Here is a 437,465-nt window from a genome sequence, read left to right on the forward strand (position 1 = left end):
CGGCAGTGTGGGACTGGGGCAGCTGGTACCGGTTGCTCAGTGGGGGAGCATCGCGGTGCTGGCTTTGCTGCCCCTGGTCTACTTCCAAATTGCAGGCAGCGGGACTCAGCGCCATGTTGTGGCACTCTGCTTGGTGCTGCTCCTGAGCGTGTCCCTGGCGGCTTTCCGAAAGGACCGGAACGGCAACGCCCTGTATGCCGGCGTCTATGCCCTGGGACTGCTTCCCGTTGTGCTGGCACCTGTCATCCAGTTCAGCAGCGGAGGAGTCCTGGGCAAGGGGACCGGAGCCGCCGAGTCGCCCATCTCCGTGGACGCTGCCTGCGTGGCCCTCCTGGTGCTTGGGGCAGCAGCGCTCTTCGGCGAGTGCCGGAAAGAGGCCGGGCGAAACGTCCGCAACCCCTTTCTTGTTGCCGCCGGCGGCTATCCCGTTCTGGTGCTGGCACTGGCCGTCTGGGAAAGACAGGCGTTGTTTGACGGATTGGCCCTGTTGCTTCTGGCCGCAGGGTTTCTCGGTGTTTCTTTCACCCGTAAGCTTCCGTGGCTCGCTGCTGCAGCATCGGCGGGAGTCCTGGCTGCTTCGTTCCTGCTTTACGGATGGATCATCCGTGACATTCTGGAGATCGCATTCCTGCCCGGCTCCGCGCAGTTGTGGCCGGGTTTTTCAGCTGCCGTGGTGCTGTACGCGGTACGGACTGTGTGCTCCGTCCTTCCACAGAATCCCGACGCCGTGCTGCGGCAACGCATTTTAGGCTCCAGCGCGTCTCTCATCGCCGCGGGCGCAGGAGTCGCGGCCATGTCCACGGACAACGCCTCAGCGCTTTACGGTTCCGTGGTCCTGATCTGCGCTCTGGCGGCAGCAGTCCTGGAAGTACCGGCCGAGCGGCGGGAGGATGCGGGGGAAGCCGGTGCCCTCGTGGGTGCACTGGCACTGCAGCGCATCATCTGGTTCTTCGTTGAAGACACCGGCTGGTTCTGGGCACTGCAATTCTGGGTGGTGTTTCTGGCAGCGCTTGCCGTCTACGAGTTCTACCGCCGCCGCAGCGCGCGGGGAGCAGTTGTCCTGTCAGCCTCCGCGGCGCTGCTGTCCGCTACCGGTTTGACCACGGTAGTCAGCGGGAACGCCGGCGAGCAGGTGTGGGCACTGGTGGCGCATACTGGCCTGCTGGCGTTCGGCGTCCTCGCCAGCCGGCGGCTGTTCACGGTTTGGGGCGCCGCCGGAGTTGCCCTTGCTGTGCTCTGGTATCTGCGCGGCTACACGTTCCTGCTGCTTGCGCTCCTGGCCGCAGCCCTCATTGCCCTGGCTGTCTGGAGGCTGAACCGGGTGCGTTCGGACTCAGCAGGAGAACCCGCATCCTAGAGGCTGACCCGCGTCTGGTTTAGGATCGAGAAATGGAACTACTGATCATCCTTGCCGTTGTTGTGGCTGTCGCAGGCGCCGTCGTGTGGGGTCGGCGGACCTTCCGCCGTGAACTCGACCGGGGCAAGCGCATCCGCCGTTCCAACCGCAGGCCCTGAGCCTGGTTTTCCGTGGGCCCCGGCCTGCGCTAAACTGGGGAACGTTGACTTGTTATACGCCGCGGACCATCGCGGCTGATCTGCTTGGCAGCAGAACGCCGATTGGCGGATTCTGCGCTGTTCTGGCAGACTAGAGAAGTTGTTCAAGCGCTTTTGTGCCCGCATGCGCCGTCCGGTCCGAATGGATCGGCCCCAAGCGTGTGATGAGATTGCGTCCCGGTCAGGATAATGCCTGATGCAGGGGCGGATCCTTTAGGGGAAAAGCCCATATATAACCCACCCCCATTCTTGCCAGGGCGTCGCAGATGCAACATCCGCGACACGCCCGAGCGCGGGGGTCGGAGCCTCGGCAGGGTGAGGAACCCGGATTTATCCGGATTCAGTCTGTTGGAGGAGTGCCAGGCCGTAAAGGCAGCTAGGTACAAAAACTGTACAGAGAGCAATACTCGAAGAAAGAGGCACGACGCCATGGCGGGACAAAAAATCCGCATCCGGCTGAAGTCGTATGACCACGAGGTCATCGACGTATCAGCACGGAAGATCGTTGAGACGGTCACGCGTGCAGGCGCAACGGTAGTAGGCCCCGTGCCGCTGCCCACGGAAAAGAACGTGTACTGCGTTATCCGTTCGCCGCACAAGTACAAGGACAGCCGCGAGCACTTTGAAATGCGCACGCACAAGCGTCTGATCGACATCATTGACCCCACGCCTAAGGCCGTTGACTCGCTGATGCGTCTTGACCTGCCTGCAGACGTGAACATCGAAATCAAGCTGTAGGGGGGGAGCAGATACATATGTCTACTTCACTTACACGCCAGGTCAAGGGCCTTCTGGGTACCAAGCTGGGCATGACTCAGGTCTGGGACGAGAACAACAAGCTCATCCCGGTGACCGTTGTCCAGGCTGACTCAAACGTTGTTACGCAGCTGCGCAACGCGGACAAGGACGGCTACACCGCCGTTCAGATCGGCTACGGCCAGATCGACCCGCGCAAGGTGACCAAGCCGCTGGCCGGCCACTTTGAAAAGGCAGGCGTCACGCCTCGCCGCCACGTTGTTGAACTGCGCACCGCAGACGCCGACACCTACGAGCTGGGCCAGGAACTCTCTGTTGAGATTTTCGAAGCCGGCCAGAAGGTCGACGTCACCGGAACCTCCAAGGGCAAGGGCTTCGCCGGTGTTATGAAGCGTCACGGCTTCCACGGCGTCGGTGCCTCCCACGGTGCACACAAGAACCACCGTAAGCCCGGTTCCATCGGTGGCGCATCCACCCCGGGCCGCGTCTTCAAGGGCGTTCGGATGGCAGGCCGCATGGGCGCCGTCCGCCACACCACGATGAACCTCACGGTTCACGGTGTGGACGCCGAGAAGTCGCTCCTGCTGATCAAGGGTGCCATTCCCGGCGCCCGCGGCCAGGTCGTCCTCGTACGCACCGCCGTGAAGGGAGCTTAGTCTCATGGCTAACGAAACCACTGTTGAATTCCCCGCAGCACTCTTCGACGTTCAGACGAACGTTCCGCTTCTGCACCAGGTTGTAGTTGCTCAGCTTGCAGCTGCCCGCCAGGGTACGCACAAGACGAAGACCCGCGCAGAGGTCTCCGGTGCAGGCCGCAAGCCGTTCAAGCAGAAGGGTACCGGCCGCGCCCGTCAGGGTTCCATCCGTGCTCCTCACATGACCGGTGGTGGCGTGGTTCACGGACCGACGCCCCGCGACTACAGCCAGCGCACCCCCAAGAAGATGATTGCCGCCGCACTCCGCGGTGCACTCTCGGACCGGGCACGCAACGGCCGCATCCACGTGCTGGAAACCCTGGTAGCCGGCGAAACGCCGTCCACCAAGGCTGCTCGTGAGTCCCTGCGTTCGCTGACCGAACGCAAGAACATGCTCGTTGTTATCGAGCGCGCCAACGACGTTGCTGCACTGTCCGTGCGCAACCTCACCGATGTTCACGTGATCTATGTAGATCAGCTGAACACGTATGACGTGCTGGTTGCCGACGACGTGGTCTTCACCAAGGCTGCCTACGACGAGTTCGTCGGCAAGAACACTGTCAAGGAGGACGCCAAATGAGCGCGACCACCGCTAAGGACCCTCGCGACGTAGTGCTTGCACCCGTCGTTTCGGAAAAGAGCTACGGCCTGATCGACGAAGGTAAGTACACCTTCCTGGTCGACCCCCGCTCCAACAAGACCGAGATCAAGCTGGCCGTGGAGAAAATCTTCTCCGTCAAGGTCGACTCGATCAACACCATCAACCGTGCCGGTAAGCGCAAGCGGACCAAGTTCGGATGGGGACAGCGCAAGAACACCAAGCGCGCCATTGTCACCCTGAAGGACGGCACAATCGACATCTTCGGCGGTCCGCTCAGCTAGGGCGGAGACCACTTTAACGAGGAATAAATAATGGGAATCCGTAAATACAAGCCGACTACACCGGGCCGTCGCGGCTCGAGCGTAGCCGACTTCACCGAAATCACGCGGTCGACGCCGGAAAAGTCGTTGGTACGCCCGCTGCCCAAAAAGGGCGGCCGTAACAACACCGGTAAGATCACGACCAGGCACAAGGGTGGTGGGCACAAGCGTCAGTACCGTCTGATCGACTTCCGCCGCCACGACAAGGACGGCGTCGACGCTCGCGTTGCCGAGATCGAATACGATCCGAACCGTACCGCCCGCATTGCACTGCTGCACTACGTTGATGGCACCAAGCGTTACATCATTGCTCCGAACAAGCTCAAGCAGGGCGACCACGTAGAGGCCGGCGCCGGCGCTGATATCAAGCCCGGCAACAACCTGCCCCTGCGCAACATCCCCGTGGGTACCACCATCCACGCAGTTGAACTGCGTCCGGGCGGCGGTGCCAAGATGGCCCGCTCCGCCGGTGCATCGGTTCAGCTTGTTGCCAAGGAAGGCCGCTTCGCCCAGCTGCGTCTGCCTTCCGGCGAAATCCGTAACGTCGACGCCCGTTGCCGCGCAACGGTCGGCGAGGTCGGCAACGCCGAGCAGTCCAACATCAACTGGGGTAAGGCCGGCCGTATGCGCTGGAAGGGCGTACGCCCGACCGTCCGCGGTGTCGCCATGAACCCGGTCGACCACCCGCACGGTGGTGGTGAAGGTAAGACCTCCGGTGGACGCCACCCGGTCAACCCGAACGGTAAGCGCGAAGGCCGCACACGCCGCCCCAATAAAGAGAGCGACAACCTCATTGTGCGTCGCCGTCGTTCCGGCAAGAACAAGCGATAGGAGCCTGGAAACATGCCACGCAGCCTGAAGAAAGGCCCCTTCGTCGACCAGCACCTGTTCCTTAAGGTAGCGGCCGAAAACGAAAAGGGCACCAAGAACGTCATCAAGACGTGGTCCCGTCGTTCGATGATCATCCCCGACATGCTCGGGCACACGATCGCCGTACACGACGGACGTAAGCACATTCCGGTGTTTGTCACCGAGTCGATGGTCGGGCACAAGCTCGGCGAATTCGCTCTGACGCGGACATTCCGCGGCCATGTGAAGGACGACCGCAAGGGCAAGCGCCGCTAGGCGCTGCTCTTTCGGCAGAAGACGAGAGAAGGAAAGCAATGGAAGCCAAGGCAATTGCGCGTCATATCCGCGTAACGCCTATGAAGGCCCGGCGCGTCGTCAACCTTGTTCGTGGCAAGCAAGCGAATGAGGCTCTGGCAATTCTGAAGTTTGCCCCCCAGGCAGCTTCGGAGCCGGTATTCAAGGTAGTTCAGTCGGCCATGGCCAACGCACGTGTCCTCGCGGACCGTGACGGTGTGGCCTTCGATGAGGGTGACCTCTTCATCAGCGAAGCATTCGTTGACGAAGGGCCCACCATGAAGCGGTTCCAGCCCCGTGCACAGGGCCGCGCGTACCGCATCAACAAGCGGACCAGCCACGTCACTGTGGTTGTCGCAACCCCCAAAATCGAGGAGGAACGCTAAGTGGGACAGAAGGTTAACCCGCACGGGTTCCGACTCGGCATTACCACTGACCATGTATCGCACTGGTTTGCTGACAGCAACAAGCCGGGCCAGCGCTACAAGGACTTCGTCCGCGAGGACATCAAGATCCGTCAGCTGATGTCCACCGGCATGGACCGCGCCGGCATCGCCAAGGTTGAGATCGAGCGCACCCGTGACCGTGTCCGCGTGGATATCCACACGGCTCGTCCGGGCATCGTCATCGGTCGCCGCGGCGCCGAAGCAGACCGCATCCGCGGCGAGCTGGAGAAGCTCACGGGCAAGCAGGTTCAGCTGAACATCCTCGAGGTCAAGAACCCCGAGATGGAAGCACAGCTTGTTGCCCAGGGCGTTGCTGAGCAGCTCTCTTCCCGCGTGGCTTTCCGCCGTGCAATGAAGAAGGCTATCCAGTCCGCACAGCGTGCAGGTGCAAAGGGTATCCGTATCCAGTGCTCCGGCCGTCTGGGCGGCGCTGAAATGAGCCGTTCGGAGTTCTACCGCGAAGGCCGTGTGCCCCTGCACACCCTCCGCGCGCAGATCGACTACGGCTTCTTCGAAGCCAAGACCACCTTCGGCCGCATCGGTGTGAAGGTTTGGATCTACAAGGGTGACGTTACCGCCAAGGAACTGGCTGCACAGCAGGCTGCTGCACCGTCCCGCGGACGTTCCAGCGACCGTCCGGGCCGCGGCCCGGCCGATCGCGGAGACCGTGGCGGCGACCGCCGTCGTCGTCCCGAGCGTGCCGACAAGGCCGCCGCGCCTGCTGCTGCAGAGGCTCCGGCCGCTGAGGCAGCCGCTCCCGCAGCAGAAGGAGGACAGGCTTAAATGCTTATCCCACGTCGAGTCAAGTTCCGCAAGCAGCACCACCCGGGTCGTTCCGGCGCTGCTACCGGCGGCACCGCAGTCAGCTTTGGCGAGTGGGGTATTCAGGCTCTGACGCCTGCATACGTCACCAACCGTCAGATCGAAGCTGCACGTATTGCCATGACGCGCCACATCAAGCGCGGCGGTAAGGTCTGGATCAACATCTACCCTGACCGTCCGCTGACGAAGAAGCCGGCCGAAACCCGCATGGGTTCCGGTAAGGGTTCTCCGGAGTGGTGGGTTGCAAACGTGAAGCCGGGTCGGGTTCTCTTTGAGATCTCCGGTGTTAATGAAGAGGTAGCTCGTGAGGCACTGCGCCTGGCGATCCATAAGCTGCCGTTGAAGGCACGCATTGTGCGTCGCGAGGGTGGTGAATAGAAATGGCAATTGGTTCAAAGGAACTGGCATCGAAGCAGCTTGACGGCTTCGATAAGGACCGTCTCGTCGAGGAACTTCGCAAGGCCAAGGAAGAGCTGTTCAACCTCCGCTTCCAGTCCGCAACCGGCCAGCTGGAAAGCCACGGCCGTCTGCGCGTAGTGAAGCGCGACATCGCACGCATCTACACCGTGCTGCGTGAGCGCGAGCTGGGGATTCGTCCCGAGGTTGTTGCTCCCGTTGAGGAAGCAGCTCCTGAAAAGGCAGCGAAGAAGTCCAAGAAGAAGGCTACTGAGTCTGAAGCTGAAGCCAAGGTCGCTGAGGATGATGCCAAATGAGTGAAAACAAGAATGAGGCAGCAGTGACAACTGACGCAAACGGCGCCGATGCCCGCGGGTACCGGAAGACCGCACGCGGCTACGTGGTTTCGGACAAGATGGATAAGACCATCGTTGTCCAGGTTGAAGACCGCGTGAAGCACGCCCTGTACGGCAAGGTGCTTCGCCGCACTTCGAAGCTCAAGGCCCACGACGAGCAGAATGCTGCCGGCGTTGGAGACCTCGTGCTGGTCTCGGAAACCCGGCCGCTCTCCGCTACGAAGCGGTGGCGCCTGGTCGAGATCCTCGAAAAGGCCAAGTAACAAAGAAGTACATCCGGCCGGCCGCCGGTGAGCTGATCCTCTCGGGATGAGCTCGCCGGCAACCGCCATCCGGCGACAGGGCCCCGGCCGCGTTATCATCCGATTTCGCATCCGGGGCCCTTTCGCGGTAAACTTGAAATCTTGTCTGTGCGGTGCGGAAGTGTGTCCAGTTTTGGACTGAACATCCTCACCGCCGTATGAGACAAAAGCCCGATAATCTTGTTCGGCACTTTGCCGCGGCCAGCCGCGGTTCGCCCCTGGCGGGGAAGTGCTGAGTACCAGTATTACGGGGTCCACCCATATCCGTTCCGCAAGGCTCAATTTGAGAACCGGCGCGACGACAGGAGTAATAAGTGATTCAGCAGGAGTCGCGACTGAAGGTCGCCGACAACACGGGTGCCAAGGAAATCTTGACCATCCGCGTTCTCGGTGGATCCGGCCGTCGCTACGCAGGCATTGGCGACACCATTGTTGCCACCGTCAAGGATGCAATTCCCGGCGGCAACGTCAAGAAGGGCGATGTGGTCAAGGCCGTCATCGTTCGTACCAAGAAGGAACGCCGCCGCCAGGACGGTTCCTACATCAAGTTCGATGAGAACGCTGCAGTGATCTTGAAGAATGACGGAGACCCCCGCGGTACCCGCATCTTCGGCCCGGTCGGCCGCGAACTTCGCGACAAGAAGTTCATGAAGATCATTTCGCTGGCTCCGGAGGTGCTGTAGTCCATGGCAAAAATCAAAAAGGGTGACCTGGTTCAGGTCATCACCGGTGCAAAGGCTGACCGCGGCGGCGACCGCGGCAAGCAGGGCAAGGTTCTGAAGGTTTACACCGACACCAACCGCGTTCTGGTTGAAGGAATCAACACTGTCAAGAAGCACACCAAGGTTGGACAGTCCTCCAAGGGCTCCAAGACCGGTGGCATCGAAACCGTTGAGGCTCCCATCCACGTTTCCAACGTCGCAGTCGTTGACCCGGAAACGAAGAAGCCGACCCGCGTTGGCTACCGCCAGGAAATCGTCGAAAAAGACGGCCGTGAGCGCACTGTGCGTATCCGCGTCGCCAAGGGCTCTGGGAAGGACCTCTAATGACTGAGACTGTCACCAAGACCGTCCCCCGTCTGAAGACCCGCTACGCAGCGGAGATCAAGAAGACCCTGCAGGACGAATTCAACTACGCAAACGTCAACCAGGTTCCCCGCCTCGTCAAGGTGGTTGTGAACATGGGTGTTGGAGATGCCGCCAAGGACTCCAAGCTCATTGACGGCGCAGTCAAGGACCTGACCCAGATCACGGGTCAGAAGCCGCAGGTTACGAAGGCCCGCAAGTCCATCGCTCAGTTCAAGCTGCGCGAAGGCATGCCCATCGGCTGCCACGCAACTCTGCGTGGAGACCGCATGTGGGAATTCGTGGACCGCCTGGTTACCCTCGCCCTGCCGCGTATCCGCGACTTCCGCGGCCTGAACGGCAAGCAGTTCGACGGCAACGGCAACTACACGTTCGGCCTGACCGAACAGTCGATGTTCCACGAAATCGATCAGGACAAGATCGACCGCGTACGCGGCATGGACATCACCGTGGTTACCACTGCAAAGACCGATGACGAGGGACGCGCGCTGCTGAAGGCGCTCGGCTTCCCGTTCAAATCCGAAGATTAATTACTACGTAACAGGTCCGACGGACTCCCGGCCAGGTGCGCCTGAGCCGGAACTCCGCAGGAAACCGTTACGAGGGAGGGCAAGAGCCCAATGACAATGACAGATCCTGTCGCAGACATGCTTACGCGTCTGCGCAATGCAAACTCGGCATACCACGATTCCGTGTCCATGCCTTACAGCAAGCTCAAGGCACGCGTTGCTGACATCCTGAAGGCCGAGGGCTACATTGCCGGCTGGAAGGAAGAAGAGGCCGTCGTCGGCAAGAAGCTGACCCTTGATCTCAAATTCGGTCCGAACCGCGAGCGTTCCATCGCCGGCGTGCGTCGTATCTCCAAGCCCGGTCTGCGCGTATACGCAAAGTCCACCAACCTGCCGCGTGTTCTCGGTGGTCTGGGAATCGCAATCCTGTCGACGTCGTCAGGTCTCCTGACCGACCGCCAGGCCGCCAAGAAGGGTGTAGGTGGGGAAGTCCTCGCCTACGTCTGGTAGCAGGGAAGGGAAAGAAAAATGTCACGTATTGGACGTCTGCCCATCTCGGTTCCTGCCGGAGTTGAAATTTCCGTTGACGGCAACCTTGTCTCCGTCAAGGGTGCCAAGGGCGAGCTGAGCCACACTGTGCCCAGCCCGATCACTGTCACGCTCGAAGACAACACCATCACCGTTGCCCGCCCGAACGACGAGCGCGAATCCCGTTCCCTTCACGGCCTGACCCGCACCCTGATCAGCAACATGATCACCGGTGTGACCGAAGGCTACAAGAAGGACCTGGAAATCGTTGGTACCGGTTACCGCGTAGTGGCCAAGGGTTCGGACCTCGAGTTCGCTCTGGGCTACAGCCACCCGGTTCCGGTCACGGCACCCGAGGGCATCACGCTTACCGTCGTGGGCCCCACGAAGGTCACAGTGTCCGGCATCGACAAGCAGCAGGTGGGCGAGGTTTCGGCCAACATCCGCAAGCTGCGCAAGCCCGATCCCTACAAGGGCAAGGGTATTCGTTATGCCGGCGAGATTGTCCGCCGCAAGGTCGGAAAGGCTGGTAAGTAACCATGGCCATCAGCATTAACAAGAAGCGTAATTCCAAGAGCAAGTCGGCTGCACGCAGCCGTCGCCAGCTGCGCATCCGCAAGCGGATCTCCGGTACCGCGGCTCGTCCGCGCCTGGTGGTCAACCGCTCGGCCCGCCACGTATTCGTCCAGGTTGTCGATGACACCCGCGGCGTAACCGTTGCATCGGCTTCCACCATGGAAGCTGACCTGCGCGCACTGGACGGCGACAAGACTGCCAAGTCCAAGCGCGTTGGCGAGCTCGTTGCCGAGCGTGCCAAGGCTGCCGGCGTTGAAGCCGTTGTCTTCGACCGCGGTGGCAACCGCTACCACGGCCGTATCGCGGCCGTTGCAGACGGCGCACGCGAAGGTGGGCTGTCACTGTGACCGAGGCTAACAAGGAAAAGGAAAATCAGGTGACTGAAGCTACAGCTGCTGAGGCAACTGAGACCAAGGACGCCGCCGCTCCCGCCACTGACGACCGCCGCGGCGGACGCAAGGGCGAGCAGCGCTCCGACCGTGGAGGCCGCGGCGAACGCGGTGGCCGCGGTGGCCGCGACGGCGGACGCAACGATGAGAAGGACAAGTTCATTGAACGCGTCGTGACCATCAACCGCGTCGCCAAGGTTGTCAAGGGTGGTCGTCGCTTCAGCTTCACCGCCCTCGTTGTTGTCGGAGACGGCAACGGCATGGTTGGTGTCGGCTACGGCAAGGCCAAGGAAGTTCCCTCCGCAATCGCGAAGGCCGTTGAAGAAGCCAAGAAGACTTTCTTCCGCGTCCCGCGTATCGGTGGAACCATCCCGCACCTGGTCCAGGGCGAAGCTGCTGCAGGCGTTGTCCTGCTGCGTCCGGCTTCCCCGGGTACCGGTGTTATCGCCGGTGGTCCGGTCCGCGCCATTCTCGAATGCGCCGGTATCCATGACGTACTGTCCAAGTCGCTCGGGTCCTCCAACGCCATCAACATCGTGCACGCCACGGTTGATGCGCTGAAGCGCCTCGAAGAGCCTCAGGCAGTGGCTGCCCGCCGCGGCCTGCCGCTGGACGAGGTTGTGCCTGCTGCGATGCTCCGCAACATGCAGAAGGCAGGTGCCTGATGACTACTCCGAAGAACGTTGCCGTCAGCACGGCAACACTGAAGATTACTCAGATTAAGTCCACCATCGGTGGTAAGCAGAATCAGAAGGACACGCTGCGCTCATTGGGCCTGCGGCACATCGGTGCTACCACCGTTCGTACTGCAGACGCCGTGACCGTTGGCATGATCAACACGGTTCCGCACCTCGTGAAGGTTGAGGAGGCGAATTAACATGGCCGAAGAAAACAACAACGAGCACGCGCTCAAGGTTCACCACCTGCGTCCGGCACCCGGTGCCAAGACGGCCAAGACCCGTGTTGGCCGCGGTGAAGGTTCCAAGGGTAAGACCGCAGGCCGCGGTATGAAGGGCACCAAGGCCCGTTACCAGGTCAAGGCCGGTTTCGCTGGCGGGCAGCTGCCGCTGCACATGCGCCTGCCGAAGCTGCGCGGCTTCAAGAACCCGTTCCGGGTCGAGTTCCAGGTTGTAAACCTGGACAAGATCTCGGAGCTGTTCCCCGAAGGCGGCGACGTCACCGTTGCCGATCTGGTGGCCAAGGGCGCCGTTCGCAAGAACCAGCCCGTCAAGGTCCTGGGCTCCGGCGACATCACCGTCAAGGTGAATGTCACGGCGGATGCCTTCTCCGCCAGTGCGGCTGAGAAGATTGCCGCTGCAGGCGGATCGACCACGGCGCTCTAAGCACTGTGTCTGATTCGTGCAATGACTTCGGGCGGCCGGGAGACCGGCCCCCGGCAGTCGTCTGCACGGCGAGCAGGACTACGACTAAACTCTTGGCGGGCCGCCCTGCGGCCCGCCGGGGGTTTAGTTTTGTTTAAGGCACTACTACGCCGCGGGCCCCGTTAACGTTCTACGGGGCATGAGCGGATAGACTCTGTTTTTGTTACCAGTCCATTTGGACTTCACCTACTTCAGATCTCATTCAGGAGGACGCTTGCTTAGCGCTATTGGCCGGGCTTTCCGGACGCCAGACCTGCGACGCAAGCTGTTGTTTACGCTGGGAATCATCACTATCTTCCGCATGGGTGCTTTTATCCCGGCCCCGGGTGTTGACTACGGCAATGTGCAGCAGTGCTTGGCTCTGGGTGCCACTTCAGGTGGCCTCTACGAATTCGTTAACCTCTTTAGCGGCGGCGCCCTGCTGCAGGTCTCCATCTTTGCCCTGGGCATCATGCCGTACATCACCGCCAGCATCATCGTTCAGCTGCTGCGCGTCGTGATTCCCCACTTCCAGGCCCTCTACGAGGAAGGGGCCCAGGGACAGTCCAAGCTGACGCAGTACACGCGTTACCTGACCATCGCCCTTGGCCTGCTTAACGCCACCACCGTTGTCTCCCTGGCCCGCACAGGAGCGCTGTTCAACAACGCCTGCTCCGTGCCGATCATCCCGGATGACAACATCATCACCATCCTGCTGCTCATCATCACGCTGACAGCCGGCACCGGCCTCATCATGTGGATGGGTGAACTGGTCACCGAAAAGGGCGTCGGCAACGGCATGTCCCTCCTGATCTTCACCTCGATCGCCGCAGGCTTCCCGAGCTCGCTCGGCGCCATCCTCAGTGCGCAGGGCTGGACCGTCTTCCTTGCCGTTCTCGCCATCGGCGTCCTGGTGGTTGCCCTCGTCATCTTTGTCGAGCAGTCCCAGCGCCGCATTCCGGTGCAGTACGCCAAGCGCATGGTGGGCCGCCGCACCGTCGGGGGCACGAACACCTACATTCCCATCAAGGTCAACATGGCCGGCGTCATCCCGGTGATCTTCGCGTCCTCCATGCTGTACCTGCCGTCGCTGATTGCCCAGTTCAACACCCCTGCCAACGGCGCACCGCCGGAGTGGGTCATCTGGATCAACAATTACCTCACCAGCGGCGACCATCCGTTCTACATGGCCGTCTACTTCCTGCTGATCGTGTTCTTCACCTACTTCTACGTGTCGATCACCTTCAACCCGGAGGAAGTCTCGGAAAACATGAAGAAATACGGCGGCTTCATTCCCGGCATCCGGGCCGGCCGCCCCACCGCCGAATACCTGCAGTACGTGCTGTCCCGCATCACCCTGCCCGGCGCCCTCTACTTGGGTTTTGTTGCCCTCATTCCGCTGATTGCTCTGGTGCTGGTCGGAGCTAACGCGAACTTCCCGTTCGGCGGAACCTCGATCCTCATCATGGTTGGTGTGGGACTCGAAACAGTCAAACAAATTGACGCGCAGCTCCAGCAGCGTCACTACGAAGGGTTATTGCGATGACAAGAATGCTCATTATCGGACCTCCCGGCGCCGGCAAAGGCACACAGGCGGCCCGGATCTCGGAGCGGCTTGGGGTCACTGCAATCTCCACCGGCGACATCTTCCGCGCCAACGTCAAGAATGAAACACCCCTTGGCATCGAGGCCAAGAAGTACATCGACGCCGGAAACTTTGTGCCGGATTCCGTCACCAATGAAATGGTCCGGGCGCGGCTGCAGGAAGACGACGTGAAAGACGGGTTCCTCCTGGACGGCTACCCCCGCACTGCTGCGCAGGTTGAAGAGCTGGACGACATCCTGGCCGGGAAGGGCCAGAAGCTCGACGTCGTCCTGCAGCTGACGGCCGACGACGAGGAACTCGTTCAGCGCCTGCTCAAGCGGGCAGAACTTGAAGGCCGCGCCGACGACAACGAGGACGTCATCCGGCACCGTCTGGACCTGTACAAGGCCCAGACCGCCGACGTCGTCGCCAGCTACGACAAGCGAGGCATCGTGGCCCGCGTTGACGGACTGGGCGGCATTGACGATGTCACCGAGCGCGTCATGGAAGCCCTCAAAGATATTTGCTAGAGAGTTAGAAGAGATATGTTCGGCCAGCCTCGAATCCAATACAAAACCAATGCGCAGATGCGCATCATGCGCGAGGCCGGCCTCGTGCTGATCCGGGCGCTTGACGCCGCCGTAGAGGCCGCGGTGGTTGGTGCAACCACAGCGGACATCGACGCTGCGTTTGCCGCGGTGCTCAAGGACGCGGGGGCAACCTCGAACTTCCTGGGCTACCACGGCTACCCGGCAACGGTCTGCGTGTCGGTGAACGAGGAAGTGGTTCACGGCATTCCGGGGGAGCGGATCCTCACAGACGGGGACATCCTGTCGATCGACGGGGGAGCCGTGGTTAACGGCTGGCACTCGGACTCGGCGCGCACCGTCATTGTGGGCACCGCGGATCCCGAGGACCAGCGGCTGTCCGACGTCACGGAGCAGGCCATGTGGCACGGCATCGCTGCCGCAGCCAAGGGCCGGTTTGTCGGCGACATCGGAGCGGCCATCGATGACTACGTTTCTTCGGTTCCGGGCAAGCCGCTCGGGATCCTGGAGGACTATGTGGGTCACGGCATCGGTACCGAGATGCACCAGGCGCCGGATGTGCTCAACTACCGGACCTCGCACAACGGTCCCAAGCTCCGGCCCGGACTGTGCCTGGCCATCGAGCCGATGCTGGTCCGCGGCAAGATTGAGACCGTCACGCTGGAGGACGACTGGACGGTGGTTACCACCGACAAATCCCGAGCCTCGCAGTGGGAACACTCGGTGGCGGTTCATGAGAAGGGAATCTGGGTCCTGACCTCCCCCGATGGTGGAGCCGCAAAGCTGGCTCCGCTGGGCGTGACGCCGGTGCCGATTCCCGAAGAATGATTGCTGTACCCGGTCCCCGTTCGCGGGGACCGGGGGCGGCAGGCGGGGTGGGATTTAACTTAATCCCCCTTGTCGAGTAGAGTTATCTGTTGGTTGTCTCTATATTCGTGCCCTTTTCCAAGCACGCGGGCCGCTGTTCAAGCGGCCGGCAGTGCGGACTTCGCCTCAGTTGGCGGGGGCAGGAAGCATCCGGGAGAACCAAAGACATAAACCGTCCTGCGCGTATGCGCATGGACACAGACGTTAGCGGAGGATATGGCCAAGAAAGACGGCGTCATTGAGATTGAGGGCTCGGTCAACGAAGCCCTGCCCAACGCGATGTTCCGCGTTGAGCTGGCCAACGGCCACATTGTGCTCGCACACATCTCGGGAAAGATGCGTCAACACTACATTCGCATCCTCCCCGGAGACCGCGTTGTGGTGGAACTTAGCCCGTACGACCTCACCCGGGGCCGTATCGTCTACCGCTACAAGTAAAAACCGCCGCAAACAGCCGGCGTTCCGGACAGTTGGAACGCCTGCCGCCAGCGGCCCAACCCTGCAACCACGCAAAGGATAACCATGAAGGTCCAGCCGAGCGTCAAGCAGATCTGCGATAAGTGCAAGGTGATTCGCCGTAACGGTCGAGTCATGGTGATCTGCGAGAACCCGCGCCACAAGCAGCGCCAGGGCTAATTTCCTGCTTTCAGGGACGGCCCACGCGTAGTAGTAATTTGAATATGGCAGTGCAGCGTTGATACGCGTAACGCATACCCCCGGCACGGAGGCCGGGGACCTGGCAACAGGGACGCACTGCTTCAGACCTCCGGTGAAACAAGAGGAGAACCGCCGATATGGCACGTCTCGCTGGCGTTGACATTCCCCGCGAAAAGCGGGTAGTGATTGCGCTTACCTATATCTACGGCGTGGGCAAGACCCGTGCAGACCAGACCCTGGCAGAGACCGGCATCAGCCCGGATACTCGCGTCAAGGACCTCACGGACGCTGAACTTGTTCAGCTGCGTGACTACATCGAGGGCAACTTCAAGGTTGAGGGTGACCTCCGCCGCGAGGTAGCCGCTGACATCCGCCGCAAGGTGGAAATCGGCAGCTACCAGGGTATCCGCCACCGTCGTGGCATGCCCGTTCACGGCCAGCGCACGAAGACCAACGCTCGTACCCGCAAGGGCCCGAAGCGTACGGTTGCCGGTAAGAAGAAGGCCGCCCGCTAAACCTAGCGGTGTGAGGCCACGGCCCCTTTAGCGGGCCACCTAAACCAAACTCTTTGTAGGAGAAGCAATGCCCCCCAAGACTCGTGGAGCGGTCCGCAAACCGCGTCGCAAGGATAAGAAGAATATCGCGCTGGGCCAGGCGCATATCAAGAGCACGTTCAACAACACCATCGTGTCCATCACGGACCCGTCCGGTGCTGTTATCTCATGGGCTTCCGCCGGTGAGGTTGGCTTCAAGGGCTCTCGCAAGTCCACCCCGTTCGCTGCGCAGATGGCTGCTGAAGCCGCTGCAAAGCGCGCCCAGGAGCACGGCGTCCGCAAGGTCGACGTCTTCGTCAAGGGTCCGGGATCCGGCCGCGAAACCGCTATCCGTTCGCTCCAGGCCACCGGCCTGGAAGTTGGCTCCATTTCGGATGTCACCCCGAGCGCGCACAACGGCTGCCGTCCCCCGAAGCGCCGCCGCGTCTAAGCAGCACTTGCGGTACCGGTAATATCCGGCGGGCGGTCCACCCTTCGGGGCGGGCCGCCCATCGGACGCCTCCGGCTCCGGGCACGTGGCTGCCAGCCGTCCAAGACGCCCGCGGAAGACCCGTCGTCGTCGTTTCCACCATTTGTGTTGCGTCATATAGCGGACGCTCGCTGAAAGGAAATGCAAGTGCTCATTGCACAGCGCCCCACCCTCACTGAAGAAGTCGTAGCGGACAACCGTTCACGGTTCATCATCGAACCGCTGGAACCCGGTTTCGGCTACACCCTCGGCAACTCCCTCCGCCGTACGCTCCTGTCCTCGATCCCCGGTGCTGCAGTAACCAGCATTCGGATCGACGGCGTGCTGCACGAGTTCACCACGGTTCCGGGTGTGAAGGAAGATGTCACTGAGATCATCCTGAACGTCAAGAACCTGTCGGTCTCCTCCGAGCACGACGAGCCCGTTGTCGCCTACCTGCGCAAGCAGGGCCCCGGCGTCGTAACGGCTGCGGACATCGCTCCGCCGGCCGGCGTGGAGTTCCACAACCCGGATCTGCACATTGCCACCCTGAATTCGAAGGGTAAGTTCGAGCTCGAACTGACCATCGAACGCGGACGCGGCTATGTTTCCGCCAGCCAGAACAAGTCCGGTGACCAGGAGATCGGCCGCATTCCGGTTGACTCCATCTACTCGCCGGTCCTGAAGGTGACCTTCCGCGTGGAGGCCACCCGTGTTGAACAGCGCACCGACTTCGATCGCCTGATCGTTGACGTTGAGACCAAGGATGCCATTGCACCGCGCGACGCCGTCGCCTCTGCCGGCACCACCCTGGTTGAACTGTTCGGCCTGGCCCGTGAACTGAACAGTGCTGCTGAAGGTATTGAAATCGGCCCGAGCCCCACGGATGCCGCCCTGGCAGCCGACATGGCTCTGCCGATCGAAGACCTTGAGCTCACGGTGCGTTCCTACAACTGCCTCAAGCGTGAAGGCATCCACACTGTGGGTGAACTCGTTGCCCGCTCCGAGGCTGACCTGATGGACATTCGCAACTTCGGTGCAAAGTCCATTGATGAGGTAAAGGCAAAGCTGGTCGAGCTCGGTCTGTCCCTGAAGGATTCCCCTCCCGGATTTGACCTGGCCGCCCGTGCCGCAGCTATTGAAGAGGACGAGTCCGAATACTCGGACGACGAGCTCTAACACACGCAAAATATTGCCGTCCGGGCCACAAGAGCTCCGTTCGGCACCGTTTGAGGAGAAAATGTAATGCCTACACCCACCAAGGGTAAGCGCCTCGGAGGCAGCCCGGCCCACCAGCGCCTGATGCTGGCGAACCTGGCTGCCCAGCTGTTCGAGCACAAGCAGATCACCACCACGGTGACGAAGGCCAAGCGCCTGCGTCCCTACGCCGAGCGTCTGATCACGTTCGCAAAGCGCGGAGACCTGTCTTCCCGCCGCCGCGTCCTGGGCCTGATCTCGGACAAGGGTATTGTCCACGAGCTCTTCACCGACATTGCTCCGGCAGTCGAGAAGCGCGACGGCGGCTACACCCGCATCACCAAGATCGGCAACCGCAAGGGCGACAACGCTCCCATGGCTGTCATCGAACTGGTTCTCGAACCCCTCTCGGCCAAGCAGGCCGTAGTGGCTGAAGCTGAAACCGCTGCTGCTGTTTCCGCTCCGGTCGAGTCCGCTGAATCTGCAGAGTCCGCCGAATCGGCCGACTCCGCTGAGTCCGCAGATTCCGCTGAGTCTGCCGACTCCGCAGATTCCGCTGACGAAGCAGTGGAAACCGAAGAGAAGAAGTAATTTTCGCTTCAGCACTCAGTCCCTTAATATTGAGGGCATGAGTATCGAGAGGCCCGCCGTACCTTCCCAGGACGGCGGGCTTTTTCGTGTCCGGATGGACCTGTCCTACGACGGCGCGCCGTTCTACGGCTGGGCCTGCCAGGACGGCCTGCCAACGGTTCAGGGAAGCCTTGAGGCGGCCCTGGAGGTATTGATCAGGAGGACTGTCCGGGTAACCGTCGCCGGACGCACGGATTCCGGCGTCCATGCCCGCGGGCAAGTGGTCCATTTCGACCTCACCGGCCCCGAATGGGCGGGGTTGCCCCGCGGAGCAGCCCTTACCCCGGAAGAGGCCCTCATCCGGCGCCTGCGCGGCATCCTGAACAAGGACCTCACCATGCCGCTGCGCAAGGCGAAAGCCTCCAAACGCGCCATCCACGCCATGGAGGGAGCTATTGCGGTCCATTCGGCTTCCCTGGCGCCGGAGGGGTTCGACGCGCGCTTCTCGGCACTCTGGCGCCGATACAGCTACCGGATCGCAGACCGTGAAGCCGGCCGCGATCCGCTGACCAGGGCAGTGACCCTGTGGCATGACTTTTCCCTCGATGAGCACCGGATGAACGCAGCTGCCGATACAGTTCTGGGTGTTCGGGATTTCCTGTCTTTCTGCAAGCCGCGCACCGGTGCCACCACGGTTCGGGAGCTCCAGGAGTTCTCCTTCCTCAGGCGGCCCGACGGCGTCATGGAAGCGCATCTGCGCGCCGATGCCTTCTGCCACAACATGGTGCGCTCCCTCGTAGGGGGCGCCATCCTCGTGGGAGCGGGGGAGCGGCCCCCGGAATGGCTGGCCACGAGACTCCAGGCACGGGTCCGGGATTCCAAGTCGCTGCTTGCCCCTCCGCATCCGCTGATCCTGGAAGAGGTCCGGTATCCGCCGGAGGCCGAAATGCAGCTGAGGGCGGAGAATACGCGCGCCAGGCGTGCCATCCCCGGTTTTTGACCTGGCCCGGGAAGCAGGCTATTGTTTATAGTCGTTGTGCGTGTCCTACCTCGATAGGTCTATGCCCACGGGAGCGGCTCAGTTGCAGAGCCACCTGGCCCCGGGGAAATAGCCGAGTACATCAGGACCACTGGTTACATCAGTCCTCACCTGACCATCCGGTAAACGCATAGAGAAGCTGCGGAACATGTGGCATCCATATGGTCCGCGCCACCTAAGAAGAAGAAACGAAGGCAAACACCGTGCGTACGTACACCCCGAAGCCCGGCGACATCAACCGCCAGTGGCACGTCATTGACGCCACCGACGTTGTCCTAGGCCGTCTTGCCAGCCAGACCGCAACACTGCTGCGCGGAAAGCACAAGCCGACCTTCGCTCCCCACATGGATATGGGCGATTTCGTCATCATCATCAACGCTGAGAAGGTTGCCCTGACCGGCGCCAAGCTCGAACAGAAGCGTGCCTACCGCCACTCGGGTTACCCGGGCGGTCTGTCCTCCGTCAACTACGCAGAACTGCTGGAGTCGAATCCGGTACGTGCAGTTGAGAAGGCCATCCGCGGCATGCTGCCCAAGAATTCCCTGGCTGCACAGCAGATCAGCAAGCTCAAGGTCTACCGCGGTGCAGAGCACCCGCATGGAGCCCAGCAGCCCAAGACCTTCGAAATCACCCAGGTCGCCCAGTAGTTCTGGCCCCGCCAACTAAAGAATTAATTCAAGGAGAATCGTGGCTCAGAACACTGAAGAGCTGAATGAATCAACCGAGGAGCTTTCCAGCTACACCTCGGAAACCCCTGATGCAGCCGAGGCTGCTGTCAAGGAACGCCCGGCACTGACGGTCTCCGGCTCTGCCGTTGGCCGCCGCAAGCAGGCAATTGCCCGCGTGCGCGTTGTCCCGGGCACCGGCAAGTGGCTGGTAAACGGCCGCGAGCTGGCTGCTTACTTCCCGAACAAGCTGCACCAGCAGGACGTCAACGAGCCCTTCAAGGTCCTGGACCTCGACGGCGCCTACGACGTTATCGCCCGCATCCACGGTGGTGGCCCCTCCGGCCAGGCCGGTGCGCTGCGCCTGGGTGTTGCTCGTTCGCTGAATGAGATCGACCGCGAGAACAACCGCCCGACCCTGAAGAAGGCCGGTTACCTGACTCGTGACGCCCGCGTCATCGAGCGCAAGAAGGCCGGTCTCAAGAAGGCCCGTAAGGCACCGCAGTACTCCAAGCGCTAATTCAGCGCTTCTCCAAGCGCCGAGGCGTTTGGACCAAAAGGCCGTCCGCATCAGCGGGCGGCCTTTTGGCGTTTTTGGACGTGATCTTCGACGCGGAAACCGTGTACTTTCGCCCCGCTTGCGCAGGCCACTTAGTAGGCCGAGCCAATCCAGTGGCACAATAGCCCAGTGGGCCGCCCCGTTCGGCGGCCTCATGCCCTGCCCCCTGTTTGAGGATTATGTGCGATGACTAGATTGTTTGGAACCGACGGCGTCCGTGGCCTGGCCAATGGCCTGATCACCGCCGAAGTGGCCCTGGGCCTGGCGCAGGCGGCCGCCGTCGTTTTGGGGCACCGGCGTGTAGAAAACGGCCGCAGGCCGGTTGCGGTAGTAGCCCGTGATCCCCGAATCAGCGGAGACTTCATCTCGGCGGCCGTGGAAGCCGGACTGGCCAGCTCCGGCGTGGACGTCTTTGATGCCGGCGTGCTCCCCACCCCGGCAGCGGCCTTCCTGGTCGCGGACCTGAATGCAGACTTTGGCGTGATGATTTCCGCATCGCACAATGCAGCCCCGGACAACGGCATCAAATTCCTGGCGCGCGGCGGGCAGAAGCTCGACGACGCCGCTGAAGACGACATTGAAACTGAGATGTCCAAGCCGAACCTGCGGCCCACCGGAGCCGAAGTCGGCCGGATCCACCGCTTTGCGGACGCGGAAGACCGGTATGTCATCCACCTGCTGCAGACACTGCCGAACCGGCTTGACGGACTGAAGGTGGTACTGGACTGCGCCAACGGTGCCGCCAGCGGCTGTTCTCCCCAGGTCTTCGCGGACGCCGGTGCCGAGGTAATTGTCATTGGTGCGGATCCGGACGGGATCAACATCAATGACGGCTGCGGCTCAACGCACCTGGAGAAACTGCAGGCTGCGGTCTTGGAACACGGCGCGGACATGGGCGTTGCCCACGACGGCGACGCCGACCGCTGCCTCGCCGTGGACCATGAGGGCACGGTCGTGGACGGCGACCAGATCATGGCGATCATGGCGGTCTCCCTGAAAGCAGCCGGCAAGCTCAAGGACGACGCGCTGGTGGCGACCGTCATGAGTAACCTGGGCCTGAAGCTTGCGCTGAGGGAAGCCGGCATCAGCGTGCGGGAAACCGGAGTGGGGGACCGGTACGTCCTGGAAGGCATGCGCGAAGGCGGCTACAGCCTGGGCGGCGAGCAGTCCGGGCACGTCATTTTCTCCGAGTACGCAACCACGGGCGACGGTGTCCTTACCGGCCTGCAGCTCGCCGCGCAGGTCAAGCGGACCGGACGTACGCTCAAGGAACTGGCCGGCATCATGACCAAGCTTCCCCAGGTCCTGATCAACGTCAAGGGCGTCGACAAGGCTGCCGTGGACAGCAACGAGGCTGTCCGGCAGGCCGTAGCGGATGCCCAGTCAGTCTTGGGGGAGACGGGCCGGGTCCTGCTGCGCCCCTCGGGAACCGAGCCCCTGGTCCGCGTGATGGTTGAAGCGGCGGACATGGAGACTGCGGCCTCGATTGCCTCCAAGCTTGCAGAGACTGTCGAGAACAATCTCGCGTTGGAGCCCTTCGCCCGGGCATGACCCGAAAGCCCCGCGGGCGCAGTCCTAGGTCTTGCGCAGGAGCATGCGGCTCACCGAGTGGTCCGCATCCTTGGTGAGAACCAGCTGGGCGCGCCCGCGCGTGGGCAGCACATTGGTGATGAGGTTGGGCTCGTTGATGCGCTTCCAGATGTCCAGGGCGGTTGCCCGGGCCTGCTCATCCGTCAGGTCTGCGTACCGGTGGAAATAGGATTCCGGGTCCGCAAAGGCTCCGCCGCGCAGAGACTGGAAACGCTGGACGTACCATTCCTCGATGTACGAGGTCCGGGCGTCGACGTAGATCGAGAAATCGAAAAAGTCGCTCAGGGCAAGGCCGGCCCGGCCGTCGGCGCGTGTCCGGGCCGGCGCAAGAACGTTCAGCCCCTCAACAATCAGCACATCCGGCCGCCGGACAACAATCTCTTCGCCCGGAACGATGTCGTAGGTCAGGTGTGAGTACCGCGGTGCCCGCACTTCCTCGGCACCGCTCTTGATGGCGCTGACAAAACGCAGCAGGGCACGACGGTCGTAGGACTCCGGAAAGCCCTTGCGCTGCATCAGGCCGCGCCTTTGCAGCTCGGCGTTTGGATACAGAAAACCGTCGGTGGTGATGAGCTCCACATTTGGCGTGTCCGGCCAGCGCCGCAGCATCTCCCTCAGGACGCGTGCGGTAGTGGACTTGCCCACAGCCACGGAGCCGGCCAGGCCGATGACGAAAGGAGTCCGGGTGGTCTTCTCACCCAGGAAAGTGGTGGTGGCGCTGTGCAGGCGCCCGGCGGCTGCAACGTAGAGGTTCAGCAGGCGCGAAAGAGGAAGATAAACCTCGCGCACTTCATCAAGGTTCAGTTTCTCGCCCAAACCGCGCAGCCGCAGGATGTCATCCTGGTTCAGCGGTGACCGGATTTCGTTGGAAAGCCGGGACCACGTCTGCCGGTCGAGTTCCACAAACGGCGTAAAGCCGCTGTCCCCTCCGTTCCCGGAAGAGCTCTTGGCTGACGGGGTCTGACCTGAGTTTGATGTTCGGTCGCTCACTTTATGATTCTGCCCTGCCGCGCACCCAATCCAAAACGGAGCGCCCGGCGGCGCGGTGGAGCCCCGGAGCCCGGTCCCGCTTTGGCGTTGCAGGAGCAGTTGCCGGTACTCTTAGCCGTATGTGTGGAATCGTTGGATATGCAGGCCGCCGCCCCAGTGCCGCCGCCGCAGAGCAGGTCAAGAGTCATGAACACGGCGCCCTTGATGTGGTCATGGAAGGCCTGCGCCGCCTGGAATACCGCGGCTACGATTCCGCCGGCGTGGCAGTGCTGACTGACAACGGAATCGAATCCCGCAAAAAGTCAGGCAAGCTCGCCAACCTGGTTGCGGAACTCACCGCCGCACCGCTGCCCGAGGCGACCACCGGCATCGGCCACACCCGCTGGGCAACCCATGGCGGACCCACCGACGAGAACGCACACCCGCACTTGGCCGATGAAGGCCGCCTCGCGCTGATCCACAACGGCATCATCGAAAACTTCGCGGAACTCAAAGCCGAACTGCTCGACGCCGGAGCGCAGTTCCTCTCCGAAACGGACACCGAAGTAGCCGCTGCCCTGCTGGCTTCCATCTACCGCGGGGAGGGCGGGGGAGACCTGGCTCTTTCCATGCAGCTGGCCTGCCGCCGGCTGGAAGGTGCCTTCACGCTTCTGGCTATTCACGCTGACTCGCCCGACGTCGTCGTCGCGGCGCGCCGCAACTCTCCGCTCGTCGTCGGGCTCGGCGACGGTGAAAACTTCCTGGGCTCGGATGTTTCCGGCTTCATCGACTTCACCCGCCGTGCCGTTGAGCTGGGACAGGACCAGATCGTCACCATCACCCCCGAAACGGTGGATATCACCGATTTCTACGGCAACCCGGCCACGGGCACGGAATTCGAGGTCAACTGGGACGCCGCCGCCGCGGAAAAGGGCGGATACCCCTCCTTCATGGAGAAGGAAATCAACGATCAGCCGCAGGCGGTGGGGGACACCCTGCTGGGCCGCTCCGACGCGGAGGGCCGTTTGACCCTGGACGAGCTGCGCATCGACCCCGAAGAGCTCAAGTCCATCAACAAGATCATGGTGCTGGCCTGCGGTACTTCCGCCTATGCCGGGCAGGTGGCCAAGTACGCCATTGAGCACTGGTGCCGGATCCCCGTGGAAGTGGAGCTCAGCCACGAGTTCCGCTACCGCGATCCGATTGTGGACGGCAACACGCTGATCGTGGCGATCTCCCAGTCCGGTGAGACCATGGACACGCTGATGGCCGTCCGCTACGCCAAGGAGCAGGGCGCCAAGGTTCTGGCCATCTGCAACACCAATGGCTCCACTATCCCGCGCGAGTCCGACGCCGTGCTGTACACGCATGCCGGTCCGGAAATCGCCGTGGCCTCCACCAAGGCTTTCCTGGCGCAGATCACCGCCGCCTACCTGCTGGGCCTGTACCTTGCCCAGCTGCGCGGAGATAAGTTCCAGGGCGAAATCAAGGACCTGCTGACCGACCTTGCGAAGGTCCCTGCCAAGATCCAGCAGGTGCTGGACAACTCAGGACAAATCAAGGAACTGGCCGAGATGATGGCCGACACCAAGTCCGTGCTGTTCCTGGGCCGCCATGTTGGCTTCCCGGTGGCCATGGAAGGTGCCCTGAAGCTGAAGGAACTGGCTTACATCCACGCCGAAGGCTTCGCCGCCGGCGAGCTCAAGCACGGTCCGATCGCCCTGATCGAAGAAGGCCAGCCGGTCTTTGTGGTGGTTCCCTCCCCGCGCGGCCGCGATTCGCTGCACGCCAAGGTGGTTTCCAACATCCAGGAGATCCGCGCCCGCGGCGCCAAGACCATCGTGATCGCAGAAGAGGGCGACGACGCAGTGAAGGCTTACGCCGAGTACGTGTTCTATGTACCGGAAACGCCCACGCTGCTGGCCCCGCTGCTGACCACCGTTCCGCTGCAGATCTTCGCCTGCGCACTGGCCACGGCCAAAGGCTTCGACGTGGATCAGCCGCGTAACCTCGCCAAGTCCGTCACGGTCGAATAATGATCGTCGGCATCGGCGTGGACGTCGTGGACGTGCCGCGCTTCGGCCGCCAGCTGGAGCGGACCCCCGGCCTGCGTGCCCGGCTGTTTGTGCCGGCCGAGCGTGAACTGAACCTGCGGTCCCTTGCGGCACGCTTCGCAGCGAAGGAAGCGGTTGCCAAGGCCCTCGGGGCGCCGGCCGGCATGAACTGGCAGGACTGCCAGGTGGATCTTGACGCCGCCGGAGCCCCCGCCGTCAGCGTGCGCGGCACGGTGGCAGCTGCCGCGGAGGCCAAGGGCGTGCGGGTCTGGCACCTGTCCCTGAGCCACGACGGCGACGTTGCCACAGCAATGGTGGTTGCCGAGAGCTAGTCTGTAGGCATGATCAGTGCCTACTCCGGCACCGCTGTGCGGGCCGCTGAAAAACCCCTGCTCGAGGCCGGAAACGGTCCAGCACTGATGCAGCGGGCAGCGTACGGGCTGTACGCTGCCTGCGCCCGGGAACTGCTGGAGCGGCGCGGTTCCCTGTACGGGGCGCGCGTGACTGTGCTGGCAGGCGCCGGCAACAACGGCGGCGACGCGCTCTTCGCCGGAGCGAGGCTGGGCCGCCGCGGCGCAGCCGTTACGGCCGTCCTTACCTCGGCTGTCTCCCATCCACAGGCACTGGCCGCCTTCCGGTCCGCCGGCGGCAGGACCGTAGAGCTTTCCAGCGCCGTTGAGGAGTGCACCCGGCTTTGTGCGGCGTCGGATCTGGTCATCGACGGCATCCTGGGCACCGGCGGCAAAGGCGGTTTGCGGGGTCCTGCCGCCGAGCTGGCCCGTGCATTCGCCGGTCTCACCTCCGGCAGCAACCCTTCACCGGTGATGATCGCCTGCGACCTTCCCAGCGGCGTGGATGCCGACACCGGCCGCGCCGACGGGGTGCATCTGGCTGCGGACCTCACGGTGACCTTCGGCGCAGCCAAAACCGGTCTGATGGCCGGACCCGGGGCGGTGGCCGCAGGCCGGATCGAAATCATCGATATCGGCCTGGGAACGGTCCCGGGCCAGGCTGTCCGCCGGCTCGAAACTGCCGACCTCACCGGCCTGCTGCCGTCTCCGCGGAAAACAGATCAGAAATACTCCCGCGGTGTCCTCGGTATTGCGGCCGGCTCGGCAACTTACCCCGGCGCCGCAGTGCTGGCCACTGGAGCCGCCCTGGCCACCGGCGTCGGGATGGTCCGCTACCTTGGCCCGGAATCGGTCTGCCGGCTGATCAACACCGCTCATCCGGAAGCCGTCTGCGCCACCGGAAACGTTCCCCTGGCGCACGTGCAGGCCTGGCTGGCCGGACCGGGAGCCGGAACGGATGAAGACCAGCGGCGCCGGGCACTGGAGGCCATGACCTCCGGCCTGCCCGCGGTGATCGACGCGGACGCCATTTCCTACGTGGAGCCGGGTCTTGGTCCGCAGGTGGTTTTGACCCCGCACGCCGGGGAGCTCACGGCCCTCCTCATCCGTTTGGGGGAGACGGTCACCCGGGAGCAGATCGAAGGAGATCCCCTGCGGTACGCCCGCCGCGCTGCGGAACTCACCGGGGCTACGGTGCTGCTCAAAGGCTGGGCCACGATCACTGCGTCACCCACCGGTGAAACCTACAGTCAGGCCGAGGCCACACCCTGGCTCGCGGCCGCCGGTTCAGGGGACACTCTGGCGGGCATCCTGGGTGCCCTGCTTGCCACCACCCGGTGTAATCGGGACGCCGACCCGGAACCCCCGGCGGGGTACTACGCCGAACTGGCCGCAGCGGCAGCCAGTATCCACGGCAGGGCCGGAAACCTCGCCGCGCAGGCGGGACCGCTGGAACCATCAGCGCTCCCGGCAGCTATCCGGACCGTGTTGGGGGAGTTGGCGGCCATGCGGGAAGCATCGAAACGTGCCGGCCGGCGGCCGAAAAACAGGGAGTGGCAATCGGTCCCGTTTAATGCTTTGCCCCGTCTGAGGTAAAAAAGTAAGTAGACATACTACTTTGCTTGTTGTCATCTGGAACTAGTCAGGAGCTCTACATGGAAGTTTGGCCGGGAGACGCCTATCCGCTGGGCGCTACCTACGACGGAAACGGCACCAACTTTGCGTTGTACAGCGAGGTGGCGGAGTCCGTCACGCTGTGCCTGTTTGACGACGACGGCGTCGAGACCTGTGTGCGCCTCACCGAGGTGGACGCCTATGTGTGGCACTGCTACCTGCCGCAGGTGATGCCCGGGCAGAAGTACGGCTACCGCGTTGACGGGCCCAACGATCCGGCCCAGGGCAACCGCTGCAACCCGAACAAACTGCTGCTGGACCCCTATGCGAAGGCAGTATCAGGCGAGATCGACTGGGACCAGTCCCTCTTCGGCTACAACTTCGGCGACGAGAACTCACGCAATGACGAGGACTCAGCGCCGCACATGATGATGGGCGTGGTGATCAACCCCTTCTTCAACTGGGACGGTGACCGCAAGCCCAAGATCCCGTACCACCAGTCGGTCATCTATGAAGCCCACGTCAAGGGCCTGACCGAGCGCCACCCCGAGGTTCCCGAGGAACAGCGCGGTACCTATGCCGGCGTCGCGCACCCCGCGGTGATCGCCCACCTGCAGAAGCTGGGCGTCACCGCCATCGAACTGATGCCGGTGCACCAGTTCGTGAATGACTCCACGCTGCAGGAAAAGGGACTGTCGAACTACTGGGGCTACAACACCATCGGATTCTTCGCGCCCCAGAACACCTACAGCGCCACCGGTGACGACGGCCAGCAGGTCCAGGAGTTCAAGGGCATGGTTCGTGCCCTGCACCTGGCCGGCATCGAAGTCATCCTCGACGTGGTCTACAACCACACGGCAGAGGGCAACCACATGGGCCCCACGCTGTCCTTCCGGGGCATCGACAACCAGGCGTACTACCGCCTTGTCGATGACGACAAGCGCTACTACATGGACTACACAGGGACGGGCAACTCCCTGAACGTGGGAAACCCGCACTCGCTGCAGCTGCTCATGGATTCGCTGCGCTACTGGGTCACCGAAATGCACGTTGACGGTTTCCGCTTCGACCTCGCCTCCACCCTGGCCCGCGAGTTCTATGACGTGGACAAGCTCTCCACCTTCTTCGAACTGGTGCAGCAGGACCCGGTGGTTTCCCAGGTGAAGCTGATCGCCGAGCCCTGGGACATCGGACCCGGTGGTTACCAGGTGGGCAACTTCCCTCCCCAGTGGACCGAATGGAACGGCAAGTACCGCGACACCGTGCGCGATTTCTGGCGCGGCGAGCCCTCCACCCTGGGGGAGTTTGCCTCCCGCATCACCGGGTCTGCGGACCTCTACGAGTCCTCGGCACGCCGCCCCGTGGCGTCCATCAACTTTGTCACCGCCCATGACGGCTTCACCCTGCGCGACCTCGTCTCCTACAACGAGAAGCACAACGAGGCCAACGGTGAAGACAACAACGACGGCGAGTCCCATAACCGCTCCTGGAACTGCGGAGCGGAGGGTCCCACGGATGATCCCGAGGTGCTGTCCCTGCGCGCCCGGCAGCAGCGGAACTTCCTGGCCACGCTCCTGCTGTCACAGGGCGTTCCCATGATTGCGCACGGTGATGAGCTTGGCCGCACCCAGGAGGGCAACAACAACACGTATGCCCAGGACTCGGAGCTGAGCTGGATCGACTGGGAGAACATGGACACTCCGCTGCTCGAATTCACCGCCGCGGTCAACACCCTGCGCGCCGAACACCCCACGTTCCGCCGCCGCCGCTTCTTCGATGGCAGGCCGGTGCGCCGCGGCGAAGGCGAAGCACTGCCGGACATCGTTTGGCTGGCGGAAGACGGAAGCCCCATGACCCAGGACGACTGGGACACTCCCGTGAGCCGTTCCCTGGGCGTGTTCCTGAACGGACAGGGAATTTCCGGCCGTGATGCCCGCGGAGAGCGGATCACCGACGTGAACTTCCTGCTGTACTTCAATGCCCACGACGAGGCGGTCAAGGTCACCCTGCCGTCGCGTGAGTATGCGCCGATGTGGGACGAGGTCATTGACACGGCCGGTGAATTTGCCGATTCCGGATCCATTCCGGCGGATGCCAAAATCACCATTGCAGCCAAGTCCATGGTGGTCCTGCGTGCCCACGAAGCGGAGGAAGAGCACGACCACTCCGTGGCTGCCTCCCTCGCAGCCCTGGCCGGTTCCAAGCAGCACAGCGGCGAGGCCGCCGTATGAGGACCCCGCTGTCCACCTACCGCCTGCAGATCCGGCCGTCGTTCACGCTGTTCGACGCCGCCGAGCTGGTCCCGTATTTGAAGGATCTGGGGGTCGACTGGATTTACCTGTCACCGATCCTGACCGCCGAACCGGGTTCGGACCACGGTTACGACGTGGTTGACCCGACGGCGGTGGATCCTGCCCGCGGCGGCGCCGAAGGGCTGAAGTCCCTCTCCGCCGCCGCCCATGCCGCCGGCATGGGGGTGCTGGTGGACATTGTGCCCAACCACATGGGGGTCGCCACCCCCGCGCGGAATGACTGGTGGTGGTCGCTCCTGAAGGAAGGCCGGGGTTCCCGGTACGCCGAAGCTTTCGACGTCGACTGGGACGCGGCAGGCGGAAAACTCCGCCTGCCCGTCCTGGGCGACGGCGACAACGAGCTGGAGCAGCTGAAACTGGTCAACGACGAGCTGCACTACTACGACAACCGATACCCGGTGGCGCCGGGAACGGCGTCCGACGGCGATTCGGCCGTGGACGTCCACGCCCGCCAGCACTACGAACTGGTGAACTGGCGGCGGGCAGACAATGAACTGAACTACCGCCGCTTCTTCGGCGTGAACACCCTCGCCGGCATCCGCGTGGAGGAGCCCTGGGTCTTCGATGAATCCCATGCGGAGATCAAGCGCTGGTTTGATGAAGGACTCGTGGATGGTCTGCGGATCGACCATCCGGACGGGCTGGCCGACCCCAAGGGCTACCTGGCCCGGCTGCGGAAACTGACCGGGGGCGCCTACATCCTGGTGGAAAAGATCCTGGAGCCGGGGGAGACGCTGCCCCGGAACTGGGAAACAGAAGGAACCACCGGATATGACGCGCTGGCGGACATCGACCGGCTTTTCGTTGACCCGGCAGGCGAGGGCACCTTGACGGCCATGGTGCCCGTGGAACCGTACGCGGACATGATCCACGGCACCAAACGCGGCATCGCCGATCAGCTGCTGCACTCGGAAGTGCAGCGCCTGGTCCGGCTGCTGCCGTCGGACTCCGGGCTGGAACCGGAGACCGCAGCGGATGCACTCGCGGAACTGCTGGCCTGCTTTCCGGTGTACCGCAGTTACCTCCCGGACGGGGCAGGATATTTGACCGATGCCGTCATCGCGGCCACAGTGCGCCGGCCGGACCTGGCTGCTGCCCTGGCTACCCTGGGCGGGCTGCTGAATCCGCTGGGAACAGGGGAAACGAATGACGTCTCCCTCCAGGCCCTGGGCGAGCTTGCGGTGCGCTTCCAGCAGACTTCCGGCATGGTGATGGCCAAGGGCGTGGAAGACACTGCGTTCTACCGTTACTCACGCCTGACCTCGCTGAACGAGGTGGGTGCGGATCCGGCACATTTCGCGGTGGCACCGTCGGACCTGCACAGCAAGATGTTGCGCCGGCAGCTGGAGCAGCCCGCTGCCATGACCGCGCTGACGACGCATGACACCAAGCGCAGCGAAGACACCCGCGCCCGGATTTCGGTCCTTTCGGAGATTCCCGACGAGTGGAATGAAACCTTCACCGCTCTGGAGTCCCTGGCACCCATGGGAGATGTGCCGATGGCCAACCTGCTGTGGCAGGCGATCATCGGTGCCTGGCCGCTCAGCCGTGAGCGTGCCCATGCCTACGCTGAAAAGGCTTCGCGCGAAGCGTCGAGCAGCACCACATGGACTGCACCCAACGCCGAGTTCGAAGAGCGCATGCACGCAGCCGTTGACGCCGCCTTCGACAACCCTGAGGTCACCGCCCGCATTGAAGCGCTCGTGGAGCGGATCCTTAGTGCCGGCTACTCGAACTCCCTTTCCGCCAAGCTCCTGCAGCTGACCATGCCCGGGGTTCCGGATGTCTATCAGGGCACCGAGTTCTGGGACCGGTCGCTCGTCGATCCGGACAACCGGCGCGAAGTGGATTACACCCGGCGCCGCGCCGTTGCCGAATCCCTGGCCGGCGGCACCGTGCAGGCACCGGACCTGGACGAAGAAGCAGCCGCCAAGCTGCTCGTCACCATGCGGGCACTGCAGCTCAAGCGCGGGCGCCCGGAGCTTTTCACCCACTACGTCCCCGTAGCGGTGGAAGGTCCGGCGGCAGAGCATCTCTTTGCCTTCGACCGGGGCGGAGCCATTACAGCTGTCACCCGGCTGCCGCTCGGAATGGAGCGCGACGGCGGATGGCGGGACACCGCCGTCGTGCTTGATGCGGGAACCTACCGTGACGTGCTCACAGGCCGGATGCTCGAAAGCAGCGGCCGGCTGGCGGCCGCGGATCTGTTTGAAATCTATCCGGTGGCACTACTCGTTCGGGAGGACGGCGAATGAGGACGAATTTCGACGTATGGGCGCCCAAAGCCGGCACGATGACGCTGCTGGCCGACGGCCGCAAATTGTCCATGAGCCGCGGCGAAAACGGCTGGTGGCATGCCCAGCACGCCGAACTCACCGGGGACATTGATTACGGGTACCTGATTGACGACGCGCAGACACCGGTTCCGGATCCCCGGTCCCGGCGCCAGCCCGAGGGCGTCCATGCGCTGTCACGCACGTTCGATCCGGACGAATACCAGTGGCATGATGCGGACTGGAAATCGCCCGGCCTGGACGGCAGCGCCATCTACGAGCTGCATATCGGTACGTTCACGCCGGAAGGCACCCTGGACGCGGCCATCGGCAAGCTCGGCTATCTGGTGGACCTGGGTGTTCGGTATGTGGAACTGCTGCCGGTGAATGCTTTCAACGGAACCCACAACTGGGGTTACGACGGCGTGCTCTGGTACGCCGTGCAGGAAACCTACGGCGGCCCCGAGGCCTACCAGCGGTTCGTTGATGCCGCGCATCAAGCAGGACTCGGAGTCATCCAGGACGTGGTGTACAACCACCTCGGACCCAGCGGCAACTACCTCCCGATGTTCGGTCCGTACCTGACGGAAGGCAAGGCCAACACATGGGGCGATTCGGTAAATCTGGACGGCCCGCTCTCTGACACCGTCCGGCAGTACATTGTGGACAACGTGCTGATGTGGTTCCGCGACTACCACGTGGACGGACTGCGCCTGGATGCGGTGCATGCGCTGCACGACGAGCGCGCCATCCACATTCTGGAAGAGATAGCGCAGGAAACCGAAAAGTGCGCGCGCGGTCTCGGCAAGCCGCTGTTCCTGATCGCCGAATCGGATCTGAACGATCCCCGGCTGATCAGTCCGCGGAACCTGAACGGCTACGGGCTGGACGGCCAATGGTCTGATGATTTCCACCATGCCGCACATACCAACCTCACCGGGGAAAACGGGGGTTATTACGAGGATTTCGATTCCCTCGGCGCCTTGGCCAAGGTGCTGCGGGACGGGTTCTTCCATGACAGCGGTTTCTCCTCCTTCCGTGGCCGTGCCCACGGAAGGCCCATCAACAAAGACGTGATCTCTGCCCGGCAGCTTGTGACCTGCATTCAAAATCACGACCAGATTGGCAACCGGGCGGCCGGGGACAGACTCAGCGCGAGCCTGGGTTATCCGCAGCTGGCGCTTGCCGCAGTGCTGAACCTGACCTCCCCGTTTACGCCGATGATCTTCATGGGCGAAGAATTCGGTGCCTCCACGCCCTGGCAGTTCTTTACCTCCCACCCGGAACCGGAGCTGGGCAAGGCAACGGCGGAAGGCCGGCTGCGGGAGTTTGAGCGGATGGGCTGGGACCCGGACACGGTGCCCAACCCCCAGGACCCGTCAACCTTCGCCAATTCAAAGCTGGACTGGTCCGAGGTTGAAGAGGGTGACCATGCGAAGCTGCATGCTTTGTACCAGCAGCTCCTGACGCTTCGCCGTGACCGTCTTGATCTGATGGACCCGGATCTCCGCAGCGTCAGCGTGGACTTCGACGAAGTGGGCCGGTGGCTTGTCCTGCAACGGGGAGACACCGCCGTCGTACTGAATTTCGCGGGCGATTCCCGCGAGATCCCCCTTCCGATCAGCTCTCCGCAGCTGCTGCTGGAGACGGCACCCGCGGAGCTGTATGAAGACGGTGTTCAGCTGCCCGCTTACGGCGCTGCCGTCCTCGCGACATCGAATGGCAGGATGTAACCCATGACCTACATTGCTGCGGAAAACCGCTACGATTCCATGCCCTACCGCCGCGTCGGACGCAGCGGGCTGCAGCTGCCCGCTGTATCGCTTGGACTGTGGCACAACTTTGGCGACGATAAGAACTTCGAGACCCAGCGTGCCATCCTGCGCCGGGCGTTTGATCTGGGCGTGACCCATTTCGATCTGGCGAACAACTACGGCCCGCCCTACGGCTCGGCGGAAACCAACTTTGGACGCCATTTCAAGGACGATTTCCGTCCGTACCGGGATGAACTGGTCATCTCCTCGAAGGCGGGCTACGACATGTGGCCCGGTCCCTACGGCAACTGGGGGTCCCGCAAGTACCTGCTCGCGAGCCTGGACCAGTCCCTGGAACGCATGGGCCTGGACTACGTGGACATTTTCTACAGCCACCGTCCCGATCCCGAGACGCCGCTGGAAGAGACCATGGGAGCACTGGACACCGCCGTGCGCTCCGGCCGGGCCCTGTACGCCGGCATCTCGTCCTACTCGCCGGAGAAGACCATTGAAGCTGCGCGGATCCTGCGCGACATGGGAACTCCGCTGCTGATTCACCAGCCCTCCTACTCCATGCTGAACCGCTGGGTTGAGCAGGGGGACCCGAACCTGTTCGCTGCTTTGGAGGAAGTCGGGGCGGGCTCCATCGCCTTCAGCCCGTTGGCGCAGGGTCTGCTGACCAGCAAGTACCTGAACGGGGTGCCCGAGGATTCCCGCGCCGCGGCCGGGAAATCGCTGGAGAAGTCCCAGCTGTCCGAGGACAACCTGCGGCGGGTGCGGGCACTGAACGACCTGGCGGAATCCCGCGGCCAGACGCTGGCCCAGATGGCTATTGCCTGGGTGCTGCGGCCGCAGTCCGGAGGCGGTGCCGTCACATCGGCGCTGGTGGGTGCCTCCAGCGTCCGTCAGCTTGAGGACAGCCTTGCGGCAGTGAATCGCCTCGACTTCACCGCCGAGGAACTGGCCAGCATCGACGAGCATGCGGTGGACTCCAACATCAATTTGTGGGCCTCGGCTCTGGACGCCTAACAAGTGAGGCTGCAGCCGGTTCCACCGGTTGCAGCCTCACGGGCGACCCGACCGGCGCCGGTACAGTGCGGGAAATGAAAGAATGGTCTGGTGAACGACCAACAAGTACCTCCTCCCGCTGAACGCCTCGCCCTCATAGATCTAGCCGCCGTGCGGCACAACGTCCGCCACTTTGTCCGGCTCACCAGTCCGGCCCGCGTGATGGCAATCGTCAAGGCTGATGCGTACGGCCACGGCGCGGAGCAGGTGGCACGCGCAGCATTGGAAGCCGGAGCCACTTGGCTTGGTGTCGCCCATATTTCCGAAGCGCTCGCGCTGCGAAGTGCCGGCATTTCAGCTCCGATTCTGGCCTGGCTGCATACCGTGGACACCCCCTTTGCCGAGGCAGTGGCTGCCAACGTTGATTTGGGACTTTCGGGATGGGAACTGGAGTCAGTCGTGGCCGCTGCACGGGAACTGCAGATTCCGGCACGGGTGCACCTGAAGATCGACACCGGGCTTGGCCGCAACGGCTGCCCCGAGGACAAATGGGAAGCGTTCGTTGGCCGGGCCCTGGCCTATCAGGAGGAGGGGCTGCTGCGCGTCGTCGGAATCTTCTCCCACTTTTCCGTGGCAGATGAACCGGAAAGGCCGGAGACTGACCTGCAGCTGGAGAAGTTCCGCACCGCCGTGGCAGTTGCCGAAGACGCCGGAGTGGACCATGAAGTGCGGCACATCGCCAACACTCCCGCAGCACTTTCCCGCCCCGATTCCCACTTTGACATGGTGCGGGTTGGGTTGGGCATGTACGGTCTGTCGCCCTTTCCGGAGCAGTCACCCGACGAGCTGGGCTTGCGCCCGGCCATGACCCTGAAGACCACCATCGCCAACTGCAAGGAGGTCCCCGCCGGGCAGGGTGTTTCCTATGGGCTTCGTTACACCACGCAGGAGCCCACCACGCTCGCGCTGGTTCCCTTGGGCTATGCCGACGGCGTCCCCCGCGTGGGCACGGGCGGTCCCGTCTGGGTGGACGGCAATGTTTACCCGGTAGTCGGCCGGATAGCCATGGACCAGATGGTGATAGACCTTAAGGCCACCGGCATTGCAGGAACCGGCAAAGACCTCGTGGGCCGGGAAGCAGTGCTGTTCGGCGGTGTGGGAATGCCTTCCGTGGATGAATGGGCGGAGGCCTGCGGAAGCATCAACTACGAGATCATTACCAGGATCAGCTCCCGCGTTCAGCGTAAGTACACCGATTCCGAGGAGGCCGGGCTATGAGCGGAAAGTTCGCTGCCACCGGCGCAGCTGAACCCGTATGGGAAGAAGAAATCCGCACTACGGATGCCCTGCAGACACAGGCCGTGGCCGAGCAGCTGGGTCACCGGCTGGCCGCAGGTGACCTCCTGCTGCTCACGGGCGAACTCGGAGCCGGTAAAACCACTTTCACCCAGGGCCTGGGCCGCGGGCTCGGTGTCCGGCCCGGAATCATTTCCCCAACCTTCGTGCTGATGCGCATCCATCCGAGCCTGGCGGACGGACCCGATCTGGTGCACGTGGATGCCTACCGGCTCGGGTCCAGCGGTGAGATTGATGACATTGACCTGGAAAACACGATGGATACCTCCGTCACCGTGGTCGAGTGGGGCCGGGGCCTGGTGGAACACCTGTCGGACAGCCGGCTGGAGGTGACGCTCCTGCGTCCCACCGGCGGCGGCACTGTGGGTGGGCAGGAGACCGGCCAGCCGGTGCAGGAAGCCGCCGGCCTGAGCTTCGAGTACGACGATGATCCTGATGAAGAACGGGTGATCCGGTTCGCCGCCTACGGCCCGCGGTGGAAGGACAACCGCCTTTCCTGACCTGCCGGCGGGCTTCGACCGGTCCGGGACGCAAAATGCGGAGCAAAAGGGGACGTAAAATAGGCACCGTGCTTATTCTCTCTATTGACACCTCCGCTATTGCCAGTGCGGCACTGCTGACCGGGGAAGGGGAGACCCTGGCCGCGTTCGCCACGCAGGACACCCGTTCCCACGCCGAAGTGCTGGCACCGGGTATCCGGAACCTGATGGAAACAGCGGGCGTCACCGCCGCTGACATCGACGCCGTGGTGGTGGGAGTGGGTCCCGGACCGTTTACGGGGCTCCGCTCCGGCATTGCCACAGCGCGTACCCTCGGCTTCGCGTGGCAGAAACCCGTGCATGGAGTGATGAGCCTGGACGCGATTGCGGCTGACGCAGCCCTGGACGCCTGGCGGCTGGGCATTGACGAATTTGTCGTGGCCACCGATGCCCGGCGCAAGGAAGTCTACTGGGCGCATTACCGCAGCACCGGAGGGACACCCGAACTCCTGGCCGGGCCGTTCGTGAGCGATCCAGCAGAGGTGCCGGACCTGCCGGCCTACGGTGCCGGGGCCGGGTTGTACCCTGAGGTCCTGCGCGGTGTCGCTGACTTTGCCGGCACCCAGCCCACCGCGGAAGCCCTCGGCCGCACCGCCGTCGTGCGGCTGGTCCGCGGCCTTCCACTGCTGGACAGCACTCCGCTGTACCTGCGCGAATCCGATGCCAAGGTGCCAGGCCCGCGGAAGCGCGCGCTGTGACCGGCCATACCGCTGCCGTGCCCGCGAAGATCCGGACCATGACCGTTGACGATATCGCCGCCGTGGACGCACTCGAGCGGGCCCTGTTCCCGGTGGATGCGTGGCCGCTGCAAATGTTCTACGACGAGCTGAACCAAGCAGATACCCGTTCCTATTACGTCGCCGTGGACAGCCGCGGCACGGTGATTGGGTACGCCGGACTCATGTGCGTGCTGCCCATAGCCGATGTGCAGACCATCGCCGTCGCGCCTGAGGCTGAGGGCGCCGGCATCGGCTCTGCACTCCTGACCACGCTCATCGAAGAGGCCAAAGCCCGCGGAGCCGACGACGTGCTGCTGGAAGTGCGGGCGGACAACCCCCGGGCCCAGCGGCTCTACCGCTGGTTCGGATTCGAGCAGATCCACATCCGTCCGCGCTACTACCGTGACGGCGCCGACGCACTCATCATGCGGCTGGACCTTTCCACTTGGAACGGGTCCCCGCACGCAACAACGAAGGACCCGAAATGAACCGCACCGACCCCCTGGTGCTTGGCATCGAATCATCCTGTGACGAAACCGGAGTCGGGATTGTCCGCGGCGACCAGCTGCTGACCAACACCGTTTCCTCGTCGATGGATGAGCACGTCCGTTTTGGCGGCGTGATTCCGGAGATCGCCTCCCGTGCACATCTGGACGCCTTCGTTCCCACGCTGCAGCAGGCCCTGGACGAGGCCGGAGTAACCCTGGCCGAAGTGGATGCGATCGCCGTGACCTCCGGGCCGGGACTGGCCGGAGCACTGATGGTGGGTGTCTGCGCTGCCAAGGCGCTCGCCGTTGCCACAGGTAAGCCACTGTACGCAATCAATCACCTGGTGGCCCATGTGGGCGTGGGCGTGCTCGACGGCGGAACCCTGCCGGACAATCTCGGCGCCCTGCTGGTATCCGGGGGCCACACGGAGATCCTGCGCGTGAAGTCGCTGACCGGTGATGTGCAGCTGCTCGGTTCCACCATCGATGACGCTGCCGGCGAAGCCTATGACAAGGTTGCCCGCATCCTTGGGCTCGGTTATCCGGGCGGCCCTGCCATCGACAAGCTGGCCCGGCAGGGAAATCCCAAGGCCATCCGTTTTCCCCGCGGACTGACTCAGCCCAAGTACATGGGTTCTGCAGAAGAGCCCGGCCCGCACCGCTATGACTGGTCCTTCTCGGGACTGAAGACTGCAGTTGCCCGCTGCGTTGAAGCATATGAAGCTGCGGGTGAAGAACTTCCCGTGGCCGACATTGCTGCTTCCTTCCAGGAAGCCGTGGTGGATGTCATCACCGCCAAAGCGGTCCTTGCCTGCACGGAACACGGCATCACAAATCTCCTGCTGGGCGGGGGAGTGGCGGCCAACTCCCGGCTCCGCGAGCTGACGAGGCAGCGCTGCGAGGCCAAGGGCATTTCCCTGCGCGTGCCGCCCATTTCCCTGTGCACGGACAACGGTGCAATGGTTGCTGCCCTGGGGGCGCAAGTGGTGATGGCGGGGGCCGAGCCCTCGGGCATCACTTTCGCGCCGGATCCGTCCATGCCGGTCACGAGCGTCCATCTCTAATCAGCTCACCTAACCGGCTTCCGTAGCCAACTTGTTAGCCCACGCCGACCGATGGCAGCCGAGGTTAGCGGAATCCCAACCGGACAGGTTTTCTTAGCCGGACAGGTTTGCTTACCAGGGATATGGGCAGGGACAGGGGCGCTGGCACGGAACGTCCGGGCCAGCGTGTGGTTCCAGGTAGGGGCGGCGCGGTTGACCGGTAGACGTGGCCGGTGGGTGTGCGCGTTTCGACCGTATGCGGTTGGAGGGTGCGTGGTTCGCGAGCATGGGGCTGGATCGGAGGCTCGGTGACAACTGTGGATTTCCAGCCGGGTGCTTCTTTGGCCTGGTTGCAGGCCTCGCACAGTCCCTGCAGGTTGTGCGCTGTGGTGGGTCCGGCTTCGTGGAAGGGGCGGATGTGGTCGACGTTCCGGATCGGCGCTCCGCACCACGGCATCCGGCAGAGCTGGTCGCGGACCGCGATGAAGCGTGCCAGCCCGGACGGTACCAGCCGTGCCCGGGAGTCCATTCCCACGAGCTGCCCGGTGGACGGTTCCATGTAGAGGCGCCGCAGCCAGGTGCGAACGGTCTTGTCGGGTTGGATGTCCGGGCCAGGCGCGCCGGGACCGGTGTCCGGCCCGACCCGGACGAGGTTCCGGGCGGTCTGTGCCGGGATCATGCCGTAGCCGGGCAGCACGGCCGGTTCGGCGGATCCGGCGAGCAGGGCCCGGTCCGTCATGATCAGCTGCACCTCGATCCGCACGTCTTCGGCCCGGGCCTGACCGGTGGTGCGTTCCACGAAGGTGTCGGCCATGATCTGGCCCTTGGTCCGGGGATCCCCGGCAGCGCGCAGCCGGTCCGCTTCCCGGGTCAGCGCCGCGTAAACGCCCACTCCCTGGGCCACGGGCAGCAGTGCGGTCACGTAGGTCATGGTGTCCGGTGCCGGGCGGCAGGACACGAACCGTTCTGCGGCGGCTTTGGCGGTCCGGTTCACTACGGAGTGCGGGTCCAGGGTGTAGGCGAGGGTTTTGATCCGGGCAATGAGCTGCCGGTCGCCGAGCTGTTCCAGGGCGGAGAGGTTGCCGGCGACGAGTTCGTCCACGCGCTGCCGGTCCTCCCGGGTTAGGCACGCGGTTTCCCGGACCAGGAGGGTGGCCCGCCATTCGCTGATGACCCCGGTGGTGAGGGCGTGCAGGGTGTGGGGCATTTCCCGGGTCAGGATCCGGGCCAGACCGAGCAGCCGGTTTCCGCGGTGCGGGGATTCCCGGCGGGCGAAGCCGATCTGCGCGCCGACTCCCTTGCCGAGGTCTTCGGCCCGGGCGCCGGCTGCGGCCTGGGTTCGGCGGGTGATGGCGTCGAACAAGGCTGTTGCGCGGGCTTGGGCGGCGGACGCGGCTGCTTTGAGTTCTTCCAGCGCCCGGATCTGATCGATCAGTGCTGTCAATGCTGCCAATGCTGCCGGTGCCGCCGGCACAGAGCTCTCGGGATCCGGGCCCGCCACGGAAGGACCCGGGTCAGCGCTCCCGCTGATCCGGACGGTCTCCTGTGCTTCGCGGCCCGACAGTTCCTCGTACATGTGTTCTATTTTAGTGCTGCATCTCACACCCGACACCGAGGATGATTACGGGTAAATTACTCGAATCTAGCCACACCGGGCATCACTTTACTGGTGGCATGCCCGGGTGAGCGTCCAGGGTTCTGCCTGAGGTCAGGCTTCGCCGCGCAGCTGTCGGATTCCGTCTTGCACCACCGCGCGCAGATCGCCGTCGTTCTCTGCAGCAATGCGGCGCTGCCGCTGGTAGCCGGCACCGCGTTCAATGATCGATGCCACGTCCGCCAGCTCGGCAGAACAGCCGAGCTTCTCCGCAACAGGAGCCAGGCGGGGGAGGACATCCTCCAGCAAATGGTCCGTCACCAGCTTCTCGTTGCCGGCAGCATCAAGGATGATGATGGCGTCGAGGCCATACCGGGCCGCACGCCATTTGTTTTCCTGAACGTGCCACGGAGGCATGGTCGGGATGCTGCCGCCGTTGTCCAGGATGGTGGAGAACTCGTCCACCAAACACTGGGTTAGGGCTGCCACGGCGCCCACATCCTGCAGGGTGGCCATGCCGTCGCAGACCCGCATTTCAATGGTGCCCAGGCCCGGCACAGGTCGGATGTCCCAACGGATCTCGCTGATCGAGTCGATCACTCCGGTGGTGAACATGTCCTGGACGTAGGACTCATACTCGGCCCAGGAGCCGAACTGGAAGGGAAGGCCGGCTGTGGGCAGCTGCTGGAACATCAGGGCACGCTGGGAGGCGTAACCGGTGTCCTCGCCGGACCAGTACGGCGAGGAAGCGGACAGCGCCTGGAAGTGCGGGAAGTAGTTGACCAGGCCGTCAAGCACCGGAAGCACCTTGTCCCGGCTGTCCAGACCCACGTGGACATGAACCCCGTAGATGAGCATCTGCTGGCCCCACCACTGCGTGCGGTCAATCAGTTTGGCGTAGCGTTCCTTGTCGGTGACCGGCTGCGAGCGCGGGGCACTGAACGGATGGGAACCGGAGCAGAACAGCTCCACGCCCATGGGATCGGTCACCCGGCGCAGTGCCTCGAGGGAACGGGTCAGGTCAGCTTTGGCGTCAGCAACGGTGTTGCACACACCGGTCACCAGCTCTACGGTGTTTTCGAGCAGTTCCTGCTTGATGTGCGGGTGCTCGTCACCTTCACTGATCCCGGGATGCGCGGCGCTGACGCCGCGCAGAACCTCGTCGGCAACGGACACCAGTTCCCCGGTGTTCCGGTCGACAAGTGCCAGCTCCCATTCAACGCCAAGGGTTGATTGTGCCGACTGGGCGAAACCGATTTCCAAACTGTCTCCTGCTGTATATGTAGCTGTTGGAGGAACTCGGTTTCCGCAGCGTTGCGGTAGAGAACCCGGATCCAATCCTAGCCGCGGGAGAGGGGTATTCCGTTCACTCACTCCTAATCCCCGACCTGCCGCACCGCCGGGATACCCCGACATAATGGGAGGATGCCCATCCTGAACAAAGACATGACCCTGTGCATCTCCCTCGCTGCCCGGCCGTCAAACATTGGCACGCGCTTCCACAATTACCTGTATGACCTGCTCGACCTGAACTATGTCTATAAGGCGTTTGCCCCCGCGGACCTGGCCCAGGCCATCATGGGCGTGCGCGGCCTGCCGATCCGGGGGTGTGCGGTGTCCATGCCGTACAAGGAGGACGTCATAGCACTCGTGGACCGCTTGGATCCGTCCGCCGAAGCCATCCATTCAGTGAATACGATAGTGAACGACGACGGCGTCCTCACCGCCTACAACACCGACTACCTGGCCATCTCCCGGCTTCTGCGGGACCACCACGTGCCGGTGTCCTGGTCTGTGTTGCTCCGGGGATCGGGAGGCATGGCCAAAGCCGTTGCCGCAGCGCTGCGGGATGCCGGTTTCACGGACGTGACAATCGTGGCCCGCAACGAGGCTGCCGGGCGGGCACTTGCCGATCTTTACGACTTCAACTGGCAGCCCGTTCAGGGTGAAAGCACCGCAGACCTGCTCCTCAACGTCACGCCGCTGGGAATGACCGGAGAGCATGAAACCGTTCAGGCATTCACTGACCCGGCCATCGCTGCGGCACGGACAGTGTTCGACGTCGTCGCACTCCCGGCCGAAACGCCGCTCATCACTGCAGCCCGCGCCGCAGGCAAGCCCGTAATTACAGGTGCGGAAGTCATTGCCATCCAAGCAGAGGAACAGTTCGTGCTGTACACCGGGGTGCGGCCCACTCCGGAGCAGGTGCGGGAGGCCAGCGAATTCTCCCGCGCGTAGGCTGCGGAACCTACGCGGCGGGCAGTGCCACCGGTTCCACCACGATGGCCACCCGGTCCTCGCCCAGGCGCGTCAGGACGAGCGTTGCTTTGTTGGGGCCCTTCCCGGAACCGGTGAGCAGTTGCTTTCGCAGTTCCTCGGGGGTCACTGACATGCCGCGCTTCTTGATGTCCAGCACGCCGATACCATTGGCCTTCACCCAGGCCTTGAGGGCCTTGACGTTGTACGGGCGGACCTCGAGCACCTTGTAGGCGCGGGCAAACGGCGTGTGCAGCAACTCCGGGGCACCAATGTAGGCAATGTGCGGATCCAGCAGGTGCCCGCCCAGGGAACGCGCGACGTCGGCGACGAGGCCCGCGCGGATCACCGCACCGTCGGGCTCGTACAGGTAGGCGTCCACCGGACCAATGCCCACGTCCTGGGCACCGGCGTCGTAATCCACCGGCGAGGTGAGCTCGGCGGCACCCTCCGGGCCAATCACCAACGCTGCGCGGCGGACGCCGTCGCGGCGCAGGGCGTTGAACCATAGGGTCGCCTCGGTAACGTCACCGTCCACTGAGACCCACTGCACTTCACAGTTTGCCGGCAGGGCATCGTGCGGAATGCCCGGACCCATCTTCACGCCCACCGGCAGGCCGCGGTCGGCCAGGGACTCCACGAAGGACAGCGGCGGGGAGAAAGCTTCCGGATCAAAGATGCGGGTGGTCCCGGAGGTGGACGTGGTCCGGCGGGCCGGATCCAGCCACACGCCGTCGAACCCGTCCAGATCGAACTCCTCGGCAGCGCCCTGAACCACCTTTGCGTTGGGCCAGGGCATGAGATTGATGGTGGCGGCGGCAGCAGTGATCTCATCAAGTTCGACGGCGGTGACCTGCCGGTCCAGGGTGGCCAGGGCCAGGGAGTCGGCGCCGATCCCGCAGCCCAGGTCCGCAACTTTGTCCAGGCCGGCCTGGACGTAACGCTGGGCATGCAGGGCGGCCACGTTTAGCCGGGTGGCCTGTTCCAGCCCGGGCGCGGTGAACAGCATGTGCTCGGCGAACGGGCCGAACTTGGTCCGTGCTTTCATCCGCAGCTTGGCCTGGGTCAGGACGGCGGCAACCACGTCGGGGGAGTGCCCGGCCTTACGCAGGTCAGTGTTGAGCTTGAAGGATTCGGACTCCAGATACGGGCCAAGGGAGTTCAGCAGTTCCCAGCCTTCGGACGTCAGGACATGGGCAAGCGAAGTATCCGGCATGACTACCAGCCTAGTTCTTCTGCGGCCGGGCACGTTAGCTGTAGGTTGGGCGGCATGAGGAAGATCGAGGCCGAGCCGCTGTCCGTACTGCGTACACGCACCAGCTATAAGTGGCAGACCTACCCGGCAGATGTCCTGCCGCTGTTTGTGGCAGAGATGGACTATCCGTTGGCTGAACCGGTGCAGCAGGCGATTATCGGCCGGGTGCTGGCCTCGGATACCGGCTATGTCGCCGGACCGGAACCGGTGGCCGATGCGTTCGCCGGATACGCGCGGCGGACCTGGGACTGGCAGGTGGATCCCGGGGATGTCCGGACCACCACTGATGTCAGCGTGGCCATTGTCGAGTGCCTGCGCCAGACCGTCCCGGTGGACGGTTCGGTGGTGATCACGCCGCCGGTGTATCCGCCCTTCTTTGAGCTGCCGCTGGAGGCCGACGCTTCAGTGGTGGAGGTTCCCCTTCTACTCACCGGCACAGGATGGCAGCTGGACCTTCCGGCACTGGAACGAGCGTTCGCCAGGGGCGCTGATGCCCTGCTGCTGTGCAACCCGCACAATCCGCTGGGGCTGGTGCACTCTGCCGAAACCCTGGGGGCGCTCGCCGATCTGTCAGCGAAATACGGAGTCGCGGTAATCAGCGATGAAATCCATGCCCCGCTGGCCTATGACCCGCGTTCCTTTACGCCTTACCTCTCAGTCTCCGACGCGGCACGGGAATATGGCATCTGCGTCAGCGCAGCCAGCAAAGCGTGGAACATTGCCGGAACCAAATGTGCGGTCATGGTGGCCTCGAGCGAGCGCACGCGGCTGCAGCTGGATTCGATGCCCGAGGAGGTCTCGGCCCGGACCTCCATCCTGGGCCTGCATGCCTCCGTGGCAGCTTATGACGACGGCGGACCGTGGCTGACGGCGGTGCTGAACTCCCTTGCGGAGAACCGGGAACTGCTGGCCGAGCTCCTGTCTGCGTATCTGCCCGAGATTGTCTACCGTCCTCCCTTGGCCGGCTATCTCGCGTGGCTGGATTTCAGGGGTGTGGGCTGGGGTGGGGATCCGGCGGCAGTGGCCCTGGAACAGGGACGTGTTGCACTGGAATCAGGCCTCAAATTTGGTCGGCAGGGCACGGGGTTTGCCCGGCTGAACTTTGCCTGCTCCCCGGAGGTACTGACGGAGGCCGTGACGCGGCTGGCTGCAGTGCGGGCGGCGCCGTCGGACCTATAGCGCCTGAACCTCAGAGTCTCAGGCGGCAGGGGCCAGGATGCTCAGCTGCTGCGGAGCCAGTAGTTCCTGCTTATGCCCGGTCAGCAGGGGCAGCGCACCGGTTTCGGAACTGAGGCGAAGGTCGTTGAGAGCAGCAGGAGTAATTGTCGCCAGATGCAGGTCAAGCACTACTTTGAGGCCAGGCAAGGTGGCGTTGGCCCGCCGCGCCAGCACATACAGCACCCTGCTGTTCTGCTCGGTGACACGGCCCCTGACCACCAAACGCACCTTCCGGAGATCTATGTCGAATTGGGCGACGACGCGCAGCTTGGGCTCCATGGAAACCTTCCTCGGTGTGCCTGACCAGTTGGCCGAACACTCAACGTAGGAGAGGCCTGCGGCGCGCCGCAATGCGAACAGGAAATACTGCCGCCGCCTAAGCCCAATTAGCTCGCGGGACACCCCTGATTGGCTTGTAGCCGAAGGCAAGGGGGAGGTTATCCACACCGGGTAATGCATCCGTGGACCGGGTTCGGGGAACCCCCTAGGTTGAGGGCAGGACGGAACGGACTAGGGGAGTGGGAACCATGCTGCTGGGCAATTACAGCGTAAATGCCGAGGGTTGCGAGCGTATTCTCGCGCAGGTCGAGGACGACGAGGCCAGGGCAGCTTCGTCGTCCACGCTGCGGACCAGGGTCACGGATGCGCAGTGGGCGTGTTCCAGCGGCTCAGGCGTGGTGGTGCGGGCTTTGGAAGAGCTTTGGTGCAATACGCTGCTGCTCCAGGCAGATGCGGCCGAGACGAGGATCGGCAATGCGGTTGCCGGGGTCCGTCAAGCAGTGAACATCATCTCCGAGGCGGACCGGGCGATGGCCGATGCAGCCGGGGCGAGCTTGGCACAGCTGCAATCGGGGATCTGCCGGGCACCTTCGCTGACCGGGACCCGCTGATGTCCGTTGACACCTCCGGACTTTTCGATTGGCCTTCTCCGGATGCCGTCGAGGGTGCCGCACCGGGGATCGGCGCCGGCGGCCGGGCCTATCTCAGGAGCGTGGAGCGGGCTGCGGCCACGTGGGTGCAGCTGAATGCTCACTATCGCGGTGACGGCGCCGAGGAAATCCAGGACGCCTTCGGGGCAGTTCTGCCCCACGCAGGCCTGCTGGCGCAAAGTGCGGAGCAGGCCACCGGCGTGCTGGCCGAATTTGCGGAGGGAATCCGGGCGCTTGTGGCTCAGCGGGATGCGTTGATGGTGCAAATTGATGCAGCCAACTGCGCCCTGCTCGACTCCGCGGACCAACCGGATCCGAACACGGCATCCACGCTGCCGTCAACGGAGCTTCTGCTGCGCGCAGCAGCGGATTCCGCCGCCGTCCTGGCCCGGAACTACACCTTGTTGGAGGAAGCGACGGCGGGCAAGCTGACTGCCATCGTCCTGGGGGACCATAACCTCACTAACCTCATCACGGACCGGACAGGCACGGTGGCTACGGGGGTCGCGGGTAAACTCGCCGGCTTGCCCTCGTCACGGCGGACTGTCGTGAAAATTCCAACCCCTTCCCCCGTCTACGTCCGCTATGAAACCGAGGCTGAACGAGTGCGGTACATGGCACGCGGACGATGGGTGACCGACGGCCGCTGGGCGCTGGTGTCCGTCAACATGTTGGAACTCAGGCCCAAAGTCAGCACGGTGCTTCATAAGCACTCGCGCGGCTACAGGAATCGGGTGGAGGCCAACAGAGCGAAGTGGGCGCCGGACATGGGCGGGTTGCACGAGCTGACTAAAACCTGTGCTGCTTTCAGAGTGGGCGGCGGAATGCTGTCAGTGGCAACGGCAGGATTTACGATCGCCGATGAGCGGCAGGATGCCTATAACGAACTCCTGCAGGCCCATCCGGACATGGACCCTGACGAGCTGAACGAGCGGGCGGACTCGGTGGGAGCGGTGAAGGGCAGTGCCAAGGCCGGAATCGATCTTGCGGCGGCCGGGACCGGCGCCCTCATCGGGAGCGCAATAGGGGGACCGGCGGGGACAGTGGCAGGTGCCGCGATCGGCATTGGTATTTCGGTTGTCACCTCGCTCGAATTCGGTTTCCTGGACAACCGCACCATCAAGGATGCAGCAGCGGAGACCGCCTTGGACCTGGTGGACGGTTTCATGGAATCAAACCTGATGAAGTCTGACGCGGGCAAGGCGGCACGGGGAGCAGCGGATGCGGTTGCCGACTGCTGGAACAAGCTCTTTGGCCGATAGTCCGGGCTTCACACCAATGCAGTGCTCAGCTAGGCAAGGGATGAGACATGGAAACTGAAACGAACGACTGGGCACTCTTCGCCGTTTTGTTCCCCTTCGGGCTGCTGCTCTTCGTCGGCGGATTGCTGGTCTACAAACAAAAGATGGTGCCCCCGGCGCTGGATGACCGGTTCCCTGGAAAGCCCTCGCTCGCCTGCACCTTCCTGGGCATGTGGCTCATGCTTCTGCCGGCTTCGAACTTCCGGGAAATAACCTCCAGCGACATCATTTTTGTTCCCTATGCCCTGCTGACGTTCGCCTGCCAGGGCATAGGGATGCTCGGCTGGCTCTGGATGCCCAAGTTTATGCAACCGGCGTGGTTGAAGGAGGCTGACCGGCTCAAGGCCCGCGGCAAGGTTCGGCGTATCAGGCAGTACGTCAAGGGGAAGGGTAAACGATGACTACGGCTGCCCAGGGATTCAGCTACGAGCGCCTGCACGCTTTCAACCTGCCGCGTCCGGATGGCTGGGAGCGGGTCGAGACGGAAGCCGGGGTGCTGGCAGTAGCTCATCCGCCGGTGACGGATGGAGACTTCCGGCCCAACATGGTGTTGTGCGGGGGACCGGCAGACGGGATTTCCATTGCCCGGTTCGCGACGGCGGCACTGGCCTCAACGCTCGAGGAGTTCCAGGACGTTCGGATTCTCTCCAACGATCTCTGGAGTCCGGAGGCGTTGGGCACGGAGGGCAGCGGCCGCAGGCAGCGGTTTGTCCACCGGGCAGGCCGGCATCCGGTCTGCGTGGACCGCTGGATCTGGATGGATGACGGGTTCGTCATGGAGGCAACCGCCAGCTACACCATTGAGCAGCACACCGGAATGAAACTCCTGTTTGAACAGATGGTCCGGGATATCCGGATCAACACCGCCGTCCGGGATATGCCCGGTAGCCAGGCCGTCCGGGAAGGCCGGCGAGACATCGATCGGATAGCCCCGCAGGAGCCCCGGCTGGATGATTATGCCTCCCGGTGCGCGGGTGCCGAGTTGGAAGATTTGGGCAGCATCGCTGCAGCACAACCCTATCGGGAAGGCGGAAGGCTGCTGCCGATTCCGGCCCTGGAACTACTCGATACGCTTTTGGTGAGGGACCGGTTGGGACGGTTTCAACGGAAGGATCCGTCTGTGGCGACGCTCCAAGCCGCAGGTCTGCTTACGGCTGCAGCAAAGCTGACTCCGGCAGGGGAACAGTTCCTCCTGCCCCTCCGGAAGCTGGATGCTTCCTTTCAAGTGGAAGCATCCAACGCAGCGGGAGGCTCAGTGCTGCAGGCGTGGATCGGCGGCGGACTTGGGAAGATCACTGCCGGGCCGTCGCTGTTCCCGGCTGCGTCGGCGGCCTTTGGGCCCGATGATGTAGCCGCCAGCATTATGCAGGCCAACATGGTGCCTAAGCGGATTGCAGACTGGGCAGGTCTTTCTCCGGGCTGGAGCATCCCGCACGAGCCGGTGGTGCTGGGCATGGACCACTATGAGGCCCGGCTCAAGTCGGCGCGGACCCCGGCACCGAAGACGCTGGATCAAGCTGCGGGGCAGATGTGGCAGCAACCGTGGGCCGAATGGCAGATCCTGAACGAACAAACCGGCGGGTGGTTCGGCTGGGTGAACGCCGGGGCGGCCGGGCAATACCGGCTTTCACCCGGTGATGGATATCAGGAGCAGGGCCGCACCGTGCGTCTCGAACCCATGTCCCCCGCCGTCGTCTGGGACATGCTGGTGCGGTTCATCCACTCCGCTGTGGAAGGGATTCCGCTCCGGTTGCCCGAGGTGCCGGGCTTCAACGGCTAGGCGAAGTACACGCCTATCCGGTTGCCCTCGATCTCTTCGATCCGGATATCGATTTCGTAGATATCCTTCAGGACCTCGGGCCGCATGATCATGGACGGCGGCCCCTGGTGCAGGAGCCTGCCGTTGGCCATGGCAATAATGTCGTCGGAATAGCAGGAAGCGAAATTGATGTCGTGGATAACCAGTACCACCGTCTTGCCGAGCTCGTCGGTGAGCCGGCGCAGCAGCCGCATCATTTCCACGGAGTGCTTCATGTCCAGGTTGTTCAACGGCTCATCCAACAGCAGGTAGTCGGTGTCCTGGGCCAGCACCATGGCAATAAATGCACGCTGCCGTTGACCGCCGGAGAGCTCGTCAACAAACCTGTCCGCCAGATCCGACAGGTCCAGGAAAGCCAGGGACTGCTCTATCTTCTCCCGGCACACCGACGTCGGACGCCCGCCGTTGTGCGGGTACCGTCCGAAGCCGACCAGATCGCGAACGGTCAGCCGCACGGTGAGATGGTTGTCCTGCCGCAGGATGGCCATCTTCCTGGCCAGGTCCTTACCCGGTGTTTTCACGACGTCGAGGCCGTCCACAGTCACCGTTCCCGCGTCAGCGGGCAGCAGGCGGCTGATCATGGAGAGCAGCGTGGACTTGCCGGCACCGTTGGGGCCAATGATCGAGGTAACTCCGCCTTCTTTGATATGGCAGCTCACCTCATCAACAACGGTGGTGCCGGCATATTTTTTGGTGACGCCGTTGACGGAGATCATTTGATGGAGCCTTTCAGGAGCAGGATCAAAAAGACGATCCCGCCGACAAATTCAATGACAATGCTCAGGGCTGTATCGAACGCAAACACGCGCTCCAGGACCAGTTGGCCGCCCACCAGGGCAATGATGCCCAGCAGCACTGCGATGGGGACAACAGCGGCGTGCTTGAAATGCGAACACAGCTGGTAAGCCAGGGAAGCCACCAGCAGACCGAAGAAGGTAACCGGCCCCACCAGAGCGGTGGACACCGCAACGAGTACCGAGCAGATCACCAGCACCAGCGTCACCGTGCGTTTGTGGTTGATGCCCAGGTTGATCGAGGTTTCCCGGCCCAGCGAAAGCACATCGAGTGAGTGCCGCAGGCGCCAGGCCGGAACTGTGACGATGGCTGCAGCGATCAGCGAGTAGCCAAGCAGCTTGGCGTCGACGTTGTTGAAGGACGCAAAAAACAGGTCCTGCAGGATGATGAACTCGCTGGGCTCGATCAGCCGCTGCAGCAGCGAGGACACACCCCGGAACAGCGTGCCCAGCACAATGCCCACCAACAGCATCAGATGGAGGGACTTGCCGCCGCCGGTAAACAGCCACCGGTAGAGCAGGAACGAGAACCCCACCATCAGGGCAACTTCCATGCCGTAACGCAGCGGATCGGACATGGCGAGGACAAGGCCGCCGCCGAGGGTGAACACCAGGATGGTTTGGATCAAGACGTACAGGGCGTCGAAGCCCATGATCGAGGGCGTCAGGATCCGATTGGCGGTGACCGTTTGGAACAATACGGTGGAGACGCCGACGGCGTAGGCCACCAGGATCATTGAGCCCACCTTGACGGCGCGGCGCGGAAGGACATAGCCGATGTTTCCGCGCAGATCGATGGTCATGAAGACCACGACCAGAGCGGCTGCCGCCAAGGACAGCAGGATGATCCAGAACCGGGGGGAGAGGTTGCGCACCGGACGGCGGCGCTGCACGGTAAGTGCGGAGGGGAGGGCGCTGACTGGACTGCTAGGCACGGGCGGAGCGCTTTCTCAGGAGCAGGTAAAGGAACAGGGCGCTGCCAATGGCGGAGACGATGACCCCCACCGGAATTTCGTACGGGTAGCGGATGGTCCGGCCGATGATGTCGCACGCCAGGACGAAGCCGGCCCCGAAAATGGCGACCCACGGTATGGCCCGGCGGACGTTGTCCCCGATCATCAGCGAGACCAGGTTGGGAACGATCAGGCCCAGGAACGGCACCGAGCCGACGCTGACAACCACGACGGCGCTGATCAGGGACACGATGATGAGGCCCAGCGTCATCACCCGGTTGTAGTTCAGGCCCAGGTTGGTTGTGAACTCCTGGCCCATGCCTGCAACGGTGAAACGGTCAGCTGCCAAATAACCGATCAGGGTCAGGGCGCCTACAATCCAGAGCAGTTCGTAGCGCCCGCGCAGTACGCCGGAGAAATCTCCGACCATCCAGGAATTCAGGGTCTGCAGCAGGTCGAACCGGTAGGCGAAGAACGTGGTCACGGCCGCAATAACGCCGCCAAGCATGATTCCCACGAGGGGAACGATCAGCGTGTTGCGCAGCGGAATCCGGCGCAGGACCAGCAGGAAGAGGGCGGTCCCGGCCACGGCGAAGACGGTTGCGGTGGACATTTTAAGGAACAGCGAGGCCCCCGGCAGGAACACCGTGACCACCAGGATGCCCAGGGAAGCGGACTCCACTGTGCCCACCGTGGACGGCTCCACGAACTTGTTGCGGGCCATCAGCTGCATGATGAGACCGGCGACGCTGAGCGCCATCCCGGCAAGAATGATGCTCAGGGTCCGGGGAACCCGGCTGATCCAAAAGATGTCCCACGCGTGTTCGTCGCCGGAGAGCAGGCCGGGAAGCGAAACGTCGCTCACGCCGACAAACATGCTGACAACGGCAAGCACCAGGACAGCTGTTCCTCCCAGCAAAAGCTTGGCTCCGGGGCCGAGGAACCGGCGGCGGCCGGAAACAGCAGTTGCCCCGGCGGCTGCCGGGGCTGTGGGGGTTAGCGCAGTGGTCATGGTGCGTTCCGTCTCCCCCGCCGGCCGGCCCTGCTCCCGGAGGGGAGGAAGGCCGGCCGGCAAGGATTGGCAGGTGGGCTGGACGGTTAGGAGATGCCGTCCTGAACAGCGCTGACCATGGAGTCAACATTGTTCAGGCCGTAACCCACGAGATACCAGCTGGAGGAATCGAGCATGGTGATGCGGTCATTCTTGGCGGCCTTGGTGCCCATCACGAGTTCGTTGTCCAGTACAGCGGAGGCAACTTCACCCGCATTGCCCACCGCGACGTCGCGGTCGATGACAAACAGGTTGTCCGGGTTGATCTCGGCAACGTATTCGAAGGACACGGATTCACCGTGCTGTGCTTCGGACTTGATGTCGGCAGCGGTGGCAACCCCAAGGACGTCATGGATCAGGCCGAAGCGTGAACCTTCACCGTAAGCGGTCATTTCGCCGCCGCTGGTCATGATGATGAGGCCGTTGCCGGCGTCGGCGGCGGTTGCCTTGGTGTCTTCCACCTTGGTCTCGAGTGCAGCGAGCTTCTCTTCAACTTCGGCTTCCTTGCCGAAGATGTCACCGATGATCTCGGTGTTGGAGATGAAGGAATTCCACGGATCCGCAGCGTCGGTGCTGAGGTTGATCGTGGGGGCGATCTTGGAGAATTCTTCGTAGGAGTCAGCGGTGCGGCCGGACATGATGATCAGGTCGGGGGCGCCGGCGCTGATGGCCTCGAAGTCGGGCTCCTTCATGCTGCCGATCTTGGTGTAGTCATCGGAGCCGTACTTGGAAAGGCTTTCGGGGAAGTTTGCGGCGGGAACGCCGTCAACCTCGATACCCAGGGCATCCAGGGTATCCAATGCGCCGAGGTCGAACGTGTAGACAGTCTCCGGGTTCACGGGAACTTCGGTGGTGCCCTGGGTGTGTTCAACGGTAACCATGGTGGGCTCGGACGCATCGGCGGTGGCGTCCGCGTTGGCCGAACTGTCTGATCCGCAGGCGCTCAGGGCCAGGAGGGAGGCGAGGGCGGTCCCGGCGACAAGGCGGGACTTGAGGGTTTTCTTCACGTCAGGGGCTCCAGCTGTTCGGGTCTATCGTCCGGCCCGGCGGGGGAGGCCCGCCAATAGGACACAGATGTTTGCGTATTTAGGACATATAAATGTTTGCTAATTTTGCGCGCCTTTGAAAACTACAGGGTTAGGTGAGGCTAAGCAACTTTTATGTCCCGGTGAGCGGGCTTTGGTTACGGGGCGTCGTGACGCGGCAAAGTAAATTGGCACTCACCTTGACCGAGTGCCAGCCCTTGCATAAAGTCGGAGCTAGCACTCTCCCTGTGAGGGTGCTAATTCCTGAGGGAAGCGCCAACCGGCACCGCGACGACGGCCAGCGCCCACCGACGGTCCCTATCCGTTAGTAACTACGCAAAGGAGAGCCCGAGTGTCGGTCTCTATTAAGCCCCTTGAGGATCGCATTGTTGTCCGCCCCCTCGAAGCCGAGCAGACCACTGCTTCCGGCCTCGTCATTCCGGACACTGCAAAGGAAAAGCCCCAGGAGGGCGAAGTTGTTGCAGTAGGCCCCGGCCGCGTTGACGACAACGGCAACCGCGTTCCCGTGGATGTTTCCGAAGGTGACGTTGTCATCTACTCCAAGTACGGCGGAACCGAAGTCAAGCACGGCGGCTCCGAATACCTGGTGCTGTCCGCCCGCGACGTACTGGCCATCGTCGTTAAGTAGTTGAAAAAGGAAGACCCCGGCCAATCTGGCCGGGGTTTTCTGATGCAGGTGCAGATGTAGCTGTCGGAAAGGACACACACATGGCAAAGCAATTGGAGTTCAACGACTCCGCCCGCCGCTCGCTGGAGGCCGGCGTCGACAAGCTGGCCAACGCCGTCAAGGTGACCCTCGGCCCGCGCGGCCGCAACGTAGTGCTCGCCAAGACCTGGGGCGCTCCCACCATCACGAACGACGGCGTGACCATCGCCCGTGAAGTCGAGCTGGATGATCCGTATGAGAACCTCGGGGCCCAGCTGGCCAAGGAAGTAGCCACCAAGACCAACGATGTTGCCGGTGACGGCACCACCACCGCCACGGTGCTGGCTCAGGCCCTGGTCAAGGAAGGCCTGCGCAACGTTGCTGCAGGCGCCGCTCCGGGCCAGCTGAAGCGCGGCATGGAGACGGCCGTGGAAGCGGTAGCTGCACGGCTGCTGGAAAACGCCAAGGAAGTTGAGGGCAACCAGGTTGCCCACGTAGCTGCCATCTCCGCCCAGAGCATGGAGATTGGCGAACTGCTGGCCAAGGCCTTTGACACCGTCGGCAAGGACGGCGTCATTACGATCGAGGAATCCTCCTCGACGCAGACCGAACTGGTCATCACCGAAGGCATGCAGTTCGACAAGGGCTACCTGTCCCCGTACTTCGTCACTGATCCGGAGCGCCAGGAAGCCGTCCTCGAAGACGCGCTGATCCTGATCAACTCCGGCAAGATCTCCTCGGTTGCCGAGTTCCTGCCCCTGCTTGAAAAGGCGCTGCAGACCTCCAAGCCGCTGTTCATCATTGCCGAGGACATTGAAGGCGAAGCCCTGTCCACCCTGGTGGTCAACAAGATCCGAGGCACCCTGAACGTGGTTGCCGTCAAGGCACCCGGTTTCGGTGACCGCCGCAAGGCCATGATGCAGGACATCGCCACCCTCACGGGTGCGCAGGTTGTCTCCCCGGACCTGGGCCTGAAGCTGGACCAGGTTGGCCTTGAGGTGCTGGGCTCCGCCCGCCGCATCACGGTTACCAAGGACAGCACCACGATTGTCGACGGAACCGGCTCCGAAGCCGACGTCGCTGACCGCGTGGCTCAGATCCGTGCCGAGATCGAGCGCACGGACTCCGACTGGGACCGCGAGAAGCTGCAGGAACGCCTGGCCAAGCTCTCCGGCGGCATTGGCGTCATCAAGGTTGGCGCAGCCACCGAGGTGGAGCTCAAGGAAAAGAAGCACCGCATCGAAGACGCCGTGTCCTCGACGCGTGCGGCCCTGGAAGAGGGCATCGTGGCCGGCGGCGGTTCCGCACTGGTCCACGCTGCCAAGGCCCTGGACACCGACGCGGAGGTGCTGAAGCTGGAAGGCGACGCCGCCACCGCCGTCGGTCTGGTGCGCCGCGCCCTGGCACAGCCGCTGCGCTGGATCGCCGAGAATGCGGGCGCCGAGGGCATGGTTGTTGTCGCCAAGGTCACTGACCTTGAGGTCAACAACGGCTTCAACGCCGCGACGGGCGAATACGAGAACCTGATCGAGGCCGGCATCATTGACCCGGTCAAGGTCACCCGTTCGGCGCTGCGCAACGCCGCATCCATCGCCGCCCTGGTCCTCACCACCGAGGCACTTGTGGTGGAGAAGCCGGCCGACGACGAAGAAGATCACGGCCACCAGCACTAGGTGACACAGAGGCCCCGGCGCTGCAGCAGTACTCTCTGCGGCACCGGGGCCTTTTGCATGCCCGGCTGTGAGTGATGCCACCAGTAAGGATTTGGAATAGGGACCGGCGGTCTTTCGTTTTAGGATGTAAGGAAGCCAGCCGGTCGTTTTTCCGGCGTTTCCCCCATCCCTCCGGTCCTTCCGCGAAAGAGGCGCAGTTTTGAGCCAGCAGTCCACAGAGCATGACCCGTTCGGCTTCATCGGCCTGACGTACGACGACGTCCTGCTGCTGCCCGGCCCCACGGACGTCATTCCGTCCGAGGCGGACACCTCCTCCCGCCTGTCCAAGCGGATCACCGTCCAGACACCGCTGCTTTCGGCCGCGATGGACACGGTGACCGAATCCCGCATGGCCATCGCCATGGCACGCCAGGGCGGACTCGGTGTCATCCACCGCAACCTGTCCATCGCAGACCAGGCCGAGCACGTGGACCGCGTCAAGCGCAGCGAATCAGGCATGATTACCAACCCGGTGACCATCTCCCCGGACGCCACCCTGCAGGAACTGGATGACCTGTGCGCCCACTTCCGTGTCTCCGGCCTGCCCGTTGTGGATGCGGACGACAAGCTGCTGGGCATCGTGACCAACCGCGACACCCGTTTCATCCCGCGTGCCGACTACCCCGCCCGCAAGGTTCATGAAGTCATGACCCGCATGCCGCTGATCACCGGCCGCGTGGGTATCAGCGCCGAAGAAACCGTGGAACTGCTGGGCAAGCACCGCATCGAGAAGCTGCCGCTGGTCGACGACGACGGCCGCCTGCAGGGCCTGATCACGGTCAAGGACTTCGACAAGGCCGAGCAGTACCCGCTGGCCACCAAGGACGAGGAAGGCCGGCTGCGTGTCGGCGCCGCGATCGGTTTCTTCGGTGACGGCTATGAGCGTGCCATGACACTCGTTGACGCCGGCGTGGATATCCTCGTCGTGGACACCGCCAACGGCCACAGTGCAGGCGTGCTGGACATGATTGCCCGCCTGAAGAAGGACCCGGCGGTGGCGCACGTGGACATCATTGGCGGCCAGGCAGCCACCCGCGAAGGCGCCCAGGCCCTGATCGACGCCGGCGCCGACGCCATCAAGGTGGGCGTGGGTCCCGGATCCATCTGCACCACCCGCGTGGTGGCGGGAGTGGGCGTTCCTCAGATCACCGCCATCTACGAAGCTGCCAAAGCCGCCATCCCGGCGGGCGTGCCGGTGATCGCCGACGGCGGTCTCCAGTACTCCGGCGATATCGGCAAGGCCATCGTTGCCGGCGCAGACACCGTCATGCTGGGCGGCCTGCTGGCCGGTTCCGCCGAAAGCCCGGGTGACCTGGTCTTCGTCAACGGCAAGCAGTTCAAGTCCTACCGCGGCATGGGTTCGCTCGGTGCCATGCAGAGCCGCGGCAAGAACACGTCCTACTCCAAGGACCGCTATTTCCAGGCCGATGTCCCCAGCGACGAAAAGCTGATCCCCGAGGGCATTGAAGGCCAGGTTCCCTACCGGGGTCCGTTGTCCGCCGTCGCTCACCAGCTGGTGGGCGGCCTGCGCCAGACCATGTTCTATACCGGTGCGCGCACCATCGAAGAGCTGAAGCAGAAGGGCAAGTTTGTCCGGATCACCCCGGCCGGCCTCAAGGAATCCCACCCGCACGACATCATGATGACGGCGGAGGCGCCGAACTACGGCACCCGCCGCTAATTTTCGGCACCGACGGCAGCAGCCGCATCCATCCTCCAAATGACGGGGAAGGATGCGGTTGCTGCTGCTTTAAGGCCCGGCTTCCAAAGCTGGGATAACCTAGAGGCGTGAGCAATGAGATAGAAATTGGCCGTGGCAAGCGTGGGCGCCGAGCCTACTCCCTCGATGATGTGGCAATTGTGCCGTCCCGCCGGACGCGGGACCCGCAGGATGTTTCCATCAACTGGCAGATAGACGCCTACCAGTTTGAAATGCCGGTCATGGGAGCCCCCATGGACTCGGTGATGTCCCCGGCCACCGCTATAGCGATGGGCCGCCTGGGCGGATTGGGTGTGTTGAACCTTGAAGGGCTGTGGACCCGCTACGAGGACCCCCAGCCGCTGCTGGATGAGATCGCGGTCCTCAGTGAAGATAACTTTAATCCCGCGGCCACCCGCCGGCTGCAGGAAATCTATGAAGCACCCATCCAGGCGGAGCTGATCACCTCCCGCCTGGCCGAGGTGCGCGACGCCGGCGTGACCGTTGCCGGCTCCCTGACCCCGCAGCGCACCCAGGAGTTCTACAAGACCGTCCTGGCCGCCGGCGTGGACATCTTCGTCATCCGCGGCACCACCGTCTCTGCCGAGCACGTCTCCAAGACCGTTGAGCCGCTGAACCTCAAGCAGTTCATCTACGAACTGGACGTTCCCGTCATCGTGGGCGGCGCGGCCGGCTACACCCCGGCCCTGCACCTGATGCGCACCGGAGCCGCAGGCGTCCTGGTCGGCTTCGGCGGGGGAGCGACCACCACCACCCGCCGGGCACTGGGCATCCACGCCCCCATGGCCACCGCGATCGCGGACATCGCCGAGGCGCGCCGCGATTACATGGACGAGTCAGGCGGACGCTACGTCCACGTAATCGCCGACGGCGGAATGGGCACCAGCGGTGACATCGTCAAGGCGATCGCCATGGGCGCGGACGCCGTGATGCTCGGATCGGCTCTGGCCCGGGCGGAAGAAGCCCCCGGACAGGGATGGCACTGGGGCCAGGAAGCCCACCACAGCGAACTTCCCCGCGGCGACAGGGTCCGGCTGGAGACGGTCGGCCCGCTGCAGGAAGTTCTCTGGGGTCCGTCGCACCACACCAACGGCACGTCCAACCTGATGGGTGCCCTGCGTCGTGCCATGGCCACCACGGGTTACTCCGATGTGAAAGCCTTCCAGCGCATTGAGGTGCTGGTCGCGCCCTACCTATCCGCCATGTAGTTCCCTACAGTGGCTCCAAAGACCACTGCGCCGCCAGCGCGTCCCAGAGAGGAAATCTTGACCATGAGCAAAGATGCACTCAGTCCGGAATACCGGGAGGACGCCCTGGCGGCGCTGCGTTCCACGGCGGAGCCCGGCCAGCAACTGGACATCCTGATTGTTGGCGGCGGCGTGGTGGGTGCCGGTGCCGCCCTGGACGCAGTCACCCGCGGACTCAAAGTGGGCATGGTGGAGGCCCGGGACTGGGCGTCGGGCACGTCGTCGCGTTCCTCCAAGCTTATTCACGGCGGTCTGCGTTATCTGGAGATGCTGGATTTTGCCCTCGTAGCCGAGGCGCTGAAGGAACGCGGCCTGCTGATTCAGCGGATCGCCCCGCACCTGGTCAAGCCCGTACCGTTCCTCTACCCGCTGACACACCGGTTCTATGAGCGCCCCTACGTTGGTGCCGGCATCATGCTGTACGACACCATGGGCCTGACCTCCGGTAATTCCCGCGGGGTGCCGATGCACAAGCACCTCAGCAAAAAAGCCACGCTCCGGGCGGCGCCCAGCCTGAAGGATGACGCCATGGTTGGCTCCATCCGCTACTACGACGCCCAGGTGGACGACGCCCGGTATGTTGCCAACATGGTCCGCACCTCAGCGCACTACGGCGCCACCGTGGCCAACCGGGTGTCCGTGGTGGACTTCCTTCGCGAGGGTGAGCGTGTAGTGGGTGCCCGGGTCAAGGACTCCGAGACCGGCCGGGAATTCGATGTGTTCGCCCGCCAGGTGGTCAATGCCACCGGCGTGTGGACCGACGAAACCCAGGCCATGGTGACGGACCGGGGACAGCTGAAAGTCCGGGCATCCAAGGGTGTGCACCTGGTGGTTCCCCGCGACCGGATCCAGTCCACCGTGGGCATGATCCTGCGCACGGAAAAATCCGTGCTGTTCGTGATCCCGTGGGGCCGGCACTGGATTGTGGGCACCACGGACACCGACTGGAATCTGGACAAGGCACATCCCGCAGCAACCTCGGCGGACATCGACTACTTACTGGAGCATGTGAACAGCGTGCTGAAAACTCCGCTGACGCGCGAGGACGTTGAAGGCGTCTACGCCGGCCTGCGGCCGCTGCTTGCCGGCGAGAATGATTCCACGGCCAAACTCTCCCGCGAACACGTGGTGGCCCATCCCGTGCCGGGGCTGGTGGTTGTTGCCGGCGGCAAATGGACCACCTACCGGGTCATGGCGAAGGATGCCGTGGATGAGGCCGCCCGGGCGCTGGACGGGAAGGTGCCGGAAAGCTGCACCTCCACCATCCCGCTGCTGGGTGCGGTGGGCTATAAGGCTGCCTGGAATCTCCGGCACCGCACCGCGGAGCACTATGGAGTCCATGTGGTCCGGGTGGAGCATCTGCTCAACCGTTACGGATCCCTGGCCAACGAGGTGCTGGAACTGATCCGTGCCAATCCTGAGCTGGGGGAGCCCCTGCCCGGAGCGGACGATTACCTGCGCGCCGAAGTGGTGTATGCCACCACGTCTGAGGGTGCCCGGCATGTGGAGGACGTCCTGGCCCGGCGCACCCGCATCTCCATCGAGTCGTGGGACCGGGGAGTCTCCGCTGCCCCGGTTGTGGCCGAACTTATGGCGCCCATCCTGAACTGGAGTCCGGAGCGGGTGGAGCAGGAAGTGGCCCACTACGAGGCGCGGGTGGAAGCCGAGCGGCGCAGCCAGGAACAGCCCGATGATGTTTCGGCCGACGCAGCACGGTTGAAGGCCCACGACATCGCTCCGCTGGCCTGAACCGGAACCGACGGAAGTGGAACCTGAACTCTCCCTGAATGAAAAGGGCGCCGTCCTGACGGTCCCTGAAATGGTCATTCTGCAGATGGAAGCGGCCGACCGCTCGGATGCGGCAGCCCAGCTTGCCCGGCGGATGTATGACCAGGGACGGATCCGTAATTTGGAGGTGTTCCTGGAGCAGGTCAATGCCCGGGAACACCAAATGGCCACCGGGCTGCCCGGCGGCATCGGCATGCCGCACGCGCGCAGCGAGGAAGTGGTGCAGACCTCAATTGCCGTGGGGATCACCCGCTACGGGCACAGCATTGATTTTGGTGCGTCGGACGGACCGGCCACCGTGGTTCTGCTGATAGCCACGCCTGCCAAAGCCTTCTCTGAACACTTGGAAGTCCTGGCCACCCTCGCGCGGTCGCTGTTCCGCCCGGCCTTCCGGGATTCGCTCCGCCGGGCCAACGACGCCGAAGTCATTTCCGAACTGATCAACTCCTCGCTGGTGTTTTTTGACCATTGACGGCGCCTGCTGATGCCGTGGTGCCGGAGCTGCGCACAGCAGGCATTGGGTTTTCTACACGGGTACGAAGTACGGTTAAGGGGTGCTGAAAACTGCCCTGCAACCCCGCTGGATCGCCGCCCTTCTCTTTGCGCTTGCGATCTCGACGGTCTTCGTGCTCCTGAGCCAGTGGCAGTTTTCGACCGCCGAGAGTGAGCTGCCGCCCGCCGCAGGTGAAACCGAAAACGTCCGTCCCCTCACCGAGGTGTTCACCCCCGGTGTGGAACTGATGGGCACCGAGGCGGACCAGATGGTCTCCATGAACGGTTCCTTCCGTGGTGAGGACACCGTACTGATTGACCAGCGGCTGTACGACGGGGACCGCGGATACTGGGTGGTCACCGCATTCGCCGTGGAGGGAGCACCGGACGGCGCTGTCATGCCGGTGGTCCGCGGCTGGGTTGCCGAGCCCGGCGATGCCGAACCCGCCCCGTCCGGGGACGCCGTCGTCGTCGGCCGTCTGCTGCCGCCCGAAGGCCCCATCGCAAAGGCACCTGAAGAGGAAGGCGTCCTGCCCAGCCTCTCCAGCGCCGAACTGATCAATGTCTGGGACACCCCGGGGTATGCGGCGTTCGTCACTGCCAACGAGATCACGGTGGACGGTGAGGCTCCGGAAACCGGAGACATGCGCGTAGTCGACGTGGATGCGCAGCCCCAGGAAACTTCAGTGAACTGGATGAACATCTTCTACGCCATCGAGTGGGTGGTCTTCGCCGGGTTCTCCGTCTTCCTGTGGTGGCGCCTCGTGGCGGATGCCCACCAGCGTTCCCTCGAGGACGACGACGATTATTACGACGACGACGACGAAGACGACGACGAGGGCCCCGTCCCGGGGCGTCCGGCACCGACCAGTGAGGTACAGAAGTGAGCGACCCAGTACAGGCCCCCGCCGGGGCACCCGCAGCAACCAAGAAACCGCGCCGGAAGAAGCGCCGTTTTGGCGGCACCCACGCCCAGATCCGTTCGGCCCTGACCTTTTACAAGGTTTCTTCCTACGTCACGGGTGTGTTTCTTCTCCTGTTGTGCATTGAGATGATCCTCAAATACGGGTTGAAGATCGAGGAGATCACCGTTGGCCCGCTGAACCTTTTCACGGGTGTGCTGATTGCTCACGGCTGGTTGTACGTGGTCTACCTGCTGGCTGACTTCCGCCTGTGGCAGCTGATGCGCTGGCCGTTCTCGAAGTTCATCCTGATCGCCCTGGGCGGTGTGGTGCCCTTCCTGTCCTTCATTGTGGAGGGCCGTACGCACAAACAGGTCCTTGCGGAACTCGCTGCCCACCCGGAAGCGGCCAAGCGCTACTGAGGCACCGGCTCCCGCGCGGATGTGCGGCGCGGATGCTCCGGCGACTATCCTTGAAGCGTGACTAATTCCGCGACCCCTCCCATAGAAGAGCGCCCTGTCCTAGTTGTGGACTTCGGCGCCCAGTACGCCCAGCTCATTGCCCGCCGGGTACGCGATGCAGATGTCTATTCCGAGGTGGTGCCCCACACCTGGACCACGGAACAGATCCTGGCGAAGAACCCGGCCGCGATCATCCTTTCCGGCGGCCCTTCCAGCGTTTACGCCGAAGGCGCCCCCGCAGTCAGCGAAGGCCTGTTTGAGGCAGGTGTCCCCGTCCTGGGCATCTGCTACGGCTTCCAGGCCATGGCCAACGCCCTGGGCGGCAAGGTCGCCAAAACCGGCCTGCGCGAATACGGCTCCACCGACGCCACCGCCGTCGGAGGCCCGCGCTCCATCCTTGAGGGCACGCCGGAACAGCAGAACACCTGGATGAGCCACGGCGACAGCGTCCAGGAAGCTCCGCCCGGATTCGACGTGCTGGCCACCACGGCCGGTGCCCCCGTTGCGGCTTTCGCCAACGAAGAGAAGCAGCTCTACGGCGTCCAGTGGCACCCGGAGGTGAAGCACTCCGCGCACGGCCAGTCCGTCCTGGAGAACTTCCTGTTCAAGGGTGCACGCCTGGACCGCAGCTGGACCACGGGCAACATTGTGGAAGAGCAGGTCGAACGCATCCGCGAGCAGGTGGGCAGCTCCCGCGTGATCTGCGGGCTCTCCGGCGGCGTCGACTCCGCCGTTGCCGCAGCACTGGTGCAGCGTGCCGTCGGCGACCAGCTGACCTGCGTGTTCGTGGACCACGGCCTGCTGCGCGAAGGTGAAGCCGAACAGGTGGAGCGCGACTTTGTGGCATCCACCGGCGTCAACCTCTACGTCGCCAATGAGCAGAAGCGCTTCCTCGAAGCCCTCGCCGGCGTCACGGATCCGGAAACCAAGCGCAAGATCATCGGCCGCGAGTTCATCCGCGCGTTCGAAGAAGCCGAGCGCGCCATCATGGCCGAGGCAGCTGCTGCCGGTGAACCCATCCGCTTCCTCGTTCAGGGCACCCTGTACCCGGACGTCGTCGAATCCGGCGGCGGCGAGGGTGCAGCCAACATCAAGAGCCACCACAACGTGGGCGGGCTGCCCGAGGACCTGAAGTTCGAGCTGGTGGAACCCCTGCGGGCCCTGTTCAAGGACGAGGTCCGCGCCGTGGGCCGCGAGCTGGGCCTGCCGGCCGAGATCGTGGGACGCCAGCCGTTCCCCGGCCCCGGACTGGGTATCCGCATCATCGGCGAGGTCAACCAGGAACGCCTGGACCTGCTGCGCCGCGCCGACGCGATCGCCCGTGCCGAGCTGACCGCAGCCGGCCTGGACAACGACGTATGGCAGATGCCGGTTGTCCTGCTGGCCGATGTGCGCAGCGTGGGCGTCCAGGGCGACGGCCGCACCTACGGACATCCGATCGTCCTGCGGCCGGTTTCCAGCGAAGACGCAATGACTGCTGACTGGTCACGCCTGCCGTATGACCTGCTGGCACGCATCTCCAACCGCATTACCAATGAAGTCGACGGGATCAACCGCGTGGTGCTGGACGTGACGTCCAAGCCGCCGGGAACCATCGAGTGGGAGTAGATTGACCGCGGGGGACAGCCGAACAGGCTGTCCCCCGCGTTGCTATGTCGGGTAAACCCGGCAGGAAGCGATAGTTTGGAAGGTATGCCAATTTGGTCAAGAACGTCGCGCGGAAGTGCAGAAAAGAGGGCACCAGTGTCTGAGCAGAATCCCGGGGACAACGCCTCGGACTTCCTGCTGCCGTGGCTGGGACAACTGGGACAGCATGCCGGATCGGACACGTTGCTTCACTTCACCCCGTCACCCTCCAACAGCATCGATCTGACCCATGCGCACCCGTCCGGGCTGGCCCAGCTGCTGGCGGGACGCCGCACGCGCCTGTCCACCCTGCTGCGCGACTCAGAGCAGTACGGTGCCGCCATGAAGGCCGGGCGCCTGCTGCGTGCGAAAATCTACGAGCTCGGCACGGACCGAGGCATCGACGTCGGCTACCTGGCCGCCGGCACCGCCTCCTGGCGCTACGCTGACGACGACGCCGTCCGCCCCGAGTCGCTCACCGCTCCGGTCCTGCTGACCCCGGTCTCGCTGACCGTGCACCCCTCACAGGACGACTATGAGCTGCAGCTCACCGACAAGGCAGCCCTGAACCCCGCTTTTGTCCGCCACCTGCAGCATGAACAGGGCCTGGACATCGACGTCGAGGCACTGGCGCGTCTTGCCTACGGCACCGCGAGGTTTGATCCGCACCCGGTCCTGGAAAAACTGCGGGCCGTCACGGAGGGGGTCCGCGGCATCAACATTGAACACCGCCTCCTGGTCTCCACCTTCGCTGATCTGTCGGATCTGGCTGAAGACAGCGCCCTGGACCCCGCCCACCCCATCCTGCGGGCCCTGATGGACTCCGCACGCGGCACGGGCAGCGCCGCCCCGGATGCCAAGGATCCCGCACTGCCGCCGTTGGATGACCGGCTGCCGGCCGATGAGCTGCTGGTACTGGATGCCGACCATGAGCAGCAGGACGTCCTGGACCTGATCCTGGACGGCCAGTCACTGGTGGTCTCCGCGCCTCCCGGAACCGGACAGACGCAAACTGCCCTCAATGCCGCGGCTGCGCTGGTCCATGCCGGGAAGTCCGTTCTCGTGGTGGCCGAACGCCGCGGGACGCTGAATCAGTTTGTCTCCGCGCTGGATTCCCTGCACCTGGGATCCGCCGTGCTCCAAATCAACGCCGGCCTGACTGAGCAGCAGCTGAAGGATCAGTTGATTCGGGCCATCGTCCGCAACGAAAAGGCTGCGGACCCGGATCTGGAAAGCCTGCACAAGGTTCTGGTCTCCAACCGGCACCAGCTGCGCGACCACGTGAAATCACTGCACAACGTTCGCCGGCGCTGGGGCTGCTCGCCCTACCAGGCCATGCAGTCCCTGGCGGAACTCACGTCCATGAGCCCTGCACCGGCCACCACTGTCCGGCTCAAGCGCAGTGTCCTGGACAGCATCACGGACCGGACCGAGCTGACCGGAAGGCTGCGCCGGGCCGCGGAATTGGGCAGCTTCAGCCGTGCCGCCACCACCAGCCCCTGGTTCGGCGCCAAGCTGCTCAACCGCAAGGAAACGGAAGAGGCGTACGAGCTCACCCAAAGCCTGGCCCGGGACCTGCCCGAACTGCGCGCACAGGTGCAGTCCGTTGCCGAACACTCGCAGATCCGCCTTGGTGAAACTTTTGCACAGTGGGGCGAGCAGCTGGAGCTGCTGGTCGCGGTGCGTGAAAGCCTGGACAAGTTCACCCCGGACATCTTCGACCGTCCGGTCAGTGACCTGATTTCCGCCACGGCGTCCTCGTCCTGGCGGCGTGAACGCGCCGTGGACATGAGCTCCATGACCCGGTCCCGCCTGCGGCGGGTCGCCAAGGAGTACATCCGGCCCGGGGTGCACATTTCAGACCTGCACTCCTCACTGGTTGAGGTCCAGCAGCAGCGCGCCGTGTGGGGCCGCTACGCCACTACGCAGCGCCACCCCTCGGTGCCCACCGGGCTGGCCGACATCAACCGGTCCTACATCACCGTCAAGGACCAACTGGACACCCTCACGGGCATTCTTGACGGGACGCCTGCCAAGCCGAACCTCGCCGAGCTGACGCTGGATGAGCTGGAGAAGCAGCTCGATGCGCTGGCCGGGGACCGGGAAACGCTGGAAACCCTGCCCGAACGCACCCTCCTGCTGGACGAAATGCGCGGCCAGGGTCTGGGCGAGCTGCTGGATGACCTCGAAGCCCGTGAAGTCCAGCCGCGGCAGGTTGGCTATGAGCTTGAGCTTGCCTGGTGGCAGTCGGCTCTTGAAGCGATGATCAGCGGCGATGATTATTTGGCTATGTCCGACGGCGACAGCCTGCGCCGGCTTGAAGCCGAATACCGTCTGGCGGACAACGCGCACATTGCCTCCGGCAGCGCCCGGGTGCGGTTTGCCCTCGCGGACAGGTGGCGCCGTGGAGTGAAGGCTGCGCCCTCCGATGCAGCCGCTCTGCGCGACGCCATCAAGAACGGTCCGCTCACCCTGCCGGACCTGTGCGCTCAGTCAGCCGAGCTGGTTTCCGCACTGCTGCCGGTCTGGGCCGCCAGTCCGCTGGTCCTGCCCATGGTGCTGCCCGGCACCAGGTCCTTTGACGCCGTCATTGTCCTCGACGCCGAATCCACCTCCCTGCAGTCCGCGGTTCCCGCCCTGGCACGGGCCGCCCAGGTCATCGCTTTCGGTGACGGGGAGCTTGGCGGTCCGAGGCCGTTCACGATTGGCGTTGAACCCTCCCGTCCGGCGGGGGAGCAGCATGACCTCGTCAGTGTTTTCGAAGCCCTGACCGCCGTCCTGCCGACCCGGACGCTGTCCACCGTGTACCGCGGCACTGACCGCGCACTCATGAATCAGCTGAGCCGCAGTTTCTATGACGGCCGCCTGACCATGGTTCCGCGCGGCGCCGAGGTTTCTTCCGCTGAACGTCCGCTCACCGTCGAATACCTGGCGGACGGCACGGGTATGCCCAGCGCCGACCACGAGGGTGTCGAAAGCGTGGCCGCCGAGGTCAACCGCGTTGTAGACCTGGTCTTCGAGCACATCCGCCGCCGTCCGCACCAGTCCCTGGCAGTTGTCACGGCCAGCCCGCGGCATGCCGTGCGTGTTGCCGAGGCAATCCGGGTGCAGATGGCCAATTTCCCCTGGGCCTCCGACTTCTTCACTCCGGGCAAGGAATCCTTCCGGGTGGTCCCCGTGGACCGCGCGGCCGGGCTGGTGCGCGACAGCGTGATTTTCTCCCTCGGGTTCGGGCGCACTCCCCACGGCCGTGCACTGCACACCTTCGGGCCGCTGTCCGCGTCCGACGGGCGGGGAAAGTTCCTCACGGCCATGACCCGTGCCCGCAGCAGGCTGCATGTCCTGACATGTTTCCGGCCCGAGGACCTGGACAAGTCCCGCCTCGGGTACGGTGCCCTCGATTTCTACGACCTCATCAAACGGGAACTGGACCAGTCGGCGCCTTCCGCCGCCCAGCGCAGCGAAGCTGCCGAAACGGGTTCGGCGCCCCGCGGAGCCGAGAACATTGCAGGCGGGATCATGGAGGAGGATCCGCTGGTGGCTGACCTCGTCAACCGGCTGCGGGCCCGCGGTGCCAAAGTGTGGGACCACTATCAGGGAGCCATCGATATTGTGGCTACCGTTGACGGCAGCAACGCCGACGGTGAACCCGCCGTGCCGATGGCCATCGAGTCCGACGGCACCGAGCGGTACCGGACAATGAGCGTGCGTGAGCGCAGCCGGCTGCGGCCCCAGCTGCTGGAACGTCTGGGGTGGCGCTATATGCCGCTGTGGACCATTGAGGTTTTTAGCGATCCGTCAGCCTGCGCGGATCTGGTGGGACGATACCTCAACCTGCCCGCACCCAGGGAAGGTGAAGGAAAGCCGGTCCAGTCCGGGGGGACTTCCGTCAGCGGGTCGCTTGCCCGCCGCGGCAGCCTCCCCTCAAAGCCGCACGGCAGCAGCCGGATCAGGGAACGCGGCACAGTTGCACCCAAGCCCGAGACTGATCCTGATGCATCAAGCCGGGAGGCACGGCGGCCGTGACGCCCCGGAAGCCGCACCGCCGCGCGAGCGGGGGCACCGTCCCCCGCCCGCTGCCGGCACGGAAGGAAGAAGCCCCGGCCGAACTCAAGGCCAAGGCCGCGGAGGACGATCCCCGGGTGTGGGGCGATGAACCCGAGGACCGGGACACCTGGCTGCTCGAACAGCGGCCGCCGCACTGGGACTGACACTGTCGTCGCCGGGACTGTCACTGTCGTCGCCGGGAAAAGCTCAGCCCCCGGTAAGGATCAGGTGAACCAGGCCGGACCCCGAGGCGGAGGCAAGGGCGGCAGCCTGGTCAGGTGCGGCCGCCAGTACCACCATGGCATCGGTTTCGGCGGAACCCGGCCACGCGGAAGCACCGTCCGCAGCCGTCCACAGGATGGGTGCTCCGGAGGCGAGAAGCACCGGGCTGTCCGAATGCTGCATGCCGTCGGAGCCTGCGAGGACCACGTCCACCAGCTGTCCAGGGGCCAACAGCGCAACCATGGCAGGATCGGCTGGGCGGATCGCCACCGCCACGGAACCGGGCGGGGCTCCGGTCAGGAGTCCTTTACCCACCAGCGATGTCTGCAGCACCGGGCTGCCCTGCTTCAGGGGAGTGGCCAGCCGCTGGCCGGCAACCTGACCAGGGGCAGCGAATGAGCCCGGGGGCATGGTTGCTGCCGGAACCGTCACCGTCCGGAGGTCCCGTGACGTGAGTACGGCTCCGGCCGGCAGGTCCGAGGCCGAGACGACAAGTGGATTTTCACCGGCAGCAGGCGGCAACAGCGCCTGGACGGCTGTGCCCGCGGCGGCGCAGCACAAGAGGGCCGCGATCAGGCGCCTGCGGCGGAGCAGGAATCTTTTTAACCGCAGGCGAAGGGCGGAGGCGAAACGGGGACTTGGTGCGGGGTAAGGACTCACGCACCGAACCTAGGCCCGGTCAACCGGGCAGGAACGCATCGTTCGGGCTGCTGAGGATATTTCTTCCCCGAATGTCCCCGTATGCCCGCTGGGGAGGAGCGTTGGGCCGCTAAGCGGCGGAAGAGCCCTTGCCTGAGGACGAGCCGGAGGATCCTGCGGACGCGGAAGAAGTTGCCGGTGCCGGTGACGAGGCAGCTGTAGAGACAGTGGACGAAGCACTGTCAGTCTTGGCCGGTGCTGCCGGAAGGGTGCTCTTGGCATCGCGGGAATCAGTGCGGTAAAAACCCGACCCCTTGAACACCACCCCTACACTGTTGAACTTCTTCCTCAGGTTGCCGCTGCACTCGGGGCAAACCGTCAGGGTGTCATCGGTGAAGGACTGCTGGATATCGAACGTGTGGCTGCAGTCCTTGCAGGCATAGGCATACGTAGGCACTGTTACTTACTCCTCCTGAAAACCAAGATGTCAGGACCCGGGCCCGCCTGATTCACTGACTACTGTCAGGCCCGGCTGGCACTCGGTGCCCTTGAGTGCTAACTATACACCGGCCTAAGCGGCAGATTCGTCCACTGTGAGGGGGTCAGCACCGCGTTCACCGGCTGGTCCAGGGAATCGGATTCCCAGGACCCTGCAGACACAAATTCCTGGTCATAGACCACGCCAACCGCCGGGGCAGCGTTACCCCTGGCCCTGAAACCGGACAGGAACCGGTCGTAGTAGCCGCCGCCCTTGCCCATCCGCATCCCCTCGGCATCAACGGCCAGGGCCGGGATAAGGAGCAGTTCGAGGTTTGGGAGGTCCTGCACCGACAGCCTGGGCCCGGCAGGTTCGGGAACGGACGGGAATAACCCGGGTACGAGGGATGATTCGGGTGTCCAGCGGCACCAGGAAAGCTGGCGCTCAGGCTCGCAGACCGGAACCACGACGTCGTATCCCCCCGCGTGCAGTCCTGCCAGCAGCGGACCTGTGTCAGGTTCACGTCCGGCGGACAGGTACGCGGCCACCGTGGCAGCGGGGGACACCAAACGCGGAATGACGGTGAAAGCACGGGCTGCCAGCGACCGGCCGGCAACCAGCGCAGCGGCGGATGGCAGCTCCCGCCGGCGCCGTCGATATTCGTTCCGGGCCTGGTCCTTGGAAGCAGCAGAGTGAGGCATCCGACCATTGTCCCAACCGCGGCGTGAAAATGGCGCGCATTTGGTGGAATGGGGCCCCGCTTATGTACTCTTACGGACATGACTTCACGTGCCACCGTAACCAAAGCCGTAATTCCCGCAGCCGGGCTGGGTACCCGTTTCCTGCCGGCAACCAAAGCCATGCCGAAGGAAATGCTGCCGGTAGTGGATAAGCCCGCCATTCAATATGTGGTGGAGGAGGCCGTCAATTCCGGTATGTCCGACATCCTGATGATTACCGGCCGTAACAAACGATCCCTCGAAGACCACTTTGACCGCGTCCCTTTTATCGAAAAGACGCTTGAGGATAAGGGCGATCTCGAAAAACTTGCACTGGTGCGGGCGGCTTCTGAACTCGGCGAGATCCACTACCTGCGCCAGGGTGACCCCAAGGGTCTGGGACACGCCGTGCTGCGGGCCAAGCTTCACGTCGGAGATGAGCCGTTCGCTGTACTCCTCGGTGATGATCTGATTGACGCCCGTGACGAACTCCTGACCAAGATGGTCGAGGTCCAGGCCAAGACCGGCGGTTCGGTTATTGCCCTCATCGAGGTGGAGCCGGAGCAGATCAGCGCCTATGGCTGCGCCGACATCTCCGTGGTCGAAGGCGAAGACTACGTCCGTGTGAACAAGCTGGTGGAAAAGCCGGATGTTGCTGACGCACCGTCCAACCTTGCCGTTATCGGCAGGTATGTCCTGCACCCGGCGGTGTTCGATGTGCTGGAGGAAACCGGCCCCGGACGCGGCGGAGAAATCCAGCTGACCGATGCCCTGCAGACCCTGGCCGCACGGGAAGAGGGTGAAGGCGCCGGCGTGTACGGCGTCGTGTTCCGCGGCCGCCGGTATGACACCGGTGACAAGCTGAGCTACCTGAAAGCCGTAGTGACGCTGGCCTCCGAGCGCGAGGACCTCGGTCCGGACCTGCGCGAGTGGCTCAAGGACTTCACCGGTACGCTCGAAAGCTGATGTCGTGTGGGGGTCGGCCATCTGGCCGGTGACGCTGGAATGCGGCGACCTGGGGCTGCGCCCCATCCGCTACCGCGACCGGCGCGAGTGGACGGACCTCCGCATCCGCAATGCCCAATGGATGGCGCCCTGGGAAGCAAGCAATCCGCTTCCCGGCGGCGACCTTCCGTCCTATGCGGCTATGGTGCGCAGCCTGAACCAGCAGGCGCGCCAGGAAACAGCACTCCCTTTCCTCATCACTGAACGCGAGGGACTGCGTTCTGCGCCGGCGATTGCGGGGCAGCTGACCGTGTCCACCATTGTCTGGGGATCAGCCCGCATGGCCACCCTGGGGTACTGGGTGGACGAAGCGAGGGCCGGCCGGGGGATCGCGCCGACAGCGGTTGCTCTGGCTACGGACCACTGCTTTGGTGCCCTTGGACTCCACCGGATGGAAATCAACATCAAACCGGAGAACGCCGCCAGTCTTCGCGTTGTCGAAAAGCTGGGTTTTCGTGATGAAGGGCTGCGGAAACGATATTTGCACATTGCCGGGCAATGGGCTGATCACCGCAGCTTTGCCCTCACTACCGAAGATGTTCCGGAGGGATTGCTGACCCGCTGGCTGGCCAGGACATGACAGCGGGGCATCCTTTTTTGGCACTGAACTCCGACACACCGACACGAATGCGCAGTCACCTGTGCATTAGCTCATAACGTCGTAGTTGTGGACTTCCCTCTTAACAGCTCCCTGATCCTGGCCGTCACCGTTGGTCTCTGGCTGCTGTGGGTTGCCCCCTATATATTCCGCCTGTCAGGCACTGCACTGGTGCCGGCAGCCCACCGGCCGGCGGTCCGCCCGGCTCCCTCCTCAACAGCCATCCGCTCTTCCATCTCCGCTGATGGACTGTCCCAGCAGGGAAACACCACTATGTACAACGAGTCCACCTCGTACAACGAGTCCGCCGCCGGGCTTGGAAACCATGCTTCCCGGACACCGTCCCCGGACGCGCCGCGCGGGCACCAGGGCCCGCAGCCGGTTTTCCGCGTCCGTTACGGCCGCACCGCACTGGCCCTGATGGGTGCGCTGGCCCTGGCCGCAGTTGTCCTTGGACTCCCGCTGGCCGCTTTCGGTGCTGCTTCATGGTGGATGCCCGTGGTCGGAATTGTCCTGGCCGGGGCAGCAGTTGCCTCGCTTCGTGCCCTCGCGGTACGGGACCGCCGCCGCCGCGTCGACGCAGCCTTTAGGGTTGCCATGAGCGCCGGGAGCCGGCACCAGCCGGTGTCCGCACCGGAGCCCGCGTACGAGGCAGACGAGCCGCAGGAAGTTTCCCCGGAGCCCGTAAGGCCGCAGCGTGAAACTGTCCTGTTTGACGCTGAAAGCAGCCCGGAAGCCGACAGCGGGTCCGCCGTTGCCGGAGCTCCGGGTCAGGCCACAGTCACCACGGCGCCCGGTTCTTCCGACCGCCCGCTCACAGCAGCGGAACTGCGCAGTGCAGCCCTCGATTTCGCTGCCGCCTCAACCCCGCAGGGCCCTGCCGGACCGCCGAAAACCTCCACCACCCCGTGGGAACCGGTTGCAGTGCCCAAGCCGATTTATGTGGAAGCACCCGTGGCCCAGCGCCCGGCACCGGAACCGCTTGTTCCGCCGCAGACCCCCAAGCCTGCCGGCCGCACTTCCCTCCGCGCCGGGGTTACCCCCGCGGTTACAGAGTCCTCGGACTCCGCCGGAGCCGAGGCAGCTCCCGGGACCGGCAAGATCAATCTCGACGATGTGCTCCAGCGCCGCCGCGCTTAAGAAATCCCGTTTGGAAGGTCCGGGCATGTCCGGACCGCTGATGGCTGCGGTGCGTCCGCTGGGGTTGGTGCCCCTGTCCTGGAGCCACCTGCGCACCCATCACCGTCCGGGTGCAGGAATCAGTGCCCTGTACCGGGTCGAAGCAGTATCCCGCCGCGGTTCAGCCGACAGCGGCCGGCAATCCGTACAACTGCAGGTGGGTGCAACCACCGCTGCATTGACCCCTGAACAAAGCCGCCGGACCGTGCGGGGCTCCGTGGACGGTACGGCCGTGAGACTCTGGGTGCATCCCCGGGACCCTGTCCTGGCGGGTTTGGCCTGGGCTACCAGCCCCGGCGCCGTGGCCCGGGACCTCTTTGGCGCCGGAACGGACGGCGCCCGGGCGTCTTTGACCCTGGCGGCTTACCGGCCGCTGCGCCGCGCAGTCGTCCGCGGCACCTTCGAAGGTGCCACGGCCTACCTCAAAGTTCTGCAGCCGGGACTGGCTCCCGAGCTTCGCCGCCGGCTGGAAGCGGCGGCAGCTGCGGGACTTCCCGTGCCTGCGCTGCTGGAGATCCCCGCCGGAGCCGTTCCGGAGCCGGACAGTGTCCTGGCCCTGCGGGCACTTCCAGGCCGTTCCCTGCATCAGCACCTCCATGTGTCCCCGGATGATGTTGACCCGCAGTCGCTGCTCGATCTCCTGGCGGGACTGCCGCCGGAGGCACTGGCTTTTCGCCGCAGACCGGCATGGGCCGAACGCGTTGTGGACTACGCCGCGGGAGCCGCCGTCGCGTTCCCGCAGGAGGCGGAACGGATTACCCGGTGTGCCCGCGAAATCGACGCTGCGGTCCGCGCTGCCGATCCGGGCCCGCTGGTGACCGCGCACGGTGACTTTCACGGCGGCAACCTCCTCGTAGACAACCCAGGCCGGGCCGGGTGGAAGATCAGCGGAATGCTGGATGTGGACGCCCTCGGCCCCGGACACCTGGTGGATGATCTCGCTTGTTTTACGGGGCACCTGTTTGTTTTTGCGGCGGTAAACCCGCGGAGCCCGGGTCTGAGGGCCTCCGCGGACCGCTTTGCGGGCGCCTTCGCGGCCGAAACGGATCCCGCCGCTCTCTACTCCCGGGCGGCCGCCGTGGCGCTGACCCTCGTGGCCGGTGCGGCGGGGCGGGGCACGGAGGCAGCGGACCGAACGCTGGCCGCAGCACAGGAGCTTCTGGTCCGTTCCCGGGAACATTCCTGACCGCACCGAAAGCGCTCCGCAAGTGCCGCTCGGCGCTCCAGGAAAGTAGGGTGGACAAATGGACATTCTCCGCGGGGCACAAAGCAGCGGTTCCGGCCAGATCACCATTGGCCTGGACATCGGCGGAACCAAAACCCACGGGCTGCTCCTCGTTGACGGGGTTCCCGCCGGGGAAGCAGTGAGCGGCAGCGCCAATGTCCAGAACGTTACCCCGGCGCAGGCTGCCGCCAACCTCGCCGAGATTTTTTCGGCTTTGGGCTCCGTTCCGGTGAACCGCGTTATCGCCGGTTCCGGCGGCATTGACACCGCCGACGACGCCGACGCGCTCCGTGCGCTGATCAGCCCCCACGTTCCAGGCGCCGCGGTGGACGTCATCCATGACACCCGCCTGATCCTGGCGGCCGGACAGACGCCGGCCGGCATTGCCTTGATTGCCGGGACCGGATCCGTGGCGTGGGGGCTCAACCCGGCCGGGGAAGAGGCCCGCTGCGGAGGCTGGGGTTACCTTCTGGGCGATGAGGGCAGCGCTTACTGGATGGCGCGTGAAGCCGTCCGGCATACCCTGCGCCGCTTCAACCTTCGCCAGCAGCCGGATGAGTTGTCCGCCGCGCTGCTGACCGCCTGCTCAGTGACCGATCCGGAGCAACTCATCGCCCTGTTTCACGACACCGGCACCGGGCGCCGGTACTGGGCCTCGAAAGCCTCAGTGGTCTTTGATGCTGCAACGCAGGGCAGCGCCGCGGGCAGCGAAATTGTGGCGGCAGGAGCGCGTCACCTGGCGGGGCTGGCGGCGGATACTGCCCGGTTGCTGGACATTAGCGGCCCCGTGGTGGTTGGCGGTGGCCTGGGCATGTATCAGCCGCTGCTCCGGGACCGGCTGCGCCAGGACCTGGAACGCGCCGGGCTGACCGGCATCCGGTTCCTGGAACAGGACCCGGTGCACGGTGTCCGGTATTTGGCCGCGCAGGACGTCCAGCGTGGCTGAAAGTTTCGACACCCGGGTGGGCGCATACGCCGTCATCATCCGAAACGGCAGCATCCTGCTCTCGCACTGGCGTGACCACGGCTATTCCAGCTGGACCCTGCCCGGGGGAGGACTCGAGGTGCGTGAAGACGCGACCGCCGCCGTCGTGCGGGAAGTCCGCGAGGAGACCGGCTATTTTGTGGAACCGGAGGAGCTGCTGGGGGTGGACAGCATCTTCATCGAACCGGAGCACCGCTTTCCCGGCGAAAACCGGAACCTGCTCCACGCACTGCGGATCGTCTACCGTGCCCGTGTCCTGTCTGGGACGCTCACCCATGAGCTGGACGGCAGCACCGACGAGGCAGCCTGGGTGCCGCTGGACCGGGTTCCCGAGCTGGGACCGGCACCCCTGGTGCAGGTGGGGCTGAAGATGGCAGCCATCCGCCCGGCTGTCCGTTCCGAATGATCTGCTGGACTACATCCACCGGGTGTCCTACCGTAAACACACGTCAGGACGGCCCGTCTGCGGACCCCCCGCAGCCAGAGGCGGGACTCCCGCACAAAAAACGGAAGGTTTCCCCATGACCCTGCCGGACTCCGCCCCGCGGGCCGTCGAACCGATGATCACCTTCCGCGGTGTCACCAAGTCCTTCGCCGGCTCGGCCTCGCCCGCCGTGGAGAACCTGAGCATGGACATCGACCGCGGTGCCGTCACCGTCTTTGTTGGACCCTCGGGCTGTGGAAAGACAACATCCCTGCGAATGATCAACCGCATGGTGGAACCCACGTCCGGAACCATCACAGTGGACGGCGCCGACGTCAGCGGGGTCAAAGCTCCCCAGCTCAGGCGGTCCATGGGATACGTTATGCAGTCCGCCGGCCTGATGCCGCACCGCACCGTACTGGACAACGTGGCAACCGTTCCGCGCCTCAACGGACAGTCCCGGACCAGCGCCCGTGCCCGTGCCGCAGAACTGCTCGACGTCGTCGGGCTGGCCTCTGCAATGGGCGGACGGTACCCGGCCCAGCTATCGGGGGGACAGCAGCAGCGGGTCGGCGTGGCGCGGGCGCTCGCCGCAGATCCGCCCGTACTGCTCATGGATGAGCCGTTCAGCGCCGTGGATCCGGTGGTGCGTGCGGAATTGCAGCAGGAACTGCTGCGCCTGCAGCGGGACCTGGCCAAAACCATTGTTTTTGTCACCCACGACATTGATGAAGCAACAATCCTGGGAGACAAGGTCGCGGTTTTCGGCGCGGGCGGACGGCTGGCCCAGTACGCGGCACCCGAAGAAATCCTGCGGGCCCCGGTGGATGACTTTGTGGCTGGCTTCGTGGGGCGGGACCGCGGGTTCCGGCATCTGTCCTTCCAAGCGGGAAACGGTGTGCCACTGCATCCGGTGCAGCTCCTGACACCCGCCGAACTGGCGAATCCTGCGGTGGCTGTGGAGGAGGACTGGGCGCTCGCAGTCGACGACGGCGGGCGGCCGCTGGGCTGGGTGCCGGCGTCCCGGCGCGCGTCGTTCACTGCCGCGGATCAGCTGGTCCCGGGAGGGTCGCTGTACCGCGAGGGGGAAACCCTGCGGCAGGCGCTCGACGCCGCACTGTCTTCCCCCGCGGGGCTGGGCGTAGCGGTGGACCCGGAAAACCGCGTCACGGGAACCATTAGGGCCGCCGAGGTGCTGGAACTCATCGAGCAGGCCAGGCTGCAGCGGAGCGCGGGCTGACATGGAATGGTTCCTCGCCCACACCGACCAGGTGTTCCGGCTGACCGGACTGCACCTGTACCAGTCCATCGTGCCGCTGGTGCTGGGCATCCTCATCGCGGTGCCGCTGGCAGCTCTGGTCCGCAACAGCAACCGCGTCCGCGGCATCATTCTTGCCGCCGGGTCGCTGCTCTACACGATTCCGTCCCTGGCGCTTTTCGTGACGCTGCCCGCCATCCTTGGAACCCGCATCCTGGACATCAGCAACATCATCATCGCGCTGACCATCTACGCCGTGGCGCTGATGCTGCGCGTGGCCGTTGACGCCTTCGACTCAGTGGACGACGGCGTCCGGCAGGCCGCCGTCGCCATGGGGTACCGGCCGCTGCGCCGGTTCCTCACCGTGGACCTGCCGCTGTCCGTTCCGGTCCTGATTGCCGGGCTGCGGGTGGTGTCGGTCAGCAACATCTCCATGGTCAGCGTGGGCGCCCTCATCGGAGTGGAAAACCTGGGCTTCTTCTTCCGGGACGGGCTGCGCCGCTACTTCATCACCGAGATTGTGGTGGGCATTGTTGCCACGCTTGTCCTGGCCTTCCTGATGGACCTGGTGTTCGTGCTGCTGCAGCGTGCGCTGACGCCCTGGCTGCGCGCCGGCCGGGTTCCGGGAGCCTCCGCAGGTATGTTCGGGTTGCGCAGGCGCAGGGGCGCCGGCACTGCCGGCGTCCCCGGGCCCGGAGACCAGGCCGCCCCCGGCACCCCGGCAGCGGCGCCCGACGTCGCACTGAAGGGGGCGTAATCCGGTGGCCGTGACGATTCCCCGCACCGAGTACACCTCCACCAATGCCCTGGGGCAGGGCTGGGAATGGCTGACGGATCCCGCAAACTGGACCGGAGCCGCCGGGATTCCCGTGCGCACCCTGGAGCACCTGCAGTACACCGGACTGACTCTGCTGATTGCCCTGGCCATCTCCGTGCCGATTGGTTTGTTCATCGGACATACCGGCCGCGGCCAGATGGCCGTTGTGACCATCTCCGGATTGCTGCGCGCCCTGCCAACCCTGGGCATGTTGACCCTCTTTGTCCTCCTGGCCGGTCTGGGCCTCATGCCGCCCATTTGGGCCCTGGTCCTGCTGGCCGTACCCCCGCTGCTGGCCGGCACCTATTCGGGGATTGCTGCCGTGGACCGCAGCATCGTGGACTCGGCCCGCAGCATGGGCATGACGGAACTGCAGATCCTGTTCCGGGTCGAAATCCCCAACGGGCTGAAGGTCCTGTTCGGCGGACTGCGGGGCGCCACACTGCAGGTCGTGGCCACCGCCGCCGTGGTGGCAACCATCAACCTGGGAGGACTCGGGCGGTACCTCATCGACGGACTGGCCGTTGGCGACTACGGCAGGGTCTTCGGCGGCGCGGTCATCATTGCCTTGCTGGCGCTTGCAGTGGATGCCGTGATTGCGTTGGCAGCACGTCTTTTGATTTCACCCGGGCTGCAGAAGGGCCGCGTCGCCGCGGCCGGTACAGCAGCTCCGACCGCACCTACACCCACCGGCGGCGGATTTTCCGCTGCCGGCTCACAAGGAGGAAAACAATGACGCAGCACAAGCGCCGGATTGCCCGGCCCAAGGGACTGATCGTTCTGGCCGGAGGCATCACCCTGGCCCTCGGGCTGGCCGGCTGCAGCGGCGGCGGAGGTGACCCGCTGGCCTCGGAATCGCCGTCGGAAAGCGCTGCGTCCGGGGCTGCCGAAACAATTGTGGTGGGATCGGCGGACTTCCCCGAATCCAGCACCCTGGCGGAGATCTATGCCGGTGCGCTGAACGGTGCCGGAATTCCCGCAGAGACCAAGCTCGGCATCGGTTCACGCGAGGTCTACCTCCCCGCACTGGAGGACGGCTCCATTGACCTGATCCCCGAATACACCGGCGCGCTGCTGGTGGGAGTGGACCCGGACACTGAACTCGTGGACGCCGGGGAGATCATTGATGCCCTGCCCGGTGCCCTGCCCGAGGGTCTGGTCATCCTCGAGCCGTCCGACGCCGAGAACAAGGACGCCATGGTGGTCACCAAGGCCACGGCGGAGAAGTATCAGCTGGAGAGCATCGAGGACCTGGCCAAGGTCTGTGACCAGCTGACGCTGGCTGCACCGGCGGAATTCGCGGAACGGGTCCAGGGCCTGATCGGGTTGAAGGACAAGTACGGCTGCGAGTTCAAGGAGTTCACGCCGATCGGTGACAGCGGCGGGCCGCTGACCGTGGACGCCCTGCTCAAGGATGACGTGCAGGTTGCAGACATTTACACCACCACCCCGGCCATTGTGGAAAATGACCTGGTGGTGCTGGAGGACCCGCTGCAGAACTGGCCCGCCCAGCAGGTGGTTCCGCTGGCCTCCTCGCAGGCAGTGAATGACCAGGCTGCAGAGGTGCTGAACAAAGTGTCTGCGGAACTGACCACCGAGGACCTGATCGACCTGAACCAGGCCGTCAGCGGAGACCAGAAGATGGATCCCAGTGAAGCAGCCCGCATGTGGCTGGAAGAAAAGGGCTTCGCCTAACCCTTGGTTCGCCGTCGTTACAGGGACCCCTTTCCGCTTCACATGTGCGGGGAGGGGTCCCTGCCTGTGGCACCATGTTTTCATGGCCGAATTCAAGCAGTCCCACAAGCTCCACAACGTTCTCTATGACATCCGTGGGCCGCTGCTGGAGCATGCACAGCGCATGGAAGCAGCCGGTCAACGGATTCTGAAGCTGAATATCGGCAACCCCGCGCCCTTCGGTTTCGAGGCGCCGGAAGCGATCTTGGTGGACATGATGCGCCACCTTCCCAAGGCCCAGGGCTACAGCGATTCCCGCGGCATTTTCTCCGCCCGCACCGCCGTCGTCCAGTACTACCAAAGCCGCGGCATCCAGAACATTGACGTCGATGACGTCTACCTCGGCAACGGGGTCAGCGAACTGATTACGCTTTCGCTCCAGGCGCTGCTGAACAACGGCGATGAGATCCTGGTGCCCGCTCCGGACTATCCGCTGTGGACAGCCTCCGTCTCACTTGCCGGCGGCACCGCTGTGCACTACCTGTGCGACGAAAACGAGCACTGGTGGCCGGACGTCGAGGACCTTGAGTCCAAAATCACCGACCGCACCAAGGGGATTGTGCTCATCAACCCCAACAACCCCACCGGGGCGGTCTATCCGGAGCACGTCGTCAAGGCGATCGTGGACCTGGCCCGCAAGCACGGGCTGATCATCTTCTCGGACGAAATCTACGAAAAGATCTTGTACGACGACGCCGTGCACCTGAACTCAGCCACCATCACCGGCGAAGATGTCCTGTGCCTGACCTTCAGCGGCCTGTCCAAGGCCTACCGGATTGCCGGCTACCGCAGCGGCTGGATGGCCATCTCCGGACCGAAACATGAGGCGCTGGACTACATCGAGGGCATCAATCTGCTCGCGAACATGCGGCTGTGCGCCAACGTTCCCGCGCAGCACGCCATCCAGACCGCACTGGGCGGCTACCAGAGCATCAATGACCTGATCCTGCCCGGCGGCAGGCTCAAGGCGCAGCGCGATCTGGCCCACAAGATGCTCAACGACATTCCCGGCGTGAGCTGCGAGCTGTCCATGGGGGCCCTGTACCTGTTCCCGAAGCTGGACCCCGAGGTTTATCCGATCGCCAGCGACGAACAGTTTGCCCTGGACCTGCTCAAGCAGCAAAAGATCCTGATCTCCGTGGGCACGGCCTTCAACTGGGTGCGGCCGGACCATTTCCGGATGGTGACCCTGCCCAACGTGGATGACATTGAGGACGCCATGATCCGGCTCGCCGAGTTCCTGAGCACCTACAAGCAGTAGGCCTGTTCGGGGGAGGCTATTCGGCTGAGGCTATTCGCCTGCGGCTGCCTCGCGGGCGGCATCGAGGCGGCGGCGGGCACCTTCCAGCCAGGACTCGCAACGGGTGGCAAGCTGCTCGCCGCGCTCCCACAGAGCCAGAGATTCCTCCAGAGAGGCGCCTCCGGTTTCCAGCCTGCCGACCACGGAAACCAGTTCGTCCCGGGCCTGCTCGTAGCTCATGGCTTCAATGTCTGCCGGGATGGTTGATGCTTCGTTTGCTGCGGGGTTCATTTTCGGGTCTTCTTTCGGTTGGAGCTGTTGATTCTGCATGTTCAAGCGCCGGGCTTTTCTTCAGCCGGCGCTGCCGCCGTGGCGGCCAGTTCGCCCACGGCAACCCGGATGCGCAGGTGCGCGTCGCCGGGAACGGCCGCTGCCTCCCGGACCACGGAGCCGTCGGCCAGCTGCACGACGGCGTAGCCGCGGTCCAGTGTGTTCTGGGGTGAGAGGGAGCGGACCTGCGCCCGCAGGTACGCGATCCGGTCGGTGTCCCGCCGCACTTCGGAAGTGATGCAGGACAGGGCGCGCTCGCGCAGGCGGGACACGTCCTGCTGGCGCAGGTCCACCATGGTTTCCGGAGCGGCCAGCACGGGACGGGACCTGATGTGGTTCAGCCGTTCGATCTCCCGGCCGACTGTCAGGTCCACGATGCGTCTCAGCTGGGCACGGGCTGCACCAATGCGCTGCAGCTCCTCGCCGACGTCCGGAACAATCCGCTTGGCAGCATCGGTGGGCGTAGAGGCCCGGAGGTCTGCGACCTCGTCCAGCAGCGGCCGGTCCGCTTCATGGCCGATCGCGCTGACCACAGGCGTCTGCGCGGCGGACACGGCCCGGACCAGGTCCTCGTGGCTGAACGGCAGCAGGTCCTCCAGGGACCCGCCGCCGCGGGCAATCACAATGACGTCCACTTCCGGCATGGCATCGAGCTGGGCCAGCGCCCGGGTCACCTCCGCCACGGCGTTGACGCCCTGCACGGCTACTTCGCGCACTTCGAAGACCACGGCCGGCCAGCGCAGGGACGCGTTGCGGATGACGTCCTTCATGGCATCGGAGTTGCGTCCGGTAATCAGCCCGATCCGGTTCGGCAGCAGCGGCAGCGGCAGCTTCCGATCCTCCCGGAACAGCCCTTCGGCGGCCAGGGCCTGGCGCAGGCGTTCGATCCGGGCCAGGAGATCACCGATGCCCACCGGGCGGATGTCCCTGGTCTGCATGGAAAGCCGTCCGGTTTTGACCCAGAAATCGGGCTTGACCTGGGCAACCACCCGGGCGCCGCGTTCCAGCGGCAGCTCCAGCCGGTTCATCACCGTGCTCCACACTGTCAGGGACAGCGAAATCTCCGCATCGACGTCGCGCAGTGTGATGTAGGAGGCGTTGGCCCGTTTGTTCAGCTCGATAATCTGCCCCTCCACCCAGGTGGCAGGGGCGCGGTCGATGTAGCTTTTCAGGTTCCTCGACAGCAGCTGCAGCGGCCACGGATTCTCGGGACTGGTTTCCGCGGCGGTCTTCGGGAGGCTCGTCGCAGCGGCGGACTCATCGGGTTCGGTGCGCTCTATGGGGTCTTGCATAAGTTAATGTCTATCAGGTGCCGCCCACAACGCGGGTTCCGCAACCAGAGTGAGGAAACACCCGATGCGAACATTCGGCTCGGCCATCTTGGGTTTTGCCGCCGTCCTGCTGGCAGTTGCCGCCCTGTGTTCGGCCTGGCTGGCCGAAAACGTGGTGTCTGAAGACGGATTTGTAGCCCTGGGCCAGCCGCTGGGCACCAACGAGGCCTTCCAGCAGGACCTCGCCGAGGAGCTGGGGGCACAGGTGACGGACAGCGTCCAGCTGCCCGACGCCGTCGCCTCCTTTGTGCAGCCGCTGATCACCAGCGCGGTGCAGGGAGTGCAGTCGCTGCCCGGCTATCCGCAGGCCTGGGACGAGACGCTGCAGCGCTCGCACGCCCAATCATTCGACGGCGGCGGCGGAGTCACCCTGGATGTCGCCCCGGTGGTGGGCCTGGTGGCGAACGAGCTCGGCAGCGCCGCCGGGACGGAGGTGCAGGCACCGGAACAGTCGCTGCTGGAGCTGGGCGGGGTGGATCAGCGTTCGGACATCGAGTTTGCAGCCAACGCTGCCAAGGCGTGGCCTTTTCTGGCTCTGGGCTCGGGCATAGCAGCGGTGCTGGCCCTGCTGGTGGCTCGGAGCGGGGGAGCGGCACTGGCCTGGATGGGAGGAGGGGCACTGCTGGCCGGGGGTGCGCTGTGGTTTGCCGCCGGGTCCCTTCCCGCACTTGCCAGCCGTCCCGCCTACAGCAGCGCCCTGGCGGAGACTTTTGCCGCAGCGTTCGCTGCGGAAGCAGGACCCAGCCTGCAGGCATGGACGCTTCCCTTCATGGTGGGTGCGGCTGTGCTGCTGGTGCTGGGACTGCTGGTGCGTGCCATCGGCGGTTCCGGGCGGCGCTGAGTGCTCTGATCCGGGAGCAGTGCGCCGACAGCGGACGGAACGCCGTCGCGCGCGTTCGGTGCCGGTCCACCCGATAGCATGGAGGCATGACCAGCACTGCCGTTTCCGTGCCTATGCCCACCGTTCCGCGCAGGCGCCGCAGCCCGCAGGAGGTATCCGCCGCCGCTCCCGTCTCCGGCGCCCGCCGCGTCCTGCTGGCCGCACCGCGCGGCTACTGCGCCGGCGTCGACCGAGCAGTGATTGCCGTGGAGAAGGCGCTGGAAGCCTATGGCCCGCCCGTCTACGTCCGCAAGCAGATTGTGCACAACCTCCACGTGGTCCAGACACTGGAGGAGAAGGGCGCCATCTTCGTCGATGAAACCGACGAGGTCCCGGAAGGCGCCCGCCTGATCTTCTCCGCACACGGCGTCTCTCCCGCCGTCGTACAGTCCGCAAAGGACCGGAACCTGCAGACCATCGACGCCACCTGCCCGCTGGTGACCAAGGTCCACAAGGAAGCGGTGCGTTTTGCGCGCGACGACTTTGACATCCTGCTGATCGGACACGCCGGCCACGAGGAAGTTGAAGGCACCTACGGCGAGGCACCCGAGCACACGCAGATCGTCAACGGTCCCGAAGACGTGGACAAAGTGGTGGTCCGTGATCCGAACAAGGTGATCTGGCTGTCCCAGACGACACTGAGCGTGGATGAAGCCATGCACACGGTGAACCTGCTGCGCAAGCGGTTCCCCACGCTGCAGGATCCGCCCAGCGACGACATTTGCTACGCCACCTCCAACCGGCAGGCTGCGATCAAGAAGATCGCTCCCGAAGCGGATCTGGTGCTGGTGGTAGGTTCCGCGAACTCCTCCAACTCCGTGCGACTGGTGGAAGTTGCACTGGAATACGGCGCCAAGGCCTCGCACCGCGTGGACTTCGCCAACGAGATTGATGAGACCTGGTTCGAGGGCGTTGCCACTGTTGGTGTGACCTCCGGCGCATCCGTGCCGGAAAACCTGGTCCAGGACGTCCTGCACCTGCTGGCCGAGTACGGCTACGGCGACGTAGAGGAAGTGGTCACTGCGCAGGAGGACATCATTTTCTCCCTGCCCAAGGAGATCCGTGCCACGCTGAAGGCGATGGGGGATACCTCGCGCGGTCTGGGCGGGCGGCGCGCCGGAGCCTGACGGGCACCGGTATGATGGCAACGTGGCTCTTACTATTGGCATCGTCGGCCTGCCCAACGTCGGCAAATCAACCCTGTTCAATGCGCTGACCCGCAACAACGTTCTGGCGGCGAACTATCCGTTCGCCACCATCGAACCGAATGTCGGCGTCGTGTCCCTTCCGGATCCGCGCCTGGCCAAGCTGGCCGAGATTCACGGTTCCGCGCGCATCCTTCCGGCAACCGTGTCCTTTGTGGACATTGCCGGCATCGTGAAGGGCGCGTCGGAAGGTGAAGGGCTGGGCAACCAGTTCCTCGCCAACATCCGTGAAGCCGAGGCTATTGCCCAGGTCATCCGCGTGTTCGATGACCCCGACGTCATCCACGTGGACGGCAAGGTGGATCCCCGCTCCGACATGGAGACCATCAACACCGAACTGATCCTGGCCGACCTGCAGACGCTGGAAAAGGCGATTCCGCGGGTCGAGAAGGAAGTCAAGATCAAGAAGCGCGAGCCCGCGCAGCTGGCTGCCATGCAGGCCGCGCAGGCTGTGCTGGAGCGCGGCGACACCATCTTCTCCTCCGTGGAGAAGGACAAGCTGGAGATGGAGCACCTGCGGGAGCTGAGCCTGCTCACCGCCAAGCCCTTCATCTACGTGTTCAACGTCGACGACGCCGTGCTGGGCAACCCGGAGCGCCAGGAGGAACTGCGCGCCCTGGTGGCCCCGGCGGACGCCATCTTCCTTGACGCCAAGCTCGAAGCCGATCTGGTGGAGCTGGACGAAGAAGAAGCCCGCGAAATGCTGGAGATGAGCGGCCAGGAAGAGTCCGGTCTGGACAAGCTGGCCCGCGTCGGCTTCCACACCCTGGGCCTGCAGACCTACCTGACGGCCGGTCCCAAGGAAACCCGTGCCTGGACCATCCGCAAGGGTGACACCGCGCCCCAAGCTGCCGGCGTCATCCACACCGACTTCCAGCGTGGCTTCATCAAGGCCGAGGTTGTGTCCTTTGATGATCTGGTGGAGGCCGGTTCCATGGCCGAGGCTAAGTCCCGCGGCAAGGTCCGCATCGAAGGCAAGGAATACGTCATGGCCGACGGCGACGTGGTGGAGTTCCGCTTCAACGTCTAGGTTCTTCGCCTGAATCAGTAGAAATGCCGCCCTCCGCGAAAACGCAGGAGGGCGGCATTTCTATATCCGGGGCAAGCTTTGATAAGTGTCTATTCCGGCAGGCGCCAGTCGGTTACCTTCGACTCATTGCCGACGATGCTTACACCACCAACCAGTATTTCTCGCCCGGCAGGCGCCCGAAAAACCTAGTTTGAACAAGGACGCAGCGCTGCGGGCATCTACCCTGCGAACTCAAAGGCGACGGTGATCTCGGGATCGACGCTTGCGATGATCCCGGAGTAGGTCACCTTGGCCTGCTCTTTCAAGGCTGCTTCGTTTTTGCTGATGAGCGTCTGCTTGTTCTCGTCGCTGAGAATGTTGTTGATCATGCGAGTTTGAACCACTGGCGGTGTCAGCCAGCTAAGCGCGTTGTTGTCCTCGAGGGCGTCCTTGAACACGGGATCGTCAAAGCCGATGCCGATGAATTCAGGGATAGTCACGAGAAACGACCCTGGGCCGGTGGGTTCGATCTTCACCTGTGACCCATCGATGCCTAATTTTGCGTCGAACTCGTACTGGATCAGCGTCGTTTTCTCGCTCGCGGGTACGGCCACGCCGAAAATCTCGCGATTGCTTTCCTTTCTGTCGATACCCTCGATGTGAAGGCTCAGCAAGGCGACCTCTTGCATTTGCGTGACGGACTGAACCACCTGCGAATCGCGTTCGCTCGAACTGCTGGTGAACAGCGACTTGAGAGCGAGAGCGTTGAGTCCACCGAATGCGAAAGCGGCGCCCGTTCCCCCGAGAACCAAGAAGGTGATCAGCAGGAGAGGCCAAAGCAGAACCCGCGCTTTGAAAATGTTCATTACGATTAAGTCTCCAGTTTTTCGACGTCAAAACGCCTTCGGAATTCCGCGGTGTTGAACGGTCACAACAGAAAGCCGCACTAAGTCCCCTCGAACCATATAAGCAAGCAGGAGTTGGCCGATTAAGGCGCGCCTTCCGACCTAGAGATGCGGCTGCGAGCCGATGCGCACGTGTCGGGTGTCTTGAAGCCGGAGGTGGGCGGTTCCTTTGCCTCGCATTGCTCGTACGTGTCCAATGGCCGGCTGATCCGGGCGGCAGCAGCGCTGGAGTCCGACTGGTCGCTCACGATGCCGCCGGTCCGATCCTGCTGGTCCGCGTCTCGCACCGCGAGCACGACTATGGACGCGGGATGGTCGGTCCCGGGCGCCGGACTCGACTGGCAGCTTCCAGAGGGTATTCGGCTACGGAACGTGGTGGAGTTCCGCTTCAACGTCTAGGTTATTCGCCTGAATCAAGGGAAATGCCGCCCTCCGTTAAGTTTCGGGGGCGGCATTTTTCTTATGTATTAGCGGAAAAGAGCACAGGGCTGCCACGCCCCGATCCGAGGGTTCATAGGTGGCACATAGAGGCATGCCAGACTGGCCCGATGAGCGAGCCGACGAGACAGACCAGACAGACCAGACCCGAGAGTCTCTACAGCCGGACGGAATGGATTTTTGCGGGCTTCATTGCTCTTGAAGTCCTCGCTTTCACTGTCTTCCCGGGACTGCCCTTAGTGGTGGCCGGAACGGCGATGGCCACCCGGTTGCGGGAATCCAGGAAGCGGACACTAGCGCTGTGGATTGTTGCCGGGGCCCTGACGATCGTCGCACTGGCACCGTTCCTCCTCGGGATGCTCGGATTGTCGTCGTTTGCCGAAGTGGATACAACGTACGGTTCGGGTCGCTGAGAGGAAGGGAAGCCTCGTCTGAAACAGCCCCTTTCCCTGCGTGGGGAGAGGGGCTGTTTCTGCGGTGCTGGACGTACGCCTTAGTGCCCGACGGTGAACCTCTGACGCGGATGGGCGTGGTTCTCGATCTCGTCGACGAAGGCAAGCGCGAAGTCGGTACCGGAAATTTCCGAGGAGCCGTCATCTTTGGTCACCAGGATGTCGCCGCCCGTCCGGTAGGCGCCGGTGCTCTCGCCCGGAGCGAAGACACCGAAGAGCGCTGCCGGGCTGACATAGAACCAGTCGAGGTCCTCGGGTGCCTGCCGCAGCGCCTCGAGAACTTCGGCGTGCGCCAGAGCTTCGGGCTTCCAGTCATCGAGGAAGTCCGGTGTGTCGACCAGCCGCGGACCACCTTCCGCGACCAGCGACGAGCCTGCCCCGCCAACGAAGGCGAGGCGCGCGCCGCTGCTGCGCGCGGCCTCGATCAGCTGCGGCATGTACGTGGCAAGCGGAGCGCCGTCGACGTCGGCTCCGTGCACCGCCACAACGAGGACATCAGCATCGGCGGCCGCCGCGGTGAGCACTTCCGGGGAAGCCAGCGATCCGGTGCGGTATTCCACCCCGTCCAGCGGCTCCTCCGGTGCACTGCGGGTGTAGGAGATCACCTGGTGCCCGCGGGAAGCCGCCTCGCGGGCGATGTGTCCGCCGGCGTAGCCGGTGCCGCCGAAGATCACTACTCGTGCCATGTGCGTTCTCTCCTTGCAGTAGGGAGCCGGCAATTCCCCGGCGAAGATGCAACCAGCTGCCGGGTCCACGTATTCCCTCCCCACTCGGGGCAGAGTTATCCTGATGCCGGTGGCCCTGCCACCGAGGGCACTTCCACGTGAAGACCACGTGAATCATCGCGGAGAGGACTGGCTCCCCAGGACACGTCCCGATGGAGTGCGGCGCACTGATGCGCCAGCTTCATTGCACCGATGCCGCGGCATCGGCTGTCGAAAGGACGCGAGATGTCATCGAAAGACGAAAAGAACCTGGGCCAGGTCGTGGACAAGATCGCGGGCATGGATGAGCCGCAGCGCGGGCTGATGCAGCGGGTGCATGACGTCATCATGGACGCGGCTCCAAGCCTGAAACCACGTATCTGGTACGGCATGCCCGCGTACGCCAGGTCTGCAGGCTCCCCGGCGCTGCTGACCCTGCGCAACGATGAACGCCTCAACCTGTCGGTCACCGAGAAGGCGCCGCTCCGCCCGGCCGGCGGGCCGGACGGCACGCTTATGCCTGCCGCCTGGTACTTCGAAACCATCGACGCCGATACGGAGAAGCGCGTCGCGGAGATCGTCCGCTCGGTTCTCGACTAAGCCCGGCTCCCGCCCTTCGCCGGCAGAACACGGGACCGGCGTCGGCGGAGGGCGGGACCATGCCACAGACACACATATGGCAGGCTGGCAGCCATGAGCCTCTCAACTCCTACCCTGGACACTGCGCGCCTGGTCCTGCGGCCATTCGTTGATACGGACGCGGACAGCCTCTTCGCACTGCAGAGTAACGCAGAAGTCCTGCGCTACTGGGACAGTCCGCCGTGGTCCAGTCCTTCACAGGCCACACACTTTCTGGATGGTTGCCGGAAGATGGCGGAGGAAGGCACCGGAGCGCGGCTGGTGATTACCAGGAAATCAGACGGGAGCTTCCTGGGCTGGTGCACCTTCAACAGCTGGAACCCCGCCTTCCGGAGTGCTTCCCTCGGCTATTGCCTGGCAAAAGAGGCCTGGGGGAGCGGCTACGCCGCTGAATCAGGACGCGCCATGCTGCAATGGGCCTTCGATACCCTGGACCTGAACCGGGTCCAGGGCGAAACGGACACACGCAACATCGCCTCCGCCCGGGTCCTGGAGAAGCTCGGCTTCCTGCGCGAGGGCGAACTGCGCGAGGACTGCATCGTCAACGGCGAGGTCTCCGATTCCTGGATATACGGCCTTCTGCGCCGCGATTGGACCGGCTGACTCCGCAAACGGTTGCAGGGGAGGGCCCGAGATTTAGAATCGCTCCATGGGCGCTCTGACTTTCAGCATCAACGTCACCCTGGACGGTTGCGCCGACCACCAGGAGGGCATCGTCGACGACGAGACGCACACCCATTACACCCGGCTCCTGAACGAGTCCGGCGCCATGCTCTGGGGGCGCACCACGTACGAAATGATGGAGAGCTACTGGCCGGCAGTTGCGCGGGGTGACGTCGAAGCGCCGACAGCGGTGCGCGACTGGGCCCTCACGCTGGAGGCCAAACCGAAGTACGTCGTGTCCTCAACCCGCAGTAACTTCCCGTGGAACAACAGCCACCGCATCGACGGTGACCTGCGCACCGGGGTGCAGGACCTCAAGGACCGGACCCCGGACGGGGTGCTCGTTGGCAGCGGCCGGCTGGCGGCAGGTTTGGACCGGCTGGATCTGATTGATGAATATAGGTTCCTGGTGCACCCCATGATCACCGGCCACGGTCCCACGCTCTACGAGGGACTTCTCGACAGCACACGCCGCCTCGAGCTGATCTCGGCGGAACCGATGAGCAACGGTGCAGTTTCCATGCACTACCGGCGGACTGACTGAGACCCACAGCGCTGATGCTGCGCTTCCGTCCAGACGGCGATGCAGCCCCTGCTAGCCTCGCTTCATGCGCAAAACGCCGGGACGAACCCCAAAGACCGCTGCAGGGGAGCGCGTACTGATCCTGTCCGCAGGCGTGGGCGCCGGGCACAACAGTGCCGCAGCGGCGGTGCAGCAGGCGTGCGCCGCGCGTGCCGACGTCGCCGAGGTCCAGGTACTGGACGTGCTACAAGTCAGCAGCGTGCTCTACCGGGCACTGCTGAACAAGGGCTACTTCGTCCTGGTCGAGGGCTTGCCGTGGCTGATTGACTGGGGCTACGACATCAGTGACCGTCCCTTCCGGCGCCGGGGCCCCATAGACCCCTGGACACGGATGAACTCCGTTCCGGTCATTGATGCCATTAAGCGGTTCCGGCCGACCGCGATCGTGTGCACGCATTTCCTGCCCGCCCAGCTGCTGGCGTCGCTGCTCCTTCGCGGCGTGACCAACGCGAGAACCGCCGTCGTCACGACGGACTATGACTTCCAAGGGCTGTCCCTTACCGGCGCGTTTCACGCGCTTTTCCTGGCCCGGGAGGAGGGGAGGGTGGAACTGATGGCGCTTGGCCTGCCTTCCGACCGCGTCGCGGCCCCGGGGATTCCGATCGCCACACAGCTGAAGGCTCCGTCCGGGCGTGATGCAACCGAGCCCCCGATGCTGCTGATCTCTGCGGGCGCGTCCGGCGGCGACTACGCCGCCGCGGTGGTGCGGCAGACGCTGCACATGCGCTCGCCCTTCACGGCGACGGTTGTGTGCGGACGAAACGATGCCCTGCGGCAGCGTATCGAGCAGCTGGTGGCACCCGCCGGGAACCGCTACCGCGTGCTCGGCTTCACCACGGAGATGCCGCAGCTGCTGCGCCGCGCCGACCTGTTTGTGGGCAAGCCCGGCGGGCTGTCCGTGTCGGAGTGCATGGCTGCCGGCCTGCCCATGGTGATGGTGAACCCCATTCCGGGGCAGGAGGTCCGCAACGGCGACTACCTGTTGGAACAGGGGGCGGCGGTCCGCTGCAACACTTCAGCGACAATTGGCTGGAAGATCGACGAGGTGCTGCGCGAGCCTGGCCGCCTGCAGCAGATGCAGGCCGCGGCGCAGAGGACGGGCCGACCTGAAGCTGCGGCAGATGTGCTGTCCCGACTGCTGGACGGGCCGTCCCGTCCGCTGGTGATAACCCGCGCGGCGCAGAAGACAATCCTCTCCGCCAGTGAGGACCGCGTTGTGGCGACGGATCTGAGCGGACCATCCGCGCTGGTCCGGTTGATCGACTCGGCTACGGGCAGCACGGTCGCCCTGCTGCAGGCCCAGGAGCTGGAGGATTTGCAGAAGCGGTACGGGACCCCGGACGGGAGCCTGGTGCTGCGGCGCAGCCAAGCGTTCAGGTCGCTCAGGTGGGAGGAGCGGCGGCTGCTCCGCGCCATCCTGCGGGGGGATGACACGCTGGCCGTTCGTGTTGAGAGATCCCGTCCTCATCGGCCGGTTCCGCAGGGCGCCGCAATCGGACCGCGTCCGCCCAGCTGACCGGGCAGTGCTGGTCGGCGAGCAGGGCCCAGTCCCCGGCGCGGGGGGACCAGCACCGGGTGTCCGGATTGCGCTGCAGCGTAGGCCCGGCATCCAGGGAAACCCGCACAGCTGTCTCCATGCCGGGCTGCAGCGTCACCTTTTGGAAACCCAGGAGCTGAGCCACCGGCCTGCGGACTGACACGTCTGCGGCGTAGACCTGAACAACAGTGGACCCCCGGCGACCGCCGGTGTTCGTGACGAGCACGTCAGCCCAGCCGCCCGTGTCGTCGAAGTGATGCTCGAGAAGCCGGTGTTCGAACGTGGTGTAGCTCAAGCCGAACCCGAACGGGAACGCCGGCGCGTGTCCCTCGCCGTCGAGCCGGCGTTGACCCCACAAGTCGTCATAAACCACGGACTTCGCCGTGCGGTCAAAGGGCGGCAGATGCGCGGGGTCCGTGGGCAGCACAAACGGCAGCCGCCCGCCGGGGTCCGCAGCACCGGTCAGCACGTCCGCCAGCCCGCGGCTGCCCTCCATACCGCCGTACCAGGCGAGGACGAGTGCGGGCACCTGTTCCCGCCATTCCTCCGTGAGGATCGCGCTGCCGCCGATTAGTACGACGACGGTCCGCGGGTTCGCAGCCACGACGGCACGGATGAGGCGCACATCGGAGGGGCGCAGGTCGAGTGAGCTGCGGTCGCCGCCTCGGACGAACCGAGAGGCCAGATGCGCGAGACCGGTGACGACCCGACTGAGGGCACCCGACCCGAAGGCCGGACCGAGCACGCCCACGTTAACGCCTCCGGTGACAACGGACTCGCCCTCGTCGTGCTGGTCCAGGCCGACGACGACGATCGCCGTGTCTGCGGCGGCTGCCAGCGCGGCCGCGGCGCGTTCGTTCCGTCCTGAGTCGGTCGTGATGCGCACCCGGGGGAGCGCCTCACGCAGCCCCTGCAGCACCGAAGCCGCGGAGGGAGGCCGGACGCGTGAGGAGCCGTGATCGCCCAGGTTTGCCCGGGCCGCTAGTCGTCCGATCACCGCAAGATGGGAAATGGCGGGCGCCAGCGGCAGGAGCGGTGTTTCGCCAAGAACTTCATTCTTCAGCAGCACGACCGATTCCGCGGCGACCCGGCGGGCAAGCGCCCGGTGCGCCGGGGAAGCGATCAGGTCCGCGCCTGGCTCCGCCGTCTCCCGTGTTGCGGCGTGCAGCACGGTGGTGCGCAGGATGCGGCGCGCGGACTGCACTACAGTCGCGCGCGCCAGCTGACCGCTCCGCAGCGCTGCAGGCAAAGTACGGGCCCGGAGCAGCCGCAGCGGCATCTCCACATCCATCCCCGCCTGCAGGCTGGTGACGGCGTCGTGGGTGCCGAAAACCCAGTCGCTCGTCACGAATCCTCGGAAGCCCCACTCATCCCGCAGCACGTCGGTGAGCAGGGCGTGATTGACATCCATGTACTCGCCCCGCACCCGGTTGTAGGCACTCATCACGGAGTCGGCACCGGCTTCCACAACGGCCTTGAAATGCGGCAGGTACACCTCGTGCAGGGAGTGCTCGTCGACGGACACATCCACCTCGAAGCGCTCGTCCTCCATCGAGTTCAGCGCGAAGTGCTTCACGCACGCCATCGCGTGCACGCGCACACCCCGGGTCATCGCCGATCCCATCCGGGCGGTGAGCACCGGATCCTCCCCGTAACACTCCTGCGCCCGGCCCCACGCGGGGTGGCGAAGCAGGTTCACACAGATGGAGGCGGAGTAGTTTGCCCCCCGCGCCCTGGTCTCCAAGCCCACCGCGAGCCCGACCCGTTCCTCCAGTGCCGGATCCCAGGTTGCGGCCCGCGCCATGGTCACGGGGAAGGCCGTGGAGGCGCCGATGACGACGCCGCGGCCGCCGTCGCTGAACCGGATTCCCGGGATGCCCAGCCGCGGGACCGCCCCGGCGACGAACGGCCGCCGGCGCAGCAGCATCGGGATGAGCGGGAGCAGCAGCCCGGGGGAGTCGCCGTCGAGCAGCCCGAGAAGCTCCGTTGCCGTCATCTGGCTGATGAGCTGCTCGGCTGCCTGGTCCGGACCGAGCGCGCCCTCCCGGACCGCGCGGACTGCCTCACCGTACGCGCTGGCCTCCGGAGTGATGTTCATGCACTGCATTCTCCACCCGGCGTCTGCGCGGCGCGGATTAGCCGCTCCATCCGGACCTGAACCCGGGGATCATGTGGGGTCCGTGGGTTAGGCCTGTTGGCCTCGGCTCCAGAGAAGATACGCCTCGGCCAGCTGGTCCGGCACGCCCGGGGCTGCTCCACGGATGGGGGCGACCTGTGGACGGGTGATCGTCGCGACCGCAACTATCACGTCCAGGGCAGAGAGGGCCTCCCGCACTGCACCGCGCCGCTTGAGCTCTGCAAGCACATCGTTGAGGGCATCTACTGCGGGCTGCTGAACCTGTGCCAGAGGCGTGGCTTCCAAATCCTGGACGGCCCCAGCCTGCAGTGCGAGCCCGTCCGTTAGCGCACCGAGTTCCATTGCCGTCAGGCTGGACAGCAGGTCCTTCCATGCCGCAGCCGGATCAGTGTTCAGCGTGCTCCGGGTCTGATCCACGGCGTGGATGATCTGTTCCACAATGTCCTGGAGCACGGCGTGGACAAGGTCCCCGCGGGAGGGGAAGTTGCGGTACAGGGTGGCAATCCCCACCCCGCTTGCAGCGGCTACAGCCTCTAGTGCAACATCGCCGCCCCGCTCGGCAAACAGGTGCCTCGCATGGGTGATGATCGCTTCTCTTCGCTGCGCAGCGTCAGCTCTCATCCGCACTCCCTTCAAATTGACCTTCAGTCTAAACCGGAGGAATATCATCCGTAGAAGCGGAGGAAGTTCCTCCGAAAAGAAGAAGGATCATGACAACACAAACGCCGTCATCCGGCTCTCATCGAAAGCACGCGGCCGTTTGGGTCGGTTTAACCACCGGGCTTTCCGTCATCCTGCTGGCCCTCCTGATGCTGTTCATCTCGCCCTCGCTCCATTCCGGACCCCGTGATTTGGGTCTAGGTGTGGTGGGGCCGCAGGACCGGGCAGCATCGGTCGCAGAAACCTTGGAGGACCAGTCACCGGGGGCCTTCGTGGTGCAGTCCTACGAGAATGCCGAGGACCTCGAGCAGGGCATCCGTAACCGGGAGATCGTTGGCGGATTCGACTTCACCGATCCGGATATGACCGTCTATGTGGCCAGCGCCGGCTCAACGGCCGTTTCCGGCACGGTCAGCAATGTCGGGGCCACGATGGCGGGCAGCATGGGACAGACCGCCGAGATCGTGGACGTGGTTCCGCTTCCTTCCGGAGACCCGACCGGCGTCGGCATCGGAGGCCTGGCTTTTCCGCTGGTGTTCGGCGGCATTGTGCCGGCCGTGGCATTCCGTTCCATGCTGTCCGGCCAGCGCTGGTGGATCTTCGCCGGCCTCACCGGTTTTTCGGTGGCGGGCGGGTTCGTGGTCGCGGCCGTATTGAAGTACCTCTTTGGCAGCATCGAGGGCCCCCTGGTCCCGGTTGCGGCAAGCGTTGCCCTTGGCATCGCAGCACTGGCCCTGCCCCTGGCCGGCCTCAATGAGTGCTTTGGCACCAAAGGGTTCACTATTGCGGCAATGTCCATGATGTTTGTGGGCAACCCCTTCGCCGGCATCTCGACGAGCGCCCAGTGGCTGCCCGCCGGGGTGGCCATGGTCGGCCAGCTCCTGCCGCCCGGCGCTGCCGGCACCCTGGTCCGTTCCGTGGCGTACTTCGACGGCGTCGGCGGAGGCGCTGCGGCCCTGACCCTGAGTATCTGGGTTCTGGCGGGGATCGTGCTGTGGTTTAGCGGTCCGCGCATCTCGGCTGCCAAGACCCGGAAAGAGGCAGCACCCGCCACGGTCTAAACGCCTGTGCGGGCTGGAAGGGAAAGCCCCGCCTTTGGTGGGGCTTTCCCTTTTTGCTGCTGAAGAACAACGGGCGCCGTTTCGGACCGTCCGTGCAGGGCACCCGTGCGCGCGCCGGACTGTGTCGCTGGCAAACGGACGACAGATGTCTTGGTAGACAGGACTCATGGGTGGCACTGGCGTAAAGCAGACCAATGGCAACTGGATTGCAGTCCGGGACGAGCCTGTGCCCGACGACGTCGCCCGGCTGCTGGCAACGGTCCCCGAGTGGTTTGGGCAGCCGGACTCAAATGCCGAATACATCGAGGCGGCAAGAACCAAGGAGACGTGGACCGCGCGCGACGCCGACGGGAGGGTTGTCGGGGTCACTCTCGTTGATCGCCACTTTCCCCACGTGGCGGAAATCCATCTCACAGTGGTCGGACGAGCAGCACACGGGCTCGGCGTTGGAACGGCGATGCTCGCGGCCATCGAGGCAGATGCCGTCGCCCGGGGTGTCCGCCTGCTGGAGGTCAAGACCCTCGGCCCCTCTCATCCGGATACCGGGTATGCGTGGACCCGTCACTTTTACGAGAGACGGGGTTTTCTTCCCCTGGAGGAAACGGACCTTTGGGGCGCGGACACGCCCTGCCTGATCATGGTGAAGCCGCTAACTCCGAGCGGGGCGGGCGCGCGAACGCCGGATATCGCATGACCGGCCATCTGCACCGGCGTTCCGTGCGGAAGGCCGTCGGCTATGTTGTCCACCGGGAGCGGCTGCTGGTGTTCACTCACAATCACGTGCCGATCGAGGCCGCCGGCGTGCAGGTCCCCGCCGGAACTATCGAGCCGGGTGAGGCACCCGAGGAAGCTGTGGTTCGCGAGGTACTCGAAGAGACCGGGATGCGAACGCGCGTCGTCCGTGCGCTCGGAGTGGACCGCTATGACGTGTGGCCCGCGAAACCGGAGATTCATGAACGGCACTTCTTCCAGCTCGAGCTTCTGGATGACACGCCGCCGCGTGAGCGCTGGATTGCTGGGGAAGAGCACCCGTCAGACGGCGGTGCAGCTCACACTTGGACGTGCTGGTGGGCGCCCCTGGAGAACGCCCATGTTCTCTGTGCGGGTTTCGGTGCCAGGCTGGGGGAGGTTGTTCTTGACGTGTCACGTCCGCGGTGACGCAATCTCCCGAGAGAGCGCTTACTAGCGGGCATCGAACCGGGAGTGCGCCTAGCTTGTCTTTGGATTGTCAGGACAAATGACGTAAGCGCTTACCCGACGGCGCTTCAGTGCCGCGGCACTGTGGCAATATGTAGCCATGAGCGAGACTCGAGCGCGGCGCCCCGGGCGTGCCGTCACCACCCTTGCCGATGTGGCGGCCGCTGCAGGGGTATCCACCGCGACAGTGTCCCGCGTGATGAACCGCGTGCCTACAGTCAATGCGGATCTGGCGCTTCGGGTGGAGGCTATCGCCCGGCAGATGGGCTACCAGTTCAATGCTGCTGCCCGCACGCTGGCCACCGGACGCACCGGGGCCGTTGCCCTGATTATCTCTGAGGCCGATCTCTCCCAGCCGTACTCGTTTACCTCGGCGCCGCTGCACGGTGTGCTGTCCGCAGTTGCCCGGCATGACCTGCAGATCGTGATGCTTCTTTCCGGAAGCGCACAGCAGGAGTCATACCTCCTCGAGTATCTGCGTCGAACCGGCGTGGACGGAGCGATGGTCATCCTGGAAGACGAGATCTCACACCTTCCTGAGCTTCTCCGCGATGCCGGTGTTCCCGTTGTTTATCTGGGCAGGCCGCTGGGAGATGCAAAAGCACAGTCTTATGTCGACGTTGACAACGTGGGTGGCGCCCGGCTGGCCACCGAGGCTCTCGTCGAAGCAGGCCGGTCCCGAATTGCCATCTTGGCTGGCAACGATCGGCTGACGGCGGCGAGGGACCGGCTCGATGGGTGGCGGTCAACCATGTCCGAGCACGGCCTCGAGGCTCATCGAATTGCCCGGGGGGCGTTTTCGCCGGCCGGAGGGTCGGAGACCATGACACGGCTTCTTGCCGCCTACCCCGACATTGATGGTGTCTTCGTTTGCTCGGATTACATGGGCTCCGGAGCGCTGCAGGTTCTGGCCGCGGCCGGACGCCGGGTACCCCACGATATTTCAGTGGTGAGCTACGACGATTCTGTCCTGGCTGAGGTGGCGAATCCGCCGTTAACCTCGGTGAGCCAGCCGTTGGAACGAATGGGTGAAGAGATGGTTGATGCGCTCGCCGCCCTCATGGCCAGCTCCGGCACCTCCGTTGTGCAGCGCGTCCTGCCGAGCAGCCTCACCCGCCGGGATTCCCTCTAAGCGGCGTATTCCGCCGGCGTCTGTAACGCGTCCTTCTCAGCACGCGCTTACCGGTGATCCGCCACTTCTGCACATGTTCCGTTTATGGAGCGCCAAAAGAAACCATTGACGCGCCAAAACATCGACGTTAGTCTCCGAGATAGCGCTTACTGAACACCAGGCCTGAGGCTTGGATGTGAGTTCGAGCACACAGCGGTCGGGGTGGTCTCGATCGTCGAAAGGACAATGATGTTCACTTCACGAAAGAGACTCGCCGGCGTCGCGGCGCTGGCAGCCACGGCCCTGCTGGTCACCAGCTGCCAGTCGGGCGGGGGTGCGGGCGAGGAAAGTGCTTCCGGGGGCGGTGATGCCATCCTGACAATTCCGGGCAACTCGTCCACTCAGTTCACCGAGAACTTCAACCCGTTCTCCACCACGGCTCTGCTGGGCGTTCAATCGACCGTTTATGAAACCCTGTTCTTCGTCAACCGGGCCGCCGAGGGTGACCCCACCCCGGTCCTTGGCACCGAGTACTCGTACAACGACGAGGGCAACGTTCTCACCATCAACACCCGTGAGGGGGTTTCGTGGAGCGACGGTGAACCGTTCACCGCCAACGACGTGGTTTTCACTCTGAACCTGATCGCCAACACGCCCGCGCTGAACACCGGCGGGTTCGACGGCGTGGCCGAGGCCGTGAGCGACACCGAGCTCACCATCACCTACCCCAAGCCCGATGTGCTCAACTCAATTGGTGCCCTGAGCTCCATCTACATTGTTCCCGAACACATCTGGTCCGAGGTGGAGGATCAGGCCACGTTCATCAACCAGGATGCCGTGGGCACGGGGCCGTTTGTCGTGTCCGACTTCTCCCCGCAGAGCTATTTGCTGGAAAAGAATGAAGAGTACTGGGAAGCGGGCAAGCCCGAGCTGGACGGCGTGCGGTACGTGTCCCTGTCCGGCAACCAGGCCGGCGTCGATTCAATCCTCAACGGCGACGTTGACTGGATGAGCATGTTCATCCCCGAGGTGGATACTCTCCTGGGGCCGGAGGAGGACGTGGAATACGTCAACACCGTCCAGAACCAGCTGTCCCTGGTGACCTGCTCCAATGTTGAGCTCGGCTGCACCGGTCCGCAGACGGATCCGGCTGTCCGCCAGGCGATCTACGCGGCCATGGACCGCGACCAGCTCAACTCCCTGGCCTTCTCCAACCTCAACGGCGACGTCAGCCCCACGTACGCGCTGCTTCCCCGGGATGAGAAGTGGATTTCCCCGTCGATCGAGGAGCCGGTTGCCTCCAACAAGGGTGACGCCGCCAAGGCTGAGAAACTGCTGACCGACGCTGGCTTTGCCAAGGGCGCCGACGGCATCTACGCGAAGGACGGCGAGCGCCTGAGCTTCTCGGTCAAAACCGTTACCGGCTGGACGGACTGGATTGCCGGAATCGAGACGATGGCCCAGCAGCTGCTGCCGGTCGGAATCGAGCTGAAGGCAGAGCAGATGTCCTGGAACGAGTGGACCGAAGCCACCAACACCGGAAACTTCCAGATGCTGGTAAACAACCTGTGGCCCGGTGCCGGCTCCGAGCCCTACTACCTGTACAAGGCCTTCTTCGACAGCGAATCGACGGCGCCGGTGGGCGAGTCTGCCAACCCGAACTGGGCCCGCTACTCAAACCCGGATGTGGACGCAGCACTGGATGTGCTCAACGGCACCACCGACGAGTCCCTGAAGATGGAGCAGTACGCCATCATTCAGGAAGCCATTGCCGAGGACATGCCGTACATTCCCATCCAGTCCTACGGCAGCCTGAGCACATTCCGCACGGACGTCGTCACGGGCTGGCCCAGCGACGACGATCTCTACGCGCTTCCCATGGTGTGGCAGGCACCTGACTACGGTCAGGTCCTCAAGAACCTCACCCTTAAGTAAAAATCCCATCGAGATCAGTGGCGGGCTTCGGGCCCGCCACTGATCTATGTCGGAACGAGAACCGCGTGAGATACCTCCTGAGGAAAATCCTCTTCTACATCGTTGCCTTCTGCGCGGCGATCACCATCAACTTTGCCCTGCCGCGCCTGCTCCCGGGCAACCCGGTGGACGTGATGCTGGCAAAACTGGCCCAGCGCGGCCAGGTTGCACCCGAAACGCGCGAGGCCATTGAGGCCATGCTGGGAACCACCGATGACGCATCGCTGCTTTCCCAGTTCGGCGATTACCTGGTCAACATTTTCCGCGGCGATCTGGGCGTCTCGGTCACCTTCTTTCCCACGCCGGTGGTCACTGTCATCGGGCAGGCGCTGCCCTGGACCATCCTGCTGGTGGGCATCGCCACCGTGATTTCGTTTGTCATCGCCCAGCTGCTTGGCATGCTGGCCGGCTGGAAACGCGGGGGCTGGCTCGACAGCCTCATCCCGACGTCGACAGTCCTGCAGGCGGTGCCCTACTTCTGGCTCGCCCTCATCCTCAGCTACGTGTTTGCCGTGACGCTGGGGTTCTTCCCCATCAGCGGCGGATACGACTACCGCACAGTGAGCGCCGGCTGGAGCTGGGAGTTCCTGGCCAGCGCGGTAAAGTACGGCACCCTGCCGGCCCTGACCATCGTGATCAGCTCCCTGGGGGCCGGTCTCGTGGGCATGCGCAACATGATGGTCTCCACCATGGCCGAGGACTACGTCGTCACCGCCGAGGCCAAGGGGCTGCGGCCCCGCCGCATCATGACCATGTACGCCGGCCGCAACGCCATCCTGCCCTCGGTGGCGGGCTTCGGCATTGCCCTGGGCGCCGTCGTGGGCGGGTCCATTCTAACCGAGCAGGTGTTTTCCTACCCCGGTATCGGCCAGACCCTCCTGCAGTCCGTCCAGAACAATGACTACGCCCTGATGCAGGGTGTCTTCCTGATCATCACCACCTCGGTGCTGCTGACCAACTTCTTCGTCGACGTGGTCTACGGACTCATCGATCCCCGAACCCGGCACCAAGGATAGAGGGCCAGATCATGACGTCCACCGCTCAACTTTCCACCTTCAGCCCCGAGCCGCAGCGGCGGTTCGACGGGATGCGGCGAAGCCTTCCGCCCCGGACACCCAAACTGGTGATCGGCCTGGGGATCACCGTTGCGATTGCGCTGTTCGGGCTTATCGGGCCGCTGCTGGTCACCGATCCCATGGCGATCAGCAACATTGGACTTTCCGGGCCCTCCGGAGAGCACCTGCTGGGCACCACCCAGACGGGGCAGGACGTCCTCGCCCAACTCGCCCATGCCACGCGCGGTTCACTGATTGTGGGCGTCACGGTCGGGTTCCTTGCCGTGGCGCTTTCCGGGCTGGTCGGGATCCTCGGTGCCTACCTGGGCGGACGCTGGGATGAAAGCTTTTCCCTCTTCACCAACGTGGCCCTGGTGATTCCGGGCATCCCGCTGATGATTGTGGTGGCCAGCTATGTGGAGCAAAAAGGGCTGCTGATGATCATCGTTGTCCTCACCCTCACCTCCTGGGCCGGCGGGGCACGGGTGCTGCGGGCCCAGACCCTGTCCATGCGCAACCGGGACTACGTGCTGGCAGCCAAGGTGGCCGGCGAACCGACGTGGCGCATCATCCTTGTTGAGATCCTGCCCAACCTGCTGCCCGTCCTGGCCTCCCAGTTTGTCTTCGCGGTCATCTTCGCGATCCTCGGCGAATCGAGCCTGTCCTTTCTTGGCCTGGGTGTTTCCGGCACGTTCTCCTGGGGCAGCATGCTGTTCTACGCGCAGAATGCCTTCTCGCTCAGACTGGGCGCCTGGTGGTGGTTCATTCCGCCGGGACTGATGATTGCGCTGCTCGGCGCCGGACTGGCGTTGATCAACTTTGCCATTGACGAGGTCATCAACCCCAAGCTCCGCCTGGCCACCGCCGCCAAAGCCGCACGAAAGGCCACCCGATGAGCGAGACACCCCATACCGCCGAAGCGCTGCTGACCATTGAGAACCTCAACGTGATTTATCACGCCGCCACCCGGGTTCATGCGGTCAAGGACGTGAGCCTCACCGTCCGCCGCGGAGAGATCCTGGGCCTGGCAGGGGAGAGCGGCTGCGGCAAATCAACCCTTGCGTACGGCATCAACCAGCTGCTGAAGCCGCCCGCCGTCATCGAAAACGGTGCGGTGACCTTTCACGACGCCTCGGGCAGCGACATCGATGTTCTCGCACTGTCCGGTGAACGGCTGCGCAGCTACCGGTGGGACAAGACATCCATGGTGTTCCAGGGAGCGATGAACTCGCTGAATCCGGTGCTGTCGGTGCAGGACCAGATCGACGACGTTCTAACGACGCATCGCCCAAAGATGAAACGCGCTGAACGCCGGGACCGCATCCGCCACCTCGTTGAACTGGTGGGGGTGTCAGCCGACCGGATGCGGGCCTATCCGCACGAGCTCTCCGGCGGCATGCGCCAGCGGGTCATGATCGCCATGGCGCTCGCATTGAACCCGCAGCTGATGATCATGGATGAGCCGACGACAGCCTTGGACGTGGTGGTGCAGCGGGAAATCCTGGGCGAAATCCAGCGGCTGCGCGACGAGTTCGGCTTTGCGGTCATCTTCATCACCCACGACCTGCCCATGCTCCTGGAAATCTCCGACCGGATAGCGGTGATGCTCGCCGGGGAGATCGTTGAACTGGCGACGGCGGAGAAAATCTACGCCGACGCAGACCATCCTTATACCCGCAAGCTGCTCAAGTCCTTCCCCTCCCTGACCGGAGCACGGGGAGACTTCATCCGCACCGGGGAATCCATCAACAGCTCAACCACAACGGCAGGGGCAATCTGATGTCCACCCTCTCAGTCAACGGCCTCATCAAGGACTTCCCCTCCCGTTCCGGCGGCGCCAGGGGCAGATTCCGTGCAGTCAACGACGTTTCCTTTGAACTGACCTCGGGACGGACGGTTGCCCTGGTGGGGGAGAGCGGGAGCGGCAAATCCACCGTGGCACGCATGATCGCCCAGCTGGAAAAACCCACCGCCGGCAGCATTGAACTCGACGGTCTCAAGATCGCATCCGCCGGCCGTGCGCTGCGCCGGTACCGGAGCGCAGTGCAGATGGTGTTTCAGGATCCGTTCGCCTCGCTGAACCCCTACCACTCCATCAGCCATCATCTGCGCAGGCCGCTGCAGCTGAACCGGCAGGCCGAATCCGCCGCCGGATATGACCGGGAAGTGCTCCGGCTGCTGGAACGGGTGAACCTCACCCCGGCTCCTGATTTCATCCACCGCCGCCCGCATGAGCTCTCCGGCGGACAGCGGCAGCGGGTCGCCATTGCCCGGGCGCTGGCACCGAAACCGCGGGTGCTCATCGCCGATGAACCAGTCTCGATGCTTGACGTCTCCATCCGGCTTGGCGTGCTCAACCTGATGGCGCAGCTGCAGCGGGAGGAGGACCTGGCCGTCCTGTACATCACCCATGACCTGGCCACAGCCCGCCATTTTTCGGACGAAATCCTGGTGATGTACCGGGGCGAGGTGGTTGAGCACGGACCGTCCGACGCCGTCATCCTCGATCCCCGGCACGAATACACGAAGCGGCTGCTGGCGGCTGCTCCCGACCCGGGAACACATCCTCGGTTCGCCGAGCTGCAGGGCAGAGCCTGACCCTGCGCACCGCTGTGGCCACACACTCGCTCCGGGGTTGTCCGGCCACGCACCGAACCCTTTCTTCACCGATCTTCGATTCACCGAGTCCAAAGGAAGCACCCCATGACTGACGAGACTGCGCACACCCTGACAGAGGCCCCCGACGTAGAGAGCCTGATCAACGCCCTGACCCTGGAAGAGAAGGTGGCCCAGCTGGTCGGTCTCTGGATCGGAGTGGCCGACGGCGGCGAGGTGGCACCGGCCCAGGCCGAGAACACCGGCCGGGCCAAGGCCTGGGCGGAGACGGAGGCCGAAGGCCTCGGCCAGATCACGAGGCTCTACGGCACGCGCCCGGTTTCGGCCCAGTACGGGTTGGAAACACTGCGCCGGCTGCAGGCAGGACTGCGCGACGCCGCCCCGCACGGAATCGGTGCGATCGTCCACGAGGAATGCTTGACCGGCGTGGCGGCATGGGGAGCCACCACCTTCCCGTCACCTCCCGCGTATGCGGCAACCTGGGACCCGGAACTGATCGAGCGCGTGGGTGCTGCGATCGGCGACAGCCTGCAGGGACTGGAGGTCCACCAGGGACTCGCACCGGTGCTGGACGTCGCCCGCGACGCCCGCTGGGGCCGCACCGAGGAGACCTTCGGCGAGGATCCGTACGTGGTGGGAACCCTGGGCGCCGCCTACATCCGGGGCCTGGAAAGCAGGGACATCATCGCCACCCCTAAGCATTTTGTGGGGTATTCCGCTTCCCGGGCCGGGCGCAACCACGCACCCGTGGACGCCGGGCCCCGGGAGCTGGCCGAAGTCTTCCTCTATCCCTTTGAAGTTGCCATCCGCGAAGGCTCGCCACGCTCCATCATGCCGTCCTACTCCGCGATTGACCACGTGCCTTCGCACGGTGACAAACACCTGCTCACGGATGTGCTGCGCACCGGCTTCGGTTTCGACGGCACCGTGGTTTCCGACTACTTCGGCGTAAATTTCCTGCAGACAACGCAGGGCGTTACCCGGTCCCGCGCGGAGTCCGCGGTGCGCGCCATTTCAGCCGGCGTCGACGTCGAGCTCCCGGACGCCGCAGCATTCCCGCACCTGGTTGCCGCCGTTCGCTCCGGGGATTTGGAGGAGGAAGCGGTTGACGCCGCACTCCGCCGGGTTTTGCTGCAGAAGCAGCACTACGGGCTGCTGCCGGCCGGCTTCGCGGCCGCCGCCGGTTACGCGGAGCGCGCCGGCACCGAGGCCGTGGCTCCGGACCTCAACCCCGCAGCCCACCGGGACCTCGCACGGGAAGTGGCCGAGAAATCGATCATCCTGCTCGCGAATGACGGCACGCTGCCGCTGGAAGCCGCCGCCCGGATCGCCGTGGTAGGTCCCAACGCGGACAGCAGGACCGCCCTGCTCGGAGATTACAGCTTCACCAACCACGTGGAGGCCCATTATCCCGATGTTGCCTCCGGGATCGATATCCCCACCGTCTTGGACGCCCTGAGGAACGAATTCCCGTCCCTTGACTACGCCCGCGGCTGCGAGGTTGAAGGTGACGATGCCGGGGGATTCGACGCTGCCGTGGCCCAGGCCGGTGCCGCCGATGTTGTGGTGGCCGTGATGGGGGACCAAGCCGGACTGTTCGGCCGCGGCACGGTGGGAGAGGGCAACGACGTGGACAGCCTCGAGCTGCCCGGTGTACAGCGCCGCTTCGTCGAGGCGCTGCTGGACACCGGAAAACCTGTTGTCCTCGTCCTCATCACCGGCCGCCCCTATGACCTGTCCTGGGCGGCGGACCGCTGCGCCGCTATCGTGCAGTCCTGGTTCCCCGGGCAGGAAGGAGCATCGGCTGTGGCGGGCGCCCTGTCCGGCCGCATCAATCCGCGTGGCCGCACCACACTGTCCTACCCGGGACCCGCCGGCCGCCAGCCAGCTACTTATCTGCGACCGGCTCTCGCCGGAACGTCGGCGGTGACCTCGTTGGGTGCCGAATTCGTGTTTCCGTTTGGCCACGGCCTGAGTTACACCACCTTCACCCACTCGAGCCTGATACTCGATGCACATGAGATTGACAGCACCGGCACACTGCAGGTGGCCGTCAAGGTGCAGAACACCGGTGAACGGGACGGCACTGACGTGGTGCAGCTATACCTCCGCGAGGTCACGGCACACGTGACGCGTCCCGTCTCGACCCTCATTGGTTATGCCGCTGTGGACATCGAGGCCGGCGGAAGCCGGACCGTCACCTTTACCGTGTCTGCTGATCGCCTCAGCTATGTGGGACAGACGGGACAGTGGGAGATCGGTCCGCTCGAAGCCACTCTCGCCGTCGCCCACAATGCAGAGGACGACGGCCAGAACGCACGCATTGCCGTGACGGGTCAGCGACGGATTCTCGGCAGCGGCCGGGTCCTGACCACGCCGGTCGCCGTATCCAATGAGTAAAGTCCCGGCCCCGGAGCAGTCCCTTACCTTCACGAACCCCCTGTTGGAGGGCATGCACCCGGACCCGTCGATCTGTCGACAGGGTGACACCTTCTATTTGGTAAATTCCACGTTTGAGTACCTGCCGGGACTTCCTGTCTACGCCAGCACCAACCTGGTGCACTGGGACTTGATCGGGCACGCCATCACACGGCCGGAACAGCTCGACCTTTCCTCTGCCAGGGCCTCCGGCGGCCTGTTTGCGCCGACAATCCGGGAACACAACGGCCTCTTCTACATCGCCTGCACCGCGGTGGGGGTTGACGGACCGTCGGGAAGCTTTTACATCACGGCCGCCAGCGCTGCGGGACCGTGGAGCAACCCCGTATGGCTGCCCGACGCCGCTGGCATCGATCCCACCATCTTCTTCGACGGTGACGATATCTGGTGGGCGGGCTGCAGACAGGTTGCTGAGCCGGAATACGAGGGACAGACCGAGATCTGGTTGCAGCGCCTTGACCCTGTCGAAGGCCGCCTGACGGGGCCCGAACACATCCTCTGGACCGGGGCAGTCAAAGGGGCCATATGGGCGGAGGGGCCGCACCTCTATAAACACGGTGAGTACTTCTACCTGCTCGCCGCGGAAGGCGGCACGGGCGACAACCATGCCGTCAGCGTGGCGCGCGCGAACCATGTCACGGGTCCGTACCTTGGCAATCCCCGTAACCCGGTGCTCACGCATCGGAACTTCGGCGGCACCGCCGCCGTTCAATGCGTCGGCCACGCCGACTTGGTTCAGGCAACCGACGGATCCTGGTGGGCCGTGGCGCTCGCGACGAGACCACGGCACAGTCTGACGCTGCTGGGCCGGGAGACCTTCTTGGCGCCGGTGGCGTGGGAGAACGATTGGCCGGTATTCAACCCCGGTCTGGGATGCCTGCCTGAATCGGGAAAAGTGCCTGCGTTTGTGACTGCTGAAACCGTTGCAGCGGCTGAGCAACCTCTCATCACCTCCCCCAACCCGGTGCGCAGGGTCCTGGGCCGGGACGAACCGTGGATAACGGCCCGGGGATTCCCGGCTCAGCATATGGGGGAGGCGGGCAGCGAGAACAGGATCGCCTTGCTGTCCACGGGGGCGCGCGTCGACCGGACGGAACCTGCCGCGGCGCTGGGGGTTCGCCTCTCCCACCACACGGCCGCGTTCGCCGCCACCGTCGAACGCCTGCTCAGGTCCCCGGCGGCTGGCGGGCCGATGCAGACCCTGGTGGGAATCAGTCTGTCGCAGAGCCCGGAATCACAGATCCGGGCCGAGCTCAGCGTGGAGAAGGCGGCTCGTATCGACATCGTAGAGGTGGCGGGCGGTGTGAGCCGGATAGTTGAATCCCGGAACCTCGACGACGAAACGTTCGACCGTCTTGTGGCTGGTGAACCTGCCGGTATCGAACTGCGGATGGCCGTTCTCGATGGTGCCACGGTGCGCGTGGAAACCGGAACAGACGGGGCCGTTGTTCTTAGCGCAGACCTCCCGGCACGGGTGCTCAGCACCGAAGCCGCCGGCGGTTTTGTCGGTGCCGTGGCCTCGGTCTACTCGATGGGAACAGCCGGTACCGGAGCGGTTTTCGCGGAGATGGTCTACGAACACTGACCTCGGGGCTAGCTGGAGTTGCCCGAGCTAGCTGCTCACCCCAAGGGCCTTGCCCACGCTCGAATCGTCAGTAAGCAACCCGAGCATGCAGGCGGCTAGGTCACGGCGGGGGATCGACCCGCCCAGCCGGCCGCCGTCGCCCGTTGTCAGCGCCTTCCAGGAGCCGGTCGGCTCCTTGTCCGTGAGGCCGGTGGGACGGACGATCGTCCATTCCAGGCCGGAACTCTGCACGGCAGCCTCCTGCTTGTTGTGATCCGCCAGGGCCTTGGCGAGCACTGCCTGCATGACGAGCCGCAGCGGTGCGGCCATCTGCGAGCCGGAATCTCCGGCACCCAGCGAGGACTGCACCAGGAGCCGGTGCACGCCGGCTTTCTGCATCGCACCGATGACGCTTTCGGTGACAGCCGTCCGCTGCCGGGAAACACCCTTGGCGCCGCCCACGGTGACAACGACGGCGTCGGCTCCCGCCACCGCCCGGGCTGCTACGGCGGGGTCGGTCGCATCGCCGGTGACCGCGTGTACGCCTGCGGGTGCGTTGCCGCTGCGGGAAACGACCGTAACCTCGTGGCCTGCTGCCTGCGCGAGCGCGGCGAGCTGTGCTCCGGTGCCTTTTGAGCCGCCGACAATGGTGATCTTCACAGGGTCCTCTTATTCGTTGTGACGTGCTCTCAGAGCCTGAAACTATCTTATCGGCGCCTAGGCCGACTACGCCTGACTCCAACATCGGCTCACCCGGCTGATGCTCGTGGGAACAGGGCGCCGTGTGTCATCATCACAGGGTGTGCGATCAACGCCATAACGTCCCGGGGAGCAACTATGCGTTTTGACCGCCTGACCAAACTCATCGCTGCGTGCGCCGCAGGGGTCCTGGTCCTGGGTGCCTGCACCGCTGAGCCGGATGCCGTCGAGGAAGTGCCCGGAACCTCGCCGACTCCGGGAGGTGAGATCTCCGTGGCGGAGACCAGCTCCTTCAGCTCCTTCAATCCGCAAACTGCGGACGGGAACACGGACATCAACAACCGCATTGCCTATGCCACCCACTCGGGCTTCAACTATGTGGACAACAACCTGGACGTTGTTCCGCTGGAGGATTTCGGCACCTACGAAAGAATCTCCGAGGATCCGCTGACGGTAAAGTACACGGTCAATGAGGGGGTGGCCTGGTCCGACGGAGCTCCGGTGGGTGCGGATGACATGATGCTCGCCTGGGCCGCAGCATCCGGGCGGTTCGATGACGAGCTCACGGCCAGCAACGGCACTGTTCTCTCAGGCACGCGCTATTTCGACTACGCGGGGTCCACTGAGGCCCTGGCCCTGACCGGCCTTCCGGAAATCGGTGATGACAACCGGTCCATCACCCTGACCTATTCGCAGCCGTACGCGGACTGGGAGACAGCGTTCGGATCACTGGCCGACGACGGCGGGATCGGCGTCCCGGCGCACGTCGTCGCCCAGGGTGCAGGGCTGGCAGACGAAAAAGAACTGACCCGGTTGATCCGGAACACCCCCGCAGGCGATGCCCTGGATCCTGCTCCGGTCAACCCGGAACTGCGGGCTGTCGCAGACTACTGGAACACAGCCTTCACCACCGACGGACTTCCGGATGACCCGGCGCTTTATCTTTCCAGCGGCCCTTACATAGTTCAGAGCATCGAACCGGGAACGTCCCTGACGCTGGTGCGGAACGACGATTACCGGTGGGGTCCCCAGCCGGAGCTGGACCGGATCACGGTGCGGTTCCTCCAGGATTCTTCCGGCCAGGCGGCAGCCCTGAAAGACGGCACCGTGGACATCATCTCTCCGCCGGCGGACAGCGGCACGCTGACGGAACTCGAGTCGATGGGCAACATCAACCTGCACCGGGGAAACCAGCTTGCCTATGACCATCTGGACCTGAAGTTCGACGGCATCTTCGCAGACAAGACTGTCCGCGAAGCCTTTCTTCATACCGTGCCGCGCCAAGCCATCGTGGAGGCAACTGTGCAGCCGCTGCAGCCCGAGGCGAAGCCGTTAGACTCCGAAGTGTTCCTCACCGACCAGTCCGCCTATGAGGAGGCAGCCGCCACAAACGGCTCCCGGGAGTTCGCCGCGGTGGATCCGGACCGTGCGCGGGACCTGCTCGACGGCGCCACACCCGAGGTGCGCATCCTTTACAACCGTGACAACACCAACCGGGCGGCTGCGTTCAAGCTGATTCAAGAGTCAGCGTCCGAAGCCGGGTTCACCGTCGTCGACGGCGGACTTCCCGCCTCTGACTGGGCGGAACAACTGGGAACGGACAGCCATGACGCTGCCATCTTTGGCTGGACTGCCTCCGGGGTCGGGGTGTCCGGAGTGCCTCAGGTCTTCCGGACCGGCTCGGCCTCCAACTTCAACGGTTTTTCCAGTCCCGCAGCGGATGCGCTGATGGACGAACTCGTGACGGAGACTGACGCCCAGCGCCGGGATGAGCTTCAGACCCGGATTGACCGGCTCATCTGGGACGCGCGCTACGGACTGCCCCTCTATCAGGTGCCGGGGCTGCAAGCTTCAGCGGACACCATCGAGCATGTCGAATACATGCCCAACCAGACCGGACTGTGGTGGAACTTCTGGGAGTGGTCCGTAGCCCGGTAGTGACGTTGGTCATGGCATGCCCCCGCGACCGTCGGCATAATGGCAGGTCGGAAGGCAAAAGGACACCATTGTGTCGTAACACGTCAGGGGTATGCCAAATCGTTATCTCGACATGTCTTTCTATATAATTCCAGACGAGGGGCACCTTTTTGCCTTGCTATGGGCCGCCGGAGGCGTCCCGGGAGTCAATCACGGCTCCCCGTGGTGAGTACGGTGTACTCCAAAGCAATATGCTTTTGACCTTGTGAGTCGGCTCACTGTCTGCGAGCCGCAATGCCGACGCAACACGTTGGCACCCATAGACAACATAGGAGGCGGAATGCGCTTCACACGCACTTCCAAAATGCTGAGCGTCGCGGCCGTGGCCGTTCTGGCGCTGAGCGCCTGCGGCGGGGGAGATGGTTCCTCGGAATCCGGCGCAGAAGGTGACACCAGCCGTGTCATCATTGCCGACGGCTCAGAGCCCCAGAACCCGTTGATCCCCACGAACACCAATGAGGTGGGCGGCGGGGCGGTACTGGACCTGCTTTTTGCCGGCCTGATCAGCTACGACGCTGACGGCAAGCCGCAGAATGAAATGGCCGAGTCGATCGAGACCGAAGACGCGCAGAACTACACCATCAAGCTGAAGGAAGGCAAAACCTTCAGCAACGGTGCGCCGGTAACTGCTTCGTCCTTCGTGGATGCCTGGAACTACGGCGCCGCGGCAAAGAACGCCCAGCTCTCCAGCTACTTCTTCGAGAGCATCGAGGGATACGACGAAGCCAGCGCCGAAGGCTCGGAAGTGGACACCATGTCCGGGCTGAAGGTCATTGATGACACCACGTTCGAGGTCACGCTGAAGCAGCCTGAGTCCGACTGGCCGCTGCGCCTGGGCTACAGCGCGTTCTACCCGATGATCCCCGAAGCCCTTGCCGACCCGAAGACCTACGGCGAGAACCCCGTGGGCAACGGTCCGTACAAGTTCGACGGAGAAGGCGCCTGGGAGCACAACCAGGAGATCAACCTGGTCCCGAACGAGTCCTACGAAGGACCTCAGAAAGCCCAGAACGCCGGTATTACGTTCAAGATCTACCAGAACGACACCACGGCCTACCAGGACCTGATTTCCAACAACCTGGACGTCCTGAAGACCATTCCGACGTCAGACGTCAAGAACTTCAAGAATGACCTCGGCGAGGAACGCTCCATCGAGTCCCCGTACGCGGGCAACCAGACCATCGCCATCCCCTACTACCTGGAGAACTGGAGCGGTGAAGCCGGCAAGCTGCGCCGCCAGGCTCTCTCCATGGCGATCGACCGCGAAGAAATCACCTCGGTGATCTTCAGCAACGGCCGCACCCCGGCGGAAGACTTCACAGCACCCGTGCTGGATGGCTACTCCGCGGACCTGCCCGGCAGTGAAAACCTGGAGTTCAACCCTGAAAAGGCCAAGGAACTCTGGGAAGAAGCCGAGAAGATCTCGCCGTACGACGAGTCCCAGCCCCTGACCATCGCGTACAACGCGGACAAGGGCGACCACAAGACCTGGGTTGAAGCCGTAGTCAACGGTCTCAAGAACAACCTCGGCATCGAGGTCACCGGCAAGCCGTACGCGACGTTCAAGGAAGTCCGCACCGAAGCCAGCGACGCTGTCCTCACCGGAGCCATCCGCTCCGGCTGGCAGGCAGACTACCCGTCGCTGTACAACTTCCTCGGCCCGATCTACGCCACCGGAGCCGGCTCCAACGACGCACGTTACGAGAACCCCGAGTTCGACGCTCTGCTGAGCGAGGGTCTCTCGGCATCCACCGTTGAAGAAGGCAACGAGAAGATGAACGAGGCGCAGGAAATGCTCCTCGAAGATCTTCCCGCCATCCCCCTGTGGTACCAGGTTGCCCAGGGCGGCTGGAGCACCAACGTGACCAACGTTGAGTTCGGCTGGAACGGCGTACCCCTGTACTACGCCATCACCGGCAAGTAATTCCTCACAGCTCGGGGGCCCGGCCGCACACCGCAGCCGGGCCCTTGGGCCGCTCCAATGTAAAGGTGCTCTTAATATGAGTTTCACCAACCAGCGCCCCCGTGTGCGCACTGTGCCAGAGGCAAACATCTGATGGCCGGATACGTTCTTCGGCGCTTCCTGCAGTTAATCCCCGTTTTCCTGGGTGCAACACTGCTTCTCTACTTCCTGGTCTTCAGCCTTCCCGGCGACGCGACGGCCGCCATCTGCGGCGATAAGGGCTGCACCCCCGCCGTCGAAGCATCACTGCGTGCCCAGTACAATCTGGACCAGCCGTTCTGGATGCAGTACCTCCTGTACCTCAAGGGCGTTCTGACCTTCGACCTGGGAACAAACTTCGCCGGCCGCGAGATCTCCACCATCATCGCTGAGGTCTTCCCGACCACCGCAAAGCTGGCTGTCATGGCCCTCGTCTTCGAAGCCGTCTTCGGCATCGTCTTCGGCCTCTTCGCCGGCCTGCGCAAGGGCAAGATCTTCGACTCCACGGTTCTCGTGGTGTCCCTGGTGGTCATCTCCGTCCCGATCTTCGTGCTCGGCTTCCTGATGCAGTTCGTCTTTGGCGTCAAACTCGCCTGGACCAACCCCACCGTGAGCGGTGACGCGTCCTTTACCGAGTTGCTGCTGCCTGCCATTGTGCTGGGCCTGGTTTCCTTCGCCTATGTGCTGCGTCTTACCCGCACGAGCGTGATTGAGAACGCCAACGCTGACTATGTCCGCACCGCAACGGCCAAGGGCCTGAGCCGTCCGCGCGTCGTCACGGTGCACATTCTCCGCAACTCCATGATTCCGGTTGCCACTTTCCTGGGCGCCGACCTGGGTGCCCTGATGGGCGGCGCGATCGTGACCGAAGGGATCTTCAACGTCAACGGCGTCGGCAACACTCTGTACCGCGCCGTGCTCAATGGTGAAGCTCCGGTGGTCGTCTCCATCGTCACCGTGCTGATCCTGATTTTTTGCCTCGCCAACCTGTTGGTAGATCTTCTGTACGCGTGGCTGGACCCGAGGATTCGATATGCCTGAGAATGACAAAGCACTGACCCCCGCTTCACGCGGCAAGGTCTCTCCCTACCCGATCGAGCATTTTGTGGCGGACGTGGAGGAGACTCCGGTCCAGCCCGTTGACAGCTCGACCGCAGACGGCGCGCCCCGCAGCATCTGGGGCGAAGCCTGGCGCAGCCTGCGCAAGCAGCCCCTGTTCATCATCAGCGCCCTGCTGCTTCTGGCCGTAATTGTCGTGGCACTGTTCCCCGGCATCTTCACCAGCGAACAGCCCAACGACAACTGCCTGCTGGCCAATTCAGACGGCGGTCCGATTGCGGGCCACCCGCTCGGCTTTACCCAGCAGGGCTGCGATGTTTTGGCCCGAGTGGTCTATGGAACACGCTCATCGCTGATGGTCGGCCTGCTGGCCACCCTCGGCGTGGTTGTTGTCGGCGGCGTCATTGGCGCCCTTGCCGGTTTCTTCGGCGGCTGGGTTGATGCCATCCTGGCCCGCGTCAGCGACATCTTCTTTGCGCTGCCGATGATCCTTGGCGCCATTGTTGTGGTGCAGCTTCCGTTCTTCCGGGAGAACCGCAACGTATGGACCATCGTCTTGATCCTGGTCACGTTCGGCTGGCCGCAGGTTGCCCGCATTACGCGCGGCGCCGTGCTTGAGATACGCAACGCGGACTTCGTCACGGCAGCCCAGTCGCTGGGCGTCTCACGGATGTCTGCGCTGATCAAGCACGTCATTCCGAATGCGATGGCACCCGTCATCGTCATCGCAACCATTTCGCTGGGCACCTTCATCGTGGCCGAGTCAACACTGTCCTTCCTGGGCATTGGCCTGCCGCCGGACGTCATGTCCTGGGGCAACGATATTTTCTCCGCGAAGCCCTCCCTGCGCACCAATCCGATGGCCCTGTTCTGGCCGGCACTTGCACTGTCGCTGACCGTGCTGTCCTTCATCATGCTCGGTGATGCTCTGCGGGACGCGCTCGACCCCAAGTCGCGTAAGCGATGACTAAGGATGGAACCATGTCCACGCATTCCATGGACCAGTCGCAGCCCCTGAACGGGTTGCCCAAGCCGCTGCTCGAAGTGCGGGACCTCGCCATTACGTTCAAGACGAACAACGGCGACGTCCCGGCTGTGCGCAACGCCCACCTGACGATCATGCCCGGAGAAACGGTCGCGATCGTGGGGGAGTCCGGCTCCGGAAAGTCGACGACGGCGCTGGCCGCCATCGGTCTTCTGCCCGCCAACGGTGCAGTCTCCGGAGGCAGCATCATCTTTGACGGTGAAGACATCACCCATGCGAGTGAGAAGCGCATCGTTGAGCTGCGCGGTTCCTCCATTGGCATGGTTCCGCAGGATCCGATGTCCAACCTGAACCCCGTGTGGAAGATCGGCTTCCAGGTCAAGGAAACGCTGAAGGCCAACGGCCTGCCGCACACCGCGAAGGATATTGCGCAGGTGCTCAGCGAGGCCGGACTGCCGGACGCCGCGGAGCGGGCCAACCAGTACCCGCACGAGTTCTCCGGCGGCATGCGCCAGCGTGCGCTGATTGCCATTGGCCTGTCCTGCCGGCCGCGGTTGCTCATCGCCGATGAGCCGACGTCGGCCCTGGATGTCACGGTGCAGCGCCAGATCCTGGACCACCTGGACCGCATGACCGACGAGCTTGGCACTGCAGTCCTGCTTATTACCCATGACCTCGGCCTTGCAGCCGAGCGCGCCCACAAGGTTGTCGTGATGTACAAGGGGCAGGTGGTGGAATCCGGTCCCGCACTGGAAATCCTCACCAACCCGCAGCACCCGTACACCCGCAAGCTCGTGGAATCCGCGCCCTCGCTCGCCTCCCGGCGGATTGAGACGGCGAAATCACTGGGCCTGGATGACTCGGCGGAACTCCTCGCGGCACATCCCGACGGAGTCAAGACCGAGAACGTCATTGAGGTGAAGCAGCTTTCCAAGGTGTTCAAGCTGCGCGGGGCGCTGGGCAAGTCCACCGACTTCAAAGCCGTCGACGACGTGTCCTTTACGATTCCGCGCGGCACCACCACCGCCGTCGTCGGCGAATCCGGCTCCGGCAAATCCACGGTGGCACGGATGGTCCTGGGCCTGGAAAAGGCAACGGAGGGGCAGATCCTGTTCGACGGAGTGGACATCACCACTCTGAACCGCAAGAGGATGTTCGATTTCCGGCGCCGTGTGCAGCCCATCTTCCAGGACCCGTACGGTTCGCTGGACCCGATGTACAACATCTTCCGGACCATCGAGGAACCGCTCCGCGTTCACGGCATCGGCAATTCCAAGAGCCGCGAGAAGAAGGTCCGGGAGCTGCTGGACCAGGTCTCGCTGCCGGCATCGATGATGCGGCGCTACCCGAACGAGCTGTCGGGCGGACAGCGCCAGCGCGTGGCCATTGCCCGCGCACTGGCGCTGGACCCGGAAGTGGTCATTTGTGATGAGGCTGTTTCGGCCCTGGACGTCCTGGTCCAGGCGCAGATCCTGAACCTGCTGGCCGATCTTCAGTCCGAACTGGGGCTGAGCTACCTGTTCATCACCCATGACCTGGCCGTGGTCCGCCAGATCGCGGACGAGGTGTGCGTGATGCAGAAGGGCCGGATCGTCGAAACCGGGTCCACGGACGATGTCTTCGACAATCCGCAGCAGGAATACACGAAGGCGCTGCTGGCGGCCATCCCGGGTGCCGGGCTGATGCTTCCTCCGGAAGTTGCCTAGGGTATTTCCCGATACCGGCGGAAGGCAGGCTGCCCGCGGGCGGCCTGCCTTCCGTGCGTCAGGATCCGCGCAGCGGCGGGGACAAATCGGGTCCATTAGGGAACTTATGGTCTTCGGACTAGAATATTAGCGTGCCCGCTGACGGCGGCGCCTTCGGTACATTCTTACGGAGCATACGTGCAGAGCGGGATTCGTACAGAACGGCCGGATTAGCCCGGTCACACGACTGGGCTACTGTGCACCACCTTCGAACTTATCTCCTATGAATTGAGTCCTCACGCATGTCAGAAACCAACACGGCTGTAAATACCGCAGTACGAAGCGATCTCCGCAACGTTGCGATTGTGGCCCACGTTGACCACGGTAAGACGACTCTCGTCGACGCCATGCTGAAGCAGACGAACTCGTTTGCCGCCCACGGAAACGTGGAAGAACGCGTGATGGACTCCGGTGACCTGGAGCGCGAAAAGGGCATCACCATCCTGGCCAAGAACACCACCGTGTTCTACAACGGTCCGGCTGCCAAGGGTGAAACCATTACCATCAACGTGATCGACACCCCCGGCCACGCCGACTTCGGCGGCGAGGTTGAGCGAGGCCTGTCCATGGTGGACGGCGTTGTGCTGCTCGTTGATGCTTCCGAGGGCCCGCTGCCGCAGACCCGTTTCGTGCTGCGCAAGGCGCTGGCCGCCAAGCTGCCCGTCATCCTTCTGGTCAACAAGACCGACCGTCCCGACTCCCGCATCGACGAGGTCGTCAGCGAAGCCATGGACCTGCTCCTGGGCCTGGCCTCGGACCTCGCGGACGAAGTTCCGGACCTGGACCTGGACCTGGTGTTGAACGTTCCGGTCGTTTACGCAGCCGCCCGCGTCGGCGCTGCTTCCCTGGAACAGCCGGCTGACGGCTCCGCTCCGGCCAATGACAACCTGGAACCGCTGTTCCAGACGATCATCGACCACATCCCGGCGCCCACCTACGATCCCGAGGGCGTCCTTCAGGCCCACGTGACCAACCTTGACGCTTCTCCGTTCCTGGGTCGCCTGGCACTGCTGCGCATCTTCAACGGCACCCTGCACAAGGGTCAGACCGTTGCCTGGGCCCGTGCCGACGGCACCATGAAGTCCGTCAAGATCACCGAACTGCTGGCCACCAAGGCCCTGGACCGGGTTCCGACCGAATCCGCCGGCCCCGGCGAAATCGTTGCCGTTGCCGGTATCGAGGACATCACCATTGGTGAAACCCTCACCGACATCGACAACCCCAAGCCGCTGCCGCTGATTACTGTCGATGATCCGGCAATCTCCATGACCATCGGTATCAACACGTCGCCGCTGGCCGGCCGCGTGAAGGGCGCCAAGGTTACGGCCCGCCAGGTCAAGGACCGCCTCGACAAGGAACTGATCGGTAACGTTTCGCTGAAGGTCCTTCCGACCGAGCGTCCGGATGCCTGGGAAGTTCAGGGCCGCGGCGAGCTCGCCCTGGCCATCCTCGTGGAGCAGATGCGCCGCGAAGGCTTCGAACTGACCGTTGGCAAGCCGCAGGTTGTCACCAAGCAGATCGACGGCAAGAAGTGCGAGCCGATGGAGCACATGACCATCGACGTACCCGAGGAATACCTCGGTGCGGTCACTCAGCTGATGGCCGTCCGCAAGGGCCGCATGGTCAACATGTCCAACCACGGTACCGGCTGGGTTCGCATGGAGTTCATCGTTCCCGCCCGCGGCCTGATCGGCTTCCGCACCAAGTTCCTCACGGAAACCCACGGTGCCGGCATCTCCTCCTCCATCGCTGAAGGCTACGAGCCTTGGGTTGGCCCGATCGAGTACCGCACCAACGGTTCCCTGATCGCTGACCGCTCCGGCGTTGTTACCCCGTTCGCGATGATCAAGCTGCAGGAACGCGGTTCCTTCTTCGTGGAGCCCACCTCCGAGGTTTACGAGGGCATGATCGTTGGCGAGAACTCCCGCGCCGATGACATGGACGTGAACATCACCAAGGAAAAGCAGCTCACCAACATGCGTGCCGCTTCCTCGGACACCTTCGAGAACCTGACCCCGCCGCGCAAGCTGACTCTGGAAGAGTCCCTCGAATTCGCCCGCGAAGACGAGTGCGTGGAAGTTACTCCGGAGTCCATCCGCATCCGCAAGCTGGTCCTGGGCGCTTCCGAGCGTGCCAAGGTCACCCGCGCACGCGCCAAGAGCTAATCCCATTAGCTCGGCAACAGTGCCGCTGAGTCGGGCCCCGCGCTGGCGGGGCCCGCTGTCAGCTGTGCTTGGCGGTCTGCTGGCCTCCGTGCTGGGAACAGGGCTGCACGCCCAGATTCTCTACATCGGAGACACGCCGCTTCCCCTGGGAGCAGCGGCTGCCATAGTGCTTAGCTGTGCGGCCACGGTGTTTGCCGGGCTTTGGGCAGGTGCAGCGCTGTGGAGCGCGGCAGCCGGGCTGCTGGCCTACGTGGTGCTCGGCCTGTTCACCCTTGACATCTGGGACACTCCGCTGATCATCACGGGAACCATTCTGGAGGAGCAGCCGGGGATTGTCCTGGCCGGCCGGATCTGGCTCTTTGGGCAGGCACTGGCGACCATTGCCGCTCTACTGATCACCTCGCGTGTGCTGGCCATGGCCCGCCGCGCAGGGGCGCAGCAGGAAGCTTAGATAACCGAAGGAAGGCCGCCGCGGGACACCGCGGCGGCCTTCCTTCGGTTTAAGCGGGTCATAGGCTCAGCGGGTCAGCGCCGCGGTGCACGGCGCTCCGGCGGCGGAGGTACCTGCTTGGCTGCCGTAATGAGTGCACAGGGAACCGTGACGTTTTCCAGCCGGCCCGCCACCGTAACGGACTCCTCCGTGGCCTGAACCAGATAGCCCAGCACATCCGTGAAACCGCCGTCTATGCGGTAACGGACCACCACGCGGGCGCCGTCGGGAAGGGACCGGAGGACGGCCGCAGGGCTCGAAACGTTCACCGTTCAATGGTACGCGGGCAGGGCCCGGCTGGGAGATAATGGTTCGGGCTACTAACGTGGAACCAACACTTCGTGGATTTTTCCCGTCCGGGACGGTCCGCAGATCAGGAAGGCAAGGGACGTGACGTACGTAATTGCGCAGCCATGCGTAGATGTAAAAGACAAGGCATGTATTGAGGAATGCCCGGTGGATTGCATCTATGAAGGTGAACGCTCCCTCTACATCCACCCCGACGAGTGCGTGGACTGCGGTGCCTGCGAGCCGGTCTGCCCCGTTGAGGCCATTTACTACGAGGACGACACTCCCGAGGAATGGGCCGATTACTACAAGGCCAATGTTGAGTTCTTCGATGACCTGGGCTCCCCGGGCGGAGCTGCCAAGATCGGCAACACGCACAAGGACCATCCGATCATCGCCGTGCTGCCTCCGCAGAACCAAGAGGCATGAGCTCCGTTCCGTCCCGCACTTTTGGGCTGAATCTGCCGGAGTACCCGTGGGAAGCCATGGCTCCCTACGTGCAACTGGCCTCACAGCACCCTGACGGGGCGGTGAACCTGTCCATCGGAACCCCGGTTGATCCCACTCCCACGCTCGTTCGCAAGGCCCTGGCAGCGGCCGCTGATGCGCCCGGTTACCCCACCACCCACGGCACGCAGGCCCTCCGCGAAGCGATAGCTGCCTGGTACGCACGGCGCCGCGGAGTTCCGAACCTGAATCCGCAGGACATTATGCCCACGGTCGGTTCCAAGGAACTGGTGGCCTGGCTGCCGCTGCTGCTGGGACTGGGTGAGGGCGACGTCGTCGTCCGCCCCACGGTTGCCTACCCCACCTATGACATGGGTGCTGTCCTGGCCGGCGCCACCCCGGTGGCCGCCGATGATCTGGAGGAGCTCGACGACGACGTCCGGGCCCGGGTGCGCCTGGTCTGGGTCAACTCGCCCGGCAATCCCACCGGAATTGTCCGCTCAGCGGCCTCACTGCGTTCAGTGGTGGAATCCGCGCGGGCCCTCGGAGCGGTGGTTGCCTCCGACGAGTGCTACGCGGAGCTGGGCTGGGGCTCCTGGGATCCCTCGCGTGGAGGGTCTCCGGTGCCGAGCATCCTGGATCCCGCCGTCAGCGGGGGCAGCAATGAGCTGCTGCTCTCCGTCTACTCGTTGAGCAAGCAGTCCAACATGGCCGGTTACCGTGCCGCTTTCGTGGCCGGTGACGGAGCCATCATGGCCAACCTGGTCAACAGCCGCAAACACGCCGGCATGATCGTGCCCGCCCCCGTGCAGGCCGCCATGGAGGCAGCGCTGGGGGATGACACCCACGTGGCAACGCAGAAGGACCTGTACCGGAAGCGGAGGGAACTCCTGGTTCCCGCCTTGGAAGCTTTTGGGCTGCAGATCCATCATTCCGAGGCAGGGCTGTACCTGTGGGCAACCGCGGGCGAGGACACCTGGACCACGGTGGAGCGGCTGGCGAAGCTGGGCATTGTGTCCGGACCGGGCAGCATTTACGGAAGCGCCGGTGACGGCTTTGTCCGGATTGCGCTGACCGGTTCGGATGAGCGCGTGGCAGCCGCCGCCCGGCGTCTGACCGCTGCCGGCGGATAAACCCCGTCGCGGATAACCCGGGGCCGGGCGGGTTGTATGTTTCGCTTAGACAACAACCCGGCCGCCGATTAGTCCTAAAGCCCGGCTAAAGTGTAGCGTTTTGCGTAAATAGATCTAGCGGAATTGACCCTATGGGTGGCCCGGAACCAGCGGGGCCCATAGCTCTGGTTTCTTCAAACTCCTGAAGGAGACTTAATGACTGAGCGTCCCAGTGCACAGCTGCGCTATGGGGAAAACACCGAAGACAGCCTTGAGCTTCCCCGCGTTGACGCGGTGGAAGGCAATGGCGGCTTTGATGTCTCCAAACTGCTGAAACAGACCGGAACCGTCACCTTTGACCCGGGCTTCATGAACACTGCATCCACGAAGTCCGCCATTACCTACATTGACGGTGACGCCGGAATTCTGCGGTACCGCGGCTACCCGATCGAGCAGCTGGCCAAGCAATCAAGCTTTCTGGAAACGTCTTACCTGCTGATCTACGGAGAACTGCCCACTGAGGCCCAGCTGCAAGACTTTGACCAGCGGATCCGCCGGCACACGCTGCTGCACGAAGACCTCAAGAGTTTCTTCGGCGGGTTCCCGCGCGACGCCCACCCGATGCCGGTGCTGTCTTCGGCCGTCAGCGCTCTGTCGACCTTCTACCAGGACTCCCTGGACCCGTTCGACGAGGAGCAGGTGGAACTTTCCACCATCCGCCTGATGGCCAAGCTTCCGGTCATCGCTGCCTACGCGCACAAGAAGAGCCTCGGACAGCCGATGCTCTACCCGGACAATTCCATGAACCTCGTGGAAAACTTCATGCGTCTGAGCTTCGGCCTGCCGGCCGAGCCGTACGAGATTGACCCGGATCTGGTCAAGGCACTGGACCAGCTGCTGGTCCTGCACGCTGATCACGAGCAGAACTGCTCCACCTCCACTGTCCGCCTGGTCGGCAGCGCCGGTGCCAACATGTTCACCTCCGTCTCCGCGGGCATCAGTGCCCTGTCCGGACCGCTGCACGGCGGGGCCAACGAAGCCGTGCTGAACATGCTCCGCGAGATCAAGTCCACGGGCATGGCACCGGAAACCTTCATGGAGAAGGTCAAGAACAAGGAAGACGGCGTGAAGCTCATGGGCTTCGGGCACCGCGTCTACAAGAATTACGATCCCCGCGCCAAGATCGTCAAGGCAACCGCCCACGACATCCTGGCCAAGCTCGGCGGCAACGACGAGCTGCTGGACATCGCCATGCGCCTGGAAGAGAAGGCCCTGGCCGATGATTACTTCATCGAACGCAAGCTGTACCCCAACGTGGACTTCTACACCGGCCTGATCTACAAGGCCATGGGCTTCCCCGAGAAGATGTTCACGGTCCTGTTCGCCATCGGCCGCCTGCCGGGCTGGATTGCACAGTGGCGTGAAATGATGCTGGATCCGCAGACGAAGATTGGCCGTCCGCGCCAGCTTTACACCGGCTCCCTGGAGCGCAGCTACCCCGTCCGCTAGGCGTCAAAGCCTGCGGCAGGACAGTAACGGCAAAGGCCCCCGGAATCCGTTCAGGATTCCGGGGGCCTTTTTGCGTTTCGCCCGTCAGGGCCGGCGGGTCAGGATGCGGCGTAGCCCTGGGGATTGTTCTTCTGCCAGCGCCAGTGGTCCTCGCACATGGCATCCAGCGTACGCTGCGCGGACCAGCCGAGGTCTGCCAGGGCTGCCGAGGGATCCGCGTAGCTGACGGCGGCATCTCCGGGACGGCGGGGAGCAATCTCATACGGGATGTCCCTGCCCGCGGCCTTGGAGAAGGCGGCCAGCACCTGGAGGACCGAGGAACCGTTGCCGGTGCCCAGGTTCCAGCGGTGCACGCCGGGCTTTACGGTGATGTATTCCAGTGCGGCGAGATGGCCGGCGGCCAGGTCCACCACATGGATGTAGTCCCGCACGCCGGTGCCGTCCTCCGTGGGGTAGTCATCGCCGAACACCATGACCTTCTCGCGGCGGCCCACAGCCACCTGCGCAACGAACGGCAGCAGGTTGTTGGGCACGCCTGTGGGATCTTCACCGATCCGGCCGGACTCGTGGGCGCCGGCGGGGTTGAAGTAGCGCAGCAGCGCAATATTCCAGCGTCCGTCGGCAGCGCCCAGATCCGCCAGGATGTCTTCGATCTGCTCCTTGGTGCGGCCGTAGGGATTCACCGCGTCCATGGGCATCTTTTCGGTCAGCGGAACTTCTTCGCTGGCGCCGTACACCGTGGCCGAGGAGCTGAAGACAAGGGTGCGGACATTGTGCTTGTCCATCATCCGCAGCAGATTCAGGGTGCCGCCCACGTTGTTGTGGTAGTAGTACAGCGGCTTTGCGACGGATTCGCCGACAGCCTTCAGTCCGGCAAAGTGGATGACGGCGTCGATCGCGTGCTCTGCGAATACGCTGTCAACAGCGCCCTCGTCCAGCAGATCCGCGTGCACGAAGACCGCGCTGCGTCCGGCCAGCTCCTGAACCCGCTTCAGGGATTCTTCGCTCGAGTTGGCCAAATTGTCCAGGACCACTACGTCGTGGCCCGCTTCCAGCAGTGCCAGTGTCGTGTGGGAGCCGATGTATCCCGTGCCTCCGGTAACTAGTATTCGCATGGTTCCAGAGTAGTGGATCCCGTCGCGGGCCCCGGTTCAGGACTGTTCAGCGGCCCGATGGACCGTAAGGACCACGGCGTTGTCCGGGGCGGGCGCGGGATCCCAGGAGCCGGTTGCGCGCGTCCACCGCAGTTCGTCGAACGCAACGGAGTCCAGCGACAGGGCTTCGGCGTTGGCAACCGCCCACTGAGCCAGGGACCAGCCGTAGGTTCCGCTGCCGGCAACCGTAATGCGGTCTCCTTCGACGGTTGACTCTACCGGCCCGTACACGGTGGTCATTGCCGCCAGGACGGCTTCCGGGCTGCCGGAGGACGACGGCGGAGCCAGGGCGCAGGTCAGCGCTGCGGGGGAGTGCCCGGTCAGGGCGGAAGCGAAGGCCTTGGCCTCGGCTTCGTGATCGGCGTAGGCGTCAGGGAAAGCGCTGCGCTGGACCGTCTGTGCCGCCACCGTCAGCGGGAGGTCCGCGTAATTCGGAACCTTTTCCAGCGCATCGTAGAAGGCATTTGCCGCATATACCGGCTCCATCACCTGCTCTTCGCTGCCCCATCCCTGGGACGGTCGCTGCTGAAACAATCCGCGGGAATCCGGTCCGGCGTCGTCCCCGTAATCGAGGTTCCGCAGCCCGGATTCCTGGATGGCTGTGGCCACGGCAATGGAGGCGGCGCGTGCCGGCATGCCCCGCCGAACGGAGATCCCGGAAATCAGGGCCGCCGTCGATGTCCGGGCGGGTGTCAGATGGTAGGCCGTACCGTCCGCTGTGGCCGTGCAGGCTGCGGGTTCCGGCCTCTTGTCTTCCGGCTCCCGCAGGACGGAGACCGCGTACACGGTGACTGCTGCCAGGAAGAGCACCACCAGCAGCAGCACCGGAACAAATCCGGTGCTGCGCCGGCAGCTGGGGTCGGAGGCCAAGGGGCGAACGTGCTAGTTGGCGTGCAGGGCGTCGTTGAGTTCCACGCTCGCGCCGCTGCGGGCGAGGGCCTCCACCGCACCGGTGGTGGAATTACGGCGGAAGAGCAGATTGGGCACGCCGGAGAGCTCCACCGCCTTGACGGTCTGCGGCTCCTCACCGGGAATCAGCACGGCCACCCGGGTGCCGGCGGTGATGTACAGGCCGGCTTCCACGACGGATTCATTGCCGATGCTGATGCCAACGCCGGAGTTGGCGCCCAGCAGCACACGCTCGCCAAGGGTGATTTTTTCCCTGCCGCCGCCGGAGAGGGTGCCCATGATGGAGGCGCCGCCACCCACATCGGTGCCGTTGCCCACCACCACGCCCGCGGAGATGCGGCCCTCCACCATGGAGACGCCCAGTGTTCCGGCGTTGAAGTTCACGAAGCCTTCGTGCATGACCGTGGTCCCTTCGGCAAGGTGCGCACCCAGCCGGACCCGGCCGGCGTCGGCAATCCGCACACCGGAGGGAACCACGTAGTCCGTCATCCGGGGGAACTTGTCCACGCCGTACACAGTGACCGGCCCGCGGGCCCGCAGCCGCAGGCGGACCGTCTCAAAGCCTTCCACCGCGCACGGCCCGAAGTTGGTCCAGACAACGTTGGGGAGCTTGCCGAAGATGCCGTCCAGGTTCAGCGTGTTGGGCGCGGCAAGGCGGGTGGAGAGCAGATGCAGGCGCAGGTACGCATCGGCGGTATCCGCCGGCGCCTCGTCGAGGTCAATCTCGGTGCGCAGGACCTCGCCGTGCGTGCCGCGCTCGGCATCGGTCATGGCGGCGGCTGCGGCTTCCAGCTCTGCGGCAAGGGAATTGGCGTCAGCCGAAGCGGCCGCGTCCCGGGCTTCGAGCACGGGCCGGGGGTACCAGACATCCAGCACTGTGCCGTCGTCGGTGATCGTGGCCAGGCCGAGGCCGGAGGCGATGCGGGCAGTGGGGGAGGAGGAGCTTGAAGTCATGGATTCAAGTCTACCGATTGGTGTCCGCCGGACGCGGGCGCAGGGGGTTGCTTCCGGCGCCCAGACATGGGATCGGTAGGGTGGAGACATGACTCAAACGCCATCCCGCACCCTGGACCTGACCCGCGACGTTGCCCTGCTGACCGCAGACCTGATGGACATTGAAAGCGTGTCCGGCAATGAGACGGAGCTGGCCAACGCCGTGGAGGCTGCGCTGCGCTCCTTGGCGCACCTGGAAGTGGTGCGCGACGGCGACTCCATCATGGCGCGCACGTCGCTGGGCCGCGCCGAACGGGTGATCCTCGCCGGGCACCTGGACACCGTTCCGCTGCCCACCGTCCCGGGCTCGCGCGGAACCGTTCCCTCCTCCTGGGACGGCGAGGTGCTGTACGGCCGCGGAGCCACGGATATGAAAGGCGGGGTGGCCGTGCAGCTGGCGCTGGCCGCAGAGCTGGCCAACCCGACACGGGACGTAACGTTCATCTTTTATGACCATGAAGAAGTGGAAGCGTCGCTGTCCGGTCTGGGCCGGCTCCAGGAGAGCTTCCCGGACTGGCTGGAAGCAGACTTCGCCGTACTGCTGGAACCCACCAACGGCACGGTGGAGGGCGGCTGCAACGGCACCATGCGCTTCCACGCCACCACCACCGGCCGGGCCGCGCATTCCGCCCGTGCCTGGATGGGGGAGAACGCCATCCACGCAGCAGCGGAAATCCTGACCCGGCTGCGGGACCATGAACCTGCCACCGTCTCCGTGGAAGGGCTGGAGTACCGGGAATCGCTGAATGCCGTCAAGATCTGGGGCGGAACCGCCGGGAACGTCATTCCGGATGCAGCCACCGTGGAAATCAACTACCGCTTTGCCCCGGACAAATCGGTGGAACAGGCCGAGGCATACGTCCGTAACCTGCTGTCCGGCTTCGATCTGGTCCGCACTGATGCCGCCGCCGGTGCCAGGCCGGGACTGGACCGGACTGCGGCGGCGAGTTTTGTCGCCGTCGTCGGGCAGGAACCCAAACCCAAGTACGGCTGGACCGACGTTGCCCGGTTCAGCGCCCTGGGCATCCCGGCCGTGAACTTCGGTCCCGGGGACGCCCTGCTGGCGCATACGGACAACGAGCACGTTGAGGCGGCGGCTGTGCGGGCCTGCCTGGCCGCACTGCGGACCTGGCTGAGCTGAGGCTGCGCAAAGCATAAAGAAGCACGGCATACAGAGGCACGGCATAAAGAAGGGGAGGACCGGCGGTGCCGGTCCTCCCCTTCTTTATGCCGGTTCCGGCAGCTACTTGGCCGGAGCCGGAGCCTCAATGCCTTCGGGCTCGATGGTGTCCTCGATCTTCAGCACCTTGCCGGCACGCGCGCCCAGACGGCGTGAAAGACGCTGGGCGGCGAAGGTCAGCAGCCAGTTCAGGAGGATGAAGATCGCCGCGGTGACCAGCAGCGCCGGCAGGATGTTGCCTTCGCCGCTGGCCAGGCGGCGCGCGTACTCAAGCAGTTCCGTGTAACCGATGAAGGTACCCAGCGCTGAGTCCTTCAGGATGACCACAAACTGGCTCAGCAGCGCCGGCAGCATGGCAACCAGGGCCTGCGGCATCTCGATGCTGCGCAGCGACTGGCCCGGGGTCAGCCCGATGGCCAGGCCTGCCTCGCGCTGGCCCTTCGGCAGGCCAAAGACACCGGAGCGTACCAGCTCGGCGATGACCGAACCGTTGTACAGGGTCAGGGCAATCACCACGGCCCAAAACGGAACCTGTGCCGAGTCCACCGGGGTGGACTTGGAGAGGAACTGGTAGAAAAACACCATCATCAGCAGCACGGGAACCGCTCGGAAGAATTCCACCACGATGCCGCAGACCCACCTGATGGGTTTGAAGGGTGAAAGCCGGCCGATACCGAAGAGCAGACCGAAAGCGATGGACGCCACCACTGCTACGGCGGCAGCCTTCAGGGTGGAGAGCAGGCCGGGCAGGAGATAGTACTGCCAGGTGCTCCATTCCAGGAACGGCGTCCACTTGGCGGCCTCGAACTGGCCCTTCTCCGCCAGCCCGGAGACAGCGAACCAGAGCAGTGCCGCCACCAGCAGGACACCCAGGATGTTTGCAATTCGAATGTTGCGCCGGGCCTTGGGACCCGGGGCGTCAAACAGGACGTTCTGTGTCATCGTGCCACCGCCAGTTTCTTCGAAGCCCAGGTGGTAAGCAGGCCGATGGGGATAACGATGATGACGTAGCCAATGGCAAAGGTCAGGAAGATCTGTGTCATCAGGTTGGGATAGAACTCGATCATGGTCTTCATCGTGCTGGAGGTTTCCACGGCAACACCGGCTGTGGCGGCGACGGTGGTGTTTTTCACCAGGGCGATCAGCACGTTGCCGATCGGTGCGATGGCGCCGCGGAAGGCCTGCGGCATGATGATGATCCGCGCCGCCGCAAAGAACCCCAGACCGATGGCACGGGCAGCTTCAGCCTGTCCCAGCGGAACGGTATTGACGCCGCTGCGGATGGCTTCACAGAAGAAGGCTGCGTGGTACACGGTGAGGGACAGTACTGCCAGGCGGAAGAAGTTGGTGTTGAAGTCCGAAGACAGGCTGACGTTCAGCTGTGACCAGAGAGCCAGTGAACCGAACACCATGATGATGGTCAGCGGAGTGTTCCGGAAGATATTCACGTAGGCGGCACCGAACCACTGCAGGCTGGGGATCGGCGAGATCCGCATCAGCGCCAGGACGGTACCGAGTATCAGCGACCAGAGAGCCGCCCAGAACGCCAGCTGGATATTGACCCAGAAAGCGCCGACGACGTCGTACTGCTCGAAGAGGGCAGTAAAACCCTCCATGTTTCACCTCTTTATGGTGGACGAAGCCCGGGCCGGGAGAGCGCAATGCCCTCCCGGCCGCGGGGTGGAACGGGACGGTGCCTCAGGCGCCGGGGGTACCGGTTAGGCGCAGGCGTCGGTCTCCGGCGGGTTCAGCTCGGCCTTGTAGGTGTAGTCGACGCCCTCGGTGTTCTTCTTGATGGCTTCTTCCCAGGCACCCTCTTCGACCATCTTGGTGATCGCGGTGTTGATGTCCTCGCACTTGACGAGTCCGTCTTCCTTCGGAAGGCCCACACCGTAGCGCTCCTCCGAGAAGGTGTTGCCGATGACCTTGAACTTGCCCTTGTTGGCGTCCGTGGACGCCAGGCCGGCGAGGATGATGTCGTCAGTGGTGACGGCGTCAATGGAGCCGCCCTGCATGGCGGTCACGCACTCGGCGTAGCTGGGCTGCTCCAGCAGGTTCACGCCGGCGGCGTAGTTGTCCTTGATCTTCTGGGCGGAGGTGGAGCTGGAGACTGAGCACAGGTTCTTGCCGTCGAGCTCGTCGGGGCCGCCGATTTCACTGTCGGTGGGAACCAGCAGGTCCTGGCCGGCAACGAAGTAGGGGCCGGCGAAGGCAATCTTTTCCTTGCGGGTATCCGTGATGGAGTAGCTCGCCAGGATCATGTCCACCTGGTCATTTTCGAGCATGTTTTCGCGCTGCGGGGAGGGCGTGGAGATGAACTCAATCCGGTCCTCGGGGTAGCCGAGCTCATTGGCCACGTACTTGGCGACGTCAACGTCGAAGCCCGTGTACTCGTTACCGTCCTTGAAACCGACGCCGGGCTGGTCGAACTTGATGCCGATGCGGATCTTCTCGCCGGCACCTTCGGTGCTGCCGGAATCCGAGCCGGAATCTCCGCCGCAGGCGGACAGGGTCAGGGCAGCCACGGCAGCCATGGCTGCTGCGGCGTAACGGGTCTTGCGCATGATTTCTCCTTGCATTGCGGTGCTCCGGTGGACGGGGCACCTAGCCTCATAAGGATTTCCCCCAACTGGTGAAATCCCGGTACTGCGGTACTGCCGGTACTGCTGTGGACGGTCTAGTGCGAAAGGATCTTGCCGAGGAAGTCCTTGGCCCGGTCGCTCTTCGGGTTGGTGAAGAACTCTTCGGGGGTGGCTTCTTCGACAATCTGTCCGTCAGCCATGAAGATGACGCGGTCAGCGGCCTTGCGGGCGAATCCCATTTCGTGGGTTACCACGATCATGGTCATGCCCTCCTTGGCCAGGCTGACCATGGTGTCCAGCACCTCGTTGATCATTTCGGGATCGAGGGCCGAGGTGGGCTCGTCAAAGAGCATGACCTTGGGCTTCATGGCCAGGGCCCGGGCAATGGCCACGCGCTGCTGCTGGCCGCCGGAAAGCTGCGCCGGCAGCTTATTGGCCTGGTTGGCAACGCCAACCCGCTCCAGCAGTTCCATGGAGAGTGCCTTTGCCTCGGCACTCTTCATGCCTTTGACCTTGACCGGGCCAAGGGACACGTTGTCGAGGATTGTCTTGTGGGCAAACAGGTTGAAGGACTGGAACACCATGCCGACGTCGGCGCGGAGTTTTGCCAGTGCCTTTCCTTCGGCCGGCAGCACCTTGCCGTCGATGGCAATCTCGCCGTCGTCAATCGTCTCCAGCCGGTTGATGGCACGGCAGAGCGTCGATTTTCCGGAACCGGAGGGGCCGATCACTACGACCACTTCGCCGCGGGCCACATTGAGATTGATGTTCTGCAGAACATGCAGGTCGCCAAAGTGTTTGTTGACGTTCTTGAGTGAGACAAGAGGTGCGGCGGAATCAGGCGTTGCGCCTTCGGTTGTGTCACGGGTCATAAGAAGAAGATAGCCAACGATTGTGTCCGGAATGTGTCAGAGTCCACAAAACGCCGATAATCGTGACGCAAGAGCAACCAAACGTACCGGGGGAGTCCTGTGAGGCCCGGAACACACATGTGGCTACCCTTGAATCATGGAATTCAGCGACAACAGCTCCCGGGGCCGGGATATCAGCCCCCGCAAACGCGGACCGGTGGAACTGCGCAGGGCGCAGGCCCGTGCGCCGCAGTCGGACCAGTACCTGCTTGACTCTTCGGACCATACGCACTTCACGCACACTGATCCGTGGCGGGTGCTGCGCATCCAGAGCGAATTTGTGGAGGGATTCGGCAGCCTTTCGGAGCTTGGGCCGGCTGTCAGCGTCTTTGGTTCCGCCCGCAGCATGCCGGGGTCTGCCTATTACAAGCTCGGCGAGGAAGTGGGGCGGCTGCTCGCGGCAGAGGGGCTGGCCGTCATCACGGGCGGCGGCCCGGGGTCGATGGAGGCGGCGAACAAGGGCGCGGTCGAGGCGGACGGCCTGTCTGTTGGCCTGGGCATTGAACTTCCCTTCGAAACCGGTCTGAACGACTGGGTGGATCTGGGAATCAACTTCCGGTATTTCTTCGTGCGGAAGACCATGTTCGTAAAGTACGCGCAGGGGTTCATCGTCCTGCCGGGCGGCTTCGGAACCATGGACGAGCTCTTCGAAGCCATGACGCTGGTCCAGACGCAGAAGGTGACGTCCTTTCCGATTGTCCTGATCGGCACGGACTTCTGGGGTCCCCTGATGGACTGGGTCAAGGGCACGCTGCTGGCCGAGGGGATGATCTCCGAGAAGGACCTCGCCCTGATCCATATCGTGGATGATCCGGCGGAAGCCGTGGAACTGATGATTACCGACAGCGCCGGGCACGTCTCGCCCTAACGCACCGGCTTCCGGTGGGGGGAGCACGGGGTGCTCTCTGGCACGATGGTCCTGTGACAACCTTCCTAATTATCGTGGCCGTTCTCGCAGCAGGTGCAGTGGCGCTTGCCGCTACCGGGCTTCCGCCTTTCCGCAGACCCGGGACGGCGTCCGGGGAGCCCGCATCGGCGGGGGATCCCGGCTTGGCGGAACCGGATCCAAGGCTGCCTCCGGTCCTCCTGCCGGAGGACGTGCAGCCCGCTGACCTTGGGCGGCTGAGGTTTTCGGTGGCGTTCCGGGGTTACCGGATGGACCAGGTGGACGCTGTCCTGGCGCGGCTGGAAGAGGTGCTGGCGGAAAGAGATGCCGCTCTGGCTGCCGTGCAGGCTCCTGGAAGGGTTCCGCCGCGGCCGGGGAACGATGCGCGGCAGGATCCGGGGATGCCGTCATGAGCACTGTGGCAGGTTCCGACGGGCTTTTGCGCTGCCCCTGGGCAGTCAGCAGCCCCGATTATCAGCAGTACCACGACGAGGAATGGGGCCGCCCGGTTACCGGCGAGGCAGCCCTTTTTGAACGCCTGAGCCTGGAGGCCTTCCAAGCGGGATTGAGCTGGATCACGATCCTGCGTAAGCGGCCAGCGTTCCGCCGTGCCTTTGCAGGCTTCGATCCTGCGGCCGTGGCCCGGTTTACGGACGAGGACCGGAAACGGCTGATGAATGATGCGGGAATTGTCCGTAACCGGGCAAAGATCGACGCCGTCATCGCCAACGCCCGGGCACTCCTGGACCTGCCGGCAGGGGAGAGCCTGGAAAAGCTGCTTGAGGCACACCGCGCTGACCCGCAGCGCCCGGCACCACAGACTATTTCCGACGTTCCGGCTATCACGGAGGATTCCGCTGCGCTGGCAAAGGCCCTGAAAAAGCGCGGTTTCCGTTTCGTGGGACCCACCACTGCCTACGCGATGCTGCAGGCCACCGGGTATGTCAATGACCATCTGGCAAGCTGCTGGGTCCGCAATGGCGGATAGCGCGGCCCGGCAGGGGGACACCCGTCCGGCGTCGGCCGCCAACACCGCGCTGGTGCGTGCATCAGCGCGCCTGGCCGCGGCCTTCAGCCGCTGGCCCTGGTACATCAAGGTCCTGGCCGTCTGGGCGGCCGCGCGCTTGTTTTCGTTCACGGTGTTCGTTGCCGTAGCGGCGCAGCAGGGACTGAACCCGTGGGGATGGGAGGGAACGCCGTCGTACCTGCAGTTCATCGGAGCCTGGGACAGCGAGTGGTACCAGCGCATTTTCGCCGGCGGCTACCCGTCCGAAATTCCCCGTGATGAAACGGGCCGGGCGCAGGAGAACCAGTGGGCGTTCTACGCTCTCTTTCCGGGACTGGTCCGGGCGCTCGCAGCCCTCACCGGGCTGGGCTGGGAAGTCCTCGCACCCATAGTGGCCACCGCCGCCGGGTTCGGCGCCGCTCTGATGGTGTACCGGCTTTTCGCGCTGCGGGCCTCGTCCGGCACCGCCCTCTGGGGTGTGGTGTTTGTGGCGGTCAACCCGGTATCCCCGATCCTGCAGGTTCCCTATGCGGAGTCGCTGAACCTGCTGCTGTTGGCGGCATCGCTGTACCTGCTGATCACCCGCCGCTACCTGTCCGCAGTGCCGGTGGTTCTGGTGATGTGCCTGTCCCGGCCGGTGGGTGTCGCTTTTGCCCTGATGATGGGGATCCTGTTTGTGCGCCGCTGGATACTGCGCCGGAAGGAAGCCTTCCCGCCGGCCGAGGCATGGCGGATGGTGGTCTTGGGAATGGCCTCCGGAGCCGGCGCCCTCGCCTGGCCCGCACTGGCGTGGTGGTACACCGGGGAGGCGGGTGCCTACACGGACACGGAAACGGCCTGGCGGGGAGACACCCTGCTGGTCTTCAAACCGTGGTTTGTCGAGGCGGAGCGGCTCTTCGGTCCGGTCATGGGGCCGGTGGCACTGATCGCCCTGGTGGCTCTCACCGTCCTGTGCCTCAATTCCGAGCCTGTGCGCCGGCTCGGCGTGGAAATGCAGGTGTGGTGTGCCGCCTATGTGCTGTACCTGCTGGCCTTCCTGAATCCGCTGACCAGTACGTTCCGGTTACTGCTGCCGCTGTTCCCGCTGGGGCTGGCCCTGGCGTCCCTGAGCAGTTCCCGGGCCTACCGGACCACGGTCGCAATGGCCTTTCTGGTGCTGCAGATTGTCTGGGTGGCGTGGCTCTGGCGCTGGACTCCGCTTCCGGGCGGAGGGGATTATCCCCCCTAGGATTGTGGCGCGGAACACAAGAAATTTCGTTTGGACGATGTTTGTGCGGAATAATGAAGGCAATTGCCGCCGGAGCAGGTTGTAGGCCGTGCGACAGAGGTTACATGTGTGACTGGGGGATCGCCCGCAGCGCACTGTGAAAGGGGAACTGGAACATGGCAGCGATGAAACCGCGTACGGGTGACGGACCCATGGAAATCACCAAGGAGGGGCGTAGCCTCATCCTGCGGGTGCCGATCGACGGCGGCGGACGGCTCGTCGTCGAACTCAATGCTGAGGAAGCCGGCAAGCTCAAGGATTGCCTGCTGGGCGCCACGAGCTAGGAAGCGAAACCAATGCAGCGACTCCCCAAAGGATCCTCACCGGCCACCTCCTCCGCGGGGGAGGCTCCGGGGACCGATTTGTCTGGCATTGCCATGACGGCGGTGACAGCGGTGGATCAGCTGCTGACCGGTGCCGGTGCCCCCACCGCCGGCACCGGGCTGCGGCCCGCCCCTGAGGAAGAAGTTGATGTCCTGGCCGTTGCCATGGCCGCCGCTCCTGATTCCTCGCCCCGAGAGGACTCCGAGGAGTCGCTGCATCCCACGCCGCAGCCCAGGCGGGGCGCTGTGGAAACAGCCCTCTGGTACGGCGTGGACGTCGCTGCCCGCGCGGCCGCGGCCGGCGTTACCGGCAAAGCCGGTGAAACACTGCTGGTGGAACCGCCGTCGGACAGGGCCGCTGACCTGCCGGCCAAACTGATTTTTGTAGGTGTCGGCGATGAGTCCGTCCAAAACCTGCGCCGTGCCGGAGCGGCACTGGCCCGAGCCACCAAAGGTGCGCGCCGGATACGCGCCGCGGTGGTTGACGGACTCGGTCCCGCCGCGCAGCAGGCCTTTCTTGAAGGCTTCCTGCTGGGCGGATACCAGGCGCCCCGCCAGGGAAAAACGCCAGCCGGCCCTGCCATGGCCCGCGCCATGGAAGTCACCGGGCTGGATTCAGATGCGCAGCGCCAGGCACAGATCACCGCCCGGGCTGTGTGGCTGGCCAGGGATCTCACCAACCTTCCGCCCGACGTCGCAACCCCCGCCTGGATGGCGGCACAAAGCCGTGCCGTTGCGAAGCGTGCCGGCCTGGAGATCACTGTCCTGGAGGAGACCGAACTCCTGCGGCAGGGATTCGGCGGCCTGACTGCGGTTGGATCCGGTTCTGCGAATCCGCCGCGCCTGGTGCAGGTTACTTACCAGCCCTCCGCCGAGACCGCGGAACACGTTGTTTTGGTTGGCAAGGGGATCACTTTTGATTCCGGCGGCATCTCACTGAAGCCCCGTGACGCAATGATGTCCATGAAGATGGACATGGCCGGCGCCGCCGTGGTGCTGGCTGCTGTGGAGGCCGCTGCCGAACTGGAGCTGCCGCACCGTGTTACCGGCATCCTGGCCCTGGCGGAGAACGCCATCGGCGCTTCCGCTTACCGGCCCGGCGACGTTGTCACCACTTACGGCGGCACGACTGTGGAGATCGGGAACACGGACGCCGAGGGCAGGATGGTCCTCGCTGACGCGCTGGCCTATGCAGCCGCGGGCCTCGCCCCGGACGTTTTGGTGGATATTGCCACCCTGACGGGAGCTGCGGCCCTGGGTCTGGGCCAGCAGTACGGTGCAGTGTTCTCCAATACCGAGCTTCTGCTGGATGCACTGGAGGAAGCGGGGGAGGCTTCGGGGGACCGCGTCTGGCCGCTGCCCCTTGTCCATGAATATGACTACGCTCTTGACTCGGTGACAGCGGACGTGGCGCACGTGGCTCCGCCGGCGCTCAAGTTCGGTGCCGGGGCAATCGTGGCCGCACTGTTCCTCGAAAAGTTCGTTGACGGTGTTCCCTGGGCGCATCTGGACATTGCCGGGCCGATGAGCGCTCGTGCGGACAGGCATGAGATCGCCAAGGGTGCCACCGGATTCGGAGCCAGGCTGCTGATCAGTTTCCTTCAGAACCTGCCCGGCCTCCGGCCCTGACCGCCGCCGCTGGGGAGCCCCGGACCGCTAGCTGGTCTTGACCGCCAGCAGCAGGCCGTCACCGGTGGGCAGCAGTGACGACACAAGAGCGTCATTGTCCCGGATCGCTTTTCCGACTTTCCGCATGGTGTTGGTGGTCTCTTCGCGGATGGCCGGATCGGAGACTTTTCCGTGGTCCAGGGCGTCGTTGACCACCAGCAGTCCGCCGCGCTTGAGCAGACGGACGGCCTGCGTCACATAGAGCGGAAAAGACGGCTTGTCGGCGTCGATGAAAACCATGTCGTAGGCTCCGTCGGTGAGCCGCGGAAGGACCTCGGCGGCACGGCCCGAAATGGTGCGGGTCCGGTTGCCGGCCACGCCGGCTTCGCGGTAGGCCTCACGCGCCGCCCGAAGATGGTCGACGTCGGAATCAATGGTGGTCAAGACGGACTGGCGTCCCAGACCCCGCAGCAGGCAGACGCCGGAGACCCCGGCACCGGTGCCCACTTCCACCACAGTCTGGGCCTTGGACGCTGCGGCGAGAACCGTCAGGGCAGCGCCGACGCCGGTTGAGACGGGCGAGACTCCCAGTTCATAGGAGCGCTCCCGCGCGCGCAGCAGGACCTCGTCCTCGAAGGGCAGTCCCTCCGTGTAGGACCAGCTGGTCTGCTTGTCGGCGCTCATTCGTGTCACTTTCGTTTGTTGGGGAACCATGCTCAGTCAAGCTTAAGGCCCGGCGGCGGCCGGGTTGGCTTTGCGGGACGCGGGCCGCGGCAGCCGGTAAAACACCGCTCTTGTGTGCGCACGGCAAGAGTGCTAACAGCGAATTCCCAGACTGATGCGTCAACATAATTATGCAGGACGCTAACAAGGGCTTCGTTTGGCCGCGGGCCGGATGACATCACTTCACGGGAAGGAGGGCAGCCATGTCCACGACCTCAGCAACCGGCGGACCGGCTGACTCCGAGTGGGTGCGGCCCACCTGGGAAGAAGTAGTGCAGGCGCACTCAGCCAAAGTGTACCGGCTGGCCTACCGCCTGACCGGCAACCGGCACGACGCCGAAGACCTCACGCAAGAGGTGTTTGTCCGTGTCTTCCGCTCCCTGGAGAATTTCCAGCCCGGAACCCTGGACGGGTGGCTGCACCGCATCACCACAAATCTCTTCTTGGACCAGGCGCGGCGCAAGAGCCGCATTCGGTTTGACGGCATGACCGAAGAGGCTGAGAGCCGGCTCCCCAGCAACGGGCCCGGACCCGAGCGAAGCTTTGAGTTCAATAACCTCGACGTGGATATTGCCCGGGCGCTGGATGAACTTCCGCCCGACTTCAGGGCTGCCGTAGTCCTGTGCGACCTTGAGGGCCTGTCCTATGACGAAGTGGCCCGTGCCCTGGGCGTCAAGCTTGGAACGGTCCGCTCCCGGATTCACCGCGGCCGCACCATGCTGAAAGAGAAATTGGCGCACCGCGATCCCCAGGTCCGCCCCCAAACCGGACCGCGGCTCAAGCTGCCGCGCGTGGCAGGCGCCAACTGATTTCATGCGACACCCCAAACGCCTTTTGCAGGAATACCTGGACGGTCAGGCCAGCCCGGCCCGTGCCGCTGTACTGCAGGCACACCTTTCGCGGTGTGCCCGGTGTCGTTCCGAAGCGGCCAGGGAACGCCGGCAGCGGGCACGCCTGAACGCATTTGCGGTTCCTGAACCGGATCCGGTGCTGCGCGAACGCATCGAACGCACGGCACACCCCGCAGATGACGGGACACCGGCGGATTATGCACATGCTCCCGGACCAAGCCGGAACCGCCGACGACGCTTCGCAGCTGCCACAGGAGTGGTGGCTGCCGCCGTCGGGCTGGTCCTTTCCACCGCCTACCTGCTGGGAGGCTGGGTCCAGCCTCCGGTAACGCAGCAGGCGGCGCCGGGTCTGGCCGATGTGTGGAACGACGTAACCGGAGGAGGCCGGGATGACCAGCTGGCTCCTGAACAGCTCGCGGAACTGCGGTCCCGCGGGTGGGCCTGCCCGGAGCTCGCATCGGCGGGAATGGCCGTCGCAGGGGCCCGGGCTGCCCTGGTTGACGGGGAACCGGCGGTCATCATGACCCTGGAAGGCGAGGGGACCAGCGTGAACGTGTATGAGACCCACCCCGCTTCCTGGTCCGAAGAGACCGTGGTGGACGGCGTCAGCGGGAAACCGGTCACGGAGGAAGGTTTCATCCTGCAGGAAGAGCGTCCCGGACGCCCGCAGATATGGATTCATCCCCAGCGTCCCCATCGCGCTGTTGTGGCCTCGAAGCGGGTTACCTACACCGTGGAGGTGTCTTCGTCCGGGGACGTCCTGAACGAAGCTGTCAGCGAGATTTCCCTCACCGAGTCATCGAGGCTGGCGCTTCATGCCCGGGAGAAGGCCCATGGGGTATGGGACCGCATCAAGAGCGGTTTCACCATCATGACGGGCACCGGGGGACAGGATTGACCGGACCGCAGGAAAACCGTCCGTCCGGAACGGGAACTGGCCTGCGGTGCAGCATGAAAGGTAGTCTTCACAGGTGATCGGAATCAACGGCTATGAGCTGCTCGTCCTGGCGATCCTTGCCGTAGCGGTGCTGGGTCCCGAAAGGCTGCCGGAATACGCCTCCCAGCTTGCACGTTTGGTCCGTGAAGTGCGGCGGATGGCCACTGGTGCCCGGGAACAGCTCCGGGACGAGGTTGGCCCCGAAATTGACGAGGTTGACTGGCGCAAACTTGATCCGCGGCAGTATGACCCGCGCCGGATCATCAAGGAAGCACTTCTGGATGATTTCGAAGATGCCGTCAAGCCCGTCAGTGCGCGGCCCGCGCCTGCTGCACCGCAGGCAACCGCAGGTGCCCCCGGACGCGCCGCTGCACCCAGCGGAGCTCCGGCTGTGAAGCCGCTCATGCGGCTGCAGGACGGGGACCGGGCGCCCTTTGACACCGAAGCCACCTAAACACGCTGAGAAGCCAAAGCGGCGGAACAGGAACTCCTAGCGCGGTGTAACACCGAGCTTCAAGCCCGAGAGTCCCCGGGGACGCCTGGCCAGGGCACCGGCGATGCGGCGAAGCTCAGCGCCCGCCGAACCTTCCACCAGGGCTGATTCCGAGAGCACCACGGGTGCACCGGAATCGCCGCCGGTCCGCAGATCAACATCGAGCGGGATGCTTCCCAGCAGCGCAATGTCCTTGCCCAGTGCTTCGCTGAGCCGTTTGGCCACGATGTCTCCGCCGCCGGAGCCGAACAGCTCCATCCGTTCTCCGGTGGGCAGCTGCAGCCAGGACATGTTCTCAATAACGCCCGCCACGCTCTGACCGGTTTGGGAAGCCACTGTTCCCGCACGTTCGGCGACGTCCGCTGCGGCTGCCTGCGGGGTGGTCACCACCAAAATTTCCGACTGCGGCAGGAGCTGCGCCACAGAAATGGCAATGTCTCCGGTGCCCGGCGGCAGGTCCAGGAACAGGACATCAAGGTCGCCAAAGTACACGTCGGTCAGGAACTGCTCCAGAGCGCGGTGGAGCATGGGTCCGCGCCAGGCCACCGGAGCGTTGCCGGCAACGAACATGCCAATGGAAATCGTCTTGATGCCGTAGGCCACGGGCGGAAGGATCATTTCATCCACACGGGTGGGCGGCTGGGTGATGCCCAGCAGCCCGGGGATGGAGAAGCCGTGAACATCAGCGTCCACGATCCCCACGCGCAGTCCGGAGGCGGCCATGGCCGCGGCGAGGTTCACGGTGACACTGGATTTCCCCACCCCGCCTTTCCCGCTGGCCACCGCGTACACGCGGGTCAGGGAACCGGGCCGGTTGAACGGAATGTCCTTGGCTCCGCCGGGACCGCGCAGTTTTTCCTTAAGCGCTGTCCGCTGCTCCGCGGTCATTACGCCAAGGTCAACACGGACCCCGGTGATGCCCTCAACGCCGCCCAGGACGCGTTCGACGTCGGCGGTAATGGTTTCATGCAGGGGGCACCCGGAGATGGTGAGCAGGACGCCCACGGAGGCGACGCCGTCGTCGTCCACGGACACCCCGCTGACCATTCCCAGCTCAGTGATGGGGCGCCGGAGCTCCGGGTCAAGGACCGCGTCAAGCGCAGCCAGCGCACGGTCGGCTGTGTGTTGCAGTGGTGCCACGCTCTAGTTTTCCCTCCCGCCCGGATTGAGTTTGGGCATGTGTTCCGTGGCCGCGGAAGATCCTGAGGAATCAGGACGACGGCGCTGGCTGCGCTTTGCGGGAGCGTCCTCGGATGATTCGCTGTTGTTGGCTTCGAGCAGTTCCTCGAGGAGGCTTCTTAGCTCCGACCGTACGTAGTCGCGGGTGGCGACTTCGCGCAGGGCGATCCGCAGCTCGGCGATCTCCCGGGTCAGGTACTCCGTGTCCATCAGGTTTCGCTCAGCGCGTTCGCGGTCCTGGCGGACCGACACACGGTCCCGGTCATCCTGGCGGTTCTGTGCCAGCAGGAGCAGCGGGGCGGCGTAGGAAGCCTGCAGCGAAAGCATGAGGGTCAGCAGCGTAAAGCCCAGGGCTATGTCGTCGAAGCGCAGGGGCTCCGGTCCCCAGGTGTTCCAAATCAACCAGACGGCACAGAACACCGTCATGTAGAGCAGGAACTGCGGGGTGCCCATGAAGCGGGCAAAGTTCTCGGTGGCGTGGCCGAAGGCGTCCGGGTTTGGAGACAAGCGCGGAAGCCAGCGTGCACGGGCGGTCCGGGGCGTATCCAGGCCGCTGGTCTGCGACTTTACTTTTTCAGCCATGGGTCCTTCCCTGCTTCACATCGGTTGGTGCGTCGTCGGAGGCACGCCAGTCGTCCGGAAGCAGGTGGTCCAGGACGTCATCCACGGTCACCGCCCCCACCAGACGGCCGGCGTCATTGACGACAGGCAATGAATTGAGGTTGTAGGTGGCGAGCATCCGGGACACTTCGCTGATGCTCGCGTAGTCCCGGACCGGCTCCAAGTCCGTATCAAGGATATTCCCCAGCGCCTCCGGGGGAGCCGAACGCAGCAGCTGCTGGATGTGCACCACACCGAGGTACCGTCCAGTGGGTGTTTCCAGCGGAGGGCGGCACACGTAAATCGAGGAAGCCAGGGCCGGGGTCAGCTCCTCGCGGCGCACATGGGCCAGCGCTTCGGCAACCGTAGCCTCCGGCGGCAGGATGACGGGAACCGGGGTCATCAGGGAACCGGCGGTGTCTTCCTCGTAGTTCAGCAGCCGCCGCACATCGCGGGCGTCCTCGGGTTCCATCAGCTGCAGGAGCTCTTCCTTCTGGTCCTCCGGAAGTTCGTTGAGCAGGTCAGCGGCGTCGTCGGGGTCCATTTCCTCCAGGACGTCGGCAGCGCGCTCCACATCCAGGGACTGCAGGATCTGGACCTGGTCGTCGTCAGGAAGTTCCTGCAGGACATCCGCAAGGCGCTCGTCCTGGAGTTCGCTGGCCACTTCAATCCGGCGCTTGCCGGTCATCTCATGCAGGGCATCGGCGAAGTCGGCAGCCTTCAGGTCATCATTCTGGGCCACGAAGGAGGTGGCGGCCTGGGGGCCGGAGGTGTCCCAGTGGATGATGTCCTTCCAGTCCACGATCATCTGTTCACCGCGCCTGCGCAGGGGGCGAAGGCGGGATTCCGGACCGCTGCGGCGGACGAAGAGGTTGGACACGTGCCAGTCGCCGGCACGGTTCTGCTCAATGGCAATGTCTTCAATGGTGGCTTCGCCGCTTCCGTCCCGCAGCGTGACCTTGCGGTCGAAGAGCTCTCCCACCACCAGCATCTCCGCGCCGCGCTGTTCGAAACGGCGCAGGTTGACCAGTCCGGTGCAGATGATCTGGCTTGGATCCATGGAGGTGATGCGGGTCAGCGGCACAAAGACGCGCTTCTTGCCCGGCACCTCCACCACAATGCCTACGGCCTGCGGAGGACGCCCGGGCCCGCGGTCCAGCACGACGGCGTCGCGAAGGCGGCCCAGACGGTCACCCAGGGGGTCGAATACGTCGAGGCCGAGCAGGCGTGCGATGAAGACGCGGGTAGGATTTTTGCTCACATTCTTAGGCTACGGGGTGCCCGGCGCTTCCGCCGTATCGGCGGCTCTGCCGCGGCACCGGCCGGGGAGGAATGCACGGCCGGTCCCGGCACCGCCGCGGGATGAAGTTCACTTCGAGCGATACGGCCCCCATGGGAGCGGTAAGTGGGACAGAATGGAGGGATGTCTACCCTTTTCGGTTCAAAGCCGCCACGTGATGAAGGCCGCGCCCTGCCCCAGGGCGAAACGGTGGGCCGCTACACCGCCTACCTGGATGCCCAGAAGGCGGTGGACTATCTGGCAGACAGCAAGTTTCCGGTGCAGATGGTCTCCATTATCGGCAGCGAACTGAAGTCGGTGGAACGGGTGACCGGCAGGTTGTCCTACCCCAGGGTTGCGCTGTCTTCGATGGCTACCGGTGCCTGGTTCGGGTTGTTCGTTGGACTGGCGCTGATGCTCTTTGCCGGCGGGGAAAGCTATGTTTCCCTGATCCCGTCCATGGCTCTTGGTGCAGTGTTCTGGCTGTTGTTCGGTGTGCTCGCCTACGCTCTCCAGCGGGGCCGGCGGGACTTCACCTCCACAAGCCAGGTCATTGCCACGAGTTACGACGTGATTGTGGCACCACAGGCAGCCAATGACGCCCGCCGCCTGCTGCAGCAGCTGCCGATGATCGGCCAGCACGGCCACCCCCAGCCTCCGCAGTACCGTCCGCCGTACACCGGCCCCCAGGGACCTCATGGGCAGCAGGGGCCGCCGCAGGGCGGGGCCGGAGCAGCTCCGGAGCGGCCGGCCGGATGGGCCAACCCGTACGGGGCGGCAACCGGCGGGCAGCCGAACCAGCCAACCCAGCCGGCGGACGCCGGGCAGGAAGGGCAGGCGCCGGGCAGAGAGCAGGCCCCCACCGGAACCGTCCCCCGGGGGCAGTTCCCGGATCTTCCCGACGGCCGTCCGCAGTACGGAGTGCGGCTTCCCTCCGCCCCGGCGGCAGCCCCGCCCGCTGCGACGCACAGCGGCGAAGAGAAGGAGCACGGCGAAGGAGAAGGCGGGGTTCCCCGCCAGCAGGCATAAAGACCAAACAGCGGAAGGCTCCGCACCCTTGGGTGCGGAGCCTTCCGCTGTTTAGTCGTCTGTCAGGACACCGTCAGTTACTCGGCGAGTCCGGCCATCCAGTCTTCCACATCTTCCGGATTGCGCGGCAGAGCGGCGCTGAGGTTCACCGGACCGTCGGCGGTGATGAGGATGTCATCCTCAATGCGCACACCGATGCCCCGGTATTCCTCGGGAACGGAAAGGTCCTCGTTCTTGAAGTACAGGCCCGGTTCGATGGTGAACACCATTCCCTCGGTGATGATGCCGTCCAGGTAAAGCTCTTTGCGGGCCTGGGCGCAGTCGTGAACGTCGAGACCGAGGTGGTGGCTGGTGCCGTGCGGCATCCACCGGCGGTGCTGCTGGCCGTTGTCCGAGAGGGCTTCCTCCAGGGAGACCGGCAGGAGGCCCCAGTCGGCCAGCCGCTCGGCCAGAACCTTGACGGCAGCCTGGTGCACGTCGCGGAACTTGGCGCCGGGCTTGGCGGCGGCAAAGCCTGCGTCGGCGGCATCGAGGACGGCCTGGTAGATCTTGCGCTGCACCTCAGAGTAGGTGCCGTTGACCGGAACGGTGCGCGTGATATCGGCGGTGTAGAGGCTGTCGGCTTCCACTCCGGCGTCGAGGAGCAGGAGCTCGCCGGCGTTGACGGTGCCGTTGTTGCGGATCCAGTGCAGCACGGTGGCGTTGTTGCCGGCCGCGGCAATGGTGTCGTAGCCGAGGTCATTGCCCTCTTCACGGGCACGGGAGAAGAATGCACCCTCCACTACGCGCTCCCCGCGAGGGTGGGCGATGGCGCGGGGGAGGGCCTTGACGACCTCGGTGAAGCCGTTGACCGTCGCCGCTACGGCGGCTTCCATCTGCTTCACTTCCCACGCGTCCTTGATCAAACGCAGTTCGGACAGAGCCTCGGTCAGCTCGCCGTCCAGGGCGTCAAGCGCGCTGAGGTCAACGTTTTCGGGATCCATGGCGGTGTTGTAGCGGACGGTGTCCACCAGCGCATCCACCATCTCATCGACTTTGCGCAGCAGGCGCACGGAGATGCCGCCGAACTGCGGATCGCCGACGTTGGAGGTGATGGCTGTTTCAGCCTCGTCCAGGTGGCGGGTGGGCAGGTCCAGCAGGGCGCTGACCTGTTCCAGGCCCAGCCGTGAGCCGATCCAGAACGCGCCGTAGCGGGCGTTGGAGTAGAACTCTTCGCTGTCCGTGCCGGCGAGCGGACGGAAGTAGAGGACGGCAGTGTGGTTGCCGCCGTCGTCGCCGGTTCCCGGTTCAACCGGCTCCATGATGAGGATGGCGTCGGGTTCCCGGTCCAGGCCAAGACCGGTCAGGTGCGCAAAGCCGGAGTGCGGGCGGAAACGGTAATCGGTGTCATTGGACCGGACCTTGAGCGGGCCGGCGGGGATCACGAGGCGCTCACCCGGGAATCGCTCGGACAGGGCACGACGGCGCTTGGCGGCGTAGGGGGCAACTTCTGCGCGCGCGGGAAGCTCGGCGTCGTCCTCGGCCCATCCTGTGGCCATGAAGGCCTTGTAGGCCTCATTGGACGGTTTCTGGGAGCGGTTGTTTACGCGGTCATCCAAGGGCTGCCCTTCGGACAACTCCCCGAGACCCGACGTGTCGGCGGTGGTCATTGGATTCGCATCAGTAGTCACCCCTCCATGGTCTCACTGTGCGGACGGGGCGGCCAAACATGCGCAGAAGCTTCCTGCGGCAGCGTGCAATCCCGCAAGGGCCTGAAGCAAGTACATTGATGGGGTGAGAATCGACCTGCACACGCACTCCACAGTCTCCGACGGAACAGAGCCGCCGGCGGAGGTGATGCGTTCGGCGAAAGAGGCAGGGCTGGACGCGGTGGCCCTGACCGACCATGACTCCACCTCCGGGTGGACAGAGGCAATGCAGGCCGCCCGTGAGGAGGGCCTGATCCTGGTGCCCGGGATGGAAGTCTCCTGCCGGAGCAGCGAAGGGATCAGCGTTCACGTGCTGTCCTACCTGCATGATCCGGCGAACCCGGAACTGTTGGCGGAAATCGCCAGGTCCAGGACCGCACGGGTGTCACGGGCGGAAATGATGGTCCAGCGGCTGGCGGAAGACTTCCCCATCGACTGGGACCTGGTACAGCGCCATGTTGCTCCGGGGGCGACCATCGGGCGGCCGCATATCGCTGATGCGCTCGTGGCCGCCGGAGTGGTGCCCAACCGCTCGGCTGCCTTCTCCGGCATCCTGACGGCACGCTCGCGCTACTTTGTGGCGCATTATGCGCCGGACCCGGCCCACGCCGTCGAGCTGATCCGCGCGGCCGGGGGAGTGCCCGTGTTTGCCCACCCGGTGGCGTCCTCCCGCGGACGGGTGGTGGGCGAAGAAACTTTCCGCGAAATGATCGACGCCGGGCTGCTGGGTGTGGAAGCGGATCACCGCGACAACCCGGAGGAAGGCCGGGCGTGGCTGCGCAGCCTGGCAGCGGAGCACTCGCTGCTGGTCACCGGATCCAGCGACTACCACGGGACCGGCAAACCCAACCTGCTCGGGGAGTTCACCACGGACCCGGAGGTGCTGGACAAGATAGAGTCCCTGGCAACCGGGACCGCCGTCGTCCGGCCGTAGGATCAGGCGCTGGCCACGGACTGAACCGCGTCACCGGAAACAATGTCGGCCGCATGCCCAAGCCGCTTGGACATCACTTCAATGGCCTGGGGATTGGCATCCACACAGACAAACTTCCGGTTCAGTTTGGCGGCTACCGCGCCCAGCGTGCCGGAACCGGCAAAGAAGTCCAGGACCCAGTCGCCCTCACGGCTGCTGGCGGCCACGGTGCGACGCAGCAAACCCTCGGGCTTTTGGGTGGGGTACCCGGTTTTTTCCTTGCCGGTGGGGGACACGATGGTGTGCCACCAGACGTCGGTGGGCAGCTTGCCCAGCGCCACCTTTTCGGGAGTGACCAAACCCGGCGCCATGTACGGCTCGCGGTCCACCTCGGCATTGTCGAAGTGGTACGCCGCGGGATTCTTGACGTACACGAGGATGTTGTCGTGTTTGGCCGGCCAGCGGTTCTTCGCCCGTCCGCCGTAGTCATAGGCCCAGATGATCTCGTTAAGGAAGCAGTCCCTGCCGAAAAGGGCGTCCAGCATGACCTTGGCGTAATGCACCTCGCGGTAGTCCAGATGCACGTACAGGGTGCCGTCGTCGGCCAGGAGGCGCCAGGCTTCGGCCAAACGTGGTTCCAGGAACGCCCAGTAGTCCTCGAAGGCGTCGTCGTAGCTCGAAAGCAGACCCTTGACCGTGCTGTAGCTGCGGCCCTTGAACCCCACCCGGTCGCCGGTGCCGTCGGTGCTGCGGACCATGGTGGTCTGCTGCCGCCGCTGCGAGCGGCCGGTGTTGAACGGGGGATCCACGTAAATCATGGTGAAGGCGCCGTCCGGCAGGGTTGGCAGGAACACGGCATTGTCCGCGTGTACCACCAGCGACCTGCCGGACGGTGACCAAAGGGGAGTGCTCATAAAAAGGAGTGCTGCCCGGTTATTCGGCTGCGGGTGCGGAGTTGCCGACCACTTCGCCGTTGCGGCGGCGCGTACGGGTGCGGCTGCGGCGGGGCCGCTCTGCAGCAGTGTCAACGGATGCCGACGGCGCTTCGGCAGCGCGCGCCGGGGCAGCCTGCTGGTCGCCGGAACGCCGGGACTCTTCACGCTTGTCGGAGCGTCCGCGGTCGCCGCCGCTGCGGGGCCGGTCGCCGCGGGTGCCGCCCGTACGGGTCCGGTCACGGCCGCGGGAGCTGTCACGGGCGCCGTCACGGGTGGGAGCGGAACCGTTCTTCTTGCCGGTCTCGCCCAGGTCCTCGATCTTCTCGGCGTCAATACCCGCATGCGTGCGCTTGTTGCGCGGCAGCCGGCCCTTGGTGCCTTCGGGGATGTCCAGATCAGTGTAGAGATGCGGGGACGAGGAATACGTTTCCACCGGCTCGGCCTGGTCCAGGCCCAGAGCCTTGTTGATGAGGCCCCAGCGGGGGACGTCATCCCAGTCCACGAACGTCACGGCAGTGCCCTTGTTGCCGGCGCGGCCGGTGCGGCCCACGCGGTGCAGGTAGGTCTTCTCGTCTTCGGGGCACTGATAGTTGATGACGTGGGTGACGTCATCAACGTCGATGCCGCGGGCAGCCACGTCGGTGGCTACCAGTACGTCAACTTTTTCATTGCGGAAGGCGCGCATGGCCTGTTCGCGTGCGCCCTGGCCCAGGTCGCCGTGCATGGCGGCAACGGCAAAGCCGCGGTCCGCCAGTTCCTCGGACAGCTTGGCGGCCGTGCGCTTGGTCTTGGTGAAAATGATGGTGCGTCCGCGGTTCTTGGCCTGCAGGATGCGGGACACCACTTCACTCTTATCGAGGTTGTGGGCACGGTAGACAACCTGGCGGATGTCCTTCTTGGTCATGCCCTCGTCATCAGGATCCGCTGCCCGGATGTGGGTGGGCTTGGTCATGTAGCGGCGGGCCATGGCGACGACGGCGCCGGGCATGGTGGCCGAGAACAGCAGCGTCTGGCGCACTGCGGGCGTGGCGGCCATCAGGGTTTCCACATCCGGCAGGAAGCCGAGGTCCAGCATCTCGTCGGCCTCGTCGAGGACCACGATCCGGACGTTCTTCAGCGAGAGGTGCTTCTTGTTGTAAAGGTCGATCAGGCGGCCCGGGGTGCCGACCACGATTTCGACGCCGGCGGCCAGGGCCTCCGTCTGCGGCTCGTAGGCGCGGCCGCCGTAGATCGTGACGATCCGTGCACCGCGGCGCTTAGCAGCGGTGGACAGGTCGCCGGCAACCTGAACGGCGAGTTCACGGGTGGGAACCACAATGAGGGCCTGCGGGGCGCCGGGCACGGCCAGGGAGGCGTAGGCCTCGTCGTCGGGCGCAATGACACGCTGGATGGCAGGAATGCCGAATCCCAGTGTCTTTCCGGTACCGGTCTTGGCCTGGCCAATGATGTCATGGCCGCCCAGCGCCACCGGCAGGGTCATCGACTGGATCGGGAAGGGATGGGTGATCCCCGCTTCGGAGAGGGATTCCACAATGTCGGAGCGGACGCCGAAATCCGCGAAGGTCAGTTCCGGGATTACGGCCGCTGCCTGCGTAGTGGCCAGGGTTTCAGCCACGTTCAAAGCTTCATTGCTGTCATCGGCGGTGAGGTGACGGGTGTCGTCCACCTGGGAAAGTTCAGTGTTCAATTAAGTACCGTTCAGTTAGGCATCGCGGCGCCAGGCTCGACGAGTGGCTGCAAGAGTCCACACCGGAGCGGATGGCGGGCGCATGATGCGTCCAGCGGAAGCCGATCGCGGGCTAACAACTGCAGGTCCGCCGCGGTGCATCGGGCACGGGCGACGGCCAAAAATTTCAAGATCGCGTAGGTATTGCGGGTCTGGCTAAGGTCTATCAGACGACCGGGCATCCTTTTACTACCAACCAGTCTACCCGGTGGGTGCCAGCCGCCATGCATTGGCGGGGCGCGGCGCGCAGACGACTGTCCGGTGCCGGCGGTACGCTGGGGTCCATGACAAACGGGACCCGCACTGAACCAGACTCCGCCTACGGCCCGGGATCCTCAGATGACGGAGATATTTACCGCCGCTTCCTCGCGGACCTCTTCGGCGTCATGGCGTATGGAGAGCTTTCAGCGTTTGAACGAATGTCCTCCGATGCACGTTTTTCACCCACCCTGCATGACCGCACGGTCCTGGGCCGGCTGGCCGTGCGCGAATACGAACACTTTGAGTGCGTCACGGAGCACCTGGTGAAGCTGGGCCTTGATCCGGAGGCGGCCATGCGCCCCTTCCAGCCGTCAGTGGATGCCTTCCATGACCGGACCCGGCCCGCGGACTGGTTTGAGTCCCTGATGAAGTTCTACGTCACGGATGCCATTTCAGATGATTTCTATCAGTCGGTTGCCGCACGGCTGGATCCCGCCACGGCAGAACTGGTTCTTGGGCTGAAGGAAGAAGCGGAGCCCGCGGGAGAAGTCCTAGAAGCCAGGCTGCAGCAGGCACTAGCCGATGATCCCCGCCTCGCGTCCCGTCTGGCCCTGTGGGGGAGGCGGCTGGTTGGTGAAGCGCTGACCCAGGCCCAGCGCGTGGTGCTTGAGCGTGCGGTTGGAGGCGGGCACCTGCAGGGACCAGCACAGGGAGTGTATGGGGATGAGCTCAAGACTCTGTTCGCCGAACTGACCCGGAACCACTCCCGGCGGATGAGCCGGCTCGGTCTTACCGCCTGACAGCGACTCCCGCAGCCGCTGCCGCACAACAGCCGGCAGGCGCGGATGATCGACAGGCGCTCTACAACGCATGGGGGAGCATCATGAGCAGATCTGTGGCTAAACGCGGCCTTTTGCTGGCCTGCGCCGCGGCGCTCGCCGTCTCGGCCGGGGCAACGGACACCTCCGGCCTGCAGCAGCAGACGCAACCGCGCATCTCGCTGCTGGCCGGGTATCTGCAGGAAAAGAACAGCGCCGAACCGGCCGGGGGACTGCCGCAGACGGCTTGGAAAGACATCAGGGCGTTCCAGCTGCTGCGGGCAGCGGAAGGACATCCCCTGGAGCCATCCGTATCCGGCTTGTCCTGTCCTGAACCGGCCGTATGCCGCAGGCAGTTTGGCGACGAAGTGGTTTTCTGGACGGCCGGAAACGGAGCGTTGGCGCTTCACAAATCAGTGGATGCCCTCAGCAAACGAAGCGATTTTTCCTCATTGGGCAAACCGCTGACCTCCGAGTACGCCCAGGGAACCGTTTACCGTACGGATTTCGAGAACGGTTCGCTGATCCGCGTCCCGGAATTGGACCGGGTGATGACCTGGGATCCCGAAATTGCCGGTTCCGCAGTCGTCATCGGAGACTCACAGGCAGGGCCGGGCACCTGGGTGGATCAGGGGTTGGCCGAGCTGGGCTACCGGACCGTGCTCCGCGGCGCCGGAGGAACAGGCTACGTCCAGGGCAACGGCACTATTGGCAACTACTACACAGCCCTGACACGGCAGCAATGGGTCCTGCCATGGGGAACCCCAAAGCTCGTTGTCCTGGAAGGCGGAGGAAACGATGCCTCAAACGCGTCGGACACAGAGATTGCCGAAGCGGCGGAGAACATGATCCGGGAAGCCCGGCGCACTTATCCTCAGTCCCGGCTGGTCATGGTGGGCGTCATTTCCTCCGGCCTGGATTCGGCGGGCAGCAGGCGCACGGCGGTTGACACCCTGCTGGCCGGGGTGGCCCGGAGCCAGGGGGTGGAGTTCCTTAGTGTGGGGGACTGGTGGAGCCGGTTCTCGCTGGGGGAGCACCGGGAGCATGACGGCCGCCATTTCACGGAGGCGGGGCACCAGGCCGCAGGACACATCCTGGCCCGCGAGCTGGGCACCCTCCTGTCCTCCGGCTAGCCGCGGGCCGTCAGAACCGCAGCACCCTTTCCAGCTCTGCCGCATCCCGGGCTTCGCGCCCGGGACCTGTGACAACCGCAGCAATGACAGCAGCGGCCGCCCCGGCAACCGGCGGCAGGACCCAAGCAAGCCAAAAGAGGTCAGGATGGGAGCCGACACCGCCCAGCTGGAGGCCCACCCACAGGATCATGGCTGCCGCCAGCGACAAGCCCGGCAGCAGGAAAAGACCGTACCGGGTCCGGCGCCGGTCCGCGCCCCGGACGATGAAGCCGGCCGCCAGCGCGGCCAGGGCGGCAACAATCAGGCTGATCACCGTCCGGCCTGCCGGGACCTAGAGGGCGCCGAAGCCGACGCGGCGAACCTCTTCGGCGCCGATTTCCACATAGCCGATGACGCCGGCGGGAACCATGATGAGCCTGCCCTTGTCATCCTTCAGGCGCAGTTCCTTCTGGTTGCTCAGGGCTTCGGCCACGACGTCAGCAACGGCGTCGGCGTTCTGGCTCGATTCAAAGACAATTTCGCGGCCAACATTCTGAATGCCGATTTTTACTTCCACCGTGGTGCCTCCTGTATTAATGAAACATATCCGCTTCGAAATCTACTCTAAATCTCCTTGGGGAACCGACTGATTCCGCGCCAAGCTAAACGGTAGATAAGCTCGGACGCCGCGTCGATGTCCAAGTCCCCATCTGTCTCCAGCCAGTAACGGGCACTGACCTGGGCCATTCCGGCCAGAGCCCGGCCCAGCAGCGTGGCCTCCACAGGTGAAAGCTTGGTGTCCTCGGCGATGACGCCGGCAATATTGGACGCGAACCGGGCGTTGAATTCCTCGATGCGTGAGCTGACTTCCGCGTCATTGGTCATGTCGGATTCAAAAACCAGCCGGTGGCCCTGGCTGTCCTGCGCCACGAAGCGGAAATAGGCGCGCATCGTTTCCCGGACGCGCAGCTTGTTGTCGCTGGTGGAGTTCAGGGCACTGGTGAGAAATTCTGTCAGGGTGCCCAGATGGTCCTCGAGCAGCGCGAGATAGAGCTCCCGCTTGCCCGGAAAATGCTGATAGAGAACGGGTTTGCTGACCTGGGCCGCTTCGGCAATGTCATCCATGGCCGCTCCGTGGAAACCGTTGCTGACAAAAACTTCCTGCGCGGCGTTCAGCAGTTGGCGCCGCCGTTCCTCCCGGGGGAGCCGGGTCGGCTTGCCTGTTTGCTGGTTGCTCACGTGTACGGACCTCTCAACGGCACCGGGCCAAGGTGCCCGGTCAACGGCCTTCAGTTTACCCGCGGGTAATACATCCGGCAGGTTCCGCAGCACGTTTGGGTACTAGATTGGGATCCATGATTGAGCCAAACGCCGCACTGCCGCCGCTGGTTGAGCCTGCGGCAGCGCTGACCCACGAGGAAACCCGGCGCTATTCCCGGCACCTGATTATTCCCGAATTCGGGATGGTTGCCCAGCAGCGGCTGAAGAACGCCCGTGTCCTGGTCATCGGGGCAGGCGGCTTGGGCTCCCCGGCCCTGCTGTACCTTGCCGCCGCCGGCGTGGGAACGCTGGGAATCGTTGACGACGACACTGTGGATGAGTCCAACCTGCAGCGCCAGGTCATTCACGGTGTGTCGGATATCGGCAGCTCCAAAGCCGAGTCTGCGCGGCGGAGCATCCACGAGCTGAACCCCCTGGTTACGGTCCAACTGCACCCGGTCCGCCTGGATGCGGCCAATGTGCTGGAGATCTTTGCCGGATATGACCTGATCCTGGACGGCACCGACAACTTTGCCACCCGTTACCTCGTCAATGACGCTGCGGAAATCCTGGGCAAGCCGTATGTCTGGGGATCAATCCTCCGGTTCGACGGCCAGGTCAGCGTGTTCTGGGGGCAGCACGGACCGACGTACCGCGACCTTTATCCGCAGGCACCGCCGGCCGGCTCGGTTCCCTCCTGCGCAGAAGGCGGAGTTCTGGGAGTGCTGTGCGCGCAGATCGGGTCCGTCATGGTCAACGAGGCCGTGAAATTGATTACCGGTACCGGTGTGACGCTTCTGGGACGGGTCCTGGTGCTCAATGCGCTGGACATGTCCTGGCGGGAGATCCGGGTGCGCAAGGATCCGGCTGCTGAACAGGTCACCGAACTGGAGGAGGATTATGAGGCCTTTTGCGGATTGCCGGTCCGTGCCGGCGTGGAAGGGGACCAGGAACCGGCCGTCGATGTCCGCGAACTGCAGCGGCTGCTGGCCGCCCGCGCGGCAGGGGAGCGAGATTTTGATCTGATCGATGTTCGGGAGCCCGGCGAACACGCCATTGTCAGTATTGACGGCGCTCAGCTGATGCCCCGTGCCGGCATCCTGTCGGGGGAGAGCCTGCCGGCGCGCGGCAGGGAGCTCTATGTGCACTGCAAGTCCGGGGGACGGTCAGCGGAAGTGGCCGCTTTCCTCAGGGCCCAGGGTTATGACCGGGTGTTCAACGTGGACGGCGGCATCCTGGCATGGGTGCGGGAGATCGAACCGGCCAAGGTCCTGTACTGAGTTTCACTGCTTAGGAGACGGGTTTTACTGCTCAGGCGGAGGCTGCAGTGTCAGCGCCGTCTTCGGAATTGTCCGCTTCGGTACTGCCGTGATGGGCGGGGCCGTGCGGGGCGGACGGGCGCCGGCGTTCCACCGGCTGATCCAGGGTGATGCCGAACAGGGCTTCGAGACCCTTGATGTAATCATCCTGCTGGCCGCTGGCGGCAAGCTCGCGCGCCCGCACAGTGGGAACATGCAGGAGCTGCTTGACCATGCGGCGCATGGCGAACTCCACTTCCTCCGCAGCTCCGGTGCAGCCGTGCTGGGCACGAACCTTTTCGAGCTCGGAGTCAAGGACGTTGAGGGTGTGCCGGCGCAGGGCCACAATGGCGGAGTCCATTTGACGGCTCAGCTGGAGTTCAGAGAACGCCTTGGCGGCGTCGGCCACGATGCTGCTGGCCTGCTTCAATGACTCGACCTGCTCTGCCGGAGCCGCCAGACGCACCGATTCCAAGGTGATCAGCTCCACGCCGTCCACCTCGCGGACGTCCGGATCAAAGTCATGGGTCAGGGCCAGGTCGATGATGATCAGCGGCTTGTTGCTGGACTTGCGAACACGCCTGATGTCCCCGGCGCTGACCTGGCTTTCGCTCCCGCTGCAGCCAATGACCACGTCCGCCGCAGCCAGGGCATCCGGCAGCGACTCGCGGGTCAGCGGTGTTCCGCCGCGCGATGCAGTGAATGACTCGGCCCGTCCGGACGAGGAATACACGCTGATGCGGGTGCAGCCGCGTTCCTTGAGCAGCGCCATGGTGGCTCCGGCATAGGCGCCGGTGCCGAAGACAACAACGTCCTTGGCGGACCAGTCCGTGTCCATTGAGAGATCCGTGGCCAGTTCCAGCGCCACGGAGACAATGGAAAGCCCTCGTTTACCGAGGGCTGTCAGTGCTCCAACATCTTTGGCTGTCCGGGAGGCTGTCTGGAAAAGGCGGGTTAGTCCTCCGCTGGCCGTGCCCTTTTCCTGCGCTTCGATCAGGGCCCGGCGAACCTGCCCCGCAATTTCGCGCTCGCCCACGACGGCCGAATCCAGGCCCGCGCCGACGGCGAACAGGTGCTTGGCCACGGATTCGCCGGTATTGGTGTCCAGGGACCGGGAGACCAGGTCCTTGGACAGGCCGGAGTGCCGGCTGATTTCTGCGACGACGGCGGAACGGGCTGCTTCAATGTCCGCCTCCGACTTGGCTTCGCAGTAAACCTCGAACCGGTTGCAGGTGGCCAGGACCACGGATCCGGTCACCGCCGATCCGGTTTCGAGCAGGGAGGAGGAGACCTGGGAGGCGCCGGCGCTGAGGCGGGCAACGGTTTCCAAGTCAACATCGGAGTGCGTCGCAATTAAGGAAAGTAGAACCACAGTGCCTCAATAGTAGCCACCGTCTCTGTGCGAACCCCAATAGGGCGGCCTTACCTGAACCGTTTCGGCATGTGTTTCCCCTCACCTGTCCGGCCGATGCGGTGCATCAGGGCGGCCCGGTTATCCATCGGGGAGGATTTTGGAGAGAATCAGGGTATGACTCTTAGCGCCTCTCATCCGCTCATGGATGGCCGCACGGCCGACTCCCCCCTGATTACCGCCTACCGGGGTGGAACTCCCTCCCGCCGGCCGGTCTGGTTCATGCGCCAGGCCGGAAGGTCGCTTCCGGAATACCGCAAGCTGCGGGAGGGAATTGCGATGCTGGATTCCTGCCTGGACCCCGCGCTGGCCTCCGAAATTACGCTGCAGCCCGTCCGCCGGCATGACGTTGACGCCGGCATCTTCTTCTCTGACATCGTCATCCCGCTCAAGCTTGCCGGTGTCGACGTCGACATCGTTCCCGGCGTCGGACCCGTCCTGGGCACACCGGTGCGCACCGCGGCGGATGTTGCCGCACTGCCGGTCCTGACCGAAGAGGCACTGGAGCCGATCCGCGAAGCAGTCCGCCTCACAGTGGCGGAACTCGGCAAGACTCCGCTGATCGGTTTCGCCGGCGCCCCCTTTACGCTGGCCGCCTACATGGTGGAGGGCAAGCCTTCCCGTGACCACCTGGGCCCGCGGACCATGATGCATGCTGATCCGGACGCCTGGCGTGCACTCACGGAGTGGGCCGCGGATGCCTCGGGAATGTTCCTGCGCGCCCAGCTCGAAGCAGGTGCAAGCGCCGGGCAGCTCTTTGACTCCTGGGCCGGTTCACTTGGACTCGCCGACTACACCCGCCATGTGGCGCCGGCATCGACCCGCGCCTTGGATCATGTCCGGGATCTTGGTGCGCCCCTGGTGCATTTCGGCACCGGCACCTCCGAGCTGCTGGGCGCCATGCGCGATGTTGGCGTCGATGTGGTGGGAGTGGACTACCGGTTGCCGCTGGACGAGGCCAACCGCCGGCTCGGCGGAGCGACGCCCCTGCAGGGAAACATTGACCCCGCCCTGCTGAATGCCCCGTGGCCGGTGCTGGAAGCGCATGTGCGCGAGGTCCTGGCCGCCGGAGCCGCCGCGCCGGGCCACGTGGTGAACCTGGGACACGGCGTGCCCCCCGAAACGGACCCGGACGTCCTGACGCGGGTGGTACAGCTCATCCATTCGGTGGAGCCGTAACCATGCCGCACCGTCCGGTTCTTCCTCATTTGCCCGCTGCCCTGTCCCATTTCCCGACCGCACGGAAAGCCGTTCCCGACGCTGTTCCGGAAGCGCCCGGACCTGCCCCGAGAACTGCAGTGGTGGTGGGCGGCGGCATCTCCGGCCTGATCGCCGCCCGGGACCTGGCCCGCAGCGGCATATCCGTAACCCTGCTGGAGGCGGGAACCGAGCTTGGCGGCTGTGTTGGCGCGCATTCCGTTGCGGGATTGACCCTGGACAGCGGCGCCGAATCCTTCGCTACGCGGTCCCGTGCCGTGCCCGAGCTGATTGAGGAACTGGGGCTGGGCGACGCCGTCGTCCAGCCCAACCGGGACGGCGCCTGGCTGCAGTTGGCCGGCGAGGACACCGCTGCGGCCGCCCAGCGGATGCCGCAGAGCGGTCTGCTCGGTATTCCCGCGGATCCGCGCGCACCCGAAATTGTCCAGGCCATCGGACGCACGGGTTCCGCGAGGGCGGCACTGGACAAGGTGCTGCCCGTGGGTAGCCTGGCCCGCCGGGAAACTGTGAGCCTGGGCGAAGTGGTCCGCGCCCGCATGGGCGACGCGGTGCTGCGCCGCCTCGTTGCGCCTGTGGTGGGCGGCGTGTACTCCTCGGATCCGGATGTGCTGGACGTGGACTCAGTGGCTCCGGGACTCCGCACCGCCCTCGCCAAGCACGGGTCCCTGGCCGGGGCGGTGGCTTCCATGCGGGCGTCAGCACCTGCCGGATCCGCCGTCGCCGGGCTGGCCGGAGGTATGGGAATGCTCACCCGTGCCCTGGAGAAGGACCTGCTTGCGCTGGGTGTAAATGTCCGCACCGGAGCGGCCGTCACGGCCGTGGGGCACAGCGGCAGCGGCTGGACGGTCTCGGTCGCCGGAGACCAGGCGCCCGAGGCGGAAACAATCGCCGCAGACAGTTTGGTTATGGCAACGGACGGCCCCTGCGCTGCGGACCTGCTGGCAGGCACCGTTCCGGAACTGGCAGCCGCCCGCCCGGGCCCCGGGCCCGGCGTCGCCCTCGTCACCCTCGTAGTGGACCAGCCGGACCTGGATGCCCACCCGCGCGGCACCGGAGTGCTCGTTGCGGCGGACGTTGATGCCGTTGACGCCAAGGCCCTGACTCACGCCACTGCAAAATGGCAGTGGCTTGCCGACTCCACCGGACCGGGAACGCACGTGCTGCGGCTCTCCTACGGGCGGGCCCTGAGCGCAGCCGATGCCGCTGCCGCAGCACGGCCAAGTCCGGTGGAGCGCGACGACGAGGATCTTTTTGCCCAGGCCCTGGCCGACGCCTCGGTGCTCCTCCAGGTTCCGCTGGGGGTGGACGACGTGGTGGGCTGGGACGTGGTGCGGTGGGTCGGCGCCCTGCCTTCCGCCGCCGTCGGGCACCGCGACCGGGTCGCGGCGGTCCGCGCCGCCGTGGAGAAGGTTGCCGGGCTGGAAGTGGTGGGGGCCTGGCTGGCCGGCACCGGTCTGGCCGCCGTCACGGCCGATACGCGCACCCGGATTGCCGGACTGGTGGACCAACTGGACCGGCAGTGATCTTGACCACTTTCTACAAGAAGTAGAAGTGGAGTATTTCGCCTAAGCCTGCCCGGAAGGGCAGACTGTTAATCATGAGTGAGCCCATGGGTCAGAGCACCGCAGAAACAGCCGCCACCGAAGAACAGTTCTTTACCCTCTGGACCGTTTTCAAGCGGTCCGCGACGGGTGGGGCATCAGGTGCAGCTGCCGATTCCGAGGAAAACGTCAAAGCCTTCGAGGCATTGACCGAGAAACTGTCAGAGCGCCATGTCACCCTTCGCGGGCTGTATGACGTCTCTGCCATGCGGGCCGACGCCGACGTCATGGTGTGGCTGCACGGCGGCCGCGCCGAAGACCTGCAGTCAGCCGTCCGCGACATCCGCCGCTCCGGCCTCTTCGCCGGAACCGAAATTGCCTGGTCTGCCATGGGTGTGCACCGCGATGCGGAGTTCTCCAAGAATCACTGGCCGTCCTACGCCCGGGGCATTGATCCCGAAGCCTGGATCTGTGTCTACCCGTTTGTCCGCTCGTACGAGTGGTACCTGCTGCCGGCCGAGGAACGCGGCAAGATGCTGCGCGACCACGGCATGCTGGGACGCGAATTCCCGCAGGTCCTGGCCAACACTGTTGCCTCCTTTGCCCTCGGTGACTGGGAATGGATCCTGGGGCTGGAAGCTCCCAACCTGGTTGACCTGGTGGACATGATGCGTCACCTGCGCTCCACCGAAGCCCGTAACCACGTCCGCGAAGAAATCCCCTTCTACACCGGCCGGCGCATCGACGCCGCGGAAGTTGCCGAGGTACTGAAATGACATCTGAGCCCTCCAGCGAGTCCGCAGCATTCAACCCGCTTGACGGCGTTGACGAGAACGGACGCATGGCCCCCAAGCACTACGACGCGATCCTGCTGGCCTCCTTTGGCGGCCCCGAAGGACAGGAAGACGTCATTCCGTTCCTGCGGAACGTCACCCGCGGCCGGGGGATCCCGGACGAGCGGTTGGAGGAAGTGGCCACCCACTACCGCGCCAACGGCGGCATCAGCCCCATCAATGAGCAGAACCGTGCGCTGAAGGCAGCCCTCGAGGCTGAGCTGAAGCGCCGCGGCATCGACACCCCGGTGCTGTGGGGAAACCGCAACTGGGCCCCCTACATCAAGGACGTGCTGCAGGAAGCGTATGACACCGGCTACCGCCGCCTGCTGATGGTCACCACCAGCGTGTACTCCTCCTACTCCAGCTGCCGCCAGTACCGCGAGGACCTGGGCATGAACCTGCTGGCGACCGGGTTGGATAAAAAGCTGCAGGTGGACAAAGTCCGCCAGTACTTCGACCACCCCGGGTTTGTGGAGCCGTTTGTCGAGGGCGTCCGCGATTCCCTCGCCCAGGTCCGCGAACAGCTGGCCGCCGAGGGCAAGACGGACGGGAAGATTGAAATCCTGTTCTCCACGCACTCCATCCCCACTGCCGACGCCGAAGCGTCCGGCCCGCGCGACCGCGAGTTCGAGGAAGGCAGCGCCTACGTGGCGCAGCACCTCGCCAACGCCCGCGCCATCATCGACCGCATCCCGGAAGCCGCCGGGCTCGACTGGCAGCTTGTCTACCAGTCCCGTTCCGGATCCCCGCACACGCCGTGGCTGGAACCGGACATCAACGACGCCATTGCGGAACTGCCCGCCAAGGGCGTCCAGGGCGTCGTCATTGTGCCGCTGGGCTTTGTCAGCGACCACATGGAAGTCCTCTGGGACCTGGACACCGAAGCCATGGACACCTGCAAAGAACTGGGCCTGGCAGCCCACCGCACGCCCACCCCGGGCATCCACGACACCTTCGTCGCAGGACTGGTGGATCTGCTCTGCGAGCGCACCGTCGAGAACAACATTGCCGACCGTCCCGCCGTGACTCCGCTGGGCCCCTGGTACGACGTCTGCCGCCCCGGCTGCTGCGCGAACCTGCGCGGCGAAAAGCCGACGATCGCAGGCGCCGATTCCACGGTGGGTGTGCAGTAGTGGCGCATTCGCCCGTCCTGATCGGCACCCGGGGCAGCGCCCTGGCCGTCACCCAGACCACCACAGTGGCCAACGCGCTCTCCGAACTGGGCGGTTTCGACGTCGAACTGGTCCGGGTGCGGACCGAAGGGGACATCAACCGGGCCGCCCTGTCCCAGATTGGCGGCACCGGTGTCTTCGTGGCCGCACTGCGGGACTCGCTGCTGCGCGGAGACTGCGACGTAGCCGTCCACTCCCTCAAGGACCTGCCCACCGGAGCAGCGGACGGCCTGACCATCGGGGCCATCCCGGGCCGGGTGGACGTCCGTGACGCGCTTTGCGCCCGCGACGGCCTGACCCTGGCGCAGTTGCCGGAAGGCGCCCGCGTGGGCACCGGCTCTCCGCGCCGGGCCGCACAGCTGCGTGCCGCCCGTCCGGACCTGGAGGTAGTGGATATCCGCGGCAACGTGGACACCCGCCTGGGCCGTGTAGCCGGCCTGGTGGAAGGCGCTCCCGGCGACCTTGACGCCGTCGTGCTGGCGGCCGCAGGTTTGGCGCGCCTGGGCCGGCTGGAGATGGTCTCGGAATTCCTGGACCCCTCCGTCATGCTGCCCGCTCCCGGCCAGGGTGCCCTGGCAGTGGAGTGCCGGACCGCTGACGCCGCCGAAGGACCGCTGAGCCGGGCACTGGCTGCCTATGACAACAACGCCGCCCGCCTGACGGTCACTGCGGAACGCGCGCTGCTGAACCGGCTGGAAGCCGGCTGCACCGCACCCATTGGTGCCTTGGCCACCGTGACTGAGGTTCGCCTGCATCTGGAGGCCGTGGTCTGCAGCGACGACGGTGCCAAGGTGATGCGGCGTTCCGCGGCTACGGCGGAGCTGGACGAAGACGGCGCCCGTGCCCTGGGCGTCCGCCTGGCAGAAGATCTGCTTGCCGCCGGTGCCGCGTCCCTGACGGACCTGGCGGTCAGCTAATGCTGCCTTCCGGAAACAGCTGAGATGAGCGGGGCTAAACTCCGGGAACTGGCGGGGCTGAACGTGGTCCTGCTGCGCAGCCCGGACCGGGCCGCGGCAATGACCGCCGAACTGGAATCCCGCGGTGCTGCCGTGGCGCTCCTGCCGCTGATTGATTTCCAGTTTCCCGCTGACACCAGTGAGTTGGACTCGGCGCTCGTGTCCCTGCGCTCCGGACGGTTTGCCTGGGTGATCTTCACCAGCGTGACCACCGTGCGCGCCATGGTGCGCCGCTGCGCCGCCCTGGGGGTGGCGGCGGCATCCGCCGTGCCTGCCGGAACCCGGATCGCCGCCGTCGGTACCGGAACCCGCAGGGCGCTGGAGGACACCGGTCTGGCCGTGGACCTGATGCCCGAGGGGGATCATTCCGCCCGCGGGCTGGCTGAAACCTGGCCGCACCCTCAGGATTCGGATCCTGAGGGCGGGGCACTGCGCATCCTGCTGCCGCAGGCGGACCTGGCCGATCCGGCGCTCCGCGACAACCTCACATCGCTGGGCTGGGACGTCCGCGCCGTCACGGCCTACTGCACCGTGGACTATCCCGCCCCGGGCGTCCGCTTTACGCCCGCAGCCGACACCGGCGCTGACGGAACGGCTCCGCTGATCACCGCCCAGGACTTCCTCGGCGCCGCACCGGCCGGTCCGCGCGCCGTCGTGCTGACCTCGCCCAGCATCGTTCGCCGCTTCCTGCGGTTGTGCGCACCCGTTCCGCGGGGCACACTGCTGGTTGCCATTGGAGACAGCACGGCTGCCCAAATGGTTGAGCTGGGCTGCCCGCCCGATGCTGTGGCAAACCAACCCACGCCCGAGGGAATAGCGCAGGCCCTCGTTATTGCTACGTCTACGGGTCCTACAAACTAGTTCCCCGTCATTACCGGAAGGCAGATTTATCCATGAGCTTCCCCCAGCACCGTCCCCGCCGGCTGCGCACCACACCTGCCATGAGGCGGCTGACCGCCGAATACCGGCTGGATCCGGCCGAACTGATCCTCCCCGCCTTTGTCCGCGAGGGCATCACCGAGCCCAATCCGCTCACCTCTATGCCCGGCGTCGTCCAGCACACCATGGATTCCCTGAAGAAGGCCGCCGCGGAAGCGGTTGAGCTGGGGGTGGGCGGCATCATGCTCTTCGGCATCCCCGCCGAGCGCGACGCCGTCGGCAGCGCCGGGACCGATCCGAACGGTATCCTCAACCGCGGCATAGCCGCCGTCCGCGAGGAAGTGGGCGATGACCTCGTCATCATGAGCGACGTCTGCCTGGACGAATTCACCGACCACGGGCACTGCGGCGTCCTGGACGAAAACGGCGTCGTGGACAATGACAGCACCCTGGAAATCTACGGCCGGATGGCTGTGGAGCAGGCCCGCGCCGGCGCCCACGTACTGGGCCCGTCCGGCATGATGGACGGGCAGATCGCCGTGATCCGCCATGCACTGGACACCGCCGGCTATCAGGACGTGTCCCTGTTCGCCTACGCCGCGAAGTATGCCTCGGCGTTCTACGGCCCCTTCCGCGAAGCCGTTGATTCCCAGCTCAAGGGCGACCGCAGGACCTACCAAATGGAGGCGGCCAACCGCCGCGAAGCCCTGCTGGAGGTTGAGCTGGACCTTGAAGAAGGTGCGGACATGGTCATGGTCAAGCCGGCCATGAGCTACCTCGACGTGCTGGCCGACGTGGCCGCCATGTCTCCGGTCCCGGTGGGCGCTTACCAGATCTCCGGCGAGTACGCGATGATTGAAGCTGCCGCCGCCAACGGCTGGATTGACCGCCGCCGGGCCATCGAAGAGTCCGTGCTGGGCATCAAGCGGGCCGGCGCAAACATGATTCTCACCTACTGGGCCACCGAGCTGGCGGCCTGGCTGAAGGAAAGCAAGTAATGTCCTCACCTGTCTCACCGTCGTCCAACGAAGAACTCTTTGACCGTGCCCGGGCCCTGATGCCCGGCGGCGTGAACTCCCCGGTCCGGGCCTTCGGCTCCGTGGGCGGCACGCCCAAGTTCATGGTCTCCGCCAAGGGCCCGTACATCACGGACTCCGAGGGCCGCGAGTATGTGGACCTCGTCTGCTCGTGGGGGCCCGCCCTGGTGGGCCACTCCCACCCGGACGTGCTGGCCGCCGTGCACGCCGCCGTCGACAACGGACTGTCCTTCGGTGCGTCCACCCCCGCCGAAGCCGAACTGGCGCAGCTGGTGATGGACCGGGTGCCGGGCGTGAAGCGCCTGCGCATGGTCTCCACCGGCACCGAAGCCACCATGACCGCCATCCGGCTGGCCCGCGGCTACACCGGCCGCAACCTGGTCATCAAGTTCGCCGGCTGCTACCACGGCCACCTGGACGGGCTGCTGGCCTCTGCCGGCTCCGGCCTGGCCACCCTGGCCCTGCCCGGGTCCGCCGGCGTCACCGAAGCCACCGCCGCTGAAACGCTGGTGCTGCCGTACAACGATGTGGATGCGGTCGAAAAGGCCTTCGCTGAGCACGGCGCGAACATTGCCGCCGTCATCACCGAGGCAGCGCCCGCGAACATGGGCGTGGTGACCCCGGAGCCGGGATTCAACGCCGCCCTGTCCCGCATCACCGCAGAAAACGGCGCCCTGCTGATCCTGGACGAGGTCCTCACCGGGTTCCGTACCGGACCGGCCGGCTACTGGGGCCTGACCGGCGCGAAGGAAGGCTGGACGCCGGACCTGTTCACCTTCGGCAAGGTCATTGGCGGCGGGATGCCCGTGGCCGCGCTGGGCGGCCGCGCCGACGTGATGGACTACCTGGCTCCGCTGGGCCCGGTCTACCAGGCAGGTACCCTGTCGGGTAACCCAATCGCCATGGCCGCCGGTGTCGCCACGCTGAAGGCTGCCACCGCAGAGGTCTATGCCACTGTGGATGCCCGCAGCGCCGAGCTCTCCGCCGCGGTTTCCGCTGCACTGACCGACGCCGGCGTGGACCACAGCATCCAGCGTGCCGGAAACCTGTTCAGCGTTGCCTTTGGCACCTCGGACACCGGCGTGCATAACTACGAGCAGGCCCAGGCGCAGGAGTCCTTCCGGTATAAGCCGTTCTTCCACTCGATGCTGGAGAGCGGCGTGTACCTGCCGCCGTCGGTCTTCGAGGCCTGGTTCCTGTCCGGCGCGCACGACGACGCCGCCATGGAGCGCATCTACGCTGCGCTTCCGGCGGCCGCCAAGGCTGCGGCTGACGCACAGCCGTAACGGCCCGAGCCACGAAAAACCCCGCCTCTTCCTTTCGGGAGGGGCGGGGTTTTTCGTTGTTCAGCGGGCGGCAGTCAGTGCCTAGAAAGCAGCAGTGACGTCACCGTTGGGCCAGGTTTCCTCGATGAAGGAAGAGACCTCGGGGGAGTGGAGCAGCTCTTCGAGCTGGTCGATGCGGGCGTCCTTGTTGCCGGTCTTCCAGGCCAGGAAGTTGGCGTACGGGTTCTCTTCGACGGATTCCACCAGCAGGGCGTCGTCGGTGCTCAGGCCGGCGGCCAGGATGTAGTTGCCGTTCAGAATGGCCAGGTCCACGGTGGGATCGCTGAGGTCATTGACCAGCAGTTCCGGCTGGTTCTCAACGAAGTCCAGTCCCTTGGGGTTCTGCTCGTCCGTCAGGGCCAGCACCGAAGCGTCGTCTTCAACGTTCTCCAGCAGGCCGGCTTCTTCCAGCAGCGTCAGCGCGCGGGCCTGGTTCGAAGGGTCGTTGGTGATGGCCACGCGGGCGCCGTCGCCGACGGCGGAGATGTCCTCATGCTTTTCGGAGAAGACGGCGTACGGCTCCACATGGACGCCGGCGCCGTGCTCAAAGTCGTAGCCCTGGGACTCGACCTGGGACTCGAAGTACGGCAGGTGCTGGTAGTAGTTCGCGTCCAGCGAGCCGTCATCCAGGGCGATGTTCGGAGTGACGTAGTCGTCGAATTCCTTGATTTCCAGCTCGAGGCCGGCATCGGCCGCCAGATTGTCGGCGACGTACTGGAGGATCTGCGCGTGCGGCAGCGGGCTGGCACCCACCGTCAGGGTTACCGGGTTTGCCGGATCCAGACTGTCAACGGATTCGCTGGAGGTGTCGGAGCCTCCGCAGGCGGATAGCGCCAGGGCAGCGGCCACACCGGTGGCAACGAGAGTCAGTGATTTACGCATCGGGTGCGTTCCTTTCAGGGAACCCGGGCCGGAAGACATCCAACCCGGACAGTGGGCAGCTAGCGGCTACTGGCTGCAGATTCCGGTCCGGACCGCGGCCGGCAAGGCAGCGGACGGCGGGAAAAACTTCAATGGTCAGCGGCGGATGTCCGCTGTGTCCGGGACGCTGCGGCCGGGGACGTGGTCCGGGCCGGCGGGCGGCGCGACAACGCTGACATCGAGGGCAGCGGCACCGGGGGCGCCGGCGGCAGCGGTCCGGCGGCGGCGCCTGGCACCGCCGTCGGCCGAGCGGTGATCCACGCGGCGGGCCACCATGTCGCCGGCAATCTGGATGACCTGGACAATGGCCACGATCACGATGATGGTGACGATCATGACGCCGCTGTCGAAGCGCTGGACACCGTAGTTGTAGGCCAGCCGGCCCAGCCCGCCGCCGCCCACGATGCCGGCCATGGCGGAGTAGCCCACCAGGGTGACCATCGTGGTGGTCAGCGCGGCAACCAGTCCCGGCATCGCTTCCGGAAGCAGGACCTTGGAGACGATCTGCATCTTCGTGGACCCCATGACCAGGGCGGCATCGATTTTGCCGCCTGACACATCACGCAGCGCGGTTTCCACCAGCCGGGCGAAGAAGGGGATGGTGCCGATGCTCAGGGCCACGCAGGCGGCGATCGGTCCGATGGAGGTGCCGGTGATGATGCGGGCCAGCGGGATCAGCGTCACCATCAGGATGGCGAACGGAATGGAACGGGTGATGTTCACGATGACGCCGCTGACAATCCGGTTGGTGACGGGCAGCGGGCGCAGGCCTCCGGGTGCACTGGTGTGCAGGAAAATACCCAGCGGAAGGCCGATGAGCAGCGTGACAAGGCCGGAGATGCCCACCATCTGCAGGGTTTCCAGAATGGATTCCGGCAAAGCCTTGGTGATTCCGGGATTGTCCAAAAGTTCGGTCAGGAAGTTCATGCGGCCACCTCCACGGCAACGCCCTGGTCGGCGAGATAGTCGGTTACGGCGGTCATGTCCGTATGGACGTCGAGCTGGATGCGCAGTCGTCCGAAGCGCCTGCCTGCCAGGGTTTCAACGCTTCCCGCGAGGACGTTCACATCAGTGTCGAAGCGGCGGGTCAATGCCGAGAGCACCGGTTCCGTGGCGTTGCCGCCCGTGAGCAGCAGCTCCAGGACCGGTCCGGTGGGATCCCCGGGCAAAAGCGGAGTGGCGGGCAGCGGAATCAGCGCCTTGGCCAGCCGGCCGCCGAGGTTGGAAGCGACCTCGTTCAGCGGTCCGTGCTCGGCAACCCGCCCTGCTTCGAGCAGGGAGACGGAATCGCAGATGCGTTTCACGACGTTCATTTCATGGGTGATGATCAGAACCGTCAGTCCCAGCCGGTGCGAGAGGTCCGAGATCAGGTCCAGGATGTCATCGGTGGTGCCGGGGTCCAGGGCCGAGGTGGGCTCGTCGCACAGCAGGATGTCCGGATCAGAGGCCAGGGCGCGGGCAATGCCAACGCGCTGTTTCTGGCCGCCGGACAGTTGTGCGGGATAAGCACCCGCGAAGCTTTCCAGTCCCACCAGGCGCAGGAGATCGGACACCTTGTCCTGGATGACCTGCTTCTTGGCGCCGGCCAGCTCCAAAGGATGCGCGATGTTCGCTGCTGCCGTGCGGGAATCCATCAGGTTGGCGTGCTGGAAAACCATGCCGATGCGGCGCCGGGCGCTGCGGATTTCGGAGTCCTTGACCGCGGTCAGCTCCCGCCCGTCGATGGTGACCGAGCCCGACGTCGGACGGTCCAGCAGGGTGAGGCATCTCACCAGGGTGGACTTGCCGGCACCGGAATGCCCGATGATCCCGTGGATGGATCCCTTCGGCACGCTCAGGCTGACGCCGTCGAGCGCAGTGACGTCTCGGTCGCCCTGGCGGTAGACCTTGCGCAGGTCGGTAACTGTGATCATTGATCCTCGTGGTCTGTGTATTGGTGCTGGTCAGCGGGCGGTTGCCGGACGCGGAAAGTACCGGGCACGTCTGGGTGCCGGCCAACCGGGTGGTGTCTGCCAATCACGTGGCACAAGACGCCGGATCCCTGCGAGATGCCCTGCCACGGGGTCTCCGGGTCGCGCCTGGGGCGCCATCAGCGCCTAACACAGCTGTCAGTATCTCACGCAGGGGGCTGCTGTCTCGATTCGGGCGGACTATGTGAAGCATGCTTCCAATATGTTTCCTACCGTGACGCGATGTTGCTTCCGGACACATGGCTGTCCGGGAAGGCAGCCAGTTAGTTGCGCGCGGGCCAGGTGCCGTCCACCACGGCGGATGGATCCCTGCGCCGCAGGTACTCCTGGAAACTGGCTGCCTGTTCACGGGCCCAGTTGACCTGCGCCTCATGCAGCAGGGTGGCTTCACGGTGCAGGACGGGGAACTTGCCGGCCATGGCCCGGGCAACCCCGATCGTGGCCATGACATCCGCGGCTGAAGTGTGCGCGTTCTCGAAGCCGACGCCGTAGTGTTCCGTCAGCGCCGTCAACGTACGCTTTCCGCGGCGGTAACGGTCCACCTGCTTGTCCAGGATGTAGGGATCGATGACGGGGGCAGGGGCCGGCGGCGTCAGCCCGAACCGTTCACATTCCCGGTTCAGGACGGTGAAGTCATAGGAGGCATTGAACGCCAGGACCGGGATGCCCGCTGCGAAGAGGCTTCCCAGCACTCCGGCAATTTCAGCCGTCACCGCGGCTGCGGGCTGACCCTGTGCACGGGCGTGTTCGGTGCTGATGCCGTGGATGGCGGCAGCCTCGGCGGGAATGTCCTCCTCCACGGCGGCGAGCCACTCATGGTGCTTCAGGACTTCCCCCTGACCGTTGACCAGAATGATGGAAGCGGTGACGATGCGTGCGGTCTGCGGGTCGCGGCCGGTGGTCTCAAGATCAAAGGCCGCGTGGGGGAGTTCATGCCAGCTGTTCATGAAATAAACGTACCGTTGGGCACTGACAATCCAAGATTCCGGTACGGCGGGCGCTCGGCTTACGCTGGTCATATGCGCAATGACTACGTCGAAGCCGTGCGCTCGGTGGTTGAGCTGATACCGCCCGCGCATGTCCTCTCCTACGGGGATGTGGCCGAAATCCTCAGCCACGGCGGTCCGCGCCAGGTGGGTGCCGTCCTGTCCCGTCACGGAGCCGGCCTGCCCTGGTGGCGCGTGATCCGCGCCGGCGGTGAACCTCCCCGGTGCCACGGCCTGCGCGCCTGGGAGCATTACGCGGCCGAAGGTACCCCCGTGACGGGGACCCCGGACGACGACGGCGGCGGCTACCGGGTGCGGATCGGTGCAGCACGGTGGTTCCCTTCGGAAACGGATTGGGCCGTCTTCGAGGTCCTGCGCGCCGGGCTGGGCGGCATCGGGCCGGAAGTGTCGGCGGGACGTGATGAAGTAGAGGCATGAGCGTAAAACTGCATTTGGTGGGGCCCTCCGCGGCAACCGCACAGGCCCCGGAACTGACCCCGGACCAGCAGGCGGTCGTGGACCTGCCCGCCGGCAGCGGACCCGTCCTGGTGCTGGGCGCTCCCGGCACCGGCAAGTCCACGGTTCTGGTGGAAGCAGCCGTTGCCCGGATCAGCCGCGGACTCGATCCCGCGGGACTGCTCCTGCTGGCACCCACGCGCCTGGCCGCCGCGGCGCTGCGCGATGCGCTGTCCGCGAGGCTGCAGGGCACCCTGAGCACGTCTCCGGCCCGCACCTGGGCTTCCTACGCCTTTGATCTGATTCGGCGGGCCAAAGCCGAAGGCCGGTTGCCCTACATCACGCGGGCACCCAAGCTGCTGTCGGGCGCCGAACAGGACGTCATCATCAAGGAACTGCTGGAGGGGCACGGCCAGCAGGGGATCCCCGCCCTGCCGTGGCCTGAGTCCCTGGACCTGGCCCTGCCGACGCGGGGCTTTCGGCAGGAGATCCGGCAGCTGTTTGACCGCATCATCGAGTACGGCATCTCCTCGGAGCGGGTGGCGGATCTGGGCCGCCGGCACAACCGGCCGGACTGGGTGGCCGCGGCTGCCCTGTATGCGGAGTACCGTGACGTCCTGGATATCCGGATGCCGGAGGCCTTTGACCCGGCGGGCATCATCACCAGCGCGCTGCAGATACTGGAGAGTGATCCAGAGTTCCTGGCTGCCGAACGGGCCCGCTTCCAGCTCATCCTCGTGGACGACCTGCAGGAAGCAAACCCGGCCATCCACGCCCTGCTACGACTGCTCGCCGGAGGCGGGGACGCCGTGGTCACCGCGTGCCCCGACACCGTTGTGCAGGGCTTCCGCGGAGCCCGCCCCGACCTGCTGGGTCAACTCTCCGACACCTTGGGCGAAGGGCTGCAGACGTTTGTGCTGTCCGGGCAGCACCGGCTTACCGGTTCCATTGCCACAGCCTGGCTCCGGACGGCCTCGCGCATTTCGGTGGTTGGGCAGCTGCCCCGTTACCGGGCTGCTGTTCTTCCCGCCGCTGATCTTCCCGTTACCGGGCCGGAGGAACCGGCAGAGGATGCAGTTTCGGACGAGGTACCGGCTGACGCGTTGGTTTCCGGCCGGGCTGAGGCACACGTCGTCGATTCGCCCATGCATGAACTGCGCTACATAGCCCAGCGCATCCTCCAAGCACAGCTGCTGGACGGGCGGAGGCTCGAAGACATGGCCGTGATCGTCCGCACCGGCGGCCAGCTGGCCCGGATCCAGCGCTACCTCAGCGGACAGGGCATCGACGTCAAAGTGCCCGTTGCGGAAAAGGCGGTGCGGGATGAAGCCGCGGTGCGGCCGCTGCTGGACGCTTTCGCCGTCGTCCTGAATCCGGACCTGCTGACACCCGAATCGGCCGTTGCCCTGCTGACCTCGCGGATCGGCGGCGCCAGTTCGATTGAACTGCGCCGGCTGCGCCAGGCACTGCGGCGGGAAGAAGTCCGCAGCGGAGGCGGACGCACCAGCGATGTCCTGCTGGTGGAGGCGCTGCTGGACCCGCTGTCGCCCAGCGGCCTGGCGCTCGCAGGATTGTCGTGGGAAGCACGGGCAGCCCAGCGGCTGGCCGCCATGCTGCGCGCCGGGCGCACCGCGGCGGATCAGCCCGGTGCCACAGCCGAAACAGTGCTCTGGGCCCTGTGGTCAGCCTCGGGCTGGTCCAAAAAATGGGCTGAAGCGGCGCTCTCCGGAGGGGCCTCCGGGGCACGGGCCGACCGGGACCTGGATGCCATCATGGCGCTGTTCCAGACCGCTGAACGCTACGTTGACCAGTTGCCGGGCTCCACGCCGGCCCAGTTTCTCGACTACCTGACCAGCTCCGAACTGCCGATGGATACCCTGGCCGCCCGTGCCCAGCGCCGCGATGCCGTGGAACTGCTGACACCGGCCAGCGCTGCGGGACGGGAATGGCCCATGGTCATTGTTGCCGGCGTGCAGGACGGAGTCTGGCCCAATCTCCGGCTCCGCGGAGAATTGCTGGGCAGCGGAGACCTGGTGGCGGCTATAGAGCATGGTGACGGCTTTGCAAAGCACCGGAGCCCGCAAACGTTGATGCACGCCACCCGGCACGATGAGCTGCGCAGCTTTTCCACCGCCGTCTCGCGTGCCCGCGATCTGCTGATCTGCACAGCGGTGTCCTCGGACGATGAACAGCCCTCCCCGTTCCTGGACCTGGTGGAACCGTTGCCGCCCGAAGCGATGAAACGGGATCGCACCGAGGTCCTGCGTCCGCTCACCCTGCGCTCCCTGGTGGCGGAGCTGCGGGCCCATGCACAGCAGCGGGAGGAAAAACCGGAACTCGCCCGTGAAGCAGTCCATCATTTGGGCACCATGCTCAACCACCCCGTGCGCGTGCCCGGCGCTGCGCCGTCCGAGTGGTGGGGGCTGGCGCCCCTGTCCACGGAGGATCCGGTGATTCCCGAGGAAACTCCCATTCCGGTGTCGCCGTCCAAGGTTGACGCTGTGCTGAAATCCCCGCTGAGCTGGTTCGTTTCCGCTGCGGGCGGGGAGCAGGCCACCGACTTCGCCCGTTCCCTGGGCACTCTGGTGCATCAAATCGCCCAGGACCTGCCGGACGCCTCCGGCAGCGAATACGTCTCCGAACTCCAGCGGCGCTGGCCGGCGCTGGGCATGAAGGACAACTGGGAAGGCAAAGTGGATTTCAGGCGCGCCGAAACCATGGTGCGCAAACTCGCCGAGTACGTCATCAGGATGCGGCAGCAAGGCCGCTCCCTGGTGGACGTGGAACGGGACTTCGCCGCGGAAATCCCGGTGGAAATCCGCGGACAGGAGAGGACGGCCCTGCTGCGCGGGCAGATCGACAGGCTGGAGATCGACGCCGAGGGCAGGCTGTTCATCGTTGACTTGAAGACGGGAAAGTCAGCGCCCAAGAAGGATGAACTCGAAGGTCATCCGCAGCTTGCCGCCTATCAGGAGGCCGTCCGGGAAGGTGCCGTCGCCCGGGAAAAGCCTGAGGAAGGGGACGCCCCCGCGACGAAGCCTGCTGTGCCGTCGTCCCTGCCCGGCGGGGCGGCACTGGTTCAGCTGGGCACCACCAACAAGGGAGTGTCCGTGCAGGAGCAGGAACCGCTGGACCCCGAAGACACGCGGGCGCAGGACATGATCCGGACAGCCGCGGCATACATGTCCGATTCCAAGTTTGAGACCGTGCACGAACCCACGCGCAGCGGATTCGGCGGCCACGGCTGCCGTCTTCCGGAAATCTGCCCGCTCTGCCCCGAAGGAAAGCAGGTCACTGAATGAGTGCCGCCATGACCGAAGCCCTTCCCCCCGAGGTTCCCGGCACTCCGCGGTATTCCGCCCGTGAATTGGCCAAGCTGCTGCACACCGATCCCAACAGTGCGGTGCTGTATCCCACTGACGATCAGGTCGGCATCATCGAAGCGCCCCTGGAACCGTTGCTGGTCATTGCCGGCGCAGGGTCGGGCAAGACCAAAACCATGGCCGACCGGGTGGTGTGGCTGGTGGCCAACCAGCTGGTGCGCCCGGAACAGATCCTGGGCGTAACCTTTACCCGCAAGGCAGCCGGTGAACTGGAATCCCGCATCCGGCAGCGGCTGGACCTGCTGCACCGGGTCCTTTCGGTGGGCACTGCCGATCCGGGTCTGATTCCGCCGGGAACCGATCCCGACGAAAGCGCCGACGCCCGGCTGGATCCCACCGTTTCCACCTATCATTCCTACGCGAACGGCATCGTCAACGACTACGGTCTGCGCCTGGGCGTGGAACGGGATTCCGTGATGCTCGGCGGAGCCCAGTCCTGGCAGCTGGCCACCGAAGTGGTGGAGGCCTACACCGGAGAGTTTGAACATTTCACGGCCGCCAAGTCCACCCTGGTCAACGGCGTGCTGCAGATGGCCGGCGAATGCGCCGAACACCTGCAGACCCCCGGTGACGTTCGGGAGCACCTGGCGGCCCATCTCGCCGTCGTTTCCGGGCTGCCCTACCAGGCTGGTAAAACCAAGGCCGCAACCGCAGCGGTGCAGAAGCTGATGGACCGGCTGCGCACCCGCATCTCCGTTACGGAACTGGTCGAGAACTACCGCAGGGCCAAATCCGAGCGCCGGCAGCTGGACTTCGGTGACCTGGTGGAACTGGCGGCCAGGATCGCCGCCACCATCCCCGAGGCCGTTGAAATGGAGCGGGCAAAGTACAAGGTGGTCCTCCTTGATGAATTCCAGGACACCTCCCACGCCCAAATGGTGCTGTTTTCCCAACTGTTCGGCGACGGCCGTGCCGTGACAGCCGTGGGAGATCCGCATCAGTCCATCTACGGTTTCCGCGGCGCATCCGCCGGTCAGCTGGGTACGTTCCGTGACCAGTTCCCGCTATTCCTGCCCGACGGTTCCCGGGCACTGGCGCCGGTAGCTAATCTGTCGGTGGCGTGGCGCAACTCAACCTCCATCCTCGCCACCGCCAACGCCGTCTCGGCACCCCTGAACACCACCGCACCGTGGCTGAAACACCAGAGGCTGCCGCACGTTCCCGAACTGCAGGCCAAGCCGCGGGCACCGTTGGGCGAGGTCCATCTCGGGCGTTACCTGACGGACGTCTCCGTACCCGGGACCGGAGATGCTGAAGACATCCCGGGCGAAGCCGACGCCGTGGCCGAACAGATCCTGCTCCACCGCCGAGGGCGGTTCGAAAAGGACGACGCAGGCAAGGAGCTCCAGCCCACCATGGCCGTCCTGTGCCGCGGGCGCAAACAGTTCGGCCCCATCCGGGAGGCACTCGAAGCGCGCGGAATTCCAGTGCAGATCGTGGGCCTTGGCGGTCTGCTGTCCACGCCTGAAGTGGTGGATCTTCTGGCCGTCCTGCGTGTCCTGGGCGACCCCGGACGCTCGGACTCAATGCTGCGGATCCTGGCCGGAGCACGCTGGCGGATTGGTCCCGCAGACCTGATGGCACTGGCCGACTGGTCGCGGCACCTCGTCCGGGTCCGGGAGCGCGCTATGTCCGTGGCTGATGCAGCGGACGTCCACCGTCCCGATGAGGCGCCGGACGGCACCGAAACCGTGGTGGAAGCGGACATGGCGGAAGCCGGTTCCCTGGTGGAAGCCGTTGATGCGCTTCCGCGCCCGGATTGGGTATCCAACGCCGGCCGGTCCATTTCCGCGGAAGGGCTGCGCCGGCTGACCCTGCTGCGCGACGAACTGCGGGACCTGCGCAGCTATGTCGGCGAAGACCTCACCACTCTGATCGGCGAGGTTGAGCGCCGGATCCTGCTGGACATCGAAGTGGCAGCCAAGCCCGGCGTCACCATTCACGAGTCGCGGCGGAACCTGGATGCCTTCGTGGACGCAGCAGCCACCTTCAGTGCGTCGAGCGACAGGGTGGACCTCATGGCCTTCCTGGCGTGGCTGGAGGCTGCCAACGAGGAAGAAAACGGACTGCCTGTCACGCAGCTCGAAGCCAGCCGCGACGCCGTGCAGCTGCTGACCGTCCATGCTTCCAAGGGACTGGAATGGGACGTTGTGGTGGTTCCGGGATTGAACGAGGGCCAGTTCCCCAATGACCGTGATTCGCGCTGGAGCAGCGGGGAAGGCGCCATTCCCTGGCCCCTGCGGGGGGACGCCCCCGATCTTCCGCAGTGGGACTGGGAGCAGGAGGATCAGAAGGGCTGGGTGGACAGCGAGAAAGCCTTCAGCGAAGACGCGCGCGGACACGCGGAGCGTGAAGAACGCCGTCTGGCCTACGTTGCCTTTACCCGGGCCAAATATGTGTTGATCTGTACCTCCAGTGCGTGGGGAGGCGGGCGGTCCAAACCGACGGCGGTCTCCCGCTATCTCCAGGACCTGTACGACCTCGGAAAGGCCGGAGCTCCCGGATTCCATCTCCTGTCATGGGTGGACGAGGGGAACGAAGGGACCTCCAACCCGGCCAATGCCGACGTCCAGCGCCGGAGCTGGCCCGTCGATCCGCTGGGGGAGCGGCGCGCAGATATGCAGGCTGCTGCAGCGGCAGTCCTCGGCGCAGCGGCCCGGCAGTCGGGACGGGTGGGGCAGTCGGAGATCGACATCCTCACAGGCGCGGATGCCCTTCCGGAGGAGGAACCCCGGGAGTCGTCCGGCAGCGTGTTTGAACCCACTCGATGGGCAAAAGAGGTGGAGCTCGTCCTGGCCCGGCACCGCCCGCCCAACGAGGTGGTGGAAGTTGAACTGCCCGCCCACATTTCCGCCTCCCTGCTGGTGGATCTGAAAGACGATCCCCAGGAAGTCACCCGGCAGCTGCGGCGTCCCGTACCGCGGGAGCCGGGCATGGCGGCGCGCAAGGGAACGGCGTTCCATGCCTGGGTTGAGGAGTTCTTCGGGACCAGCGGCATGCTGGACATCGACGAGCACCCCGGCGCAGCCGACGCCTACGTGGACGAGGCTTATCAGCTCGAAGACATGATCGCCATTTTCGAGGCTTCGCCCTGGGCACGGCGTACTCCGGCCTTCATCGAAGTGCCGGTGGAAACCCGGGTGGACACGGTGGTGGTGCGCGGACGCATCGACGCCGTCTTCCAGGATGCCGACGGAACCTGGGACCTTATCGACTGGAAAACCGGAGCGCCGCCGTCCAAGGACAAGCTGGACATCCGCTCGGTCCAGTTGGCGGTGTACCGGCTGGCGTGGGCCCGACTGAAGCAGGTGCCGCTGGAGAAGGTCAACGCCGCGTTCTATTACGTGGCAGCCGACAAGCTCATTCGTCCCTTCAACCTGCTGGGGGAGAAGGAATTGGAGGACATCATCCGATCGGCGAATTCTTCGGACCGGAACTGATCCCGGACAACGGAGGTGCCGCCGCCCCGGTGAAGGGGCGGCGGCACTTCTGTTATTTAGTCGCCTTGTTTTGCCGGCGGCAAAAGCCTGCCTACGGCGTGGCCCGGCGAAGGGTTCCGTATGAACCCGCCGCCAGCACGACGCCGCCCAAGAGGAGCCAACCCGTCAGCGCGAGAGGCGTCAGCTGGACAAACCAGGCTCCCACCGCTGCCCAGGAGTCCGTCCAGGTGGCCGATGCCACGGCCCCCAGAAGAATCACGGCGAACCCTATAAGGGCGACCAGCAGGCCCGTGGTGCGCCACCGCTTGTAGACCGTGGCAAACCAGAAGCCGAACATAAACAGCAGCGTCGACAGTGCGAAGTAGAGCAGGATCTGCGTGTACCAGGCGGACTGCACTATCCAGGGAATCGCGAAGATGGCACCGTTCACTCCCCAACCGTTCGTCGCTTTTTCCACCAAGCCGAGGAGCCAGTAGAGCACACCGAGCCCGAGGGCCATGACGGCGAACAGGCCCAGGGTTCCAATGTAGAAGGAACGCCTGCTGACGCTCATGGCCTGCGAGAACGGGAAGGTGAGGGTCAGAGCCTGCACACCGATGCCGAGAAAATACCACATGACGGACTGGCCGGAGAGGGCCATCCTGGTGCCGCCGGTGTCCGGTATAACCGCCAGAATCGCCACTGCGATCAGCGTGGAGGAAACGAGGATGATCGCCGGGATGCCGAAATAAATCCATTTGTTGAGCAGCTGCATGCGAGCTACTGCCAGCGGCCGGTTCATCGCAGCACCTCCAGATCCTTGTTGTAGGTTTCGTCCGAAGAACCGGAGCTTTCATTCGCTTTGAGGGTGCGCCGGACAATCAGCTGCTGCAGTGAGACCGGTGCAAGTTCCAGTCCCAGCGTCCGCGCAAGCTTACGGTCGTCCGCGGTCAGCGTGCTGTCCACCGTCACCGAGGAAAGTGCCCCGAGCGAGTCCCTGTGCAGAATGGGCCGTTCACCTACAAACCGTTCCACCGCGGCGGCGGAACCGGCGACGGCGAAGGCCGAACCTGTGACGGCATCCACTTCGTCATCCATAACGATGCGGCCGTGGTCGATCACGATCACATGTTCGAGCAGGTTTGCCACTTCGTCGATTAGGTGGGACGAAAGGATGATGGTCCGGGGATGATCGGCGAAGTCAGTCAGCAACCTGTCGTAGAAGAGTTGGCGTGCCACGGCATCCAAACCCAGATAAGGCTCGTCAAAGAAAGTCAGTTCGGCGCGGGAAGCCAAGCCGATGATGACTCCTACGGCCGAGAGCTGTCCGCGTGAGAGCTTTTTGATCCGGTGCTTTTTCGGAGCGGGCAGCTGGAAGTCAGCCAACAACACCTCCGCCAGGTCTTTGTCCCAGTTGGGGAAGAAGAGGGCCGCTGCGTCGAGGGCGTTGCGGATGGTGAAGTCCTCAGGGTATTTCTGCGACTCACGGACAAAGCACATTCGGGACAGGACAGATTCATTCTCGAACGGGTGTGCACCAAAGATCCGGACGTCCCCGGAGCTGGCGAACGCCTGTGCGGTGAGGATGGACATCAACGTGGTTTTTCCGGCGCCGTTGCGGCCCAGCAGGCCATAAATGCGGTTGGCCGGCAGTGAAAGGGTCACGTTGTCCAATGCCGTCTCGTCTCCGTAACGGCGGGTGAGGTTGCGGGTTTCTACGACGTTCATGGTGCCGGGGTCCCTTCGTGTTCGGCGGCACTGCGGTGGATGAGTTCGGATAACTCGTCAATGCCGATACCCAGCTTTCGCGCTTCGTCGGCGACGGGTTGGATGTACTGGCGGTAGAACTGTTCACGTCGCTTGGCCAGGACGACGGCGCGGGATCCGGAGGCAACAAACATTCCGATGCCCCGCCGTTTGTACAGGAGGCCCTCGTCGACCAGCAGGTTGACGCCTTTGGCGGCGGTTGCCGGATTGATGCGGTAAAAGGCAGCGAATTCGTTGGTGGAGGGAACCTGGGCTTCCTCCGCAAGGACACCGTCCAATATGTCGGCCTCGATGCGCTCGGCTATCTGCACAAAGATGGGACGGCTTTCATCGAAAACGTTCACGGATGCGGCCTGAGGGTCATGCCTGCCTCGGTTTCACGGAGTGGGATCAGAAAGCGCCTGATCTGGTTACTTGGTTAGTTGGTGGTGTAACTAACCATAGAACCAGGATAGCCCGGTGGCAAGGGCTGAGTGACAGAATCCGGGCAGCAGAAAACCAGGAGGGTCGCAGAGAGCCCTCCTGGTGTGGGGTGTCAAGGGGTGCCGTGCGGCATCAAAGGGGCCAACGGATGCCGGACCGGGTTTGCCGCGCGCCAGGGGAAGGCGGATGCGGCCGCCTGTACCTACTTCTTCTTTATCGGTCCAAACTTCTTTTTCGCGGGACCGGAATTCTGCTGCTTTCCGTGTGAATCATCAGCTGCGGCCGGCTTTGCCGCTTCGGAACGTGCGGCGGAGGATGAATCCTCGTTCCGTGTTTTTCCGGACTCTGCCTCGGTCCCGCTGCTTGCGTCGAGGACGGTGACCTTCGACGAGGCGGTTTCTGATACGGAAGCACCCGCTGAAGGAGTACCGCTTGAAGAGACGCCCTGCGGAACGGCAACCGCGGAAATGGCCCCTGTGGCCGCCGCCGGCGGTTTGCCTGAATCCTGTGCGCCGTCTGTTTCGGATTTAGCAGGCATAGTCTCGATGGGCATGACCGTGACGCGTGAAGAGCCTGCGCTCACCGTACCGCTGACCGTGGGACCCTTGGCCGGAGCCGGATGGGAAGCGGGAAGCACAACGGCAGGTGCGGCGGCCTGGCTGGCTGCCGCGGCATCGGCTGCCGCGGCTTTTTCCGCAGCGGCGGCCTTGTAGGCTGCGGCGCTTTCCGCCGCAAGGGCTTCGGCGTCGTCCTGCTCGGCCTTTTCCGCGGCTTCCTGCTCCAGAATGTCCGCTTCAAGGGTGGCGAGCATTTCCTCGGCCTCGGCAACCATTCCCGGGTTTTCGGCTGCCACACCGCGTACCAGCCACTGAGCGAGTGCGAACTCCGCGGAGAGGGCCGCCCGGCGGATCAGATGAGGATCAGGCGCTTCCGGACGTGCGGCGTTGTAAGCAGCATGCACGGCGTCGGTAAAGGTGGGATCGTTGGCGGCGATCAGCCAGGCAAAGTCGTCTGCCGGGTCGCCGATGCGAAGGTCCGTCCAGCCCGTGACGGCGCTGATGCGGCCGTTGGAAACCAGCAGATTGTCTTCGTGCAGGTCACCGTGAACCACTGAAGGGTTGAAACGCCACAGGGTGACGTCCTCAAGGGCGTGTTCCCAGCGGCGCAGCAGCACCGGGGGGATTTTGCCCGTGGTGGCGGCCTGGTCCAGTTCGTTGAGTTTGCGCTGCCGGAACTCGTTTGCCGAATAGCTGGGCAGGTCGGCGTCATTCACCAGGTCATGCGGCAGGCTGTGGATGGCGGCCATGGCACGCCCCACCTCGCGGGGCAGCGGCCCGCCTTCGGCTACGAGTGAATCAATGTCCCGGGTGGAACCGGGCAGATGCGAGTAGACAAAAGTGCAGAGGTCACCCTGCCGTACGGTGCCGGCCACGTAAGGCAGGGCAAACGGGAGCTCTGCCCGCACCGCCGGCACGAAGGCCCGCAGTACCAGGAGCTCTGTTTCCAGCCGCATGCTGGCATCGATGTGCTTGGGCGAACGTACCCGCCACTGCTTTCCGGCTTCGTCGACAAGGACGGCGGAGTCGAAGTCCGCGGCGTCGTCGGGGGAGCCTGCGACGCCGGTGGGGGCCAGCCCGGGGACGGCGGCGCTGGCCATTGCTGCCAATTCCATGGGGGTGCGTTTCACATCTTCAACCGTAGAGGCAGATGTGGTGCGAATAACCATAAGCTCACGGCGAGTCGCCGGATGCGTGAGCAATAACTCAGCCGGGCGGGTAGTCCGGGGGCGAACTACAGGTTGGGGGGTGCAAGTCAGTACGGTAGGAACATGAGCAGCTCAGCACCGGTAGCAGTTGTACCCCCTTTAGGATTATTGCCGCTGGCCCGCACAGCAGTGGACCGCGGTTCGGACCGCCGTGTCGCCGCGGACCTCTTTGAACAGATCCGCACAAATCCCGCCACCCGCGTCATGTACATGGCCGGGGGCAAGGCCCTGATCAACAGCACCGAGGTGGTGCTCGCCCCGGTCGCGGAGACCGGATTTGGGGACGTGCCCATCTACCTTGGCCGCACTCTGGCGGACGCGCAGGAGCCGGCAGGCACCGACGTCGTACTGGTGACTTTGGCTCAGGAAGATCCGCTGCTGGAGATCGACGGCGCCCGCTGGGCATCGCTGCGCGAAGTCGCCGTCCTCCTGGGTGAGCTGGACGCCGCCCTTTTCGTGGAGGCAGCTGCCGTCTCCAACTGGCATGCCGCCCACACTCACTGCCCGCGCTGCGGTGCCGCCACCGTTCCCGAGCAGGGCGGCTGGGTCCGCCGCTGCCCGCAGGACAACAGCCAGCATTTCCCCCGCACGGATCCGGCGATCATCGTGGCCATCACCGACCCGCAGGACCGCATCCTGCTCGGCTCGGCTGCCGCATGGAAGGGCAACCGCTACTCCACATTGGCCGGGTTCGTGGAGCCGGGAGAGTCCCTGGAAGCGGCCGTCATCCGTGAGGTGGCCGAAGAGTCCGGGGTGACCGTCCACTCTCCGCAGTATTTGGGTTCACAGCCCTGGCCCTTCCCCTGCTCCCTGATGCTGGGGTTCACCGCCCGCACCGAGGACACCGCCACGACACCCGACGGCGTTGAGATTTCAGACGTGCGCTGGTTCACCAGGGAAGAACTGGGAGAGGCAGTAGCCAGCGGTGAAATTACGATTGCCAGCGGGATCTCCATTGCACGGAATCTGATTGAACGCTGGTACGGAGGACCGATCACAGAACCGGAGGTCGAGGCGCAGGCATGAGCGGCGACACCGTTGAAGCCCGAATCCTCGCCGGACTGGATGATGAACAGCGTGAAGTGGCCACCTCCCTGACCGGCCCGCTGTGTGTCCTCGCGGGTGCCGGTACCGGTAAGACCCGCGCCATTACCCACCGCATGGCTTACGGGGTGCACACCGGCGTGTACAAGCCCCAGCGTGTCCTGGCCGTGACGTTCACCGCCCGCGCAGCGGCTGAGATGCGTACCCGCCTGCGGGACCTGGGGGCCGGCGGAGTGCAGGCCAAGACCTTCCACGCCGCTGCCCTGAAGCAGCTGCAGTACTTCTGGCCGCAGACCGTCGGCGGCCAGCTCCCGGACCTGCTCAGCCACAAGGCCCAGTTCATTGCCGAAGCCGCCCGGCGCCTGAGGCTCTCCACCGACCGCGCCGCCATCCGGGACGTCGCCGCCGAGATCGAATGGGCCAAGGTGTCCATGCTGACGCCGGAAAGCTATGTGTCCGCTGCCAAGGGACGTGAAGCTCCGGCAGGTTTTGACCTCATCACCATTTCCCGCATCTTCCAGGCCTATGAAGACGTCAAGGTGGACCGCAACGTCATCGACTTCGAGGACGTCCTGCTGATCACCGTGGGCATCCTGCAGGAGGACGAACGCGTGGCCGCCACCGTGCGGGACCAGTACCGCCACTTCGTGGTGGACGAGTACCAGGATGTGTCCCCTCTCCAGCAGCGGCTCCTGGACCTGTGGCTGGGCGGGCGTGACGAGCTGTGCGTGGTGGGCGACTCCAGCCAGACCATCTACTCGTTCACCGGCGCCACGTCCAAGCACCTGCTGGGTTTCCCGTCTCGGTTCCCCAACGCTCCCATCGTCAAACTGGTGCGGGACTACCGCTCCACGCCCCAAGTGGTGGGACTGGCCAACCGGATCCTTGCCGCCCGCACGGCGGAGGGGGAGCGCTCGCGGTTCGCTCCGCCGTGGCCCAAGCCGCTGGAACTGATCGCCCAGCGTCCGGCAGGTCCCGAGCCCACCTTTACGGAATGCGCCGACGACGACGCCGAAGCCGCCTCGGTGGCCGAACGTATCAAGGCGCTGATCAAGGACGGCGTGAAGCCCGCGGAAATCGCCATCCTTTTCCGCACCAACGGTCAGTCCCAGGCCTACGAGCAGGCGCTGGCCACCGCCGGCATCGGCTACCAGCTGCGCGGCGGGGAGCGGTTCTTCGCACGGCGCGAAGTGCGTGATGCCATGCTCCAACTGCGGGCAGCCTCGCGTTCGGTGGGCAACGAGCCGGTGCCCCAGCTGGTCCGGGACATCCTGGTGTCCCTGGGCTACAGTCCTGAGGCTCCGGCCGGCGGCGGCGCCGTGCGGGAAAAGTGGGAGTCACTGGCAGCCCTGGTGGCACTGGCCGATGAACTGCACGCCAACCGCACACAGGATCCCGATGCCATCTTCACGCTGATGGACTTTGTTGCAGAGCTCGACGAGCGTGCCGCCGCGCAGCATGCCCCCACGGTCCAGGGCGTTACGCTGGCCTCGCTGCACTCAGCCAAGGGCCTGGAATGGGATGCGGTGTTCCTGGTGGGGCTGAGCGAAGGGCTGATGCCAATCTCCTTCGCGGACACCCCCGAGGCAGTGGATGAAGAACGGCGTCTGCTCTATGTGGGCATCACCCGTGCCCGGGAACACCTGCATCTTTCCTGGTCCACTGCCCGCACCCCCGGCGGCCGTGCCAACCGCAAGCCGTCCCGGTTCCTGGACGGCCTGCGGCCGCAGACCCCCCGCGACCTGCAGCGCACTGTTACGCCCAAGGCTCCGGCACGGCGCAAATCCAGCGGCCCGGCCAAGTGCCGCGTTTGCGGAACCCTGCTCACCACCGGAGCCGAGCGGAAGGTGGGCCGCTGCGGCGAATGCCCGGTGACCTATGAAGAGAGCACCTTCGATGCCCTGCGGGAATGGCGCCGTGAAGCCGCGTCCGAGGCCGGGATTCCTGCCTTTGTGGTCTTTACGGACGCCACGCTGGTGGCCATAGCCGAGGACCGCCCGCCGTCGCTGAACCGGCTGGCAACCCTGCCCGGTGTCGGACCGTCCAAGCTGGAACGCTACGGAGAAGCCGTGCTGCGGGTGCTGGCGGACAACTAGCCGGCACGTCAGCGTCACGTCACAGGGGTTTGCAGTCTCCGGCGTCGGCGCGGAAACGCCTGCCGCTTCGGCCTCTTCGCGTTCCTGGTGCGCGGAAAGAGTATCGGGACGCTAGCCCTCGCCCGGGTTCGAGCCGCGGCCGCGTCCGTAGCCCTGCTCCTCTGCGGATTGCGGGTCTTCCAGCGGATGCCCGCCAGCCTGCGTGCGGGCGACGTCGGCACCGTACGGCGCGCGCGGACGCGGCGGGAGTTCGTCGATGAGCTCGTTCGCGGCATGGGCGAGGATGTCCCGCTGCAGCGGAGGAAGCGACAAAGAGCCGTTGATGTAGGCATCGACTTCGTACTCGCCCACAATGCCGCCGAGGCTGACGTACTGTATCCACACATCGGGCACGCACAGCCGGGCGTCGTCGAGCGCTTTCTTGAGCAACTGCCGCTGCTCCGGCTCAACTGCCTCGAAGACCATCTTCTGCCCCTAGCCGCGCTGTCGTTTACCAACGCTCTTGATGACGTGCTCTGAGACGCTGGGCAGGATATTCGCCGCTGCGTGACAGAACATCAAAGACTCCTCCCCACTAAGGAGTAACCCTTGACCTTAACCCTGTCCCGGGTGCCGGGCCACAGGGACTTACGGATACTCGTGGTCGTAGATCTTCGTGGTGCTTTGGCCTGCGCCGGGTCCCGTGCGACGGGCCCATTCCCCGCACAGCGCGCTGTACCACTCGAGCGCGAAGGCAGATGGATGATCGGAATCCAACTGGTGAAAAACCCGGTCCGTCAGGGCCTGCAGAGTGCGCTGGGGAAGGGCTGCCAGAGCCTCGGTGTCCAGTGGATCCGTCGGCAGGTCCATCCACGACAGCGCAGAGGGACGGTGGGCGGGGAATAGCTCGTGATGCACCCGGTGTGCCCGCGGGGCCGTTTTCGGTGCTGGGCATTGGGGCAGAAGATCCGGGCATTTGACCACGACTTCGGACTTGCCGAAGCCGGTGCCGCTGCGCAGAAGGGAAACAGCTTCCCGTTCGATGTGCCGTGCCCGTGTCAGGTCAACCGTGATCCGGTTTCCGTGGAGAAGGGCAGCGGCTTTGTGAACGATGGGAGGCAGGGCCTGGCAACTTTCGGCCGTCAGGCAGCCCGATACTTGCAGGACCGCCTCGGCGGGATCGGCATCAAGCTGGACGAGGACATGCAGTTTATGTTCCACGGGTCTCCAAAAGAAGAGTTCCTGGGCGCACTGCTGAGCCTCTGCTTTAAGCGTAGAAGGCCGACCTTGGCGGGAGCAAATCGGGAGGAACGGACGGCTGCGTCAGGAATCGAAGTGCGTCCGTGGCGCTCTTTCGCCCACTGAGGCCACCAAAAGAGCCGCCAGGTCCCGGAGCTTTATGTTGCGGCGGCTGCAGGCGGACCGCAGGATGGTGAAGGCTTCGTCCTGGCCGCAGCGGTTCTGTCCCATCACGATTCCCATTGCCAGATCGATGGTGGTGCGGGACTCCATGGCCGCCCTCAGGTCCGAGGACTGCTCCTCCCTTGACGCCAGGCGTGCGGCGATGCGGAGCGGCTTGAGGATCCGGCGGCCGTACGCCTCGGCGCGGGAAACGGCGTCGGCATCGAACCTGTTTGGCCGGGCCGAGTACAGCGTGAGCCCGGCACGTCCTTCGGTGTCGAGATTCAGGGGAACGAAGATCAGGGAGCGCACGCCAAGCTGCTGCCCGATGTCGGCGTAGGCACCGCCGGCGGGGTCGTTCCAAAGGTCGGATATGTGCACGGTGGACTCTTGGCTCACGGCTGCTTTCGCCGGTCCCCGGCGAAAGGCATACTCCAGCTTTTCGACGGACGGGGGCGGCTCGCTGCTGAACCCCATGCAGACGGGCTTGCGGTCCCGGAGCAGGGCTATGGCGGTGAGTATCGGGTCGGTGTCCGTCGAAAAAGTCTCTGACGTGAGGACGGCCAGCCGATGCAGGAATTCCGGGACGGTGCAGCTCGAGAGAATGACGTCTTCCAGCCGGTCCAGCAAGAAGCTGTCCAGGGTCTCGGGTGATCCGGCATGGCTCTCGAATGCATGCCTGACCTCTGTATGCATCCCCTGCATCTGTTTCATTTGGTGGTCCTCTCCACCCCTACTGCCGTTACCAAGTGTGCTTATTAGTTGCATGCCGGTTCAGATGTCAGTCACTGGCCCGGCCCGGTGTCGGCATCAGAGGCGCAACTGTCGGGCCTGACAAAGGCGAATAGTGTTTTTCATAAGCAGGAACTTCAGTTCAAGGCAACGCCGGATAAGCCGGATGCCGTCTACGCACGAAAGCTTCAGGAAGTGCTCGGCGGACAGCACGGTGAAATTACCGTAGTAATGCAGCACGGCTTCCAGTCCTGGAATTCGCACCTGTCCGGCAAGCACCGACATCTATTTTACGGGATTGCGGCTGAGGAGACGGGGCATGTGGAGATGCTCGCCGTCATGATCGCCCAGCTGCCCGAAAAGGTGGCCGGAGCCGGTGCCCGCCCGGTGTGGTCAGCAACGACGTCGAATAAGCGCTAGGACGCCTGCGCCGGAGTGTTTTTCCGTTGCAGCCGGCAGCCGCACTTCGGGTGGAACGCAAGTCTTTTCAGGCCGGCATATCCGTCGGCCGCCCGCAGCGAAAGCACAGCGGACCAAGTCACCGGTTGCACCACGCCGTCCAGAAAGGACAGCACCTGGGCAGCAGCGGTACCGGCGGCAGAGACGGCTCCGGCTGTTTCCTCGCCGGCGGGCCTGGCCTCCACCTGCTGCCGCCCCAAGGCCTCCGATGCGTCGTGCCACGTGCTGTCGCCGTCGATGAGCTGCAGCTCGAGACATTCCAGGCACGGTGTCAGCCCCGGAACCACCAGCGGCCCGACGTCTATGCCCGCCTCATGGACAGTCACGCTCAGGAGGGGGTGTTCCCGCGTTGGCAGGCCCGTCTGGCGTCCGGCAATGGGTGGGCCGCCGACCACGACCGCCAGGTCCAGGTTCCCCGCCCGCAGACTTTGCTCCGGGCTGGTGGTGGGAAGAACCTGCACGGTGGGATCCAACCGGTAAATGTGCCGTTTCACTGCCTGCGCACGTCCCATTCCCAAATCAGTGAGGGGATAGGCGGCGCCCACATCGGAGGGCAGCACCACTCCGGGGTCGCTCAGGACCAGGGTGCCGACGCCGGCGCCGGCCAGAGTGCGGGCAAGAAGGGCGCCGGTGCGGCTTAGCCCGCTGACCTCCACCACTGCACGGGCACGGGAACGGGCACACGCGCCTGCATTCATCCGATACGACGCCGACAAATGGTCCAGATCCCCGGCCAGCCGTTCGAGGCGCAGCGCCGGAACAGCCTGCCCGGGCGGCTCCGCCGTATCGGCATACGACACAAGTACGGGGGAGAGGGCGGAGACCAGGGCGCGGGCACGCTGTGCCGGGACGGAGCACTGCCGGGCGGCTGCAGTCTCCGCACCGTCCGGGACTCCGGCGCGGAGAACCGCCAAAAACTCCACATCACCCGCCTGCAGCCCGCGGACCACCAGAGCATCCGGCCCCAGCCCGAATTGGCGGGCTGTCAGCGAGAGCACCAGGACATGAATTCCGGGGTTGATCCGCATGGAAACCTCCAAAGGGGACATCCGCTCGGCAGCGGGCGGGATGGGCCTGCTGAGCCATCTTGGCATGCGGTTGGAAAGAGGGAGCGGTTATCCACAGGTGCGCGTGCACACCGGTGCCTCGCCTAGGGTTAAGACATGCCTTCAGGAGATTTACCCCGCTCAGCACAACGCCGGCTCCGCTCCGGCGGGACAGCCGTGCCGTCGGTAACCAGCACCGGCATCCCCATTGAAGTGCGGCGCTCAGCCAAGCGCAGGCGTACGGTGAACGCCGCCTTCCGGGACGGAAAAGCGGTCATTTCGATCCCCGGCCACTTCACTACGGCGCAGGAAGCGGAGTGGGTCCAGCGCATGGTGATGCGCCTTGAGCAGCGCACGGCTCCGGCACAGCTGCCCGATCCGCAGGCCCGTGCCAATGAGCTTGCCGAGCGTGCGGCCCAATTGTCACAGCGGTATCTGGGCGGGGCTGCCCGGCCGGTGTCGGTGCGGTGGGTCAGCAACCAGAATTCCCGGTGGGGCTCCGCCACCCCGGCCCGGGGAACCATTCGGCTTTCCGACAAGCTGCAGGGAATGCCCGGGTGGGTGGTGGATTATGTGCTGCTGCACGAATTGGCGCACCTGATTGAGGCTTCCCATTCAGCCGCGTTTTGGCAGCTGCTGGAGGCTTATCCGCAAACCGAAACTGCCAAGGCGTACCTTCAGGGGGCGGCCTTTGCCTCCGCGCGGGGGCTTGACGGCGCCATGCAGGAGGACCAGGGCGCCGAAGAGCCGGGCGACTAGCTTTCGCCCGCCGCCCGGCTCTTCAATTCGTGCCTGTCAGGGCCGGTCAGGGCTTGGGCGCTTCGCCCTCGTCCGAACCGTTTCCTTCTTCACCGTTTACGGGTCCCTCGTCCGCGCCGTCATCCGGTGTTTCATCCGAGCCGGCGGGATCTTCAGCGGGCGTGTCAAAACCGCCGTCGAGCAGGCGCTGCAGAGCGGCGTCCACGTCGGAATCCGAGGCCTCGAGCAGCTCACGGCGCTTGCTGAAGCCCTGCGGGTCATCCAGGTCCTTGGACGTGGGAATGAGATCCGGGTGTTCCCAGACAGCGTCGCGGCCTTCGATACCGCGCTCTTCACGCAGCTGGGACCACAGGGCGGCGGCGTCACGAAGACGGCGCGGCCGCAGTTCAAGGCCAACGAGCGAGGAGAAGGTGTGCTCTGCCGGACCGCCGCTGGCACGGCGCCGCCGGATCATCTCACGCAGGGCACCGGCGGAGGGCAGGTTGACCGTGGCAGCTGCGGTGACCTCGTCAACCCAGCCTTCCACCAGTGCCAGGGCCGTTTCCAGGCGTTCCAGTGCCGCTGCCTGCGCGGGCGTCTGCTCGGGTTGGAAGACTCCGCCGGAGAGGGCTTCCTGGATGGACTCCGGGTTGGACGGGTCCAGGTCCCGGGCCACTTCCTCAATCTTGGACATGTCGATGTGGATGCCGCGTGCATAGCTTTCGATGGCACCGAAGAGGTGGGCACCCAGCCATGGAGCGTGGGTGAAAAGCCGGGCGTGGGCCGCTTCGCGGACCGCCAGGTACAGCCGGATTTCGGTCTCGGGAACGTCCAGGCCTTCACCGAATTTGGTCACGTTGGCCGGCAGCAGCGCCATGGTTCCGGCAGCCAGCGGAAGACCGATATCGGTGGAGCTGACAACCTCCTTGGAAAGCGCGCCAATGGCCTGGCCAAGCTGGATTCCGAACATGGCCCCGCCCATATTGGCGAGCATCGAGGAGGCCCCACCCATCATGACCTTCATTTCCTCGGGCATTTGAGTGGTGATGGCGTTGGAGAGGGCCTGCGAAATGCTGACCGCCACCGGCTCCGTCAGGCGCTTCCAGGAGTCCATGGTGGCTTCCACCCACTCGGCCCGGCTCCAGGCCTGTCCCAGCGTGGACGTGGAAGCAAAATCCGTCACCGGATCCAGCCAAAGCTGGGCGAGGTGCAGGGCTTCGTCGACTTCGCGGCGCTGCGCAGCCGACACGGAGGGATCGCTGTCTGCCGCAGCAACACGGCGGGCGTTGTCCTTGGCAAGCTGCCAGTTGACCGGGCCGTCGGAAGGAGCGCTGAACATTGCCTGGACCTGCTGGAAGATCATGGCCATGGCATTGGGGTCAGAGGGAAGCCCGGCTGCCTTTGCCAGCTCGGACGGATCCATGCCGCCGGCACCCGCGCCGCCGAAGAGCTTGGCAAGCATCTCGGAAAGCGGATCCTGGGGCGTATCCCCGGAGTCGGAAGGGTTGGAGCTCATGGATACCACCGGTCCTGTGGAAGATTGAAGTGCATTGCAAGGTGCAGAATTGTCAGCCGGCCAGCGGCCGGCAACTGCCCCGAACCATGGACCGCCGAACAGCGACCATGGTTTCCTTACGTTACCGGCATGCCCGTATGCCTGTCCCGCGTTCACCCGATTCGTTCGCTGTTGGCAAAGCGCCTGGGCGTGGATGCCTGCAGGGCAGAGCACGCGGGCGTAGGCTGGGTGGCAGTCTTCGCCGTTTCAGCCTCTGTGGGTTGCCTCGGGTTCCCGCCTCAGCAGAAAAGGGTTGGCCACTTGCGCCCCTCAGATACTCCGCACGACCCCGCTGCCGGCGGGCATGACCCGGCGGACTGGAACGGCCCCGTGCCGCCGCCGTCCCGTCCCGACGCCCGCCACAGGGACCCGCGGTCACGCGCGCTGGTGATCTCGGGGGCGCTCACTCTGGCTCTGGGCGCCGTTGCCGTGTTCCTTCCGGCACCCTATGTGGTGGAATCGCCCGGCCCCACTTTCAACACCGTCGGAACCGTGAAGACGGGGAACGGGGAAGACTCGCCCCTCATCGAGATCGACGGTGCCACCACTTACCCCACAGAGGGCGAGCTGGACCTCACCACGGTCTATGTTGCCGGTGGTCCGGGCAGCGCCATGAGCTTTCTGGAAGCCGTTGGAGCCTGGTTGAGCCCGGAAGACTCCGTGGTTCCCGAGGAGTTTGTCTACCCCCGCGGAACCACCGGCGAGGAGGTTGATGAGCAGAATGCAGCAGCCATGACCTCTTCCCAGGAGGCTGCCGTTGCTGCGGCACTGCGCGAACTGGACATCGCCTTCACCGAGGAGCTCGCCGTGGCGGATCTCGTGGAGGACTCGCCGGCCGCCGGCGTGCTGCAGACCGGAGACACCCTCATCCGGGTGGACGGCACCGATATTGACGGGATCGACACCCTCCGCACCAAACTGCAGGAAAGCGGCGGCGATCCGGTGGACGTCACCTACCGGCGCGACGGGGAGGAACAGACAGCGGCGCTTACCCCCGCTCCCGGTGATGCCGGTTCCTATCAGCTCGGCATTTATCTCGCCACGAGTTTCGAGTTCCCCTTCGACGTCAGCATCGCGCTGGACAACGTGGGCGGCCCGTCCGCCGGCATGATGTTTGCCCTGGGCATCATTGACCGGCTGACCCCCGAAGAGCTGACGGGAGGGAAGCACTTTGCCGGAACCGGAACCATTGACTCGGCTGGAAAGGTCGGGGCCATTGGCGGAATTGCCCAGAAGATGGAGGGCGCGTCCGACGCCGGCGCGCAGTTCTTCCTCGCACCGGCCGACAACTGTGGTGAAGTGGTGGGGAACATCCCGGACGGGCTGGCCGTGGTCCGGGTGGCCACGCTGGATGAGGCCCGCAGCGCCGTCGAGGATCTGGCCGCCGGAGCAGACCCGGCCGGTCTGGCACAGTGCTTGGTGGACTAGGGACGGACAGGAAAAGGCGGCAATATAGCTGCCAAACGGCGCCGGATTTTCCGGGCGGCCCATCACGATCTTGAAAAGGTTCTTGCCGATAGGCCCGGCAGGTGGCCCGCCGCAATAAAGACAAGGCAGAATGAGAAAGCACGGCAACTTGCAAAGGGGACGAAAAAATGTCCTGTAATACCCGTTGCAGGCGCCGTGGACCGACGCACCGAACGATGAGGTAACAGTGACTTCCGGACCTAATGGCCCATTTTCCCGACCCAGCCCCAGCGCGGGCGCCCGCCCCGGCAAGCGGCGCGGACCGAGCCCGCTGATTGCCACACTGATTGTTGTGGCGATCCTCGTAATTGGATTCGTCTACTTCTCCCAGGTCTACGCGGACGTCCTCTGGTACAACCAGTTGGGCTACCTCGAAGTCTTCGTCAAGGAAAACCTGACGCGAATCGCGATGTTCCTCAGTGCCTTCATCGTGATGGCCGCGTGTGTCTTCCTGAGCATTAGGGCCGCGTACGCCTCACGGCCTGTCTATGCCCCGGACAGCGCACTGCAGGACAACCTGAACCGCTACCAGGCCCAGCTTGAGCCTGTCCGCAAGCTTCTGATGATCGGCATCCCCGTCGTCGTTGGCGGGTTCGCCGGCACCGCCGCCATGTCCATGTGGCAGCAGGCGCTGCTGTTCTTCAACAGCCGCAACTTTGGCCAGCAGGATCCCGAGTTCGGCCTGGACTTCAGCTTCTACCTCACACAGCTGCCGTTCATCGGCTTCATCGTCGGCTTCCTCATCAGCGTCGTCGTCATCTCGGGCATCGCCGGGCTGCTGACCCACTACCTTTACGGCGGCATCCGCCTGGAGGAAAAGGGCATCTTCACCTCCCGCCAGGCGCGAATCCACATTGCCGTCATTGCGGCCAGCTTCCTGCTCCTGCAGGCCGCCAACTTCTGGCTGGACCGCTACGACACCCTGCTGAGCACCTCGAGGACCTGGACCGGTGCCCTGTACACCGACGTCGAAGCCGTCATCCCCACCAAGACCATCCTCACCGTTGCCTCGGTCATCGTGGCGCTGCTCTTCATCGTGTCTGCGGTCATCGGCCGGTGGCGCCTGCCGATCATCGGTACGGCCATGCTCATCATCACGGCCATTGTTGCCGGCGGCGTTTACCCGTGGATTGTGCAGCAGTACCAGGTAAAGCCCTCCGAGCTCAGCAAGGAAGCGCCCTACATCCAGCGCAACATTGATCTCACGCGTGAGGCCTACGGCCTGGATGAAACAGAAGTCATCGACTACAAGGCCACGGTTGAGGCAAATGCCGGCGCGCTGGCCGCTGATTCAGGTACCACCTCCAACATCCGCCTGCTGGATCCGAACGTCGTGTCCCCGGCGTTCTCGCAGCTGCAGCAGTTCCGTCAGTACTACCAGTTCCCGGAAACACTGAACGTGGACCGCTACGACATCGACGGCGAAACCCAGGACACGGTGATTGCAGTCCGTGAACTGAACATCGACGGCGTTCCCGACGGCTGGGTCAACGAACACATTCTCTATACGCACGGCTACGGCGTCGTTGCGGCCCGCGGATCAACGGTCCAGGCCGACGGCAAGCCCAGCTTCATGGAATCCGGCATCCCCTCCAGCGGCGTTCTGGGCGACTACGAACCCCGGATCTACTTCGGCGAATCCTCACCCGACTACTCGGTGGTCGGTGCACCCGAGGGTTCGGCACCGCAGGAAATCGACCGCCCGCAGACGGGCGACTCGGACACCGAGTCCCAGACAACGTTCGACGGCGACGGCGGACCCAGCGTGGGCAATTTGTTCAACCAGCTGGTCTACGCCATCAAGTTCCAGTCCACCGAAATGCTGCTCTCGGACGCCATCAACCCCGAGTCGCAGATCCTCTACGACCGCGATCCCCGCGAACGCGTCGAAAAGGTTGCTCCTTACCTGACGGTGGACGGCAACGCCTACCCGGCGGTCGTCGACGGCCGGGTCCAGTGGATTGTGGATGGCTACACCACCAGCAAGTACTTCCCCTACTCCACCCAGCAGGAACTGCAGGCAGCCACCACTGACTCCCTCACCACGGGTGCCGCAGCCCTTCCGGCGGACAAGGTGAACTACATCCGCAACGCGGTCAAGGCCACCGTCGATGCCTACGACGGTTCCGTCACCCTGTACGCCTGGGACGACAAGGATCCGCTGCTGCAGTCCTGGCAGGCAGTCTTCCCGTCCACGCTGAAGCCGTACAGCGAGATGTCCGCCGAGCTGATGTCGCACGTGCGCTACCCGGAGGACCAGTTCAAGGTCCAGCGTGAGCTGATGGGCAAGTACCACGTCACCAATGCGGACTCGTTCTTCAAGAACGACGACGCCTGGTCCGTGCCGAACGATCCCACGGTGGCCAACGCCGAGGTGAAGCAGCCTCCGTATTACCTGTCCCTGCAGATGCCGGGCCAGGATGACACAGCGTTCTCCCTGACCACTCCGTTTATTCCGTTTGTGTCGCCCAACGGCGAAGCCCGCAACGTGCTGTACGGCTTCCTGTCTGCCGAAGCTGATGCCGGCACGGGCGAGGCGGGAGTCAAGAGCGAGGACTACGGAAAGCTGCGGCTGCTGTCGCTGCCCACCGACACCGTGGTCCCCGGTCCCGGCCAGGCCCAGAACCGGTTCAACTCGGACCCGACGGTTTCCAACGCGTTGAACCTGCTGCGCCAGGGTGCTTCCGAGGTCATCAACGGCAACCTGCTCTCCCTGCCTGTGGGCGGCGGCATGCTCTACGTGCAGCCCGTTTACGTGCAGTCTTCCGGTGACGCGTCCTACCCGACGCTGCAGCGCGTGCTCGTGAACTTCGGCGAGACGGTCGGCTTCGCTCCCACACTGGATGAAGCACTGAACCAGGTCTTCGGCGGTGACTCCGGTGCCATTACCGGTGACTCCGAGAATGTTGGCCAGACCCCCGACGCCGGGACCGGCGAGGTGCCGGGCGACACGACGGCAGCTGCTGACCTGGCCGCTGCTCTGGCTGATGCCGGAGCCGCCATCCAGGAAGGCCAGGCGGCACTGGCAAACAACGACTTCGCTGCCTACGGTGCGGCGCAGGACAAGCTCAACACAGCAATCCAGCGCGCCATCTCTGCACAGGAGGCCATGGACGCTGCCGCCGGGGAAACCGACGGCGGGGAAACCGGTGCCACGGAGGGTGCGACTCCCGCGCCCACCGAGGGTAACTAACGCGCTGAGGCTGCGGCCCGGCTGCCGATTTGCAGCCGGGCCCCGCGGCGGGTAGAGTTAACTATCACGCCGCGGGGTGGAGCAGTTCGGTAGCTCGCTGGGCTCATAACCCAGAGGTCGCAAGTTCAAATCTTGCCCCCGCAACCAAATAACACAGAATCATCAGAGAATCCCGGTTGGCAGAGATGCCAGCCGGGATTCTCTGCTTTCCGGGAACTTCCCCTGTTCCCCGGCACTGGTGCCATCAGACCCGCGGCATGGGAAATCGGGCACGGACGGCGCGCGCTTCTCCGCCGGGGGTGGCTAAGCCCCGGTAAACGGAGACGGGCGGCACTCCCGCAGGGGAGTGCCGCCCGTAGGCCGGCAGCGCCGCGAGCAGCGGCGCTTAGTGGTTTCTTAGTTCTGGCCGATGGCGGACTGTCCGGAGCCGGAGCTCTTCAATGCGGCCAGACGGGCCTCAACCTCGGTCTGCTCGCCCAGGTCTTCAAGGCTCTCAAACTGTGCATCCAGGCTGGACGCAGCAAGCTCGTTTGCGCCGCGGACGCGGGCTTCTTCGCGGCGGATCTTCTCTTCGAAGCGGCCAACCTCCGAGGTCGAGTCCATGACGTCGATGCTCTTCATGGCTTCGTGCATCTGGGTCTGCGCGTGCGCGTTGCGGGCACGCGCGATCAGCTCGTCCCGCTTGCTCTGCAGCTGGTTAAGCTTGCCCTTCATCTGGTCCAGGCCGGTCTTGAGCCGCTCCACAATCTCTTCCTGCGAAGCGATCGTGGGTTCTGCACCCTTGGCCTCGTTCTCCGACGCCATCTGGCGCTGAATTGCCACCTTGGCCAGGTTGTCGAACTTCTGCGCGTCGGCTGTGTTGCCCGCGGCGCGGAACTCGTCAGCCTTCCGGGAGGCAGCAAGGGCCTTGTTGCCCCAGTTGCGGGCATTCTGGATGTCCTCGTTGTAATCATCCTGAAGCATGCGCAGGTTGCCGATGGTCTGGGCAACGGCGCTCTCAGCCTCAGCGATGTTGTTGCTGTAGTCCCGAACCATCTGGTCCAGCATCTTCTGCGGATCTTCGGCCTGATCCAGGATGGCGTTGATGTTGGCTTTGGCCAGCTGGGTGATGCGTCCAAAGATTGACTGCTTTACCACGGTGTCTGCCTTTCGGTTTGTGGAACTGAATCTGCTGAAAAAACTGATGGTGCACCTTCACTGATGTTGCGTCCTGCTGTGACCGGCTGTGCTTACAGCCCGAACCTAGACCTAGAAGCTGGTGCCGCCGCCGCCGAAACCGCCGCCGCCACCGCCGCCGCCGAAGCCACCGAAACCGCCGCCGCCCCAACCGCCGCCGCCGAAACCGCCGCCTCCGCCGCGCAGGATGGAATCGATGAGGATGCCGCCCAGGATCGCTCCGCCGAGGCCTGAGCCGCCGCCACGGCCGCCGTACATGCCGCCCCCGCCTCCGCCGAAGCCGCCGCCGAATCCGTCGACATCCTGCTGGGCCATCTCAGCTGCCTGCGCGGCCAAGGCATTGGCCTGCTGGGCGTAGGCCAAAGCGCTGACCGGGTCGGACGACTGGAGGGCGATGGCCTGCTGGAGGTTGCGCTCAGCTTCGGCAAGCCGGGTCCTGGCCTCACTGCCGACACCGCCGCGCCGCGCACGGATGTAGTCGGAGGTGCCCGAAATCTGCGCCTGGGCTGACATGACGGCATGCTGAAGGGCATCCCGGGCGCGGCGTTCCTGTTCCTGCCGGTCCCGGATGCCCTCAAGGGCGTTGTCGAGCTGTGTGTTGGCCGTCTCCAAGCGCCGCAGCAGGTCCACGGGATTGTTCCGAACCGAGGATTCGCGCTCAATGGCAGCCAGCGCGGCTTCCACTCCGGCCATCGGTCCAGCGAGTCCGGCGTTGGCGCCGCTGGCTGCAAAGGCCCGGGCCTGGGCCAGGTCCTGCCGGGCATCTGCGACGGCACGCTGCAATTCGTTGCGCGCTGCGTCGAGTTCGTGTCCGGTCTTCTCGATGGCATCCAGCAGGACGTTGGCCTGGTGCACGCTTTCCTCTGCCGCGCGGACAGCTACGACGGCGGAGGCTGTGTCGCCTTCGTCAAGCTTGGCCTGGGCTGTTTCTTCGGCGTTATCAACGAATTCGAGCCGCTGGCGTGCCTGTTCGATGTTGTCCGCGATCTGGGCCAGGGCGGAATCGGCGTAACGCTGGCGGAGCCCGGTGATGGAGGCCTCTGCTGCCTCCAGGCGCCCGCCCGCCGACTGTGCGCTGCTGCGGGCCGCGCTCAGCGCAGCGGGTGCATTTTTCTCCAGCTCGCGGAGCGCATCAAAGTCTTCCTTGTGCGCCTGGAGGGACTCATTGACCGCTTCACAGCGGCGGATGATGTCCTTGAGCCAGGTGCGCTGCTGGGCTTCGGTGTCCGGAATATGGTCATCCAGCTGCTGCTGCATCTTGAAGGACTCGCTCATGTGGTTCTTCGCTGCTGCAAGATCCTCGGTGAAGGTCTTGACGGCGTCATCACCGTAGGAAGCCATGGCGAAGGCCAGTTCCTGCTCGCTGGACTTGATGGCGTCGTCGGCGGCCACCAGAAGGCTGCCGGCACGCTTGCGCAGGTCTTCCACGCTCAGTTCGTCCAGCGGATCGACCGGCTCCTGCGGTCCTGAATTGGCCGGCCCGGCGGGGAGTGCGCCCTTTCGCCTGCTGCGGACGAAGAGGAAGGCTGCGCCGCCGCCGAGCAGGATGATCCCGCCAATCAAAATGACCGGAGCAAGGCTTGCTCCGGAGGATGATGAGGAGCCGGTGGAAGAGCCGGTGCGGCCCGATTCGAGGGCATCCGCGGCGCTGACAGCTGCTTCGGCCCAGTCCTCGGAGGTGAAGCTCTCCTTGCCAACCAGCGGATCGGCGGCTGCATCAATAACGGCGTCGCCTTGCTCCTGCGTCAGCGGACTGTTATCAGCGACCGAGACGTTGATCTGCCGGCTTTCCGTGGCAATGCTCAACAGTACGTCCTGAGAGTTCATGCCCTTCTGCGCGACAACCTGGTTTCCCCAGGCAACGGGATCCGAGGGGTTCGTGAACTCGTCCACGTACACCACAAACAGGGTGTAGCGGCTGTCCTGCCGCACTTCGGAAATGGCTGTCCGGACCTCGCCGGCATCTGAGCCCAGGACGCCGGCGTCGTCGACCAGGAACTGCCCGGGCGGAATGGTCACCGGAGGGACCGCGGAAGCGGCTGCAGCCGGAACCAGAAGCGCCGAGACACTCAAACCGAGCACGGCAGCTAGCCGCATGGTCTTCAACCGCATAAATTTGTCCTCAGGATCGTGTGGTGCGTGGCAACTGCGCTTCGTTCCGCCGGATTCGGTCCCTCCGCGGGGGAAGGCCGGTTCCTGGTTTGATTCTATTGTTCGCCAACATACCGAGTCCACCATGGAGAAGGCTGGATGTCTTTCGGCAAGCTTTCAGGAACTGTTCAGGAACCTCCATCAATCGTCACAGAAAGTACTGTCATAGTTGAGGAAGCCTCACACTTCCACGGGCACATTGATTTGGAAAGGACAGCACATGTCTGAGCAATACGGGGGCACCGAGGGTCCGCAGCGTCCGATTCCTCCCCGTCCGCCTGCCCCGCCTGCTTCGTCCGAGGGTGCAGCGGCGGGTGAGGCAAACGAGGGTCAGACCCAGCAGTTCCCCGATGCTGCGGCCAGGCATGCTCAGCCACAGGCGCCCCAGCAGCCGCCTGCCCATGCGCCGTCGGCCTCCGGCAGCAGCAGTTACGGCGGCAGCTTTGGCGCCACCGGTAACGGCGGCGGAGGGTCAACCGGCGGTTATTCGACCGGCGGCTACGGGCAGGATCCCTACGGCTCCGGTCACCAGCCGGCGCAGGAGCGTTCGCCGCGTCGGTTCGGAGCCGGCACCCTGATCACCGGCATGGTGCTGGCCGGTCTGCTGGGCGGCGGCGTTGCAGTGGGTGCTGACGCACTGATGGACAACGATTCCTCTCCGCAAAGCACAGGCCAGGCACAGACTGTTGTGGTCAACAACGATGACAGCGTCAACGCGGTGACTGCGGCCGCCGTGAAAGCCTCGCCGAGCGTTGTCACCATCGATGTCTCCGCCAGCGGCAGTTCCGGCACTGGCTCCGGGATCATCCTGGACGATGAGGGACACATCCTGACCAACACGCACGTAGTCACTCTGGGCGGGACTGCTGCATCCCCGTCCGTCGAAGTTCAGACCCATGACGGCCGTGTGTTCTCCGCCACAGTAGTGGGAACCGACCCCGTCTCCGATTTGGCTGTCATCAAAGTGGACGCGTCCGACCTGACCCCGGCCAGCCTGGGTGACTCAAACGACCTGAACGTGGGGGACACCGTCATTGCCATCGGTGCTCCACTGGGACTGGCGGGCACGGTAACGGACGGCATCGTGTCAACGCTGAACCGGACCATCAGCGTTCAGTCTTCCGCGGCCCCGGAATCCCCGGCGGACGGCGGAACCGGCCAGGACAATGACGGCAACGGGTTCCGTTTTGCTCCGCCGGACGGGTCCAGCCAAAGCCAAAGTGCGGCTCAAGGCTCCATCTATCTGGACGTCATCCAGACGGACGCGGCGATCAACCACGGAAACTCCGGCGGCGCACTGGTCAACACGGAGGGCGAGGTCATCGGCGTCAACGTGGCCATTGCGTCCGCCAGCGAGGACAGCGGAAGTATCGGCGTCGGTTTCGCAGTGCCGATGAGCTACGCGGAACGGGTGGCCAATGAGATCATCGACAGCGGCTCTGCGACCCACGGCTTCCTGGGTGTCTCGGTCACTCCGGCGGTGGCCTCCAGCTCCTCGGCCTTTACCGTGGGCGCCGAGGTGGCCGAGAACCCGGCCAGCGGAACCCCGGCGGCCCGGGCAGGACTCAAAAAGGGTGACGTCATTACGGCAGTAAACGGAATCCCGGTCACCGATGCGCAGTCCCTGACCGCCGCCATCCGGATGCAGGCAGCAGACACCAAGGTCACCATCGATTACACCAGCGGCGGCCGCACGGACAGCACGGACGTGACGCTGGGCAACTCCGCAGACCAGTAACTCCATGCACTACGGACCCGCTCTTCTTCGGGAAGGGCGGGTCCGCCCGTGTTCGGGGGCGGGCACGGGGCTGCCTCCCGGTGTGATTAGCTTAAGTTTGCCGCCCCGGCGGCTGGTCCCGGACCCGGCGAAGCCGAGTCCGGAAGGATCTCACACGCAGAAAGGTTCCGCATGCAGGAATCAGCCGACAGGCCGCTAAATATTGTTGTCCTGGTAAAGCACGTGCCCGATGCCCAGTTTGACCGGCACCTTTCCGGTCCCGCTCACACGCTCGACCGTTCCGAGAGCATCCTCTCCGAGCTGGACGAGTACGCCCTTGAAGCGGCGCTGCAGCTGGCCGAGGCGCGCGGGGGCCAGTCGGCCGGGAACATGGTGACTGCACTGACCATGGGTCCGGATGCCGCGGTTAACGCGGTGAAGAAGTCCCTCCAGATGGGTGCCTACCAGGGTGTTCACGTGAACGACGCCGCTCTGGCCGGTTCCGATGCCGCGGCAACTTCGCTGGTGCTCGCCGCGGCAGTGCAGCACGCCGCCGGTGCGCCGGGTGCCCCGGCAATGCCGGATCTGGTGCTGACGGGAATGGCGTCCACGGACGGAGAGACGTCCCTGGTTCCGGCGCAGCTGGCGGAGCGTCTCCAGCTGGCTCAAATCACCTTTGCCTCCGAGATTGAGGTGTGCGATGTTGACGGCGCTCCCGCGGTCCGTGCCCGCAGGGACGGCGATTCCTTCTCGGAGACGCTCGAAGCACCGCTGCCGGCACTGGTTTCGGTGACTGATCAGGCCAACGAACCGCGCTACCCCAATTTCAAGGGCATCATGGCCGCCAAGAAAAAGACCATCACGGTTCTTTCCCTGCAGGATTTGGGCATCGAACCGGAGCAAACAGGGTTGGCCGGGTCCTGGACCTCCGTGGCCGCCTCCGCGCCCCGACCGCCGCGTTCAGCCGGAACCATCATTACCGACGACGGCAGCGCCGGGGTTGCACTGGTGGACTTCCTGGCCGCTTCCAAACTGATCTGACAATCCTTTCACCGGCGTTGCCCCGGCTGCGCCCGAAGCACTAAGGAGAGCCCACCATGGCCTCTGTCCTCGTCTTTATCGATGTACCGGGCCTGCCGCTGCCGCGGGCGAGCCGCGAATTGCTGACCATTGCCCGCGGGCTGGGGGAGCCTGCGGTGGCCAGCCCCCGTGCCCTCAGCGATGAGGCGCTGCAGGCTCTGGGGGATTACGGCGTCGCAGCCGTCTACGAACCCGCAGAGGAACTGCCGGACGTCCTGATCGCGGCCAAGGCCGCCTTCCTGGCCGAAACCGCGCAAAGCGCAGGCGCTGCAGGGGTACTGCTGGGGAATTCCTTCGAGGACCGCGAGGTGGCGGCCCGTGCAGGCATAAAACTGGGTTCCGGCGTCATTACGGACGCCGTGGCCGTTGCTCCGGACTTTTCAGTGACGAAATCGGTGCTGGCCGGGTCCTACACCTCCACCTGCCGGGTACAGGCCGGAATTCCCGTCATCACGGTGAAAGCCAACAGCGTTGAGCCGGTTCCGGCGCAGGCTCCCGCGGCTCCGGAACGCCGCCGGGTTGCCGTCCCCGACGCCGGTCCCGCTGCACGGGTCACGGGCCGCACCGAGAAGCGGGTCAGCGGCCGTCCCGAACTCTCCGAAGCCAGGGTGATTGTGGCGGGGGGACGCGGAATGGACGGTGACTTCACGCCGGTGGAAAACCTCGCGGACGCGCTGGGCGGTGCCGTGGGCGCCTCGCGTGCAGCCACCGACGCCGGCTGGATTGAACACTCCGCCCAGGTGGGCCAGACCGGGAAGACGGTCTCTCCGCAGCTCTACATCTCGGCAGGCATCTCCGGCGCCATTCAGCAGAAAGCCGGAATGCAGACGGCAAAGGTCATTGTGGCGGTCAACAAGGACGCCGATGCACCCGTGTTTGAAATTGCGGACTTCGGAATCGTGGGGGACGTGTTCTCAGTCCTGCCGCAGGCCACCGAGGAAATCAAGAAGCGCAGGTCCTGATTCCATGACCCAGGCACAGGAACAAGAGCAAGAGGTTCCCCGGGTGCAGCGTGTGCTGGCCTTCGCCGCCCATCCGGACGACATCGACTTCGGTGCCGCCGGAACCGTGGCGGGCTGGACCGCGGCAGGAGCCGAGGTCACGTACTGCATCATGACCGCCGGTGACGCCGGCGGTTTCGAGCCCGGAGACCGAAACAAAGTAACGGAGCTGCGCAGCAGCGAACAGCAGGCAGCCGCGGAACTCGCCGGTGTGCGGGACATCCGGTTTCTGGGTGAACGCGACGGCTTCCTGGCGGTGACCCCCGAAGTGGTGGAGCAGGTTGTCGCGCTGATCCGCGAAGTCCGCCCCGACGTCGTGCTTTCCATGCACCCCGAACGCAACTGGGACCGCATCCAGGCCAGCCATCCCGACCATCTGGCCTGCGGCGAGATCGTCACCCGGGCGGTATATCCGGCGGCGGAGAATCCCTTTGCCTTCCCGCGGCTGGCGGAACAGGGCCTGGAAGCATTCAAGGTCCCGTGGCTGTGGTTCTACGGTGCTCCGCGGGAACGGGAAAACCATGCCGTGGATATCAGTGGGCTGGTTGAAACCAAACTGGCAGCGATCCGGGTACACGCCAGCCAGCATCCGGACATTGGCAGGATGGAAGCTGCGGTGAAGTCCATGCTTCGTGATAACGCCCGCCGTTTTGGGCTCGCCGACGGAGCCAGTGCCGAAGTTTTTCATGTGGTGGGAGTCAACACCGAGCAGACCATCGCCGGGTTCTGACGTCTGTACCGGCTCCCTCATGCCGACCGCGGCCGTCCTTGTGCTGTACCGGTGGAAGGGGTCCTTGATCCGCTACAGGTTTGCCTCGGCCCAGGCACCGATGGCCTCAGCCAGGTAGGCTGCCAGCCCCTGAGCTTCATTGTCGTAAAAAGCGGTGAAGCGGCTGTCCTGCACATACAGCTCACCCAGACCCTTGTAAGCTGCGCGGTCGGGAGTCCAGCCGGCGCAGACCCACCGGTAATGGCGCGCGACGACGGCACCGGCCTGAGGATCCGACGGTGCCAGTCCGGCGCGCAGGCAGGCGGCAAGCTCCGCGTTGATGGCTCGGGCCTCCTGCAGAAGTTCCTGCTGCCGGTCCTTTCCCAGCGATTCCAGTTTTTCTTTGCTGGACTCGACCCGGGCATGGCCCCAGCGCTGCCGGGCTTCGTCCTCATAGGGGTTCTCTTCGAATCCCCGGAACAGTTCCTGCGCGTCCATGGTTCCTCCTTGTGCCAGCGTGTCCAATGTAGCCCGTACCGTCGCCGCCATCTCCGCCAGGCGCCGGCTCTCCTCCTGCAGCCACCGGTGGTGGACCGCCAGTGCCTCAGCCTCATCGATCTGCCCGGCCAGGACGGATCGAATGGAGTCCAGTCCCAGACCCAGCCGGCGCAGCAGCAGGATCCGCTGCAGCCGCAGCAATTCCTCCATCCGGTAGAACCGGTATCCGTTGGAGCCGGTAAAAGCCGGGGAGAGCAAACCGCGTTCCTCGTAATGGCGCAGCGTCCGGGACGAAACCCCGGCCATGCGTGCGACCTCGGTGATGGGCCAGGCATCCTCATGCCGGGACTTCACAGCCGTCCCCTGGACATCATTTTCAGCTCCTGCCGCGATGCGCAGCCGGGGGATCCGGCTGCTTCTCCTTACGGTAGGCGTTGACGCAGCGTCAACGTCAAGCGGCCGAAGGGCTCAGGCCGCGAAGGGGATGACCAGCAGGATGGGCGGTGTGGGCGTCGGCGAACCGCCGTCGGGCTCCACCGTCAGCGCCACCGCACTGTAGGGATCAATGTCCGTCAGCTCCGTGGCCTTGGTTCCGGAGACTTCCTCGCCTGTCATGACACCCACCGACACCGGATCGGATCCGTCGGCCGGGACGCGCCACATCTGGTAGACCGATCCTTCCGGCGGGGCCGGGACTCCGCTGAGGGTGACGACGGCGGCGTCCTTGCCCTTGGAGGTGGCCACTTCCGCGGTACCTCCGGTGGGAAGGTCAATGGTGCGCTGCTGCACGTCGGAGGCTTGCAGCACTTCCTCGCTCACCGAATCCGGTTGTCCAAGATTGCTGACGGTCACGCCTCCCACAATGATTGCGGCGGCTGCGGCGCCGGCAAGGATCCAGCGGCCGGCGCGGCCCAGGGGTGGGCGGCGGCTGCGGCGGGCGGCAAGCTCGTCGCCGGGATCCGGGGCGGGAGCGGAATCCTCCTGCTCCGGCAGTCGGGCCATGATCCGTTCCAAGAGGTCTTCGGGCGGAGCGGCTTCGGCCCGGTAGCCTCCGGCCAGTGCTTCGCGCGTGGCCCAGACACGCTGGAGGAAGGACCGGCGGACGCCCGGGTCTGCCCGTTCCAGGGCGGCATCCACTGCCTGCCGGTCGTCGTCGGGCAGGGCGTTCAGGGCATAAACCTCAGCCCATTCCAGCAGCCGGCCGTCGGCCAAGTCTGTGTAGAGGGCATCTGAGGAGGCATCAAAGCTGTTTTCAGGCATTTGCGGGCACCCCCAGACATTTCTTCAGTCGTATGAGTCCGTCGCGGATCCGCGACTTGATGGTTGGTACTGCGGCATTCAGTTTTTCCGCGACCTCGCGGTAGGTGAATCCGCCGTAGTAGGCGAGGCGAACCGATTCCCGCTGGGTGTCGGTCAATGACTCCAGACACTCCACCACCGCTTCGGCATCGAGCCGCTGAGCGACGGTGTCCGCCACATTGTCATAGTCCGGTTCCTGCATGGCGGCGCCGAAACGGGCCTCCCGGTTGGCGGAACTCTGTTCGGAACGGACCCGGTCAACGGCGCGGCGGTGGGCGAGCGTCAGCAGCCAGGCCAGGGGCGAACCGACGGCGGGATCGAAGCGGGAAGCGCTGGTCCACACCTGCAGGTAGACCTCCTGCGTGGTGTCCTCGCTGAGCTCGGCATCAATGAGCACCCGGCGGGCCAACCCGTAGACACGACGTGATGTCAGTGCATAGAAGCGCTCGAAATCACCACGGCTGCCGCCGGCAATCCCCGCCAGCAGTGACTCCAGCGAAGGCTGGGGGACGGGCTGTTGCCCGTGGTTCTGCGCGGCTTCGGCGGCGCGCTCCGGAATGGAGGCCTGCGCGGCGGAGGGCCGTCCCTGGTTCGGCTTGTCCATAGGCTTCCAGCATAGGGGGAAACCCGTGGCTGCGGCTCCCTGAGTTTCCATGCCCCCTATTCGTTGCCGGAGGCGGAATGGATGGGGCGGTCTCCCGGCGGCAGTTCCCGAAGGATTCTAGGGGAGGCGGGCGGAGGCGATCAGTGTATCGGCATTCAGGTTGTACTCCTCACCCAACTGCGCCAAGAAGGCGGTCTTCACCCTTGCCGCGGCTTCCTCGTCCTCCGGCAGGAGGAAGCGCAGTCCGCTGCCCATCACCAGCGACCAGGCCAGGGACTGGTTGAGCTGGACCTGCGCCGGAGTGGAGAGAACCTTGATGTCCTGGAGTCCGAAACCCTCGAGCCAAGCGGTAAGTTTCTCCGGCGTGTTCAGGCGTTCGGTGTTGTCCCGTGCCCCGGAAATCAGTCCCGTCAGCTCGGGCCGCTCGCGCCGGCACTCCTGCACCAAAAGATCGGTAAACGGGCTCAGGGCACCTTCCGCCCACGTGCTCAGGGCCAGCATGCCACCCGGGCGCAGGTTCGAGACCAGGTGAGCTGCTCCCTTGTCCATGTCCGGAAGGAAGAAGATCGAGTAGGCGGACAGCACGACGTCGTACGGCTCGTCCCCGGTCCACGCACCGGCGTCGCCCAGATGCAGGACAACATTCTCGAGGGAGAGGGTGCTGGCTTTCGCCTGGGCCAGGGCCAGCATCTGTGCCGAAAGATCGACGCCGTCCACCCGCCCGTCCGGGCCGGCGTACTGTGCCGCGGGGATGGTGGTTGCTCCGGTGCCGCAGCCCGCATCCAGGATCCTGTGGCCAACCTCAATCTCGGCAGCTGCCACCAGGGCGTTGCCCATCGGGTTCCAGAGCGAAGGTGCCAGGCGCTCAAAGTCGGCGGCACCGTCGTCGAACGCGGAGCCAATCGTGATCTCGGGCATGGGAGTCCTTAGAGCTGGGCACCTGCGAAGCCGTGTTGGCGCCAGGCTTCGTAGACGGCGATGGAGGCGGAGTTGGCAAGGTTCAGGGAGCGCAGGGACGGCAGCATGGGCAGGCGGACACGCGCGGTAACGTGCGGGTCCTGCTTTACCTCTTCGGGCAGTCCCACGGATTCGCGGCCAAACATCAGCACATCGCCGGGCTGATAGGCGATGTCCGTGTAGGACGTGTCACCGTCGGAGGTGAAGGCATAGACCCGTTCCGGAGCAAGGGCTTTCCACGCGGCCTCCAGGGTGGGGTGCACGTGGAGGACGGCCAGGTCATGGTAGTCCAGCCCTGCGCGGCGCAGCTTGGAATCCTCCAGCTCAAAGCCCAGGGGCTCAACGAGGTGGAGTTCGGCTCCGGTAATGGCGGCCAGGCGGATTGCATTGCCGGTATTGCCGGGGATTTCAGGGGTGTGGAAGAGGATGCGGAACACAACCCCATCCTAAGCCCGGCAGCTAGCGGACCGTTGCATCGAGGAGTCCGCCAAGCACGGGGAGCTGCACCGCGTTGGCCTGTGGTCCTTCGCTAAAGAACCGCTTGAGTTCGCGCTGGAGGGTTCCGGCATTGGCGACGTGAACCATGGCGGGGGCGCTGCGGCTCAGCGACGGCGGATAGTCGATCACGGGTTCAAAGGGATTGCCGTTGGGGCTGTGCAGCACCACCCAGCCGCTGACGTTGCACTCCGGGAAGCGGTCCTGGAGGGTGCGCACGGCATCCGGAAGCCGGTTAATGGACACCTCCTTGCCGCGGTAGCGCAGGTGCCGGCCGTCCCAGCTGTAATTGCCGGGAGAAGCAACCTGGGATTCAAGGACGGCCATCCGGTAGCCGCCCAGGAGCACATGGCCCACGTTGAGGTTGCCGCCGCGGGGAGAGCGGTCCGGCAGATGCAGGCCGTTGACCAGCCGTCCTGCCGGATAATCCGGCAGCAGGGTGCGTTCAAGCAGGCGAATGGTGAGGACCTCGCCGTCGTACCGGGCGCCCGCACCGGAGCCCAGGCGCGCCATGAATCCGGGCCTGCGGGGGGATCCGTGGACCTGCTGTCCGGCCAGTGCCAGCGGCAGCACCGGCGGGGAACCGGGGGAGAAGTCCGGGACGAAGCGCGGGGTCTTGGCCAGGGCCTCGTCGGGGGAGGGTGATCCGCCGCGGGTGTAGCCGGTGCGGGCGGAGGACGCCGGTTTGGAAGCGGCTCCGGGCCGCCCGCCGGAGCCGCGGCCCAGGCTCAGGTCATACGCCGCTTTTTGCTCCGGGTTGGACAGCACCTCGTACGCCTCGGCGATGACATGGAACGTTTCGGCACTGCCTCCGTGATCCGGGTGGGTGGCGCGAGCGGCTTTGCGGTAGGCCGTCTTGATCTGGTCCGTTGTGGCCGAGGGGGTAAGACCCAAAACCTCATACAGCGTCTTGGGCGACGGGCTCACAGCGGATCCTCTCATTGGGCCGGAAGACCCGGCAGGCACAGCGCGCGGATGGCGCCGCAGGTTTCACAGCGGTTGCATTCTCTCAGGTTGGCAGCGTCACCGGCCAAACCGGCAGCCATAAGGCTGCACCAGCTATAACGCTGGAAGGGTGAACTATGTTTCCCGGACGGACCGGGCAACTCTGCGGACAGAGTGATAACTCGCCGCGGCAGCGGGGATGACCCGCGGGCGGTCCGGATCGGTGTTGTCCACGACCACCGTGGCCCGGCCCGCGGGATCCGTGTCAGCGAAGTAGAGAAGCTGGCCGCCCACGTAGCGGTGCATGGCCGGATCATTCGGATCCGTCGGCGTTCCGTCGCGCTGAGCCATCCGAGCCGCGGTCACGGGAAACGGCACGTCGAGGAACAACGAGAAGTCCCAATCCGCCGCCAGTTCGCGGCGGTGCAGGAAGAGTCCATCCACCAGCACGACGGCGTTGGCCGGGGCGGGCAGCTCGGGCGGGGACAGGACGGCGTCGGTGACGAGGCTGTGCCCGGCGGGCCGGTAGCTCCCGCCGCCTCCCGGCTTCAGCGGGTCGAGGACGTAGGCCCGAAACTGTTCCACGTTGTAGGAATCATGGCGAAAGCCGGCTGCCGAACGTCGGCCGCGTCGGTACCGAATGCCTTGGCGGTGATGAAAGTCATCCAGTGACACCCGGATCACCGGCCGCGGGTTCACGGCACCGGCCAGCTCGGCAGCCAGGGCGTCTGCAAAGGTTGTTTTCCCGGAGCCGTCAACGCCGTCCACCGCCGCGAATACCCGGCAGCCGGGGGACCTGCCGGACAAGCATGCCGCCAGGTTCTGCAGGAGCGCAGCCCGGCGGACAGGCACAGGGCAAACCGGGAGCGCCGGCGGGGGAGGCGGAGTGGTCACAGAGGCATTGTGCCAGTTCCAATCGGCATCGGTTGCGATCCCCGTTAGAATGATCAGGTGCCCGTGTACCTAGATCACGCGGCGACCACGCCTATCTCGGCCTCGGCCCTCGCCGCACTCACGTCAGAACTTAGCCGCAGCGGCAATCCGTCCTCGCTGCACGGCTCCGGCCGCCGCGCCCGGATGGTGGTGGAGGAATCGCGCGAAGCGCTCGCCGCCGCCGCAGGCTGCCACTCCTCGGAGATCATCTTCACCTCCGGCGGAACCGAGGCGGACAATTTGGCCGTCAAGGGGCTGTACTGGTCCCGGCGTGATGCCGACCCGCGCCGCACCCGGATCCTCTGTTCCCCGATTGAGCACCATGCCGTCCTGGACACCGTCCAGTGGCTGGAAAAGCATGAGGGTGCCACCGTGGTGTGGCTGCCGGTGGATCAGGACGGCGTGGTCTCCGAGGAAGCCATCCGGGCCGAGCTTGCCGCCCACGCAGACACCACCGCCCTGCTGACCGTCATGTGGGCCAACAATGAAGTGGGCACGGTCCAGGACATTCCCGCGCTCACTGCGCTGGCACACGAATACGGGGTGCCGGTGCACACCGACGCTGTGCAGGCGTTCGGCGCACTGCCGGTGGACTTCCGGGCGGCCGGTGTGGACACCATGGCCATCAGCGGTCACAAGATCGGCGGACCGGTGGGGGTCGGGGCGCTCGTGGTTGGACGGGCCGTGAAACTCACGCCGGTGATGCACGGCGGCGGGCAGGAGCGGGACATCCGCTCCGGAACCCTGGACACCCCCGGCATTGCGGCCTTCGCCGCTGCAGCCCGTGAAGCCACGGAAAGCCTTCCCGCTGAGTCCGCCCGCCTGCGGAACCTGAGGGACACGCTGATCGCCGGGGTGGAGCGCGAAATTCCGGACGCAGTGCTTCGGGGCGCACGGGAGGACCACAGCGGGGATACCGGCCAGCAAGGCAGGCCACGCCGGCTGCCGGGCAACGCCCACTTCACGTTTCCGGGCTGCGAAGGCGATTCGCTGCTGTTCCTGCTGGATCTGGCCGGGGTGGAGTCCTCCACCGGCTCGGCGTGCACTGCGGGAGTTCCCCGGCCCTCACACGTTTTGCTGGCCATGGGACTGAGCGAGACCGAGGCCCGCGGTGCGCAGCGTTTCAGCCTCGGGCATACAACCACGGCCGCAGACGTTGACACCTTGTTGAACGCACTTCCCGAAGCCTATGAGCGGGCCAAAAAGGCCGGTATGGCTTCCCACGTCAGCAGCATCCAAACAGCAGGAACAGGTTTTACTTCATGAAGGTTTTGGCAGCAATGAGCGGCGGAGTGGACTCCGCTGTAGCCGCAGCACGAGCAGTGGAAGCCGGGCACGACGTCGTCGGCGTCCACCTGGCGCTGTCCCGCATGCCGGGCACCCTGCGCACCGGCAGCCGGGGCTGCTGCACCATCGAGGACTCGCGCGACGCCTGGCGGGCCTGCGACATCCTCGGCATCCCGTACTACGTGTGGGACTTCTCCGAGCGGTTCAAGGAAGACGTGGTGGATGACTTCGTGGCCGAGTACGCCGCCGGCCGCACCCCCAACCCCTGCATGCGCTGCAACGAGCGGATCAAATTCGCCGCCCTGCTGGAAAAGGCACTGGCCCTGGGCTTCGACGCCGTCTGCACCGGCCACTACGCCAAGGTGATCACCGACGCCGACGGGAACCCGGAGCTGCACCGCGCCGCGGACTGGGCCAAGGACCAGTCCTACGTGCTGGGCGTGCTCACGCATGAACAGCTCAAGCACTCCATGTTCCCGCTGGCCGAAACCCCGTCCAAGGCCGAGGTCCGCGCTGAAGCCGAACGGCGGGGCCTGTCCGTGGCCAACAAGCCGGACAGCCACGACATCTGCTTCATCCCCGACGGTGACACCCGCGGCTGGCTCGAAGAGCGCATCGACATGACGGAGGGCGACATTGTCGATTCCTCCGGCGAGAAGATCGGCACGCACCCCGGAGCCAACGCCTTCACCGTGGGCCAGCGCAAGGGCCTGAAGCTGGGCCGCCCGGCCGACGACGGCAAGCCCCGCTTCGTGCTGGAAATCAGGCCCAAGGAAAACAAGGTGGTCGTGGGGCCGGAGAAGCTGCTGAACATCGACCAGATGCGCGGCATCAAGATCTCCTGGGCCGGCCTGCCGATCCCCGAGATTGAGGCCCGCACCCAGTTTGACTGCATGGTCCAGGTCCGTGCCCACGGCGATCCCGTGGCCGCCCGCGGCTGGATGGAAGATGTTGCCTCCGATGAGGCCGACGGCGGCGTCCGCGAGGAGCTTGTCGTCCGGCTGAACGAACCGATGCGCGGCGTTGCTCCGGGCCAGTCCATGGTTATCTACCAGGGCACCCGCGTCCTGGGCCAGGCCACGATCGATTCGGCACGTTCGCTGGAATGGGATCCCGCCGCGGTGTCCTGATCCGGGCGGGCCGGCGTAACGTGCTCTGCCGCACGCGGGCCGGACTCTAGACTGGAGCCATGACTGAAACATCCGCAGATGAGTTCGACCCCGCTGCCAGTTCCCTCGCCGGTAAAATTTCCGACGACGTTATGCAGGAACTGCTGGCTGTCCGCAGCAGCATCGACAACATCGATGCAACTCTGGTGTATCTCCTCGCGGAACGTTTCAAGGCCACCCAGCGGGTGGGGTACCTGAAAGCGGAGCACGATCTGCCGCCTGCTGACCCGGGACGGGAAGTGGCCCAGATTGCCCGGCTGCGCCGGCTCGCCGAGGACGCCCACCTGGATCCGGCCTTCGCGGAAAAGTTCCTGAACTTCATCATCAGCGAGGTCATCCGGCACCACCAGGCGATCTCCGACAACCACAACGGCGGCAACAGCAATGCAGCAGGACTCTAACCAGACGGACACTAAGCAGCCGGAATCCACCACCGTCACGGCCACTGCCTTAGGCTCGTGGCCGGGCGATGACCCGGTGGAAGCCACCCGAATCATCCGCGGTGAGCTCGGTGCGCCGCATCTTCCGTTCCTGGTGGAACTGCCGCACCGCGGTCCGGGCGCCGACGCCCTGGGGCGGACCGCCGCACTGCTCGTGGACCTCGCCGTGGACCTCCAGCCGCACGGTTGGCGCCTGGTGCCCCGGCCCGGAAAGGACCACCGCAGGGCAGTCTCCCTGCTGAGCCAGGATCTCAATGCCCTCGCCGATGTTGTGGGCGCCGAGGAATCCCCGGGCAGGCAGCTGAAGATTTCGCTGCGCGGTCCGTTGTCCCTGGCCGCCGGTCTCTACCTGCACAACGGCGAACGTGCCCTCTCTGACGCCGGAGCCCGCCGGGAACTGCTGCAGTCACTTACCGCAGGCGCAGTGGACTATGTGGCGCGTGCACGCACAGCCGCACCGGACGCCGGCATTATCGTCCAGCTCGATGAGCCCGACATCGCCGAAATTCTCGGCGGCGCCATTCCCACGGCCAGCGGCTACCGGACACTGCGCTCCGTGCCGGCCACGGAAGTGTCATCCGCCTGGGCCCAGCTCATGGAGGCACTGACCCTTGCGGGGGCTGAGCAGATCGTCCTGCGCCTGCCGGAGACCGGACGCTCCGCGGTGCTTCGCCCCGGAGCCCAGACACCTTTTGCCCTGGCACTGGGGGCGGGCGCAACCGGCGCGGCCCTGCCTGCCGCCGGGCTTACCGGAGCGGATTGGGAAGGAATTGCGGAAGCGGTCGAAAGCGGAAAGTCGCTGTGGCTGGGAATACTGCCGGAACCGGCAGGGAACGCTGAGCCCCGCCAAGTGAAAGCCCTGGTGGAGGATGTACTGCGGCCGTGGACCAAAATCGGCCTGTCGGCCAACGCGCTTCCGGCGCTTCGCCTGACACCGGCCGCCGAGCTGGCGGAGGTATCGCCGTCGTCCGCCCGGAAGGCCCTGAGCCGGCTCACGCAGACTGCGCAGGCGCTGTCCCAGGTGGCCGCCGAGGGCTGGGGCACCGGAACTTAACCGGCTCTTATACCCGCCGCTCCCAGCGGGAAGGCACTGCCTCGGCCGGAAGTTCGCCGTCCCAGGGCTGCTGCCGGTAAGTGAAGCTTCCTTCGTAGACGAAGATGGTACCCACCTGCCGCTGCACCACCCGCGTGCGGATGCGGAAGACGCCCTCGCCGTCGTCGTACCACTGCTCCACATGTGCGTCCGCAGCAGCAAAGCCAGGCAGCGGAAGCCGCAGCGGGCCCAGGAACAGCCGGCTGCGCGGAGAATCCATGAGCAGATGCCCTTCCCCGGTCACGGACAGCACCAAATCAGTGGCCAGATTTCGTTTCCGTCCCAGATAATCAGTCAGATGCCCCGGACCGGTCAGCGTGGTGGTGTCCTCAAAGGTCCGGTTGCCGCCGGGAAACCGGAAGGTCCGCACCGCGGTCAGCGACGGCCTGCCCTGTGGATCCTGATGCGGGTAGTTGCGGATGGTAAAGGGAATGCCGGTGCCGTAATCGGGGAAGAACGCATTCGATACCGGAACTAGTTTGAGCAGCGGCCGCAGCCAGGGCCGGGGACAGCCGGCGGTTTCGAAAACGCCCTCTCCCTCGCCGTACACGCCGCCGCCGGCCGCTGCTGAGAAGTACTCCTGCAGCGCGGGCTGGAGCCGCTCGAAGTCCGATCCGAGGACCTGGCGGTAAACGGAGCGGGGAACCGCTGCTGGTTCGGCTGGAGCCATGATCTAGAGCCTTCCGGAAGCTTTGAGCCGGATATAGAGGTCCGCGAGCTTGGGCGGCAACTCGTGCGGGGTTTCGTCAACCACCTCGGCACCCATGGACCGCAGCTGGGCGCTGACCGCTGCCCGGTCCAGAAGGGCACGCTCCGCCGCTGCTGCGCGGAACACCTCGGTGGCCGTTGTCCGCTGCCGCCGCAGTTCCTCCAGCTCCGGGTCCCGGACCGAGGCAACCACCACCACATGCTTGTCCAGCAGCTGCGGCAGCACCGGCAGCAGCCCTTCTTCGAGTGCGCCGGAATCCAGGGCAGTTATCAGCACCACCAGCGAACGGCGGGTGGAGACGGATTGGACGGCACCGGGCACCAGGGAAAAGTCAGCTTCAATCAGCTCGGCGTCCAGCGGGGCAATCGCCGAAACGAGGCGGTGCAGGAGGTTGCCCTTTCCCCCGGACTGGACACGTGCCCGGATCCGCCGGTCAAAGGCCAGGAAGTCCACCCGGTCGGCACCGCCGGAGGCCAGCATGGCCAGCAGCAGGGCGGCTTCGATGCCGGTGTCCAGCCGCGGTTCATCGCCAATCCGGGCAGCCGACGTGCGGGAAGTATCCAGCAGCAGCACCACGCGCCGGTCACGCTCCGGACGCCAGGTCCGCACCACGGTGTCCCGCCGGCGGGCCGTGGCACGCCAATCGATGGACCGGACATCGTCCCCGCGCACATAGTCACGCAGGGAATCGAATTCCGTTCCTGCACCCCGCATCTGCACCGTGGTGTTGCCGTCCAGCTCCCGCAGCCGCCGCAGTTTCGACGGCAGGTGACGTTTGGCGTGGAACGGGGGGAGAACCCGCAGCACTGCGGGGCACGGCAGGGTGCGCTGGCGGGCGGCCAGACCCAGCGGACCGAAGCTGCGTACAGTGACGGATTCACTGTGCAGGTCACCCCGGCGCTCCGGAAGGAGCCGCACCTCAAAGCGGCGGGCTTCATGCGCGGGTATCTGCATCCGCTGCACAGGGTCCAGGGCACCGGCCGAAGGCTGCCAGCCGTCCCGGAAGCTGCCGCGAAGGGTACGGGTGCCGGTGTTGCGGACAGTCAGGACCGCGGCGGCAGGCTCGGTCAGCCGAACGCTTCCCGGAACGGTGCGCTCCAGGGTGAGCGAGCGCGGCGATGCAGCCGCCACCAGATCAACGCCGACAGCGGCGCACAAAAACACCAGCCACAGCGTGATCGAGGCAGCGCCCGGAAAGAGCAGGACCGCCACGGAACCCGCTGCGGCAAGGAAGACCAGCCGGCCGGAGATCGCCATCAGAGACCGGCGACCTAGCGCGGTACCGGAACGGTGGCCAGGATGCTGCCCAGCACGCCGTCGACTAAGACACCGTCCATCTGTGCCTCCGGGCGCAGCGACACCCGGTGCCGCAGCGCCGGCAATGTGAGTGCCTGGACGTCGTCCGGCGTGACGAAGGGCCGCCCCGAGAGCCAGGCCCAGGCGCGGGAAGTGTTCAGCAGTGCCGTGGCGCCGCGCGGGGAGACACCAAGCTGGAACGACGGCGCACTCCGGGTTGCCCGGACCAGGTCCACGATGTAGCCGAGGACTTCGGGGGAGACCTCCACCTCGGCGACGGCGCGTCTGGCTGACTCCAGATCGGCAGCAGAGGCAACGGGACGGACTCCGGCGGCACCAAGGTTCCGGGGATCGAAACCGCCGCTGTGCCGGCGGATGATCTCAATTTCGTCGTCCCGCCCGGGCAGGTCCATGGTCAGCTTGAGCAGGAACCGGTCCAGCTGGGCCTCCGGCAGGGAATACGTGCCCTCGTACTCCACGGGATTGGAGGTGGCCGCCACAATGAACGGATCGGGCAGCGGACGAGACACTCCGTCCACTGACACCTGCCGCTCCTCCATGGCTTCCAACAGCGATGCCTGGGTCTTGGGCGGGGTGCGGTTGATTTCGTCCGCCAGCAGGATGTTGGTGAAAACAGGTCCTTCCCGGAAGGAGAATTCCGAAGTGCGGCCGTCATAGATCAGCGAGCCGGTGACATCTCCGGGCATGAGGTCAGGGGTGAACTGCACCCGCTTGGTATCCAGGGACAGGGCGGCGGAGAGGGAACGCACCAGCAGAGTTTTTGCGACGCCCGGAACCCCCTCCAGGAGCACATGCCCCCGCGCCAGCAGCGCAATGATCAGCCCCGTCACCGCGGCATCCTGGCCCACTACGGCCTTGGCCACTTCCCTGCGGACGTCAAGCAGGGCCTGGCGGACCGGATCGGTGCCCGGGTCAACATCCCGGCCGGCGTCCGGCCCTGAGGAAGCGGCCTGCTCCGCAACTCCGGCTCCCGGCGCTTCCCCGGTCCTGATTATTTTGGCACCGACCTGGGCCGTGGGTGACGGCGGGGCTCCCGGGGGCTGCGGCTGGTACTGCTGGCTCATGATGCGGAGACCTCTTCCTCTAGGGCTTGCAAATCCTGTGACCACTGAACAAGCGCGGCATCGCCTGCAGGCAGAGCCCCGTTCAACAGTGAATTAACCTCGTCCTCAGGCCGGCCGGTGGACGCGGCGACCGCCCGGACCACCGTGTCGGTGCTGCTTCCGGGCCCCAGCCGCAGCCGGGCGGCAAGGCGGGTGAGCGCGGCGGCGCGAAGTGTTTGGGCCGCGCGGTCCGTTGCACGGGCGTCCTGGTACAGCCGGGCGCGGCCTTCCGCCGTCTCTGCGGACCGTACCACCACGGGCATCGGTTCGGCGGCCAGAGGCCCCAACCGGCGTCCGCGCCAGAGCATCGCCAGTGCCGCCACGACGAGCAGCCACAGCAGCAGCGGATCCACCCATCCGGGCAGCAGCGTGCGGAAATCGGCAGGTGCCTCCGCGGGCGGCACATCCGAGACAGTGGGCAAAAACCAGACCAGGGTCTCGGTGGAACCCAGGGTGCGCAGCGCCAGTGCCGCATTGCCCCGGTTGGCGAGGGACTCATTGGCCAGCAGTGCGGAATTGCCCAGGACAATGACGCTGCCGTCGTCGTTGCCCGCGTACGATCCTGCCCCGGTACCGCCGTCGGAGGCGGGGAAACAGGTGACCGGCCCGCGGTAGGCCAAACCGCCGGCGTCGATGCTTTGGGCGGCGGAGGCGTCCGCAGCATCGCACTGCGCCTCCAAACCGGTGTCCTGCTCCGGCAGCACCCCGGCGGAGCGGATCTGCGGGGCGAGCTCGGTGAGCTGGACAAAGCCGGGTTCCACCAGCACCTGCCGACGGGCAAGGCCGTTCAACTCCGCGAGCTGGTCCGCCCCCAGGAAGCCGTTGGGGTCGTACAGAAACAGCGTTGACTGCCCGCCCCGGCGTTGGAGCATGTTAACGGCTTCCTGATAGGAGTCCGGCGCTTGAACGTCCACGCCCCGGTTGCCCAGGATCGTTGCCGCTGCCTGTGCACCGGCGGGGGCGGGGTTTGCGGGGGAGAGCGCTGTATCGTCATCGCCGGATCCCCCGAGGACGGCCAGGAGGACAACGAAGCACAGCACCAGGCCCAAAATGACCCACAGTCGCCACGCCCGCAGCCGGGTCCGCACGGTTTCGCTGAGCGTCGGACTGCGGTCCGGACCTGCCGGGGGTACCGGAACGGCTTCCGGGGGTGCGCTGCCCGCGTGCGGGGCGCTCACCGTGGCACCGCCAACGTGTTACGGGCCGGGGAGGGAACTGCGGGAGACAGGCGTTCCAGCAAAGCATCCAGAACGCCGGCCCGCTCCGCGTCACCGGAGGTGGCCGGCAGATGGCCGTACCGGACGTCGTCGAACCGCCGGGCCAGCCAGATGATTTCGTCCGAGGCTGAGGGGAAAGACCCGGCCAGGATCTGTCCCGCCTCTGCAGCCGTGCGGCCGGGACGGGGCTCGAGGACAACACGTTCCTCGGCCGAACGGATGATGGCACGCAGACGTTCGGTCACCGCCGTGTCCCATTCAGCGCGGGCGGCTGCCTCCTCGGCGAGCCTGCGGTGATCCACTGCGATCCGGACTTCGCCTGAGTCGAAAACCTCCCGGCGGCGCCGCGCATTCAACCGCGGGCGGACCAGGAACACCGCTGCGGCCAGCACCGCTGCCGCCCCGACAACCAGGAGAACCACGCCAACGGTGGGATCGAAACCGGCAATGCCGTTGAGGAGCTCGGTAAAGAAGTTGCCCACCCACCGCCAGAAACGCTCCAGCAGGGTGGGCTCGGCGGCCTGGTACACGGGCCGGGACAATTCCTGCTCGGCCCATTCCCGACCCTGATCCGCATCGGGAAGCACCGGGACCTCCCGCACCCCAAACCCCTGCACCGGCCCCGCCGCCCGCAGCATCATCCGCCGTAGCCCGTGCCGGGAGGTCCGCCGTAGGGTGCCGGTCCCGCTCCGGGCGGTGTTATTCCGCCGAAGCCGTCACCGGGCTTGCCGCTGTGCCGTCCGGGCACCAAATCCGGGGTGACCCCGGCAATCTCCTGCTCCTTCATCAGGGTGAGGTCAAAGCCCTCGCGCCGAATTCGGAGATCAACATACAGCAGCGAAGTCACCGCGGCCTGAAAGGCGTAACCGATGGCGCTGAAGAAGGTGGTGAGGGCCGCATTCAAGGCAAACAGCGCCACCACTGTTCCGGCATCTGTGCCGGAGCCGCTGCCAAAAGCTCCGGCAAGGCTGGTGATGAGGAGCACCGGAACGCTGATGACCGAGGAGATGATGGAGACCAGAATGGCCGTCAGCGCAAGGATCCCGAAAGAACGCCAGAAGTTGCGGTTGGTCAGCTGCCAGGAACGGCGAAGCGACGCGAAGATCCCCGCGGGTTCCAGGACCAGTGCCGCCGGAGCAAAGGCCAGCTTGACCCCCAGCCAGACGAACACGGCGATCAGGGCCAGGAAGCCCAGAATCAGGACAGGAACGCCCGCTGCGCCGAGGACACTTACCAGCAGTCCCACCAGCACACCGAAAACCGCGAGCCCGATAACGAAGGCCACGGTCAGCAGCAGCCCCATTCCTGCCAGCGCAAGCAGCCGGGAGCGGCAAAGCCTCCACGTTTGCGCGAAACCGGTCTTGAGATTCAGGATGGACCGCGCCAGGGGCACCACCAGCACTCCCTGCAACAGCAGGACTCCCACTACGGAGATAACACCCAAAAGGGACAAACCGGTCACGGACCAGGCAGCGTTCGACTCGACGGACTCAAAGTCGGTGTCGTCGAAGTCCGGACTGAACAAGGCATCGGGCACAAGGCTGCCGATAAACAGGTACGTCAGTAGTGAGATGACGGCCTGGATCAGCAGTGCCGTTCCGAACGTTGCGGCAGGGTTCTTCCGGCAGGCCTGGAAAGCACCGTCCAAAAGCTCGCCCAGGCCGAGAGGCCGCAGCGGAATGATGCCGGGTTTGGGCGGAGGCGTCCAGCCGCCCTGCGGCAGGGCGCCGGGGAACCCCCAGGGCTGGTTGGGCTGGTGGGGCGGGAAGCCGCCGGGCTGGTTCCACTGTGTGCCCGGCTGGTTCCACTGGTTCTGCTGCGGAGGCTGGTTCCACGGGTTTTGCGGCTGCGGGGGCTGGTTCCACTGCGGCGGCTGCCATTCCGGGGAGCCGCCCGGACGCGGCGCCGGCGGGATGCCGGGGATCCCGCCGTCGTCATTTTGCTCCCGCGGATCTCCGCCGCTGTGATTGTCCTGACCCAAGGTGTCCCCCCAAAAGAGTTGTTTGGCCTTATCCCACCATAGTTCCAGAGCAGTCCGGACAGCCCCTGTAGAAATAGCCGGAAACTCCGTCCCTTAGGATGATAGGGATATTGCCAGCTGTCGCGGTGTCCCGGGACGCACCCGGGGAACCACCTTTTCCGGACAGCGGGCTGAAGCGCGGTGCAGGCACCGGGCAGCCGGAAATTCGTCCGGCACCGCAACGATGGACCGGTGTGAGAAGTCATCCGGGGACAGGGAGATATGAAGGCACGCATTCTGGTCGTGGATGACGACGAAGCACTGGCCGAGATGATTGGCATTGTGCTCCGCAACGACGGGTTTGAGCCTGTCTTCTGCGCGGACGGCTCGAAGGCTCTAGAGGTCTTCCGCAGTTCCAAGCCGGATCTGGTCCTGCTGGACCTCATGCTGCCCGGCATTGACGGCATCGAGGTGTGCCGCCAAATCCGCGGTGAATCCGATGTTCCCATTGTCATGCTGACTGCGAAGTCTGACACGTCCGATGTTGTGCGCGGCCTGGAATCGGGCGCGGACGACTACGTGCCGAAGCCGTTCAAGCCGGCAGAGCTCGTGGCCCGCGTGCGTGCCCGCCTGCGTCCCGGCGACACGAAGTCCCCTGAAACGCTCAGCATCGGAGAAGTCACCATCGACGTCGCCGGACACGTAGTGACGCGCGGCACCGACATCATTTCGCTGACCCCGCTGGAATTTGACCTCCTGGTGGCCCTGGCCCGGAAACCCTGGCAGGTTTTCACCCGCGAAATGCTGCTGGAACAGGTGTGGGGTTACCGCCATGCCGCGGATACCCGGCTGGTCAACGTCCATGTGCAGCGGCTTCGTTCCAAGATCGAGCGCGACCCCGAAGCACCCGAGATAGTTCTGACGGTGCGTGGTGTCGGTTACAAAGCCGGTCAGAGCTAGGCGCTCGCGGACTGCGGTCCTGAAACATGACATCCTGCCGGTGGTACTGCGGACGCTTCGGCGTCTCCGCAACGGTTTGCGAAAAGCGACGTTCCACCGGGTTGCCCGCCTCTGGCGGCGTTCCATGCTGTTCAAGACTGTGGTCTCCACGCTGCTGCTGGTGACCCTTGCCTGCGGCGGCGTGGGTGCTTTCCTTTCCCACCAGATTGCCGGCGCGCTTTATGAAGAGCGGCAAAACCAGTTCCAGTCCGAAGCCACAGCCGGACTGATTTCGGCGAAGGAAAACTTCCGGACCACCGCGGCAACTGACCGTGAAGGCACTGAACGGCTCGTCTCGAACACCCTGTCGCTGCTGGAAGGGCAGGGCGCCGATGCACGGCGGCTGTACCTTCTCACGCCCCTGCCGGACCAGGAACAGAACCTGTTCGTCTCCCAAACGCTCGGAGAAGGCATCACCGCCGGCAGCATTCCGCTGGCCTTGAGCGAGTCCGTGAGCAGCATCAACGTCAACGAGGACCTGGACACCATCCACTGGTCCCCGCTCGCGCTCTCCCATGGGGAGCCCGGCCTGGCTTTTGGCACCAAGGTCACGCTGCCGCCGGACAGCGCCGAGTACGCGCTCTACCTGATTTACGATCTGTCGTCCATGCAGCACACTCTCGATGACATCCACCGCATCATGTGGATCGCCGGCGGGCTGCTCATGGTCATCATCGGAACCATCGCATGGCTGGTCACCAAGGCCGGTGTGGGCGCCGTCGGTGACGCCGCGGCGGTGTCTGAGAAACTGGCAAACGGTGAGCTGCAGGAACGCATGGTGGTCAAGGGCGAGGATGACGTGGCGCGTTTGGCTGCGTCCTTCAACCGCATGGCCGCCACCCTCCAGGACCAGATCACCCAGCTGGCCCAGCTCTCACGCATGCAGCAGGTCTTCGTTTCCGATGTTTCCCACGAACTGCGCACCCCGCTGACCACGGTGCGGATGGCTGCCGAAGTGCTCTACGACGCGCGGGACGGCTTCGATCCGATCAGCAAACGGTCCACAGAACTGCTTTACCACCAGGTCGAGCGCTTCCAGGCGCTGCTGGCGGACCTGCTGGAGATTTCCCGGTTCGACGCCGGTGCCGCGTCACCGGATCTGGAACCCACCGACATTTTCACCGTGGTGCGCGACGTCATCGACGCCACGGAACCGCTGGCCCTGAACATCGGGTCCGAAATCACGGTGGTCTCGAAGGAAGTCAGCTGCATGGTGGACGCTGATCCGCGGCGGATCGAGCGGATCATCCGCAACCTGGTGGTCAATGCCCTGGAACACGGCGAGGGGCAGCCCATCGAGATTGCCATCGGCTCCAACGTTGACGCCGTCGCGGTTGCCGTCCGCGACCACGGCATTGGCATGACCGACGACGAAGCCTCCCGGGTGTTCGACCGTTTCTGGCGTGCCGATCCGGCCCGTGCCCGGACCACGGGCGGCAGCGGACTTGGCCTCTCCATCGCCGTCGAGGACGCGCTGCTGCACGGCGGCCTGCTTCAAGCATGGGGGCGACCCGGAGACGGAGCCTGTTTCCGTCTCACGCTGCCCCGCCGGCACGGAGTTCCGTTCTCCGATTTCCCGGTGCCGCTGTCGCCGTACGACGGCGCCTCCGGGACCAGGGCACTGGCCGCACCTGCACCTGTCACACAGGAGATGAACGATGAAGGGTAACAGTCCGGCCCGCCAGCGGCCGTTCGCACGCCTGATCCTGATGGCAGCACTGGTACTGGCTGTGCTGTCCGGATGCTCGTCCATTCCCACCACAGGCCCGGTGGGAACAGCCTCTGCGGACAGTGACGGCAGTTCGCTGGTAGACACCTTTGCCGTGGCTCCGCGCGGCCCCGGCCAAGGCGGGGGAGAAACGCCGGAAGAAATCCTGCAGGGCTTCATCACTGCGGGAACGGGGGCCGCAGACGACTACAGTGTTGCCCGCGAGTTCCTCACCGACAGCCTCGCCGACACCTGGAACCCCACCGACCGTGTGCTGATCTACGGCGCGGATCCCAACATTGTGGCGGCGCGGGACGGCAACACCTACTCCATTCAGCTCGAAGTGGTGGGCGCCCTCGATGCCCGGGGAATCCGCACCGACAAGGCATCAGGCACCACGGAAACCCTCTCCGCCTCCATGGAGCAGGTGGACGGGCAATGGCGCATCAGCGCCATTCCGCACGGCATCATGATGTCCGAAGTCAATTTTTCCTGGCTGTTCCTTTCCCACAACCTGTACTTCTATTCGAGCAACTTTGAGTTCTGGGTGCCGGACACGCGCTGGTTCGTGCAGAAATCCGGAATCGCCGCCAATGTGGTCAAAGCAATGCTCGAGGGCCCGGCTCCCTACCTTCAGGGGGCCGTAAGCAGCGCATTCCCGGCGGGCACCGCGCTTGCCCGGGATGCTGTGCCTGTGGTCTCCGGGGTGGCCACCGTGGATCTTTCCGCGGACGTCCTGCAGGATTCCAGCGACCTGAACCGGCAGCAGATGGCCCTGCAGCTGCAGCAGAACCTGACCCACCTCAACAACGTGAATACTGTCAGCATGACCGTCAACCAGCGGGATGTGGATCTCGGCAAGGAAAGCGGCGCCCTGGTGGAGGCCGTGGCGGACCCCGAAGCGGGAAGCACACAGATAGCCGTTTACGAGAACGAACTGGCCTACTTCAAGGGAGTGGAACCACAGGCCATCGAGGGCATCCCGAGCGTGGCGGAGTATGGTCCCCGGGATCCGGCCCTGTCATTGGACCTGGCCACCATTGCGTTCCTCAACGCCGACCGGACCTCGTTGTTCCTGACGGGGCCCAATCAGGAGGTGCGAAAAGCGGCCGACGGCGCGTCCCTGACCGCGCCCAGCATTGATCCTGAAAAGTGGACCTGGACTGCCTCGAACGCCGGAACGGCCGCTCGAATCCTGGCCCTGCCGCCGGGCGGCGACGCAGACCAAATCCTGACGCTGTCCGTTCCGTGGCTGGACGAGGCAACCATTTCCGAGCTTCGGATCTCACGCGACGGTGCACGCGCGCTGCTGGTCACGAACTCCGGCGGCAGCAGCCACGTCCTGGTGGCCGGCGTTGTTCGGGATGCGGGAGGGGTTCCGAAAACCCTCACGACTCCGCTGGAACTCGCTGTTACCACCGAGTCAGGTTCGGGAATTCCGGCAACACAGCCGGTGGACCGCGCCAAGTGGGTCTCCGAGGATGCCATTGCAGTCCTGAAGACCTCTGCCGAAGGCCAGGTGACTCCGCTGATCCTCAGGCTCGGTGCGGATCCCGAGCCTCTGGCCGGTCTGACCGGGATTACCGGTCTGAGCGTCGGCAAGGGTGAGCAGGAAATCTACGTACAAACCCAAGCTGCAATGTACAAACGCATGGGTAACAGCTGGTACGAGGTGGGGGAGGGGCTGCTGGACCCGGCGTTCCCGGGGTAGGCGCTCCTGCACAGGCCGGCGCCCGTGCCGCTTATCCACTGCCGGCCGTTTCGCCCAGCTTCGGCGCAGATCCAGGCGGATGCTGGGCGGATGAGCGCGTTTTCCTGCTTTTCGGACCTGGCCCGCCGTGTGGACCGGTGGCGGCTTCAACCATGGGCAGCCTCGGTTGGAGCCGCGTGGGCAGACCTCCTGGCGGTGCTCCTGCCAACGTCCTGCGTGGTCTGCGAAACCGCGGATTGTTCACTCTGCCCCGGCTGCCGCCGCGTGGTCCGGCGCAGCGGAACGCGCCCCTACTATGCACAGGACGCAGCGGAACTGCTGCCCGGCAGGGAAAACTCGGCGGACAGCGCCCAGGGGTTGGAGGCCGATGAGCCGGCGCTGCTGCCCGTCATCGCTGCCGGCCGCTATGCCGGCAGCCTGGCGAGAGTGCTCCTTGCCTATAAGAATCACGGCCATACTGATCTCGCGGATGTGCTGCGTCCGATGCTCGCCGGTGCACTGCATCAAGCCGCGGCCGACGTCGGCGGCCTGATGGGCGGTGATAACACCGAGATCGTCCTGGTCCCGGTCCCCGCAACGGGGCGTGCGCGCCGCCGGCGGGGCTACAACCCGCTTGGCATGCTCCTCTCCACTCTCCAATCCAAGAGTCTCCTACCGGCCGGAACAGCCCTGGAACCTTTGGTCAGATTCAGAGGACGGCGTCCACGGGACCTTGTGCGTCCCTCCGCCCCGGCTGCGGCTGCCGGCGGGGTGCGAAGCCAAAAGACACTGGGACGCAGCGGGCGCCGCAGAAATGTTTACGGGACTATGACGGCCGGGGAGAAGGGGTCGCTGGCCGGAACACGATGCCTGGTAGTTGATGACGTCCTGACTACCGGGGCAACCATAGCGGAAGCCACTCGTGCGCTAAGGGCTGCTGGAGCGCGGGTTGAGGGCGCTGTTGTACTGGCTGCAACCACACCACCCTCATGTGACGCATCTAACACAGGGGAGGATCCTAATCCAGTTTCCGGCGTCTTAGGTAATCGGAATGTCCGGAGGTGAATAACGTCCGGCAGTGATCTAACGTGTTGGTATGGACAGCTTCAAGAAGCGGAGCTGTCCTGCGGCAGCGGTCGCAAGGGTTTTGGCAGCGGCCGTTGCTGTGTCACCGAAATCTATTGGAGGGCACCATGGAATTCATGATCAGCGGACGCAACGTTGCAGTATCCGACCGGTTCCGGGAGTATGCCGAAGAACGAATCGCCAAGGTGGAAAACCTGGCGAACAAGGTCCAGCGTGTTGATGCGCGCGTTACCAAGCAGCCCAACGTCCGTGAGGCCGACAGCTCTCTCACCGTGGAATTGACCGTTGTGGGCCGGGGACCCGTGGTACGGGCCGAAGCCACCTCCGGGGACAAATTCGCAGCCTTTGACCTTGCCTATGCCAAGCTCCTTGAACGCCTGCGCAGGGCCAGCGACCGCCGCAAGGTCCATCATGGCCGCCATACCCCGGTAGCAGTAAGGATTGCTACCGCAGACCTGGACACGGTCAGCACCAGCGAACCGCTCCATGTTCAGCTGGAAAAAACCGCCGCTGAGGCTGAAGCTTCGGCCGATGCCGTGACCGAAGAGAACGATGCCGCGGAAGCCGCGGATGACTGCCCTGTATTGATCCGGCGCAAGGTTTTCCCGGGTGCCCCCATGAGCCTTGACGATGCCGTGGACAACATGGAGCTGGTCGGCCACGATTTCTATCTCTTCGTGGATTCCGCCACCGGAGCACCTTCGGTCGTGTACCGGCGCCGCGGCTGGACCTACGGCGTGATTACGCTCGATTCCCGGTGCGCGGAGGGCGCTGAGGACATCAAGGAAGAAATTCGGCCTTACCGCGCGTCTGCCGGGTCTGCCAAGACCGCCTGACGTGGTGAGCGCCTGACAGGCGCTCACCACCGTAATGCAGCAAAAGGCCTCCGGAGCAGCTGGACGTTTTGACGGTCCACCGGCCCGGGGGTCTTTTGCTGCCGGCAGCAGGTTCCCGCCATGGACCTAGGATGGGGCGTATGAAAACCACCCTCACGCTCAGGCAGGCGCGGCTGGCAGCGCTTGGGGCGCAGGGGCTGGTCAGGCGGCGGCCGGAAAACCCTGCCGGCAGATCGGTTGAGCGGACGCTGCAGAGGCTGCAGCTGCTGCAGATCGACTCAGTGAACGTCCTTTCCCGAAGCCACTATCTACCCCTTTTCTCACGGCTTGGTCCCTATGACACCGCCATCCCCGACAGACTGGCCTCCCGGGCGCCGCGACGGATGGTGGAGTATTGGGCCCACGAGGCCAGCTATATCCGCCCCGAACTTTTCGCGGATCTGCGGGCGGTCCAGCGGCGCGTTTGGATGACGGCGCACTCTCTTCCCGCCGAGGTTCGGAACAGGCTCAGCGAAGAAATTATGGCGGTCCTCGACGGCGGTCCGCCTCTGACCTCCAGGGAGATTGCACTCAGGCTCGACGGAGGGAAAGCCAAGGACTCCGGCAACTGGGGCTGGAACTGGAGCGCGTCCAAGCGGGTGCTGGAGGACCTTTTCGCGGCCGGAACCATCAGCTCCGCCGGGCGTACGCAGCAGTTCGAGCGGCAGTACGCTCCCACGGCCTGCGTGCATCCCGCAGGAGAAGCTGCGCTGGAAGCCTCCGATCCGCAGGAAGCGGTGCTGCGTCTGACCGAGCTCGCGGCCCAGGCGCACGGCGTGGGCTCCGTGCGCTGTTTCGCCGATTATTTCCGGCTTCCGCAGCGCGCCACCGCCACCGCCGTCGCTGACCTTGTCCGGTCTGGGACACTGCACCCGGTGCAAGTGGCGGGCTGGAAAACGCCGGCCTACCTGCATGCAGACACCGCCATTCCGCGCCGCTCCGCAGCCCGTGCCCTTCTGAGTCCCTTCGATTCCCTGGTGTTTGAACGGAAACGGCTCGAGGCGCTCTTTGGCTTCCGCTACCGGCTGGAGATCTACACCCCGCTGCCCAAGCGCCGGTACGGCTACTATGTGCTGCCGTTCCTGCTGGGAGAGCAAATCGCGGCCCGGGTGGATCTGAAGGCGGACCGGGGGAGAAGGGTCCTGCTGGTGCAGGCTGCCCACCGGGAACCGGACGCACCGGCCCACACTGCCGTTGAGCTTGCCGCGGAACTACGTATGATGGCAGATTGGCTGGGGCTTGAGGACGTTATTGTAAAACCGTTGGGGAATCTTGCGGAGGAACTGAAACTGGCAGTATGCCGGGAATAGCCCCGCTGCGGGAATTCCGGCACCTTGCCAAACGTCTCTCACGTAGACTGGGGACGCCAGAATTAGGCAACACTAGATTGGGAGCAAATCAGTGGCATCACTACTCGAACGGGTTCTTCGTACAGGCGATAAGAAGACGCTGAAGACGCTGCGCAACTACGCCGATGCGATCAACGTGCTCGAGGACGAGTACAGGGGCATGTCCGACGCCGAACTCCGGGGGGAGACAGAACGCTTCAAGGAGCGGTACGCCGACGGAGAGAGTCTGGACGATCTGCTCCCGGAGGCTTTCGCCGCGGTGCGCGAAGCCGCGGGCCGGACCTTGGGAATGCGCCACTTCGATGTCCAGATGATGGGTGGTGCTGCACTGCACCTGGGCAACATTGCCGAAATGAAGACCGGTGAGGGTAAAACCCTCGTGGCAACGGCGCCTGCCTACCTGAACGCCCTGACCGGCCGCGGTGTCCACATTGTGACTGTCAACGACTATCTGGCCGAGTACCAGTCGGACCTGATGGGCCGTGTCTTCCGTTTCCTGGGCATGACCAGCGGCTGCATCCTGTCCAACCAGGACCCGGCCACCCGCCGCGAGCAGTACAACGCGGACATCACCTACGGAACCAACAATGAGTTTGGCTTCGACTATCTGCGCGACAACATGGCCTGGAGCGCTGCCGAGCTGGTTCAGCGCGGCCATCACTTCGCCATCGTCGACGAAGTTGACTCCATCCTCATTGATGAGGCCCGCACACCGCTGATCATCTCCGGTGCAGCGAGCGGTGACGTCAACCGCTGGTACACCGAGTTCTCCAAGGTGGTGCAGCGGCTGAAGCTGGACACCGACTATGAGGTGGATGAAAAGAAGCGCACGGTTGGTGTGCTCGAAGCCGGCATTGAGAAGGTCGAGGATTACCTCGGGATTTCCAACTTGTACGAGTCCGCCAACACGCCCCTGATCGGTTTCCTGAACAACGCCATCAAGGCGAAGGAACTGTTCAAGCGGGACAAGGACTACGTGGTCCTCAACGGTGAGGTGATGATCGTTGATGAGCACACCGGGCGTATCCTCGCGGGCCGCCGCTACAACGAAGGCATGCACCAGGCCATTGAGGCCAAAGAAGGCGTGGCCATCAAGGCCGAGAATCAGACACTGGCCACGGTGACGCTCCAGAACTACTTCCGGCTTTACGAAAAGCTCGCAGGCATGACCGGCACGGCCGAGACCGAAGCCGCCGAGTTCATGAGCACCTACAAGTTGGGCGTGGTGCCCATCCCGACCAACAAACCGATGTCCCGCATCGACCAGTCGGACCTGATCTACAAGAACGAAATCGCCAAGTTCGACGCCGTTGTCCAGGACATTGCCGAGCGCCATGCCGCGGGCCAGCCCGTGCTGGTGGGTACCACGAGCGTGGAGAAGAGCGAATACCTCTCCAAGCAGCTGGCCAAGGCAGGCATCCGCCATGAGGTCCTCAACGCCAAGAACCATGCGCGTGAAGCCGCAATTGTGGCACAGGCCGGACGCAAGGGCGCCGTCACCGTAGCGACCAACATGGCCGGCCGAGGCACCGACATCATGCTTGGCGGAAACGCTGAGTTCAATGCCATCGCCGAGCTGGAACGGCGCGGACTGGATCCGAATGAGAATCCGGACGAATACGAAGCCGCCTGGCCTGACGCCCTCGAAAAGGCGCGGGAAGCCGTGGCAACCGAGCAGCAGGAAGTCATCGACCTCGGGGGCCTGTACGTGCTCGGCACCGAGCGGCACGAGTCCCGGCGCATCGACAACCAGCTGCGCGGACGTTCCGGCCGCCAGGGAGACCCGGGGGAGTCACGCTTCTACCTTTCGCTCACTGATGACCTGATGCGCCTGTTCAACTCCGGTGCCGCGGAACGCATCATGAACAGTTCCTCGATGCCCGACGACGTCGCACTCGAGTCCAAGCTGGTTTCCAAAGCCATCCAGAACGCCCAGGGACAGGTCGAGGGACGCAACGCCGAGCAGCGCAAGAACGTCCTGAAGTACGACGACGTCCTCAACCGCCAGCGCGAAGCCATTTACGGCGACCGCCGCCGGATCCTGGAGGGCGATGACCTGCAGGAGAAAATCGGATTCTTCCTGGAGGATGTCGTGACTTCGATCGTCAACGAAGCCACTGCCGAAGGGCACGGCGACGATTGGGACTACGAGCAGCTGTGGACCAACCTCAAGACCCTCTACCCGGTCGGACTGACCATTGACGAGGTCATTGAGGAAGCCGGCGGACGCTCCAAGGTCACCCGCGAGTTCCTGCAGGAAGAGATTCTCTCCGACGCCAGGCTCGCCTACCAGGCGCGGGAAGAGGCATTGGGCGCACCGGCGATGCGTGAACTGGAACGCCGGGTGGTCCTGTCGGTAATTGGGCGCAAGTGGCAGGAACATCTCTACGAGATGGACTACCTGAAGGAAGGCATTGGCCTGCGGGCGATGGCCCAGCGTGATCCACTGGTGGAATACCAGCGCGAAGGGTTTGTCATGTTCCAGACGATGACCGAAGCGATCCGGGAGGAGAGCATCGGATACCTGTTCAATGCCGAGGTGAAGGTCAACCAGCCGTCAGCGGACGTTCCCGCAGCGCTGGCCGGGCTGAAGGATGGGCGGTCAGTGGTTGGCCAGCCGACCATCACCGCCGCCGGGCTGGAGGCTCCGCAGCGCCCCGCCAGTCTGCAGTTCTCAGCCCCGAACAGCGAGGGCGGAGTGGAAACCCGCGTGGAGCGGGCCACCTCGGACAAGCCGGGGAAGCCGGAAGGCCAGTCGCGGAAGGGCGGAAACTCCGCCCCGAAGAAGAACAAGCGCCGCAAATAGGTCCGAAAACCTCCGGCGGGCCGCTTAGGCGATCTCCAGGACGGTGATCTTCCAGAGTCCGCGCCGCAGCTCTATACGCAGAGCCGCGGCGCGGACTCTGTTTTGTTCTGCCGCTACGACAGATGCTTCGTAGACCCCCTCCGAAACAGGGCATAGCCGGCAGCAGCGGATCACAACCTGCCGGTGCAGGCGCAGCGGCGCGGGAGCGGGGGTTCCTCCCCGGGTGTTCCTGCGGCCCGCAAGCGCCGCTTCCCTGCTGCGAACGAGGTTAGCCCGCAGCTGAAGCCGTTCGTAACTTTCCGGATCCAGCCAGCGAACCATTTGCTGCAGCGGACGGGTTCCGCCAAGCACTTCCAGCGCGGCCTGGGTGACGGATCGTGCGATCGCGTCCACCCGTGCGTCATCAACCGGGTCGCTGTGCCAATGCTGCTGCTCCAAGGGTTCCGGAGCCGGCACTGCCTCGGAGCAGTCAGGCTGCGCGGCGGGGCGCGGACGCAGCTTGACCGGAGGCGCACCCAGCGGCGCATAGCCGGTAACGGGAATTCGGTGGACGGTGAGCGGACGGGGCGCGCCGGAAGCGGCAGCCAGTTCGCCGGCTTCTTCTTGGACGGGAAACGTGATCACGGTGGTCATGGAACTGTCCTTTCCTGCAGGCTGCTCCACGGAGCGGCAGTGATTGGATGTACGTAGAAACTGGTGGTTCACGCAACCGCGCTTGTTACTGCCGGGGAACTTCCGGGACTTCCGGAACTTCCAAAATTTGACCGGGAAGAATCAGGTCAGGATGATCACCGATGATCGTCCGGTTGAGCTCGTACCAGCGGGGCCAATGGGCAGCGATCTGGGTGTCAGTGGCGAGAGGGCCTAGCTGGGCCGCGGCCAGGCTCCACAGCGAATCGCCCACCTGGACTACGGCCTGCTCCGGGGCGTCAGACCGGCCCGGACGGATAAAAACGTTCTCTGCGGACGGCGCAGTTCGCGGCTTCCAGTGCGCAGAGGGCGGCTCGCCGCTCTGGTCTGCCTCCGCTGCAGCACTCAAACCGTCCGCCGGTTGCTGAGGGTCCGTTCCTGCGCGCAGCTGCGCGGTTGGTTCCCACTGTGGATGAACCGCAGCGTCACCCGGCCGCTGCAGTGCGGAGATGCTTTGCGGCGGGCTGGCGGGAGCGAAGGATTCAGCGGCAGCGGCTGCTCCCATCCCGGAAACGAGGTTCAGCCCGATCGCGGCTGCGGCCAGCCGTTTCATAAACGAGGGGGCCAGGGCCCCCGCGGCGGCTGCGGCTGCCGCGTGCCCCGCCTTGTGCAGTACTGCGGATACCACAGCCAGGATCATTCCCAGACTCCACCACAGGGCGACGACGAGGCCGAAGGCGGCGGCGGCGAATCCGGCGGCGTCCTGCAGGGAGGAAACGGAACCCCTGAACAGAGTTGCCGGGTCCGGCCGGGTTGCCAGTCCAGCCCAGATCAGAATTGCTGCCGCAGCCCCGACGGCGGCAAAAGTGAGCAGGTCCTTTCCATGGTTGCGCACAGCTGCCTTCCTTCCGCCGTCGCTGACCCGTTGGATGACCAGGTCAGCCGCTATCCGATGTTGTTTGATGTCATTTGGTGTTGTTTGATGCGGTTTGAACTCAGTAACTTCGTTTGGTGGGACTTGTCTACAGGTCCGGAAGCAGTGTGTCTAGGGTGATTTGGAGAATGTTTGTCGCGCTCTGCACTGGGTGACATCGATGAGAGCCGTTAGCCTGTGCACATGCGATGGGATGCCCTTTTTGCCGACATGGAGGCCCAACTGGCTTCCGCCCGGGATGCTGTCCAGGAATCCGAGGTTTCGGAACGGCTCCGGACGGACTTTGCCGGAATGGAGCTGTCGGGACGGCTGCAAAGCCAGATGGGCAGGCCGCTGAAAGTGGATCTTGGGCTTCCCGGATCCTTTCAGGGAGTACTGAGCCACGTGGGCCGCGGTTGGCTGGTCCTGGAAGGCGGCGGACGATCGTCCGTCATTGCCCTCGCTCACACGGTGTTCATCGCTGGAATGGATCGTTTCTCCACCTCCGGGGCACCCGTGCCCCGGTTAGGTCTCGCATCCGCGCTCAGGGGATTGTCCCGGGACCGTGCGTCGGTACGGGTCTATCCGGCAGGACAGCCGCCGGCTGCAGCCTTGGACGGCAGCGTGGACCGGGTGGGCAAGGACTTTTTTGAGCTGTCGCTAATACCCCGCGGAGAAGCGCGCAGGCAGGAAAACGTGCGGGGCGTTTACGTAGTGCCCCTGCAATCGGTCGCCGTCGTCTCTTCGTAAGGGCTACTGCTTGGCAGCCTGACCCTGGGACGCTTCCTCGCGAAGACCGGAAGCCGAACGGCGGTACGCGTCGGCAATGAATTCTTCGAGGACCCGTGATTCCACCCGCCACTGGCCCCGTCCTCCGATCTGGATGGCCGGCAACTCTCCGGAACGCACCAGGGCGTACGTCTGTGACGAGGATATGTTCAGCACCTCACCGACATCAGCCAGTGTCAGGAACCTCTTTTCATCCACGTTTCTACCTCTGTATTCCTCGGGCGCGTGTTCCTTTTCCAGAACGCTGCCATTAGTCTCCCATCTCCAACGCCGGGATGGGCAGGTTATCCACACTTTGAACTTTTCGCAGAAACACCGTGTTCTTCCACGGAATTGTGGTTAACAATGGCACCGATTGCCAATCCGGAGCTCTGCAGCCCGGATTCCGGTGCCACCAGGGGGAAGAATGAGTCTCGCAACAAGCATGCAGGCGTCCGCGCCGCGTCTGAAAAAACCGTCGTGGAAGGATCCCCGGCTTCTGCTGGGAATACTGCTGGTGCTTGCCTCAACGGCAGGAGTCGTTGGGCTTGTCGGTGCAGCGGACGAAACCACCGATGTGTTCGCCGTTGAGGAGGCGATCCCGCTGGGAACACGGGTCACCGCAGAGGACTTCGCGGTGGTACCGGTTCGGCTCGGCGAGGTTTCAGGGGCCTATCTGCCGGCGGCAGACGGCATTCCTGAAAACATGGTGGCTTCGTCCCTGCTGAGGAAGGGCGAACTGCTTTCCCGGGCGGACCTGGGCAAAGCGGATGAGCTGGACCGGAAGCCGGTGGGCCTTCGCATTGATGATCCGTTGCCGGCGGGAACCGAGGCGGGGTCGCGGGTCGATGTGTGGGTTTCCATGCCGGATGAACGAAACGGATTCAAAGAGCCCAAGCAGATCCTGACGGCAGCAGAAATCTCCGAGCTCAGCGTTGACGAATCCGTACTGGGAGCCAACCGCGCCATGCAGATACTGGTTCTCGTAGAGGATGACGACCTCCCGTCGCTGCTCAGCGCCCAGTCCAATGGCGCCAAGATTTCGGTGGTCCTCAACCCGGCTGCCGGGTCATGAATATTCCCGTCGTGACGGTGGGCAGCGGCGTCGGGAACCTTGTGCAGGACCTGGAACGGCTGCACGGGCCGGTCACCGTGGTGCGCCGCTGCGCCGAGCTGCCCGAACTGATTGCAGCGTGCCAGAGCGGGATAGCGCGGGCAGCCATCGTGTCCGACGACGCCGGAGAAGTCACTGCGGCACTGGCAGAGCGGCTGGCGGCATCGGGTGTGGCACTGCTGGTGCTGGCAGATGAGGAGGGTGCCCTGCGCCGCCTTGACGCACTGAACATCGTCCATGCACCAAGGGGCTCGGCGCCCGAGATGCTCTCTGACCTCGTCGCGGATGCAGTGGACCGGATGAAAGCCGGCGGCGGTTCTTCCGTTCCGGCCGATCCGGCGGCAGCTTTGGACACCTGGGCGGTGGAAGCCGACGGCGGGCGGAGCCGCAGCACGGGGACGGCGGAACGGGCACCGGGATACCGCGCGGCAGGGAACAACTGGGAAGACGGACAGGAAAGCGTGCCCGGCGGCGGCCGCGTGGACGGTTCGGTGATTGCAGTTTGGGGTCCGGCGGGAGCACCGGGCAGGACCATGCTTGCCGTCAACTTGGCAGCGGAGGCCGCGGCGGCAGGCAAAACCGTGCTCCTGATTGATGCGGATACCTACGGTTCCTCTGTTGCCGCACACCTTGGCCTTCTTGATGAATCCGCAGGGGTGGCCCAGGCCTGCCGTTTAGCGGATCAGGGACTTCTGGATGTTGATTCCCTGCTCCGCAGCACCCTCAGTGTGTCGATGAAGGGGGAGCGGCTGCTGGTGCTTACGGGCATCACCCGGTCTGACCGCTGGATCGAGCTGCGCCCCACGGCGCTGGGCCTGGTGGTGGAACAGGCACGAAAGGCAATGGATCTGATCGTCATCGACTGCGGGTTCAGCTTGGAGGCCGATGAAGAGCTGAGCTTCGACACCATGGCCCCGCGGCGGAACGGCGCCACGCTGCGGGCCCTTGAACTTGCTGACACCGTCTTTGCCGTCGGTTCAGCGGATTCAGTGGGGGTGCCCCGGCTCGTCCGGGCACTCACCGAATTGGAATCCGCTGTCCCCGGGGCGGCCCCAAAGGTCGTGCTGAACAAGGTCCGTGCTTCCTCCGTGGGGCGTTCCCCCGAGCGGCAGCTGCGTGATGCCTGGGAACGCTTCGGCCCGGGAACCCCTGTGACGGCTTTCCTCCCGGCAGAGTTCGCCACGGTTGATGCGGCGCTGCTGGCGGGATCGGCGCTGCTGGAAACGGCGCCCTCATCGCCGCTGCGACACGCGATAGCAGCGCTCGCCAACGTGCGGGTCTCCACTCGGCGGCGTGCCAGGAAGGCGGCGGCCGCGGCAAAGTGACCTTTTCTTTCTTGCGGGATAGGCTCGGGTAAGGCCATCCGCAAAGAAGCGGGTCGCAAAGAAGGCTACAACGGAGGCGTATTACATGTCGTCTGGATCCCGTATTCCGGATCTACCAGGTACCGACGATTCCCTGGACGAATTCATAGGGAACTACTACGAACATCTGGCGGGGGAAGACGCAGACGGATATCCGCCGTCGGCACTGCAGGAAAGAGCCCAACGCCACCGGGCGCTGGGCGCCGTGCGGCCGGAGGGCCAGGCGTCTGTGGACATGTTTGATCAGGATGATTCCAGCATCATCCTGATCGTTACTGATGACATGCCGTTCCTCGTGGATTCCGTGACCGCTGAAGTGGTGCGCCGCAATGCTGCCATCCGGCTCGTGGTGCACCCAACCTTTTTGGCCAGCCGTGACCGTGAGACCGGCGAGCTGCAGTCAGTGCACCGCGTTCCTTCGGCCGCCGGTGTTTCCAGCGGAGACACCGCAGCCCTGCCCAACCTTTCCAGCCTGCTGGGCAGCCAGGACGAGACCACCCGGGTAGAGTCCTGGATCGCCGTCGAAATTGGACGCGTGAGCGACGAAGCGCAGCGCACCGAGCTTATTGAAGGACTCCGGAAGGTCCTCGAGGACGTGCGGCTGGCCGTCACTGACTGGCCGGCAATGCGCGCGAAAGTCCATGAAGTTTCCCGCTCTCTGGAAGCTGCCGGCAACGCAGGCAACATTCCCGATCTTCAGCAGGCCCGCGAGCTGCTCTCCTGGCTGGACAACGGCAACTTCACCTTCCTGGGCTACCGGGAGTATGACCTGATCACCGAAAACGGCGAGGACCTGCTGCAGGTCAGCGAAGATAAGGGCCTGGGGCTGCTGAGCCGCTCCTCGGGCGCCCGCCGCGTTCAGCACCTGACCAGTGCAGGCCGGGCCAAGGCACGGGAAAAGCGTGCGCTGGTGATTACCAAGGCCAATTCGCGTTCCACCGTTCACCGTGCCGCTTACCTGGACTACATCGGTGTCAAGCGATTCGACGCGCAGGGGAACGTCAACGGTGAGCGCAGGTTCATTGGGCTTTTCTCCACGGGCGCCTACACCGGTTCGGTGCGCAACGTGCCGATCGTGCGGGACAAGGTTCGCGAAGTCATGCGCCGTGCAGGTTTTCCTGCCGACTCGCATTCAGGAAAGGATCTGCTGTCCATCCTGGAGACCTATCCGCGGGATGAGCTCTTCCAGATTGACGTGGAAACACTGCTGGAGACTGCCCAGAGCATACTGCGGCTGCAGGAACGCCGCCGCACCCGGCTGTTCCTCCGTCCCGATGTTTACGGCAGGTTCATGTCCGCGCTGGTCTTCCTGCCGCGGGACCGGTACAACACCTCGGTCCGCCTGCGCATCCAGGATGAACTGCGCTCCAGCTTCAATGCGGAGTCCATCGACTTCGAAGCACGGTTGACCGAGTCCGCACTGGCCCGCCTCTTTTTCCGTATCCGCCTGCCGCGCGGCGTCGAAATGAAGAACCTGGATCCGGCTGCTCTGGAGCAGCGGCTGGTCAAGGCCGCCCGGTCCTGGAGCGAGGGGATCAGCGAAGTTGTCCGGGCAAAGTACGGCAGCGACGCCGAAAGGCTGGCCGGCCTGTGGGCTGAAGCCTTCCCCGAAAACTACCGTGTGGGCTATGAAGTCGAAGACGCCCTGGAAGACATCGCCCGCTTCGAGGCGCGTCTCGCGGCGCCGGATTCCGCCCCCGAACTGTTTGTCTACGTTCCGGAGCGCACCGGTGTCACCGGCGACGAAGACGCACGGCTCAAGCTGTACCTTCTGGAGCCGCGCTCCCTGACACAGCTGCTGCCGACCCTGCACAACCTGGGCCTGGAAGTCCTCGACGAACGTCCTTACGAGATCCGCCGGGGAGACGGCACCACCGTGTTCCTGTATGACCTGGGACTGAAGTACCCCGCCGGGCTGGATCCGGTGAAAACCGGTTCGCTGCTGGCCGAGGCCTTCCGCGCCGGAATGTCCGGAGCCAGCGAGTCTGATTACTTCGACCGCCTCATTCTCGAACAGGGACTTTCCTGGCGCCAGGTGGTGATCCTGCGTAGCTACGCCAAGTACATGCGCCAGCTGGGGAACACCAACTCCTACGGTTTCGTAGCGGGCACGCTGCGCCGGAATCCGGACGTGGCACGTGCTCTGGTTGCCCTGTTTGAAGCCCGCTTTGATCCGGATCTGTCCGAGGACGAGCGCACTGCAGCCGAGGAAACGGCCCGTGCCGCACTGGACTCCGGTCTGGAACAGGTTCCCACGCTGGACGCGGACCGGGTCCTGCGCACCGTCGCCAACCTGATCAACTCCACCCTGCGCACCAACTTCTACCAGGACAAGCCGTACGTCAGTTTCAAGCTGAACACGGCCGCGATTGAAGGCGCTCCGTTCCCTCGGCCCAAATACGAGGTATGGGTTTACTCCCCTCGGGTGGAAGGCGTGCATCTGCGCTTCGGCGAAGTGGCCCGCGGCGGTCTGCGCTGGTCAGACCGGCGCGAAGACTTCCGCACCGAAATCCTCGGCCTGGTCAAGGCCCAGACGGTCAAGAACGCCGTGATCGTGCCCACCGGCGCCAAGGGCGGATTCTATGCCAAGCAGCTGCCGGATCCGGCGGCGGACCGCGCCGCCTGGATGGAAGAGGGCAAGGAAAGCTACCGCACCTTTATCCGGGCGCTGCTGGACATTACCGACAACCTGGTGCTGTCCGAGGACGGCGCGGAACAGGTGGTCCCGCCAAAGCGCGTTGTGCGTCATGACGGCGATGACAGCTACCTCGTAGTGGCGGCGGACAAGGGCACTGCTTCCTTCTCCGACATCGCCAATGCCCTGTCGGCTGAATACGGTTTCTGGCTCGGCGATGCTTTCGCCTCGGGCGGCTCCGTTGGCTACGACCACAAGGCCATGGGCATCACGGCCCGCGGCGCCTGGGAATCCGTCAAGCGGCACTTCAGCGAGCTGGGTGTCGACACGCAAACCGAGCCCTTCACCGCCGTCGGCGTTGGAGACATGAGCGGCGATGTTTTCGGCAACGGCATGCTCCTGTCCGAGCAGACCAAGCTGGTGGCGGCGTTCGACCACCGTCACATTTTCCTGGATCCGAACCCGGATCCAGCGGCATCCCACGCGGAACGCCGGCGGCTCTTTGAGCTTCCGCGTTCCTCCTGGGCAGATTACGACGCGTCGCTGATCAGCGAGGGCGGAGGAGTGTTCCCGCGCCAGTCCAAGAGCATTCCGCTGAGCCCCCAGGTCCGCAAGGTGCTGGGCCTGGAAGACAACGTCACCAAAATGAGTCCGCCGGATCTGCTCCGCGCCATCCTCAAGGCGCCTGCGGACCTGCTCTACAACGGCGGCATCGGCACCTATGTGAAGGCCTCCACGGAAACCCACACCGAGGTAGGGGACAAGGCGAACGACGCGATCCGAGTCGACGGGCGCGACCTGCGGGTCAAGGTGGTCGGTGAAGGCGGCAACCTGGGCATGACCCAGCGCGGCCGCATTGAAGCCGCCCGGGCCGGAGTCATCCTCAACACCGATGCGATCGACAACTCCGCCGGTGTCGACTGCTCGGACCACGAGGTCAACATCAAGATCTTTGTGGACCGGATGGTTGCCGCCGGCCGGCTGGACCCGGCAGAGCGCGCCGAGTTCCTGCATTCCATGACGGATGAAGTTGGGCGCCTGGTTCTGCAGGACAACAAGGACCAGAACATGCTCCTGCTCAACGACCGCCGGCATGTCATCGAATGGAACCCGAGCTTCGAGCGGCTGATGGACTGGCTCGAAAAGCACGCGGACCTGAACCGCGAGCTGGAAGCGCTGCCCTCCAACGAGGAGCTGCGCGCCCGGGTGGCGGCCGGCGAGGGTCTGACCTCCCCGGAACTGTCGGTGCTGGCGGCCTACGCCAAAATCGAGCTGACCAAGGCCCTGACCAACTCCGATCTGGCCGATGACCCCTACTTCAGCGGCACGCTGCGCCGGTACTTCCCGAAGCAGCTCGTGGAGCGGTTCGAGGACCAGCTGGACACCCACCCGCTGCGTCGGGAAATCATCTCCACGGTGGTGGCCAACGACATCATCAACATCGGCGGCATCACGTTTGCCTTCCGTGTCATCGAAGAGACCTCGGCCACCGAATCCATGGTGGCCCGGGCCTTCACCGCACTGCGGGAAATCTACGAGATCGACGGCGTCGTGAAGGAGCTGAACCACCTGCCGGCCAGTTTCCCCACGGAGAACTGGACCACCATCCACCTGGACATGCGCAGGCTGCTGGACCGTGCCGTGCGCTGGTTCATTAACCATGTGGGACGCGGAAGCTCCATCGACGAGGACATCGAAGCGTTCAAGCCCGTCATGACCCCGCTTCGCGCAGACCTGCTCGAGTACCTGCAGGGAGAGGACCTGGAGCGGTTCCGGAGCGCACTTGACCGGTCCCGCCAGTGGGAGCTCCCCGAAGGCCTGGGCACTTACTGGGCTGAGCTGTTCGAGAGCTTCGGCCTGCTGGACATCGCGCTGCTGGCCGCCAAGCGGGTGGATGAACCGGCTGCGAACGTTGCCGGCGTGTACTTCGCCCTCTATGAGCGGTTCGGCGTGGATGACCTGCTGGAGCGGATCACCAAGCTGCCGCGCGGTGACCGTTGGCAGGCTCTGGCCCGGGCAGCGCTGCGTGATGACCTGTATTCGACGGTGGCTGACATGACGGTGGCCGCGTTGACGGCAACCGCGGGGCAGGCGGAGCAGGACCCGCTGAAGCGGGTGGAATTGTGGGAAGAGCAGAACGCCGACAATTTGGAACGCGCCCGTGTCATGTTCGAAGATGTGAACAAGCTGGAGCACGAAGACATGGCATCCCTCTCGGTTGCCCTGCGTCTGCTGCGCTCCATCGTTCGACGCTAGAAACGAAAAGAAGACGAGACTGTGGCCATATTCACCGACCCCATCAAGGATCATGCCGATTTTGGACCGGGAGACGCGGAATGGCTGCACCTCTTGGTCGGCGACTGGCAGCTGGTCGCCGACCTGGCGTTCTCCGATCTGGCGCTCTGGTTTCCGGTTCCGGACGGAAGTTACGTGGCCCTGGCGCACGCCCGCCCCTCGACGTCGCACACTGTATTCCACAGTGACTTCGTCGGGGAGCGGATCCGTGCCGATCTTCAGCCGCTGGTCGACAGGGCCTGGACCAGCCAGGTCATCGAGCGTTCACCCGAAACAAACTGGACCGCGGAGACGGCAATGCGGGTGGAAGCCATCCCCTTTGTCCGCAACGGCCGAACCCTTGCCGTGGTCACCAGTCACATGGATTTGTCCTCCTCCCGCATGCCCTCACGGCTGGAACTGACCTACCGGCAGTGTGCCTATGACCTGCTGCGGATGGGCACGCTGGGTCTCTGGCCGGACTTTGCCACACCCACCGGTTCCCGCCGCGGAGCTCCGCGGGTAGGGGACGGACTCATCCGAATGGATGCCGACGGCATTGTGCAGTACGCCTCGCCCAACGGAGTCTCCGCCTTCCGCCGGCTGGGGGAGATGGAGAGCCTGGAGGGGCGGGCCCTCGCGGAGATTACGACGGCGCTGCTTAAGGACCGCCGCATGGTGGACGAGACACTGCCGCTGGTGGTGACCGGCCGGATGCCGTGGCGCACCGAGATCGAGTCCCGCGGGGTAAGCCTCTCCCTGCGTGCCATTCCGCTGCGGGACGAGAAGGAGCGCTTTGGTGCCCTGGTACTGTGCCGGGATGTCTCCGAGCTGCGCCGCCGGGAAATGGAACTGGTGTCCAAGGACGCCACTATCCGTGAAATCCACCACCGGGTAAAGAACAACCTGCAAACCGTGGCAGCCCTGCTGCGGATGCAGTCGCGGCGGATGGAGAGCGAAGAAGGCAAACAGGGGCTGGCGCAGGCAATGCGCCGGGTCGCCACGATTGCGCTGGTGCACGAAACGCTGTCCCAGGGACTGACACAGAACGTGAACTTCGACGAGCTGATCGACCGGCAGTTCCGGCTTGCCGCGGAGGTCGCTTCCCCCACGCAAGAGGTGAGCACTGAGAAGGAAGGCTCTTTCGGAGAGCTGCCCAGCGATTTTGCAACACCGCTGGCCCTGGTGATCAATGAACTGGTGACGAACGCCGTCGAGCACGGACTTTCGGACCGCAAGGGTACGGTGTGGCTCAGTGCCGCCCGGCAGAGGGGTGCCTATGCCGAGGAAATCCTCACGGTCACCGTGGCCGACGACGGCGCCGGGCTGCCGCCGGAGCCGCGGCGGGAGGGGCTGGGGCTGCAGATTGTGCGCACCCTCGTCCAAAGCGAACTGGACGGCACCATTGAATGGTCTGCCCGTCCGGGCGGAGGCACAGAGGTTCGGATTGAAATGGGACTGGACAATGAGTCACGCAGGAGCTGACGCCCCGGCGGACGGTGCGCTACGGAGCACCCGGGGTTAAACAGGAATGGCCGCTGCGCGTGGCAGCGGCCATTCTGAAGTCTTGTAGACGAGATCAGTCCCGTGGGACCGCCAAGCGTCCGTGCTGAATTACGAAGCGCGGCGTGCTCGTGCGGCACGACGCTTCAGTGCGCGGCGCTCATCTTCGCTCATACCGCCCCAGACGCCTGCGTCCTGGCCTGTTTCGATGGCCCACTGGAGGCAGGTATCCATGACCGGGCACCGCCGGCACACACTCTTGGCTTCTTCAATCTGAAGAAGAGCCGGGCCGGTGTTGCCCACAGGGAAGAACAGCTCCGGATCCTTGTCCAGACACGCTGCGCGGCTCCGCCAATCCATGTTAATCACAATCTCCTCTAAATAGTTGACTCCCACGTGTTTGTGAAAACATTCACGAGCAACTGCAAACGAAAGGGGCCAGTTCCGGCCCCTGATTTCCCCAACTACTAGGATTCCACGTTACGGAAACTCAGACAAGGGTTAATCTGCCCTCAATCTGGCCAAAGGCGTGAGGGATGCGTCACAGCATCCGTTATCCGGGCCCCATGGGCCGGACGCTCTCCGACTATGTCCGGTAGTGTGCCAGTGTGTCAAGACCCCAAGAACCACAGCCCCCGGCCGGTCGCCCTGCGTCCGTTCCGGCGGCCGTCATTGTTATTTCGGCAGTCCTCGTCCTCGAAGCAGCGGCCCTGCTGGCGCTGGCAGGTTGGTTTGTCTACAGTCTCTTCACCACCGAGGCGGCATCCCTGGGCGGAGCGGTTTTCACGGCAGTCATCCTTGCCGCCGCAGGTGTGTGGCTGCTGGTCCTCGGCCATTTTTTCTTCCGCGGCTTCCGTTGGACCCGTGCCGGAGCGCTGGTGTTCCAGCTGTTCGCGATAGTCCTTGCCGTTCCAACTCTGCAGGGCGGAGTGGTCCTCGTTGGCCTGCTCCTGCTTTTGCCCGCGGCAGTTGTGCTGCTGCTGCTGTTCACCCGCCCGGTGCTGGAACACACCAGCCGGATCTCGGGTGAGCCGAAGGCCTTCTAGGAACGATCTCAAGCGGGGCCCAAAGGCGGTATCCGCTGTCTGATCGGACACAGGCGCCGGCGTTCCGCCGAGAGCCGGAGAGCATCCTCTGTTGGCCGGTTCCTCGCGTGTTGGCCGTCAAACCGGGTCAGCAAGCCGCATAAAATGGAAGCTGGCGGGGACTGTGGGCGGTCCCGCGGCCGAAGCCTAAGCTCAGGCCGCAAGGCTTTGAGGGTATTGTCTATGGCTGGAATGCCTGTACTGACGAGAGGACTATGTGTCTAGGCTAGAAACGGAAACCGTACCGGTCTCCCCTGACACCCCGGCTCCGTCGGCAGTAAAGTCCACCTACCGCCCCGAAGTGCAGGGCCTCAGGGCCCTCGCAGTGCTGATGGTCGTCACCTATCACATTTGGTTTGGGCGTGTCTCCGGCGGTGTGGATGTTTTCCTCCTGATCTCCGCCTTCCTGCTGACCCTCTCTTTTATCCGCAAGGTGGAGGGTGGGCGGGCCCTCCAGCTGGGAAGATATTGGCTGCACCAATTCAAGCGCCTGCTGCCGCCCGTGGTGGTGGTGCTGCTCGGAACACTGACGGCAACGGCGCTGTTTGTTCCGCAAAGCAGGTGGACCGAGATTCTGTCCCAGAGCTGGGCTTCGCTGCTGTATTTCCAGAACTGGCTGTTGGCGGCCGAATCCGTGGACTACTACGCTGCGGACCACAGCACCGCGAGTCCGCTGCAGCATTTCTGGTCGCTGTCCATTCAAGGCCAGGTTTTCATTCTGTGGCCCCTGCTGCTCGCCGCGTCGGCGCTTTTGGCCAAAGCCTTTAGGCTCCGTTTCCGTGCCGTGGTGCTGGCCGTCTTTGGTGCAGTTTTCGCCGCTTCCTTTACCTTTTCCATTATTGAGACCTACGGAAACCAGGCGCACGCCTACTTCGACACCCGCACCCGGTTGTGGGAATTCGCTTTCGGAACCCTGCTTGCACTGGCCCTGCCGTATCTGAAGCTGCCCCGGGGCCTGCGGGTTGTCGCCGGGTGGCTGGGGCTGGCCGCGATGCTCAGCGTCGGCTTCCTGCTGGACGTGCAGGGGCAGTTCCCCGGCTATGTCGCGCTGATGCCGCTGATGGCGGCATCGCTGGTGATCGTGGCCGGGCAGACAGGCAGCCGAATCGGTGCAGACCGGTTCCTGTCCTGGAAGCCGTTGATGCGGCTGGGCGACATGTCCTACGCCTTGTATCTATGGCACTGGCCCGTCCTGGTGATCTACCTGATCTGGCGGGACAGGCAGGAAGTGGGACCGGTAGGCGGAACAGCGATCATCATGCTCTCCCTTGTCCTGGCCTACCTGACTACCAAGCTGGTTGAACGCCCGCTTCGTTCCTCGGCCTGGGTCAATCGAAACTCGATGCGGGCCGCCGTAGTGATTGGTTTGTGCGTCGCCCTGGTGGCAGCCCCGGTAGCGGGCTGGCAGTACGGGCTGAAGGTCCAGGCCGAGCGGCTTGAAGCCGAGGCGCTCAAGAACAATCCCGGGGCGCGTGTGTTGCTGGCAGGCTTCAATGACATGAGTACTCCGGATGCCCAGCCCATTCCGTTGCTGAGCGCGCTGGGCAAAGAATGGGGTGTCCTGGAAACCGACTGTTCGGACCTTGATACACGGCCGTCCGATCCCGTGCTGTTGGACTCCTGCATGGCATCGGTGCCGAAGGGCGAGGCAGAGAAAACTGTTCTCGTCATCGGGGATTCCCATACCGAGCAGTGGCTTGGGGTGCTGGAGCCGATGGCGAAGGAGCACAACTACCAGCTGATCTCTCTGCTGATGGGCGCCTGCTCATTCGGGGAGTCCTCCGAGGGCCGGAGCCCTGGATGCAATGACTTTAACGCTGCAGCGCTGGACTACGCACTGGAGCTTAATCCCGACGCCGTCTTCACCGTGGCGACGGCCGCTGACCCGGTGGAGGCTGCCGATCCGCCCGTCGACGGGCTGCCGGAAGCATCCGAGGTGCTGCGGCAGGCCGGGATTCCAATGGTGGGCGTCCGTGACAATCCTCGGTACAGCTTCGATATGCTCCGATGCGCCGAGGCCAATGGCCCGCATTCCGAAGAATGCAGCGCCGATGTGAGTGAGAAACTCTCAGATCCCGTCTCCACTGCCTCTTACTTCGCATCGGTGCCGGGGGTAGAGCTGATGGATATGACGGACCTGATCTGCCCCTACGGCACCTGCGTCCCAACGGTGGGCAACGTCTACGTCTACCTGGACGACAATCACCTCACAACCACCTATACCGCCTCAATGATTGACGCATTCGAGAGCCGATTCCATGCAGCTCTGAACTGGTAGCGCCGGAGCGTGTTGCCAAAAAGTGCCGGTGTGCCGATTCTCGGATAACCTAGACCGTCGGGTCCGTGCCCGCATGGGCCGTACCGAAACAAACAGGAGAAGCAAGTGAACGTTGACCTCGTCGTCGTCGGATCGGGATTTTTCGGTCTGACCGTAGCCGAGCGCGCTGCAAAGGAACTGGGCCTTAAGGTCGCTGTCCTGGATCGCCGCCACCACATTGGCGGCAACGCCTACAGTGAAAAGGAAGCTCAGACGGGCATTGAGGTGCACCGCTACGGGGCGCACCTTTTCCATACGTCCAATGAACGCGTCTGGGAGTACGTCAACCGGTTCACCGAGTTCACCAACTACGTTCACAAGGTGTACACCAGCCATAAGGGCGAGGTGTACTCCATGCCCATCAACCTGGGCACGATCAACCAGTTCTTCCGTTCCTCCATGGGCCCCGCCGAGGCAAAGGCCCTGATCCAGGAGCAGGCCGGCGAGCTCGCCGGAACTGATCCGGCCAACCTCAATGACAAGGGCATCCAGCTGATCGGCCGCCCGCTGTACGAGGCGTTCATCAAGCACTACACCGGCAAGCAGTGGCAGACCGATCCCAAGGACCTGCCGGCCGAAATCATCAGCCGCCTGCCGGTCAGGTACAACTATGACAACCGGTACTTCAACGACAAGTACGAGGGGCTGCCCGTTGACGGGTATACCGCCTGGATCGAGCGGATGGCGGACCACCCCAATATCCAGGTGCACCTGAACACCGATTTCTTCGACGCCGGACATGAGTTCTCCCGCGACGCCACCCGGGGCCAGGTGCCGGTCATCTACACCGGCGCCGTGGACCGCTACTTTGACTATGCCGAGGGCAACCTCTCCTGGCGCACCATTGACCTCGAAGAAGAGGTCCTGCCGATGGAGGACTTCCAGGGCACCTCGGTCATGAACTATCCGGATGAGGACGTTCCCTACACCCGGATCCATGAGTTCCGTCACTTCCACCCTGAGCGCGACTACACCAAGGACGCCACGGTCATCATGCGCGAATTCTCCCGGTTCGCGGAGAAGGGTGACGAGCCGTACTACCCCGTCAACACGGCGGAGGACCGGGCCAAGCTCCTGGCCTACCGCGACCTTGCCAAGGGCGAAAAGGAAGTCCTCTTCGGCGGCCGCCTGGGCACCTACAAGTATCTGGACATGCACATGGCGATCGGATCGGCATTGTCGATGTACGACAATAAGATCAAGCCCCACTTCACCGGCGGGGCAAAGCTCGAAAGCGGAGGAGTTGACGCGTGAGCCAGCTGAAGACTGAAGAAAAGCAGGGCACCACCGGGGAATCGGAGCAGTGGCATACACTGCAGCGCATTATTTTCCCGGACCAGAGCCAAATGGACACGGCACTGCTGTACGTCGACAGCGGCTCTGCCATGGGTGCGCAGTTCAACACCATGGACGGCTCCATGATGAAGTCCACCAAGACGCAGAGCACCGAGGCCGCCGCATCCGGCGGTGAAGTGCATGTGGAGGACTTCCTCTCCCGCACCGGCACCATTGCCCGCCCCGGGCAGCGCCTGTCCTTCGGCACCTACTTCAACGCGTTCCCGGCGAGCTACTGGCGCCGCTGGACCGACGTTGAAAGTGTCCGCCTGCATGTGGAAACCAAGGGCGCCGGCGCCGTCAGCGTCTACAAGTCCAACGCCCGCGGTTCCCTGCAGCACGTGGAGACCCGGCGGGTGGACGGTGACACGGTTTCCGACTTCGACCTCACCCTGAAGCCCTTTGGCGACGGCGGCTGGTACTGGTTTGACCTGGTGGCGGGCGCCGAGCCCATGGCCCTGGTTGAAGCCAACTGGATGGCCGAAGGCGAGGCGCAGAAACCCGGTTCAATCACGCTGGAAATCACCACGCTGAACAAGAACGAGTTCTGCCTGAACAACCTCAAGATTCTGGCGGACAATCCCGAGGCACTGGAAAACGTTGCCGAGGTGCTGATCGTTGACCAGGGAACAAAGAAGCTGGTCGATGCAGAGGGCTTCGCCGAAGCCGAAGCAGCGCTTGGCGGCAAGCTGCGAATGATCCACCAGGGCAACCTCGGTGGCTCCGGCGGCTTTGCCCGCGGCATGTACGAGGCGGTCGAGAGCGGCAGCGACTACGTACTGCTGCTCGATGACGACATTGTCATGGAGCCGGAGAGCATCACCCGGATGCTGACGTTCGCTGACCACTGCAAGACGCCCACCATCGTCGGGGCGCACATGTTCGACCTGTACAACCGCTCGGTCCTGCACACCTTCGGCGAGACGGTGAACGTCTTCCGTTTCCAGCCTGATCATCCCTTCAAGGAACAGGTGCTCGGCCACGACTTCGCGCGCTCCAACCTGCGCACCACCTCGTGGATGCACCGCCGGGTGGACGTGGACTACAACGGCTGGTGGATGTGCATGATCCCCACCGAGGTTATCCGCAACATTGGGCTTTCCCTGCCCGTGTTCATCAAATGGGACGACGCCGAATACGGCCTCCGCGCCAAGGCCGCAGGCTACAACACCGTCTCGCTGCCCGGTGCCGCCGTCTGGCACATCACCTGGGCTGACAAAGACGATGCCGTGGACTGGCAGGCCTACTTCCACAGCCGGAACCGCATCATCACCGCCCTGCTGCACAGCCCCTATCCGCGTGGCGGACGGGTGGTGCGTGAGGGCAGCTTCATTGATATCAAGCACCTGATTTCCATGCAGTACTTCACGGCACAGGGACGCGTCATGGCGCTGAAGGACCTGATCGCCGGTCCGGAGCAGCTCCACGACATCCTGCCCAGCCGGCTCCCTGCCATCCAGGCGATGCGCAAGGAATACTCCGAAGCACAGTTCGAAGCCGACCCCGAGGCGTTCCCCCGCCCGGGCATGGTCAAGCCGCCGCGCCACGGGCAGGGTTTCAAAGCACCGTCCTACGTCACGCTCGTGCCCTGGGCAGCCAAGACCATTGTCCGGCAGCTGACCAAGCCGGTGGCGAAGTCCAGCATCGAACGGCCCCAGGCCCGGGTTGCCCACATCGACAACAGGTGGTGGCGCATGTCGCAGTACGACAGCGCGGTGGTCACCAACGCAGACGGTACGGCAGCCTCGTGGTACCAGCGGGATCCAAAGAAGCTGCGGGCACTGCTGGCCGAGGGGGCACGCCTCAACGCAGAAATCCTGAAGGACTGGCACAAGCTGAGCCAGAAGTACCGCAAGGCGCTTCCGGAAATTACGTCCATGGAGGCCTGGAAAGCGACCTTCGAAAAGCACTCGGAAGAGAGTAAGTAAGCTTGTCCACCGGCGCGCTTGAAACCCCGGGGCGGGGAGCAGGACTGGCTGATATTTTCCGGTCCCGCTTCCTGCTCAAACTGCTGGTTTCGAAGGAACTTAAGGTCCGGTACCGAGGATCGGTTTTGGGGCTGCTGTGGTCCTATGTGAAGCCCGGCGTCCAGTTTGTGGTCTTCTACATTGCCCTGGGCGTCTTCCTCGGACTGGAGGAAAGCGACCGGAACCCCGACGGCCTGCCAAACTACGCAATCTACCTGTTCTCCGGCATTGTCCTGATCAACTTCTTCACCGAAGCGCTCGGCAACGCGTCCAGATCCATCGTCGGCAACGGAGGCCTGATCAAGAAGATCTACCTTCCCCGCCAACTTTTCCCGATGGCTTCCGTGTGGGTTTCCGGAGTGCACTTTGTGCCGCAGATAGTCATCCTGGTGGTCGCGTGCCTGTTCAACGGTTGGCGGCCATCACTACTGCAGCTGGCGGCCGCGGCGGCAGGATTCATCATCGTGACCCTGCTTGCGACCGGTCTGGGCCTGCTTTTCGGAGCGGTGAATGTCTACTTCCGCGATGCGGAGAACCTGGTGGACATGCTCCTCATGATTGCCACCTGGGCCTCGCCGGTGCTCTATTCCTGGATCATGGTGCGGGACAAGCTGGGGGAGACGTACTTCAACATCTACCAGCTGAACCCGATCACAGTAGGCGTGGAAACCTTCCACTACGCGTTCTGGCTTCCCACCACGGACGGCGCCGAGGCAATTCCGCCGCATCTGCTTTCCGTGTGGATTCCCGTTGCACTGGCCATTTCGGCAGCTGTGCTGCTGCTGGGCCAGCTAGTCTTCCGTCGCCTTGAAGGCCGTTTCGCGCAGGAGCTGTAAACCGTGGTAAATGCCATTGAAGTACGCAATATCAACAAGCAGTTCGTCCTGCGGCACACCCGCTCCATGAAAGAAGCGTTCGTCTGGCTGGTCAAAGGACGAAAAGGCGACCTGTCCGAGAAGTTCCACGCGCTCAAGGGTGTCTCGCTCAATATTGAGCAGGGCGAGACGGTGGCACTGCTGGGCCTGAACGGGTCCGGCAAGTCCACCCTGCTCAAGCACATCTCCGGCGTCATGCGCCCCGACAGCGGATCCGTGGGGACCAGGGGACGGGTGGCCGGGCTCATTGAGGTGGGAGCAGGTTTCCACCACGACCTCAGCGGCCGGGACAATGTCTACCTGAACGGCGCCATCCTGGGGATGACCGAGCAGGAGATCGATGAGAAGTTCGACTCGATTGTTGAGTTCTCGGAGATTGGCCAGTTCATTGATACCGAAGTGAAGTTCTACTCCTCGGGAATGTATCTCCGGCTGGCCTTCTCGGTGGCGGTGCATACCAACCCCGAGGTTTTCCTCGTCGATGAAATCCTCGCTGTGGGAGACGAACCGTTCCAAAAGAAGTGCATCGCCAAGATCCGTGAGCTGGCTGATGAGGGCAAGACCCTAGTTGTCGTGAGCCACGACCTGGACCTGGTGTCCAAGATCTGTGAACGCGGCGTACTGCTTGAACACGGCCAGGTGGTCATGGACGGGCCGGTGATCGACGTTGTCGCCCGCCTGCGCGGCCAGGGCTAGCAGGCCGCCGAACAGCGCACACCCGGCCATGACGGCATAAGAAAGGGCGGGCCCCGCGGGGCCCGCCCTTTCTTATGCCCGCTTTCCGCAGCGGGACCTGTCAGTCGCAGCCCGTAATACGGTAGAGGTTTGCGTTCTCGCCCGTGGAGGCAACGAGTTCGAAGCCCGGTTCACCGGCCACATCGGTCACACCGATGTACTCGTCTCCGGCGAGGTCGGCCAGGACCTGGCTGCCGAAGTCCAGGACATAGCCAACATTTTCATCCTCCACGGCGGTGCAGACCTCCGGCGAGAAGCTGTCGAGGTCATACGAAATGAGTCTGCGTTCGGGGTCCGGATTAGCAAACAGATGCGGCGTGAGGACTTCCTCGCCGCCGAGGGCATAGGCCATGGAGCTGCCGTTCCAGGGATTGACGGCCAGTACGGTGCCATCAGGAACGTACTCATCCAGCTGCTCAATAAGCTCAAGCTCTTCGGGAGTGACCAGAGGCGATGCCTCATTGAAGTAGTACAGAGACATCTTTTCCTGGATGTACTGCTGGACCGGGCCAAAGTAGCCAAGGAGCGCAACACCGGCCGTGGCCGCGGCAAGAGTGCCGGCGCCCAGCGCCCTGAGGTTCCGTGCCGGGACCGGGCGGCGCAGCCGGGCGTTGCGCTCCCCGACAACCTTCATCAGGTACTGCGCGATGGCCCATGCACCTGCGGCTCCCAGCACTGTTGCGAAAATGGGGAGGAACCCGGCCAGCCGGTAGGTGTCCTGGTACCAGTTTCCGGTCAGGAAGTTGCGCAGGAAACCGCGCTCCACTGCAGCATCGACCACGTACAGGGTCACGGAAATGGCATAGCTGACCACCAGCCAGCGGTGCCGGCGGATACGGAACAGATGGACAATGCCGACAAAGGCCAGGATGGTAACCAGCCAGTTGACCGGTGTGCCCATGGGGCCGTTGGTCAGGGCCTCGCCAATGGCTCCGCCCATGGTTTGGGAAGTTCCCCAGGAATCGTAGAAGGCAGGCCGCAGGAAAACCCACAGGGCCAGCGCCACTGCTGCACCGGCTACGGACAGCACCGAGAACGTTGTCAGCCTTCGGGCGTTGGCGCCCGTACTGATCAGTTTGCGCAGTTCCTGCCACCACACAGCGAGGAGCAACGGGAGGACGAACACCAGGAGGGCATTCACGGAGCTCATGTGCGCCGTGGACATGCCGGCGAGACCCAGCAGGAGCGCGAACCACCAGGACCGGCGGAGCGACTGGTCACTGTCCAGCCGGGCTCCGCGGGTCAGCATGACCACGATGCCGATGAGCAGGGGGATCATGCTCAGCGCCAGGGTGTTGGGGAACAACGGTCCCCACACCAGAAGCATGAAGGGGAAAGCAATCTGGACTGCTGAGAGGACAGCGGCGGCCAGAGTGACAACCGGGCTGCGCCCGAAGAGCGTCCGGGCCAGGAAAATGCAGGACAACGTCCAGATGATACTGGCGGCGACGATGTTGATGGAGTTTTCAGCCAAAGGCACCGACGCACCGGTGAGCTGGACGGTCAGGGCGGCAAAGGCATGCCAGGTTGCCGGATACACGCCCAGGGAGCCTTCCCCCTGAAGCTGGCCAAGAGTGAGCGAGGAGGCGTTGCCGGTTTCCAGCACGTACCGGATGGCATTGAGGTGGAAAACATTGTCGAAGTTCTGGGCAAAGTTATCCGGCTGGCCAATGAGCTGCTGCAGGCGTCGGGCCACCATGGCCGCAGCTAGCCCGGCAGCTGCAATCGGCAGCCAGACACCGCGCCAGGGACTGCCGGGCTCAGCCTGGGGCGAAACATCGTCCGCAATCGCGGTGTCCGGCGCCTGCCGCCCTTTGTTCATGGTGAGCAGGTAGGCAGCAACGGCGGTGATGGCCGTTCCCGCGAGATAGACCCAGATGCTCCAGCTGATGTTCAGGATCCCGGCGAGGACGCCGAAAGCACCAACGATCGCGGCTGAAAAGGCCGGCGCCAGGGCGAGGACCGCAAAGCCCTTAAAGCGGAGGCAGAACGCAACGACCAGCCCCGGTATGAGCACCAGCCCCGCCGTTGTCAGCAGGGCAGGTAGTGCGGGTATCCAGGACAAGTGGCCTCCTTGAGTGCATAAAATCCGGCCTGAAAAGGCCAAGGGCCAGTTTAGCCGGTTGCTCCCGGAGCCAAGCTCACTACTGAACGGTTGTGAGCAAAGCCCTATTTCCCGTGAGTTAGCAGGTTAAGCAGGTAATCCCCGTAGCCGCTCTTAACCAGCGGTTCCGCCCGCTTGCGCAGCTCATCGTCCGAAAGGAATCCGAGCCGCCAGGCAACTTCCTCGGGCGAACCGATCTTCAGGCCCTGCCGGCTCTCCACCGTGCGGATGAAGTTTGAGGCGTCGTTCAGGGAATCGAAGGTTCCCGTGTCCAGCCATGCCGTTCCGCGGGGAAGGATGTCCACGCTCAGCTTGCCGCGTTCGAGATAAACCCGGTTGACGTCGGTGATTTCCAGTTCGCCGCGGGGGGAGGGCTTGAGCGATTTGGCGATCTCCACGACGTCGTTGTCGTAGAAGTACAGGCCGGGAACGGCGTAGTTGCTCTTGGGATGTGCGGGCTTCTCTTCCAGGGACAGCGCCTTGCCGGCCGCGTCGAACTCCACCACGCCGTAGGCGCTGGGGTCCTGGACCCAGTAACCGAAGATGGCGCCGCCGTCCACGTTTTCGAAGCGGCGCAGCTGGGTTCCCATGCCGTGTCCGTAGAAGATGTTGTCACCGAGCACCAAAGCCACGGAATCGCTGCCGATGTGCTCTTCACCCAGGATGAAGGCCTGGGCCAGCCCGTCCGGGGAAGCCTGCTGGGCGTAAGTGATGTTTATGCCGAACTGGCTGCCGTCTCCGAGCAGGCGCTCAAACTGATCGGCGTCGTACGGGGTGGTGATGATGAGGATGTCGCGGATGCCGCTCAGGATCAGAGTGGACAGCGGGTAATAGATCATCGGCTTGTCATAGACAGGGACAAGCTGCTTGCTGATGCCGTGGGTGATGGGGTGCAGCCGGGATCCCGTGCCGCCGGCCAGTATTATTCCGCGCATGGAATCATCTTCTCCCAGCCCTTGGCACCGGCAAAATCACAGGACGCGGACAGGCCGCGGTGTTTCGAGCACAGAGGTTCCGAGCGCAGAGCACGCACAGGACGCAGTGTGCCCCGGGTGAAGCTCCGGTAGGGTTGATCGGTGGGAGTTTTGTCTCCGGGGCGGCATCTCTGCCCGGCATCCTCCGCATAATCTTCTCCGTCCCGCTGCGGGCCGGAAGGAGCGGCTGACACGAGGTGAAAAGCAATCAGGTTCAAGTTGGGTAAAACTACGGGGGCTCAAACCCCTGAAAAGGGCATGGGCCAGGCTTCGGCCGCCGGCGTGGGAGCTGCCTCGCTGGCCTCCGCCGCCGTGGGTTACGTCGTGATCGTGGTGGCGGCCCGCACGCTGGACAAGCAGGACAACGCTGCCTTCCTGACCTTTTGGTCTGTGGTGTTCCTTGTTATCGGCGTGCTGGGCGGCATCGCCGTCGAGACCACCCGTGCCGCCAAGACCGCACGCAATCTCGAGGTTTCCGGTTCCGTGCCGGCAGAAACGCCTGACGGCCGGCGCCGGCCCCGCATGGGCCCGGTTGCTCTGGCTGTGGGCCTGGGGACGGGCCTTGTCCTCGCCGCAGCGTCCCCTCTGTGGGCACCGCCGGTCTTTGGCACCTACGCCACCGCACTCGTCCCCGTGGTCTGTGTGACCGCGGTGTTTTACGCCGGCCATGCTGTCATGATGGGTCAGTTCGGCGGGCTGGGACGCTGGGGGACTTATTCGAGAATGATCGCCTCCGAGTCAGCGGTCCGTCTCGCCGTCCTGGTTGTGGTGGTGCTGATCGGGGCAACGGTAGCGGGACTGGCCTGGGCAACCGCCGCGGGCACCGCTGCCTGGCTGCTGTTCATGCTCCTCTCACCCCAAAGCCGCAGAGCCTTCCTGCAGCGGTCCGATACGAGCCTGCGGCCCTACCTGCGCACCGTGTGGCATGCCTGCATGGCCGCGGCGGCCAGTGCATCACTGGTGGTTGGGTTTCCCGTCCTGCTGCGCCTGACCACCACGGATTCCGTGTATCTGGAATCTGCTGCCCTCCTGATGGCGCTGTCGCTGACTCGGGCACCGCTTATGATCCCGCTGCAGGCTTACCAGGGCGTCGCCATCACCCATTTCATGTCCCGGCGATCGGAGGGGCTGAAAGCAGTGGCTCCCATTTTTGGTTTGGTGATTGGAGTCGCCGTGGTGGGTGCTGCGGCGGCGTGGCTTCTTGGCCCCTGGCTCATGGTGGCCTTCTTCGGCGAACACTATGACATGTCCCCGGCGGTGCTGGCTGCACTGACGTTCGACGCCGGATTCCTGGCGCTGCTCACCCTGACCGGTGCGCTGACCATCGCCAGTAACCGGCACCGTGCCTACTCGCTGGGCTGGGTTACGGCCTGCGTGGTGTCCTTTGCCCTGCTGTGGCTGCCGCTGGACATCGAGACACGGACGATTATCAGCCTTGCCGCGGGTCCGCTCTGCGGCATCGCGGTGCACCTGTGGGTCATCGTTCGCTCAGCGCCCGCGTCCGGTGCCGCCGGCGGCACAAAGCGCAGCACTGCAGCCCCCTGAGCGAAGGACTGCAGGCCTGTACAGACTCGGACAACGGCGCCCTGACGGGCAGGTAGGGTTAAAATCATGCAGAAACTTCTGGTGACCGGCGGAGCCGGTTTTATTGGGTCTAACTTTGTCCATTACGTACTCGAGCACACCGATGCGCAGGTTACGGTGCTGGACAAGCTCACCTATGCCGGCAACCGTGCCTCCCTGCAGGGCCTGGACCCGGCACGGTTCACCCTGGTCGTGGGCGATATCTGCGATGCCGCCCTGGTGGATCCGCTGGTGGCTGAGGCCGACGTCGTGGTGCACTACGCCGCTGAGTCCCACAACGACAATTCGCTGCATGACCCGCGCCCGTTCCTGGACACGAACATCATCGGCACCTACACGCTGATCGAAGCGGCCCGCAAGCACGGCACCCGGTTCCACCACATCTCCACGGACGAGGTCTACGGCGACCTGGAACTGGATGACCCGGCACGGTTCACCGAAGCCACCCCGTACAACCCCTCCAGCCCGTATTCCTCCACGAAGGCCGGTTCGGACCTGCTGGTGCGCGCCTGGGTCCGGTCCTTCGGGCTGCAGGCCACCATCAGCAACTGCTCCAACAACTACGGCCCGTACCAGCACGTGGAAAAGTTCATTCCCCGCCAGATCACCAACGTGATCGACGGCGTGCGGCCCAAGCTCTACGGTGCCGGGGAGAACGTGCGGGACTGGATCCACGCCAACGACCATTCCTCGGCCGTGCTGACCATCATTGAAAAGGGCGAGATCGGCCAGACCTACCTGATCGGCGCTGACGGGGAGAAGAACAACAAGGAAGTCGTGGAACTGATCCTGACGCACATGGGGCTGCCCGCGGACGCCTATGACCAGGTCATCGACCGGCCCGGGCACGACCTGCGCTACGCCATTGATTCCTCCAAGCTGCGCTCCGAGCTGGGCTGGGCTCCGCAGTTCTCCAATTTTGAGCAGGGACTGGCGGACACCATCGCCTGGTACCGGGAACACGAGCAATGGTGGCGGCCCCAGAAGGACGTCACCGAAGCCAAGTACAAGGTCCAGGGCCAGTAACGCCATGACCGTAGAATTCTCCAAGCCGCTGGCTGCCCGCTCCACGCCCATTCCCGGCGTCGTCCTGTATGACCTCCCGGTCCACGGCGACAACCGCGGCTGGTTCAAGGAAAACTGGCAGCGGGAAAAGATGCTTGCGCTGGGGCTGGAAGACTTCGGGCCGGTGCAGAACAACATTTCCTTCAACGAAAAGGCCGGCACCACCCGCGGCATCCACGCCGAGCCCTGGGACAAGTACATTTCCGTGGCCACAGGCCGAATCTTCGGCGCGTGGGTGGACCTGCGCGAGGGCCCGTCCTTCGGCACGGTCTTTACCGCCGAGATGGGCCCGGATACGGCCATCTTCATCCCGCGGGGGGTGGGCAACGCCTTCCAGACCCTGGAGGACAACACCGCCTACACGTACCTGGTCAATGACCACTGGAGCGCCGGTGCCCAGGGGCAGTACACGTTCCTGAACCTCGCTGACGAGACCGCGGCCATCCAGTGGCCGATCCCGCTGGAACAGGCGGAGCTCTCGGACAAGGACAAGGCCCATCCGCGGCTGGCCGATGTGGTGCCGATGCCGCCGAAGAAGATCCTGGTCCTCGGGGCGGACGGACAGCTGGGCCGTGCCCTGCGCGCTGAGTACGACGGCGCCGGGAACGTTGAGTTCGCTGCCCGCACCGACTTTGACCTCACCGATCCCGCGTCCTTCGCGTCACGGAACTGGAAGAATTACTCAGCGGTGATCAACGCGGCCGCGTACACGGCCGTGGACACCGCTGAAACAGCCGAGGGCAGGGCGGCGGCCTGGGCCATCAACGCCGAAGCCGTGGCCCGGCTGGCCCGGGTTGCCGTGGAACACCGGATCACGCTGGTGCAGGTTTCCTCGGACTATGTTTTCGACGGCACTGTTGAGCCGCACCGCGAGGATGAACCGTTCTCGCCGCTGGGCGTGTACGGGCAGTCCAAGGCCGCCGGGGACACCGTGGCGGGGGCCGTGCCGGCGCACTATATTGTCCGCACGTCCTGGGTGATCGGGGACGGCAGCAACTTTGTGAAGACCATGGCCTCCCTGGCCGCCCGGGGGATTACACCGTCAGTGGTGGATGACCAGATCGGCCGGCTCACGTTCACCGAGGACCTGGCCGCAGGTATCCGGCATCTGCTGGAATCCGGTGCCCCGTACGGTACGTACAACCTCACGAACACCGGGCCCGCTGTTTCCTGGGCGGAGATTGCACGGGAGGTGTTCCGTCTCTGCGAGGCGGCACCGGAGTCCGTGACGGGTGTGTCCACGGCGGAGTACTTCGCGGGCAAGGAGGGCGTGGCTCCGCGGCCGCTGCTCTCCACCCTGGACCTGGGCAAACTTGAGGCCGCCGGGTTTGTGCCCGAGACCGCGGCCAAGCGCCTGGAGAGCTATGTCCGGGATTTGGGAGAAGAATCATGACCGCCGAGCCGGAAGTGCTGGGCATTTACATCCCGTTCTGGGGAGACCTTGGCTATTTGCGGACCGCGGTGGAGAGTGTGCGCAGCCAGACAAGCCCCCATTGGCGCCTGACCGTCATCAACGATGATTACCCGGACCGCGCCGTTGACGAGTACTTTGCCGGGCTGGCGGAGGAACCGCGAATCCGGTACATCCGCAATCCGGAAAACTGCGGCATTACCGAGAATTTCCGCCGGTGCGTGCAGATGGCCACCGAGCCGCGGCTGGTCATTATGGGCTGCGACGACTTCATGCTGCCCGGCTACGTCGAGACGGTGATGGCGGCTCACCGGGCGGCTCCACGGGTCGGGATCATTCAGCCCGGGGTCCAGGTGGTGGATGAGCACGGTAAACAGTCCGCCACGCTGGCGGACAGCGTCAAGCAGAAGATGCTTCGGCCGCGGACTCCGCCCGTCCGTACGCTCCACGGAGACCGCCTGATGGCGGGCCTGATGCATGGAAACTGGCTGTACTGGCCGTCTCTGGCCTTCCGGCGGGACGCCGTCCAAACCCATGATTTCCGTGACGATTTTTCCGTGATTCAGGACCTCGCCCTCATTCTGGACCTGGTCATGGACGGCGAAGACCTGATGGTGCTTCCGGACCCCGTATTTTGTTATCGCCGACATAGTTCCAGTGCGTCTTCACTGGAACTGGTGGACGGCAGCCGGTTCGAGGGGGAGCGCCGGTTCTTCTCCCTGGCAGCCAGCCTGACGGCAGACAAGGGGTGGTCCCGCACCCGGCGGGCCGCCCGGCTGCACCTCACCTCGCGTGCGCACGCTCTTGTCTTGGTTCCCGGAGCCCTGCGCTCGGGGAACACCCGTGCGGTTCCGATTCTGCTGCGGCACGCCTTCGGCAGCTAACTGCTCTTCGGGCCTGCCCGGAGAGAGGGTGCCCCCCCGGTTCCCCACGCTATGGCAGCGGCCCGGACAGACCTGGGATACCTTAATAAGGGGACACCACAGATAATGAGGCGACGTCGCACAAGCTTTTGGGATGCGGCGGGTTTGATCACGCTTTCAGCACTATGTAGGAGTTGGAACCACTGAGCGGGCAGAATAATCACGAGACAGCCACGGACAGGCTTAGTCTTCCGGCCGTTGAAGACCGTATTTTGGTCATCATGCCGGCATGGAACGAGTCAGAGTCCGTCGGCAACACAGTGACGGAAGTCCTTGGCGCCGTCCCCAACGCCGACGTCCTTGTCGTCGATGACGGATCTGCGGACGGCACAGCCGATATCGCTGAAGCAGCCGGTGCTACCGTGCTGCGGCTGCCGTTCAACCTCGGCGTGGGCGGAGCCATGCGGGCCGGCTTCAAATATGCCAAGAGGCACGGTTATGAACGGGTCATCCAGGTCGATGCAGACGGCCAGCATGATCCCAAGGACCTGATCAACGTTGTAGACGGGCTGCAGCACGCGGACATTTCCATCGGCGCGCGGTTTGCGGACAAGGGCAGCTACGAAGTGCGCGGCCCGCGGAAGTGGGCCATGTCATTTCTCGGGTGGTCCATCTCCAAGATCGCCAAAACCCGCCTCACCGACGTCACGTCCGGATTCCGCGCGGGCAACGCGCGCGCCATCGACCAGTACTGTGAGCATTATCCGGCCGAGTACCTGGGTGACACGATTGATTCATTGGTTGTTGCCGTCCGGTCCGGACTGACCGTTACCCAGGTGCCGGTGGAAATGCGGCCCCGCCAGGGCGGGCAGCCCAGCCACAACCCGGCCAAGGCGGCCATCTACCTGGCACGCAGCGGCTTCGCCCTGCTCATTGCCATGTCACGCAAGAAGACCAGCGTGGGAACCGACCGGAGCGCAGCGAAATGACCACCACCCTCTTACCGTTCCTCCTTGCCCTAGCAGTGGTCTGCTGGGTGGTCCTGCTTCTGCGCCAGCGCAAGCTGAAAGAAAAATACGCTGTCCTGTGGGTCATTGTCGGCCTGCTGATCATCGTCCTGGCAGGGTTCCCGCAACTCCTGGGCTGGGCATCCGATCTGGCAGGGTTCGCTATTCCGGCCAACCTCCTCTTTACCCTGGCGATCTTCCTGGTCCTGGGTGTGTGCCTGCACCTGTCTCTGGAAATTTCGGTGGTCGAGGACGAAACGAGAGCGCTGGCCGAAGAGGCAGCCATCCTTCGAGCCGCCCTGGACAAGCTCACCGCCCGTGTCGAAGCCCTGTCTGTGTCGTCCGGCCAGGACGGGACTGCGGACGGAAGTTCACCGGCGCCTCATCACGGTGACGGCCTGCAGGGACCGCGCCACGGCTAAGACACCAGTGACCGCCCGGACAGGACCGAGGTTCTCGGTCCTGTCCGCAGCGGTCTGTGCCCTGGTCCTGATTCTGGGCGGAGCTCCTGCCGCCGTCGCTTCACCGGCAGCCCAAACAGGCGCTGAGCGGGCAGAAACAGCCATCGACCGGGAGTATCAGCGGTTGGGTGGAACGGACAGCGGGCTTGGCAGGCCCACGGGGGCAGAGACCTGCGGCCTGCGCGACGGCGGCTGTTACCGCAACTATGAACACGGCGGAATTGTGTGGTCCCCGGCCACGGGCGCCCAGCCCTCGTGGGGAGCCATCCGCGAGGCCTGGGCCACGTATTCCTTCGAGAATGGCCCGCTGGGTTATCCGGTTGCCAGCCCGGCCTGCAGCGGCGGTACCTGTTCGCAAAGCTTCCAGCGCGGCACCATTTCGTGGCGTCCTGCCGAGCCGGCCACAGTGGACCTGGACATCGACAACCCGAAGAACACCGCCGTCGTCGTCAACAAAGAACGCCCGCTGGAGCCGGAAGATTATGCTCCGGAGGATCTCCTGAGCGTCGACGGACAGCTTCTGCGCGCTGAACCGGCGGAAGCGCTGATCCTCCTGCAGCAGGCGGCCGCCGCCGACGGAGTGACGGTCCGGGCCATCAGCGGCTACCGTCCCTTCGAGACACAGTTCGAGCTGTACAGCGGCTACACCTCGCAGTACGGCCAGGAACAGGCAGATGCCATCTCCGCCCGGCCGGGCTACAGCGAGCACCAGACCGGACTGGCCGTGGACATTGCCGCCGCGGATGGCGCCTGCTCTTTGCAGGCCTGCTTTGCAGACACCCCGGCCGGGGCGTGGGCGGCAGAAAATGCCCATCGGTTTGGGTTTATCGTCCGGTACCCTGCCGGAGCCTCTGCCGTGACCGGCTATGCCTATGAGCCGTGGCACCTGCGTTTCGTGGGTGTCGACTTGGCCTTCGCCGTTCACTCATCAGGTGTCAGCACGCTGGAGGAGTACTTCCATCTTCCTGCTGCTCCCGGCTACCCGGCCCGGTAGCGCCGCCTTCAAGCCGCCGTCGTCATCCCACGATGTGACGGGTCATGTTCTGTGCCGTGCGCACGGAGGGATGCCGCAGGGACGCCAGAAGCACCGTCAGGGCGTTCAGTCTTGAAGTCCAGTGGAAGCGGGCCGCCCGTTCCGCACGAGGCCAGCCCAGGTCCCGGAATCGGTTGGTTTGTTCCCGAAAGTACCGGCGCTCTTCGTCGAAGCGTCGACCGTCTGCTGCCCGCACAGATGAGTCCGAAGATGCATGGCGCCGGTACTGGAAGGAAACCGGGCCGTCCACCACTATGGATCCGCCGGCGGCGGCGATGTCCATCAGGAGCGCGAGGTCCTGAACAACGTCAAACTCGGGGCGGAACCCAAAATGCGCTATGGCTTCCCGGCGCCAGGCCAGGGCGGGGAAATAGTGCCAGCCGGCCCGCAGGAGGCTGGCGGCCATCCGCTCACCGCCAACCAGCGCCGGATACGGACCGGAGGGGGCGGTCAGGGACTTCACCGAGTCGGTCAGAGTCTTCGCCCGATGTCCCGTGCCGTCGATGATCTCCACGCCAGGCTGTGCCACTGAGGCTTCCGGATACTCGTCCAGGAGGGCCGTAACGTGCTCCAGATAGGACGGCAGCATGACGTCGTCGGCCCCCATGATAACGACCACCGGGGCCTGGGCCATGTCCAGGGCCTTCCGGTAGTTACCATTGGCGCCGAGGTTGGTTTCGTTGCGCAGATAGGTGACGCGCGGATCCTCCAGCGACGCGAACCAGCGCTGCGGCTCCGGGTCCGGGTAGGCGTCGTCCAGCACTGTCAGGAGCCAGTCCTCGCGGGTCTGCGCAAACACGCTGCCCACTGCGGCCTTCATAAGGTCCACGTCACCGTAATAGGGCAACAGGATATCGACGGCAGGCATGCCAGGGATCCCTCCTTTCCGGCGTCAGAATCCCACTGGGAGTGATTCAAGGGTAGGAGCGGGCTTCTACCCGGGCAATGCTCCAGCCTCCGGAACGGGTCCCGGGTACGAACTACCTGCTTATCCACAGTTATGAAAACACTCTCGTATCTGGACAGTGAGTCTCCTAATCTGACCCCCGTGGCCGCAACCAGGCTGCACCAGTCTCACGGCGAGGATGGCAACATCCGTCCTTTCCGTGCTTAGTCCGGGGGAAGCTAGTGGACGCCGTTGCAATTGTGGAGGATGAGGTCCGGGAACTGATCCGTCTGCGCGGCCTTGACCCCGCCAGCCAGCTCGCGGAGGTACGGCGCCTGGTCGAGGACGCGGTTACCGATTACGACGAGCGTTCCCTCCTCGGTTCGCTGCCACCGCTGGGCGCATTGGAGCCCGCCCGCCGCCGCGTCTTTGACGCCGTAGCCGGGTTCGGAGCCCTTCAGCCGTTGCTGGATGACCCCACGGTGGAGGAAGTCTGGATCAATTCACCCACTGAGATCTATGCGGCACGTGACGGGCGGTCGGAGCTGACCTCTCTGGTCCTGTCCGCGGACCAGGTGCGGGACCTCGTGGAACGAATGCTCAAGAGTTCAGGCCGCAGACTGGATCTTTCCTCCCCGTTTGTTGATGCATCATTGCCGGACGGCTCACGCCTGCACGTGGTGATCCCGGACATTACCCGGCGTCACTGGGCGGTCAACATCCGCAAATTCATTGCCCGCGCCAGCCGGCTGGAACATTTGGTGGAACTGGGGACCCTGACACCGCAGGCGGCAAGGTTCCTGGGTGCCGCAGTTGCCAGCGGCCTGAATGTCCTGGTGTCCGGAGCAACGCAGGCCGGGAAGACCACCATGCTGAACTGCCTGGGCGCTTCCATCGGCCCACGGGAACGTGTCGTCACGGTTGAGGAAATCTTCGAGCTGCAGCTGCCGCTGCGGGACGTGGTGGGGCTGCAGTGCCGGCAGTCCAACCTGGAAGGTGTCGGAGAAATCCCCTTGCGGAGGCTCGTCAAAGAAGCTCTGCGCATGCGCCCGGACCGCCTCATTGTTGGTGAGGTTCGGGAAGCCGAAAGCCTGGACATGCTGATCGCGCTGAACTCGGGTCTGCCCGGAATGTGCAGTGTCCATGCGAACAGCGCCCATGACGCGATCACGAAAATCTGTACGCTGCCGTTGTTGGCCGGAGCCAACATTTCCAGTGCCTTCGTGGTGCCCACCGTGGCATCCTGCATTGATCTGGTCATCCATTGTGCCCGCAACGCTGCCGGTAAGCGCCAGGTAGTGGAGATCATGGCGCTGGGCAACAGGGTGGAGAACGGCGTGATTGAAGCGTCATCCATTTTCCAGCGGACCGACGGGCGGCTGGAAGTGACGGCCGCGTCCATGCCGGCACCGGAGAAATTCGCCCGCGCCGGCTACAACGTGGCCGAATTGCTGGAAGTGCGGCCATGAGCGCCGCGGCGGGACTGCTGCTGGGCCTTGGACTGTTCCTGGTATGGCGGTCCTTCTGGGTGGTTCCGCCCGTGCCGGCCCGGCGCCCGCGGAGCAGACGGCTGGAGGATGAACTGCTGCAGGCAGGAATCCAGCGGGTAACTCCGCGGGCAGTAGTAGGGTCCAGCGTCGCCGCCGGACTGCTGGTCGCGCTGCTGGTGCTGGCCGGCACAGGCGCCGTACCCATTGCCGCCTGCTTTGGCCTGTTCGGTGCCGGTGTGCCGCTCTTCCTGATCCGTTGGCAGGCGCGGAAGCAGCGAACCTCACGTGCGGAATTGTGGCCGGACGCCGTGGATCACCTGCGGTCAGCCATCCGGGCCGGGTTGTCCCTGCCGGAGGCGTTGATCCAGCTGGGGGAGAACGGTCCGGAAGAGCTGAGGCAGCCTTTCCGTGAGTTTGCAGCAGATTACCGATCCGGAGGACAGTTCGATCACTCCCTGACACGGCTGAAAGCCACCTTGGCGGATCCGGTGGCAGACCGCATCGTCGAAGCACTGCGCCTCACCCGCGAGGTGGGAGGCTCAGACCTTGGACGTCTGCTCGGCACCCTGAACGAGTTCCTGCGGGACAACGCGAGAACCCGCAGCGAACTTCTGGCCCGCCAGTCCTGGACAGTCAACGCTGCACGGCTCGCCGTCGCCGCCCCATGGATCGTGCTGATTCTGCTTGCCGCCCGTCCGGAAGCCGTTGCCGCCTACAACACTGCCGGCGGGGCAACCGTGCTGGCGGCCGGCATTGTCATTTCCGTGATCTGCTACCGGCTCATGCTTCGAATCGGGGCGCTCCCCGAAGAAGAGCGGGTGCTGCGGTGAGCGCGCCGTGGTTCCTGGCGGTCGCCTTGGGTATCTCCCTAGGGGCCTCCCTCTGGTTTGCCGTCCTGCGGGTGCCCTGGCTCCGGCCCGTGACATTCAGCGAACGGATTGCTCCGCAGCTGCGCACGGGCGGCCAGGGATCCCGCCTCCTGATTGTGCCGGCAGGCGACCTCACACCGTTCGGCCCGCTGCAGCGGATCCTGCGTCCGGCCCTGCACCTGGCAGTTCGCCGGCTCAACCGGATCAACCCGGTCACCCGGGACCTTGAACGCCGTCTGGAACGCGCTGGGCAGGGCCTGAGCGTGCTGGATTTCCGGGCCGAACAGGTGGTGTGGACAGGCGGAGGTTTCCTGTGCGGCGGCGTGGCTTCGGTGTGGTTGGCCAGCATGGACCGGTTAGGCGTGGCCGGTGTCATTTTCGGCACCGTCATGGGGGCGGTCCTGGGGTTCGTCCTCCGCGACTACCGGTTGAGCTCCCAGATTTCGAGCCGCGAGACCCGTATGCTCGCCGAGTTTCCCAGCCTGGCGGAGATGATGGCCCTTGCCGTGGGCGCCGGAGAAAGCGCCAACGGCGCCCTTGAGCGGATCGCCCGCACAGCCCACGGTGAACTGGCCGGGGAGTTTGCCCGCATCCTCGGTGAAACCCGTTCCGGAGTGCCCCTGACCAACGCGCTGCAGCATTTCTCGGACCGGGTCCGGCTCGCACCGCTGTCCCGGTTTGTGGACGGCTTGACTGTGGCGATCGAACGCGGCACCCCTCTGGCGGACGTCATGCGGGCACAGTCCCAGGACGTGCGGGACCTGGCCAAACGCGAACTCATGGAAAGCGCCGGCAAGAAGGAGATCGCGATGATGATCCCCTTGGTTTTCGGGGTCCTTCCGCTGACAGTGCTCTTCTCGATTTTCCCCGGTCTTTCCCTCCTGGGAATCGGACTCTAGGACAACCCCAATGAAAGGAACATCCCATGCGCACCATTCACGCACCGCGGCTCCTGCTTCTGCTCGGCACCTCGCTGATCGTACGTCTCGGACAGACGCTCAGGAGCGAGGACCGCGAACGCGGCGACGTCCCCGGCTGGGTCATGATCACCCTGATGTCGGCCACGCTGGTCGCTATGATCCTGTTTCTGGCAGAAGATGCCCTCCGCAACATGTTCAACGCGGCGATCGCCAAGGTCAACCCCTGACGGTCTCGCCTCCCGGCGCCCACAGCCGGGAGTCAGGATCAGCCGTAGTGGACTTTGTCATGGTGGGCGCCCTGGTGACTCTGCTGTTCATGTCGATCATCCAGCTGGCCCTGGTCCTGCATGTGCGCAATACGCTGATTGACGCAGCGGCTTCCGGCGCACGGTACGGCACGCTGGCTGACCGCACCCCGGCCGACGGCGCGCAGCGCACCGCAGAACTGATCGGACTTGCACTGAATGACTCGCTGGCGGAAAACGTGACGTACGAGGAAACGACGGTCAGCGGCGTCCGGACGCTGCAGGTCACGGTTCGGGCTCCGCTTCCCGTGATCGGTTTCCTGGGCCCGAGTGACGGGTTGGAGGTGACCGGTCATGGATTCTGGGGGTAGGAGGGAGCCGCAGCAGATCTACGCCGCAGCCGGCAGCGGTGAAGAAGGCAGCGCGGTGGTGGAGTTCATCTTCCTCGGATTGGTGCTGCTGGTGCCCGTGGTCTATCTCATCGTCACGGCCGGGCAGGTCCAGGGCGCAGCGTTTGCCGCAGTGGGCGCTGCTGAAGCGGCTGCGAGGGTGTACGTGGATGCGGAGGACCCGGTCAGCGGCGAACAGCGGGCCAGGGCGGCGGCTGAGCTGGCGTTCACTGATTTCGGGTTCGAGCCGGAGGAAATGCTGTTGGACATTTCCTGTTCGGCAGAATGCCTGGCAGCGGGGTCGACGGTGACCGCTTTGGTGCGCTTTGACGTTCCCCTGCCGCTGGCACCGGGAGTTCCGGGAATGGATTTTGCGCCCGTGACTGTGGACTCGTCGTCCACCCAGATAGTGGAGCGCTACGGATGAGGAGAACTGCGGATGCTGCCGCACCAACGGGTAGCCAACGGTTCCTTCTTCGGGGAGAGGAAGGCCAAATCGGCGTTCTGATCATCGGATACATGCTGGTGAGCCTGCTGGTGGTGTCGGTGGTCATGGGCGCCTCTGCCCTCTATCTGGGACACAAGAAACTGCTCTCCGCAGCGGACGGAGCCGCGCTCGCGGCCGCCGACACTTTTTCGCTGGGGGATGTTGCCGCGCCGGGGGAGGGACCGGCGGCTGTGCTGGCCCCGGTAGCGGTCCAGGCCGAGGTGAACCGTTATCTGTCGCTGACGGACGCCGCAGAACGGCTTCCTGGTCTGGCCGTTGACTCTGAGACCGGAACGGCTGACGGCCGCACCGCCAAGGTTGTGCTGACCGGCGTCGTGCATCCGCCGCTGGTGAATTTTCTGGTGCCGGACGGAATTCCGATCACCGCGGTGAGCGAGGCAAGGGCGCAACTCAGCCAGTAGCGGCAGGATAATCCAGTGCGGCTAGGACGCCTTGGCCTGGACCTCAGCGGCGGGCGGGTGGCCCCAGCCGCCGTGGTCGACGTCGAGCAGTTCGCCGTCTTCTCCGTAGCACAGGGTCACCGGCTCGCCGTACTGGTCGCACTCCGGATCGGGACAGCGGTCCGTCAGCGAGCCCTTGTACTCGTTGGAGAAGGACAGGTCCCAATCGTCCATCTTTCCCAGGGCCCAGGGATCACCTTCGGCGGCCAGCGCCTCAAGCTCTTCCAAGGAGTATCGGCGCCCAGATTCGGGGTGGCGGACGGGCAGGGATTTAGCGTCTTTGGCGGCTGTCTTCGTTGCGTTCCGGTTGCTCACATTTGGCTCCTTCGGCATGTGCTGACAGTTCTAATTTACTTCGATCCCCCGGCAAAGCCTGAAAGCGGGAGTGCGCATGTCGGGCACCGGACGGGCGGTGGACAACAGCTCAGGGGAGGCGGTTCCGGACACCCGGCCCGTGGGCATCAGGCTCGACAGGTGCAGTCGAAACGGCTGCGGAGGCCGCAGCGTCGGACTTTGCGGCGGGGAAGATCCAGTACTTGTAGATGAAGAAGTTCCACACCATCGTGAGTGCGGTAGAGACCACCTTGCCGACGGCGTATGTGAACTCGGTTTGGGCGAACAGCAGCACAATGGCATCAGTGGCGAGGATGTTGAACACCACGAGCGTCCCGTACTTTGCGGCGCTGACGTGACCCTTGTTCGTGGCCCTAAAGGTGTAGATGCGCTGCATCAGGAAATTGAACACCAGGCTGGTGATGAAGGCGACGGGCGTGGCGATCCACAGAGCAACCCCTGCCGCCTCATGCAGGATCATCAGCAGGCCCAGATCGATGGCGAAGGAGAGTCCTCCGACAATAAGGAACCTGACGACCCGGTGCCTCAGAAAAGTAGCCACCGCCGAGTTCACGCGGTGCATTCTGCTTTGAACCATTGCATCTTTCTGACTCGCCAAACCGGATCTGATCCCTCCACGGACCGGCAAACAGACCTCTGGAGTGCACTAAGACTAACGCCTGCCCGGAAATTCGCTGAACCGAAAGGGTGACCCTGTGGCCAAGTAGACTGGACATCCTCAAAGGCGTCGGCTCCCAGCGCCGGGGTCGACCGGACCATTTCACTGAGTAGGACACCGACGAATGAATGTGCTGCACCGCCGTGCGCGCCCACTGCCCTTTACCGGGCGGATTTTCCTTCCCCTGGCCTTCTTGGTCCTCGCCGCGCTGTCTACCCTGTGGGCGCTGGCCTCTCCGCTGATGGCAGTGCCGGACGAGCCGGCACACGCCATCAAGGCAGCGTCTGTGGTCCGCGGCGAGCTACTCGGGGTGTCCGGGGGCGAACAGGGTGATCGGGCCACCGTTCAGGTTCCGGGCTATATCGCCAGCCTCCCGGCGCAGGCCTGCCACGCGTACGACGGACGGATTACCGCCGACTGCGCCCCCGTGGTCGATGCTGATGACACGGCACTGACAGCAGCCGAAACGAGCGCGGGCAACTACAACCCGATGTATTACTTCCTGGTGGGCTGGCCCTCCCTGTTCATGTCAGGAGCGCCGGCAGTCTACGCCATGCGTATCGTCAGCGGACTTATCGGGGCTGCCTTCCTCGCGGTGTCGCTGGGGGCTGCGGCGCGCCTCCGCCGCCCCCGGTGGCCGATGGCCGCCGCGATCGTTTCGATCACTCCCATGGTGCTGTTCCTGAACGGGTCGATTAATCCCAATGCCCTGGAAATCGTCACCACAGCCGCGCTGTTCCTCAATTTGTGTGTTGTCCTCGAGAACAGTGCGGCGCTGAGGTTAGTGCGGAGCAACATCGTCCTGGTGGGAGTCTCAGGAGCCGTACTTGCCAATACCCGTTCGCTGTCACTGGTCTGGCTGGCCCTGGCCGTAGTTGTTCCGCTCATCATGTACGGGTGGAAACCGATGTTCGCCATCCTCCGGAACCGGCTCGGCATAGCCATGACCGCCCTGATCGGTGTTGGTTGCGTACTGGGCCTCCTTTGGGTGCTTCAGGCAGACAGTCTCAAGAGTCTGACCGGCCGTCCCGTGGACCTGAGCCGGTGGGACGCGGCCCAGATCATGCTGGATCGAAGCTTCGATTACGTGTCCGGTTACATCGGTTATATGGGGTGGCTGGACACACCTCTTCCCGCGGGCGTCTACATTTTCTGGCACGCGGCCATGGGAGCAGTCCTGCTGTTGGGGCTGGCAGCCCCCAAGCGGCGGGACCGGCTGGCAATACTGGTTCTGGTGGCCGCGGCCATAGCACTGCCGCCCATCCTCCAGGGACAGGTCATTGCGCAGCTTGGCTGGATTTGGCAGGGACGCTACCTGCTGGCCGTCATCGTACTGTTGCTTCTGGCCTGCGGCGTAGCCTTCCGCACTGTTCCCTTCCCCACGGGCCCGGTAGCCCGCAGGGCCGGGGCATGGCTGCTCGCCGGCACGGCTGCGGCGCAGCTCTACGCTTTCATTTACGTACTCCGCCGCTACACAGTCGGGCTGGAGGAGAGTATCCGCTGGGCTGGCATGTTCAAGGACACGGCTTGGCAGCCGCCGTTCACGTGGCCGGTGCTCGTCACACTGTATGCGCTGGTGCTGGCCGCCGGCGCCGTCCTGACTCACCGGGCGCTGTTCCGGCCGACGCCCGATCCCGCTGCGGCGGCGGACGCCGACGGCGGGTCAGGTGCGGAAAACCCTGTTGTGTCGCCGCCGGCAAATGCGATTCCGGCTGCGGGCGTGCTGGCAGGTTCTGCCGGGACCGCCGGGCGGCACCGTGAATCCGGTACAGAGGGGCGCTAGCCCGGACGCAATGCCCGGAGGCGGCCGGCAGGGCGCATGGCGTAGGCTGTAAGAACCATGGCTGAAATAGATTTTCCCGCGGAGATCCGCGCCCTCAGGTCCACTTTTGCTTCCATCGAGGAGGTCTCCGATGTAGCCAAAATCAAAGAGGACATCGAAGAGCTCAGTGAAATGGCCGGCGTTCCGGATCTCTGGGATGATCCGTCCGAGGCGCAGAAGATTACTTCCAAGCTCTCGCACCGCCAGTCGGAGTTGGAGCGCCTGGAGAGAATCCAGTCACGCATCGATGACCTCGAGGTGCTGGTGGAACTCGCCCAGGACGAGGCCGATGCCGACTCCAAGGCCGAAGCCGTGACGGAACTGGAATCACTGCGCAAGTCCCTGTCCCAGCTCGAAGTGGTCACCCTGCTCTCCGGTGAGTACGACGCCCGCGAGGCCGTGGTGACTATCCGCTCCGGTGCAGGGGGAGTGGACGCGGCCGACTTCGCCGAAATGCTGCTGCGGATGTACCTGCGCTGGGCCGAGCGCCACGGTTACCCCACCACGGTCCTGGACACCTCCTACGCCGAAGAGGCCGGCCTGAAATCGGCCACCTTCGAGGTCAAGGCGCCCTACGCCTTCGGCACGCTGGTGGTGGAGGCCGGCACACACCGCCTGGTCCGCATCAGCCCCTTCGACAATCAGGGCCGCCGCCAGACGTCGTTTGCGGCAGTCGAGGTGATCCCGCTGATCGAGCCCACTGACCACATCGAAATCCCGGACAATGAGATCCGCGTGGACGTCTTCCGTTCCTCCGGCCCGGGCGGACAGTCCGTGAACACCACGGACTCGGCCGTGCGCCTGACCCACATCCCCACCGGGACGGTGGTCTCCATGCAGAATGAAAAGTCGCAGCTGCAGAACCGCGCCGCGGCCATGCGGGTGCTGCAGTCCCGCCTGCTGCTGTTGAAGAAGGAACAGGAGGACGCCGAGAAGAAGGCGTTCGCCGGGGATGTCAAAGCCTCCTGGGGAGACCAGATGCGCTCCTATGTGCTCAATCCGTACCAGATGGTGAAGGACCTGCGCACTGAGCACGAGGTCGGCAACACCTCAGCGGTGTTCGACGGCGAGATTGACGACTTCATCGACGCCGGCATTCGCTGGCGCGCCCACGGGAGCGTATCCGCCCGGAAGTAGCGCAGGACCGGCACGTTCGCGGGGGACGCTCGCGAATTCGCGGGTCGGATGGCATGATGCTGGCCTAGAGGCTGGGCGGACGGCACAGCCCGGGCTCAGGGGGCGGTTTCGTGGCAAGTGCGGGCAAGCCGGGCAACGGCGGCGATCTCAGCGGACTTCGGGCGGTAGTCACCGGTGGAGCCGGCGGCATCGGAGAGGCATGTGCCCGGCAACTTGCTTCTCAGGGTGCCAAAGTCACTGTTGCTGACATCAACGGTGAGGCCGCCGGCAGGGTTGCAGACGACATCGGCGGCGCGTTTTGGCAGGTGGACCTGAGCGATACCGCCGCGTTGGACGACCTGGATTTGGACACGGACATCCTGGTCAACAATGCCGGAATTCAACGTATCGCCGCTATCGGGGACTTCGATCCCGCAGCGTTTCGGCTGATCCAGCGCCTCATGCTCGAGGCGCCGTTCCTGCTGATCCGGGCTGTGCTCCCGGGCATGTACGCCCGGGGTTATGGCCGCATTATCAACATTTCCAGCATCCACGGCCTGCGGGCTTCGGCTTTCAAGAGTGCCTATGTCAGTGCCAAACACGGCTTGGAAGGGTTGTCCAAAGTGGCAGCTCTCGAAGGCGGTCCGCACGGAGTAACTTCCAACTGCATTTGCCCCGCCTACGTGCGCACCCCTTTGGTTGAAGCCCAAATCCAGGACCAGGCCAGGATTCACGGTATTACTGAGGAAGAGGTACTTTCCTCGGTTTTGCTGACCGAACCGGCGGTGAAGCGATTGGTCGAGCCCGCTGAAGTGGCTTCCCTCGCCGGCTGGCTGGCGGGTGCAGACGCAGGCATGGTCACTGCAGCCTCCTACACCATGGACGGCGGATGGTCCGGACGGTGAGCGCCTGTGGCGACACACCGGCCCTAATCGCCGTTTGTCGAGGGAACCGCCGATATAGTCGAACAGCCGGCGCCCTTTTCCCAAACCAAGGCCCGTGTTCCGGCCGATTGATGGGCGCTAAGCAGACATGATCACTTTCGACAACGTCACCAAGGTCTACGACCGCAATTCCAGGCCGGCACTGAATTCCGTGAACCTCGAAGTGGACCGCGGCGAGTTCGTGTTCCTGGTCGGGGCATCCGGGTCCGGCAAATCGACCTTTATCCGGCTGGTCCTCAAGGAGGAGCACGCGTCCCGGGGCACCGTTTACGTGGCCGGGTCCAACGTGGCGAAAATCCCCAGCTGGCGCGTTCCGCGCCTGCGCCGGGGAATCGGCGTCGTTTTCCAGGATTTCCGCCTGCTGCCGAACAAGACGGTCTTTGCCAACGTGGCCTTTGCCATGCAGGTGATTGGACGCAGCCGGGCCGTTATCCGCGATTCCGTTCCCGAGGTCCTGAAAACCGTGGGCCTTGAGGGCAAGGACAACCGCTTGCCGCACGAGCTCTCCGGCGGTGAGCAGCAGCGGGTGGCCATTGCGCGCGCCATCGTCAACAAGCCCGGAATTCTCCTTGCCGACGAGCCCACGGGAAACCTGGATCCCACCACGTCGCTGGGGATCATGAAGGTCCTGGACCGGATCAACCAGAACGGAACCACCGTGGTGATGGCCACCCACGATGACGACATCGTCAACACGATGCGCAAACGCGTGGTTGAGCTGCACCACGGAAAGATAGTGCGCGACGAGCGTGAAGGCATCTACCTGGGCGCGCCCCAGACACAGCAGGGACCTGTGATCCCGCAGCCCGCAGTCATCAAGACCGCCGACGGTGTCAAGGCCGACGGCGTCCGTTCACCGGGCGGGACCGGCGCGGCGGGAACGGGGGACATGGAATGAGACTGGCATTTGTCCTGGGTGAAATCGGTTCCGGCATCCGCCGAAACCTGTCCATGGTGGTCTCCGTCATTCTGGTGACCTTTGTATCCCTGACCTTTGTCGGTGCTGCCGGACTCCTGCAGCTGCAGATCGGCCAAATGAAGGGGTATTGGTACGACAAGGTGCAGGTGGCGATCTTCCTCTGCGGAGACACTGTTACCACCGCCTCCTGCGCAGCCGGTGCTGTGACGGATGAGCAGCGGGAGGCCATTGAAGACCAGCTTCAGTCACCGGCTTTCTCCCAGTACGTGGCGTCGGTTGACTATGAGGACCAGGCGACGGCGCTGAGCCATTTCCGTGAGCAGTTCGCCAACTCTCCGCTCGTTGATTCCGTGACGGCTGAGCAGCTGCCCGAATCCTTCCGCGTATCCCTGGTTGATCCGGAAAAGTACGAGGTTATTGATGAAGCATTCTCGTCGATGCCCGGCGTGGAGACCGTCAGCGACCAGCGTGAGCTTTTGGAGAAGGTCTTCTCGTTCATGAACATGGCGTCACTGATCGCGCTCATTATTGCCTCGGTGATGCTGGTTTGCGCCATTCTGCTGATTGCCACAACAATCCGCTTGTCTGCCTTCAGCAGGCGGCGCGAGACCGGTATTATGCGGCTGGTGGGAGCGTCCAAGGCCGTCATCCAGCTGCCGTTCATCTTGGAGGGGGTCATCGCAGCCGTCATTGGTGCCGTCCTGGCATCGGGTACGCTGTGGGCAGTGGCGCACTTCTTTATCGGTGCACTTGCCGAGGCCTACCCCGCGACTGCTTTCATTTCCGCACAACAGGTACTGGTCTTGAGCCCTGTTCTACTTGTTATTGGGGCTTTGCTGGCCGGAGGATCCTCACTACTAACGCTTAGACGCTACTTAAAGGTTTAGAGTGTTGCTCACTTTGAAGAGAAAGCTGACAGACTCCATGGACGGTTCCATCAATGGTTAGTGCCCAGCCGGCAGCGAGGCCGGTCCTGCGCAAAACCACCGCAGGCGTGGTTGCCTCCGCCGTACTCGCGTTGACGCTTGCTTTTAGCGGAACCGCCTCCGCTGACGAACTGGATGACCGCAAGGCAGCCATCGAGGCCGAGCAGCAGAAGGTGCAGGAAACGTACGAGTATCTGGACGCCGAAACCAGCAGGAAGGTCGCCGAGCTGGCGATCTACCAGCAGCAGCTTCCCGGAGCCCAGCAGGCCTTGGCTGATGCTGAAGGCAGAGTTTCTGCAGCTGCGGGTAAAGTCAGCGCCCTTACCGACCGGGTTGCGCTGGCGCAGGAAACCCGCAACACCATAGCTGCCCAGATCCAGCAGGATCAGGCGGCCATGGATGACACGGAAGAAGTGATTGGCCAAATTGCCGCGCAGGCTTACAAGAGCGGCGGGGTGCCCTCCAGCTTTTCGCTGATGCTGGGAGCAGACGGTGCGGACAGCCTGACTGATTCCATGGGGCTGGCGGAACAGGTACTGCGCAACCAGAACGCCGCCATGCAGCAGCTGTCCCAGCAGAACGCCACCAACGTGAACTCTGAAGCTCGCCTCGCCGCGGTTGAAGAGGAGATCTCCAACCTCAAGGCCCAGGCGGAAGCGGCACTGGTCCTCGAACAGGAAGCCAGAGACTCCGCTGCGGCTGAAAAGGCCAAGGTGGATGCCCTGATCGAGCAGACCGCGGCAGCGAACGCTGCGCTGGAAGCCCGAAAGCCGGTCATCCAGGCGCAGCTCGCTTCCCTGGAAACGGCCAAGGCCAAGGCAACGGCTGATATCGCTGAACGCCAGCGCGCCCTCCTTGAGAAGGCACGCAAGGAAGAGGAAGCCCGGATCGCTGAGGCGAACCGCCGAGCCGCCGAAGAAGCGGCACGCAACAACCGACCGGCGCCTGTGGCTGAAGTGCCCTCCGTTACGCCTACCAATCCGTCTGCCTTCGGCCTGAGCCACCCCGTGCAGGCCTCCATTTCCTCCGGGTTTGGTTGGCGGGCCACGCCTCCGGGCAGCATCGACTTCTTCGGCACCGGCGGATACCTGCACTCAGGAATCGACTTCGCCGCCAGCTGCGGCACGCCCGTCTACGCTCCGGCAGCCGGCCAGGTTTACCGCGCCGACCAGGGCCAGCCCGACGGCATGATCGGAACCGGCAACCGCGTGGTCCTCGACCACGGCGTCATCGGAAACAGTGCCCTCGCAACGAACTACTACCACCTGACCAGCTTTGTGGTCTCCGTTAACCAGTGGGTCAATGCCGGCCAGCTCATTGGCTACGTCGGCACCACCGGCAACTCCACGGGCTGCCACCTGCACTTCGAGACGGTGCTGAACGGTGCGCTGGTTGACCCCATGGGCCTGCTGTAGGCCTACAATAGAGTTTTCCGTTTATCGACAAGGAGTTCCCCCGTGCCCAAAGAAAGTGGCCGTAAGGTTGTGGCCACCAACCGCAAGGCCCGGCACAACTATGAAATCCTCGATACCTACGAGGCCGGCATGGTTCTGATGGGTACCGAGGTCAAGTCACTACGGGAAGGCCGCGCGTCCCTGGTGGACGGCTTCGGCACCTTCTACAACGATGAGCTTTGGCTCGAGGCAGCTTATATTCCGGAGTATCTCAACGGGAGCTGGACCAACCATTCGGCCCGCCGGCGCCGGAAACTCCTGCTGCACCGGGAGCAGCTGGACAAGATCATGCAGAAGACACGGGAATCCGGCTTTACCATCGTTCCGCTGCAGCTGTATTTCCTGGACGGCCGGGCCAAGGTGGAGATCGCCGTGGCGCGCGGCAAGCGAGACTACGACAAGCGCCAGACGCTGCGCGAAAAGCAGGACAACAGGGAAGCCCTGCGGGACATGCGGGAGAAAAACCGCGGCGCCTGACCCGCTTCGCTCATGGGCTACACTTAACGCACCGGTCCGGTTCATGGGGCCGGTTTGAAAAGTACATATGGGTTAGCAATACATTGGGGATGACAGGTTTCGACGGTGTTAGTCGAGACAGGTGAAGCGGGCCGAGGATACAGGGTTATCTCGTAAACGCTCCTTGTAAAACAATAAGTGCCGATTCAAAGCGCACTGACTTCGCTCTCGCTGCCTAAGCAGCGGGCATAGTCCGTCAGCCCGGGAATGCTCTCGTCCCGGATCCTGGCGTCATTTAGAGGGCCACTGCTGAACATGCTCGCCGTTGGCGTGTTCGGGACTCTTAGACGGCTGGGCCCGGATCAGCTGCTTGTCTGCATGACAGCTGGGGCCGAGAAAATCCACCGCAGACTGCGCCCGGAGAAGCCCTGACAACACGACATCGGACGGGGGTTCAATTCCCCCCATCTCCACCCAATAGTAAAAAACAGGGAAGCTGCCACAGGCAGCTTCCCTGTTTTTGTTTTAACGACTTCTTTGTCCCGGCGTCGGGCGAATAGCCGGACTGCGGGGAGTTCTTGGTCACAGCACCCCGGTTTTTCAGTCCCCGGTCTGCAGAGCCGGGAAGGAGGGACCACAGGAATTGCTAGACTGGCAGGAGCCGGAAACCTGTTGCCAGGAACCGCGTCCGGCCTTCCGCTGTCGGCGGTCGTGAATACCGCCGCCTCACGGCGCTGCGGGATACGGCAGCATCCGCCCGTACGCGCTCCGTCCGGGCACATGAGCTATAACCGGTCGATACGACCCTGTAGGAGACGCACCACCTTATGCAAAGCCTGGACAATGGAACACAATCCGAAGAACTCTGGAACCGTCGCTATGACGACAACGTAGCTGAGGTCAATCAGCTCTGCGACTCACTCAAAGCGCTGAAGCCGGGCACCGAGGTGCCCTACGTTGATCCCATGCACGACGTGGGCGAGACCCGCATTGTGAGCCTTTTCTCCAATATCGGCACAGCCCACCCATCGGGCTTCATCACCGCGGGCGATGACGACGCCGTTGCCCGGCTTCTCGGAGTCCACTGGCAGGTGGGGCTCCGGCCGGAGTACGTCATGCCGTGGAACACTTATCCCTGGTACGTTCCCGGCGAGCCCAACGGCAAACTGACCAAGGAACAGATCCAGGAAGGGCTCAAGCCTCTGCTGCGCTTCCTCGCCCTGGTGCCGCGTGCCTCAGCCATCGTGGCCCACGGCACTGAAGCACAGCGCCTGTGTGCAGCCTTCCTCAAGACTGAGAACCGGATGATCTACCGGCGCAGCTTCAAGATTTACAAGGCCCGCTCCGTTGACGGCCGCGCGTTTGGGGCAACGGCGGAACGTCAGGAAGAAGGCTTGGCTGCCATGCGGATCGCGTACAAGGACGCGATGGCACGCACCGGTTTGGCCATTCCCGGGAACTGAGACTCTCGCCGGTTTTTCAACCCGGTACATAAAAAACCAGGTGCGCCCGCGGCGCACCTGGTTTTTTGATGTCTGAAAGTTTTGGGCCCCGCCCCTGGATGTCAGTGGCTGTCGGGCGATTCCGTGCGGCCGGGAACCTGATCCGCCGGCACATGAACATATCCGGTAAAGCGGGTTCCGATGCCGTCATATTCGCCGCGCGCATGTCCGGCCGGCACCGCGGGAAGCTCGCGAAGGGCATGGTCCGCACAGGCCAGGAAGGAAAAGTCCGGCCACCACTTCTTTGGCCGGGCGTTTTCGCGGTAACCGCACACCACACACTCCAGCTCCACCCATACGGGGCGTTTGCCCGTCCGATTGGCGCGTGACTGGACCAGCCAGGCAGGGGGATCAGTTTGCAGGCGGTCCAGTTCCTCTTCTGAGAGGCGGGCAGGGATTCCATGGCGGGTGGCCATTTCAAGCGGAATATCTAGGGCAAGTGCAGCTTGGCGTCTGGTAATCATCTCCATTAACGATACGGGAACCGGGGCGAGCGTGCCGCGCAGGGGCGGACATGCGTGAAGGCCGGGCCGTCCAGTCGGACGATCCGGCCTCCACGAATTGGGTCGGCGCGGTCATGCTGTCAGCATGTTTGCGCCGAACGAATTAGTCCGCGAACGCCTGGCGCAGGTTGGCTTCCTGCTCCTTGGAGAGGTTGGTGAAAATCAGCTTCGCGTCGGGGAAGCTGCTCTTGAAGGTATCCAGTACCCTGTCCTCCACAGCGTCCGAGGTGAGGACGAACAGTGCCGAGGTTCCCGGGGTGACTTCGCTGCGAACCTGCTTAATAAAGTTGTCGTCGATCCCCACGTCAACCATGGAAGCCGAAAGTGCACCGACGGCTGCGCCCACGACCAGACCGATGAGTGGAATGAAGAAGATCAATCCAAAGAGGAGGCCCCAAAACCCGCCACCCAGAGCGCCGGCTCCCACCAGATGATGTTCCTGATGAGTGCTTGGCTTCTTCTTGTCCTCGGGCCAGGTTACGTAGGCCTCGTCCTCGACACTGATCAAGCCCTGTGACTGCAGGCTGGACAGTGTCTCGGTTGCCTGTTCCGCAGAACCTGAATCCGGAAATTTCCATACGGTCAGTGTTGTCATCGCGTTGTCTCCAAACGTGGGGATCCAGAAATCGTCCACCATAAAGGGACGAAGTAGCGCCCACACTAACGACGCCGGAAAGTTGGGGGCAAGGAAATCGTCCTGACCGGGTGAGGACTGGGGGAGTGTGTCCCGCGGCACTGTCCGACCGGCCGGGGCCGACGTAGAATGCACGAACCCGCGTGTCCGGATCACATCTGGGTCCGGCCTGGTGCGGGCCGCACGCGAGCGCGGCGGGCCAAGTGAGAGGCGCCAGCATGAGCGATCCTGACCGTCCGGCATGGTGGACCAACGCCGTTGTCTATCAGGTCTATCCGCGCAGCTTCGCGGACAGCAGCGGAAACGGAACCGGTGACCTGGCCGGAATCACAGCGCGGCTGGATTACATTGCCGAACTGGGCGTAGACGTTATTTGGCTCTCGCCGGTGCACCAGTCCCCGCAGTTCGACAACGGCTACGACATCAGCAACTACCGCCGGATCGACGCCATGTTCGGCTCCGAACAGGACTTTGACGATTTGCTCGACGGCATCCATGCCCGGGGTATGAAACTCATCATGGATCTTGTGGTGAACCATACCTCCAGCGAGCATGAGGCTTTCCGCCAATCGTCCCGTTCACGGGACAACGCGGAACGCGACACCTATTGGTGGCGTGATCCACGGCCCGGCTTTGAACCCGGAGAGCCCGGGGCGGAACCCAACAACTGGGGCTCGCACTTCAGCGGATCCGCCTGGACCTATGATCCCGGAACCCAACAGTATTATCTGCACCTTTTTACCCCGCAGCAGCCGGACCTCAATTGGGAAAACCCCAGGGTGAGGGAACGCGTCCACGCCGTGATGAACTGGTGGATCGACCGGGGCGTCGACGGATTCAGGATGGACGTCATCAACTTCATCTCCAAGGATCCGGCGCTGCCCGACGGCGTAGTGGAGCCCGGCGGCGTATGGGGTGACGGGACGCCGTATTTCACTTCAGGTCCCCGGATCCACGAGTTCCTGCGTGAGATGCGGAGTGCGGTGTTTGCGAACCGCACCGGGGACTTCCTGACCGTGGGGGAGACGCCCGGGGCAACCGTAGACCAGGCGCTCCTGTTCACTGATCCGCACCGCGGAGAGTTGGACATGGTTTTCCAGTTTGAACACGTCAGCCTTGACCAGAGCCCCGGAAACAAGTGGGACTACCGGGAACTGGACCTGAGAGATCTGAAAACAAGCTGGAACCGTTGGCAGCGGGGACTTTCCGCAACGGGTTGGAACAGCCTGTACCTGGGAAACCACGACCAGCCGCGTCAGGTGTCCCGGTTCGGAGATGACGGAAAATACCGCTACGAGTCGGCAACGCTTCTGGCTACCCTGCTGCATCTGCACCGTGGAACCCCTTACATCTATCAGGGTGAAGAACTCGGAATGACCAGTGCCGGGTTCACATCCATCGATCAATACCGCGACGTGGAATCTCTGAACTACTACGCTGATGCACTCAGCCGCGGGTCCGATCAGGACGCAGTCTTGGCGGCGCTTGCCGCCATGAGCCGGGACAACGCCCGCACCCCCATGCAGTGGAGCAGTGAACCGAACGCCGGGTTTACCACCGGAACGCCCTGGATACCGGTGAACGCCAACTTCCGCCACATCAACGCCGAGGCGGACCTGGCCTCGGAGAAGTCCGTTTACCGCTACTACCAGAAGCTGATCCGTCTGCGGCATGAATCCGCAGTTGTTTCACTCGGTGATTTTCATTTGCTGGACCCGGATCATCCCACTCTCTATGCATTCCGGCGCAGCCTCGGCGACCAGCAGTTTTTGGTCGAGTGCAACGTCTCCGGTGCTGTGCTGGAGCTGCCTTCCAACCTCGGCAGCGGAGACCTGATCCTGGGCAACTATGAGGAAGCCGGTGAGACGCACTGGCTGCGCCCCTGGGAGGCTCGCATCGTGGATATTTCCACCTACGAGTTCGGGTAACCGGATTCCCTGCCGCTGGGGCTAAAGTTGCTTCTGTGACAGAGGACGAGACATCCCGGACCCGCACCGCAACGAAGCCCGCAGGTGAGGGCCGCTCCCGACCGTGGACACTAATAGTCCGGCAGGTGCTGGCCTTCGCCCTGGAAACAGCATTCCTCTTTGCTGTTACGTACTGGGCTATTACCGCTTTTCCCTCGCACCGGGCTCCCGCCGCCGTTGTTGCACTGGCACTGTCGGTTGTCCTGTGGAGCCTCGTACTGGCACCCCGCGCCAAGAACCGGTTGCCGTGGCCGGCGCTTCCACTGGTAGCCGGCGGTGCCTTTCTTGCCGGTGCGGGCGCACTCATGGTGAGCGGTCTGGCCCTGGCTGCCGTGCTGGTTGCAGCGGCTGCCGTTGTGAACCTGGTGTGGGACCTTGCCGCCGGGTACCCGGCCGTGGCTTCGGCGCCGCGTCGTTCCGGCCGGCGGGCCAAATAAACCGGTTGTCAGGACGCCGTCAGTGATGTTGCAAAGAGCGGCCTGAGCGCGGCGAAGCCACCGTGGCGTACCGCCTCCCGCTGCCGCTGCGAGCCGGTTCCCGTAGACAGTACATGCGCCAGACCCGCCCGGACAAAGGAATCATCGCCTGACTCCTCAAGGGCAGGCCGAATATAGTCCAGCAACGCGCCCACCTGGGCGGGGGCAGCACGGCTCAGATCACCGCCGTTGGGTCCGTGATCCAACAGGTTCCCCCGCAATCCAAAGCGTGCAGCCTGCCATAGTCCGGCATCAAGGATTTCCGGATCGGCCAGCGTGTCCGGGCTGCCGTCAACGCTGGCAGTCTCCTCGGACAGCGCGGTGCTTACCAGCCCGCGGGCAACGAGGGCCAGCAAAACCGCGTCCCGTGCCTCCAACTGCGTATCGGCCACCCGAATCTCGATGGTGGGAAACCGGTTGGAAAGGCGGGCAGTCCAGCCGACGTGGCCGGAATCAAGGACAACGTCGGTTGCCATAAGTTTGGCCACTCGTGCGTCGTAGTCCGCTGAACTTTGGAAATACGGCGGGCATCCTTGCACCGACCAGCGACGGTACTGGACAAGCCGCCAGCTTGCAAAGAGGGTGTCCCTTCCATGCCAATAGGGAGAGTTCGCGCTGATGGCCCCAAGAGTGGCCAACCAGGGGCGCAGGCGGTTAAGGACTTGGACGCCCTCTTCCCGGCTGGGAATGGCAACATGGACGTGCGTTCCGTTCACATAGTGCTCGTCGGTTACAGCGCCGGCCATGGCACCCATGTCCTGATAGCGTTCCGTGCCGCTCACAACGGCCGGGGAAGCCTCAACCAGAGGAGCTGCTCCGGTGGGCGCGACGGCGAGTCCGGCCGCTGCCGCTGCCTCCTGAAGGCGGCCGCGGAAATCGAGCAGGGAGGTGAGAGCTGCGTCCCGGTCGCTGCAGATAGGAGTGGCACTCTCGACTTGGCAGGCCAGAAATTCCGCGGAGCTGGTAAGACTGACGCCGTCGCCGGGGATCAGCGCCGTGATCACCTCACCGGCTCGGGAGCTGGGCATTTCGCTGTCAGGGTTGACGAGCAGGAATTCTTCTTCGATTCCAAAGGTGACCACGTGCGTGCCCCCGTTCCGCAGCAGAGTATGTTGCTGGATAAGTCCGGGCACCCATCGGAGCCGGAGGCATCAGACTACATGCCGCGGGGTCTCGGCGAACAGATACTACCTGAGCTGTTAATCAGCCCCCGGACAGCACCATCCGCCAGGAGAGCGTCAGATAGGGCAGCTCCAGGATTTGCCCTGGACGGTATTCCAAATGTTCGAACAGGTACCAGGCCAGGTTCGCCATCACCTTGTCCCTCACCGGTCCGCCGGCGCTGAGGTAGTAGGAACGGGACTTGGCGAGCTCCATCAGGTCCTCGGGGGTCATCTGCTGCGACCACCGGGTGACGTGGGAATCATCAGGGGAGAACTCGGGGCCGACAACCGGCCGGAATCCGGGTTTCAGGACGTCTCCGGCATGAATGATGCGCGAATAGCGGTGGACCCAGGGGACGCTGACGTCCAGCTGATTCCAGACCAGCCCCAGGATTCCGCCGGGCCGGAGAATCCGTGCCAGCTCGGTACTTGCTGCGATGGGATCGCACCAGTGCCAGGCCTGTGCCACGGTGGCGGCGTCCATGGAGGAGGAGGGAAGTCCGGTGGCCTCAGCAGTGCCCTGCAGGACGGGTACTCCGGGCAGTATCTGCTGCAGCTGGCTGAGCATGTCGGCGGAGGGGTCGACGGCGGTGGGCCGGTAACCGGCGGCGGCCAGGGAACGTGTGTACTTGCCGGTACCGGCCCCGATGTCGGCCACACGGGCGCCGGGCCCGGCAGCTGCGTTCCGGGGCCCGGCAAACAACCACTGGACCGCTTCGGCGGGGTAGCCGGGACGGATGCGGTCATAGTGTTCCCCGCCGTCCTCATAGCTGCGCGCCAGTTCCTGCCGGCGCAGGGATTCCAGCCGGGGGCCGGACCTTGACGGGGCCACGGTCAGAGCAGGTCGTCCAGCGCCGGGTTGAGCCGGCGCAGGACGTCACTGTGCAGTGCACCGTTGGTGGCCAGGGCGTTGCCCCCAAACGGACCGTCTTCACCTTCCAGGGAAGTGAATCTGCCACCGGCTTCGGTAATGATGGGGACCAGCGCCGCCATGTCATACAGGTTCAGTTCCGGCTCGCAGGCAATGTCCACGGCGCCCTCGGCTACCATGCAGTAGGACCAGAAATCTCCGAATGCCCGGGTGCGCCAGACCGATTCCGTCAGCCCAATGAACTCGTCAAAGTTGCCGCGTTCCTTCCAGCCTCCGAGGCTGGAATAGGACAGCGAAGCATCTGAAAGTTCGGAAACGTTGGACACCCGCAGCCGGGTGGCGGAGGCGAGGGAGCGTCCCATATAGGCGCCGGTTCCGGTGGCGGCCCACCAGCGCTTGCCCAGCGCCGGTGCACTGACGACGCCCAGGACGGGAACGCCGTCGTCGACCAGGGAAATCAGGGTGGCCCAGACGGGGACGCCGCGGATAAAGTTCTTGGTGCCGTCGATGGGATCAATCACCCAGCGGCGCGGCCCGGATCCGGTGGAGCCAAACTCTTCACCAAGCACCGCGTCCCGGGGCCGGGCGCGGGAGAGCTGCCCGCGGATGGCATCCTCCGCAGCCTTGTCGGCGTCGGTGACGGGCGTCAGGTCCGGCTTCGTTTCAACCTTCAGGTCCAGCGCCTTGAAGCGGGACATTGTCTGATCGTCCACGGAATCGGCCATGACGTGGGCGAGTCGCAGGTCATCGTTGTAATTCTGGGCGAACGGCATACTGTTCAACTTATCCTTATTCGGTGGGCGGTGCCCACGATTACGCGGCCCGGGACCTGCCGTGGCGCGCTCTCATGGACGCCGCGGCAGTCTTCTGGTGTGTTCCCGGCAAGCGTCACTGCGCGCCGAGCTCCTTGGCAGATGCCCGGTTTTCCGTCCGGGTGCCCGAACCCAGCAGCCGGCGCAGGGAGGCGAGCCGTGCAGGCCCGGCAGCCCCGGCCCGCCCCGACTCCACCCACGGGTCCAGCCCGCAGTTCTTGGCCTGGTCGTCGTGCCGGCACCCGCGTTCACAGCTTTCAGTTCCCGGTTCAAGGTCCGGGAAAGCCTGCAGGATGCGGTCGGGGTCAACATGCGCAAGCCCAAAGGAGCGGATACCGGGAGTGTCAATGATCCAGCTGCCCGATGGCGCCTCCAGGACTTTCAGGGCCAGCGCAGAGGATGAGGTATGCCTTCCGCGGCCGGTCACTGCGTTGACGCCGCCGGTGGCGCGGTCGGAGCCGGTCAGGGCATTCACCAGGGTGGACTTGCCGACACCGGAGTGCCCCACCAGGACCGAGACCTTGCCCTCGAGGTGGCGGTGCAGCTGCTGCACGGCGTCTCCATGCAGGCGGGCGGACAGGCCATCGTCGGAGCGGGCATCGATTCCCGACGCGTCGTCCGCCGCGGTGCGGCTGATGATGACATCCAGGTCCAGATGCTCGTAATTGGCCAGCAGTTCAGCGGGGTCCTTGATGTCGGCCTTGGTGATGCACAGCAGCGGCGAGATGCCGGCGTCGTAGGCAGCAACGAGGGCGCGGTCGATGAACCCGGTGCGCGGCTCGGGGTTTGCTGCCGCCACCACGATGACCAGCTGGTCAGCGTTGGCAACGACGGCGCGTTCCACGGGATCGGTGTCATCGGCGCTGCGGCGCAGAAGGGTCCGGCGGTCCTGGATGCGTACGAGGCGGGCAAGCGTGTCCGGTCCGCCCGACACGTCTCCCACCAGCGACACGAGGTCGCCGGCAACCACCGGGTTTCGGCGCAGTTCACGGGCACGGGCTGCGGTGACGATGCGTTCCGTGGGGGTGTCTTCGTCCACGACGGCGGTGTATCGTCCGCGGTCCACGGTGATGATGCGGCCCGTGACGGCCTCGTCATAGGCGGGCCGGTCCTTGGTGCGGGGCCGCGACCCCTTTTTGTTGGGACGGATGCGGACATCCGATTCATCCCAGCTGCCGGTTGAGCGGGCCATCAGCGCGCACCTTCCGTCCGGCCCGGAGCCGCGGCAGAGCCTGGTTCCGCTGCAGCCGGTGGTTGGGCCGTGGCGGCGAGTTCACGCCACAACTGAGGAAACTCCGGCAGCGTCTTGGCGGTGGTGCCGATGTCCTGCACCAGGACTCCCGGCACCGCCAAACCGATGAGAGCGCCTGCCGTTGCCATCCGGTGATCGGCATACGTTTCGAAAACACCGCCGTGCAGCGGCGCGGGACGGATGATCAGGCCGTCTTCGGTCTCTTCGGCGTTTCCGCCCAGCCGGTTGATCTCGGTCACCAGGGCAGCGAGGCGGTCGGTTTCGTGGCCGCGCAGGTGGGCAATGCCGGTGAGTGTTGAGGGGGAGTCTGCCAGGGCGCACAGCGCGGCCACCGTGGGAGCCAGCTCGCTGGTGTCAGCAAGCTGCGCTCCGGTGATGCGGCCGGAGCCGGTCACAGTCAGGGTGCCCTGGGACAGGGTGGCTGTGCCGCCAAGGGCGGGCAGGATGCTCCGCCACCGGTCGCCCACCTGTGTGGTGTGTTCGGGCCAGCCGGCCAGGCGCACGGTGCCGCCTGCCACGAGTGCTGCGGCCAGGAACGGTCCGGCATTGGATAAGTCCGGCTCGATGGCTACGTCGAAGGCATGGATGTGGCCGGGCGCCACGCGCCACTCGTTCGGGACGGAATCGTCCACCTGCACACCAACCCCGCGCAGCACCTGGACTGTCATGGCAATGTGCTCACGGCTGGGAAGGGTGGAGCCCACATGGACCAGGTGCAGTCCGTCCCTGAAGCGCGCGCCTGCCAGCAGCAGGGCCGAGACGAACTGGGAGGACGCCCCGGCGTCAATTTCCAACCGGCCCCCGGCTACCTCTCCGGTGCCGGCCACGCTAAAGGGAAGGGCACCTCTGCCGTCGTCGTGCACCGTCACGCCCAGCGCGCGGAGCGCATCGATGATCGCGGCCATCGGCCGCTGGCGCGCGTGGGGATCGCCGTCGAAGTCTGTGCTTCCGGTTTTCAGTGCGGCCAGAGGAGGCACGAACCGCATGACTGTTCCCGCCAACCCGCAGTCAATGCCTGTCCCGGATGCGGTCCCCGAATCCATCGGCCGGATCTCGAGATCCGGTCCGAAGGCGCCGTCGCCGTCGATCTCGGTCACCGTGGCGCCCAGCGCCCGGAGTGACTGGACCATGAGGGCGGTGTCCCGGGAATGAAGGGGAGCCCGGAGCCTGCTGGGGCCGTCAGCCAGGGCAGCAAGGACCAGATACCTGTTGGTCAGGGACTTGGAACCTGGTACCCGGACGTCGGCGTCCAGCGGTGCCGACACCCGGGGAGCGGGCCAGGGAGAGACGGTCTGCGGATTGGCGGGGAAAGACATGGAGCTAGGAACCCACAATGCCGGCTGCGGTGGTGCGGACGGTCTTGTTGGCCTTCTTGAGCTGCTTGGCGGCGTCCTTCTGGACTGACCGCGACTTGCGGCCGGCATCCTTGCCAAGGGAGGCAACGCTGCGGCGGGTGTCATCAGCAAGATGACCGGCACGCCACGCCAGGCCGGGACGGCCGTTGGTATCCACGGCGACCAGGAGGACGGCGCCGATCAGGGAGAGGTTCTTCAGCAGGGCGGCACGGCGTGCCTTGCGCTCATCGGCAGTGTCTGTTTCGGCATTCTTGTACTCAACGACGGCGTTCAGCACTGCGGTGCCCGTCAACAGCAGGCCGGACAAACGGGGGAACTTGCCCAGGGCCAGCAGCGAACCGGCACCCACCTGTGTGGCGCCGAGAACCTTGGCAACGAGCTGGGCGTTGCCGGTAACGGGTGCAGCGGAAGGCACCAGTGCACCGACACGATCCAGGGTGGGCCGCAACTGCTGCGCGGTTTGGTCGGTATCCCGCAGGCGGTCAACTCCGGCTGCAATAAAGCCGGTGGCTAGCAGCGGGCGGGCGAGCAAACGGACAATCGACATATTGACCTCCTGGTTGCTGCCCGGTCTCGGAATAGCCGGGCAGAATACTCCTAGTTTGGCACTTTTACCGGTCGCGCACACCTTATGCCGCGCGGCGGCGCCAAAACACCGCGGCGGAATAAGCGGCCGCAGCCGGGCGTTGTGCGGGGTATACGGCATTCTTCGCGAAGCGGGGGATTACCGGGTTCGGGGGCACCGCGGTGCCCTTGAAGCAAAGCAGCCCCAAGTGAGGAGAGTGTTCGTGCCGGGTACTTTAGCGATGGCAGATGCACACCCGGAGGCTTCATCACCAGCCGTCCAGTTGCGTGTGGGTCCGGCAGCCCGCACCGTAGACTTGGAAGTGATGAGAACTGATGCGCCGGAAGGCAGCCCCCAGGTGGAAGACTCCGAGCTGGATGTCGCTTCCGAATCGGAAGAGGCCCGCAAGATACGCTTTGAGCGCGATGCCATGCAGTATGTGGATCAGCTCTACTCTGCGGCCATGCGCATGGCCCGCAACCCCTCCGATGCCGAGGACCTGGTCCAGGAGGCCTACACAAAGGCCTTCTCGGCGTTCCACCAGTACCGGCCGGGGACCAACCTGAAGGCTTGGCTCTACCGGATCCTGACGAACACCTACATCAACCTGTACCGGAAGAGGCAGCGCGAACCGCTGCAGGCCAACTCCGACGGTGTGGAGGACTGGCAGCTTGCCCGTGCGGCCGAACACAGCTCCACCGGGCTGCGCTCCGCCGAAGCAGTGGCGCTGGATCATCTTCCCGATTCCGATGTGAAGAATGCCCTGCAGTCCATTCCCGAAGAATTCCGTTTGGCAGTGTATTTCTCTGATGTTGAGGGATTTGCCTATAAGGAAATCTCGGAAATCATGAATACTCCCATCGGAACAGTAATGTCGCGCCTGCACCGGGGCCGTAAAATGCTCCGTGAACTGCTGGCCGAATATGCACATGAACGCGGTATCCGCGGCAAGGCAGCACCTGCACCCGCCGCGGCCAGCCAGAACAAGAAACAGGGGAACACGCTATGAGCGATTGCCAAAGCCTGGGTGATTGCGAGGATACCCGCATCGAACGGCTGTACGAATACCTGGACGGTGCTCTGTCCCACGATGACATTGTGGAAATCAAGGAGCATCTGGACGGTTGTCCCGAGTGCGCCGAGGAACACGACCTGGAGTGTGTCATTCGATCCGTGGTGAAGCGGTCCTGCACCGAGGCCGCCCCGGAAACACTCAAAGCCAGCATCCTGGCGAGGATCAGCCAGATCCAGACCGCTGAGCACTAGCAAGCCGGCGGCTGTAACCAAAAAAGAACCCCCGGCGGCCGTAAGGCTCCGGGGGTTCTTTTCTTAGTGGCGATGGGCCACACGGTTAGTCCAAGACTTAAGTGTTGGGACGCTTACCGTGGTTGGCGCCGCCGCGCTTACGGTCACGACGCTTGCGTGCACGCTTGCTCATAGCTGCCTCCTTCGATTTGCTGAAAGTTCTGCCCTCCAGTGTCCCACAAGGTGAGCCCGACAACCTAAACCGCGGCCCGGACCGGCCGCGGAATAGGCTTGCTTAGTCGATTGAGCTGCCGGCGGCCATGAGGGCGTTGCGTTGTTCCCGCCGAAGAGCCTGCTCAGCCGGATCAGGCACGGGTGCCGCGGCGAGCAGGCGGCGCGTATATGCATCCTGCGGATACCGCAGCACCTGCTCGGTGGAGCCCTGTTCAACCATGATGCCCTTGTTCAGCACTGCGATATGGCTTGCCAGGATCTCCACCACCGCCAGGTCGTGGCTGACAAACAGGCAGGCGAAACCGTACTGCTGCTGCAGGTCCTGAAGCAGGGCAAGCACCCTGGCCTGTACCGAAACGTCCAGTGCGGACGTTGGCTCATCGGCCACCAGCAGCGACGGCCGCAGGGAGAGGGCCCGGGCAATACCAACGCGCTGCCGCTGTCCGCCGGACAACTCATGGGGATACCGGTTGCGGAAGCTGGTGGGGAGCTGGACATCGTCCAGCAGGCCCTCAACCCGGGCGTCGAGGTCCTTGCGCGAGAGCTTCTCATGCAGGAACAACGGCTCGCCGATGGATTCGCCGATGGACATGCGCGGGTTCAGCGACGCCGCCGGATCCTGGAACACGATCGCAAATTTCCTGCGCAGCGGCAGCATCTGTTTCGGCGACAGGCCGGCGATGTTGGTGCCGTTGATGTCAACGCTGCCGGCGCTGACCGGAAGCAGTCCCGTTACCGCCCGGGCGATGGTCGACTTGCCGGAACCGGATTCGCCAACCAGCCCCATGACTTCACCGGGGTTGATGACGAAGGAAACGTCGGTCACTGCCTTGAAGGCGGGCTGGCGGAACCGGCCGGGGTACTCAATGGATACCCCGGTCAGCTGCAGGGCAGGCACGACGCCGGCGTCCGGCGTCGTCAGATCCTCGGAATCCCGGAGGACCGCCCGGGGAGCCGCGGATATCTGGAGCGAGCCGTCATTCTCCACCTCAACGGCCGACAGCACTCCGCCGACTACTGACCCCAGATGCGGTACAGCTGCCAGCAACTGGCGGGTGTACTCCTCCTTCGGATTGTTGAAGAGCTCAGCCACGGGCGCCGCTTCCACAATCCGGCCTTTCTCCATGACAACCACTTTGTCAGCGAGGTCCGCCACCACGCCCATGTCGTGGGTGATGAGCATGACAGCACTGTTCAGGCGCTTGTTGAGGTTCCGGAGCAGTTCCAGCACTTCAGCCTGAACGGTTACGTCCAGGGCCGTAGTGGGCTCGTCGGCGACCAGCAGGATGGGGTCATTGGCGATGGCGATGGCAATCATGGCCCGCTGCCGCTGACCGCCGGAGAACTGGTGCGGATAGGAATCGTACCGCCTCTCCGGCTCGGGGATTTCCACCATCTGCAGCAGCTCGATGGCCCGTGCCTTGGCCTGTGCCGGAGAAGCATCAGTGTGCTGTTCGATGATCTCCTTGATCTGCTCGCCCACGGTGAGCACCGGGTTGAGCGCCGTCATGGGTTCCTGGAAAATCATGGCAATGTCATTGCCCCGGATTTTCCGCAGTGCCGACTGCGGAGCACCAATCAACTCCTTGCCCTGAAGCTTGGCGCTGCCCTTGGAACGTCCGTTGCCGGGGAGGAGCCCCAGCAGCGCCATGGACGACATGCTCTTACCTGAACCTGATTCACCCACGATGGCCAGGATCTCGCCGGGGGAGACGGTGAAGGAAACGTCCTCCGCCGCCATTACCCATTTGTTGTCCACGCTGAAATCGACGCCCAGGCCGGACACTTCCAGAATCGGAGCCGTGCCCGCTGTTGATGTGATGTCGCTGTACAGGGGTGCCGAACTCATTGCTTGTTCCTTGTCTGTCGGGGATCAAACGCGTCCCGGAGGCCGTCGCCGATAAAGTTCACGGTGAGCGCAATGGCCACAATGAAGATGCCGGGCCAGAAGAAGAGCCACGGACGGGTGGTCATGGCCGCCCGGTTCTCATTGATGAGCTTGCCCAGGGACGTATCCGGCGGCTGTACACCGAGGCCCAGGAAGCTCAGCGCGGTCTCCAGCAGAATGGCGCCCGAGATTGCCAGAGTTGCGGACACGATGATGACCCCAACGGTGTTGGGCAGGATGTGCTTGAAGATGATGCGGCCGGAGCTGGCACCGACGGACTTGGCAGCCTCGACGAATTCTTTTTCCCGAAGGGAGAGGAATTCGCCGCGGACAATACGGGCCAGCCCGGTCCAGGTCAGCAAACCAAGGAAGATCGCAAACACCACGATGCCGTAGTCCGAGACGATGCTGGCCAGCACCGCGGCCACCACCAGCAGGGGGATGGTGATGATGACGTCGGTAAAGCGCATCAGGACGGTTTCGATGAAGCCGCGGAAATACCCGGCAAGGGCGCCGACGACGGTTCCCACGACGGTGCCTACGATTCCGACAATGAAGGCGATGGTCAGGGAAATCTGGGCGCCGCGCATCGTCATGGCAAAGTAATCGCGGCCCAGCGTGTCCTGGCCGAACGGGTGGTTCCCCAGGCCCGTCCAGGACAGGGTGGGGGCTCCGCCGTCTTCAAGCGGCATCACCGTGGAGAACGTGTGCGGCCACCAGCCGGGGATGCGCAGCGGGCCCACGGAGAGCCCGATGGAGGTAAACGCGAGCAGCACGATGAACACCAGACCGCTCAGGCCGGCAATGGCACCCTTATGGCGGAAAAACCGTTCGCGGACCAGCTGGCCCTGGCTTTTCGCAGCGGTGATCTGTGGATCCGCCGTGACGGCCCGGGTTGCGGGCGCGTCAGCGATATCCGTCCTCTGGCTTTCCAGAGTCATGCTCGTCAGTTCCGGGCTGCTGTCCGTGGTTCCGGACGGTATTTTCTCAGTCATGTCTTCCGCCTATCAGTTCAGGCTAATGCGCGGGTCGAGGAACGCGTACGCGATGTCGGCCAGCATGTTGAAGGTCACCGCGGCCACACCGGTCACCAGGAAGAAGGCCATGATGACGTTGGGATCCACATTGCTCAGGCCGTCCGTAAACATCTTTCCCATTCCGCTCCAGCCGAACACCGCCTCGGTAATGACCGCCCCGCCCAACACTCCGGCGAAGTCGAACGCCATCAGGGTGGTGATGGGGATCATGGCATTGCGGAAGGCATGCTTGACGATCACAGAACGCTCGCTCAGGCCCTTGGCCCGTGCGGTGCGCACATAATCCTGGTTCATCACCTCGAGCATGCTGGCGCGGGTGTAGCGGGTGTAGGTGGCAAAGGAGATCAGCATGATCGCGATGGTCGGCAGGACCAGGTACAGGGCGTAATCCAGGTTGATCTCCCAGAAGGTGCCCTGCAGGTTTGGAGTCGAGGACCCCGTAGTGGGAATGGGGCGACCGCCGTTTTTGCGGGACAGGGAGGGATAGGCGCCCAGCAGTGCGTCAATAAAGACGAAGAAGCCTATGGCCAGCCCGATGACTGCGGTCAGGTTACGGGTCTGCCTGGCATAGGGACCGCCCACAAAATGACCGATGGCCAGTGACACGAGAAGGGTGAGTACCGCGAGGCCTGCAATGATGCCCCAATTGGGATCCTGCATGAGCGGCTGGGTCACCAGATAACCGATGAAACCAACCGCCGCAGTTGCGAGAGCGGCATAGACAATCCGGCGGCGGCGGAAACCTGCCAGCAAGGCTGTAAGTCCCAGGGCCAGTCCAAAGGCGGTAATGAACAGGCCAATCGGGCCCAGGCCCGGTGTCTTGAACCAGTTGGAGATGAGCAGCAGGTAGAACGTGACCGACGTGGCAACGGCAACAATGGCGAAGACACGAAGGCGGCGGTTCCTGTCGCCGCCGACAGCGACTGCTCCAATGAGTCCCACTATGAGTCCCACGGCCGCTATTCCCAGATAGGACATTTGCGGATCGGCCAGCCAGGTGTTCAGATCAATCGCCAGGTACTGCTTGAGCAGAGTGGAGAGCCAGAACAGCGGCATGGAGAAGAGCAGGAAAGAAATGAAGGTAATGGAGTAATCGAAGGTGCTGTACTGGCGAAGGGCAGTGATCAGGCCTACGGCGACGCCGAGAACGATGGCCACCAGGACAGCTACGACGACGAGCCGGAAGGTGGAGCCGATCGCTGTCTGCAGCTGGTCGATCACGGGGCTGCCGGCACGGTTAAGCCCAAGTGTGCATTCGGCACCGCCGGGGATCATGCATCGGCCAACTTCCTGCAGCCAAAGGAGGTAGCGGACGGCGACAGGCTGATCAAGATGCAGTGCTGCCGTTCGCTGGGCAATGCGCGACTCGCGGTCGGCGCTCTGGAGCTCGATCAGGTCATGAAAGGGATCGCCAGAGTTGACGGCAAGGATGAACATCAGCACCGTGGCGGCGAGAAGGACGAAGAACGAGGTCACCGCTCTTCTGAGGATGAAAGAGAACACCGAAGGCTCCTATTGGGGGTGGTACGTAAAGCCGTAGCGGGGCAAAAGTTTGGGATGGGCAGACCGTGGGTCTGCCCATCCCGCTTTCTAACCGTTATGGCGTGATGCCTTGGTTAGGCCTGCTTGGTCCAGTTGAAGGCGTTCCAAGTGACGCCGCTCTGGGTGGGGTTGTACACCACTTCCTCCATGGAGGAGTTGTGGGCGACGATGTCAGCGTTGGCGAAGAGGAGGACGTTGTAGACGTCCTTGGCGAGTTCCTCTTCGAGCTGGATCTTCAGTTCCTTCACCTTGTCGGCGTCTGTGGTCTGGGCAATTTCATCCCACAGTGCGTCGACCTTTTCGCTCTTGTACTTGCCGTAGTTCTGCACACCCTCGGAGTCGTAGATCGACTGGCCGCTGGCTACGAGGCCGGAACCGGCCCAGCCGAACAGTGCAGCGTCCCAGGAGCCAAGCTCGTCAAGCTTCTTGGTCCACTCGGCATCCGGGGTGGCAATGATGTTGAAGCCGGCCTGATCGCAGGAATCCTTGATCAGTGCGGTCATGTCTGCGCGGACCTGGCTGGCTGAGGAGAACAGCACGCGGACGTCAACGGGCTCGGTCTTTCCGGCTTCAGCCATGAGGGACTTGGCGCCTTCGAGATCGACTTCGTCGTATTCGCTGGCAGCGGGTGCACCCTCGAGGATCTCGTCGTACTCGGGCTGGGAGGGCTGGTATTCGCGCAGGTTGACCACGGTGGATTCGGGGTCAACCGGCTTGACGAACTTGTCAACGATGTCCTGGCGCGGAACGCACTTGGAGAACGCCTGGCGAACCTTGATGTCCTTGAACACGCCGTTTTCGGACTGGTCCAGGTCAATGTGGGAGAAGGTCATGCCGGTGCCGGTAAGCATGGTGACTGAATCGCCGATGGCTTCGATCTGATCCTTGGTGTCACCGGTGGGACCGGAAGGCTCAATGATGTCCACGTCGCCGTTCTGCAGCGCCTGCACAGCCTCGGTGTCGGCGATGGTCTTGAACACGATGCTCTCGGTGGCGGCCTTGCGGTCTTCGCCCCAGTAGTTCTCGTTCGCGGTCAGCGTCAGGTTTCCGCCGGCTGCGTTGTCCAGCTTGTACGGACCGGAGGACGGGATGAGCGCGGAGTCCGGCAGGGAGGGGAGGCCCTCGGCGTAGCCCCAGCCGGTGTTCCAGAACTCGGCCACGGGCTTCAGGGACGCGAGGTCACTGTCCTGGATGGCGGCAACGAGTGCTTCGCCATTGTTCTCGGTGCTCAGTCCGCCCTGCTCAGCCGCAACGTGGGCCGGCATGAGGGAACCGATCATGAGGTTTTCCCAGTCAGCGTACGGCTGGTCGAAAACGTAGGTGAATTCCTTGTCGCCGGCTTCGCCTTCAGGCATGGCCAGGTATTCGTAGCCGTTGTTGGAGGAGGGCTCGAAGATTTCCGTCTCGCCGTCGACGACCTTGCCGGAGAATGCGGCCCAGTTCAGGAGCACGTCATCGAAGTCGATGGGCGTACCGTCGGACCACTGGGCGTCCTCATTGATCGTGTACTTCACGGTCAGGGGGTCATCGCTGGTCTTTTCGAAGGTGCCAAACTCTTCATTGCGAATGACGCCCTCGGGGCTGTACTCCGAGAAGTTGCTGTGAACCAAGTTGTCCACGTACGTGTTGTACACGCTGTTGGACTTGGACGTGCCGCCGTTGTAGAAATCGGGGGCCTGGCTGATGGCAACTGAGATGGACGACGCGAGGTTGGCGTCCTCAGTGGTGTCGCTTTCGGCGGTTTCTCCGCCTCCGGCTGAGCCGCAGGCGCCCAGGAAAAGGGCCCCCACGGAAAGTGCGGCAAGAGTTGCCGTGCGCTTTGTACGCATTCGTAGTCCTAACTTGTGATGAAGTCGTCAGGAACCACCGCTGGCGGCTCCCCCAAGCGATCGTGATGACCGCCACATGTTCCGAAAGACTAGTCACTAATTGTTTCCACTGTGCTAACTGTGAGCGGACGTTAACTGATTGTTACTTGTAAAGCACGGCGGCAGGGTTGTGCAGGAAGGTGCTTTAGTTGCAGTTGCAGGCCGGAAAGGCGCGGCTTTGCACGGATTTTTCGCCGCCTGCATCAGGGATGGAGGAGAAAATTACTTGGGGCAATACGTCTTAATGTGTAGAGGGCCTCCGGCGTGTCGCCGAAGGCCCTCATGAGGGGTTCTCGTCTATTCAGTTCATGTCCGGAAGGTCCAGCCAGCGGTACCAGCCGCGGTGGAGAACCAGCCAGGCCATCAGGCCGTATCCGGCCTGTCCCGGAGTCCCGCCGTTGGAAGCCAGGTCAGTGCGCCACTGTTCATGGTTTAGCAGGGGAGTCAGCGTGTCCACATACACGTGCTTGCGCCGTGTGGTCACATCGCCAAAGGCGGCAGACAGATCCGACAGACGGCGGTTCCGTTCGGCATCGAGCCCCGGCGGGGGACCGACGACAAAGACCTTAATGCTCATTTGTGCGGCCCCGTCGAGGATATTGGCCAGGTTGAGGCGGCTTCGCGCCGTTGACAAGTCAAGGTCCAGGTCCCGGTCGGACAGGCCAATTACCAGCCGGTTCTCGCACCTGTCGTCAAACCGGCGGCCGGCCTCCTGAAGCCAGCGGTTCGCCAGGGATTCGGTTCCCTCCTGGGGTGCTGCAAGGGTATACGCCTGTACGCTCACGTTTTCGGGGGTGGTGCGGGCCAAAACGCGGCCCAGCCAGCCCAGGGCGCGAGGGTCGCCGTGCCCGGCCAGCAGCTCGTCGCCGACGGCTGCCAGCCTGATTTTGCGTTGTTCCACTAGTCACCTTCTCCGGTCACAAAAAAACGGGGTGGGGCGCCGCGGCGCCCCACCCCAACTTAGCCTACTGACGCTCGAAGGCCTTCTTGACGAGAATGTCCTGCTCCACGGCGTGCCGCTTGGCTGAGCCGGTGGCGGTGGACGCGGACGCCGGACGCGACACCAGGCGCAGCGGGCGGTCCAGCTGTGCCGGCAGGTTCAGGCCGATGAACGGCCACGGACCCTGGTTGGCGGGCTCATCCTGTGCCCAAACGATGTCAGCGTTCGGGTACTTGGCGACAGCTGCCTGGATCTCCGCAACGGGCAGCGGATAAAGCTGCTCGACCCGGACAATGGCTGTCTTTTCGTCACCCGTCTTCTGCCGGTTGGCCAGCAGATCGTAGTACAGGCGGCCGGAGACCAGCAGCACGCGGTCGACGGCGTTCGCGTCCAGGTCTGCGTGCTCCGGGATGACCGGCTGGAACGAACCCTGGGTGAAGTCTTCCACCGACGTTGCCGCAGCCTTCAAACGCAGCAGCTGCTTCGGGGTGAAGATGATCAGCGGCTTCCGCGGCCGGCTGTAGGCCTGGCGGCGCAGCAGGTGGAAGTGGGAAGCGCCCGTGGTGGGGTTCGCCACGATCATGTTGTCTTCGGCGCACATCTGCAGGAAGCGCTCGATGCGGGCCGAGGAGTGGTCCGGACCCTGGCCTTCGTAGCCGTGCGGGAGCATCAGCACCAGCGAGGAACGCTGGCCCCACTTCTGCTCCGCCGAGGAGATGAACTCGTCGATGATGGTCTGCGCGCCGTTGACGAAGTCGCCAAACTGCGCTTCCCACAGAACGAGGGCATCCGGGCGTTCCACGGAGTATCCGTATTCGAAGCCCATGGCGGCGAATTCCGACAGCAGCGAGTCGTAGATCCACAGCTTGGCCTGGTTCGGATCCAGCTCTGCCAGCGGCATCCATTCCGCACCGGTTGCCCGGTCGTGGAAGACGGCATGGCGCTGGGTGAAGGTTCCGCGGCGGGAATCCTGGCCTGCGAGGCGTACGGGGACGCCTTCCATGACCAATGAGCCAAAGGCTGCGATTTCAGCGAAGCCCCAGTCGATGCCGCCTTCGCGGGACATCTGCTCGCGCTTTTCCAGCAGTGCCTTCAGCTTCGGGTGCACCGTGAAGCCTTCGGGCACTGCTACGTGGGCCTTGCCGATGTGTGCCAGGACCTCGGCGGAAATAGCCGTGGACGCCGGGGACACAATGGTGCTGCCTTCCTGCTGGGACGCCGGGCGCTCCAGATCGGAGACGGCTTCGGTGTCCTTGGTGATGACCGGCAGGGGAGAGGTCTGGGCAGCGTGCGTCTCAGCGAAGACCCGCTCAAGGCGGCCCTGGTAGTCGCGCAGCGCCTGTTCGGCCTCTTCCTGGCTGATGTCGCCGCGTCCGATGAGGGACTCGGTGTAGAGCTTGCGCACCGAGCGCTTGGCCTCGATCAGGCTGTACATCATCGGTTGCGTCATCGAAGGATCGTCGCCTTCGTTGTGGCCGCGGCGGCGGTAGCAGACCATGTCGATGACAACGTCCTTGTGGAACCGCTGGCGGTAGTCGTAGGCCAGTTGCGCAATACGCACAACCTGCTCCGGGTCATCGCCGTTCACGTGGAAGATCGGAGCCTGCACCATCTTGGCAACATCGGTGGAGTACACCGAGGAGCGCGACGACGTGGGCGAGGTGGTGAAGCCCACCTGGTTGTTGACCACAACGTGGATGGTTCCGCCGGTGCGGTAGCCCCGGAGCTGCGAAAGGTTCAGGGTCTCCGCCACCACGCCCTGGCCGGCGAAAGCGGCGTCTCCGTGGATGAGGATCGGCAGGACAGGGAACTCGTCTCCCTGGTCCAGGCGGTCCTGCTTGGCCCGCACGATTCCTTCGAGTACGGAATCCCCGGCTTCGAGGTGGGACGGGTTGGCGGCCAGGTACACCTTGGTCTGGTTGCCGTTGTCCGAGGTGAAGGTGCCTTCGGTGCCGAGGTGGTACTTCACGTCACCGGAACCCTGGACGCTGCGCGGGTCCTGGGTGCCTTCGAATTCGCGGAAGACCTGGGCGTAGGTCTTGCCCGCGATGTTGGTCAGGACGTTCAGGCGGCCGCGGTGGGCCATGCCGATGCCGACTTCTTCAAGTCCGTCGTCGGCGGCACCGGAAATCACGGCGTCCAGCAGCGGAATCAGGGACTCGCCGCCTTCCAGGGAGAAGCGCTTCTGCCCGACGAACTTCGTCTGCAGGAACGTCTCAAAGGCTTCAGCGGCATTGAGCTTGCCCAGGATGCGCAGCTGTTCTTCGCGCGTCGGCTTGCTGTACTTGGTTTCCAGACGATCCTGGAACCACTCGCGCTCCACCGGATCCTGGATGTGCATGTATTCGATTCCGGCGGTGCGGCAGTACGCGTCGCGGAGCACGCCGAGGATCTTGCGCAGCTTGAGCATCGGCTTGCCGCCGAAGCCGCCGGTGGGCCATTCCCGGTCCAGGTCCCAGAGGGTCAGGCCGTGGTTGAGGATGTCCAGATCCGCGTGGCGGCGCTGGACGTACTCCAGCGGGTTGGTGTCGGCCATCAGGTGGCCGCGGACGCGGTACGCGTGGATCAGCTGCTGGATGCGCGCAACCTTGTTGATCTGCTCGTCCGGGTTGACCTGGATGTCGGGGCTCCAGCGCACGGGCTCGTAGGGGATCCGCAGGGATTCGAAGATCTCGTCGTAGAAACCCTGCTCGCCGAGGAGCAGCTGGTGGATGATCCGCAGGAACTCGCCGCTGCCGGCACCCTGGATCACGCGGTGGTCGTAGGTGGAGGTCAGGGTGATGATCTTGGAGACGGCGTTCTGGGCCAGGATCTTCTCGTTGGAACCCTGGAACTCAGCCGGGTAGTCCAGGGCGCCGGCGCCGATGATGCAGGCCTGGCCCTTGGACAGGCGGGGGACGGAGTGCACCGTTCCAATGCCGCCCGGGTTGGTGAGCGAGATGGTGGTGCCCTTGTAATCGTCCGCCGTGAGCTTGCCGTTGCGGGCCTTCTTCACGAGGTCTTCATACGCCTGCCAGAACTCCGAGAAGTTCAGTGTTTCGGCCTTCTTGATGTTCGGCACGACGAGCAGACGGGAGCCGTCCGGCTTCGGCATGTCAATGGCCAGCCCGAAGTTCACATGCGCGGGCTGCACAGCCACAGGCTTGCCGTCCACGACGTCGTAGTACACGTTCTGGGACGGGAACTGGGCGGCGGCGCGGATGATTGCGTAGCCGAGGAGGTGGGTGAAGGAGACCTTGCCGCCGCGGGCGCGCTCCAGATGGCTGTTAATGACAATGCGGTTGTCGATCAGCAGCTTTGCGGGCACGGCACGCACAGTGGTTGCCGTGGGGACGCTCAGGCTCAGGTCCATGTTGGTGGCGATGGCCTTGGCCGGACCGCGCAGGACGTTGACCTTGTCCTCTTCGGAGGGCTTGCTGTTGGGCTGGGTCTTGGGCAGCTGGGCCGGAATCGGCGGGGTCTTGCTGTCAGCTGCCTTGTTCTCGGCTGCTTCGCCCTTGCCGGCGGCCGGCTTGGAATCCTTAGCAGCAGAGTTGGACGCTGCGGATTCCTTGGCAACCGGAGGCTTGCCGGACTGCTGGGTGGAGGCGGGGGACTCGCCGGAAGCCTTCGGCTTGGCGGATTCGGCCTGCACTACCGGAAGCTGGCGCGTTGTGGGATTGGCGCCAAGTTCGCTGGGGGCTGCCGATCCGTTTCCGTTGGAAGTGCTCGAACCGGAGGCCTGGGCCTCCTCGTTCTTAAAGGAGTCGAAAATGCTCCACCACTTCTTGTCAACCGAGTTCTTGTCCTTGAGGTACTGCTCGTAGAGTTCATCGACAAGCCACTCGTTGCCGCCGAATTCTTCCGGCAGCCGGTGGTTGGATTGGTCTGGCACTGTTAATACGCCTCTTCCATGAGTTGCCTTTTGCCCTGATTGGCACCATGTCTGAGGGCAAGAAGCCTCAAAGCTCACTGGTGCGGCCCGGCCGGTGCGCAGTGACCGAGACTTCATGCCAGTCTAGTGACATTGCGGGACAACTGGCCAATTCTGTTTGACATCCGTCATGCAGCGGGGCCTCCCGCGCGCAAGCTCGCCAGTGGCGCGTGCGGCCGTTCCGTTTCACCGGTGGCGCCCAAATGCCAAACCTGTAAACTGAAAATCTCATGGACAGTTTCTCTAGGCGCCGGCCTGCGTCCGGTTCCGCAGCTTCTGCGGACCGCACGCACAGAGCCGGCCACGCCCGCACCCATTCACCCCGCACCCCCGGCGCCGCATCGGAGCCTTCCAGACCGGCTTCGGCCGATCACCCTCCGCCTGCCGCCCGCAGCGGGCACTTTCCCGCGGTACTTCCTTCCGCGCTTCCCCTGATAAGCCGCGCAGCGCTTCACAATCCGGCGGTGGGAGCCTAAATGGAATGGTTATATCTCTTCTTTGGCCTGGTGCTGATTCTCGGCACCGGCTTTTTTGTGGCTGTTGAGTTCTCTCTGGTGGCCCTGGACCAGCCCACGGTCCGGCGGGCCGTGGAAAACGGCGACAAGGGTGCCGAGCCGCTCCTGCGCTGCCTGACCTCCCTCTCCACCCAGCTCTCCAGCTGCCAGCTGGGTATTACCCTCACCACACTGCTGACCGGATTCGTGATGGAGCCGTCAGTGGGCCGCCTGTTGAAAACCCCGCTGTCTGCCCTGGGCCTGCCGCCGGTTGCCGTGGATTCCGTGTCCGTGGTGACGGCCATGATTCTGGCGACGTTCCTGTCCATGCTTCTGGGAGAGCTGATCCCCAAGAACATGTCCATCTCGCTGCCGTTCCGGGTAGGGCGCGCCCTCGCCCGGCCGCAGCTGGCGTTCACCGTGGTGTTCAAGCCCGCCATCCTGGTGCTCAACGGCTTCTCCAACAAGGTCCTGAACCTGTTCGGGTTGGAAGCCAAGGAGGAAGTGAGCGGAGCGCGCACCCCCGCCGAACTTTCCTCCATGGTCCGGAGGTCGGCCGAGATGGGCACCCTGGACCAGGGCACGGCCAACTTCCTGTCCCGGACGTTCTCCTTCGCGGAGCGGACGGCCGCAGATGTCATGACGCCCCGGATCAGGCTGGAGACCATCGATTCCGAGCAGTCCGTAGCGGATGTCATTGAAGCTGCACGCCGCACCGGATATTCACGCTTTCCCGTCCTGGGCGATTCCCCGGATGACATCAGGGGAGTGGTCCACGTGAAAAAGGCAGTGGCTGTGCCCCGCAGCCGGCGGGCGGACCTGCCGGCCGGGGCCATCATGAGTGAGGTCCTCCGGGTGCCCGAGACGGTGCACCTGGACAGCCTGCTCTCCGAGCTGCGGGGCGCGAACCTGCAACTCGCCGTCGTCCTCGATGAGTGGGGCGGAACAGCCGGCGTCGCAACCCTCGAGGACCTGGTGGAGGAAATCGTCGGCGAAGTGTCCGACGAACACGACAAGATCAAGCCGGGCGTGCTGCAGAGTGCCGCCGGCGCCTGGTACTTCCCGGGCATCATGCGTCCCGATGAAGTCTCCAGGCTCGTGCCGCTGCTGCACATTCCTGATGAAGCCGGCTACGAAACGGTGGGCGGCTACATTATGGCCGAGCTGGGCCGCATCGCAGCCACCGGTGACCGCGTCAGCGTTGAGGGCGGACTCCTGGAAGTTGAACGCATGGACGGCCGGCGCATTGACCGGGTCAGTTTCATTCCCCGGTACGACGACGACGATCCTGCCGCTGTCGACGAAAGCGCGGCGCCCGCGCCTTCGAAAAAGCCGGAACCGAAGAGCGCAGCCGGAGCTGATGCTCCGACAACGGATGCTGCCGGCAAGGGGGATCGGCGATGAGCGACCTGATGGGCATCTTCTGGCTGGTGGTGCTGTTGATCGGCAACGCCTTCTTCGTGGGCGGCGAGTTTGCCGTTATGTCCGCGCGCCGCAGCCAAATTGAACCGTTGGCCGAAGCCGGGTCCAAACGGGCAAAGACCACGCTCTGGGCCATGGAACACGTATCCCTGATGCTGGCCTGCGCGCAGCTGGGCATCACGGTGTGTTCGCTGCTCATTCTCTCCGTGGCCGAACCGGCGATCCACCATCTGCTGGCGGCTCCGCTGGAAGCCCTTGGGCTGCCGGTGGAATTCGCAGACGGCGCCGGATTCCTGGTGGCATTGCTGATCGTGACCTTCCTGCACGTGACCTTCGGCGAAATGGTGCCGAAGAATATTTCCGTGTCCGTGGCGGACCGGGCGGCGCTGCTTCTGGCACCTCCGCTGGTCTTTATCTCCCGGCTGGTGCGGCCCGTCATTTCCAGTTTGAACTGGCTGGCGAACCACGCGCTGCGTGTCATGGGCATTACCCCCAAAGATGAGGTGGCCTCGGCTTTCACACTGGAGGAAATGCAGTCCATTGTGGAGGAGTCCACGAAGCACGGGCTGGTAGCCGATGATTCGGGCGTGATTTCAGGAGCACTGGAGTTCTCCGGGCAGTCCGCCGGAACAGTGATGGTGCCGCTGGAGGAGCTTGTGACGCTGAGCACCGACACCACACCGGCAGAGTTCGAGAAAGCCGTGGGGCGCACGGGCTTCTCCCGGTTCGTGCTGATGGATGACCACGGAAACCTGACCGGGTATATGCATCTGAAGGACATCATGGCCATGCCGCTGGATGCCTATGACCGCCCGCTGACCGAAAACAAGGTGCGGACCCTGGCGAACCTGCGGCTGGAGGACGGGATTGAAGATGCCTTGGCCACCATGCAGCGCACCGGATCCCATCTGGCCCGCGTGCTCGGTCCGGACAACCAGACCCGCGGAGTGCTCTTCCTGGAAGACATCATCGAGCAGCTCGTGGGCGAGATCCGGGACGCAACGCAGGCCCAGGGATTCCGGCGGTCCGGGGAAAGCTATTCGGAGTAGCTCCGGCTCGTAACGCGCATTCCTAGATGCGAATGATTCGCGTTTACGTTATGCTGGGGGAGTTCCCCCGCGGAACTCCCCCTCCATCTCCAAGCACTTCCGCTCGACAGGGAAACAAAAACTTATGCGACGACCCTCCGTCCGTCTTGCCGGCATCTTCCTGGCCGGGGGAGCCCTGATGCTCTCCGGCTGCACCGGGGGCTCCGGTGACTCCGGCTCCGGTTCCTCCGCTGGGGGAGGCGACGGTGCTCTTGAGGTGGTGGCTTCCACCAATGTCTACGGGAACATCATGGAGACCGTGGGCGGGGACCGGGTCAGCGTCACTTCGATCATCGACCGCCCCAGCCAGGACCCGCACTCCTACGAAGCGACGGCACGGGACAAGCTGGCCGTCTCAGAGGCGGACGTGGTGGTCCTGAACGGCGGGGGCTACGACACCTTCATGGAAACGCTGGTTGCCGATTCCGGCATTGACAGTGCGGACGTCCTCAACGCCGTGGAGATCTCAGGGCTGGGGGAAGCTGACGGCGAAACGCACGACGACGACCCCTCGCACTCCGCCGAGAGCGGAGACGATCACGCCGACGATCACGGCGGACACTCCCACGGATCCTTCAACGAACACGTCTGGTACAGCCCCGAAGCAATGGGGCTGCTCGCCGAAGCGGCCGCAGAACGCCTGGCCACCCTGGACCCCGACCATGCCTCCTCCTACCGGGACAATGCCGCAACCTTCAACAGCGGCATCGAAGAGCTCACGGCTGACCTGGCCGAAGACAAAACCGCGGCCGGCGGCAGGGATGTGGCGGTGACGGAACCTGTTCCTGAATACCTGTTTGAAGCTGCCGGCCTGCACAACGTGACGCCCGCAGACTTCACCTCAGCCGTCGAGGAAGGGTCAGACGTCCCGCCGGCGGTTCTGAAACAAATGCAGGATCTGCTGCGCTCCGGTGACGTGGCCTTCCTGGCCTACAACACCCAAACCTCCACGGCGCAGACCGAAACTGTCCGCGCCGCGGCGGAAGACGCAGGCGTACCCGTGCTGGACTTCTCCGAGACCCTGCCCGAAGGCCAGGACTACCTTGGCTGGATGCGCGCCAACGTGACCTCAATTGATGACGTGCTGCGGTGACCGGTCCCGTTGTCCGGCTCCGGAACGCCGGCCTGACCTACGGGCAGCGCACTCTTTGGGACGGCCTGGACCTGGACATCAAGCCCGGTGAATTCCTTACGGTGCTGGGCCCCAACGGTTCCGGCAAGACCAGTTTCCTGAAAGTCCTGCTGGGTCTGCAGCAGCTGAGCCGGGGAACCGTGGAGATCAACGGAAAACCCGCCCAGCGGGGCAGCGCCGACATCGGTTATATTCCCCAGCAGAAGGCCTTCGGCCCCGGGACGCCGCTGCGGGCGCGCGACCTCGTGGGACTCGGCGTCGACGGCAATAAATGGGGGCTTCGGCTGAAGCGCGCCCCGGTCCGCCGGCGGGTGGATGAACTCCTGGAACAGGTCGGTGCCACGCGTTACGCCAATGAACCGGTGGGCCTGCTCTCCGGCGGCGAAGTCCAGCGGCTGCGGGCCGCGCAGGCACTGGCCACCGATCCCGACCTCCTGCTGTGCGATGAACCCCTGCTGTCCCTTGATCTGCACCACCAGCAGGCCATCAGCTCACTGATTGACCGGCGCTGTCATGAACAGGGTTCGGCCGTGGTGTTCGTGACCCACGAGATCAACCCCGTCATTGATTACGTGGACCGGGTGCTGTACCTGGCGGGCGGCACCTTCCGCACCGGAACGCCGTCTGAGGTGCTGCGCTCGGACGTGCTCTCGGAGATGTACGGAAGCCGGGTGGAGGTACTGCGCAGCCACGGCCGCATCGTGGTCCTCGGCATCCCCGATGCGACCACCCATGTCCACGGCGAGAGCGAGGATGACCATGGACTTGCGTGATTACTTCTCCGCCATCTTTGACTTCAGCGACTACGGGCAGCTGCTGCCCCTGGTGGCCAACTCCATCTGGGCGGCAGCCATCCTTGGACTGGTAGGCGGCCTGATCGGCACCTTTGTCCTGATGCGGGACCTCGCCTTTGCTGTGCACGGCATCGCCGAACTGTCCTTCGCCGGCGCAGCCTTTGCCCTGCTGATCGGCGCCAACGTGGTGATCGGGTCCCTGGCAGGCTCCGTGGCCGCAGCAGTGCTGCTCGCCGTGATGGGGCTCAAGGCCCGTGACCGGAACTCCGTGACCGGAGTAATCATGCCCTTCGGCCTGGGCCTGGGCATCCTGTTCCTGGGCCTTTATGAGGGCCGTTCGGCCAATAAGTTCGGTTTGCTCACCGGGCAAATCGTTGCCGTCGACACCGTGCAGCTGAACCTGCTGGCCGGCACCGCCGTCGTCGTCATAGCCGGACTCGTCCTGATCTGGCGGCCGCTGACCTTTGCCAGTGCAGACCCGGAACTGGCAGAAGCCCGCGGTGTTCCCGTGCGCGTTTTGTCCATTGTCTTCATGATCCTGCTGGGGCTCTCAGTGGCCCTGTCCATCCAGGTGGTGGGTGCGCTGCTCGTGCTCTCGCTGCTGATCACGCCGTCGGCCGCCGCACTGCTGGTGACATCCTCGCCGCGGCTCGTCGTGCTGCTCAGTGTTGCGTTTGCCGTGACCTCGGCGGTGGGCGGAATCCTGCTGGCGCTGGGCGGGCGGATCTCGATCAGCCCTTACATCACCACCATCTCGTTCCTGATCTACATCGTCTGCCGGCTGATAAAGCGGATGCGGGCAAAGGGACGGGCACAGACGGGCGCAACAGTCCGGGCGTAGCCCGCCCTAGGCGCTGCAGTCCGGGCAGAGGCCGAAGATCTCCACCGTGTGGGCCACGTCTGTGAACCCGTACTGGGCCCCGAGCCCGGAAGCCCAGGCCTCCACGGCGGGCGCCTCCACTTCCACAGCCTTGCCGCAGTTGCGGCACACCAGGTGATGGTGGTGGTGCTCGACGGCGCAGCGGCGGTAGAGCGCTTCGCCGTCGCCGGTGCGGAGGACATCCACCTGGTTTTCTTCCGCCATTGACTGCAGGATGCGGTAGGTGGTGGCCAAGGAGACGCTGTCTCCGCGCTCGTGCAGCAGCCGGTAGAGCTCCTGGGTGCTGACGAAATCATCCAGCTCATCCAGGGTCCGGCCGACGGCGAGCCGCTGGCGGGTGACCCGCTGCTCCGGTTGCCGCTTCACTGGGCGGGACGTCTCGGATGACATGCTCCTCCTTGGAACAGTGGTGGCGGTGCCTGCAGGCCCCGGGGGACAAGCCCAACATGGACTCTCCGCAGCCGGTACCGCCGGCGCAACTTCCAGATTATCGCACCGGGCCTGCGGTCGGCCCCGCGGGTCACGGGGAATTGTCCGGCCAAGGACAGGTGCGCAGGGGTACTGTGACCCTATGAATCTGACCAAGTACACCCATTCCTGCGTGCGTCTGGAGCGTGACGGCAACGTCCTCGTCTTGGATCCCGGGTCCTTCTCCGAAGTGGAGGAAGCCCTGGACGGCGCTTCAGCGGTCCTGATTACCCACGAACACGCCGATCACCTGGACCGGGACCGTGTTTTGGCCGTGCTGGCCGCGAACACGGAGCTGGTGCTTCACGCGCCGGCAGCCCTGGCCGCAGAGCTGCGGTCGGCATCAGCCGCGAACGGCAACGACGCTGATGACCGGATCATCGACGTCGAACCCAACAGTACTATTTCGGCAGCGGGCTTTGAGGTGCGGTCCTTCGGCGGCCAGCACGCCCTCATCCATCCGCTGGTACCCCTGGTGGCCAACGTCGGCTACCTGATTGACGGCACCCTTTATCACCCGGGGGATTCCTTCGTGATTCCGAACGGGCTGACGGTGAAGACCCTGCTGGTCCCCATTCATGCTCCGTGGTCCAAGGTGGGGGAGGTCATCGACTTTGTCATCGCTTCCGGGGCCGAGCGTGCCTATCCCATCCACGACGCCCTGTTGAATGAGCGCGGCCTGGGGATCGCGGAGAGCCATGTGACCCGTTTCGGCGAACTGTACGGAACCGTGTACCGGCATCTGTCCCCCGGAGAGTCGGTCGAGGTATGAGCGGGCCGGTCATCAGCGTTCAGTCCCTGCAGGAACTCCTGGCCAGCGGTGAGCCGGTGGTGCTGCTGGACGTGAGGTGGGCGCTGGGACACACCGACGGGCACAAGCAGTACGAGCGCGGGCACATTCCGGGCGCTGTCTACGTGGACCTGGAAAAGGAACTGGCCGCTCCGGCGGGGAACGGTTCCGCGGGCCGGCATCCGCTGCCCGCGCCGGAAGACTTTCACCGCACGGTCCGCGGCTGGGGCATCAACCCCGGGGACACCGTGGTGGTGTACGACGCCGTCAGCGGCACGTCGGCAGCGCGCGCCTGGTGGCTGCTGCGCCACGCCGGGCTGGACTCCGTCTACCTGCTCGACGGCGGCGTCGTCGCCTGGCACCGGGCCGGTTTCGCTCTGCAGGGCGGACCTGTGGTGCCCGACCCCGGGAACGTCGAGCTCTCCTGGGGCCGTATGCCGGTGGTGGAAATGTGGGACGTCCCCGCAGTTGTGGCAGGCGGGCGCCTGATCGATGCGAGGGCAAAGGAACGCTACCGCGGAGACCGCGAGCCGGTGGATCCCCGGGCGGGGCATATTCCCGGAGCCGTGAATGCTCCCGCCGCGGGGAACCTTGCCGAGGATGGCACCTTCCGCCCGCCGGAGGAGCTGCGGACAGCGTACGAGGCACTGGGCGTTCGAAAAGGCGATCCCGTGGCCGTGTACTGCGGGTCCGGTGTCAGTGCTGCCCACGATGTCGTGGCCCTGGAGCTGGCCGGCTACCGGGCGGCCCTTTATCCCGGGTCCTGGTCCCAGTGGTCCTCCACCAAAGGATCCCCGATTGCCCTGGGAACCCAGGCGGGGGAATGGCCGGGGGCGGTCAAAAAGCGATAGCGTCTAAGCATGATTACCGGCCGTCCCGTTCCGCCGCCCCTGCGCTTGAAGGTGCCTGCAACCAGGCAGCCATCCGATGTATCAAGCGGCGCCGCAACCCCGCCATCCACTGCCCAGCCCCCGCAAGGAGCACCCATGCCCACCCTGTTCACCAAGATCATCAACGGCGAGATTCCCGGCCGCTTTGTCTGGAAGGACGAGGACGTGGTGGCGTTCCTCAGCATCGGTCCGCTCACCGACGGACACACTCTGGTGGTGCCCCGGCTCGAGGTCGACAAGTGGACGGATGTCCCGGCTGATCTGGTGCAGAAACTCACTGCTGTGGCACAGGTTATTGGACAGGCGCAGGTTGCCGCCTTCGGCTCGGAGCGGGCCGGACTGAGCATTGCCGGGTTCGAGATTGATCACCTTCACCTGCATGTCTGGCCCGCGAACTCCCTGCAGGACTTTGACTTCAGCAGGGCCGAGTCCAATCCCGACCCGGAACGCATGGACGCCAATGCCCAGAAGCTCCGCGGGGCGCTGCGGGCCGCCGGACACGGGGAGTTCGTGCCGGAGGCGTAGCGGGCAGCTCAGATCGGCAAAGGGGCGGGGAAACCCGCCCCTCTTTTATTGCGCCGCAGCCTGGCAACCGGTTTGGGATTCGGCAACCACTTTGGGCCTTTGCTGCCGGTGCGGACCGGCAGGGATTTCCCGAACTGGCAGCGATTGCCCAAAGCGGAGGGATCTGCGGCCTAAGACGGAGCCAGAGCCGCGTTCAGGGCCGTGCGGATCCTCTTTTCCGATACCGACCGCACGGTTCCCAGTTCCTGTGCGAAGAAGCTGATCCGCAGTTCCTCGATCATCCAGCGGACTTCGGTCAGCGCAGGGGGCGTCCCTGCGCCGGGCAGCAGCGCCGCAACGGCGTCGTCGTAATCGTCCTCCAGTGCCTGGACCACTGCCATCTGCTGGGCGTCACGCTGCACATTGGTGGGCAGTTTCTCCAGCCGCCGTTCGATGCCTGCCAGATAACGGGGGAGGTGCGTGAGCTGCGCGTAGCCGGTGCGCGCCACAAACCCCGGGTACACCAGGGAATCCAGCTGCGCGCGGATGTCATTCAGGGCGCTGATGAGGGCCAGCGACTGCGTTCCCTTGAGCGCCTTGGTGATCCGGCGGGTGCTGGAGAGGATTTTCTCCACTGTGGCCGTCACCGTGAAGACGGTGTCGATCAGCTCGGCGCGGACCTTTTCGTAGAGTTCATCAAACTCTGTGCGGGTCCACGGCAGCGCTTCCGGCGTCAGCTTGTCCACGGCGGCCAGGGTGCAGTCCTCGATCAGGGCCGCCACCGATCCGTGCGGATTCTGGCTGAACGTCAGTTTCTCGGCATTGCTCAGGTGTTCCAGAACGTATTTCGCCGGGCTGGGAACCCGCAGCACCAGCAGCCGGATCACACCGCCGCGCATCGCCACTGACTGTTCGCCGGCACTTTGGAACATGCGCAGCCCGGCAGTTTTTCCTTCATCCACCAGTGCTGGATAGCCGGTGACCATGTGCCCGGCCACGAGCCGCTGTACCTGCTTGTCGATGGTGCCGACACTCCACTCGGTCAGCCCGGTCTGTTCGGCCAGTGAGGGGCCCGACGACGCCGCACCCCCCGGCTGCCCTGCCCCGGCGTTTCCAGCCGGACCGGAAGGCTTGCCTCCGCGCTTGCCGGCCGCCTTGGGAGTAACGGTTTTGGGCGTGGCGCCAAGGGATTCGGCAATGGCACGCCGGGTGGCGGGGGCGAGGGATTCCTGCAGTGCGGCCAGGTCCTTGCCTTCGTCCAGGACCTTGCCGGAGCCGTCCACCACGGTGAAGCTCATGCGCAGGTGCTCGGGCACCGCATCCCAGTTCCAGGAGCCGGGCGGAATGATGTGGCCCTTGAGCCGGCGCAGCGCCAGTTCCAAGGAGGGCTCCAGTGCGTCCTGCGCGGGATCGAAGTCAGCGGCCAGGGCGGCCGCAGCCGCACGCGCCACATCCGGTGCCGGGATGAAGTTCTTCCGGATTGCCTTGGGCAGGGACTTGATCAGCGCTGTGATGAGCTCGGCGCGCAGCCCGGGGATCTGCCACTTGAACGGCTCAGGGTCCAGCTGGTTCAGGAACAGTACAGGGACCTCAACGCTGACGCCGTCGCCGGCTCCGGCTATGCCGGGGGAGAACTCGTAGGACAGCGGCAGGTCAAAATCGCCGTAGCGGAAGCTCTTGGGGAAGTCGTTTTCGTCCAGTCCGGAAGCGTCGTCGGTGCGCAGCGCATCAGGGTCGAAGTCCAGCAGCGCCGGGTTCTCGTGGCGGGCGCTCTTCCACCACTTGTCGAAGTGCCGCTCGGAGACCACGTCCTTGCCCACGCGCTCGTCATAGAACTCGAACAGTGTCTCGTCATCCACGCGCAGGCCGCGGCGCCGGACGCGGTTTTCCAGTTCTTCCACTTCGGCCAGCAGCGCCTGGTTGCGGTGGAAGAACTTGTGGTGGGTCCGCCAGTCACCTTCCACCAGGGCATGGCGGATAAACATCTCCCGGGAGAGTTCCGGATCCACGCGGCCATAGTTGATGCTGCGCTGGGGGATGACGGGGACACCGTAGAGGGTCACCTTTTCATAAGCCATGACGGAGCCGCGGCTCTTGGACCAGTGCGGTTCACTGTAGGAACGCTTGATCAGATGGGGAGCCACTTCCTCCACCCACAGCGGGTCAAACTTGGCGGCCACGCGGGCCCAAAGCCGGGAAGTTTCCACCAGCTCGGCGGCCATCACCCAGTCCGGTGTCTTCTTGAACAGGGCCGATCCCGGGAAGACCGCAAAGCGCGTGCCGCGGGCGCCGGAGTACTCCCGCTTGCGCTGGTCGTAGAGGCCGATGTGGCTGAGCAGGCCGGCCAGCAGGCTCATATGGATTTCTTTGTCGTGGGCCACCGGGTCCACCGGGCCGGGGGAGAGGGTGATGCCCAGCGGCTTGGCGATCTGGCGCAGCTGGGTAAACAGGTCCTGCCACTCGCGGATGCGCAGATAGTTCAGGAACTCGTTTTTACACAACCGGCGGAAAGCCGACGACGAGAGTTCCTTCTGCTTCTCCTGCACGTAGCGCCACAGGTTCAGGTAGCCGGTGAAGTCCGAGTTTTCGTCCACGAAGCGTTTGTGCAGCTCTGCGGCCTTTTGGGCGCGGGCGGCGTCGTCCTTCGACGGACGCTCACGCGGATCCTGGATGGTCAGCGCGGCGGTGAGCACCATGACTTCCTTGGCGCAGCCCCGCGCGCCGGCCTCCACGATCATCCGGCCCAGCCGCGGGTCAACCGGCAGCTGGGAGAGCTTGCGGCCCACCGGGGTGATGCCGCCGGCCGGCTGCAGGGCGCCGAGTTCCTTCAGGAGAGTGGCGCCGTCGTTGATGGCTTTGGAATCCGGGGGCTGGACAAACGGGAAATCCGCCACGTCCTTGGGCCCCTTGGCCACGCCCATGGCGGCCATCTGCAGGATGACGGCGGCAAGGTTGGTGCGCAGGATCTCGGGATCCGTGAATTCAGGACGGGACTCGAAATCCTCCTGGGAGTAGAGACGGATGGCGATGCCGTCGGAGACGCGGCCGCAGCGGCCCGAACGCTGATTGGCGGAGGCCTGGGAGATGCGCTCGATCGGCAGGCGCTGAACCTTGGTGCGGTGCGAGTACCGGGAGATGCGCGCGGTGCCGGTGTCGATGACGTATTTGATGCCCGGCACGGTCAGCGACGTCTCGGCAACGTTGGTGGCCAGGATGATGCGCCGGTGCTTGCCGGGGTGGAAGACCTTGTGCTGGTCTGCCAGGGAAAGCCTGGCGTACAGGGGCAGGATTTCAGTGTTGGCCAGGCGGGGCACCCGCTGCACGGAGGAGCGCAGGGCGTCGGCGGCGTCACGGATTTCGCGCTCGCCGGAGAAGAAGATCAGGATGTCCCCGGGAGCCTCGCGGGAGAGTTCCTCCACAGCGTCGCAGACTGCGTCCACCGGATCGCGGTCTTCCTCCAGCTCATCATCAATCTCTTCGTCGTCCGATCCGCCGTTGGCCGGCTGGTTCAGCGGGCGGTAGCGGATTTCCACCGGGAACGTGCGCCCGGACACCTCGATGATGGGGGCGGGTTTGCCGTCCGCGGCGAAGTGCCCGGCGAAACGTTCCGGATCAATGGTGGCCGAGGTGATGATGATCTTCAGGTCCGGCCGTTCCGGCAGCAGCCGGCGCAGGTAGCCGAGGATGAAGTCGATGTTCAGGCTGCGCTCGTGGGCCTCATCAATGATGATGGTGCTGTATTTCTTCAGCTTGCGGTCATGCTGGATCTCGGCCAGCAGGATTCCGTCGGTCATCAGCTTGACCTTGGTCTGCCGGCTGGTCTCGCCGGTGAAGCGCACCTGGTAACCCACCTCGGCGCCCAGTTCGACGTCGAGCTCCTCGGCAATGCGCTCCGCCACGGTGCGGGCGGCGAGCCGGCGCGGCTGGGTGTGCCCGATCAGGCCCTTCTCCGCCAGCCCGAGTTCCAGGCACATCTTGGGGATCTGGGTGGTCTTGCCGGAACCGGTTTCGCCCGCAATGATCGTTACCTGGTTGGCGGCAATAGCCGCCATGATGTCTTCGCGGCGCTCAGAAACGGGCAAAAGCGCGGGGTAGGAAATAGTCAGTGCCATGATTGCTCCCAGTCTAATCCCTGGAATCCGCGGCCTTCCCGTATTCCGCCGAGGGCTGGACATCGGCGGCACGCTGGAGCAGCGCTGCCGCAGCCCGCGCCCGATCGCGCATCTCGGCCGGTGCCAGGATTTCGAAGTCGATGTCCAGCGCGGCCAGACGCATCAGCGGCAGATCCAGGGAATCCCACCCGCCGCGCAGGATGGTGTGCCCCGGGCCGTCGGCTTCCAGGCTGGCTGCATCCGGCGGTATCCGGTCCCGGAGATCGGCGATGGGCGCCGCCAGCCGCAGTACGACGTCGTACCGGTAGGGAAAGCGCGTAATGGAGTCCTGGACATAGGCGGCCATGTCCTTGGCGGGCAGCGGGCGTGGGAAGAAACGCTCACGGATGGCCGGAATGCTCTGGCAGCGGTCCATGCGGAAGGTCCGCCAGTCCTGCCGTTCAAGGTCCCAGGCCGCGAGGTACCAGCGACGGCCGGTGCTGACCAGTTTGTAGGGTTCCACCAGCCGCCTTCCCGGTGCGTTGCCCGCCGCCGTGTAGCGGAACGAGACCACGCGCTGTTCGGCAATGGCCCCGGACAAAGCGGTCAGGGTTTGCGGATCCACTGTGGCTGCACTGCCGCCCAGCACGCTGACGGCTTGGCGAAGCGCAGAAAACTTGGGGCGCAAGCGTCCTGGCAGGACCTGTTCCAGCTTCGCGAGCGCACGCACTGAGGCTTCGCCGATACCGGACACCGGACCGGTGGCAACGGCGGCCAGCCCGAGGGCGACGGCGAGCGCTTCGTCGTCGTCCAGCAGCAGGGGTGGAAGCTGCGCACCGGATCCGAGCTGATAGCCCCCGGCAATGCCGGGGGAGGCGGAGATGGGGTAACCCAGGCTGCGCAGCTTGCTGATGTCGCGCCGCACCGTGCGCTCGGTGACCGTCATCCGGTCCGCCAGGGCTGCCCCGGTCCACTCGCGTCTCATCTGCAGCAGCGACAGCAGGTGCAGCAGCCTGGCCGAGGTTTCCAACATGGTTTCAAGATACGCCCGGAAGCGGACAGAAGCTGTCCTGATGTGCTTTTAGGGTGAGGGGAGCTGAGTGAAGGGGCGCCGGGACCCCGGCAGCCCCGTTGCTCTACGAGGGAAGGGGACGGTAATGGAGCAGGACAGGGACATGGTTGAGGAAGCCGCTGCCGAGGATGAGGGGAGAGGTCCGTCGGGCGGCGAGGGGCTGACACGCGGCGGCGCACTGGACATTCCGCGGCTGCTTGTCGACCAGATGCAGTGGCACTGGGACAACCAGGCGCGCCCACGGCTGGAGGGGCTTACCGACGACGAGTATTTCTGGGAACCCGTGCCGGGAGCCTGGAATGTGCGTCCGCGGCCCTCCGGCACGGACGCGGAGGCAGCCGGTAAGGGAAATTTCACGATCGACTTCGAGTATCCGGAACCCGTTCCCGCTCCGGTAACCACCATTGCCTGGCGGCTCAGCCACATCCTTGTGGGAGTGCTGGGCATGCGGAACGCGGCGCACTTTGGTGCTCCCGCGGTCAGCTACGAAACCTTTGAGTATCCGGGAACGGCGGCGCGGGCTCTGGAGGTGCTGGATGAGTATTACGGGACCTGGATCCGGTCGGTTGCCGCTTTGGACGAATCCGCGCTCGCCGCACCAGTGGGAGAAGCGGAGGGGAACTGGGCGCAGGCGCCGATGGCGGAGCTGGTCCTGCACATCCACCGCGAGATGATTCATCACCTCGCCGAGGTGGCACTGCTGCGGGACCTGTACGCACACCGGACCCCGAAATAACCAACGTGACCCGGCGAGTTGTGGAGCCGGGCACTGAAGACGTTGCGTGCGTACCGTCCGGTCGGTACGCTCAGCGGGACACCATGATGCAGCTCACACACCAAGGAGAAACATGACCGAAGCCCAGGACCCTCCGGTTCAGCGAACCGCCATTGTCACCGGATCAGGACGCGGCATTGGCGCGGCCATCGCAGCGAGGCTGGCGGCCGACGGCCACCGCGTGGGCGTCATCGATTTACGGGAAGAAGACACCGCAGAAACGGTGGAGGCCATCAACAACTCCGGCGGCAAGGCTGTGGGCGTTGGTGCTGACGTCGCGGATGCGGGCGCCGTCGAAGCGGCTGTGGCCCGGATCGCGGACGAGCTCGGCGCACCAACCATCCTGGTGAACAACGCGGGCATCCTCCGGGACAACCTGTTGTTCAAGATGAGCGACAGCGACTGGGATGCGGTCATGGGCGTGCATCTGCGCGGCGCTTTCCTGATGAGCCGTGCCGTGCAGGCACACCAGGTACAGGAGAAGTGGGGGCGGATCGTCAATCTCTCCAGCACCTCTGCCCTCGGCAACCGAGGCCAGGCCAACTATGCCGCTGCCAAGGCCGGGCTGCAGGGATTCACTAAGACGCTGGCGATCGAGCTGGGCCGGTATAACGTCACGGTCAATGCCATTGCGCCGGGGTTTATTGAGACTGACATGACGCGGGCCACCGCGGAACGGGTCGGAGTGCCGTTCGATGACTTCGTCAAGCACGCCGTGGCCGAAATCCCGGTGGGGCGGGCCGGAACACCGGCCGACATTGCCGCTGCGGCGTCCTTCTTCATCCGGGAGGAAGCGTCCTTTGTCTCCGGTCAGGTGCTGTATGTTGCCGGCGGACCGAGGGCTTAGCGATGGCGCACTTTAACTCCGTACAAGAGCTGGAAGCTGCCGTGGGGCAGCGCGAAACCAGTGAATGGATCACCATCGACCAGGACCGGATCAACCGGTTCGCTGACGCCACCGATGACCATCAGTGGATCCACACGGATCCTGAACGGGCTGCCGCAGGTCCGTTCGGCTCCACCATCGCCCACGGTTTTCTGGTCCTTTCCCTGTTGCCGGCGCTGGCCGCGGACCGGGTGAGCGTGGACGGAACCGTGATGGGCATCAACTACGGACTGGACCGGGTGCGGTTCCCGCACCCGGTGCCGGTGAACAGCCGCGTCCGGGCGGTATCCGAGCTGTCCAAGGTCGAGACCACAGGCCAGGGCGTCCGCGTTGTCACCGCGGTCACGATTGAACTGGAAGGGGCGGACAAGCCCGCGGTGGTTGCAGAGTGGATCACCCTGTACGTGCTGGCCTAAGCAGCAGGTGCAGCCAAAGAGACGGGCCCGCCGCTGATCATTTCAGCGGCGGGCCCTTCACTTGTTTATGCACTTGTTTATGCGGTTGGCGTCCCGGCGGTGGACAGGGAATGTTACTGCGGGATGCCGTTTTCCGGCATCGCGGGACGTTCTTCGGTGTAGGCACTGACCGAGTCACCGTCCGCGGAGTACGGCGTTCCCGTGTAGGCCTGCACACCGTCCGAAATCACAGTGATCATGCCACCGGTGTACCCGGCATGGCTGTCCCCGCTGAAGCCCAGCGGCACATGTCCGTTGCCCTGCACGTTGCCGGACTCCAGTGCCTCCAGCAGCGACTCCCGCGTGGGGTTCTCGCCGGCCTCGTTCAGGGCTTCGGCGAAGAGATAGCCAATGGACATGCCGAAGATCGTGTTTCCGTCGAACTCCGCGCCGGGGTTGTACTTCTCGTTGATCTCCTTGAATTTGGCCGTCCACTCATCGTCGGCGTCGGTATTGGCCGGGAGGTAGTTTGAGCTGATGAAGCCCTCCAAGAGCGCGTCGGTGTTCTCTCCGAGGTAACTGGACAACGTGTTGTAATCCCCGCCGGCAGAGGACGCCGCCCACTTCGGCATGTAGCCCAGCTTGGCAGCGGTTCCGATGGCCTGCGCGGTGAAGCCGTTGATCGAGGCCAGGAAATTCACATCGCAGCCGGCCGCCTGCAGGGCACTAATCTGGGCTGCCACGTCCGTGTTCGCCGTAGAGTAAACCTGCGCACTGGCCAGTCCGTCGCTGCCCAGCGCCGACTCGAGGCCGGTTTTGAAGTCCGCTCCGAAGTCGTCGTCCTGGCCGAAGAGACAGTAAGTGGCGTCCGGGAATTCTTCCTGCACATACGCAGCCAGGCCTTTGGCCTCGGTGTCATAGTCCTGCATGAAGCCGTACGTGTAGGGGTAGTCTTCGGGCTGGTTCCAGGTGGGGCTGCCTGAGGCGACAAACAGGTCCGGGACTTCATTGTCGTTCAGGAAGTCCAGCACGGAACTGTGCGGCGGTGTGCCGAGACCGCCGAGGATCGCGAACACTTCGTCCTGGAGCACCAGTTCGCGCACCACGCTCTGAGTGTTGGCCGGGTTGTAACCGTCATCCTTGACCGTGTATTCAATGGTGCGGCCGTGGATTCCGCCGTTTGCGTTCACATGGTCGAAGTAGGCCTTGGTGGCCGGCGAAATTGAGGCATATCCTGCCGCTGCCGGACCGGTCAGGGGCTGATGCGTGCCCACTTTGACTGTGCTGTCGGTGACACCCGGAACGTCTTCCGCCGCCGTCGAGGTGCCCTCTCCGGAGGACCCGCACGCCGCAAGAGCCATGGCAGCCACAGTGACTGCCGCGGCGAGGACATTGCGCCTGGACCGGCTCGTGCGCCCGGGAGCAGAGGTGCTGCGGACAGAACCTGAGTGCTGGAAAATAATCATCGTTGACCTTTCGTGGTGGACAGTGTTTCCGATGGAGGCTTGTCTGTTCCTGATGGCGGCTTGTCTGTTCCTGATGGCGGATTACCTGCTGGTGTGCGGGACTGCTGAACGGGTACGACGACGGCGGGGGCAGGGTTTGAGGGACCCGGCCCGGGAGAGACACGGGCCCGGATCCGCCGGCCCGCAGCGGAGAGCAGCCCCTGGATGCCGCGCGGGGCAAGCAGGATCACCAGCACGAGGATGGTGCCGAACACCGCTATGGCGAGATTCCCGTCCAGTCTGGAGGCGACGTCGGCGGAGACCGGCAGATCAGCGGTGAAGGAATTGACCGCGTAGGGCAGGAACACCATGACCAGGGCACCCCAGACCGCGCCGGTCAGCGACCCAATGCCGCCGATGACCGCTGCCATCAGCAGATAGAGGGACAACACCAGCGAGTACGCACCCGGACTGGCGCTCTGGGTGACGTAAGCGAGCAGGCCCCCGCCCAGGCCCGCTGCTGCAGCGCTCACGGTGAAGGAGATGATCTTGGTTCTGGCCACGTTGACACCGGAAAGCGCGGCAGCGGCGTCGTTGTCGCGCACGGCCCGCAGCTGGCGCCCAAAGCGTCCGCGCAGGAGGTTGTTCAGCACCACCATCACCGCGACCGCACAGATAATGGCCAGCCAGGCCTGCCACTGTTCGTTGCTGACGGTGCCGCGCAGCGCGGCCGGACGCTTCTCCACCGTGATCCATAAGCCCTGGTCCCCGCCCAGAACATTCGAGAACGTACTGGTCACCGCGGGAATGGCCACCACCAGGGCAAGGGTGAAGCCGGCCAGATAGGGGCCGTGCAACCGTCCGGCGGCGCATCCGATGATGAGGCCGAGGACGCCTGCTCCCAGCACTGCGGCCCCAAGCGGAGCCAGCAGCAGGAGGGGCCCTTCCACTTCTGCTTCGGCCAGCGCATTGGCACTGAGCGCGTAGCTGTAGGCACCGGCGGCCATGAGCGCCGCCTGGCCGAGGGAGAGCTGTCCACCCGCTCCGGTGAGCAGGGTCAGGCCGGCAACAGCGCACAGGTAGGCGCACGCGGTGGCCAGCTGGTAGGACCGAAAGGGATCCACGGCAAAGGTGAGGCCGATCAGTATTGCTGCCGCAGCAACGGCAACCAGGAGGGAAGTCCCCGGCTTCAACGGTTTCATGCCGTGCGCTCCTTCGTCATGGAGAACAGTCCGGCCGGTCGGAGCAGCAGCACCGCCAGCAGGAGGACCAGTACAGCGATGGGTGCGAGGGTGGCGCCCAGATATCCGCTGACCCAGCTGAGCACCACGCCTACGGCCAGCCCGCCGGCAACGGCTCCGCCTGCGGAGTCCAGTCCGCCCACCACGGCAACGGTGAATGCGTAGACGAAGACGGTGTCGACGGCATGCGGGTTCAGGCCCAGCTCGGTGGGAATGATCAGCAGTGCTGCCAGGGCGCCGACGGCGGACGACAATGCCCAGCCGAGTGTCAACATGCGGGAGGACCGCACGCCCAGCAGCCGGGCCAGATCCGGAGCGAAGGCCGAGGCGCGCAGCCGCAGCCCCAAGGCGGTCTTGGTGAACAGCAGGGCCAGTCCGCCGACGATCAGGCCGACACAGGCAAAGATGAACAGGTCGTAGGGGGAGACGGCGCTGACGCCGCCGATGGAAAGGGGTGTTGTGCTGAACGGTGTGGCCATTGATTTGTATCCGTTGCCGAAGATCATGCCCAGGACTGCTTGGATAACCAGCAGTATTCCCAGCCCGGCAATGACCGAGTTCAGGGGATTGGTGTTTCCCACAAAGCGCATGACCGTCCGCTCCACCAGAGCCCCGAGCAGCAGGCCGGTGACCACGGCGGAGGCCAGGCCGAGCCAGTAGTTGCCGGTGGCGCTGGTGACGGTATAGGCGATGTACGTGGTGGCAACGGCCATCGCCCCCTGCGCAAAGTTCACGATGCGGGCGGCGCGCCAAATGATGACCAGTGAGAGGGCAAAGGCAGCGAGCACAGCGCCGCGGGCCAGTCCGTCGACGGTAAGGAAAAGAAATCTGTCCATGTCAGAACCCCAGATAGGTGTGGCGGAGGTCGGTGTCCGCTGCCAGGTCGGCGGCGGGACGGGCGGCGACGACGGAACCCAGGTTGAGGACCACGCCGTCGTCGGCTACGGCAAGGGCGCTGCGGACGTTTTGCTCGATCAGAAGGACGGTGAGTCCGGTGTCGTCGCAGAGGCTGCGCAGCAGTCCCAGGATTTGTGCAGTGATGCGCGGTGCCAGGCCCAGGGACGGTTCATCAAGGAGCAGCAGCCGGGGACCGGCCATCAGGGCGCGGCCCAGGGCGAGCATTTGCCGTTCACCTCCGGAGAGCTGGTGCCCGGGTGCCTTGCGGCGCCGGTCCAGCGGTTCAAACAGTTCGTACATGCGTGCCAGCAGGGCTGCGGCCGCGGCCCGGTCACGGCGCCACAACCCGCCCAGGCGCAGATTCTCCTCCACGGTCAGTTCCGTGATGACTCCCCGTCCCTCCGGCACCAGCGCGATGCCGCGCCGCACCATGTCCTCCACTTTGGTGGCCGCCAAGTCGGTGCCGTCGAAGCGGATGTTTCCGGACGCCGGTCTCAGCTGGCCGATCACGGTGCGGAGCAGCGTGGTTTTGCCTGCGCCGTTGGCGCCAACGACGGCGGTGATGCTGCCGGCCTCGACACTGAGGCTGACGCCGTGCAGGACGGGAACCTGGCCGTAACCGGCACTGACCGAGTCCAGGACCAGCAGGCCGCTCATGCCGGCTCAACTCCCAGATAGGCATCGGTGACGGCCTGATTGGCGCCGATCTCCGCGGGGGTGCCGTCGGCGATCAGCTTGCCGAAGTCCAGGACCGCAATGCGCTCGCAGACGTTCATGACCAGGTCCACATGGTGTTCCACCAGGACCACGGAGCAGCCGGTCTCCGGGACCGAGCGGATGATTTCGGCCAGTTCGTCAATGTCTTCGTGTGCCAGTCCGCCGGCGGGTTCGTCCAGGAGCAGGAGGCGGGGAGAGCCGGCGAGGGCACGGGCCAGGGCCACCTTCTTCCGGATCCCGTAGGGAAGGGTGTCCGGCAACGCGGACGCGAAGGACACGATGCCGAGATCGTCCAGCGTCTGCAGCCCGCGCACGCGCAGCCGGGCTTCACCGCGCCGGGAACGAGGCAGGGCCAGGGCATCCTCCACGGGGTTGTGCCGGGCAGTGCTCTCCAACCCGAGCAGAACATTCTCCAGCACGGTCAGCCCTGGAAACAGGCCCAGTCCCTGCAGTGTCCGGGCGACACCCTGGCGCGTGAGCCGGTGGCGCCGCGGCTGGAACTTTTCGCCGTCGAGCTCCAGGGACCCGGACGCCGGAGTGTTGAAACCGCAGATCACGTTGAACAGCGTGGTTTTGCCGGCGCCGTTGGGCCCGATGATGCCGACGACGGCCCCGGGCGGAACGGTGAAGGACACCGAGTCCAGGGCAGTGAGTCCGCCGAACCGCACGCTCACGTCACTGAAGCGCAGGCGAGGGGTCAAAACCGACTGGTCGGTATGTAAAACTTCCATGAGTACTCCGTTGTCTCGAGAAGATTGCTCCGGTGAGTGGCGCGGTGCCGGGAACGCGGGCGCGTGTTCAGTTACAGGGTCAGCACCACCCGCCCTGCAGTCTTGCCGTCGCCCAGGCGCTGGACGGCGTCGGGAGCGGAGTCGAACGGTACGGTTTCGCTGACCACGGGCCGGATCAAGCCCTTGTCTGCCAGGAGCGTGAGCTGTTCATGGACCTCGGCAACCAGTTCAGGGGCCTTCTTGGTGTAAAGCGCCCAGTGGAGTCCGAGGAGTGAGTAATTCTTGACCAAAGCGTGGTTCATGCGGGCGGTCTGCAGGGTACCGCCGGCGAACCCGACGACGATGATCCGCCCTTCAAAAGCGATGCAACGGGTTGAACGTTCAAACGTTTCACCGCCCACCGGGTCATAGATGACGTCGGCTCCGCGGCCCCCGGTTGCCTCTTTGACAGCGTCGACAAAATCTTCGGTGCTGCGGTTGATCACGATGTCCGCTCCGGCCTTTTCGGCAATCCGGCGCTTGGCTTCGTTGCCCACCACCCCGATCACGGTGGCGCCGGCAGCCTTGCCCAACTGCACGGCTGCCGTTCCCACGCCTCCTGCTGCCGCATGGACCAGCAGTGTTTCGCCGGGCGCAATCCGTGCCCGGCGGTGCAGTCCGAAGTAGCCGGTCTGGTAGCCGATGCACAAAGCCGCGGCTTCCGCGTCGGAGAGGGACCCGGGCGCAGGGAAGGCCGTTGCGGCTGGAACCTGCACTTCCTCCGCCATGACGCCCAGATGCGTGGCAATCACGCGGTCGCCCAGCCGGAAGCCGGTGACGCCGTCGCCGATTCCCGTGACGGTGCCGCATAGTTCGATGCCGGGCACGAAGGGCAGCCCGGGCTTCTCCTGGTACTCCCCGCGGCACAGCAGCACATCAGGGAAGTTCAGGGCCACGGCAAGGGTCTTCAACACCAGCGAGCCCGGTGCGGCGGCGGGGGAGGGCTGATCCGTGAGGCGCATCGCGTCACGGGGTTCGGCGAGGGTGACGACGTTCCAGGCTTTCAATGTGCTGATCCTCCTGATGTGGCAGGCCGGAGCCCGGCGAGGTACAAATCGGTCAGTTGCTTCGCGACTTGCTGTTTGGTCAGGGGTCCGTCCGGCTGGTACCAATACGAGAGATAGTGCGGATTGGCGAAGAAATTGGCCACCAGGACGGCGGTGGGGATGTCGCTGCGGAAAACACCTTCGGCTTGGCCGCGGACAATCAGGGCGGCGAAGACTTCGCTGTAGCTGCGGCGCCGTCTCTTTACTTCTTCCAGCCGATCCGTACTGAGCATGTGCTGGGAACGGAAGAAGACGGCCCCTTCGCGGATCCATTCGATCGAAGTAATGAGGACGTCTTCACACGCCATTCGGACCGTTTCCTCCACCGGAAGATTCCGCGCCGTGATTTCTTCGAGATTGCGGTGCTGCAGTGTAAGGATGCGGTCATAGATGTCGAAGAGCAGATCGTCCTTGGAATCGAAGTAATGGTAGAGGGCGCCCTTGGTGACTCCGGCCGCGTCAACAATCTGCTGGACGCTGGTTTTGGCATAGCCTTGCGTGGCGAAGAGGTCCACGGAAACGCGGGCCAGCTGTTCTTTGATGTTCAGGGTCTTCATGGGGCGGTGATCCGTGTTTCTCGTGGCGGTGGTGTCTTGCCCGGTCGGGACGCTCCCTCAGTGAAGGAACCGACCGGTTGGTATGTGCCACACCCTACCGCTGACCAGACCGCCTTGCGCAAGGGTTTTCAGAAGTTTTTCGCCGGCACGCGAGAGGAAATACTTGGTGCTGCCCGCGGTTGCCGTGTCATCTCGGCAGCAGGAGCCCCCTCACAGCGGGCAGCGTGAGCTGCGGTTGATCCGTAACGCAAAAGGACCCCGCAACTTGTGCGGGGTCCTTTCGTGTCTCAATGTGCCCTCGATAGGATTCGAACCTACGGCCTGTTGCTCCGGAGGCAACCGCTCTATCCCCTGAGCTACGAGGGCAAGGACACCGGTAAACCGGCAGGTCCTGTGGGACTCAAGAAGCTTAGCAGGTCAGGCGCGCCGTGTGAAAACGCGGCGGAAATCAATAGCCCAGGAAGGCGTCCGTCTTTACGGAACGGGCGCCGGCACCGCGGACCGCGGCACGGGCAGCGGCAACAGCCGACGGCGATCCGGACACGTACGCCGCACGCCGGGCAGCGTCCGGAACCTCTTGGGCGAGCGCCTGAGCGTCCGGCAGCCCTGGGCCCAGCCAGGTCCATCCGCTGATCTTCGGATCGGTGGGCGTACAGACCAAAACGCGGATTCCCATCCCGTGCAGTTCCGCCGCATACGCCAGCTCCTCCACCGAGGACGCCGCATAGACCAGAACCACGTCGCGTCCGAGGGAACCCCCGGTGCTCTCCCCGGAACTCCCGCGGGCAGCAAGGGAACGCAGATGGCTCATGAACGGCGTGATGCCGACGCCGGACGCCATCAGCAGCAGCGGAACGTCCGGATCGCGGGGGAGCAGGAAGTCCCCGGCCACCGTGGTTCCGGAAATTACGGCCCCCGGCTTCAGCTTCAGGAGGGTGGACTTGAAGGAGCTGTACGGTTCTGTGGCACGCAGTCCCACGGCCACTGTGTCCGGCTTTTCGGGCGCCGTGGTGAGGCTGAAGATGCGGCGGGCGCCGCGGGCATCGGGGCTGGCGTGGGGCAGGCTCAGCTCCACGTACTGTCCCGGCCGGAACGTCAGCGGTCGCAGGGGCTCGAACACCAGCTCCCTCGCCGTGGGTGTCAGGGCCCGGTTTTCGCGCAGCCGCAGTCTGATGCCTGCACGCGGTGCCAAGGCAAAGGCCAGCAGGTTCCCGATGAGCAGGGCGAGCTCCGGGGACATATATACGGGTCCAAGGTTCAGCGGCACGGCGAACAGGACGCCGACGACGGCGGCCTCCAGCAGGCGCTGGACGCGCCGGGGCGGCAGGGTCAGCGGCTCGGACAGCATGAAGCCGGCAAAGAACAGCACCGGATAGGAAGCGATCAGGGTGGCAAGCGCCGTCGTCAGCGGTTCCCCGCCGGACAGGAACCGTGCCACGATGATCGCCCCCGAGGCCAGCAGGAACACGCCGGCCATCGGCAGCAGCCGGTTGCGGTAGAGGATCAGCGCCGCGGCGGGCAGGACCACTACGAGCATCAGCGGAGCCGCAACCCACCACACGGCGCTGTTGAGGCCCGTCACAGCCAACACTGCGGCACCGAAAGCGGCGGGGTTGAAGATGTGCCGGCCGTGCCACACCAGCAGGTACTTTGACGCGGTGGCGGCCCCGGCCGCGAGCGCCACTGTCAGCAGCTGGGATCCTTCGGTGGTGGGCCAGAACAGGAAGTAGAGCAACAGCCCGGTGATGATGGAGGAGTCGGTCTGCGGGCGGGTCCGGAAGAGCAGTCCCATGACCCGGCTGGCCACCAGGGCGGACACGACGGCGGTGGCTGCGGTGGCGGCGAGCTCGGCCGGGGTGTAGAACAGCTGCCCCGCCGCGGAAAGCACAAAGGACCATGCCGTCATCGCCAGCAGGAGCAGGGTGGTCAGCCGGTACATCGTCCAGCGGCCGGCGAAAGCGTCCAGCCTGCGGGACGCGGCGGACAGGGAAAGACTCATGAAAAAAGAACTCCAGCCATGGCATCTGAGAAAGTGGCCCGCCCGTCCGAAAACATCCGCACATAGTCAAAGGCGAATTCTTCGGCGAGCGTGCCGGGGTCGGTGAAAAACAGTGCGGTGGCCAGCCCGTCGGCGGTCATGGCGTTATCAGCCAGCACCCAGGCGGCTGCCACCGTCTCCACGGGACGGCCGGTCCCTGCATCAACAATATGGTGCAACCCGTCTCCCCATTGCCGGCGGTTGGACGCCGAGGCGCACAGCGCGCGGTTTTGCAGCGGAAGCACGCCGATGGCCTGCGTGGTGTCATACGGGTGTTCCAGGGCCACCCGCAGGGCACGGGGGCCGCGGTGCCTCAGGTCGGAACCGGCGTCCACTGTCAGCTCCCGGTGCCCGGCCGCGCGCAGCAGTTCAAAGACCAGGTCAACAAGCTGTCCCTTTCCCGCGGCACCAATGTCGAAGGTCACCGGCACCGAGGTGCTCAGCACGGTCCGGTCACCAAGCACCTGCCAGGACACCGAGGCCGCCCAGTCCGGTGCCGGGGAGGGGGCCGCTGCGGCAAACGAGTACGCCGCATCGTAGCCGAGCTTCTCCAGCGACGAGCCCACCAAAGGATTCACGGCGCCCCCGCTGAGCCGGTTCAGGGTATCGAAGAGGGAAAGCAGCGGTGCGGCGGACACCGGAAGGTCCACGGTTTCCGGCGACGCGGCAAGCGGTGCGATGACCGAGTCCTGCCGGAAACGCGAGTAGGTCCGGTCATAGGAATCCACCAGCTCCGTGACGGCTGCCCGTTCCTGCTCAGTCACCGGGGCGGCGGTGCTCACGGTCCAAGCGGTGCCGATGGCCTCGAAGCTGAAATCCGGCATGGAAGCGTCAGCTCGCGGCTTCCGTCCGGATGGCGTCCAGCGCCTTGTTGAAACCGGAGCTGGTCAGGGACGAGCCGGCAACCTTGTCCACGTCAAGCTCATCAAGGTTTTTGCCCACGACCTGTTCCTGGATGCCGGAGGTGAATTCGCGCTGGTACTGCTTGGATGTGGGGTTGTTGCCGGACGTTTGAACGTCCAGGGAGGTGACCACATTGCCTTCCAGCGTCAGGGTCACGTCCACTTCCTCGGTTTGGTTGGACGGGGGAATGTAGCTGCCCTGCGCGGAGTATTCCCCGTCGGCGTAGTTGCCGGTCCGGACAGCTGATCCGGCAGCCGGGGGTGCAGATTCCGGGTCGGCGGAGGCGCCGTCGTCGGCCGCCGGTGCGCAGGCGGCAGAGGCCAGGGTCAGGGAAGCGGCGGCGAACAGCATGGTCTTGTGTGAGGGGGTCAATTTCTCTCCTTGGAGGCGGGATCCCTATCCATTACAACGTATTCGGTTGCGCTTCGCCTGTGCGCGGGGTGTTGATTTGCCCACCGGGCGGACCAGGGGACAGCCGGGGCAGTCCGCGGCGTCGTCACAGTTCGCGGACCGGCACCTGCCCGGAGGCTATGCTTAACCGGTGACTCCTGAAGAACTTTCCTCCGCCGTAACTGCCTGCCTCCAAGACGCCATCGATGCCGGTGATTTCAGCATCGACGTGCCCCGGGAGGTGCGCGTGGAGCGTCCGAAGAACCGCGACCACGGCGACTGGGCCACCAATATTGCCCTGCAGCTTTCCAAGCAGGCCGGAATGAATCCCCGCCAGTTCGCGGAAATCCTCAAGGGACGCCTCGAAAAGATCGACGGCGTCGCGAAGGTGGACATTGCCGGGCCCGGCTTCCTGAACATTACGCTCGACGCCGGTGCCGCCGGTGAGCTGGTCAAGACCATTGTTGATGCCGGCGAGTCCTACGGCACCTCGGAAGTCCTCAAGGGCACCCGGATCAACCTGGAGTTCGTCTCCGCCAACCCCACCGGGCCCATCCACCTGGGCGGAACCCGCTGGGCCGCCGTCGGCGACGCCCTGGCCCGGATCTTCTCCTCCCAGGGCGCCGAAGTCACCCGCGAGTACTACTTCAATGACCACGGTGCGCAGATTGACCGCTTCGCCCGGTCCCTGCTGGCCTCGGCCAAGGGCGAGCCGGCTCCCGAAGACGGCTACGCCGGCGGTTACATCGAGGACATCGCCAACCGCATCCTGGCCGCTGAACCGGACATCATGGAACTGCCCGACGCCGAAGCGCAGGAACACTTCCGGGCCGCCGGTGTGGACTTTATGTTTGCCGACATCAAGGAATCCCTGCACAACTTCGGCGTGGACTTTGACGTCTTCTTCCATGAGGATTCCCTGCACGAAAACGGCCAGGTAGACAAGCTCCTGGAACAGCTCAAGGGCTCCAAGAACCTGTACGAAAAGGACGGCGCCTGGTGGCTGAACTCCTCCGAGTTCGGTGATGACAAGGACCGCGTGGTCATCAAGTCCGACGGCAACGCCGCCTACATCGCCGGGGATATCGCTTACATCCAGAACAAGCGCGACCGCGGCTTTGACCTGAACTTCTACATGCTCGGCGCCGACCACCACGGCTATGTGGCCCGGCTCAAGGCCGCTGCCGCCGCCCTGGGGCACGACCCGGAGTGCGTTGAGGTGCTGATCGGCCAGATGGTGAACCTGGTCAAGGACGGCAAGCCCGTGCGCATGTCCAAGCGCAACGGCACCGTGGTCACCCTCGAGGACCTGGTGGACGCCGTGGGCGTGGATGCTGCCCGCTACACGCTGGCCCGTTTCTCCGCCGACTCCAACATTGACATTGACCTGGACCTGCTGACCAAGCGCAGCAACGAGAACCCGGTGTTCTACGTTCAGTACGCCCACGCCCGCACCTACGCCCTGGCCCGCAACGCCGAGGCCGCCGGCGTGGACGATTCAGGGTTCGACGCGTCGCTGCTGACCCACCCCACCGAAGGTGAACTGCTGGCCGCGCTGGGACAGTACCCCGGCGTCGTCGCGCAGGCGAGCGCCTTCCGCGAACCGCACCGCGTGGCCCGCCACCTGGAAGTCATCGCCGGCACCTACCACCGCTGGTACGACGCCTGCCGGATCGCCCCCCAGGGCGACGAGGAAATCACCGATGTGAACCGCACCCGCCTGTGGCTGAACCTTGCCACCCGCCAGGTCCTGGCCAACGGCCTGGGCCTGCTGGGAGTCTCCGCACCGGAACGGATGTAATTCATGACTGTTTCCCCGCTCGCCCCCGAATGGCTCAGCTACCCGGCGGACGCCAATGCGCTGCGCCCGCAAATGTGGGCCCGCGACGTCAGCCGCGGCGCCAGCGGCGAACTGGAAGTGGCGGGAGTGTCCGTCTCCGCCCTGGCACGGGAGTTCGGCACGCCGCTGTTTGTGGTCTCCGAAGCGGACTTCCGCGCCCGCGCCAGGGACTTCAAGGACTCCTTCGACGCCGCCTTTGCCGACCTGTGCGGGGGAGTGGACGTCTACTATGCGGGCAAGGCGTTTCTCTGCACCGCCGTGGCCCGCTGGGTGCGTGAAGAAGGCCTGCGTCTGGACACCTGCTCCGGCGGTGAGCTGGCCGTTGCCCTTCGCGCCGGGATCCCGGGCACTGAATTGGGCCTGCACGGAAACAACAAGTCAGACGCCGAGCTGACCCGGGCCCTGGACATGGGCCTGGGCCGGATTGTCGTGGACAGCATGGCCGAGCTGCACCGTCTGGACGCCCTCGCGGTGTCCCGCGGCGAACAGGCCAACGTGATGCTGCGGCTGACGCCCGGAGTGCATGCGCACACGCATGAGTTCATTGCCACCGCCCATGAGGACCAGAAGTTCGGCCTTTCCATGGCACCGGATCCGGCTGCCGGCGGCGTATCTCCGGCCGCTGCCGCTGTGGCCGCTGCGCTGGAAGCCAAGGGCATCCGGCTGCTGGGCCTGCACTGCCACATCGGTTCGCAGATCTTTGAGCCGGAGGGCTTCGAGCTGGCCGCCAAGCGGCTGCTCGGCTTCCTGGCGGACATCAAGGCTGCCCACGGCGTCGAACTGCCGGAGCTGGACCTCGGCGGCGGCTACGGCATTGCCTACACCGAAGCCGACACCCCGCGTCCGCCGGCTGAAATTGCGCAGGCGATGGCCGCCGTCGTCGGCACCACCTGCACCGAGCTGGGCCTGGCCGTGCCGCGGATCTCTATTGAGCCCGGCCGTGCCATTGCTGGCCCCACCACCTTCACCCTGTACCGCGCCGGCACCGTCAAGACGGTCCGCGTGGACACGGCCGACGGCGGGACCGCCGAACGCCGGTACGTTTCAGTGGACGGCGGCATGAGCGACAACGCCCGCCCCGTGCTGTACGACGCCGACTATTCGGCAGTGCTTGCCTCCCGGACGTCCGAAGATGACGCCGTTATGTCACGCGTAGTTGGCAAACACTGCGAGAGCGGGGACATAGTGGTTCGGGACGTCTATTTTCCCGCGGACACCGGTGACGGCGATCTGCTGGCGGTTCCGGGAACGGGCGCGTACTGCTGGGCCCTGTCCAGCAACTACAACTACATTGCCCGTCCGCCCGTGGTTGCCGTATCGAACGGCGCTGCACGGCTGATTATCCGCGGAGAAACCGAAGAAGACCTGTTGGCCCGGGACGTTGACACGCCGGCGTCCGACCGCCCGAATCGCTGAAGGAGTAGGCACGCACCATGAAGACCCTCAAAGTTGCCCTGTTGGGCTGCGGAAACGTTGGCTCGCAGGTTGCCCGGATCCTCCTTGACGACGCCGAAGACCTGGCCTCACGCACCGGTGCCCGGCTGGAACTGACCGGCATCGCCGTGCGCAATCCGGACGCGCCGCGCGACACGGACCTGCCGCGGAACCTGTTCACCACTGACGCCGAAAAGCTGGTGGAGGGCGCGGACATCGTCATCGAACTGATGGGCGGCATGGAGCCGGCCCGCACGCTGATGCTGCACGCCATCGGACACGGCGCCTCCGTGGTCACCGGCAACAAGGCCCTGCTCGCTGCCGACGGCGCCGCACTGTTCGAAAAGGCCGACGCAGCCGGCGTGCGGCTGGCCTATGAAGCCGCCGTCGCCGGAGCCATTCCCATCCTGCGCCCCATCCGGGACAGCCTTTCCGGCGACCGGATCACCAAGGTCATGGGCATCGTCAACGGCACCACCAACTACATCCTGGACGCCATGGACAGCACCGGCGCCCAGTTCGCCGATGCCCTGGCTGACGCCCAGCGCCTCGGATACGCCGAAGCCGATCCCACCTCCGACGTCGAGGGCCACGACGCTGCCTCAAAGGGCGCCATCCTCGCCTCGCTGGCCTTCCATACCAACTTCGACCTGGCCAACGTCTCCTGCGAGGGCATCTCCTCCGTCACCGCCGATGACATTGCCGCGGCGAAGGACGCCGGCTTCGTCATCAAGCTGCTGGCCATCGCGGAAAAGCTGGACAACGACGGCGAGCCCGGCGTCAGTGTGCGCGTGCACCCCACGCTGCTGCCGCGCACGCATCCTCTCGCCGCGGTGCACGGTGCCTTCAATGCAGTGTTCGTGGAAGCCGAAAACGCCGGCGAGCTTATGTTCTACGGCCAGGGCGCCGGCGGCGCCCCCACCGCGTCGGCTGTGATGGGCGACGTCGTCTCCACCGCCCGCCGTCTGGTCCTGGGTGGACCGCTCGGCGCTGAAACGCCCACCGGCTCCGTACCGGCACTGCCGTTTGCCAAGGTCACCACCAGCTACAGCATCGGCCTGCAGGTCACCGACCAGCCGGGCGTCCTGGCTGCGGTGGCACAGGTCTTCGCCGAGCACGGCGTGTCCATCGAAACCATGCGCCAGACCATCCATGCTGACGGCACGGCCTCGTCCGCCGAGCTGCGTTTCGTTACGCACCGGGCATCCGAAGCTGCGCTGGCAGCCACCGTCGAGGCCATCAAGGGCCTGGACATCATCAATTCAGTCACATCCGTCCTGCGGGTAGAAGGGGTCTAATACCGTGGCTCATCAATGGCGCGGCGTCATCGCCGAATACGCCGATCGTCTTCCCGTAACCGAGAGCACCGAGATCATCACCCTCGGTGAGGGCGGCACTCCGCTGGTGAAAGCGAAGGCCCTCTCCGAACTGACCGGCAATGAGGTTTACCTCAAGGTCGAGGGCATGAACCCCACGGGTTCCTTCAAGGACCGCGGGATGACGATGGCCATGACGGCCGCCGTCGAATCCGGTGCCAAGGCCGTGGTCTGCGCCTCCACCGGCAACACCTCCGCCTCGGCCGCCGCGTACGCCACGCAGGCCGGCATCACCTGCGCCGTGCTGGTTCCGGACGGCAAGATCTCCATGGGCAAGCTCAGCCAGGCCATTGCCCACGGCGCTGAACTGCTGCAGGTCAACGGCAACTTCGACAACTGCCTGGATGTGGCCCGCAAGCTCGCCGAGGCCTACCCGGTATTCCTGGTGAACTCCGTAAACCCCGCCCGCATCGAAGGACAGAAGACCGCTGCCTTCGAAGTGGTGGACTACCTCGGCGATGCCCCCGATTACCACCTGCTGCCGGTGGGCAACGCCGGTAACATCACCGCGTACTGGAAGGGCTACCGGGAATACTCCGAGCCTTACACCAACGTCGCGGGCGAGGAACTGGCACCGGTGGCCACGAAGACTCCCGTGATGTGGGGCTTCCAGGCTGAGGGCGCATCACCACTGGTAAAGGGTCATCCGGTGACGGATCCGGACACCATTGCCACCGCCATCCGTATTGGCAACCCTGCCTCCTGGGAGCAGGCCATTGCTGCCCGCGACGAGTCCGGCGGGCTGATCGAAGCCGTGACGGACACCGAGATTCTCGAAGCGCACCGCTGGCTGTCTTCCCGGGAAGGCGTCTTTGTGGAGCCGGCCTCCGCCGCAGGCGTGGCCGGACTGCTCAAGAAGCACGCCGCCGGCGAGGCACCCACGGGCAAGAAGATTGTCATCACCGTCACCGGCCACGGCCTGAAGGACCCGCAGTGGGCACTGCGCACGGCCGACGGTTCCGAGGTTGAACCCACCAAGGTGGAGTTCGACGTCGTCTCCGTTGCCGCCGCGCTGGGCCTGGAAGCACAGGCTGCGGGCTAACAGATATGCATGCGAGTGATTCCGCTGCCCTGCCCCGCGCTGCGTCAGTGCCTGCGCCGGGAGCGGTAACCGGAGCGGTGGCCGCCGGTCAGGACGTGACCGTGCGGGTTCCCGCCACCAGCGCCAATCTGGGCCCGGGCTTTGACAGCCTGGGCCTGGCCGTCGGCCTGTATGACACCGTGCGCGTGCGCACGTCCGCTCAGCCGGGCACCACGGTGCGCATCACCGGTGAGGGCGCCGGAACGCTGCCCACCGATGACACGCACCTGGTAGTCCGGACCATCAGGGAAACCGTGGAGTCCGCAGGGTTCTCCCTGCCCGGACTGCAGCTGGACGCGGAAAACGTCATCCCCCACGGCCGGGGGCTGGGCTCTTCGGCGTCGGCCATTGTTTCCGGTGTGCTGGCCGGCAACGCCCTGCTGCCTCGGGAGCACCGGCTGGATGCAGCTGCGCTGCTGGACCTGTGTTCCCGGTTGGAAGGCCACCCGGACAATGTGGCCCCGGCGCTGGCCGGCGGCTTGGCGATTTCCTGGGAAGAAGAGGGGATCTTCCGCTCTGTCAGCGCACCGGTGCACGGCGACATCATCCCCGTTGCCGCGGTGCCGGCCACTGAACTCTCCACTGAGAGCGCCCGCGGGCTGCTTCCCGCGCAGGTCCCGCATCCGGCCGCCGCTGCCAACTCGGGACGGGCTGCCCTGCTGATTCATGCCCTCGCCGCGGAACCCTCCCTGCTGCCGGCGGGAACAGTGGATTTCCTGCATCAGGACTACCGCGCTTCGGCCATGGAGCCCAGCGCGGCACTGATGCGGCACCTGCGTGAACACGGCATCGCCGCCGTCATTTCCGGTGCGGGCCCCACGGTCATGGCTCTGGCCAACGGCGAGGACCAGGCACAGCGGGCCGAGCATCTGATTGGCCGGCATCTTGCGGACGCTAAAACTGCTCATTTGTGGCGTGTTTTGCGGCTGAGTGTTGATCGTGATGGTGCTAGAGTGGAAGAGCACCAGCGGTACTAACCGTCATTTGTGCTCCCGCATCCAGGCCGTCCATACTTGGACCGCACTGAGTATTTGTTGAAAACTCGCTGTCAGGGGCATACTGTCCAAGCATCGTGTTTGAATACTCTTATTCAACTGCGGAAGCGCAATCCCCGGTGCAGCCTTCGGGTACTGCCAAGAAAAGGTCAGTTCCCTTGAATGCCGCGTAGTTCGGCAGCAAAGCTGACCAAACTCCTGTGGATTTCTTTCCAAGAGGCACCCAGTAGATTCGCCGTTGCCCGGCTCTTGCCGGAACCGGCGAACCCTGCCCCCCATGTCTGACCATAGGGGGACCAGGATCAAATCATCCGCGGCCGGCACTGCGCCGGACCGCCCGACGAGGGGGAAGGATCCTTCGTGACCGATACCACTGACCTGACAACAGGTGTGGACTCAGCTACCGCCGGAACCAACGGCGAAGCGACTTCAAAAAGCTCCGGACTGGCTGGCCTTAAGCTCGCCCAGCTTCAGGCGCTTGCCGGCCAGCTGGGCATTACCGGCGGATCCCGCATGCGCAAGGGAGATCTCGTAACTGCGATCTCCAACCACCAGCGGGGCGGCGCAGTTGCCGACCGGCCGGTCCGCGGTGCCAAGACCGAGACTGCGCAGGCCGACGTTGCCACAGCAGGTTCCGCAGCCCCGGCTGCCGCTGAGGCCCCGGCCGCAGAGCAGGCAGCCCCCGAGCGTCCGGCGCGGACCCGCAACCGCAACCGCCGCGCTGCCAGTGACGGAGTAGTCACTGCGCCTGCCGCCGAGGCACCCGCCCGGACCGCAGCTGAGCCCGCACAGGCTGAGGCTCCGCGGGAGGAAAACTCCCGCGAGGAGACTCCGCGCGAAGAGCAGCCGCAGCGCGAGCGCAGCAACCGCCGTTCACGCAGCCGCCGTGCGGACAGCGACGGCACCTCCGAGAACGGCCGTGCCGACAACAGCAAGGCCGAGCAGCCGAATGCCGATTCTGCGCCGTCCAATGCCGCAGAGAACGGTGCGGGCGCCCCGGCGAACAACAGCGCCTCTGAGGACCGCCGCGAGAACAACCGCAGCGACAGCCGTGAGAACAAGCGTGACAATAACCGCGAGAACAACCGCGGCGACCGGAATGAGCGCGAGAACAACCGCGGCGACCGGAATGAGCGCGACAACAGCCGCAGTGACAACCGTGACAACAATCGCAGCGACAGCCGCGACAACAATCGCAGCGACAGCCGCGACAATGACAATGAGGAGAACGGGCGCGGGCGCAACCGCCGCAACCGCAACCGCAACGACCGGAATGACCGCAACGATCGCAGCGACCGGAACGACCGTTTCCGCGACCGCAACGAGCGCCGCCGCAACCGGAACCAGAACCCGGACGTCGACGACGTCGAGGTCACTGACGACGACGTCCTGCTGCCCGTAGCCGGCATCCTGGACGTCCTGGAGAACTACGCGTTTGTCCGCACCTCCGGTTACCTGCCGGGCCCGAACGACGTCTACGTGTCCCTGGCCCAGGTCAAGAAGTACAACCTGCGCAAGGGCGACGCCGTTGTCGGTGCCATCCGCGCACCGCGCGAAGGCGAGAACCAGGGCGGCAACCAGCGTCAGAAGTTCAACGCACTGGTTCGCCTGACCTCGGTCAACGGCAAGCCCGCCGAGGACAACAAGGACCGCGTGGAGTTCTCCAAGCTGGTTCCCCTGTACCCCTCCGAGCGCCTGCGCCTGGAGACCTCCGCCAAGGTGATCGGCCCGCGTGTCATCGACCTCGTGGCTCCGATCGGCAAGGGCCAGCGCGGCCTGATCGTCTCCCCGCCGAAGGCCGGTAAGACCCTCATCCTGCAGGCAATCGCCAACGCCATCACGATCAACAATCCTGAGGTCCACCTCATGATGGTTCTCGTGGACGAGCGTCCCGAAGAAGTCACGGACATGCAGCGCACGGTGAAGGGCGAGGTTATTGCCTCCACCTTCGACCGTCCCGCCGATGACCACACCACGGTTGCCGAACTCGCCATCGAGCGGGCCAAGCGCCTCGTGGAAATGGGCAACGACGTCGTCGTCCTCCTGGACTCCATGACCCGCCTGGGCCGTGCCTACAACCTGGCCGCTCCGGCGTCGGGCCGTATCCTGTCCGGCGGTGTCGACTCCTCGGCGCTGTACCCGCCCAAGCGTTTCTTCGGTGCTGCCCGCAACATCGAAAACGGCGGTTCGCTGACCATCCTGGCCACGGCCCTGGTGGAAACCGGATCCAAGATGGACGAGGTGATCTTCGAGGAATTCAAGGGCACCGGCAACATGGAACTGCGCCTGTCCCGCAACCTCGCGGACAAGCGCATCTTCCCGGCCGTGGACGTCAACGCGTCCGGTACCCGCCGCGAAGAGAACCTGCTTTCCCCTGATGAAGTCAAGATCATGTGGAAGCTGCGCCGCGTCCTGTCCGGTCTGGACACGCAGCAGGCTCTGGAACTGCTCACCGGAAAGATCCGTGAGACGCAGTCCAACGTTGAGTTCCTGATGCAGGTCCAGCAGACCACCCTGGGCACCAAGGACAACTAGCTGCCTTACCAAGCCGCTCATATTCCGGCCTCCGCCTTCCGCGGACGGACCGGAGTCTGGGCGGCTTGGCAGTTAACGCGCAGGTCCCGAAGTCCAGGCACAGGTCCGGAGGCCGGGCACGGATAAACTGCTGTTGGGCAGTCGAAAATCTCCGCCGTGAAATTGCCATGGAACCGTCCGCTTTGGGCCGGTTCCAACCATCGAAAGAGGAATGTAAAAGATGTTTGAGTCCATACAGGGTCTGTTGGATGAGCACGCAGAGCTGCAGCTGCGGCTTTCCGATCCCGCAGTGCATGCGGATCAGGGCCTGGCCCGGCGGCTCGGGCGGCGTTATGCCGAGCTCAGCCGCATCGTGGACGCCTACAACAAGTGGCACGCCCTCGAGGACGACCTCGCAGCAGCGTCTGAAATGGCAGCGGAGGATCCGGAGTTCGCTGCCGAGGTTCCCGTGCTGAAGGAACAGCTGGATGAGGCACAGGAAACCCTGCGCCGCCTGCTGATTCCGCGCGACCCCAATGACGGCCGCGACGTCATCATCGAGGTCAAGGGCGGTGAAGGCGGCGATGAAGCAGCACTGTTCGCCGGTGACCTGCTGCGCATGTACACCCGTTATGCCGAGCACCGCGGCTGGCGCACCGAGATCATCTCCGCCACCGAGTCCGATCTGGGCGGCTACAAGGATGTCTCCATGGCCATCAAGGGCAACTCCAATGACCCGGCCGAGGGCGTCTACGCCCGCCTGAAGTACGAGGGCGGCGTGCACCGCGTCCAGCGTGTCCCGGTCACCGAATCCCAGGGCCGCATCCACACCTCGGCGGCAGGTGTGCTGGTGCTGCCCGAGGTGGACGAGCCCGAAGAAGTCGAGATCAACCAGAACGACCTGAAGATCGACGTCTACCGTTCCTCCGGCCCCGGCGGACAGTCCGTGAACACCACCGACTCCGCCGTGCGCATCACCCACCTTCCCACCGGAATTGTGGTGGCCATGCAGAACGAGAAATCGCAGCTGCAGAACCGCGAAGCCGCCATGCGCGTGCTCCGTTCCCGCATCCTGGCCCACGAGCAGGAAAAGATCGACGCCGCCAACTCGGACATCCGCAAGTCGCAGATCCGCACCATGGACCGTTCCGAGCGCATCCGCACGTACAACTACCCGGAAAACCGGATCGTGGATCACCGCACCGGCTACAAGGCCTACAACCTGGACACCGTCCTGAACGGCGAGCTGGAGGCCGTGGTGCAGGCTGCCATCGAAATGGATGAACAGGCCCGCCTGGACGCCATCGGTGACGAGAACTAAGTAAGCCGATGGAATCCACCACCCTGGCAGCGGCTTTGCGTGAGGCAACAGCCACTCTGGCCGCAGCCGGGGTGCCCACTCCGGCCGTGGACGCCGAACTGCTGGCCGCACATTTGCTGGGGGAGTCCCGCGGCAGGGTGAAGGCGCTGGCCTTCACCGATGCACCGGTCCCGGCAGGATATGCCGAGCTGGTGGCCGAGCGGGCCTCCCGCGTGCCGCTGCAGCACCTGACGGGTTCCGCGTCCTTCCGCTACCTCGAGCTGAAGGTCGGGCCCGGGGTCTTCGTCCCCCGGCCCGAGACGGAAACGGTGGCCCAGCTGGCCATCGACCATGCCCGTGCCGTTCTTGCTGCCGGGAAGCCTGCGGTTCGGGCAGTGGACCTTGGCACCGGTTCCGGTGCCATTGCCGCCGCCCTGGCCACCGAAGTTCCGGATGCTGAGGTATCCGCCGTCGAGCTGAGCCCGCTGGCCCTGGCCTGGGCGAGCCAAAACCTCGAACCGCTGGGAGTCCGCCTCCTGCATGCGGACCTGCGGACCGCTCTGGCGGATGAAAACGGCAGCTTTGACGTGGTGGTGTCCAACCCGCCGTACGTCCCCGCCGATGCTGTACCCAATGAACCGGAAGCCGCCGAGCATGATCCGGCCATGGCACTTTACGGCGGCGGGCAAGACGGACTTGAACTGCCGCTGGCCGCTGCCGCCTCCGCTGCCCGGCTGCTGCTTCCGGACGGGTACTTTGTCATGGAACACGCCGAAGTCCAGGCCGAGCGGATTGCTGCGCTGCTGTCGGCCGAAGCCTGCTGGCGCGCCGTTGCCACGCACACTGATCTAAACGGACGTCCGCGGGCAACCTCCGCCGTGCGGACTTCGTCCCCCGGCTGAAACCCACTGACCCCCAACATCAACCAGATGTACTGATCCCAAGGAAACAAGGAAACCCGTGACTACCACTTACGACTGCACTGATCCGCAGAGCCGAAGCGAGGGCCTGGCCAAGGCCCAGCAGGCTGTGGCCGCCAAGCAGTGCGTGGTCCTGCCAACCGACACCGTGTACGGCATCGGGGCAGACGCCTTTTCACCCCAGGCCGTGGCTACCCTGCTGGCATCGAAAGGCCGGGGCCGTTCCATGCCGCCGCCCGTGCTGATTCCGAGGATGCAGACCATGGATGGGCTGGCAGTGGATGTTTCCGAGGACGCGCGGGCGCTGGCCCAGGCCTTCTGGCCCGGCGGGCTGACGTTGATTTTCCATGCACAGCCCTCGCTGACCTGGGACCTCGGCGACACCATGGGCACTGTTGCGCTGCGGATGCCCGATGACCCCATTGCGCTGGAACTGCTGAACCTCACCGGGCCGCTGGCAGTCTCATCGGCTAACCGCACCGGCAACCCTGCGGCTCAGACTGCCGCGCAGGCCCGCGAACAGCTGGCCGAGTCCGTGGAGGTTTATCTGGAGGCCGGCCCCCGGCCGGAACACGGTGAGGCCGGAGTGCCGTCAACCATCGTCGATGCCACATCCGACACCCTGCGCGTGGTCCGGCAGGGCGCCATCAGCCTGGAACGGTTGCAGGAAGTCGTGCCGGGAGTTCAGGGGCAGTCAGCAGACGCAGCCTAAGGCGCATGACCGCTGCACTCGGCGGGATGCGGGCGGCTGGGGGGGCCGGATGCCGGGAGCCGGCGGGCTAGTGGTTTGCCGGTTCCCGGACCTGCACAGAGCGCAGGACTTCCTGCACCCGGGGCTCGGGAACGTTGCCGCTCGCTTCGGCCCAGCCGGGAACCTGCCGCTGGCCGAACCACATCATTTCCAGGCGGCGCAGGGGACCGTGCAGCCGCTCGCCCGCGAGGGCAGAGAGCCGGTAGCCGCTCCAGAGCGCGCTGCGGCACAGCCATTGAGGCAGCCGCAGCGGCTTCCTGCCGCCCGCCGCCTCCAGCACTCCTGCCACCGTGGCATGCTCCCACGGCTGCAGGACGACGGCGGGAACACGGCCCGCGTGCAGTCCCACGGTGCGGATGAACTGCACAAGTGAATCCACTGAACTGACCGGGGAAGGCGCCGTTCCCTCGCCCGCGACGGTGGCGAGCGGAGAGGCGGCCAAACGGGCAAGACTGACCGTTGTGGGCCGCTGCGGTCCCTGAACAGAGGTGGCCCGGATGGTCACGACGCCGCAGGCACCGGCAGACCGTGCCGCCAGACCGCGTTCGCCCAGGGCCTTGGACCGGGAATAGGCGGAAAACGGCTGGACGTAGCTGGTTTCGTCCAGGAACGGACGGTGTCCCTGCACGGCAGCGCTGCTCAGGTGGACGAAGCGGCGAACTCCGGCCGCGTCTGCAGCATCGGCAACAACCAGCGGCAGCAGCGCATTGGCCCCGCGGAGCGCGGGGGAGTCTGTTCCTCCCGGCGTGGCGAGGCCGGCCGCGTTGATGATGACGTCCGCGCCGGCAAAGGCGTCCGCGAGTTCCGTCCGCACTGCAGCGAGTGCGGAAGCTTCCTCAAGCAGCCCCGCTGCGTCCTCGGCGGCTGACTCGAGCCGGGGAGCTGCAACGGCGCGCACGGTAAGTCCGGCGGCACGCAGTGATTCGCATACGGCGCTGCCGATAAAACCGGAGGATCCGAGCACGGCCCAAACAGCCGACGTCGTCGGCTCGGCTGCGCTGGCGTTCTGTACTGCGGGATGGTGCGGAGAAATGTCGTGCGTCAAACCTGGTGTTTCCGATCGTTGGACGGGGCCGGATCAAGCGGCGGCATGGGCTGCCAAGATCCATCGTGCAGGATCAACCGGCTTTCCCGCCAACCGCGCCACAGGCTCGGCGCCCCGGCAACCCGGTGCTCCACGGCAAGCAGCCGCAGAATCTCCTTGCCGGCAGTCAGCAGCGTTCCCAGCGCAAACCCAAGGCGGTTGTACCGCCCGTGCGCCCGCAGATACTGGCCCGTGTGGCCGCGGTTGCGCATGGAATAGAAGCGGCTGAGATCACTTGAATCGTTCAAATGCCGGATGCCCAGATCGATCTGCTTCTGCGGACGGACCTTCTGCAGCACAAAGTCATTGACGTAGACCACGTCCGTCAGGCGCGAGGCAAGCCAGCCGTAGATCTCGTCGTCGCCGTTGATGAAGTACCGCTCGTCGGGAAGCCCGATGCTGCGCACGAGATCAGCCGAAATCAGCATGCCCTCAAAGCAGCCCACGTTAGTTGTGAAAGCTGCACTGTCCCGGAAGACATTGCCGCGGACCGGAATATGGATACCCAGGAACGGGAGGAACCGGTGCTGCCAGAAGAACGGGTTGCCGGCCTCGTCCAGGCGCCTGCCGTGGATGCACCCGTACGTTCCGGTCCACTTGCGAAGCGCCGTCACGGCACCCGGGAGGACAACGACGTCGTCGTCCATTAACCACAGCCAAGACGCACCTTCGCTGAGGGCATGCTCTACGCCGGCGGAGAATCCCCCGGCGCCGCCGGCGTTGACAGGCAGCCGCACGTTGATTAGCGGGATGGCGAGCCGGGAGGCAGCGGCGGTGATGACGTCCTGGGTGTCATCGGTGCTGGCGTTGTCCACCACGACAATCCGCTCCGGTGCCGGTTCCAGGGCGGCCACGGAATCCAGCAGTCCGCGCAAATATCCGGAACGGTTGAAAGTGGCGATGACCAGGGTCAGTTCATCGGCAGAGGAGGGCGTTGCGGGGGAGGGCACCTCGGGGCGGGCCATGTCAGAAGCCGAAGTCCGACGGCGGTCCGAAGCGGCGTCCGCGCATCCCGGCCGCGTAGGCACGCAGCCAGGCGGCGAAGCCCCGCGGATCGCGGGTCTTGGCGAAGTGGACGGGATAGCCCACCGCGTCAGCGGCGAAGGAGCGCAGCCGCTTGTATTTCCATGTCAGGTGACCGCGGTTGCGGTAGAAATAAAACTGTTTGAAGGCATTTTCGGGAACCAGCACGTGCAGCCGTTCACCGGCAACCTGCTGCACTTCGGCCCACGCCGCCGGGTGGGTCAGGGCTACGGAGGTCACGGTTCCGAACCGGATTCCGGCGCGCCGCAGCCGGATCATGAAATCGGTCTCATCCCCGCGGATGAACAGGCGCAGATCCGGGAGGCCCACACGGAAAAATACGTCGGCGCGGATCAGTGCACCGTTGAAGAAATGCCCGACGTCGGGGATGAAGCCCAGCTTCTCCACCTGCGCGCGGTCATGGGTCAGCTTGCCGTCCAACCGGAAGTGGAAGGACAGGGTATCAGGGTGCCCGGGAGCCACGACCAGCGGAAGGACCACGTCCATGTGGTGCTTCTGAGCGGCCTCAAGCAGGGCGGCGAGGCAGTTCGGATCCTCCGGATGTGCGTCGTCGTCCATAATCCAGATCCAGTCCGCCCCGGAAGCCATGGCGGTAAGGATGGCCAGCGAAAAACCGCCGGCGCCCCCAAGGTTTGTGTTGGACCGAACGTACGTAACGGGCGCGGACGAAGCTTCAGCGATATCCTGAACCGGCGTCTTCCCTGAATCCACCAAGGCCACCGAGGTAATGTTGGCGCTCTGGGCAGCCAGTGAGTCCAGCAGAGTGGACACATCGTCGGGGCGGTCGAACGTTACTGCTGCTACGGCCACGGAGTCCGGCAAAATGATCCTTTCGAGGCAACCCGGATGAGCGGCCCAAGCCGAACGGAGCAGGGTGTGCAGTTAGAATGCTGATGAGATTCCAGTCTATTACACCGGATTCTTCCGAACAGTGTTGCAATCACCGAGAAGAGAACCGGGGAACTACCCGTTGAGGATTATGAGGCAGACAAGCACGGACGAGAGCGGTCCTTTCCGCGGCGAAAGGCCCGCCCTGTGGCTGTGGACGCAGTACATTCTGGACTCTCTGGCCTGGATCGTGGCCATCGTCCTGGCGCTGGTGCTGCGGTACGAGCTCACGGTGGACCAGATCAATCCCGGGGGTGTCGCCGTCTTCTGCGGCGTGGCCGTGCTGGTGCAGCTGATCGTGGGTTACTCCTTCGCGCTTTACCGCGGCAGGTACAGCTTCGGAAGCTTCCACGAGATGCGGCTGCTGGCCATCGTCACGCTGGTTGTCTCCGCCATACTCGTCATCGTCAGTGCGCTCTTTGGCCTGGCCATCGACATTCCCCGCAGCACCGGCATGATCGCCTTCCCGTTTGCCTGCCTGTTCATGGCCGCCATCCGCTACCTCAAGCGGATGTATGTCGAGGGCAAGGCGCGTCCGGGCGACGAGGCCCAGCGGACGCTGGTGTACGGCGCCGGTTTCCTGGGCAGTTCCCTCGTGACGCGGATGATGAAGGACCCGGATTCGCCTTACTATCCAGTTGGCCTGATCGACGATGATCCGGCGAAAAAGCACCTCCGGCTGTCCACCGTGCCCGTGCTGGGACGGCTGCAGGACCTGCGCGAGGTTGTCCAGCGCACCCGCGCCTCCATTCTGATCATTGCTATCGCCGACGTCGAAGCCCGCCAGGTGCGCGAGGTCACCGACCATGCTGAGGGCTTGAACCTCCGGGTACTGGTATTGCCGCCGCTGAAGGACATGCTGAGCAAGGGCGCCGGTGCCGGCCTCACCGATTTCCGCGAGGTTGCCGTTGAGGACCTGATCGGCCGCCGTCCCGTGGATATCCATGTGGAGGAGGTGGCCGGCTACCTCACCGGCCGCAAGGTCCTGGTGACCGGAGCGGGCGGATCCATCGGTTCCGAGCTGTGCCGCCAGATCACCGCCTTTGATCCGGCCGAGCTGATTATGGTGGACCGCGACGAAACCGGGCTGCAGCTCACCCAGCTGTCCATCACCGGACACGGCCTGCTGAACGGCAGGGACACCGTCCTGGCGGACATCCGCGATCCCGCAGCGCTGGAGCAGATATTCACCGAACGCCGTCCCGACGTCGTGTTTCATGCCGCAGCGCTTAAGCATGTTTCCCTGCTGGAGCAGTATCCGCAGGAAGCCTGGAAGACCAATGTGCTGGGAACCGCCAACGTCCTGCGGGCCGCCAAGAAGGCCAAGGTCAAGTACTTCGTCAACATCTCCACGGACAAAGCAGCCAACCCCACCACGGTGCTGGGGCACTCCAAGCGAGTGGCCGAGAAACTCACCGCCTGGATGGCGCACAGCACCCAGGACCGCTACGTGTCGGTGCGGTTCGGCAACGTGATCGGCAGCCGGGGTTCCATGCTGCCCCTGTTCACCGAGCAGATCCGGCAGGGCGGGCCGCTGACCGTGACCGATCCGGAAGTCACCCGGTTCTTCATGACCATCCCCGAAGCCTGCCAGCTGGTGATCCAGGCCGGGGCCATCGGCCGCGGCGGAGAAGTCCTGATCCTGGACATGGGGGAGCCGGTGAAGATCCTCGACGTCGCAAAACGGATGATCGCCATGTCCGGCAAGGACATAGAGATTGTGTTCACAGGGCTTCGCCAGGGCGAAAAGATGCACGAAATCCTGGTGGGCACCGGTGAAGATGACTCCCGTCCGCTGCATCCCAAGATTTCCCATACTGCGGTGGATGAACTGAACCCGTCGGACCTGAAATTCGAAGACTGGCTGCACAAGTGCGGTGTGGATTCGCACGGTGAAATCCTGCCCCCGGTCACGGAAATCGGAGGCGCGGTTCCCGGCGAACGCACTGCCCGCCGCCCCCGCAGCGACGGAACAGCGAAACGGCGGACCGGCTAATGCTCCTTGCCCTGTGCATTGGGGCGGCCTTCCTCGCAAGCCTGCTGCTGCCCTTCCTCTTCATACCTTTCCTGCGCCGCCTTGGCGTCCTGGACATCCCCAACGAGCGCTCCTCGCACAGCAAGGTCATCATCCGCGGCGTGGGAGTCACCATCGCCGCGGGTGTCTTGCTGGGCACGGGCCTATCCCTGCTGACCGGACTGGTTGCCATTGACCGGTCCATCATGGCGATCCTGATGGCCGTTATCGCCGCAGCGTCACTCCTGGGCTGGGTCGAAGACTTCCGCGGCCTGTCGGTCCGGGTCCGGGCCGGACTTCAGCTGCTCCTTGGCATCTTGGGAACCACCGCACTTGTCTGGACCATGGAGCAAAGCTACTGGTGGGTTCCGGTGGGGGCACTTGCCATTGCCGCCTACATCAACGTCGCCAACTTCATGGACGGCGTCAACGGGATCTCCGGGCTGCACGGCATCGCCGTCGGCGTCCTCTACGCCGTTGCCGGCCAGCTCAATGACCACGTGTGGATGACGGTGGCCGGCGCCGTCACCGCTGCCGCTTTTGCAGCGTTCCTGCCGTGGAACCTGGGCCGCGGTTCGGTGTTCATGGGCGACGTCGGCAGCTACCTGCTGGGTGCCTGCATTTCCGGAATTGCGGTTGCCGCCTTCCTGGCCGGGGTTCCGGTGGAATATCTCCTCTTCCCGATCCTCATTTATCTCGCTGACACCTTCTCTACCCTCCTGCTGCGCATCAGCCGGGGTGAACGCTGGTATGCCGCGCACCGCCAGCATGTCTACCAGCGGCTGACCGACGTTGGTCTCAGCCATCTCCAGTCCGCCGGCGTGGTGACCGCCTGCACCCTGCTGACCGGGGGAGCGGGCCTCGTTCTCGCCGAAGCGGAGGATGTGCCCAAGATTGCGCTGACGCTCTTTGCCGCCGCCGTAGTGGTGTTTTACCTATTCTCTCCGAAGGTCTTCGGCCGGCGGCGCGCCCGGGTGTGAGCGTATGTGACGCCTCCCGGGCGGAGGCGACTTCTATGTGCTGTAGAATTTCAAGAGTCGCGAAGAATACGCGGCACAAATTCCCGCCCCAGCCCGAAGGATGTCTAAAGTTATGAGCCCCGCAGACGGTGCCCAGACTGGACGTCCCCTTGTCGCTTCAGGGCCCACCCTGAATCCGTGGCTGCGCATCTTCCGCACCGCGATGATGTGGACCGGCCTGGTTGCCGCAGTCCTTATCGTTGCGTCCCTGGTCGCAGACGGGACCGCAGGTGTCGGCAGCGTGCTGTTTGGCTGGGCCCTCGTCATTGCTTTCAGCGGCGTCAGCCTGCTGATTGTCCATGTGGTGGGCCGGGACAACCCGCACGGCGCGATGGCCATGTTTGCGCTCATCTACATCGTCAAAGTGGCTGTTTTTGCTGCGGTGCTGCTTCTGATCGGCAGGCCGGCCTGGCTTGAGGCAACGTGGTTCTTTACCGCTGCGCTTCTGACCGTGGTGGTATGGCAGGTTGCGGAAATCCGTGCCTTCTCCCGGATTCGTTTCCAGCTGTACGACGACAATGCGGGGGAAGAAACATCAGTCAAAGGGAAAATGGATGCCTGAAAAGCCTGATTACGATCCCGAAAACACGTACGACTCCGGCATGCGCGTCTTCAGCTACATCATTGGCGGGATCGTCGCCTGGGGTTTGATAGGGTGGTTTTTGGACAATCTGTTCGAGACTCAGTGGTTGGTGCTCGTCGGTATCCTTTTTGGAGCAGCCGCCGGATTCTATCTGACCAAAGTCCACGGCCTGACCGGAAGCAAACCTGCGAAAGCCAGCGTCGGCCATCCAGCCCACAACCGTGAAGAAGCCGAACAGTAATGCCACAGTTTTTAGAGCGGGCAACCAGTATTGCCCCGATTCACACGCCCGATGAAGGACACAGCAGAGAGGAAACGCGTTGATCGCGCTTGCACTCCCGGCCACTAATGAAGGTGGATTCGTTCCGCCGGCCATTGAAGAAATGCACCTCCCTGAGATTTTCCCGTGGGGCGCGGACTACGGCACCGGTGTCGGCAAGCAGATGCTGCTGGTCGTCCTCTCGGTCATCATCATTGCCGTTATCTTTGTTCGAGCTTCCCGGAAGGGGCAGCTGGTGCCGGGACGCCTGCAGTTCCTGGGTGAATTCGGTTACGGATTCGTCCGCAACGGCATCGCCAAGGATGTGATCGGCGAGCGGGACTTCCTCAAGTTCGTCCCCTTCCTCTTCGCGCTGTTCTTCTTCATCATCGTCAACAACATTTACGGTGCCATTCCGTTCATTCAGTTGCCGAGCTTCTCCCACCCGGGCGGTGCTTACCTGCTGGCCGCGATCGTGTACTTCACATGGATCGGTGTTGGCATCAAGAAGCACGGAATGAAGTACTTCGTGAAGGCCACAGTGCCCTCGGGCGTGCCGTGGTACATCCTCCCCGTTCTGGTTCCCATTGAGATCATCTCCAATTTCCTGGTCCGGCCGATCACGCACAGCCTGCGTTTGTTCGCCACCATGATGTCCGGGCACTTGATTGTCATGCTTGCCGGCGCCGGCATTGAATACCTCCTGGTTCTCCAGGACAACATCATCCTCCAGGCCTCGTCTGTCCTGGTGCTGGTTGGCGGCATCGCCATGTACATGCTTGAAGCACTGATCATGGTGCTCCAGGCCTACGTTTTCACCCTGCTTACCGCCATCTACATCCAGGGCGCACTGGCAGACGATCACTAAGCTTCCCCTCCGGGATAACTAAACTTCCCCTTCGGGGAAACCCCAAGCAACCTGCCCTCAGGGCATCTTGAAAGGAAAAATCAACATGGAAATCGCAGGTAGCCTCAACGCAATCGGCTATGGTCTCTCCGCAATCGGCGGCGCCATCGGTGTGGGTCTCGTCTTCTTCGCTTACATCAGCGGCGTTGCACGCCAGCCGGAGGCACAGCGCGTCCTTCAGCCCATCGCCTTCCTTGGCCTGGCACTGACCGAAGCACTCGCTATTCTTGGTCTGGTTCTCGCGTTCATTGTCTAGTCCGAACCGACTGACCCACCAAGCAGATAGGACGGGTGCATTATGGATCAGGTAATTATGTTGGCAGCCTCTGAGGGCGCCAACCCCCTGATTCCCAACGTCTGGGAAATCCTGGTGACGGGAATCAGTTTCGCCATACTGATGTTCATCGTCGTCAAGTTTGTGGTTCCGGGCTTCGAAAAGACGTACGCGGAGCGCACTGAAGCCATTGAAGGCAACATTGCCAAAGCGGAGAAGGCCCAGGCCGAGGCCAGCGCAGCGCTGGTGGAGTACAAGGCACAGCTTTCAGATGCCCGGGCAGAAGCCAACGCCATCCGTGAGGAAGCACGCGCCGAAGGCGCTCAGATTCTTGCGGACCTGAAGGCTAAAGCTGCTGCTGAATCCGCTCGGATCACCGAGCAGGCCCAGGTGCAGATTGCCGCAGAACGGCAGGCGGCCGTAACGTCGCTCCGTGCTGAGGTTGGCACCCTGGCAACCGAGCTGGCCGGACGCATCATCGGCGAGACGCTCGAGGATGACGCCCGCGCTGCCCGCGTGGTTGACCGTTTCCTTGGGGAACTGGAAAACGAGAACGCAGGTGCAGCTAGGTAATGGCAGGAGTATCGAGCGAATCACTCGCCGCGGCACGGCAGCAGCTGGAAGCCAAGCTTCCGTTTGCGTCCCTGTCGCTGGCAGAGGAACTCTTTGGAATCCTGGGCGTTCTCGACAGCAGCGCCGGTGTCCGGCGTGCGCTGACCGATCCCGCCCGTGAAAGCGATGCCAAGGCGGCGCTGGTTTCACAGCTGGTAGGCGGAAAGGTTTCAGCCGACGCTGAAGCCATTGCAGCCAATCTGGTCTCCTCGCGTTGGCGGTCTCCGCGTGACTTGGGTGATGCGCTCGAGGAACTGGCTGCCACTGTTGTTTCGGCAACGGCAGAAAACAGGGGATCAGGGCTTGTCGGCCTCGATGCACTGGAAGACGATCTCATCCGGTTCAACCGGGTGGTGGCTTCCAGCCACGAACTCCAGCGTGCACTGTCCGAGCCGCAGGCCTCGCCTGAAGCGAAGATTACGCTGGCCGAGAAGATTGTGCCCGGGGCCAGCCCTGCGGCACTGGTACTGATCCGCCAGGCGGTCACGCATCCGCGTGGCCTGAAGCCCAGTGCCCTGGTGGCACGCTTCCTGGAGCTCGTTGCCGGGCGCCAGAAGCGCTGGATCGCCGAGGTTCGGGCCGCCCGTCCGTTGACCCAAGAGCAGCTTTCGCGTCTGCAGTCCTCTCTTAATGGACTCTACGGCCGTGAGTTGAAGATCAACGCCGACGTTGACCCGTCACTGATCGGCGGCGTGCGGATCGCAGTGGGGGACGAGATACTGGATTCATCAGTAGTTTCCCGTCTGTCCGACCTCCGTCGGAAGCTCGCGGTCTAGCCGTCCCGCGGGACGGTTGAGACCAGTTCAAGATCATTTGAGAATTAATCACGGTCATCGGCACCAAGCGATGATCACAACACAGGAGAGCAGGGACTGCAGATGGCCGAATTGACCATCAACGCCGACGACGTCCGTAATGCGTTGAACGAATTCGCGGCGTCCTACGAACCCGGAAACGCAGAGCGCGTTGAAGTTGGCCGCGTAACAACCGCCAGCGACGGCATTGCCCGTGTGGAGGGCCTGCCCTCCGTCATGGCAAACGAGCTGCTTCGGTTCGAGGACGGCACACTGGGCCTGGCCCAGAACCTTGACACCCGTGAAATCGGTGTCGTTGTACTCGGCGATTTCGCCGGGATCGAAGAAGGCCAGGAAGTTCACCGCACCGGTGAAGTCCTGTCCGTACCCGTGGGCGATGCCTTCCTGGGCCGCGTTGTCGACCCGCTGGGCGAGCCCATGGATGACATGGGCCCCATCCAGGCCGAGGCACGCCGTGCACTGGAACTCCAGGCACCCGGCGTAACCCAGCGCAAGTCGGTTCACGAACCGCTTCAGACCGGCCTCAAGGCAATCGACGCCATGATCCCGATCGGCCGCGGCCAGCGCCAGCTGATCATTGGTGACCGCAAGACGGGTAAGACCGCCATTGCTGTTGACGCCATCCTCAATCAGAAGGCCAACTGGGAATCCGGCGACGTCCAGAAGCAGGTGCGCTGCATTTACGTAGCCATCGGCCAGAAGGCGTCCACGGTTGCTGAGATCAAGCGCACCCTCGAAGAGGCCGGCGCCATGGAGTACACCACCATCGTGGCCTCCCCGGCATCCGACCCCGCAGGCTTCAAGTACCTGGCACCGTACGCCGGTTCGGCCATCGGCCAGCACTGGATGTACGGCGGCAAGCACGTCCTGATCATCTTTGATGATCTCTCCAAGCAGGCTGAAGCCTACCGTGCCGTGTCGCTGCTGCTGCGCCGCCCGCCGGGACGCGAAGCCTACCCCGGTGACGTCTTCTACTTGCACTCCCGCCTGCTGGAGCGTTGCGCCAAGCTCTCCGATGAGCTCGGTGCAGGATCGATGACCGGCCTGCCGATCATCGAAACCAAGGCAAACGACGTCTCGGCTTACATCCCGACCAACGTCATCTCCATCACCGATGGTCAGATCTTCCTTCAGTCGGACCTCTTCAACGCCAACCAGCGCCCCGCCGTCGACGTCGGTATTTCCGTCTCGCGCGTCGGTGGTGCTGCACAGCAGAAGGCCATGAAGAAGGTTTCCGGTACTTTGAAGCTGGAACTGGCCCAGTACCGCGACATGCAGGCATTCTCCATGTTCGCTTCGGACCTGGACGCAGCCACCCGCCAGCAGCTCACCCGCGGTGCGCGGCTGATGGAACTCCTCAAGCAGGGGCAGTACGCTCCGTACCCGGTTGAGGAACAGGTTGTTTCGATCTGGGCCGGCACCAACGGCTACCTGGACGATGTTCCCGTGGAAGACGTGCTCCGCTTCGAAGGCGAGTTCATCGACCACCTGAAGCACAGCACGTCCGTCCTGACCACCCTGGCACAGACGGGCAAGCTTGAGGACTCCACTGTGGAGGAACTCAAGAAGCGCGTTGTCTCCTTCAAGGAAGGCTTCTTCGGGGAGGGCGACAACCACATGGTTGCCGCCGGCCACGAAGAGTACGCCGCCTTGGGCGAAGACGCTGTTGACCAGGAAAAGATCGTCAAGCAGAAGCGCTAGCGGCTTAGGTGTTCCGCGTCCGGGCCGCACGGCCCGGACGCGGAACACCTGGCCTATGCCTTAGCCCCTAGTTCAAACGCTAGGAACTGAAAGGAAAAGTATGGGAGCCCAAATTCGGGTCTACCGTCAGAAGATCGCTTCGACGACGTCGATGCAGAAGATCTTCAAGGCGATGGAGCTGATTGCTGCCTCTCGCATTGGAAAGGCACGCACCCGTGTGGCTGCGTCATTGCCGTACTCCAATGCGATCACCCGTGCCGTTTCTGCTGTGGCGTCCCAGTCGGAAATCGATCACCCGCTGACTACCGAGCCGGAGCAGATCCGCCGGGCAGCCATGGTGGTTATGACCTCCGACCGTGGTCTTGCTGGTTCGTACTCCGCCAGTGTGCTCAAGCAGAGCGAATCCTTGGTCGAATTGCTCCGTGAAGAGGGCAAAGAGGTCAAGACCTACCTGGTGGGACGTAAGGCACAGGCGTACTACGATTTCCGTGACCGGGAATCCGCACGTGTCTGGACCGGAAACACCGACGCACCTGACTTCGAAACGGCCCGCGAAATCGGCAGGGCCCTTCTTGATGACTTCAACACAGACTACGAAGACGGCGGCGTGGATGAAATCCACATTGTCTACACGCGCTTCAAGTCGATGGTTGTTCAGGAACCCACGGTGATCCGCCTGCTGCCGCTGGAGGTTGTTGAGGAAGAAGCACAGTCCGAGACTGAGCTGCTGCCTCTGTACGAGTACGAGCCGGAGCCCGAAAAGGTTCTTGACGCACTGCTGCCGCGCTACATCGAGTCGCGCATCTTCGCAGCCATGCTTCAGGCAGCCGCTTCCGAGCTCGCAGCCCGCCAGCGCGCAATGAAGTCCGCAGGGGACAACGCCTCCGACCTTATTAAGAAGTACACGCGACTTCGCAATAACGCCCGTCAGGCCGAGATCACCCAGGAACTGTCCGAAATTGTTGCCGGTGCCGACGCGCTCAGCGCGTCCTAGCCCCGGCTCCAGGACCCGTTCCACCAAAGCAAACTTAGTCCACACGCCATCTAACTGAGTGAAGTGAGAGAGATGACTGCCCAAACTGTCGAGCACGGATCTGATTCCGTAGCCTCGGGTGCCACCGGCCGTATCGCCCGTGTCATCGGCCCGGTTGTCGACGTCGAATTCCCGGCTGACGCAATCCCCACCATCTACAACGCCCTCACCACCGAGCTGACGCTCAACGGTGAGACCAAGACCATCACGTTCGAAACGTCCCAGCACCTCGGCGACAACCTCGTGCGCGCCATCTCCATGCAGGCCACCGACGGCCTGGTCCGCGGCGCAGCCGTCAAGGACACCGGCGCACCGATCTCCGTCCCCGTAGGCGACGGCGTCAAGGGCCACATCTTCAACGTCCTGGGCAAGCCCCTGGACGTCGCTGAAGATCAGCTGGAGATCACCGAGCGCTGGCCCATCCACCGCAAGGCTCCGAACTTCGCGGACCTCGAAGGCTCCACCGAGATGCTGGAAACCGGCATCAAGGTGATCGACCTTCTCACCCCGTACATCAAGGGTGGAAAGATCGGCCTGTTCGGCGGCGCCGGCGTCGGCAAGACCGTGCTGATCCAGGAAATGATCACCCGTGTGGCCCGCAACTTCGGTGGTACCTCGGTATTCGCCGGTGTTGGCGAGCGTACCCGTGAAGGCAACGACCTCTGGGTTGAAATGGAAGAGGCAGGCGTCCTCAAGGACACCGCCCTTGTATTCGGCCAGATGGATGAGCCGCCGGGAACGCGTCTGCGCGTGGCCCTGTCCGGCCTGACCATGGCGGAGTACTTCCGCGATGTGCAGAACCAGGACGTGCTGCTCTTCATCGACAACATCTTCCGCTTCACGCAGGCAGGTTCCGAGGTTTCAACGCTTCTGGGCCGCATGCCGTCCGCTGTGGGCTACCAGCCGAACCTGGCCGACGAGATGGGTCTCCTGCAGGAGCGCATCACGTCCACCAAGGGTCACTCCATCACGTCGATGCAGGCCATTTACGTGCCTGCTGATGACTACACCGACCCGGCTCCGGCCACCACGTTCGCGCACCTGGATGCCACCACGGAACTTTCCCGTGAAATCGCCTCGCGCGGCCTGTACCCGGCCGTGGATCCGCTGACCTCCACGTCGCGCATCCTCGACCCGCAGTACGTGGGCCAGCTGCACTACGACACGGCTGTCCGCGTCAAGCAGATCCTTCAGAAGAACAAGGAACTGCAGGACATCATCGCGATCCTCGGCATCGACGAGCTCGGCGAAGAGGACAAGATTGTTGTGGCACGTGCACGCCGCATCCAGCAGTTCCTGTCGCAGAACACCTACACCGCCAAGCAGTTCACCGGCGTCGAGGGCTCCACGGTCTCCATCAAGGAAACCATTGAGGGCTTCAAGGCCATCTGCGACGGCGACGTGGACCACATCGCCGAGCAGGCCTTCTTCAACGTCGGCAGCATGGACGATGTCATGGCCAACTGGGCGAAGATCCAAGAGCAGACCGGGAAGTAAGCCCTATGGCGAACACTGCTGAACTCGAAGTTGAGATTGTCGCAGCGGACCACTTCGTGTGGTCCGGCGCGGCAAAGATGGTCAAGGCACGCACCAGTGAGGGCGACGTCGGGATTCTTCCCGGCCACACCCCGCTGCTGGCCATTCTGGCCGAGGGCGAAATGGCCATCGAGCCGGTCTCCGGTGCCCGCTTCACGGTGAACGTTGACGGTGGTTTCTTCTCCGTCGACAGCAACCGCGTAGTGATTGTCGCTGACAACGCTCAGATGAACGACGCAGCCAACGCTGGGACTCGCTGACCCTTCCCAATGAGCAGCTCTTATTTGTTCATTGCGCTGGCAGGGCTCCTGTTCCTGCTGGTACTGGCAGTAGTTCTGTTCGGGGTGCGCCGCAGTCAGCTGCGGCGCGCCCTGGGTACTTTTGACGCCTCCATCTGCTTTCCGCCCCGCGGGTGGCAGATGGGGGTTTGTCGTTATACGGACACCCATCTGGAATGGCTGCGCCTTATCTCGCTCAGCCCGCGGCCGCCGCATCGGTTCCTGCGCAGCTCGCTGGAGATAGGAAGCTGGCGGCAGCCCACGGAGGCTGAGCGCGCCCGCATCCAGCCGGGCGCCATCATCGTCACACTGGAATACCAGGGCACGGAATTCCTCGTGGCCATGAAGTATGAGGTTTACACAGGCCTGTCCTCGTGGCTTGAAGCCGGCCCTGTCATTGGCATCGGGACCTGGCGCTAAGGAAATCAGCAACCGTCAACCGCCTTAGTATTGAGGAATGGAAGACGTCATTGTTGTTACCGGACCGGCCACGCTCAACGGAGCGGTCAGCGTCCCCGGAGCTAAAAACAGTGTCCTGAAACTGATGGCGGCAACGCTGTTGGCGCAGGGACGCTCCACGATCACCAACGTTCCCAACATCCAGGATGTCTGGATCATGGCCGAGCTGCTGCGCCGGCTGGGCTGCTCCGTCGATTACGACGTCGAAGCGGCCGCCGTTTCCATCGACGTTCCGGAACTGCCCCTGCACCAGGCGGACTATGACCTGGTGCGCGCCATGCGGGCCTCCATCTCGGTCCTCGGCCCGCTGGTTGCCCGCTGCCGCCAAGCCGAAGTGGCACTGCCCGGCGGTGACGCCATTGGCTCCCGCGGGCTGGACATGCACCGGGCCGGCCTTGAGCTGATGGGAACCACCATCACCATTGACCACGGGTACCTCGTGGCCTCTGTGCCGGACGGCCTGATCGGAGCCCGCCATCTTCTGGACTTTCCGTCCGTGGGGGCTACCGAGAACCTGATGATGGCTGCGACCCTCGCCGCGGGAACCACCGTCATCGACAACGCGGCACGCGAACCTGAAATCACGGACATTGCACTCATGCTCAACGAAATGGGCGCCCGAATTTCCGGCATCGGCACCAACACCTTGGTGATCGAGGGGGTTGAGCGGCTGGAACCGGTGATGCACCGGGTCGTGCCGGACCGGATCGTTGCCGGAACGTGGGCCTTCGCAGCGGCTATCACCGGCGGCTGCATAGAAGTGCGCGACGCGGACGCCTCCGCGCTGACCGTGGTGCTGGACAAGCTCTCGCAGGCCGGTTGCACCGTCACGGTGGGGGAGGACAGCTTTACCGTCAAAGGCAACGGACGCCCGGAGCCCATCAACGTCTCCACCCTGCCGTATCCGGGCTTTCCGACCGACCTGCAGCCCTTCGTTGTGGCCATGAATGCCGTTTCCACCGGCTCCGGAATGGTCACGGAGAATGTCTTCGAGGCCCGCTGGGGATTCACCTCGGAGCTCGCGCGGCTGGGCGCCGTCATCCGGCTGGACGGGCATCACGCCCTGATCCAGGGGGTTCCCCGACTGTCCGGGGCACCCGTCGAAGCCAATGACATCCGGGCCGGTGCTGCCCTCGTCATAGCCGGGCTGGCCGCTGAAGGCACCACCGAGGTCCGCGGAGTGGACCACATTGACCGCGGATACGAAAAATTCATGGAGAATCTTCGCGGGCTGGGCGCGCAGGTCATTCGCCGGCGCAGCTGACACCCGAGCAAATCCCGCCGGGACACAGCGGCAGGGATTTCCCAGGGATTTCCCCCTGGAAACCAAGAAAGTCCCCGGCAGATGCCGGGGACTTTCTGGTTACTAAGTTTTTTGGTGAAGCTTAGAGGGCGGTGACGCCGGTAGCCTGGGGGCCCTTGGCGCCCTGGCCGATTTCAAACTCAACGCGCTGGTTCTCATCGAGAGTCTTGAAGCCACCGGTCTGAATTTCAGAGTAGTGAACAAAGACGTCGCCGTCTGCATCATCGGGAGTGATGAAGCCGAAGCCCTTTTCAGCGTTAAACCATTTGACGGTACCCTGTGCCATTTTTGTTTCTCCTCATAAGTGGAACTTCAGACCGCCACACCCCGCGGCGGCCTCATTGTTACTGAAACGGGAAGGCTCAAGATCCTTGCCATTCAGCAGTTCCTTGAGGAGCTTCACGCTCGCAACGGTCTTGCGAGCATGAATAACACCTACACAAAGACTGGTTATAGGATTACACACACCCAAAGGCTGGTCAACGAATTCGGGCAAAATATTTACGAGTATTTTCGAGAGTGTTTTGCCCGCACTTCTTAGCGCGGTTGATCCGGCCCGTATGAACTTCCGGCGGCGTTATGTCTTGGGGATAACCGGGCTGATTTCAGGTGCAATGTCCGGTCTGCGGGACCCGGTCTCCGCCAAGCTAAAAGAGGCGCGATTCCGAATCGTCCACACCGCGCATGGCGTCATAGTCCAGGGTGAGGCACTCGATACCGCGGTCGTTTGCGAGCACCCGTGCCTGCGGCTTGATCTGCTGCGCGGCGAACACGCCCTTGACCGGAGCCAGAAGCGGATCCCGGTTGAGCAGCTCAAGGTAGCGCGTGAGCTGTTCAACGCCGTCGATGTCCCCGCGGCGCTTGAGTTCCACGGCAACCGTGGTGCCGGAGGCGTCCCGGGCCAGGATGTCCACCGGTCCGATGGCTGTCATGTACTCCCGGCGGATCAGCGTGAAGCCCTCGCCCAGCTTGGTGATCTGCTCGGCCAGCAGCCGCTGCAGGTCAGCCTCCACACCGTCCTTGATGAGGCCCGGATCCACACCGAGGTCATGGGATGTCTCGGAGAAGCGTTCATAGATGCTGATGACGAGTTTGTCGTCTGTCTTGGCACTTTGGACGTTCCACGTTTCGATGACGCCTGTTTCGGCGTCGTCATCCGAGGGAGCGGTGACCCGCAGGGTGGCCGGAGGGCTCATCCAGTTCAGGGGTTTGTAGGAGCCGCCGTCGGAGTGGATCAGGACGGAACCGTCGGCTTTCACCATCAGCAGACGGACGGCGAGCGGAAGATGGGCACGGAGGCGGCCGATGTAGTCAACAGAGCAGCGGGCTATTACTAAACGCACAGTTGCACTTTACCGGCTCTGCTTGAGGCAAAATAACTTATATGCCCCGTTCCAACCGTCCCCGCCGCCCGCCCGGCGCAGCCAACGCCAACTTGGGCCGCAGTGCCCGGAGCAAATGGGCAACGCCTGCCGCGGAGCTGGACCTGGAACGCACCCGGGCCGGGATACCGCATCGGGAAAGCGCGCCCGACGGTGAATGGTCAGTGCGGCAAATCACGGCCCGCAATGCGGCAAAAGAGTACAAGTGCCCCGGGTGCGGCATCACCATTCCGCCCGGAATCCCGCACCTCGTGGTGTGGCAGGAGGATTCGCTTCTGGGCCGTGAAACAGCCGTCGCGGACCGCCGGCACTGGCATGAGCGCTGCTGGCGCACGCGCAGAACCGGCGGCCGGCGGCGCTGAGCGGCTGCCGCCGCCGGGCGCCGCTGAGCGTCCCGTAGCCAGTGCTAGCGCTGGTCCTGGCGGGAAATAAAGACTTCCTTGAGCAGCAGCAGCACGGCTGCTGCGGTGGGAATGGCAATCAGGGCGCCCAGGACGCCCAGCAGGGTTCCGCCGGCGATGACGGCGATGACCGCCACGGCTCCGGGCACGGCGACGGCACGCTGCATGATGCGCGGGGATACGAAGTACGCCTCGAACTGCAGGTACGCCACGTAGAACAGTGCGAAGACCACGGCGGTCTGCCAGCTGACGGTAAGGGCCACGAGGGATACCAGCACCAGCGCGATGGGCGGGCCCACCAGCGGAATAAAGGCCAGCAGTGCCACCACAAAGGCGAGCAGAACCGAGAACGGCACCCCGGTGATGCTCATGACAATGAAGGCATAGGTGGCGTCCAGCAGGGCGACCAGCCCCTGGCCGATCACGTAGTTGCCCACACTGCCGCTGATTTCCTCGGAGAGGGCTTCGACGCGGCGGCGCCGGCTCTTGGGTGCCAGACGGTACGCCCACAACTTCATGGACGGCAGGGAGGAGAGGAAGTACAGGGTCAGCACCAGGATAATCAGCGCACCGAAAAGGCCGTTGGCAATAACCGTGCCCACCGAAAGCACGCCTCCGAAGACCCCGCCCAGCGCGTCCGCGTTGCTGAAGAACTTATTGACCTCTTCTTCGATCCTCTCCCGCACATGGAACTGTTCTTCAATGTTTACGAAGAAATCCGATTCCAGAAAGGTGTCCACATAGCCGGGGGCATTGTTGATGATCTCCGTGGTCTGCCGCACGATGGTGGGAATCAGGGTCGCGAAGAAGCCCATAATGATTCCGGCCAGGCCCAGGACAGTGATGGCAATTCCGGCGGGCCGGGGTATCCTCCGGGCCGCCAGCCAGCGCACTATGGGGTCCAGTCCCAGCGCAATGAAGAGTGCGGCTCCGATCCATACCAGGAGTTCACCGACGTTGGTCAGGATGAAATAGCAGAGAAGGGCAATTCCCACGCCCACGGAAAACATGAAGCCGAAATGGATGGGATGGCTGCTCATGCGGGTGGGGGAATCATCGCCGCTGCTGCCGGCCTCGACGGGTTGCTCGGGACCGGCCGGCGCTGTTCCCTCCGCCGCAGTCTCCGGCGGAAACTCGAACCGGCGCCGCGGACGGGCTCCGGGAATACCGCGGGGCGCCGCGTGCCGGATCCGTTCGGAGGCGGCGGACAGAAAACCGGGGCGCTTGCCTGACGGAGAATTCGTGCCCCCGGCCTGTCCGGAAATGGGACGGGATCCGTCAGCCGGCAGGTCCTGGTTCTCGGCCATTGTGCAGGTCTCCTAGATTTAGCGAACGCCCCGGTACGAAGCGCCACATTATCAGTCCCGGAGCCCCGGCGGCGGGGTGCGCGCACGCGGCGGCGGGCTTCGAATGTGTCCTGCCAGAGGATTTCGTTACCATTGGGTTATAAACCCGGCTACCGCCCTGACATTCAAGAGGCTCCACGTCCCGTTCGCCTGCCTATACGTGAGGCACTTGCACCGAGACTGAAGATAGGTAAGTTGTGCGAAACAAATTTGCAGTTCCGCTGATCGTCATCGGAGTGCTGCTGATGCTCATCGGCATCGGGCAGCGCACCGTCTGGGCACCGCCCAGCACCGTTACGGCGGCAGCACCGTCCCAAGACCAGGAAGCGCCGCTGACCGTCATCAGTTCGGACGTCCTCACCCAGCACTCCGACGGGGTGGATGTGACCGTCTCTGCGGACGGGCCGTTCCTGATGGCCGTAGGCCGGGCCGACGACGTCGACGCCTGGGTGGGGGACGCCTCCGTGCTGCGCATCGGTGCCGACGGCGAGTCGCTCACCTCCGAGGTAACGGACGGCACGGACACTGTTCCCAACCCTGCCGGATCCGACCTGTGGGTCTCCGAACAGGAAATTGAGGATGAGCTGACCTTCGGCTGGGAGCCGCCCGCCGCCGGGGACTGGCAGATCCTGCTGGCCACGGACGGGACCGCAGCTGCCCCTTCGGCTGTCTCGGTTACTTTCGCCAACGATGATTCCACTCCGTTTGCCGTCCCCCTGATCGTCCTGGGCGCGCTTGTCGCCGTTCTGGGCCTGGCGCTGACCTTCATGACCGGCCGGGGCAACAGCGGCCGCCGCTCCGGCGGGAACGGACCTTCCTCTTCGGAACCGGCCAAGCAGGCCGCGCCGTCGGGCGCCCATCCGGCAACCGGCGGCACCGGGGACCCCGCCGTCGTACCCGCCAAGGATTCCAAAGCGGGACCTGCCGGCAGTACGCAGGCCTTCGGTATCCTTCCCGCCCTCAGGCGCCGCGGTCCTGCAGCGGCTCTGGGCACCGTCATTGCCGCCGGCCTGAGCTTTGGCGCACCGGCTGCGGCACTGGCAGCGCTTCCGCTCACTGCCAGCCCCACAGCTGAGTCCGCGAGCCCCGCAGCAGAATCCGGCAGCGAAGCCACGCCGCCCGTGGTGCTGGATTCCCAGCTGGAACGGATCCTCTCCGAAGTCGCCTCTACCGTGACCGAAGCCGATGCGGCAAAGGATGCAAAGCTGCTCGCCACCCGCGCCGCCGGAAGCGCCGCAAGCCTGCGCGAGGCCAATTACGCCACCGCAGCGAAGGTGCCGGAAACTGACGCACCGGAACCGGTTGTCGCGGAACCGCTGATGACGGACCTGATCATGGGCGGAACTGAGTTCCCGCGCAGCATCGTGGCGGTCACCCAGGGTCCGGACAACGAAGTTCCGCAGGCGCTGCTCCTTGTGCAGGAATCGGCCCGCCAGAACTACAAGCTGGTTTCGGCCATCAAGATGCTGCCCGGCACCACCTTTCCCAAGCGTCCTGCCAACGGCACCGGAGTAAATCCGGCTCCGGCAGGCTCAGCTGACGGACTGGACATTGCCCCGCAGGCCGCCGTCGACGGCCTGGCGGACGCCCTGACCAACCCCGAAGGCGCAAACAAGGACACGTTTGCAGCCAACACCTTCGCCGAGGCCGTCACCAAGTTCCAGAAGACCGTCCTGTCCAGCCCGGATAACGAGTTTGCCGACATTACGTTCAAGCACACATCCGTGCCGGCCGACACCCGGGCGCTGAGGACCGCGGACGGTGGCGCCATCGTCTTCGGGTACATGGACAGCAGCTATGCGAGCGTTCCGCGGGAAGTGGGTGACTCGATCAATCTGGAGGGCACCGTCTACGAGAAGCTGACAGGCGAAACGAGCACGGAGGCCGGAATCGACGTGAAGTACGGCGAGGGCGTCATGCTGTATGTTCCGCCCGCCGGCAGCACGGACCAGATTCAGGTCATTGGCGCCGTCCAGGAACTGCTGTCCGCCACCCTCAAGTAGCCCTACCCTATGTCAGGGGTAACCGGGGTGCCGGTGACCCGAGTCCGCGTAATAAGGTGAAGCCATGAGCACTCCGAACCACCGCCCCGCACCGGCCCCTTCCTCGATGAATCTGCGGGGAGCCGTTGACTTGTCCGCGCTAAAAGCCAAGGCGTCTGCGCCGCCGGCACCCGCCGGTGCTTCGGGCGAACCGGCAGCCGCTGCGGGCGGCGCCAGCCCGTACATCGTGGAGGTGACCGAGCAGTCCTTCCCCCAGGTGGTTCAGCTCTCCGCGCAGGTGCCGGTGATTATTGACCTCTACTCGGCCCGCAGCCCGGAGTCGCAGCAGGTCAGCGCGGTGCTGCAGAACATCGTGGCGGAGCAGGACGGAAAGCTGCTGCTGGCACGGGTTGACGTGGATCAGCATCCCCAGATTGCCCAGGCATTCCAGGCCGTGGCAGTGCCCACGGTCGCTGCGGTCCTCAAGGGCCAGCCGGTACCGCTCTTTGACCGTGCAGTGCCCGAGGAACAGATCCGCGCCCTCGTTGCCGAGCTGCTCCAGGTCGCCGCGGCCAACGGTGTCACCGGTTCCCTGAATGAGGACGGAGGCGCTGAAGCTGCCGAGGATGCACCCCTGCCGCCGCTGCACCAGGAAGCCTACGACGCCATTGTTGAAGGAGACTACGACGGCGCTGCCGCGGCCTACCGCAAAGCGCTGGCCGAGCAGCCTGCCGACGCCGAAGCCAAGGCCGGGCTCGCCCAGGTGGAGCTGATGGCCAGGCTCAAGGGGGTTGACGCGGAGAAGCTTCGCACCGATGCCGCGGAGAACCCCAACGACGTCGACGCCCAGCTGGCGGTCGCTGACCTGGATGTCTCCGGCGGCCACGTTGAAGATGCCTTCACCCGTGTGGTGCGCCTGATCTCCCGGGTCTTCGGCGAAGACCGTGAGCGGGCCAGGCTGCGGCTGCTGGATTTGTTCGAAGTGGTGGGCACCACCGACCCGCGGGTGACCAAGGCGCGTTCCGCCCTGGCCCGGGCACTCTTCTAGGCCCGCCGGTATGACCGATGCGGCGGCACACCAGTTCCACGGCCTGTTTGATCCACTGACCCTCCGGGGCCTTGAGCTGGCACACCGCGGCTGGGTTGCCGCCATGTGCCAGTACTCCGCCGACGAGGTCAACGCCCCCGGAGTGCCGAATGACTGGCATCTGATGCATCTGGGCTCCTTTGCCGCCGGGGGAGCGGCTCTGATTGTCACCGAAGCCACCGCGGTCAGTCCCGAGGGCCGGATCAGCCCCCAGGACACTGGAATCTATAACCGGGAACAGGTTGACGCCTGGCGCCGGATCATCGGCTTTGTGCACAAATACGGGGCCGTGGACACCAAGATCGGCGTGCAGCTGGCCCACGCGGGGCGCAAAGCGTCCACCTACGCTCCCTTCGCTGAGGGCAGCGGCACTGTTCCGGAGGCCGACGGCGGGTGGCTCACCGTTGGTCCCACCGCCGAGCCGTTTGGCCGCTATGCCGCACCGGAGGCCTTGGACGAGGCAGGCATCCGCAAGGTCATTGATGACTTCGCCGTCGCTGCCAAACGGTCCGTTGAGGCGGGCTTCGACACCATTGAAATCCATGCCGCCCACGGGTACCTGCTGCACCAGTTCCTGACGCCGCTGGTCAATACCCGCACCGACGGCTGGGGCGGATCGGAGGAGGGCCGCAACCGGCTCACCTTGGAGGTCATCGACGCCGTCCGTGCGGTCATCCCCGAATCCATGCCGCTGCTGCTGCGCATATCTGCCACGGACTGGACCGCCGGGGGTGTGGACGAGCACACCTCAGCCCGGCTGGCCGCCCAGGCCCGTGACCGGGGCGTGGACTTTGTGGACGTTTCCACCGGCGGGGCAGTTCCGGGGGCTTCCATACCGGTGGCGCCGGGATACCAAACCGGGTTTGCGGAGTACGTGCGGAAGCATGCAGGCGTGCCCACGGGCGCCGTCGGCCTGATCCGCACGGCGGCGGAAGCCGAGCAGACGCTGCGCGAGGGACGTGCCGACGCGGTCCTTATTGCGCGGGCAGCGCTCAGCGACCCGCACTGGTGGCTGCATGCTGCCGACACGCTGGACGCCAAGCTGCCGTGGGCCCCGCAGTATGAACGGGCCCGCCAGCCGTAGCCTGCAAGCCCTTGGGTTAGCTTGGCCGAAGGTCCAATCCGATCCGCGTGGCTAGAAAAGGCGCCTTTCCCGGTTCGGTTGTCCCGGCGATGCGGCTTCGTTTCGGCCCCCTACTCCGGAAGGCGGGTTTCGCCGCCCGGACTCGGCGTGATTCTGGTCCTTGCGGCTGATCCGTGGACGGGAGCCCGGAGGTAGGTTGGTGGCATGACGAAAGTGGTGCTCACATGACCGATTCCCTGCCCCTGGAAACCTCGGCCGTTCCTGCTGCCCCCGCCCTGGCAATTCGGGGACTGGCGAAGCGTTTCGGCGAGAAAATTGCCGTCAACGGGATCAGTCTCGACGTTCCGGCGGGTTCCTTCTTCGGACTGGTCGGCCCCAACGGTGCGGGCAAGACCACCCTGCTGTCCATGGCAACCGGATTGCTGCGGCCCGAGCATGGCCAGGTGTGGGTGCACGGCACGGATGTCTGGGCGGAGCCGCTGAAGGCCAAGCGCCTGATGGGAGTGCTCCCGGACGGTGTACGGCTGTTTGACCGGCTCACGGGCGAACAGCTGGTGACGTATGCCGGCCTGCTGCGTGGCATGGACCGTGCGACCGTGGCCGAACGGGTGCAGGACCTGCTCGAAGCCATGGACCTGGCCAATGACGCCGGCACCCTCGTTGTTGACTACTCCGCCGGGATGACCAAGAAGATCGCGCTGGCATCGGCACTGATCCACGCGCCGCGGCTGCTGGTGCTGGATGAGCCATTCGAAGCGGTGGATCCCATCTCCGCCGCCAATATCCGAGACATTCTCGCCGGCTATGTTGCCAACGGAGGCACCGTCATCGTCTCCAGCCACGTGATGGACCTGGTCCAGCGCATGTGTGACCACGTGGCTGTGGTTTCCGGCGGCAACCTCCTGGCGGCCGGAACCGTGGACGAGGTCCGCGGCGGCGAATCCCTGGAAGACCGGTTCGTGCAGCTCGTCGGCGGACGCACCCACTCGGAGGGACTGCCGTGGTTGCGCACCTCGTAAGGCTTAAGCTGACCCTGCTGCGCAACTCCCTGCGCCGCAGCCCCTGGCAGATCGTGGGGATTGTCTTCGGGGCGCTGTACGGTCTGTCAGTCCTGGTGCTGCTCTTGACCGGGCTGTTCTTTCTGAGCACCACCGACCCCGAGCTGGCCCGGACAGTGACAGTGCTGGCAGGTTCCGCTGCCGTGCTGGGCTGGGCCCTGATCCCGATCCTTGCAACCGGCGTGGACCTGACCCTGGACCCGGCGCGCTTCGTTACGTTTGCCGTGCCCCTGCCGAAGCTGCTAACCGGCCTGGCACTGGGCGGTCTCATCGGGATTCCCGGCGTGGTCACCGTCCTGGCCGCACTCGCCTCGGCGGCAGTGTGGTGGCGTTCTCCGGCCGCAGTGGCGGCCGGTCTCCTGACCGCGCTCATCGCGGTTTTCACCTGTGTCATTGCTGCCCGGGTCACCGTGGCGGCGAGTACCTCGCTGGCTTCCTCCCGCCGGTTCAAAGACATCACCGGTCTTCTGCTCATCATTCCCCTGATGCTGCTGGGACCGATTATTGGCGGGATCAGCTCGGGTGTCAGCGGTGCAGGGGAGTACCTTCCTTCCCTGGCAGCCACTCTGTCCTGGACGCCGCTGGGAGCTGCTTGGGCCGTCCCCGGCGACGTTGCCCTGGGCCAGTGGGGAACCGCGGCCGCCAAGCTGGCCATCGCCGTCGTCTTTTTAGCCCTGCTGGTCTGGGCCTGGAAAGTCCTCCTCGTCCGGGCGCTGGTCACGCCTCCGTACAACGCCGGAACCCGGCGTAAGGGCGGCAAGCTGGGCTTCTTCGGACTGTTTCCGGGGACCCCCACCGGTGCAGTGGCGGCCCGGGCCCTGACCTACTGGATCAGGGATCCGCGCTACGGCGCCTCCCTGCTCATCATTCCGCTGCTGGTGGTGGTGCTGCTGTTCGTGAACAACACCGGCGGCACTCCTGTGGTGCCGCTGCTCATCGGCCCGCTGGTGGCTTTCCTCCTGGCCTTCGCGATCTCAGCCGACGTGGCGTATGACAACACCGCCTTTGCGCTGCACATCAGCACCGGGGTTACCGGCGCAGCTGACCGCGCCGGCCGCGCCCTTGCCTGTGCCGCCTTCGGCGTGCCGACGGTGCTGCTGGCCACCGTGCTGCCCTGCGTGCTGCTGGGGCAAACGGACCTGCTGCCGGTGCTGCTGGGTGTTTCACTGGGGGTGCTGCTCAGCGGTCTGGGCCTGTCCAGCGTGGTGTCCGCCCGCTACACCTACAACGTGCCGCTGCCGGGAGAGAACGCGTTCAAGACGCCGCCCGGTTCCGGCGGGCGCACCGTCCTTGTCCAGGGATTGGGCATGCTGGCTCAGCTGGTGATCGTGCTGCCGGTGCTGGCATTGGCCGTGGCCGCCCTCGTGACGGGCAGCGCACTGCTCGGCTGGCTCACCCTGGCCGCCGGCGTGGTGCTCGGAGTCGGGCTGCTGCTGGCCGGGATCCGGATCGGCGGCCGCTGGATGGACCGCCGCGCCCCGGAGCTGCTGGCCGCGGTATCCGTGAACAAATGACCCCTGGTACTAAGATGGGAGCCATGAGTCTTCCTCCCGATCCTTTCGAAAACGACCCTGCCCGCCGCCTCGACGACGGCGGCGGTTCCACCGCCGTTATCGAGCGCGAAGAACAGCGCGAGTACACCGAACCCGGTGACAGTGAGCGGTTTGCCCACTATGTCCGCAAGGAAAAAATCATGGAATCCGCGCTCTCGGGAGAACCCGTGATCGCGCTGTGCGGCAAGGTATGGACCCCGGGCCGCGACCCGAAGAAGTTCCCCGTGTGCCCCACCTGCAAGGAAATCTATGATGGGCTGAGCGCGCCCAAGGACGGCAAGAAATAATTCCGGTGCGTCCATGAGCGGTTCGGCTCCGCAGCGCCGGCCCGCCGGCGCAATGTCCGCAGAGTACCGGGCCCTCACCCTGGGCATTCTGGCGATCATCACCTGTTCCGCCTTCGAAGCGATGGCGGTGACGACGGCGATGCCCGTGGTGGCAGCGGAACTCTCGGCGGGTGCCGGCTACGGGCTGGCATTTTCGATGTTCCTCACCGCCTCGCTGCTGGGCACCGTGGTGGCCGGCAGCAGGTGTGACCGCGAGGGGCCGCTTCCCTCGCTTGCCGCGGGCATGCTGCTGATGACCGCCGGGCTGGTGCTCTCAGCCCTGGCCGGGGAATTCTGGATTGTCACCGCCGGACGGGCGGTGTCCGGGCTCGGCGGGGGAGCCATGATCGTGGCGGTCTACGTGATCATCGGCGAGATCTATCCGTCGGCGCTCCAACCGGTGATTTTTGGCTGGCTGGCGGCGGCCTGGATCCTGCCTTCCATGGTGGGTCCGCTGGCTGCGGGCCTGCTGGCGCAGTACGTGAGCTGGCGGTGGGTTTTTGCCGCTGTGATTCCCATTGTGCTGGTTGCCGGACTGATGGTCTGGCCGCGGATCCGCAGCCTGGGTCCGCCCGCCAGCCCCGCAATGGACGCAGCAGCAGGCCGCCGCCGCGCGCTCTGGGGCACGGTGCTGGCCGCTGCCGTGTTCCTCGCGCAGTGGGCGGGCAGCGCGGCCGCAGTGCCGTCGTCGGCCGCCGTACTGCTGTGGGCCGCAGCGGCCGCGGGAACAGGAGCGGCCGGCGTCGCGCTGGGCCGTCTGCTGCCGCCGGGCACCCTGCGCCTGTCCCGCGGGCTGCCCAGCGTGGTCGCCACGCGCGGCCTGCTTAGTGCCGGATTCGTGGCAGCGGAGGCCTTCCTGCCGTTGATGGTGCTGGCCACGCACGGTGTGGACCCCGCCACTGCCGGACTGGCCCTGACCGCAGGAGCGGTAGGCTGGGCTGTGGGTTCTTTCCTGCAGGCACGTGCCGGCGGGCGGCGTCACCGGCTTTTGGTGATCGGCGCAACCATGCTGGCCGCGGCCGTGGGAGGAATCGGGCTGCTTGCCTCGCCGTCGATTCCCTTCTGGGTGATCGTGGCGGTGTGGTCCTTCGCGGGAGCAGCCATGGGCCTGGCCCTGTCCAGCACTTCCGTGATGGTGCTGGCTCTGTCCACTTCCGCGGACCGGGGACGCAATTCCGCGTCCCTGCAGATTTCCGACCAGCTCGGAGCCGTTGCGGGAACCACAGTGGCGGGAATTCTCTTCGCCCTCCTGCAGGACCCCGCCGCTTCCGGACAAGTCGGCGTTTTCCGCGTCATGTGGCTTGTCCTGGCCATTTTTGCGTGCCTGGGGATTGTCTCCGGTGCCCGCAGTGCAATTGTTACCCCGAACACAGGAAAGGTGCCGTTCACAGCGTGAGCCCAGATACCCTCTTCGGCGGACCGGCCCTGCCGCCCGCCTACCCGGAGCGAGCCGCGTGGGGCACCGCCCCGAAGCTTCGCCAATGGCAGGCAGAAGCCCTGGAGAAGTTTTTTGCCTCCGACGCCGATGATTTCCTCGCCGTCGCCACCCCAGGTGCAGGCAAGACCACCTTCGCCCTGCGCGTGGCCACCGAGCTGGTGGACCGCGGGATCGTCAAGCGGATCACCGTCGTCGCGCCCACCGACCACCTCAAGCGCCAGTGGGCCGACGCCGCCGCGAAGGTGGGCCTGGCCCTGGACCCCAACTTCAAGAATGCTGACGGCCGCCACGGTGACGGCTTCATCGGCGTGGCAGTGACCTACGCCCAGGTGGCCTCCAAGCCCATGCTGCACCGTGCCAAGACCGAAGCGGCCCGCACCCTGGTGATCCTGGACGAGATTCACCACGGCGGCGACGCCCTGTCCTGGGGTGACGGCATCCGTGAGGCTTTCGAACCGGCCGTCAAGCGCCTGTCCCTGACCGGTACGCCGTTCCGCTCGGACACCGCGGCCATTCCCTTTGTGGAGTATGAGAAGGACCGCGACGGGATCCGCCGCTCCAAGGCGGACTACACCTACGGCTACGGGCAGGCACTGAAGGACCACGTGGTGCGTCCGGTGATGTTCATGGCCTACTCCGGCACCATGCGCTGGCGCACCAGCGCCGGAGATGAAATGGCCGCCTCCCTTGGCGAAGCTGCCGTCACCAAGGACATCACGGCCCAGGCCTGGCGCACGGCGCTGAACCCCACGGGTGAATGGATCCCTGCGGTGCTGGCCGCCGCTGACCGCCGGCTTTCCGAGGTGCGCCGGGCAGTGCCCGACGCCGGCGGGCTGGTGATCGCAACGGACCACGACGACGCGCGTGCCTATGCGGGCCAGCTGAAGAAGATCACGGGGGAGTCTCCCACGGTCATCCTCTCCGATGACGCCAAGGCCTCGGACAAGATTGACGAGTTCTCCGCCGGAGAACAGCGCTGGATGGTGGCTGTGCGCATGGTGTCCGAAGGCGTGGACGTTCCGCGCCTGGCGGTGGGCGTCTACGCCACCTCCACGGCAACCCCGCTGTTCTTTGCCCAGGCCGTGGGCCGGTTTGTGCGTGCCCGCAAGCGCGGCGAGACGGCGTCGGTGTTCCTGCCCTCCGTGCCTAACCTGATGGCCCTGGCCAACCAGCTGGAACTGGAGCGCGACCACGCCCTGGACCGCCCGGAGAACCACCTCGAAGAGGAAGGTTTCGCGCTGGAGGACAGCCTCATGGAGGCCGCCAACCGCGAGGAAAAGGCTTCGGACTCCCTCACCAAACAGAAGTTCGAGGCACTGGAATCCCAGGCGTCCTTTGACCGCGTACTGTTCGACGGCGGCGAATTCGGCACCGGCGGAGAGCTGGGCAGCGAAGAGGAACAGGACTTCCTGGGCATCCCCGGTCTGCTGGACGCAGACCAGGTGGGAATGCTGCTGCGCCAGCGCCAGCATGAGCAGCTGTCCCGCCGCGGCCGGAAGGCTGCTGCAGCACCCGAGCCCGAACCGGCTCCCGCGGTCATGGACCACCGGCAGCTCACCGAACTGCGCGGCCAGCTGGCCAAGAACGTCTCCGCTTGGTCTGCCCGTTCCGGTATGCCGCACGGCGTGGTGCACAGCGAGCTGCGCCGCATCTGCGGCGGACCGCCCGTGGCCCAGGCCAATGAGGAGCAGCTCAACCAGCGGCTGAAGAAGCTGCAGGACTGGTTTATCGGGCGCAAATAGCTGAAACGGACCAGAACAACGACGGCGGGTGCCGGTTCCTTCGGGAGCCGGCACCCGCCGTTGTTGTGTGCCGGCGCCGGCGCCGTGCGGGCTGGTCCGGGTCCATGGTTAGCGTCCGTAGAACAGATAACGGGCTTGCGGGGGGCCCGGCTCGCGTCCGTAGAACAGATAACGGGCTCATGGGGGACGTTTAGGCCCGTTATCTGTACTAGAGAGGTCTCAACCCGGAGCATCAGGGCAGACGGCGAGTCCAAAGCACCGGTCGAGCGACTTTGGGGCCCTGATCCGCACAAAGGACCCCCTGGCTACCATCGACTGTGCAGCGCTGGCGGTTCCAAGCGGCTGAGATCACCGTTTGTGCGTACCGGAGCCTTTGCGCCGGATCCTTGGTGCAGATAACGGGCGTAAACCGGGGCAGCGCGAATCCTTCGTGCAGATAATGGGCGCAAACATGCGAATTTGGCCGTTATGGGCCCGTGATCTGCACGAGAGATTTCGGCAAGCCCCGTGATCTGCACGAAGGATCCGTACGGAGGATCTGGTGTGCAGCTCGGCGGGTCTCTAGGGGTCGAGATCGCCATACGTGCACACCCAAGACACAGCAGAGGTGCCGGAGCAACATGCTCCGGCACCTCTGCTGCTGTTTGCCGACCGGCAGGGGTCAGCCTTGCCAGGCGCGAACGCTTACAGGTCCAGCAGCTCCACTCCGGCGTCTTCCAGCTCGGCGAGGGCGGCACGGGTATCCGCGCGGTCGATTCCGGCGCACAGTTCGGGGATGACATACGTGTCATAGCCGGCCGCGACGGCATCCAGCGCGGTGGCCCGGACGCAGTAGTCGGTGGTCAGGCCCACAATGACCACCTCATCGACGTCGTTCTCCCGAAGCCAGTCATCCAGGCTTACCGTTTCAGCCGGATCAACCGGTGCGGCGGCCGCGTCCAGATCGCCCGTAGGCACTTCGTCTTCCGGGGCAAGCACCCCTTCGAAGCCGGAATACGCGGCCTCGTACTGGCCTTTGCGGAAGAAGGCATCAATGTGTTCGGTGTCCAGGTCCGGGTGCGGGTTGGCTCCGGTTGTGCCGGCAACACAGTGCACCGGCCAGGACTCCTTGTAATCCGGGGTGTCGGAGAAGTGGGCGCCGGGCTCAATGTGCCAGTCCTGAGTGGCGGCCACAACGTCATAGCGGCCCAGCGTCGTCTCGATGTAGTCAGTGATGTCCGACGCCGTGTCGGCGCCGCCGGGAACGGCGAGAGGACCTCCTTCACAGAAGTCGTTCTGGACATCAACAACAATCAGGGCGCGCGTCATGCTTCCTCCTCGTATTCTGTCGGGATCACCGGTTCGCCGCGCTGCAGGCGGTGTACGGCATCGGGCAGTTCATCCAGTGACGCGGTGTGCCGTTTGACTGCACGCTCCACGCCTTCGGCCCCGGTCCAGCCGGGAAGGATTTCGCCGTCGGCAACGAACTGCTCCAGCAGGGGACGGTCATTGCCGTCATCCAGCGGACGGTGGCCAATGCCGATGACCTCTGCCGTGGCCGTTCCGTGCTCATTGAGCCGGCGCAGGGCGTACTTTCTCCCGCCGCGGGATGCCTTGTTCTTGGCTGCCTTGGCGACGGAGACAAACTCATGGTCGTCCCCTTCCCGGCTGACGAGCTTATAGACCATGCCGGCGGTCGGAGCCCCGGACCCGGTGACCAGGGAGGTTCCCACACCGTAGGCGTCCACCGGTGCAGAAGCCAGGGCGGCAATGGCGTATTCGTCCAGGTCCGAGGTCACCATGATGCGGGTTTCCGTGTTGCCGAGGTCATCCAGCAGCTCCCGAACCCAGCGGGCCTGGGCCACCAGGTCACCGGAATCCAGCCGGACGCCGCCAAGTTTCCGTCCCGCGACGGCGACGGCGTTGCGCACGCCGGCTTCGACGTCGTACGTGTCCACCAGGAGAGAAGTATTGGCGCCAAGGGAGCCCACCTGGGCTTCGAAGGCATCGCGCTCGGTGTCATGCAGGAGGGTGAAGGAGTGGGCTGCGGTGCCCACGGTCTTCAGGCCGTACCGGCGTCCCGCCTCCAGATTGGAGGTGCTGTCGAAGCCGGCGATGATCGCGGCGCGGGCTGCGGCGACGGCGGATTCCTCGTGCGTGCGGCGCGAGCCCATTTCGATGCAGGGGCGGCCGCCGGCAGCCATGACCATGCGGGACGCTGCCGAGGCGATGGCACTGTCATGGTTCAGGACCGAGAGCACCAGGGTTTCCAGGATGCAGGCTTCGGCGAAGGTGGACTCCACCGTAAGGATTGGCGAATTGGGGAAGTATGCCTCGCCCTCGGCGTAGCCGAAGATGTTGCCGGAGAACCGGAAGTCCGCCAGCCATTGAAGGGTAGGCCCGTCCACTACGGCGGTGTCCGCCAGGAACTGCAGCTGGTCCTCGCCGAAGCGAAAGGCCGTGAGGGCCTCAAGGATCCGGCCGGTGCCGGCCACCACGCCGTACCGCCGTCCGTCGGGCAGCCTGCGGCCGAAGACCTCGAACACTGATCGCCGGGAGGCCGTGCCCGAGTGCAGGGCGGCCTGCAGCATGGTCAACTCGTAATGGTCTGTATAGAGGGCGGCATTTGGTTGGCGCCACGTTGAAGGGCTGTTCACAGTCAAAACTCTATCCCCCGTTCGCTTATTGAGTAGAAGGCATCCGGTGGCGGTTCCGCAACCGGGTCCAACCTACAATTGGAGTCATGACGTTGAGCACTGCACCCGGCGCTGTCCTGAGCACTTCAGCGGGCACCGACACCCTCGAGCGTACCGATACGGAGTCCCTGGTTGGCAAGGATGTGCCGTGGGTGGTGATCGTGTGGAATGACCCGGTGAACCTGATGAGCTATGTCAGCTACGTGTTCCGCAGCTACTTCGGGTATTCGGAAGCCAAAGCCAACAAGCTCATGATGGAAGTGCACGAGCAGGGCAAATCGGTGGTTGCCGCCGGCTCCCGCGAGTCCGCGGAGCGCGACACCACGGCCATGCACTCCTTCGGCCTCTGGGCCACTTTTCAAAAGACCGACGAGCCCTAAACAGCGGTCCTCAACAGCGGCCAAAGCAGCACAGACCGGCACCGCCGGCGGATAGGAACAGACGTGGCTACCGGATTCAAATCCACCCGCAAGGGCATTTCGGCATCGCTGGATGCGGGGGAGCGGGAACTGCTGCGCAGCCTGTTTGCCGATGTGCTGAACATGCTGGAACCGGAGACCCCCGCCGATGCGGACCCGCTGGCTGCCATGGTGGGTTTGGACACGAGCGCACGTGTGCCGGATGACTCCGCGCTGCGCCGTCTGCTGCCGGACGGGGTGCAGGGCGACGACGGCGAAGCCCTGGAATTCCGCCGCCTCACCGAGCGCTCGCTGCGGGAAAACAAGACCGGGGCACTGCGGGCGGCGTCGGTGCATCTGGAGTCCAAGCAGCTGCTGCTCAACGCCGAGCAGGCCCAGTATTTTGCCCGTGCACTCAACGATGTGCGGCTGGTGCTGGCGGACCGGCTCGGGCTGGAGACCGATGAAGACACCGAGCGGCTGCACGGGATCACGGACCCCTCCCAGGCCAAGGACGTAGACGGCTATCTGGCCCTGGTTTACAACTTCGTCACCTGGCTCCAGGAGACACTGATGCAGGCCATGATTCGTTCCCTGCTGTGATCAAGAGCACGTTGTACTGAGTACGCGCCGGGGCCCGTGAGGGCTATTGTCGATACATTATGAGCTCTGACCCGGGTAACTCCACGCTGACGAAAGAACCGCTGAAGGACGCACAGCGCCAGGATGCACCCATTGGCATCTTCGACTCCGGAGTGGGCGGACTGACTGTTGCCCGCGCGGTGATCGACCAGCTGCCCAATGAGTCGATTCTTTACGTGGGTGACACCGCCAAGGGACCGTACGGCCCCCTGCCCATTGCCGAAGTCCGCGCCAATGCGCTGGGCGTGATGGACGAACTGGTGGATTCGGGCGTCAAGCTCCTGGTGATCGCGTGCAACACCGCTTCTGCCGCAGTGCTGCGGGATGCCCGCGAGCGTTACACCCGCCGCTACGGCATTCCTGTCATTGAGGTTATCCAGCCGGCGGTGCGGCGTGCCGTGGCGGCCACCCGCTCCGGCCGGGTGGGCGTGATCGGTACTGAAGCCACTGTGGGATCCCGCGCCTACGACGACACGTTCGCTGCGGCACCGCACCTTGAGATCGCGTCCGTGGCATGCCCGGCCTTCGTGCAGTTTGTGGAGGCCGGAGTCACTGCCGGCCCGGATCTGCTGGCCACCGCCGAAGAGTACCTTGCACCGCTGAAGTCCCGGGACGTGGACACGCTGGTGCTGGGCTGCACCCACTACCCGCTGCTGACCGGTGTGATCTCCTACGTGATGGGCGACGGCGTCACGCTGGTTTCCAGTGCGGAGGAGACCGCCAAGGACGTCTACCGGGCCCTCATTTCGCATAACCTGCAGCGCACCGCGGACACCGCCCCGCAGCACCATTTCGTGGCCACGGGGGACGCGGCGTCGTTTGAACTGCTCGCCCGCCGTTTCCTTGGCCCCGAAGTCCTCAGCGTTGAACACGTCGAGAACGTGGCCGCCCACTATCCAACCGGCAGCATGGCCCGGGTCACCCCGGAGATGGTTGCCGCAGCCCGCTCCATCCACCGCGAAAACGGAAGGCCGCACGGCGCCCTTCGGAACGGCACCTAAATGAAACTGACCATAGTGGGCTGCAGCGGATCCTTTCCCGGACCGGCCTCTCCCGCCTCCTGCTACCTCGTGACCGCCAATGACGGCGTGCGCGACTGGCGCATCCTGCTGGATCTGGGCAACGGTTCCATGGGTGCACTGCAGCGCTACATGGACCTGCGCGACATCGATGCGGTCCTGCTGACCCACCTGCATCCGGACCACTGCATGGATCTATGTGGCCTGCATGTGGCGGTGCACTGGGATCCGGCCGGCTGGAACCGGGACCGGATCCTTGTCTGGGGCCCCAGGGACACGGCGGACCGCATGGCCACCGCGTACGGGCTGCCCGCTGACCCGGGCATGCATGAGGACTTTGAGTTTCACCACTGGACCAGCGGCGAGCCGGTGACCATCGGCCCCTTCACGGTCACGCCGTATCCGGTGCGGCATCCCGCGGACGAAGCATATGCGCTGCGGGTCCAGGCCACCGGCGTCGACGCCGAAGGCAATCCCGTGGTCCACACCCTGGCCTATTCCGGAGACACGGATTCCTGCGCAGGCTTGGAGGAGGCCGCCCGCAACAGCGACGTCTTCCTCTGCGAGGCAGCTTTCCATGAAGGCCGCGATGACGCCATCGAGGGTGTTCACCTGACCGGAAGGCGGGCCGGTGCCGCCGCTTCCGCCGCCAACGCGCGCCGGCTGCTGCTCACCCACCTTCCGGTGTGGAATGACGCAACCGTGTCCGTTGCCGAGGCCCGGGAAACCTACGCGGGAGACCTGGCGGTCGCCGTCGCGGGCGTCTCCTACGACGTAGGCAGTCCCTTCACCGTGCCGCTGGCCATGAATCCGGGGGTTCTGCCGGCCGGTTAGGCCCGCGGGAAGCCTTATCGATGAGCCCCGCCGGTCAGGCGGGTCCGGAGGGAGCCGGCCGATAGACTGGGCTCATGACTACAGCAGCAAACAATGCCTCTTCCACGCCTTCCGCAGGCTCCGCCGTCGTCCGTTCCGACGGCCGCACCCCCGACCAGCTGCGCGACATCACCATCACCCGCGGCTGGTCCAAGCAGGCGGAAGGTTCGGCGCTGATCGAGTTCGGCAACACCAAGGTGCTGTGCACCGCGTCCCTGACCGCCGGTGTTCCGCGCTGGCTCAAGGGCGAGGGCAAGGGCTGGGTCACTGCTGAATACGCCATGCTGCCGCGTGCCACGAATACCCGCAATGACCGCGAATCGGTCAAGGGCAAGCTCGGCGGCCGCACACACGAGATTTCCCGGCTGATCGGCCGCTCGCTGCGCTCCATCATCGATACCAAGGCCCTCGGCGAGAACACCATCGTCCTGGACTGCGATGTCCTGCAGGCCGACGGCGGCACCCGCACCGCCGCGATCACCGGCGCCTACGTGGCACTCGCCGATGCCCTGACATGGGCCAGGGACAACAAGCTGATTGCCCGCAACGCCCAGCCCCTGCTGGACACCGTGGCAGCCATCAGCGTGGGCATCATCGACGGTGTGCCCATGCTGGACCTGCCCTATGTGGAAGACGTCCGGGCCGAAACCGACATGAACGTGGTGGTCACCGGTTCCGGCAAGTTCGTAGAGGTGCAGGGCACCGCTGAAGGTGCACCGTTTGACCGCGACGAGCTGAACGCCCTGCTGGACCTGGCCCTGCTGGGTACGTCCGAGCTGGCCGAAATCCAGCGCCGTACCCTGGGTGAATCGCGCGGGGACAACGAGTGAGCACCGGCGTTCCCGCCGGCGCCAGGCTCGTCCTGGCCACCCGGAATGCCGGCAAGCTGCGGGAACTGCGCGAACTGCTGCGCGGACGGATCGAGGGACTCGACGTCGACACCCAGGTGATTGATGCCGCCGCCGCAGGAGTTCCCGACGTTCCCGAAACCGGTGTGACCTTCGAGGCCAACTCGCTGCTTAAGGCCCGAGCCGTGGCGGAGGCAACAGGTCTGGCGGCCATCGCCGACGATTCCGGCCTGGCCGTGGACGTCCTGGGCGGAGCCCCGGGTATCTTCTCCGCCCGCTGGTCCGGACGGCACGGGGACGACGCCGCCAATCTGGACCTGCTGCTGGCGCAGCTGTCGGACATAGCGGACGAGCACCGAGGGGCAGCCTTCGTCTGCGCCGCGGCCCTGGCCCTGCCCGGCGGACACACCGTGGTGGAGCGGGCCGAGCTGCGTGGGACGCTTCTCACAGCACCGCGCGGAAACGGCGGCTTCGGCTATGACCCGATCCTGCGCCCGGAGGGATATGACCGCAGCTGCGCGGAGCTCTCGCCGGAGGAGAAAAACGCCATCAGCCACCGCGGACAGGCCTTCCGGGCCCTGCTCCCGGCGATCGTGGCGGCCCTGGTCTAAGGCCGCCCAGGGGGACGGCGGGCAGGTCCCTGCCGTGCCCCCGTTCCGGCCCCGGCCACGCCGGTAAAACCCGATGAGCAGGCTGCCGCGCAGTGTCGGGTTTTCACCGGGGGCCCTCCGTAAGGCAGAATTGGGGTCAATATGACTACACAGATCCTTGCCTCAGTTGCCACCGCCAATACCGACGGATCGGCGCTGGGAGGGGTCGCTGACTGGGCCGTCAACGTCATGGAGACCATTGGTGCTCCCGGCGCGGGCCTGGCTATCGCCCTGGAGAACCTCTTTCCGCCGCTGCCCAGCGAGGTGATCCTGCCCCTGGCCGGATTCACCGCCAGCCAGGGCAACTTCTCGATCATCGAAGCCCTGATCTGGACCACCCTCGGCTCCGTCGTGGGTGCCTGGGCACTGTACGGACTTGGTGCCTGGCTGGGCCGGAACCGGATGCGTGCCTTGGTCTCGAAGGTTCCCCTCGTGGACCTGGAGGACGTGGACAAGGTGGAGGCCTGGTTCAACCGCCACGGTTACAAGGCGGTGTTCTTTGGCCGGATGATTCCCATCTTCCGCAGCCTCATCTCCATTCCGGCCGGCATTGAACGGATGCCCATCTGGAAGTTCCTGGGCCTGACCACGGCGGGCAGCCTGATCTGGAACGCCATCTTTGTCTTTGCCGGGTTCTACCTGGGCGAGAGCTGGCACGTGGTGGAGGAATACGCCGGGATCTTCCAGAAGATCGTCATCGTGGCGTGCGTCCTGGTTGCTGCGTGGTACGTGGTGAGCAAGGTCCGCTCGCACCGGCGCAAGAAGGCAGCCCCTCCGGTGCAGCCGGTGGACGGCGAATAGGCTCCCCGGCCCCCTGCCGCAGCGCCTTATCAAAGGACCGCAGCACCGTCTGCCTTCACAGGCGTGTGTCTGCACAGAACCCGCTTGAACAGAACTAAGGAACCGATCACCGCGTGGGAATTGAATTCACGGCCATCGACTTCGAAACGGCCAACGGATTCAGGGGCTCGCCCTGTTCGGTGGGACTGGTCAAGGTGCGGGGCGGCGTCATCGTTGATGAAGTGTCCTGGCTGATGCGGCCGCCGGCCGGCCATGACTTTTTCGATCCACGCAACACCCGCATCCACGGCATCAAAGCCCCGATGGTGGCCGGCGCCCCCCGCTTTGGGGAGCTGTTTCCGGAGATCGGCGCGTTCATCGGCGAGGACCTGCTGGTGGCCCACAACGCCGCCTTTGACATGGGGGTCATCCGCTCCGCACTGGAGGTCTCCGACCTGCCCGGACCGGCCTATGACTACACCTGTTCCGTGGTGCATTCCCGCCGGACCTATTCCCTGGTGTCGCATTCCCTGCCGTTCGCGGCCGAGGCCGCGGGCGTACCGTTGAAGAACCACCACGACGCCGTGGAGGACGCCCGGGCCTGCGCGGGGATCATGCTGGACATCGTGCGCCGCAGCGGCGCCCCGGACATGCCCGGCTTTTTCGCCGTCCAGGGCATGGTGCCGTCCCGGCTGCCTGCCTACATCCCCGGCGTCGACGCCCTGTCAAAGGCAACCCGGGCTGCACTGGAACGCGGAACCGGCACGGAAACCAAGGCTGCCGCCACCGGATGGGCAGGCTGGCCGGTGGAAGGGGAGAACCCGCCGCCCAACCTCCTCGCTGACAGCAGCCACCCGCTGTACGGACAAACCGTGGTGTTCAGCGGAAACCTCGGCATGTCCCGCGAGTCGGCCAAGAAGCTTGCCGCTGATCTTGGTGCCAAGCCTGCGTCCAACGTCACCCGGGCCACCACCGTGCTGGTAATGGGAGACGGCTTTGAAGCCGGGGACCTGCGCAACGGCGTCCTGACGGGCAAGGCCCGCCGGGTCCTGGACCTGCACGGCAAGGGCCAGTGCATTGAGGTGCTGTCCGAACCGGAGTTCCTGCGCATGATCGACGGGACCTGGCCCGGAACGCTCCGGCAGGCTTAGCCCTGCTTAGCCCGCGGTGGTTGCGGCGGTAAACTGCCGGGCCAGTTCCTCAATAACCTCGCGGCCGTCCAGGGCGGCCAGCCATTCTTCCGGCAGCGCTTCGGTGCCGTACAGCGTGCCCAGGATGTTGCCGGTGACGGAGCCCGTGGAGTCGCTGTCGCCGTCGTGGTTCACGGCCAGTGCCAGGGCTGCACGGAAATGTTCCTGCGGCGTGGCGGCTGACGCCGTCGCCAGGGCCGCATAGAGGCCGATCGCCAGCGCTTCTTCAGCCACCCACCCTTCGCCCAGGGTGCTGGTCAGCTCCTCGGGCGGGACAGGGCCGGACCGGGCCAGGGACACGGCGGCGGCCAGCCGCTCTGCCAGCTCGGGCACTCCGCTTTCCCCGGCCCGCTCCAGCGCCGTCTCTGCGGCGTCCTGCAGGGAAGCCGCCGGATCCAGAAGGTCGTGGATCAGGGTCGAGAACACTGCCGCGCTGTGCAGCGCCGACGGATGCCCGTGCGTGAGTGCTGCCGCATCTTCGCTGAGCCGGTAGACCATTGCGGTCTCCACATAGGGCAGCAGCCCAAAAGGCGCCGAACGCATCACCGTTCCGCAGCCCTTGGAATCCGGATTGACCGGCCGGAACTTGGTGCCCATGTCCGGGCCCGACAGTCCGGACAGGCAGGCATTCCCCGGCGCGCGGCGGTGGTGGAGCACGGCCTGGGAATCAATCCATCGGGCCGGAGGGCTGGGCGCCCCCGGATCTAGCGCGACGCCCTGGGTCTTCAGCCAGCGCAGATAGGCCAGCCACAGGCAGGCTGTTTCGTCGGCTCCCAGGCCTGCGTTGGCCCATTCCAGCGCTTCCAGGAGTCCGTCCACCGTGTAGAGGGTCATCTGGGTGTCGTCGGAGAACAGAACAGGAGCCGGCAGGACGGAAAAGTCCCGGAGGCCGTCCGGACCGAAGGCGCTGCGGATCTCAGGCAGGCGGGAAAACTCCACCGCATAGCCCAGCGCATCACCCAGGGCTCCGCCCAACAGGCAGCCGAGCACTTTTCCTGACTGGCCATTGCGCGGATGATGGGAGGAAGCCGCGCCGGACCCGCTGAGAGAAGGGTCAGGGGCAGATGACTGTTCAGGGTTCAAGCTCACGGTTCCAGCATATCGAGCATGCAGGCCCAGCGAGTCCCCAGCTGGTTCACAGCGGGAAATGGAAAGCTGGGTTAGTTTGCTTTGCTTCGGAAGAAGCTAAGCTCCGCCAACGAGGAAGAGGACACCTTTGCCAATGAATCCCGAGCCCATCTCCGCCGGCGGCGCGCGCGCCGCAGAACCCGCCGCCCATACCGCACCCCGCAAGCGGCTGCACAGCTACGGGCTGCTGGGCCGCAGCATCGCGGAGGGCGTGGGATCGTTTCTGCTGGTCTTCGCAACAGCCGTGGCGATCTTCAGCGGAACCGGAGGAGTTTCTTCCCCGCTGGGTGTCGGGCTCGCCGCCGCCGCCGCCATGGTTGCCTTCGGCTACGTGTCCGGAGGACACTTCAACCCGGCCATTAGCCTGGGCAGCGCCGCTGCCGGCCGCACATCGTGGAAAGCACTTCCCGTCTATGTCGTGGCACAGCTCATCGGTGCGCTCCTGGCCTACCTGATCCTGTGGGTCCTCTTTCAGGGCCATCCTGAGCTGACTGACACACGCCAGATCTTCAGCGTGCTGGCCAACGGCTACGGCACCGATTACCAGCTGGGATTCCCGCTCGCCAGCGCACTGCTCGCCGAGGTGGTGGCCACCGCACTGCTGGTTGCCGTGTTCCTGGGCGCCTCCGCCCGCCGGATTCCCGCTGTCTCGGCGGCCTTCGCCGTCGGCGTGACCTACGCGGTCCTGCTCAGCATTCTGGCCCCGATCACCGGAGGCTCCCTGAACCCGGCCCGTTCCACCGCCGCAGCCATCTTTGCGGGCGGCGATTCCCTGGAGCAGCTGTGGCTGTTCTGGGCTGCCCCGGTTTTGGGTGCCCTGATTGCCGGACTGATCTACCGCAGCGTCCACCTGAGCGTGTCCGATGCGCAGCGCGGTGACGACACAGACGAGGATGCGGACTTGCTGGCCGACGAGGCTGACGAGGCTGACGGGGCTGACGATGCCAATCAGCTCGATAACGCCGACGTTGAGGAGGCCAAGGCACAGCACCCGTCCGGCACCGCAACGGGAACGGTGGCGGGCGCATCAGCCGCGGCACCGACGAAGATGTCCCGGGAAAACGACGACGACGCCCGCGGATTCTTTGACGGCGACGACGACGGCGGCCGCCCGGGTACCGGTCGGCGCTAAACCGGGCACCGGGACACGCCGGGGCTGCCTCGGCTCCGTCCCCTTAGCTCACCGCCAACGCCCGCCCCTCCCGCCGTCCTGCGGCGCACAGGGGTGGGCGTTGTCATGTCCGGGGTGTCCGGGGAGTGTCAGTGCAGCGATGTAGTTTTGTTGGTATGCGAATACTGCACACCTCCGATTGGCATTTGGGCCGTTCCTTCCACGGAGTGGGGATGCTCAGCGCCCAACAGCAGTTCATCGACCGGCTCGTGGAGACGGTCCGTGAGCGGGAGGTGGACGCGGTCCTGATCGCCGGAGATGTCTACGACCGCGCACTCCCGGGGGTCGACGTCGTCCGCCTGCTGGATTCGGCCCTGGACCGCATCACCGCTGCCGGCGCAAAAGTCATCCTCTCCAGCGGCAACCATGATTCCGCGGCCCGCCTCGGCTTCGGCAGCCGCATCTTCGAGCGCGGCGGCGTGTACCTGCGGACCCGGATCACTGAGATTCCGGACCCGGTCCTGCTGGAAACCGGCGGTCCACCCGTGGCGGTCTACGGCATCCCCTATCTTGAACCGCGCCTGGCTGCGCCGGAGCTGGGAGTGGACACCCCGCACCACGAAACCGTCATCGGCGAAGCCGTCCGCCGGATCCGGGAGGATGTGCAGCGCCGGGCCGCGGACGGAACGCCGGTGCACCCCGTGGTCATGGCGCATGTCTTCGCCAGCGGCGGCATCACCACGGACAGTGAGCGGGACCTCACCGTGGGCGGGGTGGGTGCCGTGCCGCTGGACCTCTTTGACTCGTTCGCCTACACCGCCCTGGGCCACCTGCACGGCCGGCAGGAACTGAGCCCGTCCGTCCGTTACAGCGGCTCTCCGCTGCCGTACTCCTTCTCCGAGGCACGCCAGCAGAAGGGCGGACTGATGGTGGAGTTCGACGCCGGCGGCCTGGCTTCGGTGGAACCTGTCCTGTGGCCTGCCCCGCGCCGGCTGGCGGTCCTGCGGGGGACGCTGGAGCACCTGCTCGCAGATCCCGGCCTCGCTGACGCCGAAGACGCCTACTGCCAGATCACCCTGACCGACGACGAACGTCCCGCCAAAGCCATGGAACGGCTGCGCACCCGCTTCCCGGACACTTTGGTGCTGTCCTTTGATCCGGCGTCCGGGCCGCGCACAGCCAACCAGACGTACAGCCAGCGGCTGGCCCGGGCCACGGATGACCTGGAGATCTGCTGCGGGTTCCTGGACCATGTCCGCTCCCGGCAGGCGGACGAGCAGGAGAAGAAGCTCTTCGCCGAAGTCCTGTCCAAGGTCCAGTCAGCGGAGGCTGCACAGTGAGGATCCACCGGCTGGAAATCCAGGCCTTCGGACCGTTCGCGGACCGGCAGGTCATCGACTTCGATGAGCTCGGCGCCCACGGACTGTTCCTGCTCAACGGCCCCACGGGTGCGGGAAAAACCAGCATCCTGGACGCCATTTGCTATGCCCTGTACGGATCCGTTCCCGGTTCCCGGCAAACCTCCAAGCGGCTGCGCAGTGACCATGCAGCACCGGACACCGCCCCGGAGGTCCTGTGCGAGTTCAGTTCCGGCGACCGCCGCTTCGAAGTGGTGCGCACCCCGGCCTGGGACCGTCCGGCCAAGCGCGGCGCGGGCAAGACCGTGCTCGAGCAGGCGAAGACCACCCTCCGCGAGCTCGTAAACGGGGAGTGGGTCCAGAAGACCGCACGCAATGATGAAGCAGGCGTCGAGATCAGGGCCCTGATGGGCATGGACAAGGAGCAGTTCACCCGCGTGGTTCTGCTGCCGCAGGGCGACTTCGCAGCCTTCCTGCAGGCCGACGCCGCCAGCAGGTCCGCGCTGCTGCAGAAACTGTTCGGCACCACAAGGTTCGAGAACATCGAAGCCCAGCTCAAGGCGGATCTAGCCGTAGCCGAGCGCGAGATGAACGCCGCCCGTGCCGAAAGCGAGCATGTGATGCGCCGGGCGCGCGATGAAATGGAGCGCTGGGCGGAGAGCACTGCCGGGGATGCGGACGGCGCGGCCCCGGACACAGGCGGGGACGCGGAAGCAGATCAGCCCGGAACCGGAGAGGCGGCCGGGGTGGAAGAATTCCGCCGGCTGCTTGCTGCGCGTACGGAGGCTGCACGGGAAGAGCACACCGTCCTTGCCGCTGCACTGCGGGAAGCGGAGCACACACGTTCGGACGTGGAAGCGCGCCGTGCCCGCGGAATTGCCCGGGAACAGCTCGAACGTGATGAACAGGCTCATGCCGCCCGCCGGGATGAAGTGGAACCTGTGCGCGATGCCCTCGAACGGCACCTTCGTGCCGAGTCATTGAGCGGCTTCGTCCGCGCCGTCGATACCGCCCGGGAACGGCTTCGGGTTCGGGAGGAAACGGCGGGGCAGGCACAGGAGGCGCTGCTGGGGCATGCTCTGGCAGCAGGGTTCGGGCTCACCGAAACGGCAGCGGCGGAAGGCGACTTTGCGCCGGTGCTGCTTGCCGCCGAGGACCGGTTGACCGCGGAGCTTGGCGCCGCCGAAGCTGCGCTGGCCGAGGAAGAACGCATCGGCGACCTGAAAGCGGAGCTCACTGACGCGGTTAACCGGGGCAGTACCAGCCGGGCCGCGGCCGCTGCAGCCGAGGCCGCGGGGGAGACACTCCGCGCCGAACAGTCCGAGGTGACCCGGGAACTGGAATCGCTTCGGCAGCAGGCCTCCCGGCAGGAAACCGCGCAGAACGAGGTGGACCGGGCGCGTGCCCTGACACATGCCATCAGCGAGTACGCGCATGCCTCTGTCACCGCTGCAGAGTCCGAAGCGGAGGCGGCACGCCTGCGCGGAACCTACCAGGACCTCCGCCAGGCATGGCAGGACCTGCAGCAGCGCCGGTTGGATCAAGCAGCAGCGGAGCTGGCGGGACGGCTGGAGGACGGGAAGGGCTGCCCGGTCTGCGGCAGCAGCGTTCATCCCGCCCCGGCTGCCCTGCCCGACGGCGAAAACGCCGTCACCAAGCAGGACGAGGATGAGGCACGCCGGCTCACCCGGTCCGCGGAAGCCGCGTTCGAAGCCGCACGGCTGCGCGCGGACAAGGACAACCGCCGCCTCGCCGAACTGCGGATCCAGGGCGGTGACGGGGATGCGGAGTCAGCCAAGGCACAGGAAGAAGCAGCGGAGAGTGCCCTGGCGGCGGCTGTGGCTGCTGCCGCAGCACTGGACACCGCCGTCGCGCGCTGCGCGGAGCTGACCCAAAAATTGGACGACCTTGCCGAGGAAGCGGCCGCAGCGCTGGTTGCTGCGGCGCAGGCGCAGGAGCAGCAGCTGTCGGCAGAGCGCCGGATCGCCGATTTCACCGGCCGTGTGCAGGCTGCCCGCGACGGTTTCGCGACACTCGCCGAGAGAGTGAACTGCCTTGCCGGGCTCCGCACCCTCATCAGTGCGGCGCGGCGATCCCTCGCCGAGCTGCAGACAGCGCGGGACAACGCAGCCGAGGCCGACGACGACCTGGCTGCCCGGCTGCGGGATTCCGACTTCGACACCGTTCAGGATGTGCGCGGAGCCCTGTTGGATGAGGGAACCGCCGCCGACGCCAAACTCACCGTGAGCCGGTACGACCAGGAGGGCCAGCGGCTGGTTCTGCGCCGTGAAGGCGAGGACTCGGCAGCCGATGTGGACGGGGACGGCGAACCCCTTCCGGTGCCCGAAGAGGAGGATCTGGTCCTCGCCTCGGACGCCGCTGCGTCCGCCCGCACCCGACTGACGGAATGCTCGGTCCAGCTGGGTCTGCTGGAAGCATCCACGAAGGCGCTGCAGTCCTATGGAGTGGAACTGGCAGCGGCCGCCGAACGGATCCGTCCCCTGGAGGAGCGGTACAACCTTCTGCGCTCTGTCACCGACACAGCGCGCGGGGGAGGGGAGAACGGCTACAAGATGACACTGAGCACCTACGTGCTGGCTGCACGCCTGGAGCAGGTGGCCGCGGCCGCCACTGAACGGTTGTCAGCGATGACGGGCGGTCGTTATGCGCTGGTGCACAGCGACTCCACCGCCGGCAACAGGAAGTCCGGACTGGGCCTGCACGTCACTGATGCCTGGACCGGGCAGCACCGGGACACCTCCACTCTTTCGGGTGGCGAGAGCTTCATGGCATCTTTGGCCCTTGCTCTGGGCCTGGCCGACGTTGTCCAGCAGGAAGCAGGGGGTGTGAGCATCGAGACCCTGTTCGTTGATGAGGGTTTCGGCAGCCTGGACGAGACCTCCCTCGAACAGGTCATGGACGCACTGGAAGGGCTGCGCGACGGCGGCCGGGTAGTGGGGCTGGTCAGCCACGTGGCGGAAATGAAGCAGCGGATCGGGGCGCAGCTGCAGATCACCAAGGGGCGCAACGGGTCTTCCGTCCGCTTCTCTGCCGGGAACCCGGTGGGGGTGTAGGCCGCCCTGCAGAGATCCCGATGGGAAGGTAAGCTGGATGCGTAACCGGGTTCGGCGCATCGGGAGGGGGGACGATGCGCGATGCAACGTATCTGGACATCGCATGAGTAATAACTTGTCTTCCCCTTCCATCTCCCCTCAGGCTCCCGATCAGGACCCTGCTCCGGACCAGGCCGCCGCAGAAACTGCCGGCCGCTACGCCCGGATATTCGCAATGGCGGGCCGCGGTTTTGTCCCGGTCGCCTTCCTGGCCCGGCTTCCCCTGGCCATGCTGACCATCGGTGCCCTGACCCTGGTCACGAGTGTCACCGGTTCCTACGCCACCGGCGGTTTGGCTGCCGGTGCTGTCGGCATCGGCTCGGCCCTCGGCGCTCCCATCCTTGGCTATGTGGCCGACCGTGTCGGGCAGCGGCCGGTTCTGCTGACCGCCGCCGTCGTCAACCCGCTGGCCATCGCATTAACCCTGTACATGGCCTTTCAGCTGCCTGATGCTTCCACCCCCTACGCCGCGTTCGCCACCGCCTTTCTGATGGGGGCCACGTGCCCCCAGGTGGGTCCGCTCGCGCGTGTCCGCTGGATGGCCATGACGGCGGGGAAAAACTCCACGGGCACCCGGGACCTGGACACCGCTATGTCCTATGAAGGAACCGCGGATGAACTGAGCTTCGTCCTCGGTCCGGCGCTCGTCGGGCTGCTCGCCGCTGCCGTCGCACCCTGGCTCCCGCTGGCCATCGCCGCTGTCCTGACCCTGAGCATGGTCAGCGCTTTTGCCGTGCATCCCACGGTCCGCACCGTGGTTCCGGCCCGTGCTGCACGTGCAGCCCGCGAAGGGCGGGAAACCGCTGCCGCTGCCGCCGGCGAAGAGACCGCGCCCGCCGCCGTGGAGCCGCGGGCCGACTGGCTGCTCATTGCGCTCCCCGTCCTCGGCATGGTGGCCATGGGAACGTTCTTCGGCGGAACGCAAACCAGCCTCACCGCTTTCGGCGGACTCTTCGACATCTCCTCTGCCGCCGGCCTGCTGTACGCCGTTATGGGAATCAGCTCGGCCGCCGCAGCTCTGTCCGTGGCCTTCTGGCCCGAACGGTTCGGACCGGCAGCTCGGTGGATGGCCGCAGCCGCTGCCATGACGGCGTTCTCCGTGCTCCTCTTATTCCCCGCGGACATTCCCACCATGCTGGTGGCGCTCTTTGTTCTGGGCATTCCGGTGGGCCCCACCATGGTCAGCATCTTTGGTATTGGAGCGGTGGTTGCGCCCCGTCACCTGATGGGCACGGTCATGACCATGCTGGCCAGCGGAGTTGTTACCGGAACCGCGCTGGGTGCCGCCCTGGCCGGCCGGCTCGCGGACAGCCACGGTCACCAGGCGGCCTTCATGGTCACGGTGGGTGCGGCGGCTGCGCTGCTGGTGCTGAGCCTGGTCACCCGCTGGGCCGTCGCCTCGCGCCGCCGTCGCGCCTGACTGTCTCAGCGGTCCGGTTCCAACCCGGCCAGCGGCACGTTCCCACGGCGGCCGCAGCGGCCGGTTTGGGAACGGTGCGGCCCGGCCGCTGTCCCGTCCATGCTCAGGTGCCTTAGTATCGAAGGAAGCGCCGGAATAGTCGGCGGGAGCCGCAGCGGATGAGGAGACCCACCATGGGCAGCGAAAAGAACCCCAACGAGGACCAGTCCAAGGGCGGGGAGAAGACCACGGGTCCCGAGGGCACCATCCCCGACACCGAGGACGGCGTAGCCGCCGCGTCCACGGATGAGCCCTCGAATTTTGAGCCGGAGGAAGACCAGGAGTCGGCCGAAGGTTCCAAGTAGGACAGATGGAGAAAGCCCGGACCGACATGAATCGGTCCGGGCTTCTTTGTGCCGTTCGCTGGCCCCGCCCCGGCTCTTCTAAAGGCTGGGTGCGTGTGCCGGCGGCAGCGGAATGTAAATATTCCCGGTGGTGACTCCGCCGGTGACGGCGTCGTCAGGGCCGAAGTCTGCGGAAGCAACAGCATGCTGAAGGGCGTCGGACTCTGCGGCCAGAGCCCGGAGGGCGCCCGCCGCATCGTGGGCTTCGGGACGGGCCTCCACAGTCCTTGCCGTCATTGACTTCAACAGGTCCACCCACTCGGTGCCAAGGTCCGCCGGAATCTCCGGATCTCGGACCAGGCGTGCGACGGCGGACTCGACGGTAGGGCCCGGAAAGGCTTTTTCTCCGGTCAGGCATTCCAGAAGCACCAGGCCCAGGGAGTAGATATCGGTGCGCGGCTCAACCGCACCGCCCAGTGCCTGTTCCGGGCTCAAATAGTTTGCCGTGCCGATGGTCGCGCCGTGTGCGGTGGCCATTGTTGCGTCAGTCATTCGGGCGATGCCAAAATCCGTCAGCTTCGGGTAGAGCCGGGTGTCGTTTTCATCCTGCGGATACAGCAGGATATTCGCGGGCTTCACATCCCGGTGAATGACCCCGTTGGAATGCACATAATTCAGGGCATCTGCCAGGTCGGCGCCCAATGAGGCGGTTCCGGACGGCGTCAGCGGACCGGATTTGAGCGTTTTGCGAAGGTCAGGTCCGTCCACGAGCTCCATGACCAGATAGGTTGATGCCCGGCCGTCTTCCTCTTCGAAGGTGCCTGCATCGAGCAAAGTCACCAACCCGGGATGGTTCAGCGTGGCCAGCAGCAGCGTCTCGGTCTGCTGGCGGCGGAACTCATCGTCATCACTGACGTCGGGATGGAAGCGTTTGACGGCAACTTCCCGGTTTAGGTTCTCATCCACTGCGCGGTAAACCGAAGCAGCGCCGCCGGTGCCCAAAAGCTCAACGGTGCGGTACCGGTGCCCAAGGAGTACATCCACGGGTGTCCTCCTTGAGGTGAATCGACATAAAGAAGAAAGAGCGGCAGGCGGCATTCGGGTGTCAGTCCTGTCACGGATAACCGAATTAATCAGTAGCCTGATTAAAACGCTTCTGCTCTGCTCGCCAAATCATCATATCCTGCTGACTTAGCGGCAGTGCGCACCCCGTTGCCGGTTTTATCAACTCGTAATATGCCATCACGCACATGTTCCCCGGCGCCGGGGGAGGCGACGTTCAGGCAAGGAATGAGACAGCCGCCTGCTTAAAGGTTCGTGAGGTGACGGCGTTGGCATGGGTGCGGCCAGGCAGCAGGAGCACCTCCGCCTGACCGGACAGTTCTGCCAGCTCCGGGATGCCGGTTGCAAAAGTGTCGAGGTCGCCGGCCACGAGCAGCAGTGGCATCCGGGGAGCGGCACCGGCCGGAACAAACCGTTCTTCCTTGATCGCTTCCACCATTCCCAGCAAGGCTGCCATGTCGTTGCCGGGAATCACCTGTGCCATTCGCAGCAACTCGGCCGTGACGCCGTCGGCCGTCTCAGAGCGCCCGGCGAGGATCTCCCGTGCACCCGCCAGATCAAAATCGGCAAGCGGATCGCTGCTGCCCGGACCACCCAGGACCATGCGGTGCACCAGATCGGGCTGGGTGGCCCCAAGCTCCCAGGCCAGCCGGGAGCCCAGGGAATAGCCGACGATGTCCACGCCTGACGCCGGGTCGTCGTCGGCCAGCGGGAGAACGCCGGCATCCGTCAGCAACTGCAGCAAGTCCGCCCGGATACGGCTGGGCCGGTAGGCTGCCGGATCGGCAGGTGCAGCACTGCGCCCGTGTCCGGGCAGGTCCACGGTGATTACCGTTCTGCCGGCGGCGGTCAAAGTGTTCACCCAGCCCGTGTTGTGCCAGTTCAGCTGCGACGAGGAGGCGAAGCCGTGCAGGAGCAGCACCGGTCGCATTGGCCGTGCGCCGCCGCCGGGCAGGACAACTTCGGCAAACAGGCCGGGATTGATGCCTTCCACGGCTCGTACCTGCAGGGGGACAGGGGTTTCGGCCACGCCGGTACTCCAATGCTTGCTGGGTCCAGGGGAGACGGGTTCGATGTACGGGGATTCGTCGTCTTCAAAGCCGTCCCGAGAGATACGGTACGTCGATTTTCCCGGAAGTCCCCCTGCCGCGCCGCGCGGTGTGGTCCTTCACGGAAGGAGCCGCCGTGGCCGGCCCCTTCCGTGAAGTGCTGCGACGGCGCCCTTTTCATGGGCTCCAGGGGGCATTTCTACGACAGTCAACTGTTGGGAGAGTATTTCTGCCGGGTCGGTGAAGTCGGAAGCAGTGAGGACTGGCTTTTATTTTTTTACCGGGTATGGTCGAGGCTATCCGTATTTGTTCTTTCAGAGGAGCCTAAATTGTCAGGTAAATCCCCGCAGGGTTCAAACGAGAAAAAGCCCGGCAAGTCCATCAAGGACAAGCGGGCCGAAAAAAGGGCCAAGATGAGTGCCGAGTCGGAGCTCGCACCCAAGAAGCGCAAGGGTCACTAACGCCAGGGCCACTAGCGCCAGGGGCAGCGCGCAGCAGGCAGCTCCCCGGAACGCCCGCAGCCGCGAAGTTTTCAAGAAAGTTTCTTCGCGGCTGTTGGCCACGGGGCAATAATGCCGGCCCCATCAATGGCGAACTATTTCTTACGGCTTTTATGCCGCAGTGAGATTCTGGATATCTTTCCGTGGTGTTTGCTAATTGCTGCAAATCACCCGCACGCATAAACGCAATAATGCGGGCCCGGTGAATTTCAGCTATTTAAGCTGGCGGCCGGACTTCACTGCGCTGCGGTCCATGAGCCACGCGGCAAAAGACAGTGCGCAGGTCAGGGCGAGTGTGGCCAGCAGCTGAATCCGGACCGCCGGGTCCAGGAAGCCGAGCACCACAATGCCGGCCAGCAGGGCCAGCGCAAAGTAGGAAAGCCAGGGGAACGCCCACATCTTGAACCGCAGTTCCACGCCTGCGGATTCGGCACGGCGCCGCAGGATAATCTGCGAAACAATTGAAACGCCCCAGACCACCAGGCAGGTGGAGCCCACCAGGTTCAACAGGATCATGAGAACCGTTTCGGGGTACAGATAGTTCAGTGCCACCGTCAGGAAACCGAAAGCCACCGAGGCAGCCACGGCGGCACGGGGGACACCGCTGGCGCCCTTGCGGGCGAGCGCCCGGGGAGCCCTGCCGCGCTCAGCGAGTGAGAACACCATCCGTGAAGCGCCGTAGAGATTTGCGTTCAGCGCCGAGAGCAGGGCCACCACAATCACCACGGCCATCACAACGTCGGCACCCGGAACACGTGCCTCCGCCAGCGCGGCCACAAAGGGCCCGGTGCTCAGGGACTCGCTGTCCCACGGCAGGATCGTGACGATCACCAGGACTGACCCGATGTAGAAAACCAGGATGCGCCAGACCACCGAGGTGATGGCTTTGGCAATGTTGGTTTCGGGCTCCTCGGTGTCGGCGGCCGCGACGGCCACGATCTCGGTGCCTCCGAACGCGAAGACCACCAGCAGCAGTCCGGCGCCGACCCCGCTCCATCCGTGCGGCATGAAGCCGCCGTTGCCGGTCAGGTTGCTCAGCCCGGGAGCCGGAACGTTGGGCAGCCACCCGGCAATGAAGGCGACGCCGATGGCGAGGAACGCCACGATCGCCAATACTTTGAGCAGTGCAAACCAGTACTCAAACTCTCCGAAGCTGGCGACGCCGCCCAAATTGATGGCCGTAAACAGGCTCATGAACACCAGCGCCAGCAGCCACTGCTGGGAACCGGGCCACATGGAGGCAACAATTGCCGCCGCAGCCGTTGCCTCGGCGGCGATGACTATCACCAACTGCAGCCACCACAACCAGCCGATGGTCGTTCCGGCCGGGCGGCCGAGTGCCTTCTCGGCATATACGGAGAAGGCTCCGCTGCTGGGGTCTGCGGCGGCCATTTCGCCCATCATCCGCATGACGAGGATGACCATGGTGCCGGCAATCAGGAAGGACAGCAGAACCGCGGGTCCTGCCGCCTGGATTCCGGCGCCGGAACCGACAAACAGTCCGGTGCCGATGGCGCTGCCCAGGCTCATGAAGACCAAATGGCGGGGGCGCATCTTGCGCACGGTGGGAGATCCAGACGGTGCCGGTGCGGCTGGTCCGGTTGAACCGGTCGCGGACGTTCGGGTGGTCATGAAAAAAGACACCTTTGAAGTTGGGGATGCCGTGAAGAGTGGAGTGCCGAAAACCGGCCGCGGCCATAGCTAACCATCTTATGCCGTGAGTGCACGTCGCTCAGTATGCGTATGATTTGTGCCACTATGCTTGCAGTTTGCACAGCAGTTCGCCGTGCGGGGGAAGGAAAGCATGCCCACAGATGCCTTGGACGCACGCATTATTGCGTTGTTCACTGACGAGCCCCGGATGTCCGTCCTTGAAGCCTCGCGCACGCTGCAGGTGGCCCGCGCCACCGTGCAGGCAAGGTTGGACCGAATGCAGAAGGCGGGAGTCATTTCCGGATGGGGGCCGCGGATTGATCCGGCGGCACTGGGCTACTCGGTGCTTGCCTACTGCTCGCTGACCATCAGCCAGGACATTGGCCACGATGCCGTGGTTGCCGCTCTGGCCCGTATCCCGGAGATCCAGGAGATTCACACCGTCTCCGGCGAGAGCGATCTGCTGGCCCGGGTCGCCGCCCGCTCCAACTCGGACCTCCAGCGCGTCATAGATTCCATCGTGGCGACACGCACCATTGTGCGGTCCTCATCCGTGATCGTGCTGAACACGCATTTTGACGGCCGGACCCTACCGCTGCTGGAGGCGGCGTCCGGCGCGGACCCGGCCGAGCAGCAGGCTGCTGATCCTGCCTAATCCTTGGTTCCCGTGCTACAAATGCCGCATGGAGCTGCAGTCCGCCACGATACGGAACATCCAATTCGCCTGGTCCCGGATTCTGGACATCGACGAAGAAGAGATGGCGGACGCAAGTACCCGGACGTACCGTGAAAGCAGGGACAGCCCGCTGCTGATGTTCGTTTCACTGTTCGGAAAGGGCGTGCTGGTGGGGCCGGCGTGGGCGATGGCCGCGGCACGCACCCTGACCGACGCCCAGCTGGCCCGGCACTCCGTCCTGCTGGAATTGAGTCGCAGGCCCTGGGAGAAGCCTCCCTCTTCTTTTGCGATACCGTGCCCCCGGCCGCCGATCCTTCGCTGCCGGTGAGCCTGGGACGCAATGACGCGGTCATGCTCGAAAGTGCCTGCCTGCCTGAGGATGCGGAGGAAGCTGGCCTCAGCGGCACTGAGCACGTCTGGATCCTCATGGATGGCAGGGACAGCCCGGCCCGGCCGGTCGCCGGCGCCGGCTATAACGTCTGGGCAGGCGCACTCGCTCACATGGGAGTCCTCACTGCCCCGGGTGAAAGATTCCGCGGACACGCTTTGCGTGTCTCCCAGCTGGCCGCGGAGGCAGCCATCACTGCTGGCCTCATCCCGCAGTGGCGTGCCCGGACGGACAACGCTGCGTCCTGCCGGACGGCCCTGCGGGCGGGCTTTGTCCATGCCGGCAGCCAGACAAGCGTCATCCTTCCGTCCGCAGGGACCTGATCCGGCCCGCAGTCAAATGTGACACACCTCGCACGCCTTTGGTCCGAAATGAGTTAGAGTCATCCTGACTTTTACTCTTTCCTCCAGGCTTTGGCCCGGGGGACCGGCCGGAAAGGGCCCAGTGGTTTACCAGCATCCGGCGCACAGATACGCGAACGTTTCCGAACGGGCACGGCAGCCCCCGGCACTGGCCATCTCCACCGTCATCTTTGCTCTCCGCCCGGACCCCGACACCGGACGCCCCGCATTGTGGCTGCCGCTGGTGCGCCGCATCCGCGAGCCGTTCCGCGGCCTGTGGGCGCTGCCCGGCGGACCGCTGGGCGCAGGCGAGTCCCTGCAGGAGGCAGCAGCCGGCAACCTGGCGCAGACCACCGGACTCGCACCGAAGTATTTGGAGCAGCTCTATGCCTTCGGCGGGACCGACCGGTCGCCGTCGCCGCGGGTGGTATCCATCGTCTACTGGGCCCTCGTGCAGCCCGACGAAGCAGCTTTGTCCCGGGAGGATGACAACGTCCGCTGGTTTCCGGCCGCCGCGGTGGGGGAGCTGGCCTTCGACCACAACGAGATTGTGGAGTACGCCCTGTGGCGGCTGCGCAACCGGATGGAATACGGCTCCATCGCCTATGCCTTCCTGGGCGACACCTTTACCCTGGCGCAGCTGCGGGAAGTCTACGAAGCCGTGCTGGGCCGCGAGCTGGAACCGGCCAATTTCCGGCGCCAGCTGCGTGCAGCCGCGGACATCGAAGCCACGGACCAGTATTTGCAGGGCGGCAGGCACCGTCCGCCGCGCCTGTACCGCTACACCGGAGCGCTCCTGACCGGACAACCCGAAACACCGGCGGACCCGCCAGCCCGGACCAACCCAGCAACGGAGCACTAACCCATGAGTAATGCCCCCGGTACCTCGACGCCCAGTGTCGCCACGGCCGTTGAACTGATTTTTGCCGCAGCTGCCGCCAACGGACAATCCTCGACATCCACCTGCACGCCGGCTCTGGCCATGCCGCCGTGGGAATTCGACGGCGCCCGGCTGCCGGACTACGGTCCCGGCGCCTCGATGCATGATCCTGCGCCCCCCGCCACGCCCCGGCAGGGCAGCCTGCCGGAGGAATACCGGCAGGCGTCCGACGCCGAGCTGCACCGGCGGATCGAAGCCGCCAAGGAAAAGCTCGGCGGGCGTGCCGTCATTCTGGGCCACTTCTACCAGCGGGACGAAGTGATCCGCCACGCGGACTTTGTGGGTGATTCCTTTCAGCTGGCCAAGGCGGCGAAGTCCAGGCCCGATGCCGAGGCCATCATCTTCTGCGGCGTCCACTTCATGGCTGAAACCGCTGACCTGCTCTCCGGACCGGACCAGGCCGTGGTGCTGCCCAATCTCGCCGCCGGCTGCTCCATGGCGGACATGGCGGACATTGATTCGGTGACCGCGTGCTGGGACCAGCTCACCGAACTCTTCGGGTCAGAGCCCGACGACGACGGCCGGCTTCCCGTCATCCCGGTCACCTACATGAACTCCTCGGCCGCGCTGAAGGGTTTCTGCGGCGAGAACGGCGGCATTGTCTGCACCTCATCCAACGCCGCAGCCGTGCTGGAATGGGCCTTCGAACGCGGGCGCCGGGTGCTCTTCTTCCCGGACCAGCACCTGGGCCGGAACACCGCCAAGGCAATGGGGATCCCGCTGGAGGCCATGCCTACGTGGAACCCCCGGCTGGCGCTGGGCGGAAACACCGTGGAGCAGCTGCGCCAATCACGGGTGCTGCTGTGGAACGGCTTCTGCTCGGTACACAAACGCTTCACCGTAGCCCAGATCGAAAAGGCCCGCGCCGACTTCCCCGGAGTGCGGGTGATCGTGCACCCGGAATGCCCCATGCCCGTGGTGGACGCCGCCGATGAGGCAGGCTCCACCGACTACATCCTTAAGGCCATCGACGCCGCCCCGGACGGCAGCACCTTTGCCATCGGCACCGAAATCAACATGGTCAACCGGCTGGCGGCGCAGTATCCCCAGCACACCATCTTCTGCCTGGACCCGGTGATCTGTCCCTGCTCCACGATGTACCGGATCCATCCCGGCTACCTAGCCTGGGTGCTGGAGGGCCTGGTCCGGGGCGAGGTCCTGAATCGGATCACGGTTCCCGCCACCGTTGCCGTGCCGGCCCGCACCGCGCTGGAACGGATGCTGGCGGCACGACCGTGATCGCCGTCGTCGGCGCCGGAATTGCCGGGCTGATGGCCGCCCTGAGTGCGGTGCAGGAGGACCCGACGGCCGAAGTAACCGTGCTCGCCAAGGGTACGGTGCAGCAGTCCAACACCTGGGTGGCGCAGGGCGGAATCGCCGCCGTCGTGCCGGAAGCTGCGGCCTCCGGGGACACGGCAGACGCGCACGCGGCGGATACGCTGGCCGCCGGTGCCGGGAGGGGCGACGCCGAAGCGGTGCGGGTTCTCTGCTCGGCAGCCGGCGAACAGATCCGCCGCCTGCTGGAACTGGGCACACCCTTTGACCGTGATCCGGCGGGGGTGCTGGCGCTGGGCCGGGAAGCGGCGCACTCGGCCGGGCGGATCCTGCATGTCAACGGCGACAGCACCGGAGCCGGCATTGCCGCAGCGCTGCTGCAGGCCGTGGCCGCGGAACCGCGGATCGCCGTCGCGGAGCACGTCTTTGCCGCCGGACTGCTGCTCGAACAGGGCGGCGTCACTGGAGTAAAGGTGCTCCGGAACGGAGTGCTGGTTCCGCTCGCGGCCGACGCGGTGATCCTCGCAGCCGGGGGAGCGGGCGCCCTGTACGCGCACACCACCAATCCGGAATCGGCAACGGGCGACGGCGTGGCCCTGGCGGCCGGTGCCGGTGCCGCGGTGCAAGATCTTGAGTTTTTCCAGTTTCATCCCACCTCGCTGGACGTGCCGGGGAATCCGCTGATTTCCGAGGCGGTCCGCGGCGAGGGGGCGGTACTGCGCAATGCCGCGGGGGAACGTTTCCTGCTGGCCGGCCTGGCTGCCCGGGCCGCCCACCCGGACGCTGAACTGGCTCCGCGCGACGTCGTCTCCCGGGCCGTCAGCGCCTATCTGCTGGATAGCGGGGAACCGTGCGTCTGGCTGGATGCCACCGGTGTTGCAGCCGCCCGCGGTCCCGGGTATCTGGCCCGGCGCTTTCCCGGCCTGGACGCCATGACCCGAAGTCACGGGTTGGACTGGGAACGGGACCTGCTGCCCGTGGTTCCCGCTGCCCACTACTGGATGGGCGGAGTGTCCACCGATCTCTGGGGCCGCACCACGGTGCCCGGGCTGTACGCCGCCGGCGAGTGTGCCTGCACCGGTGTGCACGGCGCAAACCGGTTGGCCTCCAATTCGCTGCTGGAGGGACTGGTATTCGGCGCCCGGGCCGGCGCCGCTGCGGTGGCGGACGGGCAAACCGGGGCCTTTCCCACGGCCCTGCCCACTGTCTTGCCCGCCTCCGGACCGGCCGCGGAAGGGGAAACTCCCGTCCCCGGCGACGAAGATCCTGTCCCCGGGGACGCGGGCCGGAAGGAGCCTGCTTTTAGCCGTGCTGCCCTTCAGGAACTCATGTCCGCCCGGGCCGGGGTGCTGCGCAGCGCCGACGGGCTGGCTGCCGCCGCCGCCCAGGTCGCCCGCTGGCAGCGGGACGCGGCGGGGAGCACGGTAACGAACCTTTTGGCACCGGAAGTGCGGGTGCTGGAAGACGCGAACCTGCTGACCTGCGCACGGCTGCTCCTGGCCGCTGCACGGCGGCGCACCGAATCCGTGGGCGCCCACTACCGGACCGACGCCGGGATCCGCCCGGCTGAGGAAGCCGCCGGCCTGCAAGCCGCCGGCGACACCCTGCACCTCACCGCATGAGCTCCCCGAAGGGAAACACCTCCATGACCACCAGCACAGCGCTTCCCCGTCAGTCTTATGTGCCGGCACCTGTTCCGCAGGATGCCGTGGACCGCATCGTTGCCGCGGCGCTCGCAGAAGACGCACCGTGGGGAGACATCACCTCCGAACTCCTGGTCCCGGTGGAAGCCCGGGCCTCGGCCGTCCTCACCGCCCGCGAACCCGGCATCTTCTGCGGAACCCAGGTCATCGAGGCAGCGTTCCGGCTCGCCTCTGCCCAAACATCAGTTCAATTCCCGGTCCGGGACGGCGAGTCCTTCGAAGCCGGAACCGTTCTGGCGGAAATCAGCGGACCCGCCCGCGCGGTGCTCACAGGTGAACGGGTGGCCCTGAACCTGGCTCAGCGGCTCAGCGGCATCGCCACCCTCACCGCAGCCTTTGTTGCGCAGGCTGCCGGCACATCCGCCCGGATTACGGATACCCGCAAGACCACGCCGGGCCTGCGCATCCTGGAACGCCACGCGGTCCGGTGCGGCGGCGGGCACAACCACCGGTTCAGCCTCTCCGATGCGGTGATGGCCAAGGACAATCACCTGGCGCTGCTGGCCGCCGGCAACATGGATTTGGGGCAGGCACTGGCAGCAGCCAAAGCGGGGCTGCCGCACACCGTGCACTTCGAGGTGGAGGTGGACCGGCTGGACCAGATCGAAGCCGCGCTGGCCGGCGGCGCGGACACCGTGCTGCTGGATAACTTCTCCCCGGCGGATCTGCGCCGCGGCGTTGAGCTGATCGGCGGACGTGCCCTCACCGAAGCCAGCGGCAATGTCCGGCTCGAAACGGTCGCCGAGATCGCCGCCACCGGGGTGGACCTGATTTCCGCTGGAGCGCTCACCCACAGCGTCCGGGCCCTGGACCTGGGACTGGATCTGAGGTGATCTACCTGGACGCAGCCGCCACCGCCCCGCCGCGGCGCCAAGTGCTGGAGGCCATGTGGCCGTACCTCACCACGGAGTTCGGCAATCCCTCCAGCTCGCACTCGGCCGGGGAATCCGCCGCCCGGGCGTTGACGGCAGCCCGGGAGACAGTGGCCCGGATGCTCGGCTGCCGCCCCGGAGAGATCATTTTCACTTCGGGCGGCACCGAAGCGGACAACCTCGCAGTGAAAGGCCTGGCCCTGGCGGGGATGGACCGGATGGACCGGCGAGACCGTCTGGTGCAGGAAGGCACAGGTGCCCCACCGCACCTGGTCTCCACCGCCGTCGAACATCCGGCGGTGCTGGAATCCCTGGATTACCTCCAGCGACGCCACGGCTTCAGCGTGACGCTGCTGCCGGTGGACGGGACAGGCCGGGTGGACCCGGAGGAGGCCGCCGCAGCCCTGACACCGGAGACGGTGCTCTGCTCGGTGATGTACGCCAACAATGAAGTCGGCACCATCCAGCCCGTGCGTAGGATTGCCGCCCGCTGCCGTGCGGCCGGCGTGCCGTTCCACACGGACGCGGTCCAGGCCGGCGGCTGGCTGGACCTGAACGTGACTCGCCTGGGAGTGGACGCGCTGAGCTTGTCCGGACACAAGCTGGGGACGCCCAAGGGGATCGGGCTGTTGTACCTGCGCGGAGCGCCGGCACTTGAGCCGGTGATGCACGGGGGAGGACAGGAGCGCGGCCGGCGTTCCGGGACCGAAAATGTGGCCGGGGCCGTGGGGATGGCTGCGGCGCTGGCGCTGGCCGCAGCGGAGCGCGACGCCGCCGCCCGGCACACGGTGACGCTGCGGAACCGGCTAATCGAGGCCGTGCTGCGCGGGGTTCCCGGCGCCCTGCTCACCGGTCACCGGAGCGAACGGCTGCCCGGTCACGCCTCATTCTGCTTTCCGGGCACCTCGGGGGAAGCGGTGCTATTGGAACTGGAACGGGCCGGAGTGCTGTGTTCCAGCGGCTCGGCCTGTGCCGCCGGATCCGATGAACCGTCGGCTGTACTCACAGCGATGGGGCTGGATCGGGCAACTGCTCAGACGGCCGTGCGGTTTACGTTTACGGCTGCCCTCACGGAGGACGACGTCGAACGGGCGGCACGCGCCGTGGCTGACGCAGTCGGGGCAGTGGGGGGACTGGCGCCGGGGCCCGCTTGCAGCGGGCAAGGCCCAACGAGTCAAGCGCCCGCCAGCAATCCCCGCCTCATGAGGCAGATGGTGCTCTAATCCGGTACACATGCTCGCAGTGCTGTGACACCTTAGCTGTACAACATGAGACTCATGGACGGTCCCAGAGAAGGAGTCAACATCATGACCAGCCCCAATTCCAAGCCGCAGGTCCTGGTGGGTGTCGTGCCCGGTACGGCTGCCGCGGTGGTCGACGTAGCGGGAGGGTTAGCCGACAGGCTCGGGGCGGACTTGGTCTGCGCCACTGTCGACGCCTCCAGCGAGGAAGTCAAGCAACGAGCCGACGGAACGGTGGTGTCCGAGCCCATCAATCCCGACCTGCCTTTCGAAGAGACCCAGGTGTTCGATCCCGGACTTCGGGCAGAGATTGCGGGAGCATTGGATTCGCACCCCGTAGCGTGGTCCGTCCGTGCACTGGCCGGTGGTCCGGTGCAGGAGCTTGCCCGGCTGGCCGACCAACTGGACGCGGCTATGATCGTTGTCGGCACACGCGAATCAGGTTTCCGGGGTTCAATTGAAGAGTTTTTCACCACCTCCGTCATGGTTCAGCTTGCCCACCATCAGCACCGTCCGGTGGTCGCTGTTCCGTTGCACCCGGTCCTCGACGACGGGTTGCTGCCGTGGCAAAGTCCAGGTGATTGAACGACACGCTCGCGACTTCCGAAAGCAGGTCCCGGCTGTGGCGGCGCTCTGACACGGGCGGATCAAACCGAGTGTCCTGCAGGGTTCCGCCGTCGTCCAGCCAACCCCGCCGGGTGTAGAAATCTATGGCCCTTTTATTGCTCGCTTCAACCCACAGGAACGCCCTGGTGTATCCCAGTGACAGGAGTTTTTCTTCCGCCGCGGCAAACAGGGCCGAGCCGACACCCTGTGCCCATGAATCCGGATGCACGTTGATTGCGTAGAGCTGGCCCGTTGCTGATGCTGAGGCTGACTCGGAATCCGATTCAGCCGCGCCCTCAGCGGGCCCGACAATACAGAACCCGGTGACCCCGCTGTCTGTTTCCGCGACCAAGTGGAACGTTCCCGGCCTGGGCTCCAGAATGTTCCGCCGCCACCCTCTGGTCTGCGCCTCGGGATTCAGGCCGTCGAGATACTCGTTGGACATGACATCCCGGTATGCGGCCCGCCACGCTGAAATATGGATGTCGGCCAGCCGGGGAGCATCGCGTTCAACCGGGGATCGAACAAGGACCGTGGCACTGGTCATTTCATTCTCCTGATGTGCGACGACGGCTGCGGTGTGGCAGCAAGGCTACCTCAACCGGGTCCCATGTGATGCCCGTTACACTCAGCGCATGCACATCAAATCCACGTCATCCCGCGTGCGGGAAACCGCCGGCAGGCAGGCGCTCTCCACCGGCACCGAAGCGGCCCCCAAGCTCTCCCGGCTTATTACCTACCGGACCGTCTTCTCCCGGGACCCGCGCCAGGTTCGCATCGATGAGTTCGACGGCTTCATCGATGCCCTCCCCGAGCTGTTTCCTCTGGTCCACGAGAAGCTGTCGCGGGAACGGGTTAACGGGCACGGACTGCTGTACCGCTGGCCGGGATCGCAGGGTGAGGGGCAAGGGCCGGTGGTCCTGATGGCTCACTATGACGTGGTTCCGGTGGAAGACCCTGCGTCGTGGACACATCCGCCTTTCTCCGGAGAGATCGCGGACGGCCGCATTTGGGGCCGGGGTTCACTGGATGACAAGGGCTCCCTGACCGCCATCCTGGAAGCGGTGGAACAGTTGCTGGCGGCGGGGTTCATCCCTGCGCGGGACGTGTACCTGTCCTTCGGCAACAATGAGGAAACCGCCGGCGACACCGCCGGAGCGGCCGCCGCACTGCTGGAAGGCCGCGGCATCCGCCCCTGGCTGGTGCTCGATGAAGGCGGCGCGGTGGCCGGGCAGGCCTTTCCTTTCGTGGACCGTCCGGTGGCGGTGGTCGGAGTCTCCGAGAAAGGCATTCTGGACGTGGAGCTGTCCACCGAGGATGCCGGCGGTCATGCCTCCACCCCGCACCGCGGCGGAGCCACTGCACGACTGGCCCGCGCCATCACCCGCCTGGACGCAAAACCGCTGCCCGCGGTCCTGCCCGAGCCCACAGTCGAGATGATCGGCAGGCTGGCATCCTCGGCACGGTTTCCGGCGCGGCTGGTGTTCGGCAACCTGCGCATCTTCCGGAGGCCGCTGACCCGGGTGCTGGCCCGGATGGGAGGCGAGCCCGGGGCCCTGACCCGCACCACCGTGGTTGTCACGCAGCTGCAGGGCAGCTCCGCCTCCAACGTCATCGCGTCCCGGGCCACGGCCAACGCCAACATCCGCGTTGCAGCGGGGGAGACGGTGGCCGGCACGGTGCAGCGGCTGGAGCGGATCATCGCCGATTCCTCGGTTTCCCTGCGGGTGGTCGAAGGCAACGAGCCGGCACCGGTCTCCGCCACGGACAATGCCCAGTTCGCCCTGCTGGAACAGGCCATTGCGGCGGTGTTCCCGGACGCCGTGACCGCTCCGTACATCATGCTTGGAGGTACCGATTCCCGCCGTTTCACCGGTATCTGCGACGCCGTGTACCGCTTCGCCCCGTTCCGGATGGGCAGACAGGACCGCGCGAACATCCACGCGGACAACGAGTCCCTGTGTATCGAGACTTTCGGCGAAGGAATCCTCTTCTACACCCGGCTGCTGCGCACTCTCGGGGACAGGCAGTGAAGCGGGCCGCCGACGTCGGGCACCGCAGCCTGCGCTCGCTGGGACCGGTGGTGCTCTTCCTGGCCCTGGTGGAAATCACCTCCGGCATCCTCCAGGGGTATTACACGCCCATCCTCACCGACATTGCGCGGAACCTGGGGATCAACGACGGCGACGTCAACTGGTTTGAAGCCGCCCAGCTGATGCTCAGCGCGCTCGCCGTTCCCGTGCTCGCCAAACTCGGTGACATCTACGGGCACAAGCGGATCCTGCTGGTCTCCACCGTCCTGACGGCGGCGGCGTCCTGGGGCGTCGCCTTTGCCCCTGACTTCTGGACCTTCCTGGCCGCATGGTCGCTGCAGGGCTTCTACGTGGTGTGGCTGCCGCTGGAAATCGCACTGATCTTCAGCCGTGCCTCCGCGGCTCCGGGCGGCGCTGCCCTGACCCGCAAAGCCGCCGGTGTCCTGGTGGGGGCCCTGCAGTTCGGAGTCATTGCCGGTGCGCTGGCCGCCGGTTTCCTGGTGGAGGTCTTTGCCGGACGGCTGCAGCTGACGCTCATGATTCCGGCGGTGGCCGTAACCCTGTGCATTGCGGCCGTGCAGTTCGGCGTTCCGGAAACGACTGAGCGGGCCGGCGGCATCCTGGACGGCAGGGGCTTCCTGCTGCTGGCCTTCGGGCTGCTGCTGCTCACCTCGGGTTTGAGCTTCCTGCGGATCAACGGCCCGGGCACCTGGTGGGTCTGGGGGATCCTGCTGGCAGGAGCGGCGGCGTTTGTGCCGTTTGTCCGCTGGGAACTGGGCCGCACGGATCCTCTGGTGGACTTCCGGATGCTGCGGGATCCGGCCATGTGGCCGGTGCAGCTCACCGCCGGACTGTTTGGCATCTCGGTGCTCGGAGCCCAGGCTCCCATGTCCACCTTCGCCCGCACTGACCGGCAGATGCACGGCTACGGGCTGGGACTGGATGCCGGAGATGTGTCCATCATCATCGGCTCCTACGTGTTGTCCGTGCTGATCGGCGCCCTGCTGTTCCCGGTGGTCTCGCGGTACGTCACGCCGCGGCTGACCCTCTGCGGTGCGGCAGCCCTGGTGGGATTTGGTTACCTGCTGTTCCTGCCGTTCCACGACACGCTGGCTCAGACCCTGACCAACATGATCGTTGCCGGGCTGGGATCGGGGGCACTCGTGGCGGCGCTGCCGTCGGCCGCCGCCACAGCAGCCCCGCCCAACCGCACGGGCATGGCCACCGGGCTGACCAACACCACCAAAACCATCGGCGGCTCGTTCGCCTCTGCCGTGTTCGGCATTGCACTGGCCAGCGCCGCTGCGGATGCCTTGGCAGGCGGGGCCCAAAGAGCGGAAACGGCGGCACCGCTGTCGGGCTATCTGGTGGTTTGGGCCGTGTGTTCGGTGACCGGGTTCATTGCTGCCGGACTGCTACTCCTGGTGCCGCGGCTCGCCTTCGCTGATCCGCCGCTGACGGCGGCGGATCCTGGGATCTCCGTACCGCCGGAGGGCCGGGGCGCAAACGGCTAGATGTTCGACGGCGTTAGTCGAGGCCGGGGAAACGGACGCCCGTGAGTTCGGTGCTGACGGCCCAGAGGCGGCGTGCCGTATCCGGATCCAAGGCCTGCGGAGCCGGTGTTACAAGCACGGGCCGTCCGCGGAGTTGGCCCGGACCACCCGGGCCGTAAAACTCCCCGCCCCGGACCCCTGGGGCAGTTGCCGCGTACAGCGTAGGCAGCGCTCCGAGTGACCCACTTTGGCCCAGCAGGCGGAAGAACGAACCTAAGATGTCCAGAGTGGCCGGGTGATTCATGCCGGAGGTGAGGTTGGTATTGGTAAAACCGGGATGGGCCGCGACCGCGATCAGCTTTTCTCCGTGTGCTTGGAGCCGTCGCTGGAATTCAAAAGTGAACAGCAGATTGGCCAGCTTGCTCTGGTTGTACCGCACCCAGGGGCGGTACCGGCGCTGCGCGGCGAGGTCCTCGAAATCGATCCGGCCCCCGCGGTGGGCCAAGCTGGAAACGGTGACGACGCGCGCGGCCGGAGCCTGGCGCAGCGCCGGCAGCAGCAGGCCGGTCAGGGCAAAGTGGCCCAGATGGTTGACGCCGAACTGCAGTTCAAATCCGTCAGCGGTGGTCCGGTGCGGCGTGGCCATGACCCCGGCGTTGTTGATCAGCAGGTCCACCGGCCCGTCCTGATCCGCTGCGAACCGGCGAATGGATTCCAGGGAGGCGAGGTCCAGTTGCCGCAGATGAACGTCGCTGTTTCCGGTTTCGGTGCGGATCCGCGTCTGCGCAGCCTCACCGCGCTGCCGGTCCCGGCAGGCCAGTTCCACGCGGGCACCTTTGGCGGCAAGGACGAGCGAGGTCTGCAGGCCCAGTCCGCTGTTGGCGCCGGTGACGACGGCGGTGGTTCCGGACAGGTCCGGGATGGACTCGATGCTGAAGTTCTCCACTTGGCTCCCGCCGCCGTTCGGGTAGGGGTGCTTCAGCGCTGCCTAGCTGTCGCTGTCTGCCAGGCTGGCCAGCACCTTGTCCGTCAGCGATTTTAGCTCCGCCAGTTCGGCCTCGGTGAGTGCCGGCGTCAACAGTTCGTAGATGCCGCGCACATGTGCCCGGCCCAGCCGCCGCTGCAGGGCAAGCCCTTCCTCCGTCAGGGAAAGCTCCACACCGCGCTGGTCGTGCTGGGCGGGCCGGCGCTGCACCAGCCCTTTTGCTTCCATCCGTTCCACCATGCGGCTGAGGCTGGGCTGGCTGATCAGCAGGTGCTCATTGAGCTCGTTGAGGCGGATCCAGCCGGTGGGGCAGCGGGTGAGGTTGAACAGGACGTCATACTCCCGCATGGACAGTTCCTTGAAGGCCGGATCCCGCTGCAGGCGGCGCATCACTCCCACTTGGGTCCGGAAGAGGGACTCCCAGGCCTCGGCTGCCTGTCGAACGGGGGTGCTGCTGGTATCCAGGGACATGTCTTTAGCCTACTGAAGAGTTGGGGCAGGGGCGGAACGTGACGACATCTGAGCTGCGGCTACCCGTGCGGCGTGGGTGGGCCCCTCGGGAACATCTGCCGGACGCCGGGCATCGAATTCACGCCTGAGCTCCGGCAGCACATATTCGCCGAATAGATCAAGCTGCTCCAGGACGGTCTTCAGCGGCAGGCCCGCATGGTCAATCAGGAACAGCTGGCGCTGGTAATCGCCGAAGTACTCCTGGAAGGACAGGGTCTTTTCAAGGACCTCCTGCGGGCTGCCGACGGTCAGCGGAGTCTGCGCCGTGAAGTCCTCCATGCTGGGGCCGTGGCCGTAGACGGGAGCGTTGTCAAAGTACGGCCGGAACTCATTGACGGCGTCCTGTGAGTTTTTGCGCATGAAGAACTGTCCGCCCAGACCCACGATCGCCTGGTCGGCTCGGCCGTGGCCGTAGTGCTCGTAGCGTTCGCGGTAGAGGCTGATGAGCTGCATGTAATGCTCCTTCGGCCAGAAGATGTTGTTCGCGAAGAAGCCGTCGCCAAAGTAGGCAGCAATCTCCGCAACCTGCGGCGTGCGGATGGAACCGTGCCACACAAAGGGGGCAACGCCGTCGAGCGGGCGCGGAGTGGCGGTGAAGTTGCGCAGCGGGGTCCGGAACTTGCCCTCCCAGTTCACCGTCTCCTTGTCCCAGAGCTGGCGCAGCAGGTTGTAGTTTTCCACCGTCAGTTCCACCGAGTCCTGCATGTTCTTGCCGAACCAGGGATAGACGGGGGCGGTGTTGCCGCGGCCCAGGACCAGGTCCACCCGGCCGTCGGCGAGGTGCTGGAGCATGGCGAAGTCCTCGGCGATCTTCACCGGATCATTGGTGGTGATCAGCGTGGTGGCCGTGGAGAGAATGATCCGGTCGGTCTGCGCGGCAATGTAGCCCAGCAGCGTGGTGGGGGAGGAAGCGTAGAACGGCGGGTTGTGGTGCTCACCGGTGGCATAGACATCCATGCCGATTTCTTCGACCTTCTTGGCGATGGCGACGGCGGCCTTGATCCGTTCGCCCTCCGTGGGGATCCGTCCGGTGACAGGATCGCGGGTGATGTCGCTGACGCTGAATACGCCGATCTGCATGGTGTCCTCCGATGTGGCTGGTGCAGCTACAAGTATATGCATTTGCATCTACATGTTTGACAACGATGCTCAACCGTGGAACATTCCCGGCGCCAGGATGCTTACCGGGGTTCCTGGCTCCCGGGCCGAACTGCTGACCATGTGGCGGCGTTTCCGGAGCCGGGGAAGACGATGTGCTTCATGACTCCGTCTCCGACCGCCCGGTCCGCGCTGTAGTAGGACGACAGATCGGGGACATTGGGGTCATAAGGCGCGTAGAGCCCCGGCGCAAGAGCAGTAACCCGGCCGTCGATGAGTCTGCCGCTGAACCACGCGGCGACCCGGTAGTCCAGAGATGCGGCGTCCACGATCAACGGGTAACCGGGGTAGGCGGCGCTGGTTGTGTCCGCGGTGACCTGGGCAGGGACCGCGGGGGATGCCGATGTGGATGCCGCACTGTCCGTAGCGGTCTCATAGGGTGCGCAGCGGGTCAAAAGTTCCGCGACGGCACTTTTCCACGTCTCGACGTTGACGTTCCAGGCAGAGTTCGGGTTCTCAGCCCGCTGGATGGCGGCGTCCATGGGGGAGGCCAGCTCTTCCAATGCGGCTTCCATGTCCTGTGGGGCGCGGCCGGTTATGCCGCGGATTTCCTCGCTCAGGTCGCGAGCGGTTTCGGCACTTCCCCCGAAGCCGCTCGTTCCGTCACCAATCTTGAGGAGATAGATGGCCCGGTAGAGAGGACCTTTACCGTTGGTCCCGAGGAGCTCGGAGCATGTCTGCTCGTCCGAGCCCTGTGCCGCTGCTGCAACTGCAGGTGCGGCAGACGGGGCGGCAGGTCCGGGGTCGGAGGCAGACAGTCCGTCGGGCTCCGCGGCACCCGAGCTGCATCCGGTGACGAACACCAGGGCAAGGGCAGAAACGGCGACGGCTTTTCTCATGGTTCCTCCGGGAATCGTAAACAGTCGTCCCACCCTAGCGGCTGAATCGCCCAGCTGCGCAAAGGTGTGCGCCTAGTCCGGATGAAGAAAAGCCGATCCCGCTACTGGTTTAGCAACCCCGACGAATCCTCCGCAACGACGAAGTCCCTATCCGTCTCCTTGACTAGTTTCACATTGAGTTGATAGGTGCCCGGCACCGTGAGATCCGGAACCCAGATCTCCTCCGTTGACGAAGAAGCCTGGTCTGTCTTGGCCTGCACTCTGTAGGCAAGTTTGTCACCGGACCAGGATTGGGGCACATCAATGCCTTCGAGGGACCAGGTGAGGGAGAGCTTCTCCCCAGACAGCTTCTCAAAGCTCAGATTCACGGGAATCACCCAGCCGCGCGGTTCCGGACTGGCATCATATGTTCCCTCGACCACATTGAGGGCTTCGATGATCTGTGGAGCCGCATCTTCAGAAGACGTTTGGGTAACCGCATCTTCGAAGAACTCTTGCGCAGCCGGATCTGCCGGCGGAGCGTCTTGGGCTGGGGCAGCTTGTAGGAAGATTCTCATGTCGGATGGCTCGAAGTAGCCTGGGTCATTAAAAAGGATTCCCCCAACGTCCCTGGCAGTGTTCTCCAGCACTACGTCCGTAACTGTGCCGGGAGGGCTCGTGGAAGGACTCTCCGGGTCAGTCGATTCGGTGGCTGACTCACTGGGGCCACTGGATCCACCGGTACCGGTATCGGATGATCCGGTGGGTACGGCGGGTTCAGGCGGAACGGGTGATATCCCGGGCACCGCCGGCGTCGGCGGGAGAGAGGGGACCACGGCAAGGGACGCCCCGGCCGCGCCGTTGATGCGTACATGATGAGCCGCGGCGCCCTCACTGTCGCGCACAAGGGTCACGTAATCGCCGAGGTTTTCCGTCATGAAATCACGCAGCGCCAACGACCTGCCCTCTTCGGTCACCTCAACGGTCGCTTTGTCTTCGGTGTCGCCAGGTTTGAAACGGTCCCAGAGCCCGACGACGGAGGCGGCTGCGGCGGCGAGGGCACCGACGGTGAGAATCAGGGACGTGCCGCGGCGATACCACGGCGTATTGGCTTTCGGTTTGGTTTCGTCATCCATAGCCTGCCTCCCCTACCACGGAGTGACCTCATGGGCGTCACGGCCGCTCCCTGGAAGGGCCGGGAACGGGCGTCCATGAGACTAACGCTCCTCCGCGGTCCGGCCTGCGTCAATCACTAATTAAACCGTTGGCGGCGTGATTCGCCGAGTGGCGGCGCCGGCCGGCCCGCTTTTCCCGTGCGCCTTCCACCAGCCGGTACAGGACCGGCACCAGAACGAGGGTCAGGACGGTGGAGGAGACCAGGCCGCCGATCACCACGATCGCCAGCGGACGGGAAATGAAGCCGCCTTCACCGGTGACACCCAAGGCCATGGGGGTCAGGGCAAAGACAGTTGCCAGCGCGGTCATCAGGATGGGCCGCAGCCGCTGCCGGGCGCCGCGCATGATGGCATCGGCCACGTTCATGCCCGGCTCCCCGTTGTGCGGGCGCCGGTACTGGTTGATCAGGTCCACCAGCACAATGGCGTTGGTGACCACAATGCCCACCAGCATCAGCATGCCCACCAGGGAGGGCAGACCCAGCGGCACTCCCGTGATCAGCAGCAGCAGGATTGCGCCGGTGGCCGCAAACGGCACCGATACCAGCAGGATCAGCGGCTGAATGAGGGACTTGAACGTGGCCACCATAATCACGTAGACAATGGCAATTGCCGCCAGCAGTGCCAGTCCCAGCTGGGTGAAGGACTCGTTCTGCTGGGTGGCGGCGCCGGAGAGCGTGGCCGTGACGCTGGCGGGCAGGTCCAGCTCCGCCAGTTTGTCCTGGACCTCGGTAATGGCCGCGCCCAGATTCTCTCCCGCCGGGGACACTGAGACGACGGCGGTGCGCTCGCCGCCTGAGGAGGATATCGACGTCGGGACGTCCACTTCCTCAACCGTGGCCAGCGAGCTCAGCGGAACGGTGCCGGACCCGGCGGGAACGGGAACCCGGCTGAGCTGCTCCACGCTGGTGATCTGCGTTCCTTCGCCGATGAGCACGGGGAAGTCGTCGGTGCCGATGCGGATGGTTCCGGCCGGCAGCGGGCTGAGTGTGGAGGCCACCAGACCGGCAATCTGCTGTTCATTCAACCCCGCAGCCACTGCCTTGGCACGGTCAATCGACACCTGGACCACGGGGGAGGAGGAGGACAGGTTGCTGGTGACTTCACCTGCGGCAGGCAGCGAGGACATCGCTTCCACTACCTCATCGGCCGCCGGCTGCAGTTCACCGGGATCGCCGGCGGACAGGCTGATGTCCACCGTGTTGGAGGTGCCGAAACCGCCGCCGGTGCTGCCCAGGGTGATGTTCCCGGCGTCGTCGTCCAGGGAATCCAATTCGCTGCTAACCGTTTCCCGCAGCGTCACCTGGTCAACGCCCGGCTCGGTGATGACCGTGTAGGAGGCCACCGCGGATCCGCCGGAGCTGAAGGCGGCGAAGCCGGCACTGGAGGTGCCCATGGTGACCTGGACGTCCTTGACGCCCTCGGTGCCGCGGAGCACCTCCTCCACCTCTTCGGCTGCAGCGGAGGTGGTTTCCAGCGAGGTGCCCGGGGGCAGTTCCTGCCGGACGCTGAAGGTGTTCTGCCCGGTGTCGCCCAGCAGGTTGGTCTGCAGCAGCGGGGTCATCGCCGCCGTGGCGGCAAGGACAATCACGCCGGCCACCACCGTGTACACCGGATGCCGCTGGGTGGTGCGCAGGATCGGCACATAGCCGCGCTGCAGGAAGGTTTTGGATTCCCGAGCTTCCACTTCGGCGCGGTACGCCGGCGGGTCTGCCACCGGCTCGCCGGACTTCAGGAACCAGTACGCCAGCACCGGCACAATGGTCAGGGAAACCAGCAGCGACGCCAGCAGCGCCAGGGAGGTGGTGATGGCGAACGGGCGGAATAGCTCACCGGCCAGCCCGCCCACAAAGGCGATCGGAGCGAAGACGGCAACGGTGGTCAGGGTTGAGGCGGTAATGGCGCCGGCGACTTCTCGCACGGCGGTGAGGATGGCCGTCCGCTTGTCCGTGCCGTACCCCAGGTGCCGCTTGATGTTCTCGATGACCACAATGGAGTCATCCACCACCCGGCCGATGGCAATGGTCAGCGCGCCCAGGGTCAGGATGTTCAGCGAATAACCGAACGCCAGCAGGCCAATGAAGGTCACCAGCAGGGACAGCGGAATGGAGACGGCGGTGACCAGGGTGGAGCGCACCGAGAGCAGGAAGACCAGGATTACCAGGACGGCGAAGCCCAGGCCGAGGATGCCTTCGGTGGTGAGGTTGGAGATGGATTCTTCGATGAACGGGGCCTGGTCAAAGACCACGGTGAACTTGGCGCCGTTGCCGAGCTCTGATTCCAGGGCGGGTAGGAGATCGGTCACCTGGTGGGAAATGCCAACGGTGTCGCCCGCGGGAGTCTTGGTGATGGACACCGCCAGCGTCGGCTGTCCATTGGTCCGGGTAATTGAGGTGTTCTCGTCTTCCACGATCTCCACCGAGGCAACGTCGCCGATGGTCACCGGATCCGCGGAAGCGTTGGAGCCGCTGCTGCGGGTGGACTCCACCGGCAGGGCTGAGACCTTCTCCAAGCTGTCCAGCGGACTGCCGATCTGGATGGACAGAGTGCGGGTGTCTTCAGCGACGGTACCCGCGGGCACCAGGGCGCCGCTGTTCTCCAGTGCGGAGGAGATCGCCGACGGCGTGACGCCCAGGGCGGCGAGGGCCGCCTCGTCGGGCAGGATGGAAATGCTCCGGGTGGATCCGCCGGTAACTTCAGCGGTGCGTACCCCTTCGATCTTTTGCAGCCGCGGAACGGTGAGCCGCTGCAGGTCGGCGTTGAGTTCGGCCAGCGGCTCATCCGAGGAGACCGCAAGGTACACAATCGGGAAGTCGCTGATGCTGCCGGCCAGGGACTGGGGGTTGGCGTCATCGGGCAGCAGCTGGCGCGCGTTGGAGATGGCGCGGTCCACCTGGCCGCGGGCACGGTCCAGGTCGGTGCCGTAGGCGAAGGTCAGGCTGATGGTGGAGATCGAGTTGCGGGAGGTGGCGGAGGAATCCTCCAGGCCTTCCACCGCGGTCAGTGCACCCTCCAGGGGTTCGCTGATCTGCTTGTCCACCACTTCCGGCGAGGCGCCGGGCAGTGCGGTGATCACGGTAATCTGCGGGAACTCCAGCGACGGAATGAGCTCCTGCTTCAGGGATCCCATGGAGATCACCCCGAAGACGGCAATGAACACCGTGATCAGGGCAATGAGCGCCCGGTTGGAGAGGGAAAACTTGGCCAAACGGTCCATGAGCCTGCCTTCGGAAGGGCTGAACTAACGCAGATCGGCAAAACATCCCGAAACCAACCCGGTTCCGGTACTTAACGTTCGTTGGACCGGGCCGACCGGATGGGTCAGCCCGGTCCAACGGGTAAAACTTTTTCGGAGAGTACCTGCGGCTTAGTTCAGGCCCAGAACACGGTTGGTGTCAGAGGTGAGTTCATCCAGCAGGGACTCGTTCTCATTGAGCTTGACGCCGTATCCCGGAATCATGTCCTTGATCTTCGGCTCCCAGCCGCCAAACTCGCGCGGGAAGGCACGCTTGAGCAGGTTGATCATGATGGGCGGGGCTGTGGAGGCACCCGGCGAAGCACCCAGCAGGGCCCCGATGGAGCCGTCCGCTGCGGTGATGAGTTCGGTGCCGAACTGCAGCACGCCGCCCTTCTTCGGGTCCTTCTTGATGACCTGCACGCGCTGCCCGGCGGTGATGAGCTCCCAGCCTTCGGTACCCGCCTGCGGCATGAATTCCTGCAGTGCCTTCGTCTTGCCCTCGCGGGTCTTCATCACTTCGGTGACCAGGTACTTGACCAGGGACATGTTGTCCTTGGCCACGGCCAGCATCGGAACCAGGTTGCCCGGCCGTACCGAAGCAGGCAGGTCCAGATAGGAGCCGGTCTTCAGGAACTTGGGGGAGAAGCCGCCGTACGGGCCGAACAGCAGCGAACGCTTGCCGTTGACGAAGCGGGTGTCCAGGTGCGGGACGGACATGGGCGGGGCGCCCACTGAGGCCTGGCCGTACACTTTGGCGTTGTGGCGGGCAATGATGGACTCATCCGTGGAGCGCAGGAACTGGCCCGAGACCGGGAACCCGCCAAATCCCTTGCCCTCGGGAATGCCGGAGGCCTGGAGCAGGTGCAGGGCACCGCCGCCGCCGCCGATGAAGACGAAGCGTGCGGACACCGTGCGGGAGGCCCCGGTAGCGCGGTTCTTGACCTTGACATCCCAGCCGCCGGAGGAGGAGCGGGTGACGTTGCTGACTTCGTGGCCGTAATTCATCTCCACGCCGCTGCCGGCCAGGTAACCGGTCAGTTCGCGGGTCAGCGCGCCGAAGTCGACGTCGGTGCCGCCGACGACGCGGGAACCGGCAACACGCTGGGAAGGGTCGCGTCCCTCCATGATCAGCGGAGCCCATTCGGCCAGCTTGGAGTGGTCTTCTGAGAATTCCATCGACTTGAACAGCGGCTGGGCGCTCAGCGACTCGTACCGGCGGCGCAGGTACTCGGAGTGCGCGTCACCCCACACAAAGCTCATGTGCGGCAGCGGGTTGATGAAGCTGTTGGAGATATGGCCGGATGAGACCATATGGGACCAGAACTGGCGGGACACCTGGAACTGCTCGTTGATGCCCACCGCCTTGGCCGAATCCACTGAGCCGTCCGCAGCTGCGGGGCTGTAGTTCAGTTCGCACAGTGCGGCGTGGCCGGTTCCGGCGTTGTTCCAAGGGTCCGAGCTTTCCAGTCCGGCGCGGTCGAGGCGCTCAAACAGGGAAATGTCCCAGTCCGGCGCCAGCTGCTTCAGGAACGCCCCGAGGGTCGCGCTCATGATGCCGCCGCCGATCAGCAGTACATCGGTTTTTGTTGCGGACGTATCCGCCGGGCTATTAGCAGTCAACTTCATATCTCCAGTCGCGTGGGCGCTAGCCATAGAAGCGTATCGCTCCAAGGGGCCTTACTAAAATCACCTGCAGTTTGCAACGAGCCAATACGCGCCCGTTACTCGTCCCGAAGCTCGATCCGGTTGAAGACCTCGTTGAGCAGCGGCGACGTGGGGTAGGAACCGATCCTGGGGGACAGGGCCAGCGCGGAAATGGGGAAGGCGAGCGGAACGGCCGGCACCCGGGTGGAGATGCGGTCCGTAATCGCGGTGTACGCTTCCGTCCGTTCCGGACCTTCCTGCAGGGTTCGTGCCCGGTCGATCTTGCTCAGCAACTGCGTGTCATCGTAGGCAAACTCTTCGGTGTAACTGCCGAAAAGGGTGCCCACAAAGTTGTCCGGATCGTTATAGGTGCCGCTGATGCCGAACAAATGCAGGGCCCGGTCCCCGCTGGTCTGCACGCTGGAGAGATAATCATCGGACCACTCCACCGGAACCGGCTTAATGTTCAGCCCCGCAGCGGTCAGCTGGCGGCTCAGTTCCGCGTACACCCGTTCGGGGGTGGGCAGATAGGCCCGCGTCACGTGACGCGGATAGTAGAAGGGGAGCTCGGCGCCGTCGTAGCCGGCTTCCTTGAACAGCTCGGCGGCCTTCTCGGGATCGTAGCCGTAGTTGGTGACGGACCCGGAGGAAACCCCGAGCTTTTCCGGGACAAACTGGTTCGCCTGCTTGGTGCCGTTTAGGAAGAGCCCGTCCAGGAGCGCGCCCTTGTCGATGGAGTGGGCGATGGCCTGGCGCATCTTGAGGTCATCCATGCCGGGGAAGGCCTGATTGATGCCGAGATAAAGCACCGAATAGGGGTCCCGCTGCAGGATCTGGAGGCCGTTGCGGGCCAGATCGTCCACATCCGCCACGGTGACCAGATCATAGCCGTCCACCTGCCCGGTTTTCAGGGCCCGCAGGCGGCTTTCCGGACTGCTGATGGTGGAGAAGACCACGGTGCCGATTTGCCCGCGGACACCCCAGTAATCAGGGTTGGCGGCCAGCCGCACCTCGTCGCCCTCCCAGGACTCGAGAGTGAAGGGACCCGTCCCTGTCGGGTGCAGCGCGTAGTCGGAGACTTTCTGGCCGTCCTTTTCCACGGTCAGCACGTCGGCTTTGAACTGCTGCAGAGCCTTGGGGGAGGAGATCGCAAATTCCGGCGATGCCAGGGCGGGAATGAAACCGCTGAGCCGGGTGGCCAGATCTATTTGGACGGAGTACTCGTCGATGGCAGTGCATGACTTGTACACAGCCAAATTGGGGGCGTCCGAGAAGGCATTGAAGACGGCTTTGTAGGCAAGGTTGCCGGATCCGCGTGCGGAGACAGGCAGGTTGTACCAGCGGTCAAAGTTGGCGCAGACGGCATCGGCGTTGAACGGCTCGCCGTCATGGAAGGTGACGTCCCGCCGCAGGGTGAAGGTGTATGTGCGTCCGTCTTCGGATTCGGTCCAGCTCTCGGCCAGCAGGGGAGTGGGTGCAGAGGTCAGGGGATCAACACCAACCAGCCCCTCCATGATCTGGCGGGTGACCCGGTGGCTTTCTGTGTCCGTCGCCAGGGCCGGATCCAGAGTGGACGGGCGGGCGGCGGTGGCGAAGGTGAAGGTGGCGGTGGGTTCTGAACCCGTTGCGCTTCCTGTCGCCGACGCTGAGGCCGTGGCAGTGCCCTCGGGCGGAGCGGCGGTGCATCCGGCGAGAGTTACAGCGGCAATCATTGCACCGGCCCGCAGGAAGGAACGGCGGCCCATGCCGGAATTTGTCACAGCTGTTGTTCTCCTCCGGAGACGCTCCGTCAACGGTGCGTTTGGTTCTATCGGGTGTATTTATACGAATTGCCAGTCTAAATGATAAAAATCCGGCAACAGCCGGTGAGACACGGCTCACAGCAGTCCTGCAAGTAGGGCAGGATAGGGAAATGACTGAAATCAGCCTTGATTCACCTCTGCTTGAGGTGACGGATCTCGCGGTTAATTTCCGCACCACCGACGGAGAAGTCCAAGCCGTCAAGAACGCCTCCTTTACCTTGCCCCGCGGAGGGACGCTGGCAATTGTGGGGGAGTCGGGTTCCGGCAAATCCACCACAGCCATGGCCGTCATCGGCCTGCTGCCCGGAAACGGCAAGGTGGCCGAGGGCAGCATCCGCTTCGACGGCACGGAACTGGTGGGCCTGCCCGAGGCGAAGATGCGTGCCATCCGGGGACGGTCCATTGGACTGGTGCCCCAGGACCCCATGTCCAACCTGAACCCGGTCACAAAGATTGGCACCCAAGTTGCGGAAACCCTGCTGGTCCACGGCATGGCAACGTCCAAGGATGTGGACCGGAAGGTCATCGAGGTACTGACGGCAGCCGGGCTGCCGGACGCCGCGGAGCGCGCCAAGCAGTATCCGCATGAGTTCTCCGGCGGCATGCGTCAGCGTGCGTTGATCGCCATTGGACTGGCCTGCCGGCCGCGGCTGCTGATTGCCGACGAGCCCACCTCGGCCCTGGACGTCACGGTGCAGCGGACCATCCTGGACCAGATCGGAAAAATGACCGAGGAGCTGGGAACCTCGGTGCTGCTCATCACGCACGACCTTGGGCTCGCAGCCGAACGCGCCTCGGAGCTTGTCGTGATGCACCGGGGCCTCGTGGTGGAAGCCGGACCCGCGCGTCAGCTGCTGGAGGATCCCCAGCATCCCTACACCCAGTCACTGGTGGCGGCGGCGCCCAGCGTCGCAGCGGTGCGCCTGAGCCCGGGGGCCTTCAAGGCCCCGGCGGCCCAGCGCCTGCGGCTCGCTGAGCAGGTGTACGCCGAACACTCGGACGGAACCAGCACGCCAGTGAACGACGGCGGTGCCCCGGCTGATGCGGTTCCGTCACCGAAGCACAGTGCCGGAGCGACCGCGGCGGGCTCGCCGGAAACCGCCGCACCGGACAACATTGTGGAGATCCGGGATCTGACCAAGGTCTACAAGATCCGCGGCCGTTCCGAGGACTTCTATGCCGCCCGCAACGTCACGCTGGACATTCCCCGCGGGCGTACCGTGGCCATCGTCGGTGAATCCGGCTCCGGCAAGACCACCACAGCCCGGATGCTGCTGAAGCTGGTCGAACCCACCAGCGGCACCATGACTTTTGACGGAATCGACGTCGGGTCCCTGGAGAAGGCCAAGCTGAGGGACTTCCGGCAGCGGGTGCAGCCGATCTTCCAGGATCCCTACTCCTCCCTGGACCCCATGTTCACCATTCAGCGCATTCTGGACGAGCCGCTGAAGACCTACAAGCGGGGTTCCAAGAGCGAGCGCGAGGCCCGCGTGCGCGAGCTGATGGACCAGGTGGCGCTGCCGCATTCCATGCTGGGCCGCTACCCCGCGGAGCTCTCCGGCGGGCAGCGCCAGCGCGTGGCGATTGCGCGTGCTCTGGCGCTCAAGCCGGAACTGATCGTCTGCGACGAGCCGGTCTCTGCACTGGACGTCCTGGTCCAGGCCCAGATCCTGAAACTGCTGGGGGACCTGCAGGCAGAACTGGGACTGAGCTACCTCTTCATCTCCCATGACCTGGCCGTGGTGCGGTTGATCTCGGATTATGTCTGTGTGATGAAGGACGGTGAACTGGTGGAGGCGGCGTCGTCGGAGGAAGTCTTCTCCAACCCCCGCCACCCGTACACGCGCAAACTGCTGGCTTCGATCCCGGGCAACGAGCTGAACATCGAGGAAGACGAACTGGCTTCCTAATCAGCTCGACGAACGAGAAAAGCGCCGCCCCTGTGAACAGGAGCGGCGCTTTTCTCGTGCTGCGGACCGGCTATTTCTTCCGGGTCTTGGGATCCAGGGCCTCCCGCAGGGATTCGCCCAGCAGGGTGAATCCCAGGGCCGTGACGGCGATGCAGATGCCCGGCAGGAACGCCAGCTGCGGTGCCACGGCCAGTTCATTCTGTGCGTAGGTCAGCATCCGTCCCCACTCCGCCGTCTGCGGCTTGCCGCCGCCGAGGCCGAGGAAGGACAGGGCGGCGGCGTCAATGACAGCCGTCGCCAGGGTCAGGGTGCCCTGCACGATCACCGGACCCATGCTGTTGGGCAGCAGATGGCTCATGGTGATGGTGCGCCGGCTCAGGCCCAGGGACTGCGCCGAAAGGATGTAATCGGCGCTGCGCTGGGAAATCATGGACGAGCGCAGCAGGCGGGCGAAGATCGGGATCTGGGAAACACCAATGGCGATCATGATGGCGTAGGTGTTCTGCCCCAGGATGGCGGCAATGCTCACCGCCAGCAGCAGGTTCGGGACGGAGAGCAGGATGTCCACGAAACGCATGATGACGTTGTCCACCCAGCCGCCGATTCCGCCGGCGATGATGCCCAGGAGCATGCCGCCCGCCAGTCCCAGCGCTGTGGAAATGACACCGATGATGAGTGAAGCGCGGGCGCCCCAGATGAGTTTGGACAGGACGTCGCCGCCGAACCGGTCCAGTCCCAGCGGGTAGGCGTCAATGTCGCCGGGCCCGGGGATGGACGTGGGGGTGATGTCCGTCCGTCCCGGAAGATCGTCACCGCCGAACGGTGCCAGTACCGGTGCCAGAATGGCCACCAGGATGAACAGGCCGATAATCACGGCCCCGGCAATGGCCGCCGGATTGCGGCGCAGCCGCTTGAAGGCGGAACGCCACATACCCGTTCCGCGGGTGTCGGCCTGGACCGGCGCTGCGGGCTCGTCGGGGCGGATGGCGCCGCCGGGAGCCGGTGGGAGAACTGTACTCATTGCACCCTCACCCTCGGGTCGATGAAGCCATAGGACACGTCAACAATCAGGTTGATCAATGAATAGGCGATGGCGATGAAAATGATGAATCCCTGCAGCACGGGATAGTCCAGGTTGAAGATGGCATCACGCAGGAATCTGCCGATACCGCTGAAGGCAAACACCGTTTCCGTCAGGACGGCACCGGAAATCAGCAGGCCGGTCTGCAGGCCAATGGTGGTGGTCACCGGAAGCATGGCGTTGCGGAGGACGAACCGGCCGCGGATGGTTTTCTCCATCAGGCCCTTGGCGCGCGCGGTGCGCACATAATCAGCGCCCTGGACTTCCAGGACGGAGGCGCGGGTGATGCGCACAATGATCGCCAGCGGGATGGTGCCCAGGGCAATTCCGGGCAGGACCAGGTGCATCAGTGCGTCCCAGGACGCGTCCCATTCCCGGGTTAGCAACCCGTCCAGCACATAAAAGTCCGTGATGTGGGTGGCGTCAATGCGCGGATTCTGCCTGCCGTCCGGGGGAAACCAGGGGAGCTGGATGGCAAAGAGCCACTTCAGGATGAAGGCCAGGAAGAACACCGGGATGGTGATTCCCACGAGCGAAAGCACCACCGAGGAATGATCCCAGAAGCGTCCGTAGTGGGTTGCCGCGAGGTAGCCAAGCGGGATCCCGATGCCGATGGCAAAGATGAGCGCCACCAGGGACAGCTCCAGGGTCGCGGGGAAACGGGTCGCGAATTCCTCCAGCACGGGCCGGCCGGTGACCGTGGAAACGCCGAAGTCGCCCTGCAGGAGCTTGCCGACGTAGACGAAGTACTGCTCCAGAAGGGGGCGGTCAAAGCCGTAGGCGGCGTTGATCCTTGCGATCGCTTCCGGTGTTGCTTTGTCGCCGAGCAGAGCGGTGGCCGGGCCGCCGGGAAGGCTGCGGACCCAGACGAACAACAGGATGGACAAACCGATGAGTGTGGGAATCAGCATGAGAAGACGTTTGCCGATGACTTGCAGCACAGGTGTCCTTTCTCAGCGTGGTAGAGGCGCTGGATGAAGGAAAAAGAAACAGTGAAAGGGCCGGGATCTCCGAAGAGACCCCGGCCCTGTGCTGCTTACTTGTTGAGTTCGATCTTGTTAAACACTTCGTCATTCACCGGGCTGGCGGGGTAGGAAACCACGCGCTCGTTGAAGGCGAGTGAGGGAGCCGGGTGTGCCAGCGGAATGGCCGGTACAAACTCGGCGATGTCCTCGTTGATCTGCTCGTAGAGCGGAGTCTGCTCCTCGAGGCTGCTGACCTGGCGGGCTTCCTCCAGGGCATCGAAGATCTCCGGGTTGTTGAACCCGAATTCGGGCTTTTCGCCGCCGAAGAACACGCCGACAAAGTTGTCGGTGTCGTTGTAGTCGCCGGTCCAGCCCAGCAGGTGGATGCCGTGGTCTTCGGAGGCCTGGACGCGGTCCAGGTAATCCGGGGACCACTTGTTCGGCTGGGGATTGACGGTGATGCCCACTTCTTCGAGCTGGGCGGTGATGTTGGTGTAGACCTGCTCCGGCGTCGGCATGTACGGACGGGAAACGTTGGTCGGGTAGTTGAAGTCCAAGGTGAAGCCGTCCGGGTAGCCGGCCTCTGCCAGCAGGGACTTGGCTTTCTCGGGATCGTATTCGTATTCGGTGACGTCTTCGTTGTAGCCGTTGACCATGTCGGGGATGAACTGGGAAGCCACCTTGGTGCCCTCGGGCAGGGTCTGGTCCACCAGCGCCTGCTTGTCGATGGCGTGGGCAATAGCCTGACGAACCAGCGGGTTCGCCAGCTGCTCCACCTTTTGGTTCATCCCGAGGTAGAGGATGGTAAACGGCTCGCGGGCCATGACGTTGTATCCGGCATCAGCCAGGGACTTTGTATCGGCCGGAGCCACGAGGTCGTAGCCGTCAATGGTGCCCGCCTCGAGGGACTGGCGGCGGGAGTTGGGATCGTCGATGACGCGGAAGATAATGTCCGTGACCTGGCCCTGCTCGCCCCAGTAGTCGTCATAGGCGGAGAGGGTGACCTGATTGCCCACTTCCCAGCTCTCGAACTTGAACGGACCGGTCCCGGTGGGATAGCTCTTGGCGTACTCGGTCAGCGTGGGAGCTTCGGCCGTGCCGGAGGCTTCGTTGGCCGCATACTTTTCCATCGCCGTCGGGCTCTGCATGGAGAAGGCCGGCAGCGACAATGCAGCGATAAACCCGGCGAACGGCTTGGCCAGCGTGACTACGGCTTCGGTGTCGCCCGTGGCTTCGCAGGACTCGTAGGTGGCGGTTTCCGGGGTATCGGCGAAGCCCTTGAAGAGCTTGCTGTAGTAGTAGGCCAGGCTCTCGGCCTGCTGGATACCCGTGAAGTTGTACCAGCGGTCAAAGTTGGCGCAAACGGCTTCAGCGTTGAAAGCGGTGCCGTCGTGGAAGGTGACGCCGTCCTGCAGCTCGAAGGTGTACGTCAGGGCGTCCTCGGAAGTCTCCCAGGACTTGGCCAGCAGCGGCTCCGGATCCGCGGTGCCCGGCTTGACGCCCACCAGGCCCTCGAAGATCTGGCGGCTGACGCGGAAGGACTCGCCGTCGGAAGCGAAGGCGGGGTCCAGCGACTTGGGATCCGAGGACGCTGCGAACACAAAGGTTCCGTCAACGTCCGACGACGCCCCGGCGTCGCCCGTTCCTTCGTCGCGCTCGCTCTGGGCACAGCCCGAGAGAATCAGGGCGCTGAGCGCGATCCCTGTGGTGATGGCCGCGGCGCGCCGTTTGGGGCGCGAACCGCTCGTAGATCGGCCGGCATATGACATGGTCGTACTCCTCTGGGGCGAGAGATACCCGTGCGTGTGGCGGGTGCCGTGCGGGGCGTGTCATCCGATGTGTGTCGTGTGACACAAACGTATGGACCAGAGCCTAATGGGTGACCGGGATTCCGACGGTATTTGAACGCCCGGCGGCGCGGTCACAATTCGGTCACACAGGAGGCGGGACGGGCACACAAAAGGCGGGCACCCGGAGGGGCACCCGCCTTTTGCTCGGCTGCGAAGGTCGGCACAGCCTGCCGGCGCTAACCGGCCGCTTTGGTTACATTCCGGGCATCAGGACGGTGTCCAGCAGGTAAACGGTGGCGTTTTCGGTCTGGACGCCGCCGCAAACCACTGTGGCGTCGTTGACCATGAGGCTGTCTCCGGAACCGGTGACCTCAACTTCTTCGCCGTTGACGGTGGCGTATGAGCCGGACAGTTCATCGGGTGTCATCTGGCCGGGAACCACGTGGTAGGTCAGGATGCTGGAGAGCAGTTCCGGATCAGCCTTCAGCGCCTCCACGGTGGCCGGATCCAGCTTGGCAAAGGCATCATCGGTGGGGGCGAAGACGGTGAACTCGGAGCCGTTGAGGGTGTCCACGAGATTCACATCCGGGTTTAGCTCGCCGGAGACCGCAGACGTAAGGGTGGTGAGCATGGGGTTGTTGGAAGCGGCGGTGACCACCGGATCAAGGGACATTCCTTCAATGGAGCCGGCGCCTTCGGGAACGGCCGCTGCGTAGTCGGCGCAGCTGGCGCCCACCAGGTTGGCCGCCGGGTCAGCGCTCATGGACTCGCTGGCGCCGGGGTCGGAGCTCATGGATTCCGAAGCCGAGGGGGACATGCTGGACTCTGATGCCATGCCTGATTCGGAACTCGTTGATGAGGTGTCGGTGGAGTCGGTGCTGCAGGCGGCCATGCCCAGCATGGAGACAGCGGCGATTCCGAGGATGGACATGTTTCGGCGGGTTTTGAAAGCCATGATTTTCTCCTTCTGGCGAGAGCCCCCGTTGCGGCGGAACCTCGTGGTTGGTGTGAACACCTCTTGGTGCGAGGTCTCAGAAGGTCTTCGGCCGGAGTCCGGAGCCGGATGGGTGGAATACCGGAAAAGTTTTGACCCGCGTCACAGGCTGCGGACGGCCGGGGGAGGAAGGGGCAGGAGGGGGCAGGGGCAAAAGAAAACACCCCGGTCCGAAGACCGGGGTGTTACCTGTGTCGCGACTCATCCGGAAACGATGTCTCGACGATTCCCTTTGGTGCGCGAGGAGGGACTTGAACCCACACGTCCGAAGACACTGGAACCTAAATCCAGCGCGTCTACCAATTCCGCCACTCGCGCGCACTGCTTTCAGGATGTTGCCGCAGTTGTTGCGCAAAGCCCTAAAACCAGCCTCCAGTGTACCCGAGGTTAGGCGAGTCCCAGATCACGGGATAGTTTGGCAACGTGGCCGGTGGCTTTCACGTTGTACTGTGCGAGGGAGACTTTGCCTTCCGGGTCCACCACCACGGTTGACCGGATCAGGCCCTCATAGGTCTTGCCGTAGTTCTTTTTCTCGCCCCAGGCTCCGTATGCTTCGGCCACGGCGTGGTCGGGATCGGAAAGCAGGGGGAAGTTGAGGTTCTCCGCCTCGGCAAACTTCTCCAGCTTGGGCACCGGGTCCGGAGAGATGCCGACGACGGCGTACCCGGCGTCCTGCAGGCTGTTCAGGTTGTCCCGGAAGTCGCAGGCTTCCTTGGTGCAGCCCGGGGTGGCGGCGGCGGGGTAGAAGTACACGATGGTGCTGCGTCCGCGGAATCCGGAGAGCGACACGGAAGTCGAGTTTGTGGCCGGAAGGGTGAAGTCCGGGGCTGTTTCACCGGGGGACAGGCGGGTCATAGGTCTCTCCTTGGTATCAATGCGCGGCTCACCACGCCTCGGCGAGACAGTGGGAGGCCATGGTGACTATCATAGTAGGTGGTGGATTTGCAGGTTATCCGATCGGCCGATGCCTCCTCACCCTGAAAGGAAGAGTTCTGTTTTATGCCCGATATGGAGCACTGGCCCACTGGTCGCCTCTTGTCTACGGCCGCACGTCTGGTCGAACATGCCTGGAATGAGAGGCTGGTCCGGATAGGTGTCACCCACGCGGGAGTGATCGCGCTTGGAGTCCTTGAATCCCAGGGACCCATGACGCAGGCACGCCTTGCGCAAATTGTCCGCGTGCAGGCGCAGACCATGGGTAAGACTCTCTCCCGGCTTGAAGCTCACGGACACGTAACCCGCGTCCGCAATGACCTGGACCGCCGCAGCCACATGGTGTCCATTACCCCGCAGGGCCATGAAGCGCTGCAGGAAGCCCAGGATATTGAGCGCACGCTGACCGAGGGCCAGGAACTCATGTCGCCCGAACTGCGCGGACAGCTGCGCAACGTTATCCGCGAGCTGGGCAATTCCCGGTGGCAACTTGCCGTGGATGTACCCGGGCTGCCTATTCCGGCGGTGGCCCCGGAGGAAATCGAAGCCATTGCAGCTCCGATCGATCCGGCGGGCGAGGTCCAGAGCGAGGCGTCCGGCAAAACCGAAGGCGTTGAGGCGGGAAAATAACCCCGGGCCTGGTATCTCTGAGGTAACAATTACAGAAAGGCACGCACCCTGACGGGAAGCGTGCCTTTCCTGTTTAAAGCCAGCCGGTCCGGGTTGCCGGCGGCAGGAGGGTTCAAAAGAGGCGGGGGTCGTGCCGACCAACACCCTGTGCCGACCCACACCCTGCCAACCAAAAAGGAGAGCGGCCCCGCCGGCATTCACCGGACAGAACCGCTCTCCTTGACGTGGTGCACCCCCCGGGACTTGAACCCGGAACCCTCTGATTAAGAGTCAGATGCTCTGCCAATTGAGCTAGAGGTGCATCTTGCCGGGACGCCGTACCGCCGGTCAAACCGGCGATTTGTCATCCGCAACGACAGACAACATTACCAGCCTTTTTCCCCGACCGCGAACGCGGGGGCGTGGAATCGGGCAATTGAGACGCAGTTCATACGGCGTCCCTGCATTCGCGGTATGCGGCGAGCAGCGGATGCGCAGCTTGACCGGTACGGGGGTGCGCCGGAGATCTCCCGGACAAAAGAAAAACCCCGGCTGCTTGGTCATAATGCCAAACAGTCGGGGTTCTCATTGGTGCACCCCCCGGGACTTGAACCCGGAACCCTCTGATTAAGAGTCAGATGCTCTGCCAATTGAGCTAGAGGTGCATTTGTCTCAGAGTGTCAACCGTGCTTTTTTGCTCGATTTGCTCTCCGCAACGACATGAAACATTACCAGTACTTCCGGGGAAAAGAGAAATCGGGTGGAAATTTCAGGGATTGGGCGTACCTGCCTTCCTGTGTCGGCCCGCCGGAACCACGAGTTCCAGCGGACTGCCGTCCCAATCCGCACTGTTATCAACAATCCACGTTCGGGAGGGAAGTCCGGGGGACCCGGAAGCCGGCTCGTCCGGGTCCTCCGGGTCCTGCGCGGCAGTGGCTGAAACGGTGTCGCGGGGGACCGGGGTGACCGGGAGGCCGCCGGCCTGCTCCACTACCTTGTTGTTCAGGAGCCGCCTCAGCAGGGCAAAAGCGGCACCGGCACTCAGTCCGGCAGCGGCAGCTGCGGACGTTGTAAGCCGAGACAAGCGTTTCACTCAACCCGCCCTTCCACTGGTGTGCCGCAGCAGGCATGGCCCGCGGGGACAACAACACTGAACCGGTCTTCGACGTTACGGCGGCGCCGCAGCGGTGTCCAGAGTGCACGGTGCGGAGCAGCCCCGGGGCTAGGCTGTCAGGCATGAATGAGCAATTCCGCCCCGTCCGCACCCTGACCGTGCCCAGCGAAGATCTCCTCGATGCGCTGGAACCTTTGCCTGACGGCTTCCGCGCCGGCGTCTGGGACCTGGTGGGGGAGCCCAGCGGGCTAACCTACGGCGAGATTGACGCCGTCGTCCTGCCGTACGCGGCGGGAAACGATTGGGGCGAGGCACTGGGCCGCGTACCCAACCTCAGGATGATTCAGGCCCAGACCACCGGATATGACGGGCTGCCGGAACTCGCCGGCCCCGGCGTTGCCGTCGCCAGCGCTGCGGGCGTCCATGCGGCCGGGACCGCGGAACTTGCACTGACCCTGATGCTGGCCAGTCTGCGCGGAGTTGATGACGCCGTGCGCAATGCGCAGACCGGCACGTGGGGCAGCAGGCGTTACCGCGGACTGGCCGACTCCAGGGTGTTGATGGTGGGTGTGGGCGGAATCGGATCCGCCATCGCGCGCCGGCTCGAGCCCTTCGAAGTTGAACTGACCCGGGTGGGAAGCCGGGCACGCACCGATGAGCACGGATTGGTGCACGGGGTCGATGAACTGGCCGAACTCGCTGCCACAGCGGATGTCCTGGTGGTCATCACACCGCTGAACGAGCAAACGCGGCACCTCATTGGCCGTGACGTCCTGGCGGCGCTGCCTGACGGGGCGCTGGTCGTGAACGTGGCGCGCGGCGCCGTCGTTGATACGGACGCGCTCACTGCGGAGGTGGTCTCGGGCCGTTTGTCAGCCGCGCTCGACGTCGTCGATCCGGAGCCGCTGCCGGCGGATCATCCGCTGTGGAAGGCACCCAACGCGATCATCACCCCGCATGTCGGAGGAAACACCGAGGCCTTTGTGCGGCGCATCCGCAAGCTGCTCAAAGAACAGGTGGACCGGCTGGCCCGGGGCGAGGAACCAATGAACCTTGTCCTGCGGGGGCCGTGGGCTTGAGCCTGCCGGGGCTGGGCGCGGCCAGGCCCGGCGTCAGGCCAGAGTCAGGAAGTGGTCGAGAAAAGCGCTGAAATCCTCCAGGTCCCCGGCCTGTTCGATGATCCGGCGCTCTCCGCCGTCGCTGTTTTTTGGCAGCAAAGCCGTGGACAGCACCCGGAACCGGAAAAGGCGCCCGGTGTTCGTTCCCACTTCGTAGTCTCCTGAATTCACTTCATCAGTGTGGGAGAGGTTGGTCGAATTGACTGCTGTGGGAGCTTCCGTGCCGGACAGCGTTTCGGGATCGAACGGCGCGAACACCAGCTCTGCGGGGCGCCACCGGTAACCCACCACATAGTAGGTTTCGGCATCGTCTCCGCCCGGGACGGCGCAGACCAGGTTGTAGTCCCCATAGTTGGGGATCTGAGATTCAAACACATGCCGGAGCACAGCCTTGATGTCATCGCTTGAGGGCTGGTCGCGGAATTCTGGTGCCGAAGTCATTTGCCCAGTCTATGAACATCAGCCCCGGACAATGGAAGCCCGCCACGGCAACGCCCTGGTTGGTCATCCACTTGTCACGTGCTCTTCACGCGCCGTAACAACCGGGGCATGCATCCGTCACATGCCCCGGAACGGCCTCCGATAGGTCCTAAGATCGGAACATGAGTGTGGAGAATACCCCTGACATCAAACCCCGCAGCCGAGTCGTCACGGACGGGATCCATGCAGCCCCGGCCCGCGGCATGTTCCGGGCCGTCGGAATGGGGGACGACGATTTCGCAAAGCCGCAGATCGGCGTCGCCAGTTCCTGGAATGAAATCACCCCCTGCAACCTGTCCCTGAACCGCCTGGCCCAGGGTGCCAAGGAAGGCGTCCACGCCGGCGGCGGTTTCCCCATGCAGTTCGGCACCATCTCGGTGTCCGACGGCATTTCCATGGGACATGAGGGCATGCACTTCTCCCTGGTGTCGCGTGAAGTCATCGCCGACTCCGTGGAAACCGTGATGATGGCCGAGCGCCTGGACGGATCGATCCTCCTGGCCGGCTGCGACAAGTCCCTGCCCGGCATGCTGATGGCTGCCGCGCGGCTGGATCTCTCCAGCGTCTTCCTGTACGCCGGTTCCATCATGCCCGGCTTCGCCAAGATGGAAGACGGCACCGAGCGGGAAGTGACGCTCATCGACGCCTTTGAAGCTGTGGGTGCCTGCGCCGCCGGCAAGATGAGCCTCAAGGACCTGGACACCATCGAACGTGCCATCTGCCCGGGCGAAGGCGCCTGTGGCGGCATGTACACGGCCAACACCATGGCCTGCATCGGTGAAGCACTGGGTATGTCCCTTCCCGGTTCCGCCGCGCCGCCCTCGGCCGACCGCCGGCGCGACGAGTTCGCCCGCAAGTCCGGCGAAGCCGTGGTCAACCTGCTGCGCAAGGGCATCACCGCCCGCGACATCATGACCAAAAAGGCCTTCGAAAACGCCATCGCCGTCACCATGGCCTTCGGCGGTTCCACCAACGCCGTCCTGCACCTGCTGGCCATCGCCCGCGAAGCTCATGTAGACCTCACGCTGGAGGACTTCAACCGCATCGGTGACCGGATTCCGCACCTGGGGGACCTGAAGCCCTTCGGCCGGTACGTGATGCACGACGTCGACAAGATCGGCGGCGTGCCGGTGATCATGAAGGCACTGCTCGACGCCGGCCTGATCCACGGCGACTGCCTCACCGTCACGGGCAAGACCGTTGCGGAAAACCTGGCCTCCATCAATCCGCCGGATCCCGACGGCAAGGTCCTGCGCGCCATGGACAACCCCATCCACAAGACCGGCGGCATCACCATCCTGCACGGTTCCATGGCGCCGGAAGGCGCCGTCGTGAAGAGCGCCGGCTTTGACGCCGACGTCTTCGAAGGCACCGCCCGCGTGTTCGAACGTGAACAGGGTGCACTGGATGCCCTGGACAACGGAGAAATCCACGCCGGCGACGTCGTCGTCATCCGCTACGAGGGCCCCAAGGGCGGACCGGGCATGCGCGAAATGCTTGCCATCACCGGTGCCATCAAGGGAGCGGGCCTGGGCAAGGACGTCCTGCTGCTCACCGACGGCCGGTTCTCCGGCGGCACCACGGGCCTGTGTATCGGCCATGTGGCGCCGGAAGCGGTCGACGGCGGTCCTATTGCCTTCGTGAAGGACGGCGACCGGATCCGCGTGGACATCGCCGCGCGCAGCTTCGACCTGCTGGTCGACGAGTCCGAGCTGGAAGCGCGCAAGGTTGGCTGGAAGCCGCTGCCGGGCAAGTTCACCACCGGCGTGCTGGGCAAGTACACCAAACTGGTCAACTCTGCCTCCACCGGCGCTTACTGCGGTTGAAAACCCTCCCCAGGCAGCAGGCGCCGGAGCGCCTGCTGCCTGGGGCCCCTTAGGGTTTTCAACCTTATTAAGCCCTGCCGCCTTGGGCGGGCAGGGAACCAGGGGAACTGGGCGTCCAAAGAACGGACACGTTGTCCACATAATGAGACGGAAGTCTCATAAGTTTGACACCCCCGCAGGGGACGGGAAGACTGAAGGGCATGCAGATCGTACCCGTCGTCCTTATCAAGCGCGTGGCCTAACCGCCGAGCTTGCAAGAACGTCACGCGCGAACCCCTACGGAGCCAACCGGCACGAGGGGTTTTTTTATTGGCTTCAGACAAAGCAGAAAAGCCGTCCCGGGCTAATCGTCCGGCCGGCCGCCGCAGCAGATCACATGAATAAGTATCCGTAAGGAAGAATTTATGAGTAAGGGATCGCCAATCAGCCCGTCGCTGATGGCCAACAAGGCCAGCGTTGCCGCCAAGGCAGCCGCTGCCAAGACGCGTGATGTTGCCTCTTCCGTTTCCGTTCCGTCCGAAGCCGTGGACACCCGGGTGCAGGGCTCCAACAATGTTGTTCCGCCCACCGAGATGACCGGCTCCAAGGCTATTGTCCGGGCGCTGGAAGAGCTGGGCGTTGAGGACATCTTCGGCCTGCCCGGCGGCGCAATCCTTCCGACGTATGACCCGCTCATGGATTCCACCAAGCTCCGGCACATCCTGGTCCGCCACGAACAGGGAGCCGGACACGCCGCAGAGGGTTACGCCATGGTTACCGGCCGTGCCGGAGTCTGCATCGCCACGTCCGGGCCCGGTGCCACCAACCTGGTGACCGCCCTCGCAGACGCACACATGGACTCGGTTCCCATGGTTGCCATCACAGGCCAGGTCTCCAGCGCCTTCATCGGCAGCGACGCCTTCCAGGAAGCGGACATCGTGGGCATCACCATGCCCATCACCAAGCATTCCTACCTGGTCACCAACGCGGATGACATCCCCCGTGTCCTGGCCGAGGCCTTCCACATTGCCACCAGCGGCCGCCCCGGACCGGTGCTGGTGGACATCTCCAAGGACGCCCAGCAGGCCAAGACCATGTTCTCCTGGCCGCCCCGGATTGACCTGCCCGGCTACCGCACCGTGGTGCGCGGACACTCCAAGCAGGTGCGCGAAGCCGCACGCCTGATCGCGGCCTCGCACCGTCCCGTGTTCTACGTTGGCGGCGGCGTGCTGAAGGCTGATGCCTCTGCAGAGCTGCTGGAACTGGCCGAGCTGGTGGGTGCGCCCGTCGTCACCACGCTGCAGGCCCGCGGCGTCTTCCCCGATTCGCACCGTCAGCACGCGGGCATGCCCGGCATGCACGGTTCCGTCTCGGCGGTCACGGCCCTGCAGCAGTCGGACCTGCTTATCACCCTCGGTGCCCGCTTCGATGACCGCGTCACCGGCGTGCTGTCCTCCTTTGCCCCCGGGGCGAAGGTCATCCACGCGGACATCGATCCCGCCGAAATCTCCAAGAACCGGCCGGCGGACGTGCCGATTGTGGGCTCGGTCAAGGAGATCCTGCCTGAACTGTCCGACGCCGTACGGGCTCAGTTCGCCGTCGAGCGCCCCGACATTGCCCCCTGGTGGGAAGTCATTGACCGCCTGCGCGAGATCTACCCCATGGGTTACAGCGAACCCGAGGACGGCCATATTGCCCCGCAGAAGGTCATCGAGCGCATCGGTGCGCTCACCGGACCGGAAGGCGTGTACGTGGCCGGCGTGGGCCAGCACCAGATGTGGGCCGCCCAGTTCATCAAGTACGAACGTCCCCGCGCCTGGCTGAACTCCGGCGGGCTGGGCACCATGGGCTACTCGGTGCCCGCAGCCATGGGCGCCAAGGTCGGCAACCCGGACCGCGTGGTCTGGGCCATCGACGGCGACGGCTGCTTCCAGATGACCAACCAGGAACTGGCCACCTGCCTGATCAACAAGATCCCGATCAAGGTTGCCATCATCAACAACTCCTCCCTGGGCATGGTGCGGCAGTGGCAGACCCTCTTCTACGAGTCCCGCTACTCCAACACGGACCTGAACACGGGCCATGACACCGTCCGCGTTCCGGACTTCGTGAAGCTTGCGGACGCCTACGGCTGCGCCGGACTGCGGTGCGAGCGCGAAGAGGACATTGACGATACGATCCGCCAGGCCCTGGCGATCAACGACCGCCCGGTGGTCATTGACTTTGTGGTCAGCCGCGACTCAATGGTGTGGCCGATGGTTCCCTCCGGCGTTTCCAATGACCTGATCCAGATTGCCCGCAACATGACACCCACCTGGGAAGAGGAGGACTAGGGCCATGGCACGCCACACCCTTTCCGTACTGGTTGAAGACGTTCCCGGTGTCCTGACCCGCGTCGCGTCCCTGTTTGCCCGCCGGGCATTCAACATCAATTCTTTGGCTGTCGGCCCCTCGGAGGTGCCGGGACTGTCCCGCATCACCGTGGTGGTCGAGGCCGAGGGTGACCTGCTGGAACAGGTCACCAAACAACTGAACAAGCTCGTCAATGTCATCAAGATTGTTGAGCTGGTTCCCGAGTCTTCCGTGCAACGCGACCACATCTTGGTCAAGGTTCGCGCGGATGCCGCAACCCGGCTGCAGGTAACCCAGGCAGCCGAGCTGTTCCGTTCTTCAGTGGTTGACGTGTCCACCGACTCGCTGATCGTTGAAGCCACAGGCACCGCCGAAAAGCTCAATGCACTCCTTGCAGTGCTTGAACCCTTTGGCATCCGCGAAATAGTTCAATCCGGAACGCTGGCCATCGGCCGCGGCTCCAAGTCCATGGGCGACCGCGCGCACCTGCGCACCGCCTAGGCTTTCGCTGCAGTTCCGCTTCAAACCTTTATCCAAGAACCCAGCAACAAACTTCAGTAGGAGAACACTGTGACTGACATGTATTACGACGACGACGCCGACCTGTCCATCATCCAGGGACGTACCGTCGCGGTCATCGGCTACGGAAGCCAGGGCCACGCCCACGCTCTCAGCCTGCGCGATTCCGGCGTTGACGTCCGCGTTGGCCTCAAGGAAGGCTCGAAGTCCCGCGCCAAGGCCGAAGCTGAGGGCCTGCGTGTCCTCAGCGTTGCCGACGCCGTTGCCGAGGCTGACCTCATCATGGTGCTCACCCCGGACCAGGTCCAGCGCTTCGTGTACGCCGAAGAGATCGCCCCGAACCTGCAGGCCGGCGACGCCCTGTTCTTCGGCCACGGCTTCAACATCCGTTACGGCTACATCCAGCCGCCGGCGGACGTCGACGTCGCGCTTGTTGCCCCCAAGGGTCCGGGCCACATTGTGCGCCGCGAATTCGAAGCCGGCCGCGGTGTTCCCGACCTCATCGCCGTCGAGCAGAACCCCTCCGGCAAGGCCAAGGAACTGGCCCTGTCCTACGCCAAGGCCATTGGCGGCACCCGCGCCGGCGTCATCGAGACCACCTTCACCGAAGAGACCGAAACTGACCTCTTCGGCGAGCAGGCTGTCCTCTGCGGCGGTGCATCACAGCTGATCCAGTACGGCTTCGAGACCCTGACCGAAGCCGGCTACAAGCCCGAGGTCGCGTACTTCGAGGTGCTGCACGAGCTCAAGCTCATTGTTGACCTGATGGTCGAAGGCGGCATCGCCAAGCAGCGCTGGAGCGTTTCGGACACCGCCGAGTACGGCGACTACGTTTCCGGACCCCGCGTCATTGACGAGAGCGTGAAGGAAAACATGAAGGCCGTCCTGGCTGACATCCAGAACGGTGCCTTCGCCAAGCGCTTCATCGATGACCAGGACGCCGACGCTACGGAGTTCAAGGCACTGCGCCAGAAGGGCGAAGACCACCCGATCGAGGCCACCGGCCGCGAACTGCGCAAGCTCTTCTCCTGGATCAAGTCGGACGACGATTACACCGAAGGCTCCGTCTCCCGCTAGGCAGATCCCGCTAAACGGAGGCCGGTAACCTGCCGGTAACACAGGGCACACGATTGAGTGCGCCCAACAGCGAAACGATAAGCTCGCAAGAGCAAGCCGTTTCGGTAAAGAGGCCGGGCCCGGTTGAACGGGTCCCGGCCTCTTTGCGCAGAAAAAGGTTTCACCAAGATCCCCACCAGAATCCACCACAGCTAAAGAGGTCACCGGTGACAGCCACCAAGCCCGTCGTACTTATTGCGGAAGAACTTTCCCCGGCCACAGTCCAGGCCCTGGGTCCGGACTTTGAGATCCGTTCCACCAACGGAGCGGACCGGACGCAGCTGCTCTCCGCCATTGCGGACGTGGATGCCATCCTGGTGCGCTCGGCCACCCAGGTGGACGCCGAAGCCATCGCTGCCGCGAAGAACCTCAAGGTCATTGCCCGGGCCGGTGTCGGCCTGGACAACGTGGACATCAAGGCCGCCACCCAGGCCGGTGTCATGGTGGTCAACGCCCCGACGTCGAACATCATCTCCGCCGCGGAACTGACCGTCGGACACATCCTTTCCCTGGCCCGCCACATTCCGCAGGCCAGTGCAGCCCTCAAGGGCGGCGAGTGGAAGCGCTCCAAGTACTCCGGCATTGAGCTGTTCGAAAAGAAGATCGGCATCATCGGGCTGGGCCGCATCGGAGCCCTGGTGGCCGCCCGGCTGCAGGGCTTCGGCACCGAAATCCTCGCCTATGACCCGTACATCACCCCGGCCCGCGCCGCCCAGCTGAATGTCCGCCTGGTGACGCTGGACGAGCTGCTGGAGCAGGCTGACTTTGTCACCATCCACATGCCCAAGACCCCCGAGACGGTGGGGATGCTCGGCGCCGAGGCCTTCGACAAGATGAAGGACACCGCCTACGTGGTGAACGTGGCCCGCGGCGGTCTGGTGGATGAGGATGCCCTCTACGCCGCGCTGACCGAGGGCAAGATCGCCGGTGCCGGTGTGGACGTCTTCGTGAAGGAACCCTCCACCGACCTGCCGTTCCAGGCCCTGGACAACGTCATTGTCACCCCTCATCTGGGCGCCTCCACCGAGGAAGCCCAGGAAAAGGCCGGCGTCTCCGTCGCCAAATCGGTCCGTCTGGCCCTCGCCGGCGAACTGGTGCCCGACGCCGTGAACGTGGCCGGCGGCATCATCGCCGAGGACGTCCGCCCGGGCATCCCGCTCATCGAAAAGCTGGGACGCATCTTCACCGCGCTCTCCTCCGACTCCGTCACCGCCATCGACATTGAGGTGGCCGGCGAGATCGCCGCGCTGGACGTCAAGGCCCTGGAACTGGCAGCACTCAAGGGCATCTTCACGGACATCGTCTCCGAGCAGGTCTCCTATGTGAACGCTCCGGTCCTGGCCGAGCAGCGCGGCATAGAGGTCCGTCTGCTCAAGACCCCCGATGTGGATGACTACCGCAACGTACTGACCATCCGCGGCGCCCTTTCGGACGGCACCCAGCTGGAAGTCGCCGGTACCCTAACCGGGCCCAAGCAGATCGAAAAGCTTGTGGGCGTCAACGGTTATGACCTCGAGATCCCGATCAGCGAGCACCTGCTGGTGCTCATCTACGCCGACCGCCCCGGCGTCATCGGCGCCCTGGGCCGGGTCCTGGGGGAGAAGAACATCAACATTGCCGGCATGCAGGTGGCCCGCAACACCGAGGGCGGCCAGGCCCTGTCACTGCTGACCGTGGATTCCTCCGTTCCGCAGGACGTGCTGGAAACACTGCGCACCGAAATCGGTGCCACCGTGGTCCGCGAGGTTGATCTGCAGGGCTGACAGCCCTGCCGGGTCCGCCCAGGGTAGGAGGCGCCTGGCACGGAGTTCATGCCGGGCTCCGAGGCGCCGCCTACCCGCGGCGGGACAACATGGAGGCATGACTGCATCCATGTCCGGTGCGCCCCTGCTGGCGGCCGAGAACCTTGTAAAGACGTACGACGGCGCTCCGGCCCTGGCAGGGGTCAGCCTCACTGTCCGCCCCGGAGAGTCCCTCGCCGTCATGGGAGCCTCCGGCTCCGGAAAAACCACGCTCCTGCACTGCCTGGCCGGCATCATCTCGCCCGACGCCGGACGGGTGCGGTTGTTCCGGGATACTGCGCTGCCGATCGAGGTCACAGCCCTGAACGACGACGCCCGGTCCGCCCTGCGCCGGCGGGAGTTCGGCTTCGTGTTCCAGCAGGGGCTGCTCATACCCGAGCTCACCGCCGGGGAGAACGTGGCCCTGGCCCTCATGCTTGACGGCACGGCCCGCCGGGAGGCGGAACAGGCTGCAGCCGGCGCATTGGCCGCCCTGGGACTGGCCGGCATGGAGGAACGGCGGATCGGTGAGCTTTCCGGGGGACAGGCGCAGCGGGTAGCCATCGCCCGGGCACAGGTCACCGGCGCCCGGATGCTGTTCGCTGACGAACCCACGGGCGCTCTGGACTCCCGCACTTCAGCAGAAGTCATGGGACAGCTGCTGCAAACGGTGCAGGGAACCGGACGGGCACTGGTGGTTGTCACCCATGATGCCGACGTTGCCCGCTGGTGCAGCCGGATCATCACCCTGGCCGACGGCGTCGTGGTGGCGGACACCGCCGGCGCCGCGGGAATCCGCCGATGAGCGCCGTGGCCTCCGCCCTGGTCCGTGCGGTGGACTCCTCTCCGCTGGCTGTACCCCTGCGGATTACCTGGCTGCTGAACCGCCCCGGTACCGCCGGGCGAACAGCGGCTCTGCTGCCGGCCGCGTCCTTCGCCGTGGTCACCACCTTGCTGCTGACGGTCCTCGCCGGTGCCCTGTCCTTCCTGCAGTGGGGGGACGAGGAGGGTGACCTGTACCTGCTGCTCGCGTGCTTTGCCCTCATTTTGCTGGTGCTTCCCCTGATCACACTGGGAGGTTCGGCTGCGCGGCTCTCCGCCCGCCGCCGCGACGAGCACCTCTCAACCCTGCGCCTGCTGGGTGCTTCCGCAAAGACGGTCCGCCGGGTGACGGTTCTGGAGGCCAGCGCCCAGGCATTCGCGGGCGCCCTGGGAGGCGTGGCCGGCTATCTGGTGCTCGCGCCGTTTATCCAGCTGATTCATTTCCGCGGTGCGGCGCTGGGCGCTGCCTACTGGCTGCACCCGGCGGCCGGTGCCGCAACGGTGCTGGCGGTGGTGCTCCTGGCGGCAGTCAGCTCCGCCGTCGGCCTGCGCCGGGTGACGGTTTCGCCGCTTGGCGTCCGCACCCGTGCCGTGCCGCAAAAGGTGCGGGGGCGCCGGGCCGTGGCGGCGGTGGTCATCATTGCCGGCTGTGTCCTCGCCCTGATGACTCCCATTGCTGTGGCCGCCCTGGCACTGGCCGTTTTGTTCGGTGCCTTTGCCGCCGGGCTGGCGGTCCTGAACCTGGTGGGGCCGTGGCTGGTGGCTGTCTCGGCCCGCCGACGGCTGCGCCGGGCGGCAACGCCGCAGGCCCTGCTTGCCGCCCGGATTGTGCTGGACGCGCCCAAAGCGGCCTGGCGGCAGGTCAGCGCACTGTCCATGGTTTGCTTCACCGCCGTCGTTGCCGGAGCGGGTGCCTCGGTCCTGCAGGGGGTGCAGGCGGAGGGACCTGAGGATTTCCTGCCTGGAGACGTAATGACGGGCGTCCTGATCACCGTGGTTGCCGGATTCCTCATGGTCGCCTGCTCGGCCGGCATCAACCAGGCCGCCACCGTGCTGGACCGTGCGGACCTGTACCGCAGCCTGGACCGGATGGGGATGCCGCGCAGCGTCATCGACGATGCCCGCATTGGAGCCGTCATGCAGCCGCTTCTGCTGGTGAGCGCGGTGTCTACGGCGGTGCCTGCCCTGCTGCTCTTCCCGCTCACCGGAGCCGCGGTGCTGTTCGCGCCGGTGTCCATGATCTTCCTGGCGGCGTCGGTTGCTGCCGGGGTGGCGCTGGTGCGCGCGGGACTCGCGGCGACGGGCCCGGTCCTGACGGGTGTCCTGGACGGTGAGTCTTAGCCAGGGGCCGCTGGATGCCCCGGTAGTCTGCCCTGAACGCACCTAGACTGGGCCCATGTCACAGCTTCCGGCGGAGCAGGCCGCAACACCGCTCGCTCGGTCATGGACCATGGCCTCCCTGCTGCTGGTGGGAATTGGCGTCTATGCCGCCGTCTTCATCAACACGCTGGCCTCTTCCGGACTGGACCACCGGAGCACTGAATTCCTGGTCTACCGTCTGGTGTTTGCCCTGGCAGTGCTCCTGACCGGGCTGATGGTTTTTGCACCCGTCCGCCCGCCTGCCGCGGGAGTTCGGCTGACGGTTTACCTGGTTCCGTCAGCCCTGCTGCTGTGTCTGATCCCGGCCGGTCCCATGGAACTCGTGCACGCTGCTCTCCCGCCCTGGGCATTGTTGACGGCTCTCTACGGGGTTCGGGGAGGATTGCCGAAGGGCTGGAAGTTCGTCCTGCTCTATGCCGGAAGCGCAGTGGCGGCGTTTCTGCTGGTCGCCACCGTCTGGATCAACGAAGCGGTGTGGCTTATGCCCGTTGCGCCCCTGCTGCTCCTGCTGTCCCCGCGCTACCGGCAACCAAAGCTGAGGATGACGGCGGAGCTTCTCTTCGCGGTCCTGCTTGCAGCGTGCATCGGGGCGGAGTTCGCCATCCTGCCCCAGGGGGACTCCTGGCTGCCGTACCGGGCCGTTGTCGGTACTGCCTGCACCATCAGCTGTTTCTACACCCTCGCCCTTCTCGGCCTGGGTCATTACGCCAGGCTCGACACTCCGGGGTATCAAACACGGGCCGAACGCCGCGGTGCCGCCCGGCAGGCGCGCTCCGGCATCGGGGCTTGAACGGACCGAAGCGACAAGCGCAGGCGAAACAGGGTAATTTTCTTATGTGACTTCTTCCGATTCCCAGACCCCGTTCTACATCACCACGGCCATCTCCTATCCCAACGGAGTGCCCCATATCGGCCATGCCTACGAGGCCATCGCCACCGACGCCATGGCCCGCTTCAAGCGCCTGGACGGGTACGACGTCTTCTTCATGACCGGCACCGATGAGCACGGCCTGAAGATGCAGCAGTCGGCGGACAAGGAAGGCATCACCGCCAAGGAGCTGGCGGACCGCAACTCCTCAGCGTTCCAGCAGATGAGCCGGGACCTGAACATTTCCCATGACCGCTTCATCCGCACCACGGACAAGGACCACTACGCCGCGGCGCAGGCCATCTGGAAGCGGATGGAAGAGAAGGGCGACATTTACCTCTCCAAGTACGCCGGCTGGTACTCGGTCCGGGACGAGGCGTACTACACCGACGATGAAACCGAAGTCCGCGAAGACGGCATCCGGTATTCGAAGGAGACGGACACCGAGGTGACGTGGACCGAGGAAGAAAGCTATTTCTTCCGCCTCTCCGCGTACCAGGACAAGCTGCTGGCACTGTATGAGGCCCAGCCGACCTTCGCCGCGCCGCAGTCCAAGTTCAACGAGGTCATCAGCTTCGTCAAGGGCGGACTCGAGGACCTGTCGATTTCCCGCACCACCTTTGACTGGGGCGTTCCGGTTCCGGGCAACCCGGAGCACGTGATGTACGTGTGGGTGGATGCCCTCACGAACTACCTCACCGGCGTCGGCTTCCCTGACACCGAGTCGGAGTCCTTTCAGAAGTACTGGCCGGCCGATGTCCACGTGATCGGCAAGGACATCTCCCGTTTCCACGCCATCTTCTGGCCCGCGTTCCTCATGTCCGCGGACCTGGAACTGCCCAAGCGCGTGATGATCCACGGGTTCCTGCACAACAAGGGCGTGAAGATGTCCAAGTCCCTGGGCAACGTGGTGGCGCCCAAGGAATGGGCGGACCAGTACGGTCTGGACTCAGTGCGGTTCTTCCTGCTGCGCGAAGTGCCTTTCGGCGGGGACGGCTCCTACAGCCACGAGGCCGTGGTGGGCCGGATGAACTCGGACCTCGCCAACAACCTGGGCAACCTGGCCCAGCGCTCGCTGTCCATGGTGGCAAAGAACTGCGGCGCCGCAGTTCCGCAGCCGGGAGAATTCACCGACGAGGACAAGGCCATCCTGGCCGCCGCCGGCGAACTCCTGGAGATCTCCCGCAAGGCCTACGACGTTCAGGACTTCCACGGTGCGCTCGAAGCCACCTGGAAGGTCCTCGGCGACACCAACGCCTACTTCGCCGAGCAGGCACCCTGGGTGCTGCGGAAGACCGACGTCGAACGCATGAACACGGTGCTGTACGTAACGCTGGAGGTGCTGCGCATTGTGGCCATCCTGATCCAGCCGGTGATGCCCGACAGCGCAGCCAAGCTGCTGACGGTGCTCGGCCAGAACGACGACGACGCGCGGCAGTTCAGTGCCATCGCCACGCCGCTGGTCCCGGGTACACCGCTGCCGGCTCCCGCGCCGATCTTCCCGAAGTATGAGGAACCCGCCGAGTAACGCAACCGGCAAACACCCGGATTAACAGCCAAAGAGTGCCCTTCTGACCTGGTCAAAAGGGCACTCTTTCGTTGGATGAAGCGCTGGAGTTTTAGGAATGCGCGGCGAGGGTACCCGTCAGGAACCGGGCCGGTGCGGTTTCCTCCATCACCCGGGCCACAGCATCCTGCTGCCGGCCGGCCATCTCGATCATTTCCTGAAGCCGGGCCGGATTGAACCTGTGGTCGTGCGCGGACAAGGCCAGCAGGGTCCGCCACAGGCACTCCTTGGCCCGGACGATGGACTGCAGGGTTTCCAGTTCAAACTGGCCCGTGGTGCCGCCTCCGGTGCTGAGCGGATTGATCGGTCCCAGCTTCCCGGTTACGGCGCCGGCCATCGCCAGGGCCTTCTTGAACTTGCTCCGCTGGTAGCCCAAAACCAGCATCAACTGCTCCAGCTCGTCCCGTTCCCCGGCGATTTCGGACTCCAGGTCAGCGAAGGTCTGCTCGTACTCGGACCCTTCCCAGGTTCGGCGGGCTGCGCTGAACAACCGAACCCCGGTTTCAGCGCCCAGCAGATGGTCATCCAGATATGCGGACAGGGATGCATGCTTGGGTTTCCAGGCGGCCCCGGGATTGGACATCTCATACTCCTTCGACTCATGCTGATCAGCTTGCTTACTATCCTGTCAGATCACCCTACCTGCCGCGAGTTCCCAGGCGGCGTGACCCGTCGGGGAACCCGCAGCGGCGGTTAGTCGGCGGCCAGTCCAGCCACCGGGGAGAGGCGGGCGGCACGGCGGGCCGGGAGGACCGAGGCGGCCAGTCCGGCCAACAGTGCCACGGCCAGGACGCCGAGCAGCTGCAGCCACGGGAGTGAGAGCGCCACGGAGGCAAAGGAGCCCAGCGCCGACTGTGCTCCGAGCCAGCCGTACACCGATCCCAGCACGCTGCCCATCAGCGCCGCGACTCCTGCAATGAGGACGGCTTCCAGCGCCAGCATGCCGCGCAGCTGTCCGCGGGTCAGGCCCAGTGCCCGCAGCAATGAGGATTCGCGGGTGCGTTCCAGGACTGACAGGGACAGCGTGTTGGCCACGCCCACCAGGGCAATCACCACGGCGACGCCCAGCAGCCCGGTGACCACCATCAGCAGGACATTGATGACCTGTTCGTAGGCGGCGCGCTCAATCGCGGAACCGTTCACGGTGTACTCCTCCACGTCCAGCCGTTCAGCCAGCTCGGCACGCAGATCGATCAGGGCAGTGGTATTCAAACCGTCCTCCACGGACAGCCAGAGCTGCGGCATCGGAACGTAGTCCGCGGAAGCGGCTACCGGCGCGGGGCCGCCCAGGGCCGCGGCCGTGTCGGACGTGATCAGCGGACGCAGCATTTTGTCCTCCGAGACCAGGACCTTCAGCTCCACGCTGGAGGTTGCCCCGGCAACCGTCAGGGTTTCGTCCTTGACGCCCTGCGGCATCAGGATGGTGTCATCCGCCAGGACCAGGTTGGAATCCTGCAGGACCTTTGCCGCGTCGGCAGGGTCCAGCGCGTAGACGTCGTACGCCCCCCAGTCCTTCGTATCGGTGGTCCCTGCCACAGGTACCAGGACGGCGTCCTGCACTCCGTCCACGGCACGGGCGGTATCCGCATCAGCTGCGGTAAACGGACGGTCCTGGCCGGCCACGCTCACATCCACCGGGAACTCCCCGGCCAGCATACTGTCCAGGGAAGTCCGTACGGTTGCGGCTCCGGTCATCATCATGGTCACGAGGGTGACGCCGATCAGGAGGGCGGACGCCGTGGCCGAGGTGCGCTGGGGATTCCGGACGGCGTTGACGGCAGCGAGTTTTCCGGGCACACCCAGCGGTGCGGCCAGCGAACCGACAGCCCGCACCAGCGACGGAACAAACAGGGTGGCGCACATCAGCACGCCCACGAAGCTGAGGATGCCGCCGGGAAGCGCCACCATGAGATCCGCGGACATGGCGCCGGCTGCCAGGAGGGCAGCTCCGCCGGCCAGCAGCACCAGCCCGGCGATCAGGCGGACCCGGCCGCGTTTCGTTCCGGCCCGCACGTCTTCGGCAGGCCGCAGGGCAGCCAGCGGGGCAACCGCGGTGGCGGCACGGGCCGGAACCAGTGCGGCCAGGACAGTCATCAGGACGCCGACCAGCAGGCCAACGACAACCGACACAGGGGAGACCGCCAGCGTGGCGAAGCCGCTTTCAGGAATGGTCTGCAGGTAGGCGATGATGCCGCCCACCAGGGCCACGGCGGCCACGACACCGGCAACTGACGCCACGATGCCCACGATCAGGGCTTCCGCGAGGACGGAGCGGCGGATCTGTGAACGTTCGGCACCAATGCAGCGCAGCAGGGCAAGTTCGCGGGTGCGCTGGGCCACCAGTACGGAGAAGGTGTTGGAGACCACCAGGGCACAGACCAGCACGGCTACGGCGGCGAAGGCCAGCAGGATGAGGGTCAGGGCGTCGTCTCCGCCGGTGTACATGGCTACGACGGCGTCGGTCTGTTCCGGGGCGGTGCGGACAACAACTTCGTCCATGCCGGCGGCTGAAAGTTCCTGCTCCACGGTGGCCCGTACCTCGTCCGCCTTGGCGCCGTCGGCCAGTGCCAGCTGGATGGTGTCGAACCCGTCTTCGGTGTTGGCGAACAACGCCGCGGTGGCACCGGCGGCGTAGAGCTGGGGGGTGCCCATGCTGGTCGGATCGTTGGAGGGTGCAACCAGGGCAGTGACGGTCAGCTGTGCCGCAGATTCATCGGGGCCGCCCGTGAGGTTCAGTACCGAGCCTTTCGAGAGGCCCTGGCGCTCTGCGGTGTCACTGTCCACGGCAACTTCGCCGTCGGATACCGGCAGTGAACCGTCGATGACTTCCCCGGGGAAGAGCGGTGTGTACTCGGGAATGCTGTTGACCTGGGCAAATACCGTGTCCCGACCCGTGCCAAAGCTGGCGTAGCCCCGGTGAACGGCATAGCTGCCCTCCACCCCGGGAAGGTCGCGGACGACGTCGACTGTGTCTTCGTTCAGCACCACCGGGTCGGCGCGGTACAGGTTTCCGTTGAGGACCAGATCCGCGTTCCGGAAACCCTCACCCACGCTCTGGGTCAGCGAGGCTTTTGACGAGGAGTTGATGACCAGCGTGGCGGTCAGGAATCCGACGGCGATCATCACGGCAAGTGAGACGGCGATGAACCGGCGGGCGTTGAGGCGCACCTGCGCCAGGGCTACCTGCAGCATGCTCAGGCTCCCAGTTTGGTCAGGGCTGCGAGCACGGTCTCCGGCGTCGGGTTGGCCAGTTCCCCCACCAGCGCGCCATCGTTCATCAGGACCACGCGGTCGGCGTAGGAAGCAGCCACCGGATCGTGGGTGACCATAATGATGCTCTGGCCCATTTCCCGGGTGGAGCGGCGCAGCAGGGAGAGTACCTCGGCGCCGGACTTCGAATCCAGGTTGCCGGTGGGCTCGTCGCCGAAGACCACATGAGGGCGGGTCAGCAGGGCGCGGGCGACGGCGACGCGCTGCTGCTGTCCGCCGGAGAGCTCGTGGGGGCGGTGCTTGAGCCGGCCGGTCAGGCCCAGGGTCTCCGTGATGTACTCCAGCCATGACTGGTCCACCTTGCCGTTGGCCAGGGCCACGGGCAGCGTGATGTTCTGTTCGGCCGTGAGGGTGGGCACCAGGTTGAAGGACTGGAACACAAAGCCCACGCTGTCGCGGCGCAGGCGGGTCAGCTCGGCGTCCTTCAGGGATGTGATCTCCGTGTCCCCGATCCAGATCCTGCCCGAGTCAGCCGTGTCCAGTCCCGCGAGGCAGTGCATGAGGGTGGATTTGCCGGATCCGGACGGTCCCATGATGGCGGTGAAGGTTCCGGCTTCAAAGGTGACGTCAACGTCGGACAGTGCGTGGACGGCGGTGTCGCCGGAGCCGTAAGTCTTGTTCAGGGACCGTGCGGCAGCGGCGGCCGTGGTGCCGCCGGGCACGGAAGATTTCTCAGTAAGGGTTGTCATACCCACTACGTTATGTCTCGGCCGGCTGCCGGAGCATCGGAGGAGGGGCGGGGATCAGCCCGGCTCCGTCTCATACCGTGGGTGGAAGCGGGCCTGCCAGTTGGTAGGACTCCAGCAGCAGTTCCTCGAGTCCACCGCGGTCCACCCGGTCCAGCCGCACCAGCACCAAGAGCGGGGAACGGTCGTGGTGCGGCGTCCAAAAGAAGGTGTCCGGGCTGGTGCCCGCAAGTGCCTCCCGTTCCGGAGACTTGACGGTCAGGACCCCGTCATCCCAGATACGCGCCATCAGAGTCCGCGCAAACCACGCGGGCTGCTGCCAGCTGAGGCGTTCGGTGACTCCGGGCAGCCCAAGGCAGAAGGAACGGACATCGTCTTCACTGGCCATGGTCACCTCCTGGTGGGGGGTCTGCCGCCGGCAGGGCACGAAGGAACTACGGTGCGACGATACCGGTTTCGTAGGCAATCACCACAGCCTGCACGCGGTCCCGGGCGCCGAGCTTAGCCAAGATGTGGCCCACGTGCGTTTTCACTGTGGCGTCAGAGAGGAACAGGTGCGCGGCGATTTCCGGATTGGAGAGTCCCTGCGCGATCAGTCCGAAGACTTCGCGCTCGCGGGGGGTGAGGCGTTCGACGTCGGCCGCATGCCGGCTGACCTCGGCGGTGGGCTCGCGGAGCAGGGGAGCCACATGGTCCAGCAGCCTGCGGGTGGTCGACGGCGCAATCACCGCGTCGCCGCGGTACACGGTGCGGATGGCGTCGAGGAGTTCTTCCGGCGGGGCGTCCTTGAGCAGGAACCCGCTGGCTCCGGCGCGGATCGCGGACAGCGCGTACTCGTCCAGGTCGAAGGTGGTCAGTACCACCACCTTGAGCTCGGCGTCGCTGGATCCCTTGGGCTGCGCCGCGGCGCGCTCCAGGATCCGGGAGGTTGCCTCGATGCCGTCCATCCCGGGCATGCGCACGTCCATGAGGACGACGTCGGCGCGCACGGCGGAGAGCGCGCGCACCGCTTCCTCGCCGTTGCCTGCCTCGGCCACCACGGTCAGATCGGGCTGGGAATTGATCAGCATCTTGAAGCCGCCGCGGACCAGCTGCTGGTCATCGACCAGGGCCACCCGGATGGGCGCGGGCTCGGGGATGTCGCTGCCGGAAGGGTTGGACAGGGTGCCGGTCATGCTCAGGCCTCCGTATAGGGAATGAATGCGGTAACGCGGAATCCTCCGCCGACTGCGGGTGCGGCCACCAGTTTTCCATCGTAGAGGGCCACCCGCTCCGTCATGCCATTGATGCCCTGGCCGGAACCGGCGGCCGGGGGAGCCGGCGGCGCGGCATCCGCGCCGGCGCCGCGTCCGTCGTCGAACACCCGGACCTCCAGGCCGCGGGACGTCCACTCCAGCTCCACGTCCGCCCGCACCGATGGGCCGGCGTGCTTGAGCACGTTGGTGAGTGACTCCTGGATGACCCGGTACGCGGTGAGCTCCGCTCCGGCGGGAAGCTGGCGCCGCATGGCTCCCGTCCGATGCACGCTCACCTCCAGGCCGGCGCGTTTGACCGCGTCCACCAGGGAATCGACGTCGGCCAGCGAGGGCAGCGGGCGCGTGGAAGCCAGCTCGTCGCCGCGCAGCACCCCGAGCAGGCGCCGCATTTCACGCAGCGATCCGCGGCCCGTCTCCGCGATGGTACCGAGAGTCTTGACGGCAATTTCGGGATCCTGGGCGCTCGCGTACCGGGCGCCGTCCGCCTGGGTGATGATGACCGAAAGGGAATGGGCCACAATGTCGTGCATTTCCCGGGCAATGTGGGAGCGCTCGTCAGCGGCGGCGAGATCGCGTTCCTGCTGCCGCTCGGTCTCCAGCCGTCGTGCCCTGTCCTCCAGTGCCTGGAGGGCCAATCTGCGGGTGCGGGCCAGGTCGCCGAAGGTCCAGGCCACCAGGATGACGGCGTCAAAGGCAATGACGTTGAAGACGAACATGGCCGCGGTCATGGTCCCAAGGCCCTCAAAGGGGTTGGCGAAGTAGCGGAAAACAAACAGCATCCCGCCGATCAGCGCCAGGGCCAACCCGCCCAGGCTCGCCCAGCGCGGTGCATAGGCGGCCAGCGCATAGACCGTTGCCAGGACCACGATGTCCGCCGGCAGGGGGAAACCGCTGAAAATTACCTGCATTAAACAGAAAAAGGCGGTGATGCTGCCGGACAGCACCGGCCGGGTCCGGCGCCATGCCAGGGGCACCACAATGCCCAGGGACACGACGATGTCGAATACCGGATGCGGGCTTCCGACCGCCGTTGCCGAAAGCACAAAGAAGAGCACACCGAAAAGCATGAGAGTGGTGTCTACCTTGAAGGGATTGGCCTGCAGCCAGGCTTGGATTCGGCGGTGCACGAGCATGGACAACAACTTTAGGGCCTGACCCGCCTGCAGGTCCTCATGCCAGGGGCTGATCTCCGGAAGCGTCCAGCATGTGGAACGGTTTGCCCGCGATATGGACACCCTTCCTAGAATGGCGGCATGAGCGAAGAGTCCTCCACTGTTTCCCTGGCCGTCATTCCCGGTGACGGCATCGGTCCTGAAGTCACTGCCGAGGCCGTTAAGGTACTCCTTGCGGTGACGGACGGCGGCCCCGTGCGCCTCGAGCTGACTGAGTATCCGCTTGGCGCCGAGCACTGGCTGGCCACGGGTGAAACCCTGCCGGACTCCACCCTGGAAGCGCTCAAGGGCCATGACGCCATCCTGTTCGGCGCCGTCGGGGCGGCTCCGGGGGATAAGAGCATTCCGTCCGGGCTTCTGGAGCGGGAAATGCTGCTCAAGCTGCGCTTCAGCCTGGACCACTACGTGAATCTGCGTCCGTCCCGGCTCTACCCCGGGGTCGCCAGCCCGCTGGCCAACCCCGGCACCGTGGATTTCATTGTGGTCCGCGAAGGCACCGAAGGCCCGTACACCGGCAACGGGGGAGTGCTCCGCGAAGGAACTCCGCACGAAGTTGCCACCGAGGTCTCCCTGAACACCGCCTACGGCGTGGAACGCGTGGTCCGGGATGCGTTCCGGCGCGCCAGCGAGCGTCCGCGCAAAAAACTCACCCTGGTGCACAAGCACAACGTGCTGGTCTACGCCGGCAGGCTCTGGAAGCGCACCGTGGAACGCGTCGCCGTCGAATTCCCCGAGGTCAGCCACGACTACCTGCACGTGGACGCGGCCACCATTTTCCTGGTGACTGATCCCTCACGTTTTGACGTGATCGTCACGGACAACCTCTTCGGCGACATCATCACGGACCTGGCTGCTGCTGTGACCGGCGGCATCGGACTGGCAGCATCCGGCAACATCAACATGGACGGCACCTTTCCCTCCATGTTTGAACCGGTGCACGGTTCCGCCCCTGACATCGCGGGCCAGCAGAAAGCCGACCCCACGGCAGCCATCCTCTCCGCGGCGCTGCTGCTGCGCCACCTCGGGCTGGAAAAAGAAGCCGCCCGCGTGGAACAGGCGGTGGAGGAGGACCTCGCCGCACGCACCGGGGAACCGCGCACGACGGCGGAAGTCGGCAATGCGATAGCCGCAGCGGTGTCATAAGCTCGGGGAGTATCAATAACCAATTCGTCGGACGGCCCGCGCCGCCCACCGTGGAGGAAAAATGTCTGTCAGCGCTCTGGAATTCTCCCAGCAGCTCTCTGCCCACCCAAAGTCGGCGCAGGAGCGTGCGGCCATACTGGCCAACCCCGGATTCGGAGACTACTTCACGGACCACACCGCGGTCATCGACTACAAGGCCGATGAAACCGGCACCGGTATCTGGCAGAACGCCCGGATTGAACCGTACGGTCCCATCGCCATGGATCCGGCCGCGGCCGTGCTGCACTACGGCCAGGAGATCTTCGAGGGTCTCAAGGCGTACCGGCATGCCGACGGCTCGGTGTGGACGTTCCGCCCGGAAGCCAACGCCGCCCGCATGAACCTCTCCGCCCTCCGTCTTGCCCTGCCGGAACTGCCTGAAGAGCTGTTCATGGAATCGCTCCGCCGGCTGGTGTCGGTGGATTCGGACTGGATCCCCGAAGGCGACGGCGCCGCGCTCTACCTGCGCCCGTTCATGATCGCCACCGAAGCGTTCCTCGGCGTTCGCCCGGCACGCGAGGTGTCCTACCGTGTCATCGCCTCGCCCGCCGGCAACTACTTCGGCGGCGAACTGAAGCCCGTATCCATCTGGCTCTCCACCAGGTACGCCCGCGCCGGCATCGGCGGCACCGGCGAAGCCAAGTGCGGCGGCAATTACGCTGCTTCCCTGATCGCCCAGATGGAAGGCGAGGCGCACGGCTGCAAGCAGGTGCTGTTCCTTGACGCGGCCAATGACAACGCGGTGGAAGAACTCGGCGGGATGAACGTCTTCTTTGTCTTCAAAGACGGCAGCCTGGTCACGCCGGCACTGTCCGGCACCATCCTGCACGGCGTTACCCGCTCCTCCGTGATCCAGCTGGGCCGCGATCGCGGACTGGACGTCCAGGAACGGAAGATCACCTTGGATGAATGGCGCGACGGCGTGGCCTCCGGTGACATCACCGAGGTCTTCGCGTGCGGCACTGCTGCTGTCATCACGCCGGTGGGCGAACTAAAGACTGAAACCGAGACCATTGGATCGGCCGACGCCGTTGCCGGCCCGGTCACCATGTCCATCCGCGAACAGCTTCTGGGCGTTCAGACCGGCACCGTGGAAGATACCCACGGCTGGCTGACCCGACTGGCCTAAACCCCGGCTCAACAAAGGAACCCGATGTCCACCACCACCCTGACCCGCAGCAGCCCGCTGACCCGCTTTGCCCTGGCGCCGAACCCCGGTCCCATGAGTCTGGAGGGAACCAACAGCTATGTCATTGCTGCCGAGGATTCAGACCATGTGGTGGTGGTGGACCCGGGGCCCCTGGATGAAGCGCACCTGCAGCTGCTGGCGTCCGCCGGGACTGTGGAACTGGTCCTCATTACACACCGGCACCCCGACCACACCGAGGCAAGCGTACGGTTTGCCGAAATGACCGGGGCGCCTGTCCGTGCCTTCCACCCTGCCTACTGCGTGGACGGAGATCCGCTCGTTGATGGTGAAGTGGTGCACGCCGGGGGAGTGGACATCACGGTCCTGGCCACCCCCGGCCACACCTCGGATTCCGTCTGCTTCCACCTTCCCGCCGACGGGCCGGGCGGATCCGTCCTGACCGGCGACACGATCCTGGGGCGCGGCACCACAGTTCTGGACTTCCCGGACGGAACACTCGGAGACTATTTCGCCAGCCTGGAACGGTTGTCAGAGCTGGGGCATGCAACGGTGCTGCCGGCGCACGGGCCCGTGCTCTCTGACCTCAGCACAGTGGTCCTGACCTACCGGGACCACCGTCAGGAGCGTTTGGAGCAGATTCGCGCCGCGCTGGAGGAAGCAGGAGAAGGAGCCTCCGTTTCCGAGGTGGCGGACCTGGTCTACGCCGATGTGCCGGCCAACGTCCGCGGAGCGGCGGAACTGTCAGTGGCTGCCCAGCTGCAGTATCTGCGGGGCAACGATCCGCTGTGAGCGAGACAACGGCCGCCGGACTTGCAGGGACCTGAACTTCCGTCGCAAACTATTGGAAGTTGGTTCGGCAACGCGCAGATTTAGCGCAGACGCCCCGGGGCCGGCAGAGTGCAGGAGGTCACACTCCGGCGGTTTGCAAGGACCGGCAAGTCTGTGTAAAGTTTAGTGAGTTGCCCCGGTGAGTGCCTGGCGGACATGGTCCGCTGGCAAGGCTCCCGGATCCGGCAACAGCCCAAAAACACAGCAGCGGATTTCATCCGAATGCTTTGTGGCGGGTTCAAACGGTTGTTTCAGCCAATTACCGCGAATACCGCGGAATTGCTAAAACGGTCCGGATGAAATAGAATAAAGAAACACTGCAGCGAAGAGAAAAGAAAAACATTCTTTGTTTTTCCGAGTATTTCGGATGCATCTGTTGTTTGAGAACTCAATAGTGTGCCAAGTTTATTGATACCAATTATTTTAATTGGTTGAACTGGTTGTTTCCG

405 protein-coding genes, 5 tRNA genes, 1 other RNA gene and 5 pseudogenes are annotated in these 437,465 nt (G+C 64.7%); 273 read left to right on the forward strand and 143 right to left on the reverse strand.

The features are described 5' to 3' along the window. From CXQ89_RS18300 to glmM, 35 genes and pseudogenes are all read left to right on the forward strand, one after another. Positions 1–1,357: pseudogene (locus CXQ89_RS18300) on the forward strand (hypothetical protein); the annotation flags it as partial. Between the two features lie 32 nt (positions 1,358–1,389). Continuing rightward, positions 1,390–1,515 (forward strand): hypothetical protein, encoded by a 126-nt coding sequence (locus tag CXQ89_RS18750; RefSeq protein WP_258059862.1) that lies wholly within the window; start codon positions 1,390–1,392, stop codon positions 1,513–1,515. Positions 1,516–1,983: 468 nt separating this feature from the next. Next, positions 1,984–2,292, forward strand: coding sequence for a 30S ribosomal protein S10 (gene rpsJ / locus CXQ89_RS04605; protein ID WP_003803825.1), 309 nt, complete (start codon positions 1,984–1,986; stop codon positions 2,290–2,292). A gap of 17 nt (positions 2,293–2,309) precedes the next feature. After that, positions 2,310–2,966: a 50S ribosomal protein L3 gene (gene rplC, locus CXQ89_RS04610; RefSeq protein ID WP_104052738.1), complete on the forward strand. Its 657-nt coding sequence runs from the start codon at positions 2,310–2,312 to the stop codon at positions 2,964–2,966. Between the two features lie 4 nt (positions 2,967–2,970). Then, entirely contained in the window at positions 2,971–3,585 is a 615-nt protein-coding gene (gene rplD / locus CXQ89_RS04615) for a 50S ribosomal protein L4 (protein ID WP_104052737.1), read from the forward strand. Then, entirely contained in the window at positions 3,582–3,887 is a 306-nt protein-coding gene (gene rplW, locus CXQ89_RS04620; protein ID WP_104052736.1) for a 50S ribosomal protein L23, read from the forward strand. Before rplD ends, rplW begins: the two co-directional genes overlap by 4 nt. Positions 3,888–3,917: 30 nt before the next feature. Continuing rightward, complete coding sequence (rplB, locus tag CXQ89_RS04625) at positions 3,918–4,757, forward strand: 50S ribosomal protein L2 (protein WP_104052735.1); 840 nt, start codon at positions 3,918–3,920, stop codon at positions 4,755–4,757. A gap of 12 nt (positions 4,758–4,769) precedes the next feature. Continuing rightward, positions 4,770–5,051 (forward strand): 30S ribosomal protein S19, encoded by a 282-nt coding sequence (gene rpsS / locus CXQ89_RS04630; protein WP_104052734.1) that lies wholly within the window; start codon positions 4,770–4,772, stop codon positions 5,049–5,051. A gap of 38 nt (positions 5,052–5,089) precedes the next feature. Beyond that, complete coding sequence (gene rplV, locus CXQ89_RS04635; protein ID WP_104052733.1) at positions 5,090–5,455, forward strand: 50S ribosomal protein L22; 366 nt, start codon at positions 5,090–5,092, stop codon at positions 5,453–5,455. Beyond that, positions 5,456–6,298, forward strand: coding sequence for a 30S ribosomal protein S3 (gene rpsC / locus CXQ89_RS04640; protein WP_104052732.1), 843 nt, complete (start codon positions 5,456–5,458; stop codon positions 6,296–6,298). After that, positions 6,299–6,715, forward strand: coding sequence for a 50S ribosomal protein L16 (gene rplP / locus CXQ89_RS04645; RefSeq protein ID WP_104052731.1), 417 nt, complete (start codon positions 6,299–6,301; stop codon positions 6,713–6,715). It abuts the gene before it with no gap. Positions 6,716–6,717: 2 nt separating this feature from the next. After that, positions 6,718–7,050, forward strand: a complete 333-nt coding sequence (gene rpmC, locus CXQ89_RS04650) for a 50S ribosomal protein L29 (RefSeq protein WP_104052730.1) — start codon at positions 6,718–6,720, stop codon at positions 7,048–7,050. Next, positions 7,047–7,352 (forward strand): 30S ribosomal protein S17, encoded by a 306-nt coding sequence (gene rpsQ, locus CXQ89_RS04655; protein WP_104052729.1) that lies wholly within the window; start codon positions 7,047–7,049, stop codon positions 7,350–7,352. Before rpmC ends, rpsQ begins: the two co-directional genes overlap by 4 nt. 353 nt (positions 7,353–7,705) lie before the next feature. Beyond that, a complete protein-coding gene (gene rplN / locus CXQ89_RS04660) occupies positions 7,706–8,074 on the forward strand; it encodes a 50S ribosomal protein L14 (protein WP_055239356.1) in 369 nt (122 codons plus the stop codon). Positions 8,075–8,077: 3 nt separating this feature from the next. After that, on the forward strand, positions 8,078–8,437 hold the full coding sequence (rplX, locus tag CXQ89_RS04665; RefSeq protein WP_104052728.1) for a 50S ribosomal protein L24: 360 nt from the start codon (positions 8,078–8,080) through the stop codon (positions 8,435–8,437). Continuing rightward, complete coding sequence (gene rplE / locus CXQ89_RS04670) at positions 8,437–9,006, forward strand: 50S ribosomal protein L5 (protein ID WP_104052727.1); 570 nt, start codon at positions 8,437–8,439, stop codon at positions 9,004–9,006. Before rplX ends, rplE begins: the two co-directional genes overlap by 1 nt. 90 nt (positions 9,007–9,096) lie before the next feature. Continuing rightward, positions 9,097–9,495: a 30S ribosomal protein S8 gene (gene rpsH, locus CXQ89_RS04675; RefSeq protein ID WP_104052725.1), complete on the forward strand. Its 399-nt coding sequence runs from the start codon at positions 9,097–9,099 to the stop codon at positions 9,493–9,495. An 18-nt stretch (positions 9,496–9,513) separates the two neighbouring features. Then, positions 9,514–10,050 carry a 50S ribosomal protein L6 gene (gene rplF, locus CXQ89_RS04680; protein ID WP_104052724.1) on the forward strand — a complete coding sequence of 179 codons (537 nt, stop codon included), beginning with the start codon at positions 9,514–9,516 and terminating at the stop codon, positions 10,048–10,050. A gap of 2 nt (positions 10,051–10,052) precedes the next feature. After that, positions 10,053–10,436, forward strand: coding sequence for a 50S ribosomal protein L18 (gene rplR, locus CXQ89_RS04685; RefSeq protein WP_104052723.1), 384 nt, complete (start codon positions 10,053–10,055; stop codon positions 10,434–10,436). A gap of 29 nt (positions 10,437–10,465) precedes the next feature. After that, entirely contained in the window at positions 10,466–11,143 is a 678-nt protein-coding gene (rpsE, locus tag CXQ89_RS04690; protein ID WP_181032224.1) for a 30S ribosomal protein S5, read from the forward strand. Beyond that, positions 11,143–11,355 carry a 50S ribosomal protein L30 gene (gene rpmD, locus CXQ89_RS04695; protein ID WP_104052721.1) on the forward strand — a complete coding sequence of 71 codons (213 nt, stop codon included), beginning with the start codon at positions 11,143–11,145 and terminating at the stop codon, positions 11,353–11,355. The genes rpsE and rpmD overlap by 1 nt, the downstream gene beginning before the upstream one ends. Position 11,356: 1 nt before the next feature. After that, positions 11,357–11,821: a 50S ribosomal protein L15 gene (gene rplO, locus CXQ89_RS04700; protein ID WP_104052720.1), complete on the forward strand. Its 465-nt coding sequence runs from the start codon at positions 11,357–11,359 to the stop codon at positions 11,819–11,821. A gap of 253 nt (positions 11,822–12,074) precedes the next feature. Then, a complete protein-coding gene (secY, locus tag CXQ89_RS04705) occupies positions 12,075–13,385 on the forward strand; it encodes a preprotein translocase subunit SecY (RefSeq protein WP_104052719.1) in 1,311 nt (436 codons plus the stop codon). Beyond that, complete coding sequence (locus tag CXQ89_RS04710; protein ID WP_104052718.1) at positions 13,382–13,954, forward strand: adenylate kinase; 573 nt, start codon at positions 13,382–13,384, stop codon at positions 13,952–13,954. Before secY ends, CXQ89_RS04710 begins: the two co-directional genes overlap by 4 nt. 15 nt (positions 13,955–13,969) lie before the next feature. Further along, a complete protein-coding gene (map, locus tag CXQ89_RS04715) occupies positions 13,970–14,800 on the forward strand; it encodes a type I methionyl aminopeptidase (RefSeq protein ID WP_104052717.1) in 831 nt (276 codons plus the stop codon). Between the two features lie 255 nt (positions 14,801–15,055). Next, positions 15,056–15,277, forward strand: coding sequence for a translation initiation factor IF-1 (gene infA / locus CXQ89_RS04720; protein ID WP_055239372.1), 222 nt, complete (start codon positions 15,056–15,058; stop codon positions 15,275–15,277). An 84-nt stretch (positions 15,278–15,361) separates the two neighbouring features. Beyond that, positions 15,362–15,475: a 50S ribosomal protein L36 gene (gene rpmJ / locus CXQ89_RS04725; protein ID WP_012397712.1), complete on the forward strand. Its 114-nt coding sequence runs from the start codon at positions 15,362–15,364 to the stop codon at positions 15,473–15,475. A gap of 158 nt (positions 15,476–15,633) precedes the next feature. Beyond that, positions 15,634–16,011 carry a 30S ribosomal protein S13 gene (gene rpsM / locus CXQ89_RS04730; protein ID WP_104052716.1) on the forward strand — a complete coding sequence of 126 codons (378 nt, stop codon included), beginning with the start codon at positions 15,634–15,636 and terminating at the stop codon, positions 16,009–16,011. Positions 16,012–16,078: 67 nt separating this feature from the next. After that, entirely contained in the window at positions 16,079–16,480 is a 402-nt protein-coding gene (rpsK, locus tag CXQ89_RS04735) for a 30S ribosomal protein S11 (protein ID WP_104052715.1), read from the forward strand. A gap of 186 nt (positions 16,481–16,666) precedes the next feature. Next, positions 16,667–17,677 carry a DNA-directed RNA polymerase subunit alpha gene (locus CXQ89_RS04740; RefSeq protein ID WP_104052714.1) on the forward strand — a complete coding sequence of 337 codons (1,011 nt, stop codon included), beginning with the start codon at positions 16,667–16,669 and terminating at the stop codon, positions 17,675–17,677. 66 nt (positions 17,678–17,743) lie between these two features. Next, the gene (gene rplQ, locus CXQ89_RS04745; RefSeq protein WP_104160437.1) at positions 17,744–18,286 is read left to right on the forward strand and encodes a 50S ribosomal protein L17; all 543 of its coding nucleotides are present in this window, start codon (positions 17,744–17,746) and stop codon (positions 18,284–18,286) included. 37 nt (positions 18,287–18,323) lie between these two features. Beyond that, complete coding sequence (locus tag CXQ89_RS04750; protein WP_104160438.1) at positions 18,324–19,265, forward strand: tRNA pseudouridine(38-40) synthase TruA; 942 nt, start codon at positions 18,324–18,326, stop codon at positions 19,263–19,265. A 242-nt stretch (positions 19,266–19,507) separates the two neighbouring features. Then, the gene (gene rplM / locus CXQ89_RS04755) at positions 19,508–19,951 is read left to right on the forward strand and encodes a 50S ribosomal protein L13 (RefSeq protein WP_104052711.1); all 444 of its coding nucleotides are present in this window, start codon (positions 19,508–19,510) and stop codon (positions 19,949–19,951) included. A gap of 40 nt (positions 19,952–19,991) precedes the next feature. Beyond that, entirely contained in the window at positions 19,992–20,489 is a 498-nt protein-coding gene (rpsI, locus tag CXQ89_RS04760) for a 30S ribosomal protein S9 (RefSeq protein WP_104052710.1), read from the forward strand. Between the two features lie 225 nt (positions 20,490–20,714). After that, a complete protein-coding gene (gene glmM / locus CXQ89_RS04765) occupies positions 20,715–22,079 on the forward strand; it encodes a phosphoglucosamine mutase (RefSeq protein ID WP_104160439.1) in 1,365 nt (454 codons plus the stop codon). A gap of 24 nt (positions 22,080–22,103) precedes the next feature. On the opposite strand, the gene coaA is transcribed toward glmM, so the two are convergent. After that, entirely contained in the window at positions 22,104–23,021 is a 918-nt protein-coding gene (gene coaA, locus CXQ89_RS04770) for a type I pantothenate kinase (RefSeq protein WP_216202377.1), read from the reverse strand. 206 nt (positions 23,022–23,227) lie between these two features. Between coaA and glmS the strand changes: the two genes are divergently transcribed. The 12 genes from glmS (at position 23,228) to tsaD (ending at position 38,618) form a co-directional block, all read left to right on the forward strand. Continuing rightward, entirely contained in the window at positions 23,228–25,123 is a 1,896-nt protein-coding gene (glmS, locus tag CXQ89_RS04775; RefSeq protein ID WP_104160440.1) for a glutamine--fructose-6-phosphate transaminase (isomerizing), read from the forward strand. Further along, positions 25,123–25,473, forward strand: coding sequence for a holo-ACP synthase (locus CXQ89_RS04780; RefSeq protein ID WP_104052706.1), 351 nt, complete (start codon positions 25,123–25,125; stop codon positions 25,471–25,473). Before glmS ends, CXQ89_RS04780 begins: the two co-directional genes overlap by 1 nt. A gap of 9 nt (positions 25,474–25,482) precedes the next feature. Beyond that, complete coding sequence (locus CXQ89_RS04785) at positions 25,483–27,087, forward strand: NAD(P)H-hydrate epimerase (protein ID WP_104160441.1); 1,605 nt, start codon at positions 25,483–25,485, stop codon at positions 27,085–27,087. 59 nt (positions 27,088–27,146) lie between these two features. Further along, positions 27,147–29,336: a glycogen debranching protein GlgX gene (gene glgX, locus CXQ89_RS04790; RefSeq protein WP_104160442.1), complete on the forward strand. Its 2,190-nt coding sequence runs from the start codon at positions 27,147–27,149 to the stop codon at positions 29,334–29,336. Continuing rightward, a complete protein-coding gene (gene treY, locus CXQ89_RS04795; protein ID WP_104160443.1) occupies positions 29,333–31,672 on the forward strand; it encodes a malto-oligosyltrehalose synthase in 2,340 nt (779 codons plus the stop codon). The genes glgX and treY overlap by 4 nt, the downstream gene beginning before the upstream one ends. Then, positions 31,669–33,423, forward strand: coding sequence for a malto-oligosyltrehalose trehalohydrolase (treZ, locus tag CXQ89_RS04800; protein WP_104160444.1), 1,755 nt, complete (start codon positions 31,669–31,671; stop codon positions 33,421–33,423). The genes treY and treZ overlap by 4 nt, the downstream gene beginning before the upstream one ends. A 3-nt stretch (positions 33,424–33,426) precedes the next feature. Then, the gene (mgrA, locus tag CXQ89_RS04805; protein ID WP_104160445.1) at positions 33,427–34,473 is read left to right on the forward strand and encodes an L-glyceraldehyde 3-phosphate reductase; all 1,047 of its coding nucleotides are present in this window, start codon (positions 33,427–33,429) and stop codon (positions 34,471–34,473) included. Positions 34,474–34,563: 90 nt separating this feature from the next. Beyond that, on the forward strand, positions 34,564–35,730 hold the full coding sequence (alr, locus tag CXQ89_RS04810) for an alanine racemase (protein WP_237688602.1): 1,167 nt from the start codon (positions 34,564–34,566) through the stop codon (positions 35,728–35,730). Continuing rightward, the gene (gene tsaE, locus CXQ89_RS04815; protein WP_104160446.1) at positions 35,727–36,308 is read left to right on the forward strand and encodes a tRNA (adenosine(37)-N6)-threonylcarbamoyltransferase complex ATPase subunit type 1 TsaE; all 582 of its coding nucleotides are present in this window, start codon (positions 35,727–35,729) and stop codon (positions 36,306–36,308) included. Before alr ends, tsaE begins: the two co-directional genes overlap by 4 nt. A gap of 68 nt (positions 36,309–36,376) precedes the next feature. Then, a complete protein-coding gene (gene tsaB / locus CXQ89_RS04820; protein WP_104101566.1) occupies positions 36,377–37,045 on the forward strand; it encodes a tRNA (adenosine(37)-N6)-threonylcarbamoyltransferase complex dimerization subunit type 1 TsaB in 669 nt (222 codons plus the stop codon). A 38-nt stretch (positions 37,046–37,083) separates the two neighbouring features. Beyond that, positions 37,084–37,554, forward strand: a complete 471-nt coding sequence (gene rimI, locus CXQ89_RS04825) for a ribosomal protein S18-alanine N-acetyltransferase (protein WP_104160697.1) — start codon at positions 37,084–37,086, stop codon at positions 37,552–37,554. Then, positions 37,551–38,618, forward strand: coding sequence for a tRNA (adenosine(37)-N6)-threonylcarbamoyltransferase complex transferase subunit TsaD (tsaD, locus tag CXQ89_RS04830; RefSeq protein WP_104160447.1), 1,068 nt, complete (start codon positions 37,551–37,553; stop codon positions 38,616–38,618). The genes rimI and tsaD overlap by 4 nt, the downstream gene beginning before the upstream one ends. 64 nt (positions 38,619–38,682) lie before the next feature. Here tsaD and CXQ89_RS04835 read toward each other — a convergent pair whose 3' ends face one another. Then, on the reverse strand, positions 38,683–40,173 hold the full coding sequence (locus CXQ89_RS04835) for an HNH endonuclease signature motif containing protein (protein ID WP_104160448.1): 1,491 nt from the start codon (positions 40,171–40,173) through the stop codon (positions 38,683–38,685). Between the two features lie 132 nt (positions 40,174–40,305). Then, positions 40,306–41,454, reverse strand: a complete 1,149-nt coding sequence (locus CXQ89_RS04840) for a glutamate--cysteine ligase (RefSeq protein WP_104052696.1) — start codon at positions 41,452–41,454, stop codon at positions 40,306–40,308. A 162-nt stretch (positions 41,455–41,616) separates the two neighbouring features. On the opposite strand from CXQ89_RS04840, the gene CXQ89_RS04845 reads away from it, so the two are divergent. Then, the gene (locus CXQ89_RS04845; RefSeq protein ID WP_104160449.1) at positions 41,617–42,429 is read left to right on the forward strand and encodes a shikimate 5-dehydrogenase; all 813 of its coding nucleotides are present in this window, start codon (positions 41,617–41,619) and stop codon (positions 42,427–42,429) included. Between the two features lie 10 nt (positions 42,430–42,439). Here the strand turns inward: CXQ89_RS04845 and CXQ89_RS04850 are convergent, their stop codons facing one another. Continuing rightward, the gene (locus CXQ89_RS04850; protein ID WP_104160450.1) at positions 42,440–43,663 is read right to left on the reverse strand and encodes a class I SAM-dependent methyltransferase; all 1,224 of its coding nucleotides are present in this window, start codon (positions 43,661–43,663) and stop codon (positions 42,440–42,442) included. 54 nt (positions 43,664–43,717) lie between these two features. On the opposite strand from CXQ89_RS04850, the gene CXQ89_RS04855 reads away from it, so the two are divergent. Beyond that, on the forward strand, positions 43,718–44,881 hold the full coding sequence (locus CXQ89_RS04855) for a MalY/PatB family protein (RefSeq protein WP_104160451.1): 1,164 nt from the start codon (positions 43,718–43,720) through the stop codon (positions 44,879–44,881). Positions 44,882–44,899: 18 nt separating this feature from the next. On the opposite strand, the gene CXQ89_RS04860 is transcribed toward CXQ89_RS04855, so the two are convergent. Next, positions 44,900–45,199, reverse strand: coding sequence for a hypothetical protein (locus CXQ89_RS04860; protein WP_104160452.1), 300 nt, complete (start codon positions 45,197–45,199; stop codon positions 44,900–44,902). A gap of 248 nt (positions 45,200–45,447) precedes the next feature. Here CXQ89_RS04860 and CXQ89_RS04865 point away from each other — a divergent pair, with 248 nt between their 5' ends. The 4 genes from CXQ89_RS04865 to CXQ89_RS04880 are packed head-to-tail and all read left to right on the forward strand — an operon-like array spanning position 45,448 to position 48,930. Then, positions 45,448–45,810: a hypothetical protein gene (locus tag CXQ89_RS04865; protein ID WP_104052691.1), complete on the forward strand. Its 363-nt coding sequence runs from the start codon at positions 45,448–45,450 to the stop codon at positions 45,808–45,810. Beyond that, positions 45,810–47,111, forward strand: a complete 1,302-nt coding sequence (locus CXQ89_RS04870; RefSeq protein WP_104160453.1) for a hypothetical protein — start codon at positions 45,810–45,812, stop codon at positions 47,109–47,111. Before CXQ89_RS04865 ends, CXQ89_RS04870 begins: the two co-directional genes overlap by 1 nt. A 47-nt stretch (positions 47,112–47,158) precedes the next feature. Next, the gene (locus tag CXQ89_RS04875) at positions 47,159–47,551 is read left to right on the forward strand and encodes a hypothetical protein (RefSeq protein ID WP_104160454.1); all 393 of its coding nucleotides are present in this window, start codon (positions 47,159–47,161) and stop codon (positions 47,549–47,551) included. After that, entirely contained in the window at positions 47,548–48,930 is a 1,383-nt protein-coding gene (locus CXQ89_RS04880; RefSeq protein WP_104160455.1) for a hypothetical protein, read from the forward strand. The genes CXQ89_RS04875 and CXQ89_RS04880 overlap by 4 nt, the downstream gene beginning before the upstream one ends. Here CXQ89_RS04880 and CXQ89_RS04885 read toward each other — a convergent pair. The 4 genes from CXQ89_RS04885 to CXQ89_RS04900 all read right to left on the reverse strand — a co-directional run bounded on the left by CXQ89_RS04885 (position 48,927) and on the right by CXQ89_RS04900 (position 52,774). Then, the gene (locus CXQ89_RS04885; RefSeq protein WP_104052687.1) at positions 48,927–49,685 is read right to left on the reverse strand and encodes an ABC transporter ATP-binding protein; all 759 of its coding nucleotides are present in this window, start codon (positions 49,683–49,685) and stop codon (positions 48,927–48,929) included. The two genes, CXQ89_RS04880 and CXQ89_RS04885, sit on opposite strands and share 4 nt — an antisense overlap. Next, positions 49,682–50,698, reverse strand: a complete 1,017-nt coding sequence (locus CXQ89_RS04890; protein WP_207347917.1) for an iron chelate uptake ABC transporter family permease subunit — start codon at positions 50,696–50,698, stop codon at positions 49,682–49,684. Before CXQ89_RS04890 ends, CXQ89_RS04885 begins: the two co-directional genes overlap by 4 nt. Beyond that, positions 50,691–51,728, reverse strand: a complete 1,038-nt coding sequence (locus CXQ89_RS04895) for an ABC transporter permease (RefSeq protein WP_104160456.1) — start codon at positions 51,726–51,728, stop codon at positions 50,691–50,693. Before CXQ89_RS04895 ends, CXQ89_RS04890 begins: the two co-directional genes overlap by 8 nt. 86 nt (positions 51,729–51,814) lie before the next feature. Beyond that, positions 51,815–52,774 carry a siderophore ABC transporter substrate-binding protein gene (locus CXQ89_RS04900; protein ID WP_104052685.1) on the reverse strand — a complete coding sequence of 320 codons (960 nt, stop codon included), beginning with the start codon at positions 52,772–52,774 and terminating at the stop codon, positions 51,815–51,817. Between the two features lie 370 nt (positions 52,775–53,144). On the opposite strand from CXQ89_RS04900, the gene groES reads away from it, so the two are divergent. The 11 genes from groES (at position 53,145) to CXQ89_RS04955 (ending at position 67,618) form a co-directional block, all read left to right on the forward strand. Next, positions 53,145–53,441: a co-chaperone GroES gene (gene groES, locus CXQ89_RS04905; protein ID WP_104052684.1), complete on the forward strand. Its 297-nt coding sequence runs from the start codon at positions 53,145–53,147 to the stop codon at positions 53,439–53,441. A gap of 80 nt (positions 53,442–53,521) precedes the next feature. Further along, positions 53,522–55,132 (forward strand): chaperonin GroEL, encoded by a 1,611-nt coding sequence (gene groL / locus CXQ89_RS04910; protein WP_104052683.1) that lies wholly within the window; start codon positions 53,522–53,524, stop codon positions 55,130–55,132. A gap of 199 nt (positions 55,133–55,331) precedes the next feature. Then, positions 55,332–56,852, forward strand: a complete 1,521-nt coding sequence (guaB, locus tag CXQ89_RS04915; RefSeq protein WP_104052682.1) for an IMP dehydrogenase — start codon at positions 55,332–55,334, stop codon at positions 56,850–56,852. A gap of 107 nt (positions 56,853–56,959) precedes the next feature. After that, positions 56,960–58,099, forward strand: coding sequence for a GuaB3 family IMP dehydrogenase-related protein (locus CXQ89_RS04920; RefSeq protein WP_104160457.1), 1,140 nt, complete (start codon positions 56,960–56,962; stop codon positions 58,097–58,099). A gap of 63 nt (positions 58,100–58,162) precedes the next feature. Continuing rightward, complete coding sequence (locus tag CXQ89_RS04925; RefSeq protein WP_104160458.1) at positions 58,163–59,887, forward strand: glycerol-3-phosphate dehydrogenase/oxidase; 1,725 nt, start codon at positions 58,163–58,165, stop codon at positions 59,885–59,887. A gap of 70 nt (positions 59,888–59,957) precedes the next feature. Next, on the forward strand, positions 59,958–60,398 hold the full coding sequence (locus tag CXQ89_RS04930) for a PTS sugar transporter subunit IIA (RefSeq protein WP_104160698.1): 441 nt from the start codon (positions 59,958–59,960) through the stop codon (positions 60,396–60,398). 82 nt (positions 60,399–60,480) lie between these two features. Beyond that, complete coding sequence (locus CXQ89_RS04935; RefSeq protein WP_258059864.1) at positions 60,481–61,305, forward strand: SURF1 family protein; 825 nt, start codon at positions 60,481–60,483, stop codon at positions 61,303–61,305. Then, entirely contained in the window at positions 61,302–61,742 is a 441-nt protein-coding gene (locus tag CXQ89_RS04940; RefSeq protein ID WP_104052679.1) for a DUF3817 domain-containing protein, read from the forward strand. Before CXQ89_RS04935 ends, CXQ89_RS04940 begins: the two co-directional genes overlap by 4 nt. A gap of 57 nt (positions 61,743–61,799) precedes the next feature. Beyond that, entirely contained in the window at positions 61,800–63,389 is a 1,590-nt protein-coding gene (guaA, locus tag CXQ89_RS04945) for a glutamine-hydrolyzing GMP synthase (RefSeq protein WP_104052678.1), read from the forward strand. 135 nt (positions 63,390–63,524) lie between these two features. Beyond that, on the forward strand, positions 63,525–67,433 hold the full coding sequence (locus CXQ89_RS04950; protein ID WP_181032225.1) for a DUF4011 domain-containing protein: 3,909 nt from the start codon (positions 63,525–63,527) through the stop codon (positions 67,431–67,433). Further along, positions 67,430–67,618, forward strand: a complete 189-nt coding sequence (locus tag CXQ89_RS04955; RefSeq protein ID WP_104052677.1) for a hypothetical protein — start codon at positions 67,430–67,432, stop codon at positions 67,616–67,618. The genes CXQ89_RS04950 and CXQ89_RS04955 overlap by 4 nt, the downstream gene beginning before the upstream one ends. Positions 67,619–67,661: 43 nt before the next feature. On the opposite strand, the gene cpaB is transcribed toward CXQ89_RS04955, so the two are convergent. From cpaB to CXQ89_RS04970, 3 genes are all read right to left on the reverse strand, one after another. After that, entirely contained in the window at positions 67,662–68,336 is a 675-nt protein-coding gene (gene cpaB / locus CXQ89_RS04960; protein WP_258059866.1) for a Flp pilus assembly protein CpaB, read from the reverse strand. 109 nt (positions 68,337–68,445) lie between these two features. Then, positions 68,446–68,772: an FmdB family zinc ribbon protein gene (locus CXQ89_RS04965; protein ID WP_104160459.1), complete on the reverse strand. Its 327-nt coding sequence runs from the start codon at positions 68,770–68,772 to the stop codon at positions 68,446–68,448. A gap of 98 nt (positions 68,773–68,870) precedes the next feature. Further along, complete coding sequence (locus CXQ89_RS04970) at positions 68,871–69,494, reverse strand: 5-formyltetrahydrofolate cyclo-ligase (RefSeq protein ID WP_104160460.1); 624 nt, start codon at positions 69,492–69,494, stop codon at positions 68,871–68,873. 78 nt (positions 69,495–69,572) lie between these two features. On the opposite strand from CXQ89_RS04970, the gene galU reads away from it, so the two are divergent. From galU to CXQ89_RS05020, 11 genes are all read left to right on the forward strand, one after another. Continuing rightward, positions 69,573–70,478, forward strand: coding sequence for a UTP--glucose-1-phosphate uridylyltransferase GalU (galU, locus tag CXQ89_RS04975; RefSeq protein ID WP_104052674.1), 906 nt, complete (start codon positions 69,573–69,575; stop codon positions 70,476–70,478). Between the two features lie 4 nt (positions 70,479–70,482). Continuing rightward, positions 70,483–71,097: a GNAT family N-acetyltransferase gene (locus CXQ89_RS04980; RefSeq protein WP_104052673.1), complete on the forward strand. Its 615-nt coding sequence runs from the start codon at positions 70,483–70,485 to the stop codon at positions 71,095–71,097. 87 nt (positions 71,098–71,184) lie between these two features. Further along, complete coding sequence (locus tag CXQ89_RS18305) at positions 71,185–72,255, forward strand: hypothetical protein (protein ID WP_181032226.1); 1,071 nt, start codon at positions 71,185–71,187, stop codon at positions 72,253–72,255. Between the two features lie 25 nt (positions 72,256–72,280). After that, positions 72,281–73,480 carry an aminoglycoside phosphotransferase family protein gene (locus CXQ89_RS04985; protein ID WP_181032227.1) on the forward strand — a complete coding sequence of 400 codons (1,200 nt, stop codon included), beginning with the start codon at positions 72,281–72,283 and terminating at the stop codon, positions 73,478–73,480. Positions 73,481–73,538: 58 nt separating this feature from the next. Beyond that, positions 73,539–74,465: an N-acetylglucosamine kinase gene (locus tag CXQ89_RS04990; protein WP_104160462.1), complete on the forward strand. Its 927-nt coding sequence runs from the start codon at positions 73,539–73,541 to the stop codon at positions 74,463–74,465. Next, a complete protein-coding gene (locus CXQ89_RS04995; protein WP_258059868.1) occupies positions 74,458–74,910 on the forward strand; it encodes an NUDIX hydrolase in 453 nt (150 codons plus the stop codon). The genes CXQ89_RS04990 and CXQ89_RS04995 overlap by 8 nt, the downstream gene beginning before the upstream one ends. A 115-nt stretch (positions 74,911–75,025) precedes the next feature. Then, entirely contained in the window at positions 75,026–76,168 is a 1,143-nt protein-coding gene (locus tag CXQ89_RS05000; protein WP_308471674.1) for an ATP-binding cassette domain-containing protein, read from the forward strand. Position 76,169: 1 nt separating this feature from the next. Then, complete coding sequence (locus CXQ89_RS05005; RefSeq protein ID WP_104160463.1) at positions 76,170–76,943, forward strand: ABC transporter permease; 774 nt, start codon at positions 76,170–76,172, stop codon at positions 76,941–76,943. A gap of 10 nt (positions 76,944–76,953) precedes the next feature. Next, positions 76,954–77,739, forward strand: coding sequence for an ABC transporter permease (locus tag CXQ89_RS05010; RefSeq protein ID WP_258059869.1), 786 nt, complete (start codon positions 76,954–76,956; stop codon positions 77,737–77,739). Next, positions 77,736–78,698 carry an ABC transporter substrate-binding protein gene (locus CXQ89_RS05015; protein ID WP_104160464.1) on the forward strand — a complete coding sequence of 321 codons (963 nt, stop codon included), beginning with the start codon at positions 77,736–77,738 and terminating at the stop codon, positions 78,696–78,698. The genes CXQ89_RS05010 and CXQ89_RS05015 overlap by 4 nt, the downstream gene beginning before the upstream one ends. 82 nt (positions 78,699–78,780) lie before the next feature. Then, positions 78,781–79,998, forward strand: a complete 1,218-nt coding sequence (locus tag CXQ89_RS05020) for a pyridoxal phosphate-dependent aminotransferase (protein ID WP_104052667.1) — start codon at positions 78,781–78,783, stop codon at positions 79,996–79,998. 30 nt (positions 79,999–80,028) lie between these two features. Here the strand turns inward: CXQ89_RS05020 and CXQ89_RS05025 are convergent, their stop codons facing one another. Together CXQ89_RS05025 and xseA are read right to left on the reverse strand one after the other, a co-directional pair. Next, positions 80,029–80,268, reverse strand: coding sequence for an exodeoxyribonuclease VII small subunit (locus tag CXQ89_RS05025; RefSeq protein WP_104102740.1), 240 nt, complete (start codon positions 80,266–80,268; stop codon positions 80,029–80,031). A gap of 41 nt (positions 80,269–80,309) precedes the next feature. Beyond that, entirely contained in the window at positions 80,310–81,599 is a 1,290-nt protein-coding gene (gene xseA, locus CXQ89_RS05030) for an exodeoxyribonuclease VII large subunit (protein WP_104052666.1), read from the reverse strand. A gap of 64 nt (positions 81,600–81,663) precedes the next feature. On the opposite strand from xseA, the gene CXQ89_RS05035 reads away from it, so the two are divergent. The 3 genes from CXQ89_RS05035 to ychF all read left to right on the forward strand — a co-directional run bounded on the left by CXQ89_RS05035 (position 81,664) and on the right by ychF (position 84,753). Next, positions 81,664–82,479 carry a hypothetical protein gene (locus CXQ89_RS05035; protein ID WP_104160465.1) on the forward strand — a complete coding sequence of 272 codons (816 nt, stop codon included), beginning with the start codon at positions 81,664–81,666 and terminating at the stop codon, positions 82,477–82,479. Positions 82,480–82,565: 86 nt separating this feature from the next. Beyond that, positions 82,566–83,645, forward strand: coding sequence for a 4-hydroxy-3-methylbut-2-enyl diphosphate reductase (locus CXQ89_RS05040; RefSeq protein ID WP_104052664.1), 1,080 nt, complete (start codon positions 82,566–82,568; stop codon positions 83,643–83,645). Positions 83,646–83,667: 22 nt separating this feature from the next. After that, on the forward strand, positions 83,668–84,753 hold the full coding sequence (gene ychF / locus CXQ89_RS05045; RefSeq protein ID WP_104160466.1) for a redox-regulated ATPase YchF: 1,086 nt from the start codon (positions 83,668–83,670) through the stop codon (positions 84,751–84,753). 218 nt (positions 84,754–84,971) lie between these two features. On the opposite strand, the gene CXQ89_RS05050 is transcribed toward ychF, so the two are convergent. Further along, positions 84,972–85,598, reverse strand: a complete 627-nt coding sequence (locus CXQ89_RS05050) for a hypothetical protein (protein ID WP_104160467.1) — start codon at positions 85,596–85,598, stop codon at positions 84,972–84,974. 587 nt (positions 85,599–86,185) lie between these two features. Here CXQ89_RS05050 and CXQ89_RS05060 point away from each other — a divergent pair. After that, positions 86,186–86,488 carry a hypothetical protein gene (locus CXQ89_RS05060; RefSeq protein ID WP_104160469.1) on the forward strand — a complete coding sequence of 101 codons (303 nt, stop codon included), beginning with the start codon at positions 86,186–86,188 and terminating at the stop codon, positions 86,486–86,488. Positions 86,489–86,568: 80 nt separating this feature from the next. Here CXQ89_RS05060 and CXQ89_RS05065 read toward each other — a convergent pair whose 3' ends face one another. Beyond that, entirely contained in the window at positions 86,569–87,213 is a 645-nt protein-coding gene (locus CXQ89_RS05065; protein ID WP_104160470.1) for an NAD(P)-dependent oxidoreductase, read from the reverse strand. A 264-nt stretch (positions 87,214–87,477) separates the two neighbouring features. On the opposite strand from CXQ89_RS05065, the gene CXQ89_RS05070 reads away from it, so the two are divergent. The 4 genes from CXQ89_RS05070 (at position 87,478) to CXQ89_RS18755 (ending at position 90,632) form a co-directional block, all read left to right on the forward strand. Continuing rightward, positions 87,478–87,831, forward strand: a complete 354-nt coding sequence (locus tag CXQ89_RS05070; RefSeq protein WP_104160471.1) for a DUF1801 domain-containing protein — start codon at positions 87,478–87,480, stop codon at positions 87,829–87,831. 93 nt (positions 87,832–87,924) lie between these two features. Next, positions 87,925–88,473, forward strand: a complete 549-nt coding sequence (locus CXQ89_RS05075; protein ID WP_104160472.1) for a GNAT family N-acetyltransferase — start codon at positions 87,925–87,927, stop codon at positions 88,471–88,473. 46 nt (positions 88,474–88,519) lie between these two features. After that, on the forward strand, positions 88,520–89,077 hold the full coding sequence (locus CXQ89_RS05080) for a dihydrofolate reductase family protein (RefSeq protein WP_104160473.1): 558 nt from the start codon (positions 88,520–88,522) through the stop codon (positions 89,075–89,077). Between the two features lie 64 nt (positions 89,078–89,141). Continuing rightward, positions 89,142–90,632 (forward strand): glycosyltransferase, encoded by a 1,491-nt coding sequence (locus CXQ89_RS18755; RefSeq protein ID WP_104160474.1) that lies wholly within the window; start codon positions 89,142–89,144, stop codon positions 90,630–90,632. 34 nt (positions 90,633–90,666) lie between these two features. Here CXQ89_RS18755 and CXQ89_RS05090 read toward each other — a convergent pair. Beyond that, a pseudogene (locus CXQ89_RS05090) lies at positions 90,667–92,760 on the reverse strand (beta-glucosidase); the annotation flags it as partial. A gap of 78 nt (positions 92,761–92,838) precedes the next feature. Further along, positions 92,839–93,411, reverse strand: coding sequence for a TetR/AcrR family transcriptional regulator (locus CXQ89_RS05095; protein WP_181032228.1), 573 nt, complete (start codon positions 93,409–93,411; stop codon positions 92,839–92,841). A gap of 89 nt (positions 93,412–93,500) precedes the next feature. On the opposite strand from CXQ89_RS05095, the gene CXQ89_RS05100 reads away from it, so the two are divergent. From CXQ89_RS05100 to CXQ89_RS05150, 11 genes are all read left to right on the forward strand, one after another. Then, positions 93,501–94,511 carry a hypothetical protein gene (locus CXQ89_RS05100; protein ID WP_104052654.1) on the forward strand — a complete coding sequence of 337 codons (1,011 nt, stop codon included), beginning with the start codon at positions 93,501–93,503 and terminating at the stop codon, positions 94,509–94,511. A 166-nt stretch (positions 94,512–94,677) separates the two neighbouring features. After that, entirely contained in the window at positions 94,678–95,205 is a 528-nt protein-coding gene (locus CXQ89_RS05105) for a GNAT family N-acetyltransferase (protein ID WP_104160477.1), read from the forward strand. Continuing rightward, positions 95,202–95,669 (forward strand): NUDIX domain-containing protein, encoded by a 468-nt coding sequence (locus tag CXQ89_RS05110; protein ID WP_104160478.1) that lies wholly within the window; start codon positions 95,202–95,204, stop codon positions 95,667–95,669. The genes CXQ89_RS05105 and CXQ89_RS05110 overlap by 4 nt, the downstream gene beginning before the upstream one ends. Before the next feature lie 139 nt (positions 95,670–95,808). Further along, positions 95,809–96,840, forward strand: coding sequence for a LacI family DNA-binding transcriptional regulator (locus CXQ89_RS05115; protein ID WP_104160479.1), 1,032 nt, complete (start codon positions 95,809–95,811; stop codon positions 96,838–96,840). Between the two features lie 228 nt (positions 96,841–97,068). Then, complete coding sequence (locus CXQ89_RS05120) at positions 97,069–98,754, forward strand: ABC transporter substrate-binding protein (RefSeq protein ID WP_181032229.1); 1,686 nt, start codon at positions 97,069–97,071, stop codon at positions 98,752–98,754. Positions 98,755–98,819: 65 nt separating this feature from the next. After that, the gene (locus CXQ89_RS05125) at positions 98,820–99,809 is read left to right on the forward strand and encodes an ABC transporter permease (RefSeq protein WP_104052649.1); all 990 of its coding nucleotides are present in this window, start codon (positions 98,820–98,822) and stop codon (positions 99,807–99,809) included. A gap of 11 nt (positions 99,810–99,820) precedes the next feature. After that, positions 99,821–100,744: an ABC transporter permease gene (locus CXQ89_RS05130; protein ID WP_104160481.1), complete on the forward strand. Its 924-nt coding sequence runs from the start codon at positions 99,821–99,823 to the stop codon at positions 100,742–100,744. After that, the gene (locus CXQ89_RS05135; RefSeq protein WP_104052647.1) at positions 100,741–101,628 is read left to right on the forward strand and encodes an ABC transporter ATP-binding protein; all 888 of its coding nucleotides are present in this window, start codon (positions 100,741–100,743) and stop codon (positions 101,626–101,628) included. Before CXQ89_RS05130 ends, CXQ89_RS05135 begins: the two co-directional genes overlap by 4 nt. Then, a complete protein-coding gene (locus CXQ89_RS05140; protein ID WP_104052646.1) occupies positions 101,628–102,446 on the forward strand; it encodes an ABC transporter ATP-binding protein in 819 nt (272 codons plus the stop codon). The genes CXQ89_RS05135 and CXQ89_RS05140 overlap by 1 nt, the downstream gene beginning before the upstream one ends. Before the next feature lie 105 nt (positions 102,447–102,551). Then, the gene (locus CXQ89_RS05145; RefSeq protein WP_104160482.1) at positions 102,552–104,864 is read left to right on the forward strand and encodes a glycoside hydrolase family 3 N-terminal domain-containing protein; all 2,313 of its coding nucleotides are present in this window, start codon (positions 102,552–102,554) and stop codon (positions 104,862–104,864) included. Beyond that, entirely contained in the window at positions 104,857–106,488 is a 1,632-nt protein-coding gene (locus CXQ89_RS05150) for a glycoside hydrolase family 43 protein (RefSeq protein ID WP_104160483.1), read from the forward strand. The genes CXQ89_RS05145 and CXQ89_RS05150 overlap by 8 nt, the downstream gene beginning before the upstream one ends. Before the next feature lie 27 nt (positions 106,489–106,515). Here the strand turns inward: CXQ89_RS05150 and CXQ89_RS05155 are convergent, their stop codons facing one another. Continuing rightward, positions 106,516–107,127: an NAD(P)-dependent oxidoreductase gene (locus tag CXQ89_RS05155; RefSeq protein ID WP_104160484.1), complete on the reverse strand. Its 612-nt coding sequence runs from the start codon at positions 107,125–107,127 to the stop codon at positions 106,516–106,518. A gap of 177 nt (positions 107,128–107,304) precedes the next feature. Between CXQ89_RS05155 and CXQ89_RS05160 the strand changes: the two genes are divergently transcribed. The 7 genes from CXQ89_RS05160 (at position 107,305) to CXQ89_RS05190 (ending at position 117,490) form a co-directional block, all read left to right on the forward strand. After that, positions 107,305–109,104 carry an ABC transporter family substrate-binding protein gene (locus CXQ89_RS05160; RefSeq protein WP_104160485.1) on the forward strand — a complete coding sequence of 600 codons (1,800 nt, stop codon included), beginning with the start codon at positions 107,305–107,307 and terminating at the stop codon, positions 109,102–109,104. A gap of 319 nt (positions 109,105–109,423) precedes the next feature. Then, positions 109,424–111,067 (forward strand): ABC transporter substrate-binding protein, encoded by a 1,644-nt coding sequence (locus CXQ89_RS05165; RefSeq protein ID WP_104052641.1) that lies wholly within the window; start codon positions 109,424–109,426, stop codon positions 111,065–111,067. Positions 111,068–111,199: 132 nt separating this feature from the next. Continuing rightward, positions 111,200–112,126, forward strand: a complete 927-nt coding sequence (locus CXQ89_RS05170) for an ABC transporter permease (RefSeq protein WP_104101493.1) — start codon at positions 111,200–111,202, stop codon at positions 112,124–112,126. Continuing rightward, a complete protein-coding gene (locus CXQ89_RS05175) occupies positions 112,119–113,111 on the forward strand; it encodes an ABC transporter permease (protein WP_104052639.1) in 993 nt (330 codons plus the stop codon). Before CXQ89_RS05170 ends, CXQ89_RS05175 begins: the two co-directional genes overlap by 8 nt. Before the next feature lie 14 nt (positions 113,112–113,125). Beyond that, positions 113,126–114,835, forward strand: coding sequence for an ABC transporter ATP-binding protein (locus tag CXQ89_RS05180; RefSeq protein WP_104052638.1), 1,710 nt, complete (start codon positions 113,126–113,128; stop codon positions 114,833–114,835). Positions 114,836–115,116: 281 nt separating this feature from the next. Next, positions 115,117–117,039, forward strand: a complete 1,923-nt coding sequence (typA, locus tag CXQ89_RS05185) for a translational GTPase TypA (RefSeq protein WP_104052637.1) — start codon at positions 115,117–115,119, stop codon at positions 117,037–117,039. Between the two features lie 19 nt (positions 117,040–117,058). Continuing rightward, positions 117,059–117,490 carry a hypothetical protein gene (locus tag CXQ89_RS05190; RefSeq protein ID WP_146067198.1) on the forward strand — a complete coding sequence of 144 codons (432 nt, stop codon included), beginning with the start codon at positions 117,059–117,061 and terminating at the stop codon, positions 117,488–117,490. Positions 117,491–117,564: 74 nt separating this feature from the next. Here the strand turns inward: CXQ89_RS05190 and CXQ89_RS05195 are convergent, their stop codons facing one another. After that, complete coding sequence (locus tag CXQ89_RS05195) at positions 117,565–117,798, reverse strand: hypothetical protein (protein ID WP_104052635.1); 234 nt, start codon at positions 117,796–117,798, stop codon at positions 117,565–117,567. 121 nt (positions 117,799–117,919) lie between these two features. Between CXQ89_RS05195 and fdxA the strand changes: the two genes are divergently transcribed. The 3 genes from fdxA to CXQ89_RS05210 all read left to right on the forward strand — a co-directional run bounded on the left by fdxA (position 117,920) and on the right by CXQ89_RS05210 (position 120,885). Beyond that, complete coding sequence (fdxA, locus tag CXQ89_RS05200; RefSeq protein WP_104052634.1) at positions 117,920–118,246, forward strand: ferredoxin; 327 nt, start codon at positions 117,920–117,922, stop codon at positions 118,244–118,246. Then, positions 118,243–119,397, forward strand: coding sequence for a succinyldiaminopimelate transaminase (gene dapC, locus CXQ89_RS05205; RefSeq protein ID WP_104160487.1), 1,155 nt, complete (start codon positions 118,243–118,245; stop codon positions 119,395–119,397). The genes fdxA and dapC overlap by 4 nt, the downstream gene beginning before the upstream one ends. Before the next feature lie 195 nt (positions 119,398–119,592). Beyond that, on the forward strand, positions 119,593–120,885 hold the full coding sequence (locus CXQ89_RS05210) for a citrate synthase (protein WP_104052632.1): 1,293 nt from the start codon (positions 119,593–119,595) through the stop codon (positions 120,883–120,885). 98 nt (positions 120,886–120,983) lie between these two features. On the opposite strand, the gene galE is transcribed toward CXQ89_RS05210, so the two are convergent. Genes galE through dapD form a run of 3 tightly spaced genes read right to left on the reverse strand, consistent with a single transcriptional unit; the run spans position 120,984 to position 123,902 of the window. Next, on the reverse strand, positions 120,984–122,000 hold the full coding sequence (gene galE / locus CXQ89_RS05215) for a UDP-glucose 4-epimerase GalE (protein WP_104160488.1): 1,017 nt from the start codon (positions 121,998–122,000) through the stop codon (positions 120,984–120,986). 36 nt (positions 122,001–122,036) lie between these two features. Next, the gene (locus tag CXQ89_RS05220) at positions 122,037–122,909 is read right to left on the reverse strand and encodes a hypothetical protein (protein WP_258059875.1); all 873 of its coding nucleotides are present in this window, start codon (positions 122,907–122,909) and stop codon (positions 122,037–122,039) included. A gap of 12 nt (positions 122,910–122,921) precedes the next feature. Then, positions 122,922–123,902, reverse strand: a complete 981-nt coding sequence (gene dapD / locus CXQ89_RS05225; RefSeq protein ID WP_104052629.1) for a 2,3,4,5-tetrahydropyridine-2,6-dicarboxylate N-succinyltransferase — start codon at positions 123,900–123,902, stop codon at positions 122,922–122,924. Positions 123,903–123,990: 88 nt separating this feature from the next. Between dapD and dapE the strand changes: the two genes are divergently transcribed. Beyond that, complete coding sequence (gene dapE, locus CXQ89_RS05230) at positions 123,991–125,082, forward strand: succinyl-diaminopimelate desuccinylase (RefSeq protein WP_104160490.1); 1,092 nt, start codon at positions 123,991–123,993, stop codon at positions 125,080–125,082. 102 nt (positions 125,083–125,184) lie between these two features. On the opposite strand, the gene CXQ89_RS05235 is transcribed toward dapE, so the two are convergent. From CXQ89_RS05235 to CXQ89_RS05250, 4 genes are all read right to left on the reverse strand, one after another. Then, positions 125,185–126,063 carry an amino acid ABC transporter permease gene (locus CXQ89_RS05235; RefSeq protein ID WP_104052627.1) on the reverse strand — a complete coding sequence of 293 codons (879 nt, stop codon included), beginning with the start codon at positions 126,061–126,063 and terminating at the stop codon, positions 125,185–125,187. Further along, on the reverse strand, positions 126,060–126,737 hold the full coding sequence (locus CXQ89_RS05240; protein WP_104052626.1) for an amino acid ABC transporter permease: 678 nt from the start codon (positions 126,735–126,737) through the stop codon (positions 126,060–126,062). Before CXQ89_RS05240 ends, CXQ89_RS05235 begins: the two co-directional genes overlap by 4 nt. Before the next feature lie 102 nt (positions 126,738–126,839). After that, positions 126,840–127,685 (reverse strand): glutamate ABC transporter substrate-binding protein, encoded by an 846-nt coding sequence (locus CXQ89_RS05245; RefSeq protein WP_104052625.1) that lies wholly within the window; start codon positions 127,683–127,685, stop codon positions 126,840–126,842. 113 nt (positions 127,686–127,798) lie between these two features. Beyond that, positions 127,799–128,575, reverse strand: coding sequence for an amino acid ABC transporter ATP-binding protein (locus tag CXQ89_RS05250; RefSeq protein ID WP_104052624.1), 777 nt, complete (start codon positions 128,573–128,575; stop codon positions 127,799–127,801). 136 nt (positions 128,576–128,711) lie between these two features. Here CXQ89_RS05250 and CXQ89_RS05255 point away from each other — a divergent pair, with 136 nt between their 5' ends. The 6 genes from CXQ89_RS05255 (at position 128,712) to CXQ89_RS05280 (ending at position 133,725) form a co-directional block, all read left to right on the forward strand. Then, positions 128,712–129,482 (forward strand): TIGR00730 family Rossman fold protein, encoded by a 771-nt coding sequence (locus CXQ89_RS05255; protein ID WP_104160491.1) that lies wholly within the window; start codon positions 128,712–128,714, stop codon positions 129,480–129,482. A 53-nt stretch (positions 129,483–129,535) separates the two neighbouring features. Next, positions 129,536–129,913, forward strand: a complete 378-nt coding sequence (locus tag CXQ89_RS05260) for a DivIVA domain-containing protein (protein WP_104160492.1) — start codon at positions 129,536–129,538, stop codon at positions 129,911–129,913. Further along, complete coding sequence (locus tag CXQ89_RS05265) at positions 129,910–130,488, forward strand: DNA-3-methyladenine glycosylase I (protein WP_104160493.1); 579 nt, start codon at positions 129,910–129,912, stop codon at positions 130,486–130,488. The genes CXQ89_RS05260 and CXQ89_RS05265 overlap by 4 nt, the downstream gene beginning before the upstream one ends. Continuing rightward, positions 130,478–131,734 carry a hypothetical protein gene (locus tag CXQ89_RS05270; RefSeq protein WP_104160494.1) on the forward strand — a complete coding sequence of 419 codons (1,257 nt, stop codon included), beginning with the start codon at positions 130,478–130,480 and terminating at the stop codon, positions 131,732–131,734. The genes CXQ89_RS05265 and CXQ89_RS05270 overlap by 11 nt, the downstream gene beginning before the upstream one ends. Positions 131,735–131,889: 155 nt before the next feature. Continuing rightward, positions 131,890–132,057, forward strand: coding sequence for a DUF3117 domain-containing protein (locus CXQ89_RS05275; RefSeq protein ID WP_104052619.1), 168 nt, complete (start codon positions 131,890–131,892; stop codon positions 132,055–132,057). 12 nt (positions 132,058–132,069) lie between these two features. Further along, the gene (locus CXQ89_RS05280; protein WP_258059878.1) at positions 132,070–133,725 is read left to right on the forward strand and encodes a M17 family metallopeptidase; all 1,656 of its coding nucleotides are present in this window, start codon (positions 132,070–132,072) and stop codon (positions 133,723–133,725) included. Positions 133,726–133,752: 27 nt separating this feature from the next. Here CXQ89_RS05280 and CXQ89_RS05285 read toward each other — a convergent pair whose 3' ends face one another. Beyond that, complete coding sequence (locus CXQ89_RS05285) at positions 133,753–134,388, reverse strand: O-methyltransferase (RefSeq protein WP_104052618.1); 636 nt, start codon at positions 134,386–134,388, stop codon at positions 133,753–133,755. A gap of 242 nt (positions 134,389–134,630) precedes the next feature. Here CXQ89_RS05285 and sigE point away from each other — a divergent pair, with 242 nt between their 5' ends. The 3 genes from sigE to CXQ89_RS05300 all read left to right on the forward strand — a co-directional run bounded on the left by sigE (position 134,631) and on the right by CXQ89_RS05300 (position 136,669). Then, complete coding sequence (sigE, locus tag CXQ89_RS05290) at positions 134,631–135,236, forward strand: RNA polymerase sigma factor SigE (RefSeq protein WP_104052617.1); 606 nt, start codon at positions 134,631–134,633, stop codon at positions 135,234–135,236. 4 nt (positions 135,237–135,240) lie between these two features. Beyond that, positions 135,241–136,176, forward strand: coding sequence for a zf-HC2 domain-containing protein (locus CXQ89_RS05295; protein ID WP_104160495.1), 936 nt, complete (start codon positions 135,241–135,243; stop codon positions 136,174–136,176). A 73-nt stretch (positions 136,177–136,249) separates the two neighbouring features. Further along, positions 136,250–136,669 (forward strand): Sec-independent protein translocase TatB, encoded by a 420-nt coding sequence (locus tag CXQ89_RS05300; protein ID WP_104160496.1) that lies wholly within the window; start codon positions 136,250–136,252, stop codon positions 136,667–136,669. A 36-nt stretch (positions 136,670–136,705) separates the two neighbouring features. Here CXQ89_RS05300 and CXQ89_RS05305 read toward each other — a convergent pair whose 3' ends face one another. Genes CXQ89_RS05305 through CXQ89_RS05315 form a run of 3 tightly spaced genes read right to left on the reverse strand, consistent with a single transcriptional unit; the run spans position 136,706 to position 139,748 of the window. Next, positions 136,706–137,848, reverse strand: a complete 1,143-nt coding sequence (locus CXQ89_RS05305; protein ID WP_258059879.1) for an Mrp/NBP35 family ATP-binding protein — start codon at positions 137,846–137,848, stop codon at positions 136,706–136,708. 3 nt (positions 137,849–137,851) lie between these two features. Further along, a complete protein-coding gene (locus CXQ89_RS05310) occupies positions 137,852–138,469 on the reverse strand; it encodes a DUF1003 domain-containing protein (RefSeq protein WP_104052614.1) in 618 nt (205 codons plus the stop codon). After that, complete coding sequence (locus CXQ89_RS05315; protein ID WP_104052613.1) at positions 138,462–139,748, reverse strand: magnesium transporter; 1,287 nt, start codon at positions 139,746–139,748, stop codon at positions 138,462–138,464. Before CXQ89_RS05315 ends, CXQ89_RS05310 begins: the two co-directional genes overlap by 8 nt. Before the next feature lie 162 nt (positions 139,749–139,910). On the opposite strand from CXQ89_RS05315, the gene CXQ89_RS05320 reads away from it, so the two are divergent. Continuing rightward, the gene (locus CXQ89_RS05320; RefSeq protein WP_104160497.1) at positions 139,911–140,795 is read left to right on the forward strand and encodes a general stress protein; all 885 of its coding nucleotides are present in this window, start codon (positions 139,911–139,913) and stop codon (positions 140,793–140,795) included. Positions 140,796–140,872: 77 nt separating this feature from the next. On the opposite strand, the gene CXQ89_RS05325 is transcribed toward CXQ89_RS05320, so the two are convergent. Then, complete coding sequence (locus CXQ89_RS05325) at positions 140,873–142,444, reverse strand: aminopeptidase P family protein (RefSeq protein WP_104160498.1); 1,572 nt, start codon at positions 142,442–142,444, stop codon at positions 140,873–140,875. Between the two features lie 124 nt (positions 142,445–142,568). Between CXQ89_RS05325 and CXQ89_RS05330 the strand changes: the two genes are divergently transcribed. After that, the gene (locus tag CXQ89_RS05330; protein WP_104160499.1) at positions 142,569–143,417 is read left to right on the forward strand and encodes a PHP domain-containing protein; all 849 of its coding nucleotides are present in this window, start codon (positions 142,569–142,571) and stop codon (positions 143,415–143,417) included. 2 nt (positions 143,418–143,419) lie between these two features. Here CXQ89_RS05330 and CXQ89_RS05335 read toward each other — a convergent pair whose 3' ends face one another. Together CXQ89_RS05335 and CXQ89_RS05340 are read right to left on the reverse strand one after the other, a co-directional pair. Further along, positions 143,420–144,310, reverse strand: coding sequence for a site-specific DNA-methyltransferase (locus CXQ89_RS05335; RefSeq protein ID WP_104052609.1), 891 nt, complete (start codon positions 144,308–144,310; stop codon positions 143,420–143,422). 19 nt (positions 144,311–144,329) lie between these two features. Beyond that, positions 144,330–145,946, reverse strand: coding sequence for a DEAD/DEAH box helicase (locus CXQ89_RS05340; RefSeq protein ID WP_258059926.1), 1,617 nt, complete (start codon positions 145,944–145,946; stop codon positions 144,330–144,332). Positions 145,947–146,341: 395 nt separating this feature from the next. Between CXQ89_RS05340 and CXQ89_RS05345 the strand changes: the two genes are divergently transcribed. Then, positions 146,342–147,058, forward strand: a complete 717-nt coding sequence (locus CXQ89_RS05345) for a ferritin-like fold-containing protein (protein WP_104052608.1) — start codon at positions 146,342–146,344, stop codon at positions 147,056–147,058. 83 nt (positions 147,059–147,141) lie between these two features. Continuing rightward, positions 147,142–148,209, forward strand: coding sequence for an SGNH/GDSL hydrolase family protein (locus tag CXQ89_RS05350; RefSeq protein WP_104160500.1), 1,068 nt, complete (start codon positions 147,142–147,144; stop codon positions 148,207–148,209). Between the two features lie 10 nt (positions 148,210–148,219). On the opposite strand, the gene CXQ89_RS05355 is transcribed toward CXQ89_RS05350, so the two are convergent. Genes CXQ89_RS05355 through CXQ89_RS05365 form a run of 3 tightly spaced genes read right to left on the reverse strand, consistent with a single transcriptional unit; the run spans position 148,220 to position 149,427 of the window. Beyond that, positions 148,220–148,522, reverse strand: coding sequence for a hypothetical protein (locus CXQ89_RS05355; RefSeq protein ID WP_104160501.1), 303 nt, complete (start codon positions 148,520–148,522; stop codon positions 148,220–148,222). A gap of 18 nt (positions 148,523–148,540) precedes the next feature. Beyond that, positions 148,541–148,765 carry a DUF3107 domain-containing protein gene (locus CXQ89_RS05360; RefSeq protein ID WP_104052605.1) on the reverse strand — a complete coding sequence of 75 codons (225 nt, stop codon included), beginning with the start codon at positions 148,763–148,765 and terminating at the stop codon, positions 148,541–148,543. A gap of 47 nt (positions 148,766–148,812) precedes the next feature. Beyond that, positions 148,813–149,427, reverse strand: a complete 615-nt coding sequence (locus tag CXQ89_RS05365) for a TetR/AcrR family transcriptional regulator (protein ID WP_104052604.1) — start codon at positions 149,425–149,427, stop codon at positions 148,813–148,815. Between the two features lie 116 nt (positions 149,428–149,543). Here CXQ89_RS05365 and moeB point away from each other — a divergent pair, with 116 nt between their 5' ends. Continuing rightward, positions 149,544–150,728, forward strand: a complete 1,185-nt coding sequence (gene moeB / locus CXQ89_RS05370) for a molybdopterin-synthase adenylyltransferase MoeB (RefSeq protein ID WP_104160502.1) — start codon at positions 149,544–149,546, stop codon at positions 150,726–150,728. 31 nt (positions 150,729–150,759) lie between these two features. Here moeB and CXQ89_RS05375 read toward each other — a convergent pair whose 3' ends face one another. Further along, positions 150,760–152,118: a glutamyl-tRNA reductase gene (locus CXQ89_RS05375; RefSeq protein WP_104052602.1), complete on the reverse strand. Its 1,359-nt coding sequence runs from the start codon at positions 152,116–152,118 to the stop codon at positions 150,760–150,762. 156 nt (positions 152,119–152,274) lie between these two features. On the opposite strand from CXQ89_RS05375, the gene hemE reads away from it, so the two are divergent. From hemE to hemL, 8 genes are all read left to right on the forward strand, one after another. After that, positions 152,275–153,336: a uroporphyrinogen decarboxylase gene (gene hemE, locus CXQ89_RS05380; protein ID WP_104052601.1), complete on the forward strand. Its 1,062-nt coding sequence runs from the start codon at positions 152,275–152,277 to the stop codon at positions 153,334–153,336. A 2-nt stretch (positions 153,337–153,338) separates the two neighbouring features. Continuing rightward, the gene (hemG, locus tag CXQ89_RS05385; protein ID WP_104160503.1) at positions 153,339–154,898 is read left to right on the forward strand and encodes a protoporphyrinogen oxidase; all 1,560 of its coding nucleotides are present in this window, start codon (positions 153,339–153,341) and stop codon (positions 154,896–154,898) included. Positions 154,899–154,972: 74 nt separating this feature from the next. Continuing rightward, on the forward strand, positions 154,973–155,692 hold the full coding sequence (gene hemQ, locus CXQ89_RS05390) for a hydrogen peroxide-dependent heme synthase (protein ID WP_104052599.1): 720 nt from the start codon (positions 154,973–154,975) through the stop codon (positions 155,690–155,692). Next, positions 155,689–156,885, forward strand: coding sequence for a ferrochelatase (locus CXQ89_RS05395; protein ID WP_104052598.1), 1,197 nt, complete (start codon positions 155,689–155,691; stop codon positions 156,883–156,885). The genes hemQ and CXQ89_RS05395 overlap by 4 nt, the downstream gene beginning before the upstream one ends. Then, positions 156,885–157,841: a hydroxymethylbilane synthase gene (gene hemC / locus CXQ89_RS05400; protein ID WP_104052597.1), complete on the forward strand. Its 957-nt coding sequence runs from the start codon at positions 156,885–156,887 to the stop codon at positions 157,839–157,841. Before CXQ89_RS05395 ends, hemC begins: the two co-directional genes overlap by 1 nt. 24 nt (positions 157,842–157,865) lie before the next feature. Next, positions 157,866–158,741 carry a uroporphyrinogen-III synthase gene (locus CXQ89_RS05405; RefSeq protein WP_104052596.1) on the forward strand — a complete coding sequence of 292 codons (876 nt, stop codon included), beginning with the start codon at positions 157,866–157,868 and terminating at the stop codon, positions 158,739–158,741. 32 nt (positions 158,742–158,773) lie between these two features. Then, positions 158,774–159,757, forward strand: a complete 984-nt coding sequence (gene hemB / locus CXQ89_RS05410; RefSeq protein WP_104052595.1) for a porphobilinogen synthase — start codon at positions 158,774–158,776, stop codon at positions 159,755–159,757. Further along, the gene (gene hemL, locus CXQ89_RS05415; RefSeq protein WP_104160504.1) at positions 159,757–161,082 is read left to right on the forward strand and encodes a glutamate-1-semialdehyde 2,1-aminomutase; all 1,326 of its coding nucleotides are present in this window, start codon (positions 159,757–159,759) and stop codon (positions 161,080–161,082) included. The genes hemB and hemL overlap by 1 nt, the downstream gene beginning before the upstream one ends. Positions 161,083–161,163: 81 nt before the next feature. Here hemL and CXQ89_RS05420 read toward each other — a convergent pair whose 3' ends face one another. The 4 genes and pseudogenes from CXQ89_RS05420 to CXQ89_RS05435 form a co-directional block, all read right to left on the reverse strand. Beyond that, positions 161,164–162,003 (reverse strand): MetQ/NlpA family ABC transporter substrate-binding protein, encoded by an 840-nt coding sequence (locus tag CXQ89_RS05420; protein ID WP_104160505.1) that lies wholly within the window; start codon positions 162,001–162,003, stop codon positions 161,164–161,166. Between the two features lie 288 nt (positions 162,004–162,291). Further along, positions 162,292–162,969, reverse strand: a pseudogene (locus CXQ89_RS05425) (methionine ABC transporter permease); the annotation flags it as partial. After that, positions 162,966–163,955, reverse strand: a complete 990-nt coding sequence (locus CXQ89_RS05430) for a methionine ABC transporter ATP-binding protein (RefSeq protein ID WP_104052591.1) — start codon at positions 163,953–163,955, stop codon at positions 162,966–162,968. The pseudogene CXQ89_RS05425 and the gene CXQ89_RS05430, both read right to left, overlap by 4 nt. Positions 163,956–164,275: 320 nt before the next feature. After that, the gene (locus CXQ89_RS05435; RefSeq protein ID WP_104160507.1) at positions 164,276–164,959 is read right to left on the reverse strand and encodes a 3'-5' exonuclease; all 684 of its coding nucleotides are present in this window, start codon (positions 164,957–164,959) and stop codon (positions 164,276–164,278) included. 72 nt (positions 164,960–165,031) lie between these two features. Between CXQ89_RS05435 and CXQ89_RS05440 the strand changes: the two genes are divergently transcribed. The 3 genes from CXQ89_RS05440 to CXQ89_RS05450 are packed head-to-tail and all read left to right on the forward strand — an operon-like array spanning position 165,032 to position 172,277. Then, positions 165,032–165,436, forward strand: coding sequence for an MGMT family protein (locus CXQ89_RS05440; protein ID WP_104101428.1), 405 nt, complete (start codon positions 165,032–165,034; stop codon positions 165,434–165,436). Continuing rightward, positions 165,433–168,756 (forward strand): ATP-dependent DNA helicase, encoded by a 3,324-nt coding sequence (locus CXQ89_RS05445; protein ID WP_104160508.1) that lies wholly within the window; start codon positions 165,433–165,435, stop codon positions 168,754–168,756. The genes CXQ89_RS05440 and CXQ89_RS05445 overlap by 4 nt, the downstream gene beginning before the upstream one ends. Further along, positions 168,753–172,277: an ATP-dependent DNA helicase gene (locus CXQ89_RS05450; RefSeq protein WP_258059880.1), complete on the forward strand. Its 3,525-nt coding sequence runs from the start codon at positions 168,753–168,755 to the stop codon at positions 172,275–172,277. Before CXQ89_RS05445 ends, CXQ89_RS05450 begins: the two co-directional genes overlap by 4 nt. A 91-nt stretch (positions 172,278–172,368) precedes the next feature. On the opposite strand, the gene CXQ89_RS05455 is transcribed toward CXQ89_RS05450, so the two are convergent. The 4 genes from CXQ89_RS05455 to CXQ89_RS19050 form a co-directional block, all read right to left on the reverse strand. Continuing rightward, positions 172,369–173,058, reverse strand: coding sequence for a hypothetical protein (locus CXQ89_RS05455; RefSeq protein ID WP_104052587.1), 690 nt, complete (start codon positions 173,056–173,058; stop codon positions 172,369–172,371). Continuing rightward, entirely contained in the window at positions 173,055–173,984 is a 930-nt protein-coding gene (locus CXQ89_RS05460) for an ABC transporter ATP-binding protein (protein WP_104160509.1), read from the reverse strand. The genes CXQ89_RS05455 and CXQ89_RS05460 overlap by 4 nt, the downstream gene beginning before the upstream one ends. Further along, positions 173,981–174,367, reverse strand: coding sequence for a GntR family transcriptional regulator (locus tag CXQ89_RS05465; RefSeq protein WP_104052585.1), 387 nt, complete (start codon positions 174,365–174,367; stop codon positions 173,981–173,983). The genes CXQ89_RS05460 and CXQ89_RS05465 overlap by 4 nt, the downstream gene beginning before the upstream one ends. A gap of 281 nt (positions 174,368–174,648) precedes the next feature. Beyond that, on the reverse strand, positions 174,649–176,133 hold the full coding sequence (locus tag CXQ89_RS19050; protein WP_104160510.1) for a macrolide 2'-phosphotransferase: 1,485 nt from the start codon (positions 176,131–176,133) through the stop codon (positions 174,649–174,651). A gap of 141 nt (positions 176,134–176,274) precedes the next feature. Between CXQ89_RS19050 and nudC the strand changes: the two genes are divergently transcribed. Together nudC and CXQ89_RS05480 are read left to right on the forward strand one after the other, a co-directional pair. Then, a complete protein-coding gene (gene nudC / locus CXQ89_RS05475) occupies positions 176,275–177,237 on the forward strand; it encodes an NAD(+) diphosphatase (RefSeq protein WP_104160511.1) in 963 nt (320 codons plus the stop codon). Continuing rightward, positions 177,234–179,351, forward strand: coding sequence for an ATP-dependent DNA helicase UvrD2 (locus CXQ89_RS05480; protein WP_104160512.1), 2,118 nt, complete (start codon positions 177,234–177,236; stop codon positions 179,349–179,351). Before nudC ends, CXQ89_RS05480 begins: the two co-directional genes overlap by 4 nt. A gap of 111 nt (positions 179,352–179,462) precedes the next feature. Here the strand turns inward: CXQ89_RS05480 and CXQ89_RS05485 are convergent, their stop codons facing one another. The 3 genes from CXQ89_RS05485 to CXQ89_RS05495 form a co-directional block, all read right to left on the reverse strand. Then, positions 179,463–179,816, reverse strand: coding sequence for a hypothetical protein (locus tag CXQ89_RS05485; protein ID WP_104160513.1), 354 nt, complete (start codon positions 179,814–179,816; stop codon positions 179,463–179,465). Between the two features lie 162 nt (positions 179,817–179,978). Continuing rightward, positions 179,979–180,551, reverse strand: coding sequence for a hypothetical protein (locus CXQ89_RS05490; RefSeq protein ID WP_104160514.1), 573 nt, complete (start codon positions 180,549–180,551; stop codon positions 179,979–179,981). 102 nt (positions 180,552–180,653) lie between these two features. Continuing rightward, entirely contained in the window at positions 180,654–181,445 is a 792-nt protein-coding gene (locus CXQ89_RS05495) for a GAF and ANTAR domain-containing protein (RefSeq protein ID WP_181032230.1), read from the reverse strand. 117 nt (positions 181,446–181,562) lie between these two features. On the opposite strand from CXQ89_RS05495, the pseudogene CXQ89_RS05500 reads away from it, so the two are divergent. After that, positions 181,563–181,853 (forward strand): annotated as a pseudogene (locus tag CXQ89_RS05500) (manganese catalase family protein); the annotation flags it as partial. 26 nt (positions 181,854–181,879) lie between these two features. Here the strand turns inward: CXQ89_RS05500 and CXQ89_RS05505 are convergent. After that, complete coding sequence (locus tag CXQ89_RS05505; RefSeq protein WP_104160516.1) at positions 181,880–182,950, reverse strand: ThiF family adenylyltransferase; 1,071 nt, start codon at positions 182,948–182,950, stop codon at positions 181,880–181,882. Positions 182,951–183,085: 135 nt separating this feature from the next. Between CXQ89_RS05505 and CXQ89_RS05510 the strand changes: the two genes are divergently transcribed. Next, positions 183,086–183,727, forward strand: a complete 642-nt coding sequence (locus CXQ89_RS05510) for a M48 family metallopeptidase (RefSeq protein ID WP_104160517.1) — start codon at positions 183,086–183,088, stop codon at positions 183,725–183,727. A 46-nt stretch (positions 183,728–183,773) separates the two neighbouring features. Here CXQ89_RS05510 and CXQ89_RS05515 read toward each other — a convergent pair whose 3' ends face one another. Further along, entirely contained in the window at positions 183,774–185,222 is a 1,449-nt protein-coding gene (locus tag CXQ89_RS05515; RefSeq protein ID WP_181032231.1) for a zinc-dependent metalloprotease, read from the reverse strand. 300 nt (positions 185,223–185,522) lie between these two features. Here CXQ89_RS05515 and CXQ89_RS05520 point away from each other — a divergent pair, with 300 nt between their 5' ends. From CXQ89_RS05520 to CXQ89_RS05530, 3 genes are all read left to right on the forward strand, one after another. Next, a complete protein-coding gene (locus CXQ89_RS05520) occupies positions 185,523–186,689 on the forward strand; it encodes a PDZ domain-containing protein (RefSeq protein WP_258059881.1) in 1,167 nt (388 codons plus the stop codon). 226 nt (positions 186,690–186,915) lie between these two features. Next, on the forward strand, positions 186,916–189,921 hold the full coding sequence (locus CXQ89_RS05525) for a UPF0182 family protein (RefSeq protein ID WP_104160520.1): 3,006 nt from the start codon (positions 186,916–186,918) through the stop codon (positions 189,919–189,921). A 70-nt stretch (positions 189,922–189,991) separates the two neighbouring features. After that, positions 189,992–190,068, forward strand: a tRNA-Met gene (locus tag CXQ89_RS05530). Between the two features lie 249 nt (positions 190,069–190,317). Here CXQ89_RS05530 and CXQ89_RS05535 read toward each other — a convergent pair. Beyond that, positions 190,318–191,058, reverse strand: a complete 741-nt coding sequence (locus tag CXQ89_RS05535) for a PspA/IM30 family protein (RefSeq protein ID WP_104052573.1) — start codon at positions 191,056–191,058, stop codon at positions 190,318–190,320. A 111-nt stretch (positions 191,059–191,169) separates the two neighbouring features. Next, positions 191,170–193,209, reverse strand: a complete 2,040-nt coding sequence (locus CXQ89_RS05540; protein WP_104160521.1) for a TPM domain-containing protein — start codon at positions 193,207–193,209, stop codon at positions 191,170–191,172. A 259-nt stretch (positions 193,210–193,468) separates the two neighbouring features. Here CXQ89_RS05540 and CXQ89_RS05545 point away from each other — a divergent pair, with 259 nt between their 5' ends. The 4 genes from CXQ89_RS05545 (at position 193,469) to CXQ89_RS05560 (ending at position 197,776) form a co-directional block, all read left to right on the forward strand. Further along, the gene (locus CXQ89_RS05545; RefSeq protein ID WP_104052571.1) at positions 193,469–194,986 is read left to right on the forward strand and encodes a S1C family serine protease; all 1,518 of its coding nucleotides are present in this window, start codon (positions 193,469–193,471) and stop codon (positions 194,984–194,986) included. Positions 194,987–195,157: 171 nt separating this feature from the next. Continuing rightward, positions 195,158–196,006, forward strand: coding sequence for an electron transfer flavoprotein subunit beta/FixA family protein (locus tag CXQ89_RS05550; RefSeq protein WP_104160522.1), 849 nt, complete (start codon positions 195,158–195,160; stop codon positions 196,004–196,006). A gap of 56 nt (positions 196,007–196,062) precedes the next feature. Further along, the gene (locus tag CXQ89_RS05555; protein ID WP_104160523.1) at positions 196,063–197,007 is read left to right on the forward strand and encodes an electron transfer flavoprotein subunit alpha/FixB family protein; all 945 of its coding nucleotides are present in this window, start codon (positions 196,063–196,065) and stop codon (positions 197,005–197,007) included. A 4-nt stretch (positions 197,008–197,011) separates the two neighbouring features. Then, positions 197,012–197,776 (forward strand): PIG-L deacetylase family protein, encoded by a 765-nt coding sequence (locus CXQ89_RS05560; protein WP_104160524.1) that lies wholly within the window; start codon positions 197,012–197,014, stop codon positions 197,774–197,776. Between the two features lie 72 nt (positions 197,777–197,848). Here CXQ89_RS05560 and CXQ89_RS05565 read toward each other — a convergent pair whose 3' ends face one another. The 7 genes from CXQ89_RS05565 to CXQ89_RS05595 form a co-directional block, all read right to left on the reverse strand. Next, positions 197,849–198,607, reverse strand: a complete 759-nt coding sequence (locus CXQ89_RS05565) for a TipAS antibiotic-recognition domain-containing protein (RefSeq protein ID WP_258059882.1) — start codon at positions 198,605–198,607, stop codon at positions 197,849–197,851. Between the two features lie 114 nt (positions 198,608–198,721). Further along, positions 198,722–199,513 (reverse strand): anti-sigma factor domain-containing protein, encoded by a 792-nt coding sequence (locus CXQ89_RS05570; RefSeq protein WP_104160525.1) that lies wholly within the window; start codon positions 199,511–199,513, stop codon positions 198,722–198,724. After that, entirely contained in the window at positions 199,506–200,156 is a 651-nt protein-coding gene (sigK, locus tag CXQ89_RS05575) for an ECF RNA polymerase sigma factor SigK (RefSeq protein ID WP_104052566.1), read from the reverse strand. The genes CXQ89_RS05570 and sigK overlap by 8 nt, the downstream gene beginning before the upstream one ends. 117 nt (positions 200,157–200,273) lie before the next feature. Beyond that, positions 200,274–201,074 carry a trans-aconitate 2-methyltransferase gene (locus tag CXQ89_RS05580; protein ID WP_104052565.1) on the reverse strand — a complete coding sequence of 267 codons (801 nt, stop codon included), beginning with the start codon at positions 201,072–201,074 and terminating at the stop codon, positions 200,274–200,276. An 8-nt stretch (positions 201,075–201,082) separates the two neighbouring features. Then, positions 201,083–201,550: a tRNA (cytidine(34)-2'-O)-methyltransferase gene (locus CXQ89_RS05585; RefSeq protein ID WP_104052564.1), complete on the reverse strand. Its 468-nt coding sequence runs from the start codon at positions 201,548–201,550 to the stop codon at positions 201,083–201,085. Positions 201,551–201,572: 22 nt separating this feature from the next. Beyond that, the gene (locus CXQ89_RS05590) at positions 201,573–202,535 is read right to left on the reverse strand and encodes a J domain-containing protein (protein WP_181032232.1); all 963 of its coding nucleotides are present in this window, start codon (positions 202,533–202,535) and stop codon (positions 201,573–201,575) included. 153 nt (positions 202,536–202,688) lie between these two features. Continuing rightward, complete coding sequence (locus CXQ89_RS05595) at positions 202,689–203,360, reverse strand: uridine kinase (protein ID WP_146067203.1); 672 nt, start codon at positions 203,358–203,360, stop codon at positions 202,689–202,691. A gap of 144 nt (positions 203,361–203,504) precedes the next feature. On the opposite strand from CXQ89_RS05595, the gene CXQ89_RS05600 reads away from it, so the two are divergent. Genes CXQ89_RS05600 through CXQ89_RS05615 form a run of 4 tightly spaced genes read left to right on the forward strand, consistent with a single transcriptional unit; the run spans position 203,505 to position 207,436 of the window. After that, positions 203,505–204,752: a cysteine desulfurase family protein gene (locus tag CXQ89_RS05600; protein ID WP_104160527.1), complete on the forward strand. Its 1,248-nt coding sequence runs from the start codon at positions 203,505–203,507 to the stop codon at positions 204,750–204,752. Further along, complete coding sequence (mnmA, locus tag CXQ89_RS05605) at positions 204,749–205,903, forward strand: tRNA 2-thiouridine(34) synthase MnmA (RefSeq protein WP_104052561.1); 1,155 nt, start codon at positions 204,749–204,751, stop codon at positions 205,901–205,903. Before CXQ89_RS05600 ends, mnmA begins: the two co-directional genes overlap by 4 nt. A 59-nt stretch (positions 205,904–205,962) precedes the next feature. Beyond that, positions 205,963–206,343, forward strand: coding sequence for a chorismate mutase (locus CXQ89_RS05610; RefSeq protein ID WP_104052560.1), 381 nt, complete (start codon positions 205,963–205,965; stop codon positions 206,341–206,343). Then, positions 206,327–207,436, forward strand: a complete 1,110-nt coding sequence (locus CXQ89_RS05615; RefSeq protein WP_104160528.1) for a hypothetical protein — start codon at positions 206,327–206,329, stop codon at positions 207,434–207,436. The genes CXQ89_RS05610 and CXQ89_RS05615 overlap by 17 nt, the downstream gene beginning before the upstream one ends. 7 nt (positions 207,437–207,443) lie before the next feature. Here the strand turns inward: CXQ89_RS05615 and CXQ89_RS05620 are convergent, their stop codons facing one another. The 6 genes from CXQ89_RS05620 to CXQ89_RS18555 are packed head-to-tail and all read right to left on the reverse strand — an operon-like array spanning position 207,444 to position 213,802. Then, positions 207,444–208,145: a DUF4166 domain-containing protein gene (locus CXQ89_RS05620; protein ID WP_104052558.1), complete on the reverse strand. Its 702-nt coding sequence runs from the start codon at positions 208,143–208,145 to the stop codon at positions 207,444–207,446. Positions 208,146–208,148: 3 nt separating this feature from the next. Further along, a complete protein-coding gene (locus CXQ89_RS05625; protein WP_104052557.1) occupies positions 208,149–209,441 on the reverse strand; it encodes a DUF58 domain-containing protein in 1,293 nt (430 codons plus the stop codon). 14 nt (positions 209,442–209,455) lie between these two features. Next, on the reverse strand, positions 209,456–210,565 hold the full coding sequence (locus CXQ89_RS05630; protein ID WP_104160529.1) for a MoxR family ATPase: 1,110 nt from the start codon (positions 210,563–210,565) through the stop codon (positions 209,456–209,458). Then, on the reverse strand, positions 210,562–211,782 hold the full coding sequence (locus CXQ89_RS05635; protein ID WP_104160530.1) for a DUF4350 domain-containing protein: 1,221 nt from the start codon (positions 211,780–211,782) through the stop codon (positions 210,562–210,564). Before CXQ89_RS05635 ends, CXQ89_RS05630 begins: the two co-directional genes overlap by 4 nt. After that, positions 211,779–212,423 (reverse strand): DUF4129 domain-containing protein, encoded by a 645-nt coding sequence (locus CXQ89_RS18550; RefSeq protein ID WP_219815560.1) that lies wholly within the window; start codon positions 212,421–212,423, stop codon positions 211,779–211,781. The genes CXQ89_RS05635 and CXQ89_RS18550 overlap by 4 nt, the downstream gene beginning before the upstream one ends. Before the next feature lie 35 nt (positions 212,424–212,458). Then, positions 212,459–213,802: a glycerophosphoryl diester phosphodiesterase membrane domain-containing protein gene (locus CXQ89_RS18555; protein WP_207347990.1), complete on the reverse strand. Its 1,344-nt coding sequence runs from the start codon at positions 213,800–213,802 to the stop codon at positions 212,459–212,461. Between the two features lie 261 nt (positions 213,803–214,063). Between CXQ89_RS18555 and mtrA the strand changes: the two genes are divergently transcribed. From mtrA to CXQ89_RS05660, 3 genes are all read left to right on the forward strand, one after another. Further along, positions 214,064–214,741 (forward strand): MtrAB system response regulator MtrA, encoded by a 678-nt coding sequence (gene mtrA / locus CXQ89_RS05650; protein ID WP_104052552.1) that lies wholly within the window; start codon positions 214,064–214,066, stop codon positions 214,739–214,741. Between the two features lie 124 nt (positions 214,742–214,865). Then, positions 214,866–216,449 (forward strand): MtrAB system histidine kinase MtrB, encoded by a 1,584-nt coding sequence (gene mtrB, locus CXQ89_RS05655; RefSeq protein ID WP_104052551.1) that lies wholly within the window; start codon positions 214,866–214,868, stop codon positions 216,447–216,449. Further along, on the forward strand, positions 216,439–218,199 hold the full coding sequence (locus tag CXQ89_RS05660; protein ID WP_104160532.1) for an LpqB family beta-propeller domain-containing protein: 1,761 nt from the start codon (positions 216,439–216,441) through the stop codon (positions 218,197–218,199). Before mtrB ends, CXQ89_RS05660 begins: the two co-directional genes overlap by 11 nt. A gap of 240 nt (positions 218,200–218,439) precedes the next feature. Here the strand turns inward: CXQ89_RS05660 and CXQ89_RS18765 are convergent, their stop codons facing one another. Further along, positions 218,440–218,838 (reverse strand): hypothetical protein, encoded by a 399-nt coding sequence (locus CXQ89_RS18765; protein ID WP_258059883.1) that lies wholly within the window; start codon positions 218,836–218,838, stop codon positions 218,440–218,442. Between the two features lie 168 nt (positions 218,839–219,006). Between CXQ89_RS18765 and CXQ89_RS19090 the strand changes: the two genes are divergently transcribed. The 4 genes from CXQ89_RS19090 (at position 219,007) to secA (ending at position 224,294) form a co-directional block, all read left to right on the forward strand. Further along, positions 219,007–219,243: a ComF family protein gene (locus tag CXQ89_RS19090; RefSeq protein WP_374952975.1), complete on the forward strand. Its 237-nt coding sequence runs from the start codon at positions 219,007–219,009 to the stop codon at positions 219,241–219,243. 128 nt (positions 219,244–219,371) lie between these two features. Further along, positions 219,372–220,100 carry a ribosome hibernation-promoting factor, HPF/YfiA family gene (hpf, locus tag CXQ89_RS05670; RefSeq protein ID WP_104052548.1) on the forward strand — a complete coding sequence of 243 codons (729 nt, stop codon included), beginning with the start codon at positions 219,372–219,374 and terminating at the stop codon, positions 220,098–220,100. A gap of 140 nt (positions 220,101–220,240) precedes the next feature. Further along, positions 220,241–221,449: a winged helix-turn-helix domain-containing protein gene (locus CXQ89_RS05675; RefSeq protein ID WP_104160534.1), complete on the forward strand. Its 1,209-nt coding sequence runs from the start codon at positions 220,241–220,243 to the stop codon at positions 221,447–221,449. A 91-nt stretch (positions 221,450–221,540) separates the two neighbouring features. Beyond that, on the forward strand, positions 221,541–224,294 hold the full coding sequence (gene secA / locus CXQ89_RS05680) for a preprotein translocase subunit SecA (RefSeq protein ID WP_104052546.1): 2,754 nt from the start codon (positions 221,541–221,543) through the stop codon (positions 224,292–224,294). Between the two features lie 24 nt (positions 224,295–224,318). On the opposite strand, the gene CXQ89_RS05685 is transcribed toward secA, so the two are convergent. Together CXQ89_RS05685 and CXQ89_RS05690 are read right to left on the reverse strand one after the other, a co-directional pair. Then, positions 224,319–224,927 (reverse strand): Rv3235 family protein, encoded by a 609-nt coding sequence (locus CXQ89_RS05685; protein ID WP_104052545.1) that lies wholly within the window; start codon positions 224,925–224,927, stop codon positions 224,319–224,321. 85 nt (positions 224,928–225,012) lie between these two features. Next, the gene (locus CXQ89_RS05690; protein WP_104160535.1) at positions 225,013–225,819 is read right to left on the reverse strand and encodes a LysM peptidoglycan-binding domain-containing protein; all 807 of its coding nucleotides are present in this window, start codon (positions 225,817–225,819) and stop codon (positions 225,013–225,015) included. A 222-nt stretch (positions 225,820–226,041) separates the two neighbouring features. Between CXQ89_RS05690 and CXQ89_RS05695 the strand changes: the two genes are divergently transcribed. Continuing rightward, a complete protein-coding gene (locus CXQ89_RS05695) occupies positions 226,042–226,587 on the forward strand; it encodes a hypothetical protein (protein ID WP_104052543.1) in 546 nt (181 codons plus the stop codon). Between the two features lie 3 nt (positions 226,588–226,590). On the opposite strand, the gene CXQ89_RS05700 is transcribed toward CXQ89_RS05695, so the two are convergent. Then, on the reverse strand, positions 226,591–226,824 hold the full coding sequence (locus CXQ89_RS05700; RefSeq protein ID WP_104052542.1) for a helix-turn-helix domain-containing protein: 234 nt from the start codon (positions 226,822–226,824) through the stop codon (positions 226,591–226,593). 208 nt (positions 226,825–227,032) lie between these two features. Between CXQ89_RS05700 and CXQ89_RS05705 the strand changes: the two genes are divergently transcribed. From CXQ89_RS05705 to CXQ89_RS05720, 4 genes are all read left to right on the forward strand, one after another. Next, positions 227,033–227,680 carry an SAF domain-containing protein gene (locus CXQ89_RS05705; RefSeq protein ID WP_104052541.1) on the forward strand — a complete coding sequence of 216 codons (648 nt, stop codon included), beginning with the start codon at positions 227,033–227,035 and terminating at the stop codon, positions 227,678–227,680. After that, on the forward strand, positions 227,677–229,044 hold the full coding sequence (locus tag CXQ89_RS05710) for a chromosome partitioning protein (RefSeq protein WP_104160536.1): 1,368 nt from the start codon (positions 227,677–227,679) through the stop codon (positions 229,042–229,044). Before CXQ89_RS05705 ends, CXQ89_RS05710 begins: the two co-directional genes overlap by 4 nt. An 85-nt stretch (positions 229,045–229,129) precedes the next feature. Next, entirely contained in the window at positions 229,130–233,974 is a 4,845-nt protein-coding gene (locus CXQ89_RS05715; RefSeq protein ID WP_104160537.1) for an NAD-glutamate dehydrogenase, read from the forward strand. A gap of 21 nt (positions 233,975–233,995) precedes the next feature. Continuing rightward, positions 233,996–235,477 carry a sensor histidine kinase gene (locus tag CXQ89_RS05720; protein WP_104052538.1) on the forward strand — a complete coding sequence of 494 codons (1,482 nt, stop codon included), beginning with the start codon at positions 233,996–233,998 and terminating at the stop codon, positions 235,475–235,477. 129 nt (positions 235,478–235,606) lie between these two features. On the opposite strand, the gene CXQ89_RS05725 is transcribed toward CXQ89_RS05720, so the two are convergent. Next, positions 235,607–235,855 (reverse strand): WhiB family transcriptional regulator, encoded by a 249-nt coding sequence (locus CXQ89_RS05725; protein ID WP_104052537.1) that lies wholly within the window; start codon positions 235,853–235,855, stop codon positions 235,607–235,609. A 248-nt stretch (positions 235,856–236,103) separates the two neighbouring features. Between CXQ89_RS05725 and CXQ89_RS05730 the strand changes: the two genes are divergently transcribed. The 6 genes from CXQ89_RS05730 (at position 236,104) to CXQ89_RS05755 (ending at position 243,770) form a co-directional block, all read left to right on the forward strand. Continuing rightward, positions 236,104–236,541, forward strand: coding sequence for a hypothetical protein (locus CXQ89_RS05730; protein WP_258059885.1), 438 nt, complete (start codon positions 236,104–236,106; stop codon positions 236,539–236,541). Between the two features lie 256 nt (positions 236,542–236,797). After that, complete coding sequence (locus CXQ89_RS05735) at positions 236,798–238,858, forward strand: acyltransferase family protein (protein WP_258059886.1); 2,061 nt, start codon at positions 236,798–236,800, stop codon at positions 238,856–238,858. Between the two features lie 105 nt (positions 238,859–238,963). Then, positions 238,964–240,151, forward strand: coding sequence for a UDP-galactopyranose mutase (gene glf, locus CXQ89_RS05740; protein ID WP_104052536.1), 1,188 nt, complete (start codon positions 238,964–238,966; stop codon positions 240,149–240,151). A 92-nt stretch (positions 240,152–240,243) separates the two neighbouring features. Then, on the forward strand, positions 240,244–242,160 hold the full coding sequence (locus CXQ89_RS05745) for a glycosyltransferase (RefSeq protein ID WP_104160710.1): 1,917 nt from the start codon (positions 240,244–240,246) through the stop codon (positions 242,158–242,160). 2 nt (positions 242,161–242,162) lie between these two features. Beyond that, entirely contained in the window at positions 242,163–243,035 is an 873-nt protein-coding gene (locus CXQ89_RS05750; RefSeq protein WP_104160538.1) for an ABC transporter permease, read from the forward strand. A gap of 3 nt (positions 243,036–243,038) precedes the next feature. Next, positions 243,039–243,770 carry an ABC transporter ATP-binding protein gene (locus CXQ89_RS05755; protein ID WP_104160539.1) on the forward strand — a complete coding sequence of 244 codons (732 nt, stop codon included), beginning with the start codon at positions 243,039–243,041 and terminating at the stop codon, positions 243,768–243,770. A gap of 100 nt (positions 243,771–243,870) precedes the next feature. On the opposite strand, the gene CXQ89_RS05760 is transcribed toward CXQ89_RS05755, so the two are convergent. Together CXQ89_RS05760 and rfbA are read right to left on the reverse strand one after the other, a co-directional pair. Beyond that, positions 243,871–245,874: a DUF6541 family protein gene (locus CXQ89_RS05760; RefSeq protein WP_104160540.1), complete on the reverse strand. Its 2,004-nt coding sequence runs from the start codon at positions 245,872–245,874 to the stop codon at positions 243,871–243,873. A 104-nt stretch (positions 245,875–245,978) separates the two neighbouring features. Continuing rightward, positions 245,979–246,848, reverse strand: coding sequence for a glucose-1-phosphate thymidylyltransferase RfbA (gene rfbA, locus CXQ89_RS05765; protein ID WP_104160541.1), 870 nt, complete (start codon positions 246,846–246,848; stop codon positions 245,979–245,981). Positions 246,849–247,145: 297 nt separating this feature from the next. Between rfbA and CXQ89_RS05770 the strand changes: the two genes are divergently transcribed. The 7 genes from CXQ89_RS05770 to CXQ89_RS05800 all read left to right on the forward strand — a co-directional run bounded on the left by CXQ89_RS05770 (position 247,146) and on the right by CXQ89_RS05800 (position 254,272). Continuing rightward, positions 247,146–248,432 (forward strand): hypothetical protein, encoded by a 1,287-nt coding sequence (locus tag CXQ89_RS05770; protein ID WP_104160542.1) that lies wholly within the window; start codon positions 247,146–247,148, stop codon positions 248,430–248,432. Positions 248,433–248,498: 66 nt separating this feature from the next. After that, the gene (gene rfbB / locus CXQ89_RS05775; RefSeq protein WP_104052531.1) at positions 248,499–249,497 is read left to right on the forward strand and encodes a dTDP-glucose 4,6-dehydratase; all 999 of its coding nucleotides are present in this window, start codon (positions 248,499–248,501) and stop codon (positions 249,495–249,497) included. Positions 249,498–249,501: 4 nt separating this feature from the next. Further along, positions 249,502–250,929 carry a bifunctional dTDP-4-dehydrorhamnose 3,5-epimerase family protein/NAD(P)-dependent oxidoreductase gene (locus CXQ89_RS05780; protein WP_104160543.1) on the forward strand — a complete coding sequence of 476 codons (1,428 nt, stop codon included), beginning with the start codon at positions 249,502–249,504 and terminating at the stop codon, positions 250,927–250,929. Then, positions 250,926–251,831: a glycosyltransferase family 2 protein gene (locus tag CXQ89_RS05785; protein ID WP_104160544.1), complete on the forward strand. Its 906-nt coding sequence runs from the start codon at positions 250,926–250,928 to the stop codon at positions 251,829–251,831. Before CXQ89_RS05780 ends, CXQ89_RS05785 begins: the two co-directional genes overlap by 4 nt. A 248-nt stretch (positions 251,832–252,079) precedes the next feature. Further along, positions 252,080–252,799 carry a glycosyltransferase family 2 protein gene (locus CXQ89_RS05790; protein WP_258059928.1) on the forward strand — a complete coding sequence of 240 codons (720 nt, stop codon included), beginning with the start codon at positions 252,080–252,082 and terminating at the stop codon, positions 252,797–252,799. Further along, entirely contained in the window at positions 252,796–253,239 is a 444-nt protein-coding gene (locus tag CXQ89_RS05795) for a DUF2304 domain-containing protein (protein WP_104160545.1), read from the forward strand. Before CXQ89_RS05790 ends, CXQ89_RS05795 begins: the two co-directional genes overlap by 4 nt. Before the next feature lie 7 nt (positions 253,240–253,246). After that, positions 253,247–254,272, forward strand: a complete 1,026-nt coding sequence (locus CXQ89_RS05800) for a D-alanyl-D-alanine carboxypeptidase family protein (RefSeq protein WP_181032235.1) — start codon at positions 253,247–253,249, stop codon at positions 254,270–254,272. Positions 254,273–254,294: 22 nt separating this feature from the next. On the opposite strand, the gene CXQ89_RS05805 is transcribed toward CXQ89_RS05800, so the two are convergent. Next, positions 254,295–255,179 carry a glycosyltransferase family 2 protein gene (locus tag CXQ89_RS05805; RefSeq protein WP_104052525.1) on the reverse strand — a complete coding sequence of 295 codons (885 nt, stop codon included), beginning with the start codon at positions 255,177–255,179 and terminating at the stop codon, positions 254,295–254,297. A 260-nt stretch (positions 255,180–255,439) separates the two neighbouring features. On the opposite strand from CXQ89_RS05805, the gene CXQ89_RS05810 reads away from it, so the two are divergent. From CXQ89_RS05810 to CXQ89_RS05835, 7 genes are read left to right on the forward strand one after another with little or no spacing between them, the layout of a single operon-like run. Further along, the gene (locus CXQ89_RS05810) at positions 255,440–256,666 is read left to right on the forward strand and encodes a CpaF family protein (protein ID WP_104052524.1); all 1,227 of its coding nucleotides are present in this window, start codon (positions 255,440–255,442) and stop codon (positions 256,664–256,666) included. Next, positions 256,663–257,517: a type II secretion system F family protein gene (locus CXQ89_RS05815; protein ID WP_104052523.1), complete on the forward strand. Its 855-nt coding sequence runs from the start codon at positions 256,663–256,665 to the stop codon at positions 257,515–257,517. The genes CXQ89_RS05810 and CXQ89_RS05815 overlap by 4 nt, the downstream gene beginning before the upstream one ends. After that, on the forward strand, positions 257,514–258,455 hold the full coding sequence (locus CXQ89_RS05820; RefSeq protein WP_104052522.1) for a type II secretion system F family protein: 942 nt from the start codon (positions 257,514–257,516) through the stop codon (positions 258,453–258,455). Before CXQ89_RS05815 ends, CXQ89_RS05820 begins: the two co-directional genes overlap by 4 nt. Positions 258,456–258,481: 26 nt before the next feature. Further along, the gene (locus tag CXQ89_RS18770) at positions 258,482–258,703 is read left to right on the forward strand and encodes a hypothetical protein (protein ID WP_237687156.1); all 222 of its coding nucleotides are present in this window, start codon (positions 258,482–258,484) and stop codon (positions 258,701–258,703) included. Positions 258,704–258,750: 47 nt separating this feature from the next. Continuing rightward, a complete protein-coding gene (locus tag CXQ89_RS18775; RefSeq protein WP_372434178.1) occupies positions 258,751–259,092 on the forward strand; it encodes a TadE family protein in 342 nt (113 codons plus the stop codon). Further along, complete coding sequence (locus tag CXQ89_RS05830) at positions 259,076–259,537, forward strand: hypothetical protein (protein ID WP_104052520.1); 462 nt, start codon at positions 259,076–259,078, stop codon at positions 259,535–259,537. Before CXQ89_RS18775 ends, CXQ89_RS05830 begins: the two co-directional genes overlap by 17 nt. Then, a complete protein-coding gene (locus tag CXQ89_RS05835; protein WP_146067201.1) occupies positions 259,534–260,019 on the forward strand; it encodes a pilus assembly protein TadG-related protein in 486 nt (161 codons plus the stop codon). Before CXQ89_RS05830 ends, CXQ89_RS05835 begins: the two co-directional genes overlap by 4 nt. Before the next feature lie 21 nt (positions 260,020–260,040). Here CXQ89_RS05835 and CXQ89_RS05840 read toward each other — a convergent pair whose 3' ends face one another. Together CXQ89_RS05840 and CXQ89_RS05845 are read right to left on the reverse strand one after the other, a co-directional pair. Next, positions 260,041–260,373, reverse strand: a complete 333-nt coding sequence (locus CXQ89_RS05840) for a hypothetical protein (protein WP_104160547.1) — start codon at positions 260,371–260,373, stop codon at positions 260,041–260,043. Positions 260,374–260,482: 109 nt separating this feature from the next. After that, positions 260,483–260,989: a GtrA family protein gene (locus CXQ89_RS05845; RefSeq protein WP_237685718.1), complete on the reverse strand. Its 507-nt coding sequence runs from the start codon at positions 260,987–260,989 to the stop codon at positions 260,483–260,485. 205 nt (positions 260,990–261,194) lie between these two features. Between CXQ89_RS05845 and CXQ89_RS05850 the strand changes: the two genes are divergently transcribed. The 9 genes from CXQ89_RS05850 (at position 261,195) to CXQ89_RS05890 (ending at position 270,170) form a co-directional block, all read left to right on the forward strand. Next, positions 261,195–262,853 carry a DUF2142 domain-containing protein gene (locus CXQ89_RS05850; RefSeq protein ID WP_104160549.1) on the forward strand — a complete coding sequence of 553 codons (1,659 nt, stop codon included), beginning with the start codon at positions 261,195–261,197 and terminating at the stop codon, positions 262,851–262,853. Between the two features lie 57 nt (positions 262,854–262,910). Further along, positions 262,911–264,029 carry a peptide chain release factor 2 gene (gene prfB, locus CXQ89_RS05855; protein WP_104101322.1) on the forward strand — a complete coding sequence of 373 codons (1,119 nt, stop codon included), beginning with the start codon at positions 262,911–262,913 and terminating at the stop codon, positions 264,027–264,029. 110 nt (positions 264,030–264,139) lie between these two features. Beyond that, on the forward strand, positions 264,140–264,913 hold the full coding sequence (locus CXQ89_RS05860; protein ID WP_104160550.1) for an SDR family NAD(P)-dependent oxidoreductase: 774 nt from the start codon (positions 264,140–264,142) through the stop codon (positions 264,911–264,913). Positions 264,914–265,040: 127 nt separating this feature from the next. Then, complete coding sequence (ftsE, locus tag CXQ89_RS05865) at positions 265,041–265,850, forward strand: cell division ATP-binding protein FtsE (RefSeq protein WP_104160551.1); 810 nt, start codon at positions 265,041–265,043, stop codon at positions 265,848–265,850. After that, a complete protein-coding gene (ftsX, locus tag CXQ89_RS05870; protein ID WP_104052513.1) occupies positions 265,847–266,758 on the forward strand; it encodes a permease-like cell division protein FtsX in 912 nt (303 codons plus the stop codon). Before ftsE ends, ftsX begins: the two co-directional genes overlap by 4 nt. Before the next feature lie 53 nt (positions 266,759–266,811). Next, positions 266,812–268,212: a peptidoglycan DD-metalloendopeptidase family protein gene (locus CXQ89_RS05875; RefSeq protein WP_104160552.1), complete on the forward strand. Its 1,401-nt coding sequence runs from the start codon at positions 266,812–266,814 to the stop codon at positions 268,210–268,212. A gap of 42 nt (positions 268,213–268,254) precedes the next feature. Next, positions 268,255–268,728, forward strand: a complete 474-nt coding sequence (gene smpB / locus CXQ89_RS05880) for an SsrA-binding protein SmpB (protein ID WP_104052511.1) — start codon at positions 268,255–268,257, stop codon at positions 268,726–268,728. Between the two features lie 85 nt (positions 268,729–268,813). Continuing rightward, positions 268,814–269,183, forward strand: a transfer-messenger RNA (tmRNA) gene (gene ssrA / locus CXQ89_RS05885). Positions 269,184–269,534: 351 nt separating this feature from the next. Continuing rightward, positions 269,535–270,170: a uracil-DNA glycosylase gene (locus tag CXQ89_RS05890; RefSeq protein WP_104052510.1), complete on the forward strand. Its 636-nt coding sequence runs from the start codon at positions 269,535–269,537 to the stop codon at positions 270,168–270,170. 101 nt (positions 270,171–270,271) lie between these two features. On the opposite strand, the gene CXQ89_RS05895 is transcribed toward CXQ89_RS05890, so the two are convergent. Together CXQ89_RS05895 and CXQ89_RS05900 are read right to left on the reverse strand one after the other, a co-directional pair. Next, complete coding sequence (locus tag CXQ89_RS05895) at positions 270,272–270,673, reverse strand: hypothetical protein (protein WP_104160553.1); 402 nt, start codon at positions 270,671–270,673, stop codon at positions 270,272–270,274. Between the two features lie 142 nt (positions 270,674–270,815). Then, positions 270,816–271,307 (reverse strand): DUF1269 domain-containing protein, encoded by a 492-nt coding sequence (locus tag CXQ89_RS05900; protein WP_104160712.1) that lies wholly within the window; start codon positions 271,305–271,307, stop codon positions 270,816–270,818. A 257-nt stretch (positions 271,308–271,564) separates the two neighbouring features. On the opposite strand from CXQ89_RS05900, the gene CXQ89_RS05905 reads away from it, so the two are divergent. Continuing rightward, the gene (locus CXQ89_RS05905; RefSeq protein ID WP_104160554.1) at positions 271,565–273,274 is read left to right on the forward strand and encodes an alpha-glucosidase; all 1,710 of its coding nucleotides are present in this window, start codon (positions 271,565–271,567) and stop codon (positions 273,272–273,274) included. A 35-nt stretch (positions 273,275–273,309) separates the two neighbouring features. Next, the gene (locus CXQ89_RS05910; protein WP_181032236.1) at positions 273,310–273,750 is read left to right on the forward strand and encodes a DUF2568 domain-containing protein; all 441 of its coding nucleotides are present in this window, start codon (positions 273,310–273,312) and stop codon (positions 273,748–273,750) included. An 8-nt stretch (positions 273,751–273,758) separates the two neighbouring features. Here the strand turns inward: CXQ89_RS05910 and CXQ89_RS05915 are convergent, their stop codons facing one another. The 6 genes from CXQ89_RS05915 to CXQ89_RS05940 form a co-directional block, all read right to left on the reverse strand. Then, positions 273,759–274,871, reverse strand: a complete 1,113-nt coding sequence (locus tag CXQ89_RS05915; RefSeq protein WP_181032237.1) for a glutamate--cysteine ligase — start codon at positions 274,869–274,871, stop codon at positions 273,759–273,761. A 121-nt stretch (positions 274,872–274,992) separates the two neighbouring features. Then, positions 274,993–275,784: a class I SAM-dependent methyltransferase gene (locus CXQ89_RS05920; protein WP_258059890.1), complete on the reverse strand. Its 792-nt coding sequence runs from the start codon at positions 275,782–275,784 to the stop codon at positions 274,993–274,995. Between the two features lie 2 nt (positions 275,785–275,786). After that, positions 275,787–276,596, reverse strand: a complete 810-nt coding sequence (gene hisN / locus CXQ89_RS05925; protein WP_104052505.1) for a histidinol-phosphatase — start codon at positions 276,594–276,596, stop codon at positions 275,787–275,789. A gap of 115 nt (positions 276,597–276,711) precedes the next feature. Further along, entirely contained in the window at positions 276,712–277,827 is a 1,116-nt protein-coding gene (gene rsgA / locus CXQ89_RS05930; RefSeq protein ID WP_104160557.1) for a ribosome small subunit-dependent GTPase A, read from the reverse strand. Next, positions 277,827–279,203, reverse strand: a complete 1,377-nt coding sequence (gene aroA, locus CXQ89_RS05935; protein WP_104160558.1) for a 3-phosphoshikimate 1-carboxyvinyltransferase — start codon at positions 279,201–279,203, stop codon at positions 277,827–277,829. Before aroA ends, rsgA begins: the two co-directional genes overlap by 1 nt. 4 nt (positions 279,204–279,207) lie before the next feature. Next, positions 279,208–279,789, reverse strand: a complete 582-nt coding sequence (locus CXQ89_RS05940; protein ID WP_104052502.1) for a DoxX family protein — start codon at positions 279,787–279,789, stop codon at positions 279,208–279,210. 259 nt (positions 279,790–280,048) lie between these two features. Between CXQ89_RS05940 and CXQ89_RS05945 the strand changes: the two genes are divergently transcribed. After that, positions 280,049–280,816 (forward strand): sigma-70 family RNA polymerase sigma factor, encoded by a 768-nt coding sequence (locus tag CXQ89_RS05945; RefSeq protein WP_104160559.1) that lies wholly within the window; start codon positions 280,049–280,051, stop codon positions 280,814–280,816. After that, positions 280,813–281,073, forward strand: coding sequence for a mycothiol system anti-sigma-R factor (rsrA, locus tag CXQ89_RS05950; protein ID WP_104052500.1), 261 nt, complete (start codon positions 280,813–280,815; stop codon positions 281,071–281,073). Before CXQ89_RS05945 ends, rsrA begins: the two co-directional genes overlap by 4 nt. A 97-nt stretch (positions 281,074–281,170) precedes the next feature. Here rsrA and CXQ89_RS19095 read toward each other — a convergent pair whose 3' ends face one another. The 7 genes from CXQ89_RS19095 to CXQ89_RS05980 all read right to left on the reverse strand — a co-directional run bounded on the left by CXQ89_RS19095 (position 281,171) and on the right by CXQ89_RS05980 (position 292,435). Beyond that, complete coding sequence (locus tag CXQ89_RS19095) at positions 281,171–281,245, reverse strand: 50S ribosomal protein bL37 (protein WP_369299106.1); 75 nt, start codon at positions 281,243–281,245, stop codon at positions 281,171–281,173. Positions 281,246–281,347: 102 nt separating this feature from the next. Continuing rightward, the gene (locus tag CXQ89_RS05955) at positions 281,348–283,135 is read right to left on the reverse strand and encodes an ABC transporter ATP-binding protein (protein WP_104052499.1); all 1,788 of its coding nucleotides are present in this window, start codon (positions 283,133–283,135) and stop codon (positions 281,348–281,350) included. Further along, positions 283,132–284,169: an ABC transporter permease gene (locus tag CXQ89_RS05960; RefSeq protein ID WP_258059891.1), complete on the reverse strand. Its 1,038-nt coding sequence runs from the start codon at positions 284,167–284,169 to the stop codon at positions 283,132–283,134. Before CXQ89_RS05960 ends, CXQ89_RS05955 begins: the two co-directional genes overlap by 4 nt. Positions 284,170–284,181: 12 nt before the next feature. Beyond that, positions 284,182–285,714, reverse strand: a complete 1,533-nt coding sequence (locus CXQ89_RS05965) for an ABC transporter permease (protein ID WP_104052498.1) — start codon at positions 285,712–285,714, stop codon at positions 284,182–284,184. Between the two features lie 113 nt (positions 285,715–285,827). After that, the gene (locus CXQ89_RS05970) at positions 285,828–287,582 is read right to left on the reverse strand and encodes an ABC transporter family substrate-binding protein (RefSeq protein WP_104052497.1); all 1,755 of its coding nucleotides are present in this window, start codon (positions 287,580–287,582) and stop codon (positions 285,828–285,830) included. A 340-nt stretch (positions 287,583–287,922) separates the two neighbouring features. Continuing rightward, positions 287,923–288,522 (reverse strand): GDSL-type esterase/lipase family protein, encoded by a 600-nt coding sequence (locus CXQ89_RS05975; RefSeq protein ID WP_104052496.1) that lies wholly within the window; start codon positions 288,520–288,522, stop codon positions 287,923–287,925. A gap of 64 nt (positions 288,523–288,586) precedes the next feature. Continuing rightward, on the reverse strand, positions 288,587–292,435 hold the full coding sequence (locus tag CXQ89_RS05980) for a multifunctional oxoglutarate decarboxylase/oxoglutarate dehydrogenase thiamine pyrophosphate-binding subunit/dihydrolipoyllysine-residue succinyltransferase subunit (RefSeq protein ID WP_104160560.1): 3,849 nt from the start codon (positions 292,433–292,435) through the stop codon (positions 288,587–288,589). A gap of 515 nt (positions 292,436–292,950) precedes the next feature. On the opposite strand from CXQ89_RS05980, the gene CXQ89_RS05985 reads away from it, so the two are divergent. From CXQ89_RS05985 to CXQ89_RS06005, 5 genes are all read left to right on the forward strand, one after another. Then, a complete protein-coding gene (locus tag CXQ89_RS05985; protein WP_104160561.1) occupies positions 292,951–294,372 on the forward strand; it encodes a hemolysin family protein in 1,422 nt (473 codons plus the stop codon). Further along, positions 294,369–295,439 carry a hemolysin family protein gene (locus tag CXQ89_RS05990; protein WP_104160562.1) on the forward strand — a complete coding sequence of 357 codons (1,071 nt, stop codon included), beginning with the start codon at positions 294,369–294,371 and terminating at the stop codon, positions 295,437–295,439. Before CXQ89_RS05985 ends, CXQ89_RS05990 begins: the two co-directional genes overlap by 4 nt. Before the next feature lie 124 nt (positions 295,440–295,563). Next, entirely contained in the window at positions 295,564–296,571 is a 1,008-nt protein-coding gene (locus tag CXQ89_RS05995) for a metal ABC transporter solute-binding protein, Zn/Mn family (RefSeq protein ID WP_104160563.1), read from the forward strand. After that, positions 296,568–297,383: a metal ABC transporter ATP-binding protein gene (locus CXQ89_RS06000; protein ID WP_104052491.1), complete on the forward strand. Its 816-nt coding sequence runs from the start codon at positions 296,568–296,570 to the stop codon at positions 297,381–297,383. The genes CXQ89_RS05995 and CXQ89_RS06000 overlap by 4 nt, the downstream gene beginning before the upstream one ends. Then, a complete protein-coding gene (locus CXQ89_RS06005) occupies positions 297,370–298,245 on the forward strand; it encodes a metal ABC transporter permease (protein WP_104160564.1) in 876 nt (291 codons plus the stop codon). Before CXQ89_RS06000 ends, CXQ89_RS06005 begins: the two co-directional genes overlap by 14 nt. Positions 298,246–298,251: 6 nt before the next feature. On the opposite strand, the gene CXQ89_RS06010 is transcribed toward CXQ89_RS06005, so the two are convergent. After that, positions 298,252–298,674 (reverse strand): Fur family transcriptional regulator, encoded by a 423-nt coding sequence (locus CXQ89_RS06010; RefSeq protein WP_104052489.1) that lies wholly within the window; start codon positions 298,672–298,674, stop codon positions 298,252–298,254. A 181-nt stretch (positions 298,675–298,855) separates the two neighbouring features. On the opposite strand from CXQ89_RS06010, the gene CXQ89_RS06015 reads away from it, so the two are divergent. The 3 genes from CXQ89_RS06015 (at position 298,856) to CXQ89_RS06025 (ending at position 300,957) form a co-directional block, all read left to right on the forward strand. Then, a complete protein-coding gene (locus tag CXQ89_RS06015) occupies positions 298,856–299,524 on the forward strand; it encodes an MBL fold metallo-hydrolase (protein ID WP_104160565.1) in 669 nt (222 codons plus the stop codon). After that, the gene (locus tag CXQ89_RS06020) at positions 299,521–300,393 is read left to right on the forward strand and encodes a sulfurtransferase (protein WP_104160566.1); all 873 of its coding nucleotides are present in this window, start codon (positions 299,521–299,523) and stop codon (positions 300,391–300,393) included. The genes CXQ89_RS06015 and CXQ89_RS06020 overlap by 4 nt, the downstream gene beginning before the upstream one ends. Before the next feature lie 135 nt (positions 300,394–300,528). Then, positions 300,529–300,957 carry an HIT family protein gene (locus CXQ89_RS06025; protein ID WP_104160567.1) on the forward strand — a complete coding sequence of 143 codons (429 nt, stop codon included), beginning with the start codon at positions 300,529–300,531 and terminating at the stop codon, positions 300,955–300,957. Between the two features lie 170 nt (positions 300,958–301,127). Here the strand turns inward: CXQ89_RS06025 and hrpA are convergent, their stop codons facing one another. Together hrpA and CXQ89_RS06035 are read right to left on the reverse strand one after the other, a co-directional pair. Continuing rightward, a complete protein-coding gene (hrpA, locus tag CXQ89_RS06030) occupies positions 301,128–305,048 on the reverse strand; it encodes an ATP-dependent RNA helicase HrpA (RefSeq protein ID WP_104160568.1) in 3,921 nt (1,306 codons plus the stop codon). 13 nt (positions 305,049–305,061) lie between these two features. Next, positions 305,062–306,060, reverse strand: a complete 999-nt coding sequence (locus CXQ89_RS06035; protein WP_104052484.1) for a YafY family protein — start codon at positions 306,058–306,060, stop codon at positions 305,062–305,064. 124 nt (positions 306,061–306,184) lie between these two features. On the opposite strand from CXQ89_RS06035, the gene CXQ89_RS06040 reads away from it, so the two are divergent. The 3 genes from CXQ89_RS06040 (at position 306,185) to CXQ89_RS06050 (ending at position 308,176) form a co-directional block, all read left to right on the forward strand. Further along, positions 306,185–306,835 carry a DinB family protein gene (locus CXQ89_RS06040; RefSeq protein WP_308471675.1) on the forward strand — a complete coding sequence of 217 codons (651 nt, stop codon included), beginning with the start codon at positions 306,185–306,187 and terminating at the stop codon, positions 306,833–306,835. A 112-nt stretch (positions 306,836–306,947) separates the two neighbouring features. Further along, the gene (fabG, locus tag CXQ89_RS06045; protein ID WP_104052483.1) at positions 306,948–307,721 is read left to right on the forward strand and encodes a 3-oxoacyl-ACP reductase FabG; all 774 of its coding nucleotides are present in this window, start codon (positions 306,948–306,950) and stop codon (positions 307,719–307,721) included. 2 nt (positions 307,722–307,723) lie between these two features. Then, positions 307,724–308,176, forward strand: a complete 453-nt coding sequence (locus tag CXQ89_RS06050; protein WP_104052482.1) for a MaoC family dehydratase — start codon at positions 307,724–307,726, stop codon at positions 308,174–308,176. A gap of 113 nt (positions 308,177–308,289) precedes the next feature. On the opposite strand, the gene CXQ89_RS06055 is transcribed toward CXQ89_RS06050, so the two are convergent. From CXQ89_RS06055 to CXQ89_RS06105, 11 genes are all read right to left on the reverse strand, one after another. Further along, complete coding sequence (locus CXQ89_RS06055; protein WP_258059893.1) at positions 308,290–309,621, reverse strand: ABC transporter substrate-binding protein; 1,332 nt, start codon at positions 309,619–309,621, stop codon at positions 308,290–308,292. Next, positions 309,618–310,802, reverse strand: a complete 1,185-nt coding sequence (locus CXQ89_RS06060; RefSeq protein ID WP_104160569.1) for a branched-chain amino acid ABC transporter permease — start codon at positions 310,800–310,802, stop codon at positions 309,618–309,620. The genes CXQ89_RS06055 and CXQ89_RS06060 overlap by 4 nt, the downstream gene beginning before the upstream one ends. Further along, positions 310,799–311,677, reverse strand: coding sequence for a branched-chain amino acid ABC transporter permease (locus CXQ89_RS06065; RefSeq protein ID WP_104160570.1), 879 nt, complete (start codon positions 311,675–311,677; stop codon positions 310,799–310,801). The genes CXQ89_RS06060 and CXQ89_RS06065 overlap by 4 nt, the downstream gene beginning before the upstream one ends. A 1-nt stretch (position 311,678) precedes the next feature. After that, the gene (locus tag CXQ89_RS06070; RefSeq protein WP_104052478.1) at positions 311,679–312,395 is read right to left on the reverse strand and encodes an ABC transporter ATP-binding protein; all 717 of its coding nucleotides are present in this window, start codon (positions 312,393–312,395) and stop codon (positions 311,679–311,681) included. Beyond that, positions 312,392–313,186 (reverse strand): ABC transporter ATP-binding protein, encoded by a 795-nt coding sequence (locus CXQ89_RS06075; protein WP_104160571.1) that lies wholly within the window; start codon positions 313,184–313,186, stop codon positions 312,392–312,394. The genes CXQ89_RS06070 and CXQ89_RS06075 overlap by 4 nt, the downstream gene beginning before the upstream one ends. A gap of 71 nt (positions 313,187–313,257) precedes the next feature. Beyond that, positions 313,258–314,232, reverse strand: a complete 975-nt coding sequence (locus CXQ89_RS06080; protein WP_104160572.1) for an NADPH:quinone oxidoreductase family protein — start codon at positions 314,230–314,232, stop codon at positions 313,258–313,260. Then, the gene (locus tag CXQ89_RS06085) at positions 314,229–314,828 is read right to left on the reverse strand and encodes a TetR/AcrR family transcriptional regulator (protein ID WP_104160573.1); all 600 of its coding nucleotides are present in this window, start codon (positions 314,826–314,828) and stop codon (positions 314,229–314,231) included. The genes CXQ89_RS06080 and CXQ89_RS06085 overlap by 4 nt, the downstream gene beginning before the upstream one ends. A gap of 293 nt (positions 314,829–315,121) precedes the next feature. Then, positions 315,122–315,194 (reverse strand) — tRNA-Arg (locus CXQ89_RS06090). 82 nt (positions 315,195–315,276) lie between these two features. Then, positions 315,277–316,827: a ferredoxin--NADP reductase gene (locus tag CXQ89_RS06095; RefSeq protein ID WP_104160574.1), complete on the reverse strand. Its 1,551-nt coding sequence runs from the start codon at positions 316,825–316,827 to the stop codon at positions 315,277–315,279. Further along, positions 316,824–317,690, reverse strand: a complete 867-nt coding sequence (locus CXQ89_RS06100) for an FAD:protein FMN transferase (RefSeq protein ID WP_104160575.1) — start codon at positions 317,688–317,690, stop codon at positions 316,824–316,826. Before CXQ89_RS06100 ends, CXQ89_RS06095 begins: the two co-directional genes overlap by 4 nt. A gap of 7 nt (positions 317,691–317,697) precedes the next feature. Beyond that, positions 317,698–318,141: an FMN-binding protein gene (locus tag CXQ89_RS06105; protein ID WP_237687158.1), complete on the reverse strand. Its 444-nt coding sequence runs from the start codon at positions 318,139–318,141 to the stop codon at positions 317,698–317,700. Between the two features lie 169 nt (positions 318,142–318,310). Here CXQ89_RS06105 and argS point away from each other — a divergent pair, with 169 nt between their 5' ends. The 9 genes and pseudogenes from argS to CXQ89_RS06150 all read left to right on the forward strand — a co-directional run. Continuing rightward, positions 318,311–319,960, forward strand: a complete 1,650-nt coding sequence (argS, locus tag CXQ89_RS06110) for an arginine--tRNA ligase (RefSeq protein WP_104052471.1) — start codon at positions 318,311–318,313, stop codon at positions 319,958–319,960. A 3-nt stretch (positions 319,961–319,963) separates the two neighbouring features. Then, positions 319,964–321,415, forward strand: a complete 1,452-nt coding sequence (lysA, locus tag CXQ89_RS06115) for a diaminopimelate decarboxylase (RefSeq protein WP_104160576.1) — start codon at positions 319,964–319,966, stop codon at positions 321,413–321,415. Positions 321,416–321,432: 17 nt separating this feature from the next. Beyond that, positions 321,433–322,731: a homoserine dehydrogenase gene (locus tag CXQ89_RS06120; RefSeq protein ID WP_104160577.1), complete on the forward strand. Its 1,299-nt coding sequence runs from the start codon at positions 321,433–321,435 to the stop codon at positions 322,729–322,731. Positions 322,732–322,735: 4 nt separating this feature from the next. Further along, positions 322,736–323,851 carry a threonine synthase gene (gene thrC, locus CXQ89_RS06125; RefSeq protein WP_104052468.1) on the forward strand — a complete coding sequence of 372 codons (1,116 nt, stop codon included), beginning with the start codon at positions 322,736–322,738 and terminating at the stop codon, positions 323,849–323,851. 5 nt (positions 323,852–323,856) lie between these two features. Beyond that, positions 323,857–324,867: a homoserine kinase gene (thrB, locus tag CXQ89_RS06130; protein WP_104160578.1), complete on the forward strand. Its 1,011-nt coding sequence runs from the start codon at positions 323,857–323,859 to the stop codon at positions 324,865–324,867. Positions 324,868–325,245: 378 nt separating this feature from the next. Further along, entirely contained in the window at positions 325,246–327,420 is a 2,175-nt protein-coding gene (gene rho / locus CXQ89_RS06135) for a transcription termination factor Rho (protein WP_104160579.1), read from the forward strand. 220 nt (positions 327,421–327,640) lie between these two features. Beyond that, entirely contained in the window at positions 327,641–328,720 is a 1,080-nt protein-coding gene (gene prfA, locus CXQ89_RS06140) for a peptide chain release factor 1 (protein WP_104052465.1), read from the forward strand. An 8-nt stretch (positions 328,721–328,728) separates the two neighbouring features. Next, positions 328,729–329,601: a peptide chain release factor N(5)-glutamine methyltransferase gene (prmC, locus tag CXQ89_RS06145; protein WP_104160580.1), complete on the forward strand. Its 873-nt coding sequence runs from the start codon at positions 328,729–328,731 to the stop codon at positions 329,599–329,601. Between the two features lie 58 nt (positions 329,602–329,659). Then, a pseudogene (locus CXQ89_RS06150) lies at positions 329,660–330,310 on the forward strand (L-threonylcarbamoyladenylate synthase); the annotation flags it as partial. Positions 330,311–330,398: 88 nt separating this feature from the next. Here the strand turns inward: CXQ89_RS06150 and CXQ89_RS06155 are convergent. Genes CXQ89_RS06155 through CXQ89_RS06165 form a run of 3 tightly spaced genes read right to left on the reverse strand, consistent with a single transcriptional unit; the run spans position 330,399 to position 333,320 of the window. After that, entirely contained in the window at positions 330,399–331,415 is a 1,017-nt protein-coding gene (locus CXQ89_RS06155; protein WP_258059896.1) for an NAD(P)-dependent oxidoreductase, read from the reverse strand. Continuing rightward, complete coding sequence (locus CXQ89_RS06160) at positions 331,412–332,419, reverse strand: glycosyltransferase (RefSeq protein ID WP_104160581.1); 1,008 nt, start codon at positions 332,417–332,419, stop codon at positions 331,412–331,414. The genes CXQ89_RS06155 and CXQ89_RS06160 overlap by 4 nt, the downstream gene beginning before the upstream one ends. A gap of 1 nt (position 332,420) precedes the next feature. Continuing rightward, positions 332,421–333,320, reverse strand: coding sequence for a glycosyltransferase (locus CXQ89_RS06165; protein ID WP_104052461.1), 900 nt, complete (start codon positions 333,318–333,320; stop codon positions 332,421–332,423). Between the two features lie 157 nt (positions 333,321–333,477). Here CXQ89_RS06165 and CXQ89_RS06170 point away from each other — a divergent pair, with 157 nt between their 5' ends. The 14 genes from CXQ89_RS06170 (at position 333,478) to murA (ending at position 346,140) form a co-directional block, all read left to right on the forward strand. Next, positions 333,478–335,382: a nucleoside-diphosphate sugar epimerase/dehydratase gene (locus tag CXQ89_RS06170; protein ID WP_104052460.1), complete on the forward strand. Its 1,905-nt coding sequence runs from the start codon at positions 333,478–333,480 to the stop codon at positions 335,380–335,382. Continuing rightward, the gene (locus CXQ89_RS06175; RefSeq protein WP_104160582.1) at positions 335,382–336,380 is read left to right on the forward strand and encodes a UDP-phosphate glycosyltransferase; all 999 of its coding nucleotides are present in this window, start codon (positions 335,382–335,384) and stop codon (positions 336,378–336,380) included. The genes CXQ89_RS06170 and CXQ89_RS06175 overlap by 1 nt, the downstream gene beginning before the upstream one ends. Positions 336,381–336,492: 112 nt before the next feature. After that, entirely contained in the window at positions 336,493–336,981 is a 489-nt protein-coding gene (locus CXQ89_RS06180; protein ID WP_237687160.1) for a hypothetical protein, read from the forward strand. Continuing rightward, a complete protein-coding gene (locus tag CXQ89_RS06185) occupies positions 336,974–337,243 on the forward strand; it encodes an AtpZ/AtpI family protein (protein ID WP_237687161.1) in 270 nt (89 codons plus the stop codon). The genes CXQ89_RS06180 and CXQ89_RS06185 overlap by 8 nt, the downstream gene beginning before the upstream one ends. Positions 337,244–337,322: 79 nt before the next feature. Next, positions 337,323–338,129, forward strand: a complete 807-nt coding sequence (gene atpB, locus CXQ89_RS06190; RefSeq protein ID WP_104052456.1) for a F0F1 ATP synthase subunit A — start codon at positions 337,323–337,325, stop codon at positions 338,127–338,129. 85 nt (positions 338,130–338,214) lie between these two features. Further along, the gene (locus tag CXQ89_RS06195; RefSeq protein ID WP_181032239.1) at positions 338,215–338,424 is read left to right on the forward strand and encodes a F0F1 ATP synthase subunit C; all 210 of its coding nucleotides are present in this window, start codon (positions 338,215–338,217) and stop codon (positions 338,422–338,424) included. A gap of 42 nt (positions 338,425–338,466) precedes the next feature. Beyond that, positions 338,467–339,015, forward strand: a complete 549-nt coding sequence (locus CXQ89_RS06200) for a F0F1 ATP synthase subunit B (protein WP_104052454.1) — start codon at positions 338,467–338,469, stop codon at positions 339,013–339,015. Then, positions 339,015–339,830, forward strand: coding sequence for a F0F1 ATP synthase subunit delta (locus CXQ89_RS06205; protein ID WP_104052453.1), 816 nt, complete (start codon positions 339,015–339,017; stop codon positions 339,828–339,830). The genes CXQ89_RS06200 and CXQ89_RS06205 overlap by 1 nt, the downstream gene beginning before the upstream one ends. A gap of 102 nt (positions 339,831–339,932) precedes the next feature. Then, positions 339,933–341,570 carry a F0F1 ATP synthase subunit alpha gene (gene atpA / locus CXQ89_RS06210; protein ID WP_104052452.1) on the forward strand — a complete coding sequence of 546 codons (1,638 nt, stop codon included), beginning with the start codon at positions 339,933–339,935 and terminating at the stop codon, positions 341,568–341,570. 100 nt (positions 341,571–341,670) lie between these two features. Further along, positions 341,671–342,564, forward strand: a complete 894-nt coding sequence (locus CXQ89_RS06215; RefSeq protein WP_104052451.1) for a F0F1 ATP synthase subunit gamma — start codon at positions 341,671–341,673, stop codon at positions 342,562–342,564. Between the two features lie 72 nt (positions 342,565–342,636). Continuing rightward, positions 342,637–344,100 (forward strand): F0F1 ATP synthase subunit beta, encoded by a 1,464-nt coding sequence (atpD, locus tag CXQ89_RS06220; protein ID WP_104052450.1) that lies wholly within the window; start codon positions 342,637–342,639, stop codon positions 344,098–344,100. A 5-nt stretch (positions 344,101–344,105) separates the two neighbouring features. Further along, the gene (locus CXQ89_RS06225) at positions 344,106–344,399 is read left to right on the forward strand and encodes a F0F1 ATP synthase subunit epsilon (protein ID WP_104052449.1); all 294 of its coding nucleotides are present in this window, start codon (positions 344,106–344,108) and stop codon (positions 344,397–344,399) included. A gap of 9 nt (positions 344,400–344,408) precedes the next feature. Next, a complete protein-coding gene (locus tag CXQ89_RS06230; protein WP_104101234.1) occupies positions 344,409–344,837 on the forward strand; it encodes a DUF2550 domain-containing protein in 429 nt (142 codons plus the stop codon). Positions 344,838–344,874: 37 nt separating this feature from the next. Further along, positions 344,875–346,140: a UDP-N-acetylglucosamine 1-carboxyvinyltransferase gene (murA, locus tag CXQ89_RS06235; RefSeq protein WP_104160583.1), complete on the forward strand. Its 1,266-nt coding sequence runs from the start codon at positions 344,875–344,877 to the stop codon at positions 346,138–346,140. Positions 346,141–346,261: 121 nt separating this feature from the next. Here the strand turns inward: murA and CXQ89_RS06240 are convergent, their stop codons facing one another. Both CXQ89_RS06240 and nucS read right to left on the reverse strand, forming a co-directional pair. Further along, positions 346,262–346,465: a cold-shock protein gene (locus CXQ89_RS06240; protein WP_104052446.1), complete on the reverse strand. Its 204-nt coding sequence runs from the start codon at positions 346,463–346,465 to the stop codon at positions 346,262–346,264. Between the two features lie 361 nt (positions 346,466–346,826). Continuing rightward, entirely contained in the window at positions 346,827–347,522 is a 696-nt protein-coding gene (gene nucS, locus CXQ89_RS06245) for an endonuclease NucS (RefSeq protein WP_104052445.1), read from the reverse strand. A 41-nt stretch (positions 347,523–347,563) separates the two neighbouring features. On the opposite strand from nucS, the gene CXQ89_RS06250 reads away from it, so the two are divergent. Beyond that, entirely contained in the window at positions 347,564–347,923 is a 360-nt protein-coding gene (locus CXQ89_RS06250; RefSeq protein ID WP_104052444.1) for a hypothetical protein, read from the forward strand. A gap of 44 nt (positions 347,924–347,967) precedes the next feature. Here CXQ89_RS06250 and CXQ89_RS06255 read toward each other — a convergent pair whose 3' ends face one another. Next, positions 347,968–349,269, reverse strand: coding sequence for an AI-2E family transporter (locus CXQ89_RS06255; RefSeq protein ID WP_104052443.1), 1,302 nt, complete (start codon positions 349,267–349,269; stop codon positions 347,968–347,970). A gap of 236 nt (positions 349,270–349,505) precedes the next feature. On the opposite strand from CXQ89_RS06255, the gene CXQ89_RS06260 reads away from it, so the two are divergent. The 8 genes from CXQ89_RS06260 to CXQ89_RS06295 all read left to right on the forward strand — a co-directional run bounded on the left by CXQ89_RS06260 (position 349,506) and on the right by CXQ89_RS06295 (position 359,578). Then, on the forward strand, positions 349,506–351,311 hold the full coding sequence (locus tag CXQ89_RS06260) for a hypothetical protein (protein WP_104160584.1): 1,806 nt from the start codon (positions 349,506–349,508) through the stop codon (positions 351,309–351,311). Positions 351,312–351,375: 64 nt separating this feature from the next. Beyond that, positions 351,376–352,338: a tetratricopeptide repeat protein gene (locus CXQ89_RS06265; protein ID WP_104160585.1), complete on the forward strand. Its 963-nt coding sequence runs from the start codon at positions 351,376–351,378 to the stop codon at positions 352,336–352,338. A gap of 10 nt (positions 352,339–352,348) precedes the next feature. Beyond that, the gene (locus CXQ89_RS06270) at positions 352,349–353,461 is read left to right on the forward strand and encodes an NADH:flavin oxidoreductase/NADH oxidase (protein ID WP_104052440.1); all 1,113 of its coding nucleotides are present in this window, start codon (positions 352,349–352,351) and stop codon (positions 353,459–353,461) included. A gap of 224 nt (positions 353,462–353,685) precedes the next feature. Beyond that, on the forward strand, positions 353,686–354,480 hold the full coding sequence (locus CXQ89_RS06275; protein WP_104052439.1) for an ABC transporter ATP-binding protein: 795 nt from the start codon (positions 353,686–353,688) through the stop codon (positions 354,478–354,480). Continuing rightward, entirely contained in the window at positions 354,462–356,033 is a 1,572-nt protein-coding gene (locus tag CXQ89_RS06280) for a transporter (protein ID WP_104160586.1), read from the forward strand. The genes CXQ89_RS06275 and CXQ89_RS06280 overlap by 19 nt, the downstream gene beginning before the upstream one ends. A gap of 14 nt (positions 356,034–356,047) precedes the next feature. Continuing rightward, on the forward strand, positions 356,048–356,359 hold the full coding sequence (locus tag CXQ89_RS06285) for a DUF3039 domain-containing protein (protein WP_104052437.1): 312 nt from the start codon (positions 356,048–356,050) through the stop codon (positions 356,357–356,359). 13 nt (positions 356,360–356,372) lie between these two features. Beyond that, on the forward strand, positions 356,373–357,794 hold the full coding sequence (locus CXQ89_RS06290; RefSeq protein WP_104160587.1) for an MFS transporter: 1,422 nt from the start codon (positions 356,373–356,375) through the stop codon (positions 357,792–357,794). Then, positions 357,791–359,578: a DEAD/DEAH box helicase gene (locus CXQ89_RS06295; protein ID WP_104052435.1), complete on the forward strand. Its 1,788-nt coding sequence runs from the start codon at positions 357,791–357,793 to the stop codon at positions 359,576–359,578. The genes CXQ89_RS06290 and CXQ89_RS06295 overlap by 4 nt, the downstream gene beginning before the upstream one ends. A gap of 684 nt (positions 359,579–360,262) precedes the next feature. Here the strand turns inward: CXQ89_RS06295 and CXQ89_RS06300 are convergent. Both CXQ89_RS06300 and CXQ89_RS06305 read right to left on the reverse strand, forming a co-directional pair. After that, the gene (locus CXQ89_RS06300) at positions 360,263–360,886 is read right to left on the reverse strand and encodes an isochorismatase family protein (protein ID WP_104160588.1); all 624 of its coding nucleotides are present in this window, start codon (positions 360,884–360,886) and stop codon (positions 360,263–360,265) included. Continuing rightward, positions 360,883–362,214, reverse strand: a complete 1,332-nt coding sequence (locus CXQ89_RS06305) for a nicotinate phosphoribosyltransferase (RefSeq protein WP_104053656.1) — start codon at positions 362,212–362,214, stop codon at positions 360,883–360,885. Before CXQ89_RS06305 ends, CXQ89_RS06300 begins: the two co-directional genes overlap by 4 nt. Before the next feature lie 86 nt (positions 362,215–362,300). On the opposite strand from CXQ89_RS06305, the gene clpS reads away from it, so the two are divergent. From clpS to CXQ89_RS06345, 8 genes are all read left to right on the forward strand, one after another. Then, positions 362,301–362,633: an ATP-dependent Clp protease adapter ClpS gene (gene clpS / locus CXQ89_RS06310; RefSeq protein ID WP_104052433.1), complete on the forward strand. Its 333-nt coding sequence runs from the start codon at positions 362,301–362,303 to the stop codon at positions 362,631–362,633. 63 nt (positions 362,634–362,696) lie between these two features. Continuing rightward, positions 362,697–363,254, forward strand: a complete 558-nt coding sequence (locus CXQ89_RS06315) for a DUF2017 domain-containing protein (protein WP_104052432.1) — start codon at positions 362,697–362,699, stop codon at positions 363,252–363,254. 59 nt (positions 363,255–363,313) lie between these two features. Next, positions 363,314–364,294, forward strand: coding sequence for a glutamate racemase (gene murI, locus CXQ89_RS06320; RefSeq protein WP_104052431.1), 981 nt, complete (start codon positions 363,314–363,316; stop codon positions 364,292–364,294). Continuing rightward, positions 364,295–365,146 (forward strand): MBL fold metallo-hydrolase, encoded by an 852-nt coding sequence (locus tag CXQ89_RS06325; RefSeq protein ID WP_104052430.1) that lies wholly within the window; start codon positions 364,295–364,297, stop codon positions 365,144–365,146. It begins immediately after the preceding gene. A 74-nt stretch (positions 365,147–365,220) separates the two neighbouring features. Beyond that, positions 365,221–366,015 carry a ribonuclease PH gene (gene rph / locus CXQ89_RS06330; protein ID WP_104160589.1) on the forward strand — a complete coding sequence of 265 codons (795 nt, stop codon included), beginning with the start codon at positions 365,221–365,223 and terminating at the stop codon, positions 366,013–366,015. Further along, the gene (rdgB, locus tag CXQ89_RS06335; RefSeq protein WP_104160590.1) at positions 366,012–366,644 is read left to right on the forward strand and encodes an RdgB/HAM1 family non-canonical purine NTP pyrophosphatase; all 633 of its coding nucleotides are present in this window, start codon (positions 366,012–366,014) and stop codon (positions 366,642–366,644) included. The genes rph and rdgB overlap by 4 nt, the downstream gene beginning before the upstream one ends. A gap of 141 nt (positions 366,645–366,785) precedes the next feature. Next, a complete protein-coding gene (locus tag CXQ89_RS06340) occupies positions 366,786–367,484 on the forward strand; it encodes a DedA family protein (RefSeq protein ID WP_104052427.1) in 699 nt (232 codons plus the stop codon). A 113-nt stretch (positions 367,485–367,597) separates the two neighbouring features. Then, on the forward strand, positions 367,598–368,614 hold the full coding sequence (locus tag CXQ89_RS06345) for an exonuclease domain-containing protein (RefSeq protein ID WP_104160591.1): 1,017 nt from the start codon (positions 367,598–367,600) through the stop codon (positions 368,612–368,614). A 6-nt stretch (positions 368,615–368,620) separates the two neighbouring features. Here CXQ89_RS06345 and CXQ89_RS06350 read toward each other — a convergent pair whose 3' ends face one another. Next, positions 368,621–369,742, reverse strand: a complete 1,122-nt coding sequence (locus tag CXQ89_RS06350) for an ADP-ribosylglycohydrolase family protein (protein ID WP_374952973.1) — start codon at positions 369,740–369,742, stop codon at positions 368,621–368,623. Between the two features lie 133 nt (positions 369,743–369,875). Between CXQ89_RS06350 and CXQ89_RS06355 the strand changes: the two genes are divergently transcribed. The 5 genes from CXQ89_RS06355 to CXQ89_RS18315 all read left to right on the forward strand — a co-directional run bounded on the left by CXQ89_RS06355 (position 369,876) and on the right by CXQ89_RS18315 (position 377,127). Further along, on the forward strand, positions 369,876–370,913 hold the full coding sequence (locus tag CXQ89_RS06355; protein ID WP_104160593.1) for an MIP/aquaporin family protein: 1,038 nt from the start codon (positions 369,876–369,878) through the stop codon (positions 370,911–370,913). A gap of 155 nt (positions 370,914–371,068) precedes the next feature. After that, positions 371,069–372,232, forward strand: coding sequence for an exonuclease SbcCD subunit D (locus tag CXQ89_RS06360; RefSeq protein WP_104160594.1), 1,164 nt, complete (start codon positions 371,069–371,071; stop codon positions 372,230–372,232). After that, a complete protein-coding gene (locus tag CXQ89_RS06365) occupies positions 372,229–375,324 on the forward strand; it encodes an AAA family ATPase (RefSeq protein WP_104160595.1) in 3,096 nt (1,031 codons plus the stop codon). The genes CXQ89_RS06360 and CXQ89_RS06365 overlap by 4 nt, the downstream gene beginning before the upstream one ends. 103 nt (positions 375,325–375,427) lie before the next feature. Then, positions 375,428–376,783, forward strand: a complete 1,356-nt coding sequence (locus CXQ89_RS06370) for an MFS transporter (protein WP_104052421.1) — start codon at positions 375,428–375,430, stop codon at positions 376,781–376,783. 173 nt (positions 376,784–376,956) lie between these two features. Beyond that, positions 376,957–377,127: a hypothetical protein gene (locus tag CXQ89_RS18315; RefSeq protein WP_181032240.1), complete on the forward strand. Its 171-nt coding sequence runs from the start codon at positions 376,957–376,959 to the stop codon at positions 377,125–377,127. Between the two features lie 78 nt (positions 377,128–377,205). On the opposite strand, the gene CXQ89_RS06375 is transcribed toward CXQ89_RS18315, so the two are convergent. Both CXQ89_RS06375 and CXQ89_RS06380 read right to left on the reverse strand, forming a co-directional pair. Next, on the reverse strand, positions 377,206–378,150 hold the full coding sequence (locus CXQ89_RS06375) for a serine/threonine-protein kinase (RefSeq protein ID WP_104052420.1): 945 nt from the start codon (positions 378,148–378,150) through the stop codon (positions 377,206–377,208). A 235-nt stretch (positions 378,151–378,385) separates the two neighbouring features. Then, a complete protein-coding gene (locus tag CXQ89_RS06380) occupies positions 378,386–379,198 on the reverse strand; it encodes an alpha/beta fold hydrolase (RefSeq protein WP_258059898.1) in 813 nt (270 codons plus the stop codon). A gap of 348 nt (positions 379,199–379,546) precedes the next feature. Between CXQ89_RS06380 and CXQ89_RS18780 the strand changes: the two genes are divergently transcribed. Beyond that, positions 379,547–379,678 carry a hypothetical protein gene (locus CXQ89_RS18780; RefSeq protein WP_258059900.1) on the forward strand — a complete coding sequence of 44 codons (132 nt, stop codon included), beginning with the start codon at positions 379,547–379,549 and terminating at the stop codon, positions 379,676–379,678. A 252-nt stretch (positions 379,679–379,930) separates the two neighbouring features. On the opposite strand, the gene CXQ89_RS06390 is transcribed toward CXQ89_RS18780, so the two are convergent. Then, complete coding sequence (locus tag CXQ89_RS06390; RefSeq protein ID WP_372434182.1) at positions 379,931–381,349, reverse strand: amino acid permease; 1,419 nt, start codon at positions 381,347–381,349, stop codon at positions 379,931–379,933. Positions 381,350–381,521: 172 nt separating this feature from the next. On the opposite strand from CXQ89_RS06390, the gene CXQ89_RS06395 reads away from it, so the two are divergent. From CXQ89_RS06395 to CXQ89_RS06435, 9 genes are all read left to right on the forward strand, one after another. Then, positions 381,522–382,025 carry an Lrp/AsnC family transcriptional regulator gene (locus CXQ89_RS06395; protein WP_104052419.1) on the forward strand — a complete coding sequence of 168 codons (504 nt, stop codon included), beginning with the start codon at positions 381,522–381,524 and terminating at the stop codon, positions 382,023–382,025. Between the two features lie 28 nt (positions 382,026–382,053). Continuing rightward, positions 382,054–382,374, forward strand: a complete 321-nt coding sequence (locus CXQ89_RS06400; RefSeq protein ID WP_104160597.1) for a hypothetical protein — start codon at positions 382,054–382,056, stop codon at positions 382,372–382,374. After that, a complete protein-coding gene (locus CXQ89_RS06405) occupies positions 382,341–382,757 on the forward strand; it encodes a GNAT family N-acetyltransferase (RefSeq protein WP_104160598.1) in 417 nt (138 codons plus the stop codon). Before CXQ89_RS06400 ends, CXQ89_RS06405 begins: the two co-directional genes overlap by 34 nt. Positions 382,758–382,878: 121 nt before the next feature. Continuing rightward, on the forward strand, positions 382,879–383,637 hold the full coding sequence (locus CXQ89_RS06410) for an NUDIX domain-containing protein (RefSeq protein WP_104160599.1): 759 nt from the start codon (positions 382,879–382,881) through the stop codon (positions 383,635–383,637). Between the two features lie 3 nt (positions 383,638–383,640). Further along, a complete protein-coding gene (gene nadA, locus CXQ89_RS06415) occupies positions 383,641–384,954 on the forward strand; it encodes a quinolinate synthase NadA (RefSeq protein ID WP_104160600.1) in 1,314 nt (437 codons plus the stop codon). Next, positions 384,951–386,612 (forward strand): L-aspartate oxidase, encoded by a 1,662-nt coding sequence (gene nadB / locus CXQ89_RS06420; protein ID WP_258059901.1) that lies wholly within the window; start codon positions 384,951–384,953, stop codon positions 386,610–386,612. The genes nadA and nadB overlap by 4 nt, the downstream gene beginning before the upstream one ends. Positions 386,613–386,635: 23 nt before the next feature. After that, positions 386,636–387,526 carry a carboxylating nicotinate-nucleotide diphosphorylase gene (gene nadC, locus CXQ89_RS06425; protein WP_181032241.1) on the forward strand — a complete coding sequence of 297 codons (891 nt, stop codon included), beginning with the start codon at positions 386,636–386,638 and terminating at the stop codon, positions 387,524–387,526. After that, complete coding sequence (locus CXQ89_RS06430; RefSeq protein ID WP_104160602.1) at positions 387,523–388,788, forward strand: cysteine desulfurase family protein; 1,266 nt, start codon at positions 387,523–387,525, stop codon at positions 388,786–388,788. Before nadC ends, CXQ89_RS06430 begins: the two co-directional genes overlap by 4 nt. 84 nt (positions 388,789–388,872) lie before the next feature. Continuing rightward, on the forward strand, positions 388,873–389,391 hold the full coding sequence (locus CXQ89_RS06435; RefSeq protein WP_104160720.1) for a universal stress protein: 519 nt from the start codon (positions 388,873–388,875) through the stop codon (positions 389,389–389,391). Here CXQ89_RS06435 and CXQ89_RS06440 read toward each other — a convergent pair. Next, positions 389,288–389,959 (reverse strand): GNAT family N-acetyltransferase, encoded by a 672-nt coding sequence (locus tag CXQ89_RS06440; protein WP_104160603.1) that lies wholly within the window; start codon positions 389,957–389,959, stop codon positions 389,288–389,290. The two genes, CXQ89_RS06435 and CXQ89_RS06440, sit on opposite strands and share 104 nt — an antisense overlap. An 88-nt stretch (positions 389,960–390,047) precedes the next feature. On the opposite strand from CXQ89_RS06440, the gene CXQ89_RS06445 reads away from it, so the two are divergent. Further along, positions 390,048–391,445 (forward strand): M20/M25/M40 family metallo-hydrolase, encoded by a 1,398-nt coding sequence (locus tag CXQ89_RS06445; RefSeq protein ID WP_104160604.1) that lies wholly within the window; start codon positions 390,048–390,050, stop codon positions 391,443–391,445. Next, a complete protein-coding gene (locus CXQ89_RS06450; RefSeq protein ID WP_258059903.1) occupies positions 391,442–392,959 on the forward strand; it encodes an MFS transporter in 1,518 nt (505 codons plus the stop codon). Before CXQ89_RS06445 ends, CXQ89_RS06450 begins: the two co-directional genes overlap by 4 nt. Before the next feature lie 13 nt (positions 392,960–392,972). Here CXQ89_RS06450 and CXQ89_RS06455 read toward each other — a convergent pair whose 3' ends face one another. The 8 genes from CXQ89_RS06455 to CXQ89_RS06490 form a co-directional block, all read right to left on the reverse strand. After that, entirely contained in the window at positions 392,973–393,884 is a 912-nt protein-coding gene (locus tag CXQ89_RS06455) for an oxidoreductase (protein WP_104160605.1), read from the reverse strand. Positions 393,885–393,926: 42 nt separating this feature from the next. After that, complete coding sequence (locus tag CXQ89_RS06460) at positions 393,927–394,394, reverse strand: MarR family winged helix-turn-helix transcriptional regulator (protein ID WP_104052409.1); 468 nt, start codon at positions 394,392–394,394, stop codon at positions 393,927–393,929. Positions 394,395–394,403: 9 nt separating this feature from the next. Then, a complete protein-coding gene (locus tag CXQ89_RS06465; protein WP_104052408.1) occupies positions 394,404–395,513 on the reverse strand; it encodes an LLM class flavin-dependent oxidoreductase in 1,110 nt (369 codons plus the stop codon). A 101-nt stretch (positions 395,514–395,614) separates the two neighbouring features. After that, positions 395,615–396,430, reverse strand: a complete 816-nt coding sequence (locus CXQ89_RS06470) for a hypothetical protein (RefSeq protein ID WP_104160606.1) — start codon at positions 396,428–396,430, stop codon at positions 395,615–395,617. Positions 396,431–396,531: 101 nt separating this feature from the next. Further along, a complete protein-coding gene (locus CXQ89_RS06475; RefSeq protein WP_104160607.1) occupies positions 396,532–397,545 on the reverse strand; it encodes a hypothetical protein in 1,014 nt (337 codons plus the stop codon). A gap of 109 nt (positions 397,546–397,654) precedes the next feature. Beyond that, positions 397,655–400,801 (reverse strand): efflux RND transporter permease subunit, encoded by a 3,147-nt coding sequence (locus tag CXQ89_RS06480; protein WP_104160608.1) that lies wholly within the window; start codon positions 400,799–400,801, stop codon positions 397,655–397,657. 150 nt (positions 400,802–400,951) lie between these two features. Then, complete coding sequence (locus CXQ89_RS06485) at positions 400,952–402,475, reverse strand: malate:quinone oxidoreductase (protein ID WP_104101168.1); 1,524 nt, start codon at positions 402,473–402,475, stop codon at positions 400,952–400,954. Between the two features lie 68 nt (positions 402,476–402,543). Beyond that, the gene (locus CXQ89_RS06490) at positions 402,544–404,226 is read right to left on the reverse strand and encodes an ABC transporter substrate-binding protein (protein ID WP_308471676.1); all 1,683 of its coding nucleotides are present in this window, start codon (positions 404,224–404,226) and stop codon (positions 402,544–402,546) included. 152 nt (positions 404,227–404,378) lie between these two features. On the opposite strand from CXQ89_RS06490, the gene CXQ89_RS06495 reads away from it, so the two are divergent. Beyond that, positions 404,379–406,178 carry an ABC transporter ATP-binding protein gene (locus CXQ89_RS06495; protein ID WP_104052403.1) on the forward strand — a complete coding sequence of 600 codons (1,800 nt, stop codon included), beginning with the start codon at positions 404,379–404,381 and terminating at the stop codon, positions 406,176–406,178. Positions 406,179–406,248: 70 nt separating this feature from the next. On the opposite strand, the gene CXQ89_RS06500 is transcribed toward CXQ89_RS06495, so the two are convergent. From CXQ89_RS06500 to bcp, 6 genes are all read right to left on the reverse strand, one after another. Continuing rightward, complete coding sequence (locus CXQ89_RS06500) at positions 406,249–407,199, reverse strand: ABC transporter permease (RefSeq protein ID WP_104052402.1); 951 nt, start codon at positions 407,197–407,199, stop codon at positions 406,249–406,251. Continuing rightward, complete coding sequence (locus CXQ89_RS06505) at positions 407,196–408,200, reverse strand: ABC transporter permease (RefSeq protein ID WP_104052401.1); 1,005 nt, start codon at positions 408,198–408,200, stop codon at positions 407,196–407,198. The genes CXQ89_RS06500 and CXQ89_RS06505 overlap by 4 nt, the downstream gene beginning before the upstream one ends. A 95-nt stretch (positions 408,201–408,295) precedes the next feature. After that, positions 408,296–409,993 (reverse strand): ABC transporter substrate-binding protein, encoded by a 1,698-nt coding sequence (locus CXQ89_RS06510; protein WP_104160609.1) that lies wholly within the window; start codon positions 409,991–409,993, stop codon positions 408,296–408,298. A gap of 274 nt (positions 409,994–410,267) precedes the next feature. Continuing rightward, positions 410,268–410,969, reverse strand: coding sequence for a fasciclin domain-containing protein (locus CXQ89_RS06515; protein ID WP_104160610.1), 702 nt, complete (start codon positions 410,967–410,969; stop codon positions 410,268–410,270). Between the two features lie 272 nt (positions 410,970–411,241). Then, positions 411,242–411,326, reverse strand: a tRNA-Leu gene (locus tag CXQ89_RS06520). A gap of 69 nt (positions 411,327–411,395) precedes the next feature. Next, a complete protein-coding gene (gene bcp, locus CXQ89_RS06525) occupies positions 411,396–411,863 on the reverse strand; it encodes a thioredoxin-dependent thiol peroxidase (RefSeq protein ID WP_104052398.1) in 468 nt (155 codons plus the stop codon). A 180-nt stretch (positions 411,864–412,043) separates the two neighbouring features. On the opposite strand from bcp, the gene CXQ89_RS06530 reads away from it, so the two are divergent. Beyond that, positions 412,044–412,571 carry a MarR family winged helix-turn-helix transcriptional regulator gene (locus CXQ89_RS06530; RefSeq protein ID WP_308471677.1) on the forward strand — a complete coding sequence of 176 codons (528 nt, stop codon included), beginning with the start codon at positions 412,044–412,046 and terminating at the stop codon, positions 412,569–412,571. 225 nt (positions 412,572–412,796) lie between these two features. Here CXQ89_RS06530 and CXQ89_RS06535 read toward each other — a convergent pair. The 3 genes from CXQ89_RS06535 to CXQ89_RS06545 all read right to left on the reverse strand — a co-directional run bounded on the left by CXQ89_RS06535 (position 412,797) and on the right by CXQ89_RS06545 (position 413,643). Next, positions 412,797–412,872: transfer RNA gene (locus tag CXQ89_RS06535), tRNA-Lys, on the reverse strand. 267 nt (positions 412,873–413,139) lie between these two features. Further along, a tRNA-Lys gene (locus tag CXQ89_RS06540) sits at positions 413,140–413,215 on the reverse strand. A gap of 104 nt (positions 413,216–413,319) precedes the next feature. Next, a complete protein-coding gene (locus CXQ89_RS06545) occupies positions 413,320–413,643 on the reverse strand; it encodes a hypothetical protein (protein ID WP_104160612.1) in 324 nt (107 codons plus the stop codon). Between the two features lie 143 nt (positions 413,644–413,786). Here CXQ89_RS06545 and CXQ89_RS06550 point away from each other — a divergent pair, with 143 nt between their 5' ends. Further along, a complete protein-coding gene (locus CXQ89_RS06550; protein ID WP_104160613.1) occupies positions 413,787–414,743 on the forward strand; it encodes a 2-hydroxyacid dehydrogenase in 957 nt (318 codons plus the stop codon). 33 nt (positions 414,744–414,776) lie between these two features. Here CXQ89_RS06550 and CXQ89_RS06555 read toward each other — a convergent pair whose 3' ends face one another. Further along, positions 414,777–415,223 carry a hypothetical protein gene (locus CXQ89_RS06555; protein WP_104160614.1) on the reverse strand — a complete coding sequence of 149 codons (447 nt, stop codon included), beginning with the start codon at positions 415,221–415,223 and terminating at the stop codon, positions 414,777–414,779. A 161-nt stretch (positions 415,224–415,384) separates the two neighbouring features. Here CXQ89_RS06555 and ilvD point away from each other — a divergent pair, with 161 nt between their 5' ends. The 9 genes from ilvD to metG all read left to right on the forward strand — a co-directional run bounded on the left by ilvD (position 415,385) and on the right by metG (position 427,433). Further along, positions 415,385–417,088 carry a dihydroxy-acid dehydratase gene (gene ilvD / locus CXQ89_RS06560; protein ID WP_104052393.1) on the forward strand — a complete coding sequence of 568 codons (1,704 nt, stop codon included), beginning with the start codon at positions 415,385–415,387 and terminating at the stop codon, positions 417,086–417,088. A gap of 404 nt (positions 417,089–417,492) precedes the next feature. Then, positions 417,493–419,400, forward strand: coding sequence for an acetolactate synthase large subunit (locus CXQ89_RS06565; RefSeq protein WP_104160615.1), 1,908 nt, complete (start codon positions 417,493–417,495; stop codon positions 419,398–419,400). 4 nt (positions 419,401–419,404) lie between these two features. Continuing rightward, a complete protein-coding gene (gene ilvN, locus CXQ89_RS06570; protein ID WP_104052391.1) occupies positions 419,405–419,920 on the forward strand; it encodes an acetolactate synthase small subunit in 516 nt (171 codons plus the stop codon). 69 nt (positions 419,921–419,989) lie between these two features. Further along, a complete protein-coding gene (ilvC, locus tag CXQ89_RS06575; protein WP_104052390.1) occupies positions 419,990–421,015 on the forward strand; it encodes a ketol-acid reductoisomerase in 1,026 nt (341 codons plus the stop codon). Between the two features lie 206 nt (positions 421,016–421,221). Further along, positions 421,222–422,817 (forward strand): phosphoglycerate dehydrogenase, encoded by a 1,596-nt coding sequence (serA, locus tag CXQ89_RS06580; protein ID WP_104160616.1) that lies wholly within the window; start codon positions 421,222–421,224, stop codon positions 422,815–422,817. A 97-nt stretch (positions 422,818–422,914) separates the two neighbouring features. Next, positions 422,915–423,640: an ABC transporter ATP-binding protein gene (locus CXQ89_RS06585; RefSeq protein WP_104160617.1), complete on the forward strand. Its 726-nt coding sequence runs from the start codon at positions 422,915–422,917 to the stop codon at positions 423,638–423,640. Next, the gene (locus tag CXQ89_RS06590; RefSeq protein WP_104160618.1) at positions 423,637–424,998 is read left to right on the forward strand and encodes an FtsX-like permease family protein; all 1,362 of its coding nucleotides are present in this window, start codon (positions 423,637–423,639) and stop codon (positions 424,996–424,998) included. Before CXQ89_RS06585 ends, CXQ89_RS06590 begins: the two co-directional genes overlap by 4 nt. 55 nt (positions 424,999–425,053) lie before the next feature. Beyond that, positions 425,054–425,827: a hypothetical protein gene (locus CXQ89_RS06595; RefSeq protein WP_146067202.1), complete on the forward strand. Its 774-nt coding sequence runs from the start codon at positions 425,054–425,056 to the stop codon at positions 425,825–425,827. A 46-nt stretch (positions 425,828–425,873) separates the two neighbouring features. Beyond that, the gene (metG, locus tag CXQ89_RS06600) at positions 425,874–427,433 is read left to right on the forward strand and encodes a methionine--tRNA ligase (protein ID WP_104160620.1); all 1,560 of its coding nucleotides are present in this window, start codon (positions 425,874–425,876) and stop codon (positions 427,431–427,433) included. A gap of 91 nt (positions 427,434–427,524) precedes the next feature. Here the strand turns inward: metG and CXQ89_RS06605 are convergent, their stop codons facing one another. The 6 genes from CXQ89_RS06605 to CXQ89_RS06630 all read right to left on the reverse strand — a co-directional run bounded on the left by CXQ89_RS06605 (position 427,525) and on the right by CXQ89_RS06630 (position 433,817). After that, the gene (locus CXQ89_RS06605) at positions 427,525–428,055 is read right to left on the reverse strand and encodes a hypothetical protein (RefSeq protein WP_104160621.1); all 531 of its coding nucleotides are present in this window, start codon (positions 428,053–428,055) and stop codon (positions 427,525–427,527) included. 110 nt (positions 428,056–428,165) lie between these two features. Next, positions 428,166–430,664 carry an FtsX-like permease family protein gene (locus CXQ89_RS06610; protein WP_104160622.1) on the reverse strand — a complete coding sequence of 833 codons (2,499 nt, stop codon included), beginning with the start codon at positions 430,662–430,664 and terminating at the stop codon, positions 428,166–428,168. A gap of 2 nt (positions 430,665–430,666) precedes the next feature. Next, positions 430,667–431,431, reverse strand: a complete 765-nt coding sequence (locus CXQ89_RS06615) for an ABC transporter ATP-binding protein (RefSeq protein WP_104160623.1) — start codon at positions 431,429–431,431, stop codon at positions 430,667–430,669. 70 nt (positions 431,432–431,501) lie between these two features. Further along, positions 431,502–431,816: an MmcQ/YjbR family DNA-binding protein gene (locus CXQ89_RS06620; RefSeq protein ID WP_104160624.1), complete on the reverse strand. Its 315-nt coding sequence runs from the start codon at positions 431,814–431,816 to the stop codon at positions 431,502–431,504. Positions 431,817–431,862: 46 nt separating this feature from the next. Continuing rightward, positions 431,863–432,603 (reverse strand): response regulator transcription factor, encoded by a 741-nt coding sequence (locus CXQ89_RS06625; protein WP_181032242.1) that lies wholly within the window; start codon positions 432,601–432,603, stop codon positions 431,863–431,865. Positions 432,604–432,605: 2 nt separating this feature from the next. Then, positions 432,606–433,817, reverse strand: a complete 1,212-nt coding sequence (locus tag CXQ89_RS06630; RefSeq protein WP_104160625.1) for a sensor histidine kinase — start codon at positions 433,815–433,817, stop codon at positions 432,606–432,608. Positions 433,818–433,937: 120 nt separating this feature from the next. Here CXQ89_RS06630 and CXQ89_RS06635 point away from each other — a divergent pair, with 120 nt between their 5' ends. The 3 genes from CXQ89_RS06635 to CXQ89_RS06645 all read left to right on the forward strand — a co-directional run bounded on the left by CXQ89_RS06635 (position 433,938) and on the right by CXQ89_RS06645 (position 436,977). Beyond that, the gene (locus CXQ89_RS06635) at positions 433,938–434,999 is read left to right on the forward strand and encodes a 3-isopropylmalate dehydrogenase (RefSeq protein WP_104160626.1); all 1,062 of its coding nucleotides are present in this window, start codon (positions 433,938–433,940) and stop codon (positions 434,997–434,999) included. Between the two features lie 61 nt (positions 435,000–435,060). After that, positions 435,061–436,167, forward strand: a complete 1,107-nt coding sequence (locus tag CXQ89_RS06640) for a branched-chain amino acid aminotransferase (protein WP_104052378.1) — start codon at positions 435,061–435,063, stop codon at positions 436,165–436,167. Between the two features lie 24 nt (positions 436,168–436,191). Further along, positions 436,192–436,977, forward strand: coding sequence for an MBL fold metallo-hydrolase (locus tag CXQ89_RS06645; protein ID WP_104052377.1), 786 nt, complete (start codon positions 436,192–436,194; stop codon positions 436,975–436,977). 290 nt (positions 436,978–437,267) lie between these two features. Here CXQ89_RS06645 and CXQ89_RS18560 read toward each other — a convergent pair. Next, on the reverse strand, positions 437,268–437,465 hold a 198-nt coding region (locus CXQ89_RS18560), incomplete at its 5' end, for a hypothetical protein (protein ID WP_219815561.1).

The sequence above is a fragment of the Arthrobacter sp. ZGTC212 genome (assembly GCF_002929255.1).
GTDB lineage: Bacteria > Actinomycetota > Actinomycetes > Actinomycetales > Micrococcaceae > Arthrobacter_B > Arthrobacter_B sunyaminii.

Coding starts and splice junctions, on each gene's coding strand:
- CXQ89_RS18750 (WP_258059862.1), top strand. CDS start 1,390: ATGGAACTACTGATCATCCTTGCCGTTGTTGTGGCTGTCGCAGGCGCC.
- rpsJ (WP_003803825.1), top strand. CDS start 1,984: ATGGCGGGACAAAAAATCCGCATCCGGCTGAAGTCGTATGACCACGAG.
- rplC (WP_104052738.1), top strand. CDS start 2,310: ATGTCTACTTCACTTACACGCCAGGTCAAGGGCCTTCTGGGTACCAAG.
- rplD (WP_104052737.1), top strand. CDS start 2,971: ATGGCTAACGAAACCACTGTTGAATTCCCCGCAGCACTCTTCGACGTT.
- rplW (WP_104052736.1), top strand. CDS start 3,582: ATGAGCGCGACCACCGCTAAGGACCCTCGCGACGTAGTGCTTGCACCC.
- rplB (WP_104052735.1), top strand. CDS start 3,918: ATGGGAATCCGTAAATACAAGCCGACTACACCGGGCCGTCGCGGCTCG.
- rpsS (WP_104052734.1), top strand. CDS start 4,770: ATGCCACGCAGCCTGAAGAAAGGCCCCTTCGTCGACCAGCACCTGTTC.
- rplV (WP_104052733.1), top strand. CDS start 5,090: ATGGAAGCCAAGGCAATTGCGCGTCATATCCGCGTAACGCCTATGAAG.
- rplP (WP_104052731.1), top strand. CDS start 6,299: ATGCTTATCCCACGTCGAGTCAAGTTCCGCAAGCAGCACCACCCGGGT.
- rpmC (WP_104052730.1), top strand. CDS start 6,718: ATGGCAATTGGTTCAAAGGAACTGGCATCGAAGCAGCTTGACGGCTTC.
- rpsQ (WP_104052729.1), top strand. CDS start 7,047: ATGAGTGAAAACAAGAATGAGGCAGCAGTGACAACTGACGCAAACGGC.
- rplX (WP_104052728.1), top strand. CDS start 8,078: ATGGCAAAAATCAAAAAGGGTGACCTGGTTCAGGTCATCACCGGTGCA.
- rplE (WP_104052727.1), top strand. CDS start 8,437: ATGACTGAGACTGTCACCAAGACCGTCCCCCGTCTGAAGACCCGCTAC.
- rpsH (WP_104052725.1), top strand. CDS start 9,097: ATGACAATGACAGATCCTGTCGCAGACATGCTTACGCGTCTGCGCAAT.
- rplF (WP_104052724.1), top strand. CDS start 9,514: ATGTCACGTATTGGACGTCTGCCCATCTCGGTTCCTGCCGGAGTTGAA.
- rplR (WP_104052723.1), top strand. CDS start 10,053: ATGGCCATCAGCATTAACAAGAAGCGTAATTCCAAGAGCAAGTCGGCT.
- rpmD (WP_104052721.1), top strand. CDS start 11,143: ATGACTACTCCGAAGAACGTTGCCGTCAGCACGGCAACACTGAAGATT.
- rplO (WP_104052720.1), top strand. CDS start 11,357: ATGGCCGAAGAAAACAACAACGAGCACGCGCTCAAGGTTCACCACCTG.
- CXQ89_RS04710 (WP_104052718.1), top strand. CDS start 13,382: ATGACAAGAATGCTCATTATCGGACCTCCCGGCGCCGGCAAAGGCACA.
- map (WP_104052717.1), top strand. CDS start 13,970: ATGTTCGGCCAGCCTCGAATCCAATACAAAACCAATGCGCAGATGCGC.
- infA (WP_055239372.1), top strand. CDS start 15,056: ATGGCCAAGAAAGACGGCGTCATTGAGATTGAGGGCTCGGTCAACGAA.
- rpmJ (WP_012397712.1), top strand. CDS start 15,362: ATGAAGGTCCAGCCGAGCGTCAAGCAGATCTGCGATAAGTGCAAGGTG.
- rpsM (WP_104052716.1), top strand. CDS start 15,634: ATGGCACGTCTCGCTGGCGTTGACATTCCCCGCGAAAAGCGGGTAGTG.
- rpsK (WP_104052715.1), top strand. CDS start 16,079: ATGCCCCCCAAGACTCGTGGAGCGGTCCGCAAACCGCGTCGCAAGGAT.
- rplQ (WP_104160437.1), top strand. CDS start 17,744: ATGCCTACACCCACCAAGGGTAAGCGCCTCGGAGGCAGCCCGGCCCAC.
- CXQ89_RS04750 (WP_104160438.1), top strand. CDS start 18,324: ATGAGTATCGAGAGGCCCGCCGTACCTTCCCAGGACGGCGGGCTTTTT.
- glmM (WP_104160439.1), top strand. CDS start 20,715: ATGACTAGATTGTTTGGAACCGACGGCGTCCGTGGCCTGGCCAATGGC.
- glmS (WP_104160440.1), top strand. CDS start 23,228: ATGTGTGGAATCGTTGGATATGCAGGCCGCCGCCCCAGTGCCGCCGCC.
- CXQ89_RS04780 (WP_104052706.1), top strand. CDS start 25,123: ATGATCGTCGGCATCGGCGTGGACGTCGTGGACGTGCCGCGCTTCGGC.
- CXQ89_RS04785 (WP_104160441.1), top strand. CDS start 25,483: ATGATCAGTGCCTACTCCGGCACCGCTGTGCGGGCCGCTGAAAAACCC.
- glgX (WP_104160442.1), top strand. CDS start 27,147: ATGGAAGTTTGGCCGGGAGACGCCTATCCGCTGGGCGCTACCTACGAC.
- treY (WP_104160443.1), top strand. CDS start 29,333: ATGAGGACCCCGCTGTCCACCTACCGCCTGCAGATCCGGCCGTCGTTC.
- treZ (WP_104160444.1), top strand. CDS start 31,669: ATGAGGACGAATTTCGACGTATGGGCGCCCAAAGCCGGCACGATGACG.
- mgrA (WP_104160445.1), top strand. CDS start 33,427: ATGACCTACATTGCTGCGGAAAACCGCTACGATTCCATGCCCTACCGC.
- tsaE (WP_104160446.1), top strand. CDS start 35,727: ATGAGCGGAAAGTTCGCTGCCACCGGCGCAGCTGAACCCGTATGGGAA.
- rimI (WP_104160697.1), top strand. CDS start 37,084: ATGACCGTTGACGATATCGCCGCCGTGGACGCACTCGAGCGGGCCCTG.
- tsaD (WP_104160447.1), top strand. CDS start 37,551: ATGAACCGCACCGACCCCCTGGTGCTTGGCATCGAATCATCCTGTGAC.
- CXQ89_RS04835 (WP_104160448.1), bottom strand. CDS start 40,173: ATGTACGAGGAACTGTCGGGCCGCGAAGCACAGGAGACCGTCCGGATC.
- CXQ89_RS04845 (WP_104160449.1), top strand. CDS start 41,617: ATGCCCATCCTGAACAAAGACATGACCCTGTGCATCTCCCTCGCTGCC.
- CXQ89_RS04850 (WP_104160450.1), bottom strand. CDS start 43,663: ATGCCGGATACTTCGCTTGCCCATGTCCTGACGTCCGAAGGCTGGGAA.
- CXQ89_RS04855 (WP_104160451.1), top strand. CDS start 43,718: ATGAGGAAGATCGAGGCCGAGCCGCTGTCCGTACTGCGTACACGCACC.
- CXQ89_RS04860 (WP_104160452.1), bottom strand. CDS start 45,199: ATGGAGCCCAAGCTGCGCGTCGTCGCCCAATTCGACATAGATCTCCGG.
- CXQ89_RS04865 (WP_104052691.1), top strand. CDS start 45,448: ATGCTGCTGGGCAATTACAGCGTAAATGCCGAGGGTTGCGAGCGTATT.
- CXQ89_RS04870 (WP_104160453.1), top strand. CDS start 45,810: ATGTCCGTTGACACCTCCGGACTTTTCGATTGGCCTTCTCCGGATGCC.
- CXQ89_RS04875 (WP_104160454.1), top strand. CDS start 47,159: ATGGAAACTGAAACGAACGACTGGGCACTCTTCGCCGTTTTGTTCCCC.
- CXQ89_RS04880 (WP_104160455.1), top strand. CDS start 47,548: ATGACTACGGCTGCCCAGGGATTCAGCTACGAGCGCCTGCACGCTTTC.
- CXQ89_RS04885 (WP_104052687.1), bottom strand. CDS start 49,685: ATGATCTCCGTCAACGGCGTCACCAAAAAATATGCCGGCACCACCGTT.
- CXQ89_RS04895 (WP_104160456.1), bottom strand. CDS start 51,728: ATGACCACTGCGCTAACCCCCACAGCCCCGGCAGCCGCCGGGGCAACT.
- groL (WP_104052683.1), top strand. CDS start 53,522: ATGGCAAAGCAATTGGAGTTCAACGACTCCGCCCGCCGCTCGCTGGAG.
- CXQ89_RS04925 (WP_104160458.1), top strand. CDS start 58,163: ATGAGCAAAGATGCACTCAGTCCGGAATACCGGGAGGACGCCCTGGCG.
- CXQ89_RS04930 (WP_104160698.1), top strand. CDS start 59,958: ATGGTCATTCTGCAGATGGAAGCGGCCGACCGCTCGGATGCGGCAGCC.
- CXQ89_RS04970 (WP_104160460.1), bottom strand. CDS start 69,494: ATGCCTCACTCTGCTGCTTCCAAGGACCAGGCCCGGAACGAATATCGA.
- galU (WP_104052674.1), top strand. CDS start 69,573: ATGACTTCACGTGCCACCGTAACCAAAGCCGTAATTCCCGCAGCCGGG.
- CXQ89_RS04985 (WP_181032227.1), top strand. CDS start 72,281: ATGTCCGGACCGCTGATGGCTGCGGTGCGTCCGCTGGGGTTGGTGCCC.
- CXQ89_RS04990 (WP_104160462.1), top strand. CDS start 73,539: ATGGACATTCTCCGCGGGGCACAAAGCAGCGGTTCCGGCCAGATCACC.
- CXQ89_RS05000 (WP_308471674.1), top strand. CDS start 75,026: ATGACCCTGCCGGACTCCGCCCCGCGGGCCGTCGAACCGATGATCACC.
- CXQ89_RS05005 (WP_104160463.1), top strand. CDS start 76,170: ATGGAATGGTTCCTCGCCCACACCGACCAGGTGTTCCGGCTGACCGGA.
- CXQ89_RS05015 (WP_104160464.1), top strand. CDS start 77,736: ATGACGCAGCACAAGCGCCGGATTGCCCGGCCCAAGGGACTGATCGTT.
- CXQ89_RS05020 (WP_104052667.1), top strand. CDS start 78,781: ATGGCCGAATTCAAGCAGTCCCACAAGCTCCACAACGTTCTCTATGAC.
- CXQ89_RS05025 (WP_104102740.1), bottom strand. CDS start 80,268: ATGAACCCCGCAGCAAACGAAGCATCAACCATCCCGGCAGACATTGAA.
- xseA (WP_104052666.1), bottom strand. CDS start 81,599: ATGCAAGACCCCATAGAGCGCACCGAACCCGATGAGTCCGCCGCTGCG.
- CXQ89_RS05035 (WP_104160465.1), top strand. CDS start 81,664: ATGCGAACATTCGGCTCGGCCATCTTGGGTTTTGCCGCCGTCCTGCTG.
- CXQ89_RS05040 (WP_104052664.1), top strand. CDS start 82,566: ATGACCAGCACTGCCGTTTCCGTGCCTATGCCCACCGTTCCGCGCAGG.
- CXQ89_RS05050 (WP_104160467.1), bottom strand. CDS start 85,598: ATGAACATTTTCAAAGCGCGGGTTCTGCTTTGGCCTCTCCTGCTGATC.
- CXQ89_RS05060 (WP_104160469.1), top strand. CDS start 86,186: ATGAGCGAGCCGACGAGACAGACCAGACAGACCAGACCCGAGAGTCTC.
- CXQ89_RS05065 (WP_104160470.1), bottom strand. CDS start 87,213: ATGGCACGAGTAGTGATCTTCGGCGGCACCGGCTACGCCGGCGGACAC.
- CXQ89_RS05070 (WP_104160471.1), top strand. CDS start 87,478: ATGTCATCGAAAGACGAAAAGAACCTGGGCCAGGTCGTGGACAAGATC.
- CXQ89_RS05075 (WP_104160472.1), top strand. CDS start 87,925: ATGAGCCTCTCAACTCCTACCCTGGACACTGCGCGCCTGGTCCTGCGG.
- CXQ89_RS05080 (WP_104160473.1), top strand. CDS start 88,520: ATGGGCGCTCTGACTTTCAGCATCAACGTCACCCTGGACGGTTGCGCC.
- CXQ89_RS18755 (WP_104160474.1), top strand. CDS start 89,142: ATGCGCAAAACGCCGGGACGAACCCCAAAGACCGCTGCAGGGGAGCGC.
- CXQ89_RS05095 (WP_181032228.1), bottom strand. CDS start 93,411: ATGAGAGCTGACGCTGCGCAGCGAAGAGAAGCGATCATCACCCATGCG.
- CXQ89_RS05100 (WP_104052654.1), top strand. CDS start 93,501: ATGACAACACAAACGCCGTCATCCGGCTCTCATCGAAAGCACGCGGCC.
- CXQ89_RS05105 (WP_104160477.1), top strand. CDS start 94,678: ATGGGTGGCACTGGCGTAAAGCAGACCAATGGCAACTGGATTGCAGTC.
- CXQ89_RS05110 (WP_104160478.1), top strand. CDS start 95,202: ATGACCGGCCATCTGCACCGGCGTTCCGTGCGGAAGGCCGTCGGCTAT.
- CXQ89_RS05115 (WP_104160479.1), top strand. CDS start 95,809: ATGAGCGAGACTCGAGCGCGGCGCCCCGGGCGTGCCGTCACCACCCTT.
- CXQ89_RS05120 (WP_181032229.1), top strand. CDS start 97,069: ATGTTCACTTCACGAAAGAGACTCGCCGGCGTCGCGGCGCTGGCAGCC.
- CXQ89_RS05130 (WP_104160481.1), top strand. CDS start 99,821: ATGACGTCCACCGCTCAACTTTCCACCTTCAGCCCCGAGCCGCAGCGG.
- CXQ89_RS05135 (WP_104052647.1), top strand. CDS start 100,741: ATGAGCGAGACACCCCATACCGCCGAAGCGCTGCTGACCATTGAGAAC.
- CXQ89_RS05140 (WP_104052646.1), top strand. CDS start 101,628: ATGTCCACCCTCTCAGTCAACGGCCTCATCAAGGACTTCCCCTCCCGT.
- CXQ89_RS05145 (WP_104160482.1), top strand. CDS start 102,552: ATGACTGACGAGACTGCGCACACCCTGACAGAGGCCCCCGACGTAGAG.
- CXQ89_RS05150 (WP_104160483.1), top strand. CDS start 104,857: ATGAGTAAAGTCCCGGCCCCGGAGCAGTCCCTTACCTTCACGAACCCC.
- CXQ89_RS05160 (WP_104160485.1), top strand. CDS start 107,305: ATGCGTTTTGACCGCCTGACCAAACTCATCGCTGCGTGCGCCGCAGGG.
- CXQ89_RS05165 (WP_104052641.1), top strand. CDS start 109,424: ATGCGCTTCACACGCACTTCCAAAATGCTGAGCGTCGCGGCCGTGGCC.
- CXQ89_RS05170 (WP_104101493.1), top strand. CDS start 111,200: ATGGCCGGATACGTTCTTCGGCGCTTCCTGCAGTTAATCCCCGTTTTC.
- CXQ89_RS05175 (WP_104052639.1), top strand. CDS start 112,119: ATGCCTGAGAATGACAAAGCACTGACCCCCGCTTCACGCGGCAAGGTC.
- CXQ89_RS05180 (WP_104052638.1), top strand. CDS start 113,126: ATGTCCACGCATTCCATGGACCAGTCGCAGCCCCTGAACGGGTTGCCC.
- typA (WP_104052637.1), top strand. CDS start 115,117: ATGTCAGAAACCAACACGGCTGTAAATACCGCAGTACGAAGCGATCTC.
- dapC (WP_104160487.1), top strand. CDS start 118,243: ATGAGCTCCGTTCCGTCCCGCACTTTTGGGCTGAATCTGCCGGAGTAC.
- CXQ89_RS05210 (WP_104052632.1), top strand. CDS start 119,593: ATGACTGAGCGTCCCAGTGCACAGCTGCGCTATGGGGAAAACACCGAA.
- galE (WP_104160488.1), bottom strand. CDS start 122,000: ATGCGAATACTAGTTACCGGAGGCACGGGATACATCGGCTCCCACACG.
- dapD (WP_104052629.1), bottom strand. CDS start 123,902: ATGACTTCAAGCTCCTCCTCCCCCACTGCCCGCATCGCCTCCGGCCTC.
- dapE (WP_104160490.1), top strand. CDS start 123,991: ATGACTCAAACGCCATCCCGCACCCTGGACCTGACCCGCGACGTTGCC.
- CXQ89_RS05235 (WP_104052627.1), bottom strand. CDS start 126,063: ATGACACAGAACGTCCTGTTTGACGCCCCGGGTCCCAAGGCCCGGCGC.
- CXQ89_RS05240 (WP_104052626.1), bottom strand. CDS start 126,737: ATGGAGGGTTTTACTGCCCTCTTCGAGCAGTACGACGTCGTCGGCGCT.
- CXQ89_RS05245 (WP_104052625.1), bottom strand. CDS start 127,685: ATGCGCAAGACCCGTTACGCCGCAGCAGCCATGGCTGCCGTGGCTGCC.
- CXQ89_RS05250 (WP_104052624.1), bottom strand. CDS start 128,575: ATGACCCGTGACACAACCGAAGGCGCAACGCCTGATTCCGCCGCACCT.
- CXQ89_RS05255 (WP_104160491.1), top strand. CDS start 128,712: ATGGAATTCAGCGACAACAGCTCCCGGGGCCGGGATATCAGCCCCCGC.
- CXQ89_RS05265 (WP_104160493.1), top strand. CDS start 129,910: ATGAGCACTGTGGCAGGTTCCGACGGGCTTTTGCGCTGCCCCTGGGCA.
- CXQ89_RS05270 (WP_104160494.1), top strand. CDS start 130,478: ATGGCGGATAGCGCGGCCCGGCAGGGGGACACCCGTCCGGCGTCGGCC.
- CXQ89_RS05275 (WP_104052619.1), top strand. CDS start 131,890: ATGGCAGCGATGAAACCGCGTACGGGTGACGGACCCATGGAAATCACC.
- CXQ89_RS05280 (WP_258059878.1), top strand. CDS start 132,070: ATGCAGCGACTCCCCAAAGGATCCTCACCGGCCACCTCCTCCGCGGGG.
- CXQ89_RS05285 (WP_104052618.1), bottom strand. CDS start 134,388: ATGAGCGCCGACAAGCAGACCAGCTGGTCCTACACGGAGGGACTGCCC.
- sigE (WP_104052617.1), top strand. CDS start 134,631: ATGTCCACGACCTCAGCAACCGGCGGACCGGCTGACTCCGAGTGGGTG.
- CXQ89_RS05295 (WP_104160495.1), top strand. CDS start 135,241: ATGCGACACCCCAAACGCCTTTTGCAGGAATACCTGGACGGTCAGGCC.
- CXQ89_RS05310 (WP_104052614.1), bottom strand. CDS start 138,469: ATGGCTGAAAAAGTAAAGTCGCAGACCAGCGGCCTGGATACGCCCCGG.
- CXQ89_RS05320 (WP_104160497.1), top strand. CDS start 139,911: ATGTCTACCCTTTTCGGTTCAAAGCCGCCACGTGATGAAGGCCGCGCC.
- CXQ89_RS05325 (WP_104160498.1), bottom strand. CDS start 142,444: ATGACCACCGCCGACACGTCGGGTCTCGGGGAGTTGTCCGAAGGGCAG.
- CXQ89_RS05335 (WP_104052609.1), bottom strand. CDS start 144,310: ATGAGCACTCCCCTTTGGTCACCGTCCGGCAGGTCGCTGGTGGTACAC.
- CXQ89_RS05345 (WP_104052608.1), top strand. CDS start 146,342: ATGACAAACGGGACCCGCACTGAACCAGACTCCGCCTACGGCCCGGGA.
- CXQ89_RS05350 (WP_104160500.1), top strand. CDS start 147,142: ATGAGCAGATCTGTGGCTAAACGCGGCCTTTTGCTGGCCTGCGCCGCG.
- moeB (WP_104160502.1), top strand. CDS start 149,544: ATGATTGAGCCAAACGCCGCACTGCCGCCGCTGGTTGAGCCTGCGGCA.
- hemE (WP_104052601.1), top strand. CDS start 152,275: ATGACTCTTAGCGCCTCTCATCCGCTCATGGATGGCCGCACGGCCGAC.
- hemG (WP_104160503.1), top strand. CDS start 153,339: ATGCCGCACCGTCCGGTTCTTCCTCATTTGCCCGCTGCCCTGTCCCAT.
- hemQ (WP_104052599.1), top strand. CDS start 154,973: ATGAGTGAGCCCATGGGTCAGAGCACCGCAGAAACAGCCGCCACCGAA.
- CXQ89_RS05395 (WP_104052598.1), top strand. CDS start 155,689: ATGACATCTGAGCCCTCCAGCGAGTCCGCAGCATTCAACCCGCTTGAC.
- CXQ89_RS05405 (WP_104052596.1), top strand. CDS start 157,866: ATGAGCGGGGCTAAACTCCGGGAACTGGCGGGGCTGAACGTGGTCCTG.
- hemB (WP_104052595.1), top strand. CDS start 158,774: ATGAGCTTCCCCCAGCACCGTCCCCGCCGGCTGCGCACCACACCTGCC.
- hemL (WP_104160504.1), top strand. CDS start 159,757: ATGTCCTCACCTGTCTCACCGTCGTCCAACGAAGAACTCTTTGACCGT.
- CXQ89_RS05420 (WP_104160505.1), bottom strand. CDS start 162,003: ATGCGTAAATCACTGACTCTCGTTGCCACCGGTGTGGCCGCTGCCCTG.
- CXQ89_RS05430 (WP_104052591.1), bottom strand. CDS start 163,955: ATGATCACAGTTACCGACCTGCGCAAGGTCTACCGCCAGGGCGACCGA.
- CXQ89_RS05435 (WP_104160507.1), bottom strand. CDS start 164,959: ATGAACAGCTGGCATGAACTCCCCCACGCGGCCTTTGATCTTGAGACC.
- CXQ89_RS05440 (WP_104101428.1), top strand. CDS start 165,032: ATGCGCAATGACTACGTCGAAGCCGTGCGCTCGGTGGTTGAGCTGATA.
- CXQ89_RS05445 (WP_104160508.1), top strand. CDS start 165,433: ATGAGCGTAAAACTGCATTTGGTGGGGCCCTCCGCGGCAACCGCACAG.
- CXQ89_RS05450 (WP_258059880.1), top strand. CDS start 168,753: ATGAGTGCCGCCATGACCGAAGCCCTTCCCCCCGAGGTTCCCGGCACT.
- CXQ89_RS05455 (WP_104052587.1), bottom strand. CDS start 173,058: ATGAACCGGCCGCTGGCAGTAGCTCGCATGCAGCTGCTCAACAAATGG.
- CXQ89_RS05460 (WP_104160509.1), bottom strand. CDS start 173,984: ATGAACGTCGTAGAAACCCGCAACCTCACCCGCCGTTACGGAGACGAG.
- nudC (WP_104160511.1), top strand. CDS start 176,275: ATGAGCAGCTCAGCACCGGTAGCAGTTGTACCCCCTTTAGGATTATTG.
- CXQ89_RS05480 (WP_104160512.1), top strand. CDS start 177,234: ATGAGCGGCGACACCGTTGAAGCCCGAATCCTCGCCGGACTGGATGAT.
- CXQ89_RS05485 (WP_104160513.1), bottom strand. CDS start 179,816: ATGGTCTTCGAGGCAGTTGAGCCGGAGCAGCGGCAGTTGCTCAAGAAA.
- CXQ89_RS05495 (WP_181032230.1), bottom strand. CDS start 181,445: ATGAAACAGATGCAGGGGATGCATACAGAGGTCAGGCATGCATTCGAG.
- CXQ89_RS05505 (WP_104160516.1), bottom strand. CDS start 182,950: ATGCGGATCAACCCCGGAATTCATGTCCTGGTGCTCTCGCTGACAGCC.
- CXQ89_RS05510 (WP_104160517.1), top strand. CDS start 183,086: ATGCCTTCAGGAGATTTACCCCGCTCAGCACAACGCCGGCTCCGCTCC.
- CXQ89_RS05515 (WP_181032231.1), bottom strand. CDS start 185,222: ATGAGCTCCAACCCTTCCGACTCCGGGGATACGCCCCAGGATCCGCTT.
- CXQ89_RS05540 (WP_104160521.1), bottom strand. CDS start 193,209: ATGCGGTTGAAGACCATGCGGCTAGCTGCCGTGCTCGGTTTGAGTGTC.
- CXQ89_RS05545 (WP_104052571.1), top strand. CDS start 193,469: ATGTCTGAGCAATACGGGGGCACCGAGGGTCCGCAGCGTCCGATTCCT.
- CXQ89_RS05550 (WP_104160522.1), top strand. CDS start 195,158: ATGCAGGAATCAGCCGACAGGCCGCTAAATATTGTTGTCCTGGTAAAG.
- CXQ89_RS05555 (WP_104160523.1), top strand. CDS start 196,063: ATGGCCTCTGTCCTCGTCTTTATCGATGTACCGGGCCTGCCGCTGCCG.
- CXQ89_RS05560 (WP_104160524.1), top strand. CDS start 197,012: ATGACCCAGGCACAGGAACAAGAGCAAGAGGTTCCCCGGGTGCAGCGT.
- CXQ89_RS05570 (WP_104160525.1), bottom strand. CDS start 199,513: ATGCCTGAAAACAGCTTTGATGCCTCCTCAGATGCCCTCTACACAGAC.
- sigK (WP_104052566.1), bottom strand. CDS start 200,156: ATGGACAAGCCGAACCAGGGACGGCCCTCCGCCGCGCAGGCCTCCATT.
- CXQ89_RS05580 (WP_104052565.1), bottom strand. CDS start 201,074: ATGCCCGAGATCACGATTGGCTCCGCGTTCGACGACGGTGCCGCCGAC.
- mnmA (WP_104052561.1), top strand. CDS start 204,749: ATGAAGGTTTTGGCAGCAATGAGCGGCGGAGTGGACTCCGCTGTAGCC.
- CXQ89_RS05610 (WP_104052560.1), top strand. CDS start 205,963: ATGACTGAAACATCCGCAGATGAGTTCGACCCCGCTGCCAGTTCCCTC.
- CXQ89_RS05615 (WP_104160528.1), top strand. CDS start 206,327: ATGCAGCAGGACTCTAACCAGACGGACACTAAGCAGCCGGAATCCACC.
- CXQ89_RS05620 (WP_104052558.1), bottom strand. CDS start 208,145: ATGGCTCCAGCCGAACCAGCAGCGGTTCCCCGCTCCGTTTACCGCCAG.
- CXQ89_RS05625 (WP_104052557.1), bottom strand. CDS start 209,441: ATGGCGATCTCCGGCCGGCTGGTCTTCCTTGCCGCAGCGGGTTCCGTG.
- CXQ89_RS05630 (WP_104160529.1), bottom strand. CDS start 210,565: ATGAGCCAGCAGTACCAGCCGCAGCCCCCGGGAGCCCCGCCGTCACCC.
- mtrA (WP_104052552.1), top strand. CDS start 214,064: ATGAAGGCACGCATTCTGGTCGTGGATGACGACGAAGCACTGGCCGAG.
- mtrB (WP_104052551.1), top strand. CDS start 214,866: ATGCTGTTCAAGACTGTGGTCTCCACGCTGCTGCTGGTGACCCTTGCC.
- CXQ89_RS05660 (WP_104160532.1), top strand. CDS start 216,439: ATGAAGGGTAACAGTCCGGCCCGCCAGCGGCCGTTCGCACGCCTGATC.
- CXQ89_RS19090 (WP_374952975.1), top strand. CDS start 219,007: ATGACGGCCGGGGAGAAGGGGTCGCTGGCCGGAACACGATGCCTGGTA.
- hpf (WP_104052548.1), top strand. CDS start 219,372: ATGGAATTCATGATCAGCGGACGCAACGTTGCAGTATCCGACCGGTTC.
- CXQ89_RS05675 (WP_104160534.1), top strand. CDS start 220,241: ATGAAAACCACCCTCACGCTCAGGCAGGCGCGGCTGGCAGCGCTTGGG.
- CXQ89_RS05685 (WP_104052545.1), bottom strand. CDS start 224,927: ATGACCACCGTGATCACGTTTCCCGTCCAAGAAGAAGCCGGCGAACTG.
- CXQ89_RS05695 (WP_104052543.1), top strand. CDS start 226,042: ATGCGATGGGATGCCCTTTTTGCCGACATGGAGGCCCAACTGGCTTCC.
- CXQ89_RS05705 (WP_104052541.1), top strand. CDS start 227,033: ATGAGTCTCGCAACAAGCATGCAGGCGTCCGCGCCGCGTCTGAAAAAA.
- CXQ89_RS05710 (WP_104160536.1), top strand. CDS start 227,677: ATGAATATTCCCGTCGTGACGGTGGGCAGCGGCGTCGGGAACCTTGTG.
- CXQ89_RS05715 (WP_104160537.1), top strand. CDS start 229,130: ATGTCGTCTGGATCCCGTATTCCGGATCTACCAGGTACCGACGATTCC.
- CXQ89_RS05725 (WP_104052537.1), bottom strand. CDS start 235,855: ATGGATTGGCGGAGCCGCGCAGCGTGTCTGGACAAGGATCCGGAGCTG.
- CXQ89_RS05745 (WP_104160710.1), top strand. CDS start 240,244: ATGGACACGGCACTGCTGTACGTCGACAGCGGCTCTGCCATGGGTGCG.
- rfbA (WP_104160541.1), bottom strand. CDS start 246,848: ATGCGCGGAATAATACTGGCCGGCGGCACGGGATCCCGGCTGCACCCC.
- CXQ89_RS05770 (WP_104160542.1), top strand. CDS start 247,146: ATGGGCCAGGCTTCGGCCGCCGGCGTGGGAGCTGCCTCGCTGGCCTCC.
- rfbB (WP_104052531.1), top strand. CDS start 248,499: ATGCAGAAACTTCTGGTGACCGGCGGAGCCGGTTTTATTGGGTCTAAC.
- CXQ89_RS05780 (WP_104160543.1), top strand. CDS start 249,502: ATGACCGTAGAATTCTCCAAGCCGCTGGCTGCCCGCTCCACGCCCATT.
- CXQ89_RS05785 (WP_104160544.1), top strand. CDS start 250,926: ATGACCGCCGAGCCGGAAGTGCTGGGCATTTACATCCCGTTCTGGGGA.
- CXQ89_RS05795 (WP_104160545.1), top strand. CDS start 252,796: ATGACCACCACCCTCTTACCGTTCCTCCTTGCCCTAGCAGTGGTCTGC.
- CXQ89_RS05805 (WP_104052525.1), bottom strand. CDS start 255,179: ATGCCTGCCGTCGATATCCTGTTGCCCTATTACGGTGACGTGGACCTT.
- CXQ89_RS05815 (WP_104052523.1), top strand. CDS start 256,663: ATGAGCGCCGCGGCGGGACTGCTGCTGGGCCTTGGACTGTTCCTGGTA.
- CXQ89_RS18770 (WP_237687156.1), top strand. CDS start 258,482: ATGCGCACCATTCACGCACCGCGGCTCCTGCTTCTGCTCGGCACCTCG.
- CXQ89_RS05830 (WP_104052520.1), top strand. CDS start 259,076: ATGGATTCTGGGGGTAGGAGGGAGCCGCAGCAGATCTACGCCGCAGCC.
- CXQ89_RS05835 (WP_146067201.1), top strand. CDS start 259,534: ATGAGGAGAACTGCGGATGCTGCCGCACCAACGGGTAGCCAACGGTTC.
- CXQ89_RS05845 (WP_237685718.1), bottom strand. CDS start 260,989: ATGGTTCAAAGCAGAATGCACCGCGTGAACTCGGCGGTGGCTACTTTT.
- CXQ89_RS05850 (WP_104160549.1), top strand. CDS start 261,195: ATGAATGTGCTGCACCGCCGTGCGCGCCCACTGCCCTTTACCGGGCGG.
- prfB (WP_104101322.1), top strand. CDS start 262,911: ATGGCTGAAATAGATTTTCCCGCGGAGATCCGCGCCCTCAGGTCCACT.
- ftsE (WP_104160551.1), top strand. CDS start 265,041: ATGATCACTTTCGACAACGTCACCAAGGTCTACGACCGCAATTCCAGG.
- ftsX (WP_104052513.1), top strand. CDS start 265,847: ATGAGACTGGCATTTGTCCTGGGTGAAATCGGTTCCGGCATCCGCCGA.
- CXQ89_RS05875 (WP_104160552.1), top strand. CDS start 266,812: ATGGTTAGTGCCCAGCCGGCAGCGAGGCCGGTCCTGCGCAAAACCACC.
- CXQ89_RS05890 (WP_104052510.1), top strand. CDS start 269,535: ATGCAAAGCCTGGACAATGGAACACAATCCGAAGAACTCTGGAACCGT.
- CXQ89_RS05895 (WP_104160553.1), bottom strand. CDS start 270,673: ATGATTACCAGACGCCAAGCTGCACTTGCCCTAGATATTCCGCTTGAA.
- CXQ89_RS05900 (WP_104160712.1), bottom strand. CDS start 271,307: ATGACAACACTGACCGTATGGAAATTTCCGGATTCAGGTTCTGCGGAA.
- CXQ89_RS05905 (WP_104160554.1), top strand. CDS start 271,565: ATGAGCGATCCTGACCGTCCGGCATGGTGGACCAACGCCGTTGTCTAT.
- hisN (WP_104052505.1), bottom strand. CDS start 276,596: ATGCCGTTCGCCCAGAATTACAACGATGACCTGCGACTCGCCCACGTC.
- rsgA (WP_104160557.1), bottom strand. CDS start 277,827: ATGGCCCGCTCAACCGGCAGCTGGGATGAATCGGATGTCCGCATCCGT.
- aroA (WP_104160558.1), bottom strand. CDS start 279,203: ATGTCTTTCCCCGCCAATCCGCAGACCGTCTCTCCCTGGCCCGCTCCC.
- CXQ89_RS05940 (WP_104052502.1), bottom strand. CDS start 279,789: ATGTCGATTGTCCGTTTGCTCGCCCGCCCGCTGCTAGCCACCGGCTTT.
- CXQ89_RS05945 (WP_104160559.1), top strand. CDS start 280,049: ATGGCAGATGCACACCCGGAGGCTTCATCACCAGCCGTCCAGTTGCGT.
- rsrA (WP_104052500.1), top strand. CDS start 280,813: ATGAGCGATTGCCAAAGCCTGGGTGATTGCGAGGATACCCGCATCGAA.
- CXQ89_RS05955 (WP_104052499.1), bottom strand. CDS start 283,135: ATGAGTTCGGCACCCCTGTACAGCGACATCACATCAACAGCGGGCACG.
- CXQ89_RS05960 (WP_258059891.1), bottom strand. CDS start 284,169: ATGACTGAGAAAATACCGTCCGGAACCACGGACAGCAGCCCGGAACTG.
- CXQ89_RS05970 (WP_104052497.1), bottom strand. CDS start 287,582: ATGCGTACAAAGCGCACGGCAACTCTTGCCGCACTTTCCGTGGGGGCC.
- CXQ89_RS05985 (WP_104160561.1), top strand. CDS start 292,951: ATGGAATGGTTATATCTCTTCTTTGGCCTGGTGCTGATTCTCGGCACC.
- CXQ89_RS05990 (WP_104160562.1), top strand. CDS start 294,369: ATGAGCGACCTGATGGGCATCTTCTGGCTGGTGGTGCTGTTGATCGGC.
- CXQ89_RS05995 (WP_104160563.1), top strand. CDS start 295,564: ATGCGACGACCCTCCGTCCGTCTTGCCGGCATCTTCCTGGCCGGGGGA.
- CXQ89_RS06005 (WP_104160564.1), top strand. CDS start 297,370: ATGGACTTGCGTGATTACTTCTCCGCCATCTTTGACTTCAGCGACTAC.
- CXQ89_RS06010 (WP_104052489.1), bottom strand. CDS start 298,674: ATGTCATCCGAGACGTCCCGCCCAGTGAAGCGGCAACCGGAGCAGCGG.
- CXQ89_RS06015 (WP_104160565.1), top strand. CDS start 298,856: ATGAATCTGACCAAGTACACCCATTCCTGCGTGCGTCTGGAGCGTGAC.
- CXQ89_RS06020 (WP_104160566.1), top strand. CDS start 299,521: ATGAGCGGGCCGGTCATCAGCGTTCAGTCCCTGCAGGAACTCCTGGCC.
- CXQ89_RS06025 (WP_104160567.1), top strand. CDS start 300,529: ATGCCCACCCTGTTCACCAAGATCATCAACGGCGAGATTCCCGGCCGC.
- hrpA (WP_104160568.1), bottom strand. CDS start 305,048: ATGGCACTGACTATTTCCTACCCCGCGCTTTTGCCCGTTTCTGAGCGC.
- CXQ89_RS06035 (WP_104052484.1), bottom strand. CDS start 306,060: ATGTTGGAAACCTCGGCCAGGCTGCTGCACCTGCTGTCGCTGCTGCAG.
- CXQ89_RS06040 (WP_308471675.1), top strand. CDS start 306,185: ATGGAGCAGGACAGGGACATGGTTGAGGAAGCCGCTGCCGAGGATGAG.
- fabG (WP_104052483.1), top strand. CDS start 306,948: ATGACCGAAGCCCAGGACCCTCCGGTTCAGCGAACCGCCATTGTCACC.
- CXQ89_RS06050 (WP_104052482.1), top strand. CDS start 307,724: ATGGCGCACTTTAACTCCGTACAAGAGCTGGAAGCTGCCGTGGGGCAG.
- CXQ89_RS06055 (WP_258059893.1), bottom strand. CDS start 309,621: ATGATTATTTTCCAGCACTCAGGTTCTGTCCGCAGCACCTCTGCTCCC.
- CXQ89_RS06060 (WP_104160569.1), bottom strand. CDS start 310,802: ATGAAACCGTTGAAGCCGGGGACTTCCCTCCTGGTTGCCGTTGCTGCG.
- CXQ89_RS06065 (WP_104160570.1), bottom strand. CDS start 311,677: ATGGACAGATTTCTTTTCCTTACCGTCGACGGACTGGCCCGCGGCGCT.
- CXQ89_RS06070 (WP_104052478.1), bottom strand. CDS start 312,395: ATGAGCGGCCTGCTGGTCCTGGACTCGGTCAGTGCCGGTTACGGCCAG.
- CXQ89_RS06075 (WP_104160571.1), bottom strand. CDS start 313,186: ATGGAAGTTTTACATACCGACCAGTCGGTTTTGACCCCTCGCCTGCGC.
- CXQ89_RS06085 (WP_104160573.1), bottom strand. CDS start 314,828: ATGAAGACCCTGAACATCAAAGAACAGCTGGCCCGCGTTTCCGTGGAC.
- CXQ89_RS06095 (WP_104160574.1), bottom strand. CDS start 316,827: ATGAGTCTTTCCCTGTCCGCCGCGTCCCGCAGGCTGGACGCTTTCGCC.
- CXQ89_RS06100 (WP_104160575.1), bottom strand. CDS start 317,690: ATGCCGGATTTCAGCTTCGAGGCCATCGGCACCGCTTGGACCGTGAGC.
- lysA (WP_104160576.1), top strand. CDS start 319,964: ATGACTGTTTCCCCGCTCGCCCCCGAATGGCTCAGCTACCCGGCGGAC.
- CXQ89_RS06120 (WP_104160577.1), top strand. CDS start 321,433: ATGAAGACCCTCAAAGTTGCCCTGTTGGGCTGCGGAAACGTTGGCTCG.
- thrB (WP_104160578.1), top strand. CDS start 323,857: ATGCATGCGAGTGATTCCGCTGCCCTGCCCCGCGCTGCGTCAGTGCCT.
- prfA (WP_104052465.1), top strand. CDS start 327,641: ATGTTTGAGTCCATACAGGGTCTGTTGGATGAGCACGCAGAGCTGCAG.
- prmC (WP_104160580.1), top strand. CDS start 328,729: ATGGAATCCACCACCCTGGCAGCGGCTTTGCGTGAGGCAACAGCCACT.
- CXQ89_RS06160 (WP_104160581.1), bottom strand. CDS start 332,419: ATGGCCCGCCCCGAGGTGCCCTCCCCCGCAACGCCCTCCTCTGCCGAT.
- CXQ89_RS06170 (WP_104052460.1), top strand. CDS start 333,478: ATGAGGCAGACAAGCACGGACGAGAGCGGTCCTTTCCGCGGCGAAAGG.
- CXQ89_RS06175 (WP_104160582.1), top strand. CDS start 335,382: ATGCTCCTTGCCCTGTGCATTGGGGCGGCCTTCCTCGCAAGCCTGCTG.
- CXQ89_RS06180 (WP_237687160.1), top strand. CDS start 336,493: ATGAGCCCCGCAGACGGTGCCCAGACTGGACGTCCCCTTGTCGCTTCA.
- CXQ89_RS06185 (WP_237687161.1), top strand. CDS start 336,974: ATGCCTGAAAAGCCTGATTACGATCCCGAAAACACGTACGACTCCGGC.
- CXQ89_RS06195 (WP_181032239.1), top strand. CDS start 338,215: ATGGAAATCGCAGGTAGCCTCAACGCAATCGGCTATGGTCTCTCCGCA.
- CXQ89_RS06200 (WP_104052454.1), top strand. CDS start 338,467: ATGGATCAGGTAATTATGTTGGCAGCCTCTGAGGGCGCCAACCCCCTG.
- CXQ89_RS06205 (WP_104052453.1), top strand. CDS start 339,015: ATGGCAGGAGTATCGAGCGAATCACTCGCCGCGGCACGGCAGCAGCTG.
- atpA (WP_104052452.1), top strand. CDS start 339,933: ATGGCCGAATTGACCATCAACGCCGACGACGTCCGTAATGCGTTGAAC.
- CXQ89_RS06215 (WP_104052451.1), top strand. CDS start 341,671: ATGGGAGCCCAAATTCGGGTCTACCGTCAGAAGATCGCTTCGACGACG.
- atpD (WP_104052450.1), top strand. CDS start 342,637: ATGACTGCCCAAACTGTCGAGCACGGATCTGATTCCGTAGCCTCGGGT.
- CXQ89_RS06225 (WP_104052449.1), top strand. CDS start 344,106: ATGGCGAACACTGCTGAACTCGAAGTTGAGATTGTCGCAGCGGACCAC.
- CXQ89_RS06230 (WP_104101234.1), top strand. CDS start 344,409: ATGAGCAGCTCTTATTTGTTCATTGCGCTGGCAGGGCTCCTGTTCCTG.
- murA (WP_104160583.1), top strand. CDS start 344,875: ATGGAAGACGTCATTGTTGTTACCGGACCGGCCACGCTCAACGGAGCG.
- CXQ89_RS06240 (WP_104052446.1), bottom strand. CDS start 346,465: ATGGCACAGGGTACCGTCAAATGGTTTAACGCTGAAAAGGGCTTCGGC.
- CXQ89_RS06250 (WP_104052444.1), top strand. CDS start 347,564: ATGCCCCGTTCCAACCGTCCCCGCCGCCCGCCCGGCGCAGCCAACGCC.
- CXQ89_RS06255 (WP_104052443.1), bottom strand. CDS start 349,269: ATGGCCGAGAACCAGGACCTGCCGGCTGACGGATCCCGTCCCATTTCC.
- CXQ89_RS06265 (WP_104160585.1), top strand. CDS start 351,376: ATGAGCACTCCGAACCACCGCCCCGCACCGGCCCCTTCCTCGATGAAT.
- CXQ89_RS06270 (WP_104052440.1), top strand. CDS start 352,349: ATGACCGATGCGGCGGCACACCAGTTCCACGGCCTGTTTGATCCACTG.
- CXQ89_RS06275 (WP_104052439.1), top strand. CDS start 353,686: ATGACCGATTCCCTGCCCCTGGAAACCTCGGCCGTTCCTGCTGCCCCC.
- CXQ89_RS06285 (WP_104052437.1), top strand. CDS start 356,048: ATGGGAGCCATGAGTCTTCCTCCCGATCCTTTCGAAAACGACCCTGCC.
- CXQ89_RS06290 (WP_104160587.1), top strand. CDS start 356,373: ATGAGCGGTTCGGCTCCGCAGCGCCGGCCCGCCGGCGCAATGTCCGCA.
- CXQ89_RS06300 (WP_104160588.1), bottom strand. CDS start 360,886: ATGACGCGCGCCCTGATTGTTGTTGATGTCCAGAACGACTTCTGTGAA.
- clpS (WP_104052433.1), top strand. CDS start 362,301: ATGACGTTGAGCACTGCACCCGGCGCTGTCCTGAGCACTTCAGCGGGC.
- murI (WP_104052431.1), top strand. CDS start 363,314: ATGAGCTCTGACCCGGGTAACTCCACGCTGACGAAAGAACCGCTGAAG.
- CXQ89_RS06325 (WP_104052430.1), top strand. CDS start 364,295: ATGAAACTGACCATAGTGGGCTGCAGCGGATCCTTTCCCGGACCGGCC.
- rph (WP_104160589.1), top strand. CDS start 365,221: ATGACTACAGCAGCAAACAATGCCTCTTCCACGCCTTCCGCAGGCTCC.
- CXQ89_RS06340 (WP_104052427.1), top strand. CDS start 366,786: ATGACTACACAGATCCTTGCCTCAGTTGCCACCGCCAATACCGACGGA.
- CXQ89_RS06355 (WP_104160593.1), top strand. CDS start 369,876: ATGAATCCCGAGCCCATCTCCGCCGGCGGCGCGCGCGCCGCAGAACCC.
- CXQ89_RS06360 (WP_104160594.1), top strand. CDS start 371,069: ATGCGAATACTGCACACCTCCGATTGGCATTTGGGCCGTTCCTTCCAC.
- CXQ89_RS06370 (WP_104052421.1), top strand. CDS start 375,428: ATGAGTAATAACTTGTCTTCCCCTTCCATCTCCCCTCAGGCTCCCGAT.
- CXQ89_RS18315 (WP_181032240.1), top strand. CDS start 376,957: ATGGGCAGCGAAAAGAACCCCAACGAGGACCAGTCCAAGGGCGGGGAG.
- CXQ89_RS06390 (WP_372434182.1), bottom strand. CDS start 381,349: ATGACCACCCGAACGTCCGCGACCGGTTCAACCGGACCAGCCGCACCG.
- CXQ89_RS06395 (WP_104052419.1), top strand. CDS start 381,522: ATGCCCACAGATGCCTTGGACGCACGCATTATTGCGTTGTTCACTGAC.
- CXQ89_RS06400 (WP_104160597.1), top strand. CDS start 382,054: ATGGAGCTGCAGTCCGCCACGATACGGAACATCCAATTCGCCTGGTCC.
- nadA (WP_104160600.1), top strand. CDS start 383,641: ATGAGTAATGCCCCCGGTACCTCGACGCCCAGTGTCGCCACGGCCGTT.
- nadC (WP_181032241.1), top strand. CDS start 386,636: ATGACCACCAGCACAGCGCTTCCCCGTCAGTCTTATGTGCCGGCACCT.
- CXQ89_RS06435 (WP_104160720.1), top strand. CDS start 388,873: ATGACCAGCCCCAATTCCAAGCCGCAGGTCCTGGTGGGTGTCGTGCCC.
- CXQ89_RS06440 (WP_104160603.1), bottom strand. CDS start 389,959: ATGACCAGTGCCACGGTCCTTGTTCGATCCCCGGTTGAACGCGATGCT.
- CXQ89_RS06445 (WP_104160604.1), top strand. CDS start 390,048: ATGCACATCAAATCCACGTCATCCCGCGTGCGGGAAACCGCCGGCAGG.
- CXQ89_RS06460 (WP_104052409.1), bottom strand. CDS start 394,394: ATGTCCCTGGATACCAGCAGCACCCCCGTTCGACAGGCAGCCGAGGCC.
- CXQ89_RS06465 (WP_104052408.1), bottom strand. CDS start 395,513: ATGCAGATCGGCGTATTCAGCGTCAGCGACATCACCCGCGATCCTGTC.
- CXQ89_RS06470 (WP_104160606.1), bottom strand. CDS start 396,430: ATGAGAAAAGCCGTCGCCGTTTCTGCCCTTGCCCTGGTGTTCGTCACC.
- CXQ89_RS06475 (WP_104160607.1), bottom strand. CDS start 397,545: ATGGATGACGAAACCAAACCGAAAGCCAATACGCCGTGGTATCGCCGC.
- CXQ89_RS06480 (WP_104160608.1), bottom strand. CDS start 400,801: ATGGACCGTTTGGCCAAGTTTTCCCTCTCCAACCGGGCGCTCATTGCC.
- CXQ89_RS06485 (WP_104101168.1), bottom strand. CDS start 402,475: ATGGCTAGCGCCCACGCGACTGGAGATATGAAGTTGACTGCTAATAGC.
- CXQ89_RS06495 (WP_104052403.1), top strand. CDS start 404,379: ATGACTGAAATCAGCCTTGATTCACCTCTGCTTGAGGTGACGGATCTC.
- CXQ89_RS06500 (WP_104052402.1), bottom strand. CDS start 407,199: ATGAGTACAGTTCTCCCACCGGCTCCCGGCGGCGCCATCCGCCCCGAC.
- CXQ89_RS06510 (WP_104160609.1), bottom strand. CDS start 409,993: ATGTCATATGCCGGCCGATCTACGAGCGGTTCGCGCCCCAAACGGCGC.
- CXQ89_RS06515 (WP_104160610.1), bottom strand. CDS start 410,969: ATGGCTTTCAAAACCCGCCGAAACATGTCCATCCTCGGAATCGCCGCT.
- bcp (WP_104052398.1), bottom strand. CDS start 411,863: ATGACCCGCCTGTCCCCCGGTGAAACAGCCCCGGACTTCACCCTTCCG.
- CXQ89_RS06550 (WP_104160613.1), top strand. CDS start 413,787: ATGAATGAGCAATTCCGCCCCGTCCGCACCCTGACCGTGCCCAGCGAA.
- CXQ89_RS06555 (WP_104160614.1), bottom strand. CDS start 415,223: ATGACTTCGGCACCAGAATTCCGCGACCAGCCCTCAAGCGATGACATC.
- ilvD (WP_104052393.1), top strand. CDS start 415,385: ATGAGTGTGGAGAATACCCCTGACATCAAACCCCGCAGCCGAGTCGTC.
- CXQ89_RS06565 (WP_104160615.1), top strand. CDS start 417,493: ATGAGTAAGGGATCGCCAATCAGCCCGTCGCTGATGGCCAACAAGGCC.
- ilvN (WP_104052391.1), top strand. CDS start 419,405: ATGGCACGCCACACCCTTTCCGTACTGGTTGAAGACGTTCCCGGTGTC.
- CXQ89_RS06585 (WP_104160617.1), top strand. CDS start 422,915: ATGACTGCATCCATGTCCGGTGCGCCCCTGCTGGCGGCCGAGAACCTT.
- CXQ89_RS06590 (WP_104160618.1), top strand. CDS start 423,637: ATGAGCGCCGTGGCCTCCGCCCTGGTCCGTGCGGTGGACTCCTCTCCG.
- CXQ89_RS06595 (WP_146067202.1), top strand. CDS start 425,054: ATGTCACAGCTTCCGGCGGAGCAGGCCGCAACACCGCTCGCTCGGTCA.
- CXQ89_RS06605 (WP_104160621.1), bottom strand. CDS start 428,055: ATGTCCAATCCCGGGGCCGCCTGGAAACCCAAGCATGCATCCCTGTCC.
- CXQ89_RS06610 (WP_104160622.1), bottom strand. CDS start 430,664: ATGCTGCAGGTAGCCCTGGCGCAGGTGCGCCTCAACGCCCGCCGGTTC.
- CXQ89_RS06615 (WP_104160623.1), bottom strand. CDS start 431,431: ATGACAACCCTTACTGAGAAATCTTCCGTGCCCGGCGGCACCACGGCC.
- CXQ89_RS06620 (WP_104160624.1), bottom strand. CDS start 431,816: ATGGCCAGTGAAGACGATGTCCGTTCCTTCTGCCTTGGGCTGCCCGGA.
- CXQ89_RS06625 (WP_181032242.1), bottom strand. CDS start 432,603: ATGACCGGCACCCTGTCCAACCCTTCCGGCAGCGACATCCCCGAGCCC.
- CXQ89_RS06630 (WP_104160625.1), bottom strand. CDS start 433,817: ATGCTCGTGCACCGCCGAATCCAAGCCTGGCTGCAGGCCAATCCCTTC.
- CXQ89_RS06635 (WP_104160626.1), top strand. CDS start 433,938: ATGAGCGAAGAGTCCTCCACTGTTTCCCTGGCCGTCATTCCCGGTGAC.
- CXQ89_RS06640 (WP_104052378.1), top strand. CDS start 435,061: ATGTCTGTCAGCGCTCTGGAATTCTCCCAGCAGCTCTCTGCCCACCCA.
- CXQ89_RS06645 (WP_104052377.1), top strand. CDS start 436,192: ATGTCCACCACCACCCTGACCCGCAGCAGCCCGCTGACCCGCTTTGCC.